Annotated in this window: 335 protein-coding genes and 4 tRNA genes; 156 read left to right on the forward strand and 183 right to left on the reverse strand. The window is 33.8% G+C overall.

All coding sequences use genetic code 11. From position 1 onward, the window contains the following. Window positions 1–455, reverse strand: a 455-nt coding sequence (locus C6368_RS00005; RefSeq protein WP_107037436.1) for a hypothetical protein, incomplete at its 3' end; no start/stop codon positions are given. 385 nt (window positions 456–840) lie between these two features. On the opposite strand from C6368_RS00005, the gene C6368_RS00010 reads away from it, so the two are divergent. From C6368_RS00010 to C6368_RS00020, 3 genes are all read left to right on the forward strand, one after another. Beyond that, window positions 841–1,299: a hypothetical protein gene (locus C6368_RS00010; protein ID WP_107037122.1), complete on the forward strand. Its 459-nt coding sequence runs from the start codon at window positions 841–843 to the stop codon at window positions 1,297–1,299. A 108-nt stretch (window positions 1,300–1,407) separates the two neighbouring features. After that, on the forward strand, window positions 1,408–5,790 hold the full coding sequence (locus C6368_RS00015) for a CusA/CzcA family heavy metal efflux RND transporter (protein WP_107037123.1): 4,383 nt from the start codon (window positions 1,408–1,410) through the stop codon (window positions 5,788–5,790). Between the two features lie 45 nt (window positions 5,791–5,835). Further along, entirely contained in the window at window positions 5,836–7,023 is a 1,188-nt protein-coding gene (locus C6368_RS00020) for an efflux RND transporter periplasmic adaptor subunit (protein WP_107037124.1), read from the forward strand. 122 nt (window positions 7,024–7,145) lie between these two features. Here the strand turns inward: C6368_RS00020 and C6368_RS00025 are convergent, their stop codons facing one another. Next, window positions 7,146–7,949 (reverse strand): hypothetical protein, encoded by an 804-nt coding sequence (locus tag C6368_RS00025; RefSeq protein ID WP_159038327.1) that lies wholly within the window; start codon window positions 7,947–7,949, stop codon window positions 7,146–7,148. 114 nt (window positions 7,950–8,063) lie between these two features. Between C6368_RS00025 and C6368_RS00030 the strand changes: the two genes are divergently transcribed. Then, complete coding sequence (locus C6368_RS00030) at window positions 8,064–8,438, forward strand: hypothetical protein (RefSeq protein ID WP_107037126.1); 375 nt, start codon at window positions 8,064–8,066, stop codon at window positions 8,436–8,438. A gap of 249 nt (window positions 8,439–8,687) precedes the next feature. On the opposite strand, the gene C6368_RS00035 is transcribed toward C6368_RS00030, so the two are convergent. From C6368_RS00035 to C6368_RS00070, 7 genes are all read right to left on the reverse strand, one after another. Continuing rightward, window positions 8,688–9,230, reverse strand: a complete 543-nt coding sequence (locus C6368_RS00035) for a DUF4287 domain-containing protein (protein WP_107037127.1) — start codon at window positions 9,228–9,230, stop codon at window positions 8,688–8,690. A 277-nt stretch (window positions 9,231–9,507) separates the two neighbouring features. Beyond that, on the reverse strand, window positions 9,508–10,155 hold the full coding sequence (locus C6368_RS00040) for a DUF2459 domain-containing protein (protein WP_107037128.1): 648 nt from the start codon (window positions 10,153–10,155) through the stop codon (window positions 9,508–9,510). Between the two features lie 934 nt (window positions 10,156–11,089). Next, the gene (locus tag C6368_RS17425) at window positions 11,090–11,953 is read right to left on the reverse strand and encodes a YciI family protein (RefSeq protein WP_107037437.1); all 864 of its coding nucleotides are present in this window, start codon (window positions 11,951–11,953) and stop codon (window positions 11,090–11,092) included. A 255-nt stretch (window positions 11,954–12,208) separates the two neighbouring features. Further along, the gene (locus C6368_RS00055) at window positions 12,209–14,635 is read right to left on the reverse strand and encodes a TonB-dependent receptor domain-containing protein (protein ID WP_107037130.1); all 2,427 of its coding nucleotides are present in this window, start codon (window positions 14,633–14,635) and stop codon (window positions 12,209–12,211) included. After that, a complete protein-coding gene (locus C6368_RS00060) occupies window positions 14,632–16,014 on the reverse strand; it encodes an HTTM domain-containing protein (protein WP_394336198.1) in 1,383 nt (460 codons plus the stop codon). Before C6368_RS00060 ends, C6368_RS00055 begins: the two co-directional genes overlap by 4 nt. Beyond that, window positions 16,007–17,071, reverse strand: a complete 1,065-nt coding sequence (locus C6368_RS00065; RefSeq protein ID WP_107037131.1) for an imelysin family protein — start codon at window positions 17,069–17,071, stop codon at window positions 16,007–16,009. Before C6368_RS00065 ends, C6368_RS00060 begins: the two co-directional genes overlap by 8 nt. A gap of 61 nt (window positions 17,072–17,132) precedes the next feature. Further along, window positions 17,133–18,281 carry a DUF4856 domain-containing protein gene (locus C6368_RS00070; protein WP_107037132.1) on the reverse strand — a complete coding sequence of 383 codons (1,149 nt, stop codon included), beginning with the start codon at window positions 18,279–18,281 and terminating at the stop codon, window positions 17,133–17,135. A 156-nt stretch (window positions 18,282–18,437) separates the two neighbouring features. On the opposite strand from C6368_RS00070, the gene C6368_RS00075 reads away from it, so the two are divergent. The 3 genes from C6368_RS00075 (at window position 18,438) to C6368_RS00085 (ending at window position 21,524) form a co-directional block, all read left to right on the forward strand. After that, the gene (locus C6368_RS00075; RefSeq protein ID WP_107037133.1) at window positions 18,438–18,818 is read left to right on the forward strand and encodes a methionine-R-sulfoxide reductase; all 381 of its coding nucleotides are present in this window, start codon (window positions 18,438–18,440) and stop codon (window positions 18,816–18,818) included. Between the two features lie 209 nt (window positions 18,819–19,027). After that, the gene (locus C6368_RS00080) at window positions 19,028–20,041 is read left to right on the forward strand and encodes a COX15/CtaA family protein (RefSeq protein ID WP_107037134.1); all 1,014 of its coding nucleotides are present in this window, start codon (window positions 19,028–19,030) and stop codon (window positions 20,039–20,041) included. Window positions 20,042–20,081: 40 nt separating this feature from the next. Next, window positions 20,082–21,524: an aldehyde dehydrogenase gene (locus tag C6368_RS00085; RefSeq protein ID WP_107037135.1), complete on the forward strand. Its 1,443-nt coding sequence runs from the start codon at window positions 20,082–20,084 to the stop codon at window positions 21,522–21,524. Window positions 21,525–21,598: 74 nt separating this feature from the next. On the opposite strand, the gene C6368_RS00090 is transcribed toward C6368_RS00085, so the two are convergent. The 6 genes from C6368_RS00090 to C6368_RS00115 all read right to left on the reverse strand — a co-directional run bounded on the left by C6368_RS00090 (window position 21,599) and on the right by C6368_RS00115 (window position 30,522). Further along, window positions 21,599–21,985, reverse strand: coding sequence for a hypothetical protein (locus C6368_RS00090; protein ID WP_159038328.1), 387 nt, complete (start codon window positions 21,983–21,985; stop codon window positions 21,599–21,601). A gap of 92 nt (window positions 21,986–22,077) precedes the next feature. After that, a complete protein-coding gene (gene dxs / locus C6368_RS00095; protein WP_107037137.1) occupies window positions 22,078–24,042 on the reverse strand; it encodes a 1-deoxy-D-xylulose-5-phosphate synthase in 1,965 nt (654 codons plus the stop codon). A 145-nt stretch (window positions 24,043–24,187) separates the two neighbouring features. Further along, a complete protein-coding gene (locus C6368_RS00100) occupies window positions 24,188–24,802 on the reverse strand; it encodes a hypothetical protein (protein WP_107037138.1) in 615 nt (204 codons plus the stop codon). Window positions 24,803–24,883: 81 nt separating this feature from the next. Beyond that, the gene (locus tag C6368_RS00105) at window positions 24,884–25,648 is read right to left on the reverse strand and encodes an NRDE family protein (RefSeq protein WP_107037139.1); all 765 of its coding nucleotides are present in this window, start codon (window positions 25,646–25,648) and stop codon (window positions 24,884–24,886) included. Between the two features lie 58 nt (window positions 25,649–25,706). Continuing rightward, a complete protein-coding gene (locus C6368_RS00110) occupies window positions 25,707–27,437 on the reverse strand; it encodes a hypothetical protein (RefSeq protein WP_159038329.1) in 1,731 nt (576 codons plus the stop codon). Beyond that, window positions 27,430–30,522 (reverse strand): tetratricopeptide repeat protein, encoded by a 3,093-nt coding sequence (locus C6368_RS00115; RefSeq protein ID WP_107037141.1) that lies wholly within the window; start codon window positions 30,520–30,522, stop codon window positions 27,430–27,432. The genes C6368_RS00110 and C6368_RS00115 overlap by 8 nt, the downstream gene beginning before the upstream one ends. A gap of 167 nt (window positions 30,523–30,689) precedes the next feature. Here C6368_RS00115 and C6368_RS00120 point away from each other — a divergent pair, with 167 nt between their 5' ends. After that, window positions 30,690–31,397 carry a cell division ATP-binding protein FtsE gene (locus C6368_RS00120; RefSeq protein WP_107037142.1) on the forward strand — a complete coding sequence of 236 codons (708 nt, stop codon included), beginning with the start codon at window positions 30,690–30,692 and terminating at the stop codon, window positions 31,395–31,397. A gap of 23 nt (window positions 31,398–31,420) precedes the next feature. Here C6368_RS00120 and C6368_RS00125 read toward each other — a convergent pair whose 3' ends face one another. From C6368_RS00125 to C6368_RS00145, 5 genes are read right to left on the reverse strand one after another with little or no spacing between them, the layout of a single operon-like run. Next, window positions 31,421–32,788, reverse strand: coding sequence for a glycosyltransferase family 39 protein (locus C6368_RS00125; protein WP_159038330.1), 1,368 nt, complete (start codon window positions 32,786–32,788; stop codon window positions 31,421–31,423). 15 nt (window positions 32,789–32,803) lie between these two features. Continuing rightward, window positions 32,804–33,520, reverse strand: coding sequence for a glycosyltransferase family 2 protein (locus C6368_RS00130; RefSeq protein ID WP_107037144.1), 717 nt, complete (start codon window positions 33,518–33,520; stop codon window positions 32,804–32,806). A 21-nt stretch (window positions 33,521–33,541) separates the two neighbouring features. Beyond that, a complete protein-coding gene (arsC, locus tag C6368_RS00135) occupies window positions 33,542–33,880 on the reverse strand; it encodes an arsenate reductase (glutaredoxin) (protein ID WP_107037145.1) in 339 nt (112 codons plus the stop codon). 25 nt (window positions 33,881–33,905) lie between these two features. Continuing rightward, complete coding sequence (locus tag C6368_RS00140) at window positions 33,906–34,661, reverse strand: ABC transporter ATP-binding protein (protein ID WP_107037146.1); 756 nt, start codon at window positions 34,659–34,661, stop codon at window positions 33,906–33,908. Continuing rightward, window positions 34,661–35,401 (reverse strand): MlaE family ABC transporter permease, encoded by a 741-nt coding sequence (locus C6368_RS00145; RefSeq protein WP_107037147.1) that lies wholly within the window; start codon window positions 35,399–35,401, stop codon window positions 34,661–34,663. The genes C6368_RS00140 and C6368_RS00145 overlap by 1 nt, the downstream gene beginning before the upstream one ends. 79 nt (window positions 35,402–35,480) lie before the next feature. On the opposite strand from C6368_RS00145, the gene C6368_RS00150 reads away from it, so the two are divergent. Genes C6368_RS00150 through C6368_RS00160 form a run of 3 tightly spaced genes read left to right on the forward strand, consistent with a single transcriptional unit; the run spans window position 35,481 to window position 37,769 of the window. Further along, window positions 35,481–36,110, forward strand: a complete 630-nt coding sequence (locus C6368_RS00150) for a SprT family zinc-dependent metalloprotease (RefSeq protein WP_107037148.1) — start codon at window positions 35,481–35,483, stop codon at window positions 36,108–36,110. Continuing rightward, a complete protein-coding gene (locus C6368_RS00155; RefSeq protein WP_107037149.1) occupies window positions 36,107–37,180 on the forward strand; it encodes a mannose-1-phosphate guanylyltransferase in 1,074 nt (357 codons plus the stop codon). The genes C6368_RS00150 and C6368_RS00155 overlap by 4 nt, the downstream gene beginning before the upstream one ends. Window positions 37,181–37,211: 31 nt before the next feature. Further along, entirely contained in the window at window positions 37,212–37,769 is a 558-nt protein-coding gene (locus C6368_RS00160) for a hypothetical protein (protein ID WP_107037150.1), read from the forward strand. Between the two features lie 275 nt (window positions 37,770–38,044). Here the strand turns inward: C6368_RS00160 and hflX are convergent, their stop codons facing one another. Both hflX and C6368_RS00170 read right to left on the reverse strand, forming a co-directional pair. After that, entirely contained in the window at window positions 38,045–39,244 is a 1,200-nt protein-coding gene (gene hflX, locus C6368_RS00165; protein WP_107037151.1) for a GTPase HflX, read from the reverse strand. Between the two features lie 55 nt (window positions 39,245–39,299). Continuing rightward, entirely contained in the window at window positions 39,300–39,737 is a 438-nt protein-coding gene (locus C6368_RS00170) for a cytochrome B (RefSeq protein WP_107037152.1), read from the reverse strand. A gap of 370 nt (window positions 39,738–40,107) precedes the next feature. Between C6368_RS00170 and C6368_RS00175 the strand changes: the two genes are divergently transcribed. Further along, window positions 40,108–43,161, forward strand: a complete 3,054-nt coding sequence (locus C6368_RS00175; protein WP_107037153.1) for an amidohydrolase family protein — start codon at window positions 40,108–40,110, stop codon at window positions 43,159–43,161. A 4-nt stretch (window positions 43,162–43,165) separates the two neighbouring features. Then, window positions 43,166–44,452 (forward strand): amidohydrolase family protein, encoded by a 1,287-nt coding sequence (locus C6368_RS00180; protein WP_159038331.1) that lies wholly within the window; start codon window positions 43,166–43,168, stop codon window positions 44,450–44,452. Between the two features lie 109 nt (window positions 44,453–44,561). On the opposite strand, the gene C6368_RS00185 is transcribed toward C6368_RS00180, so the two are convergent. Then, the gene (locus tag C6368_RS00185; protein WP_107037155.1) at window positions 44,562–44,975 is read right to left on the reverse strand and encodes a hypothetical protein; all 414 of its coding nucleotides are present in this window, start codon (window positions 44,973–44,975) and stop codon (window positions 44,562–44,564) included. 77 nt (window positions 44,976–45,052) lie between these two features. Further along, window positions 45,053–45,250: a hypothetical protein gene (locus C6368_RS00190; RefSeq protein WP_107037156.1), complete on the reverse strand. Its 198-nt coding sequence runs from the start codon at window positions 45,248–45,250 to the stop codon at window positions 45,053–45,055. Window positions 45,251–45,791: 541 nt separating this feature from the next. On the opposite strand from C6368_RS00190, the gene C6368_RS00195 reads away from it, so the two are divergent. Then, window positions 45,792–47,006, forward strand: a complete 1,215-nt coding sequence (locus C6368_RS00195) for an aminotransferase class V-fold PLP-dependent enzyme (protein WP_107037157.1) — start codon at window positions 45,792–45,794, stop codon at window positions 47,004–47,006. Window positions 47,007–47,046: 40 nt separating this feature from the next. Further along, window positions 47,047–47,460 carry a SufE family protein gene (locus C6368_RS00200; protein WP_107037158.1) on the forward strand — a complete coding sequence of 138 codons (414 nt, stop codon included), beginning with the start codon at window positions 47,047–47,049 and terminating at the stop codon, window positions 47,458–47,460. Window positions 47,461–47,704: 244 nt separating this feature from the next. Here the strand turns inward: C6368_RS00200 and C6368_RS00210 are convergent, their stop codons facing one another. Both C6368_RS00210 and C6368_RS00215 read right to left on the reverse strand, forming a co-directional pair. Then, window positions 47,705–48,079 carry a hypothetical protein gene (locus tag C6368_RS00210; protein WP_107037160.1) on the reverse strand — a complete coding sequence of 125 codons (375 nt, stop codon included), beginning with the start codon at window positions 48,077–48,079 and terminating at the stop codon, window positions 47,705–47,707. A 187-nt stretch (window positions 48,080–48,266) separates the two neighbouring features. Continuing rightward, window positions 48,267–48,953: a response regulator transcription factor gene (locus tag C6368_RS00215; RefSeq protein WP_107037161.1), complete on the reverse strand. Its 687-nt coding sequence runs from the start codon at window positions 48,951–48,953 to the stop codon at window positions 48,267–48,269. 162 nt (window positions 48,954–49,115) lie between these two features. Between C6368_RS00215 and C6368_RS00220 the strand changes: the two genes are divergently transcribed. Beyond that, entirely contained in the window at window positions 49,116–49,613 is a 498-nt protein-coding gene (locus C6368_RS00220; RefSeq protein ID WP_107037162.1) for a hypothetical protein, read from the forward strand. A gap of 298 nt (window positions 49,614–49,911) precedes the next feature. On the opposite strand, the gene pyk is transcribed toward C6368_RS00220, so the two are convergent. The 8 genes from pyk to asnS form a co-directional block, all read right to left on the reverse strand. Beyond that, window positions 49,912–51,330, reverse strand: coding sequence for a pyruvate kinase (gene pyk / locus C6368_RS00225; protein ID WP_107037163.1), 1,419 nt, complete (start codon window positions 51,328–51,330; stop codon window positions 49,912–49,914). A 43-nt stretch (window positions 51,331–51,373) separates the two neighbouring features. After that, a complete protein-coding gene (locus C6368_RS00230) occupies window positions 51,374–51,793 on the reverse strand; it encodes an IPExxxVDY family protein (protein ID WP_107037164.1) in 420 nt (139 codons plus the stop codon). Window positions 51,794–51,856: 63 nt separating this feature from the next. Next, a complete protein-coding gene (locus C6368_RS00235) occupies window positions 51,857–54,007 on the reverse strand; it encodes a DUF5060 domain-containing protein (protein ID WP_107037165.1) in 2,151 nt (716 codons plus the stop codon). A gap of 75 nt (window positions 54,008–54,082) precedes the next feature. After that, window positions 54,083–54,820 (reverse strand): cyclase family protein, encoded by a 738-nt coding sequence (locus C6368_RS00240; RefSeq protein ID WP_107037166.1) that lies wholly within the window; start codon window positions 54,818–54,820, stop codon window positions 54,083–54,085. Between the two features lie 37 nt (window positions 54,821–54,857). Beyond that, on the reverse strand, window positions 54,858–55,661 hold the full coding sequence (locus C6368_RS00245; RefSeq protein WP_107037439.1) for a M48 family metalloprotease: 804 nt from the start codon (window positions 55,659–55,661) through the stop codon (window positions 54,858–54,860). A gap of 14 nt (window positions 55,662–55,675) precedes the next feature. Further along, window positions 55,676–56,323, reverse strand: coding sequence for a hypothetical protein (locus C6368_RS00250; protein WP_107037167.1), 648 nt, complete (start codon window positions 56,321–56,323; stop codon window positions 55,676–55,678). Then, window positions 56,323–57,768 (reverse strand): RNA polymerase factor sigma-54, encoded by a 1,446-nt coding sequence (rpoN, locus tag C6368_RS00255; RefSeq protein WP_107037168.1) that lies wholly within the window; start codon window positions 57,766–57,768, stop codon window positions 56,323–56,325. Before rpoN ends, C6368_RS00250 begins: the two co-directional genes overlap by 1 nt. Before the next feature lie 478 nt (window positions 57,769–58,246). After that, on the reverse strand, window positions 58,247–59,686 hold the full coding sequence (asnS, locus tag C6368_RS00260; protein ID WP_107037169.1) for an asparagine--tRNA ligase: 1,440 nt from the start codon (window positions 59,684–59,686) through the stop codon (window positions 58,247–58,249). A gap of 454 nt (window positions 59,687–60,140) precedes the next feature. Between asnS and C6368_RS00265 the strand changes: the two genes are divergently transcribed. Further along, entirely contained in the window at window positions 60,141–61,814 is a 1,674-nt protein-coding gene (locus tag C6368_RS00265) for a DUF6909 family protein (protein ID WP_107037170.1), read from the forward strand. Window positions 61,815–62,015: 201 nt separating this feature from the next. Next, window positions 62,016–63,326 carry an adenosylhomocysteinase gene (gene ahcY, locus C6368_RS00270; RefSeq protein ID WP_107037171.1) on the forward strand — a complete coding sequence of 437 codons (1,311 nt, stop codon included), beginning with the start codon at window positions 62,016–62,018 and terminating at the stop codon, window positions 63,324–63,326. A 386-nt stretch (window positions 63,327–63,712) separates the two neighbouring features. Here the strand turns inward: ahcY and C6368_RS00275 are convergent, their stop codons facing one another. After that, entirely contained in the window at window positions 63,713–64,324 is a 612-nt protein-coding gene (locus C6368_RS00275; protein ID WP_107037172.1) for a 50S ribosomal protein L25, read from the reverse strand. Between the two features lie 14 nt (window positions 64,325–64,338). Next, window positions 64,339–65,277, reverse strand: coding sequence for a ribose-phosphate pyrophosphokinase (locus C6368_RS00280; RefSeq protein ID WP_107037173.1), 939 nt, complete (start codon window positions 65,275–65,277; stop codon window positions 64,339–64,341). Window positions 65,278–65,920: 643 nt separating this feature from the next. Between C6368_RS00280 and hutI the strand changes: the two genes are divergently transcribed. Continuing rightward, window positions 65,921–67,186, forward strand: a complete 1,266-nt coding sequence (hutI, locus tag C6368_RS00285; RefSeq protein WP_107037174.1) for an imidazolonepropionase — start codon at window positions 65,921–65,923, stop codon at window positions 67,184–67,186. Window positions 67,187–67,215: 29 nt separating this feature from the next. Further along, the gene (locus tag C6368_RS00290) at window positions 67,216–70,485 is read left to right on the forward strand and encodes a TraB/GumN family protein (RefSeq protein WP_107037175.1); all 3,270 of its coding nucleotides are present in this window, start codon (window positions 67,216–67,218) and stop codon (window positions 70,483–70,485) included. Window positions 70,486–71,058: 573 nt separating this feature from the next. Here C6368_RS00290 and nadD read toward each other — a convergent pair. The 3 genes from nadD to C6368_RS00310 are packed head-to-tail and all read right to left on the reverse strand — an operon-like array spanning window position 71,059 to window position 73,127. Continuing rightward, the gene (gene nadD / locus C6368_RS00300) at window positions 71,059–71,673 is read right to left on the reverse strand and encodes a nicotinate (nicotinamide) nucleotide adenylyltransferase (protein WP_107037177.1); all 615 of its coding nucleotides are present in this window, start codon (window positions 71,671–71,673) and stop codon (window positions 71,059–71,061) included. Further along, on the reverse strand, window positions 71,670–72,254 hold the full coding sequence (gene gmk / locus C6368_RS00305) for a guanylate kinase (RefSeq protein WP_107037178.1): 585 nt from the start codon (window positions 72,252–72,254) through the stop codon (window positions 71,670–71,672). Before gmk ends, nadD begins: the two co-directional genes overlap by 4 nt. Before the next feature lie 6 nt (window positions 72,255–72,260). Further along, window positions 72,261–73,127, reverse strand: coding sequence for a YicC/YloC family endoribonuclease (locus tag C6368_RS00310; protein WP_107037179.1), 867 nt, complete (start codon window positions 73,125–73,127; stop codon window positions 72,261–72,263). 482 nt (window positions 73,128–73,609) lie between these two features. Here C6368_RS00310 and C6368_RS00315 point away from each other — a divergent pair, with 482 nt between their 5' ends. The 21 genes from C6368_RS00315 (at window position 73,610) to C6368_RS00425 (ending at window position 92,554) form a co-directional block, all read left to right on the forward strand. After that, a complete protein-coding gene (locus C6368_RS00315) occupies window positions 73,610–73,876 on the forward strand; it encodes a hypothetical protein (protein WP_107037180.1) in 267 nt (88 codons plus the stop codon). 292 nt (window positions 73,877–74,168) lie between these two features. Then, window positions 74,169–74,432, forward strand: coding sequence for a hypothetical protein (locus C6368_RS00320; RefSeq protein WP_107037181.1), 264 nt, complete (start codon window positions 74,169–74,171; stop codon window positions 74,430–74,432). Between the two features lie 186 nt (window positions 74,433–74,618). Beyond that, window positions 74,619–76,481: a T9SS type A sorting domain-containing protein gene (locus C6368_RS00325; RefSeq protein ID WP_107037182.1), complete on the forward strand. Its 1,863-nt coding sequence runs from the start codon at window positions 74,619–74,621 to the stop codon at window positions 76,479–76,481. 397 nt (window positions 76,482–76,878) lie between these two features. Next, entirely contained in the window at window positions 76,879–77,775 is an 897-nt protein-coding gene (locus C6368_RS00330; RefSeq protein WP_234369056.1) for a hypothetical protein, read from the forward strand. A gap of 233 nt (window positions 77,776–78,008) precedes the next feature. Continuing rightward, window positions 78,009–79,502, forward strand: coding sequence for a sodium/proline symporter (locus tag C6368_RS00335; RefSeq protein WP_107037184.1), 1,494 nt, complete (start codon window positions 78,009–78,011; stop codon window positions 79,500–79,502). A 96-nt stretch (window positions 79,503–79,598) separates the two neighbouring features. Beyond that, window positions 79,599–80,204: a dioxygenase family protein gene (locus tag C6368_RS00340; RefSeq protein WP_107037185.1), complete on the forward strand. Its 606-nt coding sequence runs from the start codon at window positions 79,599–79,601 to the stop codon at window positions 80,202–80,204. Between the two features lie 524 nt (window positions 80,205–80,728). Then, entirely contained in the window at window positions 80,729–81,103 is a 375-nt protein-coding gene (tnpA, locus tag C6368_RS00345) for an IS200/IS605 family transposase (RefSeq protein ID WP_107037186.1), read from the forward strand. Window positions 81,104–81,121: 18 nt separating this feature from the next. After that, the gene (locus C6368_RS00350; protein ID WP_107037187.1) at window positions 81,122–82,249 is read left to right on the forward strand and encodes an NAD(P)/FAD-dependent oxidoreductase; all 1,128 of its coding nucleotides are present in this window, start codon (window positions 81,122–81,124) and stop codon (window positions 82,247–82,249) included. Window position 82,250: 1 nt separating this feature from the next. Further along, on the forward strand, window positions 82,251–82,955 hold the full coding sequence (locus tag C6368_RS00355; protein WP_107037188.1) for a methyltransferase domain-containing protein: 705 nt from the start codon (window positions 82,251–82,253) through the stop codon (window positions 82,953–82,955). After that, window positions 82,952–84,004: a type III polyketide synthase gene (locus C6368_RS00360; protein WP_107037189.1), complete on the forward strand. Its 1,053-nt coding sequence runs from the start codon at window positions 82,952–82,954 to the stop codon at window positions 84,002–84,004. Before C6368_RS00355 ends, C6368_RS00360 begins: the two co-directional genes overlap by 4 nt. Before the next feature lie 44 nt (window positions 84,005–84,048). Further along, on the forward strand, window positions 84,049–84,498 hold the full coding sequence (locus C6368_RS00365) for a 3-hydroxyacyl-ACP dehydratase FabZ family protein (protein WP_107037190.1): 450 nt from the start codon (window positions 84,049–84,051) through the stop codon (window positions 84,496–84,498). A gap of 23 nt (window positions 84,499–84,521) precedes the next feature. Next, window positions 84,522–85,790 carry a beta-ketoacyl-[acyl-carrier-protein] synthase family protein gene (locus C6368_RS00370; RefSeq protein WP_107037191.1) on the forward strand — a complete coding sequence of 423 codons (1,269 nt, stop codon included), beginning with the start codon at window positions 84,522–84,524 and terminating at the stop codon, window positions 85,788–85,790. Beyond that, window positions 85,790–86,047, forward strand: coding sequence for an acyl carrier protein (locus tag C6368_RS00375; protein ID WP_107037192.1), 258 nt, complete (start codon window positions 85,790–85,792; stop codon window positions 86,045–86,047). The genes C6368_RS00370 and C6368_RS00375 overlap by 1 nt, the downstream gene beginning before the upstream one ends. Then, window positions 86,047–86,637, forward strand: a complete 591-nt coding sequence (locus tag C6368_RS00380) for a 4'-phosphopantetheinyl transferase superfamily protein (protein WP_107037193.1) — start codon at window positions 86,047–86,049, stop codon at window positions 86,635–86,637. The genes C6368_RS00375 and C6368_RS00380 overlap by 1 nt, the downstream gene beginning before the upstream one ends. A gap of 834 nt (window positions 86,638–87,471) precedes the next feature. Then, the gene (locus tag C6368_RS00395) at window positions 87,472–88,038 is read left to right on the forward strand and encodes a type 1 glutamine amidotransferase domain-containing protein (protein ID WP_107037194.1); all 567 of its coding nucleotides are present in this window, start codon (window positions 87,472–87,474) and stop codon (window positions 88,036–88,038) included. A 105-nt stretch (window positions 88,039–88,143) separates the two neighbouring features. Beyond that, window positions 88,144–88,947 (forward strand): TspO/MBR family protein, encoded by an 804-nt coding sequence (locus C6368_RS00400; protein WP_107037195.1) that lies wholly within the window; start codon window positions 88,144–88,146, stop codon window positions 88,945–88,947. Window positions 88,948–89,196: 249 nt separating this feature from the next. After that, window positions 89,197–89,832: an SDR family oxidoreductase gene (locus C6368_RS00405; RefSeq protein WP_107037196.1), complete on the forward strand. Its 636-nt coding sequence runs from the start codon at window positions 89,197–89,199 to the stop codon at window positions 89,830–89,832. 184 nt (window positions 89,833–90,016) lie between these two features. Continuing rightward, window positions 90,017–90,607, forward strand: coding sequence for an N-acetylmuramoyl-L-alanine amidase family protein (locus tag C6368_RS00410; protein WP_107037197.1), 591 nt, complete (start codon window positions 90,017–90,019; stop codon window positions 90,605–90,607). A gap of 32 nt (window positions 90,608–90,639) precedes the next feature. Beyond that, window positions 90,640–91,005, forward strand: coding sequence for an SdpI family protein (locus C6368_RS00415; protein WP_107037198.1), 366 nt, complete (start codon window positions 90,640–90,642; stop codon window positions 91,003–91,005). 229 nt (window positions 91,006–91,234) lie between these two features. Continuing rightward, a complete protein-coding gene (locus C6368_RS00420; protein WP_107037199.1) occupies window positions 91,235–91,954 on the forward strand; it encodes a 3-ketoacyl-ACP reductase in 720 nt (239 codons plus the stop codon). A gap of 162 nt (window positions 91,955–92,116) precedes the next feature. Further along, window positions 92,117–92,554 (forward strand): nucleoside deaminase, encoded by a 438-nt coding sequence (locus C6368_RS00425; protein ID WP_107037200.1) that lies wholly within the window; start codon window positions 92,117–92,119, stop codon window positions 92,552–92,554. A gap of 53 nt (window positions 92,555–92,607) precedes the next feature. Here the strand turns inward: C6368_RS00425 and C6368_RS00430 are convergent, their stop codons facing one another. Further along, on the reverse strand, window positions 92,608–93,156 hold the full coding sequence (locus C6368_RS00430) for a cupin domain-containing protein (protein ID WP_107037201.1): 549 nt from the start codon (window positions 93,154–93,156) through the stop codon (window positions 92,608–92,610). A 199-nt stretch (window positions 93,157–93,355) separates the two neighbouring features. Here C6368_RS00430 and C6368_RS00435 point away from each other — a divergent pair, with 199 nt between their 5' ends. Beyond that, entirely contained in the window at window positions 93,356–94,285 is a 930-nt protein-coding gene (locus tag C6368_RS00435; protein WP_107037202.1) for an ABC transporter permease, read from the forward strand. Continuing rightward, the gene (locus C6368_RS00440; protein ID WP_107037203.1) at window positions 94,272–94,952 is read left to right on the forward strand and encodes an ABC transporter ATP-binding protein; all 681 of its coding nucleotides are present in this window, start codon (window positions 94,272–94,274) and stop codon (window positions 94,950–94,952) included. The genes C6368_RS00435 and C6368_RS00440 overlap by 14 nt, the downstream gene beginning before the upstream one ends. 15 nt (window positions 94,953–94,967) lie before the next feature. On the opposite strand, the gene C6368_RS00445 is transcribed toward C6368_RS00440, so the two are convergent. Then, a complete protein-coding gene (locus C6368_RS00445) occupies window positions 94,968–96,752 on the reverse strand; it encodes an SLC13 family permease (RefSeq protein WP_159038332.1) in 1,785 nt (594 codons plus the stop codon). A gap of 99 nt (window positions 96,753–96,851) precedes the next feature. Further along, complete coding sequence (locus C6368_RS00450) at window positions 96,852–98,648, reverse strand: Na/Pi cotransporter family protein (RefSeq protein ID WP_199851565.1); 1,797 nt, start codon at window positions 98,646–98,648, stop codon at window positions 96,852–96,854. Between the two features lie 66 nt (window positions 98,649–98,714). On the opposite strand from C6368_RS00450, the gene C6368_RS17175 reads away from it, so the two are divergent. Then, on the forward strand, window positions 98,715–98,858 hold the full coding sequence (locus tag C6368_RS17175; protein ID WP_159038333.1) for a hypothetical protein: 144 nt from the start codon (window positions 98,715–98,717) through the stop codon (window positions 98,856–98,858). 14 nt (window positions 98,859–98,872) lie between these two features. On the opposite strand, the gene C6368_RS00455 is transcribed toward C6368_RS17175, so the two are convergent. The 3 genes from C6368_RS00455 to trmB form a co-directional block, all read right to left on the reverse strand. Further along, the gene (locus C6368_RS00455; protein WP_107037205.1) at window positions 98,873–99,883 is read right to left on the reverse strand and encodes an NAD-dependent epimerase/dehydratase family protein; all 1,011 of its coding nucleotides are present in this window, start codon (window positions 99,881–99,883) and stop codon (window positions 98,873–98,875) included. A gap of 388 nt (window positions 99,884–100,271) precedes the next feature. Next, window positions 100,272–100,631, reverse strand: a complete 360-nt coding sequence (locus tag C6368_RS00460; RefSeq protein WP_107037206.1) for an MGMT family protein — start codon at window positions 100,629–100,631, stop codon at window positions 100,272–100,274. A gap of 9 nt (window positions 100,632–100,640) precedes the next feature. Next, entirely contained in the window at window positions 100,641–101,318 is a 678-nt protein-coding gene (trmB, locus tag C6368_RS00465; RefSeq protein ID WP_107037207.1) for a tRNA (guanosine(46)-N7)-methyltransferase TrmB, read from the reverse strand. A gap of 90 nt (window positions 101,319–101,408) precedes the next feature. On the opposite strand from trmB, the gene C6368_RS00470 reads away from it, so the two are divergent. After that, window positions 101,409–102,365 (forward strand): glycosyltransferase, encoded by a 957-nt coding sequence (locus C6368_RS00470; protein ID WP_159038334.1) that lies wholly within the window; start codon window positions 101,409–101,411, stop codon window positions 102,363–102,365. On the opposite strand, the gene C6368_RS00475 is transcribed toward C6368_RS00470, so the two are convergent. Further along, a complete protein-coding gene (locus tag C6368_RS00475; protein ID WP_107037209.1) occupies window positions 102,362–102,553 on the reverse strand; it encodes a hypothetical protein in 192 nt (63 codons plus the stop codon). The genes C6368_RS00470 and C6368_RS00475 overlap by 4 nt on opposite strands. Window positions 102,554–102,670: 117 nt before the next feature. Here C6368_RS00475 and C6368_RS00480 point away from each other — a divergent pair, with 117 nt between their 5' ends. Continuing rightward, window positions 102,671–103,105 (forward strand): Rieske (2Fe-2S) protein, encoded by a 435-nt coding sequence (locus C6368_RS00480; RefSeq protein ID WP_107037210.1) that lies wholly within the window; start codon window positions 102,671–102,673, stop codon window positions 103,103–103,105. Window positions 103,106–103,165: 60 nt separating this feature from the next. Beyond that, window positions 103,166–103,999 carry a DUF4886 domain-containing protein gene (locus C6368_RS00485; protein ID WP_107037211.1) on the forward strand — a complete coding sequence of 278 codons (834 nt, stop codon included), beginning with the start codon at window positions 103,166–103,168 and terminating at the stop codon, window positions 103,997–103,999. Window positions 104,000–104,050: 51 nt separating this feature from the next. Here C6368_RS00485 and C6368_RS00490 read toward each other — a convergent pair whose 3' ends face one another. Beyond that, entirely contained in the window at window positions 104,051–104,857 is an 807-nt protein-coding gene (locus tag C6368_RS00490) for a TerC family protein (RefSeq protein WP_107037212.1), read from the reverse strand. Window positions 104,858–105,364: 507 nt separating this feature from the next. Continuing rightward, on the reverse strand, window positions 105,365–108,535 hold the full coding sequence (locus tag C6368_RS00495; RefSeq protein ID WP_107037213.1) for a UvrD-helicase domain-containing protein: 3,171 nt from the start codon (window positions 108,533–108,535) through the stop codon (window positions 105,365–105,367). A 227-nt stretch (window positions 108,536–108,762) separates the two neighbouring features. Between C6368_RS00495 and C6368_RS00500 the strand changes: the two genes are divergently transcribed. The 4 genes from C6368_RS00500 (at window position 108,763) to C6368_RS00515 (ending at window position 113,972) form a co-directional block, all read left to right on the forward strand. After that, entirely contained in the window at window positions 108,763–109,518 is a 756-nt protein-coding gene (locus C6368_RS00500) for an MbnP family protein (RefSeq protein ID WP_107037214.1), read from the forward strand. A gap of 125 nt (window positions 109,519–109,643) precedes the next feature. Beyond that, the gene (locus C6368_RS00505; protein WP_199851566.1) at window positions 109,644–110,726 is read left to right on the forward strand and encodes a cytochrome-c peroxidase; all 1,083 of its coding nucleotides are present in this window, start codon (window positions 109,644–109,646) and stop codon (window positions 110,724–110,726) included. Between the two features lie 308 nt (window positions 110,727–111,034). Continuing rightward, the gene (locus tag C6368_RS00510; protein ID WP_199851567.1) at window positions 111,035–112,504 is read left to right on the forward strand and encodes a TonB-dependent receptor; all 1,470 of its coding nucleotides are present in this window, start codon (window positions 111,035–111,037) and stop codon (window positions 112,502–112,504) included. Between the two features lie 637 nt (window positions 112,505–113,141). Further along, window positions 113,142–113,972 carry a class I SAM-dependent methyltransferase gene (locus C6368_RS00515; RefSeq protein ID WP_107037216.1) on the forward strand — a complete coding sequence of 277 codons (831 nt, stop codon included), beginning with the start codon at window positions 113,142–113,144 and terminating at the stop codon, window positions 113,970–113,972. Window positions 113,973–114,090: 118 nt separating this feature from the next. On the opposite strand, the gene C6368_RS00520 is transcribed toward C6368_RS00515, so the two are convergent. Then, window positions 114,091–115,977 carry a THUMP domain-containing class I SAM-dependent RNA methyltransferase gene (locus C6368_RS00520; RefSeq protein WP_107037217.1) on the reverse strand — a complete coding sequence of 629 codons (1,887 nt, stop codon included), beginning with the start codon at window positions 115,975–115,977 and terminating at the stop codon, window positions 114,091–114,093. Between the two features lie 5 nt (window positions 115,978–115,982). Further along, a complete protein-coding gene (locus C6368_RS00525) occupies window positions 115,983–116,588 on the reverse strand; it encodes a trimeric intracellular cation channel family protein (protein WP_107037218.1) in 606 nt (201 codons plus the stop codon). Window positions 116,589–116,654: 66 nt separating this feature from the next. Between C6368_RS00525 and C6368_RS00530 the strand changes: the two genes are divergently transcribed. From C6368_RS00530 to C6368_RS00560, 7 genes are all read left to right on the forward strand, one after another. Then, window positions 116,655–118,946 (forward strand): patatin-like phospholipase family protein, encoded by a 2,292-nt coding sequence (locus tag C6368_RS00530; protein WP_107037219.1) that lies wholly within the window; start codon window positions 116,655–116,657, stop codon window positions 118,944–118,946. A 53-nt stretch (window positions 118,947–118,999) separates the two neighbouring features. Then, complete coding sequence (def, locus tag C6368_RS00535; RefSeq protein ID WP_107037220.1) at window positions 119,000–119,596, forward strand: peptide deformylase; 597 nt, start codon at window positions 119,000–119,002, stop codon at window positions 119,594–119,596. Beyond that, the gene (locus C6368_RS00540; RefSeq protein ID WP_107037221.1) at window positions 119,596–120,189 is read left to right on the forward strand and encodes a hypothetical protein; all 594 of its coding nucleotides are present in this window, start codon (window positions 119,596–119,598) and stop codon (window positions 120,187–120,189) included. Before def ends, C6368_RS00540 begins: the two co-directional genes overlap by 1 nt. A 76-nt stretch (window positions 120,190–120,265) precedes the next feature. Further along, the gene (locus tag C6368_RS00545; protein WP_107037222.1) at window positions 120,266–120,718 is read left to right on the forward strand and encodes a DUF1573 domain-containing protein; all 453 of its coding nucleotides are present in this window, start codon (window positions 120,266–120,268) and stop codon (window positions 120,716–120,718) included. Between the two features lie 10 nt (window positions 120,719–120,728). After that, window positions 120,729–121,109, forward strand: a complete 381-nt coding sequence (locus tag C6368_RS00550) for a DUF1573 domain-containing protein (RefSeq protein WP_159038335.1) — start codon at window positions 120,729–120,731, stop codon at window positions 121,107–121,109. Window positions 121,110–121,324: 215 nt separating this feature from the next. Continuing rightward, a complete protein-coding gene (gene gldA, locus C6368_RS00555; protein ID WP_107037224.1) occupies window positions 121,325–122,227 on the forward strand; it encodes a gliding motility-associated ABC transporter ATP-binding subunit GldA in 903 nt (300 codons plus the stop codon). Window positions 122,228–122,282: 55 nt separating this feature from the next. Further along, the gene (locus C6368_RS00560) at window positions 122,283–122,864 is read left to right on the forward strand and encodes a hypothetical protein (protein ID WP_107037225.1); all 582 of its coding nucleotides are present in this window, start codon (window positions 122,283–122,285) and stop codon (window positions 122,862–122,864) included. A 109-nt stretch (window positions 122,865–122,973) separates the two neighbouring features. Here the strand turns inward: C6368_RS00560 and C6368_RS00565 are convergent, their stop codons facing one another. Both C6368_RS00565 and C6368_RS00570 read right to left on the reverse strand, forming a co-directional pair. Continuing rightward, a complete protein-coding gene (locus tag C6368_RS00565) occupies window positions 122,974–124,596 on the reverse strand; it encodes a cation:proton antiporter family protein (protein ID WP_107037226.1) in 1,623 nt (540 codons plus the stop codon). Between the two features lie 88 nt (window positions 124,597–124,684). Then, the gene (locus C6368_RS00570) at window positions 124,685–125,980 is read right to left on the reverse strand and encodes an MATE family efflux transporter (RefSeq protein WP_107037227.1); all 1,296 of its coding nucleotides are present in this window, start codon (window positions 125,978–125,980) and stop codon (window positions 124,685–124,687) included. Window positions 125,981–126,322: 342 nt separating this feature from the next. Here C6368_RS00570 and C6368_RS17355 point away from each other — a divergent pair, with 342 nt between their 5' ends. The 6 genes from C6368_RS17355 (at window position 126,323) to C6368_RS00595 (ending at window position 131,101) form a co-directional block, all read left to right on the forward strand. Then, window positions 126,323–126,526 (forward strand): hypothetical protein, encoded by a 204-nt coding sequence (locus tag C6368_RS17355; RefSeq protein WP_199851568.1) that lies wholly within the window; start codon window positions 126,323–126,325, stop codon window positions 126,524–126,526. Further along, the gene (locus C6368_RS17360) at window positions 126,523–126,849 is read left to right on the forward strand and encodes a transposase (RefSeq protein WP_199851569.1); all 327 of its coding nucleotides are present in this window, start codon (window positions 126,523–126,525) and stop codon (window positions 126,847–126,849) included. Before C6368_RS17355 ends, C6368_RS17360 begins: the two co-directional genes overlap by 4 nt. Window positions 126,850–126,924: 75 nt before the next feature. Continuing rightward, on the forward strand, window positions 126,925–127,881 hold the full coding sequence (locus C6368_RS00580) for a hypothetical protein (RefSeq protein ID WP_159038336.1): 957 nt from the start codon (window positions 126,925–126,927) through the stop codon (window positions 127,879–127,881). A gap of 104 nt (window positions 127,882–127,985) precedes the next feature. Further along, a complete protein-coding gene (locus tag C6368_RS00585; RefSeq protein ID WP_107037229.1) occupies window positions 127,986–128,537 on the forward strand; it encodes an RNA polymerase sigma factor in 552 nt (183 codons plus the stop codon). Continuing rightward, the gene (locus C6368_RS00590) at window positions 128,534–130,150 is read left to right on the forward strand and encodes a hypothetical protein (protein ID WP_107037230.1); all 1,617 of its coding nucleotides are present in this window, start codon (window positions 128,534–128,536) and stop codon (window positions 130,148–130,150) included. The genes C6368_RS00585 and C6368_RS00590 overlap by 4 nt, the downstream gene beginning before the upstream one ends. A 159-nt stretch (window positions 130,151–130,309) precedes the next feature. Then, the gene (locus C6368_RS00595) at window positions 130,310–131,101 is read left to right on the forward strand and encodes an undecaprenyl-diphosphate phosphatase (protein ID WP_107037231.1); all 792 of its coding nucleotides are present in this window, start codon (window positions 130,310–130,312) and stop codon (window positions 131,099–131,101) included. 24 nt (window positions 131,102–131,125) lie between these two features. On the opposite strand, the gene C6368_RS00600 is transcribed toward C6368_RS00595, so the two are convergent. The 4 genes from C6368_RS00600 to C6368_RS00615 all read right to left on the reverse strand — a co-directional run bounded on the left by C6368_RS00600 (window position 131,126) and on the right by C6368_RS00615 (window position 133,658). Then, the gene (locus C6368_RS00600) at window positions 131,126–131,500 is read right to left on the reverse strand and encodes a hypothetical protein (RefSeq protein ID WP_159038337.1); all 375 of its coding nucleotides are present in this window, start codon (window positions 131,498–131,500) and stop codon (window positions 131,126–131,128) included. A gap of 159 nt (window positions 131,501–131,659) precedes the next feature. After that, window positions 131,660–132,382, reverse strand: coding sequence for an SAM-dependent methyltransferase (locus C6368_RS00605; RefSeq protein WP_107037233.1), 723 nt, complete (start codon window positions 132,380–132,382; stop codon window positions 131,660–131,662). Continuing rightward, complete coding sequence (locus tag C6368_RS00610) at window positions 132,375–132,848, reverse strand: low molecular weight protein-tyrosine-phosphatase (RefSeq protein WP_107037234.1); 474 nt, start codon at window positions 132,846–132,848, stop codon at window positions 132,375–132,377. The genes C6368_RS00605 and C6368_RS00610 overlap by 8 nt, the downstream gene beginning before the upstream one ends. 15 nt (window positions 132,849–132,863) lie before the next feature. After that, window positions 132,864–133,658: an SDR family oxidoreductase gene (locus C6368_RS00615; protein ID WP_107037235.1), complete on the reverse strand. Its 795-nt coding sequence runs from the start codon at window positions 133,656–133,658 to the stop codon at window positions 132,864–132,866. A 204-nt stretch (window positions 133,659–133,862) separates the two neighbouring features. Here C6368_RS00615 and C6368_RS00620 point away from each other — a divergent pair, with 204 nt between their 5' ends. Further along, window positions 133,863–134,711 (forward strand): hypothetical protein, encoded by an 849-nt coding sequence (locus C6368_RS00620; protein ID WP_107037236.1) that lies wholly within the window; start codon window positions 133,863–133,865, stop codon window positions 134,709–134,711. 262 nt (window positions 134,712–134,973) lie between these two features. On the opposite strand, the gene hemH is transcribed toward C6368_RS00620, so the two are convergent. Beyond that, the gene (hemH, locus tag C6368_RS00625) at window positions 134,974–136,008 is read right to left on the reverse strand and encodes a ferrochelatase (protein ID WP_107037237.1); all 1,035 of its coding nucleotides are present in this window, start codon (window positions 136,006–136,008) and stop codon (window positions 134,974–134,976) included. A gap of 167 nt (window positions 136,009–136,175) precedes the next feature. Between hemH and C6368_RS00630 the strand changes: the two genes are divergently transcribed. The 5 genes from C6368_RS00630 to C6368_RS00650 all read left to right on the forward strand — a co-directional run bounded on the left by C6368_RS00630 (window position 136,176) and on the right by C6368_RS00650 (window position 139,978). After that, window positions 136,176–136,610, forward strand: a complete 435-nt coding sequence (locus C6368_RS00630; protein ID WP_107037238.1) for an RrF2 family transcriptional regulator — start codon at window positions 136,176–136,178, stop codon at window positions 136,608–136,610. A gap of 285 nt (window positions 136,611–136,895) precedes the next feature. Continuing rightward, a complete protein-coding gene (locus tag C6368_RS00635) occupies window positions 136,896–137,150 on the forward strand; it encodes a DUF2061 domain-containing protein (RefSeq protein ID WP_107037239.1) in 255 nt (84 codons plus the stop codon). An 8-nt stretch (window positions 137,151–137,158) separates the two neighbouring features. Continuing rightward, window positions 137,159–137,767, forward strand: coding sequence for a phosphoadenosine phosphosulfate reductase domain-containing protein (locus tag C6368_RS00640; protein WP_107037240.1), 609 nt, complete (start codon window positions 137,159–137,161; stop codon window positions 137,765–137,767). Window positions 137,768–137,778: 11 nt separating this feature from the next. Next, window positions 137,779–138,681 (forward strand): sulfate adenylyltransferase subunit CysD, encoded by a 903-nt coding sequence (gene cysD, locus C6368_RS00645; RefSeq protein WP_107037241.1) that lies wholly within the window; start codon window positions 137,779–137,781, stop codon window positions 138,679–138,681. Between the two features lie 34 nt (window positions 138,682–138,715). Then, window positions 138,716–139,978, forward strand: coding sequence for a sulfate adenylyltransferase subunit 1 (locus C6368_RS00650; protein ID WP_107037242.1), 1,263 nt, complete (start codon window positions 138,716–138,718; stop codon window positions 139,976–139,978). A gap of 32 nt (window positions 139,979–140,010) precedes the next feature. On the opposite strand, the gene C6368_RS00655 is transcribed toward C6368_RS00650, so the two are convergent. From C6368_RS00655 to C6368_RS00665, 3 genes are all read right to left on the reverse strand, one after another. Continuing rightward, a complete protein-coding gene (locus C6368_RS00655) occupies window positions 140,011–140,784 on the reverse strand; it encodes a hypothetical protein (RefSeq protein WP_107037243.1) in 774 nt (257 codons plus the stop codon). A gap of 215 nt (window positions 140,785–140,999) precedes the next feature. Next, the gene (locus C6368_RS00660) at window positions 141,000–142,214 is read right to left on the reverse strand and encodes a serine hydrolase domain-containing protein (protein WP_107037244.1); all 1,215 of its coding nucleotides are present in this window, start codon (window positions 142,212–142,214) and stop codon (window positions 141,000–141,002) included. Between the two features lie 198 nt (window positions 142,215–142,412). Beyond that, window positions 142,413–142,994, reverse strand: coding sequence for an AbiU2 domain-containing protein (locus C6368_RS00665; RefSeq protein ID WP_159038368.1), 582 nt, complete (start codon window positions 142,992–142,994; stop codon window positions 142,413–142,415). A 285-nt stretch (window positions 142,995–143,279) separates the two neighbouring features. Here C6368_RS00665 and C6368_RS00670 point away from each other — a divergent pair, with 285 nt between their 5' ends. Then, window positions 143,280–143,939, forward strand: a complete 660-nt coding sequence (locus C6368_RS00670) for a 3-oxoacid CoA-transferase subunit B (RefSeq protein WP_107037246.1) — start codon at window positions 143,280–143,282, stop codon at window positions 143,937–143,939. 64 nt (window positions 143,940–144,003) lie between these two features. On the opposite strand, the gene C6368_RS00675 is transcribed toward C6368_RS00670, so the two are convergent. From C6368_RS00675 to xerD, 3 genes are all read right to left on the reverse strand, one after another. After that, entirely contained in the window at window positions 144,004–144,471 is a 468-nt protein-coding gene (locus C6368_RS00675; RefSeq protein WP_159038338.1) for a gliding motility lipoprotein GldH, read from the reverse strand. Beyond that, window positions 144,455–146,035 carry a PSP1 domain-containing protein gene (locus tag C6368_RS00680; RefSeq protein WP_107037248.1) on the reverse strand — a complete coding sequence of 527 codons (1,581 nt, stop codon included), beginning with the start codon at window positions 146,033–146,035 and terminating at the stop codon, window positions 144,455–144,457. Before C6368_RS00680 ends, C6368_RS00675 begins: the two co-directional genes overlap by 17 nt. A 90-nt stretch (window positions 146,036–146,125) precedes the next feature. Then, entirely contained in the window at window positions 146,126–147,028 is a 903-nt protein-coding gene (gene xerD, locus C6368_RS00685; RefSeq protein WP_107037249.1) for a site-specific tyrosine recombinase XerD, read from the reverse strand. A 99-nt stretch (window positions 147,029–147,127) separates the two neighbouring features. Here xerD and aroQ point away from each other — a divergent pair, with 99 nt between their 5' ends. Beyond that, on the forward strand, window positions 147,128–147,541 hold the full coding sequence (aroQ, locus tag C6368_RS00690; protein WP_107037250.1) for a type II 3-dehydroquinate dehydratase: 414 nt from the start codon (window positions 147,128–147,130) through the stop codon (window positions 147,539–147,541). Window positions 147,542–147,550: 9 nt separating this feature from the next. On the opposite strand, the gene C6368_RS00695 is transcribed toward aroQ, so the two are convergent. Then, on the reverse strand, window positions 147,551–148,582 hold the full coding sequence (locus C6368_RS00695) for a glycosyltransferase family 2 protein (RefSeq protein ID WP_107037251.1): 1,032 nt from the start codon (window positions 148,580–148,582) through the stop codon (window positions 147,551–147,553). Between the two features lie 14 nt (window positions 148,583–148,596). Next, complete coding sequence (locus tag C6368_RS00700; RefSeq protein WP_107037252.1) at window positions 148,597–150,054, reverse strand: GWxTD domain-containing protein; 1,458 nt, start codon at window positions 150,052–150,054, stop codon at window positions 148,597–148,599. Window positions 150,055–150,261: 207 nt separating this feature from the next. Here C6368_RS00700 and C6368_RS00705 point away from each other — a divergent pair. Continuing rightward, a tRNA-Ser gene (locus C6368_RS00705) sits at window positions 150,262–150,349 on the forward strand. Window positions 150,350–151,027: 678 nt separating this feature from the next. Further along, window positions 151,028–151,555, forward strand: coding sequence for a DUF421 domain-containing protein (locus C6368_RS00710; RefSeq protein ID WP_107037253.1), 528 nt, complete (start codon window positions 151,028–151,030; stop codon window positions 151,553–151,555). Between the two features lie 35 nt (window positions 151,556–151,590). On the opposite strand, the gene C6368_RS00715 is transcribed toward C6368_RS00710, so the two are convergent. Next, a complete protein-coding gene (locus C6368_RS00715; RefSeq protein ID WP_107037254.1) occupies window positions 151,591–152,604 on the reverse strand; it encodes a helix-turn-helix domain-containing protein in 1,014 nt (337 codons plus the stop codon). A gap of 117 nt (window positions 152,605–152,721) precedes the next feature. Continuing rightward, a complete protein-coding gene (locus tag C6368_RS00720; protein WP_107037255.1) occupies window positions 152,722–153,822 on the reverse strand; it encodes a hypothetical protein in 1,101 nt (366 codons plus the stop codon). Between the two features lie 298 nt (window positions 153,823–154,120). On the opposite strand from C6368_RS00720, the gene C6368_RS00725 reads away from it, so the two are divergent. The 12 genes from C6368_RS00725 (at window position 154,121) to C6368_RS00780 (ending at window position 162,687) form a co-directional block, all read left to right on the forward strand. Next, entirely contained in the window at window positions 154,121–154,867 is a 747-nt protein-coding gene (locus C6368_RS00725) for a L,D-transpeptidase family protein (protein ID WP_107037256.1), read from the forward strand. Between the two features lie 185 nt (window positions 154,868–155,052). Continuing rightward, window positions 155,053–155,469 carry an OB-fold protein gene (locus tag C6368_RS00730; RefSeq protein ID WP_107037257.1) on the forward strand — a complete coding sequence of 139 codons (417 nt, stop codon included), beginning with the start codon at window positions 155,053–155,055 and terminating at the stop codon, window positions 155,467–155,469. 2 nt (window positions 155,470–155,471) lie between these two features. Beyond that, the gene (locus tag C6368_RS00735; protein WP_159038339.1) at window positions 155,472–155,825 is read left to right on the forward strand and encodes a hypothetical protein; all 354 of its coding nucleotides are present in this window, start codon (window positions 155,472–155,474) and stop codon (window positions 155,823–155,825) included. Window positions 155,826–155,832: 7 nt separating this feature from the next. Then, window positions 155,833–156,381 (forward strand): YceI family protein, encoded by a 549-nt coding sequence (locus C6368_RS00740; RefSeq protein WP_159038340.1) that lies wholly within the window; start codon window positions 155,833–155,835, stop codon window positions 156,379–156,381. Next, entirely contained in the window at window positions 156,365–157,273 is a 909-nt protein-coding gene (locus tag C6368_RS00745) for a DUF5777 family beta-barrel protein (RefSeq protein ID WP_107037260.1), read from the forward strand. The genes C6368_RS00740 and C6368_RS00745 overlap by 17 nt, the downstream gene beginning before the upstream one ends. Then, window positions 157,273–157,653, forward strand: a complete 381-nt coding sequence (locus tag C6368_RS00750) for a c-type cytochrome (protein WP_107037261.1) — start codon at window positions 157,273–157,275, stop codon at window positions 157,651–157,653. The genes C6368_RS00745 and C6368_RS00750 overlap by 1 nt, the downstream gene beginning before the upstream one ends. Window positions 157,654–157,722: 69 nt before the next feature. Beyond that, window positions 157,723–158,124: a hypothetical protein gene (locus C6368_RS00755; protein WP_107037262.1), complete on the forward strand. Its 402-nt coding sequence runs from the start codon at window positions 157,723–157,725 to the stop codon at window positions 158,122–158,124. 49 nt (window positions 158,125–158,173) lie between these two features. Continuing rightward, a complete protein-coding gene (locus C6368_RS00760; protein ID WP_107037263.1) occupies window positions 158,174–159,010 on the forward strand; it encodes an alpha/beta hydrolase in 837 nt (278 codons plus the stop codon). Between the two features lie 61 nt (window positions 159,011–159,071). Further along, window positions 159,072–159,599, forward strand: coding sequence for a CAP domain-containing protein (locus C6368_RS00765; RefSeq protein ID WP_107037264.1), 528 nt, complete (start codon window positions 159,072–159,074; stop codon window positions 159,597–159,599). 138 nt (window positions 159,600–159,737) lie between these two features. After that, window positions 159,738–161,165: an SDR family oxidoreductase gene (locus tag C6368_RS00770; protein WP_107037265.1), complete on the forward strand. Its 1,428-nt coding sequence runs from the start codon at window positions 159,738–159,740 to the stop codon at window positions 161,163–161,165. Window positions 161,166–161,270: 105 nt separating this feature from the next. Beyond that, on the forward strand, window positions 161,271–161,903 hold the full coding sequence (locus C6368_RS00775; protein ID WP_107037266.1) for a DUF6498-containing protein: 633 nt from the start codon (window positions 161,271–161,273) through the stop codon (window positions 161,901–161,903). A gap of 157 nt (window positions 161,904–162,060) precedes the next feature. Beyond that, complete coding sequence (locus tag C6368_RS00780) at window positions 162,061–162,687, forward strand: porin family protein (RefSeq protein ID WP_159038341.1); 627 nt, start codon at window positions 162,061–162,063, stop codon at window positions 162,685–162,687. A 323-nt stretch (window positions 162,688–163,010) separates the two neighbouring features. Here the strand turns inward: C6368_RS00780 and C6368_RS00785 are convergent. The 5 genes from C6368_RS00785 to C6368_RS00805 form a co-directional block, all read right to left on the reverse strand. Further along, window positions 163,011–163,092, reverse strand: a tRNA-Leu gene (locus tag C6368_RS00785). Between the two features lie 143 nt (window positions 163,093–163,235). Beyond that, the gene (locus C6368_RS00790; protein ID WP_107037268.1) at window positions 163,236–166,766 is read right to left on the reverse strand and encodes a GEVED domain-containing protein; all 3,531 of its coding nucleotides are present in this window, start codon (window positions 166,764–166,766) and stop codon (window positions 163,236–163,238) included. Between the two features lie 346 nt (window positions 166,767–167,112). Beyond that, window positions 167,113–169,248 carry a Na/Pi cotransporter family protein gene (locus tag C6368_RS00795; RefSeq protein ID WP_107037269.1) on the reverse strand — a complete coding sequence of 712 codons (2,136 nt, stop codon included), beginning with the start codon at window positions 169,246–169,248 and terminating at the stop codon, window positions 167,113–167,115. A gap of 141 nt (window positions 169,249–169,389) precedes the next feature. Further along, the gene (locus C6368_RS00800; RefSeq protein WP_107037270.1) at window positions 169,390–169,839 is read right to left on the reverse strand and encodes a hypothetical protein; all 450 of its coding nucleotides are present in this window, start codon (window positions 169,837–169,839) and stop codon (window positions 169,390–169,392) included. A gap of 91 nt (window positions 169,840–169,930) precedes the next feature. Further along, complete coding sequence (locus C6368_RS00805; protein ID WP_159038342.1) at window positions 169,931–170,704, reverse strand: O-methyltransferase; 774 nt, start codon at window positions 170,702–170,704, stop codon at window positions 169,931–169,933. Window positions 170,705–170,754: 50 nt separating this feature from the next. Between C6368_RS00805 and C6368_RS00810 the strand changes: the two genes are divergently transcribed. Beyond that, complete coding sequence (locus tag C6368_RS00810) at window positions 170,755–172,167, forward strand: DUF4301 family protein (protein WP_107037272.1); 1,413 nt, start codon at window positions 170,755–170,757, stop codon at window positions 172,165–172,167. A gap of 351 nt (window positions 172,168–172,518) precedes the next feature. Here the strand turns inward: C6368_RS00810 and mptB are convergent, their stop codons facing one another. The 11 genes from mptB to C6368_RS00865 form a co-directional block, all read right to left on the reverse strand. Then, entirely contained in the window at window positions 172,519–173,862 is a 1,344-nt protein-coding gene (gene mptB, locus C6368_RS00815) for a polyprenol phosphomannose-dependent alpha 1,6 mannosyltransferase MptB (RefSeq protein WP_107037273.1), read from the reverse strand. A gap of 15 nt (window positions 173,863–173,877) precedes the next feature. After that, window positions 173,878–175,497, reverse strand: a complete 1,620-nt coding sequence (locus C6368_RS00820) for a cellulose synthase family protein (protein ID WP_234369057.1) — start codon at window positions 175,495–175,497, stop codon at window positions 173,878–173,880. Beyond that, on the reverse strand, window positions 175,494–176,207 hold the full coding sequence (locus C6368_RS00825) for a glycosyltransferase family 2 protein (protein ID WP_199851570.1): 714 nt from the start codon (window positions 176,205–176,207) through the stop codon (window positions 175,494–175,496). The genes C6368_RS00820 and C6368_RS00825 overlap by 4 nt, the downstream gene beginning before the upstream one ends. A 32-nt stretch (window positions 176,208–176,239) precedes the next feature. Next, a complete protein-coding gene (locus tag C6368_RS00830; RefSeq protein ID WP_159038343.1) occupies window positions 176,240–176,893 on the reverse strand; it encodes a response regulator in 654 nt (217 codons plus the stop codon). Next, on the reverse strand, window positions 176,890–178,755 hold the full coding sequence (locus C6368_RS00835) for a tetratricopeptide repeat-containing sensor histidine kinase (protein ID WP_107037275.1): 1,866 nt from the start codon (window positions 178,753–178,755) through the stop codon (window positions 176,890–176,892). The genes C6368_RS00830 and C6368_RS00835 overlap by 4 nt, the downstream gene beginning before the upstream one ends. A 148-nt stretch (window positions 178,756–178,903) precedes the next feature. Beyond that, complete coding sequence (locus tag C6368_RS00840) at window positions 178,904–179,512, reverse strand: hypothetical protein (RefSeq protein ID WP_107037276.1); 609 nt, start codon at window positions 179,510–179,512, stop codon at window positions 178,904–178,906. Window positions 179,513–179,557: 45 nt separating this feature from the next. Further along, the gene (locus C6368_RS00845) at window positions 179,558–180,793 is read right to left on the reverse strand and encodes a hypothetical protein (protein ID WP_107037277.1); all 1,236 of its coding nucleotides are present in this window, start codon (window positions 180,791–180,793) and stop codon (window positions 179,558–179,560) included. A gap of 101 nt (window positions 180,794–180,894) precedes the next feature. Continuing rightward, the gene (locus C6368_RS00850) at window positions 180,895–182,502 is read right to left on the reverse strand and encodes a 4Fe-4S binding protein (RefSeq protein WP_107037278.1); all 1,608 of its coding nucleotides are present in this window, start codon (window positions 182,500–182,502) and stop codon (window positions 180,895–180,897) included. Window positions 182,503–182,505: 3 nt separating this feature from the next. Next, window positions 182,506–183,846: an NAD(P)/FAD-dependent oxidoreductase gene (locus C6368_RS00855; protein WP_107037279.1), complete on the reverse strand. Its 1,341-nt coding sequence runs from the start codon at window positions 183,844–183,846 to the stop codon at window positions 182,506–182,508. 243 nt (window positions 183,847–184,089) lie between these two features. Beyond that, entirely contained in the window at window positions 184,090–185,169 is a 1,080-nt protein-coding gene (locus tag C6368_RS00860; protein WP_159038344.1) for a hypothetical protein, read from the reverse strand. A gap of 119 nt (window positions 185,170–185,288) precedes the next feature. Continuing rightward, a complete protein-coding gene (locus C6368_RS00865; RefSeq protein WP_159038345.1) occupies window positions 185,289–186,878 on the reverse strand; it encodes a S8 family serine peptidase in 1,590 nt (529 codons plus the stop codon). 117 nt (window positions 186,879–186,995) lie between these two features. On the opposite strand from C6368_RS00865, the gene C6368_RS00870 reads away from it, so the two are divergent. The 3 genes from C6368_RS00870 (at window position 186,996) to C6368_RS00880 (ending at window position 191,842) form a co-directional block, all read left to right on the forward strand. Next, the gene (locus C6368_RS00870) at window positions 186,996–189,542 is read left to right on the forward strand and encodes a S8 family peptidase (RefSeq protein ID WP_107037282.1); all 2,547 of its coding nucleotides are present in this window, start codon (window positions 186,996–186,998) and stop codon (window positions 189,540–189,542) included. A gap of 61 nt (window positions 189,543–189,603) precedes the next feature. After that, on the forward strand, window positions 189,604–190,038 hold the full coding sequence (locus C6368_RS00875; protein ID WP_107037283.1) for a DUF5606 family protein: 435 nt from the start codon (window positions 189,604–189,606) through the stop codon (window positions 190,036–190,038). 91 nt (window positions 190,039–190,129) lie between these two features. Further along, a complete protein-coding gene (locus C6368_RS00880; protein ID WP_107037284.1) occupies window positions 190,130–191,842 on the forward strand; it encodes a M3 family oligoendopeptidase in 1,713 nt (570 codons plus the stop codon). A gap of 149 nt (window positions 191,843–191,991) precedes the next feature. On the opposite strand, the gene C6368_RS00885 is transcribed toward C6368_RS00880, so the two are convergent. From C6368_RS00885 to C6368_RS00900, 4 genes are all read right to left on the reverse strand, one after another. Beyond that, complete coding sequence (locus C6368_RS00885) at window positions 191,992–192,426, reverse strand: OmpA family protein (RefSeq protein ID WP_107037285.1); 435 nt, start codon at window positions 192,424–192,426, stop codon at window positions 191,992–191,994. 1 nt (window position 192,427) lies between these two features. Continuing rightward, window positions 192,428–192,832, reverse strand: coding sequence for a hypothetical protein (locus tag C6368_RS00890; RefSeq protein WP_107037286.1), 405 nt, complete (start codon window positions 192,830–192,832; stop codon window positions 192,428–192,430). Window positions 192,833–193,075: 243 nt separating this feature from the next. Then, window positions 193,076–193,741, reverse strand: a complete 666-nt coding sequence (locus tag C6368_RS00895; RefSeq protein WP_107037287.1) for a hypothetical protein — start codon at window positions 193,739–193,741, stop codon at window positions 193,076–193,078. Window positions 193,742–194,097: 356 nt separating this feature from the next. Next, window positions 194,098–195,156, reverse strand: coding sequence for a T9SS type A sorting domain-containing protein (locus C6368_RS00900; protein WP_107037288.1), 1,059 nt, complete (start codon window positions 195,154–195,156; stop codon window positions 194,098–194,100). 376 nt (window positions 195,157–195,532) lie between these two features. Between C6368_RS00900 and C6368_RS00905 the strand changes: the two genes are divergently transcribed. Continuing rightward, window positions 195,533–196,666 carry a histidine kinase dimerization/phosphoacceptor domain -containing protein gene (locus C6368_RS00905; RefSeq protein ID WP_159038347.1) on the forward strand — a complete coding sequence of 378 codons (1,134 nt, stop codon included), beginning with the start codon at window positions 195,533–195,535 and terminating at the stop codon, window positions 196,664–196,666. On the opposite strand, the gene C6368_RS00910 is transcribed toward C6368_RS00905, so the two are convergent. The 4 genes from C6368_RS00910 to C6368_RS00925 form a co-directional block, all read right to left on the reverse strand. After that, complete coding sequence (locus tag C6368_RS00910; protein ID WP_107037290.1) at window positions 196,656–197,336, reverse strand: hypothetical protein; 681 nt, start codon at window positions 197,334–197,336, stop codon at window positions 196,656–196,658. The genes C6368_RS00905 and C6368_RS00910 overlap by 11 nt on opposite strands. 148 nt (window positions 197,337–197,484) lie before the next feature. After that, window positions 197,485–199,872, reverse strand: a complete 2,388-nt coding sequence (locus tag C6368_RS00915) for a DUF5686 family protein (protein WP_107037291.1) — start codon at window positions 199,870–199,872, stop codon at window positions 197,485–197,487. A gap of 193 nt (window positions 199,873–200,065) precedes the next feature. Then, window positions 200,066–200,467, reverse strand: a complete 402-nt coding sequence (locus C6368_RS00920) for a hypothetical protein (RefSeq protein WP_159038348.1) — start codon at window positions 200,465–200,467, stop codon at window positions 200,066–200,068. Between the two features lie 102 nt (window positions 200,468–200,569). Then, window positions 200,570–201,181 carry an HD domain-containing protein gene (locus C6368_RS00925; protein ID WP_107037443.1) on the reverse strand — a complete coding sequence of 204 codons (612 nt, stop codon included), beginning with the start codon at window positions 201,179–201,181 and terminating at the stop codon, window positions 200,570–200,572. A gap of 179 nt (window positions 201,182–201,360) precedes the next feature. Between C6368_RS00925 and C6368_RS00930 the strand changes: the two genes are divergently transcribed. The 4 genes from C6368_RS00930 to C6368_RS00945 all read left to right on the forward strand — a co-directional run bounded on the left by C6368_RS00930 (window position 201,361) and on the right by C6368_RS00945 (window position 205,795). Next, window positions 201,361–202,899: a carbon-nitrogen hydrolase family protein gene (locus tag C6368_RS00930; protein WP_107037293.1), complete on the forward strand. Its 1,539-nt coding sequence runs from the start codon at window positions 201,361–201,363 to the stop codon at window positions 202,897–202,899. A 12-nt stretch (window positions 202,900–202,911) separates the two neighbouring features. Then, entirely contained in the window at window positions 202,912–204,006 is a 1,095-nt protein-coding gene (locus tag C6368_RS00935) for a mechanosensitive ion channel family protein (protein WP_107037294.1), read from the forward strand. Then, on the forward strand, window positions 204,003–205,100 hold the full coding sequence (locus C6368_RS00940) for a serine hydrolase domain-containing protein (protein WP_107037295.1): 1,098 nt from the start codon (window positions 204,003–204,005) through the stop codon (window positions 205,098–205,100). The genes C6368_RS00935 and C6368_RS00940 overlap by 4 nt, the downstream gene beginning before the upstream one ends. A 119-nt stretch (window positions 205,101–205,219) precedes the next feature. Further along, entirely contained in the window at window positions 205,220–205,795 is a 576-nt protein-coding gene (locus C6368_RS00945) for a PhnA domain-containing protein (RefSeq protein WP_107037296.1), read from the forward strand. 51 nt (window positions 205,796–205,846) lie between these two features. On the opposite strand, the gene C6368_RS00950 is transcribed toward C6368_RS00945, so the two are convergent. The 5 genes from C6368_RS00950 to C6368_RS00970 form a co-directional block, all read right to left on the reverse strand. Continuing rightward, window positions 205,847–206,230, reverse strand: a complete 384-nt coding sequence (locus C6368_RS00950) for a hypothetical protein (RefSeq protein WP_107037297.1) — start codon at window positions 206,228–206,230, stop codon at window positions 205,847–205,849. Beyond that, window positions 206,227–206,772: a hypothetical protein gene (locus tag C6368_RS00955; RefSeq protein WP_107037298.1), complete on the reverse strand. Its 546-nt coding sequence runs from the start codon at window positions 206,770–206,772 to the stop codon at window positions 206,227–206,229. Before C6368_RS00955 ends, C6368_RS00950 begins: the two co-directional genes overlap by 4 nt. Before the next feature lie 118 nt (window positions 206,773–206,890). Beyond that, complete coding sequence (locus C6368_RS00960; RefSeq protein WP_107037299.1) at window positions 206,891–208,939, reverse strand: dipeptidyl-peptidase 3 family protein; 2,049 nt, start codon at window positions 208,937–208,939, stop codon at window positions 206,891–206,893. A 294-nt stretch (window positions 208,940–209,233) separates the two neighbouring features. Next, window positions 209,234–210,112: a bifunctional 5,10-methylenetetrahydrofolate dehydrogenase/5,10-methenyltetrahydrofolate cyclohydrolase gene (locus tag C6368_RS00965; protein WP_107037300.1), complete on the reverse strand. Its 879-nt coding sequence runs from the start codon at window positions 210,110–210,112 to the stop codon at window positions 209,234–209,236. A 197-nt stretch (window positions 210,113–210,309) separates the two neighbouring features. Beyond that, entirely contained in the window at window positions 210,310–210,993 is a 684-nt protein-coding gene (locus C6368_RS00970; RefSeq protein ID WP_159038349.1) for a helix-turn-helix domain-containing protein, read from the reverse strand. 202 nt (window positions 210,994–211,195) lie between these two features. Between C6368_RS00970 and C6368_RS00975 the strand changes: the two genes are divergently transcribed. From C6368_RS00975 to C6368_RS01000, 6 genes are all read left to right on the forward strand, one after another. After that, window positions 211,196–211,588, forward strand: coding sequence for a YbjN domain-containing protein (locus tag C6368_RS00975; RefSeq protein WP_107037302.1), 393 nt, complete (start codon window positions 211,196–211,198; stop codon window positions 211,586–211,588). A gap of 11 nt (window positions 211,589–211,599) precedes the next feature. Continuing rightward, a complete protein-coding gene (locus C6368_RS00980; protein ID WP_107037303.1) occupies window positions 211,600–212,295 on the forward strand; it encodes a PspA/IM30 family protein in 696 nt (231 codons plus the stop codon). A gap of 6 nt (window positions 212,296–212,301) precedes the next feature. Further along, on the forward strand, window positions 212,302–213,003 hold the full coding sequence (locus tag C6368_RS00985; protein ID WP_107037304.1) for a hypothetical protein: 702 nt from the start codon (window positions 212,302–212,304) through the stop codon (window positions 213,001–213,003). A 17-nt stretch (window positions 213,004–213,020) separates the two neighbouring features. After that, on the forward strand, window positions 213,021–215,084 hold the full coding sequence (locus tag C6368_RS00990) for an SPFH domain-containing protein (protein WP_107037305.1): 2,064 nt from the start codon (window positions 213,021–213,023) through the stop codon (window positions 215,082–215,084). Window positions 215,085–215,261: 177 nt separating this feature from the next. Continuing rightward, window positions 215,262–220,100 carry a DNA repair ATPase gene (locus C6368_RS00995; RefSeq protein ID WP_107037306.1) on the forward strand — a complete coding sequence of 1,613 codons (4,839 nt, stop codon included), beginning with the start codon at window positions 215,262–215,264 and terminating at the stop codon, window positions 220,098–220,100. 247 nt (window positions 220,101–220,347) lie between these two features. Continuing rightward, complete coding sequence (locus C6368_RS01000; RefSeq protein ID WP_107037307.1) at window positions 220,348–220,545, forward strand: hypothetical protein; 198 nt, start codon at window positions 220,348–220,350, stop codon at window positions 220,543–220,545. Between the two features lie 240 nt (window positions 220,546–220,785). Here C6368_RS01000 and C6368_RS01005 read toward each other — a convergent pair whose 3' ends face one another. The 3 genes from C6368_RS01005 to C6368_RS01015 all read right to left on the reverse strand — a co-directional run bounded on the left by C6368_RS01005 (window position 220,786) and on the right by C6368_RS01015 (window position 222,996). Further along, window positions 220,786–221,268 carry a hypothetical protein gene (locus C6368_RS01005; RefSeq protein WP_107037308.1) on the reverse strand — a complete coding sequence of 161 codons (483 nt, stop codon included), beginning with the start codon at window positions 221,266–221,268 and terminating at the stop codon, window positions 220,786–220,788. A gap of 148 nt (window positions 221,269–221,416) precedes the next feature. Continuing rightward, window positions 221,417–221,947: a hypothetical protein gene (locus tag C6368_RS01010; protein ID WP_107037309.1), complete on the reverse strand. Its 531-nt coding sequence runs from the start codon at window positions 221,945–221,947 to the stop codon at window positions 221,417–221,419. Window positions 221,948–222,009: 62 nt separating this feature from the next. Further along, window positions 222,010–222,996 (reverse strand): LuxE/PaaK family acyltransferase, encoded by a 987-nt coding sequence (locus tag C6368_RS01015; protein ID WP_234369058.1) that lies wholly within the window; start codon window positions 222,994–222,996, stop codon window positions 222,010–222,012. Window positions 222,997–223,693: 697 nt separating this feature from the next. Between C6368_RS01015 and C6368_RS01020 the strand changes: the two genes are divergently transcribed. The 3 genes from C6368_RS01020 (at window position 223,694) to C6368_RS01030 (ending at window position 227,713) form a co-directional block, all read left to right on the forward strand. After that, complete coding sequence (locus C6368_RS01020; RefSeq protein ID WP_107037310.1) at window positions 223,694–224,377, forward strand: hypothetical protein; 684 nt, start codon at window positions 223,694–223,696, stop codon at window positions 224,375–224,377. A gap of 68 nt (window positions 224,378–224,445) precedes the next feature. After that, window positions 224,446–226,377: a hypothetical protein gene (locus C6368_RS01025; protein ID WP_107037311.1), complete on the forward strand. Its 1,932-nt coding sequence runs from the start codon at window positions 224,446–224,448 to the stop codon at window positions 226,375–226,377. 10 nt (window positions 226,378–226,387) lie between these two features. Further along, window positions 226,388–227,713, forward strand: a complete 1,326-nt coding sequence (locus C6368_RS01030) for a hypothetical protein (RefSeq protein ID WP_107037312.1) — start codon at window positions 226,388–226,390, stop codon at window positions 227,711–227,713. Between the two features lie 124 nt (window positions 227,714–227,837). Here C6368_RS01030 and C6368_RS01035 read toward each other — a convergent pair whose 3' ends face one another. Together C6368_RS01035 and C6368_RS01040 are read right to left on the reverse strand one after the other, a co-directional pair. Further along, window positions 227,838–228,362, reverse strand: a complete 525-nt coding sequence (locus C6368_RS01035) for an acyl-CoA thioesterase (RefSeq protein WP_107037313.1) — start codon at window positions 228,360–228,362, stop codon at window positions 227,838–227,840. 183 nt (window positions 228,363–228,545) lie between these two features. Then, the gene (locus tag C6368_RS01040; protein ID WP_107037314.1) at window positions 228,546–229,922 is read right to left on the reverse strand and encodes a hypothetical protein; all 1,377 of its coding nucleotides are present in this window, start codon (window positions 229,920–229,922) and stop codon (window positions 228,546–228,548) included. Window positions 229,923–230,358: 436 nt separating this feature from the next. Here C6368_RS01040 and hemJ point away from each other — a divergent pair, with 436 nt between their 5' ends. From hemJ to C6368_RS01055, 3 genes are read left to right on the forward strand one after another with little or no spacing between them, the layout of a single operon-like run. After that, a complete protein-coding gene (gene hemJ, locus C6368_RS01045; protein ID WP_107037315.1) occupies window positions 230,359–230,895 on the forward strand; it encodes a protoporphyrinogen oxidase HemJ in 537 nt (178 codons plus the stop codon). Then, a complete protein-coding gene (locus C6368_RS01050; RefSeq protein ID WP_107037316.1) occupies window positions 230,895–231,671 on the forward strand; it encodes a TatD family hydrolase in 777 nt (258 codons plus the stop codon). Before hemJ ends, C6368_RS01050 begins: the two co-directional genes overlap by 1 nt. 3 nt (window positions 231,672–231,674) lie before the next feature. Continuing rightward, on the forward strand, window positions 231,675–232,691 hold the full coding sequence (locus C6368_RS01055) for an asparaginase (RefSeq protein ID WP_107037317.1): 1,017 nt from the start codon (window positions 231,675–231,677) through the stop codon (window positions 232,689–232,691). A gap of 67 nt (window positions 232,692–232,758) precedes the next feature. Here the strand turns inward: C6368_RS01055 and C6368_RS01060 are convergent, their stop codons facing one another. The 5 genes from C6368_RS01060 to purD form a co-directional block, all read right to left on the reverse strand. Next, window positions 232,759–233,448, reverse strand: coding sequence for a T9SS type A sorting domain-containing protein (locus C6368_RS01060; protein ID WP_107037318.1), 690 nt, complete (start codon window positions 233,446–233,448; stop codon window positions 232,759–232,761). 166 nt (window positions 233,449–233,614) lie between these two features. Further along, on the reverse strand, window positions 233,615–233,827 hold the full coding sequence (locus C6368_RS01065) for a hypothetical protein (protein WP_159038350.1): 213 nt from the start codon (window positions 233,825–233,827) through the stop codon (window positions 233,615–233,617). A gap of 516 nt (window positions 233,828–234,343) precedes the next feature. Beyond that, window positions 234,344–236,545 (reverse strand): peptidylprolyl isomerase, encoded by a 2,202-nt coding sequence (locus C6368_RS01070; protein ID WP_107037320.1) that lies wholly within the window; start codon window positions 236,543–236,545, stop codon window positions 234,344–234,346. Window positions 236,546–236,625: 80 nt separating this feature from the next. Beyond that, on the reverse strand, window positions 236,626–237,891 hold the full coding sequence (locus C6368_RS01075) for a hemolysin family protein (protein ID WP_107037321.1): 1,266 nt from the start codon (window positions 237,889–237,891) through the stop codon (window positions 236,626–236,628). A 37-nt stretch (window positions 237,892–237,928) separates the two neighbouring features. Further along, entirely contained in the window at window positions 237,929–239,203 is a 1,275-nt protein-coding gene (gene purD / locus C6368_RS01080) for a phosphoribosylamine--glycine ligase (RefSeq protein WP_107037322.1), read from the reverse strand. Window positions 239,204–239,403: 200 nt separating this feature from the next. On the opposite strand from purD, the gene C6368_RS01085 reads away from it, so the two are divergent. The 3 genes from C6368_RS01085 to C6368_RS01095 all read left to right on the forward strand — a co-directional run bounded on the left by C6368_RS01085 (window position 239,404) and on the right by C6368_RS01095 (window position 242,271). Continuing rightward, window positions 239,404–240,702, forward strand: coding sequence for a peptidoglycan DD-metalloendopeptidase family protein (locus C6368_RS01085; RefSeq protein WP_107037323.1), 1,299 nt, complete (start codon window positions 239,404–239,406; stop codon window positions 240,700–240,702). Window positions 240,703–240,714: 12 nt separating this feature from the next. Beyond that, window positions 240,715–241,773: an NAD(P)/FAD-dependent oxidoreductase gene (locus C6368_RS01090; RefSeq protein WP_159038351.1), complete on the forward strand. Its 1,059-nt coding sequence runs from the start codon at window positions 240,715–240,717 to the stop codon at window positions 241,771–241,773. Window positions 241,774–241,857: 84 nt separating this feature from the next. After that, on the forward strand, window positions 241,858–242,271 hold the full coding sequence (locus C6368_RS01095) for a BrxA/BrxB family bacilliredoxin (RefSeq protein WP_107037325.1): 414 nt from the start codon (window positions 241,858–241,860) through the stop codon (window positions 242,269–242,271). Window positions 242,272–242,652: 381 nt separating this feature from the next. On the opposite strand, the gene dprA is transcribed toward C6368_RS01095, so the two are convergent. After that, on the reverse strand, window positions 242,653–243,762 hold the full coding sequence (gene dprA / locus C6368_RS01100) for a DNA-processing protein DprA (RefSeq protein ID WP_107037326.1): 1,110 nt from the start codon (window positions 243,760–243,762) through the stop codon (window positions 242,653–242,655). 178 nt (window positions 243,763–243,940) lie between these two features. Here dprA and kdsB point away from each other — a divergent pair, with 178 nt between their 5' ends. The 4 genes from kdsB to C6368_RS01120 all read left to right on the forward strand — a co-directional run bounded on the left by kdsB (window position 243,941) and on the right by C6368_RS01120 (window position 248,483). Beyond that, entirely contained in the window at window positions 243,941–244,660 is a 720-nt protein-coding gene (gene kdsB / locus C6368_RS01105) for a 3-deoxy-manno-octulosonate cytidylyltransferase (RefSeq protein WP_107037327.1), read from the forward strand. Window positions 244,661–244,742: 82 nt separating this feature from the next. Then, window positions 244,743–245,909 carry an HU domain-containing protein gene (locus tag C6368_RS01110; RefSeq protein WP_107037328.1) on the forward strand — a complete coding sequence of 389 codons (1,167 nt, stop codon included), beginning with the start codon at window positions 244,743–244,745 and terminating at the stop codon, window positions 245,907–245,909. Between the two features lie 23 nt (window positions 245,910–245,932). Beyond that, window positions 245,933–247,135 carry a C1 family peptidase gene (locus C6368_RS01115; RefSeq protein WP_107037329.1) on the forward strand — a complete coding sequence of 401 codons (1,203 nt, stop codon included), beginning with the start codon at window positions 245,933–245,935 and terminating at the stop codon, window positions 247,133–247,135. A 250-nt stretch (window positions 247,136–247,385) separates the two neighbouring features. After that, window positions 247,386–248,483: an endonuclease/exonuclease/phosphatase family protein gene (locus C6368_RS01120; protein ID WP_107037330.1), complete on the forward strand. Its 1,098-nt coding sequence runs from the start codon at window positions 247,386–247,388 to the stop codon at window positions 248,481–248,483. A 104-nt stretch (window positions 248,484–248,587) separates the two neighbouring features. On the opposite strand, the gene C6368_RS01125 is transcribed toward C6368_RS01120, so the two are convergent. From C6368_RS01125 to C6368_RS17605, 3 genes are all read right to left on the reverse strand, one after another. Next, window positions 248,588–249,409, reverse strand: coding sequence for a UbiA prenyltransferase family protein (locus C6368_RS01125; RefSeq protein ID WP_107037331.1), 822 nt, complete (start codon window positions 249,407–249,409; stop codon window positions 248,588–248,590). A gap of 145 nt (window positions 249,410–249,554) precedes the next feature. Continuing rightward, on the reverse strand, window positions 249,555–249,809 hold the full coding sequence (locus tag C6368_RS01130; protein WP_234369059.1) for a hypothetical protein: 255 nt from the start codon (window positions 249,807–249,809) through the stop codon (window positions 249,555–249,557). Between the two features lie 70 nt (window positions 249,810–249,879). Continuing rightward, window positions 249,880–250,086, reverse strand: a complete 207-nt coding sequence (locus tag C6368_RS17605) for a type II toxin-antitoxin system HigB family toxin (protein WP_394336199.1) — start codon at window positions 250,084–250,086, stop codon at window positions 249,880–249,882. 349 nt (window positions 250,087–250,435) lie between these two features. Here C6368_RS17605 and gcvP point away from each other — a divergent pair, with 349 nt between their 5' ends. After that, window positions 250,436–253,321, forward strand: coding sequence for an aminomethyl-transferring glycine dehydrogenase (gene gcvP, locus C6368_RS01140; RefSeq protein WP_107037332.1), 2,886 nt, complete (start codon window positions 250,436–250,438; stop codon window positions 253,319–253,321). 117 nt (window positions 253,322–253,438) lie between these two features. Then, complete coding sequence (locus tag C6368_RS01145) at window positions 253,439–253,834, forward strand: hypothetical protein (RefSeq protein WP_199851573.1); 396 nt, start codon at window positions 253,439–253,441, stop codon at window positions 253,832–253,834. A 354-nt stretch (window positions 253,835–254,188) separates the two neighbouring features. Here the strand turns inward: C6368_RS01145 and C6368_RS01150 are convergent, their stop codons facing one another. From C6368_RS01150 to C6368_RS01195, 10 genes are all read right to left on the reverse strand, one after another. Further along, window positions 254,189–254,785 (reverse strand): carboxypeptidase-like regulatory domain-containing protein, encoded by a 597-nt coding sequence (locus tag C6368_RS01150; protein ID WP_159038352.1) that lies wholly within the window; start codon window positions 254,783–254,785, stop codon window positions 254,189–254,191. A gap of 131 nt (window positions 254,786–254,916) precedes the next feature. Continuing rightward, window positions 254,917–255,618, reverse strand: a complete 702-nt coding sequence (locus tag C6368_RS01155; protein WP_107037334.1) for a CTP synthase — start codon at window positions 255,616–255,618, stop codon at window positions 254,917–254,919. Between the two features lie 87 nt (window positions 255,619–255,705). Continuing rightward, the gene (locus tag C6368_RS01160) at window positions 255,706–256,338 is read right to left on the reverse strand and encodes a hypothetical protein (RefSeq protein ID WP_107037335.1); all 633 of its coding nucleotides are present in this window, start codon (window positions 256,336–256,338) and stop codon (window positions 255,706–255,708) included. A gap of 111 nt (window positions 256,339–256,449) precedes the next feature. Further along, window positions 256,450–258,027 (reverse strand): T9SS type A sorting domain-containing protein, encoded by a 1,578-nt coding sequence (locus C6368_RS01165; RefSeq protein ID WP_107037336.1) that lies wholly within the window; start codon window positions 258,025–258,027, stop codon window positions 256,450–256,452. 65 nt (window positions 258,028–258,092) lie between these two features. Beyond that, window positions 258,093–259,667 carry a T9SS type A sorting domain-containing protein gene (locus C6368_RS01170; protein WP_107037337.1) on the reverse strand — a complete coding sequence of 525 codons (1,575 nt, stop codon included), beginning with the start codon at window positions 259,665–259,667 and terminating at the stop codon, window positions 258,093–258,095. 39 nt (window positions 259,668–259,706) lie between these two features. Then, entirely contained in the window at window positions 259,707–261,287 is a 1,581-nt protein-coding gene (locus C6368_RS01175; protein WP_107037338.1) for a T9SS type A sorting domain-containing protein, read from the reverse strand. A 231-nt stretch (window positions 261,288–261,518) separates the two neighbouring features. Continuing rightward, window positions 261,519–262,688, reverse strand: a complete 1,170-nt coding sequence (locus C6368_RS01180; protein WP_107037339.1) for a ribonuclease D — start codon at window positions 262,686–262,688, stop codon at window positions 261,519–261,521. A 3-nt stretch (window positions 262,689–262,691) separates the two neighbouring features. Beyond that, a complete protein-coding gene (locus tag C6368_RS01185) occupies window positions 262,692–263,663 on the reverse strand; it encodes a polyprenyl synthetase family protein (protein WP_107037340.1) in 972 nt (323 codons plus the stop codon). A gap of 59 nt (window positions 263,664–263,722) precedes the next feature. Then, window positions 263,723–266,554 carry an efflux RND transporter permease subunit gene (locus tag C6368_RS01190; protein ID WP_234369060.1) on the reverse strand — a complete coding sequence of 944 codons (2,832 nt, stop codon included), beginning with the start codon at window positions 266,552–266,554 and terminating at the stop codon, window positions 263,723–263,725. Window positions 266,555–266,749: 195 nt separating this feature from the next. Further along, the gene (locus C6368_RS01195; protein ID WP_107037341.1) at window positions 266,750–267,166 is read right to left on the reverse strand and encodes a Fur family transcriptional regulator; all 417 of its coding nucleotides are present in this window, start codon (window positions 267,164–267,166) and stop codon (window positions 266,750–266,752) included. Between the two features lie 50 nt (window positions 267,167–267,216). Here C6368_RS01195 and C6368_RS01200 point away from each other — a divergent pair, with 50 nt between their 5' ends. The 3 genes from C6368_RS01200 (at window position 267,217) to C6368_RS01205 (ending at window position 272,041) form a co-directional block, all read left to right on the forward strand. Next, window positions 267,217–269,472, forward strand: a complete 2,256-nt coding sequence (locus tag C6368_RS01200) for a TonB-dependent receptor (protein ID WP_159038353.1) — start codon at window positions 267,217–267,219, stop codon at window positions 269,470–269,472. A gap of 20 nt (window positions 269,473–269,492) precedes the next feature. Beyond that, window positions 269,493–269,696, forward strand: a complete 204-nt coding sequence (locus C6368_RS17180) for a hypothetical protein (RefSeq protein WP_159038354.1) — start codon at window positions 269,493–269,495, stop codon at window positions 269,694–269,696. Between the two features lie 197 nt (window positions 269,697–269,893). Continuing rightward, window positions 269,894–272,041, forward strand: coding sequence for a hypothetical protein (locus C6368_RS01205; RefSeq protein WP_107037343.1), 2,148 nt, complete (start codon window positions 269,894–269,896; stop codon window positions 272,039–272,041). A 109-nt stretch (window positions 272,042–272,150) separates the two neighbouring features. On the opposite strand, the gene C6368_RS01210 is transcribed toward C6368_RS01205, so the two are convergent. The 5 genes from C6368_RS01210 to C6368_RS01230 all read right to left on the reverse strand — a co-directional run bounded on the left by C6368_RS01210 (window position 272,151) and on the right by C6368_RS01230 (window position 278,877). Continuing rightward, a complete protein-coding gene (locus C6368_RS01210; protein ID WP_159038355.1) occupies window positions 272,151–273,932 on the reverse strand; it encodes a hypothetical protein in 1,782 nt (593 codons plus the stop codon). Between the two features lie 20 nt (window positions 273,933–273,952). After that, window positions 273,953–274,651 carry a CoA transferase subunit A gene (locus tag C6368_RS01215; RefSeq protein WP_107037345.1) on the reverse strand — a complete coding sequence of 233 codons (699 nt, stop codon included), beginning with the start codon at window positions 274,649–274,651 and terminating at the stop codon, window positions 273,953–273,955. A gap of 11 nt (window positions 274,652–274,662) precedes the next feature. Beyond that, window positions 274,663–277,194 carry a transglycosylase domain-containing protein gene (locus C6368_RS01220; protein ID WP_107037346.1) on the reverse strand — a complete coding sequence of 844 codons (2,532 nt, stop codon included), beginning with the start codon at window positions 277,192–277,194 and terminating at the stop codon, window positions 274,663–274,665. Window positions 277,195–277,442: 248 nt separating this feature from the next. Then, window positions 277,443–278,195, reverse strand: a complete 753-nt coding sequence (locus C6368_RS01225) for a uroporphyrinogen-III synthase (RefSeq protein ID WP_107037347.1) — start codon at window positions 278,193–278,195, stop codon at window positions 277,443–277,445. Window positions 278,196–278,232: 37 nt separating this feature from the next. Next, complete coding sequence (locus C6368_RS01230) at window positions 278,233–278,877, reverse strand: DUF4271 domain-containing protein (protein ID WP_159038356.1); 645 nt, start codon at window positions 278,875–278,877, stop codon at window positions 278,233–278,235. 164 nt (window positions 278,878–279,041) lie between these two features. Between C6368_RS01230 and C6368_RS01235 the strand changes: the two genes are divergently transcribed. The 6 genes from C6368_RS01235 to C6368_RS01260 all read left to right on the forward strand — a co-directional run bounded on the left by C6368_RS01235 (window position 279,042) and on the right by C6368_RS01260 (window position 287,314). Next, the gene (locus C6368_RS01235; protein ID WP_107037349.1) at window positions 279,042–280,241 is read left to right on the forward strand and encodes an acyl-CoA dehydrogenase family protein; all 1,200 of its coding nucleotides are present in this window, start codon (window positions 279,042–279,044) and stop codon (window positions 280,239–280,241) included. Window positions 280,242–280,586: 345 nt separating this feature from the next. Then, window positions 280,587–280,660: transfer RNA gene (locus tag C6368_RS01240), tRNA-Ile, on the forward strand. A 344-nt stretch (window positions 280,661–281,004) separates the two neighbouring features. Then, complete coding sequence (locus C6368_RS01245; protein ID WP_107037350.1) at window positions 281,005–281,361, forward strand: hypothetical protein; 357 nt, start codon at window positions 281,005–281,007, stop codon at window positions 281,359–281,361. A 194-nt stretch (window positions 281,362–281,555) separates the two neighbouring features. After that, complete coding sequence (locus C6368_RS01250; RefSeq protein ID WP_107037351.1) at window positions 281,556–282,641, forward strand: efflux RND transporter periplasmic adaptor subunit; 1,086 nt, start codon at window positions 281,556–281,558, stop codon at window positions 282,639–282,641. Between the two features lie 21 nt (window positions 282,642–282,662). Then, the gene (locus tag C6368_RS01255; RefSeq protein WP_107037352.1) at window positions 282,663–285,872 is read left to right on the forward strand and encodes an efflux RND transporter permease subunit; all 3,210 of its coding nucleotides are present in this window, start codon (window positions 282,663–282,665) and stop codon (window positions 285,870–285,872) included. After that, window positions 285,872–287,314: a TolC family protein gene (locus tag C6368_RS01260; RefSeq protein WP_107037353.1), complete on the forward strand. Its 1,443-nt coding sequence runs from the start codon at window positions 285,872–285,874 to the stop codon at window positions 287,312–287,314. Before C6368_RS01255 ends, C6368_RS01260 begins: the two co-directional genes overlap by 1 nt. A gap of 267 nt (window positions 287,315–287,581) precedes the next feature. On the opposite strand, the gene C6368_RS01265 is transcribed toward C6368_RS01260, so the two are convergent. The 8 genes from C6368_RS01265 to C6368_RS01300 form a co-directional block, all read right to left on the reverse strand. Continuing rightward, window positions 287,582–288,463, reverse strand: a complete 882-nt coding sequence (locus tag C6368_RS01265) for an Abi family protein (protein WP_107037354.1) — start codon at window positions 288,461–288,463, stop codon at window positions 287,582–287,584. 63 nt (window positions 288,464–288,526) lie between these two features. Beyond that, window positions 288,527–291,556, reverse strand: coding sequence for an Eco57I restriction-modification methylase domain-containing protein (locus C6368_RS01270; protein ID WP_107037355.1), 3,030 nt, complete (start codon window positions 291,554–291,556; stop codon window positions 288,527–288,529). A 170-nt stretch (window positions 291,557–291,726) separates the two neighbouring features. Next, the gene (locus C6368_RS01275) at window positions 291,727–292,431 is read right to left on the reverse strand and encodes an energy transducer TonB (protein WP_107037356.1); all 705 of its coding nucleotides are present in this window, start codon (window positions 292,429–292,431) and stop codon (window positions 291,727–291,729) included. A 353-nt stretch (window positions 292,432–292,784) separates the two neighbouring features. After that, window positions 292,785–293,474 (reverse strand): response regulator transcription factor, encoded by a 690-nt coding sequence (locus C6368_RS01280; protein WP_107037357.1) that lies wholly within the window; start codon window positions 293,472–293,474, stop codon window positions 292,785–292,787. Further along, on the reverse strand, window positions 293,467–295,098 hold the full coding sequence (locus tag C6368_RS01285) for a sensor histidine kinase (RefSeq protein WP_107037358.1): 1,632 nt from the start codon (window positions 295,096–295,098) through the stop codon (window positions 293,467–293,469). The genes C6368_RS01280 and C6368_RS01285 overlap by 8 nt, the downstream gene beginning before the upstream one ends. A gap of 254 nt (window positions 295,099–295,352) precedes the next feature. Continuing rightward, window positions 295,353–296,309: a radical SAM/SPASM domain-containing protein gene (locus C6368_RS01290; RefSeq protein WP_234369061.1), complete on the reverse strand. Its 957-nt coding sequence runs from the start codon at window positions 296,307–296,309 to the stop codon at window positions 295,353–295,355. Window positions 296,310–296,526: 217 nt separating this feature from the next. Continuing rightward, on the reverse strand, window positions 296,527–298,929 hold the full coding sequence (locus tag C6368_RS01295) for a DUF5686 family protein (protein WP_107037360.1): 2,403 nt from the start codon (window positions 298,927–298,929) through the stop codon (window positions 296,527–296,529). After that, window positions 298,929–300,023 carry a peptidylprolyl isomerase gene (locus tag C6368_RS01300; RefSeq protein WP_234369062.1) on the reverse strand — a complete coding sequence of 365 codons (1,095 nt, stop codon included), beginning with the start codon at window positions 300,021–300,023 and terminating at the stop codon, window positions 298,929–298,931. Before C6368_RS01300 ends, C6368_RS01295 begins: the two co-directional genes overlap by 1 nt. A gap of 273 nt (window positions 300,024–300,296) precedes the next feature. Here C6368_RS01300 and C6368_RS01305 point away from each other — a divergent pair, with 273 nt between their 5' ends. Further along, the gene (locus tag C6368_RS01305) at window positions 300,297–301,412 is read left to right on the forward strand and encodes a glycosyltransferase (protein ID WP_107037361.1); all 1,116 of its coding nucleotides are present in this window, start codon (window positions 300,297–300,299) and stop codon (window positions 301,410–301,412) included. 165 nt (window positions 301,413–301,577) lie between these two features. Beyond that, window positions 301,578–302,540, forward strand: a complete 963-nt coding sequence (locus tag C6368_RS01310) for an OmpA family protein (RefSeq protein ID WP_107037362.1) — start codon at window positions 301,578–301,580, stop codon at window positions 302,538–302,540. A gap of 148 nt (window positions 302,541–302,688) precedes the next feature. On the opposite strand, the gene C6368_RS01315 is transcribed toward C6368_RS01310, so the two are convergent. From C6368_RS01315 to gcvH, 9 genes are all read right to left on the reverse strand, one after another. Further along, window positions 302,689–303,492, reverse strand: coding sequence for an ABC transporter permease (locus C6368_RS01315; RefSeq protein ID WP_107037363.1), 804 nt, complete (start codon window positions 303,490–303,492; stop codon window positions 302,689–302,691). Continuing rightward, on the reverse strand, window positions 303,489–304,385 hold the full coding sequence (locus tag C6368_RS01320) for an ABC transporter ATP-binding protein (protein WP_107037364.1): 897 nt from the start codon (window positions 304,383–304,385) through the stop codon (window positions 303,489–303,491). The genes C6368_RS01315 and C6368_RS01320 overlap by 4 nt, the downstream gene beginning before the upstream one ends. 200 nt (window positions 304,386–304,585) lie before the next feature. Beyond that, on the reverse strand, window positions 304,586–306,100 hold the full coding sequence (locus C6368_RS01325) for a hypothetical protein (RefSeq protein ID WP_107037365.1): 1,515 nt from the start codon (window positions 306,098–306,100) through the stop codon (window positions 304,586–304,588). Beyond that, a complete protein-coding gene (locus tag C6368_RS01330; protein WP_107037366.1) occupies window positions 306,100–307,659 on the reverse strand; it encodes a hypothetical protein in 1,560 nt (519 codons plus the stop codon). Before C6368_RS01330 ends, C6368_RS01325 begins: the two co-directional genes overlap by 1 nt. A 1-nt stretch (window position 307,660) precedes the next feature. Further along, window positions 307,661–308,485, reverse strand: a complete 825-nt coding sequence (locus C6368_RS01335) for a 3'(2'),5'-bisphosphate nucleotidase CysQ family protein (RefSeq protein WP_107037367.1) — start codon at window positions 308,483–308,485, stop codon at window positions 307,661–307,663. Continuing rightward, window positions 308,478–309,209: a deoxyribose-phosphate aldolase gene (gene deoC, locus C6368_RS01340; RefSeq protein WP_107037368.1), complete on the reverse strand. Its 732-nt coding sequence runs from the start codon at window positions 309,207–309,209 to the stop codon at window positions 308,478–308,480. Before deoC ends, C6368_RS01335 begins: the two co-directional genes overlap by 8 nt. A gap of 92 nt (window positions 309,210–309,301) precedes the next feature. Beyond that, window positions 309,302–309,970, reverse strand: coding sequence for an energy transducer TonB (locus C6368_RS01345; protein WP_107037369.1), 669 nt, complete (start codon window positions 309,968–309,970; stop codon window positions 309,302–309,304). Window positions 309,971–310,011: 41 nt separating this feature from the next. Further along, the gene (locus tag C6368_RS01350; RefSeq protein ID WP_107037370.1) at window positions 310,012–310,389 is read right to left on the reverse strand and encodes a VanZ family protein; all 378 of its coding nucleotides are present in this window, start codon (window positions 310,387–310,389) and stop codon (window positions 310,012–310,014) included. Between the two features lie 3 nt (window positions 310,390–310,392). Then, the gene (gene gcvH / locus C6368_RS01355; RefSeq protein ID WP_107037371.1) at window positions 310,393–310,773 is read right to left on the reverse strand and encodes a glycine cleavage system protein GcvH; all 381 of its coding nucleotides are present in this window, start codon (window positions 310,771–310,773) and stop codon (window positions 310,393–310,395) included. A 507-nt stretch (window positions 310,774–311,280) separates the two neighbouring features. Between gcvH and prfB the strand changes: the two genes are divergently transcribed. The 3 genes from prfB (at window position 311,281) to C6368_RS01370 (ending at window position 314,361) form a co-directional block, all read left to right on the forward strand. Further along, complete coding sequence (gene prfB / locus C6368_RS01360; RefSeq protein ID WP_107037372.1) at window positions 311,281–312,366, forward strand: peptide chain release factor 2; 1,086 nt, start codon at window positions 311,281–311,283, stop codon at window positions 312,364–312,366. Window positions 312,367–312,432: 66 nt separating this feature from the next. Next, the gene (locus C6368_RS01365) at window positions 312,433–313,407 is read left to right on the forward strand and encodes a hypothetical protein (RefSeq protein WP_107037373.1); all 975 of its coding nucleotides are present in this window, start codon (window positions 312,433–312,435) and stop codon (window positions 313,405–313,407) included. Window positions 313,408–313,698: 291 nt separating this feature from the next. Then, a complete protein-coding gene (locus C6368_RS01370; RefSeq protein WP_107037374.1) occupies window positions 313,699–314,361 on the forward strand; it encodes an SCO family protein in 663 nt (220 codons plus the stop codon). 63 nt (window positions 314,362–314,424) lie between these two features. On the opposite strand, the gene C6368_RS17185 is transcribed toward C6368_RS01370, so the two are convergent. Then, a complete protein-coding gene (locus C6368_RS17185; RefSeq protein ID WP_159038357.1) occupies window positions 314,425–314,562 on the reverse strand; it encodes a hypothetical protein in 138 nt (45 codons plus the stop codon). 134 nt (window positions 314,563–314,696) lie between these two features. On the opposite strand from C6368_RS17185, the gene C6368_RS01375 reads away from it, so the two are divergent. Next, a complete protein-coding gene (locus C6368_RS01375; RefSeq protein ID WP_159038358.1) occupies window positions 314,697–316,388 on the forward strand; it encodes a POTRA domain-containing protein in 1,692 nt (563 codons plus the stop codon). A 42-nt stretch (window positions 316,389–316,430) separates the two neighbouring features. On the opposite strand, the gene C6368_RS01380 is transcribed toward C6368_RS01375, so the two are convergent. The 11 genes from C6368_RS01380 to porZ all read right to left on the reverse strand — a co-directional run bounded on the left by C6368_RS01380 (window position 316,431) and on the right by porZ (window position 328,950). Further along, window positions 316,431–317,513, reverse strand: coding sequence for a BamA/TamA family outer membrane protein (locus tag C6368_RS01380; RefSeq protein WP_159038359.1), 1,083 nt, complete (start codon window positions 317,511–317,513; stop codon window positions 316,431–316,433). 164 nt (window positions 317,514–317,677) lie between these two features. Further along, window positions 317,678–318,769, reverse strand: a complete 1,092-nt coding sequence (locus C6368_RS01385) for a ligand-binding sensor domain-containing protein (protein WP_107037377.1) — start codon at window positions 318,767–318,769, stop codon at window positions 317,678–317,680. A 97-nt stretch (window positions 318,770–318,866) separates the two neighbouring features. Beyond that, window positions 318,867–319,601, reverse strand: a complete 735-nt coding sequence (locus tag C6368_RS01390; protein ID WP_107037378.1) for a peptide deformylase — start codon at window positions 319,599–319,601, stop codon at window positions 318,867–318,869. Window positions 319,602–319,682: 81 nt separating this feature from the next. Further along, the gene (locus tag C6368_RS01395; protein ID WP_159038360.1) at window positions 319,683–320,030 is read right to left on the reverse strand and encodes a hypothetical protein; all 348 of its coding nucleotides are present in this window, start codon (window positions 320,028–320,030) and stop codon (window positions 319,683–319,685) included. Between the two features lie 94 nt (window positions 320,031–320,124). Beyond that, window positions 320,125–320,589, reverse strand: coding sequence for a hypothetical protein (locus C6368_RS01400; RefSeq protein ID WP_234369063.1), 465 nt, complete (start codon window positions 320,587–320,589; stop codon window positions 320,125–320,127). Window positions 320,590–321,202: 613 nt separating this feature from the next. Then, window positions 321,203–321,694, reverse strand: a complete 492-nt coding sequence (locus C6368_RS01405) for a hypothetical protein (RefSeq protein ID WP_107037380.1) — start codon at window positions 321,692–321,694, stop codon at window positions 321,203–321,205. Window positions 321,695–322,005: 311 nt separating this feature from the next. Further along, entirely contained in the window at window positions 322,006–322,743 is a 738-nt protein-coding gene (locus C6368_RS01410) for a YqjF family protein (RefSeq protein WP_107037381.1), read from the reverse strand. Window positions 322,744–323,476: 733 nt separating this feature from the next. Next, complete coding sequence (locus C6368_RS01415; protein WP_234369064.1) at window positions 323,477–324,244, reverse strand: exodeoxyribonuclease III; 768 nt, start codon at window positions 324,242–324,244, stop codon at window positions 323,477–323,479. Window positions 324,245–324,552: 308 nt separating this feature from the next. Then, entirely contained in the window at window positions 324,553–325,563 is a 1,011-nt protein-coding gene (locus tag C6368_RS01420) for an NAD(P)/FAD-dependent oxidoreductase (protein WP_107037383.1), read from the reverse strand. A gap of 362 nt (window positions 325,564–325,925) precedes the next feature. After that, the gene (gene recO / locus C6368_RS01425) at window positions 325,926–326,633 is read right to left on the reverse strand and encodes a DNA repair protein RecO (RefSeq protein ID WP_107037384.1); all 708 of its coding nucleotides are present in this window, start codon (window positions 326,631–326,633) and stop codon (window positions 325,926–325,928) included. 1 nt (window position 326,634) lies between these two features. Then, complete coding sequence (gene porZ / locus C6368_RS01430; protein ID WP_107037385.1) at window positions 326,635–328,950, reverse strand: type IX secretion system anionic LPS delivery protein PorZ; 2,316 nt, start codon at window positions 328,948–328,950, stop codon at window positions 326,635–326,637. A 362-nt stretch (window positions 328,951–329,312) separates the two neighbouring features. Here porZ and C6368_RS01435 point away from each other — a divergent pair, with 362 nt between their 5' ends. Further along, a complete protein-coding gene (locus tag C6368_RS01435; protein ID WP_107037386.1) occupies window positions 329,313–330,683 on the forward strand; it encodes a DEAD/DEAH box helicase in 1,371 nt (456 codons plus the stop codon). A 1-nt stretch (window position 330,684) separates the two neighbouring features. Further along, window positions 330,685–331,332, forward strand: a complete 648-nt coding sequence (locus C6368_RS01440; protein ID WP_107037387.1) for a hypothetical protein — start codon at window positions 330,685–330,687, stop codon at window positions 331,330–331,332. Window positions 331,333–331,560: 228 nt separating this feature from the next. Here C6368_RS01440 and C6368_RS01445 read toward each other — a convergent pair whose 3' ends face one another. Both C6368_RS01445 and C6368_RS01450 read right to left on the reverse strand, forming a co-directional pair. Further along, on the reverse strand, window positions 331,561–333,525 hold the full coding sequence (locus C6368_RS01445; RefSeq protein WP_107037388.1) for an ABC-F family ATP-binding cassette domain-containing protein: 1,965 nt from the start codon (window positions 333,523–333,525) through the stop codon (window positions 331,561–331,563). 200 nt (window positions 333,526–333,725) lie between these two features. Continuing rightward, complete coding sequence (locus C6368_RS01450; protein WP_107037389.1) at window positions 333,726–336,398, reverse strand: M1 family metallopeptidase; 2,673 nt, start codon at window positions 336,396–336,398, stop codon at window positions 333,726–333,728. 181 nt (window positions 336,399–336,579) lie between these two features. On the opposite strand from C6368_RS01450, the gene C6368_RS01455 reads away from it, so the two are divergent. Both C6368_RS01455 and C6368_RS01460 read left to right on the forward strand, forming a co-directional pair. Next, window positions 336,580–337,050, forward strand: a complete 471-nt coding sequence (locus tag C6368_RS01455) for an acetyl-CoA carboxylase biotin carboxyl carrier protein subunit (protein ID WP_107037390.1) — start codon at window positions 336,580–336,582, stop codon at window positions 337,048–337,050. A 157-nt stretch (window positions 337,051–337,207) separates the two neighbouring features. Continuing rightward, on the forward strand, window positions 337,208–337,684 hold the full coding sequence (locus C6368_RS01460; protein ID WP_107037391.1) for a hypothetical protein: 477 nt from the start codon (window positions 337,208–337,210) through the stop codon (window positions 337,682–337,684). A 51-nt stretch (window positions 337,685–337,735) separates the two neighbouring features. Here C6368_RS01460 and C6368_RS01465 read toward each other — a convergent pair whose 3' ends face one another. Next, a complete protein-coding gene (locus C6368_RS01465) occupies window positions 337,736–338,407 on the reverse strand; it encodes a DNA alkylation repair protein (RefSeq protein ID WP_107037392.1) in 672 nt (223 codons plus the stop codon). 215 nt (window positions 338,408–338,622) lie between these two features. Here C6368_RS01465 and C6368_RS01470 point away from each other — a divergent pair, with 215 nt between their 5' ends. From C6368_RS01470 to C6368_RS01515, 11 genes are all read left to right on the forward strand, one after another. Next, window positions 338,623–342,030: a LamG-like jellyroll fold domain-containing protein gene (locus C6368_RS01470; RefSeq protein WP_107037393.1), complete on the forward strand. Its 3,408-nt coding sequence runs from the start codon at window positions 338,623–338,625 to the stop codon at window positions 342,028–342,030. 262 nt (window positions 342,031–342,292) lie between these two features. Further along, a complete protein-coding gene (locus C6368_RS01475; RefSeq protein ID WP_107037394.1) occupies window positions 342,293–343,264 on the forward strand; it encodes a polyprenyl synthetase family protein in 972 nt (323 codons plus the stop codon). A 150-nt stretch (window positions 343,265–343,414) separates the two neighbouring features. Further along, window positions 343,415–343,582 carry a hypothetical protein gene (locus tag C6368_RS17190; RefSeq protein ID WP_159038361.1) on the forward strand — a complete coding sequence of 56 codons (168 nt, stop codon included), beginning with the start codon at window positions 343,415–343,417 and terminating at the stop codon, window positions 343,580–343,582. 269 nt (window positions 343,583–343,851) lie between these two features. Then, window positions 343,852–344,229: a globin domain-containing protein gene (locus C6368_RS01480; protein WP_107037395.1), complete on the forward strand. Its 378-nt coding sequence runs from the start codon at window positions 343,852–343,854 to the stop codon at window positions 344,227–344,229. Between the two features lie 81 nt (window positions 344,230–344,310). Then, window positions 344,311–345,837 (forward strand): bifunctional phosphoribosylaminoimidazolecarboxamide formyltransferase/IMP cyclohydrolase, encoded by a 1,527-nt coding sequence (gene purH / locus C6368_RS01485; RefSeq protein ID WP_107037396.1) that lies wholly within the window; start codon window positions 344,311–344,313, stop codon window positions 345,835–345,837. A gap of 93 nt (window positions 345,838–345,930) precedes the next feature. Continuing rightward, a complete protein-coding gene (locus tag C6368_RS01490) occupies window positions 345,931–346,956 on the forward strand; it encodes a rod shape-determining protein (RefSeq protein WP_107037397.1) in 1,026 nt (341 codons plus the stop codon). 15 nt (window positions 346,957–346,971) lie between these two features. Continuing rightward, complete coding sequence (gene mreC / locus C6368_RS01495; RefSeq protein ID WP_107037398.1) at window positions 346,972–347,805, forward strand: rod shape-determining protein MreC; 834 nt, start codon at window positions 346,972–346,974, stop codon at window positions 347,803–347,805. Then, complete coding sequence (locus C6368_RS01500; RefSeq protein ID WP_107037399.1) at window positions 347,802–348,317, forward strand: rod shape-determining protein MreD; 516 nt, start codon at window positions 347,802–347,804, stop codon at window positions 348,315–348,317. Before mreC ends, C6368_RS01500 begins: the two co-directional genes overlap by 4 nt. Beyond that, window positions 348,314–350,188, forward strand: a complete 1,875-nt coding sequence (locus C6368_RS01505; RefSeq protein WP_107037400.1) for a penicillin-binding transpeptidase domain-containing protein — start codon at window positions 348,314–348,316, stop codon at window positions 350,186–350,188. The genes C6368_RS01500 and C6368_RS01505 overlap by 4 nt, the downstream gene beginning before the upstream one ends. Further along, window positions 350,181–351,581, forward strand: coding sequence for a rod shape-determining protein RodA (rodA, locus tag C6368_RS01510; RefSeq protein WP_107037401.1), 1,401 nt, complete (start codon window positions 350,181–350,183; stop codon window positions 351,579–351,581). Before C6368_RS01505 ends, rodA begins: the two co-directional genes overlap by 8 nt. Then, entirely contained in the window at window positions 351,581–352,438 is an 858-nt protein-coding gene (locus C6368_RS01515) for a CPBP family intramembrane glutamic endopeptidase (protein WP_107037402.1), read from the forward strand. The genes rodA and C6368_RS01515 overlap by 1 nt, the downstream gene beginning before the upstream one ends. A gap of 218 nt (window positions 352,439–352,656) precedes the next feature. Here the strand turns inward: C6368_RS01515 and C6368_RS01520 are convergent, their stop codons facing one another. The 17 genes from C6368_RS01520 to C6368_RS01595 form a co-directional block, all read right to left on the reverse strand. Beyond that, a complete protein-coding gene (locus C6368_RS01520) occupies window positions 352,657–352,986 on the reverse strand; it encodes a hypothetical protein (protein ID WP_107037403.1) in 330 nt (109 codons plus the stop codon). Continuing rightward, window positions 352,970–353,425: a hypothetical protein gene (locus tag C6368_RS01525; RefSeq protein ID WP_159038362.1), complete on the reverse strand. Its 456-nt coding sequence runs from the start codon at window positions 353,423–353,425 to the stop codon at window positions 352,970–352,972. The genes C6368_RS01520 and C6368_RS01525 overlap by 17 nt, the downstream gene beginning before the upstream one ends. A gap of 1 nt (window position 353,426) precedes the next feature. Then, window positions 353,427–353,747: a hypothetical protein gene (locus C6368_RS01530; RefSeq protein WP_107037405.1), complete on the reverse strand. Its 321-nt coding sequence runs from the start codon at window positions 353,745–353,747 to the stop codon at window positions 353,427–353,429. A gap of 25 nt (window positions 353,748–353,772) precedes the next feature. After that, window positions 353,773–354,528: a hypothetical protein gene (locus tag C6368_RS01535; RefSeq protein WP_107037406.1), complete on the reverse strand. Its 756-nt coding sequence runs from the start codon at window positions 354,526–354,528 to the stop codon at window positions 353,773–353,775. 29 nt (window positions 354,529–354,557) lie between these two features. After that, entirely contained in the window at window positions 354,558–354,743 is a 186-nt protein-coding gene (locus C6368_RS01540; RefSeq protein ID WP_107037407.1) for a hypothetical protein, read from the reverse strand. A gap of 57 nt (window positions 354,744–354,800) precedes the next feature. After that, window positions 354,801–355,958: a hypothetical protein gene (locus tag C6368_RS01545; RefSeq protein ID WP_107037408.1), complete on the reverse strand. Its 1,158-nt coding sequence runs from the start codon at window positions 355,956–355,958 to the stop codon at window positions 354,801–354,803. A gap of 12 nt (window positions 355,959–355,970) precedes the next feature. Then, a complete protein-coding gene (locus tag C6368_RS01550) occupies window positions 355,971–356,756 on the reverse strand; it encodes a hypothetical protein (protein WP_107037409.1) in 786 nt (261 codons plus the stop codon). A gap of 76 nt (window positions 356,757–356,832) precedes the next feature. Continuing rightward, window positions 356,833–357,027 (reverse strand): hypothetical protein, encoded by a 195-nt coding sequence (locus C6368_RS01555; protein ID WP_159038363.1) that lies wholly within the window; start codon window positions 357,025–357,027, stop codon window positions 356,833–356,835. Between the two features lie 13 nt (window positions 357,028–357,040). Beyond that, window positions 357,041–357,859 (reverse strand): hypothetical protein, encoded by an 819-nt coding sequence (locus C6368_RS01560; protein ID WP_107037411.1) that lies wholly within the window; start codon window positions 357,857–357,859, stop codon window positions 357,041–357,043. A gap of 38 nt (window positions 357,860–357,897) precedes the next feature. Continuing rightward, window positions 357,898–358,035: a hypothetical protein gene (locus tag C6368_RS17195; protein ID WP_159038364.1), complete on the reverse strand. Its 138-nt coding sequence runs from the start codon at window positions 358,033–358,035 to the stop codon at window positions 357,898–357,900. Between the two features lie 704 nt (window positions 358,036–358,739). Next, window positions 358,740–359,258 carry an ExbD/TolR family protein gene (locus tag C6368_RS01565; RefSeq protein ID WP_107037412.1) on the reverse strand — a complete coding sequence of 173 codons (519 nt, stop codon included), beginning with the start codon at window positions 359,256–359,258 and terminating at the stop codon, window positions 358,740–358,742. A gap of 2 nt (window positions 359,259–359,260) precedes the next feature. Next, the gene (locus C6368_RS01570; RefSeq protein WP_107037413.1) at window positions 359,261–360,064 is read right to left on the reverse strand and encodes an ExbD/TolR family protein; all 804 of its coding nucleotides are present in this window, start codon (window positions 360,062–360,064) and stop codon (window positions 359,261–359,263) included. Window positions 360,065–360,069: 5 nt separating this feature from the next. Then, window positions 360,070–360,552, reverse strand: a complete 483-nt coding sequence (locus tag C6368_RS01575; protein ID WP_107037414.1) for a hypothetical protein — start codon at window positions 360,550–360,552, stop codon at window positions 360,070–360,072. A 44-nt stretch (window positions 360,553–360,596) separates the two neighbouring features. After that, window positions 360,597–361,445, reverse strand: coding sequence for a MotA/TolQ/ExbB proton channel family protein (locus C6368_RS01580; RefSeq protein ID WP_107037415.1), 849 nt, complete (start codon window positions 361,443–361,445; stop codon window positions 360,597–360,599). A gap of 77 nt (window positions 361,446–361,522) precedes the next feature. After that, window positions 361,523–361,612, reverse strand: a tRNA-Ser gene (locus tag C6368_RS01585). A 219-nt stretch (window positions 361,613–361,831) separates the two neighbouring features. Continuing rightward, entirely contained in the window at window positions 361,832–362,212 is a 381-nt protein-coding gene (locus C6368_RS01590; RefSeq protein WP_159038365.1) for a hypothetical protein, read from the reverse strand. Window positions 362,213–362,281: 69 nt separating this feature from the next. After that, complete coding sequence (locus tag C6368_RS01595; protein ID WP_159038366.1) at window positions 362,282–362,665, reverse strand: hypothetical protein; 384 nt, start codon at window positions 362,663–362,665, stop codon at window positions 362,282–362,284. A gap of 408 nt (window positions 362,666–363,073) precedes the next feature. On the opposite strand from C6368_RS01595, the gene pheS reads away from it, so the two are divergent. Genes pheS through C6368_RS01610 form a run of 3 tightly spaced genes read left to right on the forward strand, consistent with a single transcriptional unit; the run spans window position 363,074 to window position 365,553 of the window. After that, window positions 363,074–364,096, forward strand: coding sequence for a phenylalanine--tRNA ligase subunit alpha (gene pheS, locus C6368_RS01600; RefSeq protein WP_107037448.1), 1,023 nt, complete (start codon window positions 363,074–363,076; stop codon window positions 364,094–364,096). 1 nt (window position 364,097) lies between these two features. Then, window positions 364,098–364,469: a bacillithiol system redox-active protein YtxJ gene (gene ytxJ / locus C6368_RS01605; RefSeq protein ID WP_107037418.1), complete on the forward strand. Its 372-nt coding sequence runs from the start codon at window positions 364,098–364,100 to the stop codon at window positions 364,467–364,469. A 1-nt stretch (window position 364,470) separates the two neighbouring features. Next, the gene (locus tag C6368_RS01610) at window positions 364,471–365,553 is read left to right on the forward strand and encodes a glutaminyl-peptide cyclotransferase (RefSeq protein WP_107037419.1); all 1,083 of its coding nucleotides are present in this window, start codon (window positions 364,471–364,473) and stop codon (window positions 365,551–365,553) included. 160 nt (window positions 365,554–365,713) lie between these two features. Here the strand turns inward: C6368_RS01610 and C6368_RS01615 are convergent, their stop codons facing one another. After that, window positions 365,714–368,293 carry a lamin tail domain-containing protein gene (locus C6368_RS01615; protein WP_107037420.1) on the reverse strand — a complete coding sequence of 860 codons (2,580 nt, stop codon included), beginning with the start codon at window positions 368,291–368,293 and terminating at the stop codon, window positions 365,714–365,716. Window positions 368,294–368,573: 280 nt separating this feature from the next. Between C6368_RS01615 and C6368_RS01620 the strand changes: the two genes are divergently transcribed. Next, window positions 368,574–369,578, forward strand: coding sequence for an aspartate-semialdehyde dehydrogenase (locus C6368_RS01620; RefSeq protein ID WP_107037421.1), 1,005 nt, complete (start codon window positions 368,574–368,576; stop codon window positions 369,576–369,578). Between the two features lie 117 nt (window positions 369,579–369,695). Next, window positions 369,696–372,551 carry a PD-(D/E)XK nuclease family protein gene (locus C6368_RS01625; RefSeq protein ID WP_107037422.1) on the forward strand — a complete coding sequence of 952 codons (2,856 nt, stop codon included), beginning with the start codon at window positions 369,696–369,698 and terminating at the stop codon, window positions 372,549–372,551. 219 nt (window positions 372,552–372,770) lie between these two features. On the opposite strand, the gene C6368_RS01630 is transcribed toward C6368_RS01625, so the two are convergent. Together C6368_RS01630 and C6368_RS01635 are read right to left on the reverse strand one after the other, a co-directional pair. Further along, window positions 372,771–373,451, reverse strand: coding sequence for a hypothetical protein (locus C6368_RS01630; protein WP_107037423.1), 681 nt, complete (start codon window positions 373,449–373,451; stop codon window positions 372,771–372,773). Between the two features lie 61 nt (window positions 373,452–373,512). Next, a complete protein-coding gene (locus C6368_RS01635; protein WP_107037424.1) occupies window positions 373,513–374,037 on the reverse strand; it encodes a peptidoglycan DD-metalloendopeptidase family protein in 525 nt (174 codons plus the stop codon). Window positions 374,038–374,244: 207 nt separating this feature from the next. On the opposite strand from C6368_RS01635, the gene C6368_RS01640 reads away from it, so the two are divergent. Both C6368_RS01640 and C6368_RS01645 read left to right on the forward strand, forming a co-directional pair. Continuing rightward, on the forward strand, window positions 374,245–374,769 hold the full coding sequence (locus C6368_RS01640) for an RNA polymerase sigma factor (RefSeq protein ID WP_107037425.1): 525 nt from the start codon (window positions 374,245–374,247) through the stop codon (window positions 374,767–374,769). Then, entirely contained in the window at window positions 374,762–376,141 is a 1,380-nt protein-coding gene (locus C6368_RS01645) for a formylglycine-generating enzyme family protein (RefSeq protein WP_107037426.1), read from the forward strand. Before C6368_RS01640 ends, C6368_RS01645 begins: the two co-directional genes overlap by 8 nt. Before the next feature lie 126 nt (window positions 376,142–376,267). Here C6368_RS01645 and C6368_RS01650 read toward each other — a convergent pair whose 3' ends face one another. Both C6368_RS01650 and C6368_RS01655 read right to left on the reverse strand, forming a co-directional pair. Continuing rightward, window positions 376,268–376,792 carry a GNAT family N-acetyltransferase gene (locus tag C6368_RS01650; protein WP_107037427.1) on the reverse strand — a complete coding sequence of 175 codons (525 nt, stop codon included), beginning with the start codon at window positions 376,790–376,792 and terminating at the stop codon, window positions 376,268–376,270. 79 nt (window positions 376,793–376,871) lie between these two features. After that, entirely contained in the window at window positions 376,872–377,783 is a 912-nt protein-coding gene (locus tag C6368_RS01655; protein ID WP_107037428.1) for a LysR family transcriptional regulator, read from the reverse strand. A 93-nt stretch (window positions 377,784–377,876) separates the two neighbouring features. On the opposite strand from C6368_RS01655, the gene C6368_RS01660 reads away from it, so the two are divergent. Further along, window positions 377,877–378,473 (forward strand): NAD(P)H-dependent oxidoreductase, encoded by a 597-nt coding sequence (locus C6368_RS01660; RefSeq protein WP_107037429.1) that lies wholly within the window; start codon window positions 377,877–377,879, stop codon window positions 378,471–378,473. Between the two features lie 78 nt (window positions 378,474–378,551). Here the strand turns inward: C6368_RS01660 and C6368_RS01665 are convergent, their stop codons facing one another. The 3 genes from C6368_RS01665 to C6368_RS01675 all read right to left on the reverse strand — a co-directional run bounded on the left by C6368_RS01665 (window position 378,552) and on the right by C6368_RS01675 (window position 381,166). Continuing rightward, entirely contained in the window at window positions 378,552–379,295 is a 744-nt protein-coding gene (locus tag C6368_RS01665; protein WP_107037430.1) for a hypothetical protein, read from the reverse strand. A 69-nt stretch (window positions 379,296–379,364) separates the two neighbouring features. Further along, window positions 379,365–380,513 (reverse strand): alpha/beta hydrolase-fold protein, encoded by a 1,149-nt coding sequence (locus C6368_RS01670; protein ID WP_107037431.1) that lies wholly within the window; start codon window positions 380,511–380,513, stop codon window positions 379,365–379,367. 302 nt (window positions 380,514–380,815) lie between these two features. Continuing rightward, a complete protein-coding gene (locus tag C6368_RS01675; RefSeq protein ID WP_107037432.1) occupies window positions 380,816–381,166 on the reverse strand; it encodes a winged helix-turn-helix transcriptional regulator in 351 nt (116 codons plus the stop codon). Window positions 381,167–381,272: 106 nt separating this feature from the next. Between C6368_RS01675 and C6368_RS01680 the strand changes: the two genes are divergently transcribed. Further along, window positions 381,273–381,902, forward strand: a complete 630-nt coding sequence (locus tag C6368_RS01680; RefSeq protein ID WP_107037433.1) for an NAD(P)H-dependent oxidoreductase — start codon at window positions 381,273–381,275, stop codon at window positions 381,900–381,902. 2 nt (window positions 381,903–381,904) lie between these two features. Beyond that, complete coding sequence (locus C6368_RS01685; RefSeq protein WP_107037434.1) at window positions 381,905–382,207, forward strand: putative quinol monooxygenase; 303 nt, start codon at window positions 381,905–381,907, stop codon at window positions 382,205–382,207. A 467-nt stretch (window positions 382,208–382,674) separates the two neighbouring features. Here C6368_RS01685 and C6368_RS01690 read toward each other — a convergent pair. Beyond that, window positions 382,675–383,525, reverse strand: an 851-nt coding sequence (locus tag C6368_RS01690) for a hypothetical protein (RefSeq protein WP_234369065.1), incomplete at its 5' end; no start/stop codon positions are given.

Genomic DNA, 383,525 nt, shown 5'->3' on the forward strand with positions numbered 1-383,525 from the left:
TCTTTAGTTTTTAGAATATATTCTTCCATTCCTTGTTGTACGGCAAATGTATCGGCAGAACGCTCTGCTTCTACTATCGATTTCGCAGAAAAAAGATATTTTAATCCAAACCAAACTAGGTTTAATTTGCTTCTGTTTTGGTAATCCATTATGTGTCCAAGTTCGTGACCAATCCACCCAATCATTACATCTTTTGGGACATCTATTGTTGAAAATTCTTGATCCGAAATTTTAAATTTCTCGCTAATCAGAATTATGTATTCTCGATTCTTCCTGCTTTTAAAGAAACTACCAATCTTAGGTCGAGCTTGCATTGTGGACTTCTTAATGTTCTTTTTGAATCTAATTTCTAGGTTAATTTCTTTTAATTCAGGATAGAAACTCAAAGCTGTTTCAGCCTCACTTATAATTGATTGAGGGATGGAAATTTGAGCATGGTTTGATGAGTTCAGCATAAAGAAATAAAAAATTAATAATGTTCTACGAAGCATTTTAAAGTGTGAAAATTAATAGAATTAATTCAGTTGAAAAACCAAATTATAACATAAAGCTTAAAATAATAATTATTAATTAGCTAGTGGGTGTTTTGGGTGGGGTTTAGTATTTATTAACGCGTTGGATAATTGATAATTTCCAAAAAAACTCTTTGGATTATACCCTTAATTTAACAGTTTTACTATTTCAAATTGTTTCTGACTATGAGCTAATAAAAATAGAGATTCTAATCTCATTTCAATTGCAGAGAGGAATAAGTTCCCACTATTTAAAAACAGAATAAATAACATTATAGAAAAGTTAAAATCTTCAACATTAGATTTAAATTAATACCTTTACAATCAGATGACAGCAATTCGTTATTCCATATCACTTTTATTAATCGTAGGCTATATCGTTGGACTTACCAACAATCTTATGCCTCGTTGTGAAAGCGATTATGAGCATCAACAGCACGTTGTTTCTATTCATACCAACCATTTCCATGATTCAACCAATCCAACAGAAGCACATATTGGACACGAAGCACATGACGATGAAACTTCTATGGTGAATATTCTTCAACATATTTTTGATGATGTAGATGATCCAAAAGAGAAATGTGAATTCGGTTTTTTTGCAAATGTTCATCACCAAAACGTCAATGTTAATTCACTGGCAATTATCGCAGTTTTAAAATACCCTAAGTTTTTTATTCCAGCATTTGAATCTTCCTTAGGATTTGTTGAATATTCAATTCCCGAATATTCTCCACCGGAACTACTGAGCTCACAGCAGCGTGGACCTCCATTTTTTCTTGTGTAAAATAAGAATTGTCTAAACGACAGTTCATTTTGGGCTTTCTATAAAGTCCTTAATCGACGGAATTATACTTTTTTAATTCCATTACATTTTAATTAAATACAAGAAAAAATGATTTATAGAATTATATCATTTTCCATCAATAACAAGTTAATCATCGGGTTAATGACCTTAGCCATCATCGGTTTTGGAATTTTCTCAATGCGCACAATCAACTTAGGATCCGTGCCTGACATTACGAACAATCAAGTTCAGGTAATGACAGTTTCACCCAATTTATCTACAGAAGATATAGAACAATTCGTGACTTATCCTGTAGAAGTTGAAATGGGGAATTTGCCCGGAGTTCAAGAAATTCGTTCGATTTCACGCTTTGGTTTATCCGTTGTAACTATTGTTTTTGATGAGGAAATTGGGACTTACCATGCCCGACAGTTGGTACAGGAAAAACTAATTGATGTACGTCAAAATATTCCCGCGAAGTTTGGAGCGCCAAGCATGGGACCAATCACTACAGGACTAGGCGAAATTTATCAATACAGTATTGAAGTTGAACCAGATTATGATTCACTTTATACTTTAACGGAATTGCGGACGGTTCAGGATTGGATCGTTGCAAGACAACTTACACTTATCGAAGGAGTAGTTGACGTAAATGCTTTTGGTGGGAACGTCAAACAATATGAAGTAAGTATTGACCCAGACAAATTAAAAGCGATGAATGTTACAATTAGTGATGTTTACACAGCTTTAGAGGAAAACAACACCAATACCGGTGGAGCATATATCGAACGAAATAAAATGGCTAACTTCATTCGTGGGGAAGGACTAATTCGCTCTTTAGATGATATTCGCAAGATTCCTGTTAAATCGGAAAACGGAATCCCTGTTACCATTGGAGATATCGCTGAAAACATCGGATTCGGACACCAAGTGCGCTACGGAGCTTTCACAAAGGATGGAAAAGAGGCTGTTGGTGGAATGGTTTTAATGTTGAAAGACGCCAATCCCAACAAAGTAATCACAAATGTTAAAGAGCGTATTGAAAGAATACAATCTTCCCTTCCTGAAGGGTTGAAAATTGTTCCTTATTTAGACAGAAGCCAATTAATTGCAAGAACAACAGATACAGTTGCTACCAATTTAATTGAAGGAGCGTTAATTGTGATTTTCGCTTTGGTGATTCTACTCGGAAGTTTTAGAGGTGGTTTAATTACAGCAACTACCATTCCTTTGGCTTTATTATTTGCTTTTATTCTCATGAAACAATTCGGTGTTTGGGCAAATCTAATGAGTTTGGGTGCAATTGATTTTGGAATCATCATAGATGGAGCAGTAATTATTATTGAAGGAACTGTTTTTGAAATTCAGCGAAGAATCAAAAAAGGGACACTCCATTTCACAAGAAAAGAAATGGATAATGTAGCCATTGAAGCCAGTAACACCATGATGGAATCAGCATTTTTTGGTCAAATCATTATCCTAATTGTCTTTATGCCTATTTTATTTTTGACGGGTGTTGAAGGAATAATGTTCAAACCAATGGCTTATACATTTGGATTTGCCATGATTGGGGCTATTATTTTATGTCTGACTTATGTACCAATGATGTCCGCTTTATTTATGCGACCTATTCAAAACAAGAAAAGTTGGTACGCTAAATTTGAAGTAAAACTTGAAAGATTTAGCAATGCAATTATTGGAGGAATCAATAAGATTTATCACCCAATTTTGGAAGCTGCAATGAAATTCAGATTAATAGTAATTGGAATCGCAGCTTTGATTTTAGGAATGACCATTTTCACTTTTTCAAGAATGGGTGGAGAATTTATTCCACAATTAAAAGAAGGAGATTTGGCGATTCAAGCATTGATTCGACCAGGAAGTAGTTTGGAGGAAATGATTGCCACTTCTACTAAAATTGAAAATACATTATTGGAAAATTTCCCAGAAGTTCTTTCGGCTGGTTCTCGAATTGGGGTTGCGGATATCCCAACTGATCCTATGCCTATGGATATTGCCGATATGTTTGTGATTTTGGAGAAAGACCACAGCAAATGGACAAGTGCTGAAAGTGAAGAAGAATTGATCGGAAAAATGCAAGAGAAATTAGCAGAAGTACTAGTCGGTGTTAACATTGTTTTTAGTCAACCCATCGAATTAAGATTCAACGAATTATTGACAGGAGTTCGAGAAGATGTGGCTATCAAAATTTATGGTGAAGATTTAGACGTTTTGAACGAAAAAGCAACAGAACTCGCTGAATTAGTAAAAAACATCAAAGGTGTAGGAGATGTAAATGCTGAAAGAACATCAGGTCTACCGCAAATTAACATCAAATTTGACAGAGATAAAGTAGCACAATATGGAGTTTCGATTGAACAATTGAACACCTATTTGAGCACAGCTTTGGCTGGTGGCGTTGCAGGAACAATTTACGAAGGTGAACGCCGCTTCGACTTGGTAGTACGCTATGGTGAAAACTACCGCTCTTCAATTGACGATATCCGAAAGTTATTTGTGGATTTACCGAATGGTTCTCAGGTAATGTTAAAAGAATTTGCAACGATAGAATACGAACCTGGTCCAATGCAAATATCAAGGGACGACACTTACCGTCAGACTTATGTTGGTGTAAACACCAGAGGTCGAGATGTAAAATCCGTGGTGACTGACATCCAAGAGAAAGTAAAAAACGAACTCAACCTTCCTCCAGGATACAACATTTCGTATGGAGGGCAATTTGAAAATTTAGAAAGCGCTACAAATCGCTTAATGATTGTTGTTCCAATTGCACTGGTTTTAATTTTCGTTTTACTCTATTTCGCATTAAAATCATTTGCACAATCCATCATGATTTACATCGCCATTCCTTTGGCAGCTATTGGAGGAGTTTATGCATTATGGCTGCGCGATATGCCATTTAGTATTTCTGCTGGAGTAGGATTTATCGTTCTTTTCGGAGTCGCTGTTTTGAATGGTTTAGTACTGATTAATCGATTTAATTCTCTAAAAATGGAAGGTATGATAGATATTAAGGAAAGAATTTTCACGGGAACGAGAGAAAGAATTCGACCAATTATGTTGACCGCAGTAACAGATATTTTTGGATTCTTGCCAATGGCATTTTCCGCTTCAGCTGGTGCTGAAGTTCAGCGACCGTTGGCAACCGTTGTAATTGGAGGAATGATTAGCGCAACAATACTCACATTAATTGTCTTACCTATTTTATACATGTATTTAGAAAAAAGAAAGATGAAAACAAATCGAAATCCTAAACTTGCGATGGGAATCGGAGTATTATTTATTCTCGTTACACCCATGTTCAAAGCACAAAATACACTACAGGAAAGTTGGCAAGAAATTTCAATTGAAGAAGCCCAAGAACAAGCGCTAAAAAGATGGCCTTTGTTGAAAGCAAAACAATTAGAAATTGATCATCAAAATGTATTAAAGAAAACAGCTTGGGATTTAGGAAACACCACTGTTTATACTGGAAAAGAAGAAGCTGGAAATGGCGAAAGTGGAGTTTATACTCGAATAGGAATTCAGCAAAGCAACATCAATTTGTTTGGAATTGGGTCGGCCATAAGACTTCAGAATGAACAGGTTATTTTAGCCGAAAAAGCTTTAGAAATATCTCAAGTTTCCATTCGATATGAAGTAAAAAAAGCTTGGGCTGAAGTTTATACAAGCCAATCCACTTACAAAGTTTATCAAGCTTTGGATTCTGTGTTTACGAAAATCAAAGCCACTGAAAAATTAAGATATGAGGTAGAAGATATTTCAAATTTATCTTATTTATCTACAGCCAATGAAGCGAATGAATTGAGAATTAAAAAGGGCCAAAAGTACCATGATTACATCAAAGCTGTTCAAAAATTAAACCTTTGGTTGGTCAGTGATACAATTTATACGGCACCTTCGATTGATGAGAAAAATTTTATTGACCTCATCGAACTGAACTCTGATTCTATTACAGATCATCCGCTTCTCTCCTATCATGAGCAACAAATCAATATCTCGGACGCAAAAATAAAAAATCAAAATTCGCAGTATTTACCAACATTCAACGGACAAATTGGAGAGCAGAAAATTGGAGCACAAACTGGATTTTACACCTATCAAATTGGCGTGAATATTCCATTGGTTTTCAACAAACAATTGGGACGATCTCAAGCTGCAAAAATTGACAGAAAAATTGCAGCACAAAATTTTCAACAACAAAAAATGGAATTGAATTTAGAAGTCAATTCTGTTTATGAGGATTACTTGAAATGGAAAAATACATGGATTTATTATCAAGAAGAAGCTTTACCCATGGCGCAACTACAAAGAAAAAGTGCAATTGAAGCTTTTAAAGAAGGAGCAGTAGATTATTCAGGATTCTTACAAGCAGTGAGATCTGCAATTAGCATTGAATTGGATGCTTGGAATGCGCTTGACAATTATTTAAAACAACGTTACTTACTTGAATTTTACATCCAAGATTAATAGTTGAGAAAACATAATTATATCGATTTACAAAAATTTAGAATAATGAAATCACACATAAAATATATCGCAAGTTTAATTCTGATTATTGGGCTTTATTCTTGCACAGCAAATGAATCTGCAACAGATGAAGCAACAAAACACGTTGATGATCACGATCACGCAACAAATGAAGTTCATCTTTCAACACAAAAATTCAAAAGTTTAAGAATTGAATTGGATACCATGCAAAAACACACCTTCGAAGGAATTGTATATACCAATGGAAGCCTGGAGGTTCCTCCTCAACACGAGGCAACAATAACATCAATTTTTGGAGGTAATGTGGTTTCAATTGAAGTAATAGAAGGACAAAATGTAAAAAAAGGTCAAACTTTGGCTTATTTGAGTCATCCTAATTTCATCAATATTCAAACTGCATATTTAAAAGCATTTCACAATGACGCTTATTTATCAAAGCAATTTGACAGACAAACAAAGCTTTCTGAAGCAGAAATTGGAGCAGGGAAAGACATGCAAAAATCGAAGTCAGAATACCTCTCAAATAAAGGCGAGATGAATGGTTATGCAGCACAATTGAAACAGTTAAATTTGAGTTTAAAATACATACAAGAAGGAAATTTGTATGATAGAATTCCTGTGAAAAGTCCTATCGATGGGTCAATAGAAGCCGTTGACATTCAAATTGGGCAGTATGTTGAACAACAAACCACAATGTTTAAAATTGTAAATACAGAACATCTTCATGCAGATTTTATGGTATTCGAAAAAGATGTTATGTATGTAAAAAAAGGTCAGAAAATTGAATTCACAGTGGCTACATCTAGTCAACCATTAATGGCAGAAATCATTTCTGTTGGAAAACGTTTTGAAGAATCTCCTAGAGCAGTTCATATTCATGCCGAAATAGAAGAAAAAGATTTTAATCTTGTTGCTGGAATGTACATTAAGGGAAAGATTTATACTCAGGCCAGTGAAATTATGGCTTTGCCCGAATCTGCAATTATTACTGAAGATGAAAAAACGTATATTTTCATTACTACTCAAACTCAGGAAAAGCGAAAAGAGGAATTCGAATTTCAAATGGTTGAAGTGAAAACAGGTAAACAAGAAGGTAATTGGATAGCTGTTGATTTGTTAAAGCCATTACCTGAAAATGCTATGATTGTTCAAAATGGGGCGTATTATTTGATTGCTGAGATGTTAAAAGGAGAGACGGCGCATAGTCATTAATAAAAAATGTTGTGTGGATTTTCGTAGGGGTCTTTTGCAAAATGCCCCTACGAAACCCAACCAACATAATTTGATTTAAATGGTTAGTAATAATTTGATGAATATTGATGTCTAATTAATTGTTATTGCGTTACATTAATCGATTTCGTTCTCACAGTTTCGTTAATTAGCCAGTAGTCTTTTGCACCAATTACTTTCTTGTCGTAGTTTAGTCCAACAACTTGTGCATAACCCGAACCTTGACCTAAGTTAGCTAATTCAGCAGCAGTGAAAGTGTACGATGTATTGTTTCCTCCAACAATCACCAATTTGTCTCCGCTTGAACCATAAACAGCATACAATATTGAATCAGCATTGGCTACAGAACCACTTGTTAAGGTATAGTCACTTGAAACAGATACATCACCTGAAGTAATTGCATTGACTGTTGAAAAACCTTGATTTGTTGAAGTGGAGAATGACTCCCATGTTGATCCAGTCCCTTCCCAATCCACTGTAGAACCAAATGTTAATCCAGTTGGGTTTGTAATTCCTACCATGTAAATATAGGAATTGTTATTTTGTGCAGAAAGCGATTCACCATCAACACTAACTGTACCAGCACTTACAAATGATGCACCTGAATTTTCACTAAACACAGCAACTGCAGTTCCAAATTCAGTATCTACTGGACCAATCGGAGTATCTGTAGTGGTCATTGTTTTGATTGCAATTAATCCTGCAAATTCACCCGAAAAATTTGGCGTGAATGAGCCTGGTGAAGATGGAGTGTTTGGATCTGCAACTATGCAACTTCCATCGTCTTTCTCTGCTTCTGCGTTATAATTTGTTGCTGTAGGATCTGTACAACCTTCCTTTTTACATGAACTTAATCCCAGTCCAAACACCAACGTTAAACTTGAGATAATAATTTTTGTATTTTTCATAACTAATTGTTTTTTAGCAAATTTAGGGGTAAAATACATATTTCACAATACGACATTTGGCGTATATTGTTTTGTTTCATTTTTTTTATTTAAATTGTACTAAACAATCTTCTTATGTCAGGAACCAAAGAAAAACGATTATGTAAAGAATGCCAAACACCACTCACAGGAAGAAGAGATCAAAAATTCTGTGGTGATTATTGTCGAAACACCTTCAACAACAGATTGAATGAAGACAGCAGTAACTACATGCGAAGAATCAATAATATTTTGCGTAAAAACAGGCGTATTTTGGCAAAACTAAATCCAGACGGGAAGAAAACTGTAGACGGAATTACGATGGCCGAAGAAGGATTTAACTTTCACTATTACACCAATATTTACACCACCCAAAAAGGAAGTCAATACATTTTCTGCTATGACCAAGGATATTTAAAAATGGATGACAATCAATATATGTTGGTGCATAAGCAGGATTACGTGAAGTAATGATTAATGGTTAATTATTAATGTTTAACGCGAGTTGGTGGTTATTTAGGTTGTGATGAGTGATTTTAATGATGCAATTTCCATTATTCTCTTTTCAGACTCCAGAATAAATTTTTTCACACAATCAACTGATAAAGAAGAATCACCTTTATCCTAAATAACATTTTGTGATCCGTAAATCCCGTCTTTTAATCCTGAATGGACATGGTTTTTTTTCGTATTTGGCAAAAACACTTCACTTTAGCGTTTTTAAACTGATTTATCATAGGCTTCAGAAATCCATTCTTTTAGTTCCTTATCAATTTCAGATTTTTCAGAAATTTTCACTCTATGTGTACACATAGTTCCAAAAGGACCGGAATTTTCTAACCTTTCTGTTGTTGGTTTGTCTTTCAACTTAAACCCTAAATCAATTCTAGTTTTTGTGGCAGGTTTAATGAGCATGAATTGTTTTTTTCTAATTATGCTCACACTTCCTTTTTTCGGAGTTATGGTAATATCCTTCCCTAATGTATCAACATATTCTAACAGCGATTGATAAATTGGGAACAGATTTTCTTTGCCTCTGTATTGCGTTTCGACCAAGTCATCTGATGAACTATTTTCTTCTTTAGACAAAGTCACAATTGTGTTGGCGAATCCATGGGTAACACCATGTTCTGTCTTGAGGTATTTTACTCCTTCGGAATGTTTAGCAAAAGATTTTTCTTTGAGGATTTTTTTCCATTCATCGAGTGACTTACCTGTCTTTTCAGGCATATTGTCAATCATTGTTTTAAGTGCTGGCTCCATAATTCAATGTTTTATTTCTAAATTCTCTTCATTGCGTAAATCAATGAATGTTTCACTTTGCTTCCTGGTTCTTATTAAAGAATCAATGGTACAAGATAGTATTTTTCGTCTCAACATTCCGAATTGGAAGACAGTTTCTTGAGAAATTGATTTGATTTTTAAAGTTCTACTTCCTGAATTTTTTATTCGAAAAATGATTCAAATGAGATGAATTAAGCTTGAAATCAAAGGAAAGAATAAATACCACCACATACATAAAATACTCTACTCCATATAGTTACTCATATTTATTCATTAATCCAAAGTCAAAAGGTGTCCACAAACATGATGTCAATCCACTTTCTTTAAATCCGGTATTCACCCAGCTATTACATGTATTAAAACACGAATAACTTCCTTTTGATTTATAAAAATCATCTGCAGAGGAATATCCTTTGTTTTTAAGAATTACTTTTTTTCCTTTTTGATTTAATTCGAAAGTGTTCAGTAAGTAGCTGTTCAGTTTTTGTAACTCAGATTCATTTACTTTTATTTCAATCCAATCTGAACGTTCAGTCTGATAGCGAGTTATGTGCATTAACGTTGAACTTTTCAAAAACATAGCACTAAAAGCATTATTGAAAGTTAAATCTCCCCAAGTTGGTGTGTTTATGTAGAAATTTTCATCACCCCAACCAAACGATAAATACTTTTCGCTTCTATTGTATTTTAGTCCGGACAGAACTAAACTGTCTATATTTTCAACTGGAATTACAATATCTAAATGAACTCCATTCGTACTTAAATATATTAGTTTTTCAGGATTTTCATCATGTACAATTCTGTCAATTGTAATAAAGGAGAGAATTAAAGAAGCCATTATAAAAGTTAATGGAATAAGTAAGAAATATAAAAACCAAATAATAATTTTCTTCCCTATTTTCATATCAATTAATTCAATAATTAGCCTCCATTAAATATTTAAAAACTGACTAGCATTTAATTATTATAGAAGTTTAAAAATAGTCAAAAACGAATAAAAGTATTGTTGTGAGTGGTTAAAAATGATTACTTGTTTTTTTTATCCCAGGTAACTTACCGATAGTCTCGATTTACAACTGAATTGGATTAAATTCTTGCCAGTATCCTTTTTTTTATTCAATGCTCAATGCTGATTTTAATCAAAGAAACTAATATAACAACGGGGAATCATGATTAATTCCCTTCATCTTTCAATTTGCTTTTGAAAATATCAAAGATATGAGTACGCTTAGTTTTATAAATATAGTAGTCATAAATAAGCCATAAACTTAAGACCACTCCAAGTAAATATTTAAAATCAGAATCGCCTAAAGTATAGTATTTATACAATGTTAGCGGTAGACAAATGATTCCGACGATGAGTAAAAAGGTCTGTTTTCTATTCTCTTTCATATTTTCCATATTTCTAATCATCTACCATACTTTCTCCCTACAACCAATGTGATTGGATTTGATAAATGGCGTATTTAGGTAAATAAAATAGCAAATAAAAACTGAAAGGGGAAATTTTGAAGATCAATAATCAAAGGAATTCGAAAGCGTATGATTATGATAAATGGGTTAAAAAAAATAAAATCCAGATAACAGGGAAGCAGATTTCAAGAACTTCCGGGACTTTCAAAAAGGTGAGGTTTAACCATTTATTGAATATGTGTGTTTAACAGACTTAATTATCATTCTAACCTACAACTTCCATTAGTATAGGGTCAATATGTCGAGTCGATTTTTTACTATGTGGGCAACAAAATTGACAAATTCAATCCATTGCTCCTATATTAACCTGAATTTTCAATATGGTTATCAACCTTTGTTTTTTTTTGTTGTTTTGTCCCAATATACTATGGTTTAATTTTCGTTATTTTCTCAGAGAAGGGTATATATTCGGGAAGTGCAGCTGAACCATACCAATTATATATTTCGTAATCCAAGAGTCCATTTTTAACTGCAAGGTCGGTTTGTAGTAAATCTTTGGCTTCTTCTATCGTCTTAAGGTTGTTCAAAATAAAAATACCTCTGTAATTATTTTCATTCTCTCCCAAAGGACCTGCTACAATAAGTTTACCTTCCTCAACCAAACGGTTTATATTGTCCAAATGACCTCTAAAGCTTTTTGATATAAGTTCTTTGTTGGTTGTAGCATTTGTTCCTGTTTTCAAAATGACCAGAAAGTAACTTTTCATTCCATAATCATCACCACCTAATTTTTCGGCTAATGCCTTGTCATAATTAGGGTTTACAATTGTAGAATCATTTTTTTCTTCCTTTTGATACTGCTTTAGCATTTTATATGCAAAATTCTTTTGTTTTCCATCCGAAACCTGCACATATATCTCTTTATCATTCAATTTTTGATAAACAATTTTTTTCGGAAAATCGTGATTTGGATTTTCAAAAGTATAAATGCTATCCTGTTTTGTTAATGTAAAATACACAGCTTTACCTGAATTTTGTTTAAGGACAGTTGCGGAATAAATTATTTTATTAGTATCTCTTCTGATCTCCAAATATTCAGAAATGAACATTTGTCCGTCCTTCAAATTATATGAAAATCCTTTTAAGGTATTTTCATGGAGTTTGTCCCAATGTTCATAAACTTCTTTATTTTCCATTTTCCAAGTTCCTATTAAAAAGTCAGGGATACTTGATTGGGCGAAAGTCGATTCTACAGCAAAAAAAATTAAAAGCGTTAAAATATGTTTCATTGTTTTCATAGTTTGTTGAGGTGTCGTTTTTCCATTTCTAATTAGAGTTAATTGCGATTAAAGCGGGATCAAAAGCACTTTCCTTTCAGCTCCACTTTATGCAAATTAACATTTAATTTTTTAAATATTTACAGCCTAAACAGCTACACCCTAAATAATTTAGGCAACTGCCTGTTTATTTCAATCGTTCGAGAGGTCCTTTCCTTTTAACGATGTTTTTATAATCCCATTGAATATTTAATTCGTAATTAAAAATTACTTAGAAATTTTAAACTGTAGCGTAACATACCCAGATATTCCATCCGAAGGTAAAATCCCAGGGCCAGGATAACCCGTCGCCCTCCTCGTAAAATAACTCGCATTTGTAAAGTTGTTCACTCCAAACTCCACCTGAAACCATTTTTTAAAAGTATATTTTCCGCTGAAATCAAAAACTGCGTACGCTGGCACTTCACCGATTACAGCATCTCCGGAAGGTTCTATTGCATTGGAAGCGTCAGAGAATTGTGCGGAATTGAAACTTCCTTGTACTTTTAGTGTCCAGTTTTTGAAGGAAGAACTAATTCCTGATTTTACCATGAAGGTACTTACGTATTCCACTTTATTACCTACGTAATTTGGCTCTTTGGAATTGATGTAATTGGCGTTGATGTAGGAAGCGTTTATGAAAGTATTTAAGGACCAATCGCGTTTTTTGGCTCCTAATTTCAGCCAATCAATTTCTGCAAAAGTTTCTAACCCATAATTTTGAGCGTCACCAATATTTGTTCTTTCTTTTTTGACGGTTTTTGGTTTTGGAGCGAATCCAATTTTATCACCGTAGAAAATATAGAATGCCGATAAATCATAGATTAAGATATCTTTCAATAAGCCACGGAAGCCTAATTCTGATGTAAATCCGTATTCATCTTTTATGTTTGGATCCACCACAACGTTAGGATTCGTTACACGAATATCTGTAAAGTTAATTGCTCGGTAGTTTTGTGTAATGTTGGTGTACAAACTGGATTTCGCTCCTGTTTTATAAGAAACTCCTGCTCCAAATAAGGGAACGGTTCGTTCAACATTATTCGTATCATTTACGCGGCTTATAGCTAAAGTGTCGAAATTAATTGGGTGTACAACATATTGCTTGTAAAATCCTTCTGAACTCGTTGAAATATTCTCAATACGAACTCCAACATTAAATCTCAATTTCTCTCCAACGAAAAACATGTTTTCAGCAAATAAGGCTTGATTGACTGATGGATAATCAAAAGAAGAACCTTCCACATCATCAGGATTGATGAACATAAAATTAGCGTCATCTCCATCTGCTGCCGTTCCTTGTCTGGTTTGGGTTTGACCTTGATAAACTCTCGCTCCAACAAGCAGTGCTCCTTTCACTTTTGCAGGTTCAGTTTCAGATTTATACCAACTGTATTTCTTTAAGAAACGCGCTTCCACTCCACCGTTCATAAAGTCGGAATAAATCATTTCTCTGTTTCCTCCTTGGTCCGTTTGGGTTATTTTTCCTAAAAATCCTATTGTTCTTCTGTTAGAAATCATTCCAAAAGCACGTACATCAAACGTAGTAGACTTATTGATTTCATAAGTGGATTTTAGGGCCAATAAATTCCAATCTACAGCAAACCAATTTCTGTCACGCACACTTTGGCGAGGATCTTCTTCAAATCCTAAATCTGTTAATCCACCTGCTTGTTTGGTCGTATAATTCATATGGGTAAACTCGGCACTCACAGTCCAATTTTCGTTTAAATAATAACCGAGTTGAGCAAAGGCTTGGTGCTGATAAAATTCGCTGTTATCTCTATAGCCATCGCCTGTTTTGTATTGATGATATGCTTGATAAAAGAATCTTTTGTGTGTTCCAGAAATACGATTGAATGTACTTTTATAGCCATACCCTCCCACCGTATTTCTGCTTGTAAATTCAAATGGCGAATGTTTAACGGGGTCTAAAATTTCGAAATTCAGTAAACCTCCAAACTGCGTTCCGAACTGCAACGCTGCAGAACCACGAATAATTTCTATGCTTTTTAATGCTTCAATTGGTGGCGTGTAATAACTTTCTGGATAACCCAAAGCATCTGCACTGATGTCGTATCCATTTTGACGTGTATTAAAATTCGCAGTTCTTTTTGGACTTAATCCTCTACCTCCAATTCCAACTTGAATTCCTGCGCCATCATTTTCCCAAATATTTAATCCTGGAACTTTTGCATACATTTCTCTGGCGTTACCCGTAGATTTTGCTCCACTTAAATTTTCTAATTCAATAATTGAATTTGTCCCTGTATTTAGTCTAACTCCTTTGATGGGCGGCATGAATCCAACATTAAAATCGGCCATTCTCTTCTTAATGATCATTACTTCCCCCATTTCTTGGGTTTCATATTTCATTTCGAACCTCTTCGATTTGTTCAATTCAATGTCTTTTCCTGCGATAATTCTTAAAGTGTCGTAAGAAGTATAGGTAAATTCTATGGTATCATTTAAATTGGCTAGAAAAGAGAATTCTCCATCAATTGATGTTCTTTGGAGTTTTTTAGAATTAAGATTTTGGATTTTTATTCCTGGCAATTCATCATTTTGTTGATCAACAATTACCCCACGATAAGTCTCCTGCCCAATAATTGGGGACACTATAAAAAATGATATGATAATTAATATTATTCTCATTTTTCAAAAGTTTCAATCCAATTACGGTGTTTCAAATTGTATGGCAATTCTGTCAAATCGTGTTTTTTATCAATAAATAACTGCGATGGTCTGCCGTTCAATGAAACAAATACTTCAGCATGCACCGCAGGATCGCGCAAAGTTATCGATTGTTCGCTATTTGAAAAGGTTTTTCCATCAAATTCTTTCTTTAAAATTTTAGCAAACTGTAAAATCATATCTGGTTGTGTCATCATTTGATCTTCTTGTCTAACAGTCAAATAATCGGTATTGTTTATTTCAATAGTTCTTCCAGATGCTTTATCGGTAACATAAAAAGTAGCGTGACCTTCTTTGTGCATCAACATCACGCGCCAAGAGAATCTAAAACCTTCTTCATTCCAAAATAAATCGCCTGGATACGCCAAGAATCGCATAGGAACTAGAATTTGAATTGCGCTAAATAAAATGATTCCATATTTCACAAAAGGTTTTGGAGATGGAATGCTTTTTATCGTTTCAGGAAGTTTTTCTGTCCATTTAAACAGTTTTTTCAATCCATTTAAAAGTTGTTGATGGAATTTCACACCAAAGAATATCGTAGTAGAGAAAATCATCACCCACGGGAAAACGCCTATTGGAAATAGCAGCCATGTCACAATATGAAAAACTATAACTGCAACATAAGCGAATGGTCTGGTTCTTTTGTACATCAGGAAAAACACGATGAATAAATCATAAATACAACCAAACCAACTAAAAAAGTAAGCTGTAATTTCTTCTTGCAAAAGTCCTCCAACCAATGGTAAATTGTGATGTGCTTGAAGCCAAGTTCTCAATGGTTGCGCTTCAAAAAACCAATCTGCATTCAACTTTGCTAACCCAGCGAAAATATAAACGACAGCCAATTGAAACTTCAGAATTCCAATATGCCAAGAAGCGGTTTCTTTTGTTCTAATTTTAGGAAAAAGTTTTGCATCAATAGAAAAATCGCGATGGGCTGGAACCAACATCATCAAAAAACTCATTAAACTGATGAAATAATAGTGATTGAGATAATTTGACTTATCGAGAAGTTCAACATAGGTGAAACACACAAAGAAAATAAAGGTACTCACACGGTAAAAAAGCCCCAACATGATAAACAAGGCTGCAATTGCCATAATGACAAATGGAATATACATCAAATTTCCTTGCAAGGGTTTTACCCATTCAAAGCCTAAATATCCGAAGAAAAATTGTGGTTCAATGTACTGCGTTTCCACCCAACCCTTCATAATAAAACGCAGACTACTAAAAAGCAGCATAGCTCCAAAAATTATGCGAAACATAATTAATGGAGCTATCGCTGTTTGCTTAAAAAAACCAGCTTTCACACTAAGGCTTATATTTTTAATCACCGTCGTTGTCTTGATATGTAATCAAAACGCCAAACGCTGCTGTCATATCAGTTTTGATATTTACAACTTGTTGTTGCAGATGTAAGTACAATTCATCCAATTGATTTACCATCGAAGGATCGTTGATTGCTTGTTCTAAAGTCATTGAAAACCCTTCTGCTTTTGAAATAATTATATCAAACTTATCATTGATAATATCATCCAAATCAGTTCTTTCCAAATTCACTAAATAGTCGTCAAAACCAAGTCCGCCAGAACCATTGTAAGTTACTTTTAAAGCTTTAACGCTCTCCACTAACAGCTCGAAAGAAATTCCGCTATACCTTGCTTCAACATATTCCGGATTTGTTAAACCTAAATTTGCTTTTCCAATAGGAATTCCAATTTTTGCAGTCTTCGCTAATTCATAATCTCTGTTGAATTCATTTACAAATTCAGAGAAAGCAGAAGTTGAAGAAGTTCCAGTAGATTCGTTAAATGTTCCTCTATATGTTGACCAACCATTCACAATTGTTTGTGTTTCACTAGACAGTTTTTGAATTACTTCATCGGTATAAACAACATAAGCTGCGTTCGTTTGAAATTCGCTCAAAGCTTGGTCATTGAAAAGTAAATAATCTAACGCACTTAATCCAATAGCATCCAAATTTGATGCAGAAGCTAAGTTGTAAGTTCCAGCATTTATATTTGATTGAATTTTAGATGCATCAACAGGATAAGTTCCAGTAGCGCTTTTGAAACCAATGTTGCGAATTGGACCAAAATCAAAAATCTTCAAAGTTTGCCATGTCAAATAACCCGATTTCCAATGCATTTTCACTTCCTCCAAGTTTGCACTTGTTGGGTCATTTTTAAAAGTAATGAAACTTGATTTTAATTCAGAAATATCAGCATCGAATTGACTCAAAGAAGGAAGAATGATATTTGCTGAAACATTTTTCAACATATCTCCCTTGTTAAAAGGTGTATTATCTTCGTCTTTTCCAACTTTATCCTTACAGGAAAATAATAGTGCAACGCTCAAAAGTAAAACATATCCTACCGATCTTTTCAACATAACTTTTTTGTTTTAGGGTGATTGTCGAAACATAATATCTATTTCGACAATCACCCTGGTATTAAAACTTCACATTAATTGCATCAATAATCATATTGATGTCTGCAACAGTGATATCCCACATATTATCTGGAAATAACTCCATTAAGATAGCATGCTCTGGTTGAGACATTCTTCTTGTTTCAGTTGGAGCATAACGTAAATTCCATGCGAATGCATAAGCTTCAGAAAGTGAGTGAAATGCTTTTGCGTTATCAGATCCCAATTGTCCAATCGCTGCATTCAAGTAATAAACTGCTTGTTTAGCAGAAATCAATTCCCACATTAAACGAATTTCTTGAATTGCTTCATCACGCTTGTCTAGATCATCATTTGAAATTGCAGCACGACCTTTCAAGAAGTTGTCCATCATTACTGAATTTGAATTCAAATCAGCATCACGACTGTTACAGTATTTACCCCAAAAACTACTTGGAATACTTGAAGGAAAGTCAGTGTCTACACCAAAATATCCGAAAGCCTCATCAAAATGGTGCTCCATTGTAGTGTAGTATTTTCCATTTGCTGCATCAACAGCATCAGTATTGTCTACATTCATTTTAGCATCCGCAAAATATCCATTCACAGCTTGGTGCATGAATATAGCACCCATTAATCCTTTTTCAATTAACTGAACCGGCTCGTATCCATTTGCATCAAACAAATAAGCACTTGAACCTGAAGTTAAAACTCCAGCTTGTCCACTTGCCGCCATCTCTCCGTTGTCATTACTTGCAACTGCTAAATCAGCCATCCAATCTTTAAACATTTGAACATCATTTGTAAATGTTTTGTTTTCCAATTGCTTTGAAGATGTAAATGAGAAGTTTCCTCCTCCATTGTCTCCAGTGTTTGCATACATATCCAATAAATCTTGTTCTGAAACAATTGCTCCAGTACCAGACTTCATTTTTACAACCATTTCTTCTAGTTGACTCAAACGATCTATTTGACCATCAAAATTTACAGTTGAATTCCCATTAGCATCTGTAAACATATAACTAGTAGGTACAGTATAACTTGTTCCGCCTTCTGTATCGAATTCACAAGAACCATCATCTTTCTGAGCTTCTGAATTGTAATTAATTGCAGATTCATCTGTACAACCTTCTTTTTTACAAGCGATTAACATTGTCGCTGCTGCTGTAAAAACAAATATTTTTTTGATCATCTTAAGTATGTATTTTATTTTGTCGCAAATTTAAGGAGGTAGTTTTGAATTCACAATACCATAAAAGTGGTATTTAGAATCATTTTAAATAAACTTAAATTTGATATATTTGTAATTGAACATAACCGAGTGTTGAACGTTTTATAAAAAAGAAAAATGATGTCAGAAGAAAATAAATACAATGAATTATCAGCTGAAGAGCACAGAGTAATTATTAATAAAGGAACTGAAAGACCATTTACAGGAGCTTTACTAGATGAAAAAGCGGAAGGTGTTTATACATGTAAACAATGCGATGCTCCCCTTTACACTTCAGAATCAAAATTTAACTCTATGTGCGGATGGCCATCTTTTGATGATGAAATTGACGGTGCTGTAGAACGTGTTTTGGACGCTGATGGAAGAAGAACTGAAATTGTATGTGCGAACTGTAAAGGACATCTAGGCCATGTTTTTGAAGGAGAAATGTTAACTGCTAAAAACACGAGGCATTGTGTAAACTCTGTCTCAATGAACTTCAAGCCAATTGTGTTTTAAAAATCCATTATCGGCGTTACTCCCAGTTTTGAAAACTGACATTGATGACATTTCAATACGTATGGTGCGGACGTTTTACAAAACGTCCACACGGTAACACATACTTTTTCGCTTGCGTAAAATTTGGAAAAACATTTGAAATTCCCGCCTTTATAATCGTTTGAATAGTATTTTTGTAAAGTGACATTTTTTTATAAAAATAGCTTGTAATGAAATACGGAAAGTGGTTTGTTAGCGTCAATTGGATAACTTTAGTTTTTATTTTTCTCGTAGTGATAGCGGGAAGCTTTGTTAGAATTACAGGAAGTGGAATGGGATGTCCGGACTGGCCAAAATGCTTCGGTCAATGGGTTCCACCAACAGACAGTTCTGTTTTACCAGATGATTACAAGTACATCTACAGCGAAAAGCGCGCAAAGAAAGTTGAAAAATTCAGCAACATTCTAGAATCAATTGGAATGGAGGAAACAGCTGAGAAAATTCGAAATGACAAATCAATTTTATACGAACAAGATTTTAACGTAAGAAAAACGTGGACAGAATATGCCAATCGCTTGTTTGGTTTCATGGCCGGAAATGGAGTTTTACTCGTTTTTCTTTGGATAATGCTCAAATACCGTAAACGAAAGTTGGTCATTGTTTCCACTGTCAACCTCCTTTTATTGGTGTTCCAGGCTTGGTTTGGCTCTATAGTTGTCGCGACAAACCTTGTTCCATGGACAATTACTGTACATCTCTTCTTAGCGCTGGTCATAATAGGGTTACAGCTTTACCTCATTAGAATTGTCGCTCCTTCTCAACAAAGAAATATTAGGGTAAGTAAACCATTTTATGCCTTGGTTTTCTTCATTTTCGTTGTTGTTTTTGCGCAAATGTTTTTAGGAACTCAAGTTAGAGAGGAAATTGACCACCTTACAAAAGCGGGAATTGGAAGAGAAGGTTGGGCTGAAAATTTAGGTCTCATATTCTTTATTCACAGAAGTTCTTCTTGGCTAGTCTTGGGCTTAATCGCTGTGATGTTTTGGATTTCTAGAAAAAGAAAAGATTTACGCATCATTCATTGGGTTTTCGCAATGTTAGCGATTGAATTATTAAGTGGAGTTATTTTAAACCATTTCAATGTTCCAGGTTTGGTTCAAACCGCACATTTATTATTTGCTTGTATCCTTTTTGGAATTTTAATGATGGCGACGTTTAGACTGAAAACGAAGGAAATCACTTAATTTTTATATTTTTACACTACACGATAAAGTCATATTCACAATGGAAAAAATACAGAACTACATCAACGGAAAATTTGTTGCTCCAAAAGCAGGAAACTACTTCGACAATATAGAACCTGCAAAAGGAATTGCGTATTCTTTAATACCTGATTCTCAAGCGGAAGATGTTGAAGAAGCAGTTGAAGCGGCTAAAGCTGCATTTCCGAGTTGGTCTGGATTAAGCATTGAAGAACGAGGAGATTGGATGATGAAACTTTCTGAAGGAATCGCTGCAAGAATGGATGAATTCGTTGAAGCCGAAAGTAGAGATAATGGAAAACCAGTTAAATTGGCCGAACATGTTGATATTCCTCGAGCAATCTCAAACTTCAAATTTTTCGCCACTGGTGTTCAGCACTTTGCTTCTGAATCTCATGAAATGGTGGGTGTGGGTGTGAATTATACGCTCCGCAAACCACTTGGCGTTGTAGGATGTATTTCACCTTGGAACTTGCCTTTATATTTATTCTCTTGGAAAATCGCACCAGCAATGGCAACAGGAAATTGTGTTGTGGCAAAACCATCTGAAGTTACACCCTACACTGCTTACTTGTTGTGTAAAGTAATGGAAGACATCGATTTCCCGAAAGGAGTTTTGAATATCGTTCACGGATTTGGCCACACTGCAGGTGACGCCATTGTTCGTCATGAATTAACAAAAGCCATATCTTTTACTGGTGGAACAACAACTGGTCAAACAATTGCAAAAATTGCGGCACCAATGTTCAAAAAACTTTCATTAGAACTAGGTGGGAAAAATCCAAATATCATTTTTGATGATTGTGATTTCGATGAAATGATGACAACTACCATTCGTTCAAGTTTTGCCAACCAAGGTCAAATTTGTCTATGTGGATCAAGAATTTTCGTTCAAAAAGGAATTTACGAACGTTTCAAGAAAGAATTTGTAGAAAAAATCAAAAAATCGAGGGTTTCTTATCCTAACGATCCAAAAGCTCAATTGGGTGCTGTAGTTTCGAAACCACACATGGAGAAAGTTCTAAGCTATGTTGAATTAGCCAAAGAAGAAGGCGGAACAATCTTAGCGGGTGGACACCAAGTGAAATTAGACGCACCTTATGATCAAGGGTTTTATATTGCGCCAACAATTATCGAAGGGTTGGACTATAACTGTAGAACAAACCAAGAAGAAATCTTTGGTCCTGTAGTTACCTTAACGCCTTTCGAAACGGAAGAAGAGGTTTTGATGATGGCGAATTCTACACAATATGGTTTATCAGCAACAATCTGGACAAATAATTTAAAACTAGCGCACAGAATGGCTAACGATATCGAAGCAGGAATTGTGTGGATTAATGCTTGGTTGGTAAGAGATTTACGTACGCCGTTTGGTGGAACGAAATCCTCTGGAGTTGGTAGAGAAGGTGGCTGGGAAGCAATGAAATTCTTTACAGAGCCGAAGAATGTATTCGTGAAATATTAATCTTTTAACCGCAGAGAAAAAGCAGAGGTTTCGCTGAGGTCGGAGAGAAAAAGCAAGGCTCAAACATCGTTGTGCTATTCTACGAAAAACTTAATGAGATAATAGAAAATCGTGAAGTGTAAACTTGCGTTTAAAAGCAGTATCAAGATAAATGGAAAAGTAACTTGATCAGGATTTAGCTTTTTATATTCTTTTTCAGGCCATTGCTTGGCTAGTTTTCTGATTTGAGTACCTAAGATTACAGTTAGAATTAGATAAAAAAACATGTAAAATATAGCGAATAATTCGCCATTCTGATTCTCAACTTTATAAACGTAAATTAAAATTGGAGCGTAAGGAAGTATAAAGAATAATAAATATTTTACTCGCCCTTCATAAAGACCTGACCACGAAAGACTTCTTAACATATACTCAACAGCCATGATTGGCGCTTTGAAGAATTCGATTTTTCTCTTATCCATTTTACTCATCACCCATTAGATATACCAAAAAGACTATTGAGAAGAATGATGACCTAATTCGTAATTCTCCATTCGTAATTACTCAATTAGATTCACCCTACCGAATACTTCACTTTCTCCTCTGAGCTCAATGAACTTTTTAATTCTGGCAACATGGCTATAACAGTTTTGATAATTCCATTTGCATCATATCCTGCTTCGGCGAAAAGCTCTTGTTGTGTTCCGTGGTGAACATATTCATCATGAATTCCAAGTCTTTTTACCTTCGAAGAATAACCTTGGTCGACCATGAATTCAAGAATTGCACTTCCCATCCCTCCCATTAAACAACCATCTTCAACAGTGATTACTTTATCGAATTTTGAGAATATTTCGTGTAATAAACTTTCGTCTAGTGGCTTCACAAAACGCATATCGTAGTGAGCAACAGAAGCCCCCATTCCTTTCAATTCATTAATCGCATCTTGGGCGAAGTTCCCTGGGTGACCAATAGATAAAATTGCAATGTCTTCACCTGTCGTTACTTTACGACCTGTTCCAACTTTCATTGGTTTCATCTTCGTTTTCCATTCTGTCATCACTCCTTTACCTCTTGGGTAACGAATACTGAATGGCCCCATATTTTCTTGCTGAGCTGTGAACATCATATTTCTCAACTCTGCTTCATTCATAGGTGCAGCAACAACCATATTTGGAATGCTACGCATATAAGCAATATCGTATGCTCCATGGTGAGTTGCTCCATCTGCTCCAGCAAAACCAGCGCGGTCTAAACAGAAAACAACATTTAAATTTTGCAATGCAACATCATGAATCACTTGATCATAAGCACGTTGCATAAACGATGAATAAATATTACAGAATGGAACCAACCCTTGAGTTGCCAATCCTGCAGAAAATGTAACTGCATGTTGCTCTGCAATTCCCACATCGAATGAACGATCTGGCATTGCTTTCATCATAATATTTAAGGAAGAACCTGAAGGCATCGCAGGAGTAATTCCCATGATTTTTTCATTTTCCTCCGCTAATTCTACGATGGTATGTCCAAAAACTTCTTGGTATTTTGGAGGTTGAGGCGAACTTGGTACAATCTTTACGATTTCACCAGTATCTTTATTGAAAACCCCTGGCGCGTGCCATTGTGTTGGATTTCCTTCCTCAGAATATTTGAATCCTTTTCCTTTTTTGGTCAAACAATGTAAAATCTTTGGACCAGGTATATCTTTTAAATCTTCTAATACTTTTGCTAACCCAATTACATCGTGACCATCTACAGGACCGAAATAACGGAAGTTTAGCGATTCAAACATGTTGCTTTGTTTCAACAAACTACCTTTTAAAGCAGTTGAAACTTTACTTACAACTGAACGTGCATCAGGACCAAATTTTGAAATCTTTTCCAACATTGTCCAAACCTCATCTTTTACTTTATTGTAAGTATGAGAAGTTGTGATGTCCGTTAAATAATCTCTTAACGCACCCACATTCGGATCAATCGACATACAGTTGTCGTTCAAAACCACCAATAAATTAGCGTCTTTTTCATAACCCGCATGATTCAATCCTTCAAAAGCTAAACCCGCTGTCATTGCACCATCACCAATTACAGCGATATGTTGACGTTCCGGATGACCTTTGTAACGATTGGCAACCGCCATTCCCAATGCTCCAGAAATTGAAGTTGAAGAGTGACCAACACCAAAAGTATCATATTCACTCTCGCTACGTTTTGGAAAACCACTTATCCCACCCTTCGTACGATTGGTAGGGAAAGCATCTCTTCTTCCAGTAAGAATCTTGTGGCCGTAAGCTTGATGTCCAACATCCCAAACCAATTGATCTGTTGGAGTATCGAATACATAATGCAAAGCAACTGTTAATTCAACGACACCTAAACTTGCGCCAAAGTGTGAATTCCCAATTTCTGAAACTACATCAATAATATATTGACGTACTTCCTCAGAAATTTGAGGCAATTGCTCTTCCGTTAACTTTCTTAAGTCTGCCGGATTATTGATGTCTTTTAAAAGTTGACCTGGATTATATTTCGCCATGTGTTAGAATCGTAAGAGTGCAAAAATACATTTACTTATTATAGTTACAAAACACTTTAAACTTAATTAATGTTCAAAGATTGTTTTGAATTTTGAATCAAAGTGTAATTTAAGATATTTTGGGGGATATACAAGGAAAGTTGAACTACCAATCTTCTAAATAATTCGCTGGTCCATGGTATAATATCCCATGAACTGTACTCGTTGATCTTCTAAATTGACGTGGTTCAACCGACCCTTCAAAAATTTCAGAATAAATGATTTCTTTTCCAGTTTGAAGTTTTAATCTCATTTTAGTTTTCAAACTTCCATGGTATTTCTTGATTGGAATCATCACTTGATGGCCAGGCTCTAAGTTTAAAGATCTAAAATAACTATTCCCACATCCACTAGTTACCCAATATTCAATTGGAGACCATCTGCCTTTTTCGTTCATCGCTTCTTGAATCATTAATAAACTTCCATCTTGAAGCTTTGCATTAAAAGTAGAGTCCGTTGTATTAATTAGGTGAGCAATAAAATGATTTTCAGGATTATCATCTGTCCAACCAAATCCCAAAGATTCTAAATTCTTTGCTTTTTCATTTACGTTAAATTGGAAATATAATTCATTAGGTCTAGGTTTAATTTTGCTCGCATCTATCTTTTCTTCATTTCCAATCTCATACCAAGCACGCATATTTCCATTCGGCTTTTCTTGCGCAAGAATAAAATTCGATAGAATAAAAAATGGAATTAGGAGAAGTGTAGATAATTTCATGTGATAGTATTTGATAATTAAATAACATAGAATTAGACCAAATTATTGTATTATCCAATCATAAATTAAAAATATTAACTATCAAATTTCAAACACCACATCATCCACATTCGAAGTATTTTCTGAATCATAAGTCCGCTCCACAAATTTCATATCTCCGTTTTTCGAAATAAGAAGCAAGGTAGAACATCGGGTTCCATAATTATCGATATCAATAAAAATAGAGGATAAAGCCATTTCAAGCTCTTCATCTAATCCAGTTTCGGGAAGGTGATTTACTTCAGCTTTATTCTCATTTTTAAGAATAGAAAATAAAGTTTCATGGTCAAAATTATCCTTTTCGATTTCCTTTTTCAAATCATCTTTAGCAAGGACCAATTTTGGCCAAGGCGTATTCAATAATGCATTGCTTACTCCATGAATTCCAGCTTCAATTTTTGTGATTGAATTAGAAATATTCGAATAATGAAAAACTCCATGCTTATCGCCCAACAACAAATTAAAACCATTGTATTTCGCAGCATCTTTTTGTAAATGTTGAAGATAATTCTCTGCTGAGTCAGTTGATTTTAGAAATTGAGGGATTAAATTTCCTCTGGTTGGTGCAAATTGCTTAATATTTTCAATATCTCTGTGATTCGTAACAGCAGCCCACTTCCCGGTTTCTCCTATTCCGAACCAAGTTCCACCACCTTCCAAATCTCTTCCAGCAAGGATATTCACCTCCTTATCTTCAGTCCAAAAATGTGCTTTTTGAGCAGGACGTTTATGAAATTCGTCCCTATTAGCGATGAGAATTAAAGGATATTCTGCGGAGACTTTATATGCAAATGCAATTAGACACATCGTCGTAAATTTAATGATTAAGTATTAACGCGATAGGGCTTCATTAAAGCACTAGCCCCTAAAATCTAAATGTCAGTCCAGCCATAAATTGAAAAGCATTTACCGGATAACCATTCCATCTTTGGTAACTTTGCGCAGCCAAATTATTGAATTCTGCAAAGATCGATAAGCGTGGTGTATATCTAAATTCTGCTCCAACATTCAAATCAGCCAAAACACCCAACTCTCTGTAATAAATTCCGTCTTCTAATTCCGCTCCTTCAGCCAAAGGATCAAAAACTCTCGCTTTTCTACCAGTTTCCAAAGTAAAGTCAACTTTTGCAATTAATTTATCTGCAATATTGTATGAACCTCTTGTAATTAATTCCAATTGCGGCATATTCCACGCATAAGGATTATTGTTAGCCGAATATGTATTAAAACGACCAATAACATCAACTTTCAATTTCTCATTTTGTTGGTAGGAAATGCTTCCCGAAATTGTAGTCATCGCTATTGTATCATATTCAACTCTGAATTGGTTTCCTGATGAATAAATCGTGTCGTTAATAAACAAAGCATGATTTCTTAAATTCTTAAATGCAATATTCGCATTAAAACTTATGCGTGGAGACAAAGTTCCTTTTATACCAAAGTGAAACTGATATCTGCTTTCGCTTCTCAACTGATTATTTGAGCCAATAAACTCATTTTCTGCAGCTAAATACGCAAAGCGCTGTTGTTTTAAACCTCCTTCAATTCCTGCATACGGAATAAACATATCGTTAAATAAAGAATAGCGAACTTCAGCAATTGGGTATAAACTTGCTTTTGTTTCCTCGTGAATATCCAAAGCCAACTCTCCCCCTACTTTAAATTGCAATTTCTCATTCATTCCATAGAAACTTGTTAATGGGCGCAATTGAATAACGGTGTTTTTTGAAACAATTCCTGTATCTAAAGCTGTTAAAGAACTGTCTGCAATTCCATATCGATAACCATTATATCCAATGTTAAAATCTGCTTTTAAGTTCGATACTAAAACATTCGAACTCATATTGTATTGCCATTTAGTTTTTATGCCGATGAAGTTTTCAGTTCCTCTCCAATCTTCTAGACTATCTGATTGAGGTTTTCTATCTCTAAAATTATCATATTCTAACCCCACACGATAATTTAATTTCGCTGAGTCTTTCTTATGTGAATCATAAAACGCATCAAATCCAACAGATTGATAGCGTTGTTTAATACTGTCTCGGTCTGCATCAGGGTTTTCGAAGCCATAATAATGTAATCCTTGGTTCTTATAATGTAAACCTCCACCATATGAAAAACGTCTCTCTTCCACTTTACCGAACGCTTTAATGGCTGTATTGTCAAATTGAGATGGAGCGTAATCACTGATTCCTCCCCATTCAGAATAATGAACAGCATGCGCACCCCAATTGAATTTTCTTGAGCGTGTAGAATTATAATAAACTTCTCCCAAGCCTCTCAATAAACTACCTCCACCAACTTTAGCATAGCCATTGTACAACTGTGACAATTGCGCACGGTGACGAATATTTGCTGGCTCAATCCCTTCTACTTCAAAAGAAGTTTCTTCTTTTAACATTAATAAGGGATAATCAACAGCTGCTGCTCCAATTACAGTATCGATCATTGCAGGTCGCAAATAAATACGATAAGCAGGTTCAATAGAACGATCTGAATCGGTAACTATATTTACGTCCCCACCTGTTTGACCAAAGGCTTTAGGAAAAGTAAAAAACACGCTTGCAATGAAAACTAAAATTATATATTTATTCATCTTCTCCATTATTTATATCAATCATTCGATTCGTATCGTCCTCAAATTCATCCGGCGAATCCTTCAACTGCATCAATTCTGATTTTACTTTGTCGGCTTCAAGCAACACACCATCTTCTTTGTTCGGGTAATTGTTGATGACTAAATTGATGGTTTGTTCAGCTTGGAACAAATCATCCGTCATCATAAAGACTCTTGCTTGTAGAATTAATGATTTCGCAATCCAGAAATCGTAGGCTGGCTTACGTTGCAACAATTCATTATGTAAAGCTTCTGCTTTTGTATAGTTCTCTAAACTATAATATGCTTTAGTTAATGTATACAAAGCTTCGGTTCCTCTTACCTTTCCTGTATTGTCGGCTGTCCAGCGCAAAGAAGCAAGTGATTGTTGATATTGTTTAGTGTTAAACAAAGACATTCCAGCAATATAATTCCCTTCAATGCGAATGTCTTTATCGTCCAATAATTCGTCATTTAAAACTTTATTTGCGGCTACAGCAGCTTTTGAGAAATTCTCAAGAATAAAATTTGTACGCATTAATCCAACTCTTGTATTGAAAATTACTTGCGCTTTTGAAGCGAGTGTTTCAAGTTTTTCATAATGTGGCAAAGCTCGACTATACTGCTCACTATTGTACAATAGTTTTGAGGTTCTGACCAATGCTTCTTCAGTGTAACCAGAATTTGGACGATTTATGATATTTTCATAATAAGTAATCGCTCTATCTTCATCACTTCTTTGGTAGTAAATATCTGCCAAATAGCTCAACAATTGAACTGAGAAACGACCATTAGGATAACGTTTCAAATATTTATTGATTTCTGGAATTGCTTCATCATAGTTTTCATTCACATACAATTCACTTGCTGTTTCATAAAAGAAAATTTCTTCATCATCTTCTGAAATATCTGCACAAGCATATTCTTTACTCAACCCAATGATTTCATCTTGGCGGCGAGTTGCACGGTAAACATCTACAATTCCTTGAGTTGCTCTTTTACATGTTTCATCATCCAAAGTATATTCGCTTAAAACACGACGGAAATAACTTTCAGAAGCTGTATATTCCTTTTGTTTGAATTTAATATCTGCAATTTCTATCAATGCATCCTTCACCAAAATATTACCTGGATAATTTTTAACAATAGCATCAAAATGAGTTAATGCTTTTGGATAGTCTCCTCCATTTTTATACCCCATTGCGATATCAAACTTTGCTGGGATTACAAATGAAGAATTAGGATGATCTTTTAGAATTCTATTTAATGTAGAAATTTGTTCATCTCTTTTCCCTGGAATCAGTTTATAAACTTTCGATAAAGAATAAAGATAACGGTCTTTTTTTGCAATATCATAAGTTAAAGCTTTTTCATAATTCAATGCAGACTTTTGAAAATCAGGATTACCTTTAGTAAAATATCCATCTCCTATTCGCGCATAGGCATCGGCTAATTTGTTATCATCTTGAATATTGGTTAATTGGGTGAATGTTCTAAAAGCTTGAATTGCTTGTGTCCAATCCTCCTGCATAAAATAAGCATAAGCAATATTATAATACGCCGCTTCTTTAAGCACCAAATCATTCATTCCTGGCACATCCAAAAACTCCTTGAATTCTTTAATGGCCAACTTCCATTCTTGTAACATGTAATGCGCGTCAGCTTCCCAAAACTTGGCTTTACTTGTCACTGTTGGGTCTACATCATATTTAGAAACTCCTTGCAGCGCCTCCACACACCCCTTATAATCTCCGCGTTCATACTTTTCAATTCCCATGTTGAAAGAAACCACTTGATAAGCCGTTTTCAACTTCATGTTTAAAACAGGAATTCGATCTAAAGATTTTAAAGCTTCCTCATAATTCTTTGTACTTGAATAAACATTCACCATGTAGCTGTATACATCTTCCTTTCGTTTTGAGTTTGGAAATTCACTCAAATACAATTCGAAAGCTTTTATTGCCTCATTGTATGGATTGTAGTCTAATTTATAAGATAAAACGGCGTAATTGTATAATGCATCTTCTTGCACAACTCTATCGAAATCAGAAGAAGCAGACCTAAAAGCCGTTCTTGCATAGTTGAGTTCTTCCTTATATAGATAAGATTGTGCGATATGATAATAAGCCACTTGCCCCAATTTATCCTCTACACGAGAAACACGATCAAACACCCTAATTGCTTTATCGTATTCTTCATTTTTAAAGTAAGAATACGCCAATGAATAACTTTGTTCTCTATTCATTTGTTTCCTGTTACTGTAATCTTCTAAAAATGGAACTGCCTTATCATATTTCTCCACTTTATAGTAGGCGTCACCTATTAAAAGATTCATTTCAGCAGTATTGTCACTGATTCCATTTTCATTTACAGAAAAGTCAGGAGCAAATTCAGTAACTTTTTGATAATCTCCAAGTAAATAGTAAATCTGAGTTAAATAATAATTTACTTCATCTTTAAACGTTGGATTTTCTTTCAGCTTTAAGAAACCGTCCAAGGCCTCTCTATAAGTTTCATTTTTATAGGCAATATGCGAATAGTAATATAAAGCCGGTGCACTAAAGCTAGAGTTACCGTCTTTTATATCAAAGAATTCATTTCTTGCTTCGGTATAATTTCCTAATTGAAAATTAGAATACCCCAATTTAAAGTGATACGCAGCGATTGATGAAGTGTCGATTGATCTTGGATCTGTTTTATCCAACCATTCTTTGGCATCTTCATACTTTTTCCTTTGGTAGAAATGCTCTCCCAGCTTAAAAAATATACCATTTTTATATATGCTTTCAGGATATTCGTTATTGAAATCCAGGAGAATATTTACTGCATCAGAATTATAAAGTTCGAGGGCTGAAATTCCAACATAATATTTTGCTTTAATGTATTGCGGATCATGATGATCTTCAACACTGCCAATAAAGGCCGTGAAAACTTCACGCGCTGCGCCGTATTGTTCTTTTTCAAACAATTCTTCTGCACGATAAAAATCTGCATATTCTCCACTATATTTCTTAGTGGATTGACTCCAAACTACTGTTGACAGTAGGATAGAAACTAGAAAAAGAAAACCACGTGGTGTAATCATTGTAAGACTTTAATAAATACTTTTACTTTAACGTATAAAAATAAGGAGTATTGGGATGGAAATTAAGGACACTTTGAAAAGTTTTAAACGCAATTCTGTTAAGATTGTTATTTGCTCGCCTTAATTTCTTTTAATATTATGTTGATATTTGTAAAAACATTCGGCAAGTGGAAAAGGTAATCGATATAAATCAAGGAAGAATTGAGCAGAAAAAAGTAACTGTTCTACAAGATGTTAATGTTACGATTTCCTCAAAGGAATTTGTTTACCTCATCGGTAAAACAGGATCTGGAAAAAGTAGTTTCCTTAAAACACTTTACGGAGACCTTCGATTGGTTGATGGATCGGGTGAAGTAGTGGGATATGACTTAAATAAATTAAAAAAACGTGAGATTCCACTGCTCAGAAGAAAAATAGGAATTGTATTTCAAGACTTTCAATTATTGACAGATCGTTCTGTAATGAAAAACTTATTTTTTGTTCTTAAAGCAACCGGTTGGAAAAAGAAAGCCACAATGGAACAACGCGGTCTTGAGGTGTTAAGAATGGTTGGAATTGAGGAAAAAGCCTACAAAATGCCTCATGAACTTTCTGGAGGTGAACAACAAAGGGTTTCTATTGCGAGAGCCTTGTTAAACAATCCTGAATTAATTCTTGCAGATGAGCCAACAGGAAATCTTGATCCTGAAACCTCTGCTTCAATTATGAATTTACTGCAAGCTATTGCAAAAGAAGGAACAGCATTATTAATGGCGACACATGACATGGGATTAGTTGAAAAATTTCCAGGAAGAGTGCTAAGAGTAGAAAAAAACACGATTAAAGAAGTTGAAGCTTTAGGAAACTTTAATCCGTTTGAAGTGCAAGAATTTTAAAATTAAAAAATTAAATTCTGAAATTAATCCGAAACTAAAGGAACAAACACTTTTTCCTCTCCATACTTCTTGGCGTTTTCATAATCTGGTATGATTAGTTTATTCCAATATTTGTCTGGTGTGTAATGCTTCATAAACACCATTTTATAACCTTCATAAGTCATAGAATCATAGTGAATAATCTTGTGTGAATATTGCCATGACTGATAAAGACTGACATACACCAAATATAAAGGCAGTATCATTATAAGAGAACGACGTTTATTCTTCAAAATCCATTCAATAAGCCCAGCTAATGGAAATGCCATAAAAGGTAAAATATCCACTAAAGTTCTTGCTCCAAAGCTTCCTCCATACCACCAGCACCACCAACTAAAGGTTACATATAGAAAAATTGGCAGAAAGATCGTAAGCGCCCAGAAATACATCTTTTGAACTTTGTATAATCTAAACATTCCAAATAGTGCAAAAAACATCAAAGGAGTATAAATAAACCAACCTTTTCTGAAAGAAAATAAACCTTCCCAAACATGAGGGTTTGACCAAAAGAAGCCTTCATCATTATAGGAATAATAAATTAAACTTCCGGTTTGAATTTTCCAAAATATAAGTTGAGGTAAAATACTTAATACACCTCCCAGAACCACAAGTAAAACATGAGAAAATGGGGTGAACAGTTTTTTGAAATACGCTGACCAAACTAAAGATTGGTCTTTAAAAATGATCAAAATAGGTAAAATAAATAGAATGTTAATTGGTCGAACTACAACAATTAACCCTAATGCAGCACCCATTAAAAAACTAATTCCAATTCGCTTTTTCTTCAACCAGTTTTGCACCATATACAAAAGTGCAGAAAGCAAAAAGAAGGTAATGGGGTGTGACAATCCGGTTTCGTAAAAGGCGTAGAAATACAAATTTGTTCCAAAAATAATAATGAGGACTGTCAATAAGCTCGACAATCTTGAAAAGGACCTTTTTAAAATAAGCCAAATAAAAATCAACCCCATCAATGTGTAAAAAACAGAAGAAAGCGAAATGGCTAATTGATAAGGTTCTGAAAAACCATCAGCTTCGTAATGATTACTTGAAAGCGCATACAAATGACCGGCATAATAAAATGGCAGATTCATCATTGCAACTCCCATACTCATTTTTACGGCATTTCTTCCAATAGGAGATTCATGAACACGGTATCGGCGGTTCTTTTCACCATCTTTAATTTCAAAAAACGGATCGTTATTGACAATTGCTGCAGGCAGATAAGTATGGTAAATATCAACATCAGACCTTAGAATGTTTTTGCTTTTCCATTGAGATCTATCAATATTTTGCCATAATAAAACAAGAGATAGAAATGCAAAAACTACAAACGGGCCATATTTCTTCATTTTTTGAAGGAACATTTAGTTGAAGAATCTATATTTAAATATGCAATAGATTGCTCTAAAACCGTCTTTCCAACCGATTTTCTTTCCTTCATCAAAGGTACGGGCGTAATAAGAAATACTCACTTCATAGATTCGAATTTTTGGCACTTTAGCCAATTTAGCAGTGATTTCAGGTTCTAATCCGAACTTTTTCTCCTTAATCTGAATGTCTTTAGCTATAGATGAACGAATCATCTTATAACATGTTTCCATATCAGTTAGTGTAAGATTATTAAAAATATTCGACAAAAAAGTTAGTACTTTATTTCCAAATGAATGCCAAAAGAAAAGTATTCTTCTTGGCTGAGCGCCAACAAATCTAGAACCAAATACAACATCTGCATCGGCCGCTAAAACTGGTTTTAACAATAAATTTAATTCCTCAGGATCATATTCTAAATCAGCATCTTGAAACACTAAAAAGTCACCTGTACATTTTTGAATTGCCATGGATATTGCCGAACCTTTACCTTCATTTTTTTCTTTGGAGTAAAAATGAATATTGTGGTCAGGATTCAAATCAATAAATTTCTGAATATTTTCTTTAGTTAAATCGGTTGAGGCGTCATTAACTATAATTATCTCTTTCTGAACTCCACCAATCAATTCAACATCAATGACTTTTTTCAAAAGTGCTAAAACAGTATTCTCCTCGTTGTAAACAGGAATTAGAATAGAAAGTTTATTTATCATAATAGCGTTTTACTGTATTCTTTAAAGAATTTCTAATACATTTTCTGGTGGACGACCTACAACTGCTTTATCACCATTCACAAAAATTGGACGTTCAATTAGTTTTGGATAAGTAATAAAAGCCTCAATCCATTCATCATCACTCAAAGTTTTCCCTTTGAAATTGTCCTTATAATCTTGCTCCCCCTTTCGAACTATTTCCTCGGCTTTCAAACCTAATTTTTGAAGTAAATCTTTCAATTCAGCACTAGTTGGTATATTTTCAAGGTACTTTACAACTTGAACTTCAGCTCCCTTTTCTTCTAAAAGTTGTAATGCACTTCTGCTTTTGGAACAGCGTGGATTGTGGTAAATTTTCATGATAAAGAATTAAAATATTATAATGTTAGGCGAGTTTTCCTTTAAGTGTTTTCATAAATTTAGAAGCATAAACGAAATCAATAATCTCTTGATTTTCAGTCTTTATAATTTCATCTTTGGTGCCTTGCCACCAATTTCGACCTGTATGAATAAATACAATATGATCACCTATTTCAATCACACTATTCATATCGTGGGTAATTACCACAGTAGTCATATTGTATTCGTAGGTTATTTCTTGGATTAAGCTATCTATCAAAAGAGAAGTACTTGGATCTAAACCAGAGTTCGGTTCATCACAAAACAAATATTTTGGATTCATCGAAATTGCTCTAGCTATGGCAACCCTTTTCATCATTCCACCACTCAACTCTGCAGGCATCAATTTATTTCGTCCTGTTAAATCAACACGATCCAAACATGTATTTGCACGATCCAACATTTCCTTTTTGGACATTTTGGTAAACATTTTCAAAGGAAACATGATATTTTCTTCAACAGTCATTGAATCAAAAAGAGCAGAACCTTGAAAAAGCATTCCTATTTCTGTTCGAATATCTTTTCTCTCCTTTCTGTCCATTTTAGAAAAATCTCTACCATCGTAAAGAACACTGCCAGAATCAACTTCCATCAAACCAACAATACATTTTGTAAGTACAGACTTTCCTTGACCAGATTGTCCAATGATTAAATTCACCTTCCCAGCTTCAAATTTCGCAGAAAAATCGTGTAAAACATGGTTTTCCCCAAATGACTTGTTTATGTCTCTTACTTCAATCATTACATTAAAATTAATTGAGTTAAAACAAAGTTAGCAAGTAAAATCACAATACTACTCCAAACCACGGCTTGAGTAGAAGATTTACCAACATCTAGCGCACCACCTTTGGTGTAATACCCGAAATATGAAGATACTGAAACAATGATAAAAGCAAAAACACATGTTTTTACAAGGGCATAAATAATATCCCCGGTTTTAAAAAAAGCACGAACACCATAAACGAATTCTTCGTGAGAAGTTAAACCTGATGCTGTAACGGAGTAATAACCTCCAAGAATACTCAGCCCCATTGAACAAATAATCAAAAATGGAAAGAAGAAAACCGAAGCGATAATTTTGGGTAAAACTAAAAATGAAAGTGAATTCACCCCCATTATTTCGAGGGCATCAATCTGTTCAGTAACTTTCATTGTTCCAATTTCGGAGGCAATATTAGACCCAACTTTCCCAGCTAAAATCAAGGAAATTATTGTAGGCGAAAACTCTAAAATTGTACTCGAACGTGTGATATATCCGATAGTATATTTAGGCAGCAAAGGGCTATCCATGTTGGAGGCCGTTTGCAAAGCAATTACTGCTCCCATAAATACGGATAAAATCGCTACGATTCCCGCAGAATTTATTCCGATTGTCTCAATCTCTGTTATTGTACGTCTGTAGTATACTTTGAAGCGTTCTGGTTTAGAGAACACATCTTTCAACATCCCAACGTATTTTCCTATGCTTACAATATAGCTCATTACTATGCTAAATTAATAGCTTATTCTTAAACAATGCGTATAATTCCAATAAATTTAATCTTATAATTACTTTTGTCTTGTGAATTCAAAAAGAGAAAATATTTCAAAAGCATTAAAACGGTACATTCCAGAGTGCTATATACCTTATATTGTTTCACTTATGTTTTCAGAAAATCTCGCTTTTAGAATTAGTAAACCAAGAAAAACCAAAGCTGGAGATTATCGTCCACCTTTTAAGGGAGAACCCCATAGGATTTCAATTAATGGCGACTTGAATCCTTACGCTTTTTTAATCACAACTGTTCATGAATTTGCACACATGACCACCTATGTGAAATACGGTGGACAAGTTTTACCTCATGGTCTTGAATGGAAAAGCGAGTTTAAAAGGTTATTAATTCCCGTATTAGAACAAAAAGAGTTACCCCTCACTATTGAAAAAGCACTTTTGAATAGTTTGAATAATTTAAAAGCTTCGAGTTGTACAGACATTCATCTGATGCGAGCACTTAGAGAATTTAATGCCTTAGACGATTCTACTGAACTCCTTGAAAATATAGGTAACAATATGTACTTTCGTTTGGGTAAAATGACCTTTCAACGTGGAATATTACGCAGAAGAAAGTATCTTTGCACGGAAGTGAACACTGGCAAAAAATATCTCGTCAATCGATTGGCGGAAGTTGAGCCATTAAAAAATGAAGAATGAGAGAAAATAATTACGCAGTAATTATGGCCGGTGGAGTCGGAAGTAGATTTTGGCCTATGTCAATTGAAGAGTGTCCTAAGCAATTTTTAGACGTGCTTGGAATTGGAAAAACATTGATTCAATTAACTTTCGAAAGACTTAAAAATGTAGTTCCTGAGAATAACATATATATATTGACAAACGAAAGCTATGTGAATTTAGTAAAAACACAATTGCCTTCACTTAAGTCAAATCAAATCTTAACAGAACCTGAACGCAAGAATACTGCACCTTGCATTACCTATGCAGCTGCAAAAATTTATGCATTAAATAAGGATGCTAACCTTGTCGTTGCTCCTTCTGATCATCTTATTTTAAAGGAAGACAAGTTTGAGCGAATTATCAATACGGCTTTGATTCGTGCAGACAAAGAAGATAGAATTCTAACCCTAGGAATAAAACCTACTCGACCTGATACGGGTTACGGATATATCCAATTTCATCAAGATGGCGATATTATAGCTGGGCAAATTTCAAAAGTGAAACACTTTACGGAAAAACCAAACAGAGAAATGGCCGAAATATTCTTGAAAAGTGGTGACTACTATTGGAATTCAGGGATTTTTGTTTGGAAAGCCAGAACAATTTTAAAGGCATTGAGAAAATTCAAACCAGATTTACACGAATTGTTTTGTGACAATTTCGAAATCTACAACACTCCTGGTGAATACGAATATGTAAACGAAGCATTCAGAAAATGTGAAGATATTTCTATCGACTTTGCAGTAATGGAAAATGCTAAAAATGTAGATGTTATTCTCGCAGATTTTGACTGGAGTGACCTTGGCACATGGGGAAGCTTGTCAGATCATTTAGACAAAGATGTTAACGGAAATAGCGTGAAAGGAGACAATACACATGTTTTCAAATCTTCAAATTGTTTGATTAATTTACCAAATCATAAATTGGCCATCATTCAAGGACTAGACAATCACATCGTGGTAGAATCAGAGAACCGATTACTTATCTTGGATAAGAAAGATGAGCAAAGTCTGAAAACCTACCTAAAAGCAATTCAAGAAAACAATTAATTTTTTCACCAACCCAATTTACTACACCGAAATGAATTTAGATATACCAAACGATTTTAATTCTGACAGCGACGATAAACCATTTGTAGCTTGCAAAGTTTGTGAGAGAGATTTAACCGATAGTCATACTCCATACACCATCGAAAAGGCATACAAAAGAGTTGACGAAGGGGAAGATGTAACTTTGTTTGAAGTAGCTATTTGTATACCATGCGCCGAAAAGCAAAGTAAAAAAATGAGCAAAGAGTCTAAGGCCTACATTATGAAAATGATGGGTGGTTCTGCGTTCATGGAAAAACGTCAAAACCGTTGGGATAAAAACTGGAGAGACGATTGGAAATCAGCTTGTTTATTTACTGATGAAAACATTAAAATAAATGACGAATACCATATTGTAGGTCAGTTTCAAGACGGACAAATCATTCCTACAATGACCCCATTTGTAATTGGACAAAGTTATATTGAGGAAATTCAAGAGAATTTATCTATAGAAACCAAAGAGGAAATGGATAAGTTTGGAGAGCAGTTTTTAGGGCCAGATCCTGCGTTGAGGGCGTTGCTGAAGGATCATCAGTTTGTGATGGTTTAAATAATTACGAATTACGAAATAGATAATTGCGAATTATTGGTTATCGTGTTCGCCTCGCTCAAGTTTTTTTTTTTTTACACGGAGGTTTTTAGAGAGTTGCACGGAGGCTGTCGATGTGGAGTCCATTAAAAATTTCGAGACACAGAGGTTTCACCTTTGGTGGATGGTAAGAAAAAGGTGGAGTTTTAAGGACGTTTTTAAAGGATTAATAGTTTATGATGGTTTAAATAATTACGACCCAAAAACTTTCGGATCGTAATTATCCAAACTGTATTTTAATACAAGAAATTGCTATAAGGATATCTCACTTGAAAAATCGTTTTCACTTCATCATAAATAACGTGCTTTAATTCATCGAAGTTCGTTTTGTTTTCTGCTGAAATAAATACACATTTACTGTTACTCATTTTAGCAATCCATTGTTTTTTCAACTCTTCTAACGAATAGTTTTCTTGTGTTTTCGGAGATAAATCATCTTCGTCTTGCTTCACATATTTGTAGGCATCAATTTTATTGAAAACAACAATTGTTGGCTTTTCCGTTTTGTCAATTTCTGCTAAAGTTTCATTTACCACCTTAAAGTGATCTTCGAAATTTGGATGAGAAATATCTAGAACGTGAATTAAAAGATCTGCTTCTCTCACCTCATCCAATGTCGACTTGAATGATTCAACCAATTGATGTGGAAGTTTTCTGATGAAACCAACAGTGTCTGTTAACAGAAATGGAAGATTTTCAATCACTACTTTTCTAACTGTAGTGTCAAGCGTTGCAAACAATTTATTTTCAGCAAATACTTCAGACTTACTAATGGCATTCATTATTGTGCTTTTACCCACGTTGGTATACCCCACCAATGCTGCACGCACAAGTTGTCCACGATTTCCGCGTTGAACAGCTTTTTGCTTATCAATATCCTTTAATTTTTTCTTTAAAAGCGTAATTCTGTCCTTAATGATCCTACGATCAGTCTCAATTTGACTCTCCCCTGGTCCACGCATTCCGATTCCCCCTTTTTGCTTATCGAGGTGAGTCCACATGTTTGTTAACCTAGGATACAAATATTGGTATTGGGCCAATTCTACTTGGGTCTTAGCGTGAGAAGTTTGCGCTCTTGATGCAAAAATATCAAGAATTAGATTACTTCGGTCAAGGATTTTAACCTCCATCAATCTTTCTATATTACGCAATTGTGCTGGAGAGAGCTCATCATCAAAGATGACCATATCAATTTCATTCGAAACAACATACTGTCGAATCTCCTCGATTTTACCAGTACCTAAAAATGTTTTTGAATTGACCATTTGAAGCTTTTGAAGAAACCTTTTTTGCGTTACTGCTCCCGCTGTAAGTGCTAAGAACTCTAGTTCTTCGATATGTTCGATTGCCTCTTCTTCCGACTGATTTTGTACGATTACTCCTACCAAAACAGCCTTTTCCCCTTCTAAATTCTCTGTTAATTTACCTACTTCCATTCAATAATTGTACGAATATATTTGTAATAATTAGATTTTCTTTAACGTATTTTGGCTAGAAATATCCAGCACCTACGTTATAGATAAAAGGCCACGGAATTGCAATAAATATGATAATCAACCCTAAACCATAATATCTCAAAATCATTTTGTGGCGTCTAGCAGGCTCAATTTGCTTTTCTGCTTTTTTCCTTCCAAGGGTTATAAATATTATTGCCACTACCATTAACAAAATATGTTCAACAGTAAAAAACCTGTAGATTGGCTCACTCATCGTTTCACCAGAGAACTGAACTTTTGAGCTGATCGCATATAGCACTAGCCCAATTAGCAACTGGATATGTAAAAAGATCATCGCAAAGAGATTAATCATTTTATCCTTCTTCTCATACTTATCTGATTTCAAGTTTGCGATTGCATTAAAAATTGCAATTACCAACAATGCCAATACAATGTATCTCAACCCAGAGTGTGCTGCTATTAATCCTTTCATTTGTTTTGATTTTTTCTCAAAAATACCAAATTAGACCGATTAGTCAGCATAAAAAAGAAAAATTAAGGTGAATGCTTCAAGGTTAAAATCAAGGTTGAATTTGTACTGTAGTTTCTGCCCTACTTGGATTAACAAAGTAATAAGACTTTCCATCTTCATCAACTTTTTGATATCTCATAGCCATTACCCTCAATACAAGATCTTAACACTCATTATTTACACTAGATTAAAACCAGCAGCAATAAACCAATTGAAAGAAAGTATTTTTCAAAGTACCGACCATCAACTATTAACCAACAGTTATCCTAAATAATTCCTTGATAGCGTTAAAATTATTAATTTCGGAGATTTTTAAATAACTAGATTAGCCATGCGTATATTATTTTGTATCTCTCTTCTATGGTTTCTATCCGCTTTTGCGTTTGGTCAAATTCCATCTCCTAATAATGGAGCTAAAGAATCACAAGCTTCAACTTATGTGCTACGCAATGCAAAAATCATTGTAAGTCCAGAAAAAATCATTAGCAAAGGCTCCTTGGTCATTAAAGACGGGAAAATTTCTTCTGTTGGTAAACTAATGCGCTACCCAGATGGAGCAATAATCATTGACATGGAAGGAAAAACAATTGTTCCTTCATTTATAGAAAGTTATTCTTCAATTGGAGTGCCAAAAGCAGAAGGAGAAAAATGGAATCCACGTCCGCAAATCGATAGTAAAAAAGAAGGAGCATATTATTGGAATGAGTCTATTCACCCAGAAGTTGATGCCCTCGGACATTTCAAAGTAGATGCAAAAGCTTCTAAAGACTTGCAAAAAATGGGATTTGCAGTTGCGGTAACTCATGTTGATGATGGTATTGCTCGTGGAAACGGAGCTGTTGTTGCTTTGGGTGATATTCCAAATAAAGATGCAATTTTAAAAGCAAAAGGTGGAGCTTTTTTCTCTCTTGAAAAAGGAGTTTCTAAACAAACTTATCCTTCTTCTCAAATGGGTGTGATTGCTTTATTGCGTCAAGTACTTTATGATGCACAATATTACAAGACCAACCAAGAAACATTACCAGAAAACCTTTCTTTAAGTGCGTTAAACGAACAACTAGATGGTCCACTCATTTTCAATGTGAATGATAAACTTGAAGCTTTAAGAGCTTACAAAATAGCACAGGAATTTGAGTTAGACTTCATTATCGTAGGAGCAGGAAATGAATTTGAGCAAATCAAAGAGTTTAAAAATTGGAGTCAACCAATGATTTTACCAATCAACTTTCCTGACGCTTTTGAAGTTGGAGATCCTTACATTTCTCGTCAGATTCCATTAAGTGATCTTAAAGAATGGGAATTAGCCCCATCAAATCCGTTTATCTTAAAGCAAAACAATGTGAAATTTGCAATTTCTTCAAAAGGTCATGAAAAATCTGAAGATTTTTGGAAACATTTCCATAATGTTTTGGAACGTGGACTCTCTCGCCAAGAATTACTAGCAGCCCTAACGACAATTCCATCTGAAATTTTTAAAGTTGACAATCAATTAGGAACTTTAGATGAAGGGAAAATTGCAAGCTTCTCCGTTTTTGACAAAGACCCTTTTGAAATGAAAAACGCCAACCTCGAAGAATCTTGGTCTTTGGGAAAACAACATTTCATAAAAGAGAAATCCGATATAGACATTCGTGGGAAGTACAGATTTAGCTTACCAGAAACTTCATACGTTATTGATATTAAAGGTACACCTGAAAAACCAACAGGAACAGCATATAGTTATAAGAAAAATTCTTTGGACACTTTAAAAGCAAAAGTTGGAATAACTGTAGATTATAAAGATGCATCTTTTCATTTTGAAGTAAAAGATGATAAATACGAAGGAGTGATTACGCTCCATGGAAATTACAGTCAAAACATTAATGCTTTTTTAGGTCAAGGTCAATTACCAGACGGAACATGGATTAAATGGGCAGGAGTTCAATTGTCAAGTCCTAAAACTGATAAGAAAGAATTGCAAAAGAATACGATTACTATTGATACAAGTTCGGTAGGATCCGTTTGGTTTCCGAACATGGCATACGGAATGGATTCTTTACCAACCAATGAGGTTTACGTTTTGAGAAACGCAACTATATGGACAAATGAAGAAGAAGGTATAATAAAGGAAGCTTCAGTTATTATAAAAGATGGTAAAATTGATTACGTAGGAACTGAAACTTTCAGCATTCCAGCCGATGCAATAGAAATTGATTGTAAGGGAATGCACATTACCTCTGGAATTATCGATGAACATTCACATATTGCAATTTCTAAGGGTGTAAATGAAAGTGGTCAAGCTGTGTCTGCAGAAGTTAGCATAGCAGATGTAGTTAGAAATGACGACATTAATATTTACCGTCAACTTTCAGGAGGTGTAACGGTTTCTCATCTATTACACGGCTCTGCCAACCCAATCGGTGGTCAATCTGCTGTGATAAAATTAAAATGGGGATATTCACCTGATGAAATGTTGGTAAAAGACATGCCGAAGTTCATCAAGTTTGCTTTAGGAGAAAATGTGAAACAAAGTAATTGGGGTGACTATAACACAGTTCGTTTCCCACAAACCAGAATGGGAGTAGAACAGGTATTTTATGATGCATTTATTCGTGCCGAAGCTTACAAAAAGAAATGGAATGAGTATAACGCAATGTCTCCAAAAAAAGCTGAACGAAATAATATTTCAGCACCTGCTGTTGACCTAGAATTAGAAACTGTGTGGGAAATCAAGAATGGTGAACGTTTTATCAGCTGTCACAGTTATGTTCAAAGTGAAATCAACATGTTAATGAAAGTTGCAGATTCAATGGGCTTCAAAATAAATACTTTCACTCATATTCTAGAAGGATATAAAGTAGCAGATAAAATGGCAAAACACGGAGCTGGAGGTAGTACATTTTCAGATTGGTGGGCATACAAATACGAAGTAAAGGACGCAATTCCATTCAACGCTAACATTATGCAAGAGCAAGGAGTTGTTGTAGCCATTAACTCGGACGATGCAGAAATGGGTAGACGCTTGAATCAAGAAGCTGCTAAATCTGTGAAATACGGAGGAATGAGTGAAGAAGCTGCTTGGAAAATGGTCACACTAAATCCGGCAAAACTGATGCACCTTGATGACAGGATGGGAAGTATAAAAGTAGGGAAAGATGCAGACATCGTAATTTGGACAGACAATCCTTTAAGCATTAATGCACAAGTATCTAAGACTTTTGTTGATGGAGAACTACTTTACGACTCATGGAAAAGCGTAGATGATTATTATAGAATTAGAGAAGAAAAGGCAAGAATTATAAGTTTAATGCTTAATTCTAACCAAAACGGTGATGCAAAAAAGCCTTTCGAAAAGAAAAAGGAAAAACACTGGCATTGCGACACAATTGGAGATTCAAAACATTAAAAAAATGAAGACAATAAAATTATTTTTAACCTTAGCAGTTGTTCATTTTATTGGACTCTCTGCGATGGCGCAACAGAAAATCCTACTTTCGAAAGGAACAGTTCATGTAGGAAACGGAAAAGTAATTAACCAAGGATTAATTGGAATTCAAGGAGATAAAATTATTTTGGTTGACAATGCCTTGACCTACAACTTGGACAGAGCATCTTGGGACACAATCATCGATTTAAAAGGGCTCGACATTTACCCAGGTTTTATTGCTCCTAATTCAAAATTGGGATTAACAGAAATTGATGCCGTTAGAGCAACACGAGATTTTAATGAGGTAGGAACATACAATCCGCATGTTAGAGCACTTATCGCTTTCAATGCAGAATCCGAAATCAGTGAAACAGCTAGAACAAATGGTGTATTTTATACACAAGCCACGCCACAAGGGGGTATTGTTTCAGGAACTTCTTCAATTATGCACTTGAATGGGTGGAATTGGGAAGATGCAGCAATCAAAAAAGATGACGGGATTCATATGAATTGGCCTTCTACCGTTGTAGGCGGTGGTTGGTGGGCTGAACCAGCTCCAAAAAAAGCCAATGACAAATACAGTTCAAGATTAAAAGAAATTAGAGCATTTTTTGAGGCTGCTTTAGCCTATAGTAGTTCAAAAGAATTGTATGACCCTCGATTCGAAGCTATGCGTGAAATATTTACAGGAGAGAAACGGTTGTATATTCATGCCGATGAAATGAGAGCTTTATTAGACATTATTGATTTTCAACGCGATTTAAAAATAAAATATCCCGTAATAGTTGGAGGATATGACGCTCACATGGTTGCAGATCAATTAAAATCAGAAGAGATTCCAATCATTTTAAAAGGAGGTCATACTCTTCCTTCCAATGAAGATGACCCTACGGATTTACCATATCGCCTCCCTTCTATGTTACAAAATGCTGGAGTTTTATTCTGCATTCAAAATTCGGGTAGAATGGAAACTATGAATACACGAAATATCCCATTCTTGGCCGGTACAGCTATGTCATATGGATTAACGGAAGAGCAGGCTATTTCCTCGATAACTTTAAACACTGCTAAAATTATGGGTGTTGACAAAATAATCGGAAGCATCGCGGAAGGAAAAAGCGCAACACTTTTTGTAAATAAAGGAACGCCACTTGACATGAGAACGAACAACTTAATATTTGGAATGATCAATGGTGAGTTCATTGATTTGTCAAATGTTCAAACAAAATTATACGATAAATACCAGAAGAAATACGAAGATCAGAATTAATGATTTAGTCCTAAACTATTATATTGATAAATATTATCAAAAAAAAAGCTTGTCCTCGGACAAGCTTTTATAATTATTTTCAAAATCGAAAGATTCGAAAAATTAAAACTTAAGGACGTTTTATTTTCATTTCCCTTTCGTTCAATTCACTTTCACCTTTCAACTTAGCATTATTCGCTTTTTCTAAACTTTCTTTAGTAGTTGCTTTAATTTCTCTCGAAGTTTCTTTTAACTCCATGTTTGCGTTGTCAGAAGTTTCTTTGATGTCAGACTTCAATTTATCAGACTTTTCTTGAATATTCTTTTTAGCTTCATCAGCAGAATTTTCAATCTCGTTCAAAGCGTCTTGAGTTTCTTCCTCAATTTTCTCACCTGCATCTTCTGCAGCTTCGTTTAGCTCAGCACCAGCCTCATTCATTTCTTCTCCAACTTCATTCAACTCAGCCTCAACTGAAGTATCTTCGCATGAAGTAAAAGCCAAAGACATAGCCAAAGCCGTTGCGAATACAAATACTCTTTTCATAATATAAATTTTAGTTAACCATTATTAGATATAACAAATATATAAATATTTGAGATATTGGAATTTAGTACCAAAAATTAATTATTTGTAGATTCTTCGATGTTTTCCTTAGCTTCTTCAGTTTCTTCCTCAATTTTTTCTCCTGCCGCTTCACCAGCTTCGTTCATTTCTTCACCAACATCTTCCATTTCCTCACCTACTGTTTTTTCTTCACAAGAAACAGTTGAGAATGCCATTGCGATTGCTGCTGCCGTATAAATAAATACTCTTTTCATAATATATGTTTTAAATTTTAGTTAAATACTATTAGATCTTTTGTAAAATTAAAAATTTATAATAAAGCAGCAATTAAACATTTCTAATCTTTTCTTAAAATAGGTTAAAGTGACTTCATCGCTTTTAAATACAGCATCTGTGATCTTCTATTTGCATGACTTTGAATCTACATTCTATAAGAGACAGGAGAATCATCTCCAACTCAATTCTATTTCGCGTGAGGGGTAGAAGTGACATCCTTTAAAAACTGAATACCAATCGGAATCTGTACCTTGAATACAGAAGTTACTATGTCCATTAAGGTTCAGTACCTGGTATTATTTTTAAAGATATAACGGATAACCCGACCCAGTTAAACATTGAAGCCACAATTTAAACTTGAAAGTTAACTATATCAATCAAGGCAAAAGAATTCACTGGGGCACGCCCAAAACCGAAAAACAAATGTCACATAAAATCAACTATAAATAGAATATAATCCTCAAAGGTGTTTATTCTGAATATAGCTTTGTACCTTTGTGTGTATTCAAATTTATAGCAATGAACATAAAATCAATTCGTTCACAATTTCCAATTTTAGAGCAGAAAATCCACGGAAAACCGTTGGTTTATTTTGACAATGGTGCCACAACACAGAAGCCTTTATCGGTAATTCAACGAATCAATGATTATTACGCTCGGGAGAATGCAAATATTCATCGTGGTGTTCACACCTTGAGTCAGGAAGCAACCACAGCTTACGAAAATGCTCGTACTATGATTCAAAATTATCTTGGAGCAAAAGAAAATCATGAAATTCTATTCACCAAAGGAACCACAGACGGAATAAATTTGGTCGCATTTTCATTTGGAGAATTATTAAAAGCCGAAGATGAAATTATTATTTCTGCAATGGAACACCACTCAAACATTGTCCCGTGGCAAATGCTGTGCGAGCGAAAAGGATGTAAATTACGCATCATTCCAATGGATGAAAAAGGTGATTTGGTTTTAGACACATATGACTCTTTGCTTTCTAACAAAACAAAACTAGTTGCTGTTACACATATTTCAAATGCACTAGGGACTGTTAATGATGTAGAACACATTATCAAGAAAGCACACGCAGTTGGAGCCAAAGTGCTAATCGATGGAGCACAAAGTATACAGCATATTCAAGTGAATGTGCAAGAATTAGATTGTGATTTCTATGCCTTTTCTGGACATAAATTATTTGGACCAACAGGCATAGGAGTTTTGTATGGAAAAGAGGAAATCTTGAATCTTATGCCACCTTATCAAGGTGGAGGAGATATGATTAAGGAAGTGACTTTAGAGAAAACAACTTATAATTCTTTACCTCATAAATTTGAAGCTGGAACTCCAAATATTGCTGGAGGAATTGGATTAGGTACGGCATTTGAATTCTTGAATTCACTTGACATGAAAGAGGTTGTAAAACACGAACAAGAATTACTTGAATATGCAACTTCAGAATTAGAAAAGATTGAAGGGATAAAGTTTTATGGTCAGGCAAAAGTAAAAACAAGCGTAATTTCATTTTTAATCGAAGGGCTTCACCCTTATGATGTAGGTACGCTACTTGACAAAATGGGAATTGCAGTTAGAACTGGTCATCATTGTACACAACCAATAATGAATCAATTCTGTATCCCTGGAACAATTCGTGCTTCATTTGCTTTTTACAATACGAAAGGAGAAATAGATGTTTTTATTAAAGCATTAAACAGAATTATTCCTATGTTGAAAAATTAATTCGAAGGCAATTTTATATCATACAACAAACTAAGAAAAAATGAGCATTACAGAAAAAGAGCAAGAAATCATTGAAGAATTTGCACTTTATGATGATTGGATGGACAAATACGAATACATTATCGAACTAGGTAAAGAACTTCCTATAATTGAAGAGCAGTACAAAACGAAAGATCGTTTAATCAAAGGTTGTCAATCTCAAGTTTGGCTGCATGCCGATTGTAAGAACAACAAGATGACCTTTTCTGCAGATTCAGATGCGATAATCACAAAGGGTATTATTGCTTTATTAATTCGTGTTGTAAATAACGAATCTCCAGCGGATGTTGCACGATCTGACTTTCAATTCATTAAAGAAATTGGATTGCAAGAACATTTGTCTCCTACTCGTTCCAATGGATTGGTGAGCATGGTGAAAGAAATGAAACTGAACGCACTAAAAGCCGTAAAATAATGAAGTTTAAATCTAGGACTGTAATTTTTTCAACAGCATCTCTTCTAACATTCACACTATTTTCCAGTTGTGAAGATCCAGAATTAGATGCTATAATGGCGGACTATTGCGAATGTATAAGTGAATCGCGTTATGATGACAGCAAACATATAGAGTGCATTGAAAAAATGGACTCAATTAAAATAAAGTACAAGGAACAACCAAGAAAGATATTAAAGGTTATAGAAAAAACCGATGAATGTTACTAGTTTTCTATTCCTTCTAAGAAATTTGGAAGGTTAGCATTTTTAGCCACCTCTTCATCTCCTAAAATCAAGATTGAGTTAGGCCTGTTTCTGTCCAACCACATATTGAAATTAGAGTTTGTGGCAGCCAAAGTCCCATTGATATCAACCTTGTGAACAGCTTTGTTTCCATCGCTTAAATCAGTTTGGGTATCCTCATCATCCCTTGAGAAATTATGATTTTCGTGAAACAATACCACACCATCAATAATTTCACTTAAATTATCGTTTTTATGTGTTGTGGCAACCACTTGAATACGTTTTCCCTCAGCCCATTCAGAGATGGCTTTTCCAAACTTATTGTTTTCAATAACGTATATGGTTTCTATTTTCATTCTTATAATCGATTAAAAAGCCCTGTGATGGGCGGTAAAAATCAGGCACAAAAGTAATGACTTCTATTTAATATCAAACTAAAAGTTGAGAATAAAATGAAAAATTAAGCACTTGGTACAAACAGCGTTTCATATGAGTTAAATGACAGTTCAGCAGTAACTCACACTCTTTGCGTGATTTCCCACGTTATACCGTCAACTCGTCTATAAATTTATATCCAACTCCTTTTACGGTTTGGATGTAATGGGAACCTATTTTCTCTCTTAATTTCCTGATATGCACATCAATTGTTCTATCACCAACAACAATATCTACTCCCCAAACAGTGGAAAGAATAGCTTCTCTTTCAAAAACATTTCCTGGTTTGGACATAAGAAGAGCCAGTAACTCGAATTCCTTTCTAGGGAGGTGAATATTTTCTCCTTTTAGGGCGACTGTATATTTTTCTCTGTCAATTATAAGGTTTCTATCGCTGTCATCATCCGTTCTATACCTCCCGACATTTCTTCTTAATAATGCATTGATTCGACTAATTAACACTTTTGGTTTTAAAGGCTTAGCAATATAATCATCCGCACCAGCATCTAATCCAGCAACTTGACTATAGTCTTCATTTCTGGCAGTCAAGAAACAAATAATTATCCCATCATATTTTGGGTCTTTTCTAATCAATTCACAGACTTCAATACCATCCATAATAGGCATCATGACATCCAATAAAATAATGTCTATCTGATTATTGTTTTCTTCTAGCAATTTCAAGCCTTCCTTTCCATTTTCTGCCAAGAAACATGAAAACCCGTGTTTAGTTAGATTATATTCCAATAATTCACGAATCTCTTCTTCGTCATCTAAAATTAATACACCCTTCATTGGAATTTAATATTGTTTACACAAAGATATAAATTCTTAGCGAAGTCTACATATTTTCAATATCCAATGAATTTTAATCATTTTTATGAATTATGAGCCAATAATTGTGCTCTGATTATCGCGACATCACTATCTTAGCAAGAAATAACATACAATTATACTATGAAAAAATTATTATTATTTACAACAATACTAACTCTTGCAACTTTCTCTTATGGTCAAAGTTACGGATCAGGGGTAGGTGTGAAGTCAATTACTTCTGGTGGACCTTTTGGAGGTTTTGGAATTAACTACAAAGCATCAATTGGTGGAGGAAGTGCGCTTGATTTAACTGCTGGAGGAGGAAGCAATCATTTTGCAGCCCAGTTACTATATGAATGGCAAAGAGAAACAGGTTGGACTAATGGACTGGACTGGTACATTGGAGCAGGTGGAACTTTGGGTGCTTGGAGCAGTAAATATTATTGGAACACCAACAAATATTACGATCGTGGCTTTTTCTTAGCGGCAGATGTAGTATTCGGTTTAGATTTCAACATTGAACCAAATACAGGTGTTCCACTCGGATTCTCCTTAGAAGCTGGGCCTAGTGTTGGCGTCATTAATTCTAGAGGATTTGGTATCAACAGTGCTTTTGCGATTAGATATATAATTAACTAAAGAATCACTTGTCTATATTCTCTGCCGAAGACTAATTAAGTGAAGGACCTATTAAAAAGATAGACGATTACTATCGATTTACCTAGCTTCATAGGAAAACCAGAATGTCTTAGACAAAAGAGATCTCTCGTCGCTTCGCTTTGTCGGATGACGGATTACCGTAAGGATATATCAAAAAAGGGAGAAAAAGATGCTGCGCAGGATCTCTTTCTCCCTTTTTTGATTTTTAAAGCATTAAAAACGCCCAGCAAAATTTTACTGGGCGTTTTTCACTCTATTACTTCCAATTGAAATCGAATTATTCAACATAACTCAACCTCAACATATTTGACTTTCCTTTTGATTCAATTGGCATAGAGGCAACATTAATTACCAATTCACCAGTTTTCAATAAACCTTTATCTTTTAAAATGTATTTAATGTCAGCAATTGTATGGTCTGTACTCACCATCTTATCATAGAAAATTGCACGGACTCCCCAAACGAGGTTTAGTTGTGTCAAAATTTCTTTGTTACTTGTGAAGACAAATATTTGTGATTTTGGACGTTGAGAAGCAATTTTATACGCTGTATAACCCGAGAATGACATCGTTACAATAGCTTTAGCGTCTACTCTATTTCCTAATCTTGTAGCATTAAAACAAATGGAATCCGAAATAAATCGTTCTTGATTTTTCTCCGGAATTTCTTCTTTGTAATAAATCAAATCGGACTCTTCTACCTTTCGAACAATCTTATCCATTGCTTGAATTACCGTAATTGGATGCTTCCCCACTGAAGTTTCTCCAGAAAGCATCACTGCATCCGTTCCATCCAAAACCGCATTCGCTACATCATTAACCTCTGCTCGAGTTGGTGTATAATCCTCAATCATACTTTCCATCATTTGTGTAGCTACAATGATAGGTTTAGCATGTAAATAACATTTTTTAATTAACATTTTCTGCACCAATGGCACATCTTCCATCGGAATTTCAACACCTAAATCCCCACGAGCAACCATAATTGCATCCGTTTCACGAATAATAGCATCAATATCTTGAATTGCTTCTGGTTTTTCAATTTTAGCTACAACCTTAGCTTTATTGCGATGCTTACTTATGATGTGCTTAATTTCAATGATATCTCTTGCTGAACGAACAAATGATAATCCTATCCAATCAACATTTAAATCCATTGCGAATTCTAAATCTTTCAAGTCTTTCTCCGTTAAAGAAGGAAGCGATATCACGGTATTTGGTAGGTTAACACCCTTATTTGAAGATAGAATACCTCCATGAGTTACAACCGCTTGAATAACTTTTCCATCTGTTGAAACAACTTCCAACTCAAGCTTTCCATCATCCAAACGAATAAATTCACCTGCTTTGATATCAGCAGCGAGTTGAGTATAATTGATGGCAAATCTTTTGCTTGTTCCTACGACATCCTTATCGGTAACAATTTCCACAATTTCGCCAGGCACCAACTCAACGCCGTTGTCCTCCATTTTACGTGTACGAATTTTCGGACCTTGTAAATCTGCTAAGATTGCAATGTTTAAACCGGTTTCATCGTTTAATTCGCGAATAATATTAATTACTTTTTCGTGGTCTTCATATGCACCATGAGAAAAATTGATTCTCGCAACATTCATTCCCGCTTCCATCATACCTCTCAAAACCTTTTTAGATGATGAGGCTGGTCCCAAAGTGGCTACAATTTTTGTTCTTTTCATTTCTTTAATAATTTTCTTTATTAAATATTATAGTTCCTTCAATTTAAAATATAAACTTACTCGCTGATTTCAAATCATACGGATCAAAGCTTATTGCGGTTAAAATACTCGGTATTTCCTTGAGTTGAGTTAACAAGTTGTCAATATTTGCAACTCCCGCTTCTTGCATAACCAAGAAAAAATCAATTTGTGATTTCTCTGGCACTAAAAAATTACCATTGTTCTTGTTTTGAATCAAATAGTAAAAAACGCTTTCTTTTTTATCTTCCCATTCATATAAGGAATGCGATGAATTGATCACTCCTTTTTTTCCAGAAACCATAAATGGCTCCCTTGATTTTTTAAGTTGTAAACCAATTTTTTCATTTATAGACCAACAGACTCTATAATCTCCTTGGTGGCTACATAAACCTATTAAATCAAAATTAAAATCGTCCTCTAAATTCAGGGTATACTTTGTCATAAATCTGTTATACAAGAAATCAAATTTACAAATTTTTGAACGATACTCAACATTATTATTACGTTAATTATAACGCTCTATTCTATACCACAACAAAGGGGTTCCGGTCTTTTTAGGAGTGAGAATTGGATGTGTTAATTTAAGATTTCCAAATATGGATGTTCGCAAGTTAGCTTCCGAAATTAATGAATGATTTGTATAATCATAAAACAAAAGTCTATACTTGGTAAACGCCTTTAAACCTTCGACCTTCATCCTTTTCGGACGCCAAGAGATTTCAATTGGCGTTTTGAAATTCTCATCGATTCTTCCGCAGCCATTTTCGCTCAAATTCTCTATTTCATCCACATCGACTGTAAAAATATTAAAGGTTCGATTGTAAACATATCCAGCAGCAACATCACTATCCTTCCCAATTATGTATTGATGCTCAACAACATCTTTATCGATAGGGTTAAAATTGATTTTCTCTCGACCTAATGCAGTTTTAGAATTTACTATTTCCGAAAACCAATCAGAATTGAAATAATCTTTCGCAGAAATAATATCAGGCCAGGAAACACTTTCATCTCTAAAATTAATGTGTGATTTATCTACGCCATTGTCAATAAAAGCGGCCCAAATAAAGTGCCCTATTGCACCGGTGTAAGCATAGCGCATCACGTCTATTTTATGGCCTTGGTAATCTGAACACATGTGCGTTTCATCTCCATGGTCAGATTCTCCAAAAAGAACAGGCTTATTGTAGGTTTTACGTAACCTTTCGATAATAGCAGCCATAGAATTTTCTTCTTCACCAAAAATATTATTTGAACTAGATTTGGAGTGAATCAATTTTGCCGGACTTGTAGAATAATAAGAAATTGTAATAAAATCTACATCATCCAAATACCAAGTGCTATCTACATAACCATCTTCTTCATTGGTAAAATGGGAATAAATAGCAGTCTTACCAACTGGAAAACGACCTACTGCAGTTAATAAATGATTGTTGTACTGAATTGAATCTTTGATATAGCTACCCATTTGTTTATGGTATTCATAAACTGCTTTCCTAGCAATATCTCCAGCCGCCGACGCTTGATCGTAAGGATGTTCATTTGCATAAGGATTTTCATCCATGTGCCAAGGTTCACATAATAACTCAATTGTAGCAATACTAGTAGAATATCCCCATCTGGCCATAATGTAGCGGATTCTTTCCTTCAAAAAACGCATACCTTCTTCATGCAAAAACATATCTGAAGGAGTTTTACTATCCAACATTACTGAATATCCTGAAGGAACAAAAGGATCTTTGTAAGGCCACGCTTTGGGATCAGGCCAATAATCAGCATAATCATAGCGAAATTGAGAATAATCGCCCAATTTCATGAAATAAGAATGATACATCAAATTAAAATTAATTAGCGTATTATTTTCCTCACAAATTGAAAGTAATTGATCCATTTCCCATGAAAGATTTTGGCGATTTTGATAGTACCCTACTTCTTCAAACTCCACATCCAAAACACTTGGATGCATAAACATTCTAAAATACTCTCCTCCTTGCAAAATATAATCTTGTACTTGATGCTGATATTCGTCCCAAGCGGCTAGATCTAAATTTTCATCTGTTGAATACATTAAATTATTCTTATTGGAAGGAAATGGAAGGTTTATTCCAGTTGGAATAATCGTTTCTCCATCACGTTCTAAATATTGCGTTGAGTCATTTAAAGAAACAAACCCTTTATTATCAGAAGAAACAACATTAAAACTATGAACCACTGTTTTGAATGCCGACTTTCCATTAACCTCAACAGTCATATAAACTTGCCAGTTTCCTAATTCCGTTGGAGCGAATCGAACCCTAAACTGTTTGTTCGTTTCTAATTGTTCCCAAATATTTAGATCATGATTTCTTCGCATATCAGTATACCAAAATCCGATGGCTGTAAATTGAGATTTTTCATGCTTAAAGTGTGCTTCTACATTAATATCCCAGCTCATAAAAGGATTTAATCCACCTCTATTATTTGGTTCGCCTTCCATATAAACCTGAATAGAATCGAGAATTTCTGGGGGTAAATTTAAACCCAATTCCAAGCGAGAGTTTAATGAAACTTGTGACTGATCTTGATTTATAAATTCAAAATCCAAGTTTTCAGGAAAAGTTAATTGGCTAAAAGTAAAAATAGGAAAGATTAAAAATAAAACTAAAACACAACGCATAGAATGGTCTTTTGAGATTTAAATATAAGCAATAAAAAGTAAGGATTTAATTAAACATGCTTTTAACCTCTAAAATCATTCCATTGAATAAAGAACTGGTCTACTCGGTGCTGCGTCATTTTCAAAGGCCGAGATTTGTAAATTCAGTAAGTATTCTCCGTCTTTTGCTACTTCTGGAACAAAAATCATTTCTGTGATGGTTCTATCGAAACGTGGATTTTTTGGAACTTCCCAAAACGCATGATGAAATGCCAATTCTCCCCCATCTGACTCTTTGTCAACGCTCGGTAAATCGATAAGTAGATGCTTAACTTTTAAATCATTCATGAGTTTCAAGCATTCAATATCAATATAAGGAGGATTTGTTGAAGAGTAGTTTTTAGATTTTTTTTCTATTGTATTTGGTAGTGTCCTAATAATTAAAGCTTCAATTTCAGAATAAGCTGTCAGCGATTCTAGTTGATCCAGAGTGATTACAGAATCATCACCTCTTTTTTCTGGTCTAACACTAATTATTACAGCCTGAAAAAAATATTGATTCAAATGCTCATTAATAGAATAAACTTCTGGTGTAATGTGACCTAAACATTCAGTATGAGTTCCATGCCCATGAGGATTAAAGAAAATATTTCTGAAGTTAACAGCACCACCATCTTTTACAGAACCTATCCAACCATCTTCCATTACAGGTTCAAACCTAGGAGGTTTTACATACCAAGCAGTTGGATTATTTTCATCATTTGATAAAGGAATAGACAAGTCAATACCTTTAGTTAAATCAATTTTTTTACCGTTCTGTGTTGTTAGAATCATGCTGTTTTTTTTCTTTAAAATCAGAACTCAATACTGGCTAAGGTAGAGACCTAACGAACGCTTGATAACGTGTCTGATACGTTTCTTTACCAGTACAACCCTGTTGTGATGCTTCTTCATAGAAAAACTCCACACGATTTGCAGGACTTGGATGAGTACTCAACCATTCTGGTGTAGCAGAACCTCCTTCAGCTTCAATTTTCTCGAAGAACTTTGCTCCTCCAGCTGCGTTATAATCAGTAGGACACAAATAAGTTACAGATGCTTTATCAGCTTCAGTTTCGTGAGATCTCGAGAATTTCAAACTAATGATACTAGCAGTCAAATCCTTAATTAAAGCTCGGTCACCTGCAATTATATTCAACATAGTTTGAACACCATATAATTTGGTCATTTGACGAGTTGAGTGGCGTAAATCTGCATGTCCAATTTCGTGGGCTAAAACTCCTGCCAATTGTTCCTCAGAATCCAAGTATTTTATCAATCCAGTATAAACATAAATATAGCCTCCTGGCGTACAAAAAGCATTCTTTGTGTTATCATCTTTAATTATTCTTACTCTCCAAGCAAAATCTTCTTTATGCGTAACATTTCCGGAGTTCAAAATTTTATTTCTCATATCATAAATGTAACGATATGGAGCAGGATTTTGAGCACTATCTAAAACAGGATATTCTGCATTATTCCCATCAATTTCTGCGGCAACTTCTCTCCCCAATTCTTTGTCATTTTCGATTGTAAAAAGATTAAAGCTTTTCAGCCCTCCGCCATTTGTCAAACCACAACTCATTAGAAAGGTAACCGATGATAATAAAACAGTGATATTTAATAATTTTCTCATATTTTCAATAGATTTTAAGGGTAAAAATAAATACAAATAACTTGTGATGCAAATCCTAACAAATATCCTGCACCAACTTCTTTTAAGGTATGTGCTTTTAGAAATAAACGAGCTGTCATCACCAGACCTCCAACCACTAACACGGTGATGAGCATATTGATAGGTGCTTGCTCAAGTGGAACAGAAAACATATAAACAAAGCCGAATAATGACCCCATTCCCATACCATGTAAACTTATTTTGGACTTTTTAGTAATAAAGTAGGCCAGAAATGAACTTAAAGCTCCACCAACAACCATAGCTTTTATGATAGACGGAATAAGCGCATTTTCTGCTTGAAACATTAAAAACAAATACAATATTATGCAATAAAATGTCATAATTGCGATTGGCGTCAATCGTTCTTCTTTGCTTTCCATATGCAACGAAGAAATGGTTTTATTGAGCCGTAGCACAACTAAAGATAGTCCTGGAGCCATTACGATAAATACCAGAAAGAGCAGTATAAATAAAAATTTAACATTAGGATCTAACAAATATAAAGATTCACTTGCTACAAATGAACTGGATTGAACTGGCAAGAACAAAACAATTAACAAACCATAAATTGGTGTGAATAGTGGCAAGAAAACCCATGAAAGTAACGCTGAAATTTGTTTCATTAAAGTTCTTTTCTTAATCTGGCTACAGGAATATTTAATTGTTCGCGGTATTTCGCTACAGTTCTCCTTGCTATGTTATATCCTTTTTCTTTTAGCAAACCAGCCAATTTCTCATCCGTTAAGGGTTTACGTTTGTGTTCATCGCCAACTGCTTCTAATAAAATTTGTTTTACTTCTCTTGTAGAAACTTCTTCTCCAGAATCTGTAGAAAGTGATTCCGAGAAAAAATGTTTCAAAGAAAAAGTTCCGTATTGCGTTTGAACATATTTTGAATTGGCCACACGTGAAATTGTTGAGATGTCTAAATCAACTATTTCTGCGATGTCTTTTAAAATCATTGGTCGCAGCTCTGTATCATCACCCGTAAGAAAATATTCCTTTTGGTAGTTCATTATAGCCGTCATGGTAGAAAACAAAGTGTTTTGACGTTGCTGTATCGCATCTATAAACCACTTTGCAGAATCCAATTTACTTTTCACGAATGTAAGTGCCTCCTTATCTGTTTTTTTCAACTTCGCTCCGTCTGAATAGTTTTGCAACATTTGTTTATAACCTTTGTTGATTTTTAACTCGGGAGCGTTTCTTCCATTCAGTGACAAAACAAGTTTACCGTCTTCATCCATAATTTGGAAATCTGGAACAACTTGTTGCAAAGATTTTGAAGAACTTTTTAGCGATCCTCCTGGTTTTGGATTTAAACGAATTATTTCGTGAACAGCATCCTTTAAATCCTCCTCCGAAATTTCCATTTTAGCTACGATTTTCTTGTAGTGTTTTTTGGTAAACTCTTCAAAATAATCTTCTAAAATTTTCAAAGCTGTGTATCGTGTAATATCTCCATCTTGTCTTCTCTCCATCTGAAGAATTAAGCATTCTTGCAAATCCCTTGCACCAACTCCTGGAGGATCTAATTCTTGCACGTGCTCCAAAACGCCTTCTAAATCCGCTTCTGTTGTATGCAAGTTTTGAGAAAAAGCCAAATCATCTACTATTGATTCGAGATCTCTTTCCAAATATCCAGCATCATCCAAACTACCAATTAAATAAGTTGCAATCAACACTTCTTCTTCGGTGAGAATTTGCATATTCAACTGACTCAACATCAATTCTTGAAAAGTTTTTCCGGAAGAAAGTGGCATAGACTTTTCTTCGTCGTCTTTACTTTTATTGTTTACACTCGTTTTATAGGTTGGTTCATCATCTGTCAAATATTCATCAATGTCGAAATCCCTTTCGTCTTCGCCAGATTCTTCCTCATATTCTTCTTGCTCAAATTCGTCCTCTTCTACATCTTTCCCTTCTTCAAGGGCCGGATTCACCTCCAATTCTTGTTTAATTCGTTGATCCAATTCCATAGTCGGCACCTGCAACAATTTCATCAACTGAATTTGCTGTGGTGAGAGCTTTTGCTCCATCTTTTGAGAAAATGACTGTTTAAGTGCCATAGTTATTAATTTTCAGGCTTAAAATAAATATAATTAGCCAATTTATTGATTTTATTTCTAAAATGTGTTGAGCAAACTAATTCAAGTTTCACTACAATGGTAAATTTAAAAATATTTGAGTTATATCCGTGGTTTTTGAAATACATCTCAACATTTGGCGGCTAGTTGTTGTAGTGTTGCTACATTTTTCTCATACGGAGGAAAAGGAGTTTTGTTAAATTTTATTATCACCGCTTCGCTCTGTTTATTTTTTACACAGAGGAAAAGGGAGGATTTTCACAGAGATTCATGGAGGGTCAGCCTTAGAGAAGGAGATAAAAAGGTGATTGTTTTTTTTTTAGTTTGATGGTCGCTTCGCTCTTTTTGTTACACAGAGGAAAACAACAAGAGCGAAGCGAATATAAGCCTTTTATCACGGAAACCTCTGTGATAAAAATTGAGCGAAGCGAAAACACCTCAACTCTACATTCCTTAAAGACTAGAAATCAGCGTTACCCGGTGTTCTTGGAAAAGGAATTACATCACGAATATTTGTCATTCCTGTTGCAAACATCACCATTCTTTCGAATCCTAGACCGAATCCTGCATGCGGAACTGTTCCGAATTTACGTGTATCGATGTACCAGTATAATTCTTCTTCATGAATTTCAAAATCAGCGCATTTCTTCTTCAAGATATCCAAACGTTCTTCACGTTGCGAACCTCCAACGATTTCTCCAATTCCAGGGAATAAAACATCCATTGCTGCAACAGTTTTCCCATCGTCGTTTTGACGCATGTAAAAAGCCTTAATTTCAGCTGGATAATCTGTAATAATTACTGGACAATTGAATTCCTTTTCTACCAAATAACGCTCGTGCTCCGAATGTAAATCTACTCCCCATTCAACATCAAATTTGAATTTCTTCTTTTTGAAAGGTTTCGAATTTCTTAAAATCTGAATTGCTTCTGTATAAGTGATGCGCTTAAATTCATTGTTAGCCACAAACTGCAATCTCTCAATTAAAGTTAATGGGTTTCTATCTTTTTCTGGCTTCCCTTTTTGCTCTTGTGCATCGCGATCGTTCAAGAACTTCACATCATCTGCATAGTTCTCTAAAACATAATTCGATAAATACTTCAAGAACTCTTCTGTCAAGTCCATGTTGTCTTTCAAGTCATTAAAAGCAACCTCAGGTTCTATCATCCAGAATTCCGCTAAGTGACGAGATGTATTTGAATTCTCAGCTCTAAAAGTTGGTCCGAATGTATAAACCTGACCTAAAGCCAAAGCTCCAAGTTCTGCTTCTAACTGACCAGAAACGGTTAAATTCACTGGCTTATCAAAGAAATCTTTGCTGTAATCTACTTTTCCATCTTCCGTTTTCGGAACATTATTTAAGTCAAAGTTGGTAACATGGAACATCTCCCCTGCTCCTTCCGCATCTGAAGATGTCAAAATCGGCGTATGTAAATTATAAAATCCTTTATCGTTAAAGAATTTATGAATTGCGAATGTCAAACCATGACGAATTCTAAATACTGCTCCGAAAGTATTCGTTCTGAAACGCAAATGCGCTTGTTCACGCAAGAATTCTAAACTGTGCTTTTTAGGCTGCATTACCGTTTTCTGAACATCATCTGGATTTGCTTCTCCAAGGATTTTCACCTCATCAACAGCAATTTCCATTGCTTGACCTTTTCCTTCTGACTCAACCAAAGTCCCTTGAACTTCAACAGCTGCAGCAGTACTTATCTTTTTCAACAATGACTCATCAAAATTTTCATAGTCAATTACCGCTTGGATATTATTGATCGTTGACCCATCATTAATCTGGATAAAACGATTGCTTCTAAAAGCCCTCACCCAACCTTTAACAATAACTTTTTCGCCTACTTCAGACGATTCCAATAACGCTTTAATTTTTGTATGTTTCATTGATATAATTTTGACTTCTGCAAAAATAGAAAGTTTCGGGATATAGTGGTTAATAATTGAGAATGGATAATGGATAATTGATAATTTGGTGTTAATATTCCAACTTAGATACCACAACTTCAAAGTGAAAGCAATTTAGCTAAAAATATAAGCTCGCATTTCACATCAAAATTAAAAATATACAACCAATGCGCTTTTTTCGGCAATAGGTACATACTCTTGAAAATTAGGTTAGCGATTTATTACTTACTTTCTATGTTCGGTTACAATTTTCAAGACCCCTTCCCTATTTAATAAAAACTTAATACCCATCAATCCACCCTTTTTACTATATTCGTTAGAATTTCTCAAATTTTGAATGAGCGAAAACCTTATTCCCGTTCAATAAATTAGAGTTTATAAATAAATTAGAGTTTATATTTAATTTAAAATTGACACAAAATACTTGCGATATATGAAAGATAAACAACGCACAAAAGCACAAGAAGCCACACAAGCAATAGAACGTATTTACATAGCTATGCGACACTTATTTAACCGAGGTTTTTACAAACCAATGGGAATCTCTGGTCGAACTTTAAGAGAAGGTTTGCTCGCATTACAACCAGAAATTTATGGCTCAATTGGAGAAGACAAGGTAGAATTGAGTGGATTATTATATGTTTTAGACCGTCTTCCGCACGGAATTGAAGAGTGTCCGATTGTGAACCTAACAGGAGACGAGGGATATCAATTATCGAATATGAAGTCCATTATTCCGCCAAAGAGAAGAAGAAATTGCTACCGTATTGATAAAGATCAAATGAATGTTGAAATCACACGAGGTCGTTCGGATATTTATGATATTCTAACTCACTTGACATTCTTGTTCATTGAATCACATAAGATTGCGAATAGAGTGGTGATTAACGATAAAGGAACTCTGACCAGCGAATGGTTAAAATTTGAAAAAGTGATTTTACAAGATGAAATTACGAATGATGAATTGGAGATTGCGATGTTCCACTGTGCAAATATTTTAGGTCGAACATTTGAAGAAGTACTAGCAGTTCACAAAGCACTTGCCACCAAAGAAATGCCTAACAGATTGCTTAAAGTTATCTATTGGCTAGGGAAATTAGCAGTTGAAGAAGTATTAGAAATCAATAAACGAATTATTTTGTTTAGTCCAGTTCTGCGAGAAAGGACTGGTCACCACATGCATGGAGAACGCTGGGCTAACCGCATTAAACGAGAATTAGAAAAACAAGATTTATTGGATCGTCCAATTCATATCATCAGTGCTAATATGCACAGTGTAATGAATTATTTATTCAGTAAACAAACGGTTACGAGCAGTAAAGAAAAGCCCGTTAAAATAGAAGTTTTTGAAAGGTTAAGTCAGCCGGAAAATTCCAAAGAAAGAAAACAAATTAGCGATTTAGCAGCTGAACAAGGTATGACCTACCTTAAAGATGTTTCAGGAACTAACATAGATGTTCAAATCTTTGATTTAGCTAAAATAGATTTCGACAAAAGTTATTTATCAAAGGTTAATAAAGAAACAAACGCCGTATTAATTGTAATGGATTACGCATTTGGAGAACAAGCTTTCGAAACGATGGATGAGCTATTAAAGCCCTTCAAAAAAGCTAAAAATGGACCTGTGAATCTCAATGTTTCTTCGGTTTCTATTATGGGGAAGGCTGGAATATTGAAAGGTGGAAAAGGAGACCTTATGATTCCTCAAGCACACGTTTTCGAAGGAACAACAGACAATTATCCATTTGAAAATGAAATCACCTTAGCTGATTTTGAAAACGAAGATATCGAAGTGAGTGATGGACACATGATTACAGTTTTGGGTACTTCCTTGCAAAACAGAGAAATGTTAAGTTATTTCAAGAAATCAACCTGGAAAGTTGTTGGATTAGAAATGGAAGGAGCACATTATCAAAAAGCGATTCAAGCCGCTTCAAAAATAAGAAACAGCATAAATTCTGATGTAAAAGTTAGGTATGCTTATTACGCTTCAGATAACCCATTGGAAACAGGAAGTACATTAGCTTCAGGAGGACTCGGTTTGACCGGTGTGAAACCAACTTATTTGATTACAGAGAAATTTTTGAAACAAATCGTTCGACAATAGGGAATATTGAGGTTTGAGAAATTAGGGAAAGGCAGAATAACAAAAGTGAGGAGTAAAAAGAAGAATTTATAGGTTATTGTATACCTATTAACGTTTCCATTTGACAATCCAAAACTTTAATTCCCAAATGGTTTTGATATTAACTTTTAATTTGCTTACTTTTGTATTCGATTTAAGAAAACATTTAGAAAATTAGAATAAATGAGTGAAACAAAAGAACAATTGAAATACAAGGTTAAAGATATCAGCCTTGCAGATTACGGAAGAAAAGAAATTAGACTTGCCGAGGCAGATATGCCAGGATTAATGTCATTGCGTAAAGAATATGGTGCTGATAAACCATTAAAAGGTGCACGTATTGCAGGTTGTTTGCACATGACTATTCAGACAGCTGTTCTAATTGAAACATTAGTTGAATTAGGTGCAGATGTAACTTGGTCTTCTTGTAACATTTTCTCTACACAAGATCACGCAGCTGCTGCCATTGCTGCAGCAGGAATTCCAGTTTTCGCATGGAAAGGAATGAATGAAGAGGAATTTGACTGGTGTATTGAACAAACATTACACACTTTTAAAGATGGTCAACCTTTAAATATGATTCTTGATGATGGTGGAGATTTAACGAACATGGTATTTGATCGTTTCCCAGAATTAACAAAAGACATTAAAGGACTTTCTGAAGAAACGACTACAGGAGTTCACCGTTTATACGAAAGAAAGAAAAATGGTACTTTAGTAATGCCAGCAATCAACGTAAACGATTCAGTTACAAAATCTAAATTTGACAACAAATACGGATGTAAAGAATCATTAGTTGATGCAATTCGTCGTGCTACTGATACAATGATGGCTGGTAAAGTTGTTGTTGTTTGTGGATACGGAGATGTTGGTAAAGGTTCTGCAGCTTCACTTAGAGGTGCTGGTGCACGTGTAATCGTTACTGAAATCGACCCAATTTGTGCGCTTCAAGCTGCAATGGATGGTTTCGAAGTTAAAAAATTGGATAGTGTTGTTGACCGTGTTGATATCGTTGTTACAACGACTGGAAACAAAGACATCGTTGTTGGTCGTCACTTCAAAAAAATGAAAGACAAAGTAATCGTTTGTAACATTGGCCACTTCGACAATGAAATCGACGTTGCTTGGTTAAACGAGAACGCTACAACAAAAGACGAAATTAAACCACAAGTTGATTTATATGACTTAGATGGAAAAGATATCATTCTTTTAGCTGAAGGTCGTTTAGTAAACTTAGGTTGTGCTACAGGTCACCCATCATTCGTTATGTCTAACTCTTTTGCTAACCAAACTTTGGCGCAAATGGAGCTTTGGAACAACACTGACAAATATGAAAACGATGTTTATATGTTGCCAAAACACCTTGATGAGAAAGTTGCTGAATTGCACCTTGCGAAAATTGGTGTTGAGCTAGAAGAACTTTCTAAAGATCAAGCCGATTATATCGGAGTTGATGTTAAAGGGCCATATAAGCCAGAACATTACCGTTACTAGTCTTTTCTGTTTTTAAAGCTCAATAGCGGCGTTGCAATTAGTTTTGAAAATTAAACCTTCGACTGAGCCCAGTGCATCGCATTGACAAAAGTCAACTTATAATTTGAAAAACATACGAGCCTTGCTCTAGAGCTTCAAAAATCAGAAAATAGCATTATAGCATATTGAAAGAGTCTAAACAATTAAGTTTAGACTCTTTTTTTTTTGGAAATTATTCTCCAGAAAAGATGATGTACCGTTTGCAAACCGTCCATATCTTTTCTATTCCAATCTTTTTGAAACGCCATGCATACCTAAATTGGGCAAGTATACCTCTTCAAAAAAAGGCCAAAAAAAAAGCCCCGACTAAAAGTCGAGGCCTTAAACATTTTAAAGTATATTGTTTGTTAATCTTCAGTCGATTCAGCAGCTTCTTCAGCTCCTTCTTCTTCTTCGTCATCATCTGTATCAACAGCACCACGAGACATTTTAACTGAAACTACAACAGCACTTTCATTTTCCAATGTTTTTACACCTGGCATATCGATATCTCTTACACGGATTGACTGACCAATACGAAGAGGTGTGATATCAATTTCTACTTCATTTGGAAGATCTTTAGGAAGACCTTCTACTTTTAATGTACGGAAGATAGTCATTAAACGACCACCATTCAATACACCTTTAGAACGACCAGTAACACGGATTGGAATACCAATTTTTACTGGTTTATCATCAGCTAATTCAAGAAAATCAACATGCATTGGTTTATCCGTAATCGGGTGCATTTGTTTTGCTTGGATTATCGCCATTTTCTTTGTACCATCAAGATCCAATTCTATTTGGTAAACATTTGGTGAAAAGATTAATTTTTCTAAATCTACTGAACGAACTGAAAAGCAAAATTGCTCTCCTGATCCGTAAAGTACACAAGGAACATTACCGTTAGCTCTAACAGCTTTTGTTTCCTTTTTTCCTACGCTCGCTCTAAGCGAACCGCTCAATTGTACTACTTTCATTGTTTTGTTTTAATTTATGATATTATAAAATGTTTACTAATTGATTTGTCGTGAACCATTCTTTGGATTACATCTCCAAATAATGGAGCCACAGAAACTACACGAATCTTATTGCTTTGTCTCTTCAACGGAATTGTATCAGTTACGATCAATTCTGTAATTTTAGAAGCCTCTATACGTTCATAAGCTGGACCTGAAAGAACAGCATGTGAAATATATGCTCGAACACTATTCGCTCCTTGATCCATCATAAGGTCTGCCGCTTTTGTTAAAGTTCCAGCAGTATCTATCATGTCATCTACAAGCACTACGTCTTTTCCTTTTACATCACCAATCACGGTCATTTCAGAAATTACATTGGCTTTTGCTCTTTGCTTGTGACAAAGTGCCAAACCTAAGTCTAATTTTTTAGCATAAGAATTGGCGCGTTTTGCACCTCCTACATCTGGAGCTGCCATAACAACATTTCCACTTTCTGCCATTTTTTGAATTTCTGGAAAGAAAACAGTTGAAGCATACAAATGATCAACAGGAACTTCAAAGAAACCTTGAATTTGATCTGCATGTAAATCCGTTGTCATTACACGACTCACTCCTGCAGCCATTAACATATTTGCAACCAATTTTGCTCCAATGGCAACACGCGGTTTGTCTTTTCTATCCTGACGTGCAAAACCGAAATAAGGCATAACGGCAATAATTTTACGCGCAGAAGCACGTTTTGCTGCATCAACCATCAACAACAACTCCATCAAGTTATCTGAAGGAGGTGGTGTAGATTGAATAATAAAAACATCTTTTCCACGAACCGTTTCCTCAAACGAAGGCTGAAACTCTCCATCGCTAAACTCAGCTACGGTAACCTCTCCTAAAGGAATTCCAAATTCTTTAGCTATTTCTGCACCCAACTTTTGAGTGGCTCTACCTGCAAATATTTTTACTTCTTTTGACATCACTTGATAGTTTTCAAGGGGACAAAGTTACATAAATATATTGTCTAAGCACCAATACTTAATAATAGAATTCTGCTTAATGCTTATCGGATACTTTACCCCGAACTACTTTTGAATAAAAACATCACTAATAACCGGTGTTTTTCTTTTTGGCATCGCCCCATAAAGAAACAAAAATGTCTAGCGCCTGATATTTTTTATTGTCTCCACTCCTAGAAGTCGATAATGTCGGTGATCTCTTTCGCAAGCTCCAGAGCTTCCGCCATTATTAGCGACTTCTAGCACGCTCCATCTTCAAAAAAACATAAAGCGCGTCCAAAAAACAACAGATTTCCTTAAATTTATTTGTTTTGGATTTCATATTGAGGCATTTAAATTTTAGCTCTCCTATAAAATTAAGCTTCCTATTTACAAAGCAAGCCTAATATCGCTGTATAAATAATTTGGGGGTAAAGAAGACGATAGGCACTTTCTGCTTTTATTCTAATCCTAAAATACCATTGGTATTCAGGAACTAAAATCAAGCGATTTGATATGTTTTCAATCTTTATTTTAATTAATCTAACGAATCAATCCTTAAAGATTTGGAATAAGTGCAGTTTCAATTAAATTTGAGCTATATTAAAAAATAGAACTTAGGGTTATGGCGAAAATGTTAATCAAAAACATCAAAGGATTATTTCAAACTGGTGATAATTTACCAAAATATAAAAAGGGTGCACAAATGGATAATGGAGACATTATTGAAAATGCCTTCTTGGCAATTGAGGATGATGAAATTATTGCATTTGGAAAAATGGAAGATTGGGCTGGAATTACCGATTGGAGAGATCTTGATGTAATTGATGCTGAAGGAAAATATGTTTTACCAACTTTTTGTGACTCCCATACCCACGCTGTTTTTGCGGCTACACGAGAAGAAGAATTTGAAGATAGAATTAAAGGTCTTTCTTACGAAGAAATTGCATTAAAAGGTGGTGGAATTTTAAATTCTGCAGCTAAATTGCAAGAAATGGATGAAGATACACTATTCGAAGAAGCGCTAGATAGAATTCATGGATTAGTTGAATACGGAACAGGAGCAATTGAAATAAAATCAGGCTATGGCTTATCAGTTGAAGGAGAATTAAAAATGCTTCGTGTGATTAAAAGATTAAAAGCCGCTTCTCCAATGGAAATTAAGGCAACATTTTTAGGTGCTCATGCATTTCCAAAAGAATATAAAGAGAACCAACAAGCATATATAGATCTTATTGTTAATGAAATGCTACCTAAAATAGCTGAGGAGAAATTAGCTGATTACATCGATTGTTTTTGTGAAAGAAATTATTTCACGGTAGAGCAAATGACACATTTAATGAAAGAAGGAGCTAAATACAACTTGATTCCTAAAGTTCATGTCAATCAGTTCTCAATAATGGGAGGAATAAAAGCAGCTGTTGATCATGGGGCGCTCTCTGTTGACCACCTTGAAGAATTAGATAAAAATGATATTGAAGCTTTAAAAGGAAGTGAAACAATGCCAACTTTTTTGCCTGGTTGTTCTTTTTTCTTATCTATCCCTTTTGGTAAAGCAAGAGAAGTAATAGCTGAAGATTTACCGCTAGCCTTGGCTTCTGACTTCAACCCAGGTTCTTCTCCAAGTGGAAATATGCAACTTTTAACATCAATTGCATGCACAAAAATGAACATGACGCCAATTGAAACGTTAAATGCTACAACTTTAAATACAGCATATGCAATGGGGATTTCTGACACTCATGGCTCGATTACTGTTGGTAAGAAAGCAAATATTATGATAACGAAAGAAATTTCTTCACTTGCTAGAATTCCATACTCCTTTGGTGAAAACATCATTGAGACAGTTATTTTGAATGGGAAAACATTTGCTTTAAACAAAAAAGAATAAAGATTTAAAATAAAATTCACTCACTATTTATGCGTCATTGTTTACTTTTCTTTTCTTTAATACTCGCTTTCTTTTCTGCTGCACAGAAAGGTGGAATCGATAGGTCAAACTACCAATTGTTATGGGAAATTTCTCGAGCGGATATGCAAGGGAATGCCTATTTATTTGGGACGTATCACAGCAATGACAATGATGTTTTTGAATTTCCTGACTCCTTATATTCGGCTTTATTGATGGCTGACGCTGTAGTTTTGGAAACAGACATCACGGAATTTATGTTGGACGAATCCACTATAATTCCAAATTTAGGATACAACAAATCTTATCTTCTAAAATGGGTTGTTCCGGCAAGAAGTACAGATAAGATTACCTATACGGCCTATGGTTCGGATGAAGGTAGACCGCAGTTTATCGACATGTATTTTAAGCAAATCGCGGATAATTGCTCAAAATCATTTTACCCATTAGAAACAATTGAAGATCAATTACAAATTGGTTTAAATAATGAGCTTGATCCTAACGCCCCTAGAAACATAAAAATGATTTCTAGGCAAGAACTGAAGCAGAAGTATTTAGAGGGAAACGCTCGTGATTTGCACAAATACACTAGAAATTCGACACTTGAATACCTTGATTTGTATAAAGATTTAATTGTTGACCGAAATTTTAAAATGGCGGAAGGAATTGACACTTTGGTACATCAACACAATTCTACCTTCATTGCTGTAGGAGCTTCCCATCTACTGGGTTCTAAAGGAATTGTGCCATTATTAAGAAAAAAAGGATATACTGTTAGGGCTGTGAATGCTGATTTTTCTAATGATGAAACCAAAGACGAATTTGCATTAAGAAAATGTGCCAATTATAATTATGTAGACCAAAGATTTGGAGCTAAATTACGTTTTGGTGGAAAACCAGCAATCAAAGAGTTAGGAAATGCTGACCGTTTAATTCAATATCAAGAATTAGGTCAAGGAAACACCTACTCTCTTTCAATTTACAATTATGGTGTTGAGGTTAACCTAGAGAACCAAGTCAGAAATTATTTCAAAGATCCAAAGCTGTCAACAGTTCAATTTGATTCCTTAGCTATCAACAAGGATGTGAAAGCCTATCAAGGTTTAATTACAAATTCAGATGGCAATAAAGAATGGATTAGAATTTTCAAGAAGGGAAATGTCCTTTATACACTTTCTGCTAAAGGAGGTTACAGGTTCATCAACTCCAATCGTTACCTGAAATTCTTTGATGGCTTTCAGTTTACCCAAGATGAGATTGACATTAGAATGAATCAAACCGTGATAAGTGAATCCAAGACAATGCTGCTCAAATTTCCTAAGAATTACTTTTCAGAAAACAGAGTGTTGGATTTTGATAAGGTTTGGGATGTCAAATGGATTAACCCTTTCAATGGTGAAATTCTTTATGCATATGAGAGCATAATGACCGATAACACCATAAGCTATGACAACAAAGAATTTGGAGATTACATCCTTGCACGCTATCATCCCGACAGTGTTAAAATTGACAATAAAAGTCAAATTGAAGGTGAATCTATTTCAAAATCATACATCGCTCATTCGAATGGCTATTTAATTCATGGCAGAATTCGACAAATTGGAAATGTCATTCAGTTTATCGAATACACCGGAAAAGATGAAGTTAGAAGAAAAGAATTTTTGCGTAACTTCGATGCTCTTCAGGCCTTTCCTACAACAAAACAAAATAAAAAAATCACGAATTTAGACTTTGAAACATTCATCAATAAAGGTGATTTCAAATTAGAAATAATTGAAACTGAAAAATATGAATTTCAAGAAACTAAAAATTACAATTTAGTAGATTCTGAAACAAGTATTGCCTATAATGTAATGGTGAAAAAATTTCATCCTTGGTCATTTTCGCAAAAATCCATAAAAGAATTATTGATCGACCAAATTCAGTGGAAAAATGATTTAACAGTCAAAAAAATAGATACAACTTTCGAACTAAATGGACCGATTCCTACAATGAATTTCAGCATTTATTATCCTGGTTCAGAGAACAGGTTTAAAGGAAAGGTAACATTAATTGGTAAAACAATTTTTATTTCCAACATGACATATCCTGAAAAGGCAAACATGCAATACAAGAACATTCCCTTTTTAGACAGTCTAAAGCTCTTTGAAAAGGATTCGGTTTCAATTCAAAAATTGGATATTCCGCTTTTGAAAAATGAAATCATGGTGAATGGCGGTTCTGCGGTGGAGGATTTAATAATTGAAGGACACGTAGGAGATAGTGTATTGCATTTAATGTTAGACTGGCCCGCTCAATTTTGGGACAATTTTGATGAAGAAGGAATACTTTTATCTTCCGTTGTTTATGGTTTAGATTGGAAAACGACTGACCGAAATTTATATGATTATTGGAAAGAAAGAACAAATGCTAAAAATGTGTTCTTTACAATTTCTGTTTTATACAATTTACAGGAAAAGGGCAATTCTGCAGACTATATGAAAGTAGTGAATGAAACTAAAGAAGATAAATCCAATGAAATTGATTTCTATAGGTTTTTAGCAATAAACGACCCTAAAAACGACTTTTTGATCGAAGTTTGGCCTGTATTCAGTACAATGCTTGAAGATAGCTTATCGTGGAACATTAGTTTCATGCTACCCGAATTAATGAACAAGCAATTCTTTCAGGATTATTTCACAAGCGCAAAATTTGTGAAAGCTGTTACCAGTGACACTCAACCACCTTGGGCTGCATTCCGTTATTTTGAAATAATGTTTGAATATGGCCTTCCAAAAGATCAATTTTCAAAGATGTTAAAAGTGTGGAATAAAAACAAAAATGACCACAAAACAGGAAGTATCGCTGCTTGGAGAACTATTATTGGAGAAAAAATTTCAGGAAAGGAAAAACGATTAATTAAAAAAGATGCAGCTGTAGCTATTTCATATTCCAAGGTAATGGCTGTTTCAGAAAACCCTGTTTACGATTTATTGAGCTTCGAACAAATGATTGGTTATATCGCATTTGATCATTACAAGGATGCATATTTTGACAAAGACAAATCCTTAACTTACATCGAAAACAAAGTAATATCAGCAGCTGGGAATCAATTTATATTTGCTTTTTATAAAATTGTAGAAAACGACAAAACATATTACATGGCCAGAGAAATTCCTAAAAACAAAATTTTACCTTCTTATGGAGGTTTTGGCGAAAACACCTTCTTCATTTATGGAAGTGAAGAATATCAACCTGAGAAGATTGAGGAAGAATTGGTGAAGAAGATTGAGAAGAAATAAAAGTGATTAATCTAATTTAAAATATGTTTTTTCGTTTACGTTATGGGGAAACGATTACGGATTAACGACATCCATTCCTGTTCGTAAAAAATGTTCAAAAAAAAATTTTACGTTAAAAAACGGCGATTTGATAAACACAACCGATGATAAAAAAACAAACCACTTTCACCTTTTGAAAGATCCCTCCATTGAGAAAATTAATAATTTTCTCAATGGAGGGATGACGAGGTTCAGAGAGAGAATAAGCAAAAAGAGTTCCCTCAGTCGTTGACACTTCATCGGAATGACGAGCGGTTGGTTTAGCACCATTTCTCCCGAAAACCAACACCATGCGGCGTCATTCCGACAAATTTTTAATTCTTAACTAAGAATTAAAATGCTGAAGATCGGATATGTTTCAGATCTTTTTTAAAGCTTTTGAGGATGTGTGTTCAAAAGAGGCAATCCCCATTTTTGAAATAAAAATGGCAAATACAAGGCTTGTGACAATCCTCTAACTCAGGAGGGTTTTCACAACTCCTATTCACACGCCAGGAATTCCTAATTCGTAATTAAAAAAATAGCTGTGGCAATTTATTTATAAAAGTTCATTTCTTCGATATACTTGTGAACAGGATCCGTCAATAAATAACGAACATCTTTCTTGTCTTTAATTGCCTGACGAATAAAACTAGAACTTACTTTCATTACTGGCGCATCATCACACATAATGATATTCTTGTGTTTTTGTAATTCGTTTTCAGGTAGAGAACCAATTTGTTCCACTTCTTGTTCTTCTTGAATCGTTAAAACTCTTGGATAAACGTATAACTTATGATTTTCTATGATATTTTCGAAGTTCTTCCATTTGTGGAGCGTTCTCAAATTATCTTCTCCCATAATTAAGTGAAACTCATTTTTCGGATGTTTATCCTTAAGATAAGCTAAGGTATCTGAGGTGTATGACGGACGTGGCATTTTAAATTCTATGTCACTTTCGCGTAGATTTTCATTGTCTTCTATTGCAACCCTAACTATCGCTAATCGGTGATAATCTTCCAACAGAGACTTTTTCTTTTTAAGCGGGTTTTGTGGTGAAACCACCAACCAAACCTCATCCAAATCCGTGTAGTCCGCCATGTAATTGGAAATAATTAAATGTCCAATATGAATAGGGTTAAACGTTCCGAAGTACAGTCCTACTTTCATTCCTTAATATATTCTTTTATCAATTCTTCAACCTCATTGATGGTTAACTCTAAGTCGTTATTGATGACAACTTCATCAAAATGCACACTCTTAGACAGCTCTTCACCAGCTTTTTCCATTCGGGTTTTTATCTTATCTTCTGTTTCGGTTTGACGATTTCTAAGGCGTTCTTCCAAAACTTCAATTGAAGGAGGTTGAATAAAAAAACTTAAAGCAGAATCGCCAAAATATTTCTTCAAATTAATTCCTCCATAAACATCAACATCAAAAACCACTACTTTGTTCTCAGCCCAAAGTCTGTCCACTTCATGTTTTAATGTACCATAGAAATGATCTTTGTATACTTCTTCCCATTCAATGAAAGCATCATCTTCAATTTCTTCTTTGAATCCTTCAATTCCTAAAAAGTAATAGTCTTTTTTGTGCAATTCATTAACGCGTGGCTCCCTAGAACATGCCGAAATAGAAAAAGCCAGTTCGTCCATTCTTTCTAACAAAGCTCGAACTATTGTTGTTTTTCCCGCTCCAGAAGGTGCCGAAAAAATAATGCATTTCCCTGTTTGTTTTTGATCGTTTTTCATCCTAATCTAAAGCGTATTGAGTACTTGTTCTTTTATTTTTTCTAGATAGTCTTTCATATCTACCACAATTTTCTGCAAATCTGCGTGGTAAGCTTTACTACCCAATGTATTGATTTCTCTCCCGATTTCTTGAGAAATAAACCCTAGCTTTTTCCCCATCGCTCCAGATTCATTCATTGTAGTTCTGAAATAATCCAAATGATGTTGCAATCTCACTTTTTCTTCAGAAACATCTAATTTTTCGATATAATAAATCAATTCTTGTTCGAATCGGTTCTCATCAACACCTTCTTGTAATTTCTCAAGTCCTTTGCGCATACGTTCTCGAATTATTTCAATTCGGACCTCTTCAAACTTAGGAACTTCTTGCAACAACCTTTCGATTTCATTTATAGAAGATGAAAAATCAGCAATCAAAGATTCACCTTCTTCTTCTCTAAATTGAGTAATATTTTTTAATGCTTCTTTAATTAAAGCTTGAACTTCATTCCATTCTTCGTCAGAAACCTCAGATTCTTGAGCTTGTAAAACCTCTGGCATCCGCATGATTGTAGTCAAGAAATCCTTTGGCTCTTCTCCTACTTCACCAGCCAAATCTTTCATTTCCTTATAGTAGGCAACAGCTAAATCTTTATTGATACTCACTTTCGCTTTTCCTTCGATGCTTTCTTCAGTAATTAAGCATTCGACTTTTCCGCGTTCAAGTGCGCTACCAATCATTTTGCGAATTGGCAATTCATAAGATTTATAATTTCCTGGAATTTTCAAGTGAACATCTGTCCCCTTACTATTGAGAGAGCGCATTTCAACGGTAACTTTCTTATTAAAAAAAGTTCCAAACGCTTTCCCATAACCTGTCATTGACTGCAACATAGCTTAATCTTTTGGCAAAAGTAGAAATTTGAGAGGAATTAGTGGTGTTTTGAGGGGAAATAAAGTTTTTAGGAAGGTTTTAACACATTTACTAAAGGTTTATCAAAGTTGTTTTTGGGCTCACGTATAGCTGACGGTACCTCAGACATTTATCTTTGTAATCCACGACAACTAAGTCTTCCACGTGCCGATTACGCCCTTCAGTCATGAGATCCCTTCGCTAAGTTGGCCAATATTTCGACCAGCACAATGGAGCCCGCTGAACTACGAAGTACTCATGAATACCTTTAAAAAACAATCAAGAAACGCTTAACACCACCTTGACAGCCTGTCCCGTATTTTAATCGAAAGATCCGGATTTCCTTTCAACTTACTGTGCTGTGCCAATCGAAGTAAGCTTACCGAATGCATGGGAAAAACGATTAAACACCTTATTTTAGTAAGATACTTTGCAACATTAAAAAAGCACAAGAATTATCTAAATGAAAATCGTATTAACTATAATCATCATTTTGAATTCATTGGTTGGAGTTTCTCAGACAAATCCTGACTCTATTGTTGTACGTCAAATAATTCCAAGTGACACAGATCCACTAATAAATTTATGGACAGTTGACAGCCATTATGTATTTATGAACCCAACCGCAATAAAAATAAACAAGCTTTTTGTTTTTTTACCTAGTTCATATGGCACTCTTCAACATAGGTTATTAATAGCTATAGCAACAAATAGCGGAGATTTATTTTAAATTTATTAACGGGATACAAATTCTCGCACAGCTGTGCGAGAATTTGTATTTTTGATTTCTATCACAAGCGTGCGAGATATAAAAAAATTATAAAATGAACGACTTACAGTCATACAACAGTTTTTTCAATGAGATAGTTCAGACTATTAACTCAGCAAGGTATGAAATATAAATCTTTAAACAAACACCATATCGGGCTTAACTTTGAAATCGGAAAAACTTAACGACTCCACCATGACCGAGGCGAATGTTCCAAATTTTAGTTATAACTATTCCGTTTCAGACATCGCCTATGTCGCACTTTGAAGAAATAATACACGGTATTCCAACATTTGAATTATTGGGAGTTGAATTTGATAAAGAAGGTTGTGGATATTGTTCGTATTGGCAACATTTAAACGAGAACTATCAAAACAGGAAGAACTTTAAAATCGCTGTTCAAAATTGGTATAATTTCAACAAGGACAAATTAATTTGGATGGAAAACAATGAATTTTCCAGTTGCGACTGTAGTGGAACACATCCGAATAAAGGACACTTTGAATTGAAAAAATAAAAACAGACTGTCGTCCAAAATCATACTAATCACATTTTGGCTAATACATTTTTTTTTAATACTTTTAATCAAATTGAAATTGCTTGATAAAGGAAATTATCTTCATCTAGCACACTGCTTTAACACAATTCCCATCAATTCCATTGGTATTGTTGAGATAAAAACACTTATGAAAAAACGAAAGACATGAATTCTACTCAATTTATTTTCAAAATCAAAACAGTTCTAACCATCGTTTTTATCTGTTTTAGCTTATCAACTCAAGCGAATATTCACAATCAAGAAAATTCATATTTCGAACATCTTTCTGAAGTCAATAAAGAATGGTTGCATTTTAAAGAGGCTTGTCCAGAAGGAAATATCTCTTTCAATTCTGATGTCGACAGAATTCAATTGCATCTCAATTTAGTTATACAAGAATTAAAATCGAATATCCCAGTTCATTTTAACGAAGAACAAGTTTCCAAAAGATTAAATCTACTGGAAAAACTTCAAGATTATGCTGACAAAAAAGTTTTCCCTATCAATTTATATCATTCAGTAAGAACGCCCTACTTTGTAGATCATTTAGGAACGAATTGCGCAGTTGGTCAGATGATTTATGTTTCAGGTCATGAAGTTCTAGTATCAAAAATAAGTAAAAAACACAATTACGATTACATCAGAGATATTCACACAAAAGGACTTGTGGAATGGGCAAATGAATTTGGATTTACCCTTGATGAATTGAAATGGATTCAACCGGGATATCCTCCAGCTCAAACCATCGATCAAATCGGAGAGGGAACGAATGGAACAGTGAAGAAAGTGATAAGGAATCCCCATGACCAAAGTGTATTATTTGCGGGAGACTTTTCAGAATTAGATAGTTTACCTTGCTTAGGAATTGGAAGCTACAAAAATGATCAACTTTCTTGTTTAGGAAATGGAATTGAAGGTACAATTAATGATGTAGTACCTTTTTATACTGGAATCTTCGTGGTGGGAAAACTAATACACAATGGTCAAGTATATCCTTTGGCAAAATATGATGGAAGTTGGACTTTTATGGAGATTCCCAACAGAAGTGGAGCAATTGGTAAATTAATAAATTATGGAGGAATAGATTGTAATTATGAAATAGTTCTACGCAGTGACTCGCTTCCTAATCATGATGAAATATGGCATAATTCAGGAAATGATGAATGGGTAAAAAAAGCAACCGTTAATGGTTTTATTTCTGATATGACCAAAAGTGGAGTTGGTAGAGTTTACGGAGGTCATTTTGACACCACTTTTGTACATTATTCCTTTATGAATACGACAGTTGCTGTGCCTGTAAACAATGTGGTGATTCATTATTACAGTTATGGTGATTGGTTTGGAATTGGAGCAGATGTTAGCGACACTGTAAAAGTGGTAAAAGAAATAGGAGGTGCTTTATTTATTGGAGGAACCTGCAGTAGCGATTCTGCGGCAAACAATATTTGCATCAGCAGATATCTGAATTCAACATTACAACCTATAGTTCTTAATGAATATGGCCCTGGCGATTTTTCAATAAACGCAATAGCGAAAAGCCTTTTCAACAGTGGTAATAAATTTATTTTTGGAGGAGAATTCCACTTTGATGTAGGATGGACATACGGTGATAATTTAGCGACATACGATTTGGTAAACAATTCCGTTCAAGCCTTAGCAATCTTGGATGGCCCGGTTTACAGTTTAGATTATAATTATAATGATGATTTATTTATTGCAGGTAATTTTCATTCTAATCAAGGTCAAACTATAAATAACCTCGGAAGAATCACCTCAACCCTTGGAACAAATGAGTTTATCACAGAAGAAAATGTAAATGTCTATCCCAATCCGTTTACTTCAACATTAAATTTGGAAGGAATTAAAGGCGGTTTAAAATATTCAATTCTTCACATCGATGGTCGAATAGCGAAAATTGGAACCGTTCAGAATGAAAGAATTAATGATCTTGATTTCTTACCAAAAGGGAGTTATTTGTTGAGAATTGAATCAGAAAATGGAGTAATCACAAAGAGGGTTTTAAAATAGAACTATTTCAGTGATAATTTAATCTGCTCACGTGAAGAAGATTTCGACAGTGTTCGAGAATACATTGTTGGGCAATTTCCTCAATAGCGTTTTCTAAGGACTAGAATATGTTTTTAGCACCAAGTTCCCTTGTTTTATTTATTCTTAGAATGTTCAATTCTAATTAATGATAGAATAATTTCTTTCAGCATATTTTCTAGTCATTACGTAAGACTAAAAACGCAAGAAATATATTTTTTATGGCAACAAATTTTTATTTTTGAAACTATAACTTAACTTCGACCTTGATTATATTTAATTCCAACTTTACAAGTAGTACTTGAATGGTGATAAGAAGAATTATTTTCTTTTGAAGTAAATGTAATTTTAAGTTTGATTAATGATAAAATAAATGCAATTGTTTAGAACAAAGTACAGAGGGTATTTCAACAAATACCATGAAAATATGCCTATTTTTGAAGTAATCACAAAGGACATAAGCTATTTCAACCTATTGATTAAAAATTATTTTCGCAACGGAAAAAAAAGCAAAACCATCCTTGTGTCTCCAGAATATCCAAGTCGAAGTTCTACCATTTATAAAATCGGTAAAGTACTAGGATACAATATCACAAATAAGCCAACAAAAAATATTGAACTAGGCGTTTATTGGGAAAACACAACATTTAGAAAGGATTTTCAATTTCTCGAAACTTTAGCTAAAACCAAAAAGATTATTAACCTTCATAGCCGCGACATAAGCAAGCAGCATATTGATAAAATTCACAATGAAGTTTTTGGTTATTCATCTATCGTTGATCCACTTATTTATGAAGGTGAAATCGTTAAAAAAAATGACCTTAATGCCAAACATGATGGGGAAATTTTACTTGGACCAATTGATAAAATAGAAGATGGTTTCATCTATCAAATTCTCATTGACAACAAGCACTCAGAAAATTTGGTAATGGATATTCGCGTTCCTGTGGTAAATAAAGTTCTTGATTTTGCTTACATCAAATACCGCGACATTTCAGAAAGATTTAAAAACACAACAACGAATACTGTTTTAGAACCTATCGATAATGTATTAAGTGCAGATGAAATTAAATTACTGAATGAATATTGCGCAAAACTAAATCTAGAATACGGAGAATTAGATGTGCTAAGAAATAAAAATGACAACAAGATTTATGTCGTTGATGTAAACAATACTCCAAATGGTCCACCTTCGAATATAAGTTCGAAAGATGGTAAAACAGCCTTGAATAAAATTGCAAATGCAGTATTAGCATATGCTAATGATGAACGTTGATTTAGTGTTAAACACTTCTAAAACCTCTACGTTGATAGCTCAATAGTTATCCTTATCTAGATGCCGTTGAGGTTTGAAAATATTTCATTAAGACAATTATAAATTAGGTCTAAATATTGCTAACCCAAACACTGCAACACACTGCTTTTCACTTGAATACGCTCGAAATAATTTTAACGAATCTTTCAATTCCCCTTCAGTAATGCTATATTTATAGAAATAACTGACAAACCATGGCAACAAAACTAGTCGTCTTATCAATTTATGTTGCAATTCTATTTTTAATTGGAATTCTTGCTTCCCGAAGAGTCAAAAGCATGAGCGATTACTATTTGGGAGGAAAAAAAATGGGCTTTTGGGCTGTTGCTTTTTCTGCTAGAGCAACTGGAGAATCTGGATGGCTTTTGATTGGACTAACTGGAATGGGGGCTATTGCAGGATATTCTGGTTATTGGATTGTTGCAGGTGAATTACTTGGGGTTTTTCTTTCATGGCAATTCATGGCCAAACGATTCAAACGGCGATCTGACAAATACAAGTCGATTACCATACCAGACTACTTGGAAAGTCATTTTAAATCAACAACATATACTTTACGAATTATATCTGCCTCAGCAATTGTGGTTTTCGTGGTTATTTATGTTGCTTCTCAAATGGATGTAACTGGAATTGCTTTTGAATCAATGTTGAATATTGACTATCGAATTGGAGTTTTAATTGGTTTCTGCATTGTTCTGGTCTATATTTTTATTGGTGGATTTGTAGCCGCAGTTTGGTCAGATATGTTCCAAGGAATTTTAATGTTTTTCGGATTGGTTCTGCTCCCAATTGTTGTTTGGTTCTCAATGGATCATGGTACTGGAATAACAGAAGGATTAAATGCAATTGATCCAACACTCACCCAAATTATGGGAAGAAGCGATGATGGATGGATGAACTTATTCACTATTCTCGGTTTCTCTATGATTGGTTTAGGTTTCCTTGGAGCACCGCAAGTTTATGTGCGATTTATGTCCATAAAAAGGGAAAAAGAAATTGACAAAGGGAAATGGGTCGCGTTGTTATTTACACTGCTAACAGACGCTGCAGCAGTAACAATTGGAATTCTTGCAAGAATATATTTTACTGATTCAAGCCAAGATCCGGTAGAAGTTTTAGGAACTGGAGGGGAGAATGTTTTGAGCATGATCACAAATGAATTCCTACCCACAATTCTAGTAGCCATCTTTATTGCGATAGTCCTTTCGGCAATTATGTCAACGATAGATTCACTTCTAATTATTGCATCAAGTGCGATAACTAGAGACTTCTATCAGAAAATATTCAGACCAGATTTAAAAGATGAAGACTTAACTAAATTTTCTAGGTTAGTAACTATAGGAATGGCCCTAGTTGCACTTGGAATTGCTGTTTTACTCTACTTCCTCTATCCCGAAAGAGAAGTCTTTTGGATCATGATTTTTGGATGGTCTGGAATTGCCGCAACTTTTTGTCCTGTAATTATTCTATCACTTTTCTGGAAAGGCTATTCCGAAAAAGGAGCAATTGCTTCAATGATTACTGGATTTGTGTCTGTTATTTTATTCAAGTTTGTGTTCTCAAAAATGGAAGGAATAGGAGAATATTTAATTGAATTGGATGTATTAGCGCCTTCTTTTGCATTAGCAATGATTGTTGGGTATATTGTTTCGAAGATTTTTCCTCGCAAAAGTGTTAGAGTAGAATAAAATTCATTAAGTATTTATAGGCTCGAATTTTGATTAAGAATAAAAAAATCATTGATTTCTAATAAATAGATTTCATCAAATTGAAACAAAACTAAAATGGACAGAAAAAAATTTATATTCACCTCAGCATTCACAGTTTTAGGCTTGTCAACATTTGGTTCAATCATCAAGCTACCCAATGGAAAATTCGGAGGAGACTGTGAAACTACGAACGATATTCTGGGTCCATTTTATAGACCTGACGCCCCTCTCAGATCAAATTTAACGACCCCTGGACTAAAAGGAACTAGAATAAAGTTAAAAGGAAAAGTATATAGTTCAGATTGTACAACCACACTCAAAGGAGCTATGGTGGAAATCTGGCATTGTAATACTGAAGGTGAATACGACAACAATTCAAAAGATTTCAGGCAAAGGGGACGTTTAATTACAAATGCGAAGGGAGAATATTCATTTGACACAATTTTGCCCGGAAAGTATTTGAATGGCGTGCTTTATAGACCTGCTCACATTCATTTCCGAGTTACGGAGGGAAACAGTAAAGAACTCATTTCTCAAATTTACTTTAAAGGAGATCCAAATATCGAAAAAGATCCTTGGGCATCAAAAGATAAAGCTGAATTGAGAATTCTACAAATTATACCAGAAGACACCAATGGAAGTTTGGTTGTTAATTTTGATGTTTATTTGGGGGAAGATTAAATGAGCAATACCAGTCAAAAAGCAAAATTATAATATAAAGTGAAATATGATGAAAACTACTTATGGGATTGATGTCGATGGAGGTTTTATTATGTCGTTCTTTTAGGACTTTAGAACGAATTGTTACAATCCACCTAGGAGTTACCTCCTAGGATTATTCGTATCGTCCTTTTAGGACTAATTTGTAAAAAACACTCGAAAAATGACCTTAATTTCTTGTGAGATTGACATGGAATGGAATTTTAATATTTCATTCTTCAGCTGACCTACAATTTTATGGAAAAACATTCACTTTGATTTAATATATGATAATTATTCCATAGATAATGACTCTTTAGTATAAACACAAGTGCCGAAGGTACGATATGCATTAGCCTAGGACGAAAGTCCTAGGCTAATAGAACAGATCCAAATCAAGTGCCGAAGGTACGACACCATAAGGATTTCATTCTTTTCAACACTTAATTCCCAATCATCACTCCATAAGTGGACGAAAAGTTGTAATTTAAAGATTAAAAAAAACCATGGGACAATCATTACCAATTCATTTTATACACATTACATTTAGTACAAAAGCTAGAAAAGCAATGATTCACCCTCCTTTTGAAAAAGGACTACATGCATATATAACTGGAATTTGTAACAATTTGGAATGCCGAGTTTTAAAGGTTGGTGGCTATACAGACCATATCCATATTTTATGTATGCATTCTCCCAAAATAACTTTTATGGCTTTAATGCAGAAAATAAAAGCTAATTCTTCGAAATGGATGAAAACGAGAGATGAGAGTTTAAAAAACTTTTCTTGGCAGAGAGGATATGGTTCATTTTCAGGAAATCCAACAGAAACAGAAATAGTTATTAAATATATTGACAAAGTTGTTATAAAAACTCACTAACTCTACAAAAAACTATTCATGACTTACGACACAATCATAGTTGGAGGAGGACTTGCCGGACTAACGAGTGCTGTGCACCTTTCTAAGCAAGGCTTATCTGTACTATTGATTGAAAAAAATGAATATCCAAAACATAAAGTTTGTGGTGAATATATCTCCAATGAAGTCCTCCCCTATTTGAATGCTCTGGGTTTTAACCCTTTCGATTTTGGTGCAAAAAACATTGTGAATTTTTCTTTAAGCACAAACAAAAGTAAATCAGTAAGCGCGAAATTACCGTTGGGAGGATTTGGAATTAGTCGTTACTGTATCGACTGGGAATTAGCGAAATTAGCACAACAAAATGGTGCTAAAATTTCACATGAAAAAGTGAACGATATTCAATTTGAGAATGACCTTTTCACCGTTCACACGAATTCGAATTTACAATTCACCTCAGAGCTTGTGATTGGATCTTTTGGGAAACGTTCGAATCTGGATATTAAAATGGAACGTCAATTCATTCAGAAAAAAACACCATTCTTAGGAATCAAAGCACATTACAAAGGTGATTTTCCCGAAAATGCAGTTAGATTACATAACTTCAAAGGTGGTTATTGTGGTATTTCGAAAGTAGAAACCGACCTGATCAATGTTTGTTACATCGCCGATTACAAGTCATTTAAAAAGCACAAAAACATTGATGATTTTCAGAAGAAAGTTCTCAGTAAAAACAAATATTTGAAAGAAGTTTTTAACAATTATGAAATGAATTTTGACAATCCCTTAACGATTAGTCAAGTTTCATTTTCTTCCAAACAACCTGTAGAAAACCATATTATAATGTGTGGAGACAGTGCAGGAATGATTCATCCTTTGGCCGGAAATGGAATGAGTATGGCTATCCGAGCAGCTCAAATGGCTTCTTTAAAAATATTGAAATTTAAATCGGGAGAAATAAAATCAAGAACAGAATTAGAAATGGAATTTACTGCCCTTTGGAATAAAGAATTTAGCAATCGGTTAAAAAATGGACATATCATCGCAAGGTTATTCCGACTGGGTTTAATTTCTGAAATAATTATGGTATTTTTAAAAGCCTTTCCATCCATTTTGCCTTTAGTTATTAAAAGAACACACGGAAAACCAATGAAAGCTGAACTCTAAAATGGTTAATACAAAACACAGAAGTAAAGAAGTTGAGATCATGGATGATCTTGATATGAGCGGCGATTTACTAATCAGTTCCCTCGATCAATTGGCCAAAGTCAACAAATGGCTAGGTGGAAATAAAATTACCATTGATGGCCTGAAGAAAATTTTAGTTAATCATCCTAAGGAAAAAACAATTAGTATAGTCGACCTTGGTTGTGGAAATGGAGATATGTTGAGAAAAGTTGCCGAATTTGGTAGAAAAAACGGCAACAAATTTCAGTTATTAGGAATTGATGCCAATCAAGCAACTATTGATTACGCCAATAAACTTTCAGCTGATTTTCCAGAATTAACTTTTAGCAAAGAAGATGTTTTAGGAGATCAATTTGAAGCACATAAATATGACATTGCAATGTGTACATTATTTCTTCATCATTTTGAAGATGAGGTAGCATTGAAACTCGTTCAAACTTTGGTGAAAAATTCCACAATTGGAGTATTGATTAATGATTTGCACCGACATAAAATGGCGTACATTCTTTTCAATATAATAACATCTGGAATTAAAAATAAAATGACACAAGAAGATGGCTTAACTTCCATTTTAAAAGCATTTAAACGTGAAGATCTAGAAAGATTTTCGAAAGAAATAAATTATAAAAGCACTATAACCTGGCGTTGGGCATTTCGTTTCCAATGGATAATTAAGAAATCATGAGCGTAAAAATAACATCTGTAGCTACACAATTGCCTTCATATTCAAGGACAACTGAAGAAATTATCCCATTCCTCAAAATTTGGTTGGATGGTCATGAAGAACGATACCAGCGAAAAGTGATTAAACTTTTTGAAAATGCTGGCGTAGATAGAAGGTATTCAATTATGGAACCTGAGGAGGTTTTTTTGAAAACTTCATTCGAAGAAAAAAATGACATTTACAAGCGCGAAACTATAAAATTGGCAGAAGGTGCTTTGACAAAAGCACTAGATAAAGCCAACTTAAAACCTAGCGATATTGATTATATCATTACCGTGAGTTGTACTGGAATTATGATTCCGTCTGTTGATGCTTATTTGATTAATAAATTGAATATGAAGCAAGACATCGTCCGACTCCCTGTGACAGAAATGGGTTGTGTAGCTGGAGTTTCTGGAATGATTTACGCCAATAATTTCTTGAAGGCAAATCCCAATAAACGCGCTGCCGTGATTGCCGTAGAATCTCCTACTTCAACTTTTCAAATTGACGATTATTCCATGGTTAATATTGTAAGTGCTGCAATTTTTGGAGATGGTTGTGCTTGTACCATTCTTTCTTCGTATGAAAACGAAGATGGACCACAAATAATTGATGATGCGATGTATCACTTTTATAATGCAGAACACATGATGGGATTTGAATTGAAAAACACAGGACTTCAAATGGTTTTGGACAAAGAAGTTCCTGAGAAAATCGCTGCTCATTTCCCTATGATTGTTCATCCATTTTTGGAAAGAAATGGTTTAAAAATCGACGATGTAAATCACTTAATTTTTCATCCGGGAGGAAAGAAAATTGTACAAACGATTGAAGAATTATTTGGCGCTTTAGGAAAGAACATTGACAACACAAAAGGCGTTTTAAAAGACTATGGAAATATGTCCAGTGCCACAGTTTTGTATGTTTTAGAAAGATTCATGGAGCAAAATCCACAAAAAGGAGAGATTGGATTGATGTTGAGTTTCGGACCTGGGTTTACTGCACAAAGATTATTATTAAAATGGTAATCACAATATTAATACGCTAGAAAATAATAAAGTTAATTCAAATGATGAATTTCAAGGAGATCATAGCAAAACTACCTTACGAAAAGCCATTTCTTTTTGTAGATGAGATAATTGAAATTAATGAAAATGGAATTTCTGGAACTTTCACTTTTGATGCCTCAAGTGATTTTTATAAAGGACATTTTAAAAACAATCCGGTTACTCCAGGCGTAATTTTAATCGAAACGATGGCTCAAATCGGATTGGTGAGTTTTGGAATTTATTTGATGAATGAGTCAGGAGAAAAAATGGATGAAATTCAAATTGCATTAAGCTCTTCTGAGATAGACTTCTTCAAACCCGTTTTTCCAAATGAAAAAGTAATCGTAAAAAGTCAAAAAGAATATTTCCGCTTTAATAAATTGAAATGTAAAGTTGAAATGTTTAACTTAAAGGATGAATTGGTTTGTCGTGGTAAAATTGCTGGAATGATTGCAGTAAAAACATCAAGATAAGGTAAACATTTCAAAAGAGAATTATGGAAAATAGAGTCGTTATAACTGGTCTAGGTGTAGTTGCTCCAAATGGAATTGGATTAACAGAGTTTACGCACGCCATAAAAAATGGAACTTCAGGAGTCAAATTTTTCCCACAATTAAAAGAATTAGAGTTCTCTTGTTGTATTGGTGGAAAACCAGAAGTTTCTGAAGACTTAAAACGAGAATATTTAACGGAATTACAATTGCGTGGTTTCAATAGTTCAGGTATTCTGTATGGCTGTATGGCAGGAATGGATGCTTGGAAAGATGCTGGATTATCAATTTCGGAATCCACAGATTATGACAGTGGAACAGTTTTCGGAGCAGGAACTTCTGGAATTGAACGTTTCAGAGAAGCCATTTACAAAGTGGACGAAAAACAAGTGAGGCGTTTAGGAAGTACTGTGGTTGCGCAAACCATGGCTAGTGGAGTAAGCGCTTATTTAGGCGGAATTTTAGGACTAGGAAATCAAGTCACCACAAATTCTTCGGCTTGTACCACAGGAACTGAGGCTATTTTAATGGGATTTGAACGCATAAAAGCCGGGAGAGCAAAACGCATGATAGTCGGAGGAACAAGCGATGAAGGTCCTTATGTCTGGGGAGGTTTTGATGCCATGCGTGTCCTGACTTACAAACACAATGAATCCCCCAAAACAGGATCACGCCCAATGAGTGCAACAGCTTCAGGATTTGTTCCTGGAAGTGGTGCTGGAGCCTTAATTTTAGAATCTTTGGAAAGTGCACTGGAAAGAAATGCTACAATCTACGCGGAAGTTTTAGGTGGTGAAGTTAATTCTGGTGGACAGAGAGATGGAGGTTCAATGACTGCTCCCAACTCAGAATCAGTGCAGCGCTGTATCCAAAAAGCGGTTGAAAATTCTAACATAAAAGCCTCAGAAATAGATGCAATTAACGGACATTTAACGGCAACGATTAAAGACTTCACAGAAATAGAAAATTGGTCTCAAGCTTTAAAATTAGAAGGTGATGATTTTCCACATATCAATTCATTAAAATCTATGATTGGTCATTGTTTATCTGCCTCTGGCGCAATTGAGAGTGTGGCAAGTGTTTTACAAATTCACAATAACTTTATCTTTCCAAATATCAACTGTGAAGATTTAAACGAAGAGATTACATCTCTAATTTCAGCAGAAAAAATACCTCAAAAATTAATAGATAAAAAAGTTAACATCGTTGCGAAAGCGAGTTTTGGTTTTGGAGATGTAAACGGATGTATAATATTTAAAAAATTCAAACTATAATGAGCGATAAAGACAAAATGATAGAAGAATTAAAAGCCTTAATAAAACCATATATACAAGATGAAGAAGCTTTTAAAAACTTACATGAAAATACAAATTTTATAGAAGACTTAAAGATCAATTCAGCAAACCTTGTGGACATAGTTTTAGATATAGAAGACAAATACGACATTGAAATCGACAACGATTCGATGGATAAAATGTTGAGTGTAAAGGCTGCTTTAGAAATTATCGAACAAAAAGTTTCAAAAAAATAATGGTCGGTAACGATATCATCGATATTGAAGCAACGAAGCGCTCAAAGGATCCGAATGGCTTAGGTTGGAAAAGACCAGGTTTTATTGAGAAGATATTCACAGAATCCGAGCAAAAGCTTATTGCTACTTCGAAAGATCCTTTCATAACCGTTTGGCAATTGTGGAGCATGAAAGAAAGTGCATACAAAGTTTTTATCCAAGCAGGTGGAGAGCCATTTTACAATCCTAAAACAATTGAATGTCAATTCGAAAGTTTAAATGGCCACATAAAGATTAAAAAATTGAATTTAAAAAGCAAATCCATTGTTAATCAAGCATATATTTTTACCGTCGTTGGAAATGAAAATCTTAATATTAAGAGTAAAGTTATTAATATTGGAAATGACGTTAAATTACAAAGTAAAATTTTAAGAAAGCATCTTTTAAAGGATTTGAGTCAAACGTACAATTTAGAAATAGCCAAATTAAAAATTGAAAAGATCCTAAATGGAATTCCGCGGTTGTACTATGTAGAAAAAGAGCTAGAATTAGCAATTTCTCTGACACATTGTGGAAGTTTTGGGGGGTATTCGTTTGAGAGGTTAAGATAAACGCCTGCTAATTTTATACAAGTTCAATAAAAAATAATGTAAATTCGATAGACAGTTGAAAAGTATATAGAAATGGAAACAACGGCTCAAATCAAAAAAAATAATTTCCAGAATTAAAAACTCTAATGATTTAGAATTTCTAAAATCGATTCAATCATTATTTGAGTCTTCTGACCAAGATACTTTTGAATTATCACCTGAACAGGAAAATCCATTTCAATAGGAAGAAAACAAATAAAAAACGGTCAATATTCAGAAAATGCTAGTGTAATTTCAGAGATGAGAGAATGGTTATTAAAAAAGTAGTTTGGTCAGATATTGATAAAGAAGAATTTCATCAAGTTCTTGAATACTATTTCCAAAGAAACGGTTAATCGAAATACAGTCTGAAAATAATTAAATAGACAGAAAATATTATTAATACAGTTTCTAAAAGTCATTTTATTGGACGAATTACTTCAAATAAAATCACTCGAGTTATTCCTATGAAGGTTTATCTTATTTTCTATGAGGTTAAGGATGATTATATAAAAATTGTGTCATTTTGGGATAATAGACAAGATGTTAGGAATATCAAAATATAATGAGAGACTATCCAAAAATGTATATAAAAAGTTCCTTTGTTTTGGTATATAAATAAAACTCTGAATATTTCATTTTTAACACTCCCTATTGAGATTTTGGAGGTTTTAGTTTTAAGAAACACTGTTGGACTAATATTTGCCATTCGACATAACATTCTTTCACATCTCTTGATTAATTTTTAGAAAAATTTTCTTGTTAACAATGTAATTTAGTAAAAACAAAATTACAAACATTAAAAAGAAAAGTACAATGGAAAACTTAAAGAACAAAAAAGTCGCAATTTTAGTAACTGATGGATTTGAGCAATCGGAATTTACAGAACCTAAAAAAGCAATAGAGAACGCTGGGGCAACCGTTCACGTGGTGAGTTTAATAAGTGGGAAAATTAAGTCATGGAATGATGGAAATTGGGGAAATGAATATGATGTCGATAAAACAGTTGACGAAGTTTCTGTTTCCGATTATGACTCGCTGATTTTACCGGGAGGAGTGATTAATCCAGATTTATTAAGAAATAATAAAAAAGCAGTTGAATTTGTTAGAAGTTTTGCAGAAAACAAAAAACCAATTTCAGCAATTTGCCATGGACCATGGTTACTTGCAGAAGCAGGAATTTTAGAAGGCCGAAAAATCACATCTTATTCCAGTATTAAAACCGACATGATTAACGCCGGAGCAAATTGGGTAGATGAAGAGGTGGTTGTAGATAGTGGACTAACCACTTCAAGAAACCCTGATGATTTACCAGCTTTCTGTAAAAAAATCGTAGAGGAAATTGCAGAAGGAAAGCATGAAGAGATGTCTGAATCGGTATAATTTATAAACTTCTACAATCACATTTAATTAGTAAAATCCGTTTTTGCAACTCCAATTGCAAAAACGGATTTTTTGTTTTTAGTTTAATTTTTTATTTTTAATACCATGAGAAGAGATAAGATTTTAGCTGTTTTGCACATGATGGTTCTTTTGGCATTGATATTTTGGAATTATGTTTCAAATTCTGGAATGATAAATAACAAAACTGTTGGATCAGTAAGCGAGAATCTACGTAATTTATTTACACCTGCGGGTTATGCATTTTCCATTTGGGGAATTATTTATCTTGGATTAATTGCGCTTGGTATTTACATGTTGGTTCTCGCGTTTAAAAGTGAAGTAAAGGACAAAACTATTTCAAAAGCCCTGCCCACACTAATATTGGCCCACTTAGGAAATGCACTATGGCTCTGGTTTTGGCTAACTGAACAAACCGGAATTTCTGTAATAGTAATGGTTTTTATTCTACTGATGTTAACCCTAACAGCACTTAAGTTAAATATGGAAAGATGGGATGCTTCAACTAAATATATTGCTCTCGTATGGTGGCCAATTGACCTCTATTTTGGTTGGATTAGTGTTGCGACAGTAGCAAATATTTCAGCTTATCTTTCGAAGTTAAATTGGAATGGTGGCTTGTCAGAGGTTACTTGGACAATTATCATGATTTCCATTACTTCGCTACTAGGACTTTTCATGATTTTCAATAGAAATATGCGAGAATATGCGGCAGTCTTTATTTGGGCATTTATAGCTATTGCCGTAAGACATTCAAGTGAAATCCCATCGATAACATGGACGGCAATCATTGGTGCAGCAGTTCTTTTAATTGCATCAGGAATTCACGCTCAAAAAAATCGATCGACACTTCCATTTATTAGAAAAAGTAGTCCCCAAAATGAGATGTGATTTTTTAGCTACTAAGCAGAAATAAAAAGCATCAATTAAAAATAAGTATATACGAAGTTAAAATGTTTGCCTAACATTGACATTAAAAATTACATAACTAGTTTATTACTTTTTAGTAACCGTTAAAAACCATTAAATCAAGGTATATTCTATCCAAAATTTCATAATCACCTTTGTTAGTTTTTCATAATTCCTTAAATTGTAACTATCATAAATAGTTCATTCAAATTAATAAAAAAACAACAAACAATGGAAAATAAAAAACAAAGTGTACTCGTCGCTGGAGCATATGGAACCACAGGAAGAATTGTCATCGAATTATTAAAAAATTCTAATAAATATACGCCTGTTGCTTTAGTTAGAAGACAAGATCAGCAAACTGAATTTGAAAAATATAATGTTTCAACTATTCTAGGAGATTTAGAAAGCGACTTGTCCAACACTATAAAAAACGTAGATAAAGCAATTTTCGCAGCAGGTTCAGGAGGAAAAAAAGTAAAGGAAGTTGACCAAGAAGGGGCTAAGCACTTTGCAGATGTTGTAAAGAATGCAGGCGCCAAGAAATTTGTGATGCTGAGTTCAATGGGAGCTGATAATCCTTCACAAGCGCCAGAACTTCAAGATTATCTAAAAGCAAAACACAATGCTGATGAATATTTGAAATCAAGTGGAATTAACTACAGCATTGTTAGACCTGGAGCCTTAAATGATGAAAATGGAACGGGTAAGGTTGAGCTTCAAGAAAGACTTGGAAAACAAGGTGAAATTTCAAGGTCAGATGTTGCTCAAACTTTGGTTGACTCATTGGAAGATGATGTAAGACACAATCAAACTTTTGAGATTATATCAGGTGAGACACCCATTTTGGAGACACTGAGAAAGTAAAATTGAGATAAAATTACGAGGAATGTCAACAATTAGTTTTGTTGACATTTTCTTTTTGAGAACCGATGTATAACAAACAAAAAGAACCTATAATTTTAAATTATGAAATAATGTGTTACATTTAATCAATATTGTATTACAATATCAAGAGAAATAAACAGCACTATTAATTAAATTCAAATCAATGAAAACCCTTTTAAAATTTATCGGAATAGCATTATTGACATTCACCTTCGCTTTTACTGGCGCCAACACCAAAATCATAGTTATTGATATTGGTCACGGTGAAAAAGATTCAGGAGCTCAATTCGAAAACATTAGCGAAAAAGATGTGGTTTTGAGTATTGCTAAAAAGATTCAAGAAAACCACAGAAACAATTACACTAAGGTATTATTAACTAGAAGTTCTGATGCTTTTCTATCTCTGGAAGATAGGGCTAAAATGATCAATAAATTAAATCCTGAGTTTGTGATTTCACTACATGCAAATTTACATGAAGATGAAAGTAAAAGTGGAACTGAAATATACATTAGTGAAAACAATAAAGAGATTGAAAAATCTAAGCAATTAGCGCAAAATATTGCACAAAGTTTTGACATCGCGAACAGCCAAATTAAGACTGCAAACTTCAAAATCCTTAAAGATGTAAATTGTCCAAGTGCTTTGGTGGAATTAGGTTTCCTTTCCAATGCAGAAGATAGAAAAATGTTAACTAGCGAAGATGGTCAACTTGATTTTGCAAAAAAAATTCTTAAGGTTATTAATAAGGATTAGAACTACTTGACATCTTTAGAATAACATAAAACATGTATTTTGAAAACCCACTATTTGTTATTCCAACTTTAACTGGAACGATATTCGTTTTGGTTGGGATAATAATATTGAAATTCCCTCCAAAAAAGATAAATAGTCTATATGGATATCGAACTTTAAGTGCAATGGAAAATAAAGAAAGATGGGCATTTGCACAGGATTATTCTGCTAAAAAAACCGTGAAATTTGGAGCATTATTGACGCTAACCGGATTGATAGGATTAGTTTATTATCCGAATGAAATTATTTCAATGATGCTTGGATTAGGTTTAATGACTTTAGCCATAATTATGATAATATTCAGGACCGAGAAAGCAATCAAAATCAAATTTGGAAAAGATAAAACATCTTTAAAATAAGCTATCATTGACTTGTAACCAGCATAAGAAAGATAGTGAATGTAATATCAATGATTTAACTCAAAGGTAAAAGTTGCCATTCAATTAAAACAAAGTAATGTCTTTAATTCTCACGTATAATATGATTCTTTATCAAACTAGAACAGCTTAAATTCCCTAAATTTGCCTTTTACAACCATCATAGCTTCGATAACTAATGGTCATTAAATAACATATTCTAAAAATCAATATGACAACTTTAAATAACAAAAAAGCAATAATCACGGGAGGTGGTAGAGGACTTGGAAAAGCAACTGCAATTGCATTCGCTAAAGAAGGAATCGATGTTGCAATCACAGGTAGAAATGAAACCGTTTTACAGGAAACTGTTGCTGAAATAAAAGCAATGGGAGTAAACGCAATTTATTCTGTTTTTGATGTAAGCAACTATGAAGAAGTTCAAAAAGGAATCAAAGAGATTATTGAGCAACTAGGAGGTGTTGATATTTTGGTAAATAACGCTGGAATTGCAGCTTTTGGAACGTTCAACGAAATGGAAGTAAGTCAATGGAGTCAAATAATTCAAACCAATCTTATGGGAATGTATTATGTGACAAAAGAAGTTCTTCCACATTTAATCGATCAAAATGAAGGTGAAATCATTAATGTTTCATCTACTGCCGGATTAAGTGGAAACGCAAGTACTTCAGCTTATTCAGCTTCTAAATTTGCAGTAATAGGAATGTCAGAATCTCTAATGAAAGAAGTGCGTAAAAACAACATTAGAGTTTGCACATTAACTCCAAGTACTATTGCAACTGATATGTCGGTTGAATTAGGAATCGCAATTAAAGAATCTCAAGACAGCGTTTTACAACCTGAAGATTTCGCAGAATTAATTATAGCCGGAATAAAATTACCAAAAAGAGCAATGCTGAAAAGCGCTTCTTTATGGTCAACAAATCCATAACGGAAGCATAAAATTAGACTCCTTTTAAATAGACATTAGAGGATAGATGCACTAATCTCGATGGCTTATCAGGAGCATAGTTTTAACTATTCCTGAGACCAGTAAAAGAAAGTCTAATTTTATTTCTAACTTGTCACTATACTTTTATAAATAATCAAAACTATGGATGAATTTTTCTTAGAAGCAGTAAAAGAGGCAGAAATTGGTATAGCGGAAGGAGGAATTCCTATTGGTTCAGTTTTGGTTCACAATGGGAAAGTGCTTGGACGTGGACACAATAAAAGGGTTCAAAAAGGAAGCGTGATTTTACATGGTGAAATGGACGCGTTAGAAAACGCAGGAAGATTACCCGCTTCAGTTTACAAGGAGTGTGTTTTATACACAACTTTATCACCTTGTCCTATGTGTTCAGGTACAATATTGCTTTATGGAATTCCAAAAGTTGTGATTGGAGAAAACAAAACTTTTTTAGGTGCCGAAAAACACCTTAAAGAAAATGGTGTTGAAGTAATTGTTCTGGATGACAAAAGATGCAAGGAATTAATGGATGAATTTATCGCGGAAAACCCAGAATTGTGGAATGAAGACATTGGGGTATAATTCTGTTGAAACGCTATAGCAACAATTCTAAATAAACTGATTTCATCAGGCACTTAATCGGCTTTCAAAAATTCAATTCCGTAAACAACTGCCAAAGAATCTATTTGCGGTTTACCCAATAATTTTCGCTTTGAAAGAGATGATATTTCCGCAAAGAAATTCTCAAAACCCCCAGGAGTTATTGTGTTCATCGTGGTTCCTGTTATTGTATCAATATTCTTAAATGAGTGAGGTTTCCCTTTGGGTAAATGAACCATATCTCCTTGTTCAGCAATAATAACTTCATCTCCACATGTGAATTCATACCGCCCTTTTACCACATAAAACAATTCATCTTCTCGCGTGTGAATGTGTTTTGGTGGACCTCCATTTGGTGGTGTTTCCGTTATAATAACAGCGTATTTTCCATTGGAATGATCACTTAAAACTTTCCCTGTAATTCTAGAACCTAAAACATGCCATTCGATTCCTTCCTCTGAAGATAAATGCAATGCTTTGTCCTTAGAAATTTCAGAATTATCATTTTGTTGCAGTCCTTCTTTACAACTGGAAATCATAACACTGAGTGAGAAAAAGAACATTATTGTAAAACGATATTTCATAGTTTCATGTTTTAAGTAAACGGTATATGCAAAAAGTTGGTTGATCTATGATCTTAAACCATCTCAAAATTAAGGAAAATATAGTCCCATTTCAAACTAAATATCATCATCTTCCACAAATAAACGCATGAATAATTACGTTTATATTAGATGGGGATACTCATTATGATATAAAAAACTGTATAATTGTTTGATTACAATGAAAGAATACTTAAATCTTCAATTCATTCTGCTTAACAGAAAAATCGATGAAATTGGTTTACAACCAGTCATGGGATATATTTTAGCTGCTGCTCTATTTTTTGGTTCATCCCTTTATTTATTTTCTAAAACTCCTTACGCAGATTATATTTATGCTTTTGTAGTCTTTGGATTAATTTCAAAGTTGAATAATACACAACGAATTGATTTTTTAAAAACTGTTTTTGCAGTGAACAATTACAGAAAAATCAGAATCACTGAAAATTTAATAATCGCCTTTCCTTTTTTGTTGTATCTCATCTATGAGCAATCATTTATTGTTTCATTTGTTCTTATTTTCGCTTGTTTTTTTCAATCCATTTTCGATGTCAAAAGCAATTTAAATTTCACTCTTCCTACTCCATTTGGAAAAGTCCCTTTTGAATTTCCTGTAGGTTTTAGAAAGACTTTTTTAGTTTTTCCAATTGCCTATTTCATCACTTATCAATCCATACAAGTAGAGAATTTTAATCTTGGCATTTTCTCAATATTTTTAATCACAATTGTAGTTTTTTCATTTTACGCTAAACCGGAAAATGAAATCTATGTTTGGAATTTTAGCTGCTCTCCCAAACAATTTATATTTAGAAAAATAGGAACAGGAATTATGTTTTTATCTTTACTCATCTTTCCAACAACTGCTTCTTTGCTGTTGTTTTTCCAAGAAGAATACACCACAACATTATTTTTTAGTCTTTTGAGTCTACTGTATATTATTGCTATGATTTTAGCTAAATATTCTGTTTTCCCAAATGCAATGAATTTACCTGAAAGTATTCTTTTGTTGGCCTGTGTGTTTTTCCCTCCACTACTATTGGCAGTTATTCCACTTTTTTATTTTAAATCTATCACGCAATTAAATCATATTTTAAAAAATGATTCAAATTAAAAATTTATCAAAGTCCTTTGGAAAAAAACATGTTTTAAAAGAAATCAATATCACTTTTGAAAAAGGAAAGGTTTATGGTATTGTTGGTGAAAATGGTTCAGGAAAAACTACGCTATTTAGATGTATTGCTGAATTAGAAAAATATAAGGGAAAAATAATTTCAGATTATGATGAACTTAAAAATCATTTAGGACTGCTTTTTACAGACCCATTTTTCTTTAATAGAATCACTGGAAAAGAATATATTCAACTTCTTTTGAATGCTCGAAAAATAAAAAATACCGATATAAATTCTAAAAATATTTTTGATTTACCTTTGAATCAATATGCTTCAACTTATTCAACGGGTATGAAGAAGAAATTAGCATTAACAGCTATTTTACTTCAAGAAAATGATGTTTTTATTCTTGATGAACCTTTCAATGGTGTAGATATTCATGGCAATATTTTAATCACAGAAATAATCAAAAAACTTAAAGAATTAGGTAAAACGATAATCATATCATCCCATATTTTCTCAACACTTTCTGAAACTTGTGACGAAATTCATCTATTAAAAAATGGCGAATTTATTAAGCGTGCAACCCCACAAAATTTCGCTGATTTTGAAAATGAATTCACTGGAAATAAAGCTGGAGAATTGATCAATAATATGGATCTGAAATAGAAATTATTATTCATTCTACAAATACAGCATCGGTAATAAAATAGAAGCCAGAATCAATAAAACGATTGACAAAACACCACCAATTATCAAGAAATGTTTGAATTTGTATATTCCTAAACCATAAATAATAGCATTTGTTTGGTAACCCATGGGAGTATAAAAACTAAAATTCGCACCAAACATCACAGCATATAATAAAGGTTTTGGATTTAGTCCCATTTTGGCAGAAACCGCAATTACTATTGGCGCAATAATAATAGCTGTAGCATTATTAGAAACGAAACCACTCATTAACACAGTAAATGCAAATATTATGGAGACCGTGACGGAAGTCGGAACAGACCTTAATACAGTATATAAATGTTCAGCTATATAAACATCTGTTCCTGTATTTTTCATTGCAACTCCCAATGGAATCATTCCTGCTAACAAGAAAATCACTTGCCAATTGATGCCCGCATAAGCATCTTTCAACTGAACACAGCCCGTAAATAAGCACAAACCAACTCCCAAAAGGCAGCTTTTAAGAATAGAAAAAGTATTCGTTGCAGCTAGAATGACTACCATCACAATGGCAAGCAAACTAATCAACTTTTTATAAGTTGGTATATAAGGATCTGTGATTACAGTATTAGCAAAAAGAAGATTATTGTCTCTGGCGATTTTCTGAATTTCATTTAAATCTCCAGATAGCAACACTCGATTCCCTGGTATTAAATACTTCTTGGAAACGAATTTGTTAAAGTAACTACCATGATTTTTAAGCTTTTTATCTCGACTTACTCCTTTAACTTTTACATTATCGGGCAAGCTCGTGTTAAACTCCTCAATTGTCATATTTATGTAACGGGAACCTGGTAAAACTATAACTTCATGGTATTCATTTGTTAAATGTTCTTCTATTAAATCTTGATCAACACCCAAGAGACTTACTCCTAAACTTTCGGTATGTGTTGTTAGGTCTTCAAGCGTCATATCCAACCATAGAATATCATTTTCCTGTAAAATTTGAGATTGCAAATCAATTTTAAGATGGCGCCTTCCTCTTTGAATTTTAACTAAACGAATGTTATTTTCACTCCATAAATCAGTTTCATTGGCTTTCTTACCAATTAATTTAGAATCTGATTTAATTTTTACCGCTGTAACATATTCGTATTTATTATTACCTGAATCTTCTACAGGTGGTGTTCTAGGCAAAAACTTCTTCGATAAAAGATAAATTATTGGAATTGAAACCAAAAGAAAGATTGCTCCTGCTGCAGAAAATTCGAAGAAATCAAACCGACCTATTCCTGATTTCCTAGAAATATCCGAAACGATTAAGTTGGTACTGGTTCCCATCAAGGTACAACTTCCACCTAAAATACCTGCGAAAGAAATGGGAAGTAAAACGCGTGAGCGATCAACCTTTCCTTGTTTATCTAATTCATTTATAAGTTTGATAAAGATGATTACAACTGCTGTAGTTGCTACAAAGGAAGAAAGAAACCCAACAGTTATCATTAAAAGAGGCAAGAAAAACCAAAGCGGATATTTAGTGATTGGAATGATTTTCTTAGCCATTAATGCAACAACCCCATTCTTTTCTAAACTAATTGCGATAATCATCAAACACAAAATTGTTAGAACGGCATTGTCTGAAAATCCAGAAACCGCTTCTTCAGGAGTTACAATTCCAAAGATTAGTAAACTCACTAAAATAAAGAAAGCGGTTTTATCCACTGTGAACTTCTCACTTGCAAATAAAGCAAATGCAACAAGTAAAATTCCAATTACGATACCAATTGCTAATGTCAATGTTTTTATTTTTACTTAAATCACCTTATGAATGTAAGATTTATTATGAAATAAAAAATTAATTCAACAAATAATTGTGAGACGTTGTGACCAAAGAAGTCAAGCATCTTCAGTTAACTTCAGTAAGTGGTTTCTTTCAATGTAAAGTAATTCAGCTGATTCAATCATTTTTAACACAATTTCATTCACGTTAGAGCTGTCATTTGCCAACGATGAAGCCATCACACTTGAAATTTTATGTTCACGAATTAAATATTCAAATCTACCGCTCAACAACAAATCGCGCGTTGAAGCAGTTTCTTTAATCTCATCAAGCTTCACCATTGTACTCACTGATTCCGGATTCTTTTGTAGAATATGAATTTGCCTTAAAGTATGTGCTACAAATTTTCTCATTTTCTCATATTCTTCTTCTATATATTTATTGTCAGAATTAAGATATAATTTCACATTCTTATGTAAACCCCGAATATTTTTAATGATTAAAACTTGGTTACGACTTGCATCTTTAACTCTTGCGAATGCGGATAAAATTTTAGGAGTTAATGCAAATTCACTTTCCGAAAGCGTGGCATATTTAATGATTTTACCGTAAATAATTTTGACTTTAGAATAATACATTTCTTCTACATCAATGTCGTATTCTGAATCTTCGTCATCAATAATCTCTTCTATATCAACATCACTCTTTATTGCCTTGGGATCAATAAAAAGCCCTTTGGCTACAATGGTTAACGTCGTTTTTTCAAATAAATATTTACTTTCATCTAATAAAGCACGAATTGTAGATTGAGGATATTTTAAGATACTTTTATTCAAATACTTGGCTCTGGCAATTTCCATTTTGCTTTCGCTTTGATCTGGAATCAAACGTTTTAAAAATTTGATAATGTAATGCAGTACAGGCATCATTAGTAGAACACCAATGAGGTTAAATAAGGTATGGAAAATTGATAATTTTATGGCAAAATTATTTTCATCTACACCTACATTTTCTGCGACAAAGTCTACAAAATCTGCCAATTGAAAAATCAATAGCAAACTCACAATTCCAGCAGACAATTTGAATATTACTTGTGCTCCTGCCAGTCTTTTTCCATTGGAATTTGCATTTAATGCACCAAGAATCATTGTGGCCACGTTTCCAATATTTGCTCCAACAACTAAAGCTAAAGCATTGAAGTATTCCAACTGAGACGTCTGTAACATAGTCAACACAAGGACAATTACAGCACTCCCGGATTGCAAAACAATGGTGAGTAAAACACCAATAAAGGCAAACACAAACACCCCCAATAAACCGTCATAAGTAACGCTCGACAAGTCAAATTTATCCTGATAAGTCTCAAAACCTGTTTGCATAAATTCTATTCCTAGAAAGAAAAAACCTAAACCTGCCATAGCAAAACCAACACCTTTAACAGCCGCATTCTTTTGCAAAACAAACAGAATTCCAAATGCCAAAATGGGAAAAGCAAAGGAGGCAATGTCGAGCTTAAATCCCAGAGTTGAAACGAGCCATGCGGTTGAAGTTGTTCCTAAATTGGCACCAAAAGCGACTGCAATTCCTGATTTAAGTGAAATAAGTCCAGCACTTAAAAAAGAAATTGCAACCACACTAATCAAAGCACTCGATTGCAAAATTGCTGTTGTGATAAATCCAAAGGTGAATGATCTACTCACACTTTCTGACATTTTTTTAAGCATTCTTTCCATTGGTCCTTGCACAAAAGCATTAAACCCGTCTTCCAACATGATAATTCCAAACAATAGAATTGCTATTCCAGCAGCGATTTCACTTACATGTGGATGCTTGTAAAAAATCCAAGCCAAAGCAAGAAGCATCATTGGAAAAATGAACTTTTTAAGTTTTAAATTAGAAAGTGACGACAGCATACTCATGCAAATTGATTGAAAATATTAGAAGTTGAAATTATTAGTGTCTTTTAAAATAACATTTTAATGTTTAGTTCTACCACAAATTTCATGGATGAACGTAATTTAACCATCCTTAATCAGAATACTAAAGAATTAATTGTATTGGTAATAACAAGCAATAATATGGAATATTATTCCAAAATCAACAATTTTAAAGCCAATGAATAAAAGTTTAACTAATATTATTTTATTCGACCTTGCACAGCATTTTCTACAGTATCTTCAAGTGAATGAAATTCAAAATTTATGGCATTCTTAACCTTTTGATTGCTGTATTTAATTGTATTGAAAGCATTTTTAGCTGCCGACTTTGTAATGAGTGGTTTTGAGAAAGTTAATACAGCCCAAAACACAGAAAGCCTCCAAGTTATTCCCATTAACATAGGATTTACTTTTTTGGAAGGTGGCTTTTGATTCAATTCTTTAGAAATTAATTCGAAAAGATGTTTAAACGATGAGTTTTCTCCAATACATAAAAAGCGCTCATTAAAAATATCACGGTTCATTAATTCAACCATAATTGTTGCAACATCTCGAGCGTCAACAAAGGAGTTGGCACCGGGAGAATAAAATTTCAAACCCTTGTCAATTGTTTTGAAAATTTTCATTGAACTTTCGTTCCAATCTCCTGCGCCAAAAATAACTGATGGATTCACCATTACAGCATTTAGCCCTTCCTCAATTCCTCTCCAAACTTCCTTTTCAGCACTGTATTTTGTTACTGAATATCCACTTGTTTCATCTGTTAAAACCCACTTTCCATTTTCATCCACTTCTAATTGTTCAGGGATATCCTTATTCCCAACAGCGGCCGTGGAACTCACATAACAGAACTTCTCGACACCTAGGTCCAGTGATAAATCCACCATATTTGCTGTTCCATACCGATTGATTTCCATCATTTGAATAAAATCTCTTTTAGAAAATGAAACAATAGCAGCACAATGGTAAACAATTTTATGGCCTTCAAGTTCCTCTTCCAACGATGGGATATCTAAAATATCACACTTCCTCCAAACGATTTTTTTGAAATGAAAATAAGCGTTTTCTCCTAAATAGAAAGCAAAGCATTTTTCAACAGTTGAAATTTTGGATTCATCGCGATATATCGCCGTGATTTGATCATGTTGTTGAGTTAATTCAACCAACAAATGACTGCCCAGTAATCCCGTTCCACCTGTTACAAATACCATAGCTCAAAAATAAGGATGTTTTTTATTTAAAATGGGTTTGAAGGGGAAAAGAGAAGAAGAATTACGCAAAGATTCGATGAGAAGCAGAGATTGGATGAGGGTAGAAAAAGATAGAAGAGTTTAGGTGAGTTGAAAAGTTTGTCAGAATTTTCAGGAGGGAAAAAGACTTAAAAAAGGTAGAAGCTCGTTAGGAGATGCCACCTGCCTCCCTCTTTGGAGAGGGATTCATTCTGAATCAACGCCTTACACAGAAATAAGGAGTAAAGATTCCAAATTTCTGAATTTAAGATTCATTAGCAAGACGCTTTAAAATTTGAAATCCATGGAGTTAACTCTTATCAATGACTACTTTCAAATTTTAGTGTAACTCAGAAAATGGATTTCATATTCAGAAATCTCCCAATTCAATCTGTGGATCCCAATAATGCTTTTTAAAATCTACAATTTTGTCATCCACCACAACAATTCCCTCTTTTTCCAATTGATCTTGCATTGATTCCGGTGGAGAAAAATGCATTTTACCGGTTAACATCCCATTTCTATTCACCACTCTATGTGCTGGAATACCTTTTTCTTTGTGTGAAGCATTCATTGCCCAGCCAACCATTCTACTCGATTTCGCTGTTCCTAAAGCTTTAGCAATACTGCCATAAGAAGTTACTCTACCTTCAGGAATTAGACGTGTAATTTCAAACACCCGCTGAAAAAAATCCTTGGTTTGTTCACTTACTGTGTCAAAATTCTTCATCGCTGAAATTTAGTTCACAGTAAACGTACAATATTTTATCTGAGAACCTCTTTTTGTAAAAAGCTCCTCATAATGTGTTTTGATTTTTAGAATATCCTGACTGTCCTTCGGCAATTTCTCCATATCACCATACAAATCCCAACTTGAGAACAAACAATTATAGCCATGTTCAGCAATTTGTTCTTCCGTTGATTCAAAAAGTAGATCACTATCCGTTTTCAAGTGAATAATTCCACCTGGTTTTAAGATTTTTCGGTAACGATCGATAAATGTTTTTGATGTCAACCTTTTATTTGGTTTATTCGGTTGCGGATCTGAAAAGGTCAACCAAATCTCATCCACCTCATTTTCTTCAAAATAGTAATCGATAAAATCAATTTTAGTCCTTAAAAAGAAAATATTTTCCAAACCTTCATCTTGTGCTTCTTTGGCTCCGATATAAATTCGGTTTCCTTTTATATCCACTGCAATAAAATTTTGTTGTGGATATTTTCGAGCCAAACCTACAGCATACTCTCCTTTTCCACAACCTAATTCCAAAATTATAGGATTGTCATTTTTAAAGAAACGTGAATTCCAGTCTCCTTTATAATCAATTTCATTGTTGAGGGTCATTTCAACAGAAGGTTCTAAAACGTGATCCATCTTGGTGATCTCGTTGAATTTAAAAAGCTTGTTTTTAGCCATTATTTATTAACTTGGTCGTACAAAAATAGAAATCTTCTTAGTGACGTGCATCAAACGCCCATAAAATCTATCAAACATTCTCGAATTTTATTGAGTCCTTTGAATTGGGGCTTGGGTCATGTGTGTAGAACAATCCCTATAATCAAATGGTTACTAGACAATAAGAATGAAATTATTATTTGCTGCGACGCAAATCAAGAGCAATTCTACAGAAATTATTTTCCTGAAATTTGGTATGTTCCACATGAAGGATATCCTTTCAAGTTTAATGGAAATGGCAATTGGACATTAGATATTTTAAAAAATATCGGATCCTTACACTCATTTTTAAAAGATGAAAAAAGAAGAGTCGCAGAACTAGTAGAAAAATTCAATCCTGATTTAATTCTTTCAGATCAGCGCTTCGGATTTATTTCAAAATCAGTAAAAAGCATAATTATTTCTCATCAACTTAATCTTCCAGTTCAGAAGTGGAATATTTTAGCAAAAATATGGAATAGAATCCTACTTTCTGCATTTGATGAAATTTGGGTTCCTGATACAGCATCTCAAAAATACAGTGGCAAATTGAGTAATGGAAAATATAAGAATAAATATTTCATAGGAACTTGTACTCGTTTTTGCGAATCTAAAAAGGAATATCAACCTAATAAAAAAGCACAATTTAGATATTTAGGAATTGTGAGTGGTCCAACTCCGTACAATCAACAATTATTAGAATTATTAATTGAAAAATTAAAACAATCTTCAGAAAAATCAACAATTATTGTGCCCACTGAATTGTATCATGACCAACTGAAAGAATCAAACATCAATATTATTTCTGCTCCAAACCATGTAATATTCGCTCAATTATTGAAGAATAGCAAAACGGTGATTAGTCGAGCTGGTTATACAACCATTATGGATTTAGTGGAAACGCAAAATGAAGCGATTTTAATTCCTACTCCCGGTCAAGTGGAGCAAGAATATCTTTATGAATTACATAAAAACCATTCTAAATGGAAATTCATAATTGAAGAGCATTTTAAAAATATCGAACTTTAACGTCGCTTTCTTTGTTTAGTTTCCCAACTGCGTTTTTTATTATTTTTTTTAATCCTTTTTTTTACTTCTTTCGATTGCATGGACCAAAATTCTTTAGCAGCCTCCTTTCTTGCCTTTTCGTAGGCTTTGGCGGCGGCTTCCTTATCTTTTTCTAATTCTTTTTGATCCTGAAATTGTTCTTTCGACATCCCATAAGGTCTCGAAACTGAACAAGAAGTGGTTAAAAGTGATAGGCAAGATAACAATATTGTTATTATGTAAATCGTTCTATTTATCATAAATTCGCACATAGATAATATAGCACCATGAACATCCGTAATATACTATTTTTTTTCATAACAGCAACATTATTAAGCTGTTCTAAGAATAAGCAACACCCAATTCCTTATTATTCTTTTGATGCTAATGTTAATCTCACACTCCCTTCTTATGCCGATTTACAAGGTATTGGAGGTTGGGCTTATGTTTCTGGAATTGGATCAAAAGGTGTAATTGTTTATCGACAAAGTTTAAATGTTTTTGTGGCTTTTGATAGACACTCACCAGCAGAAGGAAGTTTTGATTGTGAAACAGGATTAACTCCAGACCCTAATAACTTCCTTATTTTAAACGATCCATGTTCAAATGCTCAATTTTCTTTATATGATGGCTCTATTATTGGAGGGGATACAAAGTGGGGGTTGCGCTCATACTTAGTTGAGTATTATGGCGGACAATTCATTAGAATTTATAATCCATAAATAATTGGATGCTGTAATTCACTTTTAGTTAATTTCACCCTCAAAATAATATCATTTTTAATGAAGCTATTGTTAATTCTATCGTTTTTACTTTTCTCCCTTCATGGAATTGGGCAAACAAAGAACGTCCTATTTATTGGAAATAGTTTCACGATGAATTATCAGATGCCTAAAAAATTAGAGCGAATTGCAAAAAGAGAAGGAGAATCTCTATTTACTGCCCAGATTACGAAAGGCGGAAAAGACTGGAGTTATCATGCTAAAAACCCTCAAACTTATGAGATGATTAAAGCTGAACCATGGGATTATGTGGTTTTGCAAGCCTTAAGTTATGAACCATTGTATGCCGAGCACATTTTTACTGAAACAACAATAAAATATGGAAAAATGATGATCGACAGTGTGCGCCATCATCATCCAAAAGCAAAAATCATGTTGTTTATGACATGGGGATATAAAGATGGAATTTATGTTGATTATGAGCGTAAATCAATTGAATATGAGGAAATGCAAGAGCGACTTCAGAAACAATACTATCGTTTAGGTGAACTCTACAAAGTAGCTATTTCACCAGTTGGGAAAGTTTGGGCTAACACCAGAAATCAACATCCTAACTTCGAACTTTATGCAGATGATGACTACCATCAAAATGAATTGGGATCATTTTTAGTTGCTTCAACATTTTACAGCATGATCTTTAACAAAACCATTCAAGATTATTCGAGATTGCCTTACAGAGACCTGGATGAAATTCAAGCAAGATACATCACCACAATAGTAAATGATATAATTTTACACCCTAAAATGGACTGGGGAAGAAAGTATTGGCAACAGAATGAAACTACAACTCTGAGAGCCGTTAGTAGAGTAAATAGTTTCTTCTATAATTTATAGAATTTCTTCCACGCTACCTCAAGCTCGAAGTAGCGCAGAAATAATAATCTGCTATTTTTTAGGTAACTCAGACTGCTTCGTTTTTGATTTCTTCATTCGAATATTTATAATTTCAACTCCTAACGAGAATGCAATTGCGAAATACAAATATCCTTTTGGAATTACGCCCACCTCATTATTGAATACAACTGCATGAGAAACATGTGCTGCTTCCGTAATTAAAAGGAAAGCAATCAGGATCAAGAATGCCAAACCGAGAATCTGCATACTTGGATGCCTTTCAATAACCTCTCTAATTTTATTCGCAAAAGCAATCATGACGATAATTGAAATAATGACCGCTATAATCATCAAAACCAAAGTGTAGTTGTTGTTTGGATGTAATCCGCTGGTCATTCCTACAGCCGTCAAAATTGAATCAATTGAGAAAACCAAGTCAATAATCAAGATTTGCAAAATGACATCCTTCAAGGATTTAGGCTTTTCCTTTTTGAGGTCTTCAGCCTTATTCGATTCTAACTTTTCCATAATTTCAGTAGTACTTTTATAGAGCAAGAACAAACCCCCAAGCAATAAAATCAAACTTTGAACATTTAATTCAAAGGAAAGCCAAGAAGTTTCAACGGTCCAAAAAGGAGTTTGAAGTTTCGTTAAATACGAAACAAAGAACAAAAGAACTACACGCTGAACCAAGGCAAGCAAAAGCCCAAGATTTGTGGCTTTTTTTCGTTGATTATCAGGTAATTTCCCAGCACTAATAGAAATAAATAGGATGTTGTCGATTCCTAAAATTATCTCTAAAAAAGTAAGTGTTAACAATGCCATCAAGGCGTCTCCACTGAGCAAAAAATCTAACATGTTGTATGTTTTTTAGTTTTTGTCTATTGTCTTACAATATTAAATAAAATTTAGTACTCTAATCTAAAAATTAATATGCTTACTAAAAATAAGTGTTAAGATTAACCGCAATTATGAGTTCGAATTTCACCAATGCTATAAATACATAAACCTCAGATCTTTAAAATCAATTGAAGGTTAAGAAACAAAAGTGTTGATAGTCTGTTGAAGTTAAGTATGATTGTTCAACTCTAACTGTAAAATGAATCGAAAGTTGTAAAAAAACCTTACCATTTTTAATAGTACTTTCGTTAGACTACTTAAATCCGGAAAATGAAAATTAGCAAAGTAGTTTCCTTATCAATTATAACCGGATTCGTTTTATCTGTTTTGATCATAATTGCAAGGGTCGTTACTTTATTAATTAGTGATTATTCTTTTTCAGAATCTATACGAACTTCTGCACCACCGATTTGTTCACCCATTTTTTGGAAAATTTTAATTGAGTAAAGGGAGAAATTAGAAAAATCACTTCACCTTCTTCAACTCTAAATTCTGCGTATACAGCAAATATCCTTCAATCTCCTCAAATCCCATATCGCTTAATTGCTTGCAATAATTAAAAACCTGAGAATTGTGTTTTTGTAATGGTTCTCCAGTTTTGAAATCAACAACCACAGCTTTTTTTCCTGTAACAAAGATTTTATCCGGACGTTTGACTTCAATTTCGCTAATTAAAATATCTTGTTCGTCTAACACTTGATCAGCATTCTTGGCGAAGTCTTGTTCTTCCAAAAGTTTGTAAGTTGAAATCGCGGTTTTCTTAATTTCTTCTTCGAATTTCGGTTCAATTAAACCATCCATTTTTAGTTTTGAAATTACCTCATCAATCGTATTGTCTTTTCTAATTTCTGATAAAACTAAGTGCAATTCATTTCCAAATTGCTGTTCTTCATTGAAAACCTCAGTTTCTAAAGCTTCTTCATCTTGTAAGGTCAATTCTGGGAACCATAGAAAATCACTTAAATCTTTCGGAAGAAAATTCGTTTCCTCATCATCATTTGAAGTTTCTTTAACTTGCTTTTCTTCTTCACCAAATTTAATTACCTCGTCCGTCTTTTCTGTCACTTGTTCATCATTCCATGTTTCTGTAGACAAAGCTACTGGCTGATTAATTTGCGTGAAAAATCCATCTTTTGTAGAAGGTTGCTTGGTTTCTGCCATGACATATAATCGTTCACTTGGTCGGGTAAATGCCACATATAAAATATTCAATTCATCCAACAATAGTTGGTTGTATTCCAATTTAAAAGCGCTCATCATATAATCTGGGACGTTGGTTTTACTCAATTTGGAATATAAAACCACATCTTCTTCCGCTTCCACAAAATGACTTCCCCAACTTGTTTTAAGTCCCCAACTTAAGTTTGGAATAATCACGACAGGAAATTCTAATCCTTTAGATTTGTGAATTGTCATGATTTTAATGGCATCCTTATTTTCAGGCATTTGAATCGTACTGTCCTTTAATTTCGCATTCCAATCATCCAAAAAACCGCGAATGTCTGGTCCAAATTTCAAATCATAATTTTGATACAATTCCAATAAATGATGTAAATAAGGATTTCTTAATTCACTAAGTTCTGCCAAAGCGATAAAACTCTCTCCCAATCCGTATAAATTTTCATAAGGAAAAAAAAGATTTTCCATAGAATCAAATTCTTGAATTACAAATACTTCAAAATCAAAACTACCTACTTTATCATTTTTCCAAAACTTGTTTAATTCCACAATTGGATCCTTCTTTTGCTGACGATAAAAAGTTGTTGCAAATTTTATTTGAGTGGTTTTATTTCCACTATTTCTTCTCAAATTCAAATAATCGATACATAATCCTACCGATGCATCAGAAGAAACCAACAAACTGTCAGAACTAACAATTTTATAGCCTTTTTCGGCTTCAATTAGATATTTCGCATAACGCCTTCCCTCCTTTTTTCCTCTTGTGAGAATACAAATATCTCCAGGATCAAAACCATCTTCAATGCATTTACCCACTTTCTCAAGAAGGAAAGTTTCTTCCATTTCTAGTAGCATGTCCTTATCTACTTTAGGAACTAAATTAATCGAAACAAATCCACCATCTGCGCCTTTCGGATTTTGGTGAATATCTTTATAAAACTCTTCAAAATGTGCTGGCATTTGTTCCAACATTCGCTTGAAGAAAGTATTGTTAAACTCCACAATATTCTTTCGAGAACGGTAATTTTCTTCCAAAGGAACTTTCTTCCCCATTTGAAGGAAATAATTTGAAAGTTGAGCGAAATTAGCATCGTTATCTGGATTATAAATGGCTGGAAGTGTTACAAACTGTTCAACCAATCCATTTCTGAATCTATAAATTGCTTGTTTTGGATCTCCAACAATCAAGTTTTCATAATTGTTAGACATCGATTCATGAACCAAAGGAATCAAATTCACCCATTGTAATCTGCTTGTATCCTGAAATTCGTCCAACAAATAATGATTGTAACGATTTCCTAATCTTTCATATATATAAGGAGCATTTTCTTTTTTTAGTAACTCTGCAATGCGTTGTCCAAATTCAAAGATTCCGATGATATTTTTCTTCTCTTTGAAAATCGTTAATTCCTTTGAAATATATTTCAACAAAGCCAAATTATAGAAATTCGATTTGATTTTAAGCAAAGTGTAAACACGTTCCGAAAGTTTTGCTTCCATGGCGAAAAGCTCTTCCATCATGCGCATTAATTTTTCGTCAACGTTATGCGCTGGCTTGATACTTTCTCCGCTCAGCGTTTTAATTATTGCAGCGGTTGGTGGTTTAACGTCTGTCAAAGTACGAGAAGGCAAACTTTCTAATACTGGATGAATGCCTCTTGACTTCCCCGGATAATCGATTTCTGAAGTTCCTAATGTTTGAAAATATTGATAAATCTCCAAGCATTTTTTCAAATGCTGATCTCCCAAGTCTTTTAATTCATCTTTGATTTCTTGATATGTTTCTTCATTAAAGTCTTTCTTCAACAATTCTTGAATATAATCCTGATCTTTTTCATTGGTCAAGACTTTACTAAACTCGATTAAACTCCCTCTAAAATTCCACTTATCTCCTTCATCTGCATTACTTTTTGCATAATTAATTGCCAAATTGGTCACCGTTTCTTCACCGGTCTTCCCTAATTTTGACATCAATTCATCGATGACTTGTTCCAACAAAATATTTTGATCTAATGTCACTTCAAAATCCTCTTGCAAATCTAAATCACGGCTAAAAGTTCGAATTAAGCGGAGACTGAATTTGTCTATCGTAAGAATATTAAAATCTTCATAATTGTGCAGAATTTCAGATAAAACCCTTTTAGAACGCTCTTGAATCACTTTTGCCTGCAATCCCGTGGTGTTTTCCGTTGCTGACAACAACATTTTTGCTTTCTTGTTTTCCTTTTCAGTTTTTCTTTCGGGGAATGCCAGCCAATCTAGTGCTTGAATGACACGCTCTTTCATTTCCCAAGCGGCTTTATTGGTAAAAGTCATTGCCAAAATTTTACCAAAATTCTTCTGTGAAACATTATCGCCTAATGTCAATTTGAGATAATTCTGAACTAAGGAAAAGGTTTTTCCACTTCCGGCAGAAGCGCTATAAATGGTTAAAGGTTTTAATGTTTCGTTTAGCATGACTCTAATTATGAAGAACCAACTAATTTAAGATTTTATCGTCTATTAAATAGGGAATATTGAATTAATTCAGAAATAAAATTCGTGAATTTTGTCCGATTCATTTGAAAATCATTGAATCTTTTAAATTCTATTGATTCTCATTTATAAAATCATTATATTGATTCATAAACTATTCCCTTTGTTTTAACGTTAATACATTAGCGAATAGATATTAAATTTACACCATGAAAAAGCTCTCCTTATTTATATTTCTGATCTCTTTTGGATTACTTTACTCCTGTAATAACAAGCAACCACTTGAGGTTGACCCTGAAGATTATGAACTAAAAGCACGTGTAAATATTATTCCGAATTATAACGGAGTTCCAATGGAATTTAATCAAAACTACACTACCCAAGAAGGTTATACAATTGAATTTACGAAGCTGAATTTCATCATGACCAATTTCGAAAATAATGGAAAACGACTTTTTGAATCGGCGGTGTATAAATTCGAAGAAAATGAGCGACTATTATGGGAAGGGGCCGGAAATTATCTTGACTTTTCGAATTTTTCTGCAAATATTGGAGTCGATGCTACTCAAAACCATGAAGATCCTTCGGCGAGAGAAGCTGATGACCCTTTGTTTATTTTGAATACTGGAGATATGCATTGGGGATGGAACACAGGTTATATTTTCATTATATTAGAAGGTAAAGCAGACACTTCTGCAACCCAAGATGGTACTGGAATTGCTAATTTCGCTTATCATATAGGAAGAGATCAAATGTTACGTAGTTTTAATCTTCAAAACTTAGATTGGGAAAAGGTAACTGACAATATATTTGAAACGAATATAACTATAGATTTATACAATTTTTTTGATGGGTCAACACAAGATATTGATATTAAAAATGAACGAACTTCGCATACCACACCAAGTCAAATATCACTGAGTGAGAAAATTATTGATAATTTTGTGGAAGCGTTAAGTTTGTAAGTTAGGATTTTCAATCAGTATCTGTTGCCTTCGACAGGCTCAGTCACCAGAGTATATTCCCGCTGACTTAGCTTGTCGAAGGCAGAGAAAGAGTAAATGCTTATTTGAATTAATTGAAACGAAAAATGAAACAGTTTGTATTTATCGTATTGTTAGCTCTCCTCACTTTTTCGTGTAAAAAGAATGAGGTAGATATGGCTATTACACCATACGAACTAAAAATTCCGAGTCATTTTCCGGCAATGCCAATACCAGAAGACAACCCAATGTCAGTGGAAGGTGTTGAATTGGGAAGAAGACTATTCTACGACACCCGACTAAGTTTAGACAATTCTATTTCATGTGCTTCATGCCACAATCAAGCTAACGGTTTTTCTGATCCTCAAACATTTTCAACTGGCGTAAATGGGGAAATTGGAAAACGTCAATCAATGGCTTTAGTCAATCTGGGTTGGCAAAGTGCTTATTTTTGGGATGGTCGAGTAGAAACATTAGAAGAACAAGTTTTACATCCTGTCAGTGATCCACTTGAAATGAATCAAAGTTGGGACGCCACTGCACAAAAATTAAATTCCGTTGAAGAATATCAAAATGAATTCTACCGTGTTTTTGAAGTCGTAGATTTCGATTCAACACATATTGCTAAAGCAATTTCTCAATTTTTGAGGACTTTGATTTCTAGTCAATCGAAATATGATGTGATGTACAAATACCAAAATGGTTTATCATTGAATGCTTTTGAACAAAATTTATATTCCCAAATCACCAATGAAGAATGGGCCGGAATGGATTTATTTTTTAGTTTAACGAATGGAGACTGTTTACATTGTCACAATGGTCCTTTGATGGAAATTCAAGGCTTGTTCTCGAATAACGGCTTGGACAATACCTTTCCAGACATCGGTAGAATGGCCGTCACAGGAAATAGCAGTGATTTAGGAAAATTCAAAGTTCCAAGTTTAAGGAATATTGAATTTACAGCACCATATATGCACGACGGAAGATTCTCAAATTTAGATGAAGTAATAAATCATTATTCATTTGGTATTGTTGAAAGCCCCACCATTGACCCGTTGATAGAATTCGCTCATCAAGGTGGTGTACAGTTAGATGCACAAGAACATGGTTTGATAAAATCTTTTTTAAAAACCTTTACAGATGAAAACTTTTTGAACAATCCTGATTTTAAAGACCCAGGAGCTTATTAAAAAACATGATTCTACCACCTTTCCGCAAGAAAATTAATGGAAGTAATAGTGAACTAATACTTCAGCAACACTAACCAAAATTGAAAACAGGGATTCCTCGACATGTTAGTTCATTTGGTAGAATTAAAAATTTTATCGGAATGAAGACTTATCTTGTTGGTTGTCGTTAAAAATGGTCTGATAGAAAATTGCTTAACTGATTAACAATCTACTGGTAAGGTATCCAACAAGCATTTATAACTTTTTACATTCGTCGGCTATGATTAATCCTTCAATTTTTGTTTCTTTGTTTCTAATTAAATTCACTCATGCAAGATCGCAGAAGACTCACAACAGAAGAAAAAGCTTTAAAAATAAATTTAAATTCAGATATCTACGGATCATTCTCTGAAATTGGTGCCGGACAAGAGGTTGCTGCTAACTTTTTTAGAGCTGGAGGTAGTTCAGGTACAATTGCTTTTGCAAGTTCTGCTTATGACATGAAAGTTTCTGATAGCATTTATGGAAAAGCAAAACGTTATGTTTGTGAAGAACGATTGTTAACCATGCTCAACAAAGAGTTTGAAATGTTGACAACCAGTTTAGAATCGAGAAAAGAACACACACGATTTTTTACTTTTTGTAATACTGTTGAATCTTTAAATTACCATAAAACAAACCAAGGTCAAGGATGGGTTGGATTGCGTTTTCAGGTAAATCCAGACACCAAACCAAACAATATTATTTTGCACGTAAAGATGCATGACCAAAGCAATACTGCCCAGCAAGAAGCTTTAGGGATTTTAGGTGTGAATTTGGTCTACGCAGCTTATTTTCATGCAACTGGAGAGCTAGACTACTTTATCAATAGTTTAGTTCACCATTTACCAAAAGACAGAATGGAAATTGACATGTTGCATGTTGAAGGTCCAGATTTTGAACACATTGACAATAGAATTATCGCTTTAAACCTTGTAAAAAGAGGAATTACTGAAGCTACCATGTTTGACCAAACAGGAAAAGTACTTCAACCGGCAAGTAAATTATACAAGAAGAATATTCTTTTAATGCGTGGTAGATTTAGACCAGTTACAAAGGTAAATATCGACATGTTAAACAGCGCGAGAGGAAAATTCTATGAAGAAGAAGGTGTTGAGAAGAAAGATGTAAGAGAAATTTTCGAGTTAACTTTAAGAGACTTAACCTCTGGAGGTCAAATTTCAGATAAAGATTTCGTTGACCGTGCAGAGCTTCTCGGGGCTTTGGGTTATACAGTTATGATTTCAAACTATCTTCGTTATTATGAAATGGTTGACTATTTAAGTGAAATCACCAAAGGCTACAAAATGGCCATCATTCTAGGAATTTACAATATTCATAATATTTTCGATGAGAAATATTATACACATCTAAGTGGTGGTTTGTTAGAAGCATTTGGAAAAGGATTTGGACGAAATGCTAAACTCTACATCTATCCTGCAATTGATTATAACAATGGTGAATTGTATGAATTTAAGAATGTTGTAGTTCCTGAACATTTAAAAGGACTATTAACTTACATGAAAGACAACAATAAAATTGAAGCGTTAACTGAGTTTGACTACAATTTACTTCAAATTAGTGCAGATGAAGTTTTAGCAAAAATCACACGTCATGAAGAGGATGATACTTGGGATAATGATGTGCCATATCGTGTAGCTAAAGCGATTAAGTTTATGAGATTGTTTGGGTATACTCCGAAGGTGGAGCCTGAGGAGCTGAAGTTATCCAAAGAAATAAATTATAAAATTTCTGGTTAGAAATTCCGTTAGCTGCTTTGCACTCGTTTTTTAAAATCAATCATTGACCTATGTCAACTCATGATTTTAAAAAACCAGCGCGCCTTGATAACAAAAATTCTACCTAAGAAATTATTGATTTTGGATTTTAATTTAATTAATGTGAATGTTAGTTCGAAGCAACTCTCCCTTTGGAGGGAGATACAGAGGGAGGATATTAATTCAACTCATGCTTAAAAACAAGCTCACCACATCAACAAGCTCAATGTAACGCTTGCTAACAAAAATTCTAATCTTAAAATTACAGATTTTGCATTCTATCCGAGAATGAAACCATAACTAAAAAATTAAGTACCTCATATTTTTCATTCATCATTTTTCATCCAATACCTATCGGATTACCACTTTTCATTTCAAAATTATTATTTACTTTCGCAGTCTGTTATTCTACATTTAAAATATTATCCATGTCTTAAATCTAAAAAGACTTCCTCGATTTATCGAGTGAATAGCGTATTGGAACCAATCATGTTTCAAACGTGGATAATCCATCAATTAAAAACAATAATTTATTAATAACTCAATTGGCAAAAAGTCAATTGTTTGAATATTTTGAGCTATAATTAGCATTTCAAAATGTGATGAAAATCGACAAAGAATGAGCAACAAACAGTTAATCAGTAGAGATTTAGAGATATTTTATAATAAAGCTTCGGAAGAAACCCGTTTAGAAAAAGGGATGGGGATTTATGAATTTGAGCGCATAAAATCATTGATAGAAAAATATATTCCCTTCGAAAAATCCAAAATCATTGATGTTGGTGGCGGAACTGGTAAGTATTCTGAATGGTTAGCCAAAAAGGGACATCAAGTTCATTTAGTTGAACCTGTGATGAAACATCTCATTACCGCACAAAACCGAGCCAATAATTTAAAGAATAAATTCACTGTTCATGAAGGTGAATCTAGAAATCTGAATTTCCAAGATAATTCTGCTGACTTAGTAATTCTGCATGGCCCACTCTATCACCTTCAGAAAAAGGAAGACAGAGATTTAACTATTAAAGAAGCCAAAAGAGTATTGAAAAAGGACGGAATTATTTTAGGATTCGCAATCAATTCTACTGCTTCAACAGTTGTTGGACTAATGAATGGGCTAATTCACAAAAAGCCTTTTTTAGATATGTGTAAGGAAGAATTAACAACCGGTGTTCATAATCCACCTGATGATTTTCCCTGGCTCTTGGCTGAAGGTTATTATCATAAACCTGAACAATTAAAAGCTGAGTTTACCGATCAAGATTTGATTTATCTTAACACGTATGCTGTGGAAGGAATGATTTGGCTCGATAAGAATTATTTCAAAAGTATGCAAGATGAAGAAAAAAGAGAAACCTTGTTAGAACTGCTTAAGTTAACCGAGAACGATAAAAACGTATTGCAGTTTAGTCCACACATGATGATAGCGGTTCAGAAGAGTGTAAGGTGACAAAGAATTAAGCTGCCCCTTCAGGTTCGACCTAAAGGTTCAACTGAACTAAACAAAAAATCCCGAGTCAACATAAATTGCTGATTCGGGATTTCTAATATCCTATAAAGATTGCGTTTTATTCTTCTCCTTTTCGAGATTTTTTCATTTCTGCAATTTTATCTTTTAAAGTCATTTCATCTTCTTTATTTTCTTCAAAATCATCCTCGAAATCTGAATGGTCTTCAGTTACTTTGTCTTCCGTTGTTTCCTCTTCTTTTTTATCTCCTTCTGCTGCAGCCATAAATTTTGGAGTACTTCCATATTTGGCTGCTCCTAAACGTGGTTCTTTTTCTGTTTTTTCCGATTTTACCGGAGTTTCATCATCCTTCGAATCAGCTGGAGTTACTTCTTTTTCAACTTTTTCTTTCGTTGAATCCTCTACTGGAAGATAAGCAGATTTTGCTTGTCCATATTTTGAAGCGGCACTCTTACGTGGCTCTACTTCTGGAGTTTCAATTACTACTCGTGTTGGATTGTATTCTTTCTTTTCCACTCCACTCTCTTTATCTTTCTCCTTCTCACTCTGAGCAACGCTCTCCTCATCCTCAACTGGTAAATAAGAAGATTTAGCTTGACCATATCTTGAAGCGGCACTTTTACGTGGATTATCAGATGAAGGAGTTTCAATTACTCTTCTTGTTGGCTTGTATTCTTTCTTATCTTCTCCGCTTTCTTTCTCACTCTCACTCTCAACAGCAGTATCCATTGAAGTTGTTTCTTCATTCTCATGCTCTTCAACAACTCTTTCTACTTTTTTGCGCTTTTCTCTACGAACACCTCTTGGTTTAGGGACAACTCCATCCGCTTCATCTTCACTATTGTCGTACTTCTTTGAACCAGCAAAAACTTGGAACTGACGTAAACTACATTCAAGATTACCATTGAAAACTTTAATTTTCCTACTTGGTCTTAATCCAATGTTTTTTAAAGCATCAATATTCGACGACACAACCCAGCAATCGTATCCTAAGAATTTTTGTTTGAATAAATCACCCATTTCTGTGTATAATTCTTCAACTTCTTCTCCTATACGCTCTCCGTAAGGTGGGTTTACAATCAAAATACCTTTATCGTCTGGAGCCTCTAATTCCAAAGCATCTTTAATGTCCCAAGTCACCATGTTTCCAATTGGAGCCATTCGACTATTTCTTCTGGCTTTTTTAATCATTTCTCCATCGCTGTCCGAAGCCAAGATGTCAAATCCTAATTTAATTGGACGATTATTCCCTTCGTTTTTCACCCTTTTCCATGCCTCAGCATCAAAAGATTTGAAATTTTTAAATGCAAAATGACCTCTTTCAATCATTGCAGGAATATCTGCTGCCCAAAGCGCTGCTTCTATAGCAATCGTTCCAGCACCACACATTGGATCAATTAAAGTTGACTTTCTGTCCCAACCCGACAAGCGTAAAATACCTGCGGCAAGTACTTCATTCATTGGTGCTTCACCAACCTCTTGTCTGTAACCTCTTTGAAATAAAGGAACTCCACTTGTATTTAATGAAACCACTACATTTTTCTCTTTAATATAAACATCAAACATCACTTGCGGTGATTTTAAGTTTACATCAGGTCTTTTATCATCACATTGTTCTCTAAAAACATCCGCAATTGCATCCTTAACAACTAAGAAAGGATATTGTGTATGTGTAAATAAAGAAGAGAAAACTGCACCTTTCACTGCAAATGTTTTGTCTACATCAAAATAAGCAGGCCAATCAATTTTCTTAGCTTCTTTATATAAATCATCTTCTTTGTGAACATTGAAAGATTTGATTTGAACAAGAACAGAAATTGCCAATCTACATCTATAATTTAAGCGATAAACATCTTCCCAATTCCCATTCAATTGAACAGCTCGATTCAGAATTTCAACTTTATCATAACCTAACTCTTTCAATTCGTCCTTAAGAATATCTTCAAATCCGAAAAGCGTTTTTACTGTAATTATTAAATCTTTCATTTGTATTATTTAAATTCTCTTATTAAAGGAAGTTTCCATGAAAATAAAACCGCCATGGTTCTAAATACAATTATGAAAACTATGCTTGACCAAAAAAGCCACACGGTATCACCTTGACCGAAATAATCTCCCAGCAAATAAAATGTTCCTCCCAATAGGCAAGGTATGGCATAAATTTCTTTTTTAAAAATCAATGGAATCTCATTACACAAAACATCACGAATCAATCCTCCGAAAGTTGCCGATATCATGCCTAAAAAGACTGCCGTAATTGCCACAACATCTTGAGATAAACCCTTTTGGACTCCAACAATTGTGAACACCGCTATTCCTACGGTGTCAAATATAGACAATGTTCTTCTCCAAGTCCTCAATTTTTTTCGAAAAACCATTCCAACTGTCGCTCCAGCAATTACAATTATCAGCTGAGAAAGTGATGTCATCCAAGCAATATCAACGTTTAAGAGCAAATCTCGAATCGTTCCTCCTCCTAATGCAGTAATGAAAGCAATTATATATCCTCCAAGAATATCAAGATTTCGGTTGGCAGCAGTTAACATCCCACTTATTGCGAATGCAAACAATCCGATATGGTCTAAAACTTCAAGCATCTAATATTTTTTCAATTTTAACGTTTAAACTTTTACATTTGTGCAAATTAACTCATTTAATACAGCTTGAAACGTAAGATTTTACTTTTTTTATTAGTTTTTAGTCTATTCTGCTCTAAAAATATCTCTGCACAACGTGTTGGTGTGGTATTAAGCGGCGGTGGTGCAACTGGTTTGGCACATATCGGAGTATTGAAAGCACTTGAAGAAGCTGAAATCCCAATCGACTATATTTCTGGAACAAGTGCCGGAGCATTAATTGGATCATTATACGCTTCAGGATATTCACCTGATGAAATTAAAGCTTACATTTTATCAGATGATTTCAAAAACATGGCTTCAGGAACGTTGGCTAAAGACGAAAGGTTTTTATTAAGGGCAAGAACCGAAGATCCGTCGATGTTGAACATCAATTTTGCGAAAGACAGTATTTTCGTTAAATCTCTTCCAACAAATTTCTTAACTCCTTCGTATTTAGATTTCGAAACCATGCGTATTATTGGACACACAGGTGCAGCGGTTGGCAATGATTTCGATTCACTCTTTGTTCCATTCCGATGTGTCGCTTCTGATATTTATAAGAAAGAAAGTGTGATCTTCAAAAATGGAGACTTGAATGCTGCTGTGAGGGCATCAATGACTTATCCATTTTATATGAATCCAATTCGAATTGATGGAAAATTATTTTTCGATGGTGGTTTATACAACAACTTTCCAGCGGATGTCCTTTACCATGAATTTCCAGTCGACTATATTGTTGGAAGTAACGTTTCCTTAAATGCTGCTCCACCAATGGAAGACGACATTATTAGTCAAATCACAACTATGTTTGTGCAAAAAACAAATTTTGATCTTCCCTGCAGTTATGGTGTAATTATAGAACCTAAAAGTGACATTGGAACCTTCGATTTTGAAAGAGCAGATGAAGCCATCGAAAGTGGATATGATGCCGCTCAAGTATATATTGACAGCGTTTTAATGAACACCTCCAGAAGAGTTAAACTTAGCGATTTGGAAGAAAAAAGAAAAGAATTCAGATCAAAAATAAACCCAATTAAAATAAGTTCGATAAGGGTTTCTTCATTTAGCTCATCAGATGTTTCTTTCGTTGAAAATAACTTTATGAAAGATACTTTAAGCGAACCGCTGACCCTTGACGAGTTTAAAAAGCATTATTTCAGAACTTATGCTACACATCAAATTAAATACCTTTATCCCACCTTAAAAAAACAGAGTGATTCCACTTATGAATTGGCAATGGAAGTAACGAAACAAAAACCTTTTTCATTAAGTGTTGGAGGACATTTCTCTTCCAGACCAGTAAATACGGCATACGTTGGATTTTCATACTGGGATTTAGGAAAAGGTGCTGTAGGACTTCATGGCGAAGCTCATTTTGGAAAATTTTATGGTTCTTCCAAATTAAAAGTTGATTACGATTTACCCACTTTATTCCCTGTTAGAATAAGTCCTTATTTCGTATTAAACAGGTGGGATTATTACAGAAGTTCTTCCACATTTTTCGAAGATGTGAATCCATCGTTTTTGATTCAAAATGAAATGTATTATGGTTTAACAATCGGAATTCCTGCTACGAGCAATGCCAAAACAACCTTAGATTTAAGGAAATTTGAAAATAAAGACGATTATTATCAGACCTTAAATTATGCACCTGGCGACACGGCAGACATTACCTCATTCACAGGAGAAACCGTCTCATTAAATTACGAATACAACACCTTGAATAGAAAACAGTGGGCATCAAACGGGAGTTTAATCAAAGGAAGCATTCGTTATGTTCAAGGTAAAGAAAACAGTGTTTCAGGAACAACACCAGGACAGGATTACGATGTTAGAAAAGGACACAGATGGATAAACTTATCGCTTGAGGGTCGTAAATATTTTGAATTCAGTCCCTTCTTTAAAGTAGGAGTATATGGAAAAGCTGTTCTAAATTCTCAATCATTATTTTCTAATTACACTGCTTCAATTTTGAATATGACCGAGTTTTCACCTTTACCTGACAGCAGACCATTATTTATGAGTGAATATCGTGCGCCTCAATATGTTGGTGGTGGGTTAAATTTGATTTTCGATTATAATGACTACCTAGAATTAAGAATTGAACCTTACTTTTTTCAACCGTTTAGACAAATTATCCGATTAAATGAAACAGGGGATTTCGGATATTCAAATTTATTCGAAGAAGGTGTGTCTATGGTTGGTGCTTCGATGATTTTCCATTCTCCAATTGGCCCATTGCGACTTTCAACCAATTATTTCCCTAAACAAGATCAGAAATTCGTAACACAATTAAGTGTTGGATACATCATTTTTAACGACCGTTCAATTCGTTAATCAATTTAAGGTTTTGTCCTTTTGAATTATTACTTTTGTAGAAATTTAGAAGTATGATATTACCTATTGTCGCCTATGGGGACCCAGTTTTAAAAGTTGAAGGAGTAGAAATAGACAAAGATTATGAAGGTCTAAAAGAACTCCTTGACAACATGTGGGAAACAATGTACAATGCCCATGGAGTTGGATTAGCAGCACCTCAAATCGGGAAATCTATCCGTTTATTTATTGTTGACGCCTCTCCATTTGCAGAAGACGATGAGGACGGGAAACCAGATCCAAAAGCTGAAGGTTTAGATGGATTCAAAAAAGTATTCATAAACCCTATTATCGAAGAAGAAGAAGGTGAAGAATGGGCTTTTAGAGAAGGTTGTTTAAGCATTCCTAACATTCGAGAAGATGTTTTCAGAAAAGAAAAAATTACCATTACTTATTTCGATGAGAATTTCGAATTTCATGAAGAAACGTATGATGGTTACGCAGCACGAATTATTCAACACGAATATGACCATGTAGACGGAGTTTTGTTTACTGACCATCTTTCAGTTCTGAAGAAAAAATTATTGACAAAGAAATTAACTAATATTTCAAAAGGAATAGTTGACATAGACTATCGTATGAAATTTCCCGTTATTAAAAGAAAAAGATAATGAAAAAGATTGTTTACATTTTAAGTTTGTTGACCATTTTCACTGCATGTAATTCTAACGAAGAAGTTAAAACTGAAACTGAAGAAATCACAGTTGATTGGATGAAAGCTTCTATCAAAGAAATGGATGATTCCTTACAGTTTATGATGAAAGAAGCAATGAATTCACCAAGTTTCAAGATGAATAAAGTTGCTTATCATGAAGCAATTAATAGAAATAAGGAATTCTATTCACTTTTCCCTGAGAATGATTATTCTGAAACAGCAATTGGAAAAGTAGCAGGATTATATCTTCAATTGAATGTTGAAAAAGAAGCTGTAAAGTGGAGAGATACGCTATTGATGAAATATCCCAATACCAAGGATAAAGTTGGTTTATTGGAACTGCAAATGAATTACTACGACCATAATGATTACAATCCGGAAAAAATAAAACATTATGCAGATCGATTATTGGCAATAGAAAATTTGCCAGAAGAAAAGCGCGAACAATATGAATTTAGGCTTCAACATATTGATAAAACATTTGAAGAACTTATCGATTTTCAGATCAAAGAGAATTTTGAAAACATCGATATTGAGAAGGCTCAGTAGTTTGTTAAGGCTATGTTAAAAAACTGAATACTAGATTAAATCGTCATACATTTGAATAAATCTAAAATTAAAAAACATGAAAAAAGTACTATTTACACTAACATTAATGTTTACTGCGCTATTCGGAATGAACACAGTAATGGCTCAAACTGCTGCAGTAGAAACAGGAGCAAAAATTGAATTTGAAAAAGAAACACACGATTACGGAACAATCAACCAATATGCTGACGGAACTTGCGAATTCGTATTTAAAAATACTGGAAACGCGCCATTAGTTATTTCTAATGCAAAAGGTTCTTGCGGTTGTACAGTTCCATCTTGGCCACGTGAGCCAATTGCACCTGGACAAACAGGTTCAATCAAAGTGAAGTATGACACTAAGCGTGTAGGAATCATTGGTAAAAGCGTTACTTTACAATCTAATGCTATCAATGAGCCAACAAAAACTATCCGTATTAAAGGTAACGTGAAAGCGGCACCAGCAGGAGGAGCTCCAGTTAACAAAAGTGGTGCACCAACTGAAAACTAAAAAAACAATTATGAAGAACGTTTTCGTACTTCTAATGATGATAATAAATTCCGCTATTGGGTTCGCCCAGTATGCGGAATTTTCATTTTTGGAAAAAACCACTCACAAGTGGGATAAAGCAAATGAAGGTGATCAATTGCAGCATTATTTCGTTTTTAAAAATACCGGAAAAGTACCGCTGATTATCAATGAAGCACTTGTGACTTGTAGCTGTACAAAAATTAAATTCCCTAATCATCCAGTCGCTCCAAATCAAAAAGATTCGATACTTGTGACCTTTGACACCAATCAAAAATATTATATGCAAGATAGAATTATCAAATTAAAAGCAAATACAAAAAAAGAAGAAGAGTTGAGGATTAAGGTATATGTTGTTCCTAAAGAAAATTAATTATTAAGGTTTAATGGTTAACGGGTTGGGTATTGAATCCCTTCTGCGTAGTGATTGGTGTTTACGTTTTCCTTTTGAATCCATAATTTTTCAATCCTTGAATCCTTGAATCTTTAAATTCTTGAATCCCTCAATCTTTGAATTACATAATCTTTTAACAGAATAACATTCTTAAAATCCTGCAATATCCTATCTTCGTACTATAAAATTATACCATGTCAATTTCTGTAAAACATCTTACTAAATTCTACGGGGAACAAGCCGCAGTAGACAACATTTCTTTTGAAGCAAAAAACGGTGAAATACTCGGTTTTCTGGGTCCAAATGGAGCTGGTAAATCGACTACGATGAAAATCATTACTAGTTTTATTCCTGAAACAGAAGGAAGTGTAGAAGTTTGTGGAATGGACATCAAGAAACATTCCCTAGAAGTAAGAAAAAAAATAGGTTATCTTCCAGAACACAACCCTATTTACCTTGACATGTACGTAAAAGAATATTTGAATTTTGTAGGGAAAATCTATAAAGTAAAAAACCTTAAAGCGCGTGTTACAGAGGTAATTGAATTGGTTGGTCTTCAAAAAGAACAACATAAAGTTATTGGTCAGCTTTCGAAAGGATATAGACAAAGAGTTGGCCTAGCACAGGCAATTATTCATGATCCTGAGGTGTTGATTTTAGATGAACCCACTTCAGGATTGGATCCTAATCAATTGGCTGAAATTCGTGAATTAATTAAGAAAATAGGTAAAGAAAAAACGGTAATGCTTTCAACGCACATTATGCAGGAAGTTGAAGCCATTTGTGATAGAGTAATCATCATAAAGAATGGAAAGCTAGTTGCTAACGCTAAAGCGAGCGAATTGCAATCTAATGAGAGCAGCCAAGTTGTGTTTGTTGAATTTGACGCAGAAATTTCTCGAAATCGCTTAGCGAAAGTTCCAAATATTTCAAGAGTAGAAGAAATTACCAAAACAACTTTCTTAGTGAAATCTGATTCTTCAATTGATTTAAGAAAAACAATTGCGGCCTACGCTCAAGATGAAAATTTATTGATTTTAACTATTCGTAAGGAAGAGAAGACTTTGGAAGAAGTTTTTAAAGACTACACTAGATAATTACGAATTAGTGTGTTTTTAGAGTTCAACCAAGTCATGAATTACAATAAATAGAATGAAAAATTTATCAGCTATTATTTTATCGTTGTATATCTCTTTGTTCGTTATTGGTCAGCCAGACACACTTTATTTGACAATTAATCAAAAGAAAACACTTGAATCGATGATTGATCGCTTTGAGGAGAAAAAGATGGATCTTGATGAAATCTATTTAGAAAACAAACGCTTTGATTCGTTGATTAGAATAATAGATAAAATGAATGATTCCAAACATTCTAGTGTTGATGATAAAAACTCTGTTTATCGTATTGCAAAGACAATTTATCCGTATAGCTGGGAAGTTTCTTTTTGGGAAAATCCTACTGGGTGTTTTTTAGGAAACGATATAATTGAGCGTACTCAAGAACGACTTAGAGACTTTTGCAATTTATGCGAAGAATTGAGAGCTACTAATGAATTTGGGTTAACTCAAAAACAACTTTATCAAGTGCACGTGAAACAGATGGATGGTTATTTGATGAGACTAAAACATGCATTTCACTTCATAGATAAAAACCTTGAGGGAAGGTTATGGGCTCATTTGTATTTTGGAGTACTTGAAAAAACTCATTTAATAATATTAGCCGAACAAAAATAGATTACCGGATATCAAAGTTCCCTCACCATGCTCTGTGAGTCTCTGTGAAAACAAACTGAACGAAGCGAACACCAACCACGAATTCGTAATTTAAAAATTAGTAATTGATTTATTGAACTACCTTAACGCTTTTTTCCATTGCGTGTTGTGCGAAATCTTCTCCAACTGAGGTTTTATAATCGTAGATATAATCCACGTTTAGTTTTTCGAAAATCTCTTTTTCATCATCATAATGACAGATTGCAGCAATTTTAAATTGTCTTTCTTTCATTTTGTTGATTTGCTTCATGGTATTGAAATTCGAAGCATAATCACTCATGGCCAAAACCACAACATCAACTTTTTCCCAATTTGATTCATCCCAGAAATCTCTATCTGTCGTATCTCCCCAAACTACATTGTCTCCTTCATCCTTCAGTTGTTTTACTTTGTCAGCGTTATAATCTACTCCAACAACATAATCCGGAAAGGATTCTTTCAAATGATTATAAGCTGGCATCCCTATACTTCCCAATCCTACAATTACGTATTTTACTTCGCCGCTTATTGAAGCCTGTCTGTCAAGTTCTTTTGATGTCCTATTCCATCGGGCCAATTTATCATGGTATTTTTCATACAGTTCATACGATCTTGAGATAAATGGTGATGACAGTAGGAAAGACAAACTCATGAAAATAGCCAATGTTGTTAGCCAATCATCTGTAATCATTCCATTTGATACAGCCACAGCACCTACAATTAGTCCAAATTCTGAATAATTGGAAAGGTGTAAAGAAGTAAGAAAGTTTGTTCTTGCACGAAGGTTGAAAAAGGAGAATAATTTGATAAATAATAATCCTTTAAACACCACAAAACCAAGCATGGCTAATGCAACTAAAACATTCAATAAGGTAGGAATTCCAGACAGTCCAATATTAATAAAGAAACCAATCAAGAAGAAATCCTTATAGCTCAACATTCTGTCATACAATTCCTCTTTTCGAGAGTGGTTCACAAGGAGCATTCCGATAATTAGTGCTCCCAAATCATATTTTAAATCGACCAAATCGAAAGCTAATGCTCCAGCAATTAATGGCGCAAAGAATCCAAAAACGGTAAGCAATTCTCCGTGTCCAGATTTATCTAATAAACGACCTAAAATGATTTTTATTAGGTATAAATAAAGTGGTAAAGCTAAAACCCAAATTGAAGGCATCACACTCTTGGAAAGCGTTAAAAATACAACGGCAAAAATATCTTGAATTACCAGGACTCCTATAGCAAACCTTCCATGACGGGAGGTAATTTCACCCCTATCTTCCAGCGATTTTATAATAAAAACGGTACTAGAGAAACTCAAAGCAAACCCAATGGTTAGTGAAGCTTCAAGAGTCATATCTGCAAAATATTGGAGTCCAGAAAATGTTAGTCCGAAGATAACTCCACCAATTGTGAGGGTTGTAAGAATTATATGAGAGGATGCCGTAATTAGAATCTCTGGCTTAATCAACTGCTTAATTTTGATTTTTAGACCAATAGTGAATAATAGGAGAATTATACCCATATCAGAAAGCGGCACTAAAATTTCTTTTAAGTTTCCATCCGTAAATCCCGAAAAACTCAGGAAAAATCCAGTTCCTAGAAATCCTAAAAGTGCTGGAAGTCCAAGGCGCTTCATGAGCAAACCACTTAAAAATGCAAGGCTCAACCAAATTGCGTCTATATATCCTGCACTTAAATCTACATTATCCATGTACTTATTTTATTAAAAGTTTATCGAGGCCTCAAAAAATAATATTCTATTCACATAAACAAGGATTCAATGGTCCAAGTTTAGGTTCTTAGAATCGTTTTATCCAAAATTTAAAATAAAAATATGGAATGATTCCTCTTAGCAACATCCACATAATAATTGCATACCAAATGATTTGTAGACTTGGCATATACTGATGCCCGATTAATAATACAGGTAAAAATCCAAATAAAGTGGAAATAAATAAAATATTTCTCAGAAATTTTGCTTTACCCATTCCTTTAAAAACTCCATCTAAAGTAAACGCAAGCGCATTTATTGGCAAACACAGTGCGAATAAAGGCAACACTAATGGATACATTGCCCAAACTTTTTCGTTATCGACTAATAACTCCATAATCTGTGCATCGAAAATCATCAATAATCCAGAGAGTGCAAAAGAAACGATCAAGCTTAACATTAAATTTCTATTCAAATTTCTTTGCATCGCTTCCTTGTTTCGCGCACCTAAGAATTTTCCTGCCATGGCATTTGCAGAAGTTGCAAAAGCATCTAAAAAGAAAGCCGAAAACAACCATAAATTGAGCATCACAGCATGAGTTGCCGCTTGCACCGTTCCATAAATATTAGCGAATTTATGGGTTAACATTAAAGCGACATTCAAAACAATGGTTCTCAAAACAAGATTTCCAGCAATTAATAATAGTCCAACAAATTCTGGACTTATTCTCAAAGTGTGAATTAATCTAATTTTTGATTTGAAAAGAAGAAAGTAAATCGTTAGGGTAAACATTACAATTTGCGCAATGAAACTTGCCCAAGCCGCACCTTCCACTCCCATTGGATCAACTAAATTCCACCAACCCAAGACAAATATGAAATCTAAAATGATATTTACGCTTCCTCCAATTATGGAAATCACCATAGCCCACCATGTGTTTTGGACTCCTCTGAAAACACCAAAAATGGAGAATGTGATTAATGTCAATGGAAATCCTAAAACCCGAATATTGAAATAATCTGTGGCATCTTTTAGAATAGTTCCGCTGGCAGAAAGTAAATTTTCAAAAATCCAAGCAGATGTAAAATACGTTCCTAACAGCGCCAAAACTCCCACAATTGCATTGAAATAAATCATTTGTGGAATGAGACTAGCCATTATTCGCATGCGCAAAGAACCATAAGCCTGAGAAACAACTGCAGAGATTGCACTTTTCATTTGTGCGAAAATCCAAACCAAAGCAGAAATCAAACTTCCTGCAATACCAACTGCTGCTACTGCCGACAGATTCTCATTAGAATCTGCAAAGCTATCATAACCGATATTCCCTACCACGGCAAGGTCAGTTAAAGAAAGAACAGGTTCCACTATTCCACCAAGCATTGCAGGCAATGCTAATTTCCAAATAGAACGATATGTGGGTTGTTTTTGAATTTTTTCAGAGTTTTGCGATGCGAAGGTAATGATTTTTGGGTAGTGAGATTGTGGTGTGGTGGATGATGTATTTTAACCACTATGGTTGGATCTACCCTATGGAGGTCCATTTTGTTTGATGATGCATTTGATTTTAATGTGGTGATACTCTTTTTCTGTGGTAATGCTTTTTTTCCATGGAGGCGCAATGTATTGCGCCTCTACATAAAAAAACACAAACAACTATTTGAAATTCAAACTTTTTCGTTAACTCAATGATACAATAACAAATAACCACTTTAAATCAAAATCATGAAAAGACTGTATAAAAACAAATACCGAGTGGATACATTTCGATGTGCAAATTGGAATTATGCTTGGTGCGCTGACTATTTTATAACTGGTTTAACGTACGATAAACAATGTTTCTTTGGCGAAATCACAGAAAATAAAACTCAATTATCGAAATTAGGTAGAATTGTAAAACAAGAGAATGGGAGAAAACCTTTGAAATGAGACCAGACATGAATTTGACGATGGGAGAAGATGTAATTATGCCGAATCATATTCATGCGATAATCAGAATTGGTGAAAATGAATTCAATTCTCAAAACTCATTAAATAATGTAAATCTGAAAAGCAAATTTGGGCCTCAATCAAAAAATATTAGTTCAATAATGAGAGGTTTCAAATCTTCTGTGACGATGAAGGCTAGACTTATTAATCCTAATTTCAAATGGAAAACTCGATTTCATGACCTTGTAATAAGGGATAGCTGGGCTTTTTACAATATCGAAAAATACATTAGAGAAAATCCTGAAAAATGGAAAATTGAATAAAAAACCCAAAATCTCCCCCCCTCTTTCTCAACTCCATACGTTTCTTCTAAAAACAAACTAATAGTTATGAAAAAAATGAAATTTATAGTACTAGCAATGTTGGGAGTAACATTAGCTACTGTGTCATGTAAAAAGGACAAAATTGAACCAGGAACAACAACACCTGAAGATCCAATAGAAAGCCCATCAGCTCAAGAATTGAGAAGCTTTTTCACAAACAACTTAAATAGCCATAAGCAAAACTTTACAGTTGATGCCTCAAACGTAATGAATATTACAGGATCAAAAGGTTCGCAATTAACTTTCTCACCGAACAGTTTTGAGGATCAAAACGGAAATGTAGTTTCAGGAAACATCAATATTGAATTCATAGAACTGTTCACAAAAGCAGAAATGATGATGTCGAAAATGCCAACTATGGGTCAATTACCAGGTAATCAAATTGCTCCATTGATCTCTGGAGGTCAATTTAAAATTACAGCATCCCAAAATGGAGAAGCCTTGAAATTGGTTAACGGTTATGGCTACTCAGCTGTAATTCCTGCGCCGAACGGAATTGATCCGAACATGGAAATTTTCTATGGTTCAGCTGGTGCAAGTGACACCGTAACTTGGACGCAAGCAGATAGTTCGATGTTATTCGGACAAGGTAACCAATACAATGCATATTTTGATTCAGTTAATTGGGTAAACCTTGATTATTTCAGTAATCTTCCTGGCACACCAACAACTGTACAGGTTGAAGTGCCTCAAGGATTTAACAACCAAAACTGTGCGTTGTATGTCTCTTTTGATGGATTAAATAGTTTAGCAATGCTTTACAATGGAACAAACAATGTATTTACTTCAGCACCAAGTTATACTCTACCAACAGGAACAGACGTGCATTTTGTAGCAGTTTCATTCATTGGTGGAGACCCGCATGCAGCAATTGTCTCATCACAAATAACGAACAATCACTATGAGGTGATCTCAGCATTAACACAAACAACAGATACGCAACTTGCAACAGATTTAACAAATTTACCATAGATATACCTAACACAAATAGCCATTTGCACTTTGTAAATGGCTATTTTTTTCAACCTCAATAGACTTATTATCAATTTATGACGTCTTAATATCAAAGCCAAAGATTGATTATAAACTGCGAAATAGTAAAGAAAATTCAAGCGCATGATCGTAAGGTCATCCTTGAACTCTATAAACAAACATTTAATGTTTTAATGAGTGCAGCAGTACAATACAAAAATAATCGTGAAGATCAAATGCATATTGTGAACACTTCCTTCTTAAAGATTGTTACAGGAATACATCATTATAAAATAGGAACAGCATATTTTTCTTGGGCTAAAAAAATTGTAAGTAATACAATAATTGATGATTTTAGAAAAAATAAGAATTACAAAGCCCTTTTTGAAGTTGATTCTATAATTGAAGATCATGGAATGGAGGATGAATCAGAAATAGATAATGACATTGATAAAGAAGCACTCCAGAAAATTTTAGATACATTACCCCCTGCAACGAAGCTTGTTTTCAGTTTATTTGCGCTAGAAGAATATTCTACTAAAGAAATAAGTAAAGATTTAGACATCAGTTATGAAACCGTAAAATGGCACATTAAAGAAGCCAGAAAAAGATTGAGAAAATTAGTTCATAGATCAAAGAAAATAGTGGAACAGTGAAGAATTCAGAAGATCATATCGACAAATTATTCCGCGATAACTTAGGAAATCAATCCTTTGATATTCCTGATGACTTTATTGATTCATTGAATAATCAATTGGATGAAATTCAACCCTCTCAAAATAGAAAAGGTAAAATTCTATTCTACTTTTTAAACTCTTTATTTCTAATATTCTTTTTGGCAACTTCCTTTAACTCTCAAAGTTTAGAGAAGGAAATTGCAATAAGTGAGCTAACCAATGATTCACAATCTGAACGTACTAAAAACTTAATTAAAAAGTCAGAAAATGTAGCCTCTAATCCAATAATTGAAAATCAAAAAGATCAAATAACTTTTGAAAATTCAGATACACTTCAATCTAAAACTGAAGAAGAACTGAAACTTGAAGAAGTGGTTAATGACATGTTCACCAAATCAAATAATGAGATTCAAACTTCATTACAAAAAAACAAAAAGGATAAAATAACAGCTTCGAAAAAGGAAGTTGAAACTTTGGATGCGGAAGATAAAACTCAGAATAACACTTTAAAACCTGATGATTCTAAAAATTTAAAAAGAGAAAAAAATAATTCATTAGATAATAATTCAAGCGCAAAGACTAATGAAAAAATCGAAAATAGGTCAGACGTCAATTCCAATTCGCAAAGGATTGAAAAGCAAGAAGAACTAGCGAGAGAATCAAAGAATATTTCAATAGCGAAAACTGAAAATAAAAATATTAATGAAGAAGATAACTTCACCGATTCTACGATTATTTCCAAAACTTCTGAAAATAAGATCAGTTCAGATTCTACTCAAACCACAACGGAAGATTCTATTTCGAGAGTAGCTGAAAAAGCTATTAAAGACAGTTCTTCAATTGCAGAAAAAAACAAAATAAATCAAAACAATTTAGCTAAATTAAAAATCGAAGCGCAGGTGTTTGGTGGATTCAATTACGGAGGTCAGTATTTTTCTAAAAACACTCAATCAGGCGCTTCATTTAACGTGGAAAAAAGTCCAATGTTTACTCCAACTTTTGGTTTCAACATCAATACAACATTCAAAAATATCAGTTTGGGTTCAGGAATTGAGCATTTTAAAACAAGTGAAAAAATCGACCTAAATACAGTTGAATATTTCGAAACAGATACCATCGAAATTGTTGGTTACATGGCCGATTCTATAATTTTTGATTCAGTAACACAGCAATGGGACACCACATACATTTCCATTTTCGATACCGTGACATATAATGATACTATCAATACCTCTGAAAATTGGGTAAATACTTATTCATGGATTTCAGTTCCACTGAATGTTGGCTATCGATTCGATTTTGGCAAATGGGCAGTAATTCCGAAAGCAGGAGTTACATTCAATTTTGGTTTGCGTAAATCTAGCGGGCAATATTATAATTCAAGTGGAGAAAACCCCGGAATCACAACTATAAAACCCGTGCAGTTTAATATCGATTATTTACTTCAATTAGAAATTAGAAGGTCGATTAATAAATTTGACTTATATCTAAGCCCAAATTATCGAGGAAATTTAAAACCAATATTTCCTGAAGAACCTATTCGAAATTACAAAAGTTTTGGAGTTCGATTTGGGGTTGCATATCAGTTTTAAATAATTTGATAGAATCACCATTTACAGAACGCTCTACAAAAAACTTCATTTGGACTTAATTTCAAAATTGAGAATCATTAATAATTTTTCTTTAAAAACTCCGTACGTCAAACATTGAGAATAATGATTAATTTAGCGCTTTCTTAAAAAATAATTTAAATGGAAATCTTAGAAGCAATCATACTTGGAATAGTTCAAGGATTAACGGAATTTCTACCTGTATCGAGCAGTGGACACCTTGAAATTGTAAAAGCAATTTTTGGTAATGAAGATGTTGGTGAATTAAGTATGATGACAACTGTTGTTCTTCATTTTGCAACGGCTTTGAGTACACTGGTTGTTTTTAGAAAAGATGTCGCTGATATTTTAAAAGGTTTATTCCAATTCAAAATAAATGACGAATTAATGTTCTCCTTGAAAATCATCTTGTCTATGATTCCGGCAGCATTTGTTGGATTTTTCTTCGACGATTTAATTGATTCATTTTTCCATAGCCAAATTCTCTTGGTTGGTTTTATGCTTTTAATCACAGGTTTACTTCTTTTCCTAGCAGACAAGGCCAAAAACACCAATAAAGACGTGAGTTTTAAAAATGCATTTATCATCGGAATTTCTCAAGCAATAGCTATTTTACCGGGAATTTCTCGTTCTGGAGCAACAATCGGAACTTCAGTTCTTTTGGGAATTGACCGTGAAAAATCAGCTCGTTTTTCTTTCTTAATGGTTGTTCCATTGATTTTTGGAAAAATAGCAAAAGACCTTTTAGATGGAGGTTTTGCAGGAGATAATGTTCCTGTTGTGTCTTTGTCATTAGGATTCGTTGCAGCTTTCGTAACAGGATTAATCGCATGTACATGGATGATTTCAATTGTAAAGAAAAGTAAACTAACTTACTTTTCATACTACTGTTTCATCGTAGGAACAATTGCTATCATTTGGTCGGTAATGTAAATATTTAGGTTTTAATAAATACGTCTACTTTTGATTATTAGTTTCGTAAACTTCACTCAATTCTATTAACGATAATCTATCAGATTTCCATTTTAATGAATCATTTTCATATAAAATTTCAAATTGTGAATCGGTAAAAGCACTGTTATTTGACTGCGAAAAAACATTGTAAAATTCACTAAACGTTCTTGTAACGATTGGAACATAGTTATCTTTATTCATAACATTTCCTTTATCGAAAATCATCAACTTATATATTTTATTATTCACCCTGATTTCAAATTTAGCCTTAGAAAAATTTTTAGCCATAAAGGGCTGCATTCCTGAAGTTAATTTCTCAGATTCTGAGCTACAACCAATCAATACAAAAAGGATACTTACTAATAGAAATCGTTTCATTACTTAATCTTAAATAGTGGTTTTTTATTCGAGTATGTTTGTTCTATTCTTAACCCGATAATACATTTAAAAATCAAGGAAGTTCCAGCATAAAAGCTGAATTACTTTCTCGATTTTAAAAATTATCCCAATAATGGAATGTTCAAATTAAGCCAACAACTAAATTGTTGCAAAAGGTTTTCCAATCAAGAACATAGTTGGACGCTTATTCAAATCAAATGCATTCTCTCTCCACTCTGCAACCGTCATGGTTTGAACACGCTCTGTAGGTAATGTTAAATCACAAGCAATACATAAGAAAGTAGCATCTAGACATTCGTTCAAGAGGTCCTCCAATAAATTGTTGTTACGGAATGGTGTTTCCATAAAAATTTGTGTTTGCCCCGTCTTACTCACTTCTCTTTCGAAATCTTTAAAAGTGAAAACTCTTTTCTTACGTTCTTTTGGAATATATCCATTAAAAGAGAAAGATTGACCATTGAATCCACTCGCCATTAATGCCAATAAAATTGAGGAAGGCCCAGTTAAAGGAGAAACAAAATCACCTCTTTGATGAGCCAAAGCAACTAAATCTGCTCCTGGATCTGCAATTCCTGGACAACCCGCTTCAGAGATAATCGCAACATTGTGACCACTTTTCAACGGAGCCAACATTGCAGCCAAATCAGTAGGTGGAGTTTTTTTATTTAGGATAAAAAATGTTGATTTATCAATTGGGAAAGTTCTGTCTAATTTGCGTAAGTAGCGACGTGCAGATTTCAAATCTTCCACGGCAAAATAACGTGTACTGATTGCCAATTCTCTTACTTGTGCTGGAATAACATGATCCCAAGTTTCAGACCCCATCAAAGTGGGCATGAGGTATAATTTACCTTTAGTCATTTTGTTTAATTTCTTTTAATTCTTTTAAAATCACATCTGTCCCAGCATCCAACATGTTAAAAACATCTTGAAAACCTTCTTCTCCACCAAAATATGGATCTGGAACTTCTAAATCTTTTCCAGGATGTGTTAAATCCAAAAACATCTCAATTTTCTGAGTGTCTTTTTCGTCTCTTGATAATTTTCTTACGTTGTCAAAATTACTTTTGTCCATCACGATAATTCGGTCAAAATTATCGAAGTCTTCAACCTTGAATTGCCTTCCTCTTAATTCATCTATCGGCACACCATTTCTTTTTGCTGTTTCCAACATGCGAGCATCTGGTAAATGGCCTACATGCCAATCTCCTGTTCCCGCAGAATCCACAACAACATCAAGTTTATGATCAGCTACTTTTTTTCGCATTAATCCATCTGCCATTGGTGAACGACAGATATTTCCTAGGCATACCATTAATATTTTCATAACCTGTATTTATCTTTATGTTGGACTTTGATTTTTAATAATCTTCCAAAACAGAGCTGGAGAAAAACGCTTAATCTTAGCGGCTAAAATTTCTTTCCCTCCTATTAAAACTTCCTTTTTCTTCTTTATTGTTGCCTTCAAAATTTGATTTACACATTCCTCCACTGACATTCCAGTTTCTTGATTGTGGTCCATCACTCCATGTGCTTTTCCATCTTCTGTTAATGCACTTTTTGAAATTGGCGTATTTATTTTCCCAGGACAAACAATAGTTACGTTGATATTATTTTTCGCTTCCTCCAACAAAACACTGTCATAATAACCGTGTAACGCATGTTTGGAGGCAGAATACGCTGAACGCAGATAAAATCCGAACTTTCCTGCTATACTCGAAGTGATAATAATGTGCCCTTTTTGTTGCTTTTGCATATAAGGCAAAACCGCTTTCGTTAAAGCAATATTTCCAAAATAATTTACCTCCATAATTCTTCGATCAACGTCAATTGAAGTTTTTGAAGCTTCACCACGTTGAGAAATTCCGCCGCTATTAAAAAGGTAATCAATGCGTTGATATTTTTCAACAACAGTTTTAGCTAAATCATCGAAATGACCGTTATCTGCTAAATCTAATTGCAAAACAGTATGATCTTCAGCACCTTTTAATAATGATTTTAACTTTTCCAGTTCTGCTACATTTCGTGCAGACAAAATTAATTTACTTCCTAATTCAGCCAATTGTACCGCCAGCTCCTTCCCTATTCCCGAAGATGCTCCAGTTATCCAAACTACTTTATTGGCAAACTTTTTCATAGTTGCAAAGATATTGAAAAGGTTTGAATGAAAAGTAAAAAATTATAAATGATAAATTTGCTTGAATTCACTTTTCACTTCTAATTTTTCATGTTTAATCCTATTGATTATTTATCATAAGTTACATTAATAAAGAACTTAATGACCAATAAATAATTTTCTAAGGAAATAAAGAGTAAATTCGCCCTCCCTTAAATCAATAGGATGAAAGAAGCATTTATCAAATCATTTATATATATTTTTCTTGGTGTAATTCTAACTTTAGATTCTTTAACGATTGCTCAAAATACAAATCAAACAGATAAAGGTGGATTTTACCTTTATTGGGGTTACAACCGAAGTGCATATACCAATAGTGATTTAAGCTTTAGTGGACGTGGTTATGACTTTACGTTAAAAAACATGACTGCTTCAGACAATCCCGAAAAGTTGTCAAGCACCTATCTCAACATTCAGAAAATTACTATTCCTCAGTTTAATGTAAGAATGGGTTACTTTTTCAAAGATAACTGGGCGTTGACGGTTGGTTATGACCACATGAAATATCTGATGGACCATCCGCAAGAAGTCATCATAGATGGTTATGTTGAACCAGGACTTAGTAATTTGTGGAGTGGTCAATATGAAAATCAATTAACTCCTTTAACTTACGATCACATCCATTATGAAAATTCAGATGGATTAAATTATATACGTTTTGAACTGGCCCGCTACTTTGATTTATTATCGCTTGGACAAAATGATTGGTTTAGGGTTCGCGGACAAGCAGCTGTTTCTTCAGGAATAATTTTATCATTCAACGACTTTAATTTTGGAAATGTATTTACAAGAAGAACCATTTCTGTTTCTGGATATGGAATTTCACTTCACCCAGGATTAAGATTCGAGTTCTTTAATCATGTATTCTTACAAACCAATGGAGCAGCAGGTTTTATGCATCAAGTTAAAGTAAGAAATCGCCCGGATGTACAAATCGCAATTGCGAAACAAAAATTTGGTTATTTAGCTTCCGAAATCGTTTTGGGTTATACTTGGAGATTTGGTAAGGATTAGAGGTATGAGTGTTTGGATCTTTATTATTAAGAAAAGAAAAAGAGATTCCTCCATTTCTGAAAATCATAGATTTTAAGCAATGATCGGAATGACGATCGGTTGGTTATAAAGTCAAAAAAGGGGAGGAAAAGATGACGCAGGCCTTCAAGAAGCTCAGTCTTCACTAGCAACGCGGATAATAACTAATTTTTCTACTCATAAAAATACCATTCACCAAAAGGCAAATGGCATTTAAAATATGTTTGAAGATTTCTTATAAAGACTACATTCTATTTCTCACCAAATCTTCTAAACAATCAATAAACCTAGGATGATCATTTGTACTTGGTACCAATTGAACGATTTCACCTCCTAATTTTTGGAAATCTTCGTGATATTCAACTCCGATTTCAACAATAGTTTCTAAACAATCAGCAACAAAAGCAGGACTAAAGGCTAAAATTCTTTTCGCTCCTTCCTTTGCCCAATCTTCAACCACTTTATCTGAGAATGGAGTCAACCATTTCTTATTTAAGCGCGATTGAAAAGCGACAGTATAATCATCCTCTGTTAAACCTAACTTATCCGCTATTGCTCTAGTTGTCGCGTAACATTGTGCTTTATAGCAGAACCTGTTTTTATTATTCAATTCTGTTTCACAAGGTTGATCTTCACACAAACCATCGTCATAAACTTTATCTACGTGTTGATCTGGCAAACCGTGATAAGAGAACAAAATTCTATCATAACTTTTAATGTCAAACTCTTTTGTTCGCTCAACGACTGCATCAATATAATCCTTGTGATCATAGAAATCTACAACCGTTGAAATTTCAGGAATTACCCACCATTTTCTGATGATATTGATTGCTTTTTCTATTGCTGTTCCTCCTGAAGCACTTGCATACTGCGGAAATAATGGAAGAATAATAATTTTATCGTAATTCTGACGACGCATTTCTTCAAGCACGATATCCATTGAAGGATTACGGTATCGCATTGCTAAATGAACTGTAACGTCTTCATCCTTGAAACGCTCTTGTAGCAATTTCTTTTTGCTTTCTGAATAAGTTAACAATGGTGAAGTTCCACCACTCAAATCCCATAATTCTTGATAGATTTTGGTAGAATTCTTTACTCTAAATGGTATTATTATACCGTTCACCAAAAGATTTCTTTTAAACGCTGGATAATCTATTACCCTAGGATCATTTAAAAATTCTTTTAAATAAACCTTTACATCACTTAGCTTTGGGCTATCTGGTGTTCCAAGTTGGATCAATAAAACACCGGTTCTTTTCTTTCTAATTTCCTCCATCAAATAAAGAATTGTAATTATATAACTCTTAAACACGGTAAAGATAATAAGGTTTTAGAAGAACGCTATATTTGAAAAGTTTTCAATTTAAAAATGAATCAAAAATCATGTTTTAATCATTCAGGATATAAAAACTGAAATCAATATAACTTTATTAAATTCGCACTATGTTATCCAAGAAAACAAAATATGGAATTAAAGCTTTAACTTACATTTGTGGACATGAAAGTGATGGTCCCATTCCAATTTCTAAAATTTCTGAAGCGGAAAACATCTCTCATAAATTCCTTGAGACCATACTACTAACACTAAAAAAAGGTGGAATAGTTTCCTCTAAAAAAGGAAAAGGTGGTGGGTATTATTTACTCAAGGATCCCTATGAGATTTTAATGAGTGATATCATTCGACTGCTCAGCGGACCTATAGCTATGGTTCCCTGTGTGAGTTTGAATTTCTACGAAAAATGTGATGATTGTCCAGATGAAGAAACTTGTGGTATCAATAGGTTGATGCTAGAAGTGCGCGACAGTACACTTAAAGTTTTGAGAGAAAAAAGCTTAGCTCAACTCACAAAACAAAGCTCCAGGCAAAACATCACATAAAACAATAAGCACGGTGCCATCGACTGACTCAATCACCTAGGGTCTAAGCCGTTGACGAGCTCCATCCATGGCTACAACTGAAAGCTATAAATTTCTAATCTCCATTAACCTATTTCAAAACGGACAATTATCTTAAAAAACCAACTATATATCAACGTTTTAGAACGCCCGAAAATAATGACCTTTTAAAAAAAAATTCAAAAAACTGACTTTAGCCATTAATATCTAAAGTATTAAATATATATTTGTAATACCCCATTAAGTCGATAGGGTTTATATTTTAATATGATATTAGACCAATTATATATTCAAAGAAAATCGAGTTTAAAGACTCCACAGAAAAATGAAAAGCATTCTAGAAGTATTCTGAAAGCAATTTCTTGGCGTGCGTTAGGAACTTTAGACACAATCGCAATTTCTTGGTTTATTTCAGGCGAATTAAGCATAGCCTTCTCTATTGGTGCATTTGAATTATTGACAAAAACAATCCTATATTATTTACATGAACGCTTATGGAATGGAATAAACTGGGGTAAATAATTATAGTTATGGAGATAGAAAAAGTAAATAAGGAATTAAGAAACAAAAGTCCAAATGAAATCGTGCAATGGGCAATTGAACATTCAAAAAAACCCGTAATCACCACAAATTTCAGGCCTTACGAAAGTGCCATTCTTCACCTTACAACCGCTGTTGCGTCGAATTTACAAGTGATTTGGTGCGATACAGGCTACAATACTTCTGCAACATATCGACATGCAAAAGAACTTATTGAGAAATTGAACCTAAATATTGAAATCTATGTGCCACGTCAATCCGTTGCCTATAGAAATGTTGTTTTAGGAATTCCAGAAGTAGATACTCCAGAACATGATTTATTTAGTCATCAAGTGAAATTGGAACCATTTCAAAGAGCAATGAATACTCATTCTCCAGATTTTTGGTTCACTAATTTAAGAAAAGGTCAAACTGCGTTTCGTAACGGAATTGATATTGTTTCGCAGGGAAAAGATGGAATCATTAAAGTAAGTCCATTCTATAATTATTCTGATGAAGATCTTGATCTGTACTTGGAAAAACACAACTTACCCAACGAAAAAAACTATTACGATCCCACAAAAGTATTGGAAAACAGAGAATGTGGAATTCACAAATAAAATCCTGAATTATGAACGATAAAGTAATCAACAATCCATTAGAAGACGAAGCAATTTACATTTTCAGAGAGGTTGCAGCACAGTTTGAAAAGCCAGTGATTTTATTTTCTGGTGGAAAGGACTCAATCACCTTGGTTAGATTGGCCCAAAAAGCATTTTATCCAGCTAAGATTCCATTTCCACTTTTACATATTGACACCGGACATAATTTCCCTGAAACAATAGAATTTCGTGATCAACTGGTTAAAGAATTAGGACTTGAATTGCATGTTCATTACGTGCAAGACAATATTGACGCAGGAAATGTGCAAGAAGAAAGTGGTAAATACGCTAGCCGAAATATGTTGCAAACAGATTCATTGTTACAAGCCATAGAGAAACATGGTTTTGATGCTTGTATTGGCGGAGCTAGAAGAGATGAGGAAAAAGCACGTGCCAAGGAAAGAGTATTTTCTGTTCGTGATGACTTTGGGCAATGGGATGAGAAAAATCAACGCCCAGAGGTTTTCGATATGCTAAACGGAAGAATTGATTTCGGTCAGAATGTTCGTGTTTTCCCAATTTCCAATTGGACAGAATTAGATGTGTGGAGCTATATTCAGAAAGAAAACATGGAAATTCCTTCTATCTATTTTGCACACAAAAGAAATGTTTTCGAAAGAGATGGTTTGATTTGGTCGGCACATGACGAATATGTTTTCCGTGCTGAAGACGAAATCGTAACAGAGAAGATTGTCCGATTCAGAACTGTTGGAGATATGAGTTGTACCGCCGCTGTTGAATCTTATGCTTTTGATATAGATAAAGTTGTAGAAGAAATTGCGGCTTCAACTATATCGGAGCGAGGAGCTAGAATCGATGACAAGCGCTCAGAAGCAGCTATGGAAAAAAGAAAGCAACAAGGTTATTTTTAGACTCAATACAAAACATTAGATAAAAACATTCATCATGATAGAAAATAAAAATAAGGTCTTAAAATTAAGCACAGCAGGAAGTGTAGACGATGGGAAATCGACTCTAATTGGGAGAATATTATACGATACGAACTCTTTGACAGATGATAAACTAGAAGCAATTGAAAGAAATAGCAAGCAAAAAGGATTCGATTATTTAGACTTTTCTTTAGCCACTGACGGTTTGGTAGCGGAAAGAGAACAAGGAATTACAATTGATGTTGCACACATCTATTTTTCTACATCAAATCGCTCTTACATTATAGCGGACACACCTGGGCATGTGGAATACACAAGAAACATGGTGACAGGAACTTCAACATCTCAAGTTTCAATTATTCTAATTGATGCAAGAAAAGGAGTAATTGAACAAACGAAACGTCACTTTTTTATCAATAACTTGTTGCGCACGAAGGAAGTTGTTGTGGCTGTGAACAAAATGGACCTCATCGATTTTGATGAAGCTAAGTACAATGCAATCGTTAAAGATTTCCAGAAAATGATTGCGGCCTCTGACTATAAAAATCAGAATATTACATTTATTCCAGTCAGTGCTTTAAATGGAGATAACGTTGTAAATAAATCAGAGAATCTTGCTTGGTTCAAAGGTGAAACAATGATGGAGCATTTGGAAAACATCCGAATGGAAGATATTCAAGAAAAAGCCAAAGCTCGTTTTCAAGTGCAAACAGTAATTCGCCCAAAAACAGAAGAATTTCATGATTTCAGAGGATATGCTGGAAAATTAAAAGGTGGGGAATTAAAAGTTGGGGATGATGTTACCATTTTTCCATCAGGTCGAAAATCACAAATCAAATCGATTTCATTTTTCGACAAAGCGTATTTAGCAGCTAGCGCTGGATCTTCGATCTCCATCACTTTAATGGATGATGTGAATGTGTCAAGAGGAGATTTAATTGTGAAATCTGATGAATTGCCAAAAGAAACGAAGCAATTAAAAGCAACAATTTGCTGGATGGATAATCAACCTTTAGAAGTATCATCAACTTTCTTTTTACAACATGGGGCAAAATTGGTGAAGTCTAAAATCAAAGCAATTGATCATAAAATCAGCACAGACAACACTGGAGAAATTGAAAAAGTGAATCAACTCAACATGAATGATTTAGGAATGACAGAGATTCAGTTAGCACAGCCTTTACACTTTGACTCCTATTCTGACAACAAAGGAAATGGAGCTTTTATTTTGATTGATACGAAGAGCAATACGACTGCAGGGGTTGGGTTTATTGAATAATACAGAATATATATCGAAAATCTCAATCTATGCTAAAACGAATAATGAACTGAAACAGGAAAGGCCAATTCAAATTTCCTAATGGGAGAATTGGTTTCATATCGCCAAACACTAACCATTCCGGTAGACAGTTCAGCGGCCAAAGAAACTGAAAAACGTTCATTAAAATAATAGGATGCTCCTAATCTAAAATCGCCATAAAGGTTGGATATACTAAGCTTGTACTCTTCTTCGAACGCTTCATTTTTAGCAATGTTTTGACTCTGTAATAAATACCTCTTTTCACCTTTCTCTATTCTTTTATATCCATTTTGAAGTTGAATTGATGTACTCAAAAACGGTCTGATTTTCTGTTCTACCATGAAGAAATGTGTATATCTCAAACCTGCACTTATTTTGTAATTATAGGCTTTGAACTCAGAACTATTCAATTCCCATTCTTCTGGATCTCCACTCATTGGAAAGGGGTTATATGTGCTTCCATCCAGTATTGATTGACGAAAAGAAGATTCAAAACTAATTAAACTTTTATCCTCATATAAATAACCTACACCCAATGAAATGTAGTTTGAAGTTTCATAGTAATTAGAATATTCACCAAATGGGTCATAATAAATATCATCTTTATTCAATGGAAATCCATAGCCACTTCCGGTAATATTGATATTCAATTGACTCTTTACAGTTGAAACAAAACTAAAAAGGAAACTTATAAGTATAAAAATCAGTTGGAAAGAAAGCTTGTCGCTTTTCAACCAATTTATTTTTAAGGTATCAACTGTAGTTTTAAAATATTTACTTTCCATAATTAAATTGATTCGACATCTAGTTTTCAGGCTAAGTTCTATCCCAATTTTTAAAAAACAAGACAACCATTTTGGAACTTTTACGAAACTAACGAATTAATTTATATTTCCGAATAATCTCTTCGAACTATTTTCTTAAGTTCTAGATTGAAAAAAACTGCTAATCAGTATATAATTTACCAGATTTCTTTATCTAAAATGAATGTAATTGATACTTAATTCCTCATTTGAGCCAACTCCCTAAAAAACTCTAAATGAGTTTTTGTAGAAGCATAAGGATTACTACTATCATAATAATTCTTATTTGCAGAATTTTTGACAATAACGGTATTTGTTGTTGGGTTGATATAAATATACTGATTAAACACCCCAATCGCTATTATTTCTCCTTGGTCACCATCGGGAATCCACCATTGATATCCATATCCAAAAGCTGGACTAGATGATTTTTCACTATTGGCTTGCAAATGTTCTTCCATTGAATGCGTTGAAGCTTCAACCCAACTTTGTGGTATTATTTGTTTTCCGTTCCAATTCCCATTGTTGAGATAAAGTCGTCCTAATTTAGCATAATCCCTTAAAGTGGCATTTAATCCACCAAGCGCCATTTCCATTCCTTCACCATCAGCTATCCAATACGCATCGAACTCAGCACCAATTGGCTTCCAAATCTTCTCTTCTAAATATTCCGTTAAACTTTTTCCAGTCGCTTTCACGATGATCATCCCCAAAACATGAGTATTGATGCTTACATAATGGTTGTAGGTTCCTGGAGTTATTTCATTTTTTAAAGTTGCCGCAAATTCATCTTGAGATTTGCCATTTCCAAAACCATCCCAGTATCTGTTAATATCTGCATTCGGATCACTATATGTTTCGTCAAATCCAACGCCTGTTGACATCTGCAAAACATCTTTTATTTTCACACCATCATAACCAGAACCTTTCATTGCGGGTAAATACTCGTCTACAGTTTGCTCAACACTTTTAATATGTCCTTCTTCAATTGCAATTCCAAAAAGAGCAGAAACATAGGATTTCGACATCGACCAAGAGATATGCTTGACTTCTTCTGCTTGACTTCTCCAATAATTCTCGTATTGAATGGTGTCATTTTGAATTAGAACTAATCCTTGTGAATACGAAGAATCAATGAATTTATGGGTATTGAAATTAATGCTACTAGAACTAAAGCTATCTGGAAGCTGAATGTTCTTGATTTTAGGAAAAACAAATCCTTCTTTCGCTTTTTCAACTTTTTTTGAAGGAAAATATTCATTCATATTAATGAATGTGTACTCTATATTCTCCAGTTTCATAACCTCCTTGTAATCTTTAAGTTTCTCTATCTTGGTGCTACAGCTTATTCCAATTACAAGAATAACTGTGAGTAAGATAATGATGGGAAACTTCAGCTTTTTAAAATTCATCTTTGTAATTTGAGTTTAAACTTATTTATTTTCATTCTTGGATGCAAAGATATCTTTTCGAAATTGAATTTAGGAAACTTTCATCTACAAAGGCTTTGAGAGAAAAAATCTTTTTATTTCGTTTAACATCTGAAGACAGAAGCCTTCAAGCTTTAGTAATTGTATTAATATGAAAACACTAATTCAGTATCTCACAATTTAATCGCCTTGTAATCCTTTCGTTCTTTGTATTAAATTTGTAATGAAAGTAGTTTGAACTGGCCGTTCAATATATCTGATTTGATTTAGAGTAAATTCATCTAAAAACTTTAGTATCGACTCAGGAATCATTAATATAAACTCTACTTCTGTTTCATCCAAAACAACATTGTCATTAAAACTCTCATTATGAGCTAAGAATTTATCACGCCATATTTTTAAAGTATTTAGTGGGTTCCCTTCGGCTTTTTTTTGAGTTTGTATATATTCACTTATCTTATTTAAAAACAAATGTATTTTGGGTTCTTCACTTATGAAAATCACTTCCATTAAATCTTTATATTTCACTTGAAATTTAACCCAACTACGTATTGTATAACTACTATTTTTATAATCGATCTCAGATTTCTCTAATTGATACAATAACTCATCTATACATCTGGTCGGGTGTCGATTACTCCTGTTATCAAACAACTTAGCTAAGTATAGAACCATATAGTCTCTTGAGGAGTTTTTTAGATAAAAAAGGAGTTCTTGTTCTGACTTATCTACATTTTTCAGATTAGGCCATACCGCTTTAATTTTTTTAAAATTATGAAATTTGTTTTAGCTTTATGCGTGTCAGCTGCCAAGCCTTGCAAATGTTGGTCTTTAATTTTATTCACGATTATCCAGTTATATTTAGTCAAGTCTATTCCTAACCCAAATTTAACATTTCCAATTCACTTTCTTCAACTTCAAATGATAAAATTCATTACCTCGACCTAAAGGCATCATAAGTACGAGTTTTTATTAAAAACCGTCCCAAAACAAAAGAAATCACTTATATTTGATATTGTTAAAATAAGGATCAAAACAGAACAAAACATGGCATTAGATAAAATTGGAATTGCAAAGCGTATAGCACAAGAATTAGAAGATGGTTTTTATGTGAACTTAGGAATTGGTATCCCAACCCTAGTAGCCAACTATGTTCCAGAAGGAATTCAAGTAGAATTTCAATCAGAAAACGGAATTTTAGGAATGGGAAACTTTCCATTCGAAGGTGAAGAAGATGCTGATTTAATTAACGCAGGAAAACAAACAATTACTGCAAAACCTGGAGCTGTATTTTTCGATTCTTCTCTTTCTTTCGGAATGATCAGAGGAAATCATGTTCAGTTAACTGTTCTTGGAGCAATGGAAGTTGCTGCAAACGGTGACATTGCCAACTGGAAAATTCCAGGAAAAATGGTAAAAGGAATGGGTGGAGCAATGGATCTAGTAGGTTCAGCTGAAAACATTATCGTAGCAATGATGCACACGAACAAAAGAGGAGAGTCTAAATTATTAAAAGAATGCTCTCTTCCTTTAACAGGAGTTAATTGTGTAACAAAAATTGTAACGAACTTAGCATATATTGAAGTAAAAGAAGGTGCTTTTCACTTAATTGAACGTGCTCCAGGAGTTTCTGTTGAAGAAATTCAAGCAGCAACTGAAGGAAAGTTGGTAGTTCCGGATAATGTTCCAGAGATGAAATTAGGGTAAGATATCATATTGTATATTGGGGTGTTTTGCAGGGGCATCTTGAAAAACGCCCCTACAAAAACTCCTATTCTATTCTCAATCCAATATCCATCACATTCGAAATGGATTCATCTTGCGTTGCATTCATTATTTTAAAAACATACTCCCCCTTAATTGGGAAAGGTTTTGAATCAAAACGTAATCTACTTTCAACCAAAGCCCCTGAAGTTTTACCCAACCATGAACCATCTGGAGCAGCTAAAGGAATCTTTTGAGCTACTTTCGAAGTTGTTCCATCAGGAGCAGTAACCGAAATATAAACCCACAAGTTACTATACAAGTACTCCTTTGTTGTTCTTAAAGTCAATATAAAATCATGAACCATCAAAGAATCCTGAACATCTACCTTAAAAACAGCCGTGTCTTTTTTGTCCCATGAAACATCTTCAAAACTATAAGCTTGGTCAAAATAAGGATTCTCTCCACAACTTTGCAATGTTGTAAATAGACCTAGCATGGCAATAAAAGTAAAATGTTTAACTACTTTTTTCATTGTTTTTATTTCCATTATTGTTGGGCTTCTTTTCACCGTCTGATTTGCGAGGTGGACGCTTTTTCTTAGGTCTCGGTTTATTCTCACTCGTTTTTTTATCCGAAGAATTATTTCCTGGAGACTTAACATTTGGCTTCCCTTTCTCTACCTCCTGCGACTTATCCACTGGTCTACGTTTGACAGGTTTTTTTCCTGCTGGCCTTTTATCCATTGGTTTGCTATCCGCCGTTTTATTCTCGGTAGGATTTCCTTTTGCATTCTGGTTTCCTTTTGCGTTTGGATTTTTCCTTGCCGGCCTTTTTCCTTTCGGTTTTGGCTTATTGCTCCCCCCTTTCACATCATTAGACTTCTTATTGTCTATCGAGCGAGAAGCATTACCTTCTTTCCCTTTCGCAGCTGCATTAGTGTTTCCTGATGGTCTTTTCTTAGCAGGTTTGCGCTTTTTCTTCTTTGCAAACTTCTTATCAAATCGATTTAAGTCATCCTGCCCTACTACATTTGAATAATCTGGAGTTGTTGGTGCCTTTGTCTCAATTGTTGCTTGATCAAAATCTTTTAAATCTTCAGGCTTTTTCTTCTCCTTATTCATCGCAATAATTTCTTTTGCGCGTTCTGGTGAAAGCGCTACTAACGCTGGCCCTGACTTATCATCCGTTTGATGCAAATACCACATCAAACGTTTAAAAACATCTGTTTTGATGTGAATTCCCGATCCTTTTTTAGAATACAACTTGATTTCGGTAGAAGGAAAGCTTTTCAACTCGTCTATATACCCATCCAATTCGTAATTCAAACAACATTTCAACTTTCCACATTGTCCCGCAAGCTTCTGTGGATTCAATGAAAGCTGTTGATATCGTGCAGCACTTGTACTCACAGAACGGAAATCAGTTAACCAAGTAGAACAACATAATTCTCGACCACATGAACCAATACCACCCAAACGAGCAGATTCTTGTCTTGCACCAATTTGTCGCATTTCAATTCTCACACGGAAGTTTTCCGCCATGTCTTTAATCAATTGACGAAAATCAACACGGCCATTTGCCGTATAATAGAAAGTTGCCTTAGAACCATCTCCCTGATACTCAACATCAGAAATTTTCATATCCAATTTTAATTGAATAGCAATTTCGCGTGCCTTATGCATCACGCTTTCTTCGTTTTTACGCGCAGCAACCCATTTATCAATATCAGCTTGTGTGGCATGACGAACTATTTTTCGCGCCTCATGAGCTTTAAAGTTTGGTGCTTTTTTTTGAAGCTGTATTCTGGAAAGTTCTCCTACAACTGAAATAACCCCAACATCATAGCCAGGGCTTGCTTCTACGACGACAACGTCGCCAACATTCAATTCAAATCCTTTTAAATTTCTAAAAAAAGATTTTCGACTGTTCTTAAATCGTATCTCAACTATATCAAATTGACTCTTCCCGCTTGGTAATTGCATATTTGCTAACCAATCGAAAACGCCAAGTTTATTGCATCCTCCAGAACTACAGGTTCCGTTACTTTTGCATCCACGAGGAATTCCTCCTCCAGATCCACAACTTGAACATCCCATAGTTATATTTTTTCTCAAAAATAATAAATCTCAAGGACAACTGCGAATAAAAAATGATTCGTAGAAACGATTTGCAAATCCACCGTACAATCATTTTTTATTTCTTGGGTGATAACTAATAATCGCCTCGCGGATAAAGGATTGATCTAAATGTGTGTAAATCTCTGTTGTCGTGATTGATTCATGTCCCAACATTTCTTGAATCGCTCTTAAATTTGCTCCTCCTTCTATCAAATGTGTAGCAAAAGAATGTCGAAAAGTATGTGGACTCACTTTTTTCTTCAATCCAATAGTTAGCGCCAAATTCTTAACAATAGTAAAAATCATGACACGTGTTAATTGTTTCCCTCTTCGGTTTAAAAAAACAAAATCCTCGTGACCTTTTTGAATGTTCATATGATTCCGGGTTCCAGAAACATAAATTCCAATTTCTTTTTCTACTGATGGGCTCACAGGAACCAAACGCTCTTTATTTCCCTTTCCGATCACGCGAATAAAACCTTGTTTAAAGAAAATATTAGAGAATTTCAAGTTGATTAATTCACTTACACGCAATCCACAACTGTACAAAGCCTCTAGCATGGCCTTATTCCGATGCCCTTCAGGTTTACTTAAATCGATTGCCTCTATCATTTCATCAATTTCTGCAATACTCAAGAAAACCGGTAATTTCATTCCGATTTTTGGCAATTCAAGCAAACTACTTGGGTCATCATCTCGAATACCTTCCAAAACCATGAAATCGAAAAATTGTTTAACTCCACTAATCACACGAGCTTGGGAACGCGCTGACAAGCCCAAATCATATAAATCCGCAATAAAGCTTTTAAGATTTTCTAAATCCACATCTTTCGGAGAAATAGATCTTGCAGTACAAAAGTCACTTAGTTTTTCTAAATCTCTCTGATAAGCAAATATGGAATTTTCCGCCAGACCTCTTTCTATTTTGAGGTAATTCACAAAATCACGATTGTATGTTATCCATTGGTTCACGGGTTGAATTTAATAAAATTAAGTGTATTCAAAGTAAATTTAATACCATTCTGAGTTAACAGAATTTTCTTAATATTGTAAACAAGAAAAACGGACAATATGGATATTTTAATCATCAACGGACCCAATTTGAATCTACTCGGAAAACGTCAACCTTCTATTTATGGAGAGAAAAGTTTTGATGATTATATTCAAGAAATCCAAAAAGATAATTTAAAAATTTCTGTTTTTCAAAGTAATGTTGAAGGAGAACTCATTAATGCAATGCACGAATCTAAAGCGGACGGAATAATTCTAAATGCTGGCGGTTACACACACACTTCTGTGGCTATTCGTGATGCTGTTTCTGCTATTCTAATTCCAGTAGTAGAAGTCCATATTTCAAATATTTCTGCCAGAGAATCCTTTAGACATGAAAGTTTAATTAGTCCTGTTGCTGCAGGTTGCATTTTTGGATTTGGTCTAAACGGGTATGAAATAGCGATTGATTATTTTATGAAATCAAAAAAATAACAGCTGATTCTACTTTATAAAAAACCTTTTATTCAAGCCTTCAAATTTTTTAATTCTTTTAAAGAAATACGCCCATAATAAAGAAGCTTTATACAATCCTCCTTTATTATATTCAGTGCTTTCCAACTTAATTTGTTTACGTTTTTTATTCAAGGTTGGAATATTGGAATAATAAGCACCATGTGCCTTAAGAATCGCGATAATATGTTTGAACTGGAAACCAACCAAATATTTTACAGCAGCAACTCCATCTAAAATCAAGCGATAAATCACCTTTCCAAATAGCCAGCCAACATGATTCTTATGAATAGTGTATAAGCTATTTCTGAAATTCAAAAACGTTTTTCTGGGATTTTCATAATTTAAGGTTCCTCCACCAACATGATAAACTTTTGAAGTGGGAACAACATAAAACGAATGATTCTGCTTTTTTGCTCTCCAACAAAAATCTATTTCCTCCATGTGCGCAAAGAAGTCTTCGTCTAATCCACCTAGCCTATGGTAAATTTCAGAACGAACAGCCATACAAGCACCCGTTGTCCAAAAAACTTCTTTATCGTTATTATACTGACCAATATCCTCTTCTACCTCATCAAAAATTCTACCACGACAAAATGGATAATAATTTTTATCAATGAATCCTCCACTCGCTCCTGCATGCTCGAAATGTGACCTCCTATGGAAGGCTAAAACTTTTGGTTGCACACCGGCAATTTTAGGATTTTGATCTAATTTATCAATTAAAGGGTTTAACCAATTTGGTGTAACCTCAATATCGGAATTGATTAACACATAATATTCAAAACGGCCTTTTAATCGAGTTAACCCATCATTATACCCCTTAGCAAATCCACCATTCGAATCATTTAATATCACCTGAACTTCAGGGTGATTATTTCGAACATAAGTCAAACTTTCATCGGTTGATTGATTATCCACAACAACTATTGTGGCATCAGAAGTATTTTGAATTAATATAGGAAGGAATTGCTTTAAAAAAGTCAATCCATTCCAATTGAGAATTACAACAGCGGTTTTCAAATGAGGAATTTTTATCAGTAACTATTGTAATATCTAGAAGAGTTGCCACCAAAATGTGAATTTGACCCGCCATTTGGATCATCCAAATCGTTATCAGGTGAATCTCTTTTATTCAAAGCATATCTCCATCTGAAATTCTGCAATTCACCAATCATATCACTATGTAGCAAAGTATAATCTTTATTTAAATTAGTTCTACTGTAAAAGATAAATCGTTTATTAGAGAATTGTTTAATTTGATCATATTGCCAAATTTCGTAAGGATACTCTGTTGGTGAAGATGGTTGTTCGATCACACTACTTGGCGCTCCATACTGCAAGAAAACACGACCTCTATCTGTCTCAAATCCAGCCTGATAGTTCGTTGCAAAAAGGTCTTCTATTTTTAAAACTTGTGCTCTATATTTCATCCAGCCTTCATAAGGATTTTCTGGAGCGGTTTCTTTCCAAAAAGCCTGTAAATAGCGTATATTTTGCTCATTATCTCGTTCTCTGAGAATACGAATGATATTTTTAATTTCTCCCTGTCGCGAAATAGGAATCAAACTTGCTAGAAAATATTCTGAAGAATCTTTGGGAATACTTTCTGCAAAAGCAGGATCCAAAATTACAGATTCAAAAGCTAAATTATTTACTTTCTCAGTGTTGTTTCTATCAAAATCAAAAGCAGTTCTTGCCAGTATTTGTTTGTCTCTATTCAATAAATTCAATTCTAAAGTATAGGCTCCAGTTGGCAGCATACTTATATCGACAACTTTAGCTATAGGTTGAATTGCTGATCCTTTATATCTAAAATAACGGGTATATTCTTCCAAATCAAAACGAACATCTCTTCCAATAATCTTTTGCTCCACTACATAAACTGAATCTTCTAGTGCTGAGTTTGTATTGTAAGCTTCCACATAATAAAGCATATTTTGAATTTCAGTTGGATAATAATCTCCAATCATCGGAACAACATCATAACCAGTTTTAGTAAAAATGGATTGTAAGGTGGGATTAGCCAGTAATGTTTCTGCTGCTGTGAAGGATGAAAACATCAATTCCTCTGACATATCATCTATTTGCAATAATTTTGTAACTGAAATTGGATCAGCTTCAGAATTTACATCTCTAATCACCAAATCAAACCTGTATTTTCCTGGAGCTAATAAATATTTTTGAATATCATGAAAATCCTCTACAAGGCTATCAACGATCACAGGACTTTTTAATAAATATTTGTCAGCAACCACTACAGTATCATTTTGAGAGAATACCTGACTAATTTCTACCTCAGCAAACTTTTCTTCTTCTCTTTCTATATAATTTAGACTGTATCCAACAAAATTGAGTTGAATCTCAATATAGTTCCCTGCTTCTGGTGCATAAAACTGACCCTCACTTAAAAATGCTTTGAGTGGTTTATCTTGTCCAAATGCAGTAACTCCAATAAATAGAGCATAAAGCAGTACTAAAAATTTATTCTTCATATTTTCTTATTCTAATAAAGCATAAAGCTATGCAAATTTAGGGTTTTCAGCAAAAAAACAGGAACTGTTGACTACAATGTTACTTTTAGCGAGGAATTGGAAAATTTAATAATCTCTTAATTGCTGAAAATCAATGCTTAGAAAAAAAAGTTTATTTTTTTTTCATTTTACACTTGCAGGAAAAATATATGTGAGTATCTTTGCCCCGGAGAAATGGCAGAGCGGTTGAATGCACTGGTCTTGAAAACCAGCATACCGAGAGGTATCGGGGGTTCGAATCCCTCTTTCTCCGCCAAAGAAAACCCGTAACTTTTTAAAGTTGCGGGTTTTTTCATTTAATTAAACAACTCAAGACTTCATGTCTTGAAAGTTGGAGAATTAAATGAAAAAACAAACATCAACTGAAAGGCGATGTTTAGGGTTTTCATGTTGGCAAAGGATTCTCCGGAATGGGATCAATGAAATTAATCATATATGGAATCTTTTATTAAAACAAATCAAAACTTTAACCATCCTAGGATAGCGGACGTTTTGCAAAACGTCCCTACCAATGCTCGGTGAAATTTCATAAATGAAATTTACGGGAAAACCAAACATCAACTGAAAGGCGATGTTTAGGGTTTTCATGTTGGCAAAGGATTCTCCGGAATGGGATCAATAAAATTAATCATATATGGAATCTTTTATTAAAACAATTCAAAACTTTAACCTTCCTTGGATAGCGGACATTTTGCAAAACGTCCCTACCAATGCTCGGTGAAATTTCATAAATGGAATTTACGGGAAAACCAAACATCATCTGAAAGGCGATGTTTTGGGGTTTTCATGATTGCGAAGGATTCCCCAAATTATATCAATGAATAATAGCAGTAATTACTATAAAAAATCTAAACCATCAATTTCTTATTGATTTGCGTCAATTTAAAACTCTAAAACTTTCTATATTTGTTAGTACAAGATAAAAACTAAAATCATGACATTACAAGACGCCTTCATGCTTATCTTATCAGTTTTAGGGATTTTTACCATCATAATAGTTATCACAAGGATTTTCGGATTAAGAACATTTGCCAAAATGTCTAGTTTTGATTTTGCTTCAACAATTGCTGTGGGTTCAGTTTTGGCTTCAATCATTTTAAATAGTGACCAATCTCTACTTAAAGGAGGAATTGCTTTAACAACCATTATTGCTTTTCAAACTATTTTCTCTTTTTTGGTCAGAAAAGTCGACACCTTTAACCAACTTTTCACCAACAAACCACAAGTCATCATGTGGAAAGGTGAAATTCTCTACGATGCTTTGAAAAAATGCAATGTTGGTGAAGATGATTTGATAGCCAAATTGCGAGAGTCAAACGTTCATGATTTTAGCGAAGTTAAAGCGGTAATTTTCGAAAGCACAGGAGATGTCTCTGTTCTTCATAATGACCAAGACAAAGAGGTTTCAAAGAAATTATTGAAAGATGTGAAGTTAAATATTCCAAAGGAATTAGATCTTTAAAATAGATGAGATAACAAGACTACTTTAATAAAAATCTACTCCATCAACTTTCGATAATCACTCGGACTCATATCAAATTCTCTTTTAAAAATTTTTGAAAAGTAACTATTGCTTTCAAAGCCTACTCTTCCCAGCACTTCAGAAACATTTAGATTATTATTATGAAGTAAGTTTTTAGCTTCTACCAAACGACACCGTGTAATATGCTCGTTAACTGTTGCTTTAAAGAGATGTTTAAATGCAAACTGCAGTTTATTTGGATTCAAACCAGATCTTTTCGATAAGCTCTGAATTGTTAGATCTTTCTCTAAATTAGAAAGAATATACTTACTTAGTTCCTCTACTTTACTCAACTCATTCACCCTTATAATTGAACTTTTTTCTATACCGTTCAAATCATCTTCATATTGTACAAGTTGATTTACAAATATCCGAAGTGCTAGACTTTCCATATGGAATTTTCTAATCAACATTTTATCTTCAAATTTTAAAATCTCAGTGAAAATATCCTTAAACTCAATTCCATAAAAACCTTCATGATAAAAGGTTTCACCTGCCAATTCATCCAAAAAAAGTGACTTCAACTTTGAACCCAAACTATCAATTTCACACTTTGCAGTTTTAGCAAATTTGGAACGATCTATTTCTAAACTTAAAACTTTATGATTTTCATTTCTTAAAAAAGTCAAAATGTGTCCATTATTCTTTTCGCTTGCTACAATTGCACATTTATATTGATCTATTTCGTTTACTTTAGCGTCATTTTCGAATGAATGCTGAACTAAGCCATGCGCAGAGTAAATATATTTTATGGGATGAACTTCATCTACAGTAAATTTAATCCTTACATCATCATAAAACTGACAATCATAGGTGATAATTCCTAAACCATTATCAAAATTCACTCCTCGGATTTGACCAATTCCAATTTTGGAAGGTATTACAAGCGAATATTCATCACAATTCTCTTTAAAAGGAACAGAAAAAGACTTCGCTAAACTTTGAATAACTTCCTTTAATGGTAATGAATTTACTTTAAACTCTTTCATGATTTAATTTTCAGATATAAATAGTCAATATACATAGTTGACTTCTAATTCTTAAAAATAACAATTTATTTACTCAACCTTTAAGAATGGATTTAAAAAACAATAGAGAGCTCACCTCTACTCCATCAGTTCCAAATAAGCACCAAACATTGCCGAAACTCCAGAAAAAACAACGGTCAAAACCAACCACCACGCCGCAGAAGCAGCTGTTTTTCGTGCATTTTCAGCTTGAATAATCGCTTTTCGCTTAGTTAATTTGACTTCTTCATTTACTTTTTGTTCTATTTTATCAATTCTAATCTTTAATTCACCGATAATGCTATTTATATTCGAAGAGATATTTGAGACCTCCTTCTCATTTATGAATTTGCTATTTTCCACCAAATCTATAATTGCCTCTTTATCTAATTTTTGAATTCTAGCTTTCATGGTCGAGATAGATTCCTTCGGATTATCAATTATTTTATTTAAATCATTTTTTAAATCTTTAAAATTCAACATATCGTTTTGAGTAGAATTAACATCAGATTTCTCAAGAAAACCATTTAATACCTTCGAAATCCTATCATTATGCAAGTTAAAAGCATTGTCTTTTCTGATTTTATCCAAGGTGTTTTCAATTGTATCATTACTTTTTGCAGTGGGAACATTCTTAAATAAATCTTTAACAATTCCTGCTGAAAATTTCAAACCAGCAGTTGCAGTAGTAATTAACCCTCCAATTAACGTATGCACAATTTTCGATTCCAAGTAAAACAAAATCATGTAAAACAAAGCCCAAATTACTAATGCGATAGTTAAATTGGAAGCCAAGGTGCCGAAAAAGCTCAAATTTAGCGCTAAGGCACAAGCTCCGAACAAAGACAAAGTAGTGGTGATTAAACTCCATATACCGAATGCCGAACTAAACTTTACACCCGTTATATCATCATGGTCACAATCCTTATCATAAATAAACTCATTGGACCCTCGTTCCGATTCTAGCTTAGCTTGACTTTCAGCGAATTTTTTCTTCACGTTTCCAATCATGGTAATTCCCATCGCCACAGATAACGCAGTCAAGACAATTTGAAAAATTAAAGCCAATAAAACTCCAGCAACGATAGCAACATAAAAATCAGAGAAAAGAAATTCTCTTCCGTCTGCAATCCTAATCGTTTGGGCATAAATTGTAGTTGTACTTAACAATACACAAAGTGTGAATAGAACTCTTTTCATAATAGTAATTATTGATTTGAATAAAAAAAACAGTCACCTCCTTCCAAACAGAGAATCAGTTAAAAACTCTATTTGAAATTCGGGACTATCCATGTTGGTTTTAAGTTTCTAAAATTGATTTAAAAATCACTCCTACAAATCGCGTTGTTAAAGCTTTTTAAAATATTTTTCTAAATTCCTAAACTTTCAAATAGCCTATTAACCCTATTACAACAAATTCTAACTTAAATGAATTTGATTAACTTTATTGAAACATAACTTTTACCACTTCTTTGTGTTAACCCAAATAACTTAAAAAATGAAAACCAAATACATATTGTTTCTTTTAGCATTCATCATATGTGCTTTTAATGCAGATAATTTTAAACAAGAACAACTTAAATATCCAAGAGTTCGTGAAGCTTATCAAGCTAAAAAAGCAGCGGTTTTAAGAATTTTAAAAAATAAAGACATTGAAATCAGCAAGCTCCAAATTTATATTCGTGCATTTAAAAGTGAAAAAGAAGTCGAGATTTGGGCTAAGAATTCAAGTGACAACAAATTTCAATTGATCAAAACATATGATGTTTGCAGGAATTCTGGAGTTCTCGGTCCCAAAAGAAAGCAAGGAGATTTACAAGTTCCAGAAGGATTTTATCACATCGATAGATTCAATCCTTATAGCTCCTACCACCTTTCTTTAGGAATAAATTATCCCAACAAATCGGATAGAATCTTAGGAACTAAAGGAAAACTCGGAGGAGATATTTTTATTCACGGTAAATGTGTTACAATTGGCTGTCTTCCCATGACAAATGAGTTTATCAAAGAAATTTATATAATCTGCGTGGAAGCTCGAAATAACGGACAAACATCAATTCCTGTGACCATTTTTCCATTGAAATTATCTGATAAAAAGTATGACATACTAAATAAAAAGTACGCCAAAGACCTTGACAAGATCAACTTATGGAAAGATCTTAAAGTTGGATATGACATATTTAATGAGACTAACCAATTGTTTTCAGTTGGATTTTTAAATTCTGGTCGTCACAACGTGCGATAAACCTACTTTAACATAACCACTCGCCCACTTGAAATTGAAATGTTTTCAATTAAAAGCAGGCACAATAAATCCAAACGCTTCTTTTTTTCGTATTATATATAAGGGGCATTCAATTATTTGCTAAATTACCCAAAAGTTGAGATCGCTCATTCATCTCTTAACAATTAATTAAAATACTATATAAAATGAAATCGATCACAAAATATACACTATTCGGATTGTTAGCTCTTGCTCTCGTTGGCGGCGGTTTAGGCTATTATATGTTCAATAAAAAAGTTCCCACATTAGAAAAAACCAATCCTGATTTCGTCATAAGTGCCGATGATCTTTTTAATGAATTTGAAAATGATGAATCGAAAGCGCTCAAAAAATTTGAAAATAAAATTATTGAAGTAACTGGAAAAGTAATCAGTGTTAAGAACAATAAATTTGATTCGAATATTATACTAGTAGCCGAAATGGCGATGATTGGTGGAGTAAATTGTTCTTTCAAATATAAGCAAGAGAATGAGGTAAAAAAAGGTTCGATGGTCACTATAAAAGGTCAATGTCAAGGTTTTTTAATGGACGTGGTACTGAATAATTGCCAATTAATAAAATAGATATGAAATATTCAATAATAATATACTTAGTAATAGCAATGGTTTTAACAAGCTGTTATAAAGACAATGAAATGAGTCTGTATGGAGAAGTTGATTGCGACACAACCACAGTTAGTTTCAGCAATGATATTTTCCCAATCATAGATATGAATTGTACAGTTACTGGTTGCCATACTGCTGGTGGGAGTGCTCCAGGGACTTTTGAAAATTATGCTCAAGTTAAAGACAAAGTCGATGATGGGAAATTCAGAAATAGAGTTTTAATTTCTCAAGACATGCCTCCAGGTGTTCCGTTAACGGATTGTCAGATACTACATATAACAAAGTGGCTCAATGATGGGGCACCAAATAACTAAAATCAAGATGAAAAAAATAACAATAATTACAGCCTTATTATTTTTAGGATTTGTAGGCTTCGCACAAAACCACATTACTAGAACTGGAACAATTCAATTCTTTTCTGAAACAGATATTGAGAATATTGAAGCAATAAACAATCAAGTTTCTAGCGTGATAAACACAGAAAATGGTGAAATAGTATTTTCAGTATTAATGAAAGCTTTTACATTCGAAAAGGCATTAATGCAAGAACATTTTAATGAGAAATATGTCGAAAGCGAAAAATTCCCTAAAGCAAAGTTCAAAGGAAAGGTAACCAACTTTTCACTCTCTGACTTAACTGAAAAACCAAAAGAATTTTCAATCACAGGAAGTTTATTGATACATGGAGTAACAAAAGAAATTAATGAGTCAATAATGCTGTCAAAAAACAATAAAAACCTCATAATTGGAACCTCAACTTTTACTGTAAAACCAGAAGATTATTCAATTGAGATACCCTCAATTGTGCGTGGAAATATTTCCAAAACCATAGAAATTAAGGTAAAAATGGATTATGAAAAGATGGATTAATATATTATGCATAGTATTCTTTTGTTCAGGCAATTCTTTTGCTCAAGATGATTTAATGAACATGCTTGATGAAACTGCTAAACCTGTAACAAATTTTACAATTGCGACTTTTAAATCTACACGCTTAGTTAGTGGACATTCTGTAGAAACAAATGCAAAAGGGGTGCTTCAATTTTTAATCGGTCATCGATTTGGTCGCATAAATTCTGGATGGAGAGATTTATTCGGAATTGACAACGCTACAATTCGAACAGGGTTTGATTACGGTTTAACAGACAATTTAAATATTGGCGTTGGTCGTTCTTCATTTCAAAAAACTTATGACGGTACTTTTAAATGGAGATTTTTACGTCAAAAATCAGGCGCGCAAAACTTCCCAATTACTGCAACCTTTGTTTCAAACATTTATGTAGATAGCCGTGAATGGGCAAATCCAGATCGCGAAAATTATTTCTCTTCAAGGTTGAATTACAATCATTCTCTTTTATTGGCACGAAAATTTGGTGATGTACTTTCACTTCAACTTATGCCTACAATCATACATCGAAATCTGGTAAAAACTAAAGATGATCAAAATACAATTTATGCAATGGGTATCGGAACATCCGTTCGAATATCTGGCTCTCTCCGATTAAATGCTGAGTTTCATTACATTCCACCAGGTCAAATTTCAAGTAAAATAGGTGGTGAGGAAGTTCAAAATTCATTTTCTATAGGTGTGGATCTTGAAACAGGAGGACATGTATTCCAATTACACCTAACCAACAGTAGAGGAATGACGGAGCGCTATTTAGTGGGTGAAACTACAGGTAGATGGATAAATGGAGATATCCATTTTGGATTTAATGTTAGCCGAGTTTTTACAGTCAGAAAACCTAAAGAATTTAAATAATGAAAAAATCTAATTACATTTTAATCTGCGCTGCAATAATAATGGGATTCAGCCAATCTTGTCGCCATGAACCAATCGAACCATTTAAATCAACAGATGACATGATGGGGAATATTGAAGATGACTTCACATTTTCTACTGGTGTTTTTCCTATTATTGAAAACAATTGTGTCGGATGCCATGGTGGCGCAAATCCATCAGCAGGGATACCATTAACAACCTACAGTGAAATCTTCCCTTTCGCAGCGTCCGGTGGTTTGTATGGCGTTATCAATCATGAACCAGGCTACACTCCAATGCCACTTGGTGCAAACAAACTAAATGATTCTGATGTAAATACTGTGAAGCAATGGATTGATGACGGATTCCCAAATAATTAACTGAATTTGGATATAAATTGTGATTATAACCTCTATAAATCAATAACTTTAAGATTTCATCCAAATAATATGAATCAAACTACCATTTCCAAAGGCTTTTTATTCGCCGGTTTAGCAAATATTATAGGTGTTTTAACACTCTCAAAATTTTTCACGAATGAAGTAATGATGAGCACACAACCTGAAGTGATGGGTTATTTTGGTCTAATTTCAATCATACTTTGGGGAATGGCTTACATTGCAGTTCGTAATAAATATGCTGCTTTACCTGGTTTAGTAGCGGTTTTTCTTATCGAAAAAATAATCTATGTAACGGTCTACATCAATTGGTTCTCTTCCAATTCTTTGAGTTCAGTTTATGAACAAGATACGATGGCCGGTGTTTTTTATACGATATATGGTGCTAATGATTTTATTTTTGGCGTGTTTTTCGCTGCTGTCCTGATACAATTAATGCGTAAAAAAGCCTAATTCAAGATCGAAGCACAACATTCGATTTTTCATTCAATTATATAACTAAATGTCAATAAAATTACTTTCTCTTTTAGCTTTTCTGCCTATCCTATTCAGTTGTTCTATTTCTAAACACAAGGACATTTCATACTTAACTGAAGATTCAAAAAAAGTAGATGCTAATTTAGAAACTCCAACCTTAAATATTTTCCAGCCTAAGAACAAAACTGACAAGAAAGATCCTGTTTTAATTTTTGTTCATGGTGGAAACTGGAATTCCGGAAAAAAAGAAAGTTATGGATTTTTTGGTAGGAATTTCGCTAGAAAAGATGTTGTAACAGTTATTCCTGGTTATAATTTAAGTCCGGATGTTAATTATAACACCATGACAAAGCAAATCGCAGAAGCAATAACTTGGGTTCAAGCAAATATAGAAGAATATGGAGGTGATGGTTCTCAAATTTACCTTACCGGCCACTCCGCAGGAGGTCATTTAATTGCTTTGGCAACATTAAATCCTAAATATGGAATTGATGAAGAAAGTATAGCTGGGATAATTCTTAATGACGCTGGAGGTATGGATATGCACAACTATTTATTAAAATATCCACCCACTGAAGAAAACAATTATTTATCTACTTGGACCAAAAACGAAGAGAATTGGAAAGATGCTTCTCCTATTTATTTCTTGTCTGATGAAAGTCCGAAATTCAAGATTTATTTAGGAAGTAAAACATACAAATCAATTGATGTTTCAGTGAGAAAATTCACAAATGAGTTAAATGAATTTCAGCCAGAAGTGGAAATTGACCTTATCGACAAAAGACATATTCCAATGGTTCTGCAATATTTCTGGTCTTCCAGCAATCGTTATGATGAAATTTTGGAATTTATGGGTGAGTAAATTTTAAATATGTACTAAATGAATTACTTTTAATATAAAATTGCTCTCATAACTATTTTGAATGAATCTTTATTTACACATATTCTTGATTTTGATTCCATTGTTATCATTTGGACAATTAACAGCAGAACACGAAGAAATTATTAATCGCGAAGTGTTCAATCAAATGAATGCCTTACGACATCAAAAGAATCTACAGCCACTAAAAATTAATTCAGATCTAGAAATAGCTGCAAAACTTCAAGCAGATTACAACGCAAAAAATAAAGAACTAAGCCACTTTCAATCCAATAATCCTCAATACAGAACTCCTGTAAAAAGAGTGTCTATGGTTAAAACTGGAGACGATGAAACATTCTATACGGTCGGAGAAAATGCGACTTTTACTTTCATAACTTCAGATAAAGAAATTGATTCTAATTACCTCAAAAAAATTGCAGATGAGATATTTGAGTCTTGGAAACAATCAAAAGGCCATCGGGAAAACATGCTAAATCGGGAGTTTAATCACTATGGTTTCGCTACTACCGTGAGGAAAGAGTCAGGAATTATTTATGCAATTCAAGTTTTCACCAAAGAACAAGATTAAGGTAAACCTATAGTAGGCGATTAAAGGTTTTAGTCCAGAAAAGGTAATGTATGATATTTTCATACTGCCTAGTAGAGACCAATTGTATTTCATTAGCGCACCGAACAAATCACAAATTATTATTGTTAATATTAGACTATGAAAATTCTTCTTACAGGGGCAACAGGTTATATTGGCAAACGATTACTTCCGCTATTAGTTGATCAAGGTCATCACGTTGTTTGCACTGTTCGGGACAAAGCCAGATTTAATCCCTCAAAATCTTTACTTAATAAAATTGATATTATAGAAGTAGATCTTTTGGATGCAGAAAGTTTAGAACATATACCAAAGGATATTGATGGGGCTTTTTACCTAGTTCATTCAATGTCTGCTTCTTCAGATTACGCCAAATTAGAGGTGGAATCTGCCGCTAATTTCAGGAAAGCAATGGACAAAACAAATGTTCAACATGTTGTTTATCTTAGTGGAATAATCAATGAGGATGAATTGTCGAAACATTTAACTTCTCGAAAGAATGTTGAACTAGAATTAGACCAAGGAAAATATAACAACACAACTTTGCGAGCAGGAATAATCATAGGTTCAGGAAGTGCTTCTTTTGAAATCATCAGAGATTTGGTGGAAAAACTACCCTATATGATTACACCAAAATGGCTAAACACGCGTTGTCAACCTATAGGAATATCTGATGTTCTTCAATTTTTATCTCAAAGCTTATTTGTGGAGGAAACCTACAATAAAAACTTTGACATTGGTGGTCCAGATATATTGACTTATAAAGAAATGCTGTTAGATTTTGCCAAGGTTCGTGGATTGAAAAGAACCATTCATACTGTTCCAATAATGACACCGAAATTATCGAGTTATTGGCTTTATTTCGTAACCTCAACTTCCTACCGTTTGGCCACTGCCTTAGTAAACAGCATGAAGATTGAAGTAGTTTGCAGAGACCAGGAAATTAATACCATTTTGAACATTACACCAATCACTTATATCGAAGCTTTAAATAAAGCTTTCACTAAAATTGAGAATAATGAAATCATTTCAAGTTGGAAAGATGCATATTCGAGTAGTGGTTTGAAAAGTCACATTTCAGACTTCATTCAAGTTCCAACTTTCGGTTGTTTTAAAGATCTTCGAAAAATGCCATTTGCAGACAGGGAGAAGTGCATCGAAAAAGTATGGGGAATAGGAGGAAAAAATGGTTGGTATTTTGGTGATTTTCTATGGAAAATTAGAGGTTTTATGGACAAATTAGTTGGTGGTCCGGGATTACGCCGAGGCAGAACAAATCTCGATACTATCGACGTTGGAGATTCATTAGATTTTTGGCGCGTTCTTTACGCTGATAAGGAAGAGGGAAGGCTATTGCTGCATGCAGAGATGAAACTTCCAGGAGAAGCTTGGCTAGAATTTAAAATTGAAGATAACCAATTAAAACAAACTGCCACTTTTCGACCACTGGGTTTAGCAGGACGTTTATATTGGTATGCTGTGCTCCCTTTTCATGGATTAATTTTTAATGGAATGCTGAAAAGTTTGACAAATGGAGAAGTGAAGTAAAATCAATGAAAAATCCATCTTCACCCCAATATATAAGTCAAAATCCTTATTTTTAATCTATTACCTCAGTCTTATCTTTGAGATCATCACCAAACGATAGAAATTGTGGGAATATTCAAATCAATATCATTCAATAGAATTGACACAATTGCAATTGTTTTGTTTTCTGTTTATGCGTTATTAAAAGGAGAAATCACCGTTTTTTATATGCTCCATTTATTTTGGTGGCAAACTTTAATTCATGTTATTGTAAACACAATAAAAACCTTGTTTATCAAAAGAAGCGCTCCGTACCGCTCAAAGGTGTTGAGGTATTTTGGAGAAAACATGTTTCTACTTATTATTTACTTAATATTTGTAGTTCTTCTTTTCGGTATCGTTCTAAATTTTAACAATAATCACTTAGCTGCTATAAATATGGAAGTGATTCTTTTTATGAATTGGAGTTTTAATTTTAATTTGATTGTATTTCTAATTACTGCAATATTCTTTGATAGAAACTACGTTGATGACGTGAAGAATTTCACAAATGCCTTCTTTCCAAGGAATATTATCTTACATATTTCTATCATTCTTGGCGCCTTCCTACATTTCTTTGTGATTTACAGATTCCCTAATCTTTTCGCTAGTGAAATAAATTGGGGTTCTGTACTCGTTATTTCTCCTTTTTTAATTTTACGAGTTATATTTGATATTTATGTTTATCCAATCAATTCCAAAAAGAATTTACCAATTTAAGATTTATTTAAAAAAGGTTAAAAAGCCCCATTATCAGTGTGTTTATGTGAAATACTGTTAAGAATAAATATCCTTTCTCATAATGTTAATATATTTATATAGGACGAGATATAATGAGTTCTCATTCAAAACAAATAATTTAAAACTAATATTCAATATGAAAAAAGCGATACTATTTACTGCATTATTTGCCTCTACGGCTTTCCTTTCATTTTCACAAGATGCTAGAAGTTCTTTGAAGTTTGGAATTAAAGGTGGTGTAAACTTTTCAAATGTTTACGATTCAGAGGGTGAAGATTTTGAAGCCGATACAAGAACAGGTTATACTGCAGGACTTAATTTAGAAATACCTATCGGAACATTTTTAGGTTTACATCCAGAAGTATTAATTACTCAAAAAGGGTTTGAAGGAAGCGGGAGTTTATTACTTACCGATTATAGCTATAAAAGAACAACTACTTTTTTAGAAATACCAATTTTAATTGCCCTGAAGCCATCAGAAAACTTGTCGATTGTTGCTGGGCCTCAGTTTGCTTACTTATTAAGCGAAAGAAATGAATTTAATTCTATTGTAAACATAGACCAAGAACAACAGTTCGAAAATGACAATATTCGTAAGAATATTCTAGGACTAGTTGGAGGTGTAAATATTAATTTAAATCACTTTACTATTGGCGGACGAGTAGGTATAGATCTTCAAAATAATATTGGGGATGGTACTTCAGAAACACCTAGGTATAAAAACTCATGGGCACAAGTTACTTTAGGATATAGATTCTTTTAATATCTATTCTATAGGGTTATAAAAAGAAAATCCATTAAATTGCAAAAGCGGGGCTTCGAAAGATTTCCCGTTTTTTTATGCCTTACTTTTAGAAATAAAAGTTAAGAAATCTTGGTCAAAATAGTGAATAAAATTCGCTAAAGAAAAAAGAGGAGAACAACGAGAGAATAGCCAATCGCTCCGTGGATTTAAGAAGAAAAAGTTAGTAGATAAACTTAGCTTTCGATAAGTAGAAAAAAAGATTGAGTTGGAGTGAACTGAATGAAGCAAAAAAAAACAGAGGATAAACTTCGCTTTCGCTCTGTTTCTCACTCTGTTTTTTGTACCCGGGGCGGGAATCGAACCCGCACTCCCGAAAGAACTGGATTTTGAATCCAGCGCGTCTACCAATTCCGCCACCCGGGCATATTGAATTGGGTTTGCAAATTTAATTAAATAAAACTCAGCAACAACAAAAGATATATGTTTTTTTTAATAAAGATATTCTTTAAATCAAAAAATGCGTTTCCCCGGAGAGAAACGCATTTTTTAATTAAACCATTAAGCGATTACTGCTTAACAATCTTGAAGGTCTTTTGACCAGTATTATTATAAACACGTAAGGTATAAATCCCTCTTTCCAGGTGATCAATAGCCAATTGCGCTTCCGTAGCATTATTCAATGCTTTATTTTCTACAAGCACAACTCTACCATTTATATCCAACATTTCAACTTTTAAAGAAGTTGTGTTAGATGGATTCACGATGTTCAAGATGTCTTTCGAAGGGTTAGGGAACACTGAAAGATCAGCAAACTCTTCTGTTTCGATTGACAAGAAATCACATGAAGCCAAAACCCCAACTTCTACAATAGAAGTGTCAGCTGGACAAACACCATTACTTACAATGTAAGTATAGTTATATTGACCTGGGATTGGTTGAGCATTAGGCTGTGAATTAGGCAATAACATATTTTGGAAATCATACCAATCACCTCCTAAATCAGTGTTTCCTGACAAAATCCCTAATAAAGGAATCGGTTCGTTTTTACACACAGTAGTTGATCCATCCAAACCTGCCGAAGAAGGTCCGAAAACATTAATTGTTGCGAATGTTGTATCATAACACACAAAACGCTCTAAATAATATACATCGTATGAACCTGCTGGTAAAAAAGATACATTGAAAACAGTATCATCAACCAAATAATTTGGTTGATTTGGGAATGACCAAGTACCACCACCATTTGGCTTAACAATAATGTTATCTTCAAGGTTTACTGTACTGTCTAATCGACATACATCCACTGAACCATTTGTACCTGTTCCAGGAAGACAATCATCAACCAATATTTCATCCACTAAGATATCGTTGTATTGAGAATTCAAACCTAATACCGCTTGATTTGTCATCCAACGAATTTTAATGATATTTGAACTATATGCAGCTAAACTAAAGTTAGCAAATTGCCATTCAGAGCTATTACCTCTTAAAGTATCAAGAAGATTCCAATTTGTACCATCAAATACTTCTATTATAAGCGGAACATTATCATTCGGATTATTTTCATTATTACTAAACCATTCAAATGCCAAATAAGGATTTGCAAGTGTCGAGATATCAATTTCTGGTGTCTCTAACATCATACTATCTGGATACGGAGAAGAACCATCAGACCATGCATAAGATCCTGGAGCTCTTCCATTATTTGTCGCTGCATATCCAGGAGCGCCCGTAAATTTCCAGAAGTTATTTACAGAAGTACTTGTATTGTTTGACAAATTCTCCCAACAATATGGCTGAATTGAATTGTTAAAACTCTCACCATATGGAGCAACTGCTACCCCACAGTTAGTTGGAGCAGAAATCCTAGCAGATAATGCACTTATATCTCCCCCACCACAATCAGACTGAACATAAAAGTCGTAGTTTGTGCTTGGGTTTAAACCTGTAACTACATAAGGATTTGTACTAATTCCTGGTAAAATAGTTCCTGCAGGTGTACCTGGAGTAAATCCAGAAACCCCATATTCTATTGACCATGATGTCGCACCACTATTTGATGTCCATGCCAGCTCAATCGATGTAGTTGTTGGATTACTTGTCATCAAACTACTAGGAGGCAAACATGTAGGAGGAGTGATAACTTCAAAAATATAATCCTCTCCTTCTCCATTAGATCCTACACAAGGATTAGTAATATTACTAGTCGTAAAATCAGCAATTACACGCATTCTATAATTCCCAACAGGTGTACCTAAAGGAACAGTAAAACTATTTGAAAGTGGTGAAGCAGTATATGATGTTGTGTTAAACATTCTTTCTGAAAGGTCGAAATTAAAATCATTGTTCCAGTCAACAAACACGGCAAAACCATAAGTTGATGTTCCTGAAGCCGTGATAGTAAAATCTATATCTAACAATTCATAACCCGAAGCACTGATTGTTGTGAAATCAGAATAAGAAGCCGTAGTCGTTCCTCCTCCTGTATTTAAATTTGCGATATTTGATATAGCTGTAAACGTTTCAAATCCATTAACAAAATAAGTGTTACTTGTAGAAGAGTAGTCACAGTAAGTATTTTTGAAGAAATATGGTCCAGACCATGCACTTAAATCTCCACCACCACAATCAGATTGAACATAATATTCATATTGTGTACTTGGAGTGATTGCTAATGTATAAGGATTTGCAGTAACCGGAAGTGGTGTTCCAGATCCTAAAATGAATCCAGGAGCTCCATACTCAATATTCCATGCTGTAGCAGTTCCATTTTCTGTCCAAGATAATTCAGCAGTTGTTGTAGTGATATTCCCTGCAGTTAAAGCAGAAGGTTGTACACAGCTCGGTGTGGTCAAAATAGCAAGAGTAAAATCAACTGTTGTATTTCCTCCTTGAGTAGAACCACATGCAGACGCCGGTGTTCCAGCTCCAAATGCATACATTCCACGTACTCTAATTCGGTAATCTCCCAACGCAGTACCAGCTGGCACTGTGATACTTAAAGATTGGTCGGCTAATGTTGAGTGGTTAGTAGCAACTAATTCAGATGGATCAAAAATCATATCCTGATTCCAATCTACCCAAACAGATACACCATGCTGCGCAGTAGAAAACGTAGTATTTAAAGTAAACGTTTGTGCTTCGTGAGACTCAAATATTTGAGAAGTCTCATCTGCATACGATCCAGCAGGGTGAGAAAATGAAGTATAGTTAGGATTAGTTAATGCTCCATTTGTAGAAACTGAGTTAAAATAATAAAAAGTTCCATTTGAAGAAACATCACAGTACTTAAACTCGTATGGCCCTGTCCAAGCACTCGTATCACCTGCTGAACAAATAGAACGCACATAGAAGTCATACTCATCTCCTGAAACGATTGTTGCAGAATAAGGATTTGAAGTTGTTATAGCTGCAGACCCCGTTCCTGTTCCAGGAGTAAATCCAAGCGCACCATAATCAACTTGCCATTCAGTAGCTGTGTTTGCTTCTGTCCAACCAAAATCAAGTGATGTTAATTGTACATTACTCACATTTAACGCAGTTGGCGGTAAACAATTTGGAGGAGTCACAATTTCAACACTGTAATCCTCTGTTTCACCCCAAGTAACACTTCCACATGCAGTGATATTTGCGGCACTACTTGTGTAATCCAACTTTACCCTCATTCTTTTTACACCTAACGTAGTTGCAGCTGGCACTGTAAAACTCAAGGAGTTCAAACCAGCATTAATCGCACTAAAGGCTGCTATTTCTTCAGTTGGGTCAAAAACATCATTTTCGTTGTAATCAATCCAAGCCTTCACAGACTCCCCTTGAGGAAACGAATAAGATGTTCCCACGGAAAGTGTATATGTTAACCCTGGAGATAAATCAGGAGCAGGTGTAGCAGTATTATCAGAATAGGCTCCGTTACATCCACTATTTAAATTAGATAAATTTGTAGTGATTCCATTTAGAACCACACTGTTTAGGTCATCTCCAGAAGCACACCCAGTGGAGTACGTTGGGGTACAATACTGAGCATTCACACTAGACCCTATTCCAAAGAATAAGGTAATGATTCCTGCTCGAATCATTTTTTTGTAATTGTTAATCATAAGAATTTATTTTATAGTTAAGCACTAAATGTAATACTAATATTTGTTAATAATTTAATAATTTTATTTATTTATTCCTCTAGAATGAAACAATGTCATCTACAAAACGAACAACCACCTAATTATTAAACTCGAAATCAATAATTTAAACAACAATTCTACATATTCATTACTCATTTCTAATGGAATTAATGGCCTATTGATGATCATCACTGATCACCTTTATTCTTGTTTACAACCTTCATTAAATTTTTTAAATAGATTTTCGGTGAGTTAATAAATATTTAGTGCAAAAAAAAGACGCACTTTCGTGCGTCTTGATAAATTTTAAGGAATAAAAGGAATACTAAACCTTACCAACAATTCCTTCAGAAACATTGATAATGTGGTCTCCTACTTTTTCAAGTGAAGCAAAAATATCATTATAGATAATTCCACCCTTCATGTGTACCTCATCATCTTTTGATAATGCATCAAGGTATTCACTTCTGATTTCATCTCGTTTTTGATTAATGCGCTTTTCAACTTCATTTGCTACATCTAATGTTACATCAGCTGAGTGTTTTTTCAAATTTTCACACATTACAACAAATGCTTCATCAACCAAGTCAAATAATTCTGCTAAACGCTCTCTCTGATGTGGAGTAAACCAAATTTTATCTTCAGACTTACGTTCTAAACTTTTGGAAACTTGATAGAATACATCACCAATACGTTCAAGGTCATTCACAATACTATTCATTCCTCGAATACGAATGGCCGTATCAACACTTAATTCTCCTTCTGAAATTTTCCCCAAATAATTGGCTACTTCTACCTCCACTCTATCAGTAATCTCCTCATATTTCGCGATACGGTCAATTAATAACTTTTGCTTTTTTCGACTTTTTTCGAACAATAAATCTTGTGAAAAACGCGACATTCTGCTGGTCAGCTCACCAAACTTGGCAATTTCTTTTTTCGCCTCTAGCAAAGATAAATCAGGAGTTGACATATAACCTGCTCCGATATAATCTAAGTGGAATTCCTCATCTGCACCACCTTTTGATTTTACTGTTCTTTCTGCTACCTTCACTAAATTTGGAACAAACCATATAAGTATCATCACATTAAGAAGATTAAACGCAGTGTGGAAAATTGCAATTCCTGTATTGGCATATTCTTTAGGGTTATCGAATGGGTTACCTGCTCCAATTGACAACATAAAGTATTCAATTCCTTGAAGAATAAACGGGAACAAAAGTATTGCCCAAATTACTCCAATCACATTAAATAAGGAGTGAATTCTAGCTGATCTTTTCGCATGCACATTACCAATTGTAGAGGCTAACTCGGCAGTAATAGTTGTTCCGATATTCTCTCCCAAAATCATTGCAGCTGCAACCTCAAAAGGAATAATTCCTCCTGCAACAAGTGTCATTGTTAAAGCCATTGCTGCTGAAGAAGACTGTACAATTAAGGTAACCAATGTTCCTAAAAACACAAACAGAATAGTACTTAAGAATGGTATATCTTTAAAGTCAATGAAGAATTGCACTAACCATGAATCAGGTCCTAATTCTGGAACGGCATCTTTCAAGAAACCAAGCCCCATAAATAATAACGAGAATCCGATAATTGCACTAGACCAAGCTTTTAATTTTTGTTTACCAAAGAACATTAAAGGAGCTCCAATTGCGATTAAAACCAATGCATATGAACCAATACTTACTTTGAATCCGAAAATATTGATGATCCAACCTGTAATTGTCGTTCCAATATTTGCTCCCATCATTACACCTGCAGATTGAACTAAAGTCATCAATCCAGCATTTACAAAAGAAACTGTCATTACTGTTGTTACAGATGAAGATTGAACTATAGATGTAATTCCAAACCCTGTTAAAACACCTTTAACTCTGTTTGATGTAATAGAACCCAACAAATACCTCAACCTCGACCCAGCAGCTTGTTGTAAACCTTCACTCATGATTTTCATTCCATAAATGAACATCCCAAGAGATCCTATAAGAACTAGAAATCTAAATATTCCCCATCCTCTTTCTGTTTCTGCTTTGTATTTACCAGACCAAAATGTATTTTCTCCGTTGGTTAAACCAACTTTAAAAACATAATCCTCTTCTCCATCTAAACTGTCAATGAAATAAGTTGTTTCATGTAAATCAATTCCTTCAATAACGGTCCAGTCAGAATTACTGTAGCCCTTCTCAAAACGTTTCTCACCTATTTTGGTGTTATACTTAAGTAAAACTGTATAACCAGCTTCCTTCAAATCTTGGAACACTTCATAATCTAAGTTCCAAAGTGCTGTAAAACCTTCTATGCTCGAAGTTGAAGAAATATTTTCAATTGATTCAGAATTAATATCACTACTTAATTCTTTTGGGGTTGCATTAGAAATACTGTCATTTTGTGAATTCACATGGAATGTGAAAAATGTTCCTAGTAAAAATGCAAGCGATAAAATGAGTTTATTTTTCATTAACAATTATTAAAATCTTCGACAAAAATAATAGGGTTATCAATAGGGTAATCGAGTTCAATGTTAAGGAAACATTAACAATAATAAATTCACACACTAAATGTTGATTACCAACACATTAAAAGCGCAAACCAATTACTTTTAGGCCATTTCCTCAAACTTTTTACATTGACAAAGCTCTTCTCCAAATGGACAAGTTTCATAATCATATCCGCAAAATTCAAGAATAGTCACTTTTGCGTTGGAATAACATGTCTCCTCGTCAAAAATATCGAGTAACATATCATATTTTACCCTTTCATCTACTTTATCTGGAAAGTCTAAGAAAAAATTATAATTGTCTAACACGCACAGTAAACGTGAATAAACCATTGAAATTTGATCGTTTGTTAGTTTTTCTGAAGTAGGAAAATAAAATTTATTAAAACCTATAATTTGAGATAAAGGAGCGGTTTTCTCCTCTAATGGAACTCCGTTTTCCGTTTCAAAGACTTCACATTCTCCTAGAATATCAAGATGACTGCGTATTGCGATTTGATTTGCAATTGCAGCATCCATATCTTCTAATAATTGTTCTAAATATCGATTCACAAGGGCTGGTGTTTGTCATCACAATATATTAAAATAATTTAATACTTTTTAACATTCCCTATAAAAAGATTATTAATTAAAGCTTTCAAAATTAGTAACGTACAACAAAGTGCTCCTTTTCTTGGTGACCACGCTTGATCAAAACCCCCATCTTAAACAAATCTATCGTTAAGTGATAATCAGAATTTTGAACCAAATGATTCCAAGCCATTAGCATATCCTTCGACCAACGAATATCATCTAAAATAATAATGGTTTCGTCGTGTATAAAAGCTTGTAATAAATCAAGTTGATTATACAAACTTTCACTCCTATGATCTCCATCAATAAATACAAGATCGAAGGGATTTTGACTTTTGAGGTTACGTAGGTAACTAATGAAACCCTCATTGACAAAATCAACTTTAGCATGTTGGGAAGCAGGAAAAGTTCTTCTTGCAATTTCATAAGTACTTTTACACCCTTCAACAGTTGTTACATGCGTGTTTTCATGACCCGCAGCCAACATATAGGTACCTATTCCTAAAGATGTACCTAATTCTAAAACTCTTTTTGGTTGATAATGGGCTACAAGTCTAAAAAGCAATTTACCATATTTATCATTACTTCCCGAAATCTTTGCTATTTCAGAAATCTTGCGTTGCTTTTTTAATTTTTTAGAGCCTGCTCCTAAATCTGTAACATCAATCGAAGTGTTATTCTTCTGGAAATTCTTCTTTAAATCTTTAAAAATTTTGAATTCATAATCTGGAATGGGTAAACGCAAACATTGGTCATTAAATTCATATACAAAAGGAGAGTGAATACCATGTCTATTCTTCGCAATCAAACAATATTTTATATATTCACGGACTAAATAAATCATAAACATCTATTTTCTGCGTTAAAAGTACGTAAACTTAACATTCAAATCTTATGGATCTTCAAAACAGTCAATCAATTATTGATGAACACAAGGAATTAGTTTTTAAAAAACAACCGGAAATTAATCTAATTAGCCCTTGCCGATTAAATGATGGAATAATTCGTCATTCAGAATTTGAAAAGAATAGATTCAAAGTAAAATTCAATAATGGAGATCAAAGTGTTCACTTTTTTATTCCAGCATCTGGAACAGGATCTAGAATGTTTAAGTTTTTATACGAATTTTTATCCGACCCAAATGAAGAGACCAGAAGTAAGACTGAACGATTTTTAAATTCAATTGAATCATTCGCATTTTTTGAATTACTTCCATATACATTGAAGAAAAAAGTGCGTGAATATGATATTACACTAGATGATTTTGTTTCCTATTTATTAAAACCTGAAGGGCTGGGGTTGGGAATGATACCGAAAGGTTTGGTTCCATTTCACCGTTCAAGAAGTTTTATTTTAAATGCATTTCAAGAACAATTAATTCAAGGTTTAAGGATTAAAGAAGATCAGGTCAATTTTCATTTCACGATCAATAAAAATCATGAACACCAAATTAAAGAAGCTTTAGATTCAATTCGTCAATTGTCTGGAAGAAAGTGTAAAATTGAATGGAGCGAACAAGATCCTTCAACAAATTCAATTGCTTTCGACAAAGATCAGAATGTAGTCCTGGATGACAATGGAGAAGTTTTAACCCGTCCTTCAGGACATGGTGCTTTACTTAAAAATCTAAATACCATTGAGAGTGATATCATTTTTATTAAAAATATTGATAATATTCAACACGAGGCACATGCGCAAACTTCTATTGAAAATCTAAAATATTTAGGTGGAATGCTCGATTTAGTAAAAACTGAATTAAAAGATGCATATGAAAGTGAAAACCCTCGAGTTCAATTAGCTGCATTAAACCACCAATATCACTTCACCAATCCATCAACAGATTTCGAAAAACTATCGGATGAAGAACTACAAACATTAATTTTCCGTCCAATTCGTATTTGTGGAATGGTAAGAAATGAAGGTCAGCCAGGTGGTGGACCTTTTTGGGTTGAGGAAAATGGTAAACAATCGAAGCAAATTGTGGAAAAGTCACAAATCAGCAACAATGGAAACCAATACAGATTAATGGTTCAAAGTCAGTATTTCAATCCTGTTTTAATGGCTGTTTCTACTAAAGACATCAACGGTAAAAAATTAGACCTACTCGATTTTTCAGATCCTGAGAAGTATTTCATTGTCGAAAAGACTTACGAAGGCAAAGACATTCGTTTTATAGAACGACCAGGTTTATGGAATGGCAGCATGTCTGATTGGATCAGCGTTTTCGTTGAAGTTCCTACGGAAGCCTTTACTCCAGTGAAGAATGTTTTGGATTTATTGGATAAGTCTCATATTGAGGTAGGCTAGAGTTTAATTTGAAATTTAGATTTCTAATTAGGGCTATATTTTTATTCGCTATATCTTGGATGAAATATGTCAAATTGATTTCAATAGTAAATTTTACAATTCGTTTGTTTAAGAAATTTTACTTGAAATCAATATTGGATTGGAATCGACAATATCTGATTATTACAAGTAATTTGAAAAAGGTATATTCTAAAAAGAAGCTAAATGTCTAAACCTAAATCAAAGAATTCAAGGAAATAGATACGTGGATTTACAGTCCTTGATGCAAATAGCAAGTTTCCACTAGAGTAATTTTCTTTTTCTCATAGCATCAGTGCTATCCATTTTTTACATAACTCAAAAATGGAACTATCACCCAATCCTCAAAACCTTCCTACTCCAATCCACCATAAAATTATTCGGAAAAAGCAAGAACCAAAGCAAAATTAAATACTCAATTCCAATCAAAACATAACCAAAACTTGATTGTCCAAAAGCATAAAACCCGTAAGACAACATAATCAAGAAAGACCAAAACAATACTCCTAGATTCACAGAAAACACAGCTAATCCAAGCGGTAAAATTACATACCAAGGATGAACCGTTGTTGCGAACAAAAGATAAACAACATAGCCCCACATCATTCGGTTCAGCCATTCATTATTTGTTTTAATTGGTTTATAAAACGCAATTATAAGTATGTAAATAAAAGCAAGAATCGAAAGAGTCGGACCAACAATTAATGTTGGGTTTCCTTCGATAAAGAAGGACGTTATCCATTTAACCAAATAGAAAATTCCTGCATTAAATTCGAAATTATCAAAGTACAATTCTATGCTTTGCATAAAATTTGAAAACACACTTGGCCAAAGGTAAATAAGAAGCAAAGCACTTGAAAAAAGGAAGGTGTAGATATAAAACTGGATGCTTATTTTCAGTTTACGGAAACGAATAAGAAAAGGAAGTAAAATCAAAGGAGTTAACTTAATGTTGATTGCAATTGCCCAAAACAGACTGCTTTTTAACCATTTATTTTTGAGTACAAAATAGACCCCAACGAATAAAAATGAAAGCATTATTCCTTCAAAGTGGAAATTACCCATTATTTCAACTATCAAAATTGGATTAAGGATTAGTAAAACGCTATTACTGATCGAAATTGAAAGTAATTCTAAAATTTTAAAGAAATAATGTGCTCCAATCAACAATGTGGCTAACATTAAAACCCTTAATGTGATGAGTGAAACAATTAAATTATCACTGATTAAAGCTGAAATCAAAAAGTAGAATTGATTAACCGATGGATATATTGAATAATTGCGTCGAGAAAGCTCTGTGATTTCAGCATAAAGCGAATTCATATATTCTGAATTATAAACCTTATCGTTCGACTCCATTAATTCATTTGGAATAGCTGAATAAGGATGAATTCCCATTGTGACTAGTTCTCCGTCCCACAAAAAACGATACACATCTGGAGAAAGTGATGGAATTGAAAATAAAGGAATCAAAAACAGAACAAAAGCAATCGACTTCCAAATTTGTATTGAAAAATTATTTCGAATACGGATAAAATAAAGGAAAACTATAAAAGCAATTGAATAGGATGAAAAACTTAGAATAAAGTCATCCTGTTTTGAAACATATGAAATCAAAAAGAGAGGTATTACGAAAAGCAAAATTGCTCCAAGTAAACCTCTCCAATTCGATTGCATGAATAAAATATCTAACTAAGCGTTAACGTTGCTTGTACTAAATTTCGGTACGAATGAAAATAATGATGGTCTAACTTCCAATATACTATAAAAGAAAACTGTTCCATATCCGATAGCCAACATTAAGTGGAAAGGAACCATTCCTAAATCACCATAGGCCAATCTATTTAATGCTGTAAAACCAAAAACCAGGAACAGAATACCTTCCCCAATAGTGATCAACGATATAGATTTTTTATCGTACTTATTTTCTATAACGCCTTCTTCTTTTGCTCCAACGTTGAATTTTGGAGTTCTAACAAATGAACTTTTAATCCCCATGTACCCCTCAATTACTGCAACAGCATTACTTAAAGAAAGCCCCATTGAAATAGTTAGGAATTGAACAAATCTTTTTACAAATTGAAATAAAGTTTTTGGCTTATCTTCTGTTTTATCTCTATAAGAATTCCAATAATAGAACATCAAGAATAAAGTTGACAGAATAAAAACACTTCCAAATTGAATAAAGTAGTTTAAGTCTGAGAAACTATCTTTGATATGCAAAACAGGAAGACTCAATAAACTCATTACTAAAATAAATACGAAAACAGTAGAATTAAACAAATGCGACAATCCGTGAATTCTATCACTTAATCTTACATTTTCAGCTTTAATTAAACGAAGCGCCATTTTTCTAAAACATTCAGCACCTCCTTTCATCCAGCGGTGTTGTTGACCTTTTAAGGCGCTCATTGTAATCGGTAATTCAGCAGGAGCGATAACATCTTCTAAATAACTAAACTTCCAACCTTTAATTTGAGCTCTGTAACTTAAATCCAAATCTTCTGTTAAGGTATCGTGTTCCCATCCACCAGCTTCTTCAATGCATTTCACTCTCCAAACTCCACCTGTTCCGTTAAAGTTAATAAAGTGACCTGCAGAACTTCTTCCTTCTTGTTCTATAGCAAAGTGACCATTCAAACCAAAGGCTTGTAATTCTGTCAATAATGAATAATCTTTATTGATATGCCCCCAACGTGTTTGAACAACTCCTACTTTAGGATCAAGGAATTGTGGCATTGTTTTTTGAAGGAAGTCTACATCTGGAAGGAAATCCACATCAAAAATAGCAACAAATTCTCCTTTTGCATCAGGTAATGCACTATCTAAAGCACCTGCTTTGTATCCAACTCTATTCGTTCTGTGTATATGTTTGATATCTACACCATACTTTTCACGAACTTCTTTTACTTTTCGTGCGATTACTTCTACCGTTTCATCAGTAGAATCATCAAGCACTTGAATTTCAAGCTTATCTAACGGATAATCTAATTGTGCAACGCGTTCAATAACACGCTCCGCAACATAGTATTCGTTATACATTGGCAATTGAACTGTAACATATGGAGCCTTTTCAGGATCAAATGTTGGAAGTTCTTTCTTTTTTTGAAGTTTACTCTTCTTATAATTTATAGCCAACGAAAGTTGTAGAATACTATAAATTAAAATAAGTACCAGACTGAATCCGTAAACAATCAGGATTAGCTTTGCCAATAGGTGAGCAAAGTAATTTTCGAAACCAAAAGCATCCCCCCAATTGAACATCCAAGTCGGGTCACCTAAAGCGCTATCAAGAATTATGACTAAGTTCATTTAATAAATTTATACTTAAAAACTGCAAATATAATTTTAATTCCTGCCATTACCGCACCTTTTATTGTTCCACTTACTTTTGACTGTCCAATTCGCACTTTATAATCAACGGAAACTTCACAGTATTTCAGTTTTTTTTGTGCAGATTTTATTTGCATTTCGATCGTCCAACCATAGGTTTTATCGCTCATTCCGAGACTTTTATAACTTTCAAAACGAATCGCTCTAAACGGACCTAGATCAGTGAAATTTACCCCATAAAAAATTTTCAACAATTTTGAAGACAACCAATTACCAAATTGTTGAGGAATTGTCATTGAACCTTTTTCTCGGTTTCCCAAAGCTCGAGAACCGATCACCAAATCCATGTTTTGCTCATAAATAGGAGCAATTACTTTTGTTAGTTGTTGTGGATAATCAGAATAGTCTCCATCAAGAAAAACAATTGTTTCTCCATCCATTTTTTCCACATGCTCACATCCTTTCAAGCAAGCCCAACCATATCCTTTTCTCGGCTCAAGTAAAACCGTTGCTCCAGCTGCTCCGGCAACTTTTTCAGTATTGTCTGTAGAACCATTACTTACTACAATAATATTTTCAAGTGGAACATTTGGGATATCTTTAATCACTTTAACTATTGATTGTTCCTCATTAAAAGCGGGAATAACCACAAAAACTTTTGTGTAATCAATTTCCTTATTATACGTCATTTTATAAATTAGGTAAACCTCGAACTATTAGCCTAGCTTCTGTTTTTATCAGAAAAATAGCCCAGCAACATTGCTTTTTTCACGAGTCCTGTAACATTAGTAACCCCAAATTTACTAAAAAGATTAGAACGGTGATTCTCTACAGTTTTTTCAGAGATAAAAAGGCATTCAGCTATTTCTTTAATTCTCTTTTCTTTTAAGGTCTCCATTAGAACTTCTTTTTCACGACGGGTAAGATTGACTGAAAAAGTTGACAAACTCTTGTTCTTCTCAACAATACGTTCATTAAAAATTGGATCTATATAAGTTTTACCATCCAAAACTGATCGAATAGCTTCCGCAATATACATTGTAGACCCTGACTTCCCAACAAATCCATGCACTCCATTATGCATAAGTCCATGAACAACCGTCTCTTCCTCCAAAGAACTAATCACAACAATTTTCATCTCTGGTTTTAATTTCACAATTTGAGCTAAAAAATTACGTGAATCTTCTTTTTTTAGAATTAAATCCAACAACATGACATCGATGGAATGTTTTTGTAAAACACTCACAATTTCCTTGTGATTAGAGGCGAGTAAAATATTTGAATCAGGAAATTGAGTAGAAATAAAACTTCTTATTCCCTCCAAAATCATTTGGTGATCATCTACTATTAATATATTCAATTTTAAATTACTCACTTTTCTAATTTTAAATTAATAAATGCACTTGTCCCTTGATTAGGCGATGAATCGATGTTCAACTCTGCTCCGAATACTTCAATTCGTTTTCTTAAAGAGCCTAAACCTATTGAATCTTTAATAATAGCAATATCCATTCCCACTCCATCATCCTCAACACTTATCGTTAAATTTCTCTCATTCAACATAACTTGAACTACAATTTCTTTGGCATGGGCGTGTTTGATAGCATTTTGAAGTAATTCTTGCGTACTTCTAAATAATATCATCGCAACATTTGAGGAGATATTTAACTTATTTGAAGTATTTGTGTAAAAGAATAAATTCTTATTCACATTATTATTACTCACTGAATAGGCAATGGCTTCAACTAAACCTTTTTCTTCAATCATGTAAGGAGAAAGGTTATGCGAAACTCTTCTGGTTAACTTATGCGCATTATCTAACATCATATATGCCCTTTCAGACACATCTGGAAGTCTCTCCAACTCTAACTTCAAAGCTGTTAACTCAGCTGCCAGTCCATCATGTAACAAACTCGAAAGCCGATTTCGCTCCTCTTCCTCCGAAGCACTTACGGCATTAATCAACTCTGCTTCTTGCCTGTTCTTAATTAATCTTAGCCTTTGTCTATTAAAAAAGAATATCCCAATTATGAAAAGTACAGTTATCAATAAGGTAAAACTTATAATAATTAAAATATTATTTCTTCGTTCTATCGTATTGTTTTGTGTTGCAATCGTAATTTCCTGATTTAAGATTTCATTTTTATTGTCTAATGACTCAAACTGGACCAACAGGCTGTCCATATTTCTTTTATTTTTTAAATCTCTGTCAATCGTTTTTAAAGAATCTGTTTTCTTTTTGAAAAGATAAGCATTTTTGTACAACCCCAATCCTGCATAAGCAACAGACATTCCATTGGAAACTGTATGTTCCATTGACAGATTTCCCGCTTCTTCAAGATTAGCTTTTGCTTGCAAACCGAAATCAAGTGCCAATTGATATTGTTTTATATCATTATGAATATCCATTAAAAGAATATTATTCATAATTTGGAATTGTTTCAGCCCATATTTTTCACTCAATTCTAAACTTTTTAAAGCTAATGGTTTTGCCTTGTCATAGTTTCCTTTTTTATATTCCCATTCCGATGTTGCGAAGTTAAGAAGAACTTTACCTTGAATATTTTTGGAAGTATCAGCAATTTTCATCCCAATATCAATATGAATTTTTGCGTTATCTAAAATTTCTAGGTTGTTTTCGCATACTATGAGAATACCTAAAAAAGTTAAATAATTAGGATCTTCTGGAAAACCTTGATATTCATCATAACACAACTTACTGTAATGATATGCTTGATCGTGATCGCCTAAAGCAAGGTGAATATTTGCAATATTATTATAAACAACATGCTCTCTTAAAGAATTATTTTGTTTTTTAAAACCTTCTGCCGCTTCTAAAAACGATTTTATTCCTTTTTCATAATCTTTATTTTTAACATGAATCGCCCCATGAATGTTATAGAATTTTGCATCACTGGAATTTTCGTTAAAATCATCTTCAATACACTTTAATGCGATATCTGTGGCTAAATCGTGTTGCTGTGTAATGTAGAAGTGCCTTGCCATGTAATAATTTATCAAATCGCTAGTCGCTTCATTTGGGACTTTAACATCCTCGTTAAGAAATGTTTTAACACTACCTACTGACTTAATATCTGGATGTTGTAATAAGCTTTGAGCATTTTTTACAATCTGCATAGAATCTTGTGAGAACTGACCTTGTGAGTAGGCGAAAGAACAGAGCAGGCTTAAAAAAGATAATAAAATCAAGCCATAGTTAGTCAGATTAAGCTTCATAATTGAATGTTTTACTTTGCGAGGATAATATAAAACGATTTTCCTTATAATGAAAGAAAATCGTTTTATATTCTTGAATTGACCAAACGGAAATCGAACAATGAGGAACTCCGTTTAAAAATTAAAAGTACGGCAGTGGAAGTTTAAATTATAATTTAAATGTTAGTCCAATCAAACCATAAGATGAAGCTCCATAACCTCCTTCTATAAACACTGCCACTTTGTTAGTGAAGTAATATTTAGCACCAGTAGTGATACCAAAAAAGGCTTTTGTGCTTCTATTTGTTGTTCTATTTACAGGTGTTTTATCTGAGAAGCTATTAATTTGAGCACCAATCATTAAAGAAGCATATAAATCGAATTCTTCATAGCCTAAACCAAGATCAAGGTTTTCATTTATAAAATCCCAAATATGAAAAGTCCCTCTAAACCCTGCAGTGATAAAGCTATATTTGGTATCCCAATCACCTAGAGCGTTTGTCCATCGATAACCATAATGACTATAACCAGCATACAATCCGCCACTAAAAAGTTCGTTAAATCCTATTTCTACGTTTGCTCTCAACACTGGAACTCTATAACTATTGTAACCAGAATTATTATAAAGATAGCTGTTTCCAAAACCAAACCTAGGCGCACCTATACCAATATCAAAATAAGTCTTTCCTTTTTCATACCCTACTTCTTGGGCCGTTGCTGTTGGTGAAAAAGCAAACATTAAAAAAGCTGTAAATGATGTAATTATTAAATTTTTCATAAGAGTTGTTTTTTATTAATTATTCAATTAGATAGTTACGTTTTATTACGGCAATAATCCTCCGCCATCGTCACAATCTGACCAAGAGTTACCTCCGTTGTCATTAAGGGTTGCTCCAGAATCGCCACCAATTGCCACGGACGGACTATTAGAGACAGTAGAATTAGTCATATTTAAAAGTGCGTTACCTTCTAATCTGATTGCTCCAGGCTGACTACTATAGTATTGTCTACCTCCTGAAACATTAGTATTGTTTAGTCGATTTAAGGGATTATTACTATTGAATTCTAAGTTATACCAATACCCTTTCGAATTAACTTCCCCTAACACGTTAACAGGTTCTGAAGGAGTTCCAGCAAATTCTAATGAACCGTTACTCTTAACTTCCAATCTTACATCTGCTGCGATTCTCATTTCTACTCCAGCCTCTACTATTGTATGAGAATCATCAAACGATATGGATTCTCTTATTGAATAAGGAACATTCAATTTGCGCACAGTTGTGTTGGATTCTACATTTCCATTGTAAATATAAATTTTAGGAACAGTGTTATTATTCGAAATTGTTGTGGAATTATCTAAATAGTCTGCGTGACTTAATGATTCAAGTCTAATCGGTGCTTTTGAAAAGGAACTGAAATTATTATTACTGAAATTTGGCAATTTAGAACTTACTCCTTCCGTCATCAATCCAAACTCACTTCCATTACTAAAGTTAGAATTTTGAATTGTAACTTGACTGTTGGTACCCACAACAACCATTGACGGTGTTGAAGAATAATACTTTGACCCATTCGAAATATTACAGTGAATTAGTTTATTATTAGGGTTATTACTTTCAAATTCAATATTATACCAGAGTCCATTCACATTTTGAGCTCCAATAAATTCAATTTTGTTATTAGCTAAACCAGTAGCATCCAAAGACCCATTACTTTTAACCAAAATTCGAGCACCTGAACGCATTTCAATGCGAACGCCTGGTTCAATTATTATTGCAGCATCAAGGTTCCATCCATCATCGATATAATAATCTGCGAGGTTTGGATTTGTAGATTGATCAACTATTGTTCTTCCACTAGTTTCTGTTCCTGATAATTGAATTGGTAAATTCCCACTACTAGTATCGCCTGGATTTACTCCATTGTAAATACAACTTCCATCGTCGTTTTGTGCTTTCGAATCATAGTTATCCGCAGCTTGATCGGTGCAACCTTCTTTTTGACATGCCATAAGCATGGAAAAACTAAATACTGCAATTATTACTTTGTTGGTTCTCATAATTTTGTTTTTAAATTCCTAAACAAAACTAGAGCTTCTTATTCAGCTGATTTCAAGGGTTTTCCCTAATTTTAAAGAAAATCCAACGTAATATTCATAGCTTATCTTCTCAAAGTAGGGTGCTTTTCATGACCAATTATTATAGGGTTATCCGTAATTCTTTCTTCCTCTGGACCATTCTCAAGTTTCAGTACACCTCGTGGACATACAGAAGAACAAACACCACATCCAACGCAAGCCGCACGAACAATGTTTTGACCTTTTTGAGCATACGCTCTTACATCAATTCCTTGTTCACAATAAGTCGAACAATTTCCACAAGAAATGCATTGTCCTCCATTAGTTGTAATTCTAAATCTTGACTTGAAACGTTGAATAATTCCTAAATAACCCGCCATTGGACACCCAAAACGACACCAAACACGATTTCCTAATAAAGGGTAAAAACCAACTCCAACAATTCCAGAGAAAATTGCACCAATAAAAAATCCGTAACCCTTCTTGATTGTATCACTGCTTATTCCAAATGCTTGAGAATCATTCCCAAGATAACTTAACAGCATGGAAACAATCATCACCATTCCAATAACTGCCCCCACTAACATGAAATTTCTTGACTTGCCTTTTCCATTGAAGTATAAGAAAATAAATAGTAAAACAGCCAATCCTAGCAATCCAAAAAGCAAGCTGTACCCCACAACAGCAGGAAAATACATCATCAAACTAAATTCTGATTTTGAAAAATAAGAATACATTACTGCAACAGTCATTAGCATCACGAAAACCATGACTGAATGCACCAACCAACGTTCAATTTTCCATGCTTTAAGTGATTTGTCAGATAAGTGTCTAAAATTATCTCCTGCCGTTTCTGCTAAACCTCCACAACCACAGAACCACGAACAATACCAGCGTTTTCCAACAAAGTAAGTGACAAAAGGTGTAACAATAAGGAATAAAATAATACCCCAAACCATATAAGCAACTCCTAGTGGTTGATTTTCTGGTGCTATTCTAGCATCTATCCTTGTGCCCGTCATAAAATCATAATTCAAAGGCCAAGAATTAATAGGGTTTAATGAATAGTAACCTCCAGATGTAGCATTTAAACCTTCTAATATATAAGGCAACATGTAGGCCAAAACCAACTGAGAAAACATTACAACAACAGTTCTGATTAAATGATATTTACTATTGCGGTATTTATACATGAATTTTATCCCCAAAAACAATATGGCAATGGTATAGAAAGTTCCATATAAAAACCATTTATCAGCTGGGGCTCCACGCATAATTTGACTTAAAGGATCGAATAATGCAACTGCACCTTCATTTGCTCCATCTGTACCTGTACCATTACCGAACCAGTCACCATACCAATACAAGCACACATAGAATAAGGTTAAGATAATTGCTCCTATCCATCCCAAAGCTCCTCTATTGGTTAAGGAATTAAAGTAAACACCATTGTTTTTTATTCCCGCTGGCAAACCTTTATAAGTTCCAATTGCATAAAGCACTGGTCCTGCTGAAAATCCAAATAAAATGGCTGTAAGGTACAACCAATTAGGAGTTAAGGTCATTCCGGTCACCCAAGTTAAAAGAAAAATAAATAATGAAATCGATCCTAAGGTCAAGCCAATCTTTTGAAGGGTATTTAAGTTCTGTGTTTTATCTCCTGCTATAGAGTAGTTAATTGTCGTTCCCATCCTTTAAACTTTATCATGCATTAATTTTCTCCACCACTTTTTAGGTGCAAGTTCTACAGAATCATTAAATTCTTTATTGAAAGCGTCCACGATGTCTTTTTCAAAAGTTTTAAAAAACTCAGGATCAAAATTGGCGGTTTTCAGATATTTCAAAACATGTTGAATCGTTGCTTGCTCATTCAGCCATTTTTCAAATAAATCATGTCTTAAACGCAATCCAAAATTGTTGATTCCTTTAAAGACTTTTGAGTTTTTATCAAAAACAAAATGAAGTAAAATTTCTCGCTCGTTATTCTTCCAAACGAAACTCGTTTCATTTTCTTTCGGCTCAGCCCAAACTCTTCCGTAAGTTTGGTATTCCACATCGAAAAATTTAGCTGAATTAAACCAATGACTTGGAGCATAATTCATTTTATTTCCTGTTATCGTTTGAGCTACAGTTTCTCCCATCATTCTACCAGTGTACCAAACTTGTTCAACAGGTCCACGATCGTTTATCGACGTTTTAAATTGAGCGCAATCTCCAATTGCATAAACATCTTTTTGATTTGTTGAAAGGTCAGGATTTACAAGAACACCTTTATCGACTTCTAATTCGCTCTCTTTTAAAAAATCCACGTTTGGACTCACTCCTGCTGCTAGCCCTACAAATTGACAAGGAATTGTTTTGCCTTTTTTAGTCTTTATTTCTTTGGCTCTTCCAGATTCATCAGCAATAATTTCATCAAGTTCCTCTTCAAAAAGCAATTTCAAACCATGATGTCGGTTTAAATGTTGGGTTACGAAATTACTGTCGACTTCTGGAAGTGCATTTCCCCAGAAGGTTTTTTCACGAATTAAAAAAGACACATTTATATCTCGCGAAAGCAGCATTTCCGCCATTTCAACACCAATTAATCCTCCTCCAACGATTACAGCCTCTTTAATCCCTTTTGTGTTTTCCTCCATTAATTCCAAATCATTTTTAGAATATAGCCCTTGTACACCTTTTAAATCTTGTCCTTTCCAACCAAACCTATTTGGTTTCGAACCTACTGCAAGAATTAGTTGATCGTATTTTACCCCAGAAGATTGTTTTAACTTCAAAGTTTTCGACTGATAATCAATAGATTCAACTAAATCCTCAATTAAATCTATGCGGTTATTTTTCCAAAAATGAGACTCGTAAGGCTGAATATCCTGAAACCGCATATGCCCCATATAAACGTACATGAGTGCAGTTCTAGAAAAAAAGTATTTTGATTCTGATGATATAATCGTAATCTTTTTGTCAGACTCTTTTCGAATATGACGTGCGGCAGTAACACCAGCAATTCCGTTTCCAATAATTACAACATGTTCCATATTCTTTTGATTTAATTGTGAAGCGAAAAACAGTTCCCTTACAATATTAGAATAAAATATGGAAAATATAAGTTGAAGGTTGTTTTTAATCAGAAATGTTCTAAATAGACAAATAATAAAGAACTATTTAAACCTGTATTCATTATCGACAGAATTAAAAGAAAAATTAAGAAACTGAATTTTAACACATCTAAAAAAAAATTAAGACATGTTATTTGGAAGGAGAATTTATGAAGAGTAAATCTATTGTTGATAAGTATATCCATTTTTAAAGAAAATATAATTCCCTTTATTTACTTGAACTCTCACGGTATTGCCATTAACTTCAAAAGCAGCATCAGACAAATTACTTACGATTTCAATTTGGTTATTATGAAAAACCGAAACTCCACCATTGAGATTTCTGAACGCTACAATTCCATTTCTCATTTTATATTCTTCAGGGATATAATTGGCTATTTCGTATCTCTTTCCATTATTGAAGGTATATAAAACTCCATTTTCACCCCAAATAATCATACCACGAAACACTTCGTAAAAATCCGGATAAGAACTTAAAGTGACTAATTCTTCATTGATATAAGCTTTCAAATTGTTATTTCTATCGAGATAAACAAATTTGTCGTAACCAGCCTTGTAACTAATTACTTTAATTGGTTCAACATCTAAAATTTTATTTTTGAAAGCAACCGCAAAAGATTGATTGAAAGGATCATTGAAAACAACGAGATTTCCTCCAGTGGCGAATTCTACGTTTTCGTTAAAAACTCCAATCTCAACTATTTTTCCTTGAATAAATGCATAGTGAACATTTCCATTCCCCTGAAAAGCCACGGTATTAGATCCAATATACTGAGGGAAATATAAATTGGATACGCTGTAGTATAAATCATGAATTTCACCGTTATAATACACCCGAATAGCGTTATCTCTTGTATCTTCAAAAACGACTAAACTATCAGACACTTCATAAGTACCACCAAATTGAGTTAATGTTTGCTTACGACCATTGTCCCAAACTGAAACAATCGGACCGGTATTCCAAGCTACTATGTTTATCCCAATTTTATAATCATTGGCCAAGCCAGAAAGCTTTTCTTTTTTCACACCATCATAAACGAAAAAATCACTTTTATTGTCGATGTAAGCTATAATTTCCTCAGAATATTTAAAATCAACAGGCTTTAAATGGTCCAATTGTCTGGTTGAACCTTCAAAAAAACTTTTAAAATAGTTCAAATTATCCAACAATGGAAAAACCCTTTGGGCGTTCAGTTGAAGTGAAATAAAAAGAACAATTAATAAACAAAATTTCTGCATCATATTCTTAGGGTATCAAAAAGGGTGCCCGATTATGAACACCCCTTTAATTATATATTTCTATCATTTGAAGCAAAAGTGAATAAACTAATTAGTTCAAACATACTATTGCATTGACAAAATTATTTCTTTTCTGTTGTTCTTTCCTTTGCTAGTTCAACAGCAGCCTTTACATTCACAACTTTACCATATCTTGATAAGTTATCAAACTTTACTAATTCGTTTGAACCAGGTACTTTTTGATAAGTATCACCAAAATAATCACCTGAATCTAGAATAATTTGACGAACCTCAGCCATGGTTAAAGAAGGGAAGTAACCTTTCAACAAAGCTGCTACACCAGCAACCATTGGAGATGCCATTGACGTTCCTGCAATTGCTTGGTATTCATTATCTGGGAAAGTGTTGTAAATTTCATAACCAGGTGCAAAGATATCTACCTCATTTTTTCCATAGTTAGAGAATCTTGCTGCCAATTCTTCTTCATGAACACGAGTAGAAGCTCCAATCGTTAATAAGTGCGTAAAAGGCAACTCTTGAAAGTCATATTTTACAGCTGGAAAATTACTGTTGATCGCTAAATCGTTAGCTGAATTTCCTGCTGCGTGTACAAAAAGAACATCATTTTCTTGAGCGTAAATGATTGCATCATAGACTGCTACTGGAAGACTTGAATAAGACTTTCCGAATGAACCGTTGATTATTTTCGCACCGTTATCCACTGCATAACGAATTGCCAAAGCGATATCTTTATCAAATTCATCTCCATCTGGAACTGCTCTTAAAGACATCAAAACAACATTATTTGCAACACCGTCTCCACCTAAATCGTTTCCTCGAGTTGCAGCTACAATACCACCAACGTGAGTTCCGTGCAATGCATCAGGACCTTCAACATCGTTGTTACCATAATCAGTATCAGTAATATCATAAATATCATCTCCTATTAAATCTCTTTCATTTAAATCTGGATTGTAATGACCATCAATCATTCCTTGAATTTGATCAATTTGTCCTTGAAGTGCTTCTTCATTCAAGTCTCCTGATAATAAAGCTAATCCCATAGTCTTCATTTGGGCTTGTTGAGGACCTTCTGTCTTCCATTTTTTCAATGATTTCTCATCGTACTCTTCAACACCCATCATGTTAGAAATCATACCTGGAAGGTTTGGTAACATTTGGTCTTTGAATTGGTTGATTTGTCCAATAGTAGCGGTTAATCTTTCACGATTGCTTTCCACTTCTTCCTTTGTTTCAATATAAAGAGCATATTCTTTAGCATCCTCACTTTTCACATCAGCAGAATCAACATTTTCGTATTTAGGCTTTAATTCAGCATAAATTCTTGTAACATTTAAACGAGCAGTATTAATATTTTCACCTTTCTTGTTACCCAAAAAGTTCCAACCGTTAACGTCATCAATGTAACCATTGTTATCATCATCTATTCCGTTTCCAGCAATTTCGCCTTTATTCACCCAAATTCTACCTTGCAAGTCTTCATGCTCAATATCAATTCCTGAATCAATGATTGCAACAATAACTGTGTCTGGTGTAATTTTTTTAAGCTTCTTGTAAGCTTTTTCTGTAGACATTCCTGTCTTACTAGTGTTGTACCAATTTAATACTTTTTTATCTACCTGCGCTGTAGCTGTAGAAAAGTAAGCTCCTAAAAGAGCAGGAAGCATTATTCTTAAAAATATTTTTCTCATATTCATTTATATTTACACGTTGAAATTAACGCAAAAGTTGAAATTAATCCACAATTTTACGATATTTATTGTTTGTAAGTCGAATTTCGTACATTAATAGGTCAAATACATAAACAAATGGTATTCCAAAAATCAATTTTCTGCCTTCTTTTACTGTTTATTCCTTTTTCAATACTCTCTCAAAAGTTAGGTTTCAAAGATATTTTGAATGAAAACCCAGAAGTAAAATTCCCATTAACCCTTCAAAATAACGAAGTAAATAGAACTTTTTTAGAAAATGAAGGAGTGATTATTAAACGTTCTACAAAAAACTTTCTTTATATCACAGCTTCTCCACAATGGATTGCTAAAAACCTAAAGGAAACTAAAATTAAAGATTTTTATTTTGAGTATGCACCTCCAACATTATTGGATGATTCTGTGCGCGTCATGCATGATGTGAATCAAGTTCACGATGGCAGCGCTCCGTTAAAGGACTCCTATACTGGAAAAGGTGTAATTATTGGATTAGTTGATGCCGGTTTAGACCATAATCATCCAGATTTTATTGATGCTTTTGGAAATAAACGTGTGATCCGCTATTGGGATCATTCTATTAATAATCCTACTCAAACTCCAGCTCCTTATAATTACGGGCAAATTTGGTATGCCAATCAAATTCAAAATGGAACCATTACAAGTAATGAAGAATCTGTTGGACATGGATCCTCTGTAACCGGGATATGCGCTGGGAATGGTTTGGCCAATGGACTTAACAAGGGAATGGCACCAGATGCGCAAATTATTTTTGTAGAAACAAATTTTAATCTTCCGAATTGGACACTTACAGTAGCAGATGCCTGCGATTATATTTTTATGGTTGCAGATAGTTTGAACAAACCTGCTGTGATTAATTTGAGCGTTGGTAGTTATTTAGGAAGTCATGACGGTAAAGATCCTGCAGGAGAGCTTATGGAAATGTTGGTGAATGAAAAAAATGGAAGAATTATAATTGGTGCCGCAGGAAACTCAGGAAACCAAGAACCTTATCATGCACAACAAACAATGAATCCTGTAGACACAAATTTCATTTGGTTTGAAAATAATCCAAATGGATCTTTAGGTATCAATACTGTTTTTTTCGATTTATGGTCTGATGTTAGTGACGCACAGTTTCAATATTCATTTGGAGCTAATAAACCAGGCCCATCCTACGAAAATGTAGCAGAAACTCAATACCGATTTGCTCAATTGAATGTTGGAACACCAATTTTTGACACTATTTATAACGCTAATGGAGACAGAATTGCTACACTTGAAGTTTACACTGAATATGTTGCTGGAAACTACCACCTTCAAGGGCTATTCTCAAATGTAGATTCTACGAATTACCGTATGCGATTTAGCACGACTGGATTTGGTAAATATGATCTTTGGAGTGGCTCATGGATAGGATTAAACAAAATAATACATGATATCCCCACAGCAGCAGAGTATCCACCTATTATCCACTATGTTATGCCTGACAGTGCTCAAAGTATAGTCTCATCGTGGAATTGTTCTCCTGACATCATTTCTGTAGCAAACCTTAGAGGACGACTTGGACACATAACTCATGCTGGAGGTCAATATTACCCAGGAAGTGATATGACTCCTCCAGGAAAAATATCTAACGGTTCAAGTCGAGGCCCTTCACGAGACGGAGTAACTAAGCCAGACATAAGTGCTGCGGGCGATGTTACATTAGGAAGCGCTCCCTTATTTATGGTTGGAAACCCCTCTTTTGCTACGCAATTAGGAATTGGAGGTTATCATTTAAGAAATGGTGGAACATCAATGGCATCACCAGTTGTAGCAGGAATTGCAGCCCTATATTTGGAAAGATGTGGGAATAGCTCTTCTGCTGAATTTATGGCCGACTTGTTTGGAAGTGCAGAATCAGATGTGTTTACGGGTTCAACTCCAAATAACAGATATGGTTATGGAAAAGTAAACGCTTTTGATTTATTGAATAGCAAAAATGGAAACTTAACCATCTTAGGAGACACGGCAATTTGTCAAATGCCAGTTGAGCTTTCAACTAATATTCCTTTAATAGAATACGAATGGTCAACTGGAGACTTCTCTCCTGACATAATTGTGCCGCAGCCAGCTACAATTTCACTATTTGGTTTCGACATCCAAGGTTGTAAAGTTTATTCGGATACTGTGTCTGTTGTTCAAGGCAGTCCTTTACAAAACCCTATTGTTCAAGTTTCGGGTAGTTTTTTAATTTCTAGCAGTGCTCCAAATTATCAATGGTATTTGAATGACACTCCAATTCCAGGAGCTACTCAACAAACTTATAGTCCGCAAGGAATTGGTTTTTACAGCGTCGCAATTCAAGGACCTGACAATTGTAAGAGTTTCTCAAATGCTGTTCAATGGACCTTAAATTTAGAAGATGAAATAAAGTCTAACATCAATTTATATCCAAATCCAGCTCACAATTCATTAAATATAGAAGTTGAAGGAACTTTTATAAAACGTTATGAAATTACTTCAACCACAGGACAATTAATAATGGAAAAGCAAACAAATGACGCTAAAGTCCTTGTTAATATTGATAAATTATCAAGTGGTGCTTATTTAATAAAAATAGAAACAGTAAGTGGAAACAAAATGTTACCATTTTTTAAACAATAGTAATGCTACTTGTTAGTATAATCTTTCTATTTTTGAGGTTCTAAAAAACAATAAATTATATATGGATTTATCAGGAGTAATTTCGATTTCAGGGAAACCTGGATTATTTAAAGTAGTAGCACAATCTAAAAACAACATAATTGTTGAATCGCTAATCGACAACAAACGCATACCTGCTTATTCTACTGACCGTATTTCGGCTTTAGAAGATATCAGTATTTATACTTACGAAGAAGATGTTCCGTTGAAACAAGTTTACACAAGCTTGGCAAAAAAAGAGGATTGTAAAGCAGGACCTTCTCACAAAGAAAGCTTGAATAAATTGACAAGTTATTTAGAAGAAATTCTTCCAGATTACGACCAAGATCGTGTCTACCCTTCTGACATTAAAAAGTTATTCCAATGGTATAATATTCTTCAAAAAGCAGGTTTAATTACCCTAGAAGAAGAGAAAGAAGAAGAAAATAAGGAAGAGGGAGAGAAAGCAGAAAAATAAAAAGTTCAACGATACAATGTAGGGGCGATTTGCGAATCGTCCTTACTATCATTTTTACATCCCACCCATCACCTTCTAAAACAACATCACAATGAAAGTTACACGTCCAGAAAGAACATTTTTACCAGATAATTTCACAGTAGATAAATGGGAAAATGTAGAACAATATTTTATAGATTTAGAAAATCGTTCTATTGAAACGAAAACTGAATTCGAAAAATGGATTAGTGATCAAAGTGAGTTGGAAGCTGTAATTTCTGAAAATTTAGCGTGGCGTTACATCAAAATGACAATCGATACAAAGGACAAGGATTTAGCAGATGCATACGGATTTTTCGTAAAGGAAATTCAACCAAACTTGGAACCATACTCTTTTCGCTTAAATAAAAAACTATCAGCTTCTCCATTCAAATCTGAATTTAAGGACGAAGCATACAAAATCTATTTTAGAGGAATAGATACTGCAATTAAATTATTTCGCGAAGAAAACATCGCTTTGAATGCTGAATTAGCGGAAAAAAGTCAAATTCATGGTGCTGTAAGTGGTGCACAATCGATCGAACACGATGGAGAGAAAATCACGATGCAAAAAGCAGGTTCTTTATTGAAAGAAAATGATGAAGCATTGCGTAAGTCTGTATTCGAAAAAATGGCTTCTAGAAGAGCAGAAGACACTGAACAATTAGATGATTTATTTTCTGAATTGATTCAATTGCGTCACAAAGTAGCGACCAACGCAGGATATGATAGTTTCCGTGACTACATGTTCGATGAATTAGGTCGTTTTGATTATACAAAAGAAGATTGTTTTGATTTCCATCAATCAATAAAAGATGAAATTGTTCCTTTGGTGAAGCAAATTAGTCAGAAAAAGTCCGAATTGATGGGTAAAGAGAAGCTTAAACCATGGGACAGTCAAGTTGATCCATTGGGGAGAAAACCTTTAAAACCATTTAAAGATGGAGAAGAATTATTGAAGAAAACGATTGTGATTTTCGATAAAATTGACTCCTATTTTGGCGATTGTTTAAGAACAATGGACGCTATGGGATATTTGGATTTAGATTCAAAAGATGGAAAATCTCCAGGAGGATACAACTATCCATTATATGAAATCGGAGTTCCATTTATCTTTATGAATTCTGTAGGTTCTCAAAGAGATTTAATCACAATGATTCACGAAGGTGGACATGCGATTCAATCATTTTTGACAAGAGATTTGGAATTGACATCTTTCAAAAGTTTCCCTTCCGAGATCGCAGAATTAGCATCGATGAGTATGGAGCTTTTAACAATGGATTATTGGGATGAATTTTACGATAACCAAGAAGATTTAACAAGAGCTAAAATTGAACAACTGGAGACAGTACTTGAAGTTCTTCCTTGGGTTGCAACAATTGATGAATTCCAACATTGGATTTATGAAAACCCAACCCACTCGAAGGAGGAACGTAAAGAAAAATGGATTTCGCTATTGGATGAATACGGAACAGGAACGACTGACTGGACAGGATATGAAGATGTAAGAGCATACTCTTGGCAAAGACAATTGCATTTATTCGAAGTACCATTTTACTATATCGAATACGGAATGGCACAATTAGGTGCATTAGCAATCTGGAAAAACAGCAAAGAAGATTTCGATAAAACAATTAAAGATTATAAAAAAGCAATGGCTTTAGGCTACACTAAATCTATTCCTGGAGTTTACGAAGCAGCAAACATAACTTTTGACTTTTCGAAGAAGAATATTAAAGAATTGGCGGAATTTGTAGGGGAGGAACTTAGTGGAATCGCCAAATAGCAAAAATTTTAATGATAGCACGAACACGATGAAATCGCGCATGAGCTAATTGATAATTTTGTATGGCTGAAATGACTTCAAGAAATACATTCAATCTTTAATAACAGTTAATTCTGTTCTTCTGTTACATCCATACATTTCTTCCTGTCTTACCTTATTTGATTCATTTTTATACGTTCAAGTGAGATTATTGGTGTGCTTTCCCCGTATCCTTTTGACAAAAGACGAATTGAATCAATTTTATATTCTTGGATTAAAAATTCTTTTATTGCCTTAGCTCTTTTCTCAGATAAAAATAGGTTACTTTTTTCACTTCCTCTTTGATCTGTATGTGAGCCAATTTCAAATCTCAAATTTTCATTCTTTTTAATAAAATTAGCGATTACATTTAGTGAATTATCTGATTGATCCGTCAAGATTCTAAATCCATCATTGTAAACTATTACAGGGCTCAGAATCTTGTCATTATTTTCGAATATGGTGTCTTCGAAAACTTTACATTCCTTAGGAGAACACTGAGAATATGCCACATTTAGATTCAGAACTAGAAGAAACCAAACTACTTTTTTAATGGAAAATATCATTTCAACTCTTATTTAAACAGTTTTTGTATCGTATGTATATTTGTTGGTAATCAATAAATTCCATTTCACTAGCTTTTACCCTCTCATCAACATACAATTCTGTTAATCTTAATTTTTTAGAGCAATCATCAAGGATTCCATAGCACCGTCCTAAATCCCATAAACAATTTCTATCTTGATAATTTTTCCAACCTTGAGTAAAGTAATCTATACTCTTTATTATGTCAGTATGATTCTTCCATTTTAAATATTTCGCGTAATAAACTATTCCAATATCATGTAACAGCTTTTGTTTTCCATTGGTAATCTCTAATTGAATCACAGAATCCAAAAAAGTTTGATTACTTAAAACTGTAACTGAATCAATTGCTCCACAAGTCAATCGAATTTCGTCTCTAACTTTCAAATAATCTACTTGAGAGAACGCCAAATTTGAATAAGATTATTCATAATTGATAGTGTTGGAAATTTCTATTTCAGCTCGTCTAATAAATATTTACGAAAAATAAGGATTTATTATTTAGTAGAAAGTGAAATAAAAATGTGGTTCTATAATCGAAAACTTAAGTACACTCATAATTAAAAAAAGCCTCAAGAAATAATCTTGAGGCTTTCTGTACATTAGAATTAGTAAAAATGTGTTTCTTCTTTATTTAGAGAAATTACCTACGTAATCTCCATCTGTAACCACTTTTACATCAGTGCCATTGTATACTTTGCAATTAAATTTCACATGAACTCTTACGTCTATGGTTGAACCCACTAGAACCTGTTTTCTCGATACGATCTCAAAAGTACTTCCAGTTTGATCTCCTTCCATAGATGAATACATTATCCCTCCTGGCATTCCGATTGTGATTGAAACACCTTGCTCCGACAAATCAGAAAAAGGGTATAATCCTGGCTCAAAATAATCATAAAAATCATCATCATTAAGATATCCACCATAGAAATTAACACCTTTTTTGACATCAATTAAAGTGTACATTTCGGCTTCATAAAGCAAATATGAAGCGTAAACTGCCTCAGTAGCTGATCCAGAAATTTCTTTATCTACAGTAGTTCCTGCCCACAAACTCATACTTTCTTCTTCGCTTATGGTATTTCCATCGATAGTAAAAGTTGCAAATCTATTTCCGTCAATCAAATTTCCCGCGGGTGGGTTTTGCGCATATACACAAGAACCATCGTCTTTTTCAGCGTCACTTGAATAATTTGTAGCAGTTGCATCTGTACATCCTTCTTTTTTACAAGAAGAAATTGTTAATCCTAAGCATAGCAACGAAGTTAGCGTAATCAATTTTGTAGTGTTCATTCTCTTATATTTTTATTTTTGTGCAATATAATTAAATAAAAGACTAAACTGAGAACTGCTGAAAAATTTAAAGATTGTCTACTTAGAGGGAGCAAAATCTATTCCTGAGTTTACTAATAAGCGGGCATCAAATTTGGCTTCTCAAAGAAAAACATAAAGGAATTGACTGAATTTATTGGGAAAGAATTGGAGTATTTTAATTAATGTGATCGACTAATTTTCAGTAGGTTTTTTAGTGAATAACGAAACCTCATAATCGAATATTTCAAAAAAAATAAGACCAATAGAAAATTCTACCGGTCTTATATCTTGAACTATTAGTTCACCTGAAAAATCAAGTTATAACAAAGAATATTTTACTTCTTTACGATTTTTTTTGATGAAGACATTCCATTAGCATTAACAATTACAAAATACAATCCTGCAGGTTGTTCAGAAATATCAACTTTTACAATTGAGGAAGAACTAGATTCATAAACACTTTGTCCTAGAGAATTCAATACCTTAACATCTTTAGTCACTCCCTCCATTCCATCGAAATCAACTGAGAAAATTCCGTCTGAAGTTGGGTTTGGGTAAATGGATACATTGTTAATTTCCTCTTCTTCTAACGAAGCAGTAGCTCCAATAATAGAGAATGTAACTGGATTATTAGAATAGGCATTTGTCCATTCTACAAAGTACGTTGTACCTCCATTCAATATTAAAGAAACAGTTTCATTAACTCCACATTCGTCATCATTATCTGCTATATTATTTAATGCAGCACATGAACCATCAAACACATACAATTTACTATCTCCTCCTGAACCACAAGATGAAATAGTGTAAGTATCTGTGATATTAGGAGTAAAAGAGTACCAGTCTGAATGTTGATCTCCTGAATAAGCACTAGCTCCATTTCCCGTAATTGGACCATCTGAGATAATGACTCCTCCTTCAGAAATCGCAGTTGCATCTGCGCAATTTTCTCCAGCTGGAGTTATAACTGCTGAATTAAATGATACAGCAAACGCTACTGGACTATCATCATAAGAATCTGACCATTCAAAATAAAGTGTTGTTCCAGAACTTATAGGATAAGTTGCAAACTCATTGCTGCCACAATCGTCATCGCTATCAATTACATTAACTAAGTTAGAGCAGGTACCAATAAAACCTAAGAGCCAAGAATCGCCTCCTGACCCACAAGAAGAAATGGTTACAAGACCATCAGATTGAGCAGTATAGCTATACCAATCGGAATTAACACCACCCGAATAAACACTTGCCCCGTTTCCAGATGTAGGACCATTCGATGTATAGATACCCGCTACTACAGGAATAGCAGTTGCACAAGTTTCTCCTTGTGCAGAAGCATTATTCACAAATAATAAGATTGAGAAAATGCTTAAAGAAGTAAAGATTTTTTTCATAATAAAATAGTTTAATTTTAGTAAACCTAATAAAAGAATTTTACACTTTGGTATCCTGGTTTAAAATAAATTAAACAAGAGAGCCTAATAGCTAACATTTTGAACGCATGCCACTTAAAGGTTTATATAAAAATAAATGCCTATCAGATACTTTACCGGTAAATATCTCTAATCCATTAAGGATGTGATTTAGATTAAGCTGTCAACTAGCAAGATCCTTCACAAATTTCTATTTTTAACAAGTTCAAGAAGTATTTTACTTCAAGATAACTTTCTATAAACAGTATTTGAAGCCCTCCTGTTTAAAAATGCGAAGTTCTGAACTGAACTAAAAAATTTAAATAAATAAATGTGCTTTTTTTGGTATATTTGGCTCATGCATAATTACTTGGAGTCAATTGAGGAACTTTCGAATAGCACGCATTTACAAAGGGGTGAAATAAATGATTTTACGAGAAAGGTTTTACTAATTGCAACAAAAACATTGAATTGTAACAACTGTGGTGTATGGATTTTTGAAGAGAACCAAACAAAGATTGTATCAATGATTTACTATGATCGTTCTGAAGATACTTTCTTAAATCAACCTACATTAAATGTTTCTCAATTTCCTAATTACTTCAAGATCCTAAAAAAGAATAAAATTGTTATCACCAATAATACAAAGAATGAACCTTTGATTTCGGAAATAATGAACAACTATATCATTCCCAACAGAATCACATCTATGTTTGATGTACCTCTGCGCTCAGAAGGTAAAATGATAGGACTGATTTCAGTTGAACACGTCGAAGTTGAGCATGTTTGGACGAATGATGAAAAAATATTCACTCAATCATTGGCTCAACTTCTGTCATTGGCATTAGAAACTAAAAAGAAAAGGGAATACCAAATTGCACTTGAAAAAATAATTATTCAAAAAGAAGTATTGATTTCAGAAGTTAACCATAGGGTTAAAAATAACATGGCAGTCATCATCAGTTTAATCAACTTACAAAAGCATAAAGCTACAGACTCTCATCATTCCCAATTATTTGAAGAAATCAACAACAAAGTATATTCAATGTCGATGATTCAAGATCAATTAAATGCAAATGAAAATGTCGATAGTATAGATTTAGGTTCTTTTCTAAAAAGATTAATCTTTAGCTTAAACACTTCATATGGATTGGATAAATCTATTGAAATCAACTTAGAAATGGAGGAAATTTGCGTCAACATTTCAAATGCAATACCCTGTGGATTAATTGCAAATGAAGTGTTAACTAATTCATTTAAGTATGCTTTTGGCGATCAAAATAGGTTTCCGAAATTAGAATCCCGACTTAAACAAACGGACAATATGGTTGAGCTTACTTTTTATGACAACGGTCCTGGTTTCGATATAAATTCACCCAAAATTGGAATGGGCATGGAATTAATTAAAGATTTAGCTGAACAAATAGATGCTGAAATAAATATCAAAACGGACAATGGAGTTACAATTCAAATGAAATTTCCTATTTCTTAAAATCACCATGTTTCTCTTCAAAAAATACAATCTCTACTTCATAATCGATATTTCCAAAATCTTCTTTTTCAATCCATTTTTTTGAAGTAACAATTTCCATCGTTTTCTCACTCGTTTTCTTGAAATTCCAAATTACTTTTTCAGCATCTGTGAAAGCTTTCTCTCCTTTTACTTGTGCTTCAAAAAGTCTATGGATTAAATTTCCGTCATCAAGACCACCGCATAATGATTTTATCAAAATCTCTTTTGTCATTTCGGAATCTAAATCTATTCCGTCAAAACTTGCAGTAATTACAGAAGCTTCGGTGTCTGGAAATTTACCATTATATGCTTTTCTTAAAAACTGATTTATATTGAAAAGATCAAAATGCAAAGCTGGCTCTGCATACTGCTCTGCAACTTTTTCATTCAACATATCGTGTGCTAGATTTTGAATTTGACCTTCGTTTAGTTTATCACTCATTTTATAAGTCAAAACAATCTCAGCTGCTTCCGCTGGTTCATAATCGGAAATGGCTAACTTGAGAAAATCTATAACTTCAGCGTCTTTTAGTTTATCGGCATCGGGATAATCAAATTCTTTCAGTAGGTTTTTATAGTCTTCTTTTTCCCAATAAAAATCTAATTCATTTACAGTTTTAAAATCGTCTATCTTTACTCCTAATTTCATTTGTCTCTTTTTTTAATTTTAAGCAAGTCAGCTTAGAAATTAATATTCCTATTTAATTACTTGACTTACACCCCAAATTAGTAATTGTATAAGAGTTTGAGAAATAAGAGGTGCTAAAAGATGTTATAATCAAATGAAAATTATCCTATTAAAAAACAAAAGTTGCAGTGATTTTATAAGTCAAATTCTTTTCTACATATGGTGTTGCATAGTTTCCGTATCTATAAAAAACACCTATTCCAAGTCCTGAAAATCCACTCACCAATAAACTATTCACAAGTAATCCAGATTCGGTATAACCCTTTGAATAGTCTTTAAACTCAATATTCTTGTGGTCATTTCTATTATTCATGACTCCTGTTCCTATGGCTGTGTGAATTCCAAATTGAGGTTTTGTCCAATCTTTATTCGTTTTTATTGGCAAGAAGTTGAAACGCACAAATAAGTTAGAATGTGAAGAGCTGTAAAACTCTGCTGGCAACATCGTTTCAAAAGAATTGTCGATGGATAAATTCCAATTTCCACCAGTTCCTCTGGAAGCTTGTTGATAAGATAAAGGCGTATTTGCAGTAGTTGTTCCAGATGAAGATAAGATTCTTAAAAACCCAACACCTCGGATAGAAACATCTTGGTAGACTTCTAAATTAAAGCGATAATAATCATATTCGCTTTCAAATAATCCTTTAATTCCTCTAGTTGCTTTCAACCTAATTCTTGGGAATTTTGTCCCTCTAGAAATTCTTAAATCACCCAACTGCATCACTTTTTCTCTAATGTTCCAAACAAGTTCTACCGCTGTTTCAGCTTGATCAAAAACAGTAGAATTAGATAAAATAGAAGGGTCTGATGACAAGAAATTATATTCATCCGTAAACCATCTGCGTTGATAGTTTGCAATCAATTTCACCTGAATATTCGACTTTAATCTTCCGGATAAAATGACTTCTCCCAAACGTTCTCTGTCCATTTGATTCACATAAAAACCAGAGTAAATTTCCGATTGTGTGAGATCAAAATTGTCATCATGAAAAGTAGTACCTCCTCTTTCGGTAACATCTTCTTGGTATCTGAATTTTAGGTTTATTCCCAATGGTTTGTAAATATTTATAGTAGAATATCCACCCCACTTCCAATCTTCATCTCTCAATCCGTAAGCAAAATAACCACCAACATTGAATGCCTTACTTACCTTTTTACTCGTTTCAAGTCCCAGCCCAAGTCTTAACCCCTCATATACATTGAAACCCATAACTCTTTGAAGTGGAATATTAAATCTTCCTAAAGGAATTCTACCGTTGAGTAATTCTGCAGCTAACTCTAATCTATATTCCAATTTATTGGCAACAGAAACAGAATCCACAATTGAATATGTAGTTGAATCTTTTTGATCAAAATCTACTGCTCTGGATGATATTAATTCATCTTGATTTTTTAATGCATCTTCATCTACAGATATTTCGATATTGTTAAACTTCTTTTTCACATCAACATCAAATTTTACATTTTTGATGTACATGTTATTCTTAAAAATAAAAGGTGTTCCTGTATCATCAAAAGTTAATTCGTCTGTTGATATTGTGGCACTTAATTTCGATGGAAACCACTTTCGATTATTTATGAATGTGTATTCCTGCACAATTCTAGGAATTAAACTCGATGCTTTGGATGGTTCTGCGATAACTTTCTCAATTGCCCAATTATTAGTATTGATATGTAAAAATCCTTTCAAGCCTTTGAAAGTTTTATTCATTCTCGGTTGAAATCGAATAATAAAAGTAGAGTCACCTCCAGAAACAATGGTGTCTTGTAAAATGAATAAATAACGTCTCAAACTCCCTTGAGCAATGGGATTAATGTACTCTTCTCCTAATATTTTAAATTGACTATCATAGAAAGAAAAACTTTGCATTTGATTTCCGAAAGTTGCAAATATTGGATTTTCAAATCCAGAAGTTCTGTAACTTGTAATGAGATCTTCATCATAAGCAGGTGGACCAAAAACCTTCTTTCCCGCCGTTTCAGACAGGAAAATATGTTGTTTTTCCATAACTTCCCTAACTTCTTTTCCATCCTCGGAGAGTTTTGAAGTGTCCATAGCTAGAATTTCATCATTTGTGACAATAAACTTATTATAATAATCACTAGAGAAGGATAGGTTTTTCTTTGGGTGATTTTCCTTACGATGATCAATTGCGTTTCCTATAATTCGATGCGCTGGATTTATTCCAGGAAGAATGACCACCTCATCTAATGATTGAACATCCGCTATAATTATAAGCTCATCGTTTGTCTTCAAATAGGAAGTAGTGTAAGAAGTATCCTTATATCCATAAAAACGAAGTTCGATAAATTCTATTTTTGCTAAGTCAAGAGTAATTAAACCATCAATATCTGACAAAGAGACTTCTCCATTATTGTCAATGACTTTCACAAAGGGAAGTTCTGATTGCGTATCAAAATCAACGATTTTGAATTGTTTTTGTGCAAATAAAATTTGAGCAGAGAAAACAATTATTAGTAGTAAGGTTATTTTCATAATAGCATAAAGATAATAGGTAAAAGATAGTTTACAATTGAAAATTAAACAAAAATGATGCCTAATGAATCCGAAGAAAATTGATGGCATACTTCCGTGGATTTCAGCGCGCAGAGTTCTTGATCAATTTAGGTTTTAACTTTGAGCAATGATTATTTTCAATTATAAAATCAATGATGGCTAACATCATTTCCTATCCACAATTAAAACCTTTTGGTTTTGTATATTCTATTATTATTGGTGTTTTAAACTTTAATAAATCATCAATTATAAATCTAGGAACAAATGAAATTCGTTCACTTTCCACAATAACATCAGTAACAGTGATTGTAGGAATATTGGACGTTATAATCTCAATTTTATAAACCCCCACAGGTAATATTTCTGAAGGAGTGAAAGATTTAGAATCTGTGTAAGCCGTATCAAGATGTAATTCATCAGATTCTTGATCATAATATTTAACAAAAACGGTATCCTTTATTTTTAGTAATTCTCCATTACGCTCAAAACCAAACCTAATCGTTCCGAAATTATCTATTTGCCCCTGTGCATAATTCAAGGTTAAAAATGCTAAAAGCGAAAGTAAAATTTTCATTATGATTTTGAAATGTTGCGAATAGTTACAAATTAGAAAGTTCTTGGCGTTTTTATTAACTCCTAATATACAAATATTGTATTGCAAAGAACTCATTCATCATTAATTTAGTAGATTTAATTCAAATAATAAATTCCTCTTCGCTTGGGTTTCATATTCTTTTCTAAAAAGATCTGTTTTATATATAAAATCAAATTCATACATACTTTTTAGCACTTTAGTTCGACCTTTTTCATACATAAAATCGGGATAAATAGAATATTCCTTTCTGATGGCCTTGCTATATTTTATATATTCTTCTTGACTTTTCCCAAGAACAGAAAGATCTAAATCCAAAAGTATATTCGTATCATTATCGCTGGACATTTTGTGATCTTTAGTTGCCTGAATCTGAGACATGCATTCTTCTATTTTATCAAAAGACGTTTTGGAAATTCTTTTTTCAAAAACAAGCGCACTCTGATGCTCATTATCACTTTTAGTAGAAATATAAATGATATCGTGATAGAAAATAGCAAACAGTAAACAGTCTAAATTGTCGACTTTAGATTCTATTTTATTCAGTTCTTCAAGCATATTTTCTATATGTTCAAGATTATGGTAATGTCGTGATTTGGAAGAATATTTTTTCTCAATTTCGTCCCAACATTCCAAATTATATACTTTGTCTTCGGAGTATTTTCCAATTAAAGTTAGAAATTTTTCTTTTAACATAATCATCCTTTTGACTTTACAAAATACAAATTTTAGGATTATATCAAAATACAAATCGGTAGCTGAAATCTATTCCACAATGAAAAAACCAATTCATCCCGCTCAGTTAAAAATTAACAATTACAACGACCAATTTCAAAGATTAATCCTATTTTTATTCTCTTATTCTAAACTAGAAAATGAAAATAGAAGACATAGATAACATTAGCCTTAAATATCTGGACATTAATGATTATCAAGAGTTAAAAGAAGTGATGGTTTCCTCCTATCCTAACATGGACATGTACTGGAGGGAAAGTCATATTGAGAAATTATTAACTCTATTCCCTGAGGGTCAAGTTGTGGTGAAAATTAATGGTGAAATGGCAGGCTGTGCACTGTCAATCATTGTAGATTATGATAAATATGATGACGATCACACTTATAAGGACATTACGGCAAACGAAACTTTTACGTCTCACAATCCTGATGGAGATGTTTTATATGGAATTGATGTTTTTATTAAACCAGAATTTCGCGGGTTAAGATTGGGTCGTCGTTTATACGATTACAGAAAAGAATTAACTGAGAAATTGAACTTAAAAGGGATTGCATTCGGAGGTAGAATACCAAATTATCATAAATTCCAAGATGAGTTAACTCCGAAAGAATACATTGCAAAAGTAAGAAACAAGGAAATCCATGATTCCGTATTGAATTTTCAAATTTCTAATGACTTTTTCCCTACGAAAGTTTTAAAAAACTATCTGAAAGGAGATGTCGCCTCAAATGATTATGCAGTTCTGTTGGAATGGAGAAACATCTATTATGTGAAACCGTCGAAAAAGGCAGCTACAAAGAAAACTGTTGTACGTTTGGGTTTGGTTCAATGGCAAATGCGACCATACAAAGACACGCAAACCTTCTTTGAACAATGTGAGTTTTTTATCAGCTCATTGTCAGGTTATCGTTCAGATTTCGCACTTTTCCCAGAGCTTTTTAACGCTCCTTTGATGGGAAATGACAATCATTTATCTGAGGCAGATGCAATTCGTGCTTTGGCTGAATTCACACAAGAAATCGTTGATCGATTCTCTAGTTTTGCCATTTCTTACAACATCAATATCATCACAGGAAGTATGCCGGAAAGAATTGATGGAGATTTGTACAATGTTGGATACTTGTGTCGCAGAGATGGGACATTAGAGCGTTATGAAAAAATCCATATCACCCCAAATGAAGTGAAATACTGGGGTATGAAAGGTGGAGATAAAATCAAGGTATTTGACACAGATTGTGGTAAAATAGGAGTTTTGATTTGTTATGATTCTGAATTCCCGGAATTGAGTAGACTACTGGCAGATCAAGGAATGGAAATTCTTTTCGTACCATTCCTAACAGATACACAAAACGGGTATTCACGTGTTAGACATTGTTCTCAGGCTAGAGCAATCGAAAACGAATGTTATGTAGCCATAGCTGGAAGCGTAGGAAACCTGCCGAATGTTCACAACATGGATATTCAATATGCACAATCCATGGTTTTCACACCTTGTGATTTCGCATTTCCAACCAATGGAGTAAAAGCCGAAGCCACACCAAACTCAGAAATGATTTTGATTGCTGACGTAGATTTAGATTTATTGCGAGAATTGAATGAGTTTGGAAGTGTTAGAAATTTAAAAGACAGAAGAACAGACCTGTTTGAACTTAAATTATCCCAAAAGAAAAAAGATTAAAATTATTAGAATATGCTGACATTTTTTAAAGACTATCAATATGAGATAATTTATATTATCGTTACCATAGTAACGGTCTTTTTGTTGCGATTTATAACAACTTTCATTCAAAAGCGTGCAATCAAAAAAAGTATCGAGAAATTAGGCTTTCAGTCTGACGGAACGGCAAGATTAGTTAGAAAGATTCTAAACATTCTTTGGTTAATATTAGGAGTCATTGCTATTGTTCTTCTATTTGTTTCTGGTGAAGTACATGAGAAATTAATGGAAAACTCAAAATTCATAATTTATTCAACTGTAGTTGTGATTGGAACAATAATCTTTGCCTCAACAACCAATAAATGGTTTACATGGAAAGTTTCAAGGAAAACCATTTTAAAAGACGACCCAACGAGTCTTAAATTTTTAAGATACATCGCGTTAGGAGCAATTTATGTTTTTGGACTCTTACTTATTTTATTGGTTTTACCTGGGTTTAAAGGTGTAGTGCAAACAATTCTTGGAGGAGCTGGAGTAATTGCAGTAATTGCTGGAATTGCGTCTCAAGAAGCACTTGGAAATATTGTGAGTGGACTTTTCATTGTCTCTTTTAAACCATTTAGAATTGGTGACATTGTGAAAATAGAAGGAGAAATGACCGGTAAAGTAATCGATATCACCTTAAGACATACCGTTCTTCAAAATTTCGAAAACAGAATGATTGTCGTTCCAAATTCTATAATCAACAAGGAGAAATTAATCAATTTTGATTCAATAGACCAACGTGTTTGTGAACGCTTAGAAATGGGGATTTCTTATGATAGCGACATTGATTTAGCAAAAAAGATCATGCGAGAAGAATGTGAAAATCATCCGTTATTATTGGACATAAGAACACCAAAGGAAATAGAAGAAGGTATTCAAAAAGTAAGAGTGGCAGTTGTCCAACTGGCAGCCTCTTCTGTTGTAATTCGAGCATGGGCATGGACTTCCAATTCAGACAACAGTTACACTTTTAGATTTGATTTATTGGAAACCCTCAAGAAAAGATTTGATCAAGAAGGCATCGAAATTCCATTTCCTCATCAAACAGTTTACTTTAAAAATCCATTAAAAACAGAAGAATGAAATTATTTCGTTTAAGTATTATTGTTGTTCTTATATTGAGTTTTACATCTTGTAAAGTTGGTAGATTTTTCGTTTACAATACTGCTGGGATAACCGATTTTAAAATCTTCCCAAAGAACGAAATTCAAAAAAGTGATTCAAGTTTCTATTTTATAAATGGAATTGAGAAGAAACCGAAATCAATAAAAATTGACTCCGAAGAAATTGGGTTTGATGAATTTCTGAAGGATCAAAAAACCGTTGCATTTTTGGTCATTAGAAATGACTCTTTACTTTACGAGCGGTATTTTAGAAATTACGATGAGGAATCTGTCGTTGCCTCATTTTCAATGGCTAAATCTGTAACTTCAATTCTTATTGGAATTGCAATTGATGAAGGATTAATTCTTTCAGTTGACGAGCCAGTAACGAAATACATTCCAGAATTAAGTACAAATGGCTTCGATAAAGTAACTATTAAACATTTACTTCAAATGACCTCCGGATTGGATTATGATGAAGGTTATTTCAATCCTTTTGGAGACGTAGCGAGCTTCTATTATGGAACTAAGTTGCGTCAGGAGATCTTTCAAATGGAGTTAAAACATGAACCAGGAACAAAGTTCGAATACCTCAGTGGAAACACACAAATTCTAGGATTGATTTTGGAACGTGTACTAAAAGACAGATCTATTTCTGATTATTTGCAAGAAAAAATATGGATTCCTCTGGAAATGGAATATGACGCAAGTTGGAGCATAGACCGAAAAGAAAACGGAATTGAAAAAACTTTCTGTTGTATCAATGCTAGAGCACGAGATTTCGCCAAAATCGGTCGCTTGTACCTGAATAAAGGAAATTGGAATGGTAAACAAATCGTTTCTAAAAAATGGGTTGAAGAATCTACAAAGGTAGATAGGACAGCAGGTAGCGAACGTTATTACCAGTATCAATGGTGGCTTCCATCTGAAGATGGGGATTTTATGGCCCAAGGAATTTTAGGTCAATACATCTATGTTCATCCAGATAAAAACCTAATTATTGTAAGACTTGGTAAAAAACAAGGAAAGGTAAGCTGGTGGAATGTATTACCGTCTTTAGGAAAAGCCTATTAATTACATGCTACCAAAAGATAAAATCTCGCGCTAGCATGGGTAATTCTGCAAGGCGTTTTCTAATTTCGTTTACTCTTTCCAATATTACACTAACTTTGCACTTTTTTAATACCAAAACAATGATTCAGGAAAAACTTCAAGAGAGAAGCAACAATCAATGCGAATTGTGCTCATCAACAAACAATTTATCAGTTTATACAGTTCCACCGAGAGATTCAGAAAGTGAAGAGAATTCAATTCTAATTTGTGAGACTTGCAACACTCAATTAAACGATGAAAGTAAAGTTGAACCAAATCATTGGAGATGTTTAAACGATAGTATGTGGAGTGAAGTTGCAGCAGTAAAAGTTGTGGCTTGGAGAATGTTAAATCAACTACGTGGTGAAGGTTGGCCTGCTGATTTAATCGACATGATGTATCTTGAAGATGAAACTTTAGCTTGGGCAAAAGAAGGTTCGGCAACAGAAGATGAGGAAGAAAAAATCATTCACAAGGATAGCAATGGAGTGGTTTTAGAATCAGGAGACACTGTTGTTTTAATTAAAGATCTTCCTGTAAAAGGTTCTAGTATGGTTGCTAAACGCGGAACTGCAGTAAGAAGAATTTCTTTGGATCATGAAAACGCCAATCATATTGAAGGAAAAGTTGATGGTCAGCAGATTGTTATCTTGACCCAATTTGTGAAAAAATCTTGATAATTAAGATAGGATAAAACTCTTTTTTTGAAATAATCAATAAACGAAAAATTATTTCTTCTTCAGTAAAGAAAATCCCCAAACAGGTATAAAACAAAGGGCGGCTGTTGTTCCTAATGCGCCGCCAAATCCGTCAAAAAACATCGAGGTAAACGAATAAATAAAGGTAAATAATAATCCTGCTAAACCAATTAGATAATAAGAAGAAAGAATTTTGTTTGAAGCCATTCCTATAAATGCCGCTCCGTAAAATATTACTGGAGCATTTGCTACAAACTCTATCGGTAAGTAGTTTTCTAAACCAAGCACAAGGAGAGCAAAAACTAAAGAGGGTAAGGAAGATCCAACCACGACTCCCAATTTGAAATTGTTATTTAGAATAAATGCTATGATTGCACCAAAAAAACCAACGATATATAAGGAAACAACGATCATCTCAGCATAAATAATAAAACCGTTGCTAAAACTCCTGAAAAGGCTACAGAACCTAATTTACCTCCAAATCCGATAAGTAAACCTCTTGTGTAAATATAAAACAATCCAGAAATAGCACTTGCCATAAAAATATGATGTGTTTCAGTAAATAAAGATGTACTTGCCATTCCTACAAAAGACCCACAATAAACTGCTAAAGCTACAGATTTCAAAGACTCAGATTTTGGTTTTATAAACGGCAATACACCTCCAACCAGACCAACAGATGCGGATGCTAAAACCGAACCCCAATTTAAATAATTATTGAGATAGAATGTGAGTAAACTTCCTAGAACTAACACGACAAATTCCTTAAGATTTCCTTTTAAGTTGAACTTATCTCTCAAAAGTTGAGCATAACTGTAGAATAACAAACCAATAATTAACACAAAAACAATCGTTCCAAAACTCAAAAAAGATGTATCCAAAAATGACTTCCCAATAAAGAAAAGATGCAAGAGCAGAAATAATATATATCCAATTACGGAAGAATTTTTAGTCATGGATTGACAAAGATAATTGGATTTTTAAAATGAAAAAGGGTTGCGGAAAAATGGGGCCTTCGACTACGCTCAATCACCCTTTCTTCTGCAACCCAGAAATATTATTTCGTTTATAATTCTATCTTCTTAGGTAACTAAAGTTATTTGCATAAGACATCATTTGCTCTTTAAAACTAGAAACGTATTCAACCTTAACATCAATGATGTTATTTTCATCATCCATTTCTGGAACAAGTACAGGATTTACAAATCCGCTGTAAGGTGGAATATTTAAAGGCTTTACACGAGCTAAAACTTCCTCATGAATTTTTTGATCAACTTTCACTCCGTAATCTTCAACCAATTTTTTTCCAGCCTTATAGTCACCCTCAGATTTTATACGTTGAATTTCTTTCAATAAATCACCAAACAACCCATTCAATGCTTCATAGTCACGAATATTATAGTAGGTTTTTCCATCACGTTTTACCTTCTCAATAACAGTATCTGACATTCCTTTTTCAAAAACCCAAGAGGAAACAAGCTGACGATTTCTCATGTGCGTTTGTTCAATATTATCGCCAACCTTAAGCCTTTGTAATTGGGTCATCAAACCATTTCTGATGTAGTTGTCATATGCCGCTTTTCCAACTTCTGTAGATTCTGCCAAGCCAAGGTCAACCAACTTTTCATCCATAATATAATATAACGAAACTAAATCAGCACGTGCTTCTTCTAAAGTACTTGCATAACTTTTCAAGGTTTCTTTTGGCGTTCCAACACCAGGATTCAACTGACCACTCGCATGTCCAACAACTTCATGCAACGCTGTGTGTAATTTCGAACTTAAATTCCCATATTTCTTAGCACGCTCTGCTTCTTCTTCGTCATTAGCGAACTCATCTATCATCGACCCTCCAGACGCATTTGCGTATGCCTCAACGATATTCCCCAAACTCACTGATTTTGATCCATATTCAGCACGAATCCAATCTGCATTTGGTAAATTCACTCCAATTGGAGTAGATGGTGACGCATCCCCGGCTTCACCTAAAACATTTACAACTTTATAAGTTACACCTTTAACGTTCTTCTTTTTATGATCATCCATGATTGAAGAATTGTCTTCAAACCACTGTACGTTATTTTCTAAAACCTTCATCCGTTCTGAAGCATCAAAATCTTTCATTTGAACAATAGATTCATACGTACCTCTATACCCTTTTGAATCTCCATATACCTCAATAAACCCATTGATATAGTCAATATCTCCTTCTGTGGCTTGAACCCAAGCAACACTGTAGTCATCCCAATCTCTAAGATCTCCTGTTTTATAATATTTCACTAATAATTGTAAAGCCTCTTTTTGAGCATCATTTTCTGCTACTGTTATGGCTTTTTCCAACCATAAAACAACTTTGCTTAAAGCTTCTCCATATAATCCAGAAACAACCCAAGGCACCTCCTCAATTTCACCATATCCATTCAAAACCATTTTAGAATTCAAACCATAAGAAATTGGTTTCTTATCATTCTTGATTTTAATCTTCTTGTAGTATTCTTCCAACATATCTTCGGTAACTCCTTCCCCGTAGAAATTATTAGCACTTCCTCTTAGCAAACCTTTTTTAGTATCAAGATTCACACCCTTAGCGTCAATTGTTGGGTCAAACATCACTTCCATAGCTCTTGCACTAAGCTCTGCTTTTGCATCCGCTAATAAAGTTTGGAAATAGGACTGACTAAACTCTGGAACAAATTTATCTTTCGAATAGTGATGATGAATTCCGTTTGCAAACCAAACTTGCTTGGCGTATTGCATGAATTTTTCCCATTCACCTGTACTTTCACCTTCGTAGCTTGCAACAATTGCATCTATGGCATTTCGAATTTCAAGATTGTGCCTATAGTTTTGATCATAAATAATGTCTCTTCCACTAAGTCCAGCTTGAGTTAAATAATAAGCCAACTTTTTTTGATTTAAAGTCAACTTATCAAATCCATTGATTTTATATTTCAATATTCGAATATCAGCAAATCGATCAACTTCATATTCGAAATCATCTTCAGCTTTTTGTTCAGTTTCAGCTTCAACAATTGGCTCTTTTTTAGTTTCTGCCTTACTTTCTTTTTGGTCACAAGAAAAAAGAACGGCTATCACGAGTGTACTCAATAAAATCTTCTTCATATTCCTTAGTTTGAATTTGTAAAGTAAGAATAAAAATTCACAAAAGAAATTTTATGATAAGAGTTTTATAGAGTAAGAATAATTTTGATGGTGCAAGAACGTAACAGATCGTATTGCAGATTACAAAATTTTAGAAGAGAACAAAGAAGTATTTTTATTTTGGAATAAACTTTACAATTATTAATGGTAGAATTCTACAATCGTGTTCTATTAAATATCTAGAACAAGTGAAGTAAGGGACATTCCCTTTCGAAATCGCCTCAAAATTCAAAAACGCCTACTCAATACTGTAAATCATTTATGATTTAACTCCATAGCCTTCAAAGTATTCATCATCAAAGAAACAATTGTCATTGGTCCTACTCCACCAGGTACTGGTGTGATGAACGATGCTTTTTTGGATACACTCTCGAAGTCAACATCACCAACTAAACGATAACCGTTTTTCTTGGATGTATCTTCAAGACGTGTAATCCCCACATCCATAACAACAACTCCATCTTTTACCATATCTGCAGTAAGGAAATTTGGTTTTCCAATTGCTGAAATAATAATATCTGCTTGAAGTGTTAATTCTTTCAAGTTTGTGGTTCTTGAATGTGTTAAAGTAACAGTTGAATTTCCAGGATAAGCACTTCTTCCCATTAGAATACTCATTGGTGAACCAACAATGTGTGAACGTCCAATAACTACACAATGTTTTCCAGAAGTTTCAATGTTGTATCTTTTGAAAAGCTCCAACATTCCCGCCGGAGTAGCTGGCAAGAATCCAGGAAGATTCAAAACCATATTTCCTAAATTCGTTGGATGAAAACCATCCACATCTTTTTTAGGATCAATTGCTAAAGTAATTTTCTTTTCGTCGATGTGCTTTGGAAGCGGTAATTGAACGATAAATCCGTCAATTTCATCATCGTTATTCAATTCATGAACCTTTGCCAACAATGCTTCTTCTGAAATGGAATCTTCAAGATGAAAAAGTGAACTTTCAAAGCCGATTTCTTTACAAGCGCGAACTTTCGCTCCTACGTAAGTTAGTGAACCACCATCATTTCCAACTAAAACAGCTGCTAAATGTGGAGTTTTTTGACCTTTTTCTTTTCTCGCTTGAACTGCTTCTGCTAATTCTTGACGAATTGCTTTTGAAGTCTCTTTACCATCTAAAATCTGCATCCCAAAAATGTTTTTGCAAAAATAAGATTTAAAAGTCAATTACAAATTACGAATTACGGAATTATGAATTGAATGCACTAAAATATCGAATTGAGTATCACTTAAGCAATTTTCAAATTTACAATTAGCTTCCCTAAAAGTTACAGCCATTCATAATTGCCAATCCGTAATTTAGGATTTAGATTCTTTTGGAAAATCTAACTCTCTAAGTCTTCCACTTTCTTGGTCAATTGATTAATCTGTGTCTGCAAATCCGACTGATTTTCCATTTTTCTATATTTTTGAAAAAGACCCACCAATACCCAGGATTCCTTGATATCAGAAATTGAAATTTCAATGGTTTCAATTGCAGGATGATCGGCAATTAACTCAACCTTCTCCTCTTTCTTTACTATTCGACATAATTTAATGTCGTCATACACAACGAGAACTGGTAGACTTTGATCAATATTTTCAAAACTGATTTTTTCCAACAACACAATATCTTTAGGGTACAATCCTCCTTGACTATCGCTCATTTCCAAATCAAAAACCTCATAAAATAGATATGTTTTATCTCCAACATCAATTGGCCATTTTATAAAAGGCATATTATTTAAAAAACTTTCTTTCTGATGATGAATAATGTATTCCTCCTGATTTACTTTCGTTAGAAGCGGAATACGTGGGAAGGCCTTTCTTAATTGACTTTCGTTGGTTGTAAGTTCAGTATTGAATTTCAATAATTCATTTATAGTCAATTCTCGCTTTAGCAAGTCGTCAATCGGTATGCTAAAATAATTAGCAACATTTATAATTGTTTCTATCTTAGGCTCACTCCTTCCTTCTTCATAAGCTCCTAAAGTCCCTCTTTTCAAATCAAACAAGTCTGCAAAGTTCATCTGAGAGAGAGACTTCAACTTTCTAATCTTCTTTATATTTGTTCCAAAAAATGACATTATGCTAATAAAATTTGCAGATTAATAAAGATTATATATATTTGTACTATTAATTTTAGCTAAACTAATAAAAAAACAAACACATGACATTAATAATTATTTATATTTTGACCAGCATCAAGGATATATTTTTTAAATTTAGCCTATGAATTACACAGAAACTATCAAACAATATTTGGTGGAGTTAGACTACACCATTACACACGAAAAAGAAGACGAAGGTATTTTAATAATTGAAAAGGAAGAATATGGTGTAAAGAACCTAGTTTTAGGAATTACTCCACCTGTTTTAATCTTAGAACAATACATATTTAAAATAGACCAACCTTCAGCTGAAATTTTTCAAAGTCTACTTATAAAAAACAGAGAAATTATTCACGGCGCTTTTGTACTTGATGATTCTGGAAAGAAAGTAATTTTTAGAGACACTCTTCAAATTGAAACTTTAGACATTGAAGAACTCGAAGCATCACTTAATTCACTCAGTTTATTAATGAGTGAATATGCAAATGAGATAATAAAATTCTCAAAATATTAAAACGAAAAACAATGAATATTTTTAAAAGATTATTTAGAATAGGAGAAGCAGAGGCAAACTCTGTTGTCGACAACATGGAAGATCCAATTAAATTAACTGAGCAAGGAATCAGAGATCTTAAAAATGACTTGACAAAAAGTCTTGAGGCTTTAGCACAAGTAAAGGCTTCTAGCATCATGTCAAGAAATGACGAAAAGAAACATTTAAACCAGGCTACAATTTTTGAAGAAAAAGCAATTGCAATTCTCAAAAACAAGGATTTAGATGATGCTGCAAAAGACAATTTAGCACAACAAGCTTTGATTAAGAAAGGCGAATTGGAAAAAATGGCTCAAAACGCTAATGAAGAACATGAGCGCACAAGTAAAGCCGTTGTAGAAATTGAAACTAATATTGCCAAATTAAAAAGCAATATCTCTAAATGGGAAAGTGAACTTCGTACATTAAAATCGCGTGTCAAAGTAAGCAAGGCTCAATCCAGCTTGAATAAGCAAATGGCAGGAATGGACAGTAACGGAACGGTAGAAATGCTCAAAAGAATGCAGCAAAAAGTAGAGGAAGAAGAGGCAAAAGCTGAAGCCTACGGCGACATTGCTAATAACTCAACTTCAGTAGAAGATGAAATTGATAAAGCAGCAGACCTAACTTCATCCAAAGCGGAAAGTGAATTAGAAGCATTGAAGAAAAAAATCGCGAATAACTCCTAAAATTAAATGATAGAAATTTTATTTTCACCTGTCAATTTTGCACTTACTTTACTTGTTTTGGTGCTGGTTGCATATTGGTTAATTTCTATTATTGGAGGATTAGATTTCGAAATAGATTTTGATGTAGATGTAGATATTGACGCAGATATTGATATTAGTTCTGGCTTAGATGCAACATCCATTGAAGACATCGCTAATATCGAAGTCAACAAAGAAGATGTAGTTAACAAAAGAAGACAGCCTCTAAAATGGTGGCAAATCTTCCTAATCTACTTCAACTTTGTGGGATTGCCGTTTATGTTCACATTAACTTCATTCATTTTCATCTGGTGGATTATTTCTGTTGTTTCAACTTCATTCTTTAATCTCTACGAGACCAATTTAGGATTTGTGATAATGGTTCTGAGTTTTATACCAGCTCTTTTTATCACAAAGATTTTTACAAGTCCTTTCAAATCATTTTTCAGCAAATTCAACAAAGACGGAGATGCTCCAGTTGATTTCATAGGAAGAGAAGGAACTAGTTTATCGAGTATTTCAGCCGATAAAATGGGAAATGCAGAGGTCATTATTGATGGAAATCCTTATTCTATCTATATTAAATCAGAAAATGGAGAACCCATTGCTTACAATGAGAATTTTCTAATTATCAGAAATTCACCAACAAAAAGCTATTATTACGTTCAATCATATAAAAACAATTATTAAACACATCACTAAAAATTATGGATCTATTACAATTATCACTTTTTATAGTCGGGGCGGTTGTCTTCCTTGCCCTGGTGTACATGGCTATTATTGCCATGTTCTACAAAAAAATCCCTCAAGGTCAAGCCTTAGTTAGAACGGGACTTGGAGGAACTAAAATTGCGACAGACAAAGGAATGTACGTAATTCCAGTATTCCACAAAATTGAAATCATGGATATTTCGGTTAAGAAAATCGAAATTGAAAGAATGGAAACTGAAGGTCTGATTTGTAAAGACAATATGCGTGCAGATATCAAAGTTGCATTTTTCGTAAGGGTGAACAACGATATAAACGCTATAAAGAAAGTTGCTCAAACTATTGGCTGTGAGAGAGCATCTAGAATTCAAACCTTAGAAGAACTTTTTGAAGCGAAATTTTCTGAAGCCTTAAAATCTGTAGGTAAGAAGTTTGAATTTATAGAACTATACGAAGCTCGAAGAGAATTCAGAGATGAAATCGTGAACATCATCGGAACAGACTTAAATGGCTACACACTAGAAGATTGTGCGATAGATTATTTAGAACAAACACCAGTAGGTTTCTTAAAATCAAACAACATTCTTGATGCGGAAGGGATTAAGAAAATTACTGAATTAACAGCTGAACAAAACAAGAAAGCCAATCTTATTAAACGCGATGAAGAGAAGGTAATTCGCAAGCAAGATGTTGAAGCAAGAGAAGCTATCTTAGAATTAGATAGGCAATTAGCTGAAAAGGAAGAATCTCAAAAAAGAGAAATTGCTAACATTAAATCTCGTGAAGAAGCACAAGTATCAAAAGTTAGAGAAGAAGAACGCTTAAAATCTGAAAATGCGCGCATTTTAACAGAAGAAAAAGTAAAAGTTGCAGAAGAAAACATGCAACGTCAGATAATCGTTGCGCTTAAGAACAAAGAAAGAACTGAAGCTGTAGAGACCGAACGTGTCGAAAAAGACCGTGCTTTAGAACAAACCGAGAGAGAGCGTATTGTAACACTTGCACAAATTGAAAAAGAAAAGGTTGTTGAGGTAGAAAAGAAAAACATTCAAGATGTTATTCGTGATCGCGTAACTTTAGAAAAAGGAGTTGTTGAAGAGCAAGAAAACATGAAAGATATTCAAGCTTTCAAAACTGCAGACAGAGAGAAACAAGTTGCTATTACTAGAGCGGAGTCTCAAGCGCAAGATCTTCTAATCAAAACGATAAAAGAAGCTGAAGGTAAGAAAGAAGCCATGAAGCAAAAGGCGGAAGAAATTAATATTGAAGCTCTAGCTAAGAAAGAAGCAAGTTCTAAGGAAGCCGAAGCGCGTAAAATAATTGCAGACGCCAAAGCAAAAGAAGAAGCTATTTTAGGTATTTCTGAAGCACAAGTAATGCACGCAAAAGCAGATGCCAACGAAAGACAAGGAATTGTAGATGCTTTAATAACAGAAAAACAAGCAATTGCTGAAGCCAAAGGAATTGAAGTTAAAGCAGATGCAAAACGCAAAGATGGATTGGCAGAAGCAGAAGTAATGAAAGAAAAAGCTATGGCTGAAGCTCGCGGAATCGAAGAGAAGGCCGAAGCAATGAAGAAACTGGATGGTGTTGGAAAAGACCACGAGGAATTCAAGCTGAGATTAGATAAAGAATTACAAATTGATCTTGCTGGAATAAATATTCAGAAGGATATTGCGGATGCTCAAGCTTCCGTTATCGCGGAAGCACTTAAAGCTGCCAACATTGATATCGTAGGTGGAGAAACAATGTTCTTTGATCAAATTATCGGCCAAATCACACGTTCTAAAGGAATAGATAGATTAGTAAATCACAGTGAGAACATCACAGAAGTGAAAGACGCAATTTTATCAAATGATGATGTTCAAGGTAATTTAATCGACAAGATCAAAAACATGGCAGACCGTTATGGAATTGGTTCAGAAGACATCAAAAACTTGAGCATAGCTAATTTATTGTTGAAAATGAACAATAAAGCAGACAATGAAGAAGACAATAACATGTTGACCAATTTAATGAACATGGCAAAAGGTATGGGAATTGGCGACAAGAAATTGAACTAATTCTTTAAAATAAAACCTTAAGATTTGTGGAATATTCTAGTAAAGCACTTTATTAGGTATTCCACAAATTAATTCTGAGAAAATAAAGAATTCAAGAAATAACATTTTTCATAATACGCTATAATTCCTTTGTTTCATTTAGTTTAAGCTAATCAGTCAAGAAAACATTTCCAATAAATGGCAGAAAACAAAAATTCAGATCAGTTAAATAAAGACACTTACGAAATTATTCGTGGGAGGTTAAAAACACATTCCAATGAGCTTCAAGTTCGAATTTCGAAATTGAATGAATCTCGAAAAGATGTCTTTGGTGCGTTGGAAACAAAATTGATTGACAACAATCGAATTCTAACCGAAAACAATTGTATTCCTCGAGATATAATCTCCTTTGACAACACATGTATTTTCGGTTATAATGTAAATTTTGGTTTACGTTCGGAAATTAAATTGTCTGATGTTTTTAGCATTTATGAATTTAAAGACAACAACTTTGAACCAGCTTCTTATGATTTTATTAGCGATGAGCAGTTTGAAACTGACTTCGTAAACCTTTACAAATATTATAGAAATACTTTTTTTACACGCTTTGGACACATAGAGAATTTCCTATTTATGGTTTTCCAAATAAGTGAAAACCCTGATGACATAAAAACTTTCAAATGGCTAATTAAAGACAATCAACTCACCTATATTGACGCCAGAAGTGAGCATGAATACAATTTACCACCTCAACATGAGTTTCAATGGCAAGAAATTGACAGAGACATGCACCGCTATGGTGAACATCCTCACGTTTCAGTTTTAGATAAAGTTTTTGTGGAAAGTGTTGGTGGAGATTTGACCATAAAAATTGAAGACAATACCGCAGATGGAGATGGAATCTACTCAGAAAGTGTAGAATACCGTGACCAAACCTTGGATGATGGAAAGGTAAGATTTTCAGAATTTGGCAACTTGATCCCAATAGAAATAACTCCATTTCAAGAAGAACCTCGATACTTCTTGTACAACCATAAAATGCGTGAAGTTCAGCGTATCGACAGCATACAACGGACCGCTGTGTTCTTACCAGACAATCAAGGATTAATTTTCCCAACTGGTTATTATCTTCAAACTGGCGAATATCACCTATTTGATAATTCCATCGAAGGAATCGAATTCGTTAAAAAAGTGGCTTCACCAAATGGGGAAGACTATTTGTATGTTTTCTATTCTAACATACTTGGTTTATACAACCTAATGCATTACAATGTCATTTCTCAAAAGGTAAAAACCCCAATTGTTTGTAATGGTTACACCATTTTTAAAGAAGGTCAGCTCTGCTATTTTAGAAATGAGAATGAGCAAACCAAGCACCATATTATTCAGATATGGCAAACACCGTTTACAAAAGAAGCAATTGCTCCTGCAGAGCACACGGAGTCACTGATTTACAAAATTGGAAATAAAGACATCGTTAAAGCCATGGCTGAAGCCCATGGAATTATCAATCTGCTCAATAAAGGCGATAATTACGCTGATTTATATGTTGATATTGCCAAGAACGCAAAAGACATTCTAGATGCTTATTATTGGTTAAATGAGGAAGAGACAATGCGCCTCGACGAACCCATTAAAGAAATTAGAAAAACTGCTCATTCCGCAATAGATGAATTTGAAAGAGTTGTTGAATTAAGGAAAAATGCGAAAGAAGAAAGCCATAAAATAGCGACTGTTGCCAATGAGGTTTTTAGCAAAATTAAAAGCACTTCCTTCAAAAATATAGATGAATTCGTTAAACTATTAACTTCTTTAAGACAAATCCGAGGTGAGGTAATCACGTTAAGAGATGTTCGATATATCGATGAAGAAATCTTAAACAAAATTGAAGAGGAAGTTGAAGAATATCAAGATAAAATCTCCAAACGATGTGTAGAATTCTTATTGGACGAGAAAGCTTTAAAGCCATATGACGACAAGCTAATTGATAAAGAAAAAGCCTTAGTAGAAAGTAAAAAAGTATTTGAAATTAAAGCGTTAGAAACTGAAATTTCCAATATAGGTATCGAACTCGAAATGCTTATTGAAATCGTTAGTAATCTAGAAATTGAAGATACCACACATACGATTAAAATAATTGACGCTATTTCTTTAATTTATTCTCGACTCAATCAATTAAAAGCTGCAGCAAAAAACAAGAAGCAAAACTTAGGTGGTGCAGAAGCAAAAGCAGCATTCGCAACGCAAATAAAGTTAATTGAACAGAGTGTTTTTAATTACTTCGATATGGCCGACACTCCAGAAAAGTGTGACGAATATCAAAACAAAGTAGCAGTACAACTTGAAGATTTAGAAGCCAAATTTATAGATTACGATCATTTCGCATTAGAAATTGCTGAAAAAAGAGAAGAGATTTTTGCATCTTTCGACACTAGGAAAAGTGAGCTAATTGAAAAGAAAAATCGCCGAACAGTTGCTATAAAAACAACTTCTGAACGCATCATTAATGGGATTGTAAACAAGCTTAAAAATCTAGAATCAGAGCAAGAAATAAATGCACATTTCGCTTCTGATTTGATGGTCAATAAAGTTAGAGACAACATAAACGAGCTTCTAGCGCTAGAAGATCAAGGAAAAGCAGAATCTCTGGAAACAGCTTTAAAAGTTGCGAAAGAAGATTCCTTTAGACAGCTTAAAGACCGTAAAGATTTATATGAGGATGGGAATTCAGTAATCAAATTTGGTCAGCATAGGTTTGGTGTTAACCAACAGAAACTTGACATAACGCTCGTTCTTAAAAACGAAGAATTATTTTATCATTTAACCGGAACAGATTTTTATCAACCCTTGACGAATCCGCTATTGGAAAGTGGAAGGAGATTCTGGTCGCAAGATTACGCTTCTGAAAATAAAGAGGTTTACAGAAGTGAATATTTAGCTTACAAAGTTTTCAAAAAGGAAAACAAATTGGGCGAGCTAACACCAGAAATGTGGGAAGAAAAAGTGAAAGCAGAAAGTAGTATAAACTACTCTGAAGGATACACTAAAGGAGTGCATGACGAAGATGCTTTACTGATTTTAAACATTTTAGTAGAAAAACATAAAAGCCTTGGCCTATTAACTTTCACTTCTAAAACAAGAGCACATGCCCAATATTTTTGGCATGCTTTAGCGAAAGAAAAACAAGTGCGTTTGTTGAGATTAATCAAGACAACAGGTGAAGTTTTCAAAACTTTTCCTAATGCTCAAAATGAAAGTTTCGTTGAACTAGAATTACAAGAGGAAATTTCACAATTTGCTGAGAACTCTAAACTTTTTGAAATAGCTGAAAAAAAGCAAATCGCACAATATTTAGTAAAAGAGTTACAATCTGATGACATATTTGCTATTTCGATTGAGGCTTTTGACCTAAATGAAGAATTTCAACAATCTTTAAAAGAAAAAAAACAAGACAAACGTTATCAACTTACGTTAGAAGAAACTGACAATTTAAAAGAGAAAATTCAAACCGCAAAGCAATGGTTTATGGCTTTTTCTCAATCAAAAACAGAGAATAACACCGTGTTTTTAGAAGAAGCTGTCTGTTTATCTCTATTCTCAGAATCTTTTTCCCAGCCAGAAACACATCTATCTGCTAAAGAAACAATCATAGGGTTCAAAGGAAATCACAAGGTTTTAGAAGATGAAAAATACATTTTTGATTACCATAATTTCATCCAAAAATTAGAAGCATTTTCGGAAATAGAAGTCCCAGCTTATCATGCGTTTAGAGAAACACGTCATCAAGTACTTGAAGAACTCAAAGAGCAACTTAAACTCAGTGAATTTATGCCTGTTGTTTTGTCTTCATTCGTGCGAAATAAATTGATTGACGAAGTTTATTTACCTCTTTTCGGAAGTAATCTCGCCAAACAAATGGGAACAGTTGGTGAAAATAAGCGTGTGGACAGAATGGGTCTACTCCTACTGATTTCTCCACCTGGTTATGGTAAAACCACGCTTATGGAATACATCTGTAACAGGTTAGGATTGGTTTTTATGAAAATAAATGGACCTGCCATTGGACACGAAGTAACATCTGTTGACCCAGAAGCTGCAACTAACAGTGCTAGTAGAGAAGAATTAAAAAAGTTGAATCTTGCTTTCGAAATGGGGAATAATGTGATGCTTTATCTGGACGATATTCAACATTGTAATCCAGAATTCTTACAGAAATTTATTTCACTTTCTGATGGAACAAGACGTATTGAAGGTGTTTACAATGGAAAACCTAAAACGTATGATTTAAGAAGTAAAAAATTCAGTGTGATCATGGCTGGAAATCCGTATACCGAAAGTGGTGAACGTTTTAGAATCCCAGATATGTTAGCGAATAGAGCTGACATTTATAATCTCGGTGATATTATCGGTGACACAAAAGACTTCTTCGAACTCAGTTTAATCGAGAATTCCTTAACGGCGAATTCTACATTAAGTCAATTAAGAAATAAATCGATGGAAGATTTGTATGCTTTAATTAGACAAGTGCAAACAGGTCAACAAGCCGAACTTGAAGCTACACATAGTCAACAAGACTTGCAAGATTACGTTTCTGTGCTCGAAAAAGTAATTAAAGTTCGAGATACGGTTTTAAAAGTAAACGAAACCTACATCAAGAGTGCTGCAATGGAAGATTCCTACAGAACAGAGCCAGCATTTAAACTCCAGGGATCTTACCGAGACATGAACAAGCTTGTGGAGAAAATCGTTTCTATTATGAACAATGATGAACTACAAACTTTGCTCAACACGCATTATGAAAGTGAATCACAAACATTAACTGGACAAGCAGAAGCAAATTTATTGAAATTTAAAGAATTGAGTCAAACATTGACAGAAGTAGAAGCTCAACGTTGGGAATCAATAAAAGAAACTTTCTTAAAAAACAACAAGTTGAAAGGATTATCCGACACCAATGAAATGGGTCAAATCATATCTCAATTGATGGATTTCAATGCAAATTTAGGAGGGATTCAAAAAGCGATAAAAAAGGATTAATTACGAATAGGGGAATTACGAATTTGAGGTTAGCGGATTTTGGAAAATTTAAGTCCATATTAAAGTTAGGTACGTATTGTTGCATAGTTGATATTCTCAAATAGCAACTTTTACTTTATAAGAATGAAGTAGATCAACTCTATAACCTACTAATTATTAATTGACTTTGTGATTTATTAACTAAATACTAAGTTATTTCATAAGATCCTTTTTTCTAATATTGCGCTCTAATAATAAATTCAAAATTATGAAAAAGTTACTATTTGGTGCAGTGCTTGTTGGTTGTTTGGGTTTAACTTCGTGTAAAAAAGATTACACTTGTACTTACTCTGGAAATGGTGGTATTGCTTCAGGATCAACTGACTTTTCAACAAAAGATAAATCGGAAGCTGAAGATTTTGAAAAGGAGTGTAAAGCTGCTGGAGGAACTTGGAGAACTAACTAAAAATTACTTTTAATTGAAATTTTAATTTCTTTGAGAAAACGAATTTCCAACAGATATTTAATCGATTTTTCTGAAGTGAAAATTTCAATATTCAATTGTTTTACGCCAAGGAATTAATTTCTTGGCATAAAAAACCTCCATCAAAGGAGAAATTTTAAAACAAGTAGAAAGTAACGCAAAAAAATAGTGATTCCAATTCAGAAATCACTATTCAATTTTAGTTAGATAATATTGCAAAAACTATTTAAAAAACTTGTGATATTCACCATAAGACTCCTGCAATAAACCCACGAGATAATTAGCTTGATCATCTGTATTAGTTATGGTAAGTTCTTTTGTTAACTCTAAGTGTGGGTGCAACCACTTGTGCAATTCATTATGACTTTCTCCATTCATTGTACAACTAGAAATAAGTTGTTTATTTTGAATAGAAACTTTCTCTGCTAAATCAATGTAATCACTATTCCCCGAATTGATATATTCATTAACAAGTTGCTCCCCCTTCATAACGTAAGGCTTCATTTCTTCATTAACCTCCCATTTCTCTCCATTATTTAAGTAGATATCACTATGTCCATGAGAATGTTCGTCAGTAAATTGATTATCATCTTCGTTTGTTATTTCTTGCTCAACTGGCTCATTAGAATCCATTTTAGATTCATTTTCGCAGCTCATTAAAAACCCTATTCCAAAAAGGCCTAAGGCTAAAAGTATATGTTTCATGTTCTTCTATTTTTTATCGAATGAATTTACAAGTAGTAAATATAAAAAAAGAATTAAAGTGCAGAATTGTTAGCATAAAAAAAAGGGACAAAACTGTCCCTTTCTCTATAAAATCTCTTGAATTCTTGAATTCAATATTCAAAATTACTTATATCTTCATTCCTTTAACAACTCTGTCTTTACGTTGGTTTTTCTTCCAATTTTTCAATTTCACCATAAGGTATGCAGAAGCACTTTGACGAACTGCATAATAAACAGATCCACCGTAATCCAACTCCCCTTTACCGTTAGCCCATTGTGCTACAAGGTAAAATCTTCCATTAGAAATATTTTGACGTTCTGCGAACCTTAAAACTCGACCATCACCCATTTCAAATCTAATTTGTACTGTTCCATCTTCTTCCATTTCTTCGAAAACACAAGGGCGATTTGCTGGAATAACGATTCTTTCTGATGTTGAACGTTCAGATGTAACTAACTCTCCAGATTGACCAGTAGTCGCAACTTTTGATTGTTCATCGCTTCTTTCAAGAATAATAATCTCAGAGGTATAAAACTGAACCTTCTTTAATTTCTCTGGAGTCAATTCAAATTCAGAGCGAATTTTTGTAGTGTAAGGTACTTTCGTTGCACAACTTCCTAAAATAACAACAGTTAAAAGGGCTAATATAATTTTCATTCTACTTGATTTTTTTATTCATTTGATATTACGAAAATAGTAACAAAAAACGTTCCGAAACGTTAATTTACCAATAAATTACATCCACGTATATCACTTTGATCAAAACGACCAAGAATTTTAAAACGATTTCCTTCTTGGATACCCAAATCATCTGTACCTATAAAAGAACAGCTGTAGTAATTCGCCAAATCAATTACATTTACACCACCTGTTTTTCCTTCATTTCGAATATTCAGTGGGTCATCAACATCACGAATCAAAACTTTCATCCACTTTGGAGCAGTAAAATACTCTGTTCCGTTAGTATAAGCTTGTGATAAAAGTTCTGTCATTCCATATTCAGAATATATGTGCTGTACTTTTAATCCTTCACACAATATTTCATGCAATTCTTCCTTGATCATTTCTTTCCTACGGCCTTTCATACCACCCGTTTCCAAAATAATGACACCTGATAAATCTATTTTTTTCTCAGCTAAATCCAACAAAGCATAAGACACTCCAAATAAAATGATCTTCTTGTCTTCCTTTCTAGCATTTTCAATTGCATTTATTAGCAAGTCCAAATCATTCAAATAAAAACCAGACAAGTAATGATTTGATTCCTTCACCAAATAATCAACCATATAAACTAAAGAAGATTCTCCTTGCTCTACATAATTTGGCAATAATGCCATGATGATAGCATCCTTTGGATTTACGATTTGCTTAGTGAAAGTATTTAGAAATGAATCAACATAAATTTTGGGATCAGCCAAGTAATGTTGACTTCTTATACTTTGTGTAGTTCCAGAACTTTTGAAAACCTGTAAACTTGCGCTGTCTATTTCATCTGAAAGAATTTTGTGGGTCTTAAAAAATGAAATAGGCAAAAATGGAATTTCTTTAAAATGAGTTGGTGTTTTTCTCCCTAAAGCATCACAAAAATTTCGATAAATAGAAACGTGTTTATATTGGTAATGATATACTTTTAAAGCAACTTCATTAAAATCTTTATCCGAATTAATTTCAAAAATGGAATTTATTAAAGAGTTATGAATTGACACTTGAGTTATTGAATTATTAAAAGTTATACGCAAAAATAGACAATTCAATTCTTCTTAAAAAGAATAGGAGCTCAAAACTGGCGTTTTGAACTCCTATCACACTAATCAACCTAACCTACTACTACTTATACAAATTTAACTCAAAAAATTAGAAATAAAATGATTTAACTGATTTATTTTCAGCGCTTAGCTTTACAATAAAAGCCAAAAAAGATCAGAAACTAATCACTAATTAGATTTACTTAGAAGTCAAATATATTCATAACTTGCTATATCTAATTGGTCGAAGAATAACGCCTATTCGTCTAAAAACACCTTATTACAACACAGAATAGCTTTCCAATAATAGCAGAAATAAAACAAAGATACACTACTAATAATTAGTTCAATATGTAGATTTCCGAATAAAAACAGAATTCAATTGAGCAAAAAATAAATATTTTTGAAAATCCTCTAAACGAAAAATTGAATAGATTATAAGATTACTGATAACGATTGATTAGAAAAGTTTTTTTGAAAGCTGGAAACAAATAATATTCGCTTTCATCATAAAAATAATTAATCTACTTATATACTTTGGAAAAGGTTATTTTTGAAGTAATCGAGAGTAATGGACTTTTTTTAGGGGAAAAGGTTAATTCCATACTATCCGTTTTTAAAAGGCTTACTTTTTGTATTGCCATAAATCAAAATTCAAATGAAAAGAGCACTTATTACTTTAGCATTGACAACTGGTTTACTTTTTGGGTTGTCCGGATGCTTTGAGCTTATCGAAGACACCACTTTAAATAGTGATGGAACAGGAACTTATAAACTGACTGTTAACCTTAGTGCCAGCACCACAAAAGTAAATTCTATGATGGCGATGGATAGCATTAAGGGCTCTAAGGTGCCATCCCGATCAGAACTTAAACACAATCTTCAAACATATTTATCCCAACTCGAAAAAAAGGAAGGTATTTCCAATGTTACAGGAACTTTAAATACAGAAACTTGGATTGTCAATTTAAGTCTTGATTTTGAATCTTTAACCGATCTCAAAAAAGGACTTATTTCAATGTCGGAAGACATCACAAAAAAACCTTCACCTTCAGAAGTTAATGATATTGTCTTGAATTTCTCTAAAAATGTTTACGAGAGAAAAATTGGAAGTCTAATTCCAGAAAATTGGCAAAAACAAGCCCGAGAAAGTGAAGATTTCTCTAAGTTAAATGAAGGAAAATGTGTTTTTATTCAACGATTTGACAAAGAGATAGAAAATGTAAACTCAGACATCGTAAGGATTGCTAAGAGCAAAAAAGCTACTATGCTTCAACTTTCTCCACTTGTGTTAGTTAATGCTCCAGAAAAGTTAGATTATATTATTACAATAAAGCAATAAAGACTAAAATATTAATCTTATTCTGACTCTTTTTTTACTTAATTTTGTCGAATAAATAAAATTTCACAATGAATAAATTTTTCACTTTACTTCTGATAATTGCCAGCACTTTTTCCGTAAAAAGTCAAGTTAACCAGATGATTTCCGACTCAGCCTACTTCGTTATGGAAGTAGATTTAGGAAAGGTGGTTAAATCAGTGCCATTAGAAGAAATCAACAAATTAGAATTTGTAAGGTTTTTAATGAAGGAATTCGAAAATAAATCAAGCTCCATCAATAACCTGTCAGATTTGGGAATCGATTTTTCATCTAAATTAATCGTATTCAACCTTGAAAAGGATGCGTATTCATCAGTTTCAGCTATTATTCCATTAAAAGACAAACAAAAATTTCTAACGCTTTTATCTCTTGAAGAGCAGCGTATGCTAGCAGAGAAAGGTTCAATTGAACATCAAGGAAAAGTAATTTCTGTAACAAATCAAACTTGCATCATCAATGTGATTGATTGGAAAATGAGTTATTTCCGTGAAAAAACAAGAATCTTTTTTGAAGATAACGACTGGGAACTTCCAGATAACTATTATTGGTTTAGCAACTATGATTACATCGAAGACGATATTTATGATGTTGAAGAAGCTGCCGACGCTGTAGAAGAATATGAAGACTACGAAGAGATAACTATCGATGAAGGTGAAGAAACCATCGAAGTAGAAGTTTATGATGATGAAGCAGAAGAGTATTATGCCGAGGAGGAAATCATCTCTAGTGAAGAAATTAAGGAACGTGAATTGGAAAATAAATTCAGACGTATTATGGATTCATTGACTGTTCTTGAAAAAGAAAGGGTAGTCACTTATCATTCGAATTTCATTAAGCAACCTGGACAAAACCTTTATGCGAAAGATGACCTTTATAAAAAAGTAAGTAATGAAGCGGCCGATGCAAAAATATATTTGAATCCATTGATGAATAACAGCATGATGAACGATTTAATGTATTACCCTTTACAAAACTACTTGGAATATGAATTGGAAAACTTAAGACAATTCGCCTTTTTTAACTTTACTTCTGATGGAATAAATATGGATTGGAAAATTCAAGTTTCCGATGATCTAGCAGAGGTAATGAAAGAAGCTTCATCTCAAAAAATTGACAAGAAATTATTAAAATATATTCCAGATTATGCCCAAGGAATAGCTTTATACAATGTAAATGCATTTGGTGCTTACACAAAGTTTAAGGAAATCTATATGCCAAAACTAGATGAATCAGAAGATCCGTACATGCTTATGGCCTCTGCGGTTTGGTCTACAATCGATGAATTTGTGGATGTAGAAGCAGTATCATCAGTTTATCCTCCAAAAGTCTTAGCTTCTTATGCTGGCTTTAAAGAAGTTGAAATGACTCGTGTTTCTTATGAATACGACGAAGAAACTTTTGAGTACACTGAAATGGACACCACATACATGGAAAAAATTCCAATGATTACTTTGGCCCTTTCAAATGAACGTGCTTATTTGATAGAGAAATACATGAAAGCAATAATGAAATTGGAAGAAGACATGGTTATCAAAAAAGATAAATATTATACAATTCTTGAAGGTCCTTGGGAATTAGGAATTGCATATCACTTGGCTGTTATTGACGATGTAATTATTTTAACAAATGATGAATCAGTTGTAAAAGATCACTTAAATGGATTCTCAGGAAAAGCATTTGATCGAAAGATTAACAAGAAAGTCAAAAAAGCGAAAATGTTTTACGCCCACATGGATTTCAATCAAGTTTCTAAAGATTTAATTGATTTAGGATTTATCAATAACACTGAAAATTTCATGAAATTGTTTAGTGATAAAACTGGAACAGTCGATATTGAAATGGCTGGAATTTCTAAAAACCAAGCCCATTACAAAATGAAAGTGAACACGAATGACAACTATGAGAATGGTGGTTATTTCTTGTTTGAATTGATGAATGCCGTTTATTTATTCAACAAATAACAAGGTTTAAATGAACAAAAAACTTAAAGTCACCATTGCGATTCTTATTCTTCTTTTTGGAGTGGTGACTTTAATATTGTTCCTTAGAAGTCAGCCAACAAAAGAAAAATTTCATCTTATAAACCAGGTTTCTGAAGCTGACATTGCTTACCACGCAGATTTAGATGAAGTACTTGACGATATTATCCAATACAATTCTGAAGTTAAAAGAAGCCTAACCAACAAAGTGGCTTTAAACAAACTGAAAAATCAACTAAATAACTCAGGCCTGGATAATAAGCATATATTTATCACCCATTCATTCAAAGATAAAGGAACCACCTCAATCTATGCAGAAATCCTAGATTCAACCGCTTTCAATTCAACTTTTAATCAATTAAGGACTTTGCTCTCCCTCAAATCACTAAAATATTCAATTGGATATTTTATCTCAGAGAATAAAAGAACGAGCATTGAAAAACATGAACAATATGTAAAATTTAATTTTGGAAAAGGAGCAGAAAATGCCTTAACAGTGCAAGAAACAAAGCCGAGTGTTTTTTTTACTCAACAACTGGAAAAGGTAAATGATGGAATAATCAACACGACTGGAACTCCAAAATTAGATTCAACAGATTATGCCACTTTCACCTATTCTTATGGCAATGAATTTAATCTAACAATTGATTGGAATGTTTCTGAAAACCCTCCTTTGCAGTTGAAGAATAATCAATCGGTACAACTTTATCCAACCAGTTTAAAAATGATAAGAGCAATTACCAATGTTGATATTGAGCATGCTAAAAAACACCTCAATCAAAATCTAAAAGACTTAATTCTAATTCAATTCAAGAAACTTCCAGTATCTGCTCAGGAATTATTAAAAATTTGGACAGGTCAATCCTCAATTCAAATGGGTGGAAAAATCGCTCAAGAAACTGTCCAAATCACCACAGAATTTGATGATGATTTCAATCAAGTAGAAAAGAGAATTGTAAAAGTAGACAGTATTCTAAACATCGGATTGTATTGGGCAACATCACAACCTTCACAAACATTGGAATTGCTTAATAAATTACCAAATGTTAATTTCGAAAAAGACAAATTACAAATTGCATTATTACCTTCTTTAAATACAATAACTGAGGAAAAAAGTGTAAAATCAACCAGTCAAAACGTTGATTTCGAAGGAAACAAAGAAAATAAATTACTTTATTTAAATATTGACATTAAAGGACTGAAAGGAAATTTAAGCATCGAAAACATATCAAAAGAGACCATTCAACTTCAGTTAAAGTTAGAAGATTGGAAAGGATTAAGCAATCCTAAAGAATTGGATATATCCAGTTTTTGGTAGACGAAATTATCATTTCGAAATAAGATATCCGTGCTGCTGCAGTTCAGCTTTCCTTGACGATGTATCCTGTTTGCGGTGACTGCGCTTATCGAAGGCACCGAAGCCATCGGAGGCCCGAGTTACATTATACCTCTTCTTCAGGCAAGAACAACCTTTTCAACTCAGTCGCTTCTTCTGGATTCATTTTCCCTGCTAAAATTAAACTCAATTGTTTTCTTCGTAAAGCTCCTTCGTAACGGTCTTTTTCCTCTTCTGTTTCTGGTTGAATTTTAGGTACACTGATAGGACCTCCATTCTGATCTACTGCAACAAAAGTATAGATGGCTTCATTTATTTTTGTACGTACTCCTGAAACTTGATTCTCAATAAAAACATCAATGAATACCTCCATTGAACTTGTAAAAGCACGAGAAACTTTTGCTTCTAAGGTCACAACATCTGATTCTTTAATAGGTGATCCAAATGATACATTATTTACAGAAGCCGTTACTACAACTCTCCTACTGTGACGTTGCGCAGAAATTGCACTTGTAACATCCATCCAGCCCAAAAGTTGACCTCCAAATAAATTCCCGTGTGGATTTGTATCGTTAGGTAAAACAATTTTTGTAGTAACTGTCAATGATTCTTTTGGAGATTTTGCTTTCATCTGATATTATTTTCTGCAAAATTAATACAAGCTAGAGACATTTAGGCTTAAAGAAAGATAAATAATGAGTTATATTTTAAATTTCTTTTGGGAATCATGCCAATAAAGATGACTTTAAGCTTCCGCACAAATCACCAATCAAGTATAACTAGGATAAAGTAAAGGTTTTCTATAATCAATCTTCTAGGTGAAAATCCATCCATTAGAAATATATGTATTGAACAAGTAGGCTGTCCAAACAACATTGACAAAAACAGTTGAATACAATCCAACTTTATAAATTTTCGATTGAGATAGATCTTGAAATAGCCAAAAGAAAAATAAAGCAATAGTTAAAAACATTCCAGTATCTGAAAAATTCCATTGTGTTGAATAATCAATCAAACCGAGAGAAAAAACACTAAATAAAGAAAGTGTTATGAAAAAGAAAAAACGATAGGAAGCATCTATTTTACTAATATAATTAAATGAAAAGAATAGCAAACTGAAGAAAAACGGTGTACACAGTACATAGCGAGACAATCCGTTTAAACTTCCACCTTGAAACAAAAGAATAAATAAAAATATTCCAACGATATAAAAAATAGATAAAACTTGAATATAGTTATTTGGTGTATTATCGAAAATCCTAACCATACTCTTTTTAATCGACCCCACTAATTGATTATAAAAAAGCAACAATAATATAGCGAATAAGGGAATCGCAATTATGAAAATAATTCCAAGACTCATTCCAAATCCTTCATGAGACCAATCTCTTATACCGTGCGGAATAGAAAGCACATGGTCCCAATATTTTTGAACTTCAACAAATTTAAAAAATCCTCCACCACTATAACTTTTATGTACAATGGAAACTGTCAAGGTCCCTAATCCAAGAGGTAACAACTTAAAAAATGTGCTTTTTATTGTACTTAGTATTTGCTTATGACCGAGAAGAAAAAATACCTCCGCACCAATTAAAGACAGCATTAAAAAAGTATAAGTTGGTCTTGTAAGAGCGCACAAGAAAAAACCAACAAAGTATATCCAATACTTTTTCTTGGTTAAACCGTACAAGCCAATCGCTCCAGCCAGCAAAAAAGTAGATTCAGTATAAGGAATCAAAAACACAACAAGTGTTGGAATAGAAAAAGCAATCAATAAAGGAGTGTTTCTAAGTAAGGATTTATTGGTTCCAAAGATCTTATAGAGAATTAGTAATGCAATACCAAACAATAGATAATTTATAAAAATCATTCCAATTGGAGGCAAACCCGAGATATTCCAAATTAGAGGGTAAAGCGGAAAAAATGCAAATATGTAATCACCGTTTGCTTTCTCAATATCATAACCAGTATTTTTTATTGTGTGATAATGAACTCCATCCCATTGAACATAATTTTCATTGGTTAATTTCTTAAACGGCGCGTTAACTAATTTCTTGCCGTCAACACTATCTACCCAAGTATCAGATATTTTTCCAAATGTAATCTTGTGAATAGTCTCATTCTGAAGCAATAAAAAAATAAGCCAAAAAGCAGCAAAAAATGAGGCGATAGTTAAAATATTCTTAGGCATTTATTTCATAAAGTAATAGCAATAGGATAAATCTTGTTGCTAAGATTAATATTTTTAGTGGAATTTAATAGCGTCTCTAAATTCTCTATTTATTTTAAACTGATAAATTGTAAATATAGTATCTAATCAATTTAAAAAAAATATCTATCCAATAATTTAACCGTAAATATATCTAATCCACCAAGCATGTAATTAAGCAATTCACTGACAAGATCCTTCTCAAATTTCTATTCCCAACAAGTTGAAAAACAAATTTACTTTAGGATGAAATTAACATAGGGGTATATCCAAAACGAGACGAGAAAATCAAGCTAGTTAGAGCGTTAATCTATAAATATACATTTAAAGACATTAATCAGCATCCAAATGTCTTGGTTCATCAAATTCATCCATCACTTTCACACAAATATTAAAGAAACCTTTAACTTTGTCCATCATGAGTTATACCGTATTTAAAGCTTTACATATTATCTTTATGGTCAGCTGGTTTGCTGGACTATTTTACATTGTGCGTTTATTTGTATACCACACCGAAGCACAAGAAAAAAGCGATCAAGAAAAGCAAATTTTGAGCAAGCAATTTAAAGTGATGGAAAAGAAATTGTGGTGGATTATTACCACTCCAGCAATGATTCTTACTGTTGCTTTTGGAATAACTATGTTGGTCCTAAATCCTATGCTTTTAAAAATGGACTGGATGCATCTTAAGCTCACTTTTGTTGCTTTATTGCTCGTTTATCACTTCGTTTGCCAGAAAATAATGCGAAAATTAGATAAAGATATCTTCACTTGGAACTCCAACAAACTACGTTTGTGGAATGAAGTAGCGACTCTTTCTTTAGTTGCCATTGTCTTTTTGGTCATTATGAAGAATAGCTTGAACTGGATTTACGGAACAGTTGGATTTTTCGCGGTTGCCGTTGCTTTAATGATTGCAATAAAAATTTACAAACGATACAGAAATAAGAAATAATGACATATATAGATACTCACGCACACCTTTACGCTGACCAATTTGATGAGGACAGAGATGAAATGATTAAACGGGCTATCGAAAGTGGTGTTACTAAATTATTTCTACCAAACATTGATATTTCATCCATCAAAAAAATGGAACAATTGGTTGAGGATTACCCTGGAACTTGCTATTCAATGATGGGAATTCACCCTTGTGATGTAGCCAAAGATTGGGAAGCTCAACTCGAAGAGGTTAAAACACATTATAAAAAGGGATACCACATTGGAATTGGTGAAATTGGAATTGATTTGTATTGGGACAAAACATTACAGAAAGAACAAACAGAATCTTTTCGAGCACAAATAAACTGGGCGAAAGAAGAAGAATTGCCTATTGTGATTCACTGTAGAGATTCATTCGATGAAATTTTTGAAGTGCTAGACCAAGAAAATGATGATAGACTTTTTGGAGTATTCCACTGTTTCACAGGAACTGAAGAACAAGCCAATCGCATTCTTAATTATGGAGGTTTTAAATTAGGGATTGGTGGAGTAGTTACTTTCAAAAATAGCGGTGTGGATAAAGCAATTCAAAACATTGACTTGAAAAATATCGTTTTGGAAACTGATGCGCCCTATTTGGCTCCTACTCCATTCCGAGGAAAAAGAAACGAAAGCTCATTCATTCCAATGATTGCAAAGAAACTATCTGACATTCATGGAATAGACGAAGAAGAAGTGGGCAGAATCACAACTCAAAATGCCTTGGAAGTATTCAAATTAAAAGCGTAAATTATGCAACAGTCAAAAGTATTATTGATTTATACAGGAGGAACAATCGGGATGATTGAGGACCCAGAAACTGGTGCATTAATGGCATTTGATTTTGATCATTTAAGCGATCAAATTCCAGAACTTTCACGAATTAACGCAGAGCTCGAAGTGGCATCACTTGGAGAACCAATTGATTCTTCTGACATGAATCCAAAGATTTGGCAAGATATCGCTCAAAAAGTAGTCGAAAATTACGAAGAGTTTGACGGATTTGTCGTCCTTCATGGTTCTGACACCATGGCCTTTACTGCAAGTGCTTTGAGCTTTATGTTACAAGGGTTAAAAAAACCTGTTATTCTTACAGGTTCTCAATTGCCTATTGGAACAATTCGAACAGATGGAAAAGAAAACTTAATCACTTCCATTGAAATAGCAGCATCCAAAGTTGAAGAAGAAAGCATTATACAAGAAGTAGCTATTTATTTTGAATATTCTTTATACAGAGGAAATAGAACTACAAAAGTTTCTGCACACGCATTTGAAGCATTCATATCTCCTAATTATTTAGATTTAGCATTGGCAGGAGTAGACATCAGATACAATACAGCTGCATTCTATAAAACTAAATTACCAGCATTAGATTACAAATATAAAATGGATGACAGGGTTGCCTTGATGAAAATCTTCCCAGGATTCTCAACTTCTGTATACAAAAGCATGTTCGATTTCCAAAAAGTGAAAGCTGTGGTTATTGAATCTTTTGGCGCCGGAAACGTACCCAACAAACCATCATTTTTCGAAATGATTAAAACATATATTTCAGAAGGTGGAATTGTAATTAACATTACCCAATGTTCTTCTGGAAGTGTTTCACAAGGTAAATATGCCAACTCTACAATGCTAAATCAAATTGGAGTAATTAGTGGTGGAGATTTAACCACAGAAGCTGCAATAACGAAGATTATGTATTTGTTGGGGAATTATTCAGATGTGAAAGAGGTTAAGCGTTTAATGCAAGTTTCTTTGGTGGGAGAGTGATTAATTACGAATTTTTGAATTACGAATGACAACTCGCAATTGATAATTCACAATTCGTAATTGCTTTTTATTTTTTAATGAATTTTCGTGTGACTTGTTTCTCTCCATTTGAAAATTTACAGAAATACAAGCCCTTCTTTAATTCTGAAATATCAATAGAATTTTTAAATCCTCCGTTTTCTTGATTTAAAAAACGCTCAGCTTTTACTCGATTCCCTGTAACATCAAAAATGTCAAGTTGGATAGAATTTGAATAGTCATTTAGCGTGAAGTTGAGTTGGTTAGTTGCTGGATTTGGGAATAAGCTAATGTCATTCTCTAAATTATTCTCCAGAATACTGAGTGAACCCATTATTAAAGTATCAGTTTGGACTTTAAAATGCAGTGAGTCATTCTCGGTTGCACCATACCTTATAAGATTTGTATTAACCAAAACTGCAGTCAAATTAGCATCAAAATTTATAAAATTTACTGAAGTCGTATCATAAGCATTGCACCCATGTTGTGTCCAAAAAGCTCTCGTATCAAAATATAAATCTATTGATATAACATTATTGATTTCAGAGACTATGACTGTGTCTATTCTTGGGCAAGAACCACCAGACCCATAAGAAAACGCTACCTCAGAAAATAATTGAAGATTACTGCCTTGAATTAGATAAGTATAATTAGCTCCTAAAAAACCAAATTGACCAAAAGAACTAGTTGAAATAGTAAGGAGTAATGATATGATGGTATATTTTATTATACTTTTCATGATATCGTATTTAAAATTAATATTTATGCAGAGGACCTAAACCCTCTAAGTTAAACCCTTTTTATTGAACTACTAACGTGCTTGCATCTACAATTTCTCCTTCAACAACCAATGCAGTTGTATAAACTCCTGTTGGGTAATTTGATACATCAATACTGGTTTGTGTCTAGCTACAATTTAGCAGATAATTATTTGATGTCGAAAAATTACTTGTACCCACTACCATTAAATAAGCTGAATTCGCGCCATCTGTATCATAATCTATTGTTAAATCTGTACTTACTGGATTTGGACTTAAGTTAATTATTTTAAATCTATTTACTTTAACCTCTACCTCGTCATAATCCTTAAATCCATCAGCATCCGCCACTACTTCCAATTTGTATATTTTGGTAATTTCAGGCGACAAAGTCAAACTGATACCTGTATAAATTAAATTGCCATCCGAGTCGTACCATTTGTATTCTGCTGCTTCATTAATTTGTTCAGCCGTAAGAGTTACATTTTCACTTTTATCAATTTGTTAATACCACCTATAATTCTTGATAAAACACCCGTATTTGAGGGGATTAAAAACCTACAGAAATCACTTGGATGTTTCAAAAATTTCAACCAGCGAATGTCTGTCCAAAATTTTCCGCGTAGAAAATAGTCTTTTAGCAAGCACTTAGGAGAAACTTTAAAACGAGATAAAACCTCGAAATAACAGTTTATAAAGAGGTTTAAGAATCAAAAATCCGTCACCAAAAGATTTGATTTTGTGATTTGACTTTGTTCATCTATCATTTTACTTTCTAAAATCCCAGATTCATCATTCACGAATAAAAAATTCCCAAAAACAAAAAAACCGTTTCGACCTAAGTCCAAACGGTTTTTTATGTCTAAGAATTAGAGCTTATCTAATCCCGTATCTTCTTAATTTTCTATTGTCAATAACATCAGATGATTGAATCAATGCCGAACGGAATTGATTTTCAATAGTTGATATATTTTGAGCCTTGATTTGCTCAATTTCAGCAGAGAAGTCAGTAGTTTCTTCATCCGCAGCTGTTGTTTGATCTACTCTCAAAACAAATACTCCATTTGTCCCTTTCACAGGAACTGATGTTTCACCATCAACTAATCCTGAAAATGCTGTTCCAATAATTTGTGGCTCTCGTCCAACTGCAACGTTACTTGCAGAGAATGTTAATCCTTCTGATTCAAGTTTCGCACCAGTTTTAGTAGACAAAGCTTGAAGATCTTTCTCACCTAACATTTGATCGATTAAGTAATTTGCTTGTTTTTCTTTACGTAACTCGGCACGCATTACATCTTCTACAGTTTCCAATCTTGGAACTCCCTTTTCAATAATATCAGAAACAAGAGCTACAATGATACGGTTCTTATCACGAATTGGTGAAGAACTAAGTGTTCCAGCTTTAGCTTCGTTTTCATAAGCTAAACGTAAAATACGCCCCTCAGCAATTTCATTGAAACCAGCAACAGTTGGCTCTTCATCTTGAATCGTTGCAAAACGAACAGTGTATCCTTGCTCTACAGCATATTTTTCAAAAGCCTCTGCTTTCTCTTTGTTTGATTTCCCACTAAATTGGTCATCTAAATCATAAATATAATTTGAAGCTTCACTGTTCACTTGGTCTGCAGTTGTTTTCGTTGCTTCTATGCTTTTTATTACATCTGCAAGAATAGGACGTTTTGTTGCTTCACGGTCTAAAACTTCAACAATATGAATTCCATAAGTTGTTTTCACAGTTCCAATTGTTCCGATTGGCTTGAAGAAAGAGAAATCGTTAAATTCAGGAACCATTTGTCCTTGAGGAAACTTCTCATACTTACCTCCATTATTTACAGACCCTGGATCTTCACTGAATTCAGTTACCATTGCCTCAAAGTTATTCTTTGAACGTATTACTTTAATGATACTATCAGCTTGAATCTGTGCAGCATCAAATTCCTCTGTCGAACTTGCATTCAACAAAATGTGACGAACAGATGCTGTTTTTTCTTCACCAAATCCTAAAACTTTAGAAATTTTAGCTCCATTTTGACCAATATATGGTCCAATAACATCACCTTTATTAGCGTTCTCCATTTGAGCTGCAACAGATGCAGGATAAGTTGGTCCTTGCGTTGGAACTCCTTCTGGTTTGGCCATAGAAGTTGAATCATTAGCATATCTTTTAAGATCACTATAACGCATTACAAAAAGTGAATCATTTTTAGATGAAGCAAATTTCGGCTTCATCTTATTTAACAATTCAAATGATTTTGTTGAATCCTCTTTACTTGGATTAACTGGAATCACGAAATAAGATATCTTACGACTTGCTTTTTGAGCATACTTCTTATCGTTTTTGTGATCGTTGAAGTATTTTTTCAATTCTTCATCAGTAGGCTCAGCAACTGCGTCATTAGGAACTGTTGTATAGTTTTGATATACATACGTTACATTTTTGACAGTTTTCTTAGCAGTGAATTCATGCTTTCCTTCCAAAGAAGTAGTATGCACTCCTGAAGTAATTAAAGCATTGTATTTCTCCTCCATTCGAACTTGAGCTACATAATCCATCAAATCTTTATACTGTTGAGCACTTCCAGGTTCTGGAGACTCTCTCAATTGATCTAATGCTTGACGCAATTGGTCCGGAGCAAATTCTCCTGTAACAGAGTCTTTGAACTGAGTTGAAATTGCAGATGGTTTGTAACCATTTTGCCCATAAAGAATGTTTTCCAACTCATACTCATCTACGATCAATCCGATTTCCTCGTATTCTTTTCTCATCAATCCATCAATGATTGAAGTTTGCCAAGCCTGACTAGTTGCATTTTTGTCATCTTCCTCAGTAAATCTTACTTGTTGAGTAGGATTTTGCTGTTGCTTGTTTTGCATAATGTTATTACGCGCATTATTAAGGAATTGATTGTACCTATCTTCGTTAACTTTTTCACCGTCAACTGTACCTATTCCGTATACATCTTCTTGTGGTCCATCTCCTCCTAAGTTGAAGTCACCAATGATGAATGCTAACATTGCAATACCAATTACTGCAATCAAAAGCCACGATTTCTCACGTATTTTACCAATTAAAGCCATTTTTTCTGTTTAATTTAAGGTTGCGAATATAATATATTGATTCAAACTATGAAAGGATAAATGTTTATAAAAATTCTTTCTTATTGATTTGTAAGAATCTTTAGTCGAATAACTTCAATTCTACGGTCGGTTACAGCTTCAATCCTCATGCTGTAATTTTCTAATTCTAAGATGGTTCCTTCTTCTGGAATTGACTCCAAATAGTGCAACACAAGACCTCCTAATGTTTCGTATTCTGATGATTCATCTAAATTTAAATCATAATTTTCATTCAAGTAGTCGATATCTTGACGTGCTGAAAACAAATATGTAGTTTCATCAACTTGCTGCTCCAACAATCCATCTTTATCATGTTCATCTTCAATATCACCAAAAATTTCTTCAACTACATCCTCAATCGTAATTAACCCGGATGTTCCACCATACTCATCTACAACAATTGCAATATTTCCATGCTGTTTTGCAAATAACTCCAGCAGGTCTTTCGCTAAAACGGCCTCAGGAACGAAAGCAATAGGAATCAATACTTCCTTTATGCGGTTTGGCTTTTTAAACAACTCAAAACTATGTACATAACCAATGATATTATCAATCGTGTCTCTATAAATCAAAATCTTAGAAAGTCCGGTATCTATAAACCTATTCAGCAATTCATCAATACTCGATTCAATATCTAAGGCAACAATATCTGTTCTTGGTATCATGCAATCTCTTGCTTTCAATTCGGAAAAACCGATTGCATTTTGAAGAATTTGCATCTCATTATCCAAATCGTTCTCATCTTCCATCCGTTCGTTCAAGTCACGAACATAATCATCCAAATCAATTTTAGAAAAGACCATTTCATCCTTACTCACGTCCATACCAAACATTCGCAACAAGCCGTTACTAATTGTCATTGTGAAAATAGTTAGCGGATAAAGTACAGTATAAATCAAAACCAAAGGAAATGAAAGAAATTGAAGCACCCTATTCGGATTAATTTGAAAAGTAGCTTTTGGCAAAAACTCTGCAGTTACCAAAATTAAAAGTGTTGACAAAATCGTCTGAATCAACAAAACAGCAGCTTCACTTCCACCAACAAGAGGTGCAATCCAAGGCTCCATGATTTGAGCCATCCAAATACCATAAACAACAAGAGCAATATTGTTCCCTAAAAGCATTGTCGCAATAAAACGACTATCATTTTTAACAAAGTTGGCTAGGATCTTTCCTGAAAACGCACCTTTTTTATTATCCAATTCTATTTTCAAACGATTGGCTGTAATAAAGGCTATTTCAATTCCCGAGAAGAACGCAGAAGCGGTTAGTGCTATTACAATAATAATTATACTCGAGGGATCCATATATTTAATTAGATACTAAAATTAAATCTTTTTTTAGCTATAACAAGTCTTGTCCAATATCTTTTCGGTAGTATGCTCCTTCAAATTCAATATTTTTAATTGTTTCGTAAGAAGTTTCAATTGCTGATTCTATATCTTTTCCAAAAGAAGTTACGGCTAAAACTCTACCTCCTGCTGTTGCAACTGCTGGTCCATCAGATGAAGTTCCTGCATGAAAAATCAAACTGTTACTCGCTGCATTTAATCCATAAATCATTTTACCTTTTTTATACTTTTCAGGATACCCACCAGAAACCATCATTACAGAAACAGCCGAACGAGGATCAAATTCTATATCTCTTTCAGACAAGGTTTTTGTAGCCACCCCTTCAAACAAATCAACTAAATCAGATTTCAAACGAGGTAAAATCACCTCAGTCTCAGGATCTCCCAATCTACAATTGTATTCAATAACGAAAGGCTCTCCAGAAACATTTATTATTCCGATAAAAATAAATCCATTGTATTCTAATCCATCAGCTTTTAATCCTTTCACTGTAGGAACAACAATCTGATTGTATACTTTATCTGAAAACTTTCCATCGGCAAAAGGCACAGGAGAAACAGCTCCCATTCCACCAGTATTTAATCCCGTATCTCCTTCTCCAATTCTTTTGTAATCTTTGGCTTCTGGAAATACTTTAAATCCATCACCATCCGTTAAAACAAACGTAGACATTTCCATTCCTTTGAGAAACTCTTCTATCACTACTTTCGCTCCTGCCCCACCGAATTTATTATCTAACAACATAGAAGAAAACTCTTTTTTTGCTTCATGCAAATCTTCAAGAATTAAAACTCCTTTTCCTGCTGCTAAACCGTCTGCTTTTAAAACGTATGGTGCTTTTAAACTATCTAAGAAAGCAAAACCTGCTTTAATTGTGTCTTTTGTAAAAGTTTTATGTTTTGCTGTTGGAATATTATGGCGATTCATAAAGTCTTTTGCAAAATCTTTACTCCCCTCCAATTGAGAAGCTTCCTTATTGGGACCAATAACTGAAACGTGAGCTATTTCCTGGTCTGCTTTAAAAAAGTCAGCTATTCCGGCTACCAATGGAGCTTCTGGCCCAACTACTACCATATTGATTTTTTTTTCTAAAACGATTTTCTTCACCGCTTCAAAATCACATGGATCTATTGAAATATTTTCTCCGTATTCTCTAGTACCCGCATTTCCCGGGGCTATAAACAAAGAATCTAAGGTACTGCTTCTTGATAATTTCCACGCCAAAGCATGCTCTCTTCCTCCTGAACCTAAAAGTAATATTTTCATTGTTTTTTATTTGGTGTGCAAAGTTAATATTTCAAGACAATACAAAAGAATAAGTTGAAAGTTTTAGCGTTAATTATTTCATAAACATTATAAAGACATTAAATTTGCTTTCGAAAAATTGTATTTTTACGCCTTGCTAAACGTTTTATGTTATTTACACTAAATAAAACGACTGTTAAAAACAAGAACCCCATGTTATTATGAAAAGTTTTTATACTTTGTTATTGCTTATTATTGCAACACTTTTTGCAACCTCATGTAGCCAATCAAAAAAAGTTAAAGTTGAAGATTTATCTATTGTAGACACTACAATTATTGAGAAAGATTTACTTTTTGGTTTTGACCTAGCCAAATACGATGTAGAATTTGATACTGTTCAAAAAGGTTGGACTTGGAATAATCTTTTTGAATCTTTTGAAGTGGATCAATATACCATTAATACGACTGCCGAAAGATTAAAAGACAGTTTGATTGGCATGAAATACATCTTAGCCGGCAAACCATTTATGGTTTTCAGACCAAAAGATAAAGAAAGCGCTACACCAACTTATTTGGTATATGAACCAGACGTATTTTCATATATTACTTTTGATTTCAATATAGATACTGTAGGAATTCGTAAAGAAATTCGCCCTGTTGAAATACATGAAAGAATGGTGAGTGGACAAATCTCTAAGAATTCCAGTCTTTCAGTGGAATTAGGTGAAAACTTTGATAATTATCAAATGACAGCGGCTATTTCTGACGCAATTGAAGGTGTTTATGCTTGGAGTGTTGACTTTTTCAAACTTCAAGTTGGTGATAAATTCGTTGTATATTATGATGAAAAAAGCGTGGATGGTGTTCCTTATTCAGTTGACAAAATCAAATATGTATGGTTTGAACATGCTGAAAAAGGTCTTTACGCATTCAATTTCACGGATTCAACCGGTGAAGTTTCAGGTTATTATGATGAAATGGCCAATGAAATGAAACGTCCATTCTTGATGTCGCCTCTTCAGTTTTCTAGAATCAGTTCTGCATTTAATATGAACAGACTTCACCCAATTTATAAAACAAGAAGACCACATTTAGGGACAGATTATGCTGCACCAACAGGAACTCCAATTCTTGCAACAGCTGACGGAACAGTATCTAAAGCTTCAAGAAGTCGTGGGAATGGGATTTACGTTAAATTGCGTCATAACAAAACTTACGATACACAATATTTACACATGAGTAAAATTGCCAATGGAATTCGTGAAGGTAAACGTGTTAGGCAAGGAGATGTTATTGGTTATGTTGGATCAACGGGAGCTGCAACAGGTCCTCATGTTTGTTACCGTTTTTGGAAAAATGGTCAACAAATTAATCACCGAGCAGAAAAATTCCCAAAATCAGAACCAATGAAGGACGAAGTGAAACCAGAATATTTTGACCATATTTCACCGTTAAAAGAAAAGTTAGATGTTGAAATATTAAAACTAGCTGTGACTCCTGAATTAGAACCTGAGGTATAATAAAATCAAATAGTGAAAGTAATAATCGTTGGAGGTGGCTTATCAGGAATTTGCTTGGCTCACCAGTTCGAGAAATCAAATATTTCTTTTCGAATTATTGATGAAGGTATAAATCACAGTTCTAAAGTAGCTGCTGGAATGATTAACCCTATGACTTTCCGTAGGATGATCAAAACATGGAAAGGCGATGATTTGATTCCTACATTATTAGAATTTTATCCAGAAATTGAAGAAAAGATTCAAAATCGCTTCTTTTTTTCCCGGGAATTACGACGTGCATACAATTCTCAGCATGAAAGAGATTTATGGATGAAGCGATTAGAAGATGAAGAATATAAAAATTACATCAATCCTCCAGAAAAATCAGAAAACACTCCAACTCATTTAAACGCACCTTTCGGAAATGGGTTTATTGACACTCCAGGCTATGTTGATGCCAAAAGATTCATGAAACACAATCATGATTACTTCATTGAAAATGGCGCTCTCGAATATTCGAAATTTGATTTTGATGCTTTAGATCACGAAGCAAAAACATACAAAAACAAAGCTTATACTCACCTCATCTTTTGTGAAGGTTATCGCGGAGAAGACAATCCATATTTTGGCTATTTACCTTTTAAAAATGCCAAAGGTGAAACACTGACTATAAAATCAGAGGTATTTAAAAAAGATGAAATCCTCAATAAAAAATGCTTCGTCTTGCCAACGGAGGACAATGATTTTAAATTGGGAGCAACTTATGCTTGGAACACAAAAGACCCTTCACCAACAGAAGAAGGCAAGCAAGAACTTTTAGAAAATTACAAGTTATTGAGTACTGCTGAATTCGAAATTATAGATCACGAAGCTGGAATTCGTCCCGCTGTTGCCGACCGTAGACCATTAATCGGCGAACATCCCACTAAAAAAGGATTATATATTTTTAATGGGCTCGGCGCAAAAGGATATATGATTGCACCTCATTTCGCCATTGAATTTGTAGATTTCTTGAAAGGAGAAGCGACAATTGATAAAGAAGCAGATATTCAACGATTTTATAAAAAGCACTTTAAATACAAGAAATCTTAATTTATCGAAATTAAAAATTAATTAAGGTATTATTCAATCTTAGCTTCTTACATTTGTAAAACGAATTTTAAAAAACAAAAATATATGTATCCACCAGAATTGGTTGCTCCGATGAAGGAAGATTTAACTTCAGTAGGATTCAAAGATTTAACATCTCCAGAAGATGTTGACAACATGATTAAAAACACAAAAGGAACTTTATTAATGGTTGTGAACAGCGTTTGTGGTTGTGCAGCTGGAAATATGCGTCCGGGAGTAAAGCATTCTTTAAAGGGGGAAGTAAAACCTGATGCAATGGCAACTGTTTTTGCTGGTGTTGATGGCGAAGCAACAAATCAAGCAAGAAATTACTTTTTACCTTATCCTCCATCATCTCCATCAGTAGCGGTTTTTAAAGATGGAAAATTAGTTCATTTCTTAGAGCGTCACCATATTGAAGGTGTTACAGCTCAAATGATTTCGGATAATTTACAAGAAGCTTACAAAGAGTTCGCATAATTATCCTCGTTATGCTTGTTTTAAAACTACACAAGCCGCAATAGGGCAAACTCTAATTCAAAATTACTAAAAAAGCAATAGGAGAAATCTTATTGCTTTTTTTGGTTATTCGCTTTTTGCATTTGTACGCAAAGAAAAATCAACCAGATTTAAGACAACCTAATTCCCAAAAGAGATTCCTCATAAAAATTTTATTCATCAAGTTGTATTAAAATTTTTACAAGGGATGACAATCTAAAGGGGAGAATAATTGAAAAAAGTGAGTAAAAATAAGGAGGGCTTAGCTCATTCCATTCAGGGTTATTCATATTAGCAAGGATGTACACTAAATATGTTTTAGAAGTTATCATGATTCTTAAATTATCTTTAATCTTCATTCTTCTACAAACAACTCAAAGCATACTTCTTGCCTGGCAATGACATCACAACACCGCGCAATTCTAGCCCCAATAAAATCCCACTCAGTATATGACCTGGTTTTTTCAACCTCACTGACAAAACATCTAAGGAGATTTTTTCAAACTCTTTAATCGCTTTTACAATAATGGTTTCATCGCCATTTAAATCTTCAAATAAATTGGTTTGCACTATTTTATTTCTGTCTTCTTTTTCCCATTCCATCAGCCGCACTAAATCCTTACCGCTAGAAATTAAATGTGCTTTGCTGTCTGAAATGAGATTATTGCAACCTTTCGAAAATGGACGATCAACGTTTCCCGGATAGGCGAAAACATCTCTCGCGTAATCATTGGCCAATAAAGCCGTGATTAATGAACCTCCTCGCTCCCCACTTTCAATTACTACAGTTGCATCGGTCATTCCGGCTACGATTCTATTGCGTTGAGGAAAGTTTTCTCTATCCGGCTTTGTGTTGTGTGGAAATTCTGTGATAACCCCACAACCTTTCGTCTCCACCATTTTTTTCGCCAGTTTTGAGTGTTGATTTGGGTAAATTCTATCCAAACCATGACCTAAAACGCCAATTGTAGGAATATTATTCTCTAGGCATTTTGTATGTACATATCCATCAACTCCATAAGCCAATCCTGAAATAACTTGAACATTGTAAGGTGCAATTTCTTTAATTAATTCGTTGATCAACTGCTTCCCGTAACTTGTCATGTTTCTAGTTCCCACAATCGCAATTGTTTTCCTTGGATTAAAATCAAAATCTCCACGCTGATAAAGCAACATTGGGCTATCCGAACATTCTTTTAATCGTCTAGGATAGTTGTTTTCTGTAAAAAAGGTGGTTTCAATAGAATTCTTCTCCACAAAATCGATAATTGATTTTGCTTCATGTAATGCTTTAGATCTATTCAAATTACGAAAACGCTCCTTTGCAAATCCAGGAATGGTAGTTTTTAAGTCAAATGAATCTTCGAATAATTTATCTTCACTGCCCAAATAGGCAAGCAAGACTTTTGCGGTTCGTGCACCAACTCCATCCAATCGGGTTAGTGCCACTTTGTGAATAAGGTGGTCTTTCAAATCTTATGTTTTTAATTTAGGTATTAACTAAGATAGTGGAATTTATTCCATTAAGGAAAGTCTTTTTCAATTTTATTTGAGAATTATTCATTTTTATTACATTTAATTCCAACCCCAAATTCTATTTCACTTTATTATTAATAATATCTTTAACCACAAAATCAAGACAAACATCCAGATGAAAAAACTCGCAATTATTCCAGCAAGATATGCTTCTACAAGATTCCCAGGAAAGCCATTAATCGATTTAGATGGAAAAACAATGATTCAACGGGTACTTGAAGGAGTTACAAACGCTAATCATTTTGACGAAGTTGTAGTTGCTACAGATCATGAAAAAATCGCGAATCACATCAAAGAAATTGGAGGAAAAGTAGTGCTTACAAAATCTTCTCATGAAAGCGGAACAGATCGCTGTGGTGAAGTAATTGAAAGTTATCATGATTATGACATAGTAGTCAACATCCAAGGAGACGAACCATTGGTTGACGCGGAGCAATTAAGATTATTACTCGCAGCATTCGAAGATGAAAAAGTTGAAATTGCGACTTTAGGTTCTCCAAAAATTTCCAATGAAGATATCCATGATTCAAATCGTATTAAAGTCGTTATAAATCACCTTTCTGATGCTTTGTATTTCTCGAGAAGCCCAATTCCTCTTGAGCGAAATATAGAAGGATATCCCTTTCTAAAACACATCGGATTATATGGTTTTCGAACTGAAACACTTAAAAAATTAGTACAACTTCCTCCTACTTTGCTCGAAAAAACAGAAAGTTTGGAACAACTTAGGTGGATGTTTTATGGTTACAACATTAGGGTTGTTGAAACAGATATTGAAACGCCAAATATTGATACACCGGAAGATGTTGAGGTGGTGTTGAAGAGATTGAAATAAATTTTGTTTTTCCTTTCGATTTTTGTAACTTTTAAAATCATATTCGGTATACACAAAATTATTAATTAGTATCTTTGCTATTATGACACATCTTGATGCCCTTCTTGGAACTTTACTTTTGCGCAATAATTGCGTTGTAATACCTGCTTTTGGTGGGTTTGTAGCCAATCACATATCGGCAAAAGTTGATGTTAAAAATGGTTTAATTACTCCACCTAGTAAAGCTTTAAGTTTCAATAAAAACTTAAACAACAACGACGGATTAATTATCAATCATTTAGCGAATGAAAAGAAGATTTCTTTTGACGTTGCTCAAAGCATTATTTCTTTAGAGGTTCAGCAAATCAAGGCACAACTAAATGACGGAAAGCGCATTCATTTCCATAATGTTGGTTTTCTATACACAAATACCGCTGGAAAAATTGCTTTCGAGCAAGATAGATTCTTTAATCTATTGCTTTCTTCATACGGTTTAGGAAATGTTCAATTCATTAGTGAAGAGGAAGAGATTGAAGCCGTTATTCAAACACCAAGGGCTGTTAATACACAAAAGGAGCTTGCTTTTGACACACCGAATATCGTTTTAGATAAGGAAGAAGTTGAAACAGCAAAAACTGAAGAAACCAAAGAAATAGAACATCCTGCTGTGGCTAAAAAATCTTCAGGTGGAATTCTTTTAAAAATTGTCAAATATGCAGCAGTTGCTGCTTTGGTTCCATTGGCTTTTTATAGTTTCTGGATTCCAATGAAAACTGATGTTTTGAAATCCGGAATTATTTATAAAGACGATTTCAATCCTTTCAAAAGCAGTGAGGACATCAAATATCAAGCTACTGTAAAAAAGGAGGTCTTAACTATTGATTCTGTTCAACCACTAGCAACATTGTCATCAATTACCGATAATTTAAACTCAGCCGCTCCAGTTTTCGCTTACCCACTAGATGAAGATTTATTTATTCCTGTTTGGAGAAAGAAACAGGAGGTAAATAGCATTGAAAATTCGGAAGTAAATGAAGTTGTTACGGCCAAAAACAGTTACCACGCTATCGTAGGTTGTTTTGGCGACCCAACAAATGCAAGCGATTTAATTTCTGATTTAAAATCAAAAGGTTTCAATGCTTACGAAGTAGATGTGAGAGGTGGATTGCACAGAATTTCTGCGGGAAACACTACCAATCGCTCTGAAATCTCATCTTTACGCGAAAAGTTAGCATCAACTAACTTGAATGTTTGGATTCTTAAAAAATAAAACCCAGTAAAATTTATATTTCTATGAAAAAAATAATTCTTTCTCTTGTAGCAATTTCTGCAGGATTAATTGGCTATGCCCAAGATATTACGAACGTTGATGGTTCATCTTACAAATTCACAGCAGTTTCTCATTTAGATGCAACTCCAGTTTTATCTCAAGGATCTACTGGAACATGTTGGAGTTTTTCGGCTTTGTCATTTTTCGAATCAGAAATGATTAGAAAAGGAGTTGAGAATCCACCAATTTTATCTCAAATGTACATTGCGCGTAAAGCATACGAAGCTAAAGCTGAAAACTACATTAGAATGGGAGGGAAAAGTAATTTTTCTCAAGGTGGTGCATTTCACGACATTCCTTATGTTTTTAAAAGATATGGAATTGTTCCAAATGAAGCTTATGGTGGATTAAATTATGGAACAGACAGACACAATCACAGAGAAGTTTTTAGTGTTTTAAACGGTTACATGGGGGGAGTATTAGATTTTGTTAATGGTAAAGGAACAGCCCCGTTATCGAAAAACTGGAAAGCTGGTTTGAATGGGATTCTTGATGCTTATTTAGGTGAAGATCCAACAAAATTCACCTTCGAAGGAAAAGAATATACTCCAAAATCTTTTGCTGAATCGACAAAATTAAACATGGATGACTATGTTTCATTGACTTCATTCACACATTTCCCAATGCATCAAGAAGTTCAGTTAATGATTCAAGACAACTGGGCATGGGGAAAAAGCTACAACGTTTCTATGGATGAATTATTGGAGGCAACTGTTAAAGCAGTAGAAAATGGATTTACTGTTGCATGGGCAGCTGACGTTTCTGAAAAAGGTTTCAATTTTGGGAAAGGTTTAGCAATCGTTCCTGAAGACGAAAGCACAATAAAAGTAAGAGGAAGAGATAATTCAAATTTCTCCGATGCTGGTGCAGATAAAGAATCAAATGCATTCATGACTCCGGTTAAAGAAATCACTGTTACTCCTGAAATGCGTCAAGAGGGTTATGACAATAAAACAACTACTGACGATCACGGAATGCACATAACGGGATTGTATACCGAAGCAAATGGAACACGTTATTTCTTAGTAAAGAATTCTTGGGGAACAGGAAATTATCCAGAAGGATATCTTTATGTATCTGAAAACTACTTTAAGTTGAAAACAATTAATGTTTATATGCATAAAGACGGGGTTCCGAAAAACATTTCTAAAAAAATAATGAAATAACATTTTAAGACAGCAAGATTTCTGCTCTTAAAAATGATTAGAAAAGGGGTGAGACATTTAATGATCTCACCCTTTTTGTTTTTAAGATTTCTATTTTTCTCCTATTCTATAAGAATGATTAAACTCCATATTGATAATTTGGTATTTAATCAACTTGAGATTTCATCTTAAATTATAATTGCCACGAAGATAACTACGAGAAAATATTTTAAATTCGCAGGATATTATTTAATAAATTCGAATATTCAACATGTCAATAGCAAAAACATACACAATATTAGCCTTGATTTCATTGGCACTTTTCACTTCATGTGGTAATGGTGAGAAAAGAAATGATGATAAGAAATCTGCCGTTGACAAAGAAGATTCTGTTTATCCACATGAACTTTTAAAATCTTTTGAAGACAGACCATTTTTCTTTTATAATGTTGAGAATCTATTCGACACAATCAATGATCCTAAAACAAAGGATGAAGATTTCTTACCAGAAAGTGAAAAAAAATGGACAGGAAATAGATACCAAGATAAGCTTGAAAAACTAGCAACCGTTTTAACACATCCGTCCGAAAACAATCCACTGTTTGTTGGTTTTGCCGAAATCGAAAATCGATTTGTGGTTTTAGACTTGATGAAAACGGGAAGATTGGCTAAAACGAAATACAGAGTTGTGCACTATGATGCACCGGATGTTCGTGGAATCGATGTTGCTTTTGCTTACGACAACGAAAGATTCAAAGTTTTGTATGAAGAAGCGATTGATTTATCAATTGCAAGTGAACCAGATTACAAAACACGTGATATTTTATATGTAAAAGGACTGTTGAAAGACAGTTTAGACATTCATGTTTTTGTTAATCATTGGTCATCAAGACGAGGAGGTGCTGAAGCAAGCGAATATAAAAGAATCAATGCAGCGAAAGCTTTACTTGCCAAAACGGACTCAATTCGCAATAAAAATACAGATGCAAAAATCATCATTATGGGAGACTTCAATGATTATCCAAACAACAATTCCATCTTCGAAACTTTAGGCGCTGGATTAGCATCTAACGCAACTAATTTCGTGAATCTAATGTTGCCCATGCACGAAAATGGTGAAGGAAGTTACAACTACCGAGGAGAATGGGGAATGCTGGATCAATTTATTGTTTCACCAAGCTTAGTTGCTCCAGAAAAAGGACTGCACATAAAGGAAAGCAAAGCGTACTTGGTAAACGATGATAAATTTATGCACATCTTTGATAATGGTGAAAAAACACCAGGAAAAACTTATGGCGGACCTCAGTATTATGGAGGGTATTCAGACCATTTGGCGATTTACGGGTACTTGAAGATGATTGGTGAGTAAAAGTTTTATGCTCTGAATAAAAAAGTAATGAAGGGACGACGTAATTCAAAAGTCATACTTTCATCAAGCAAAGTTATATGCTACATTCAGGCTATTCCCCCTTTTCATATAAAATAAATAACCAAGGCATAAACAATTATCCAACCGTCAATAATTCCGGAATAATACATTTCGTGTCTGTCGGTTCGGCTCCCAACGATTAGAATTCCCAAACCCAAATAGCAGAGATAAAACAACCATAAATGGCTAACAATTGGGAAGAAAAGATATAAACTTAAAGCACTAAGTACAGCAAAAATAACAGCCATAAACTTCGCTCCTTTCACACCAAATATTTGAGGAATTGTAGACTTTTGTTTTCTGTCATACACCAAATCACGGATATCAAAAGGAACGGTTGCAGCTAGAATGAAGAAGAAAATTGACAATCCCAAACCAATTGGGAAATCCGTTGAATCTGCAATTCTCATATATGGCCAATACACTGAAACAAGCGCCCATTGAGCTGCAATCAAATAAATCTTAGCATAAGGAACATCGCGCAGAGCCATAGATTTCGGATGAATTTTCATGGCATAAAGCACTCCGATAATGGCACTAAAAGCAAGAAACCAAAAATCAATATTCCAACCTAAAACTGCGAAATAGATTGTTACTGAGCCGATAATTCCAATTCCAGCGAGAATTTTGATTAAAAAAGTATGATTTTCCAACCAATGATGACGATCTGAAGATTTTACTTTTATTTCTCCTAAGCGAAGAATGCGTTGAATGTTGTAGATAAAAAGAGTGGCGAAGAAAACGGTGAAGCCAATTCCAATATAGTGTGGACTTCCTAGTTTAATCGCACAAGAATAGGCTAGTAAACCGGCTGAAAGGCTTACGAGAATGTTACTGTATATTAGATATTGGAGAAATCGCATCATGAATCGCAAAATTACGGGAAAATTCATGCTAAATTTGATAAATACAGTAAAATATGAACTTATTGGAAAGCTTTTCAACCGAATAAAAGAAAGTGCATCGCGTGAATCTACCGCCGTTGATTTACAAAGATTTTTATAGTTAAAACTACACTTTTTCAATGGTTTTCTGCTTACCTTTCAATCTTGCAAGGGTAAAATTACGATTAACTTCATTTGCCAACTCATAAGGACGATTAAATGCTTCTTGTGTAAGTTTGAAAAAGATTGAAAGTTTACGAATTACCTCTTTTGCTAAACCCTTCTGATAATTAAGGATTTTAGAAGCTATTCCTTTTGATAAATCTATAATGTTTACTAAGTCATTGGCTTTTAAATCGTGGTCCTCCATCAAATATTTCAAGAGTTCAATTGGATTTAATTCAAGAAATGTAGTGTGTTCCCATCCACTTTACAAATAAATGAGCTTTGGTTCAACCAAAATTATACTTACAAATAACACGATACTTATTTCCTCCAATATTGAAGATCACTCTTTGTGAACTTTTACCTAAAATATCTGCGGTATTAAAAGTGAAAAACATATCAATCGGAAAGTTCCAATCTGCCATTTCAAGGGTAAACAACCATTTTTCAAAAGGTACTTTACTTTGCGTATTGTTATTGACATATTCTTCAATGGATTGCTTCTAAATCAGATGAACTCTCATATATTTAGGTTATAGGTACAACATTTGTTTCACCAAGGGAAACTTTTTTTAGGTGATAATTAAAAAAACTATATTTAAATTAATAAAAAATGTTGAGTGCAAAAAACTGTCGCGATCATTCTTTTCATCCGAATTAAGAATTCAACAACTATTTGTATTGCTTACAGTTCGCTTGAATTTAACATTGCAGGCTTGCCCAACTAACGAGCAAAATCAACTGGTCAAATAGAAAACAAATTACATACATCATATTAACCTAAAATATTCTATTCTCAGAACTATATATCTTATATTTGCAGTCTCAAAAAAACTGTAATAAATGAGCGCATTTTCTAAACGTCACATAGGTCCTTCTGAGGACGAGAAATCAGCAATGTTAGCTGAGATCGGAGTAGGTTCAATTGATGAATTGATGGAGCTAACTGTTCCTAAAGACATTCGACTACAAAATGAATTAAGAATTGATACTGCCCTAACGGAAAAGCAGTATTTAGATCACATTGGTGAACTAGCTGTGAAAAACAGAGTATTCAAATCTTACATAGGATTGGGTTACAGTGAAACTAACGTGCCTCCAGTTATCCAAAGAAATGTATTGGAAAATCCAGGATGGTACACTGCTTACACTCCATACCAAGCTGAAATTTCGCAAGGAAGATTAGAGGCATTGTTGAATTTTCAAACAATGATCGTTGATTTGACTGGTTTAGAATTGGCAAACGCTTCTTTATTAGACGAGTCAACTGCAGCAGCAGAGGCTATGATTATGTTCTTCAATGCAAGATCACGATCTGATGTAAAAGCAGAAAAAAACAAATTCTTTGTTTCTGAATTCGCTTATCCACAAACCATAGACGTAATTAAAGGAAGAGCTAACCATTTAGGAATCGAATTAGTTTTTGGTGACCCTACAAATTTCGATTTAACTGATGATAAGATTTTTGGTGCGTTAGTTCAATATCCAGATGTATATGGTCGTGTTAAAGACCTTAGAGGATTCGTTGAAAAACTATCAAAAAATGACGTAAAAGTTGCAGTTGCAGCGGACATCATGTCATTGGTATTGTTAGAGGCTCCTGGTAAAATGGGAGTTGATGTTGTTTGTGGTTCTACACAACGTTTTGGTGTTCCAATGGGATACGGTGGACCTCACGCAGCATATTTTGCAACACGTGAAGAATACAAAAGACACATTCCAGGTAGAATTATCGGAGTATCGAAAGATGCAGATGGAAATACTGCATTAAGAATGGCGCTTCAAACACGTGAACAACACATCAAAAGAGCCAAAGCTACTTCAAATATTTGTACAGCTCAAGCATTATTGGCTGTAATGGCAGGAATGTATGCAGTATATCATGGCCCTGAAGGCATAAAATATATCGCACAAAACATTCATAACCAAACTGCAACAATCCACAAGTCTATTGAAAAAGTAGGTTTTAAAGTACTTCACGATGATTATTTCGATACTTTATGGGTTGAAACTCCAGAAGGTTTAACTTGCGAAGAATTGAAAGATGTTGCAGAAGATCACCGCATTAATTTACGTTACATCAATGAAAATCAATTTTCAATTAGCGTTGGAGAAAGAACAAATGATGCTGAGGTAAAAGAATTAGTGGCAATGCTTGAAAAAGCAATCAATGCAAAAGCTATCGAAGTGAAGTTTATTTCTTCTTTAGTAAATCAAGAATTGGCCCGTAAAACAGAAATTTTAACGCACGAAGTGTTTAACACTTATCATTCTGAAACAAAAATGATGCGCTACATGAAGTGGTTGGAAAACAAAGATCTTTCTTTGGTTCATTCCATGATTGCTTTGGGTTCATGTACAATGAAATTGAACGCAGCAGCGCAATTAATGCCAATTACTTGGCCAGAATTCTCAAATCTTCATCCTTTCGCACCGGTAAATCAAGCAATTGGTTACCACGAAATGATCAAAGAATTAGAGAAAGATTTATGTGAAATTACTGGTTTCTATGCAATGTCTATGCAACCTAACTCAGGCGCGCAAGGAGAATATGCAGGATTGATGGTGATTAAAGCATATCATGAATCAAATGGAGATGAACAAAGAGATATTTGTTTAATTCCATCTTCAGCACACGGAACAAACCCGGCTTCAGCAGTAATGGCTGGATTTAAAGTGGTGGTAACGAAATGTGATGACCAAGGAAATATCGACATCGAAGATTTAAGAAGAAACGCTGAAAAATATTCTGATAAATTAGGTTGTGTTATGGTAACATACCCTTCTACACATGGAGTATTCGAAGCAGGAATTAGAGAAATTACACAAATCATTCACGATCACGGTGGTCAAGTTTATATGGATGGTGCGAACATGAATGCACAAGTTGGATTAACAAATCCAGGGAATATTGGAGCAGACGTTTGTCACCTAAACTTACACAAAACATTTGCTATTCCTCACGGAGGTGGCGGACCAGGAATGGGACCTATTGGTGTAGCAGAACACTTAGCACCTTTCATTCCAGGAAGTGAACTTATTGATGGAGTTGGTGGAAAGAATGCAATTCGTTCTATTTCAGGAGCACCTTACGGAAGTGCATTGATTTTATTGGTTTCTTATGCTTACATTAAGATGTTAGGAACAAAAGGATTAAAACATTCTACAGAAATGGCGATTGTTAATGCAAACTACATCAAAGCAAGATTAAGCAAGCACTACCCAATTTTATATTCTGGAGAGAACAACACTGTTGGTCATGAAATGATTTTGGATTGTAGAGCTTTCAAAAGAACTGCTGGTGTTGAAGTAGCGGATATCGCAAAAAGATTAATCGATTATGGATTCCACTCTCCTACTGTTTCTTTCCCAGTTGCTGGAACATTAATGATTGAGCCAACTGAGTCTGAAGACAAAGCTGAGTTAGACCGTTTCTGTGAAGCAATGATCAACATTCGTAAAGAAATTCAATTTATTGAAGACGGACATGCAGATCAAGAATCAAACTTATTGAAAAATGCACCGCATACAGCTGAGTGTATCATCAACCAAGATTGGAAATATGATTACACACCTAAAGAAGCAGCATACCCATTAGACTATCTAGTGCGTAACAAGTTTTGGGTTTCTGTACGTCGTGTAGATGATGCTTTCGGAGATAGAAATTTAATCTGTTCTTGCCCTTCAATTGAATCTTACAATATCGAGGAAGAGGAAGCTTTAGCCTAATTATTCTTTGCAAGAAAACTCTAATATAACAATTAGTTTGCTTATCAAAGAATTGAAATAAATATTTTAATGTGAAGAAGGATGAAAGATTCCTTCTTCACTTTTTTAAATAACAAAATGGACTACGCAATAGAAATTAAATTTAAGAAATTACTAGCCGAGCTTGATGAAAGATTTGGTGGTGGATTAGATGTTCAATCTATTCTATTTCTTATTGGTGTTCAAGAATTGGGGAAAGGTTATCAGAATTTCAATAAGAGACAAAAAACAGAACTTATGCATGTTGCCGTTTGCACTGTTTTAGAACCTTACGGTTACTATAAAACCATTGGAAGAGATGAAGACAATTGGCCGCATTTTGAATTTTTAAAAGAATTACCGCCACTCGACCAACCACAGCAGCAACACTTAATGAAAGAAGCAATTCTCACCTATTTCCAAGCGGAAAACAATGAAAGTATTGACAATATCGAGATTCCAGAGGTTTTGAGATATTATGATGAGGAAGAGTAGCGAGTAAGTTAAAGAAATTCCTCATTTCTGTGCTTTTTTCAGGTTGACAGATTAAGGGAGAGACATGTCAAAAAAGTAGGAAAATAGGCATTCACTGTTTGAAAGTAGCTTTGATCATTGGGAAGTTACTATTTGATCCAGATTTATTAGAATCAAATCCTATCGTATAATCTTTCCCAACATAACCATGAACCCATAACAATGATTTATCATTCAAAAAATAGCTTATTGATTTATATTGAGCATGTGGTTTTTCAGTAAAAGAAAAATAGCTTGGAGCATCTTCAAAGTCAAAATTAGGAACAGTTTCAACACCAATAAATACTTTTCCTTTTATAAAAATGCCTAAAGAATCTAGATTAATTTTAGACCAGCCTTCAATAGAATCGTCAAAAAAACTTTTTCCATTAATAATGATTCTTTTGGAATGTCTGTTAAATCAGTAACAGAATATATCATTAATGAAAATTTCGTTCGGGAGGAATCCTCTTTATTTTCAATATAGAGTTCTACATTTTCTAATCGAGAATCTTCAACAATATCCATTACTATACCTTCTCTATATCCAATATATCCCCCTCGTGATCTAGATTTAAAAAAAGTTTTTCTCGTTACCCCATAAGTGTTTCTTTCATACTCACTTTTTATGGTGAATTCCTCAAAGTCGATTGTTTTAATATTTAAAATAATAGTATCTGAAATTTCAGATACTACTATTAATTTTTCTTCATACCCAGAAGATTTAATGCGTAAAGTGTCCTTTTTATTTAAATCTTTTATAGTCAACTTACCATTCAAATCAGAATACCCTCCTGTCTTCGTACTAGTGCAATATACATTAGCAAAAGGAATAGCCTTCTGTTCTTCATTCAGTATCGTAAACTCAACGCTATTTTGCGAGTATAAATTAAAGGTGGAAATCGATAATATGAATATAAAATATCTTATCATGTACAAAATTAACGCTATGATGTCCATTTTATAATTGGACAAAATTGAATAGATGCTAAGTTGTTGATTTTTTTAGTAAAATACCATTTATCAGCAGTATAATTCCGAGTTCGGATTACTTTCTTTTAGTATCAGCCCTGCTTCTTCATTTCATTTCCAGCTTCCCAACTACTCGCAAAGTTCAAAAATCCACTAATCAAAGGATGAGGATCTTCTTTAGTACTACATACTTGCGGTAAGCTCATCGAAGCTACACAAAATGGTCTAGATTTTAAACTAACGATTTCTGGGTCTTCAAATTGGTTCACAGCTTCAACATCCAAGACTTCAGATTTCAAAATTTCTAATATATGCGGATAAACAGAGAACCTTGCGTTGGTTAATTCAATGCGTTTCTTTTCATTATAAAGTGAAATTAAAGATTGTGATGAAGGATGAACTTCAACTTTTTCAAAAACATCTTCCACAGCCAGGTTTTTAGAAATAACTTTTTCGTGATTTTCATTGAGATTATACATCTTAACAATGACTTCTAAAAATGTTTTAAAAGATTCTCCAGTAATTAAAAGAGCTACTTGTGAAGCTAGAATTGACTTTATAATTCCATTGAGAAAAAACGCATTATCATAAGGACCAGGTGCGATGATAACGCCATTGAATTTGCTGAATTTAGCTGGTTTCAAGGTTGCGGCTTCGTGCGTTCGCATCCAATAGTAATTCACTTCGATGTCTAGTAATGCCGCTGAATGTTCAATCGCCATGTTGGTGGCATGATGGGCATTGAAAGTGAAGTTAAAATCTCCTATTATTACAATTTTTAAAGCTTCAGACATAGTACAAAACAAGGATTGCTGCGAAAAGATATAAAAAAAAATGGTCATTCCGACTAAGAATGACCATTTTGTATAATTTTATAATTTTTATTGTCTTTTGAAATAACCTACAAACACTGCATTTTCCATCTGAACTGTATCTGCTAACAGAGGATCCACATTAGAATATAAGGACAAGTTAAACCTCGCAACGAATTTCATGTATTCACCATTTTCATCTTGATCACTCACTAAATCTGTGATTTCAAAATCTTGAGGGTCAACAGCCGTTTCAGAACTGGTGTAAACTATTCCTTGACTATCACGATAAACAATTTCTACTCCGTCATCAGCATCAGTTTTATACTGAATTGGCATGGTGATATCATCTGTAAAGAACTCATTAAATTCATCAACAGTTGGTGTTTGACCTTGACCACCGCTAAACAACAACTTTCCTAATCTAATTTCAACCATATCTTGTACGCTTCCACTTTTTAAAGTAGAATAATATGTAATTGACGAAGGTTGTGGTGAAGGTAAAATCTCTTTTGCTTGAGTTGCTTGAAGTGAATACCCTTCAAAGTCTTTGATGATCTCCAATCTAGCTCCCTCAACATCACCTTCAAAAGATACCGGTAAAGTTGCTTCATAAGAAGGCTTTGGTATAACTTCATGTTTAATGCAAGAACTTAAAGCAGCTACACCTAATATTATCGTTAATGATTTAATGTATTTCATAATTCTATATAGTTTCTAGGGCTAATATACGTAAAGTAAGGGTAAAAGGTTGCCTAAAATATGAGAAAATATTTTCTTCTAAAAATCGAATTTATAAATCCACAAGAATTCTTACTCCACAACTAACTTCGAAGTATATTTTTTTCCAGCATCATACATTTGCAAAGTATACATTCCCGGACTTAGCGAATTAACATCTACACTATTATTAGTCTCACTAACTGTAGAGTTAAGAACTGTTCTTCCCGTCATATCAACAACACTAATTTCAAGCTTTTCTCCTGCTGGTAAATTTGAAATTTTAAATGTGTTTGATGTTGGATTTGGATAGATTGAAAGTGATTCTTGTTTTTGGAAGTTAAATGTGCTGAGGTCTGATGAAATATCTAACAACCAATAATCATCACCTCCTCTACTTGCTATAGTTTTATCTCCTCCAATATCAGAGTTTGATTGAATAAGAATATTGAATGAATTATTATTCTCTAAAATATTAGGGAATCCTTCAGAATCATCACCTCCAAACATAAACTGATATTTCAAAGACAAATCACTGGTATCTAAAACGAGTGTCCAAATATCCTTAGAGTTATTATAGGTTGACAATTCAACCTCCCCAGAAACATCACTATTTGTAGAGCCAGTAACAATCAAGTCTCCAAAAGATGAAATTAAACCATCATTGATTTCGTCATCATTATTTCCACCATAAGTTTTATCCAATATAACATTACCACCTTCATCCAATTTTGTTATCCAATAGTCACGCCCTCCTCTTGAAGGTTCTGTTTTTGTTCCTGAGTCATTAGAAAATGAACTCGATAAAACAAAAATTCGATTTTCTGAAACAATCAACTTTTTAGGCAAATCCGCATTATCTCCACCTAAAGTTCTATCCCACAAAACATTTCCGTCACCATCTAGCTTAACCAACCAGTTGTCAGACACTCCAAAGTTAACTTCTGTTTTATCTTGTGATATTGGTGAACTAGAATACCCAAGAATAACGACATTTCCAGATGTATCAATAGCTGCATCTTGCGTATGATCCCCTCCAGAACCTCCAATAACTTTATCCCACAGAACATTTCCATTAGCATCGATATTAACAATCCAATAATCAACACTACCAATTGTTGGCTCTGTTTTATCACCTGAAATAGGAGAGTTTGAAGAACCAATTATTAAGAAAGACCCGTCAGATTTTTCTAATAAATTTATAGCATAGTCTCCTCCGGAACCACCATAACTTTTTTGCCAAATTTCATTTCCTTGCAAATCTAATTTTATGAGCCAAATATCATTCCCCCCTTTATTTGTCGTGGTTTTATTTCCATCATTTCCGGAGTCTGAAGTAGCTAAAACCATAAGATGGTTATCTGAGGTATGAATAATTTTATTCAGCGTTTCAACCATGCTACCTCCATAACCAACTTGCCACTCTACGTCTTTATTATCATCCAAAGAAATTAACCATAAATCAACAAAACCATTATTTGCGGTTAATTTATCTCCGGAAATATCTGAAAAAGAATGTCCACCTAAAATTAAATGATCATCTGCTTTTAGCATAGCCCTTGGAATATCTCCAGCACTCCCACCAAAAACATATTGATCAGCAATTTGAAGAGTCTGGCTTGTTGAGATAAAAGTAAAAAGTAAAGTAAAACTGAGTAATATTTTTTTCATAGCGTTTAATGTTCATTTGATTATAATAAAAAGTCCTGAGTTCAGAAAGCCTGAATGAAAGAACTTTACTCCACAACTAACTTCGAAGTATATTTTTTTCCACCATCATACATCTGTAAAGTGTACATTCCAGGACATAGCGAATTAACATCTACACTATTATTTGTTTCACTAACTGTAAAATTAATAACCGTTTTACCCATCATATCAACAACACTAATTTCTAGCTTTTCTCCTGCTGGTAAATTTGATATTTTGAAAGTGTTTGAAGTTGGATTTGGATAGATTGAAAGTGATTCTTCTTTTAGGACGTTTAAAGTGCTTAAATCTGTTGAAAGTTCTAGAATCCAAAAATCTGAAAGTCCTTTACTTGCAATAGTCTTATCACCTGAAATATCTGAATCAGAAGCTCCAAAAAGTAACAATGAATTGTTTTCAGCCTCCATAATAGTAGGTGTATACTCTTGTTGACCCCCTCCAAATTTAAATTGACTTTTTAAGCTTAAATCATTCGGATTTAAAATTAAAATCCAATAGTCTAAAGAATTACTGTAGGATGGAATTGAAACATCTCCTGAAACATCACTATCTGAGATTCCTGCCAAAACTAAATCACCCGAAGCCATTAATTTAACATCTGTTAATTGGTCTAAATCATTACCTCCATAAGTTTTATCCATTAAAATGGAACCGCTATAATCTAGCATGGTGATATAATAATCGTCAAACCCTCTAGATTCCTCTGTTTTAGAACCTGAAATACTAGAGGAAGAGTTTCCAAAAGCAAAAATTCGATTATTTAATAGTATTAAATCACTTAAACTTTCATATTGATCACCCCCAAGTGTTTTATCCCATACTAAAGCACCACTGCTATCAAGCTTTAGTATCCAAATGTCCAAACCTCCATAAATACCTTCTGACTTATTTCCTGAAATCGGAGAGTTTGAAGTTCCTCCAACTATAATATTATCATCCAGAACAATTGAATTTGCTCCATCAATTGCGCTGCCGCCAAAAGTTTTATCCCATAAAACATTGCCATTGTGGTCAATCTTAACTATCCAAAAATCGGATTGGCCTAATGAAGCTTCGGTTTTGTCTCCAGATATTGGTGAGTCAGAACTACCAGCCAATATGAAGGAACCATCAGACAATTCTACGATATCGCTTAAATAATCATCTCCTGAGCCTCCGTAGGTTTTTTGCCAAAGTTCATTTCCTTGTTCATCCACTTTAATTACCCAAAAATCTACACCTCCACGACTAGTTACTGTTTTATTACCACTAATATCAGATTCAGAATCGACACCGATTAATAAATTCCCGTCAGATGTTGTTAAAAGTTTAGAAACAAAATCAACTGAACTCCCACCAAAACTCTTTTGCCATTCTATGGAATTATTTACATCCAAAGCAACTATCCAAACATCATAACTTCCATATTTTATTGTAGTTTTATCGCCAGATATTTCTGAATTTGAATCTCCTCCAATTAATGATTTATTATTAAGTCTAACTCCATCTCGAGCGAAATCACCAAAATCTCCCCCAAAAACATACTGATCAGTAATTTGAAGTGTTTGACTGTTTGAAAATATGATGAAAAAAAACGTAGATAATAATAGTGATAGTTTCATATTTGAAAGTTTGAAAAAAATTTAATGATGTTTTATGAATTACTCCACAATCAATTTGGAAGTGTATTTAGTAATTCCGTCATACATGTGCAAAGTGTACATTCCTGGACTTAACGAATTCACATCTACAGAATTATTTGATGAACTTACTTTAGATAGTAACACAGTTCTTCCCGTCATGTCCAAAATATTCAATTCATAACTTTCTCCTGATGGCAAATTTGAAATTACAAACTTGTTTGATGTTGGATTTGGATAGATTGAAAGCGATTCTTCATTTTGGAAGTTCGAGGTGCTAAGATTGGTTGAAAGTTCAAGAATCCAGTAATCTAAACCCCCATTACTAGGTACGGTTTTATCACCTGAAATATTTGCCTCAGTACTACCATAAAGTAATAAAGAATTATTTTCAATTTCTAAAATCCCAGGCGAAAAATCACCTAAATCACTTCCAATTTTATATTGATTTTTTATTGACAAGTCACTGGTGTCATTCACCAAAATCCAAAAATCTGCTGAGTTATTATGAGAGGCTATTGTGACTTCTACTGAGATATCACTATCTGAAGTTCCAACCATAACGAGTTCTCCTGATTCAGTGATTATTGGTCCAGTAACTTTGTCAAAGTAATTTCCTCCAATAGTTTTATCCATCAAAACTTCTCCGTTTTGATTCAATTTAGCAATCCATATGTCTATAGCGCCCCTCGACGTTTCAGTCTTGGTCCCTGAAACATCAGAAGTTGAATGCCCTATAACAAAAAGTCTATTATCAGAATAAATCAAATAATGGCTGAATTCTGCTCCACTTCCTCCTAAAGTTTTGTCCCAAAGAATATTTCCATTTTGATCAAGCTTTAACACCCAATAATCATATCCTCCAAAACTATCCTCTGTTTTAACGCCAGATATAGACGATTCAGAAGATCCTGAAAAATAAATATTATCATTGTCATCTAGAGCTATAGATACTAAGGCATCTCCTGCATTCCCTCCTATCGTTTTATCCCAAAGTAAATTCCCTTGGGCATCAATTTTCACGATCCAAGCATCAGATTCACCAAATGAACTTTCGGTTTTATCGCCAGATATCGGAGAGGTAGACCCTCCAACTAATAAAACTGAGCCATCGTTAAGTTCAACCATATCTCCCAAAAACTCATCATCTTCACCTCCGTAAGATTTTTGCCATAGTTCATTTCCTTGATTATCCATTTTAATCAACCAAAAATCAGACATTCCTTTATTGGGCGAAGTTTTATTTCCATTAACCCCTGAACCACTAGAACCTCCAATTAAAATATTGCCATCCGAAGTTTCAATAATTTTCACTAAATCATCCAAACCTGTTCCTCCAAAACTTTTTTGCCAAACTATGGAATTTGTATTATCAACTGAGATTATCCATAAATCCAAATCTCCAAAATTTGATGTGGTTTTATCTCCTGAAATACCTGATGATGATACTCCACCAACAATAGTCTGATTATTTATAACAAGAGCATCACGAGGACTATCATTAGCACTCCCTCCAAAAACATATTGATCAGAAATTTGGAGTGTTTGACTTGTTGTGATAAAAGTAAAAAGTAAAGTAAAACTGAGTAGTATTTTTTTCATAGCGTTTTTTTGAAAAGGATTCTTGTACGAATCTAAGCAAGATAAGCAATCTATGCAAGAAAAATATTCAGAATTTATAAACCTCTAAATAATAATATTTCGTCACGATTTTTATTCAAAAATACGCGCCAAAATAGAAGACTTCCGCTATTCTACTATTAACACGGTTTGAAACCTGTGCCAATAGTTCGTTCTACAATAGGATCATGGTTTGGTAAAAATTCTAAACTCCTAATCCACCATAAACTGTGGCAACTCCAAATTCAACTTCTTCGCCGTATTTAAAATGATCTCTTTTTGATAAGGCAGTAAAACTTGTTCTCTACCCACATATTCCACCATTTTTCTATTGGAAAGGAAATAATTACTGTAGTTTTCTCCCAATTCTTCCTTGATTTCTTCTTTAATGGGTTTAAAGAAATTTTCCTTTACACTTTCGATACGATTTCTACGCTTGTTCATGGTAAGCCTTTGCTCATTTGACATTGGAGGAATACTCGATTGACCCATCGTGATTTTATTCTCCTGAATCTCCATTTCCGCTTCTTCAAGTAGAGCTTCCACATCACTTTGAAACTTTGGTGTCTTCAATTTCGGGTGTAAGCCTTTCATGTTTGCCCAATCTTTCACCTTTTCTGGTGAAGAAGCTAAAGTCAAAGCGATTTTCTTGTCCATTACCTTGTAAGTTGGTCTGCTTAAAAACGCTCCTAATTCTTCTCGGTAATCCATGATTTTTTCAAAACGAATCCACTCTCTCAAAGAAAGTAATTTTTGATCCTTCTTTGTCAAATAGGCTACCTTATCACCTCCCGACCAGTCATACTTTTCAAAAGCCTCCATTTCTTCAACAAACCAATCGCTTCTGTTTTCCTCTTCTAATTTCTGAATTAATTCTTCTTTTAAAGCAGGCAAATGGAAAACATCCTCCGCTGCATAAATATGTTGTTGTTCTGTTAATGGACGTTGAAACCAGTTGCTTTTTTGTTGACTAGATTTGGTATCGATAGGGTAATCTTCTCCTAAAACAGACAATAAAGAATTGTTTAACGAAAGTGTTTCATAATTCAATAAACGCATAGCAACTCCTAAGTCAACGATATTATTTGGTCGAGCTCCTAAATGATGCAACAATCGCATATCTTCATTAAAGGCAAAACATACTATTTGAATTTCAGGGTTTTCTATAATTGGGAAAATCAGCTCGATATCTAATCCTTTCAATGGGTCAATTAAGTAACAGACTTCTCCGTCAAAAACCTGCATCAAACAGAGATTGAACCCATAACGATAATGGTTTTTATCAAATTCTAAATCAATACAAATTTCACTTTTGGTTGATAAAGTTTTTACTACTTCCGTAAAATCAGAAGTATTGTCTATGTATTGAATTGTTGATTTCATGAATTAGTGATCTCGTGACATTAGGTATTTGGCTAAATCTAAAAGCTCTCTTTTATTTTCTTCAGGAACATTAATTTCCTTCATATTTAAAATTGCTTTTTGATAAAATATCTCTTTTTGCTCTTCTGCTTTTTGTCGCACACCTAATTGCTCGAAAATAGTTTTTGCATTGTCTACTTTCTCTTGACCGTTTTGATTCATCAACATGTCATCCAATTTGGATTTTGTATTATCGTCTGCCATTTCATAGGCTTTCAGCAAAAGATAAGTTTTTTTATTCGAAAGAATATCTCCTCCTACTTGTTTCCCGAATTTCTCAGGATCAGCATAAAGGTCAAGAATATCGTCGTGCATTTGGAATGCTAAACCCACGTTAACACCAAAATTATATATACTTCTAATATCTTTTTCGTCTTCTGCTCCTCCAATTAATGCTCCCATTTCTAAGGCAGCTCCTAAAAGAACAGATGTTTTCAAACGAATCATTTCGATATAGTCATCAATCTTAATATTGTCCATAGATTCATAATCCATGTCCATTTGTTGCCCTTCGCAAACTTCTCTTGCAGTGCGTGTGAATACATTCAATAATTTTGGCAAAACAACTGTATCGTGTTTTGCTAAAAGTGAATAAGCTTCTACAAATAAAACATCTCCTGAAAGAATCGCGATATCCCTATCCCATTTTTCATGAACGGTTGTTTTCCCTCTTCTCAAAGGTGCATCGTCCATAATATCATCATGAATTAATGTGAAATTATGAAACAATTCAACCGCCAAGGCTGCATTTACAGCTTTTATTCCAGGTGCTCCAAATAAATGACAACCCAGCATTGTTAAACAAGGTCTAGTTCTTTTCCCTCCTAATGTTAGGAAATATCGAAGTGGATCATATAAATTCTTTGGCTCCTTAGGCAATTCCAATTTCTGGATTCGCTTTTCTAACAACTGTTGATACTCTTGAATATGCGGCATTGAAAATTCTATTTGTAGTTTTTGAAATTCTTATGAAATTGAAAAGTGTTTATTGTGAACTAACTTTTTAAATCTTCACTTTCATCTGTATCTTCTTCATCTCCATGAGGATTGTTAGGATCGTAATCAATACGTGTTCTAGGATCAATTTCTAATTCTGACAATTCGATATCAATTTCTTCATCGTATATATTAATGAAAGGTTCACGGAATGCCTTCGTAGCAATTCTATTTTCCAAGCTCAATAATAATGAAGGAAGTACCGTTAAATTAGTTAACATTGCTACCAACATTGTTAAAGAGACAAGTAAACCTAATGCTTTTGTTCCACCAAATTGAGAGAAAGCAAACATTGAGAACCCAAAGAACAATACAATTGAAGTATAGAACATACTTAAACCCGTTTCGTAAAGTGCATTAATTACACAAGCTCTTTGATCGTAACTTCTCACCTTAAGTTCTTGTCGGTATTTGGCCAAGAAGTGAATCGTATCATCAACAGAAATACCAAACGCAATACTAAATACAAGCAAGGTTGAAGGTTTAATTGGAATAGCGAATAATCCCATGATTCCTGCAGTTACCAACAATGGAATAAAGTTAGGAACTAGTGAAATCACAACCATTCTCCAAGAACGGAACAAGAATGCCATCAAAATTGCAATAATGAAAATGGCGATAATTAAACTTGTCATCAAGTTTTTAATCAAGTATTGAGTTCCTTCGGCAGCTACAACAGAAGTTCCTGTAATTAAATAGCTTAATTCTTCGTCGTCAATTGCTTTTTCTAATGCTACTTTAAATTCATTTTTATCATAATAAGTAGCCAACAAAGTAGGATCTAAATCAAATTGGAACAATAAAGAATCGTTACCATCTGCAATATTAGCAGCTGTATTGTTTCGGAATGAATTAGAAAGATCAAAAATTGAATCGGCATAAGAAGTTTCTCCTGCTTCAAATTTTTCTAGGTAAGCATCCACTTGATCGCCATAAGGATTTAAAATAGTATCCAACATTGCTGAAACACTTTTGATTTTCGTATCAATTTCATATGATCCTAAATCTATTACCTGCATCCTTAAACGGTAAGTTGTGTTTGCGGTATCAATTAGCTCCTTAAGCGATAGTCCAACCGCAGTTTGAGGATAAATCTTCATTGAAGCCTCTAAAACTTCTGCTGACCTATCCGTATTATTAATAAAGTCCTTTATTTCGTTTTGAGAAGGATATTGCGCTGGAGGAATAGAGTCTGCAGAGGAAGTGTCCGCTTCGTAATTCATTACCTGCTTGGCTATTTTAGGATAATTCAGCATTAAAGAATCACTGTAGAAGGTTTTCTTAGCACGCAAAGAATCTTGGTATTCATAAACCAATTGGGTTTTCGCCATGTCTTCTTGGAATCCATCAACATAACCTTTCAAACGCAACATGTCTTTTCGTTCAATCAATTTGTACATATCTGGATTATTTCCATAATATGACATATTGATTAATTTCATAAAGTTAACAATAGAAATAGTTTTACTAAAAATAGTGTCCTCGTTTAAGTTAGCCTGAATAGCTTCTACCTTCTCAAGTGTTTTCTTATCGAATTTTCTACCATCTTTTTTATAGTCAATGAGTATTTCAAAAGGGATAGCACCATTAAAATTATCCTGAATAAATAAAATATCTTGTAAGATCGGATCTGAATCTGGCAAATCACTGGTTAGATTTCCAGTAGCTTCCATTTTTGTAGCTCCAAAAATTGCTACACCAACAACTATAACAGTCACTAAGTAAATACGTTTTCTGTGTGTAGTTGTGATGTAAACTAGTTTATTTACAATGTTTTTAGCAAAATTCTTTTCTAAATGTTTTAAGTGTCTAGATTTTGGAATTTTGGTCAAAGAAAATAATATCGGAATGATTGTGATTGAGATTACAAAGACAAACATTATGTTGAGCGAAGCGGTAACACCAAATTCGACTAATTTTTCAGAATTGGTAAATGCAAAAGTTGAGAATCCTAATGCTGTTGTAAGATTCGTTAGGAATGTTGCATTTCCAACTTTAGAAATAACCCTTGAGAGTGCTTTTGTTTTATTTCCATGATCTTTAACTTCTCGATGGAATTTTGTGAGCAGAAAAATACAATTAGGAATTCCAATTACAATCATTAATGGCGGAATTAATGCCATTAAAATAGAAAGTTTAAAGCCCATTAATCCAATACTACCTAAAGACCAAATTACGGCAATAAATACAACCAAAATACTAAATCCTACAACCCTAAATGATCTAAAGAAAATATAAAGAAGTAGAGATGTTACAGCAATAGCTAATCCAATAAAAATATACATTTCGCTCACTACACGTTTCCCCATAACCACCCGAATATGTGGTAAACCAGCAAAATGCATTTTTCCAAAAACATGTTCATACCCTAAAGCAATCGCCTCAGCATCAAGCACAACTCCAGACTTATTCTGATCACTTAAGTATGCCTCATCGATGGATATCATCATTAATGAAACGTTTGTAGAGTCGTTATATAAAACTCCATTATATAAAGGAACTTGCCTAATTTCTTTGCGAATTTCTTCTATCGATTTACTTTTAAAAGTTTCATCTGAAAAAATAGGTTCAGCCTGAAATTTACCTTCAGAAGTATTGTTTTTAATTGTGAAAAGATCAGCTTCAGACAAAACGGATTTTATACCATCCAACTTAGCAATAGAATCACCAAGATGTTTCCACATCAAAAAGTTTTCCTCTGTGTAAAGCTTGTCTGTTTTAATGGCCAAAACTAAGGCTCCACCATCTTCTCCAAACATATTCTTTAACTGCATATAATCATCCTGAGCAGGAGATTTTTTTGGCAACATATTTCCATACTTATTGTCCATTTCTAGACTCGTTAAAGCGAAATAGCCAAAAAATATAGTTAAAGCTGTTATTAAGGAGATGATAAGTATCCTATTTCTTAATATCAGTTGAGAAAGTTTAAACCACATAAACTAAATTAAAATTAAACATACAAAGTTAAACAAAATGATAAAAGAGGATGGAAATGGCAACTATTTAACGTCCTGTTAATTAATTTATGTCGTAGCAGAACATTTTCCACAGATTCCTTTGGCTTGAATTTCCTGTTTCTCAATAATAAACCCAGGAACCTTTATCTTAGGTAATTCATCTATTTCCACACAAAAAACTTCCTGGCATTGGCGACATTGAAAGTGAATATGATTGTGCTCATGTAATCCTTCATCGTGATTACAAACCACGTCACATAGCGCTAATTTTTTTACATCACCTGGCATTACGATTTCATGAATAACCCCATTATTGATAAAGGATTTGATCGTTCTGTACAAGGTAATTCTATCAAAATCTTTCAACTCATCTTCAATATCTTGAGTCGATACAGCGTGATCATTTCTTATAAAAATATCAAGAACTTCCTTTCTAAAAGGAGTAACACGTAAATTCTTTTTTTTTAAAATATCAACATTCATAGATGCAATATTGTTGCATTTGTATTATATTTGTGCCAGATTCAAATTCAATGAAAGCAAAAATAGTCATTTTTCTTTACTTTATTTTCTCTTTTCAACTCTATTCTCAAGAGGTTGCTGGAAAGGTTATCAATTCCGAATCTAAGGAAGTTATCACTTTCGCAAAAGTAGGTTTTCCCGATATAAACAACTATACCAGCACGGATGTAAATGGAGATTTTTCCTTCGATAACCTTCCAAAAACTGTTTTAAGAATTAAAGCAACTGCATTTGATTATAAAGTACTTGTTAAGGAAGTAGATATATCAAAAGGAGGACCATTAATTATAGAAATGACTCCTTTACACACCGTTTTTGAAGAAGTTAAAATTACAGCTTCGGAAGGTCGTATTGAAAGAGAGAACATCACTTCTGTAGAAGTGGCTACAAAAGATGAGTTGTTCCAAACAGGTGCTACCACTTTGGGAGAATCATTGTCATTAATTCCCGGAGTTCAATCGAGTTCTGTAGGAATGGGAATTAGCAAACCTATAATTCGAGGACTTTCAGGAATGCGCGTTGTGACCTATAACAACGGTTTACGAATAGAAAATCAGCAATGGGGAAGCGATCATGGAATGGCAGCATCCGAGTTAGGTTTAGGAAAAGTTGAAGTCGTTAAAGGACCTTCCTCCCTACTCTATGGAGCAGATGCTTTGGGTGGAGTAATTCATTTCATCGATGAGCCTTATTTGCAAAAAGGTAAAAGCGACGCATATTTTTCTACCAAGTTTGAATCTAATTCTATGGGAACAACAAACGAATTAGGGTTTAGAATTCATAAAGGTAAATGGCGCGCAAACATTCATGCAAACTATGAAAACCATGCCGATTTTCAACTACCAGGTGGGAATTTCATTAAAAACTCAAGATTCTGGGGAACTAATTTCAAAACAAGTTTAGGCTTCCGAAATAAAAATTATCAATTAAATATTCGTTATCAGCTTGGTTACAAAAGATTAGGTATTCCAGGACATTCTCACAACGAGAATCCACAAGCCATTGATTTTATTTCGAATGACAGAAAACGAGAAGGAACACTTCCTGCTCAATTTAATTTTAACAACTTCCTTTTAATTGAAAACACAATTTTCTTTAATCGCTCAAGTTTATTGATTCAATTAGGAAACACCAATAGTGATCTACAGGAATACGATGAAAAAGTAACATTGCCGTTTACACATTTAAATGTAAACAATACAACTTATAACATTCGTTACACTTATAAAGTGACAGAGAAAATTGGATTAAAAACAGGAGTTCAAGGAATGGCGAAAATCAACAAGAATCGTTTTCCAAGTTCAGCATTATTAATTCCAGACGCCAACACATTCGACAATGGAATTTACGCCCTAGCCGATTATGAAACAGGAAAATGGCGTTTCCAAGGAGGTTTAAGATATGATATTCGTTCACTTTCTGTGCTGAGTTCACAAGATTTAGATTCTACTTTGACCACAAATATCAACACAAGTGCAACAAATAAAACCTTCCAAGGTATAAATTACTCTGCAGGATTTGTAAGAAATACTAAGCTTACTTCAATCAGATTTAATGCATCGAGTGGATACCGAGCTCCTCATGTTGCAGAATTAAAAGTTGATGGATTCCATCATGGTTCTTTACGCTATGAACGAGGTGATGAAAATTTAAAATCGGAACATGCCATCCAACTTGACGCTGCTTTGGAATTGCATTTTGAACATATTGAAATTATTATAAATCCATATTATAATCGCATTTCAAATTTTATATTCTTGAATCAAACAGAAGATTTTGCAGGTAGTTTTCCAATTTTTGAATATGGACAAACCGACCTTGCCCATTTGTATGGTGGAGAAGTTGGAATTCATTATCACCCACACAAAATTCACCGTTTACATATAAATAGTAATTTCTCGGCCACGATCGCAGAAACACAAGATGGCTCTCCAATTAGCTTAATACCTCAACCCAATTTAAACACTTCCATTCGAATTGATATTAACAACAAGCATAAAATTAGAATTAAAAATATTATTCTAGAACACGCTTACTATCTTCCTCAAAATAGAGTTGGGCTAAATGAAACTACTTCTGTAGATTATCACTTATTGAATTTAGCAGCTCATCTATCAATAGGACAACAAGAAAGTTTAGATATTTCAATTGGAGTTCGAAATTTATTAAACACCAATTATAGAGGGCATTTATCCTCATTAAAAAACCTTGGTCTTTCACAACCAGGAATTAATGCTTTTGTAGCATTAAAATATAAAATCCAGTAACCAAACAATAATAAATAAATATGAAAAAGAGACTATTTTTAAGCGCATTAGTGGCAGTAGGACTATCCTTCACATCATGTAAAAAATGTTCAGAGTGTCATTATGATGGACCAAATGGTGAAATCGAATTAGGTGAATACTGTGGTGATGATTTAGAAGAGCTAGAAGGTTCTGGAACAGAAATTAATGGTGTGAAATACGAAGTTCATTGCCACGAACACTAGGTTATAGATGGAAAAAGAGAATGGAGAATGAGTGAAAATTAGCGAAATATTAATAATTTTCTTCTAAATTTCATTCATTCTCTTATTCAACTCATCTTTTAGGCAACCCTATTTAGAAAATGCAAAATTAACAATTGTTAATTGTTAATTCTCAATTCTCATTTATCCCTATCTTTGCAATTAAAAAACAATTTAAAATGCAATTTGGATTTCATAAAGTTATTGCTACAAAACTTATTCTTCTGGTATTTTTGATCAGTTCTTTTAGCTTCAATAGTAACACTGTCAATGCACAATACAATTTATTCTCAAGTTTTTCAGAAGTTCAATTACGTATAGACACTAATATCTATAAATTCACTTTGGATAGAATTTTTGTGCAAAACGAATGGCAAATTCCTTTTGAATATCAAGAAGTGGATCCAATTGTAGAATTTCGAATATTTCCAAAAAACAAAGATATTATTCCAAATTCTTGGATATTAAAACCAGCCAGTGAATATAAAATTGTAGACTCTCTAACTTTGCGAGTAGATGGATATCTTCATTTCAAAGTCCAATTCAACGACCTTTCTCAAACTGATTTTTTAAATATTGTACTGGAAGAAGAAGGCAAAACAATAGCACTTCCAATATTTCCATACTCCAACACTTTTGCTACAATTTACCCTGGAGAAGGAGATTTGTATATTGGAGATGAAAAGACTTTTGAACTGGTGACCAATCGTCCTGAAAACATTGTAATTGATCCTATTTGGAAACAAAATGAGAATTACGAATATCGTATTCATCGCGAAAAAGATAAAATTTGGTTTACGATAATCCCTTTAGAAACTGGAAATATTGATGTTGATTTCTTGATTCAATTGTACAGGCCTAACATGAAAAACAATAGACCGCAATACTTTTTGGACAGACAGTCATTCACTTTTAATGTAAAAGGTTCTCGTTTAAAGTTCCTAACATTTGAAAATCGTGAAGTTATTTGGGAAACCCAAAACCCTAAAGGAGTTGAACTTCAGATTGACAACCACAGACTTCTGGCGATTAACAAAACATATAGGTTAGAAGCAACTGATGAAAGTGGAGGCCCACTTATAGCTGAAATGTACACTGTAAGAAGATTGAGTAATGACAAAATTCTTGTGATGTTCAGGCCATACAATTATCATAAAATTTCGTCGGGCTATTTATTCATAAAAGATGGAGACGCTCCAAAATTCATCACCAATATCAACATCCTTCCCGAGCCTAAAATCAGTGAAATAAGTATTCTACGTCAAGGAGGAAGTTGGGTAAAATCTAAACAAGTTTATCCCGGTGAAACAGTTGAAATTCGATTAGAAGGAGAAGGAATGAGTCGAACGGACATTAAATTTGAAGATTTAATTGATGTATCCAACGACAGTTTAATTAGAAATGAATCTGTAGCCAGTTACTTATTGAAAGTTCCAATCGACATTCGAAAAAAGAGTGTCAATATCTACTTTGGAGATACAAAAACGGGAGTAATGCTAGATATAATTGAATACCAACGACCTAAAGAGTTGGATTTTGTTATTGTCGAATATGGTGGAACGCCCATAGTAGCAAACACCGCCTCACAACCAATTCTTCACGAAAAAACGATTGGTGATGTTAATATCCAATTTGACAATTTATATATTGATGATGCTTTTAGGCTTTATGGTAAACAATATTTGGAAATAGAAATCCGGATTACAGACAATAACAACAAGCTTATTGAGAAACAAACTATCGACGATATTGAGATTTGCCCTGGATCTAATTCACCAAGAAGTTTTGCATATACAAGTGCAAATGGCTGCATGAACGAGCCTATATCTATTAACGATTATATTTCTAACAAAACCCACAGTATGGGTGATTGGTCTAAAATCGAATTAATCATAAAACATCGAAAAAATTTATACGGCGGTCAAGGTTATACAAGTCGTGTGGAAATTATTAAAGCTAAATACATTGCTTTTGATGTGGACCTTTCTATTCCAGCGGGTTTAATTATTAAAACTGTAGGCGAGCCAGGATTCCCTGGATTAAGTGGTATTTCACATTCTATGTTGGCTCAATTTTCTTTCTATAAAAGAGATGAAATTCAAAAGATTCGTCCTTTTAAAATTGGTGCTGGTTTCTTGGCAAAAAACGCATTTAACTTTAACTCCGATGCTGAAGATAGAGATTTAGGAATTGTAGTATTAGGTTCAGTTTATCCTACAGGAAAAAAACGAAGATTCTCATTCCCTCTCTATGCTGGAATGGGCTATTTTTTAAATAATGAGAAGTTCTTTTTCTTAATTGGACCTGGAGTTAGGATTAATTTTTAGCATGGAACCTCAAACTCGTGATAGCACTCTAAAACTTGCAGTGCGAGAATAACTGAATAAAGGAGGCTTAAAGCTGATAGCTGTTTTTAATAATTGAAATTAACCTCATTTAAATATCCAATAACTCTAGAATTTCGAATGAGCCATTTTTAATACTGAAATTTTCATTTTTGCGATTTCTTATGTAGAGCGAAATTTCATTTGCATTGGCATCAAGTTGCTCAATTGCATAATTAAAATTCACAGGAAATGATTTTCGTGTCCCTTTATTCCATCTTAAGTTATGAAATCTATAATCCAAAGAATTGGAGGAATTGTCAATTATATTAAAATTAAAAGATGCAAATTCCCTATAAGTATTGTCAGCTTCCATATCAGCATGAAAATGAAATTGCAACTTTCGATTTCTTAATGAATCAGGAATAATGCTTTTGAAAATCAAAATGTAATTTTCTTTAGAATTTCTAACATTTACCGATTTTTGGAAAATTAGTTTCTTTAAATAAAGTGATTTTCTTTTGTAGGCAACATGTGTAGCCAATGGATTATGGGCGATAACATTATAATCATCTAAGAATTCTTGATCACTAAACAAAGTGGATTTAGTAAAAACTATTTCTGAGGTGCGATTAAAATCTCTTTGAGAAATCATGAAATTATCTGACTCTAACCCCCTAGAAAGATAGGCCCAAGTCAATTGCTGAATGGGATAAATAGAAATGGTAGTATATGGATCTAATTCTTTAACAACTTGATTAAAAAAAGATTTTGAAATTCTATCGTCTGGCGAGAAAACAGAAGTTGATAAATTTATTCGAGGAATCATTGTGATTGGAAAGAACAACATTACAACCATAAGCCAACTAATTTTTTTGATCTGATTTAAGACAAATCCCATCATCAAAAGAAATAGAATTACGAGGTGCATACCCACTCTATCCTCTGGATAATTCACTCCTAACACCTTAGCCATCAAAAGAATTGCTATACAGTTTCCAAAAAGAAACCAAGCCAAAACAGTAGAAGATTCACTAAAAAAATTGAAAGCACCCAATTTGATCCACCGTTTAATAAAATAAAAAATCAACAGTGCTATAATAATTAACGATCCATATTTCAACCAAACTAAATCATGGAAAATGGTGTATTTGGCCAATGTTTTACCTGTAACTTCCCAGAAACCATCTAAACTTCCATAATACAAGGCTCCATTTGCCCTAAGAATATGTGCATAATAGAGATTAGGCAAATTTAAAACACCAAGCAGAGCGTAATTCAGAAATAAAAGAAAATGCTGTTTTCTACTAAATGCCTCCTTATACATCCATTGAATAAGTACAAACAACAAAGCCATCAAAATCAAAGTCAGAATAAAATTCAAATTCGCATAAACAGCAATACAGAGCAATAGAGAACTGATATAGGCTGACTTAATACTTTTAGATTCGATGAAATTTCGGATATAATGCAAGGAGAAAACAAATAGTCCAATTGATATTCCATACCCCCTTGTGTAGGCAAAATATTCTAAAATAAAAGGAATGCAAGTAGTACCTAGAAGAATAAACGACTTATATAATGAAGAGCCTATAGGTTTAATAAAACGATAAATACCCCAAAAATAAAAAGCAAAAGCAAAGACGTTTGGTAACCTTAAGAAAAAAAAGTGTTCCCCGAAAATTAGATATATTAAATGACAAATAGCACTATTCAACAAGTGATTATTTGCGTCCAACATCATATTTTCTCCCCAAATAGAGCCAGACTCAATATAATGAAAGAATGTTGCTGCTTCATCATGTAAAGGCTCCAAAAAATAAGCCCGCAGAAGAAGGTATAAAATCAAAAGTCCAAAAATTACCCAAGTGAATAAAGGATAAAATTTGGACATTTTGCGTTCCAAGAAAGTCATTAAACCTTCTTCCTAACCGTTAACTGTTCAATTCTTTTCTCGAATTTATCTCCTTGGAAAATGCGTTGAACAAAGATTCCTGGAGTGTGAATTTCATTTGGATCCAACTCTCCAGCTTCAACTAATTCTTCTACCTCTGCGATAGTTATTTTCCCAGCCATTGCCATCACTGGATTGAAGTTTCTTGCTGTTCCTTTATAAATCAAGTTACCCTCTGTATCCCCTTTCCATGCTTTAACAATTGCATAATCTGCAGTAAGGGCAGTTTCCAAAATATGTGGTTTTCCGTTAAAATCACGTACTTCCTTTCCTTCAGCAACTTCAGTTCCAAAACCTGCTGGTGTAAAAAATGCTGGAATTCCAGCTCCACCAGCGCGACAACGTTCTGCTAAAGAACCTTGAGGAATTAAATCAACCTCCAGTTCACCAGAAAGCATTTGACGTTCGAATTCGTCATTTTCTCCAACATAAGAAGAAATCATCTTCTTAATTTGTTTTTTTTGAAGCAATAAACCTAATCCAAAATCATCAACTCCTGCGTTATTAGAAATACAAGTCAAATCTTTAACTCCAGACTTTACAAGTTCAGCAATCGAATTTTCGGGAATTCCACACAATCCAAATCCTCCTAACATTAAAGTCATTCCTGATTCTATACCTTCACAGGCTTTCTCAACATTATCTACTGTTTTTCTCATACTACTTTTCTTTAAAAATTTATGAAGTCGGGTGTATCATCGGTACCTGTACCAGATTTACTTTTCGAATTATACATCGAATTTGCATAACCATAAGGTACTTCAAACTCACCTTGCGAGATATGAATTTTAGGATCCTTATAAACTTCCTGCATCATATAACCATAAATTGGCAAAGCCAATCTTGCACCTTGTCCCCATGTCATAGAACGGAAACGAACTGCCATATCCTCAGCTCCAACCCATACTCCTGTTACTAAATCGGGTGTTAATGCCATAAACCAACCATCAGAGTTGTTTTGAGTAGTTCCCGTTTTACCTGCAGTTGGTTGTGTAATACCACCCCAGTCACCTCTCCAAGTTCCTCTCAAACTGGCACCTGTTCCTTGAGTAACTACTTTCTGCATCATACTTAAAGTTGCATAAGCTAATTCCTCAGACATTGCCTCTCTAGAAACAGGTTGATGTTCAAAAATCACATTTCCATTCCTGTCTTCTATCCTAATAATTGAAGTTGGTTCAGTAAAAATACCACCGTTAACAAAAGCAGATTGCGCACCTACAATCTCTAATAAAGACAAGTCCATTACCCCAAGGCACATTGCTGGAACCACGTCTTCCTCTCTTAAATTGATATTCAAATTACTCAATAATTTTGCCACTGCACGCGGACCTGCTACTCCTCCCATTTTCGACATCACAGCAACTGTTATGTTGTTCATAGAATTTGCCAATCCTTTTTCAAAAGGAATAGGCTCTCCATGCATTTTACTACCTGAGTTTTTAGGACACCATTGCTTCATGTCTTCTGGTCTAGATCCTGTTTGCACATCCACACAATAAGAAATATTAGGTGTTGTTTCAGCGGGTGTGATTACACCAAATTGCATACCGGCAGAATAAATAAAAGGTTTGATTGTCGAACCAACCTGACGTTTTCCTTGTGCAACATGGTCATATGAAAAATGGTTAATATCCGGACCTCCAACCCAGGCTTTAATAAACCCAGTTTGTGGTTCGATAGAAACTAAACCTGCTCTCATTATATTTTTATAATAACGAATTGAATCATTTGGTGTCATTACCGTATCAATATCTCCATTCCAAGAAAAGACTTTCATTGAAACTGGTTTATCAAAACTTGCAACCGCTTCTTTAACTGAAGCACCATTTTTTCTCATGCTTCTAAAACGAATTGAGCGCTTTCTTGCACTATTCATCAAGGACGCTATGCTTTCATCTTTGATATTGTATGCAAATGGATACTTATCTGTTCTGTGGTTATTTTTCGTAAATGGTTCTTGGATATTTTTCTTCAAATGCTTCACCAAAGCATTTTCAGCATGCTTTTGGATATCAACATTTATTGTGGTGTAAATTTTTAAACCATCATTATAAATACTGTACCCTTCACCATTTGTCTTAGTGTATCTTAACTTACCATTGTCTAGTTTTTCGCTTAAAATATCAGCAATTTTTCCACGTAGAGACTCTCTAAAGTAAGGAGCTAAACCTTCCTTATGATCAACTGACTGATAATTCGTAACTATTGGTAAAGCTTTCAAACTATCATACTGTTCTTTAGTGATTGTACTCGTTAAAGAAACATTTTCTTTTTTCGAATTTTCGTACCATTTGAAAAGTACAGTATTTCTTCTATTAATTGCGCGCAAAGAATCACTAGCTCTTTCTTCGGCCATTGCTTCCTCAGTAACTTGATCTTTCGAAATGTTATTCCTTGCTGAAAGTCGGTCTGAATAATCTTTAACCGTAAAACTGTACGGATTGTAAAGTCCTGGATTTTTACACATCCCTACCAGTATAGCAGCTTCTTCTCTTGACAAATCCGAAGCGCTTTTATTGAAATAAACTCTTGCAGCGCTTGATATACCGACAGCATTTTGCAAAAAATCAAATTGATTTAAATACATTGTTAAGATTTCATTCTTGGTATATCTTTTTTCAAGACGAAGCGCAATAACGTTTTCTTTTACTTTCTCGTAAAGTCTACGTTCAATACCATTCATATTGGCAATACGTTTTTCTTCATCAGATGGTCCATCGCCATCAGCTCTTGAAGCTCTTCTTTCGTCTCGTTCTTTTAAGGTAAAGATTAGTTTGGCTAATTGTTGAGTAATAGTTGATGCACCACCAGCTTCACCCATGTTTGCTAAAGCACGACCAACAGCCTTTGCGTCAATACCTGAATGATCTTCAAATCGTTCATCCTCTGTTGAAATTAATGCAGAAATTACGTAAGGTGAAATTTCATTATAAGGCACACTTGTTCTGTTGATTGTCCAATATTTCCCCAATTCCGTCATTCCATCATCAGCGAAAATTGTTGTCGCCAATAATTCTTCTTGGTTTTCAAGCATAGAAACAGAAGGCAAAGACTCGCTGTCTGTCTGAACATAACGTAAATAAAGAATAAATAAGAATGGAACCAGACCAACAATCCACAATAAAATGATAAAAATTCTGGCTACCGGTTTCTTAAAGTGAGTATCCTCCTTTTTTGCTTTTGCTACTTTTTTTGACATTAGAAATCTTTATGAAAGGTAAATTTAATCATAATTGCGACAATGGATTAGAGTTAAAGATAGAATTATAATTTTTTATGTAAAGAAAAAGGCATTCCTATATTGCGAACTCATTAACACTGATGTGTTACGATTGTCGATTTAGCGGCCTCATCACATGAAGAAAAACATTTAAATTTTCAACCCTATGATTTTAACCAAAAAAATCGCCTCATTTTCACGAGACGAATTCTTAAATAGTTTAGAAGTTACTTTTTCTTCTTTTTATTATCTTTTATAAAATGCTCAATGGCCATTGACATAGAAGGTAATTGCGGTTGTGGTGCGTTAATATCTAACCTTAAGTTATTATCCACTACTGCTTTAGCCGTTGTTGGTCCAAATGCAGCAATCAATGTATTATTTTGCTTAAAATCAGGGAAATTCTTCAACAAAGATTCTATTCCTGAAGGAGAGAAAAATACTAAAACATCATATTGTACACTTTCTAAGTCAGACAAATCTGAAGCTACAGTACGGTATAAAACAACTTTAGAGTAATTGATTTTATCTTTATCTAAAGCCATCGGTATACTGTCCCTCAAAATATCTGAACATGGCAACAAATATTTTTCCTTTTTATGTTTTTTTATTGAATCCATTAAGTCTTCAATAGTTTGCTTCCCATGAAAAATCTTTCTTTTTCTATAGGTAACATACTTCTGTAAATAATATGCAACAGCTTCTGATATACAAAAATATTTCATTGAAGCAGGAACCTCAAATCGGCACTCCTCAGCCATACGAAAATAATGATCAACTGCTGTTTTTGAAGTCAAAATTACAGCGGAATGATCAGAAAAGTTCACTTTTTGATTCCTAAACTCAGCTTTATCAACTCCTTCTACATGAATAAAAGGTCTGAAATCAACTTGAAGTTTATGAGACTCAGCAAGAGAGAGATACGGATTTTTGTTGGTTTCCGGTTCTGGTTGCGATACTAAAATGGTTCGAATACTCAAAATTTAGCAGTACTTTAGTTCTTAAATACAATACGAATTATCCAATGAAATCAAGCCTTAGAAGCATATATCCTACTACTATAGGCCAGATTTCCAAGCCGCAAAGGTACAAAATTATATAGTACCACAATACTTTATTTCGAATAGCCAAAAACATTCCTCTTAATAATCTTATAAAATATATCAATAAAAATGCTGAAAAGAGAGTGATGACCATGTATTCAGACAAATGAGGATTCAATAACCAAATCAATAAAATCGGTATTAAAATAATTCCTAGAATGTGTGTCGAGAAATTCAACAATAAAATATTCTCACGCACTTTTTTGAATTCTCCACTCAGGCCAATAACTAATAATAAACTTAACATTTGAAAAAGATAGATTGCCGCTGGTAAAACAACCATCCAATAGTCAGATTTTTCATAATAGACCAGCAGCATATAAATCGCTATCCCACCTACAACAAAATAGTTAAGCAGCATCAAAAAATTAATTATACTGTTAAAACTCAAACTTTCTTTGGCCTCAGGAAGTGATGACGGGGGTTTAACAAAAGTGGTTTTAATGTTAGAAAAAACCAATTCCTTTTGAGATTTCAATACTGATAGCAAGACAATGGTCATGAGCAATACATAAACTATCCAGTTTGGAAACAATTCTTCTCGCAATGTCAGCTCCATTTCTTCCATTAAAACTACTATATCTGATTTTTAAAATTTAACTGAATTGATATACTTTATGCTCACAAAAATACAAATATACAAGATGATAGCTTTCTGTTCACTTTATTCATTGAAAAAACAAGAAAATTTAGCTAAATTTACGTCGAATTAAAAAGCAAAAAATGAAGTCAGATTTATATACGCACCCCGATTATTATGGAATGGATGATTTATTATCCGATGAACAAAAATTAATTCGTGACACTGCCAGAGACTGGGTTAAGAAAGAAATGTCTCCAATTATTGATGAACATTACGAGAATGCTACTTTCCCAATGCATATTTTAAGTGGATTAGGAGAAATCGGAGCATTTGGACCATACATACCAGAAGAATACGGAGGGCCAGGATTAGACCAAATTTCATACGGTTTAATCATGCAAGAGTTAGAGCGTTGTGACAGTGGATTAAGATCTACAGCATCTGTTCAAAGTTCTTTGGTTATGTACCCAATCTGGAAATACGGATCAGAAGAACACAAACAGAAATTTCTACCTAAGTTAGCTTCTGGAGAAATGATGGGTTGTTTTGGTTTAACTGAACCAGACCATGGGTCAGATCCCGGAGGAATGACAACCAACTTCAAGGACATGGGAGACCACTACTTGCTAAATGGAGCAAAGATGTGGATTTCAAATGCACCTTTCGCTGATGTTGCTGTTGTTTGGGCAAAAGACGAATCTGGAAGAATTCACGGGCTTCTTGTAGAAAGAGGAATGGAAGGATTTTCTACACCAGAAATGCATGGAAAACTATCATTAAGAGCTTCTTCAACGGGAGAATTAATTTTCGATAATGTGAAGGTTCCCAAGGACAACTTACTTCCAGGAAGAAGTGGACTTGGAGCTCCGTTATCATGTTTAGATTCTGCTCGATTTGGAATAGCTTGGGGTGCTTTAGGTGCTGCAATGGATTGTTATGATCAAGCTTTGCGTTACTCAAAAGAAAGAACTCAATTTAATGTTCCAATCGGTGCTTTCCAATTGATGCAAAAGAAATTGGCTGAAATGATTACAGAAATCACCAAAGCCCAATTGTTAACTTTCCGTTTGGGTCAGCTAAGAAATGAAGGAAAAGCAACTTCTGCACAAATTTCAATGGCTAAACGTAACAATGTTGAAATCGCATTGAACATCGCAAGAGAAGCAAGACAAATGCACGGTGGAATGGGAATTACTTCTGAATACTCAATGATGCGTCACATGGCCAATCTTGAATCAGTGGTAACCTATGAAGGAACCCATGATATTCACTTGTTGATTACAGGAATGGATGTTACTGGAATTCCAGCGTTTACTCGCGAGATGCCAAACAAAAAATAATACTTTGATAGAAAACGATAAAATCTTCGTTATGCTTGTTTAAAATTATAGTCATTTATGAAAATAAACTCCTGACAATTTTAAACTTCACAAGCCTTGCTTTTAACGATTTCTCATCAAAGTTTCAGATAATATTTAAACCCAAGGAGTGGAACAATTGTTTCACTCTTTTTTTTTGGTATACATTGAGTGAAAAAGACCTTTTTTTACTTCATATTTACAGCAGGTGAAAGTCCCAACTAAATTTAAAAAACAAATTTTTCATTTATTATTGCAATTAATAAAGTATAATACTATTTTTGCAATCGCTTTGAGGTAATCTCATGGCTTTTAGGTAGAAATACCGGTCCTATAACTCAGTTGGTTAGAGTATCTGACTCATAATCAGAAAGTCCCTGGTTCGAGCCCAGGTGGGACCACAAAACAGAATTGAGAGAAGAGAGTGAGTGCGAAGGCGTTCACTCTTTTTTTTTGCGCTAATGTTTCTGGGCGAGAAGTTTATTCTGAGCGACTAAAGGAGTCGAGGTAAACCCAGGTGGGACCAAAGTTTAAAAAGAAGACTTTACTTAATTGTAAGGTCTTTTTTTTTAAATAAAGCCGCGAACGAGATGAAATCTAAAGCGAGCAGCGCAACTCTACTATTCCACTTTCACCTCAGCCGAATAAAATTCATTTTTGTTAATTTTCTGATAAAATATCCAAATAAGTTGGATTAATTAATTCTATTCCGACATTTGTAACTGATCAAATATCAGTAGATAAGGTGAAACTTTTTTTAGGATACATATTTGCATTATTTTTTGTAATCAGTTCAGGTGTTTCTGAATATTCAAAAAATCAACTTGTTAATCAAGTGGATACTAACTTGCAATTGGATTCTAATTCAAATAAACTTGACGCTTCATTCTCGCCTTATCACAAATACGTTCATCATAATTTAGGAGTTGATTTTCAGGAAAAAAATGAAAAATTCAAGAAATTTATCATTTTTACAAAGTCTACAGCAGTAAACTTTAGTTCTTTCCCTAAAAATGTCGATAAGTTTGACTCCACCTACTTTTCAAAATTCATTATTCCATCTGTTTCCAAACATATTCTTTTGGAAACTTTCAGGATATAGAATACTCCCCTCTTTTTAATAATTGGTCTATTTAAAGAAATCTTTAGATACAGTTTCTTATATCTACCAATTTGGTTTAGTGCAAGCTAGTGAATCAGTTCACCTGTACGAAATCACACCGTTTACTATTTATTCAAATTTTATTTACTTGATTTTAGGTTTATTAGACCAAAATCACAAAACTCATTATTGTAATGAAAAAATCACTTATTCATTTAAGTTTGATTGCAGCGTTATTTACAACAAGCTGTAATTCTGAAAGTCACGAAAAGAAAACTGAACACACGACTTACTCGGTGACTTCTCCATTGGTAAAAGACACCACGACCCTACAAGAATATGTTTGTCAAATTCGTTCAATTCAACATATTGAACTTCGAGCACTCGAAAAAGGTTATCTAAAAGACATTTATGTTGACGAAGGTCAATACATCAAAAAAGGTCAATTGATGTTTCAAATTATGCCAAAACTCTATAAAGCAGAGGCTAAAAAGGCAGAAGCTGAAGCACAATTTGCTAAAATTGAATACTTAAACACAAAAGCATTAGCCGACAGTAACATTGTTTCTCAAAATGAACTGGCTTTAGCTAAAGCAACATATGACCAAGCCCTAGCAGAACTTGAGCTTGCAAATGTTCACCTTGGGTTTACCGAAATTCGTGCACCCTTTACAGGAATGATGGGACGATTTAACGTTAGACAAGGAAGTTTATTAGATGAAGGAGAATTACTTACTGAACTTTCAGACAACTCAAAAGTTTGGGTTTATTTCAATGTTTCGGAAGCTGAATACTTGAATTATTCAACAAAAATTGACAAGAACAATTTACAGAAAGTTCATCTTCAAATGGCCAACAATAAAATTTTCAATCATCAGGGTGAGATAGAAACTATAGAGGCCGACTTCAATAATGAAACTGGAAACATTGCTTTCAGAGCAACTTTCCCTAACCCAGAAGGATTGCTTAGACATGGAGAAACAGGAAACATATTAATCCCTACAGATTTTAAAGATGCACTGATTATTCCTCAGAAGGCAACTTTCGAAATTCTCGACAAGAAATATGTATATGTTGTTGGTGATGACAATGTTGTGAGATCTAAAAGCATCACTATTGAAAAAGAATTGGCACATATTTATATTGTAAAATCTGGTTTAACCAAGGATGACAAAATTTTAATCGATGGATTAAGAACAATTAAAGGTGGAGATAAAATTTCATATAAGAAAATTGCCCCACCCGAAGTGATTTCCAATTTGAATTTATACGCTGAATAATCTTATTAAAAATTAGAAATAATGCTCAAAAAAATAATTCAAAGACCAGTATTGGCTATTGTCATATCAATAGTCATCGTATTCACAGGGACTTTGGCGATAAAGCAATTGCCTATTTCCCAATTCCCTCAAATTTCCCCTACAACAGTCAACATCTTCGTTGCCTACCCTGGAGCTAGTGCAGATGCACTGGTAAAATCGACATTAATTCCACTAGAACAATCCATAAACGGGGTTGAAGGAATGAGATATATCGCTTCTGATGCAACAAGTGCAGGAGAGGCAACCATAAGAATAATATTTGAACCTGGAACAGATCCAAATCAAGCGGTGGTTCGGGTAAAAACGCGAGTCGATCAAGTAATGCCTTTACTCCCTCCTCTGGTTCAAAGGGAAGGAGTTGTAATTACGCCAATTCAACCCAGTATGTTGATGTATGTCAACCTATACAGTAAAGACAAAGAAGCGGATCAAAAATTCCTCTACAATTACGCCAATGTAAAAATGATTCCCGAAATCAAAAGGGTAAAAGGAATTGTTCGTGCGAGTATACTGGGAAGTCGTCAATATGCAATGCGTGTTTGGCTAAAACCTGATAGATTAAGAGCGTACAATATTTCAGCTGAAGAAGTATTAGAAGTAATGGAAGACCAAAGTATTATTGGTCGACCAGGTAGACTAGGTAGAAGTTCTGGACAAGCAGCACAATCCTTGGAATATGTATTGACTTATCAAGGAAGATACAGTACGCCAGAACAATATGGCGATATCATTGTAAAAGCAAATGAAGAAGGTGAGATCATTCACTTAAGTGATGTTGCCAACGTAGAGTTGGGTACAGAATTCATGGATATTTATTCCAATTTGGATGGCTACCCTTCTGCAGCAATTGTCCTCAAACAATCCATGGGTAGTAATGCCAGCGAGGTTATCGAAAAAGTAAAAGAAGAATTAGAAGTCATGAAGGCAGACTTCCCTGAAGGAATGGACTACAAAATTAGTTATGACGTTTCAAAATTCCTAGATGCCTCCATCGAACAAGTAACCCATACATTAAGAGATGCTTTCATTTTGGTTGCCCTGGTTGTATTCCTCTTCTTAGGAGATTGGAGGTCCACTTTAATTCCAATTTTAGCTGTCCCAGTTTCCTTAATAGGTGCATTCTTCGTTCTTCAATTGTTTGGATTATCCATCAATTTAGTCACATTATTTGCCTTGGTACTCGCCATAGGAATTGTCGTCGATGATGCCATTGTTGTGGTGGAAGCTGTTCACGCAAAAATGCATGGGACCGATTTAACGCCCTATCAAGCAGTAAAAAGTGTGATGGGAGAAATTGGAGGTGCCATTATAGCAATCACCCTTGTGATGGTCTCCGTATTCTTACCTATAGCCTTTATATCTGGACCTGTTGGTGTTTTCTATCGTCAATTCTCCATCACCATGGTGAGTTCTATCATTCTTTCGGCAGTCGTTGCGCTTACCTTAACACCCGTGCTTTGTGCCATGCTTTTGAAAAATGATCATGGAAAGGAAAGAAGAAGATCTCCTGTCAATAAATTCGTTGATTGGTTCAACAGAAGATTCGACAAGTTAACAGGAAGATATGTGAGTTTATTGAACATAATTGTAAACAGAAGATTCATCACTATCGGAATCCTAATGCTCTTTGGATTTGGAATTTTTGGTGTAAACACTGTCTTACCATCTGGATTTATTCCTAATGAAGACCAAGGAACAATTTACGCTATCATTCAAACACCACCTGGAGCCACGCTAGAAAGAACGAATCAAGTGGCCATGCAATTGCAGAAGATATGTGAGGAAACCGAAGGGATTGAAACTGTTTCTTCCTTGGCAGGTTACGAAATCATGACTGAAGGACGTGGTTCTAATGCAGGAACATGTTTAATTAACCTTAAACCCTGGTCGGAACGTGAACACACCGTTCATGAAATCATGGAAGAATTAGAAGAAAAGTCTAAAGAAATCGGAGACGGTATTGTCGAATTCTTTGAACCTCCTGCTGTTCCAGGATTTGGTTCATCTGGAGGTTTTGCAATGCGATTAATTGATAAAAATAACGCGACAGAATATGCTGAATTTGAAAAAATAAATAATGAATTCTTGGACAAATTAAAAGAGCGAAAAGAACTTTCAGGAATCTTCACTTTTTTCGCAGCTAACTATCCGCAATATGAAATTAAAATTGACAATAAAGCGGCAATGCAGAAAGGTGTTTCCATAGATAAAGCGATGGAAAACTTAAACATTTTGATTGGAAGTACTTATGAACAAGGGTTCATTCGTTTTGGACAATTCTATAAAGTTTACACCCAAGCAGCTCCAGAATACAGAAGATATCCTTCAGATTTATTAAAGTTATTCGTAAAAAATGAAGAAGGAGAAATGGTTCCTTATTCATCATTTATGACTTTAGAGAAAAAACAAGGTCCAAATGAGGTCACAAGGTACAACTTGTATAATTCAGCTGCTATTAGAGGACTTCCCGCGAAAGGCTACACTTCAGGAGATGCAATTGAAGCCATAAAAGAAGTAGCGGCAGAAACATTGCCCAAAGGATATGACATCGCTTGGGAAGGACTTTCTTACGATGAAGCATCACGTAGAAATGAAGCATTATATGTTTTCATCGTCGTTCTCATCTTCGTTTACTTGGTTCTTGCGGCACAATATGAGAGTTTCTTATTGCCTCTTGCAATCATTTTCTCTTTACCTGTCGGGATTTTCGGTTCTTTCTTGTTGTTAAAAATGATGGGATTAGCCAACGACGTTTATGCTCAAGTTGGACTGATTATGTTGGTAGGACTACTGGGTAAAAACGCCGTCCTTATTGTCGAATTTGCGGTAATGAAGCATGAACAGGGAGCTACTATTTTAGAAGCAGCTATCGAAGGTGCTAGGGTTCGTTTTAGACCAATTTTAATGACTTCTTTTGCCTTTATCGCAGGATTAATTCCTTTGGTAATGGCCCATGGAGCAGGTGCAATTGGTAATAAAACCATTGGTGGATCAGCATTGGGAGGAATGATTTTTGGAACTATATTCGGGGTAATTATTATTCCTGGCTTATACTACATTTTCGGTAGAATGAGTGAAGGACGTCAACTTCTAAAAAATGAGAAAGATGCTCCATTATCCGAAGAACTTTACTTCGAAGAAAACCCAAAAGAAATTCCTACCGACGATAAAAATAAAAACCAGAACTAATGTTGAAAAAAACGAAATATATAAGCATTTTTCTCTTCGCATCGCTGTCATTGACTTCTTGTAAAAGTCTTCAGCTCGTGAAGAGAGAGGAAAACAAAACTGTACCCGAAGGATTTACGTCAACCGAACAAAATTCAAAAGACACCTTAAATTCTGCTTCATTAAAATGGAAAGAATTCTTCACTGATGCACAATTGATAAATTTAATTGACACTGCATTACGCAACAATCAAGAACTCAATATCATCCTTCAAGAAATTGAAATTTCTAAGTATGAAATTGGCGCTAAAAAGGGAGAATACCTCCCTACAGTGTCAGGGTATGTTGGCGCGGGTGTAGACAAAGTAAGTCGTTATACAAGAGACGGTGCAGTTGAAGCAACTACAGATATTATTCCCGGAAAGGAATTTCCCGAACCATTACAAGATTACGTTGTAGGAGTTCGTGCAGAATGGGAAGTCGATATTTGGAAGAAATTAAGAAATGGAAAGAAAGCAGCTGTTTCGAGGTATCTTTCGAGTGTTTCTGGTAAGAATTTCATAGTAACTCATCTTGTCTCTGAAATAGCCAGTGAATACTATGAGTTATTGGCGTTGGATAAACAGTTAATTCGAGTGAATCAAAACATCGATTTACAAACCAATGCGTTGAGAATTGTGAAACAACAAAAAGAATCAGCTAAAGTTACAGAACTCGCCGTAAGAAGGTTTGAAGCACAGTTGTACAGCACTCAAAGTTTAAGATTCGAAATTGAACAAAGTATAGTTGAAACAGAGAATAAAATTAATTTTTTAGTTGGAAGATTCCCACAACCTGTTTTAAGAAATGCGAGTACATTCAACGATTCTATTACAAGAGTGATTAGTGACGGACTACCCTCTCAATTGTTAGACAATAGAATGGATATTAAACAAGCTGAGCTAGAACTTGCATCAAACAAATTGGATGTGAAAATTGCAAAAGCACAGTTTTATCCTTCACTAGGTTTATCGGCTGGAATAGGTTTACAAGCTTTTGACCCGACTTTTATCGTCAAAAATCCTGAATCCATATTATTTTCATTGGCTGGTGATTTAGTCGCTCCATTGATCAATCGAGCAGGAATTAAAGCACAATATTACAGTGCAAATGCCAGACAACTTCAATCGATTTATGAATATGAGAAAACGATTCTTACCGCTTATATTGAAGTAAGGAATCAACTATCTAAAATTGAAAACTTAAATAAATCATACGAATTCAAAGCCAAGGAAGTTGATGCATTAAATGAATCAATTAAAATTTCTAATACCCTTTTTAAATCTGCAAGAGCTGATTATTTAGAAATTCTATTGACCCAAGAAGAAACAATAGATGCTCAATTTGAATTAATCGAAATCAAAAAAGCACAACTAAATGCTATGGTGAATACCTATGTGGCACTTGGTGGAGGGTGGAATTAAAGGATGTTCCGTGTAAATTGTTAAAGAAAGGACTTTACGTAATTGTGAAGTCCTTTTTTGATTGGCTAAAAGAGAAAAGGCTCACATGTTTCCATGTAAGCCTTTTTAATTCTTTTTTTAGAGTGCACCTATATATCAAGTATATAAAGGCACTATGGTGTGCAAATATAATACTTTTTTTTAAACTTTTGCTTTTATTCGGTTTAATCCGTCGTTAAAGGTTGTTAACCGTCGCAAAAGGGCGTTTTTTTTTTAGTGTAAAGAACTCTAGAACAAATCTAATTGGGACTGATCATAATAAATACCGTAGGCCTTTGGAGAGCTGTGTTTAAATTTGGAAAGACAGCCATTTATTTCATTAAAAAAATCGTTTTTCCTGTTTTCTGAAATATGACTTAGCACATAAGCAACTACCTGAACAACTACTCTTAGATTGTTTCTCTTATCATCTTTGTACTCGATCAATGGAATAGTTGGTAGACTCTTAGGTAAATAGAAATTATATAAAATTGCTCCATGTGCGCATCTATTCCTAATATGCACTAAACCTTTAAAAACTTGCTCAAATTTTTGAAATGGTTTAATACCTAGATTTTCTGAAATTCTCAATTTGATACTTTCGTCTTTTGCACATTCATAAATTTTAAAAATAGATCCGAAAGGAAAATTCTCTAAAGTTTTCCATGAAGGTGCATATTTACATTCTGGATATTTCTTATGGTGGTTCTTGATTACATAGTGTTTTTGAATAAAATCATTATTATAGTGTCTAGGAAATTTTTCAATAAAAACTTCAGCCATTGCATCCTTATTCACAAACCAAATAGGGTCATCTTTATACTTCATCGACATGAAATAAACTAAATTGGTTCTAAAATTAATTTCAATCCGATTGAGGTATTTAATTAGAATATATCGAATATCGTTATCAAGATAATATAAATCAATTATTGTTTTAAAATTTGTTCCTTCTTCAAAGTTGTTTGAACCATCATTTTTCTTTAAGTCAAACCAATAAAAACCGAGTCGGTAATAACCAATATCAAGTAGGATTTCCTTTATTTTTTTATTTTCAAAACCTTCAAAATTCATTCCTCTTTCTCTGAGTAATTTAATTTGTTTGTCTATTGATATTGCAATGCCTCCCATATTTATACTTTTAATTCCAAATGCAATCGAACGTTTTCCGATTTCCTAATTCAACCAAATCCCCTAACTCTCCTCAACAATCTTTATCTCCTCTTCCGTCAATTCATAAAGTTCATAAACCATCTGGTCTATCTCCTTATCCGTTTGATCTATCTGTGCTTTTAACGCCAAAGCTTTTTCTTGCTCTGCGATAAAGTAATCTTCCCACTCTGCTTTTTGACCCAAAGACAAAACCACTTTTTTCTTTTTCAATTCCTTTAAAAAATCTGCATAAGTAAGTTCATACCAACTCTCTAACTTTTTAGTGAGTTTGTCTATTTCTACAAATTCCCGCTGGAGCGTGCGGTGGAATTTTTGAGAAAAATCCTGAAAATCTCTTATCAAATTATTAATGGTTATAGAATAGCTTGACAACTGATTTGTGAATTCTAAATTTGCATTTTTAATAGGTAAATTTTTCAATTCGTTTACTTTTATTTTAGGGAATAAATCGTCTTCTTCCGAATAGTATTTTCTGAAATAAAAACCATACAATTTACTATTTAAAAGTGCAGTATAATATTCTAAACTTTCATTTTCACCCTCAAAGTTTGTGCAAACATACAAGGACTGATCTGCATAATATTTTTCATTATCTAAGTAGGCAAATAGATAATCGCTTATAACTTGGCGCAAAAGTATTTTAGGTTTTTCAAAATAATGTTCACTTTTAGAAGACATCAACCATTTCCCCCATTTTATGTAGCTCTCCTCCCATTGGAAACTATACCTTTTCACACCTTTCCCTTTAATTTCTTTTTTATAACTATTATCAACTAAAGTGTCGGAATGGTAAATTCTATTTTTAACATCATCAGAAGTAAGAGGTAAACCATCCAAATTGATTCCATATTTGGCTTGATAGGGTTTAAAACCATTTGAAATATCTAGTTTTTGAAATAATTTATATTCCGCAGAGTTGATCTTTTTTAAAATTGTGTCAATTTTATGATTTGAAGCAAAAGAGATTAAAAAATTGTCATTCTCTAACCATTCATTTTGATTGAAACTATATTGAATATCCAGATCTTGTCCAACTTGTACCTCATTTGAAATTTGAGGAATATTATTTCTTAAAATAAAAATAGAAGTTTCAACATTAGCATCTTCGAAAATTATTTTTCTATTGAAATTAATAAGATTATTAATAGAAGTTTCTGTTAGAAGTATCTCTCTTAGTTTTCTAGCGTATTTATTTGACAACCAAGCATTCGGTATTATATATCCAATAATCCCTTGTTTCTTACATAATGTTTTAATTGCCTTTTCTGAAAAGATATAATACACTTCTGAATGTCCAATTACTGAATCATAATTAGCTCTATAAAACCTGATGGTTTCATCATCAAGTTTTGCCCCATAAGGCGGATTCCCAATCACCACATCAAAACCACCTTTATCGAAAATATGCGGAAATTCCTTCTCCCAATTAAAAGCTTTTTCGCCTGCAACTTCTGGATCATCAATTAAACTGTTTCCGCATTTAATGTTGTTACTTAAATCGTTGAGTTTTCTATTGGGAACTGCTGTTCTTAACCACAAAGAGAGTTTGGCTATTTCAACACTTTCTTCGTTTAAATCTACTCCAAAAAGATTGTTTTCTAGGATGCTTTTTTCTACGTCACTCAATACCATCGCATCACCAAACAATTTGGCTTGTAATTCGTCGATGTAACCGTGTTCCAAAATTAGAAAATCTAACGCTTGGTTTAAGAAAGCTCCAGAACCACAAGCAGGATCACAAATCGTTAATTGAATTAACCAATCTCTATAATTGGTTAATTTATCCAATAATATTTTAGTGGTTTTCTTCTGTCTCTTTTTGTCGGTAGCGTAATCGTCTTCATGAATTTCAAGCTCAACTTTCTTTTCATTACACAATTTTCCTACTGTGTTTTCGACAATGTATTTTGTGATGTATTTCGGCGTATAGAAAACACCGTCTTTCTTTCTTTTCGTATTTCCTTTGTCTACTTCCTTCCCTTCAATTTCTGCTTTTACTTCATCGATTTCGTTTAAGGAATTTTCAAAAATATGGCCTAAAATATTTACGTCAACTTCGCTATCAAAGTCATATTCCGAAAGTTTTAGCGTGTGTTTGTACAATAACTCATCATCGATTTGTACAGCATCTAATACTTCATTCGGCTTAAACAATCCGCCATTATAAGCAAAAACATCATAGTTTTTACCTTTAAAACCTGTATTTAAATACCCAAAGTATTTTTTATAGCGATCAAAAAGAGGAGAATATGCATCAAGGTCTTGGAGTTTTTTCCATTGGCTTAAAACCAGTCTCACAGAATTCGGAGGCAACAAATGTCTGTCTTCGGCAAAGAACAAAAACAAAAATCGATCGAGTAAAGTTTGAGATTGTTTGAACAAGGTTAACTTATCAAACTGCGGATTGAGTTTAACTAAATTCTGATATAATTCCTTTTTAAAAAGAGAGTAATCTTTATAAAGTTCTTTGGTAATCACATCTTCTTGGCTTAACGAATCCTTTTTAATTTTAGAAGGAATATCCTTTTTGATATTTTCGTAAGCCAAACATAAAACCATCAAATCAAACTCCTCTTTATTGAGTGTAAACAAATTAAACTCGATATGTTCTATGGCATTATCGATGTAAAACCTTAGTTTTTCAAAATTCGAAGTGATTACATACGTACATTTCGGTTGATTGTTTTTATAACCAAAAGCTTGAATCTCAATCTTACTTAAATCAGTAGTATTTGTTCCTTTTAACTCGATGACAGCTTTCACTTCATCATTTACGAGAATAGCTCCATCGGCTTTTTTACTGTCCTTTACGTTTTTTTGTTCTGTGGTCAGGTTAAAATTCGGTTGAGGATTTAAAGTATAATCAAAAATATTCACGAACAATTCCCTTAAAAATCCTTCTTGAAACTGTTCTTCTTTACTACTCCTGATGTTCTCTTGAATTTCAGGATTATGGAAATAGGATTTAAATAGCTCCCATTTGATATTAATCCACTCCTGGTTTTGAGACTTTAAATGTTTTGTAATTACTGTATTTTGAAATAATGGCATGTTTCGAAGTAAAGGTTATAAAATGAAAGTTAAACTTAATATTTTTAAATGAAATAACGCGTTGGAAATCATAGAAACCAAAAAAAGCAAGACCTCAGCCTTGCTTCTCCACTTCTAATTTACGATTTAAATAGTTAGCAGTAAGTAGCGGTTGTATTTTTTTAAAATAACTATTGAAGAATAAAGTTAATCTTCACATTTTTAGTTGAGCGAACATATTCACCGTTCTTAACTCCTGGCTTCCATTTTGGCGACGCTTCAATCACACGAATTGCTTCTTCTTGTAAACTTTTTGAAAGTGATTTGTTTCTCACTTGAACATCTGTTACGCTACCATCGATTTCTACTACGAAAACCATGTAAGCTGTTCCAGATTCTTTAAAATAGACACTCTCTTCTGGATACTTCACTGTGTTTTTCAAATAGCCCAACCAACTTCCTTGAAATTGCGCATCTACATCCGGAAATTCTACAAGAACTACATCAGGTGCTTCTCCTAAATCTACACTGAAATTTCCAGAAGTCACATTTTTTAATTCACTTGATGTAACCGCTAATTGCTGATTCTTATTTGTGCTTTTAGTTACGTCAATATGATTCAATAAATCGATTGAAAAAATTGGTGTAGATGGCTCTGATTTTTGTGGTGATTTTTGTACTTCTGGAATTTCAATCACTGGTGGAATCTCCTTTTCAACCAACATCACTGGAATATCAATTTCTACTTGATCATATACTTTCTTTTCTGACAAGTAAATAGGAGATTTATAGCTAAATGCCATCAAAGTAGCTGAACCTACAATAAATAATCCCAACTGGAAAAACACTTTTCTGCTGGATTCTAGTTCAAGTTTCGGATTTTTCTTCTTCATCATAATATTAAGTTTTTAGTGATGCCTAGGAATTAACAATTTTTATACCAATTCCGAAACCTATTGGTATGACTATTGGCTATCAAGGTTTTATAACCATTGTTAATTGTATTAATAGATAGTAGAATTCAAATAGAGTTACAAAAAAATGGGAATTGGCTAATTTCTAATTCACATTCAGGCTGTTTGGATATTGGTTAAAGCCTTTTCAATAAATCTAAAAAATCACCACCAAAAACAAAAAAGGTCCGCTCCAATGGAACGAACCTTCTGATAAGTATCAAATATTAATCAAAATGACTTAAAATGAAATCACCTCTGAACGCGTTAATAATTAAACCATAATCATTAAAAAATTATTGGTCTAACAATTTGAATCCTTTACCATGAATATTCATAATTTCAATTTTCTCGTCAGCCTTTAAGATTTTACGCAATTTTGCGATGTAAACATCCATGCTTCGTCCGTTGAAATAGTTATCATCTCCCCAAATAGCACGCAATGCTGCTTGACGGTCGAGCACTTGGTTTTTATTTTTCGCCAACAATTTAAGTAATTGACTTTCTTTAGTTGTTAATTTATTTTCTTCGCCATCGATATCGATAACACGTTTCATCGGATCGAAAGTAAACCTCCCAATTGTATACGTATCGTCTTGTACATCATCCGCGTCTGTTGAACGTTTCAAAATAGCTTCGATACGTGCAACCAATTCCTCCATGCTAAAAGGTTTTGTTAGGTAATCATCAGCACCCAGTGCAAAAGCCTCCAACTTATCTTCTTTCATAGATTTCGCTGTAAGAAAAAGAATAGGAATCTTTTTATCGATTAATCTAATTTCTTTTGCGACAGTAAATCCATCCATTTCTGGCATCATTACATCCAGAATAGCAAAGTGATAGTTTCCATTGTTAAATTTCTCCAAGGCTTGTTTCCCGTCTCTTGCTAAGTCCACTTCATAACCTTTTGCTTTGATGTATGATTCCAACAACATTCCTAAATTGTTATCATCTTCGCTCAATAGTATTCTTAATTTATCACTCATTTTCTTTAGATTTATCAATTAATAAAACGAAGCTAGATCCTTCGCCAAACTTACTTTTCACACTAATATTCCAACCTTGTACTTCGGCTATGGCTTTAACATAATTAAGTCCTAGACCATAACCTTTTACATTATGAACATTTCCGGTTGGAACACGATAAAGTTTATCAAAAATTTTATCTAAATGCTCATTTTTTATTCCTATTCCTTTATCAATAACAGATAACCTGTATTTATCTGCAGATATTTTCTCCGTTTTCACTAAAATATCAACTTCTTCTTTACTGTATTTAATTGCGTTATCGACTAAATTCGAAACCAAATTATTGGTGTGAACAGCATCGCCAATAAAAGGCATCAATCCTGGAGCTTGCTCTAAACGAATTCCTCCTTTTGGAATTCGTATTTTCGATTTAGCGACTACTTTAGAAACGATTTCATTCAACTCTAAGTTGTCACGTTTCATTTTAATGTCACCTTTATCTAAAACCGCAGTTTTTAATATTTGTTCTACCAAAACCCCCAATCTCTTGTTTTCTTCATCAATCATTTTAATGAAAGGAGAAACGCTACCCAAATCATTTTTGGTCATGTCCGAATCCGACATTGCTTCACAAGCCAAAGAAATCGTACTAATTGGTGTTTTAAATTCATGTGTCATATTTGAAATAAAGTCACTTTTCACCTCAGCCAACCTTCTTTGATGAAGAATGGTTTTGAACATAACATAGAACGATAAAACAACTAATAAAACCAATAAAATACTCACCGTTAAAGTTAACCACATTTCATTAAACAGCACCGAGTTCTTTTGTGGAAATGCAACATGTAAAGTCAACTCCTCATCAAATAAATTACCAGGGAATAGTCTAACAGATTTCGTTATTGCTGTGTCAATTTTTAAATTATATCTATCCGTGTAAGAAGGAAAACTAACTATCTCATCGTCCTCATTAAAAATAGCATAATTAAAGGTAGTTGTCAAGTCTTCCACCTCAAAAGTTTTAGAAATCATAGAATCCAAAAATGCCAAATTCACACGTTCTGACGGCAATATTTCATTGGTTTGACGGAATGCTGAAACCATCATCTCACTGATGTATTTCGACTTGTTGAACAAACTATTTAACACGCGCTTATCCAATTGAAATGCTAAATCATCTATATCTTTTTGAGAAGCTCCTGATTTGAGTCCTTGATTCATATATGAAGACAATTCGCTAACATCTCTAGCTAAAACACTGTGAGTTGCTTTTACATGAGTTAGAGAATCATAAGAATCTCCCGTTATGTGCAGGTAATTAATATCCTTACCGTTTTCATAAATCAATGTATCTCGAATAGAAACAGACTCACTAACTGGAACTAAATTCTGAAATTCTTGCTTTAAAGCTTGTTTATATTGACCGCTGAAATCATTTCCGAAAAATGAAGTATATCTTTGCAGATCCGAAGCTTTTTCATGCCGAATTACCACTTTGGATAAAACATTTTCCATTTGAGTACTTAACTCTTCTGACTTCTTTTCATATAGCTGAAAGGCTTGATATAATTGAAGGATAACCAGTGCTACCAAAGCTGTACTGATTAATATTACGATATGTTTTAATTGAAATTTTCTCACTTCTGCAAACTAAAATACTGTTATAGATGATTTGCGGCTGATGCTTAACCTTTTTTAACACCCCTGTGACCACCTTTCACTAGCTCTCTTACGATTTAATTAAATTTTAACTCAAGTTTCAAGAATCCTAAATAGCACCGAATATTGATCTAAAAAAAGTATTCTTAAAATTATTCGAGAAACAAAATTAATATCTAAAACAACTTTATAAAATTAGAAAATCATTTTAATATTTCATTTCTTTTGAGCAACATTTAAGTCCAAACTTTAGCTCCTTCGGAACAATTTTTACAAATATCAATTTTTGATCTATCCAAAAAAACTTGCTTTCTAAATGATTGATATGCCTTAGATTTCCAAATGGTTTTAAAATCACTATTTAAAACGTCACCCAGCACATGTTGCGCATCTTTATCAAAGCAGCATGGCACAACTTTCCCATCCCAAGTAAGCACCGTAGAAGACCACATTCTCCAGCAATGATTACTCAATGAATACTTGCTTTTGTACGTCCCATCTTTCATTTTTTTGTAACGGGCATATTTTTCGTTCTCTGGCATCAAAGAATTCCCATTCTTGTAATCGTAAAGTTGAGCAGTTTTTAATCTTACCTCATCCACTCCTAGACTTTTCCCAAGTTTAAAAACATCGTCAATTTCGTGTTCATTTGGGCGCACCACTAAGAATTGGAAAATCAAATGAGGTGTATTGCTTTTGGCTTTATTCTTCGCCGCAATCATGTGTTTTGTTCCTTCAATTACCTTTTCTAGCTTGCCACGTTTTCTGTATTGCTCATAGGTTTCCTGGGTTAATCCGTCAATGGAAATAATCAGTCGGTCTAACCCCGAAGCCACAATTTCTTCAGCCTTCGATTCATTGATAAAATGTGCGTTTGTAGATGTAGCAGTATAAATTTTTCTTTGATGAGCAGCTTTAATCAACTCCAAAAAATCAGGATGAAGAAATGGTTCTCCTTGAAAGTAATAGTTGACATAAAAAAGTTGTTTTCCTAATTGCTCTAACATCAACAGATGCTCTTCCACATCTAACCTCCCAGTTGCTCTAGTGAATTGCTTGAGACCACTCGGACATTCTGGACATCCTAAATTACAAGCCGTGGTAGGTTCGATGCTCGCTGCGTAGGGCATTCCTTTAGAAATAACTTTCTTGAAATTTTTGGCCAATAAATAGGAATAATATAACCTTAACACGTTCCAAATTCTGGAAAATGATAATTTGGCGAGAATATTTCTTTGATCTCTAAACATCTCGAACAAAGGTAAACCGATTATTTTGATAATTGTAAATACTAGACCACGAGTTTTTCCTGCATGCTGCCGTGATTTTTCAACGCGTAGTCTTACTTGGAAAACTGGCGAAAGCAAACACTAGATCAGTGTTGAACTTCGTGAGCACTTTTTAATATTCCTACATAAAACTTAACCTTACAGACAACTTATAGAAAAAGTTATTCTTCATTTCATCGAACTCGTAAGTTCCATATCGGTAGAAAGTTCCTAGACCAAATCCTAGAGGACCCAGTTTTACCAAATAATCAGCAATAATTCCAGATTCAAAGTACCCTTTATCTGGGGTTTGAAAATTAAAGTTTTGATGGTCTCCTCTATTGCTCATTTCTCCATAACCTGCGGCACTATGAAAAATAAACACTGGTTCCGACCAAAAAGTCTCATTCTTCATTGGTAAGAAGCTAAATCTAAAAAATAGAGATGAGAATTTATCGCTAAAAAATTCTGATGGCCCCATAGTTTCAAAAGTGTTGGCTACAGAAAGTGTGTAATTTATACCAGTTCCTTCATGAATTTGCAATAAAGTAAGGGGTACATCACCGATAGTCAATCCATTTTTACTCACCAAATTTATATTCCCAACTCCTCGAATAGCGAAATCTTGATGAATTTGAAAGTTGAAACGATAATAATCATAATTAGAGTCAAATATTCCATTCATTCCTTTTACCGCCTTAAAAGTCAACTTAGGCCATTTAGTACCTAATGAAACTCTCCTATTTTCAAGCATCATTATATTTTCACGAATATTCCAATTGATTACAACTCCTGCTTCTGCCACATCAAATTGATCAGTAGCTCCGTTATTCACGTTTATAGGGGCATACGCATAATCATCAATAAAAGTAAATCGTTTGTAGTTTGCAAAAACTTGAACTTTCAAATTTTGCCGAACTAGTCCACTCAAATTGATTCCTGCAAAGCGTTCTCTATCGGCTAAACTCACAAAGAAATCTCTATAAATTCCTTGATTCGTTAAATTAAAGGCGTCATCATAAAAATTGGTATTTCCTCTTTCGTGGATATCATCTTGATAAAGCAATTTTAAGTTGACCATTCGTTTCTGATTCAAATTAAAATTAACATTACCACCCCATTTCCATTCTTTGTCTTTCAGACCATAAGCGGCATATCCAGCAGCTCCAACCACTTTACTAAGGCGAGAATTTGTTTCTAATCCTAAACCAACACGAAGTCCTTCCTGACGATTAAAATAAGCGAGCTGCCACACGGGTAGATTAAAGATTCCTGCTGGAATTTTACCAGTAGAAGCTACTTTAGCAAAAAACAATAATTTGTCTAAGTTCGCGTCTTTAGCAATACTATCAACTACAACATAAGTTTCGCCCTCTTTTCCAGATGCCGTTTCACCTCGTAATTCTTTTAATGCTATTGAATCTCTCAGTGCACCCTCATCCACTTCTACCGACACAGGATTAAATGCACGAAAGCTAGGTTCTTGAAAGGCGACATTACTAATATAAACCGTACTTCGGCCTATTATTGCAGTGTTTCTTTGCAATTGAATTCCTTGAAAATCAAGTTCTGTACTAATTTTAGTTGGAAACCATTTTTTATCAGCCGTATAGCTATACTCTTGAATAATTTTGGCATTCATCACTAATTTCTCAGGATAAGGAGAAGCAATAACACGTTCAATTGCCCAAGCTCCAGTTCTCACGAATAAATAACCTGACAATCCATCAAATATTTTTCCTTTTCGTGGTCGAAACTTAATGGTAAAAGTTGTGTCTTGAGTTGCAGAATGCACCAGAGTATCCTCTAAAATGAATAAATATCTTCTCAACCCTCCTGGAGCAATAGGATTAATATAAGCATCTTGATTTAACTCAAAATTATTATCATAGAAAGAAAAAGACTGAAATTGCTTCACTAAAGTTGCAAAAATTGGATCTTTAACCCCGGAAACGTTATATGCCGTAACTACTTCCTTATCATAATTTGGAGGTGAGAATGTTCGATTGGCTTTTGTTTCGGTCAAAAACAAATATTGTTTATCAAAAAACTCCATTGTTTTAATGGTCGAAGTGTCTGTAATGGTATCTCTCTGTACTCCCTCGTTCAATTCTCCAGTAAAATACAGTTTTGAATAGGAATCATAAGTGAACGCATCGTTTCTTAGGGGATCATTATCCTTCTTGTAATCCATCACATTTTGTATGATTCTATGTGCAGGATTTTCCCCTGGTCGAATCTCTACTTCATCATACACTTGTGCATCAGGAAATAAAAAAACACGCGGCTGTTCAATTAAGTCTGAACCTCTCACTACGGTGTCCTTATAATCAAAAAAACGAAAAGAATACAAATGAGTTTCAACTATTAAAATTGAAGCCTTCCCATCAATATCCGTGATGACAGCTTTATTTATACCGTCTGATACTTTTGCAAAAGCAACAGGATTATTAGTCTGTGCATCTATAACTTGAATTTCTGTTTCTTGCGCTTCTAAAAGTTGTGAAAAAAGCAACACAGCAAGAAGCAATAGGATTTTTCTCATTATTTTTTATCAAGTTTTAATACTTCAATCTTGAAAATTAAATCTGCATATTGAGGAATTGTAGGTTGACGACCAGCTTTTCCATAGCCTAAAAAGTAAGGAATATATAAATCAATTTTTGTTCCTTGCTTACTCAAACCAACACCTTCGTTGAAACCTGGAATTAATCCCATTTCCAAATAACTGAAATCTAAAGGATGGTTTCTATCATAAGAAGAATCAAATTTCCCTCCGTAAACTAATTCACCTAAATAATGTAAACTTACTTGGTCTCCACGCGCTGCAACTTCTCCTTCTCCTTCTTCATGCATAACGTATACCAATCCTGATTCTGTTTGAATCGCATCTGGTTCCATTTCTTTGATGATTTCATAGAAATATTTTTTATATTCTTCTTCTGATTTAGCTTTTGCCTCAACCAAACGAACGGTATTTTGTGCTTTCAATTTTTCCATTCTCAAACGCTCTACTTCAAAAATTGCTTCTTGTTTTTCATATTCTTTTTTGAAGACTTTAGATGCATTGTAAAACCATTTGTATTTCAAACCTTTCTTTACGATATCAATAGAAACTATTTTATCTCCTTGCTCAATGGCATCAACAACATCCTGTCCCTCCAAAACTTGACCAAAAACAGTGTGTTTTCCGTTTAAATGCGGAGTTGGCAAATGAGTTATAAAAAACTGACTTCCATTTGTATTCGGTCCAGAATTCGCCATTGAAAGCGATCCTTTTGTATGAGGAACTTCAATATCAGTTTCATCCCAAAAACGGTAACCAGGATTTCCCGAACCATTACCATCAGGGTCTCCACCTTGAATCATGAAATTATTGATTACTCTGTGAAAATTCAATCCATCATAAAAAGGCTCTTTGATTTTAATTGTATCAAAAACTTTGAGCTTCCCTTCTGCCAAACCAACAAAATTAGCAACAGTTAAAGGTGATTTTTCATCATGTAATTTAACGAATATGTCTCCTTTCGAAGTAGAAATATTTGCATATAAACCTTTTTCTAATTTTAACTCCTTGCTTTGTGCAATTGATGTAAGAGCAAAAAACATGATTGAAATAACAGCGTAAAATATTCTCATAATATAAATTTAATTGTCCAAAAATAATAAAACTCTTTGTTTATTCAATACATTTAATTTTGGGTGGAATTTAGGAGGTTCAAATGGACTTCTTGGATGTTGCGCTTTAATGAAACGCTGACACATCGACAAGATTAGCAGAATTGCAAGCAACGAGGATAATCACAATTTTTCAGATAAGTGAAGCGTGAAATGAAGATCATTTTTATTTGCAACCAGCTTTGATTCTTCAACTCATCGGAAAATGCACTTGAAATAATTACTTTTGTAGCAATGAAAGCCAAAAGAATTATTGTTTCTGTGACGAACGACTTATACACTGACCAACGTGTGCATAAAGTTTGTTCTTTTCTCCATGAGAATAATTATGAAGTGCTTTTAGTGGGGCGAAAGTTAGAAAATAGTCAACCAATCAATGACAGAACTTACGCCATTAAGAGGTTTAAATTATTATTTACGAAAGGCGCACTGTTCTATGCGAATTACAATTTACGTCTGTTTTTCTTCCTAATTTTCAATCGTTTTGATGTTTTATTGAGTAATGATTTAGATTCTTTATTGGCGAATTATTGTGCTCATAAAATCAAGGGGAAATCAAGATTAGTTTACGACACTCATGAATTATTTACTGAAGTTCCAGAATTAACTGCCAGACCAAAAGTGAGAAAAGTTTGGCTCAAAATTGAGGAATGGATTTTTCCAAATCTGGAGGCTGTTTACACCGTAAATGAATCTATTGCGACTATTTACTCCAAAAAATACAACAAAAACGTTCGAATAGTACGCAATGTATCCAAACTTTGGAAACCAAAAATGATTTTAAGTAAATCGGAATTAAACTTACCTGAAGACAAAAACATTATCATTTTACAAGGTTCTGGAATCAACGTTGACAGAGGTGCTGAAGAAGCGGTTTTAGCCATGAAGGAAATAGAAAACGCATTATTCCTAATCGTTGGAAGTGGCGATGTTATTCCAGAACTAAAAACCATGGTTAGCGAAAACTATCTTGAAGAAAAAGTTCGATTTATTGGGAGAGTACCCTACGACACCATGATGAATTATACTTTTCATGCAGATATTGGATTAAGCTTAGACAAAGACACCAATTCAAATTATAAATATTCATTACCGAATAAAATTTTCGATTATATCCATACCACAACGCCTGTGATTAGTTCAGATTTAGTAGAATTGAAGCGTGTTATTAATAAACACGATGTTGGAAGAATTATTCCAGAACACAGTGCGAAAGGAGTGGCCAAGGCAATTAATTCGATTTTAAATGACCCAGCACTTCTAAAAACTTTAAAAGACAATTGCAAAAAAGCGGCTGAAATTGAAAACTGGGAAGAAGAAAGTAAGGTCTTGGAGGAGGTTTATTTGTAATGATAAATTTCTTCTTTGCGGAACTTTGCGAAAACTCCGCGTAGCTCTGCGTAAACTTTCCTTCCTGAATAGTACACAATGCACTGTTTAAAATTATCACTCTTTCACTAAAAAAACCATCTAAACATTCTCGAACTTTACATGAAATGAATCAATAGAGAAATTATGAGATTATTATTTGGTGCTTTACTATTAGCTATAACCCTTGGATCTTGTGTTCCAGCAAAAACATACAATGATTTAGTCGCAAAAGAAAAAAATTGTGCTGAAGAATTAAAACGTTATAAAACTTCCTCTTTAGATTATGAAGCACAATTAAAGACCGTTCAGGCACGAGCGGATTTAATGCAAAAAGACATTGTAAAATTAAAAGCAGATACTTCGGCATTAGGAAATCAATTCCGTTCATTACAAGCAAAATATAATAATTCTGTTTCAATGGGAGCCTCTTTTGAAGAGCAACTCGACAAAATAAAAGACAGCGATGCAAAGCATTTGGCACGTTTGCGTTCAGATTTAGAAGCGAAAATTATCGAAACACAACGCAAAGAGGACGCTTTAATGGCTGCTGAAAAAGAATTAAAAGAAAAGCAAATTCTTTTAGCAGACCGTGAAAAACGTGTAGCAGAACTGGAAGAAATAATTTCTCGTCAAGAGATGGCAGTAAAAGCATTGGAAATGAAAATTTCTCAAGCCTTAAGAGGATTTGAAAACAAGGGACTTAAAGTTGAAGAACGCAACGGGAAAATTTATGTGAGTTTGGAAGCCAAATTATTATTCGCATCTGGAAGCACAAAAGTTGAAGCAGAAGGAAGAAAAGCAATTATAGAATTGGCAAAAGCTGTTCAAGGAGACGAAGAATTAGAAATCATTGTTGAAGGACACACAGACTCTGATGCACTTTCAAGTGCTTCTCACCCAAAAAACAATTGGGAACTTTCTGTTTTAAGGTCAACTTCTGTTGTATCGATTATGATGGACAATTCATCAATTAACCCAAAGATTCTTTCAGCTTCAGGTCGTTCATCTTATCACCCAGTTGATCAGAATGACAAAGCTAAAAATCGTCGTATTGAGGTGATTATTGCACCGAGGCTAGACGCCTTATTTGAATTGATTTCTAAGTAGTGATTAGTTGGAAAAGCTGAAAATTCTTTACTGAAATTTTCCCACGCACTGGTAAGGACGTTTTGCAAAACGTCCATTACTAGTCGCCTAATCTGAAACAACAAAAAACTCCACAAATATCCTTTTTTATGACTATTTATAGTTTGTTTTACAAATCACGCCTCTTCAATGTGAAATAAGTAATCATAAAGAAAAGTAACATATAAGCTAAACAGATCGCAATGTTTATTGGAGTATCTAAAATTACTGGAGGATGACCATTTCTTTCTTGACCAGCTTTAATCATTTCTTTTAAGATTGGAAATGGTGTTAATTTTGAAAACGAATTCAAAGGCATGTAGGCATAAAAGGTTTGAAAACCACCCAATGTAACGGAAATACCAATAATAGTTTCAGCTAAAAAAGAAAGAATAAAGATAGTAATTGACACTGCTGTTTTCTTTACCAATACAGCGATTAAAAATGCAAAACTGAAGTAACACATTGTTTGTAAAAAGTATAATCCTATACTGTCAATTCCTGAATAAAAAGACGCTCCATTCGTTGTTCCGACCAAACCAAATAATAGTCCAGTGAGGAAGGTGTATGCCGTGATTATTAAAGAAAATGATAATAGCACAAGGAACTTTCCAATAATTGCCTTTTTAATCGACAGTCCATCAATCACATGCTGTCTAAATGTTTTGTAGGTATATTCATTTGTAATTACTATCACTGCTAAAATCCCCATCATAATATTGAAATAACTAGCGGAATACGTAGCTACTGCCCAAACATCTGGAAATTGCAATGCTGACCAATCCTTAGGTAAAAATGGTCCCATAAAATTGGTAATAAATTCAGAAATCGCATAAATTGCAACAGGAGAAATTACTGCATAAATTAAAAAGATGACCAATAAAGATTTAAGCTTTCTCAGCTTAATAAATTCGATATAAATTAATTGTTTCATTTGTTGACGATTTCTAAGAATGTAGATTCTAAATTTTTCTTGTAAGGCATTATTGTGTTCAAGTAAACTCCTTTTTCAGCGAGCATTTTATTGACCATGGCATTGGATATATTTTCCTCTACTCCAATCAAAATGTTTGGAGAAATATCTCTAACAAACTTCATTTGAGGAATAGTTTCCAAAGCTAATTTTAGTTCATCATTTGAATCTGCTCCAATGCATAAGAGCTTGTCTTGCGTCATTATTTCCTCTAAAGTAGCTTCTCTAATCAACTCACCATTCTTTAAAATGGCTACATGAGTACACATTTTTTCTATTTCATCTAAAATATGAGATGCGATAATAATGGTCTTACCATCCTCTGCGATATCCAAAATTAATGAACGTATTTCAGCAATTCCCTGAGGATCTAAACCGTTTGTAGGTTCGTCTAAAACTAAAATATCTGGATCCGCCAAAATTGCACTGGCAATCGCCAATCGCTGTTTCATTCCCAAAGAGTATGTTTTAAAAGCAGCGTCTTTTCTTTTCCATAAATCAACTCTACGCAGCACTTTTTCAATTCTTAACTTGGTATTATCTAATGATTTTATTGTTGAAACAATTTTTAGATTGTCTACCGCATTTAAATAAGGATAAAAATTTGGTGTTTCTAGTAAAGAACCGATGTTACTTCGATTTTCGTCAATTTCACCTTTACCAAACCAACTATAGGTCCCACTATCTTGTTTGATTACACCTAATAAAATACCAAGAGTTGTGGTTTTCCCACTTCCATTTGGACCTAAAAGACCATAAATCTGCCCCTGTTTCACGTTAATACTTAATCCCTTGAGGGCGTCAAGTTTTTTATAGGATTTACGTAAATTTTGTGTTGTAAGAATTTCAACCATTATTTATAATGTTTACTCTAAAAGTAAAAGGAAATTATGAATTTTAGGATAAAAACTAAGTTTTCTAATGGGGAAGGGATAAAAAACCTCAGTTTACTTTAAATATTATGGTCTATAATAAAAAAGAATGATAACAATCGTTACTAAAAGAGATGCTTTAGTTTATGGAAAGAATGCTTCTTTGAATAAAGGAAGTAATTCTAAAAACTAAAACTCCTTTCATTCCAAAGACTTGTTCTTATTCCTCCGAAAACCATAAAGTGAGTATTATAATTTTTTTGAGCCATATTGTTTAATTCTACACCAGGACGAATAAAAGCATCTATCATCAGTTTTTCTGAAATTCTGTAACTTCCTTCAACAGAAAAATGAAAGCGATTCACTTGTCCATCTCCACCAATTTTATAACCGTATTCTTTTGGACGATCTGTGTATGATTGATAAACATCTGAACCGTAAGATATAGAATCATTTCCATCTGCTCCACCTTGTTGAACGAAGAAGAATCTTCCCGTTAATGTAAAGTTTGAATTGAAATGCATACTCGATTGTGTGTATATTTCAACAAAATTTGAACCTAAAGGATGAGCTAAAGGACGTCCTTGATTTCCATAATTTGTACTTTCATTGATATGAGAATAGGTAAATGGTCTTGCAAAATTCAATTCAGTTTGCCATCTCAGTTGACCTTTTGTTAAGTTTCTCTTACCTTTAATTCCTATTTGACCACTGTATTTATTCGCCCACCACCGTGTACGATCAACCAATTCTTTAAGAACAAATTCATCCAATGCAAATTGACCATAAACCATGAATCGATCAAATTGATAACTTGTGTTTAACCCAATTAATAAGCGATCTTGAGATCCCAAACCATATTCCGTTGGACGGTAAAACAAGAAAGGATTGAGGTATTCGACTTCATATCCTCTATTTAATAAAGTGTCTTTTGGTGCAAAAACTACTGTTTCAAAAACACCAATTTGAAATCTATCAGTTGCATTGAAATTAAAGAAATGTGTTGATGCAAATTTCCGCGTGAGTTGTGTATTTTCATTCTCTTTGAAAAATTGATAAATATTGACCATTTCGAGCTTCCAAATCTTAGTTCTCAATTGAACAAATGGATAGGGAGCGCCATAATCTCCTAATAACATTGAGCGATTTCCTTGACCAATAAAATGTTGATCTACCCCAGCTTGAATATTCAAAAACTCATACGGCGAAAAACTCATTCTAAACCTTGGTTGAATAGAAAGTGTAGTAGAGTTATTAGATTCTTCCCAAAAATCACTTCTAAAAATACTAGAGTAATCTAAATTACTTCCTTCTCGTTGAAAAGCGTTTCCCGTTAACAATAATCTGGCGTAAAATTTCTTTGATAATTGCGTTGTAATTCCCAGTCCAGCTCCAAAGTTTGCAGAATAAGTAGAGTTTCCATCATTTTTAAATGAGCCCAACACATTCACAACTGGAAAAATATGCAAGTAATTGTCCTTGTATTTTTCTTGTTTCGAAACCCATGGAAGTCGATATCCTGGCTGATATGGTTTCGATAAATTAGGCAAAACGGGGTTAACATTCAACTCATCACTTTCGAAAAAAGCATCATAGTTCAAATAATTGACCTCTGCGTTAATTTTTGGTTCAACCTCAGTTTGCGCAATGAAAAATGTCCATTGAAAAAGCAATAATATGGTGAGTAGGTTTTTCATTAGAAATCAAAATATTGGTTACTTAAAGCAGTACGAATTCCTATGGAAACAGCTCCATAATTCAAATCATCTCCTAAATTCGAAACACTTGTTCTGTAATTCAAATTAACAAACATACGCAATTGAGTTGCAGGGTTTAATTCATATCCTAATTCAACATTGGCATTCATAACTTCTGTTTCATTCATTATAGAAACAAACTCTTTAGATTCAAAAAGTCGTGTTTTATTTTCAATTGGTTGTTCAGCAGTGTAATAAACTACTTTCCCATCAATAAAAACACCTTTCCATTGATAACTAGCTCTTGCAATTATTTCAGTAAAACCATTCCCTAGGGTGTGGGCCAATGGCAAATTATAATGCGTGTAAGCCATTCTTTCATTGTTGGCTGCATACAAATTTGAAGTCGCAACATTGGCTTCTACTTGAAAAAACAAATCACTAATATTAAATGTATTTCCCGATCGATATCCCAGTTGTAAACCATATTCTTTATTGGTAATATCGTCACTTACGGCTTGCGCATACAACATGTGTTGCGGATGAAATTGCCACGCCAAATTCAACCCAAAAAGATTTTTCATATCTCCATTTTCAGCACCATTGGCTATGGTATTTACTCCAATCATTGGGTTGTAAAAATAGGGATTCACCCGTTGACTACTTGTAGCATCATCTCGTAAATAAACTGTGGATTCGAAAAGTCCTATCGACAGAGATGGAGTTGGTTTGTAGCTTAAATAATGAACCCCAATTCCTTTTCTTTCATAAGGAGCTTCAACTAAATTCGTATATAATTTTCGCTGAAGGTTTAACTGTTTACCACGCATAAATGTGTAAGATAATCCATCAATAATTTCCCAATCGATAGTTAAATGTGTGTAATTAAAGGAATTATCGGAAAGTAACATTGATCTATATCCCCAACCATAAAAACGTGGTGCATTACCGAATTGGATAGCCAATTTATCTATTGGAGTAAGCCGAATATAGCTTACAGATGAAGAGTAATCGTAACCATTGGTTTTAAATGGTTTTGTTCTTCCTCCTCCAGGAATAACAGCATTTTGTGGTCCAAAGGCAAGCGGAAATAATTCCCCTCTGTCATTAAAAAAATCACTTTGATATTTTACAAATCGTGCTTGGTTTTCATAAAACGCAGTATAGAAAGAAAATACCTCTTTGATTTGACCGAAAGCTTGTGCTCCCCGTGTATTTTGGAAGAGGTAGTCCGAAGAATTCTGAAGTTGCTCTTGCCCGATGGAAACATTCAGTAAAGGATCTACAGCAAAGAAGAAATCCTTACCTGACTGTTGAATAAAATGTTCTGAAAATAATTTTCTCATCACCCAATTCCTGGAAGTATCTTTCGTTGGTAATTTGAAATTCGCCTCATTATATGACACAGGAAAGAAACCATTTCCAACAATATTATTTGTTGAATCTGAGAATAAGGCATTATCTTTTATAGCACTTGAGGAAGGAATTAGTAATTCCTGTGCCCTAAATTGAGCGGAAAGAATAAGCAAAAAGCTTAATAACAAAGTTGATTGTTTCAAATTAGTAAGTATTGAAAAAATTCATGGAAAGCTTCATACTTTCTTTTGAAGCGACAAAATACGGATTTCTAAGGTCTTTTTTATTGTAAGAAAGTGGTTTTCCTGTTTCCACTTCAAGAACTTCACCACCAAGAGCTTCATAAATAGCCTGACCAGCAGCAATGTCCCACTCCATAGTTGGTGCAAATCTAGGGTATACATCGGCATTTCCGTTGACTAACTCAAAAAATTTCAATGCAGAACCCATAGCAGTAGATCTTATTTCCCCATATTCTTTTTCGATATAATCTGCTAATTTCAAAAGATTCCCAGAATAGTGACTTCTCGAAGCAATAATATGAACTGGGGAATTCACCGCTGATAATTGATTCAACTTTTTCCATTTTTCAGGATGTAATGCATCTTCATAACTCATTTGGAAGGCGCCATAACTTTTACCCCCAAGAATAATTTGTTGATTTACAGGTGAGGCAATCAATCCATAAACGGGTTTTTCATTTTCAATTAAAGCTATATTAATTACGAATTCTCCATTTTTCTTTATGAATTCCTTGGTTCCATCCAAAGGATCTACGCACCAAACTTTTTTCCAAGCTGAACGGATAGCGAATGGCTCCTTCTCAATTTCCTCTCCAGTAATTGGAATATTAGTTTGCTTCAGATAGCGGTCTATAATTTTCGAAGAATTCAAATCGGCTTTAGTTACGGGACTACCATCCTCTTTTTCTATTCTATCAAATTCTCCAGCATAAATATCCATAATTACTTTGGAAGCTTCCAAAGCAGCACGTATTGTTATACCATATTCTTTAAATAATTCAGTCATTCATTAAATTTCTCACTAATGAACTTGCACCGATCCGCAGATTCTCAGGTGTCATATAGTCTTTTCCTAAATACATCTCTATCATTTTAAAATAGCCTAAGGCATCTTCATATGTTTTTACACCACCACTTATTTTTAAGCCAACAGTTCTTTTTTCTTTGTATTCAGCTATTAATTTAGCCATGACCTCTACAGCTTCTTTAGTTGCTCCGGGAAATTCTTTTCCAGTTGAAGTTTTAATGAAATCTGCCCCACCTTCAATAGCCATTTCAGCGGCCAATCTTATCTTTTCTGAGCTCTTCAAGTAGCCAGTTTCAAGAATAACCTTCAATGTTTTATTCGGCATTATTCCCTTAAAAGCTTTTATTTCATTCACAACATGATCGTAGTTCTTATCTTCAAATTCACCTAAATTAAGGACAATATCTATTTCATCTGCACCTGCGTCTATTGCCAAGCTACATTCATTTAATTTTGTAGCTAAAAAACCTTGAGAATTTGGGAAATTACCTGAAACCACAGCCACTTTAATTGAAGTATCTTTTAGCACTTCAACAGCTTGGGGTGCGAAATTGGGATAAAGACAAACTGCAGCGACTGGAAAACCTTTTTTTTCAAAACTCAAAGCATCATCCAAAAAAACCTTTACGCTTTTTGGGGAGTCAAATGAATTGAGAGATGTTAAATCAACAAAACTGCAAATCTCTTTTTTAGTCCATGTCATAAAAACAATATTTAGGGTACAAGTTACAAATTTTAGGCTATAAAAAAAGCCTACCCTAAGATAGACTTTTCAAATATTTTTGTGACCGTATTCTATTGTAAAATAAAGTTAATTGGAATACGACATCTTGCTCTTACTGGTTCACCATTTGCTTCAGCAGGCTCCCATTTAGGCATAGAACGTACAACACGACGAGCTTCAGTGTCAATTTCACGAGAAACACCTCTTAAAATTTTCACTTGTTCTATCGAACCATCCTTATTCACAACGAATTCGATAAATACACGACCTTGATCACCTAATTCCATAGCGATTTCTGGAAATTTAATGTTGTCAGCTAAGAATTGCTTCATGGCAGCAGCACCACCAGGATAACCAGCCTCTTTATCTGGATAATCAACAATTGGCGCTTCTGGAGCAGGTGCTTCCACCGGTGTAATATCAATTGGAGGAGTCTCTACCTTAATAGGTTCATCCTTATCAACGTTTTGCTTAACTTCAATTTCTTCTGAAGGTGGTGGAGTCACTTCTGGCTCTACAATCTCTTGTACAACAATATCTTCCTTTTCTTCTTCAATAACTTCTAATTCTTCTGGGATGTCTGTTCTTTCACGTTGCTCATTTTCATTCGAAACGATTTCAACTTCTTGTTTAAAAGAAAATGAAAGTGTTACAAGACTTCCAACAATGAAAAAACCTAAAAATATAAGCGGTAATCTCAATCGCTCATTATCAACTTCCGGATTTTTTTTACTTTCCATAACTTTAATTTTTCTTTTCACTTACAAAAACAATACCATGATTATCTGTAAGAACCTTTATAAATAATTTTAAATAAGCCTATCCCAAAAATACAACCAATTCCATTAGCAATCAAGTCAAATATTTCAAATGATCTCGTTTCTACGGCATAATCCTGCAGAAACTCAAGCAATACACCGATTAATAGTCCTCCAAAAAAACTAATTTGAAGTGCAAATCTTCGTATTCCAACAGAAATAAATTGCCTTTTTAAACCAATTGCCCAAAATAAACATAAAAAAGTATACATTAAAAAATGCGCAACTTTATCTACATTTTTAATTTGAAAGTCATTCAGGCTCACGTTTGAACTGGGAACAAGACTTAAAACTACAACAAGTGCTGTCCAAATTAGACTTGGAAAAATAAATCGAAGCACGACTTATTTCCCAATCAATTCTTTATAGTCAGCGCTACTTAACAATCCGTCTAGTCCTTCTTGATCAGTTGTTTTCACTTTAATCATCCAACCTTCACCATACGGATCTGAGTTTACCAACTCTGGATTTGACTCCAATTCTTCATTGAACTCTACCACTTCACCTGAAACAGGCATAAACAAATCTGAAACAGTTTTTACAGCTTCAATAGAACCAAAAACTTCTTCGCGCTCTAATTCTTCACCTTCGGTTTCAACTTCAACGAAAACGATATCACCAAGTTCACTTTGTGCGAATTCAGTAACACCGATTGTCACCATATCACCTTCTACTAAACACCATTCGTGGTCTTTTGTATATTTTAAATTTTCAGGAATGTTCATAGTTATTAAATTTTGGATTCAAATGTAAAATTTTTATGTGAAACTACTTGAGTTTTTATGAAAATATTCGACTTTACATATGCTTTCGATGGGAATATTGGATACTGACTTATGATTTCTATTTGAAAATCGAATTTTATTCCAATTTCATCAGCTTTTATATGTTACATGAATGCAAAGTAAGCTGGGATAAAAAGGCTCAAAATATTATTAAAAAATCTATGGTTTTTAATTAGCCATTTGCGTTCAAATAGTTCCAAAACTATAAGCCATTGAAACGGCTAGAACTTGAATGAATTAACTCTTTTGAATGTGGGATGAACCCCACATCAATAGAGTTCTAATCAAAAAAACAATTCTTGTGAAAATCCAAAACTGGTTTCAACCACTTACCTTAAAAGATATATTAGGCTGAATTTGACAATAAATCCAAGCATTTTAGGGCTTCTCATGCTAAAAATCTATAATTTACATGCTTAATACCGCCAAAATTTTAATTTTGTGTTTATGGTAAATAGCGACCAAATAAAATCCCTAAATGAACGGATTAAAAACTTGTTCATCTACTTGTCTATTGACGAGAAAAAAAGAACTATCCATGAAAATGAACTGGCCGCACAAGACCCAAGTTTTTGGGACGATCCAAAAAAAGCTGAAGTGCTTTTAAAGAAAAATCGTCAACTGAAATTTTGGGTAGATTCTACTCATTCTTTAGAACAAAGAACAGAGGATTTAGAAGTGCTTATAGAATTTTATAATGATGGCTCAGGCACTGTCGAAGAAATTGAAGCCTTATACAAAAAGATAATAAGCGACCTAGAAAGTTTAGAATTAAAAAACATGCTTTCAGGAGAAGAAGATAACTTGAACGCTGTTTTACAAATCACGGCTGGAGCGGGTGGAACAGAAAGTTGCGACTGGGCAAACATGCTCTTACGCATGTATTTAATGTGGGGAGAAAAGAATGGTTATAAAATTAAGGAACTCAACTATCAAGAGGGCGAAGTTGCAGGAATAAAAACTGTAACCATAGAATTCGATGGAGATTTTGCTTTTGGCTACCTTAAAGGAGAGAATGGAGTGCACAGATTAGTTCGAATTTCGCCTTTTGACTCAAATGCAAAAAGACACACTTCTTTTGCATCTGTTTATGTATACCCACTTGTAGATGACACTATAGAAATTGACATCAATCCGGCAGACATATCTTTTGAAACATTTAGATCTGGAGGAAAGGGTGGACAAAATGTAAATAAAGTTGAGACAGCGGTTAGATTACGCCATGCCCCATCCGGAATTGTGATTGAAAATTCGGAATCACGTTCACAATTGGGGAATAAGGAAAAAGCTATGCAACTTCTAAAATCTCAGCTTTATGAGTTGGAATTACGCAAAAGACTGGAAAAAAGAACAGAAATTGAATCGGAAAAGAAGAACATTGAATGGGGTTCTCAAATTCGAAATTACGTCATGCATCCATACAAATTAGTAAAAGACGTTAGAACAGGTTACGAGACAGGAAACGTTGATGATGTAATGGATGGAGGTTTAAATGACTTCCTCAAAGCGTATCTAATGGAATACGGTTCTTAATAAATCATAAACGTTTGAAAGTTATCTTATTATTATATATTTTCGCAACATAAACAAACCAACAATATGTCAGAACAAACACAGTTTAATAACGAGTCAAAAAAATCCTCAGCAGGAGTTTGGATTTTAGTTGCAATTATCGCCTTAATTGGAGTTGCTATTTTAGGATGGATGTATTCGAAAGAATCAAACGCCCGTGAAACATGTCAAACTACAAATGAGCAGCTTGAACAAGAAATGAACTCAATGAATGAAGCCCTAGGAGGTTACATTGATGGAGCTACAACAGATTTGAAATTAGATTTTCAAAACATGTTGGACACTTATGACAAGCTGATTGAAAAGGACGCTTCTAAGGCCGACAGTTTACAAATTCAAAAAGACAGTATTAGTGTTTTATTGGCACAATTAAAAGATACAAAAAACAGAAGTTATTACGAAATCAACCAATTAAAGAAGCGTAATGGACAATTGCGTGAAATCATGAATCGTTATTTGATTACTATTGATTCATTGAACACTTTAAATGTAGATTTAACTTCTCGTTTAGATCAAACAAGTTCTGAATTAAATTTAACGCAATCGGAGCGTGATTCTTTAAGAAAACAAAATGATCAAAACGCTGAATTATTAACAAAAGGAGCGAAATTAAACGCTTTCAACTTTGTGAGTGAAGCATTGCGTTACCAAACATTTGGAGGATCTACGAAAGATGTGAATCGTGCAGCAAGAGCTGAAGTTCTTTCTTGTTCATTTACAATAGGTGAAAACAAAATTGCCAGAACTGGAAGCAAAACGATCTATATGCAAATTACTGCGCCTAACGGACAAGTAATCTACAAACGTCCAAATGATGTGACTCAAGTTGCAGGAAGTGAAATTCTATTTACTGGAAAAAGAGAAATAGATTATCAAGGACAATTGGTAGACATGACAATAGTTTACAACCTAGAAGGAAAGGAAGTAGCTAGTGGAAACTACGTAGTTAAAATATTTGCAGACGGAGCCCTTATTGGAAAAGATACATTTACATTGAAATAACTTCAAAGTGACATGAGGTAAACTCAGCACAATCAAATGCGAAGCACCATTAACAAATTTGTTAATGGTGCTTTTTTTATTCAAATGATGTAAAATTGCGTTCGTTTTTACAGGAATGACTGTTCAATACTTATATAATATAACAACTGTAAAATCATTCCTCAAAACAATTGAATAATTAAATGTTAAAGCTCATTTTTAAAGAGATAATTGGATATTTTTGTAGTTAGATATTATTTTTTGAATGACCAATTTTCAAACAATAAGTAATTAGAATTAAAAGAAAATAGCATGAGAGTTGTATTGACATTAATTATTTTGGTTATTGGGGTATTCACTGCCTACTACATTAATAAAGAAGGAATGGAAAGAAAACAGCTTCCTGTTATTCAACCACGTGATGTAAATTCAGAAATGGTGGACCCAGAGTTAGTAAAAAAAGGAATCGGACACCGCGTTGGAAAGTTCTCATTGACCAACCAAAATGGAGAAACAATCACTTTAGACGATGTGAAAGGAAGAATTTTTGTTGCTGAATATTTCTTTACTACTTGTTTGACTATCTGTCCAATTATGACAGAAGAAATGATGCGCGTTCAAGAAAGATTTTCTGGAAATGATGATTTAAAGATTTTAAGTTTTACTGTAGATCCTGAAATTGATTCTGTTGAAGTAATGAAAGCTTATGCAGAAAAACATAATGCAGTGGATGGGCAATGGCACTTTTTAACCGGAACTAAAGATGATTTATACAGCTTGGCAAGAAACTCATTCTTTGTACTGAAACCGGCTGAGGCAAGAAATTTAGGTGACGCTGGTTCAGATTTTATTCATACCAATAATTTTGTTTTGGTGGATAAAGAATTACAAATCAGAGGTTATTATGATGGAACAAGTAGTGAAGAGATTGATGTACTAATGGAAGATATCGATCTTTTATTAAACGAAAAATAGGTGTAATTAATTTTACACCTATTAAATATTTTATTTCCGAAATTATCGGATGAATTGCTCTTTTTATTGTTGAGCTAAATCATTTTGCTCAGTTTGTGTATCAACTACTCCATAAGCATCGCACTTCGCTTTTGAAGAGCCACAAGAGGCCATTGATATAAAAAACAGTCCAACGAAAGCCCAAGGCATTACTTTTTTCATAGCTAAAATTTTATTTAAATAAGGTTTAATGCTGTAAATATATAGAATTACAATTAACTAAAAGACTTTTTCTACATTTGATTTCCTAAACTTGTAAAGAATAAAACGTTAACAAGTACGTTTAAGTGTATCGTATGATCAGAGTATTTAGCCTTCTAGGAATAATTTTCCCCTTCTTCATTTTGGGCCAAAATTCTTATCAATTGTCTTTTATTTCACAAGAGAGTAATCCGTTCAAGCCAAAAAAAGAAATGGTTTTGGAAAGTAAAGAGGAAGTACTGGAATACCTGAATAAGACAAGAAGTAAACACATCAAAAAAGGTTATGTTTTAGCTTCAATAGATTCAGTAGAATTCAAACAAAACGAAGCAATTGTTCATTATTATAGAGGTGAAAAGTTCGAAAAGCTAAGTATTTCATTCGATGAAGAAGATGCTTACCTCATCAGTAAGGTTCCCAGAATGAACGAAAGAATGATTTCAAAACTTCCGTTTAAACCTATTCTAGTTGAACAACTTTTGCTCGGACTAAATCAATACTTAAACAACAATGGCTTTCCTTTTTCTAAGGTTTTTCTTACAGTGGAACAAATTGAAGCTGGAATATCTACCGCACATTTGAATATTGAAAAAGGTCCACCTGTGAAAATTAAAAGTGTTTCAATAAAGGGAGAATCAAAAGTTCGAGATAAATTTGTTAGTAATGCCATTGCAATTAAAGAAGGTGATGATTATGACGCAGAATTGTTGCGAAATATTTCCAATAAGATTCAACAAATTCAATTCATAAAAGAAATTAGACCACATGAAATACTATTTACTCCAGAAGGCGCTGAAGTTTTTCTTTATTTAGAAAGTGTTCCTGTAAGCTTAATCAATGGAATTGTAGGACTTCAACCTGATCTCGTTACAGAAAAAACTGTTGTTACGGGTGATGTAAGATTGAAATTACTCAACATTTTAAAACGTGGAGAAGAATTAGACATCAATTGGAAAAGTTTACAGCCACAAACGCAAGAATTAGACCTGAGTTTTAGTTTTCCATTTTTATTTAATACTCCTTTTGGAATTGACACAAAGTTTGATCTATACAAACAAGACAGTACCTTTTTGAGTACGAATGTAAACTTTGGAATCAGATATTTTCTTACCGGCGGAAGCTATATAAAAGTGTTTTATGAGGCCAACAATTCTAATTTACTTTCTGGCGCAACTTCCATTCCCAACAATAATTTATCTTCTTTATCAAACAACAGTTATGGAATTGGATTGTACCGTAATAACGTAGATTTTTTACCGAACCCAAGTAAAGGATTTCGATTATCGTTTGATATTTCAGCTGGACGAAGGAAAAGTAGACCAACTCAGGAAGACACAACAACAATTGCAACAACATTTAAAGGCAATTTAAATATGGAGGTGTTTTTTCCTTTAGCGAGGAGGCATGTAATTCGTTTGGCAAATACTACCAGAAGTTATTACGCACCAATTATTTACCAAAATGAAGTCTTTAGGTTTGGAGGGTTAACCACTCAAAGAGGGTTTAATGAAGAATTGCTTTTTGCTACCACCTTAACAACTTTTACCGCAGAATATCGATTTTTGGTTGATAGAACATCCCATGCTTTTGCATTTTTCGATCAATCTTTTTATGAAAACAATTCTAGAGATTACACAAGTGACCAACCATTTGGGTTTGGAGCAGGTTTCAGTTTTGGAACGAATTTGGGGATTTTCTCAATTTCTTATGCCTTAGGAAAAGAGTTTAACAACCCTATTGAACTAAAGAACGGGAAAGTGCATTTTGGGTATGTGACTTATTTTTAAGGGCAATATTCATCCGCCATGCGCGAGTGGTTGAGTTCTAAATTAAAACGCCTCACCAATAGTAAAATAAAAACCTGTTGTTAAATCACTTGAAACTCCAAAATCGATTCTGGCATTCACTTTTCTTTCTTTATCAATCTTAAAGCGAACCCCTAAACCAGCGGTTGTTCTGATGTTTTTCCATTGCAATTGGTCAATTTGATCTCCAACAATAGCATTTCCGGCAAAAGCGACCATTCCAAAACGCCAAAAAACTGGCATTCTGTATTCTGCTTGCCAACCTATTTTTTGTTTAGCTAGCCAATATCCATCATAATAACCACGCATTTGTTTGTTTCCTCCCATACTTGAAAGATGAAAAAACGGTGCATCTCCTTGAATGAATCTTCCGTAGACATTCGCAGCAATTACTTTGTCCTTTTTTAAATCAAAATAACGAATGGCATCTATAGTTGTTAGATTGTAAGTAAAATCGCTTCCTATCCAATTTCCAAAACGTTCAAAACTGGCTTGAATGGAATATCCTTTCGTTGGATAAAAATTATGATTTCTCGTGTCGTACTTAATTCCTACACCTAATCCACTTATTATTCCTCCTTGACTTCCAGTGATGGTATTTTGAATCAACTGCCCTCCTTCTGCCCTTTCTACAACATCAAAATCATCGAAAGTGTAATGAATTCCGGCGTAAAAAGCAGGTAAAACTTCGTAAAAACCTTTAAATCGAACACGTGGATAATTCACCGAATATTGTTCTACTTCTCTTGGTTCATTTCCTAAACCATAAAAATTGTAGAAATAGCGATAATAGCCAACTTCACCATTGAATACGATCTTGTTTTGCATCGCCCATATATCAAAAGAAGCATAGGTTAACACTTGCTTTTCCAAAGTATAAGCCGCTCCTAAATTGATTTGTGACGGACGTAAAATAGTGTCATTTGGATTGGTTTTAAAGCTAAAAAATCCTGCCGCTCCAAATCCCAAACGGGTTTCTGGACCATAGAAAAGAATAGGAATTCCAATGATTTTAGGAGAATATCTGCTTGTATCATTTTCTTGTGCTTTTACCGATGAAGGAAGTGCTACCAAGATGATAAAAAGAAAAAGTAAAAAGTATTTCAATTAGGTTTTTTTAGATGTAAATGTACGAAAGTTCTCACAGTTGTGATTGGTGAGCTTTCTATTTTCAACTTGAATTATAACAAGTAATTGAACAATTAGTTTTAGCCAAGGATAGAATCAAAATATTTTTTCTTCATATATCGTTGAATTGTTTTCTTGTTGTTTTACCATGGACCATCCCTGTTCACATTAACGAAATTATTATTCTCATATCGAAAAGCTCCTTTAAGACCTACAAACCAAAGTCGTTTTTGATCATCCTGAAACATACTAAAAGGAAAGGGCATAAAATCATTATCCTCGCTCTTAATTTCTGTGAATGCAACGCCATCAAATCTATATATTTCCCTTTTGTTCACTGAAAACCAAAGCTGACCGTCATTATCTTCAAAAATGCAACCGATGCCATCTCCTTTACCGATCAGTTTTTCGGTAATATTCTTAATCGAAATTTCATTGTATTTAAAAATACCATTAGAAGTTGATATCCAAAAATCACCATTTTCGCTTTCAATAATGTCATTTACAAAATTTGAAGAAAGGCCTTCATTTTCTGATATGTTTTTTAATATTGTGTCATTATAAATAAATACCCCACCATTCGTTGCGAACCACATCCTTCCTTTACTATCTTCTATTATCGAATGAATCATTTTTGATGTGCTAACTCCAACTGCCGGGTTTATTTTACCTTCGGGAATTTCGAAGGGTGTTAATTTTAAACCATTAAAAGTGTAAACTCCTTGAGTTGTTCCGACCCAAATTAAACCATTTTGATCAATTTTCATACTCCAAAGTCCTCCAACAGTTAGAATATCTTTTTCGTGATAGATTGTAAAAAATGTGCCGTCAAACTTGGCTATTCCCCCACCATAACCAATCCAAATATTTCCATCATCATTTTCGATAACAACATGAACAGTAACGTTTTTACCCTGCGAATCCTTAAGTTCAAAATAAACAAGGCCATTTTTATCATAACGACAAAGGCCATTTTGAGTTCCAAACCAAAAATCACCTTTACTGTCTTGAAAAACAGTTCTGATAACACCACTTATTTGATTTCCTTGGTAGTCCTTATCATTTATGTTATTCCTATATTCCGGTTCCGTTTCTGCCTTTAAACTAATACTGTCTTTATGTACTTTTGAAATTAAAACGGGGAATGATTCATTATTTTGTCCAATACAAGGATTGAAAATGAATAAAAAGATCAGCGTAAAACATCCTGCTTGAATTCTTTGAAATAAATACATAATAATTTTTTATTCTTAATATCGTTATCCTAAAAAAGAGAGCGCAAACTCTGACTCATTGCAATCGCTAAGCAGATTTTGTTACAGCATTTTTAATTCAATAATCCTCAAGGTTCTTCCCCAATTGAAAACCTTCAATCAACAAGGGCAAAGTATCATTTGCCAATTCGAAGAAAGGTAATTCTCCTGATTTAAGCTTCTCGTCTAGTTCTGATTTTGGAAGTAAGTGTTTTGCATGATCCAAGTAAGTTCCATTCATCAAGTGTCTGTATTCATGTTGAAAAATTACAGCACCAAATCCATCGAGTCTTCCTCGTTGAATTTCTCCTTTTTGATTTTTGCATTCATATTCTAACCATTCAAAAGTGGCTACATTTCCTCTATCTTCTCCATTCGCACTCAAGCATCCGTGCCAAAAGTTTTTGCGATTTTCGGAAACTTTGGTAATTACAGGATTAATAAAAACCTGATTGGTCACCGTTCCCAAAACTTTGTATCTTGGATTGTCGTCCATCGCTTCAATAATGAAAATCTGCAATCTTTTCCCCAATTGATTTGCCGCAATCCCCACTCCTTCTTCTCTGAGCATTACAGCGTTCATGGTGTCGATAAATGTACTGAGTTCAGGAGTGTTGAATTCTGACTCTGTAATTCTTCGTGGGGTTAAATACAATGCGTTTTTATCTCTTCCCTCAGCATCTGCTGGAACATGTTGAACGACTTCCAAACCTTTCTTAGGAATTTCGAATGTGAGGGATTTATCGATTGAGCAACCTGATTGAGAAAGTGCTGTCATAAGTAAAATGGTTAGAATTATGTAGTTTTTAAACATGGGGGATTTTTTTATTGAATCGAGTTAGCTTTAAATTTTATCACTTTTGGATAAAGTTAATGAACTTTCCTAAACTTATTCCTACCGATTCAAACCAACGCGGAAATTCAAGAATATTAAAACAATTGAAATTATAAGTAAACCCCAGCAGGTAGCCAAGAATCCTGGATCAATTCCGCCTCCAAGGGTTGTGATTGAAATCAAAGCGCATAAGGATAGGACAACGCAGGAGATGTTTAATGTAATATTTACTTTATTGCGACGCACTACAAATCTAACATACGAAGAGCTAAGTAGGACTAAAATTGATACAGCTGCGACAAGTACGGCTGGAACCACGATATAAAGACCTTCTAAACCATCCAATTGACCAGCAAAGGCCATTTTGCCGGTAAAAATTAAGAGAATTAAAAGGAGGTGTCGTTTCATGTAATGGTCACTTTTGTTTTATCTTTTTGTGGAACCTGATTGTCGGATATATAGTCAAACCAAGCTTATCTTTATTGAAGTGTAATTACTGAACTTAGTATTTTATTTCCAAATCAAGTTGTCTTCCATCTTCAAATGCCTTTTTGTCCAAACCAGAACCAACAGCGATCCCAATAACCATTCCGATAGGTAGACCTATTCCAAGCAAGCCCATGTTTCCAAGAGCTATCCCAAACACAACTCCGATAGGAACTCCAAACGCCGCCATTCCAACAGCCAACCAGGTGTTTCTATAGTGATTTTTGGTTACAAGGTTTAACTTTTTTTCAATCAACTTTATAATACTCGACTGAGTCCTTCTAATTTGGATTCTCAATTCTTTTTCTGAAACTGAAATAAGATTTAGTTCGTCTATTCGATTATTGATAGAAATTACAATTTCATCAGAAAGTAGCTTTGTTCTTAACAACCTTAACAAATGATTGAATTGATCATAGCCATTAATCAGTTTTTTATTTTGGTATTTCTCTGGTCTAATTTTTAATTCTTTTATTTCCATTGGTTATCATTAATCACAACGCTATCAGTATGTTTGCCTAGGCGATAGAAAGATACAAACTTTTAAAGGTTCCACCTAGCCAACTCCACGCATTTTGCTATTATTTTTTTTGTGACTAAAAGCCAAAATGGCGATCTGGCGCTTTGTCAGATAACTTCCAACCTTTATGAACCGCTGTACCCCCATATAAAATCATACTGAGTGTAATGGCATTTCACCGCTTCACTCCCCTTGTATTAAATGTTTTTACGAATTCTTCTGCTTCTTTCTTCTGCTAAGCAGAAATTCATAATAATAATAATAATAATAAGTGAATGGTTACCCTAGTTCTAAATGACATACCTCATTAAGGTCATAGTAATGAGAAGGTCCTATATTTGACAAAAAATAGATAAATGATATTGAGAAGAATATCGGTATTGAGATTATCTTAACAAGGCAAAATCCATTAAACCCTTTTTCATTTTAATTTATGCTTAAGTTAATTCTAGTTTTTATTTGGCCAACCCATTCATTATTTTAACAATTTGATTACACAGCAAGTAGAGCAGAAAAAAAAGTAATGAACTTTCGAAAACGTGAATTGACTTATTTGCTGTATGCCATGTTGTAGCTAGTTACTCTTAGCACTATTGATGTAAATTATATTGGCTTCTTGTCCATCTTTATGGCGTTTTGAGCGTCCATATAATCCTATAGTTGCATCATCCGGTGAATTCGAATCTAATTCAGATGGGTTTACATACGTATACATTCCATATCCGTGTCCTGAGACAGTCCAACCCTCAGTTTCATTCAAATAAGTAACTCCAAAATCACCAGCAGGCCCCCCAGTTGAAACTGGTCCAAATTCTTTCATTAATTTAATAGCTTCACTTTTAACATCTGAAATTTGGCTTACGTCATCTAGTATTATGTATGTCCCATTTTCAAAAAGCACCCAATCTTGAAATTGTGGATTTATTGCAAGTTTTACATTTTCAAGTAAAGATTTAGGTTTCATATTTAAATTTACAGAGGTTACGTTTAATTTACGATCTTCTTTTATGTAACCACAACCTAATAGGATAGAGGATGTTAATACAATTGTAAATATTATTCTCATATTCTGGTTTAATTAGCTACAAACAGGTCGATATACGCATTGCGTATATCCATCCTATATTTATTCTTTCAAATATAACATTAATCTCATTCCAAAAACCAACTACAACAAGCATTTTCAATAGATTATAAATGGAGTACAAATATTTAATCAACCTACTAACCGCGTAATTAAACGAGAAGCTCAAAAGTGTTCTTATTTGATCAATCAGCATATTTATTATTGTATTATTCTAGCTTTTTTAGGGCTTCGATCCCGCCAGTTCAACACCAAGCACAATGAACTCAAGCCTTACTTGACCTCATTGGTGCTTAATTGTTGTACCCAGTTTTTTCTTTTTTATTCTTTCCCCAAGCTATTACTTTAACTCCTTTTGAATAGTGAGTTTTACTTGGATTTTCACCTATTAATTTCTTAAATCTCGGGTAATCCAATTCCAATTTCTGTATGTCAACCTCATTAATTGGCCATTCTAAATGATGTATTTCAAATTCGTTAATCGAGTCGTTTGTATCTTGAAAAAGAGCATACCTTTCAGTTAGCCATTTGTCTAATTCCGTTTTTCTTTTTAGTTCACTTTTGAGTCTGAATTCAATTTCAAGCCTGTCATTATATTCCGAATTCTTGGATTGATATTTTTTATCAGTTCGCATTATATTCGAAAATCTATACGGAAGTTCCGAAATACCTCTTGCTATTTTACACGATAAACTTTTTCCGCCCTCAATGCTCAAGAAGAAAACTCCAGTTTTATTATTTGACTTAACATAAGTCCGAATGTTTATTTCGTCAAAATCCGATATTGGCGGAAATGAAGGTAGGTTTTTCGGTCTAATTTTTTCCATTGTAAATGCAACAACTGAAATCCAAGGTTTGCCTTCAAAAAGGTCAATTTCCAATTCATCTGGAACGAACTTTTTCAATTCGGTCAAGTCAACTTCATAATGAAGAAATATTGCATTATTCCACTCTTGATAAAATTTCCATCTTTCAGTCGGAATTTCCCAAGGTCTGTGTTTTGTGGTATTTAATATTTCTTGAATTGTCATTTTTCGAATTAGCTACAACAATAGCCTATATCTTTTCCACCAAATATAACATTAATTTCATTTGAAAAACCAACTACAACAAGCATTTTCAATTGATTATAAAAGGAGTACAAATATTTAATCAACCTACTAACCGTATAATTACACGAATAATATACGTTTAATTCTACCGCTAAAAATCAAACCCGAAGCTTCGTTTTCCACCCCGACGAAAACCGGTAGCTACATCCCGAATTAATCACCAATTTCCTATTCCAAAGCAAAACTGGCTGCTACCTTGGGTAATGCTCAAAATTTTTATTCCTCAAAATTGGATTTACAATTCTAAACAATAAAAACCTCTGCGCTCACCAAATCTATTGCCATTTTGGCTTTTCATTTACAAAAACTCGTCATTAATTCGGGATATGAACTTGTTTTTGGTTTGCAGTTCACGCTAATTTGTGTAGCGACCTTGTGAAGCTCCCACAAATAGCTTGAATGCCAAAAAGAAGGAATAATTTATAGGTTGTAGGCGGAAATGGTGGCCTAGAAATAAGCTTTAAGTTATGCAATGAAGGGCTATTTATTAGGATTATTGAAAAAACTCAGGAACTGTATTTGAAAAATCCTCCTCCTCGTCCCTCCTGATTTTTTCGGGACAGGCTCTCCGAAGGGGGAGATGCTCAATAACTAGTATTTAGGTTTTTCAAAAAAGAAAACACCAACAAGAATCTAAAGCCTAAACAACCCCCTACTCCAACTCCAATAAAACAGGACAATGATCTGAACCCATCACATCATTCAAAATATCAGCGTTTTGGACTTTACTTTTCAGAGATTCGCTCACTAGGAAGTAATCGATCCTCCAGCCAACGTTTCTTCCTCTTGCTCCACCACGGTAGCTCCACCAAGAATATTTCACTTCTTCTGGTTTAATTAAACGGAAAGTATCCAATAAGCCATTTCCAACGAAAGCATCCATTCCATCAATTTCTTTTTGGGTAAATCCTGCGCCTTTATTGTAATTTGCTTTTGGTCTGGCAAGGTCAATATCTCTATGGGCAACGTTGAAATCCCCACAAACGATAACTGGTTTTTTAGATTCTAAGTTCTTCAAAAAGGCCAAGAAAGACTGATCCCAAGTTGTGCGGTAATCTAATCGCGATAAATCATTCTTTGAATTCGGAACATAAACCACAACAACATAAAATTCTTTGAATTCGGCAGCGATCACACGTCCTTCTTGGTCATGCTCCTCTGCTCCAATGCCGTTAATGACATCCAAAGGTTTTTCCTTACTCAAAATAGCGGTTCCAGAATATCCTTTCTTCACCGCAGAATTAGAAACAATATGATAATCTTCGAATGATTTCAGCGCTTCTTGAACTTGATCGTCTTGCGCTTTTGTTTCCTGCAAACACAAAAAATCTGGATTTAAAGCTTTCATGTCCGCCTCAAAATCCTTTTGTATTATTGCACGTATACCATTTACATTAAAAGAAACCAATTTTGTCATCATTCTATTTGTTTGTGTGTTACCTTCTGTGTCACCCCTTCAGGGTTTGTATATCTTATATTTCATTTTAAACAAGGATTTACATCCTTGGTTAATATATTTCATCCCTTCAGGATTATTTAAACTTCTAAAATAGAAAGTCTCATTCATTATTTTGAACTAAAAAATCAAATAGTCCTAGTTGCTATTTCTGAATTAGAAAGTTATTTAGCAAGGCGCACCTTTTTTTAATTCTAAGGCGTTGACCTATGTCAACAACTGAATTAAAAAAAGGGTGCAACGCCGATAAAGAGCTTTATAAACAGAAAGACCTAGAAGCCTGTAACTCCGTTTACTGTCGTATACTTCAAAATATTCTTCTTATCCGGGTGAATCCTTGCAAAAGCAGATTGAACAGCGATTGTTCCCTCATGGAAACCACACAAAATCAATTTCAACTTTCCTTCGTATGTATTTACATCACCGATGGCGTAAATTCCTGGGATATTTGTTGAGTAATCTTTGGTATCTACAGTAATTGCATTTTTCTCTATTTCTAATCCCCAATCAGCGATTGGTCCAAGTGATGGTTTTAATCCGAATAAAGGAATAAAATGGTCTGTTGCCAAAACAGTTTCACCTTCCGTTTTGTGTTTGATCACAACGTTTTCAACCTTTCCATCACCACCAATACCAACAACTTCTCTATCAGTTAAAAGATTGATTTTTCCTTCACCTGCAAGGTCCATTACTTTTTGAACTGAATCTAAATGTCCACGGAAAGAACTTCTTCTGTGCACTAATGTCACTTTCGAAGCAATTTTCTTATCTGTTAAAAAGATGGCCCAATCTAAAGCGGAGTCTCCTCCACCAGCGATCACGCATTCTTTTCCTCTGTAGAATTCCGGATCTTTAATGATATATTCAACACCCTTATCCTCGTACACTTCTAAATTCTCAACAGGTGGCTTACGTGGTTCAAAAACACCTAATCCCCCAGCAATCATAACGATTGGAGCTTCGTGTTGTGTTCCCTTATCTGTTGTAACGATGAATTTATCATCGGCTACTTTTTCAATTGTAGATGCCGCTTCACCTAAAGTAAATCCAGGCTTAAAAGGAGCTGCTTGTTCCATCAAATTATCAACTAAATCTCCAGCTAAAATAGAAGGAAATCCCGGTATGTCATAAATCGGTTTCTTAGGATAAATCTCAGAACATTGTCCACCTGGCTGAGGTAATGAGTCAATCAAATGACATTTTAATTTTAATAATCCTGCTTCAAAAATCGTAAACAAACCTACTGGTCCTGCACCTATTATAATTATATCTGTTTTAATCATATTTTCTAATCTATATCGTAAATCGAATTGACTTACAAATTTAACTATTCTTTATTTAACAGTAATAAGCTAAGATTGTTTTCCTTAGAAATGTTGACACTTTGTTAATTATTAATGGGATTTGGAGATTTTACCGCAAAGGGAGCAGAGATTTTCGCAAAGGAACGCAAAAGAAAAGGAAGGTTTTTTGAGGGACGGCGGTGCCGTTGAGGAGTGGATTTTTATATTGAAAAAGTCAAATCAAATTTCCTCCCTCTGTATCTCCCTCCAAAGGGAGAGTTGCTTCGACCTATTATTTCCGGTAATTTAAAAACTTTACTAACAATTTCAAATATTCATAATTGAAAATTCGTAATTCATAATTAACTAAAGATAGTTTGCATTACGCTCAAAGATTTTGGAGTTTTAAAGCCATTGATGTGTAACCTGAAATAATTAACTAAATGTTCAGTGATTTGTCTTCGGTGGGTTTTATGAATATGCATTGCTAGTAAATCATTCTTTTCACTTTGCAACAATTCAATAAGAATTGGAACCACCTCATCATTTACAAAAAGGTGACTACTTGGTGTTTGATTGGCGATCACTCCGTCTTGCAAGTCGAAAATTGTTCCATTGGAATTCGCAACATTTATTCCAATTCCTATTTGGTCTGCTAATTTCAGTAAGAACCAAATCGGGTAATTGGTGAACTCGTCAGAATTGTCAATCCATTTTACTTCATGTTCCAGAAATTCGAACATTTCCACATCCTTGTCGCTGCTTTTTAAAACTTGAGCTAAAACTTCTGTAATAAAGAATGCTAAACCACTTTTTAGGGGATGATAAGGTATACTTTGTGGAATAAAAGTAGAATTGATTTCAGTTACTTTTCCCAACTCACTATCTTCTCTGCGGAAGGCGGTAATTTCGACCAAACTTAAAGCTTGGAGAATATTTCCTTTCTTTTTCTTTCCACCTTGGAAAATATATGCTTGAAAACCGTCTTCCAGGGTAAAGAAATTTAGGATCAAACTTGTTTCACTGTAATTGAGTTTCCTCAATAAAATCCCATGTTGAATTCCTTTCATGCTAATTAATTAACACTACTTTCCCCACTTGTCTACCTTTTACATCAGGATCATCAACACTTGTCCAGATCAAATAAACACCTGTTGCAGCACGTTGTCCATCTAGGGTGTTTCCTGACCAAGTGGCTGTTCCACCATTTGAAACTGTTTGGTAAACTAATTTTCCTGAAATGTCCGTAATTTTCACATCAGAATCATAGGCTATTCCTTGCATGGTAATTGGCCCAAAATAATTTGGATGAACAGGATTAGGAAAAACAGTCACATTGTCATAATCTAAACTTCCTTGAGAAGCATCAGAACGGTAAGAAATCATTCCTTCTTCGGTAACAAAGAAAACTTCTCCATTTTCTTGATTAATACTGATATCCAAAATAAAATTACTTAACAAAGGACTATTCTCCGCAGTAAAGTTTCGCTCTACTTCCAATCCATCAGGTGAAAGCAAGAAAATTCCTGAACTCGCTGTGCCAATCCATTTTCTATTTGCACCATCTATTTGAATTGAAGTAATGTGTGTTGTTCCTAATACGATTTCAACATTTTCTCCAAATTGAATCAATAATTTCTGAAAATTATATTGACCTGGGTCAGCATCAAAAACGTTTGCAGCATTATATAAAACACGCATTCCTTCTGGAGTTCCTACCCATATATTTCCATCGAAATCTTCTGCAATAGCCTCAACACTTGCAGAAGGTAAATCTCCATTATTTACGCCTGTTGTCAACAATTTAAATCGATCATCACTGGCATCATCAATATTATCTCCTTCATCAAAGGCTAAAATTCCAGAGCCACCAATAGAGAGCCATTTTGTGCCGTTGTTGCCAATAATTAGTCGCTGAGTAACTTTTCCATTCACACCGCTCCCCACATTAAATTCGTACCATATCCCATCTTTTGTGCGCACTTTTAGTGGTTTGGTGCCATTTGCATTTCCCACCCATAAATTACCTTGGTCATCATATTCCATATCAGAAATATACCCCCAACCCGTTGATCCAGTTTCTTCAATTAAGCTATTGGTTATCGTAAAAGTATCGGTAACAACCCCTTCATTGGTAATCACCATAGGAATTCCAGAATAACTTCCAAATGCTACTTCTTTTGTATCATTTGGATTGATAGCAGTAGAAATGAAATCCCACGAATCTGCACCTTGAAGAAAAGCTTGCTCGTCAATTGCAGTTGAAATCCAAACTTCATTCTCCATCGTTGCTCCACCTTTTCTACTAAAAGAAGGTGAAAGCCCCGTAAATCCACCACTTGCAAGAGCTAATTTACCCTTGTTCCATTTTGATCTAAAAATTGAATTATATCTAGGTCCACCAAAAGTTATATTCTGCGAGTTAAAAGGATTAGCTGCTTTCACCAAACCTGAGCGATTGTCAGCTATAAAATATTCTCCATTAATTAAAATAGCATGCTGAGGAACAGGAAAGGAAACACCTTGATATTGAAATAGAACTTCTAATTCCGTTAAGTTAGTGTCATAATTCACTAAAGAACCTGTTAGAGAAACCAATAAATTATCCTCATAACCGTCTAATCCATTTATTTCTACTTCATCCATAAATAAGGTTGGAACACCATTTTCCAATTGAAAAAGAGTATCTCCATTGTAAAAATCATGACCATAACTTAAATACAACTTGTCATTAAAAGTTTCTAATTCGGTATAACCTCCTGTCGCAATATAGTTATTCACATTTGGCATCAATTCCCATTGTCCTGGATCAGCTAAGAACGAATTATTTGAATTACTCACATAAACCCCTTCATTAGTTAAAACATAAATACTGTCTTCTAAAAAAGCAATATCTATAAATGTTTTCACCGTATTTGAAGGATTATAAGTATCGCTAATCTCCCTTTTACCCAAATTTACAACAACAATTCCTACACCCGTAGCCAAATAAGCAGATCCATCCTTAATAACAATTCTATTGATTTTCTTTAATCCATTCACAGTAGATTGAACAATCGCAGGCAAATTGTAAACAGAGTTATTCTTTATTAAATCTAGGTTTCCATTTTCATAACCAATCAATAAATTGGCAGATCCTTTATCGTAGGCTATAGCTGAAGGAGAAACATCAGACAAATAATTTGCTACTGTCCAAATCGTTTGTTCTCCATCTAAATCATATTCTAACAATCCATTTTCGAGAATTGCATAAACCACATCGTTTCCTTCTACGACATCTATTGCAGAATTAGGTGAAATATGCATTCTCCAATTGCCCATTCCTAATTGCGAATTTCCAATCAAGGCAACGCCCAGTGCTATTAATAGTGTTCCAATTTTTCTCATGCTGGATATTTAACGTTATAATTCAACGTTTATTTGAAATTTGGGTTTAAATATAAGGAATCAATTGTTGTGAATTCAAAAATTTAATCATTCAAAAAGTCAAAGCCTAAAAAAATTGCGATTTTGTTAATTAATTGATGCGTATTGTAGGCGGTAATGCATAAACGTAAACGAAATTATGATGTATAAACGATTTCATCCTTTGATTTTGAGAAAGCGTCACTAAATTTACAAACCGTGTGATTCATAGATTAACGCATCTTTGATTTTTCTGAATTCTTCTAAAACCTCCAAATATCAATCTATTCACAATGATAAAAGAAAGTGAAAAATATTCTATTAGTATTTAGTAACTTTAGACCATGAAATTTACTGAGCTCGGATTAAACGAACAACTTTTAGAAGCAATTGGCTACATGGGTTTTGAAAACGCAACGCCAATTCAAGAACAAGCTATTCCAGAAATAATAAAAGGTCGCGACATTATAGGCTGCGCACAAACTGGAACAGGAAAAACTGGAGCGTTCGTATTACCTATTTTACATAAGATAGCTGAAAAACCTACCAATAAAATCAACACCTTAATTATTGTTCCTACACGTGAATTAGCAGTACAGATTGAACAACAAATTCAAGGATTATCCTACTTTATTTCGGTGAGTTCAAAAGCTATTTATGGTGGTGGAGACGGAAAAGATTGGATAGAACAGAAAGAAGCTTTGGTGACCGGAACAAATATTATTGTTGCAACTCCTGGAAAACTTTTATCTCACCTTAAAATGGGATATACTGATTTTTCTCAGTTAAAGCACTTAATTTTAGATGAAGCCGACCGAATGCTAGATATGGGGTTCATCGATGATTTATCTACAATATTTAAAAGTTTGCCTGCTAAACGCCAAAACTTAATGTTTAGCGCAACAATGGCGAATGAAATTAGAAAATTCGCAAGAACCTTACTAAAAGACCCTATAGAAATTAATCTTGCTTTATCTAAGCCAGCAGAAGGTGTAAAACAATCCGTTTATTTAGCATTTGATGAGCAGAAAAACAGTCTTCTTAAAACAATTTTAGAAGCTAGAAAAGACTACAAAAGAATTATCATTTTTTCTTCAACCAAAGAAAAGGTTAGTACAATTGTCAAGTATTTAAGAAAAAACAAACTCCCTGCGAGTGGAATTTCTTCAAATTTAGAACAAGAAGCACGTGAAGAGGTTTTACGTGGATTTAAATCTGGAAGGATTTCTTTGCTTGTTGCGACAGATGTAATGAGTCGTGGAATCGACATCAAGGAAATCAATATGGTAATTAATTACGATGTGCCGAGAGATGCCGAAGACTACGTTCACCGCGTGGGAAGAACTGCGCGTGCAAACACAAAAGGCGAGGCTGTTTCTTTGATTAATCCTAAAGATATGCCGAAACTATCCAAAATCCAGGATTTAATTGGGTCTACCATTCCTGTTACACCTTTACCAGAAGAACTAGGTGAAGCGCCTGTTTGGAAAGAAAAATCGAAGTCTAAACCATTCAATAAAAATAAGAAAAAGAAGAAATGGACGAAGAAAAAACCAAGTGCTAAAACTGGTGATAATTCTAAAAAAGATCAACCAAAAGACAATCAACAGAAAAAAGAACATTCTAAAAAAGATCAGCCGAAAAAAAACCAACCCAATAAGCCAAATCCACGTAAAGAAAATCAAACGAGCAAAAAGCCGAATAAAGACAAGTAAAATGAAGAATATAGCTTTTTTAATTGGTGGAATATTTTTATTCTTTTCATGTGTAAACGAGGAATCCAAGAAGAATAATGAAGAAAACTCTGAAAACAAAGGGATTGAACAATCATCAACGGACAGTTTACCAGAAACGGAATGGAATGGTGAATACTTGAAAATTAAAGATGGAGATGAACCTAAAATCAAGAGAAAAAGTCAAGGTTCTGATTTCTACAGTATGGGAAGAGTTGAAATTAAAATAGAAAAGGATAGTGTTGATTTCAAACTTTTTGAACGCAAGAAAAATGTTTTAACATTCACCAATGAAAGTATCACTGCATTTGTAAGAAGTGCTTTTGAAGAGGATGTTAAAGTCGTTTTCAGGAAAAAAGACATCGTTGTAAACCACAAAGGAAAGTATAAAGTTGATGCTTCAGGAAAAGCGAATAATTCTGTCTTAATGACCATTAAAGCTGGTGAAAAAAGTCAACAAAAGGAATTCACCATGGAAAGTGGAATTATAGAAATCATTCATTTTTCACCAAAACTTGGCTTGTTAGAATTAAAAATCGATGGAACTTTCAAAGATTCAAAAGGTGCTAGCAAAAAAGGTGGAGGAATGATAAAAATGAATTTTGAAGAGGCTGTGATGACAGCTGTGTAAATTCTAAAGCTGACTTTTGCTTCGCTTAGTCAACTTTAGAATTTACAGTTTTGAGTATTGAGTGTGAGTATCGAGGCGAGATCAATTGAGGATTTTGGGTTTTTCTTTTTAAAACTCAGCGAACTTCGCGCCTACATTGCACTCTTTGCGGTTAAATTTAGACACTGCCAGTAATAAAATATTCAAATCAAACAATTCGTAATTCGTAATTTCCCTATTAATAATTATCTAAGCTATCTCCAAAGCCTCCGTATCCTCTTCCCAAGAAGACATTACCTCATCCAATTCAGTTTTCAAGGCGTCATATTTTTTCAATGTTTTCGCCGAATTCTCTTCATCAGAATAATCTAAATCGGCAATTACTTTATCCATTTCCTTGATTTCAGCTTCTAGTTTTTCTATGCGTTGCTCTGCTTTTCGAACGGCATTTTTTAAACGACTAATTTCTTTCTTTTGTGCTTTCTCTTCTTCGTAAGAAAGTGCTGGTTTTGCTGCTGCTTTTTCTTCTTCAGCTTTTAATTTTGCAGCAGCTTCTTCTTTGGCTTTCGTTTTATTGCTTTTACCTTGTTGTTGCGCTTGTTCAAATGCTTCAGATTTCTTAGCCAAATACTCTTGAACTGTATAATGGTGAATTTTCAAACTTTTGTTTTCAATATCCCAAATTCTATTCGTTAATCCTTCCAAGAATTCACGATCGTGAGAAACAATGATAAATGTTCCTTCGTATTGTTTTAAAGCTTGTTTAAGAACGGCTTTACTCTGAATATCTAAGTGATTGGTTGGCTCATCGAGAATTAAAACATTTGATGGACTCAACAACAATTGACACAAAGCCAATCTCGTTCTTTCACCTCCGGAAAGTACACCAACTTTCTTGTCTACATCTTCACCTCCAAATAAGAACGCTCCTAAAATAGAACGCAATTGTTTTCTAATTTCTCCTTTAGCTACTAAATCAACTGTTTCGTAAACTGTTTTTGTAGGATCTAACTTTTCAGCCTGATCTTGCGCAAAGTACGTTACTTCAACATTGTGTCCGTAGGTTACTGTCCCGTCACCATCCTCGGTTTTCATTATTCGCTTCAACAAAGTTGACTTACCAACACCATTCGGACCAAGTAAGGCGATTTTTTCTCCCCTACCAACAGTTAAATTAATTTCCTTGAATAGATTTAAATCACCATAAGATTTTCCCAGGTGCTCCATATCGAGAACAGCTTTTCCTGGCTGAACACTTAATGGAAAGTTAATTCTCATGGATGAAATTTCATCCGTTTCCACTTCAATAATCTCTGTTCTGTCCAGTTTTTTCATCAAAGATTGAGCAAAAGAAGCTTTACTGGCTTTTGCTCGGAATTTATCGATCAGTTCCTCCGTTCTTTTGATTTCTTTTTCTTGTTGCTTTTGTGCGTTAATCAAGATTTCAATTTCCTCCGCTCTTCTTTCTTTATAAATAGAATAAGGATAAGGGAAATTCAATATTTTACCTTTTGTAATCTCTAATGTTTTCTTCGTTACGTTATCTAAGAAATATCTATCGTGAGAAATAGTAATCAAAGCACCTTCGAAGCGTTTTAAATATGTTTCTAACCAACCAATAGAAATAATATCCAAGTGGTTTGTTGGCTCATCGAGTAACAGAACCGAAGGATTGTTGATTAGAATTCGTGCCAACTCAGCACGCATTTTCCAACCTCCAGAAAATTGATTCAAAGGTTTAGTGAAAACACTTTCTTGAAAACCAAGTCCAAGAAGAGTAGAATTAATTTTTTCCTCCCATTGATATCCTTCAAACAAATTAAATTGCTCGTTGGCAAAATTCAAATCATCCAACAATTGAAGGAAAGAATCTGTTTCGTAATCTGTTCTTGTAGTTAATTGGTGATTAATATCGTCGATTTGAGTTCTAATTCTATTCAAATCTTCATTTGAAAAATCTAAGTAATCAAACACACTTTGGTTAGTATCAATAACGATATCTTGCGTTAAATAACCAATTGTAGCATCTTTGATTTTGTGAATTCTACCATCTGTTGGTAATTCTCTCCCTGAAAGTAAACGCAGTAAAGTAGATTTACCTGCCCCGTTTTTCCCAACAAGTCCAATTTTGTCACCTGCATTAATTTGCAAACTAACTTCTTTAAATAAATACCCTTGTGGTAAGTGAAAGCTTAAATTATCGATATTAATCATGCCGCAAAGGTAGTAAAAAGATGTTGGATAGTGTTTTGAAAACAGCCGATTCGATGGTTAATAATTTAAAGTAAATTATTTTAATCATTCAATCGCAGATTTGTTGAGATAAACTTAATGATAACCAAAAAAAACCGCCTAAACTTGTGAGTTCAGACGGCAATTTTAAAAATGAAAATTTGAAATATAAATTACATTCTTTATTTGGCCACTTTATTAATCAATGTAATTAATTTCTTTTGATAAATTCTTTCTTGAGTTAACTTCCCTTGAACAACAGTTGCTTCACCAGCACTCCCTGTTTTCTCTAAATCTTGCAATTCTTTTTCAAGCTCAACAACTTCATTCTGCGCCACCTGTGCTAGATTATTCAAAACTATTGGTAAAACAGCGTTGACATAAGCCCCTCCATCATCAGATAATCTTTCTAAAACATGGAAATATTTTAACCTTGTCTTCACATTCTGATCTTTATAAAAAGAAGCAAAATTCATGATTCCTCCAATCATATCATAGCCAGAAATATCACCACTAGTAATTGCTTCAGACATAAAATCTAAGTTTGAATCAGTTCCATAGTTTCTATAAATCCCAATTAATTGCGCTTTTAATGCTGAAGAACGCTCTTTTTCTAATTTTTTTGACATTGACATCACATTATCGATATCATTTTCTGTTCCTTTTGTCAATCCATTTAAAGCTTTTGAAATCACTAAATATGAACTATCAGATTCAATTGCCTTCGTCAAAATGGAACGCGTTTTACCTTCGAATTCAGCTTTGAAAAAGTCACTTGACAATGCACTCAACGCCGAGCTTCTCACTTTGGAACTTTCATCTGTTTCTGCTATAATTTTCAATTGCTCAAAAATTGCGGATTGATTTTCCTCTCCAAATTTATCAAGTTTAGAAATTGCCAATTGGCGAATGTACCAAAAATCATCATCCAAGGCATCCATAATCATTTGCTTCGCTTCGGGAGAATCAGAACGAGAACCAAACGTAACCGCTTTTTCTCTGTCTTTGTAACGTGGTGCATTATAGAATTGGTGAACATACCATTCACGTGGCTTGTCGTGATTCAAAACACCTAATATTGTTCTTTCTTCATCCACAACAATATTTTCAATATCTCCTTTGAAATCGAAAGTAAATGAATTGATGTTTTTATCTACGACTATCTCATGGCTTGTTTTCCCTCCGTTTGCATATACTCCAATTTTCATAGGTAACTTATATAAGGGCGCTAATTCTAAATCTTGAACTTGGTCTATTCTAACCGTTACTTCTCCATCCTTAACTTCTTGTGAAATATCCAATTTTGGGTGGTAAGATGACAAGAACCATTGGTTAAAAAACCAGTTTAAATCTTCTCCAGCAACTTCTTCAAAAGCCAAACGCAAGTGATGCACTTCAACAGGTTGAAAAGCATTGTCGTTAAGGTATGTTTTTAATCCGTTGAAAAACGCATCATCACCTAAATAGTAGCGCAACATGTGTAAAATTCGTCCACCTTTATTGTAAGAATGTGCGTCAAACATATCCTCTTTTTGATCATAATCAAACCAAATCATGTCGTGATAACCCAATTGCTTTGAAGATTGGTAATAACCATCAGCTTCTTTTTCTGCGTTGTATTCAGCCTCGTCTCTTCCATGAAATTTTTCATCCCACAAATATTGAGAGTAATTAGCAAAGGATTCATTCATTGGAAGATTAGCCCAACTTTCGCAAGTTACTAAGTTTCCAAACCAATGATGAAATAACTCGTGGGCAATAATTGCATGGTTATCAGAATCGATTAATTCTCGCTTTGTTTGGTAAACGAAATCTCCAAAAACAACTCCTCCAGTATTTTCCATCGCACCCGAAACAAATTCTCGCACAACGACTTGATGATATTTGTCCCATTTATAGTCAACACCCAACAATTCAGAAAAATACTCAATCATCGCTGGTGTTTCTCCAAAAATTGCTTGTGCATGCTCTTCCCATTCTGGCTCCACGTAATAATGAAGAGGAATTATGGTTCCATCAGGTTTTGTGTATGTATCTTTTACAATCGCAAACTCACCAACTGCCATCATGAATAAATAAGGAACATGTGGCAAATCTTGTTTCCAATAATCTGTTCTTGTTCCATCTTTGTTCTTTTGGGAAGACATGAATTTACCGTTAGATAAAGTTTTGTATTTATCTTCTACTGTTATATAAATTTCCTGTGTTGTATTTTGATTTGGTCGGTCAATTGTAGGAAACCAAACTGAACTTGCTTCCGTTTCTCCTTGCGTCCAAATATGTGTCATTTGGTTTTTATTTTCTCCTTTTGGATTAATAAAGTATAAACCTTTATCGCTACTAATTGCGCTTGAACCTCCCTCTACCTTTTCCTCAGGCTTAGCGATATAATCAATCACTACGGTGTATTCCTCACTTCTAGAATATTCCTTATCTAGTTTTATTCTCAAGAATTTTGCATCGTTGTATTTATAGTTAAGGTCTTTTCCGTTCAATTTTACAGAATGAATTTCCATGGCTTTTGCATCAAGGATCAGACTATCTGTTGAATAGAAATGTGGAGAACAAGTTAGCGTTGCCTTTCCATTCATTTGAGATTTATCCCACATAAAATCAACTTCTAATTTTGTATGCTTCAGCCCCGTCAAAATAGTTGCTGATGGATTATAATGTGGTCTTTCAATGACTTCTTCTGATGAATTTACTGAAATCGGAGCGTTTTCCTTGATTCCACCTTCATTTACTGAAACACTTCCAGATTCATCTGTGACAGTTTTTTGAGAAGAATTCCCTTTACTTGTTCCGCAAGAACACAATAAACCGATTGAGACAATAACTGTAAATATTCTTTTCATAAAATTAATTATTATTTAATGCACAAACATCGCAATTTTAATCGAATTCCAATTAAAAAGTGGGAGGTATGGCTGCTTTTTAAGATAAACATGGAAATTTATTCCACAGAAGGAAAGATTAAAACGCCCCATTTCAACTAGAAAAATTATATTTGTAGAGATTGACAAAAAAAATCAGAAAATGGCAGAAGCGAAATACATTGTTGACGGAAATAAAGTAGAAGGTGAAAAAGGGTTTAGTTCAGTTGAGTGGATTGACGATACTTATTTCACTATATATTTTATGGGAAAAAAATTCCATGGAGAAATCGTTGAAGCAGCAACTGAAGATCAAAAAATGACAATTAAAGTCAATCAACGAACTTTCGAAGTCAAAAAAGAGCGTCCAATTGATGAATTGATTCACAAAATGGGACTAGACAAGAAGAAAGTGAGAAAACTTCACCAATTGAAATCGCCTATGCCAGGTCGTATACTAAAATTCTCTGTTGAAATTGGTGATGAAGTAACAACAGGAACTCCGCTTCTTACTTTGGAAGCCATGAAAATGGAAAACGTGATCAAAGCAGAAGGAGAAGGAAAAGTGAAAGCTATAGTTAAAGATAAAGAGACTGTTGTTGAAAAAGGTGAATTGATTATTGAATTTGAGTAGTCGGGTGATGGAACGCGGGCCTTCGACAAGCTCAGTCACCGCAGCATAACTGCAAGCAAATCAGATTTTCACGGATTTTTTTTTTATTGATGACAACTAAATAGTGAGCATACTCTTGAGTTTGATTAAAGAATAGAAGTACTTAATTAATTTAATCATGTTTGGTAGAATTAAATTGAACTTTATCGGAGATAAACAATCTGTTTTAACAAACTTGCAAAAATCATTTCCTGTAATCTTAAACGGTCGGTCCATATTTAAAAGTGAAACTGTATTTAAATGGGTTTACAATAAAAAAGAGGATCAAACTCGATTTGTGCAGAAGTCCGGAGGAAATTTTGAAACTTGGCATTTATTCATTCGAATCGAAGAAAAGACTAATAACACTGAAATTAAAATGCTATTCCTCACGCATTTCATTGCCTACGTAATGGTTGGTTTAGCATTTTTTGGTGTTGGGAAAATTGCAATTGCAAACATTAACTCTCCTGAATTTATATTTGCCTTACTCATTCCATCCTTCTTTATAGTTTTAATGTGTTTAGTATGGACTATCATTTTTAATATATACATAGTAAAGATAAAAACCGCCATTCTAGAAGCTTATGAAAAACAGAAATCTTCATTAGAGTGATTCGTAACTATTCATCCAAACTTGAGGAATTCGTAATTGAAAATTATTTTTTCAAACCCTGGAATTCCTAATTAATTTCCTCGCTTCGCGCACAGACAAGGGCTGTAACTCATTCTCTGCCAAAAACTCCAAAACCCATTCCTCCTTCGTTTTGGCGTATTCTCTCAAAATCCAGCCAATTGCTTTTTTGATAAAAAACTCTTTAGAATCTGCTAATTCAAGAATAACATACCTTAGTAATTCTAAATCTGTGTCCTTTTTATATTTTAATTGAAACAAAATCGCACTGCGTTGAAGCCAAATATTTTCAGTTTTCATCCAACGATCTAAAGTCTCCCTCCTTTCATCTGGAAATTTCTTAAAATATTCTGCCAAGGGTTTAGTGGCTAAAAAATCAATTGTGTCCCACCAAGAATTTCGAACAATCAACCATTCAATTATTTCAAGATCTTCTTTTCCGAGTTGCTTCATATATTTCGCAAAGAATTCCTGTGCGAAATAATGCAATTCTCTTTGCGGTTCTTCCCATAAATCTTTCACCAGTTCAAAAGCTTCTGATTTTTCTGGAAGATTCGCTTTCATTAAAAAGGGTTTTTGCAAATCTTTTCGATAAGGTGATTTTAATCCAAAAAATGAAAACCTATTTTTCATATAGGCCGCTTGCTCTTTTGCTATTTTAGGATTCCTTTCTTCTTCAAAAATGGAAATAATTGGATGTCTCATGCAGCGAAAATAGACTAAAAAAATGAAAACTTATCCTAATGCAACTCATCTCATTCATGAGACAATTTTAGGACATCGTGTCTTTTATAAAACAACAATCTACTGTTTTAATGCCTTTTCAGTGGAATTGTAACCGATTGTAGTCCTTATGTAGGTTCATAAAAAGCAACACTACTGTTATAAATTATTAATTTTACATCAAACTAAAAAACATTATGAAAAACAAATTATTAAAACCAATATTGGCTTTAGCTTTTCTAGTTATTGGCCAATTTTCATTCGGACAAAATCCTGGTGACACGACCGTGGTTCAGGCCTTCAATTTTAACAGTGTTGTAAGAGATACTCAAATTGTATTTCCACAGTTAAACGGAAATGAGGTTGAACGTATTTGGATGAAATACACTATGCGTTGTAAAGATGGTTTGGTTTCACCTGGAATTTCTGGTCAAACGAATATAGGATGTGGAGAATGGGATTATTCTTGTAATACTTACATTACTGATTCAACCAGATTAGATTCAATTAAAGCTCAGATTAATAACTATATTGTTTATCCTTACGCATCACCAAATGACAAATACAGTACAACTGGTAGTTACAACATCTACGAAAATGAACACTATGATGTTCAGATTTCTAGTACAACTAATGAATCGAATGCAGATATTACTGCATCTGGTGCACAAACATCTTCAGTACTTTCTAACTCAAATAAAGGTGGTAGGTCATTTGTTTTACTTACCAATGCTCAATTAACTTCAGCAGGATTAACAGCGGGCGATATTGACGCACTTAGTTTATACAGTAACGGAAGTACAGGAACACTAGGTCACTTTGTTCTTAAAGTAAAAGAAGTTACATTTTCTAATTTAGAAACAAGTGAACTTTCAGATTTGATCGGAGGAACAGAAGTTTTTCATGGTGATTGGACACTAACAAATGGTCAAAACAAAATACCTTTCTACCAAGCATTTAACTGGACAGGTAACAACAATCTATTAATTGAAATCGTTTCAAGTTCAAACAATATGGCTAACGCTATTGACTTAGAAGCTACAGATGTTTCAAATCAACAAAGTTGGACAAACAGCGAAAACCAATTTGCCAACTTCTTCACTGGTAATTATGTAAAAGCGAACACTTACCAAGGTATTGCAGGTTCAACAGAAAGAACTGTTGAGGCTTGGATAAAAACTGAAGGAACTAATGAAACAATCGTTTATTGGGGTACTAATACACAAGGAAATAGATTCACAATTAGAATAGATTCTGATGGGAGACCTAGACTTGAGATTAGTTCTGGTTCAATTAGAGGAGATTATTTAATCAATGATGGAGAATGGCATCACTTGGCTATCACAACAGAGGGAGTTAGTCTTACTGGAACAAAAATGTATGTTGATGGGGTGCAATTAACTACCATTGACTTAGTGAATCAGGTTCTAAATACTACTTTAGGTGATGAAGTACGCATTTCTAGAGGACACAACAATTTCTACTTCACTGGAGGTATTGATGATGTTAGAATTTGGGACACCAAATTAACTGCAGCTACAATTCAAGAAAATTATTCAGCTAGAGTTGATGCTTCTCATCCAAACTATGCTAATCTTCAATTAAACTATGTATTCGAAGGGAACTCTAGTGCCATTGAAGACCTTTCTCCTAACAATAATGATGGTACCATGATCAATGCAACTGCATACGGTCAGCGTTCTTCAAGTAACCATATTTTTGATTTTACAAGGAGTTCTGTTGTTCCAGACATAACATTCCACCAAGCAGACTACGTTTTAAACATCGTGAACACACAAGAATACGATTCAATTCTTAAAGATGCTTACACTGTAGAAGAAAATGTACTTGACCCTGCAAATGGAACTTACACATCTGACATTGTTACAACTTACCAAACATACTACCCTGATTCTAACACAGTTTACGGCCTTAGTGGAGTGGCAACCTCAACAGTTGCTCAAGATATAATCACTTTAAACGTTAATGTGATTGATTATGCATTGCGTTCACCAAGTAGATTAGAAATCTTATCACTGGTTACCCCTTATGGAATTAACTTGGATTTAGGAATAGAAGGTGTTGCATGGTATTTTGATGTTACTGACTTCTACCCTATTCTTCAAGGAAATCGCGGTTTAGAAATGACAGGAGGTGGCCAATGGCAAGAGGATATTGACATCCAATTCCTTTATGTTCACGGAACTCCAACAAGAGAAGTATTAGATTTACGTCAAATTTGGAGAGTAGATAAAAAATCATTTGCAGCGATTAATTCAAATGATTTCTTTGAACCACGTACAATAGATTTACCAACCAATACAGCACAAGCAAAAATCTCTTCTGCTGTAACAGGTCATGGTCAAGAAGGAGAATTTATTCCGAGACAACATTACATGAACATCAACAATGGACAACAAAACTTCCAATGGCAAGTTTGGATGACTTGTGGAGAAAACCCTATTTACCCACAAGGTGGAACATGGATATATGACCGTGCTGGATGGTGTCCTGGAATGCCAACACAGGTTGAAGAGTTTGATGTTACAAGTTACATTAATAACAATCAAATCGATGTTGACTATGGTATTACAACAGCTTCTGGAACATCAAACTACATCGTAAACAATCAAATTATAGCTTACGGTCCAACAAACTTCACAACTGATGCTAGAATTGTTACTGTTCAAGCACCAAATGATCAAATTTCTTTCGGAAGAACGAATCCAATGTGTGGAGATCCTGTTGTCACAGTTCAAAACTCAGGTAGTAATGACGTTACTTCAATGACAATTACTTATTCAATTAACGGAGGTTCTCCTGAGACTTATGATTGGACAGGAACTTTGTCTTTCTTAGAAAAAGAAGATATTGTATTGCCATCAGGAGCTACTTTATGGAATTCTACAATTCAAGGTTCTAACAATTTTGAAGCGAGTATTTCAACTGTTAATGGTAGTGCTGATGAATACGTTCATAACAATTCTTATAAGTCAACTTTCACTGCAACAGACATTGTTGAACCATTCTTTATTTTGGAAATTAAAACCAATTCAACTGCTAGTCAAAACAAGTATAGAATTGAAGATACAGATGGAAACATCATCATGGAAAGAACCAGCTTATCTAATAATACAACTTATAACGATACTTTAGCTTTAACGCGTGGATGTTACCGTTTTGTAATTGAAGATACTGGAGGAAATGGAATTGACTTTTGGGCAAACAACGAAGGAACAGGATCAATGAGAATTAAAAAAATAGCTGGAAATCAAATTAAAAGATTTGAAGGTGATTTTGGTTCAAGCTTCATTTATGAGTTCAGTATAACATCAGATGTTTCCACTTCGAATCAATCAATGTATGCTCCATCATTCACAGTTTCTCCAATTCCAGCAAACGACTTTATTAACATTGATATTAAAGGAAGTCAGGAAGGAACTTACTCTGTGTTCAATGCACAAGGTCAATCTATGAAAACTGGAACGATTAAAGAATTAAAAGAAAACTCATCTATTTCAATTAGAGATTGGGATGCAACAGTTTACTTTATCCACTTCAATACAGCTGAAAAAACTACAGTTCAGAAGTTTATCAAAAACTAAAAAGCAATAGGATTTCCTAATCCGAAATTGTAGCCCAGTAAAAGAATGGAAATTTCATTTTTTTACTGGGCTTTTTTATTGACATATGCGAAAGATTAATAATCAGTTAGAACGTTCAGATTTAAAGAATTTAAAAAAATCAATCAAGCGTTAATACGAATTGAAATTGTTTTAATCATCAAAAACTTCACCTTCCATTATTTGTTACGAATACGAAAGCAACTTATACAAAGCATTGCTTTATTTTCTATATTTGCAAGCGATGATAAAAGTCAGTGATATTAAAAGTCCAATTGCGGAAGAACTTAAGGAGTTTGAAGTACACTTTAGAGAGAGTATGAACTCTAAAGTTCCGCTATTAGATAAAATTACACACTATATTATCAAAAGAAAAGGAAAACAAATGCGCCCAATGTTTGTCTTTCTTTCCGCTAAAATGTTGGGAGAAATCAGCCAAGACACCTACAATTCCGCTTCATTAATCGAACTTCTTCACACTGCAACTTTAGTTCATGATGACGTAGTGGATGATGCCAACGAAAGAAGAGGATTTTTCTCAATTAACGCTTTATGGAAAAATAAAATCGCTGTTTTAGTTGGTGACTTCATGCTTTCTAAAGTACTCTTAATGAGTATCGAGCACAAGAAATACCGTTCTCTAGAAATCGTTGCCAGAGCAGTTCGTGAAATGAGTGAAGGAGAGTTACTCCAAATCGAAAAATCACGAAAACTAGACATAGATGAAGAGACTTATTTCGAAGTAATCCGACAAAAAACAGCTTCTTTAATTGCTACTTGTTGCGAAGCTGGAGCAGTTTCTGTTGAACGAGAGGACGAAGCAGAAAGAATGCGTTTATTTGGTGAAAAAGTAGGAATTGCTTTTCAAATTAAAGATGATATTTTCGATTATGGAACGCCAGGTAACATTGGAAAACCAACTGGAAACGATATCCGAGAGCAAAAAATGACGCTTCCTTTAATCTACACTTTGAATAACGTAGATAAAAAAAACCGAAAGGAATTAATCAACATTGTAAAACGCCATAACGAAAATCCAAAGAAAGTGCGTCGAGCAATTGAATTAGTTGTAAACAATGGAGGAATTGACTACGCTTATGATTACATGATCAAAATAAAAGACGAAGCATTAAAGCTTTTAGATCCAATACCTGACTCACCAAGTAAACAATCTTTGATTATGTTGGTTGAATATACAACGAGTAGGGAAAAGTAAGAAATGAAAAGTGAAAAATTATAAATGATAAATCCGTCTCTTGACGAATAAGCTGCTTAATTTTAAGATCACTTGATTTATATTTCTTTTTCCTAAACAATATTTAAAATCACTGTCTAAATAAAATCTTTATATTTAAATCAAAAAATCATGAATCTAGATCCAACAATTGACGCTTTAGAAAGTAGTTTAGCGTTGTTAAATAGAGAAGTTGAAAAAATCGACGAACAAAAATTGAAAAAACAATATTTGGTCGTTATCGAAAAGATTGAAAAATCACTTCACTATATCGATGAACAGGAACATCGAACTTTTTAATAGAAATAAATCGCCATTTTCAGAAACATTCCTTAAAAAAATTAGTCCTTACCAGATACTTTTCCAATAATCCGATAAAACTTAAACACTTAATCATCAACTAGTTTAATGAATACTTAATTTGAATAATAAGCCCTTGAAATGGCAAGAAGTATTTTCCTCATTATTTTGAATGTAGGATGATTCCGAAAATTTTAAATCTTCTCTTTTTCTCAGCGAATCTTTGTCAGTTGAGTGTTACCGTGTAATTCTTTATTACTTTTGAAGCCATGACAGATTTCGAAAACACCCTTTACGAACATTTAGGAGTAGACAAAATAAAAGACCTTGTTGATGCTTTTTACAATCTTGTTTATCAACATCCTGTTTTGATTCCTTTATTTGAGACCAACAAAATTGAAGAAATTAAAGAAAAACAATTTCGATTTCTGACACAGTTTTTAGGTGGTCCGCCTCGCTACATTGAAAAATATGGTCCGCCTCGTATGCGACAACGTCATTTACCACATAAGATTGACCAATTTGCAATGGCAGCATGGCTTTCTTGTATGAAAGAAGCAATCTCCACTTTATCTCTTTCGGAAGAGAAAGCTGAAGAATTGTACAATAAGTTTCCTCAATTAGCACAACATATGGTAAATAGTTAGTTGATTATCGTAAATTGGCAATAAAAAGTGGACATATTCACTTAAACTATTTATTTTTGTACGCTTAATATCAAATGGGTTATGGGCAATACAAAAATCAAAAGTGCAATCATCTCTGTTTTCAACAAAGATGGACTTGGACCAATCGTTAAAGAACTTTCTAATCAAGGAGTTACAATTTACAGTACAGGAGGAACGCAATCATTTATCGAAGATCTTGGAATAAAAGTTCTACGTGTAGAAGATTTAACTTCTTACCCTTCAATTTTAGGAGGTCGTGTAAAAACTCTTCACCCTAAAGTTTTTGGTGGAATATTGAACCGTAAGGACAATGAAAAAGATCAGGAGCAATTGAAAGAATTCGACATTCCTTCTTTTGATTTGGTTATGGTTGACCTTTACCCTTTTGAAGAAACAGTTGCTGCTGGAGGAACGCACGAAGAAATTATTGAAAAAATTGATATCGGAGGAATTTCTTTAATTCGTGCTGCTGCAAAGAACTACAAAGATGTAATGTTAGTTTCTACAACGAAGCAATACGCAGATTTCTTATCAATCTTAACGGATCAAAAAGGAGAAATCTCTGTAGAACAAAGAAAAGCGTATGCTAAAGACGCATTCAATGTAAGTTCACATTACGACACGCATATTTTTAATTATTTCAACGACGATACAGAAGAAGTGTTCAAGCAAAGCATCACTGATTCACAAGTATTGAGATATGGTGAAAACCCACACCAAAAAGGTGTTTTCTACGGAGGATTAGATAGTATTTTTGATAAATTACACGGAAAAGAGCTTTCATACAACAACCTTTTAGATGTTGATGCAGCAGTAAACCTAATGCAGGATTTCAAAAATGACGATCCAACATTCGCAATTTTGAAACACAACAATGCTTGCGGTTTAGCAACTCGTTCAACAATTGAAGAAGCATATTCAGCTGCATTGGCTGGCGACCCAGTTTCTGCTTTTGGAGGGATATTGATTGCCAACACAAAAATTGATACTAAAACAGCGACTTTAATCAACGATTTATTTTGTGAAGTTGTAATTGCTCCAGATTATGAAGAAGAAGCAATTGAAATCTTAAAGTCTAAGAAAAACAGAGTTATTCTGGTTCAAAAACCTTTCGATTTTCCTAAAAAACAATTCAGAACTATCTTGAATGGAGTTTTGGAGCAAGACAGAGATTTAATTACAGATAAAATTGAAGATTTCGAAACTGTAACGAAAGTTAGTGCTACTGATGCTCAAAACAAAGATTTAGCTTTCGCCAACAAATTGGTGAAGCACACAAAATCAAATACAATTGTATTGGCAAAAGATGGTCAATTATTGGCTAGTGGAACAGGACAAACTTCACGTGTAGATGCATTAAACCAAGCTATTCATAAAGCTAAATCTTTCAACTTTGACTTGAATGGAGCAGTAATGGCATCAGATGCATTTTTCCCATTCCCTGACTGTGTAGAAATAGCTAACAAAGAAGGCATTAACACCGTAATTCAACCTGGAGGTTCTATCAAAGATAAACTTTCAATTGAGTATTGTGATGAGCACCAAATGGCAATGGTTTTCACTGGAAATCGTCACTTTAAACATTAATATAAAATATTTAAAAAATAGTGCGTAAATTTCCCTAAATTTGGTGAGATTTTTACTATACTCTTAAGTACACTTTTAGCGCGGCACAACAATATGGGATTATTTGGCTTTTTAACACAAGATATTGCAATTGATTTAGGAACAGCAAACACACTTATCATAATGGATGATAAAGTTGTTGTGGATGAACCTTCGATTGTTGCAAGAGATATACAAACAGGAAAAATTGTTGCTATTGGTAAAAAAGCCCAGCAAATGCATGGAAAAACCCACAAACTAATTGAAACTGTCCGTCCCTTGCAAGATGGTGTTATTGCTGATTTCCAATGTGCCGAGCAGATGATTCGTGGAATGATCAAGATGATCAAGAAGCGCAAGAGTTTATTCAACCCTTCTTTGAGAATGGTAATTTGTATCCCTTCAGGAATTACTGAAGTGGAAAAAAGAGCCGTTCGTGATTCCGCAGAGCATGCTGGAGCAAAAGAAGTTTACTTAATTCATGAACCTATGGCCGCCGCAATAGGAATCGGGATTGATGTTGAAGAACCGATGGGTAACATGATTATTGATATAGGAGGTGGAACTTCTGAAATCGCTGTAATTGCCTTGGGTGGTATAGTAAGTGACAAATCTATTCGTGTTGCAGGAAACGATTTCACGAAAGACATTGAAGAGTACATGCGTCGCCAACACAATATTTTAATTGGAGAGCGTACAGCAGAACAAATTAAAATTGAAGTTGGATCAGCATTACCAGAATTAGATAATCCACCAGAAGATTTCGCCGTACGTGGACGAGATTTAATGACTGGTATTCCTAAGGAAATTGTGGTTAGTTATGTAGAAATTGCACATGCTTTGGACAAATCAATTTCTAAAATTGAAGAGGCTATTTTGAGTGCACTTGAAATGACTCCGCCAGAACTTTCTGCCGATATTTATAAAACAGGTATTTATTTAGCCGGTGGTGGTTCAATGTTGCGTGGTCTGGATAAACGAATGTCTTTGAAAACAAAACTCCCTGTTCATATCGCTGAAGATCCTTTGAGAGCTGTGGCAAGAGGTACAAGTATTGCATTGAAAAACATTAACCGTTTCCAATTCTTAATAAGAGATTAAAAGTAAAAAACATTCATGCTAAAGTTTATAGCATTCTTTCGAAGATTTAGAGTTTTTCTGGTCTTCCTAATTTTACAAATTGCTGCACTGAGTTCCTTTTTCTCGGTAATGAGTTATCCAAGAACACAATTCTTTAACTCATCTACCAATGTAACAGGAACTTTATTGACGTGGGAAAGAAACGTTACGAAATATCTCTATTTGGATGAAGCCAACGAAAAATTACAGGCTGAAAATGTACTGCTGGAACATAGAATTCCAGACAATTACATATCAATCGACACCAATACTGCGAAAATTAATGACACTTTAAAACGCTTAAGTTTTGAACGTATTCCAGCAACGGTTATCAATTCTTCTCACGCACATTCCAATAATTATTTCACAATTAATGCGGGAACGGATAAAGGAATAGCCCGAAAAATGGGAGTTGTTTCTTCAACTGGAATTGTAGGAATAGTCTATGATGTTTCCGAAAATTTTGCAATTGTCAAATCGGTTCTAACGAAAGACATAAATATCACAGCATTTATTGATAAGTCAAATGCTCATGGATTAATTAAATATGATGGAGTAAATCCAAGAAAAGTAAGTCTCACAGGATTTTCGAATGATATTGAAGTTGAAATAGGTTCAGAAGTATTAGCAAGAGGTAGTGGTGGATATTTCCCACAAGGTGAACCAATTGGAGTTGTAGAAAAACTAGAACCAGTTGAAGGTCAGCCTAGATGGGACATTACAGTAAAGTTAAATCAAGATATGAGAAAATTGAGATATGTTTATATTATCAAAAACATTCATCAATTGGAACTTGAAGAAATAGAAAAAAATATTCCTCAGCTACAATGAATTATCTCATAAAAAATATTCTTCGCTTATTGATCTTTGTCATTGCACAAGGAATGATTTTCGGGCAGCTGAATTTTGGATTTGGAATTCATCCGATGATTTACCCTTTGTTTATTCTAATGCTTCCTTTTGATACACGCCCAGTTGTATTGATGATCTTGGCATTTATCGCTGGTATTTCAATAGATTTCTTTATGAATACATTTGGTCTGCATGCCAGTGCTGCTGTATTTATTGCATACATTCGTCCAGCGATTTTTAGACAATTCGCTCCCAGAGATGGTTATGATATCCTCAAAGAACCAATCGCTAGAGATTGGGGTTATCCTTGGTTTATAAAAGTTTCTGCACTAACAATTCTTCTTCATCATCTTTGGTTTTTTGGTCTCGAATATTTCAAATGGTCTGCTTGGAAAGAAATTCTCATGAGCACATTTTTGAGTACCCTAATTAGTTTGACTATATTTATCCTTATTCAAGTACTTTTCTTTAAAAAGTCTCAAAAAGTATGAATTTAGAAAATAGACGTCTTGTTTTTATCCTGCTTTTTCTATTTGTAGGCATCATTTTTACGGCACGTTTGTTTTATATGCAAGTAGCAGACGACAAATGGATTGAACGCGCTGGTGAAGTAGCAAAGAAAAAAATTACGATTAAACCACCTCGTGGAATTCTATACGACAGAAATGGTGTAAAAATAGTAGCCAATAAAACATACTACAACCTCATGTTTATCGAAGATGATATTGAGGATTTAGATACACTTGCATTTTCAAAACTTATTGGAATATCTGTAGATTCCATTCATCAGAGATTTGCTGAAATTCGCAAGGAATTAGACAGAAAAACAAGAAGTAAAACAACAGGAAATGATACTGTAGTGAACGACTACAGAACTTATTTACCCAATGCATTCTTAAAGGAATTATCAGCTGATGAAATTTCGAATATTGCCATGGACTTATCCGAATTCAAAGGTTTTTATGAAGAACCAATGAGTATGAGGGATTATCCTTATCCAAATGGAGCAAATATTTTTGGTTATTTGAACGAAATCAGTGGTCCCGAATTAAATTCAGATCGAAGGTTTTATCGTGTTGGAGATTTTATCGGAAGATCTGGTTTAGAAAAATACTATGAATACGAATTACGTGGTAAAAAAGGAACTAAAGTTATCCTGACTTCTTCAAGAGGGAAATTAGTTGACAACTTCGCGGAAGGAAAACTGGATACAAATGCGCAGCAAGGTCCACCACTACATCTCGGAATTGACATTATTCTTCAAGCTTATGGTGAACAATTAATGAAAAACAAATTGGGTTCAGTTGTAGCAATTGAGCCTTCTACAGGTGAAATTTTAGCAATGGTTAGCGCGCCTAATTATGATCCAAACTTAATGGTTGGTTCACGAAATATCAGAACCAACTATATGAAACTATATAAGGATTCTTTAAAACCTTTTTATCCTAGACCTTTAGCAGCAGAATATCCTCCTGGTTCAATATTCAAAGTTGTTCAAGCTTTAGTTGGTTTGCAGGAAGGAGTCATCACCCCTGACGCGTCATTTCCATGCACTAAATCTTGGGTAGGATGCCACAATCATCCGCCAGCAAATAGCGTAGCTAAAGCTATTCAATTTTCTTGCAACCCTTATTTCTATTATGAGGTGAAGAAAATAATTCAACAAGGAAAACATAGTAGTCATTTTAAAGATGCTGCAGAAGGGCTAGCACTTTGGGAAAAGTACATGAACAGTTTTGGTTTTGGAATTAGACCAGAAACAGATATTTTTGGGTTAAGGAATGGTGTGATTCCAAATGTAGATTTCTATAATCATTGGTATGGAGAATACCGTTGGGCATTTTCGACAATTCGATCTAACAGTATTGGACAAGGTGAAGTTAAATTAACTCCACTTCAAATGGCAAATTTAGCTGCTATCGTTGCCAATGATGGTTACTATTATGAACCTCATTTAGTAAAAAGCATCGGTAAAGATGGTCCTCAAGACAAATTCAAAGTTAAAAAACAGACAATGATTGATGCAAAGCATTTTCCTGTAGTTAAAGAGGGAATGCGTGCTGCAGTTAATGATCCACATGGTACTGCAAGAAGAGCAAGAATAAAAGATATTGTTGTAGCAGGAAAAACAGGTACTGCCCAAAACCCACATGGTGAAGATCACTCGGTTTTTATGGCTTTTGCTCCTTTGGAGAATCCTAAAATAGCTATTGCAGTATTTGTTGAAAATGCAGGGTTTGGTGGAACGTGGGCCGCCCCAATCGCAAGTTTGATGATGGAAAAATACCTAACTGGTGAAATTTCAGATTCCATTAAAGAAAAAAGAATTTTAGACCAAAGATTTACAAATATCAATGAGTAATTTCAGAGAAAAAACAGTTGGTTGGGATTGGTTAACTATTTTGATAGTTGCACTTTTGGTTTTGATGGGAATTGTAAATATTTATTCTGCCGCATTTAATCCAGATCGACCTTTTTTGTTCGACTTGAAAACCATGTATGGTAAACAAATTATGTGGATTGGAATTGGGCTATTCTTGGGAATTGTAATCTCCTTGATTGATGCCGAATATATCCGCAAACTTACTCCTGCAGCTTTTGTAACTGTAGTAATATTACTAATTGTAGTACTTTTTACCGAACCTATTAACGGTGCAAGATCATGGCTTGGAATTGGACCTTTTGGTGTTCAACCCTCGGAGTTTTCAAAACTGACCACCGCTTTGATGTTGGCTTATGTTATTTCTGACAACAGAGGAAAACTAATTTCAAAAAAATCACTCACTTTAGCTTTAGCACTCGTAATTGGAACAATGTTATTGATTCTGATTCAAAATGATACCGGAACTTTCCTTGTATTTACCGCATTTTTCTTTGTAATGTATCGCGAAGGAATTACGTTTGATCCTATTATTCTGTTCTTTTCGAATCGTGTTTTGGGATTGAGGTTTAAGCATACTTTGGTAGGAATTCACTTTATTCCTGTATTATTTGTGGTAATATTCTTGAGTATAATCACACTCTATTTTACAGAATCAAGACATACTTTTTCTTTCTTACCGGGATATGATGCGCCAGGATGGATGTTATTATTGATCATAATTACCGTATTATTTTCCGTGAGTTTCTTTATCAACCAATCTTTCGCTGCTCAGAGAAGCAAGAAGAAAATGAGGTCGGCCATCCTTATCGTTTATATTGTTACTGTTGGATTAGTAGGTTTAATATCATATACCTATTTGAACGTTTTACAATCTCACCAAAAAGACAGAATTGATCTTTGGTTAGGTAAAATTCAAGATCAAGACGGTAAAGATTACAACAGAAACAGAGCCTTGGCAGCCGTTGGTTCGGGTGGTTTCTCAGGCGTAGGATACAAGGAAGCGATTTTGTCTAGTCCAAGAAGTCAGCACGTTCCAGAGAGTGAAACAGACTTTATTTTTTCTGTATATTCAGAAGAATGGGGTTTTCTTGGTTCTGCAAGCTTAGTAGTGCTATTTACCATTCTCTTGATTCGAATAATTGTGATAGCAGAACGGCAAAAGAGCCGATTCGCAAGAGTTTACGCCAATTCCGTCGCCATGATTATCTTCTATCACTTTGGTATTAATGTAGGAATGAACATTGGAATTATTCCTGTAATCGGAATTCCCCTGCCCTTTTTTAGTTATGGTGGTTCATCAATGATGTCCTTTTTAATCATGATTTTGATCTTATTGAAATTAGACAGTCAGCGTAAAGAAGTATTGGCCTAATGAAAGAAAAGTTTCAATCATTTTCTCCGTTTCAACAAGCAATTTCATTAATTATAGTGGGAGCTGTTGCGTTTATCATGATTTCTATTGTTGTTTCAATACTTATGACGGTGATTTATCCTGAAATGCCAATTGACAACCTAAGCATTCAACTCAAGTCATTTCCTGTTCAATATATGTTTGTCAATTTCTTGCCTTTCCAATTGGGATTTCTTTTAACCCCAGGAATTGTCTACACTTATCTTTCTAAAGATTCGGAACAACTCTTATTGAAACCCCAGTTCAAGACCGTAATTTGGTCTTTCCTCCTATTCGTTTGCGCATTCTTTATGCTGCCGTTCTTCAGTGAAATAAACATATCCATAACTCAATATTTAGGAGTGTATGAAGACTTAGTTGCGGCGAAAGTTTTGGCGGATGAACAACTAACTGGATTAGTAGGTGAAAGTGGCTCCATGAGCTTCTATTCTGCATTACTTCTCATTGGAGTCATCACAGGAATAGCAGAGGAATTTGCTTTCAGAAAGTTCTTGTTCAACCACATGTTAATAAGCTCAAAAAAATTAAGCTTAAGCTTATTGTCCAGCGCATTGATTTTTGCTCTACTGCATTTCAATTACATCCAAATCATTCCACTCTTCGTTTTCGGACTAGCGCTTAGTTTGATGTATTATGTTTCTGGAAGTATTATTCCAGGAATCATTATGCACGCCGCTAACAACATGATCAATGTGTATTGGCTATCAACCGACAGTTTCCCTTCATGGATGAATGAAATGGAGATTCAAATGGTAATTCCGGCTACTGTTTTGCTTATTGGGTTGTTGATATATTTAAAAAAGGAATTGAGAATTTAAGTGAAAAATGAAGAATCCGTCAATGAACGGACTAGTTGAAAAATAAATAGGCATTAAGGCTTCTATTGTTAGTTATTCATTTCTAGTTTTAATGCTTATCGGATACCTTGCTAGTAGAAAACCTCCATGAATCGAGCTTGCGAACTCAACAAAACAAATTAAGTGGTTGAAACCACTTTTGAATAACTCTCCGTTTCCATTAGTGAGGGATGAATCCCTCACCAATTGGTTCTATGCAAAGAATGAAGCTTTTTAAAAACTAATTCTATTGATGTGGGATTCATCCCACATTCAAAAGAATTAATAGTTATACATTCCCTCTTCTCCAGCTTAATAACCACTTTCTTCACATCAAAACCAAGCGTTTTACTACTCTCAAAAATCATCGATTTACGTTTCCTTTCTTTCACATCATAATCTCCACTAAATTGAAAAGTTTGTTGCTCTACTTCTTCGGTATAGAAATCTTCACAATCCTCTGGATCTACAATTCTAGAAATGGTGAACAGTTTGGTTAGTAAACTTGAAATTTTAGTTATTTCTTTCAATCTTGATTTTTACCTCTTTTCCTTTAAATCCAATAGTATTTAAACTATTGAATTCCATTAAATCCTTTTTATGTTTAATTACCTCATACTTACCTGAAAGAAAATAGCATTGAAAATCTAAATCCTCTGGAGGAGTTGTGCAATTCACACATGTCGGATCTTTATAAACAATTTCGAAAGTCTTTCCTTTATCTTGAAACTGCCACTGAAAAGTAGCATTTTCACCATTACTTGTCCATTGAATTTTAGGAATGGAATCATAAATGTTAACGTCTTGTTCTACAAGCCAATTTCCATAATAACCATAAGATTCATCATCTACAGTTAAATTAGTTATGGTCCAATTATCACCCTTCATCAGCTTTTTCGAGAATCGTTTTTCTTTGTTACATGAAGAAACTAATAATAGTGTAACAACAAAATATAATAAATATCTCATACTATTTTTTTAGTAGACGTTTAGTAATATTTCCTGATGCTGCATTTATATTCTTCATAACCGGAAGAGGAATACCTGCGAAAAACATATTTGTGGTTTCATATCCCTCCCATAGGCCATCCCACCCCGTACCTGGCTCATCATAAACTTGATTCACATCCGATTTATTTAAGTAATATAAATTATCATCACCATTAGATAGTGGTGGTAATGAATTATTAGTAGGATCATCTGGGTCAGTACTAACCTCATTAATACATTCAGTTTGAGCCTTGCTGGAAAAAACACAAAAGGTCAAAATTAAAATAGTTAAATACCTCATTTTAAATGATTTTTATATGATTAATTTATAGTTGTCTACCTACATAATAAAAAGAAGCAATTGATGGACTGTTCCCAACAACTTCAATTCTTACTTCCCCTGACAGTTGATGCCATAATCTAACTTGTTGTGAACCTGTTGCATACCTGATTTCACGATAATTAGTATACAATTGACTTGATTTATTTAATATATCATTTCCTTGTCCATCATAGTTAAACATATCTATAACCAAATTATTGGTATTGTCAAGTCTAAAATCAACATTAATATGAACACTATCAGAACCATTTCTTTCTTTCACCCTAAATGTACCTTGCAACAAATAAGTAGAGTCACGAACATCATGACTAGATACATTAATATATTTAACAATAGAATCATAACCATCATCATTTGGGAAGCAAATAGAATTAGGATCTTTTTTAACAACACAAATTATGGATAAAGATTGACCAGCATAATTTGCCCCAAAATATCTTTCAACTTCCTGCTCACCAGAGATGGTTTCTTGTCCTAAATACCAAGTCACATGTGCATCTTTTTCTAATGCAGAAAAACGAACAGTCTTGTCTTGTATAATTGTGTCAGTGTTGGTGTAAAAGTTTAAGGGAGCAGCAGAACTAGACGTACGTTCTTCCATCAAAAAATCAGCACTGATTTCTTTAGAGCAGTCACAAGCATTTTGAGGGTCATTAATTTCAGGCTGTTCTTTCCTACAAGAAAATAAAACAAGTAAAAACACAGAAGTGAGCAGTAGTATTTTTATTAAAGTTTTCATAGCTTTTTTAAATTACGAATGATTAATTATCAATTACGAATCCAATTAAAATGATTTAAGAAAAGTGCATCATAACCATTTGAATTAATATCATTTGGTAGATTTGAATTCGTTGGTGAGTTTGGGTTCGTGCTCACGTTATTAATACAAGGAAAGGTTTGCGCCCATATTGTAAAAGACATTAATGTCAGTAAAATAGTTGCTATTGTTTTCATACATTTCTAATTTATTTTTCTACCGAAAATATGTTTATTGATTTCTTGATTTGGATCTCAATTAATTACAAGTTCAGGCGCCTCTGTTGCCAATAAAGCAAAAGTTAAAGCATTAGCTCCGCCTGCTGTAATTAAATTTGCTCCAAATTTCACAGCAATACTGCCCCACTTTAATATAGCAAGATTTTTTTTCACTTTTTTATTATGAGAAGCATTAGCTGTTATCGTTGAATCATAAACCTCAAGTTTCTTAATGTAACCATCTATAAGACCTTGCATTTCACCATAAATTACGAAACCACCTTCTGCCTCTGATGAACCATGTTTCTTAAAATTTGATAAATAATCTCCATGAAGTAATTCATCATCATTAGCACCACCTATTATTTCTTTTTCAATTTCAATTCCTCCACCATGCAGAGTTAATTTATCATTTCTTACTAAATCATAGTTAAAGCTTAAAGAAGAAGGCCATTTACAAACACATGGATCAAATGCCACTTGGAATTCAGCTACAAACCATTGATTTTTAACATTATTTGCCTCACACAATGCCGTGTATTCCCAAACCGTTGTTTTCTGATCTAAAGATTTATCTATTCCATCTGCCAATCTTAACATGCCATTTAAGTTTTCACCTTGGATTTTCCTATTTATTACTAAATTAACTCTGATGGACTGCCAATAGTTCTCTGTTGCCCATTCTTCACCAACCTTAGCATGAATTCTGATTTTCCCTGTGAACTTATTATATAAAATAATATATGGCTTTGTTTGATAGGTATTTGTTGAATTATAATCTTCATTCGAATTTTCAAAAGGCTCCATATTAGGATAGTAACCTAGATTTACTGCTAATAATTCCCAACCATTTTCATGAGTTGGCCATAAATTGGAAAAGACTTCACTTTGTAAATAGTCATAAAAGCTCGACATACCATCATTATGAGTATGCAGCATAGTATTATTATTTTGATTAAAAAACGGCATATTATCGGTAACATAACCATTTAACAAACCACTTGGTGAAGTTGGAAACCAATCAAAATTATTCAAAAATAAATCGCCATAATCAGGACTTGGAGAGTTAGTTGGCAAACTATTATTGGTTGGATTATTATGATTCGTACTTACTCCATTTACATAATTTGTTTCTTGAGTACTTGCATAATTTAATAATAATGCAAACCCAATTGATAAGAATATTTTTTTCATAAGATTTTAGTTTTAAGGCAATTTCCTACCGAAGTATGATTTTGAAATTAAAGGTTGACCTGAGACCTCACGATAACGTAACTTCAAAGTAAACTCATTTTGTAAATTAATTTCGGCAAAGTCAATATTAACATTACTGCAACTATCAAAGGGAGTAGCGTTATCAGTCCTTAATCCTCTGTAATTTCTTTCTACATCGTGATAATAGGCCGAACATGTTGAGCCATTTCCGTCGTAATTAACAACATCATAGAAGCTACAACCCATCGCTGGTGGATAGGCATTCTCATCATAATACAACCCCATAATTAAAGAATCTGTTGAGTTTTCCAAAGCTACTTTAAACTCGCCATCTAATAAATGTGTAGAACATCGGTCATAAATATTAAACGTTTTGGTAATCGAATCATATCCGTCATCATTTGGGAAACAAACTTTATTCGGTTCTTTCTTCACAACAAGTGTTATTGGAATTGTTTGATTTGTCCATTGACTGTCAAAATTTTTATATACTTCTTTGTCTGACTCCACATCAGTACCTATATACCAAGTATATTCTGCATCATCTTCTAAAGCTCTAAAATCCACTCTTTTCCCAGATAACACATGGTCAGTTTTTGTTTCTAAAGCTAAAGATGAGTTAAAAGCTCTTTCCCATATATCAAAATCAGCACTTACCTCACTCGCACAATCACAAGGATCCGCAGTCTTTTTTATTTCCAACTGCTCCTTTTTACAAGAAAATAATACGAGAAAAAACACAGAAGTGAGTAGTAGTATTTTTATTAAAGTTTTCATAGCATTTGTTTAATTTTCAATTACGAATTAATAATTACGAATTCGATCACTCTCAGGTAAAAAATTCAAGTTACATTTATTTTGAGAATTCTAGAATTATTTTTTCAAGGCGAGTGATACGTTCTTGCAATGCAGACTCTTCTTCATCGGTTGAATTATCATAATTATCTGGATCGGTTGAAATTGTATTAATTGGACAACCATCTTCTGGAACTGTATTATCTTGTGCTAATATTATTGAACTTAAACACATAGATATTGATATAATCATTCTTTTCATAATATTATTGTTTAAACCCTATAAATACTTCATTATCAAAATATTGAACAACATCAAAACTACCATCATCCTTAAGCTTTTTTGCAGAAAATTTAACTATTAGCTTATTGTTGTTTCTTAAAATCCCACTTGACTTGATAGATTCGAAACGATAATATGTACCCGGATCACCGTAAGCTTCAGAGATCCCCTCAAAAGATAAAGTGTTGAGACTGGCAAAAATATCAAATTGGTTTCCCTCAGGTAGATTTTTAATTCCATAAGTTATATAGTCATTATTAACATATGATGTAAATGTGTCTATATAAACCGTGAAATAATGAAAGGGATCTGATTTCAAATAACCATAATATTCACCTACCAATGGTGGCGACATTAATGATTTTATACATAGAGACTTTACTATTGTATCTATTCCATCATCATTGGGAAAGCATTCAGTTCTAGGCTCTGAATTAACTATAAGTCTAACGTCAATTACACCTACAGTATCTGAAAAATATAAACCAAAGTTAGGTGAATCAATTGTGGAGATTTTGCTGCCAACTTGCCACTCATAAGTTAAAGCATTTTGGTCTTTTGCCCTAAAATTAATGTAAAGATTTGTGTTTAGACTGTGTGGCAATCCTTGTTCATAATTCATGTACATATGAACTGTATCGAGCTGGACAAATTCATCCTTATAGAATTGACCTGTTTCAAAGTCAGCAGTGACTTCTCCAAGACAATCACAAGCATTAGTTGGGTCATTAATAAAAGGCTGTTCTTTTTTACAAGACAAAATGATTAGCGCTATCAAAGGTAAAATAAAAATAATTCTCATCTTTCCATACTTTTTATTACTTATGTAATATGTTTTAATTAATTGTCTTCCAAAGCTTTCATTCGTTCTTCTAATAGTAGCACATACAAAGTCAATTCCTCAACTTTTTCAACTAAAAGTCTATTGATCTCCCCTATATCAGCTCCATTCTCTTTTACTTCAACAGCCGTTGGCATGTTTGGAAGATGTTAATATTAGCTAAAGTTAAGTTAAAAACAAGTTTTTTTGAGCGCATTTCACAAGAAAAACAATAAGTACTTAAACAGTATCACTCTACAAAATGTTAAAATTTATTCGAAGTCCCCATTTTTAGTTTTTTATCCGATTTCAATCAGATTTTAGTTTGTTATTTTTACTTGCGCCCGATAAAAACTTCAGAATTTGTGAAATTATTTAATTAAATTCTAGTGAACTATTCCAATGTATACGTTAGTTTTTCGTAAATACTCATTTCGAAGCGTTTGGGATTCCACAGTGAAATATGAGTTTTCATGCAGAATTGCATTTCTTACAAAGAGCCGTAGCGAAGCAAGCCCATGACAGCCATTGAAAAGAAATAATATTGAATAAATATAGCATTCAGCATTAGAAACCACGAAGTAGCAGCGAAGCTAATCTCATGGTGCGCAGCATTCGCCTTGGAGTTCCATTGATTTTTTTGTTTCGTTTTTTTATCAAGAAAAAAATGAACCGATACGAAGTGAGCTCATGAGGACCTTGAAGAGGTATAAAAGACTGAATAAAAGAAAGATTTTACTAAGCACAAACATTGGTTGATGAGTAAACATTTTTTAATCGAGCAATGGTGATTCATTCAAAACAAAAAATCCCATCAACATTGCTGTTAATGGGATTTACTATTTTTAAACTCTAGTTAAAACTATTGTTCTCTAATGCTGTATGCGTTTTTGTTCCCCATTTCTGCAGCAGAGTATGCAATAGAATTGAAATCTAAATCTCTTAAGATATCACGTGCAGTAAAAATAATACCCATTGGTACTTTCTCATCTGCCTTGAAACAAGTGATAATGTTTTCTTTAGGATCTGTCATTTCAGCTGGTTTCTCATTGAATTTAGCTGTCTTCCATCTTCCAATGTAGTTAATTCCATCAGGATGTAATAAACCATCATATTGAACAGCTACACCTTTATCAAATTTACTTGCATCACCCGCTAAAGGTTCTCCAAGGTAAACGAAATCAACTGTAGAACGTTGCTTAAATGGTGTTAAATCCGTTACCCCCACACCTTGTGCTGGAATAACTTTCACCAATGGATCAATCTCCTTTGTAGTTGTTGCTACCATGAAGAAGAACAAAAGCATAAAAACGATATCTGGAAGAGAAGAAGTATTAATCGCCGGAGCGGGTTTACCTCCATCTTTTTTAAATTTTGACATAATTAACGTTTTGGTTTAACTTCAATTAATGAAAGTGGATACAAAGTTTCTATCAACTCAGCATGTTTTTTATACTGACGCAATTCAGGAGTATCTTCTAAAGCATTGGTCTGAATGTAACGATTCATTGTCGTCCATGAAACACCAAATAAAGCTTCAGATTCTTCATCACGCAATTCAGTAACTGCACGTTGAACTTCCGATTGTACTGCAACATAAGCCGAATAATCAGTATCTACAAAAGATTCCAATCTGATATGAGCTTCAAAAGCGATTTCAGGCATTTCTTGTTTACCACTGTATTGGGTATAAAGATTCATCATGTTCAACTTTTGCTGCCATTTATCAATTGCTGCCGTCGTTTGTTCAATCATCTTTTGAGTTCTATCATCCTGAACTTCCTGAGCTTCAAGAGCATCCAATCGATTGAATTGATTATTCAAGTTAGTTGAATACAACTCTTTACTACCATAAGCATAATAAGGATAGTTCAATGCTCTATCTGTTTTTTTACCTCTGTTAATCAAGTAAAAATGCTTAATTCTGCTGTTTAGTGTTGAGATATCTTCAGGCTTGATAATTGAATCTCTCGCTTGAATTACCTGCTTACTATTGATTACAATTTTGTAGATATTCTTTTCTTCCACTGGTGGCGGAGTCACTAATGACTCAACCTTTTTAGGGATTTTACGCAAGTAAGCCGTATCCTTGTCCATTGTTGTTGTAACAAGGAAAAAGATAAGTAACAAGAAGGCGATATCCGCCATCGAACCTGCATTAATTTCCGGTACTACTCGCTTTGCCATTCCTATTAGTTCTTAATTAATTTAACAATTAGTCCCATAAACATTGCCAATGCTGAACATACAGCTAAACCAATAATAGCGGTATAAATTCCTGCATGGGTAAAGTTAATTGTGGACTCACTTGCCGTAATATCACCAACAACACCTAAAGATTCTACTGTATCAGTTGAACCGATAGAATACAAGATGAAGAATAAAACAGCAGCCACAACAATCCCTAAAATAGATTTTATTGCTTGAACTGGGCGTGTAACAAGTAAAACAACGAAGAACACTAGAACTAAAATTACAGCAAGAATAATTGCATAAAAGCTAATATTCGTTACTCCACTAAAAGCAAAGCTTTCCATGAAATTTTGTTTTACCAACTCATCACTATCAGCATTAACTCCTGAAGTCATAACGATAAAACCGAATATTAAAGCTGGAACTGCAATTACAATCTTAATGATTAGTCCCAATACGTTCAATTTTTTTTCATTATCCATTATATATGGTTTTTTTAAAGTGAATAAAATAGACGCTGGTAAGATTACCTTTGACCAACTTTATATTTAATCATCATATCTACCAATGTAATTGATGAATTTTCCATTTCATTTACAATTCCATCCACCTTAGCAACGATGTAATTATAAAAAATTTGAAGAATAATAGCTGAAATCAAACCAAATACTGTTGTTAAAAGTGCTACCTGAATACCACCTGCAACTGTAATTGGAGATACTTGACCATCTTCAACAATTTTCTCAAAGGCTTGAATCATCCCGATTACAGTACCCATAAACCCAAGCATTGGTGCAAGAGCAATAAATAAAGAAATCCAAGAAATACCTTTTTCTAAAAGTCCCATTTGAACACCACCGTAAGCAACAACAGTTTTCTCAACAGCTTCTACACCTTCATCGGCTCTTGCAAGACCTTGGTAGAAGATAGACGCAATTGGTCCTCTTGTGTTACGACAGATTTCTTTAGCACCTTCAATATCACCTTTAGCGATAGCTGCTTCTACATCTGCTAAGAATTTCTTAGTGTTGATAGAAGAAAGATTAAGGTAAACAATACGCTCAATACATAAAGCAATACCGATGATCAAAGCAATAAGTACGATACCCATCCAAAATGGATCACCCTCGATAAACTTCTTCTTAAGAGTTGAAGTAAAACCTACTTCTTTCTCAACTTCTGCTTCCTCTACTTCTTCAACAGGCGCTTCCATTTCTGGCATTGGCTCTGCAGAAATAGCTTCCATTGATGACGTGTCATCTTGAAGCTCTACTCCGTCTTGATTTGCAGGGTCTTGTTGCTCTGCGAATGATACTGTGCTAAATCCGAATGTAAACATTCCGATGATTGCTAAAGAACTAACTATTTTTTTCATGTTCCAAAGATTAAAAATTAATCGTTTCTGTAAAATTATTAATACTACTTATTTATCTAAAAATTTACAAGTTAAACTGGCGGAGAGGGAGGGATTCGAACCCTCGGTTCCGATGAAGGAACACTCGCTTTCCAGGCGAGCCAATTCAGCCACTCTTGCACCTCTCCAATAACTTGTGCCTTTTCGACGGGCTAAAGTACAAAAAATTATTTATTCTAAAAGGAAAGAGCAACTCTTCTTCAAAATTCATTGAAAAATAAAACCGAAAAACATCAATTTAAACTGATTATTATTCATCCATTCTATTGCTAAAACCTTATAAATCAAAAAAATCCCTAATCATTTAAGATTAGGGATTAGCTCTATATTAAGATAATGTTAATTGACTACGGTTGTATAAGAACAGTAGCCTCATTTCTAATTTCTTCTTCAACTTTAATTATTCCAGCTCCAGATAAATTTCCTTTTCTAGCTCTGATGTCTAAAACCGCTACTCCTGCCTGACCTTCTTGATAAACTTCATTGTAATTAAAAAGGGCAACGCCTGATGCATCAGTATAAACGGTGTCTCTCCTTTCAACTGGTTGTGTAGGAAGAGTTGTTGAGGTTCCAAAAAGAATTACTCTTGCGTCAGGAACAATGGCATTTGCTGTATCTCTAACGGTAATTTTTGCAAAAGTATCTTGTTTCTTATTACAAGAACCGAGTCCTAAACTCATTCCGCCTAGCATCAATAGACAACTTGTAAATATGATATAATTTTTCATTAATTTAAATTTTCGATTCTAATAAATAAGTATTCCTCTATATCTAACGAGAGATATGCAAAGAAGTTGCTAATTATCCAATATAATAGTTTCTGTTGTCGTTAAATACTGCTTGGCTTTTGCTGTTCCTAACTTAGGAAACTCAGTAGTATCATAAACATAAACAGTGAAGTGCGCTATTTTATCGTCTTTCTTACCATATTCATCAAATAACTCATCCAACACAAACATAGCTACTCCTGATTCATTTGTTCTTACCTCATCTTTATATTCAGGAGTACCTTCGTTTTTATTAATATCAGAAACAATTCTTACATTAATATCTGGCATCAAAATATTAGCATTTGAACGGACATAAATTTTCAATACAGAAGGGTCCTTTTCAGTACATGAAGAAACCAAAACAAGGCTAATACCAAGGAATATAGACAAAATTGCATTCTTAAATTTCATAATTTTCATTTTTTTAGTGTGGCTAAGTTATGTAATAATTATTATTTTCTCTAATTACATGTAAATTTTCATGAAAAAAGTTGGGAATTGAGTAAGTACCGAGTTTTGAGTCTCGAGTCTAGAGTAGGCAGTTTTAAATATAGAGTCTAGAGTTTTAGGTATAGAATCTAGAGTTTGGAGTTTTGAGTAAGGCGGGATGACCACCTAATACTCGGCACCCGATTCTCAGAACTCAATACTAGAAACTCAGCACTTGCTTACTATCCAATATTATCAAAATTATCTCCTTATATATAGTTAACTTTTGGTTGTCATCAGTAGATTATGAAAAATAACTGCTAAATTTGCAGCTTATAACTTTGATTGTAAAGTATAATAAAGCGTAAAGATCATTTTAAGATGTCAGATATTCAAAATAAACTAGCAGAACTTTTAGAAGAAGTAAACAGTGCTTCAATAACTGATTCGGCTCAATTGGAGGAATTTAGGATTCGTTTTTTAGGAACTAAAAATTGCCTAAAACCACTTTTTTCAGAATTGAAGAATGTGCCAAATGAGGACAAAAAATTAGTTGGACAAAAAATCAACGAATTGAAAAATGCAGCTCAAACTGTTTTTGATCAATTTAATGAGCAACTTTCTAACGATTTAGGGAACGAGGAAAAAGTAGATTTCTCTAGACCAGGTGAACCAAATAATATTGGAGCGAGACATCCTATTAGTGTAATTAGAAAGGAGATTATTTCTATTTTCGAACGTATTGGGTATGGTGTTTCTGAAGGTCCAGAAGTTGAAGATGACTGGCATAACTTTACAGCTCTAAACTTCCCAGAGGAACATCCTGCTAGAGATATGCAAGACACATTCTTTGTGGAAACAGACGGAATAGAAATGGCATTGCGCACACATACATCATCTGTTCAGGTACGTGTTATGGAAAACAGTAAACCTCCAATTCGTACAATTTCTCCGGGTCGTGTATTTCGAAATGAATCTATTTCTGCTCGTGCACACTGTTTCTTCCACCAAGTAGAAGGTTTATTCATCGATAAAGACGTTTCTTTTGCGGACTTAAAGCAAACAATTTTGTTTTTCGCACAAGAAATGTTCGGTAAAAAGACTCAAATTCGTTTGCGCCCTTCTTATTTCCCTTTTACTGAGCCAAGTGCTGAAGTAGATGTGAGCTGCACAATTTGCAGCGGAAAAGGATGCAATGTTTGTAAATATACAGGTTGGTTAGAAATTTTAGGTTGCGGAATGGTAGACCCAAGTGTTTTGGAAGCTGCGAATATCGACCCAAAAGAATACAGTGGTTTTGCTTTTGGAATGGGAATAGAAAGAATTGCTCAATTGAAATATAGAGTGAATGATTTGCGTTTATATTCTGAAAACGATGTACGCTTTTTAAAACAATTTAAATCAGCATTTTAATATGGGACTATTTTCATTTAGCAAAAAATCGGAACAAAGTAAGATCAATTGGAATCACATTTCAACGGTTGAAGAATTGAAACAAGCAATTGCAGAGACAGAAAATGTAACCGGAATTTTCTTTAAGCATTCAACAAGATGCAGTATCTCATCAATGGCGTTAAATCGTTTTGAGTCAAGCTGGGAACAGGTTGATAACGCTAAATTGTATTTTATTGATTTGATTTCTAACCGTGAAGTTTCCAATACAATTAGTGAAATGACTGGAGTAATTCATCAATCTCCGCAGGTTATCGTAGTAAAAAATGGGAAAGAGATTTACAATGCTTCACATAACGGAATATCAGCTAGTGATATAAAAAATTCAATATAACATGATTCAAAAATTAGTTTCATTTACCGTTATCTTTTCTTTGCTTCTAATTTTACTAATAGGTTGTACCGGAGAAGAAGACATCAAAAGAGGAAGTTTAGTTCCTGCAAGATTCGAATTGCCATTTAATAATACGACCGTTCAACTTGGACAATCTATTCCTATTGAAGTGAGTATTGCTGCGCCATCCGAAGTGAAATCAATCAAAGTTTACACAAAGGATAGCGTGATTTATGAAGGGCCGATTGATGAAATTAAAAAAACTTTTGAAATCACAACTTCTACATGGAGTTTTGGAACGAATCAAGTGAGTCTTGAAACTACTATTAATGACGGAACGAAACGATTAGATCACAGGATCATAAAAGTGCTGCCGATTACTTTCCCAAAAGAATATTCTGCAGAAGTACTTACTGTTTTTCCACATGCTACTACTTCTTACACACAAGGACTTGAGTTTGATGGAGATCAGTTATATGAAGGTACAGGAGGAACTGGTGCAACAGGCAGAAGTATGGTTGCGAAAGTCAAATTAAATTCTGGCCGAATTCAAGAAAAGAAATTGCTTGATGAAAAGTATTTCGGAGAAGGAATTACCATAATGGGAGATAAATTGTATCAATTAACATGGCAAGAACACACTTGTTTTGTTTATGATAAAACGACACTTCAAGAATTAAGTCAATTTACATATACTGGTGAAGGCTGGGGAATATGTAACGATGGTGAACAATTAATCATGTCTGATGGTTCGGAACGCATCTATTTTAGAGATCCAAATACATTTGGTTTAAAAAGATCTATCGAAGTTTATACAAATGAAGGTCCAGTTAGGGGATTAAATGAATTGGAATTCATCGAAGGAAAGATTTATGCCAACGTTTATACGCAAAATCAAATAGTGATTATCGACCCAGCAACAGGCGCAGTAACTGGAAGAATTGACGCAAGTATTTTGGCATTAGACTACCGAAAAACTGGTGAAGTTTTAAACGGAATAGCATATAAGAAATCAACAAAGCAATTGTTCGTTACAGGAAAGAATTGGCCGAATTTATTAGAGATTGGGTTGGTTGCGGAGTAATTGTTAATGTTCAATGGTTAATTATTATCTGATAGTAATCAGATGGTTAACGTAAAAAGGACTTCAATTATAATGTCATGTTTTAATCATATGGGCTAGGTTTCAATTTTTGATTGACAATCGGACCTCAATACCCAAAACTCCATACTCTTCACTGTGTTTACAGTCGCCCTGCCAATGTCACCACCTTCCTTACGGTCTGTGTTTTACTTGAATCCAAATTAAACACATCGAACATTATAATATAAGGACCAATTGAGGCTTTCGTTCCATCTTCTCGGGTTCCCTCCCATTTTACAGTTCCTGTACCTCCTAACAATTCTCTTTTGAACAAAGTTTTAATTACCCTTCCTTTATCATCATAAATGATAAGATCTCCGAGTAAATCAGGAGATGAAACTTCATAAGTTAAGAGTAAAACATCCTCGAATCCATCACCGTCTGGTGAGAAAGATTTTGATGATAGTGATAACGTACCACCTTCCTGATTAGGTTTCATTGCTTGTGAATTAACTCTCCCTGGCGTGGCAAACCCAACTGTTTCACTGGCACTGTGCCAATTGGACTCGGAATTTGAAGGTTCATCAGCCGAAAAACGTTCTAAACTCACTCCTTTATCATCATTAATTAAAGAAAAGTGCCATTCATCACTGTAAGACACCTTGTCCATTATTGTGTCATTAAAAACCAAATAAACAGTAGATGAATCATTATTGTAACTTGGTAAGCTCGCCATTTGTAAGAATTTTCCAGGAATAGCAAATGGATAATTCATCAATTGGAAATTACTGTCTGTAGTTAAAACAACATAATCATTCGGCTCTAAGATGTAAGTTTTGGTGATTTGCTTTAAATTAGCAACTTCTTCATCATCAATATTACCTAATTCCCAATCTAGTAAATCAATATACTTGTCTGAATTATTGTAGATTTCTACAAAATCTGCTCCACCTGTCAATGGGTTAAACAATATTTCATTAATAATTAAATCTCCTTTTTCGGCGACTTGCGGAACAACAAAAGTTCCAGAATAGCTATTTGTGTTTCCTGAACAATCTGAAAAATTATTGATTTCGAAAGAATAAAGTTCTCCAGGATTAATGGTTTCGACAAATTCCAGAATAATTTCTGATGGATATTGCTCACTTAATATTCTAGTAGATATATTCAAAGCAGGAGTTGATGTAAATATTGCATTTTCCAGACTTAAGGAATCCATACCTTCCGAAAACTTAATCTTTAATCGATTAGGGAGTTCAGTTTCAAAACCAATTACTGTTGGACTTTGCGTATCTGGTGCATTCTCATAAACACTATTCTGAATTCCGGGAGTTCCACCTGAAAGATCTACACTAGCACTCCAATTATCTTTCGAGGAACATGCTAAATCTGGATTAATTCTTTCGATGCTCCAACCTCCATCTTCCTTCATTTCGTCATTATACCATTCATCGGTATACGAAATTTTGTCAACCACAATCCCTCCATCTGTAGCCAATTCAATATCATCGCCACTATTATTAAGCGAAGCCCAACTTGACACGATTGTAGCTTGCGGATAATCTGTTATTCCGCTTGAGGGAACTAAAATAAGATATTCGCCTGGCAACAACCAAACATCTTGAATTGTTCCCGAAGTATTATTGTCGCTTAGTTTCCAACCATCCAAATGAAAATATTTATTGCTTCGGTTATATAATTCTACAAATTCAACTTCTGGCAAGCCAACGACTGGCGATTCATCTGCAAGAAATTCATTGATAATTATGTCTCCAAACTCTGGAGTTTGTGCTACTACATATTGAAAAGTTTCATTTTGAGTTGTCATTGGATTTCCTGCAACATCTTCAACATTACTAGTTGTCAAACTATAAACGTCACCCACATTAAAAGGAGTTGCAAAATTTAGGGTAAACAAAGCTAAATTGGTTGCGTCTTGTTGAACAGAAATAGGATTTCCTATTCCATTATCCACAACATAATTGGAGACAACTTCTCCAGAAGATTGATCTATTCCTTCATCAAACAATACCTCCAATTCTGTAGAAGAAATTGGTGAAACAGATAAAATGGTTGGTGGAACGTTATCCACTTGAATTGGTCCAGCATAAAAATCATCGTAAGTAAATCGGTCTACATTACTTGAAGTGTATTTTAACCATATTCCTAAATGCTGACCTAAAACAGTAGCTGGATAATTTGCAGAGGCATCAAGCACATAATTATTTCCTCCTGCTAAATCCAAAAATAATTCCCAGTCACCATTTGCGTTATAAATTATTTTCACAGAGATATCAAATGAGGCTGCAACAATTCCAGGCGTACTTGTTAAAATTGTTGTTTCAACTCCACCACTTCTTTCGATTAATTCTATTGGATCATTCGATAGATTCTCACCTATTCTGAAATAAATACCATCTGGATCTGTCGATAAATCAGAGCTCGAAGCCGTTAGATATGTATTTCCTCTATTATTATCCGATGGACTGAATCCATAATCAATTGAAAATCTCCATTCTCTATCTTCCAATTGCGTTAAGTTATGCGGAGTGGACAAGTAACTATCACCCGCCGCTGCAGCGTCTAATTGCAATTCATTATTTGCGTTAACTATAAAGTCTGCGACATCACCTACCCACGTTGGATTATTCGTAAAATCTCCATCATCAAAAGAATCGGTCATTTGACTCCAACAAGAGAAGGTGAAAAAACTACAAAAAATGAAAAAGAGATGCTTCATAATAATTTAGTATCAAGAGTAGCAAAATACAAAAAACTATTACAAATATAAGCGGATTGAATGATTCTTAAAACTGTTTGTTGCAAAATGAAGTTGAAGTGAGGAAAGTACTTATGGAAATTTATCGAAGTATGAAAAATGGAAATCTAGACAAGAAATTAGAAGTTTTAAAGAAAAACGCATAAATTTCTCTCAATTACGCCCAACAATGTAAGATTTCTTTCAATTTCAATCATCCGCCCAATTAGAAAAATAATTACATTTGTAAAAACAGAAAAACATGAAAATTGCAATTGTCGGGGTAACAGGAATGGTAGGACAAGAAATGCTGAAAGTATTAGCAGAAATGAGTCTACCAATAACAGAATTAATTCCTGTAGCATCCAAAAAGTCGGCTGGGTCGAAAATTACTTTTGGTGGTCAAGAACACACAGTAGTTGATTTGGAAAAGGCGGTGGAGATGAAACCCGAGGTTGCATTATTTTCCGCTGGTGGAGATATCTCCTTAGAATGGGTTCCAAAATTTGCAGAAATAGGATGTCGAGTTGTCGATAATTCCTCTGCTTTTAGAATGGACGAAGACAAAAAGTTGATTATTCCAGAAATTAATGGTGATTTACTCACAAAAGACGATTACATTATCGCGAATCCAAACTGTTCAACAATTCAAATGTTAATTGCGTTAGCGCCATTACATGAATTATATTCTATTAAAAGAGTTGTTGTTTCTACCTATCAATCCATTTCAGGAACGGGTGCAAAAGCCGTAAAACAAATGGAAAATGAACGTGGCGAAGTAAAGGGCGAAATGGTTTATCCTTATCCAATTGATCAAAACGTTTTACCTCATTGTGATATTTTCTTAGAAAACGATTACACCAAGGAAGAAATGAAATTGGTGAATGAAACAAAGAAAATTTTAGACCCTGCAATTCGTTTAACTGCAACTGCAGTGCGTGTTCCTGTTCAAGGAGGACATTCTGAAGCGATAAACGTTTCTTTTGAAAAAGATTTTGATTTAACAGCAATTCGCAAAATTTATCACGAATCTCCTGCGATTTCTTTACAAGACAATCCAGAAACAAATACTTACCCGATGCCATTATACGCAAAAGGTAAAAATGATGTTTTCATTGGTCGATTAAGAAGAGATGAAAGTCAAGACAATACATTAAACATGTGGGTGGTTGCCGATAACTTACGAAAAGGAGCAGCCACAAATACAGTTCAAATCGTTCAAAAAATGATTGAGTTGAAGATTATTGAAATTGGGAAGTTTGCGTAAAGGCGTTTTGCAAAACGACCATACAATAACTGCTCTTTTGCACAAAATATGTTACCACGAAATGAAAACGCATGGTAACATATTTTAAAAACCATTTGAATTAAACCCAAATATCCCATGAGCCATTTCATCGACCGCATTGCTGACCATATTTTTTCTGAGCAAATTCCATTGGAACACCTTACCATCGTGCTTCCTTCGCAACGTGCCAAAAAGTATTTGCAACGGGCTTTATTTCGAGCTTATGGAAAACCGATTTTTTCTCCTAAAATAGTTACGATGAACCGTTGGGTTCAGGAATTATCTTCACTTCCGATTATTGAACCTACTCGCGCTTTGTTCAAATTGTATGACGTGCATTTAGAAGTCGACAAGGAAGAACCACAAACTTTAGATGAATTCTTTAAATGGGGAAAAACTTTGTTGAGCGATTTTGATGAAATGGATCGCTACCTCATCGATAGTAAAGACTTGTTTCGGAACTTAGCCGACATCAAGGACATCGAAAATTGGAGTTTTAATAGCGAGGAAGAACTTACAGAAGGTCAACATCGTTTTATGCGTTTTTGGGATTTACTCTCAGATTATCATCTACAATTCAACGAAAAATTGAAAAAAGATGGCGAATGTTATATGGGAATGGCCTATAGAAATTTGGCTACAAACATTGATGTCGCTTTTCAGGAAGATAAAGAAACACAGTTTATTTTTGCTGGATTTAATGCCCTTTCTCCTGCAGAAATTTCAATTATGAAACAATTGAAAAACATGGGAAGAGGTGAAATATTTGTCGATGCAGATGAATATTACCTCAACGATAAAAACCATGAAGCGGGACGATTTATTCGTGATTTGTTTAGCGAATTAAAAGTCAAAGAATTGTCTTTTGTAGTTGATAAAATCGGAAAAGAAAAGAAGAAAATTAACATTGTGAATTGTGCTCAACCTACAGGTCAAGCGAAAGTAAGTGCAACAATTTTACATGATCAAATTCCGCATGATGAATTGTCTGAAACTTTACTTTTACTCGCAGATGAGAAGTTGGTTGTTCCAGTGATGAAGAACATTCCAAAAAATGTAGAACAGACCAACATCACTTTAGGATTACCGTTGAAAAACACAGCGATTAAATCTTGGGTAGACATGTTGTTTACTGTACAAGAACATTATCAGCAATTCAACTCCAAACAGATTTACCACAAGGATTTCGTTCGGTTCATTAAACATCCTTTCATTACAGGATATTGTAATAAAGTAGAAATGCTTGCAATCACAAAAGTTGAACAGACGATTTTGAGTAAAAACTGGACCTTCATTTATTCAAAACAACTAAAATTAGGAGAGCGTATTTCTAAATTGATATCACTGTTTTTTACGCCTTGGAAAAGTACAGACAAAGAATACTCATTAGAACAAATTAGAACATTAAATCAAACGATTTATCAAGGACTCGATAATGACGAAAATGCGATAGAAAGATCCATTTTGTACCATTTTGATCGTTCCTTGGTCAAATTAGAGTCGGTTTTAGCAGAATTTAAGCCAGATTTACGATTAGGAACTTTCAAATCCTTGTTTAATCAGCATTGGGTAAATGAAAGTATTGCTTATTACGGAAATCCCCTTGATGGACTACAAGTAATGGGATTATTGGAAACACGATTAATAGATTTCAAAAACATGATTGTCGTGGGATTAAATGACGGAAGTATGCCACCAACGAATGCTATTCAGACAATAATTCCAATGGATTTAAGGAAGTACCACAATTTGCCAACACCAAGGGAAAAACAAGGTCTTTTTGCACATCATTTTTACCGTTTGTTACACCATGTAGAAAACTGCTGGATTACCTTTTCATCGGCAGATAGAGACATGGGTGGTGTGGACGAACCTTCACGTTACATCATGCAATTGCAGTTGGAACTTTCGCGTGTAAATCCCTTGATTGAGTTCAATAATTCTGACTACACTATTTCCAACGAAGAGGAAGAAAGTGAAGGTTTAACGGTTTCAAAAACGGCCGCTGTTTTGAGTCGTTTGGATGATTATTTTGGTCGTAGAACTTCCGCTTCTGCAATAAAAACGGCTTTGCGTTGTCCTTTAGATTTCTATTACAAATACCTTCTTGGTTTTGGTGAAGAAGACAAAGTTGAAGAAGAAATTGAAGCGAGTACTTTTGGAGATTTTATTCACAAAACACTTGAGACTTTATATGATGATTTCGCACAATTAGACAAAGACGGAAACAAGAAAGAGCACCACAAATCATTGGCTGAAATTGATATCGACAACATGATTCACAAGCAAGGTGCGGTGATGAAACAGCACTTTTATGAATTCTTCAATTACGAACAAAATCAAAATCTGGAAGGAAAAAATTTCTTAAGTTTAGAGATCGCCCAACATTTAACCGAACGTTTTTTACAGAAAGAAAAGAAGAGTTTAAAAGACCACAAAGGGCATTTATTTATCGTGAGTTTGGAAATGGAATTGACCAAAACTTTGAACCTCAACATTCATGGTAAGAAAAAAGAAGTAAATTTTATCGGATTTATTGACAGAATCGATGATTTTGAAGGAAAAAAGCGAATTATCGACTATAAATCGGGAAAATGTACCGAAACCGATGTGAAATTGACAAAAGCTACTTCAAAAGCCAAAAGCGAAGAAGATGTGGTAATTGAGTTCATCAAAAAATTAAAAAGCAGTAAGTACGTTTTCCAAATGCTGGTATATAACATGTTGTTTTTTGAGAAATTTGGTGAATATCCTGACAAGGTTGGAATTATCTCAATGGTGAATCTGAATGATGGTCCGTTTTATTTAGACAATCAAATGACAGACACAATTGAAGAGTTAATGGATTTATTTGAGAAGGCACTGACGAAGATTGTGAGTGATTTGTATGATACTTCGGTGGACTTTGAACATGATGTGAAGAGTGATTATTGCGATTATTGTGAAGGGTAGGGAGAGGTTCTAAGGAGAGGGTGAGGAACTTCGAAAATCGACTCATTTCAACGAGGTAAATGCTGTGGTTCCGAAAATTTTCCGGATCAACCCACAGTTATGAATGAATAGTTATGAGGTTTTTTGGCGCATATTTTTGAATAAAAATCGTGACAAAAAAGCAATTGAAAAAGGTGATGTAAAGTTATCAATAGCAACGAACTTGTTTCTCTCCTTAAATCAATATGGAATTGTTGTAATTCTTTGTTTAAAAGTACCATTTTCAATAATCCATAATACTGCATAGCCCCCAGCACCATCGCTATTTGATGCAGAAATATAAATTGAATTATTCTTTTCATCATAAAAGGCAGAAGTAAAGCCAAAATTGGGTTCAAATAAATTATCAGTTGGTAAGATCAACTTTTCATGATTTAGTTGTATACTGAATATTCCATATTTCATTTTTGGCACTCCGCCATCTGTCCCCCAAACTTCTTTACCATTAATTTTTTCTAAAAATCTGGCTTCATTTCTTGAATCTATTTCAAGATATTGTAAGTTATTTGACTTTGCATCAAATGCTCTTTTTGTTATTTCAATACTTATTGAATCCATATTGAAAACTATTGAAGTATCAGTTGATTGACCGGAATTAAAATGGTCAAAATTTTCAATAAGTCTCACACGAGATTCATGAACATAACCACTTTTGTTTTGCCGACTTAAATCATAATCTATACGAAACCATTCTCTTTCTAGATCAAAGCAATAGATTATTTTTTCACTCGATAAGGTGTCAATGATATTCTTGCCTGAATTTCTAATATTAACATAACCGTCTTTGTCCTCAATAATTCCAAACTGTCCAATAATTGTTTGGTTTAATGTAAGTAAAAGCACTGTTAAAATTATTTTCATAAACTTGTCGCTAATTTGTTAATATGCTTAATGGAATACTTCCTATTTATTCAACATGGTTTCAATCTAATTTAATCCAATTGGCTACCTTCATTTTATTTGCTTTGAAATACAATTCATAATTAAGAACCGTTTTTAGGCTTTTTGTTTTCACTATTCCAATAACCTGATTTTCTTTTAAATCCTTGCCTTCTTCAACAGAAACAGATTCTAAATTGGAATAAACCGCTCCATATTTGCCATGCTTTAATACAACTGTGTAAGCGCCTTCTGTTTTTAAAACTAAAGCCACCTTTCCATCTGCTACAGAAATAGCTTGAGTATTTTCTTTACACGTTACTTTAAGAATTTCCTCTTTAGGATTTCTAGTTGAAAAAGAATTCTCCTGTAACTTTTGATTATACTGCTCAACACAGCAAACATCTAGAGAAATATAACTTTTAGCGGGTACAATTAGTCGTCCTTTCTTTTCTTCAAATTCAGTAGTAAGTACACTATCTTTAATATTTACTTCAATTAATGAATCCTGTTGAGCAAACCCAGCAAATACTATCAAGTAAAATGATAAAAAAGTGATTATTCTCATCTTAATAAAAATTCTAATATCCGAAATAAATATAACACCATACTTATATTTCACTTTCAAAAGTAATGAAAAAAGTATCCTCAGCCAGCTTATTTACAAGTCATTAATCTGAAAGGAAAGGATAAACTAAAAATATTTGAATTTACAATGTCACTTTTCTTAGTTTCGTCAAACTTACTTTATAGAAAGCATATTTTAGTTGACTGAATGAAAAAGAAGCAAATCCATTTTTTAAAACTTTACGAACCTGTTCATGAGCAGTTCGAGCGTTTCTGCAGGGCGCGTGTATATGGCGAGATGGAATATTCTGATTTAATGAACGAAACTTTATTAGTGGGTTTTGAAAAATTTGAGAAACTAAAATCCGAAACGGCATTTCTGTCTTTTTTGATAGGAATAAGTATTCGAATATTAGGCTCAAAAAATCAAAAGCTGAGGGAAGAGAGAATGACTACTTCCATGAATATCAATCAAGTCAAAGACGAGAATTCATCAACAGATTTATCGACTGATATTCATTTTTTACACGAATCATTAGCCAAGTTGAGTGTAAATCAAAAAGAAGCAATCATTCTATTTGAGCTCAATGGATACAGCATTAAAGAAATTGCTAAAATCCAAAATGCGTCAGAATCTGCAGTAAAGCAACGTTTAAAAAGAGGTAGAGACAATCTTATTCAGATAATGAATTTTGAATCGACTTATAAAATTGAAAGTATCAATCATGGATAAAGAAAAACAGTTAGACCAACTTTTTGCAAGTGCTAAAAAAGCGCCTGCACAAGTTTCTTTTGAAGAGACGAAGTCAAGATTTATGAAGTCTTCCTCCCTTGCAAATAAGAGTTCATTTTTAACAAAATTAAAAGCTTTTATTCACCTTAAAAACATAATTATTATGGGAAGTATAGTAAGTATTATCAGCATTTCAATCATATTATTTTGGAATAATTCAAACATCACTAATCAAGATAAAGATCCAGTTAAAAAAGAAATAAAAACCACAATTGAGTTTTCAAACAACTCTTATAATGAAAACATCAGAAATAAAGATTCAATAAAAATTGAAGCAGTAAAAATTAACGATGACAAAATTCAATTGCTTAAAGTTCAAAACCTTGATCAGTTAGAGATGGGAGAGATTCCAATATCATCTAGATTACCAAAATCTTTGAAATCGTTTAATCACCAAAAATCTTCTTTTTCACCAAATGACGAATTTAGATTCCCTGTTTTAACAGAAGATGAGATTAAGGATAATCATAAACAGAAGAAAAAAATGATTAAAGCCCTAACAAAATTGGATTCAAAACATTATACTTTTAAACCATTGGAGAACTATTCAGTTGGCGGAAAAAACATTGTGGTTAGAGCATTTTTCATGCAACAAACTGAGGTTTCAAATTTGGAATACCGAACTTTCCTTTTTGATTTATTAATTCAAGGTAGAAAAGATGAATTCAAAGCCGCTATTCCAGATCAAACAAAATGGGTTGAAGTTCTTGGAGATGGTTTAAAGGCTATGCAAGATACATACTTTTCTAATGATGCCTTCGACGATTATCCAGTCGTGAATATTTCAAGAAAAGGAGCCGAAATGTATTGCAAATGGCTAACCGAAGAAACAAACGCCGACCTTGAAGAAAGTGATAAAATTGAGTCAGTTAGAATTCCAAACAGAACAGAGTGGATGAGAGCAGCAAGTAATTCAGGTATGAATTTACCTTATCCATGGGGAATTGTTATTGTCAGAAATGAGAAAAATTGCTACTTAGCTAATTTTGATGTAAGCACATATCCTGATCAATATAATTTACTGAACGGAGAGTATGGAGATGGAGCTACTTTTACAGCCAAAACACGAACGTATAATCCTAACGATTTAGGTCTTTATAATATGAGTGGGAATGTTGCCGAAATGGTTTACAATGTGAAACACGGTGAGCTTTTCGATACTGAATTGATTGGAATTGGAACTGCTGGAGGAAGTTGGATGAATACAGTAGAGGAAATAAAGATTAATGGTCCTGATCCTTATGATGAAGTATCTCAACCTCATCCTGCAATAGGTTTTAGAGTTGTATTTAATTATACAAACAAAAGGTAGGTAGAAAAAATGAGCAAATATCCATTCAAATTGTTACAAATTTGAAGTCAATGAAGTTAACAGATAGGGCTAGTATTGGGTATTACAACCACTTCTTGCTCTATTTGTAACTTTGTGCACTTACTATCACCATTCACTCTTTAACAATCCATAAATAACATCATCCACCCATTCACCATTTATAAAAAGGCTTTCTTTAAAATGGGCTTCATTTCTAAAACCTAATCTTTCTAAAAGTCGGATGGAATCAGTGTTTTTTGGATCAACCGAAGCTGTTATCCTATGTTTATTTAATGAAGTAAATAAATAATCAATTGTAATTTTCATCGCATCAGTTGCGAATCCTTTTCCTTGGTGTTTTTTACTGAGTGTACAACCAAGTTCACATTGAAATCCATCATCTCCAATAAAATGTATCCCTATATCACCAATAATTTCGTTGGATTCTTTTTTAATGATGACCAATTGAAACCAAGATTCTGGTTGATTGAAATCCGTTGGGTTTTTAGCGATAAATGCATCTACTTCATGCAATGCTTTTGGCACAAAGCCTTGATATTTGTTCGTCACAGAGTCACGTCTGTAACTAAACACTTTCGCGTTATCTTGCGCCTCAATAGGCCTTAATTTAATTTTGTCTGATTCTATCAAAGTTTATATTCATAGGTTAGCGTTTTTCCCTTTTGCTTAATTAGGTCTCGTTCTAACTTTAGCTTTTCAATCTCTTCTTCTATTTCAACAATTTCATTTTTGATGTAAATATATCCTTAATCGTATCTAATTCTTTTTTGTATTTTAAATCTGTTCTTGATGCAAAATATAAGGTGTTTTCCGTTTTTACTTTTCCTTCCCAAACTAGATTTATTTCGTTTCTAAAAATTTGTTCTTGACATAAAAAATCTGGAACTAATGCCAAACCGCTTCCATTGTTTAAACATCTTATAATTGATGTGAGATTAGGTAAAATGTAGTTGGGTTTGAAGGCAGGTTTCTTATTAAAATTCTCAAACCAAAAGCGTCTAAAATGTTCCATTTCATTTGAGGAACTATACCAAACGTTTTGAAGTAATTCTTCTTCCAACTTACCTAAATTTTTTGAATTAATGTGTTTTTGTATTTTAGTTACATTGGTTTTATTTCCTGCTATTAAAACTATTCTTTCTTTTGAAAAAGGAATATACTCAACTAATGATTTTTTTTCATTCTGTTTTTTAGGGGTTATTACTAAATCTAAAATTCCATTGTTTAAGTCTTTTATTAAATCTGTATGTGCTCCAAATCGAGCAACTAGGTCAAAGTCTAGTTTTGGGATTTCTGGTTCAATAATAAGTTGAAACATTTCTGAACACATTCCAATATTTAGAGATGGATTTTTTTCTTGAGTTGTTTTCTTAAAATGCTGTTCTGCTATTTCTAGTTTTTTTAAAGATTCAATAATATATTCATATAAAAATTTCCCATCTTCTGTTGGAATCATTTTTCTCGAAGTGCGTTCAAATAGTTTTTTGCCAACATAAGCTTCTAAAGCATTTAAGTGTACGCTAACTCCAGGTTGAGAAGCATATAAAGCAATAGAAGCTTTGGTCAAAGTTCCGTTTTCATATATTTCTTTAAATGTCCTATACCATTCTAAATTTACCATAGCTATTAAAATATTGATACAAAGGTATGATTTGTATTATTTTTACAATAACATATATTGATTTAGTTTTGCCTCATATAAAATAAGAGACAAATGAAAAACATATTTATAATTAATGGAAGTCATCCATTTGCACATTCTGGTGGAAGATTTAACGAAACACTTTTTAATACCACTGCTTCATATTTTGAATCAAATGAAGAATTTGAAGTAAAAACTACTCAAGTAGGTGAAAAATACGATGTAAAGGATGAAGTTGAAAAATTTAAGTGGGCTGATATAGTGATTTATCATACACCAATTTGGTGGTTTCAAATACCGTTTGGATTCAAAAAATATATAGATGAAGTTTTTACGGAAGGTCATCAAAATGGAATTTATGCAAGTGATGGAAGAAGTAGAAAAAACCCAAACATCAATTACGGGACTGGTGGTTTAATGCACGGAAAAAAATATATATTGACTACAAGTTGGAATGCACCTAAAACCGCATTTACTTTAGAAAATGAATTTTTTAATCAAAAAAGTGTAGATGAAGGTGTTATGTTTGGGTTTCATAGAATGAATGCTTTTTCAGGAATGGAATTATTAGCAACACATCATTTTCACGATATGGAAAAAAATGCAGATGTTCCTTTTGAGTTGAATAATTACAGTGTTTTTTTAAATGATTTAACGATTAATTTGTAATTTCTCTCGTTTCATTTCGAAATGCAGGACAACGTTTAGTATAACAATCGTAGACTGCCGATAGTCGTCAATGATTTTTTAGCCATTATTGTGTACTTTACTTTTTCGTTCTGTCGTTATTATTTGTTCAGCCCAAGAAATTTTTTCAGCAAAACTTTCTGTTTCAAATTCAAAATATTTCTGTTGAATTTTGTTCAACATTTTATCTGATAAAATCCAATCTATAAATTCCTCTGCATTTGCTTTTTGATCGAGAAATCCACTGATTTTTTTTCTATCAAAAATTGCAGTTTGTTCGTTAACCAAAAATTCTACTAAATGCTTTATTCCTGCTTTTGACTCTGATTCAGTCCAAATATTGAGTAAATCAGTAAAGTTTGGATAGAAGTGTGCAATTGCAGAAAAGTAATCTCTAAATTCCCATTCGGCTTTTTCACTGTTATCATTTACAATGCTTTCCCAAAGTGCAATCATAAATTCGTGAATTATATTCTGTTCCTCTTCAGTCCAATTTTGCCATTCCGCAAGTGTTAGTTTATCAAACGCAATCCAAATTTCGTAAGGTGTTCTTAACTCGGCTGTTAATTCTAAAATTCGAGGAAGAAAATGTTTATAGTCGTTTGCACTTCCCCAAGTCGTCATAGCCGATCCTGTAAACCTAGATAAATCATCCACATCAAGTTCTCGTAATGGTTTTGAGAATACTTCTTTATTCCATTTCTGTAAATCTTCATACAAAGGACTTCCCGTCATATCGGTTGCTCCATATTTCGCAAACACCTTGTAAATATTCTCGATGTTATATTTTAATTTCTCAGTCATTCTTGTATTGCACACAAAGGTTTGTGTAAAAAGTCGTTTTAATGCTTTTTTAATGGTGTTAGCAAATCGTTATTTTAGTTCTTTCAGCATTTCAACTGCGTTTTGGTTTTTAGGGTTTAATTCAAGCGATTTAGTGTAATTAATTTTGGCTAATTTCTTATTCCCCATTTTTAGGTAACATTCAGCAATGCTATCATAAGCATTATAAGACTGAGGGTAGAGTTTGATATTTAATTTGAAAAAATCTAATGCTATGTTCAATTTATCCTGCCTAATGAAAGAATATCCATTACTGTTAATCAGTCCTTCAGAAGGTTTGAATTCTTCTTCCCATTCTTTACTTAGTTGCTCGAAATGATCTTCAAATGCAATTACATCTTCTTTTATTTCATTTGTTATCCTATAGCTGTTAAAAATAAAACGCATTCCATCATATAAAGATTTTAAGGTAACAGATTGATGATCTTCATCTTCATAAATTTGAAATTTAGTTTGTATTGTGCTGTGTTGATCAAGTAATATATCATTAAATTTTTCCTGTAGTATCCTAGTATTACTAGTGTCTTTTTTGAAATCATTATTATTCGCAGCAGACATATACCATGACTTAGTATTTGAAAGAGTTTCAACTGACTTTAACTGTTTCAAGCATATTCCATCATCCCACCACATGGATGGGTCCATAGAAATGTAAGCACTAAAAGGCGAAGAATTTGAAAGAAATGATTGGACTGTCGCTAGCCCACCAAATGAATGTCCAACAAATATCTTGAGTGCCATTGTATTATAATTTCTATCGATTGTTGGTATAAGTTCTTCATTGATAAATTTTAGGAAATTCTCACCGCCTCCGCTTGTTTTTAAAAAATCTTCATTTTCTGTTCCATCATAATGAATAATAGAATGTGTTGGTGTTAGATCTCTTGTTCTATCTGTGTTCGGTACAGATACAACAATGCATTCTGGGATAATGTTGCGTCCACTTAAGTATTCGATTGTATTAATAGAGTACCAAAAATGATATTGACCATCAAGTAATATCACTACTGGATATTTTTTTTGAACATTAGTTGTGTCTGAATAAGAGTAAGGCAGATGCACAAGATAAGGTCTTTCTTCATTTAAAAATTGAGAAGAAATTGGTTCTAGGTTGAGGAGTTGTTGAGCATTTAAAGCTGTTACCCAAAATAGAACTAAAATAAATAGGATGTGTTTCATTTGAATTATTGTTAGAGATTTATAAAATGATCCTTCTTGGAAAGTATCTTAAACCTTTCAGCATAGAAGTTATAAGGATTACTCAATAATGTATAAAAGGTTCAATTTCTATTAATTATTTTTTACGATTGTATTTTTTTATGTTTGCTTACGGTTAGTATATGAAAAGTAGGCGAATTCGAAACACTTAATTTTCGGCTAAGCACAAAGTTTGATACGAGCCAAAATCCTTGAATTTATTACTGTTTCGCCTATTTTTTATATACATTGTTGGCGGTATTGTGTATTCTCATTAGTTATATCTATTTACCCATTATCCTTTTTCTATGTTTCATACCCCATTCGGCAATAGTATGAGTCAAACTTTTAAGGGTTGAGCCGTATTCCGTTATTTCGTATTCCACAGTTACAGGTTGAGTGTCTAATACGTTTCTTATAATGAGTTGATTCATCTCCAGTTCCTTTAATTCTCGACTCAACATTCTGCCCGATATTCCTTTTACCTCTCGTAATAATTCAGAATAGCGCATTTTTTTATAGCAGAGGCATGCGATAATAGATACTTTCCATTTGCCATTAAGGATATCCATTACATCGTGAATTGCTAAAATGGTTTGGCTACATTCTTTTATTGGTTCTTTTTCTGTTTTCATAATAAGTCACTTGGTTACTCGAATGTTACTGTTACTTTTTGGCAGTAAGTTACAAAAAGTAATATTATAGACTTACTTTTGGCTCATCATTTTAAAAAAAATAGTAATGAAATTAATAGATGATTTGAATTGGCGGTATGCCACAAAAAAATTCAGTCCCAAAAGAGTTGCAGATAATGATTTGGAACAAATAATTGAAGCAATTAATCTTTCTGCTTCTTCGACAGGTATACAACCCTATCGGCTTATAGTTATAGATAATCCAAGCTTGAAAAAAGATTTGGCTGAAGGTTCATTTAATTCTCAAATTGCCGAAGCATCCCATCTTTTGGTATTTGCTGCATTTGCGTCCATCAGAAAGGAAGATATCAGTGATTATATGGAGTTAATTTCCAAAGTAAGAGAAACACCTATTGAAGCATTAGCAGATTTTGAGAATGCTATCAGTAGCGGTCTTTTACCGCAAACTGATACTGATAACTTTATTTGGTCCGCAAAACAGGCATATATTGGTTTAGGAACTGCACTCATTGCTGCAGCCCAGTTAAAAATAGATTCCACCCCAATGGAAGGTTTTGATGCCGGGAAATTTGATGAACTATTAGGTTTGAAAGAAAAAAATCTCAAAAGTGTGGTAATTCTCGCTTTAGGATACAGAGATGCAGAAAATGATTATTTGGCTAACCTCAAAAAAGTACGATTACCTTTAGATGAGTTTGTAACAAAAACAAATTAAACATGATTATTATAGCAGGAAATTTATATGTAAACCCTTTAGAAGTTGAAGCTTTTGTTTCAGAAGCTCGTGCAACAATTCCTCTTGGATTTAAAAACACGGGATGTATCTCAATTTCTTTTACTTTAGATGATAAAGATGCAGGAAGTATGCTCGTATTAGAACGCTGGAAAGACCAAGCATCATTAGATAATCACCTGGCTCAACCAGAAGTAATTTCTCTTTTTACAAGATGGGGACCAAAAATGAAAAATGAGGTTAAAAAATACGATGCATTAAACGAAAGAGACCCAAGAGATAAATAAGCTTCTGCCGAAGTTTTGATATAGTAAACTTGCTGATATTTTAATAGAAAAAGATCTAAAAAGTGCATTTTGCTTGATTAAGGTTAAAGAAATTTAGAAAACATGAAAAAAGTAATTATCTCCAAACGAATTTTCTCGCAAAATAGAGTAGCAATTGGCCTTTGATTTAATTAAAAATACTGACTGTAATTGGTCAGTATTTTTTTGAGTAGATCCAAGAATTGAAGCCAAAAAGTAGAAATAGGGTAAGTTGTTTTTCTTTAATGTTTATTTGGTTTTCGGAGCCATTACCGCCAACGGATGAGGCTTTGCGGCGGCCTGTTTTTAAATGTTTTATCGAAGATACAAACATTTTCTTTTCAGTAATGTGAAAATCTAAGGTTTTTACAGGCTGACGGCAAAGGCTGTGTTATGCTTATTCATCTTTAATTTTAAACCACTTTTCATGTATTGATAAATGATTNTGCTTATTCATCTTTAATTTTAAACCACTTTTCATGTATTGATAAATGATTGTTTTCGGGTAATGCCAGCATTATGTCGATTTTGATTGAATCACTGGTTGTAGCTGGATAGATACTCCAATCTTCACTTGTACTATTAGCTATATCGATTCTTTTTAGCATACAGCTATTGCAAGATGGATATAAATAGAAAGTATCAATCTTTGGAGTCTTAATTTTTATTATATTATTTTTTCGATTTATTAAATAATCCCTATCAATAGTTGATATTTCTATATTTGTGGCAACCTCATTGAAATTTTGGAATGCTGATCTATTTCTGTATTGCTCATTTAGCAAATCGTGATTTACAATAATTGATTGTAAGAATCTTTTGAAAGTATTGGAAATTTGGCCTTTGTACTCAAATTTAAACATGTATTCTTCTGTGCTAAATTGAGCCCAGGAATGAATGATTTGAGATTCGTTTTCTTGAACTTTGGTTTTTCCTTTGATCAGAATATTGTTGGATTCAATTTCATAATATTGAAATTTGTTATCATTTTCCTTTATTATCAATTCATTCTCTGATAATGAGTCAATGTAATAACGCTTAACATCGATGACTTCAAACAATGAGCCTTTGCTTGTCCTGAAAAAGCAAAATCCTTCACCACAAATAGGTGTTAGATTTTTCGGTACTTCTACAGTTAACGCCATTTGCTCTAAATTATATCTTTCCCATAATTCCTCATTATCATCACTAAGGTTAAAGGAAATCATCAAAGAACCAATGAATAGAAAAATAAGTTTATTTAAATAATGTTTCATTTGAACTTCAATTAAGAACAACGTCAGGCGGATTTCCGAAGTCG

The organism is Brumimicrobium mesophilum (assembly GCF_003025005.1).
GTDB classification, from domain to species: domain Bacteria; phylum Bacteroidota; class Bacteroidia; order Flavobacteriales_D; family Crocinitomicaceae; genus Brumimicrobium; species Brumimicrobium mesophilum.

Bases quoted from the DNA above. Each gene is read 5' to 3' on its own strand.
- C6368_RS00010 (WP_107037122.1), top strand. From the start codon at position 841: ATGACAGCAATTCGTTATTCCATATCACTTTTATTAATCGTAGGCTAT.
- C6368_RS00015 (WP_107037123.1), top strand. From the start codon at position 1,408: ATGATTTATAGAATTATATCATTTTCCATCAATAACAAGTTAATCATC.
- C6368_RS00020 (WP_107037124.1), top strand. From the start codon at position 5,836: ATGAAATCACACATAAAATATATCGCAAGTTTAATTCTGATTATTGGG.
- C6368_RS00025 (WP_159038327.1), bottom strand. From the start codon at position 7,949: ATGAAAAATACAAAAATTATTATCTCAAGTTTAACGTTGGTGTTTGGA.
- C6368_RS00030 (WP_107037126.1), top strand. From the start codon at position 8,064: ATGTCAGGAACCAAAGAAAAACGATTATGTAAAGAATGCCAAACACCA.
- C6368_RS00035 (WP_107037127.1), bottom strand. From the start codon at position 9,230: ATGGAGCCAGCACTTAAAACAATGATTGACAATATGCCTGAAAAGACA.
- C6368_RS00040 (WP_107037128.1), bottom strand. From the start codon at position 10,155: ATGAAAATAGGGAAGAAAATTATTATTTGGTTTTTATATTTCTTACTT.
- C6368_RS17425 (WP_107037437.1), bottom strand. From the start codon at position 11,953: ATGAAACATATTTTAACGCTTTTAATTTTTTTTGCTGTAGAATCGACT.
- C6368_RS00055 (WP_107037130.1), bottom strand. From the start codon at position 14,635: ATGAGAATAATATTAATTATCATATCATTTTTTATAGTGTCCCCAATT.
- C6368_RS00065 (WP_107037131.1), bottom strand. From the start codon at position 17,071: ATGTTGAAAAGATCGGTAGGATATGTTTTACTTTTGAGCGTTGCACTA.
- C6368_RS00070 (WP_107037132.1), bottom strand. From the start codon at position 18,281: ATGATCAAAAAAATATTTGTTTTTACAGCAGCAGCGACAATGTTAATC.
- C6368_RS00075 (WP_107037133.1), top strand. From the start codon at position 18,438: ATGATGTCAGAAGAAAATAAATACAATGAATTATCAGCTGAAGAGCAC.
- C6368_RS00080 (WP_107037134.1), top strand. From the start codon at position 19,028: ATGAAATACGGAAAGTGGTTTGTTAGCGTCAATTGGATAACTTTAGTT.
- C6368_RS00085 (WP_107037135.1), top strand. From the start codon at position 20,082: ATGGAAAAAATACAGAACTACATCAACGGAAAATTTGTTGCTCCAAAA.
- C6368_RS00090 (WP_159038328.1), bottom strand. From the start codon at position 21,985: ATGGATAAGAGAAAAATCGAATTCTTCAAAGCGCCAATCATGGCTGTT.
- dxs (WP_107037137.1), bottom strand. From the start codon at position 24,042: ATGGCGAAATATAATCCAGGTCAACTTTTAAAAGACATCAATAATCCG.
- C6368_RS00100 (WP_107037138.1), bottom strand. From the start codon at position 24,802: ATGAAATTATCTACACTTCTCCTAATTCCATTTTTTATTCTATCGAAT.
- C6368_RS00105 (WP_107037139.1), bottom strand. From the start codon at position 25,648: ATGTGTCTAATTGCATTTGCATATAAAGTCTCCGCAGAATATCCTTTA.
- C6368_RS00110 (WP_159038329.1), bottom strand. From the start codon at position 27,437: ATGAATAAATATATAATTTTAGTTTTCATTGCAAGCGTGTTTTTTACT.
- C6368_RS00115 (WP_107037141.1), bottom strand. From the start codon at position 30,522: ATGATTACACCACGTGGTTTTCTTTTTCTAGTTTCTATCCTACTGTCA.
- C6368_RS00125 (WP_159038330.1), bottom strand. From the start codon at position 32,788: ATGAAGAAATATGGCCCGTTTGTAGTTTTTGCATTTCTATCTCTTGTT.
- C6368_RS00130 (WP_107037144.1), bottom strand. From the start codon at position 33,520: ATGATAAATAAACTTTCTATTCTAATTCCTGTTTACAACGAGGAGAAT.
- arsC (WP_107037145.1), bottom strand. From the start codon at position 33,880: ATGAAAATTTACCACAATCCACGCTGTTCCAAAAGCAGAAGTGCATTA.
- C6368_RS00140 (WP_107037146.1), bottom strand. From the start codon at position 34,661: ATGATTGAAGTAAGAGACATAAACAAGTCATTTGGGGAAAACCATGTT.
- C6368_RS00145 (WP_107037147.1), bottom strand. From the start codon at position 35,401: ATGAGCTATATTGTAAGCATAGGAAAATACGTTGGGATGTTGAAAGAT.
- C6368_RS00155 (WP_107037149.1), top strand. From the start codon at position 36,107: ATGAGAGAAAATAATTACGCAGTAATTATGGCCGGTGGAGTCGGAAGT.
- C6368_RS00160 (WP_107037150.1), top strand. From the start codon at position 37,212: ATGAATTTAGATATACCAAACGATTTTAATTCTGACAGCGACGATAAA.
- hflX (WP_107037151.1), bottom strand. From the start codon at position 39,244: ATGGAAGTAGGTAAATTAACAGAGAATTTAGAAGGGGAAAAGGCTGTT.
- C6368_RS00170 (WP_107037152.1), bottom strand. From the start codon at position 39,737: ATGAAAGGATTAATAGCAGCACACTCTGGGTTGAGATACATTGTATTG.
- C6368_RS00175 (WP_107037153.1), top strand. From the start codon at position 40,108: ATGCGTATATTATTTTGTATCTCTCTTCTATGGTTTCTATCCGCTTTT.
- C6368_RS00180 (WP_159038331.1), top strand. From the start codon at position 43,166: ATGAAGACAATAAAATTATTTTTAACCTTAGCAGTTGTTCATTTTATT.
- C6368_RS00185 (WP_107037155.1), bottom strand. From the start codon at position 44,975: ATGAAAAGAGTATTTGTATTCGCAACGGCTTTGGCTATGTCTTTGGCT.
- C6368_RS00190 (WP_107037156.1), bottom strand. From the start codon at position 45,250: ATGAAAAGAGTATTTATTTATACGGCAGCAGCAATCGCAATGGCATTC.
- C6368_RS00195 (WP_107037157.1), top strand. From the start codon at position 45,792: ATGAACATAAAATCAATTCGTTCACAATTTCCAATTTTAGAGCAGAAA.
- C6368_RS00200 (WP_107037158.1), top strand. From the start codon at position 47,047: ATGAGCATTACAGAAAAAGAGCAAGAAATCATTGAAGAATTTGCACTT.
- C6368_RS00210 (WP_107037160.1), bottom strand. From the start codon at position 48,079: ATGAAAATAGAAACCATATACGTTATTGAAAACAATAAGTTTGGAAAA.
- C6368_RS00215 (WP_107037161.1), bottom strand. From the start codon at position 48,953: ATGAAGGGTGTATTAATTTTAGATGACGAAGAAGAGATTCGTGAATTA.
- C6368_RS00220 (WP_107037162.1), top strand. From the start codon at position 49,116: ATGAAAAAATTATTATTATTTACAACAATACTAACTCTTGCAACTTTC.
- pyk (WP_107037163.1), bottom strand. From the start codon at position 51,330: ATGAAAAGAACAAAAATTGTAGCCACTTTGGGACCAGCCTCATCATCT.
- C6368_RS00230 (WP_107037164.1), bottom strand. From the start codon at position 51,793: ATGACAAAGTATACCCTGAATTTAGAGGACGATTTTAATTTTGATTTA.
- C6368_RS00235 (WP_107037165.1), bottom strand. From the start codon at position 54,007: ATGCGTTGTGTTTTAGTTTTATTTTTAATCTTTCCTATTTTTACTTTT.
- C6368_RS00240 (WP_107037166.1), bottom strand. From the start codon at position 54,820: ATGATTCTAACAACACAGAACGGTAAAAAAATTGATTTAACTAAAGGT.
- C6368_RS00245 (WP_107037439.1), bottom strand. From the start codon at position 55,661: ATGAGAAAATTATTAAATATCACTGTTTTATTATCATCGGTTACCTTT.
- C6368_RS00250 (WP_107037167.1), bottom strand. From the start codon at position 56,323: ATGAAACAAATTTCAGCGTTACTTTCATGGGTTTTCTTGCCACTATTC.
- rpoN (WP_107037168.1), bottom strand. From the start codon at position 57,768: ATGGCACTTAAACAGTCATTTTCTCAAAAGATGGAGCAAAAGCTCTCA.
- asnS (WP_107037169.1), bottom strand. From the start codon at position 59,686: ATGAAACATACAAAAATTAAAGCGTTATTGGAATCGTCTGAAGTAGGC.
- C6368_RS00265 (WP_107037170.1), top strand. From the start codon at position 60,141: ATGAAAGATAAACAACGCACAAAAGCACAAGAAGCCACACAAGCAATA.
- ahcY (WP_107037171.1), top strand. From the start codon at position 62,016: ATGAGTGAAACAAAAGAACAATTGAAATACAAGGTTAAAGATATCAGC.
- C6368_RS00275 (WP_107037172.1), bottom strand. From the start codon at position 64,324: ATGAAAGTAGTACAATTGAGCGGTTCGCTTAGAGCGAGCGTAGGAAAA.
- C6368_RS00280 (WP_107037173.1), bottom strand. From the start codon at position 65,277: ATGTCAAAAGAAGTAAAAATATTTGCAGGTAGAGCCACTCAAAAGTTG.
- hutI (WP_107037174.1), top strand. From the start codon at position 65,921: ATGGCGAAAATGTTAATCAAAAACATCAAAGGATTATTTCAAACTGGT.
- C6368_RS00290 (WP_107037175.1), top strand. From the start codon at position 67,216: ATGCGTCATTGTTTACTTTTCTTTTCTTTAATACTCGCTTTCTTTTCT.
- nadD (WP_107037177.1), bottom strand. From the start codon at position 71,673: ATGAAAGTAGGACTGTACTTCGGAACGTTTAACCCTATTCATATTGGA.
- gmk (WP_107037178.1), bottom strand. From the start codon at position 72,254: ATGAAAAACGATCAAAAACAAACAGGGAAATGCATTATTTTTTCGGCA.
- C6368_RS00310 (WP_107037179.1), bottom strand. From the start codon at position 73,127: ATGTTGCAGTCAATGACAGGTTATGGGAAAGCGTTTGGAACTTTTTTT.
- C6368_RS00315 (WP_107037180.1), top strand. From the start codon at position 73,610: ATGAAAATCGTATTAACTATAATCATCATTTTGAATTCATTGGTTGGA.
- C6368_RS00320 (WP_107037181.1), top strand. From the start codon at position 74,169: ATGTCGCACTTTGAAGAAATAATACACGGTATTCCAACATTTGAATTA.
- C6368_RS00325 (WP_107037182.1), top strand. From the start codon at position 74,619: ATGAATTCTACTCAATTTATTTTCAAAATCAAAACAGTTCTAACCATC.
- C6368_RS00335 (WP_107037184.1), top strand. From the start codon at position 78,009: ATGGCAACAAAACTAGTCGTCTTATCAATTTATGTTGCAATTCTATTT.
- C6368_RS00340 (WP_107037185.1), top strand. From the start codon at position 79,599: ATGGACAGAAAAAAATTTATATTCACCTCAGCATTCACAGTTTTAGGC.
- tnpA (WP_107037186.1), top strand. From the start codon at position 80,729: ATGGGACAATCATTACCAATTCATTTTATACACATTACATTTAGTACA.
- C6368_RS00350 (WP_107037187.1), top strand. From the start codon at position 81,122: ATGACTTACGACACAATCATAGTTGGAGGAGGACTTGCCGGACTAACG.
- C6368_RS00355 (WP_107037188.1), top strand. From the start codon at position 82,251: ATGGTTAATACAAAACACAGAAGTAAAGAAGTTGAGATCATGGATGAT.
- C6368_RS00360 (WP_107037189.1), top strand. From the start codon at position 82,952: ATGAGCGTAAAAATAACATCTGTAGCTACACAATTGCCTTCATATTCA.
- C6368_RS00365 (WP_107037190.1), top strand. From the start codon at position 84,049: ATGAATTTCAAGGAGATCATAGCAAAACTACCTTACGAAAAGCCATTT.
- C6368_RS00370 (WP_107037191.1), top strand. From the start codon at position 84,522: ATGGAAAATAGAGTCGTTATAACTGGTCTAGGTGTAGTTGCTCCAAAT.
- C6368_RS00375 (WP_107037192.1), top strand. From the start codon at position 85,790: ATGAGCGATAAAGACAAAATGATAGAAGAATTAAAAGCCTTAATAAAA.
- C6368_RS00380 (WP_107037193.1), top strand. From the start codon at position 86,047: ATGGTCGGTAACGATATCATCGATATTGAAGCAACGAAGCGCTCAAAG.
- C6368_RS00395 (WP_107037194.1), top strand. From the start codon at position 87,472: ATGGAAAACTTAAAGAACAAAAAAGTCGCAATTTTAGTAACTGATGGA.
- C6368_RS00400 (WP_107037195.1), top strand. From the start codon at position 88,144: ATGAGAAGAGATAAGATTTTAGCTGTTTTGCACATGATGGTTCTTTTG.
- C6368_RS00405 (WP_107037196.1), top strand. From the start codon at position 89,197: ATGGAAAATAAAAAACAAAGTGTACTCGTCGCTGGAGCATATGGAACC.
- C6368_RS00410 (WP_107037197.1), top strand. From the start codon at position 90,017: ATGAAAACCCTTTTAAAATTTATCGGAATAGCATTATTGACATTCACC.
- C6368_RS00415 (WP_107037198.1), top strand. From the start codon at position 90,640: ATGTATTTTGAAAACCCACTATTTGTTATTCCAACTTTAACTGGAACG.
- C6368_RS00420 (WP_107037199.1), top strand. From the start codon at position 91,235: ATGACAACTTTAAATAACAAAAAAGCAATAATCACGGGAGGTGGTAGA.
- C6368_RS00425 (WP_107037200.1), top strand. From the start codon at position 92,117: ATGGATGAATTTTTCTTAGAAGCAGTAAAAGAGGCAGAAATTGGTATA.
- C6368_RS00430 (WP_107037201.1), bottom strand. From the start codon at position 93,156: ATGAAATATCGTTTTACAATAATGTTCTTTTTCTCACTCAGTGTTATG.
- C6368_RS00435 (WP_107037202.1), top strand. From the start codon at position 93,356: ATGAAAGAATACTTAAATCTTCAATTCATTCTGCTTAACAGAAAAATC.
- C6368_RS00440 (WP_107037203.1), top strand. From the start codon at position 94,272: ATGATTCAAATTAAAAATTTATCAAAGTCCTTTGGAAAAAAACATGTT.
- C6368_RS00450 (WP_199851565.1), bottom strand. From the start codon at position 98,648: ATGCTGTCGTCACTTTCTAATTTAAAACTTAAAAAGTTCATTTTTCCA.
- C6368_RS17175 (WP_159038333.1), top strand. From the start codon at position 98,715: ATGTTTAGTTCTACCACAAATTTCATGGATGAACGTAATTTAACCATC.
- C6368_RS00455 (WP_107037205.1), bottom strand. From the start codon at position 99,883: ATGGTATTTGTAACAGGTGGAACGGGATTACTGGGCAGTCATTTGTTG.
- C6368_RS00460 (WP_107037206.1), bottom strand. From the start codon at position 100,631: ATGAAGAATTTTGACACAGTAAGTGAACAAACCAAGGATTTTTTTCAG.
- trmB (WP_107037207.1), bottom strand. From the start codon at position 101,318: ATGGCTAAAAACAAGCTTTTTAAATTCAACGAGATCACCAAGATGGAT.
- C6368_RS00475 (WP_107037209.1), bottom strand. From the start codon at position 102,553: ATGTCGAAAGAACAATTTCAGGATCAAAAAGAATTAGAAAAAGATAAG.
- C6368_RS00480 (WP_107037210.1), top strand. From the start codon at position 102,671: ATGAACATCCGTAATATACTATTTTTTTTCATAACAGCAACATTATTA.
- C6368_RS00485 (WP_107037211.1), top strand. From the start codon at position 103,166: ATGAAGCTATTGTTAATTCTATCGTTTTTACTTTTCTCCCTTCATGGA.
- C6368_RS00490 (WP_107037212.1), bottom strand. From the start codon at position 104,857: ATGTTAGATTTTTTGCTCAGTGGAGACGCCTTGATGGCATTGTTAACA.
- C6368_RS00495 (WP_107037213.1), bottom strand. From the start codon at position 108,535: ATGCTAAACGAAACATTAAAACCTTTAACCATTTATAGCGCTTCTGCC.
- C6368_RS00500 (WP_107037214.1), top strand. From the start codon at position 108,763: ATGAAAAAGCTCTCCTTATTTATATTTCTGATCTCTTTTGGATTACTT.
- C6368_RS00505 (WP_199851566.1), top strand. From the start codon at position 109,644: ATGAAACAGTTTGTATTTATCGTATTGTTAGCTCTCCTCACTTTTTCG.
- C6368_RS00510 (WP_199851567.1), top strand. From the start codon at position 111,035: ATGCAAGATCGCAGAAGACTCACAACAGAAGAAAAAGCTTTAAAAATA.
- C6368_RS00515 (WP_107037216.1), top strand. From the start codon at position 113,142: ATGAGCAACAAACAGTTAATCAGTAGAGATTTAGAGATATTTTATAAT.
- C6368_RS00520 (WP_107037217.1), bottom strand. From the start codon at position 115,977: ATGAAAGATTTAATAATTACAGTAAAAACGCTTTTCGGATTTGAAGAT.
- C6368_RS00525 (WP_107037218.1), bottom strand. From the start codon at position 116,588: ATGCTTGAAGTTTTAGACCATATCGGATTGTTTGCATTCGCAATAAGT.
- def (WP_107037220.1), top strand. From the start codon at position 119,000: ATGATATTACCTATTGTCGCCTATGGGGACCCAGTTTTAAAAGTTGAA.
- C6368_RS00540 (WP_107037221.1), top strand. From the start codon at position 119,596: ATGAAAAAGATTGTTTACATTTTAAGTTTGTTGACCATTTTCACTGCA.
- C6368_RS00545 (WP_107037222.1), top strand. From the start codon at position 120,266: ATGAAAAAAGTACTATTTACACTAACATTAATGTTTACTGCGCTATTC.
- C6368_RS00550 (WP_159038335.1), top strand. From the start codon at position 120,729: ATGAAGAACGTTTTCGTACTTCTAATGATGATAATAAATTCCGCTATT.
- gldA (WP_107037224.1), top strand. From the start codon at position 121,325: ATGTCAATTTCTGTAAAACATCTTACTAAATTCTACGGGGAACAAGCC.
- C6368_RS00560 (WP_107037225.1), top strand. From the start codon at position 122,283: ATGAAAAATTTATCAGCTATTATTTTATCGTTGTATATCTCTTTGTTC.
- C6368_RS00565 (WP_107037226.1), bottom strand. From the start codon at position 124,596: ATGGATAATGTAGATTTAAGTGCAGGATATATAGACGCAATTTGGTTG.
- C6368_RS00570 (WP_107037227.1), bottom strand. From the start codon at position 125,980: ATGCTTGGTGGAATAGTGGAACCTGTTCTTTCTTTAACTGACCTTGCC.
- C6368_RS17355 (WP_199851568.1), top strand. From the start codon at position 126,323: ATGAAAAGACTGTATAAAAACAAATACCGAGTGGATACATTTCGATGT.
- C6368_RS17360 (WP_199851569.1), top strand. From the start codon at position 126,523: ATGAGACCAGACATGAATTTGACGATGGGAGAAGATGTAATTATGCCG.
- C6368_RS00580 (WP_159038336.1), top strand. From the start codon at position 126,925: ATGAAATTTATAGTACTAGCAATGTTGGGAGTAACATTAGCTACTGTG.
- C6368_RS00595 (WP_107037231.1), top strand. From the start codon at position 130,310: ATGGAAATCTTAGAAGCAATCATACTTGGAATAGTTCAAGGATTAACG.
- C6368_RS00600 (WP_159038337.1), bottom strand. From the start codon at position 131,500: ATGAAACGATTTCTATTAGTAAGTATCCTTTTTGTATTGATTGGTTGT.
- C6368_RS00605 (WP_107037233.1), bottom strand. From the start codon at position 132,382: ATGACTAAAGGTAAATTATACCTCATGCCCACTTTGATGGGGTCTGAA.
- C6368_RS00610 (WP_107037234.1), bottom strand. From the start codon at position 132,848: ATGAAAATATTAATGGTATGCCTAGGAAATATCTGTCGTTCACCAATG.
- C6368_RS00615 (WP_107037235.1), bottom strand. From the start codon at position 133,658: ATGAAAAAGTTTGCCAATAAAGTAGTTTGGATAACTGGAGCATCTTCG.
- C6368_RS00620 (WP_107037236.1), top strand. From the start codon at position 133,863: ATGAAAGAAGCATTTATCAAATCATTTATATATATTTTTCTTGGTGTA.
- hemH (WP_107037237.1), bottom strand. From the start codon at position 136,008: ATGGAGGAAATTAGAAAGAAAAGAACCGGTGTTTTATTGATCCAACTT.
- C6368_RS00630 (WP_107037238.1), top strand. From the start codon at position 136,176: ATGTTATCCAAGAAAACAAAATATGGAATTAAAGCTTTAACTTACATT.
- C6368_RS00635 (WP_107037239.1), top strand. From the start codon at position 136,896: ATGATATTAGACCAATTATATATTCAAAGAAAATCGAGTTTAAAGACT.
- C6368_RS00640 (WP_107037240.1), top strand. From the start codon at position 137,159: ATGGAGATAGAAAAAGTAAATAAGGAATTAAGAAACAAAAGTCCAAAT.
- cysD (WP_107037241.1), top strand. From the start codon at position 137,779: ATGAACGATAAAGTAATCAACAATCCATTAGAAGACGAAGCAATTTAC.
- C6368_RS00650 (WP_107037242.1), top strand. From the start codon at position 138,716: ATGATAGAAAATAAAAATAAGGTCTTAAAATTAAGCACAGCAGGAAGT.
- C6368_RS00655 (WP_107037243.1), bottom strand. From the start codon at position 140,784: ATGGAAAGTAAATATTTTAAAACTACAGTTGATACCTTAAAAATAAAT.
- C6368_RS00660 (WP_107037244.1), bottom strand. From the start codon at position 142,214: ATGAATTTTAAAAAGCTGAAGTTTCCCATCATTATCTTACTCACAGTT.
- C6368_RS00670 (WP_107037246.1), top strand. From the start codon at position 143,280: ATGGCATTAGATAAAATTGGAATTGCAAAGCGTATAGCACAAGAATTA.
- C6368_RS00675 (WP_159038338.1), bottom strand. From the start codon at position 144,471: ATGAAAAAAGTAGTTAAACATTTTACTTTTATTGCCATGCTAGGTCTA.
- C6368_RS00680 (WP_107037248.1), bottom strand. From the start codon at position 146,035: ATGGGATGTTCAAGTTGTGGATCTGGAGGAGGAATTCCTCGTGGATGC.
- aroQ (WP_107037250.1), top strand. From the start codon at position 147,128: ATGGATATTTTAATCATCAACGGACCCAATTTGAATCTACTCGGAAAA.
- C6368_RS00700 (WP_107037252.1), bottom strand. From the start codon at position 150,054: ATGAAGAATAAATTTTTAGTACTGCTTTATGCTCTATTTATTGGAGTT.
- C6368_RS00710 (WP_107037253.1), top strand. From the start codon at position 151,028: ATGACATTACAAGACGCCTTCATGCTTATCTTATCAGTTTTAGGGATT.
- C6368_RS00715 (WP_107037254.1), bottom strand. From the start codon at position 152,604: ATGAAAGAGTTTAAAGTAAATTCATTACCATTAAAGGAAGTTATTCAA.
- C6368_RS00720 (WP_107037255.1), bottom strand. From the start codon at position 153,822: ATGAAAAGAGTTCTATTCACACTTTGTGTATTGTTAAGTACAACTACA.
- C6368_RS00725 (WP_107037256.1), top strand. From the start codon at position 154,121: ATGAAAACCAAATACATATTGTTTCTTTTAGCATTCATCATATGTGCT.
- C6368_RS00730 (WP_107037257.1), top strand. From the start codon at position 155,053: ATGAAATCGATCACAAAATATACACTATTCGGATTGTTAGCTCTTGCT.
- C6368_RS00735 (WP_159038339.1), top strand. From the start codon at position 155,472: ATGAAATATTCAATAATAATATACTTAGTAATAGCAATGGTTTTAACA.
- C6368_RS00740 (WP_159038340.1), top strand. From the start codon at position 155,833: ATGAAAAAAATAACAATAATTACAGCCTTATTATTTTTAGGATTTGTA.
- C6368_RS00745 (WP_107037260.1), top strand. From the start codon at position 156,365: ATGAAAAGATGGATTAATATATTATGCATAGTATTCTTTTGTTCAGGC.
- C6368_RS00750 (WP_107037261.1), top strand. From the start codon at position 157,273: ATGAAAAAATCTAATTACATTTTAATCTGCGCTGCAATAATAATGGGA.
- C6368_RS00755 (WP_107037262.1), top strand. From the start codon at position 157,723: ATGAATCAAACTACCATTTCCAAAGGCTTTTTATTCGCCGGTTTAGCA.
- C6368_RS00760 (WP_107037263.1), top strand. From the start codon at position 158,174: ATGTCAATAAAATTACTTTCTCTTTTAGCTTTTCTGCCTATCCTATTC.
- C6368_RS00765 (WP_107037264.1), top strand. From the start codon at position 159,072: ATGAATCTTTATTTACACATATTCTTGATTTTGATTCCATTGTTATCA.
- C6368_RS00770 (WP_107037265.1), top strand. From the start codon at position 159,738: ATGAAAATTCTTCTTACAGGGGCAACAGGTTATATTGGCAAACGATTA.
- C6368_RS00780 (WP_159038341.1), top strand. From the start codon at position 162,061: ATGAAAAAAGCGATACTATTTACTGCATTATTTGCCTCTACGGCTTTC.
- C6368_RS00790 (WP_107037268.1), bottom strand. From the start codon at position 166,766: ATGATTAACAATTACAAAAAAATGATTCGAGCAGGAATCATTACCTTA.
- C6368_RS00795 (WP_107037269.1), bottom strand. From the start codon at position 169,248: ATGAAAAATAAACTCATTTTATCGCTTGCATTTTTACTAGGAACATTT.
- C6368_RS00805 (WP_159038342.1), bottom strand. From the start codon at position 170,704: ATGATTTATTTAGTCCGTGAATATATAAAATATTGTTTGATTGCGAAG.
- C6368_RS00810 (WP_107037272.1), top strand. From the start codon at position 170,755: ATGGATCTTCAAAACAGTCAATCAATTATTGATGAACACAAGGAATTA.
- mptB (WP_107037273.1), bottom strand. From the start codon at position 173,862: ATGCAATCGAATTGGAGAGGTTTACTTGGAGCAATTTTGCTTTTCGTA.
- C6368_RS00820 (WP_234369057.1), bottom strand. From the start codon at position 175,497: ATGAACTTAGTCATAATTCTTGATAGCGCTTTAGGTGACCCGACTTGG.
- C6368_RS00825 (WP_199851570.1), bottom strand. From the start codon at position 176,207: ATGACGTATAATAAGGAAATTGATTACACAAAAGTTTTTGTGGTTATT.
- C6368_RS00835 (WP_107037275.1), bottom strand. From the start codon at position 178,755: ATGAAGCTTAATCTGACTAACTATGGCTTGATTTTATTATCTTTTTTA.
- C6368_RS00840 (WP_107037276.1), bottom strand. From the start codon at position 179,512: ATGAAAAATTTAATAATTACATCATTTACAGCTTTTTTAATGTTTGCT.
- C6368_RS00845 (WP_107037277.1), bottom strand. From the start codon at position 180,793: ATGAGAACCAACAAAGTAATAATTGCAGTATTTAGTTTTTCCATGCTT.
- C6368_RS00850 (WP_107037278.1), bottom strand. From the start codon at position 182,502: ATGGGAACGACAATTAACTACTCTATAGCAGGAGATAAAACACAGAAC.
- C6368_RS00855 (WP_107037279.1), bottom strand. From the start codon at position 183,846: ATGGAACATGTTGTAATTATTGGAAACGGAATTGCTGGTGTTACTGCC.
- C6368_RS00860 (WP_159038344.1), bottom strand. From the start codon at position 185,169: ATGATGCAGAAATTTTGTTTATTAATTGTTCTTTTTATTTCACTTCAA.
- C6368_RS00865 (WP_159038345.1), bottom strand. From the start codon at position 186,878: ATGAGAAAAATATTTTTAAGAATAATGCTTCCTGCTCTTTTAGGAGCT.
- C6368_RS00870 (WP_107037282.1), top strand. From the start codon at position 186,996: ATGGTATTCCAAAAATCAATTTTCTGCCTTCTTTTACTGTTTATTCCT.
- C6368_RS00875 (WP_107037283.1), top strand. From the start codon at position 189,604: ATGGATTTATCAGGAGTAATTTCGATTTCAGGGAAACCTGGATTATTT.
- C6368_RS00880 (WP_107037284.1), top strand. From the start codon at position 190,130: ATGAAAGTTACACGTCCAGAAAGAACATTTTTACCAGATAATTTCACA.
- C6368_RS00885 (WP_107037285.1), bottom strand. From the start codon at position 192,426: ATGATATTTTCCATTAAAAAAGTAGTTTGGTTTCTTCTAGTTCTGAAT.
- C6368_RS00895 (WP_107037287.1), bottom strand. From the start codon at position 193,741: ATGAACACTACAAAATTGATTACGCTAACTTCGTTGCTATGCTTAGGA.
- C6368_RS00900 (WP_107037288.1), bottom strand. From the start codon at position 195,156: ATGAAAAAAATCTTTACTTCTTTAAGCATTTTCTCAATCTTATTATTT.
- C6368_RS00905 (WP_159038347.1), top strand. From the start codon at position 195,533: ATGCATAATTACTTGGAGTCAATTGAGGAACTTTCGAATAGCACGCAT.
- C6368_RS00910 (WP_107037290.1), bottom strand. From the start codon at position 197,336: ATGAAATTAGGAGTAAAGATAGACGATTTTAAAACTGTAAATGAATTA.
- C6368_RS00915 (WP_107037291.1), bottom strand. From the start codon at position 199,872: ATGAAAATAACCTTACTACTAATAATTGTTTTCTCTGCTCAAATTTTA.
- C6368_RS00920 (WP_159038348.1), bottom strand. From the start codon at position 200,467: ATGAAAATTTTACTTTCGCTTTTAGCATTTTTAACCTTGAATTATGCA.
- C6368_RS00925 (WP_107037443.1), bottom strand. From the start codon at position 201,181: ATGTTAAAAGAAAAATTTCTAACTTTAATTGGAAAATACTCCGAAGAC.
- C6368_RS00930 (WP_107037293.1), top strand. From the start codon at position 201,361: ATGAAAATAGAAGACATAGATAACATTAGCCTTAAATATCTGGACATT.
- C6368_RS00935 (WP_107037294.1), top strand. From the start codon at position 202,912: ATGCTGACATTTTTTAAAGACTATCAATATGAGATAATTTATATTATC.
- C6368_RS00940 (WP_107037295.1), top strand. From the start codon at position 204,003: ATGAAATTATTTCGTTTAAGTATTATTGTTGTTCTTATATTGAGTTTT.
- C6368_RS00945 (WP_107037296.1), top strand. From the start codon at position 205,220: ATGATTCAGGAAAAACTTCAAGAGAGAAGCAACAATCAATGCGAATTG.
- C6368_RS00950 (WP_107037297.1), bottom strand. From the start codon at position 206,230: ATGATCGTTGTTTCCTTATATATCGTTGGTTTTTTTGGTGCAATCATA.
- C6368_RS00955 (WP_107037298.1), bottom strand. From the start codon at position 206,772: ATGACTAAAAATTCTTCCGTAATTGGATATATATTATTTCTGCTCTTG.
- C6368_RS00960 (WP_107037299.1), bottom strand. From the start codon at position 208,939: ATGAAGAAGATTTTATTGAGTACACTCGTGATAGCCGTTCTTTTTTCT.
- C6368_RS00965 (WP_107037300.1), bottom strand. From the start codon at position 210,112: ATGCAGATTTTAGATGGTAAAGAGACTTCAAAAGCAATTCGTCAAGAA.
- C6368_RS00970 (WP_159038349.1), bottom strand. From the start codon at position 210,993: ATGAACTTTGCAGACTTGTTTGATTTGAAAAGAGGGACTTTAGGAGCT.
- C6368_RS00975 (WP_107037302.1), top strand. From the start codon at position 211,196: ATGAATTACACAGAAACTATCAAACAATATTTGGTGGAGTTAGACTAC.
- C6368_RS00980 (WP_107037303.1), top strand. From the start codon at position 211,600: ATGAATATTTTTAAAAGATTATTTAGAATAGGAGAAGCAGAGGCAAAC.
- C6368_RS00985 (WP_107037304.1), top strand. From the start codon at position 212,302: ATGATAGAAATTTTATTTTCACCTGTCAATTTTGCACTTACTTTACTT.
- C6368_RS00990 (WP_107037305.1), top strand. From the start codon at position 213,021: ATGGATCTATTACAATTATCACTTTTTATAGTCGGGGCGGTTGTCTTC.
- C6368_RS00995 (WP_107037306.1), top strand. From the start codon at position 215,262: ATGGCAGAAAACAAAAATTCAGATCAGTTAAATAAAGACACTTACGAA.
- C6368_RS01000 (WP_107037307.1), top strand. From the start codon at position 220,348: ATGAAAAAGTTACTATTTGGTGCAGTGCTTGTTGGTTGTTTGGGTTTA.
- C6368_RS01005 (WP_107037308.1), bottom strand. From the start codon at position 221,268: ATGAAACATATACTTTTAGCCTTAGGCCTTTTTGGAATAGGGTTTTTA.
- C6368_RS01010 (WP_107037309.1), bottom strand. From the start codon at position 221,947: ATGAAAATTATATTAGCCCTTTTAACTGTTGTTATTTTAGGAAGTTGT.
- C6368_RS01020 (WP_107037310.1), top strand. From the start codon at position 223,694: ATGAAAAGAGCACTTATTACTTTAGCATTGACAACTGGTTTACTTTTT.
- C6368_RS01025 (WP_107037311.1), top strand. From the start codon at position 224,446: ATGAATAAATTTTTCACTTTACTTCTGATAATTGCCAGCACTTTTTCC.
- C6368_RS01030 (WP_107037312.1), top strand. From the start codon at position 226,388: ATGAACAAAAAACTTAAAGTCACCATTGCGATTCTTATTCTTCTTTTT.
- C6368_RS01035 (WP_107037313.1), bottom strand. From the start codon at position 228,362: ATGAAAGCAAAATCTCCAAAAGAATCATTGACAGTTACTACAAAAATT.
- C6368_RS01040 (WP_107037314.1), bottom strand. From the start codon at position 229,922: ATGCCTAAGAATATTTTAACTATCGCCTCATTTTTTGCTGCTTTTTGG.
- hemJ (WP_107037315.1), top strand. From the start codon at position 230,359: ATGAGTTATACCGTATTTAAAGCTTTACATATTATCTTTATGGTCAGC.
- C6368_RS01050 (WP_107037316.1), top strand. From the start codon at position 230,895: ATGACATATATAGATACTCACGCACACCTTTACGCTGACCAATTTGAT.
- C6368_RS01055 (WP_107037317.1), top strand. From the start codon at position 231,675: ATGCAACAGTCAAAAGTATTATTGATTTATACAGGAGGAACAATCGGG.
- C6368_RS01060 (WP_107037318.1), bottom strand. From the start codon at position 233,448: ATGAAAAGTATAATAAAATATACCATCATATCATTACTCCTTACTATT.
- C6368_RS01070 (WP_107037320.1), bottom strand. From the start codon at position 236,545: ATGGCTTTAATTGGTAAAATACGTGAGAAATCGTGGCTTTTGATTGCA.
- C6368_RS01075 (WP_107037321.1), bottom strand. From the start codon at position 237,891: ATGGATCCCTCGAGTATAATTATTATTGTAATAGCACTAACCGCTTCT.
- purD (WP_107037322.1), bottom strand. From the start codon at position 239,203: ATGAAAATATTACTTTTAGGTTCAGGAGGAAGAGAGCATGCTTTGGCG.
- C6368_RS01085 (WP_107037323.1), top strand. From the start codon at position 239,404: ATGAAAAGTTTTTATACTTTGTTATTGCTTATTATTGCAACACTTTTT.
- C6368_RS01095 (WP_107037325.1), top strand. From the start codon at position 241,858: ATGTATCCACCAGAATTGGTTGCTCCGATGAAGGAAGATTTAACTTCA.
- kdsB (WP_107037327.1), top strand. From the start codon at position 243,941: ATGAAAAAACTCGCAATTATTCCAGCAAGATATGCTTCTACAAGATTC.
- C6368_RS01110 (WP_107037328.1), top strand. From the start codon at position 244,743: ATGACACATCTTGATGCCCTTCTTGGAACTTTACTTTTGCGCAATAAT.
- C6368_RS01115 (WP_107037329.1), top strand. From the start codon at position 245,933: ATGAAAAAAATAATTCTTTCTCTTGTAGCAATTTCTGCAGGATTAATT.
- C6368_RS01120 (WP_107037330.1), top strand. From the start codon at position 247,386: ATGTCAATAGCAAAAACATACACAATATTAGCCTTGATTTCATTGGCA.
- C6368_RS01125 (WP_107037331.1), bottom strand. From the start codon at position 249,409: ATGATGCGATTTCTCCAATATCTAATATACAGTAACATTCTCGTAAGC.
- gcvP (WP_107037332.1), top strand. From the start codon at position 250,436: ATGAGCGCATTTTCTAAACGTCACATAGGTCCTTCTGAGGACGAGAAA.
- C6368_RS01145 (WP_199851573.1), top strand. From the start codon at position 253,439: ATGGACTACGCAATAGAAATTAAATTTAAGAAATTACTAGCCGAGCTT.
- C6368_RS01150 (WP_159038352.1), bottom strand. From the start codon at position 254,785: ATGATAAGATATTTTATATTCATATTATCGATTTCCACCTTTAATTTA.
- C6368_RS01155 (WP_107037334.1), bottom strand. From the start codon at position 255,618: ATGTCTGAAGCTTTAAAAATTGTAATAATAGGAGATTTTAACTTCACT.
- C6368_RS01160 (WP_107037335.1), bottom strand. From the start codon at position 256,338: ATGAAATACATTAAATCATTAACGATAATATTAGGTGTAGCTGCTTTA.
- C6368_RS01165 (WP_107037336.1), bottom strand. From the start codon at position 258,027: ATGAAAAAAATATTACTCAGTTTTACTTTACTTTTTACTTTTATCTCA.
- C6368_RS01170 (WP_107037337.1), bottom strand. From the start codon at position 259,667: ATGAAACTATCACTATTATTATCTACGTTTTTTTTCATCATATTTTCA.
- C6368_RS01175 (WP_107037338.1), bottom strand. From the start codon at position 261,287: ATGAAAAAAATACTACTCAGTTTTACTTTACTTTTTACTTTTATCACA.
- C6368_RS01180 (WP_107037339.1), bottom strand. From the start codon at position 262,688: ATGAAATCAACAATTCAATACATAGACAATACTTCTGATTTTACGGAA.
- C6368_RS01185 (WP_107037340.1), bottom strand. From the start codon at position 263,663: ATGCCGCATATTCAAGAGTATCAACAGTTGTTAGAAAAGCGAATCCAG.
- C6368_RS01190 (WP_234369060.1), bottom strand. From the start codon at position 266,554: ATGGACAATAAGTATGGAAATATGTTGCCAAAAAAATCTCCTGCTCAG.
- C6368_RS01195 (WP_107037341.1), bottom strand. From the start codon at position 267,166: ATGAATGTTGATATTTTAAAAAAAAAGAATTTACGTGTTACTCCTTTT.
- C6368_RS01200 (WP_159038353.1), top strand. From the start codon at position 267,217: ATGAAAGCAAAAATAGTCATTTTTCTTTACTTTATTTTCTCTTTTCAA.
- C6368_RS17180 (WP_159038354.1), top strand. From the start codon at position 269,493: ATGAAAAAGAGACTATTTTTAAGCGCATTAGTGGCAGTAGGACTATCC.
- C6368_RS01205 (WP_107037343.1), top strand. From the start codon at position 269,894: ATGCAATTTGGATTTCATAAAGTTATTGCTACAAAACTTATTCTTCTG.
- C6368_RS01210 (WP_159038355.1), bottom strand. From the start codon at position 273,932: ATGTCCAAATTTTATCCTTTATTCACTTGGGTAATTTTTGGACTTTTG.
- C6368_RS01215 (WP_107037345.1), bottom strand. From the start codon at position 274,651: ATGAGAAAAACAGTAGATAATGTTGAGAAAGCCTGTGAAGGTATAGAA.
- C6368_RS01220 (WP_107037346.1), bottom strand. From the start codon at position 277,194: ATGTCAAAAAAAGTAGCAAAAGCAAAAAAGGAGGATACTCACTTTAAG.
- C6368_RS01230 (WP_159038356.1), bottom strand. From the start codon at position 278,877: ATGGAGCTGACATTGCGAGAAGAATTGTTTCCAAACTGGATAGTTTAT.
- C6368_RS01235 (WP_107037349.1), top strand. From the start codon at position 279,042: ATGAAGTCAGATTTATATACGCACCCCGATTATTATGGAATGGATGAT.
- C6368_RS01250 (WP_107037351.1), top strand. From the start codon at position 281,556: ATGAAAAAATCACTTATTCATTTAAGTTTGATTGCAGCGTTATTTACA.
- C6368_RS01255 (WP_107037352.1), top strand. From the start codon at position 282,663: ATGCTCAAAAAAATAATTCAAAGACCAGTATTGGCTATTGTCATATCA.
- C6368_RS01260 (WP_107037353.1), top strand. From the start codon at position 285,872: ATGTTGAAAAAAACGAAATATATAAGCATTTTTCTCTTCGCATCGCTG.
- C6368_RS01265 (WP_107037354.1), bottom strand. From the start codon at position 288,463: ATGGGAGGCATTGCAATATCAATAGACAAACAAATTAAATTACTCAGA.
- C6368_RS01270 (WP_107037355.1), bottom strand. From the start codon at position 291,556: ATGCCATTATTTCAAAATACAGTAATTACAAAACATTTAAAGTCTCAA.
- C6368_RS01275 (WP_107037356.1), bottom strand. From the start codon at position 292,431: ATGATGAAGAAGAAAAATCCGAAACTTGAACTAGAATCCAGCAGAAAA.
- C6368_RS01280 (WP_107037357.1), bottom strand. From the start codon at position 293,474: ATGAGTGATAAATTAAGAATACTATTGAGCGAAGATGATAACAATTTA.
- C6368_RS01295 (WP_107037360.1), bottom strand. From the start codon at position 298,929: ATGAGAAAAATCCTATTGCTTCTTGCTGTGTTGCTTTTTTCACAACTT.
- C6368_RS01300 (WP_234369062.1), bottom strand. From the start codon at position 300,023: ATGAGAATATTTTACGCTGTTATTTCAATCATGTTTTTTGCTCTTACA.
- C6368_RS01305 (WP_107037361.1), top strand. From the start codon at position 300,297: ATGAAAGCCAAAAGAATTATTGTTTCTGTGACGAACGACTTATACACT.
- C6368_RS01310 (WP_107037362.1), top strand. From the start codon at position 301,578: ATGAGATTATTATTTGGTGCTTTACTATTAGCTATAACCCTTGGATCT.
- C6368_RS01315 (WP_107037363.1), bottom strand. From the start codon at position 303,492: ATGAAACAATTAATTTATATCGAATTTATTAAGCTGAGAAAGCTTAAA.
- C6368_RS01320 (WP_107037364.1), bottom strand. From the start codon at position 304,385: ATGGTTGAAATTCTTACAACACAAAATTTACGTAAATCCTATAAAAAA.
- C6368_RS01325 (WP_107037365.1), bottom strand. From the start codon at position 306,100: ATGAAAAACCTACTCACCATATTATTGCTTTTTCAATGGACATTTTTC.
- C6368_RS01335 (WP_107037367.1), bottom strand. From the start codon at position 308,485: ATGACTGAATTATTTAAAGAATATGGTATAACAATACGTGCTGCTTTG.
- deoC (WP_107037368.1), bottom strand. From the start codon at position 309,209: ATGACATGGACTAAAAAAGAGATTTGCAGTTTTGTTGATTTAACATCT.
- C6368_RS01345 (WP_107037369.1), bottom strand. From the start codon at position 309,970: ATGGAAAGTAAAAAAAATCCGGAAGTTGATAATGAGCGATTGAGATTA.
- gcvH (WP_107037371.1), bottom strand. From the start codon at position 310,773: ATGAACATTCCTGAAAATTTAAAATATACAAAAGACCACGAATGGTGT.
- prfB (WP_107037372.1), top strand. From the start codon at position 311,281: ATGGTAAATAGCGACCAAATAAAATCCCTAAATGAACGGATTAAAAAC.
- C6368_RS01365 (WP_107037373.1), top strand. From the start codon at position 312,433: ATGTCAGAACAAACACAGTTTAATAACGAGTCAAAAAAATCCTCAGCA.
- C6368_RS01370 (WP_107037374.1), top strand. From the start codon at position 313,699: ATGAGAGTTGTATTGACATTAATTATTTTGGTTATTGGGGTATTCACT.
- C6368_RS17185 (WP_159038357.1), bottom strand. From the start codon at position 314,562: ATGAAAAAAGTAATGCCTTGGGCTTTCGTTGGACTGTTTTTTATATCA.
- C6368_RS01375 (WP_159038358.1), top strand. From the start codon at position 314,697: ATGATCAGAGTATTTAGCCTTCTAGGAATAATTTTCCCCTTCTTCATT.
- C6368_RS01385 (WP_107037377.1), bottom strand. From the start codon at position 318,769: ATGTATTTATTTCAAAGAATTCAAGCAGGATGTTTTACGCTGATCTTT.
- C6368_RS01390 (WP_107037378.1), bottom strand. From the start codon at position 319,601: ATGTTTAAAAACTACATAATTCTAACCATTTTACTTATGACAGCACTT.
- C6368_RS01395 (WP_159038360.1), bottom strand. From the start codon at position 320,030: ATGAAACGACACCTCCTTTTAATTCTCTTAATTTTTACCGGCAAAATG.
- C6368_RS01400 (WP_234369063.1), bottom strand. From the start codon at position 320,589: ATGGAAATAAAAGAATTAAAAATTAGACCAGAGAAATACCAAAATAAA.
- C6368_RS01405 (WP_107037380.1), bottom strand. From the start codon at position 321,694: ATGAGAATAATATTTACAATTGTATTAACATCCTCTATCCTATTAGGT.
- C6368_RS01410 (WP_107037381.1), bottom strand. From the start codon at position 322,743: ATGACAATTCAAGAAATATTAAATACCACAAAACACAGACCTTGGGAA.
- C6368_RS01415 (WP_234369064.1), bottom strand. From the start codon at position 324,244: ATGATGACAAAATTGGTTTCTTTTAATGTAAATGGTATACGTGCAATA.
- C6368_RS01420 (WP_107037383.1), bottom strand. From the start codon at position 325,563: ATGATTAAAACAGATATAATTATAATAGGTGCAGGACCAGTAGGTTTG.
- recO (WP_107037384.1), bottom strand. From the start codon at position 326,633: ATGAAAGGAATTCAACATGGGATTTTATTGAGGAAACTCAATTACAGT.
- porZ (WP_107037385.1), bottom strand. From the start codon at position 328,950: ATGAGAAAAATTGGAACACTATTAATAGCACTGGGCGTTGCCTTGATT.
- C6368_RS01435 (WP_107037386.1), top strand. From the start codon at position 329,313: ATGAAATTTACTGAGCTCGGATTAAACGAACAACTTTTAGAAGCAATT.
- C6368_RS01440 (WP_107037387.1), top strand. From the start codon at position 330,685: ATGAAGAATATAGCTTTTTTAATTGGTGGAATATTTTTATTCTTTTCA.
- C6368_RS01445 (WP_107037388.1), bottom strand. From the start codon at position 333,525: ATGATTAATATCGATAATTTAAGCTTTCACTTACCACAAGGGTATTTA.
- C6368_RS01450 (WP_107037389.1), bottom strand. From the start codon at position 336,398: ATGAAAAGAATATTTACAGTTATTGTCTCAATCGGTTTATTGTGTTCT.
- C6368_RS01455 (WP_107037390.1), top strand. From the start codon at position 336,580: ATGGCAGAAGCGAAATACATTGTTGACGGAAATAAAGTAGAAGGTGAA.
- C6368_RS01460 (WP_107037391.1), top strand. From the start codon at position 337,208: ATGTTTGGTAGAATTAAATTGAACTTTATCGGAGATAAACAATCTGTT.
- C6368_RS01465 (WP_107037392.1), bottom strand. From the start codon at position 338,407: ATGAGACATCCAATTATTTCCATTTTTGAAGAAGAAAGGAATCCTAAA.
- C6368_RS01470 (WP_107037393.1), top strand. From the start codon at position 338,623: ATGAAAAACAAATTATTAAAACCAATATTGGCTTTAGCTTTTCTAGTT.
- C6368_RS01475 (WP_107037394.1), top strand. From the start codon at position 342,293: ATGATAAAAGTCAGTGATATTAAAAGTCCAATTGCGGAAGAACTTAAG.
- C6368_RS17190 (WP_159038361.1), top strand. From the start codon at position 343,415: ATGAATCTAGATCCAACAATTGACGCTTTAGAAAGTAGTTTAGCGTTG.
- C6368_RS01480 (WP_107037395.1), top strand. From the start codon at position 343,852: ATGACAGATTTCGAAAACACCCTTTACGAACATTTAGGAGTAGACAAA.
- purH (WP_107037396.1), top strand. From the start codon at position 344,311: ATGGGCAATACAAAAATCAAAAGTGCAATCATCTCTGTTTTCAACAAA.
- C6368_RS01490 (WP_107037397.1), top strand. From the start codon at position 345,931: ATGGGATTATTTGGCTTTTTAACACAAGATATTGCAATTGATTTAGGA.
- mreC (WP_107037398.1), top strand. From the start codon at position 346,972: ATGCTAAAGTTTATAGCATTCTTTCGAAGATTTAGAGTTTTTCTGGTC.
- C6368_RS01500 (WP_107037399.1), top strand. From the start codon at position 347,802: ATGAATTATCTCATAAAAAATATTCTTCGCTTATTGATCTTTGTCATT.
- C6368_RS01505 (WP_107037400.1), top strand. From the start codon at position 348,314: ATGAATTTAGAAAATAGACGTCTTGTTTTTATCCTGCTTTTTCTATTT.
- rodA (WP_107037401.1), top strand. From the start codon at position 350,181: ATGAGTAATTTCAGAGAAAAAACAGTTGGTTGGGATTGGTTAACTATT.
- C6368_RS01515 (WP_107037402.1), top strand. From the start codon at position 351,581: ATGAAAGAAAAGTTTCAATCATTTTCTCCGTTTCAACAAGCAATTTCA.
- C6368_RS01525 (WP_159038362.1), bottom strand. From the start codon at position 353,425: ATGAGATATTTATTATATTTTGTTGTTACACTATTATTAGTTTCTTCA.
- C6368_RS01530 (WP_107037405.1), bottom strand. From the start codon at position 353,747: ATGAGGTATTTAACTATTTTAATTTTGACCTTTTGTGTTTTTTCCAGC.
- C6368_RS01535 (WP_107037406.1), bottom strand. From the start codon at position 354,528: ATGAAAACTTTAATAAAAATACTACTGCTCACTTCTGTGTTTTTACTT.
- C6368_RS01540 (WP_107037407.1), bottom strand. From the start codon at position 354,743: ATGAAAACAATAGCAACTATTTTACTGACATTAATGTCTTTTACAATA.
- C6368_RS01545 (WP_107037408.1), bottom strand. From the start codon at position 355,958: ATGAAAAAAATATTCTTATCAATTGGGTTTGCATTATTATTAAATTAT.
- C6368_RS01550 (WP_107037409.1), bottom strand. From the start codon at position 356,756: ATGAAAACTTTAATAAAAATACTACTACTCACTTCTGTGTTTTTTCTC.
- C6368_RS01555 (WP_159038363.1), bottom strand. From the start codon at position 357,027: ATGATTATATCAATATCTATGTGTTTAAGTTCAATAATATTAGCACAA.
- C6368_RS01560 (WP_107037411.1), bottom strand. From the start codon at position 357,859: ATGAGAATTATTTTTATTTTACCTTTGATAGCGCTAATCATTTTGTCT.
- C6368_RS17195 (WP_159038364.1), bottom strand. From the start codon at position 358,035: ATGCCAACGGCTGTTGAAGTAAAAGAGAATGGAGCTGATATAGGGGAG.
- C6368_RS01565 (WP_107037412.1), bottom strand. From the start codon at position 359,258: ATGTCAAAATTTAAAAAAGATGGAGGTAAACCCGCTCCGGCGATTAAT.
- C6368_RS01570 (WP_107037413.1), bottom strand. From the start codon at position 360,064: ATGGCAAAGCGAGTAGTACCGGAAATTAATGCAGGTTCGATGGCGGAT.
- C6368_RS01575 (WP_107037414.1), bottom strand. From the start codon at position 360,552: ATGGATAATGAAAAAAAATTGAACGTATTGGGACTAATCATTAAGATT.
- C6368_RS01580 (WP_107037415.1), bottom strand. From the start codon at position 361,445: ATGAAAAAAATAGTTAGTTCTTTAGCAATCATCGGAATGTTTACATTC.
- C6368_RS01590 (WP_159038365.1), bottom strand. From the start codon at position 362,212: ATGAAAAATTATATCATATTTACAAGTTGTCTATTGATGCTAGGCGGA.
- C6368_RS01595 (WP_159038366.1), bottom strand. From the start codon at position 362,665: ATGAAATTTAAGAATGCAATTTTGTCTATATTCCTTGGTATTAGCCTT.
- ytxJ (WP_107037418.1), top strand. From the start codon at position 364,098: ATGGGACTATTTTCATTTAGCAAAAAATCGGAACAAAGTAAGATCAAT.
- C6368_RS01610 (WP_107037419.1), top strand. From the start codon at position 364,471: ATGATTCAAAAATTAGTTTCATTTACCGTTATCTTTTCTTTGCTTCTA.
- C6368_RS01615 (WP_107037420.1), bottom strand. From the start codon at position 368,293: ATGAAGCATCTCTTTTTCATTTTTTGTAGTTTTTTCACCTTCTCTTGT.
- C6368_RS01620 (WP_107037421.1), top strand. From the start codon at position 368,574: ATGAAAATTGCAATTGTCGGGGTAACAGGAATGGTAGGACAAGAAATG.
- C6368_RS01625 (WP_107037422.1), top strand. From the start codon at position 369,696: ATGAGCCATTTCATCGACCGCATTGCTGACCATATTTTTTCTGAGCAA.
- C6368_RS01630 (WP_107037423.1), bottom strand. From the start codon at position 373,451: ATGAAAATAATTTTAACAGTGCTTTTACTTACATTAAACCAAACAATT.
- C6368_RS01635 (WP_107037424.1), bottom strand. From the start codon at position 374,037: ATGAGAATAATCACTTTTTTATCATTTTACTTGATAGTATTTGCTGGG.
- C6368_RS01640 (WP_107037425.1), top strand. From the start codon at position 374,245: ATGAAAAAGAAGCAAATCCATTTTTTAAAACTTTACGAACCTGTTCAT.
- C6368_RS01645 (WP_107037426.1), top strand. From the start codon at position 374,762: ATGGATAAAGAAAAACAGTTAGACCAACTTTTTGCAAGTGCTAAAAAA.
- C6368_RS01655 (WP_107037428.1), bottom strand. From the start codon at position 377,783: ATGGTAAATTTAGAATGGTATAGGACATTTAAAGAAATATATGAAAAC.
- C6368_RS01660 (WP_107037429.1), top strand. From the start codon at position 377,877: ATGAAAAACATATTTATAATTAATGGAAGTCATCCATTTGCACATTCT.
- C6368_RS01665 (WP_107037430.1), bottom strand. From the start codon at position 379,295: ATGACTGAGAAATTAAAATATAACATCGAGAATATTTACAAGGTGTTT.
- C6368_RS01670 (WP_107037431.1), bottom strand. From the start codon at position 380,513: ATGAAACACATCCTATTTATTTTAGTTCTATTTTGGGTAACAGCTTTA.
- C6368_RS01675 (WP_107037432.1), bottom strand. From the start codon at position 381,166: ATGAAAACAGAAAAAGAACCAATAAAAGAATGTAGCCAAACCATTTTA.
- C6368_RS01680 (WP_107037433.1), top strand. From the start codon at position 381,273: ATGAAATTAATAGATGATTTGAATTGGCGGTATGCCACAAAAAAATTC.
- C6368_RS01685 (WP_107037434.1), top strand. From the start codon at position 381,905: ATGATTATTATAGCAGGAAATTTATATGTAAACCCTTTAGAAGTTGAA.